This window comes from Pedobacter sp. AC379 (genome assembly GCF_979258145.1).
Genome location: NZ_OZ409839.1, coordinates 4959566 through 5420938, shown reverse-complemented (window position 1 = coordinate 5420938; position 461373 = coordinate 4959566). Strand labels below are relative to the sequence as shown.

The 461373-nt window shown below is 37.7% G+C and carries 372 protein-coding genes, 3 tRNA genes, 3 rRNA genes and 1 pseudogene (2 of these 379 only partly in view); 187 read left to right on the top strand and 192 right to left on the bottom strand.

Annotated features, from left to right (window positions below; genetic code table 11):
- The 4 genes from ACZZZW_RS23305 to ACZZZW_RS23290 all read left to right on the top strand — a co-directional run.
- A protein-coding gene (locus ACZZZW_RS23305) for a carboxypeptidase-like regulatory domain-containing protein (RefSeq protein ID WP_055907575.1) crosses the window boundary here: on the top strand, positions 1–661 show its 3' portion. Its footprint begins 494 nt before the window's first position; only the last 661 of its 1155 coding nucleotides appear in the window; its start codon lies beyond the left edge, outside the window; its stop codon occupies positions 659–661.
- A gap of 166 nt (positions 662–827) precedes the next feature.
- Positions 828–1889 (top strand): tetraacyldisaccharide 4'-kinase, encoded by a 1062-nt coding sequence (gene lpxK / locus ACZZZW_RS23300; protein ID WP_463497067.1) that lies wholly within the window; start codon positions 828–830, stop codon positions 1887–1889.
- The gene (locus ACZZZW_RS23295) at positions 1861–2676 is read left to right on the top strand and encodes a purine-nucleoside phosphorylase (RefSeq protein WP_055907569.1); all 816 of its coding nucleotides are present in this window, start codon (positions 1861–1863) and stop codon (positions 2674–2676) included. Before lpxK ends, ACZZZW_RS23295 begins: the two co-directional genes overlap by 29 nt.
- On the top strand, positions 2663–4684 hold the full coding sequence (locus ACZZZW_RS23290; protein WP_463497064.1) for a putative porin: 2022 nt from the start codon (positions 2663–2665) through the stop codon (positions 4682–4684). The genes ACZZZW_RS23295 and ACZZZW_RS23290 overlap by 14 nt, the downstream gene beginning before the upstream one ends.
- Positions 4685–4903: 219 nt before the next feature.
- Here ACZZZW_RS23290 and ACZZZW_RS23285 read toward each other — a convergent pair whose 3' ends face one another.
- Together ACZZZW_RS23285 and ACZZZW_RS23280 are read right to left on the bottom strand one after the other, a co-directional pair.
- The gene (locus tag ACZZZW_RS23285) at positions 4904–5644 is read right to left on the bottom strand and encodes an outer membrane beta-barrel protein (protein WP_055907563.1); all 741 of its coding nucleotides are present in this window, start codon (positions 5642–5644) and stop codon (positions 4904–4906) included.
- Positions 5645–5926: 282 nt separating this feature from the next.
- Positions 5927–7108 (bottom strand): asparagine synthetase B, encoded by a 1182-nt coding sequence (locus tag ACZZZW_RS23280; RefSeq protein WP_082458716.1) that lies wholly within the window; start codon positions 7106–7108, stop codon positions 5927–5929.
- Positions 7109–7341: 233 nt separating this feature from the next.
- On the opposite strand from ACZZZW_RS23280, the gene ACZZZW_RS23275 reads away from it, so the two are divergent.
- Positions 7342–7803, top strand: a complete 462-nt coding sequence (locus tag ACZZZW_RS23275; protein WP_055907558.1) for a peptidylprolyl isomerase — start codon at positions 7342–7344, stop codon at positions 7801–7803.
- A gap of 151 nt (positions 7804–7954) precedes the next feature.
- Positions 7955–8497 (top strand): DUF5606 family protein, encoded by a 543-nt coding sequence (locus ACZZZW_RS23270; RefSeq protein ID WP_055907555.1) that lies wholly within the window; start codon positions 7955–7957, stop codon positions 8495–8497.
- A 59-nt stretch (positions 8498–8556) separates the two neighbouring features.
- Here ACZZZW_RS23270 and ACZZZW_RS23265 read toward each other — a convergent pair whose 3' ends face one another.
- Positions 8557–8685 carry a hypothetical protein gene (locus tag ACZZZW_RS23265; protein WP_255352031.1) on the bottom strand — a complete coding sequence of 43 codons (129 nt, stop codon included), beginning with the start codon at positions 8683–8685 and terminating at the stop codon, positions 8557–8559.
- Positions 8686–8766: 81 nt separating this feature from the next.
- Entirely contained in the window at positions 8767–9240 is a 474-nt protein-coding gene (gene rlmH / locus ACZZZW_RS23260; RefSeq protein ID WP_055907552.1) for a 23S rRNA (pseudouridine(1915)-N(3))-methyltransferase RlmH, read from the bottom strand.
- A gap of 111 nt (positions 9241–9351) precedes the next feature.
- On the opposite strand from rlmH, the gene ACZZZW_RS23255 reads away from it, so the two are divergent.
- From ACZZZW_RS23255 to ACZZZW_RS23225, 7 genes are all read left to right on the top strand, one after another.
- The gene (locus ACZZZW_RS23255) at positions 9352–11166 is read left to right on the top strand and encodes a MutS-related protein (RefSeq protein ID WP_055907549.1); all 1815 of its coding nucleotides are present in this window, start codon (positions 9352–9354) and stop codon (positions 11164–11166) included.
- A 277-nt stretch (positions 11167–11443) separates the two neighbouring features.
- Positions 11444–14176 (top strand): DUF1553 domain-containing protein, encoded by a 2733-nt coding sequence (locus ACZZZW_RS23250; RefSeq protein WP_463497055.1) that lies wholly within the window; start codon positions 11444–11446, stop codon positions 14174–14176.
- An 11-nt stretch (positions 14177–14187) separates the two neighbouring features.
- A complete protein-coding gene (locus ACZZZW_RS23245) occupies positions 14188–15699 on the top strand; it encodes a DUF1501 domain-containing protein (RefSeq protein ID WP_463497052.1) in 1512 nt (503 codons plus the stop codon).
- A 103-nt stretch (positions 15700–15802) separates the two neighbouring features.
- Positions 15803–16735, top strand: a complete 933-nt coding sequence (locus ACZZZW_RS23240; RefSeq protein ID WP_055907540.1) for a sugar phosphate isomerase/epimerase family protein — start codon at positions 15803–15805, stop codon at positions 16733–16735.
- 6 nt (positions 16736–16741) lie between these two features.
- Positions 16742–18136 (top strand): c-type cytochrome domain-containing protein, encoded by a 1395-nt coding sequence (locus tag ACZZZW_RS23235; RefSeq protein ID WP_055907538.1) that lies wholly within the window; start codon positions 16742–16744, stop codon positions 18134–18136.
- A gap of 801 nt (positions 18137–18937) precedes the next feature.
- A complete protein-coding gene (locus ACZZZW_RS23230) occupies positions 18938–20275 on the top strand; it encodes a GH1 family beta-glucosidase (protein ID WP_055907532.1) in 1338 nt (445 codons plus the stop codon).
- Positions 20276–20490: 215 nt separating this feature from the next.
- The gene (locus ACZZZW_RS23225) at positions 20491–20922 is read left to right on the top strand and encodes a putative signal transducing protein (protein WP_055907528.1); all 432 of its coding nucleotides are present in this window, start codon (positions 20491–20493) and stop codon (positions 20920–20922) included.
- Positions 20923–21831: 909 nt separating this feature from the next.
- Here the strand turns inward: ACZZZW_RS23225 and ACZZZW_RS23220 are convergent.
- The 3 genes from ACZZZW_RS23220 to ACZZZW_RS23210 form a co-directional block, all read right to left on the bottom strand.
- Complete coding sequence (locus ACZZZW_RS23220; RefSeq protein WP_055907525.1) at positions 21832–24111, bottom strand: aconitate hydratase; 2280 nt, start codon at positions 24109–24111, stop codon at positions 21832–21834.
- 191 nt (positions 24112–24302) lie between these two features.
- Positions 24303–27068, bottom strand: coding sequence for a bifunctional aconitate hydratase 2/2-methylisocitrate dehydratase (locus tag ACZZZW_RS23215; protein ID WP_463497045.1), 2766 nt, complete (start codon positions 27066–27068; stop codon positions 24303–24305).
- Positions 27069–27496: 428 nt separating this feature from the next.
- A complete protein-coding gene (locus tag ACZZZW_RS23210) occupies positions 27497–28165 on the bottom strand; it encodes a polysaccharide deacetylase family protein (RefSeq protein WP_055907519.1) in 669 nt (222 codons plus the stop codon).
- A 20-nt stretch (positions 28166–28185) separates the two neighbouring features.
- Here ACZZZW_RS23210 and ACZZZW_RS23205 point away from each other — a divergent pair, with 20 nt between their 5' ends.
- The 4 genes from ACZZZW_RS23205 to ACZZZW_RS23190 all read left to right on the top strand — a co-directional run bounded on the left by ACZZZW_RS23205 (position 28186) and on the right by ACZZZW_RS23190 (position 32747).
- Positions 28186–29679: a TolC family protein gene (locus tag ACZZZW_RS23205; protein WP_235526041.1), complete on the top strand. Its 1494-nt coding sequence runs from the start codon at positions 28186–28188 to the stop codon at positions 29677–29679.
- A gap of 75 nt (positions 29680–29754) precedes the next feature.
- Complete coding sequence (locus ACZZZW_RS23200) at positions 29755–31095, top strand: efflux RND transporter periplasmic adaptor subunit (protein ID WP_082458715.1); 1341 nt, start codon at positions 29755–29757, stop codon at positions 31093–31095.
- A gap of 171 nt (positions 31096–31266) precedes the next feature.
- A complete protein-coding gene (locus ACZZZW_RS23195; protein ID WP_055907512.1) occupies positions 31267–32268 on the top strand; it encodes an NAD(P)H-dependent glycerol-3-phosphate dehydrogenase in 1002 nt (333 codons plus the stop codon).
- A gap of 137 nt (positions 32269–32405) precedes the next feature.
- A complete protein-coding gene (locus ACZZZW_RS23190; RefSeq protein ID WP_055907509.1) occupies positions 32406–32747 on the top strand; it encodes a hypothetical protein in 342 nt (113 codons plus the stop codon).
- Positions 32748–32798: 51 nt separating this feature from the next.
- On the opposite strand, the gene ACZZZW_RS23185 is transcribed toward ACZZZW_RS23190, so the two are convergent.
- The 10 genes and pseudogenes from ACZZZW_RS23185 to ACZZZW_RS23140 form a co-directional block, all read right to left on the bottom strand.
- Positions 32799–33302: a hypothetical protein gene (locus tag ACZZZW_RS23185; protein WP_055907506.1), complete on the bottom strand. Its 504-nt coding sequence runs from the start codon at positions 33300–33302 to the stop codon at positions 32799–32801.
- A gap of 259 nt (positions 33303–33561) precedes the next feature.
- A complete protein-coding gene (gene rimO, locus ACZZZW_RS23180) occupies positions 33562–34893 on the bottom strand; it encodes a 30S ribosomal protein S12 methylthiotransferase RimO (protein ID WP_055907601.1) in 1332 nt (443 codons plus the stop codon).
- 81 nt (positions 34894–34974) lie between these two features.
- Positions 34975–35142: pseudogene (locus ACZZZW_RS23175) on the bottom strand (GxxExxY protein); the annotation flags it as partial.
- 118 nt (positions 35143–35260) lie between these two features.
- Entirely contained in the window at positions 35261–36223 is a 963-nt protein-coding gene (gene ftsY / locus ACZZZW_RS23170) for a signal recognition particle-docking protein FtsY (protein WP_055907503.1), read from the bottom strand.
- Positions 36223–36639 carry a PIN domain-containing protein gene (locus ACZZZW_RS23165; RefSeq protein ID WP_055907499.1) on the bottom strand — a complete coding sequence of 139 codons (417 nt, stop codon included), beginning with the start codon at positions 36637–36639 and terminating at the stop codon, positions 36223–36225. The genes ftsY and ACZZZW_RS23165 overlap by 1 nt, the downstream gene beginning before the upstream one ends.
- Positions 36636–36872 (bottom strand): hypothetical protein, encoded by a 237-nt coding sequence (locus tag ACZZZW_RS23160; protein WP_055907497.1) that lies wholly within the window; start codon positions 36870–36872, stop codon positions 36636–36638. Before ACZZZW_RS23160 ends, ACZZZW_RS23165 begins: the two co-directional genes overlap by 4 nt.
- Before the next feature lie 120 nt (positions 36873–36992).
- On the bottom strand, positions 36993–37148 hold the full coding sequence (locus tag ACZZZW_RS23155; protein WP_010599808.1) for a DUF4295 domain-containing protein: 156 nt from the start codon (positions 37146–37148) through the stop codon (positions 36993–36995).
- Between the two features lie 86 nt (positions 37149–37234).
- Positions 37235–37417 carry a 50S ribosomal protein L33 gene (gene rpmG, locus ACZZZW_RS23150; RefSeq protein ID WP_010599807.1) on the bottom strand — a complete coding sequence of 61 codons (183 nt, stop codon included), beginning with the start codon at positions 37415–37417 and terminating at the stop codon, positions 37235–37237.
- 44 nt (positions 37418–37461) lie between these two features.
- Positions 37462–37695: a 50S ribosomal protein L28 gene (gene rpmB / locus ACZZZW_RS23145; protein ID WP_025145121.1), complete on the bottom strand. Its 234-nt coding sequence runs from the start codon at positions 37693–37695 to the stop codon at positions 37462–37464.
- Between the two features lie 91 nt (positions 37696–37786).
- The gene (locus tag ACZZZW_RS23140) at positions 37787–38278 is read right to left on the bottom strand and encodes a hypothetical protein (protein WP_055907495.1); all 492 of its coding nucleotides are present in this window, start codon (positions 38276–38278) and stop codon (positions 37787–37789) included.
- Positions 38279–38398: 120 nt separating this feature from the next.
- Here ACZZZW_RS23140 and acs point away from each other — a divergent pair, with 120 nt between their 5' ends.
- Positions 38399–40294 (top strand): acetate--CoA ligase, encoded by a 1896-nt coding sequence (gene acs, locus ACZZZW_RS23135; RefSeq protein ID WP_055907492.1) that lies wholly within the window; start codon positions 38399–38401, stop codon positions 40292–40294.
- A gap of 389 nt (positions 40295–40683) precedes the next feature.
- Positions 40684–41811 carry a M57 family metalloprotease gene (locus ACZZZW_RS23130; RefSeq protein WP_463497033.1) on the top strand — a complete coding sequence of 376 codons (1128 nt, stop codon included), beginning with the start codon at positions 40684–40686 and terminating at the stop codon, positions 41809–41811.
- Between the two features lie 92 nt (positions 41812–41903).
- On the opposite strand, the gene ACZZZW_RS23125 is transcribed toward ACZZZW_RS23130, so the two are convergent.
- Positions 41904–43283, bottom strand: coding sequence for a RagB/SusD family nutrient uptake outer membrane protein (locus tag ACZZZW_RS23125; RefSeq protein WP_082458713.1), 1380 nt, complete (start codon positions 43281–43283; stop codon positions 41904–41906).
- A gap of 16 nt (positions 43284–43299) precedes the next feature.
- Positions 43300–46389, bottom strand: a complete 3090-nt coding sequence (locus ACZZZW_RS23120; protein ID WP_055907481.1) for a SusC/RagA family TonB-linked outer membrane protein — start codon at positions 46387–46389, stop codon at positions 43300–43302.
- A 199-nt stretch (positions 46390–46588) separates the two neighbouring features.
- On the opposite strand from ACZZZW_RS23120, the gene ACZZZW_RS23115 reads away from it, so the two are divergent.
- The 3 genes from ACZZZW_RS23115 to ACZZZW_RS23105 all read left to right on the top strand — a co-directional run bounded on the left by ACZZZW_RS23115 (position 46589) and on the right by ACZZZW_RS23105 (position 47886).
- Positions 46589–46774, top strand: a complete 186-nt coding sequence (locus tag ACZZZW_RS23115; RefSeq protein WP_055907479.1) for a CsbD family protein — start codon at positions 46589–46591, stop codon at positions 46772–46774.
- Positions 46775–46837: 63 nt separating this feature from the next.
- Positions 46838–47761 (top strand): glycoside hydrolase family 130 protein, encoded by a 924-nt coding sequence (locus ACZZZW_RS23110; protein WP_463497028.1) that lies wholly within the window; start codon positions 46838–46840, stop codon positions 47759–47761.
- A gap of 41 nt (positions 47762–47802) precedes the next feature.
- Positions 47803–47886 (top strand): hypothetical protein, encoded by an 84-nt coding sequence (locus ACZZZW_RS23105; RefSeq protein ID WP_463497786.1) that lies wholly within the window; start codon positions 47803–47805, stop codon positions 47884–47886.
- A 213-nt stretch (positions 47887–48099) separates the two neighbouring features.
- Here the strand turns inward: ACZZZW_RS23105 and ACZZZW_RS23100 are convergent, their stop codons facing one another.
- Positions 48100–51033, bottom strand: a complete 2934-nt coding sequence (locus ACZZZW_RS23100) for a M16 family metallopeptidase (protein ID WP_463497024.1) — start codon at positions 51031–51033, stop codon at positions 48100–48102.
- Positions 51034–51257: 224 nt separating this feature from the next.
- On the opposite strand from ACZZZW_RS23100, the gene surE reads away from it, so the two are divergent.
- The 16 genes from surE to ACZZZW_RS23020 all read left to right on the top strand — a co-directional run bounded on the left by surE (position 51258) and on the right by ACZZZW_RS23020 (position 75639).
- The gene (gene surE / locus ACZZZW_RS23095; protein ID WP_055907469.1) at positions 51258–52097 is read left to right on the top strand and encodes a 5'/3'-nucleotidase SurE; all 840 of its coding nucleotides are present in this window, start codon (positions 51258–51260) and stop codon (positions 52095–52097) included.
- A gap of 12 nt (positions 52098–52109) precedes the next feature.
- Positions 52110–52382 (top strand): stationary phase survival protein SurE, encoded by a 273-nt coding sequence (locus ACZZZW_RS23090; RefSeq protein WP_463497021.1) that lies wholly within the window; start codon positions 52110–52112, stop codon positions 52380–52382.
- A gap of 157 nt (positions 52383–52539) precedes the next feature.
- Entirely contained in the window at positions 52540–53643 is a 1104-nt protein-coding gene (lpxB, locus tag ACZZZW_RS23085; RefSeq protein ID WP_463497017.1) for a lipid-A-disaccharide synthase, read from the top strand.
- A gap of 190 nt (positions 53644–53833) precedes the next feature.
- Entirely contained in the window at positions 53834–57013 is a 3180-nt protein-coding gene (locus tag ACZZZW_RS23080; protein WP_463497014.1) for a SusC/RagA family TonB-linked outer membrane protein, read from the top strand.
- 10 nt (positions 57014–57023) lie between these two features.
- On the top strand, positions 57024–58694 hold the full coding sequence (locus tag ACZZZW_RS23075) for a RagB/SusD family nutrient uptake outer membrane protein (RefSeq protein ID WP_463497011.1): 1671 nt from the start codon (positions 57024–57026) through the stop codon (positions 58692–58694).
- Between the two features lie 195 nt (positions 58695–58889).
- The gene (locus ACZZZW_RS23070) at positions 58890–59894 is read left to right on the top strand and encodes a LacI family DNA-binding transcriptional regulator (protein ID WP_463497007.1); all 1005 of its coding nucleotides are present in this window, start codon (positions 58890–58892) and stop codon (positions 59892–59894) included.
- A 219-nt stretch (positions 59895–60113) separates the two neighbouring features.
- Complete coding sequence (locus ACZZZW_RS23065; RefSeq protein ID WP_463497005.1) at positions 60114–62558, top strand: glutaminase family protein; 2445 nt, start codon at positions 60114–60116, stop codon at positions 62556–62558.
- Positions 62559–62663: 105 nt separating this feature from the next.
- The gene (locus tag ACZZZW_RS23060) at positions 62664–64931 is read left to right on the top strand and encodes a GH92 family glycosyl hydrolase (RefSeq protein ID WP_463497003.1); all 2268 of its coding nucleotides are present in this window, start codon (positions 62664–62666) and stop codon (positions 64929–64931) included.
- Between the two features lie 67 nt (positions 64932–64998).
- Positions 64999–65874 carry an ROK family protein gene (locus ACZZZW_RS23055; RefSeq protein ID WP_463497001.1) on the top strand — a complete coding sequence of 292 codons (876 nt, stop codon included), beginning with the start codon at positions 64999–65001 and terminating at the stop codon, positions 65872–65874.
- Positions 65875–66133: 259 nt separating this feature from the next.
- Positions 66134–67105, top strand: coding sequence for a basic secretory protein-like protein (locus tag ACZZZW_RS23050; protein ID WP_463496998.1), 972 nt, complete (start codon positions 66134–66136; stop codon positions 67103–67105).
- A gap of 281 nt (positions 67106–67386) precedes the next feature.
- On the top strand, positions 67387–68058 hold the full coding sequence (locus ACZZZW_RS23045) for a basic secretory protein-like protein (protein ID WP_463496994.1): 672 nt from the start codon (positions 67387–67389) through the stop codon (positions 68056–68058).
- A gap of 40 nt (positions 68059–68098) precedes the next feature.
- Entirely contained in the window at positions 68099–70387 is a 2289-nt protein-coding gene (locus ACZZZW_RS23040) for a GH92 family glycosyl hydrolase (RefSeq protein ID WP_463496990.1), read from the top strand.
- A gap of 147 nt (positions 70388–70534) precedes the next feature.
- Entirely contained in the window at positions 70535–71944 is a 1410-nt protein-coding gene (locus ACZZZW_RS23035) for a 3-keto-disaccharide hydrolase (protein WP_463496986.1), read from the top strand.
- 11 nt (positions 71945–71955) lie between these two features.
- Positions 71956–73929: a hypothetical protein gene (locus ACZZZW_RS23030; RefSeq protein WP_463496982.1), complete on the top strand. Its 1974-nt coding sequence runs from the start codon at positions 71956–71958 to the stop codon at positions 73927–73929.
- A gap of 303 nt (positions 73930–74232) precedes the next feature.
- The gene (rpiA, locus tag ACZZZW_RS23025; RefSeq protein WP_463496978.1) at positions 74233–74922 is read left to right on the top strand and encodes a ribose-5-phosphate isomerase RpiA; all 690 of its coding nucleotides are present in this window, start codon (positions 74233–74235) and stop codon (positions 74920–74922) included.
- Between the two features lie 327 nt (positions 74923–75249).
- Entirely contained in the window at positions 75250–75639 is a 390-nt protein-coding gene (locus tag ACZZZW_RS23020) for a LiaF transmembrane domain-containing protein (protein ID WP_463496974.1), read from the top strand.
- Between the two features lie 249 nt (positions 75640–75888).
- Here ACZZZW_RS23020 and ACZZZW_RS23015 read toward each other — a convergent pair whose 3' ends face one another.
- Entirely contained in the window at positions 75889–76839 is a 951-nt protein-coding gene (locus ACZZZW_RS23015; protein WP_463496971.1) for a GlxA family transcriptional regulator, read from the bottom strand.
- Positions 76840–77006: 167 nt separating this feature from the next.
- Here ACZZZW_RS23015 and ACZZZW_RS23010 point away from each other — a divergent pair, with 167 nt between their 5' ends.
- From ACZZZW_RS23010 to ACZZZW_RS22990, 5 genes are all read left to right on the top strand, one after another.
- Positions 77007–77426, top strand: a complete 420-nt coding sequence (locus tag ACZZZW_RS23010) for a VOC family protein (RefSeq protein ID WP_463496967.1) — start codon at positions 77007–77009, stop codon at positions 77424–77426.
- Positions 77423–77800 (top strand): DoxX family protein, encoded by a 378-nt coding sequence (locus ACZZZW_RS23005; RefSeq protein ID WP_463496962.1) that lies wholly within the window; start codon positions 77423–77425, stop codon positions 77798–77800. Before ACZZZW_RS23010 ends, ACZZZW_RS23005 begins: the two co-directional genes overlap by 4 nt.
- A 155-nt stretch (positions 77801–77955) precedes the next feature.
- Positions 77956–79275 (top strand): DUF3887 domain-containing protein, encoded by a 1320-nt coding sequence (locus ACZZZW_RS23000; protein WP_463496957.1) that lies wholly within the window; start codon positions 77956–77958, stop codon positions 79273–79275.
- 155 nt (positions 79276–79430) lie between these two features.
- Positions 79431–79655 (top strand): hypothetical protein, encoded by a 225-nt coding sequence (locus tag ACZZZW_RS22995; RefSeq protein ID WP_463496955.1) that lies wholly within the window; start codon positions 79431–79433, stop codon positions 79653–79655.
- A gap of 30 nt (positions 79656–79685) precedes the next feature.
- On the top strand, positions 79686–80402 hold the full coding sequence (locus ACZZZW_RS22990; RefSeq protein WP_463496952.1) for a YihY/virulence factor BrkB family protein: 717 nt from the start codon (positions 79686–79688) through the stop codon (positions 80400–80402).
- A 2-nt stretch (positions 80403–80404) separates the two neighbouring features.
- Here ACZZZW_RS22990 and ACZZZW_RS22985 read toward each other — a convergent pair whose 3' ends face one another.
- The 5 genes from ACZZZW_RS22985 to ACZZZW_RS22965 all read right to left on the bottom strand — a co-directional run bounded on the left by ACZZZW_RS22985 (position 80405) and on the right by ACZZZW_RS22965 (position 85274).
- Positions 80405–80827 (bottom strand): secondary thiamine-phosphate synthase enzyme YjbQ, encoded by a 423-nt coding sequence (locus tag ACZZZW_RS22985; protein WP_463496948.1) that lies wholly within the window; start codon positions 80825–80827, stop codon positions 80405–80407.
- Between the two features lie 4 nt (positions 80828–80831).
- Entirely contained in the window at positions 80832–81401 is a 570-nt protein-coding gene (locus ACZZZW_RS22980) for a PDDEXK nuclease domain-containing protein (RefSeq protein ID WP_463496945.1), read from the bottom strand.
- Positions 81358–81819 (bottom strand): DUF1016 N-terminal domain-containing protein, encoded by a 462-nt coding sequence (locus ACZZZW_RS22975; RefSeq protein WP_463496942.1) that lies wholly within the window; start codon positions 81817–81819, stop codon positions 81358–81360. The genes ACZZZW_RS22980 and ACZZZW_RS22975 overlap by 44 nt, the downstream gene beginning before the upstream one ends.
- 69 nt (positions 81820–81888) lie before the next feature.
- On the bottom strand, positions 81889–82923 hold the full coding sequence (locus ACZZZW_RS22970; RefSeq protein ID WP_463496939.1) for a DUF2157 domain-containing protein: 1035 nt from the start codon (positions 82921–82923) through the stop codon (positions 81889–81891).
- Positions 82924–83060: 137 nt separating this feature from the next.
- The gene (locus tag ACZZZW_RS22965) at positions 83061–85274 is read right to left on the bottom strand and encodes a cation:proton antiporter domain-containing protein (RefSeq protein WP_463496936.1); all 2214 of its coding nucleotides are present in this window, start codon (positions 85272–85274) and stop codon (positions 83061–83063) included.
- A 622-nt stretch (positions 85275–85896) separates the two neighbouring features.
- Here ACZZZW_RS22965 and ACZZZW_RS22960 point away from each other — a divergent pair.
- Together ACZZZW_RS22960 and ACZZZW_RS22955 are read left to right on the top strand one after the other, a co-directional pair.
- Positions 85897–86148 carry a hypothetical protein gene (locus ACZZZW_RS22960; protein WP_463496933.1) on the top strand — a complete coding sequence of 84 codons (252 nt, stop codon included), beginning with the start codon at positions 85897–85899 and terminating at the stop codon, positions 86146–86148.
- The gene (locus ACZZZW_RS22955) at positions 86130–86531 is read left to right on the top strand and encodes a PIN domain-containing protein (RefSeq protein ID WP_463496930.1); all 402 of its coding nucleotides are present in this window, start codon (positions 86130–86132) and stop codon (positions 86529–86531) included. Before ACZZZW_RS22960 ends, ACZZZW_RS22955 begins: the two co-directional genes overlap by 19 nt.
- Before the next feature lie 4 nt (positions 86532–86535).
- On the opposite strand, the gene ACZZZW_RS22950 is transcribed toward ACZZZW_RS22955, so the two are convergent.
- The 8 genes from ACZZZW_RS22950 to ACZZZW_RS22915 all read right to left on the bottom strand — a co-directional run bounded on the left by ACZZZW_RS22950 (position 86536) and on the right by ACZZZW_RS22915 (position 91901).
- A complete protein-coding gene (locus ACZZZW_RS22950; protein WP_463496926.1) occupies positions 86536–87525 on the bottom strand; it encodes a bifunctional riboflavin kinase/FAD synthetase in 990 nt (329 codons plus the stop codon).
- Positions 87526–87634: 109 nt separating this feature from the next.
- Positions 87635–88495, bottom strand: a complete 861-nt coding sequence (locus tag ACZZZW_RS22945) for a YitT family protein (RefSeq protein ID WP_055907391.1) — start codon at positions 88493–88495, stop codon at positions 87635–87637.
- Positions 88492–89223 carry a tRNA pseudouridine(55) synthase TruB gene (gene truB / locus ACZZZW_RS22940; RefSeq protein ID WP_463496922.1) on the bottom strand — a complete coding sequence of 244 codons (732 nt, stop codon included), beginning with the start codon at positions 89221–89223 and terminating at the stop codon, positions 88492–88494. Before truB ends, ACZZZW_RS22945 begins: the two co-directional genes overlap by 4 nt.
- 132 nt (positions 89224–89355) lie before the next feature.
- Entirely contained in the window at positions 89356–90150 is a 795-nt protein-coding gene (locus ACZZZW_RS22935; RefSeq protein ID WP_463496918.1) for an undecaprenyl-diphosphate phosphatase, read from the bottom strand.
- Positions 90151–90166: 16 nt separating this feature from the next.
- Positions 90167–90553, bottom strand: a complete 387-nt coding sequence (locus tag ACZZZW_RS22930; protein WP_463496915.1) for a type II toxin-antitoxin system VapC family toxin — start codon at positions 90551–90553, stop codon at positions 90167–90169.
- Positions 90553–90756 carry a type II toxin-antitoxin system VapB family antitoxin gene (gene vapB / locus ACZZZW_RS22925; RefSeq protein WP_463496912.1) on the bottom strand — a complete coding sequence of 68 codons (204 nt, stop codon included), beginning with the start codon at positions 90754–90756 and terminating at the stop codon, positions 90553–90555. The genes ACZZZW_RS22930 and vapB overlap by 1 nt, the downstream gene beginning before the upstream one ends.
- 39 nt (positions 90757–90795) lie before the next feature.
- Positions 90796–91023, bottom strand: coding sequence for a DUF3098 domain-containing protein (locus ACZZZW_RS22920; RefSeq protein ID WP_055907377.1), 228 nt, complete (start codon positions 91021–91023; stop codon positions 90796–90798).
- The gene (locus ACZZZW_RS22915) at positions 91023–91901 is read right to left on the bottom strand and encodes a cell division protein FtsX (RefSeq protein ID WP_055907594.1); all 879 of its coding nucleotides are present in this window, start codon (positions 91899–91901) and stop codon (positions 91023–91025) included. Before ACZZZW_RS22915 ends, ACZZZW_RS22920 begins: the two co-directional genes overlap by 1 nt.
- Positions 91902–92100: 199 nt before the next feature.
- On the opposite strand from ACZZZW_RS22915, the gene ACZZZW_RS22910 reads away from it, so the two are divergent.
- Positions 92101–92508: a hypothetical protein gene (locus ACZZZW_RS22910; RefSeq protein ID WP_157255386.1), complete on the top strand. Its 408-nt coding sequence runs from the start codon at positions 92101–92103 to the stop codon at positions 92506–92508.
- Between the two features lie 140 nt (positions 92509–92648).
- Here ACZZZW_RS22910 and ACZZZW_RS22905 read toward each other — a convergent pair whose 3' ends face one another.
- Positions 92649–92948: a type II toxin-antitoxin system RelE/ParE family toxin gene (locus ACZZZW_RS22905; protein WP_463496904.1), complete on the bottom strand. Its 300-nt coding sequence runs from the start codon at positions 92946–92948 to the stop codon at positions 92649–92651.
- A complete protein-coding gene (locus ACZZZW_RS22900) occupies positions 92930–93100 on the bottom strand; it encodes a hypothetical protein (protein WP_157255385.1) in 171 nt (56 codons plus the stop codon). Before ACZZZW_RS22900 ends, ACZZZW_RS22905 begins: the two co-directional genes overlap by 19 nt.
- Positions 93101–93297: 197 nt before the next feature.
- Between ACZZZW_RS22900 and ACZZZW_RS22895 the strand changes: the two genes are divergently transcribed.
- Positions 93298–96273, top strand: a complete 2976-nt coding sequence (locus tag ACZZZW_RS22895; RefSeq protein ID WP_463496899.1) for a leucine--tRNA ligase — start codon at positions 93298–93300, stop codon at positions 96271–96273.
- Between the two features lie 214 nt (positions 96274–96487).
- Here ACZZZW_RS22895 and ACZZZW_RS22890 read toward each other — a convergent pair whose 3' ends face one another.
- On the bottom strand, positions 96488–97789 hold the full coding sequence (locus tag ACZZZW_RS22890) for a DEAD/DEAH box helicase (RefSeq protein ID WP_055907362.1): 1302 nt from the start codon (positions 97787–97789) through the stop codon (positions 96488–96490).
- Between the two features lie 593 nt (positions 97790–98382).
- Between ACZZZW_RS22890 and ACZZZW_RS22885 the strand changes: the two genes are divergently transcribed.
- The 3 genes from ACZZZW_RS22885 (at position 98383) to ltrA (ending at position 105187) form a co-directional block, all read left to right on the top strand.
- On the top strand, positions 98383–101652 hold the full coding sequence (locus ACZZZW_RS22885; RefSeq protein ID WP_463496893.1) for a SusC/RagA family TonB-linked outer membrane protein: 3270 nt from the start codon (positions 98383–98385) through the stop codon (positions 101650–101652).
- Positions 101653–101668: 16 nt separating this feature from the next.
- Positions 101669–103381 carry a RagB/SusD family nutrient uptake outer membrane protein gene (locus tag ACZZZW_RS22880; protein ID WP_463496889.1) on the top strand — a complete coding sequence of 571 codons (1713 nt, stop codon included), beginning with the start codon at positions 101669–101671 and terminating at the stop codon, positions 103379–103381.
- A gap of 546 nt (positions 103382–103927) precedes the next feature.
- Complete coding sequence (gene ltrA / locus ACZZZW_RS22875; protein WP_463496884.1) at positions 103928–105187, top strand: group II intron reverse transcriptase/maturase; 1260 nt, start codon at positions 103928–103930, stop codon at positions 105185–105187.
- 179 nt (positions 105188–105366) lie between these two features.
- Here ltrA and ACZZZW_RS22870 read toward each other — a convergent pair whose 3' ends face one another.
- From ACZZZW_RS22870 to ACZZZW_RS22860, 3 genes are all read right to left on the bottom strand, one after another.
- Positions 105367–105990: a hypothetical protein gene (locus ACZZZW_RS22870; protein ID WP_463496880.1), complete on the bottom strand. Its 624-nt coding sequence runs from the start codon at positions 105988–105990 to the stop codon at positions 105367–105369.
- A gap of 47 nt (positions 105991–106037) precedes the next feature.
- Positions 106038–107372 (bottom strand): MFS transporter, encoded by a 1335-nt coding sequence (locus tag ACZZZW_RS22865; protein ID WP_463496877.1) that lies wholly within the window; start codon positions 107370–107372, stop codon positions 106038–106040.
- A gap of 80 nt (positions 107373–107452) precedes the next feature.
- Complete coding sequence (locus tag ACZZZW_RS22860; protein WP_463496872.1) at positions 107453–108790, bottom strand: APC family permease; 1338 nt, start codon at positions 108788–108790, stop codon at positions 107453–107455.
- A gap of 368 nt (positions 108791–109158) precedes the next feature.
- Here ACZZZW_RS22860 and ACZZZW_RS22855 point away from each other — a divergent pair, with 368 nt between their 5' ends.
- Entirely contained in the window at positions 109159–111030 is a 1872-nt protein-coding gene (locus tag ACZZZW_RS22855; protein WP_463496868.1) for a DNA topoisomerase IV subunit B, read from the top strand.
- A gap of 1413 nt (positions 111031–112443) precedes the next feature.
- On the opposite strand, the gene ACZZZW_RS22850 is transcribed toward ACZZZW_RS22855, so the two are convergent.
- From ACZZZW_RS22850 to ACZZZW_RS22840, 3 genes are read right to left on the bottom strand one after another with little or no spacing between them, the layout of a single operon-like run.
- Positions 112444–113466 (bottom strand): YihY/virulence factor BrkB family protein, encoded by a 1023-nt coding sequence (locus ACZZZW_RS22850; protein WP_055912777.1) that lies wholly within the window; start codon positions 113464–113466, stop codon positions 112444–112446.
- A gap of 7 nt (positions 113467–113473) precedes the next feature.
- Positions 113474–115789: a translocation and assembly module lipoprotein TamL gene (tamL, locus tag ACZZZW_RS22845; RefSeq protein WP_463496863.1), complete on the bottom strand. Its 2316-nt coding sequence runs from the start codon at positions 115787–115789 to the stop codon at positions 113474–113476.
- The gene (locus tag ACZZZW_RS22840; protein WP_463496860.1) at positions 115773–120872 is read right to left on the bottom strand and encodes a translocation/assembly module TamB domain-containing protein; all 5100 of its coding nucleotides are present in this window, start codon (positions 120870–120872) and stop codon (positions 115773–115775) included. The genes tamL and ACZZZW_RS22840 overlap by 17 nt, the downstream gene beginning before the upstream one ends.
- 37 nt (positions 120873–120909) lie before the next feature.
- Here ACZZZW_RS22840 and ACZZZW_RS22835 point away from each other — a divergent pair, with 37 nt between their 5' ends.
- The 5 genes from ACZZZW_RS22835 (at position 120910) to ACZZZW_RS22815 (ending at position 129133) form a co-directional block, all read left to right on the top strand.
- Positions 120910–121398, top strand: coding sequence for a cytidine deaminase (locus tag ACZZZW_RS22835; RefSeq protein ID WP_463496857.1), 489 nt, complete (start codon positions 120910–120912; stop codon positions 121396–121398).
- 209 nt (positions 121399–121607) lie between these two features.
- Positions 121608–123293 (top strand): PNGase F N-terminal domain-containing protein, encoded by a 1686-nt coding sequence (locus tag ACZZZW_RS22830; RefSeq protein WP_463496854.1) that lies wholly within the window; start codon positions 121608–121610, stop codon positions 123291–123293.
- An 848-nt stretch (positions 123294–124141) separates the two neighbouring features.
- On the top strand, positions 124142–127063 hold the full coding sequence (locus ACZZZW_RS22825; RefSeq protein WP_463496852.1) for a DNA gyrase/topoisomerase IV subunit A: 2922 nt from the start codon (positions 124142–124144) through the stop codon (positions 127061–127063).
- Positions 127064–127413: 350 nt separating this feature from the next.
- The gene (gene pnuC, locus ACZZZW_RS22820) at positions 127414–128034 is read left to right on the top strand and encodes a nicotinamide riboside transporter PnuC (protein ID WP_463496848.1); all 621 of its coding nucleotides are present in this window, start codon (positions 127414–127416) and stop codon (positions 128032–128034) included.
- A gap of 10 nt (positions 128035–128044) precedes the next feature.
- Positions 128045–129133 (top strand): acyl-CoA dehydrogenase family protein, encoded by a 1089-nt coding sequence (locus tag ACZZZW_RS22815; protein WP_463496845.1) that lies wholly within the window; start codon positions 128045–128047, stop codon positions 129131–129133.
- On the opposite strand, the gene msrA is transcribed toward ACZZZW_RS22815, so the two are convergent.
- The 8 genes from msrA to ACZZZW_RS22775 form a co-directional block, all read right to left on the bottom strand.
- Positions 129134–129676 carry a peptide-methionine (S)-S-oxide reductase MsrA gene (gene msrA, locus ACZZZW_RS22810; RefSeq protein WP_463496843.1) on the bottom strand — a complete coding sequence of 181 codons (543 nt, stop codon included), beginning with the start codon at positions 129674–129676 and terminating at the stop codon, positions 129134–129136. It abuts the gene before it with no gap.
- 362 nt (positions 129677–130038) lie between these two features.
- The gene (locus ACZZZW_RS22805; protein ID WP_463496840.1) at positions 130039–130725 is read right to left on the bottom strand and encodes a hypothetical protein; all 687 of its coding nucleotides are present in this window, start codon (positions 130723–130725) and stop codon (positions 130039–130041) included.
- Positions 130726–130779: 54 nt separating this feature from the next.
- Entirely contained in the window at positions 130780–131445 is a 666-nt protein-coding gene (locus tag ACZZZW_RS22800) for a hypothetical protein (protein ID WP_463496837.1), read from the bottom strand.
- A gap of 68 nt (positions 131446–131513) precedes the next feature.
- The gene (locus tag ACZZZW_RS22795; protein WP_055912751.1) at positions 131514–132563 is read right to left on the bottom strand and encodes a hypothetical protein; all 1050 of its coding nucleotides are present in this window, start codon (positions 132561–132563) and stop codon (positions 131514–131516) included.
- 97 nt (positions 132564–132660) lie between these two features.
- Positions 132661–133542 (bottom strand): class I SAM-dependent methyltransferase, encoded by an 882-nt coding sequence (locus ACZZZW_RS22790; protein WP_193420498.1) that lies wholly within the window; start codon positions 133540–133542, stop codon positions 132661–132663.
- Positions 133543–133645: 103 nt separating this feature from the next.
- Positions 133646–133876, bottom strand: a complete 231-nt coding sequence (locus tag ACZZZW_RS22785; RefSeq protein WP_463496832.1) for a DUF2281 domain-containing protein — start codon at positions 133874–133876, stop codon at positions 133646–133648.
- A gap of 20 nt (positions 133877–133896) precedes the next feature.
- Positions 133897–134649 (bottom strand): ABC transporter ATP-binding protein, encoded by a 753-nt coding sequence (locus tag ACZZZW_RS22780; RefSeq protein ID WP_025145953.1) that lies wholly within the window; start codon positions 134647–134649, stop codon positions 133897–133899.
- Entirely contained in the window at positions 134649–135383 is a 735-nt protein-coding gene (locus ACZZZW_RS22775; RefSeq protein WP_010602507.1) for an MlaE family ABC transporter permease, read from the bottom strand. The genes ACZZZW_RS22780 and ACZZZW_RS22775 overlap by 1 nt, the downstream gene beginning before the upstream one ends.
- 148 nt (positions 135384–135531) lie before the next feature.
- Between ACZZZW_RS22775 and ACZZZW_RS22770 the strand changes: the two genes are divergently transcribed.
- The 6 genes from ACZZZW_RS22770 (at position 135532) to ACZZZW_RS22745 (ending at position 142793) form a co-directional block, all read left to right on the top strand.
- Positions 135532–136221: an SDR family NAD(P)-dependent oxidoreductase gene (locus ACZZZW_RS22770; protein ID WP_463496827.1), complete on the top strand. Its 690-nt coding sequence runs from the start codon at positions 135532–135534 to the stop codon at positions 136219–136221.
- Between the two features lie 18 nt (positions 136222–136239).
- Entirely contained in the window at positions 136240–136935 is a 696-nt protein-coding gene (locus tag ACZZZW_RS22765; protein ID WP_463496824.1) for a PspC domain-containing protein, read from the top strand.
- A gap of 5 nt (positions 136936–136940) precedes the next feature.
- The gene (locus ACZZZW_RS22760; protein ID WP_463496821.1) at positions 136941–137927 is read left to right on the top strand and encodes a LiaF transmembrane domain-containing protein; all 987 of its coding nucleotides are present in this window, start codon (positions 136941–136943) and stop codon (positions 137925–137927) included.
- Between the two features lie 110 nt (positions 137928–138037).
- Positions 138038–138649 (top strand): RDD family protein, encoded by a 612-nt coding sequence (locus ACZZZW_RS22755; RefSeq protein WP_055912734.1) that lies wholly within the window; start codon positions 138038–138040, stop codon positions 138647–138649.
- A 163-nt stretch (positions 138650–138812) separates the two neighbouring features.
- Positions 138813–140789, top strand: a complete 1977-nt coding sequence (gene ispG / locus ACZZZW_RS22750) for a (E)-4-hydroxy-3-methylbut-2-enyl-diphosphate synthase (RefSeq protein ID WP_463496817.1) — start codon at positions 138813–138815, stop codon at positions 140787–140789.
- Positions 140790–141518: 729 nt separating this feature from the next.
- Complete coding sequence (locus ACZZZW_RS22745; protein WP_463496814.1) at positions 141519–142793, top strand: mechanosensitive ion channel family protein; 1275 nt, start codon at positions 141519–141521, stop codon at positions 142791–142793.
- 110 nt (positions 142794–142903) lie between these two features.
- Here ACZZZW_RS22745 and ACZZZW_RS22740 read toward each other — a convergent pair whose 3' ends face one another.
- The 5 genes from ACZZZW_RS22740 to ACZZZW_RS22720 form a co-directional block, all read right to left on the bottom strand.
- The gene (locus ACZZZW_RS22740; RefSeq protein WP_463496811.1) at positions 142904–143335 is read right to left on the bottom strand and encodes a hypothetical protein; all 432 of its coding nucleotides are present in this window, start codon (positions 143333–143335) and stop codon (positions 142904–142906) included.
- Positions 143336–143361: 26 nt separating this feature from the next.
- Positions 143362–144189 carry an alpha/beta hydrolase family protein gene (locus tag ACZZZW_RS22735; RefSeq protein WP_463496808.1) on the bottom strand — a complete coding sequence of 276 codons (828 nt, stop codon included), beginning with the start codon at positions 144187–144189 and terminating at the stop codon, positions 143362–143364.
- A gap of 239 nt (positions 144190–144428) precedes the next feature.
- Positions 144429–145403: a PorP/SprF family type IX secretion system membrane protein gene (locus ACZZZW_RS22730; RefSeq protein ID WP_463496806.1), complete on the bottom strand. Its 975-nt coding sequence runs from the start codon at positions 145401–145403 to the stop codon at positions 144429–144431.
- A gap of 9 nt (positions 145404–145412) precedes the next feature.
- A complete protein-coding gene (locus ACZZZW_RS22725) occupies positions 145413–146351 on the bottom strand; it encodes a T9SS type B sorting domain-containing protein (protein WP_463496803.1) in 939 nt (312 codons plus the stop codon).
- Positions 146352–146382: 31 nt separating this feature from the next.
- A complete protein-coding gene (locus ACZZZW_RS22720; protein WP_463496799.1) occupies positions 146383–147099 on the bottom strand; it encodes a hypothetical protein in 717 nt (238 codons plus the stop codon).
- 382 nt (positions 147100–147481) lie between these two features.
- On the opposite strand from ACZZZW_RS22720, the gene ACZZZW_RS22715 reads away from it, so the two are divergent.
- Positions 147482–149056: an Ig-like domain-containing protein gene (locus ACZZZW_RS22715; RefSeq protein ID WP_463496794.1), complete on the top strand. Its 1575-nt coding sequence runs from the start codon at positions 147482–147484 to the stop codon at positions 149054–149056.
- Positions 149057–149136: 80 nt separating this feature from the next.
- Here ACZZZW_RS22715 and ACZZZW_RS22710 read toward each other — a convergent pair whose 3' ends face one another.
- On the bottom strand, positions 149137–149520 hold the full coding sequence (locus ACZZZW_RS22710) for a DoxX family protein (protein ID WP_463496792.1): 384 nt from the start codon (positions 149518–149520) through the stop codon (positions 149137–149139).
- A gap of 137 nt (positions 149521–149657) precedes the next feature.
- On the opposite strand from ACZZZW_RS22710, the gene hemA reads away from it, so the two are divergent.
- The 15 genes from hemA (at position 149658) to ACZZZW_RS22635 (ending at position 163935) form a co-directional block, all read left to right on the top strand.
- Positions 149658–150884, top strand: coding sequence for a glutamyl-tRNA reductase (hemA, locus tag ACZZZW_RS22705; protein ID WP_055912708.1), 1227 nt, complete (start codon positions 149658–149660; stop codon positions 150882–150884).
- 403 nt (positions 150885–151287) lie between these two features.
- The gene (gene hemC / locus ACZZZW_RS22700) at positions 151288–152868 is read left to right on the top strand and encodes a hydroxymethylbilane synthase (protein WP_463496787.1); all 1581 of its coding nucleotides are present in this window, start codon (positions 151288–151290) and stop codon (positions 152866–152868) included.
- Positions 152869–153033: 165 nt separating this feature from the next.
- Positions 153034–154002, top strand: a complete 969-nt coding sequence (gene hemB / locus ACZZZW_RS22695) for a porphobilinogen synthase (protein WP_463496784.1) — start codon at positions 153034–153036, stop codon at positions 154000–154002.
- Between the two features lie 96 nt (positions 154003–154098).
- On the top strand, positions 154099–155469 hold the full coding sequence (gene hemL / locus ACZZZW_RS22690) for a glutamate-1-semialdehyde 2,1-aminomutase (protein WP_463496782.1): 1371 nt from the start codon (positions 154099–154101) through the stop codon (positions 155467–155469).
- 142 nt (positions 155470–155611) lie between these two features.
- Positions 155612–156478 carry a sensor histidine kinase gene (locus tag ACZZZW_RS22685; protein ID WP_055912696.1) on the top strand — a complete coding sequence of 289 codons (867 nt, stop codon included), beginning with the start codon at positions 155612–155614 and terminating at the stop codon, positions 156476–156478.
- 8 nt (positions 156479–156486) lie between these two features.
- Positions 156487–157191, top strand: coding sequence for a response regulator transcription factor (locus tag ACZZZW_RS22680; protein ID WP_025146905.1), 705 nt, complete (start codon positions 156487–156489; stop codon positions 157189–157191).
- Entirely contained in the window at positions 157191–157706 is a 516-nt protein-coding gene (locus ACZZZW_RS22675) for a hypothetical protein (protein WP_463496778.1), read from the top strand. Before ACZZZW_RS22680 ends, ACZZZW_RS22675 begins: the two co-directional genes overlap by 1 nt.
- A gap of 193 nt (positions 157707–157899) precedes the next feature.
- On the top strand, positions 157900–158925 hold the full coding sequence (gene hemE / locus ACZZZW_RS22670) for a uroporphyrinogen decarboxylase (RefSeq protein ID WP_463496775.1): 1026 nt from the start codon (positions 157900–157902) through the stop codon (positions 158923–158925).
- Positions 158926–158982: 57 nt separating this feature from the next.
- Positions 158983–159192 carry a hypothetical protein gene (locus tag ACZZZW_RS22665; RefSeq protein ID WP_463496773.1) on the top strand — a complete coding sequence of 70 codons (210 nt, stop codon included), beginning with the start codon at positions 158983–158985 and terminating at the stop codon, positions 159190–159192.
- Positions 159193–159474 (top strand): type II toxin-antitoxin system YafQ family toxin, encoded by a 282-nt coding sequence (locus ACZZZW_RS22660; protein ID WP_463496770.1) that lies wholly within the window; start codon positions 159193–159195, stop codon positions 159472–159474. It abuts the gene before it with no gap.
- Positions 159475–159502: 28 nt separating this feature from the next.
- Positions 159503–160063, top strand: a complete 561-nt coding sequence (locus ACZZZW_RS22655; protein ID WP_463496767.1) for a CopD family protein — start codon at positions 159503–159505, stop codon at positions 160061–160063.
- A 179-nt stretch (positions 160064–160242) separates the two neighbouring features.
- A complete protein-coding gene (locus ACZZZW_RS22650; protein ID WP_463496764.1) occupies positions 160243–161400 on the top strand; it encodes a hypothetical protein in 1158 nt (385 codons plus the stop codon).
- 341 nt (positions 161401–161741) lie between these two features.
- Complete coding sequence (locus tag ACZZZW_RS22645) at positions 161742–162311, top strand: RNA polymerase sigma factor (protein ID WP_025146912.1); 570 nt, start codon at positions 161742–161744, stop codon at positions 162309–162311.
- Positions 162292–163038 carry a hypothetical protein gene (locus ACZZZW_RS22640; RefSeq protein WP_463496761.1) on the top strand — a complete coding sequence of 249 codons (747 nt, stop codon included), beginning with the start codon at positions 162292–162294 and terminating at the stop codon, positions 163036–163038. The genes ACZZZW_RS22645 and ACZZZW_RS22640 overlap by 20 nt, the downstream gene beginning before the upstream one ends.
- Before the next feature lie 111 nt (positions 163039–163149).
- Entirely contained in the window at positions 163150–163935 is a 786-nt protein-coding gene (locus tag ACZZZW_RS22635) for an outer membrane beta-barrel protein (RefSeq protein ID WP_463496759.1), read from the top strand.
- Positions 163936–164012: 77 nt separating this feature from the next.
- Here ACZZZW_RS22635 and ACZZZW_RS22630 read toward each other — a convergent pair whose 3' ends face one another.
- A complete protein-coding gene (locus ACZZZW_RS22630) occupies positions 164013–164162 on the bottom strand; it encodes a DUF6364 family protein (protein ID WP_157255486.1) in 150 nt (49 codons plus the stop codon).
- Between the two features lie 132 nt (positions 164163–164294).
- Here ACZZZW_RS22630 and ACZZZW_RS22625 point away from each other — a divergent pair, with 132 nt between their 5' ends.
- A complete protein-coding gene (locus tag ACZZZW_RS22625) occupies positions 164295–165287 on the top strand; it encodes an ABC transporter ATP-binding protein (RefSeq protein ID WP_463496757.1) in 993 nt (330 codons plus the stop codon).
- 12 nt (positions 165288–165299) lie between these two features.
- Here the strand turns inward: ACZZZW_RS22625 and ACZZZW_RS22620 are convergent, their stop codons facing one another.
- Positions 165300–165713, bottom strand: a complete 414-nt coding sequence (locus ACZZZW_RS22620; protein ID WP_463496755.1) for a hypothetical protein — start codon at positions 165711–165713, stop codon at positions 165300–165302.
- Positions 165714–165848: 135 nt separating this feature from the next.
- On the opposite strand from ACZZZW_RS22620, the gene ACZZZW_RS22615 reads away from it, so the two are divergent.
- Positions 165849–166409 (top strand): DUF4230 domain-containing protein, encoded by a 561-nt coding sequence (locus ACZZZW_RS22615; RefSeq protein ID WP_463496753.1) that lies wholly within the window; start codon positions 165849–165851, stop codon positions 166407–166409.
- A gap of 191 nt (positions 166410–166600) precedes the next feature.
- On the opposite strand, the gene ACZZZW_RS22610 is transcribed toward ACZZZW_RS22615, so the two are convergent.
- From ACZZZW_RS22610 to atpD, 18 genes are all read right to left on the bottom strand, one after another.
- A complete protein-coding gene (locus ACZZZW_RS22610) occupies positions 166601–166951 on the bottom strand; it encodes a cupin domain-containing protein (protein WP_463496751.1) in 351 nt (116 codons plus the stop codon).
- Positions 166952–167099: 148 nt separating this feature from the next.
- Positions 167100–168350, bottom strand: coding sequence for a threonine ammonia-lyase IlvA (ilvA, locus tag ACZZZW_RS22605; RefSeq protein ID WP_463496749.1), 1251 nt, complete (start codon positions 168348–168350; stop codon positions 167100–167102).
- A gap of 240 nt (positions 168351–168590) precedes the next feature.
- Positions 168591–169751 (bottom strand): 2-isopropylmalate synthase, encoded by a 1161-nt coding sequence (locus ACZZZW_RS22600; protein WP_463496747.1) that lies wholly within the window; start codon positions 169749–169751, stop codon positions 168591–168593.
- Positions 169752–169761: 10 nt separating this feature from the next.
- Positions 169762–170853 (bottom strand): 3-isopropylmalate dehydrogenase, encoded by a 1092-nt coding sequence (gene leuB / locus ACZZZW_RS22595; protein WP_055912659.1) that lies wholly within the window; start codon positions 170851–170853, stop codon positions 169762–169764.
- A gap of 108 nt (positions 170854–170961) precedes the next feature.
- Positions 170962–172425, bottom strand: coding sequence for an ATP-binding cassette domain-containing protein (locus ACZZZW_RS22590; protein WP_463496744.1), 1464 nt, complete (start codon positions 172423–172425; stop codon positions 170962–170964).
- A complete protein-coding gene (leuD, locus tag ACZZZW_RS22585; RefSeq protein ID WP_463496742.1) occupies positions 172425–173009 on the bottom strand; it encodes a 3-isopropylmalate dehydratase small subunit in 585 nt (194 codons plus the stop codon). Before leuD ends, ACZZZW_RS22590 begins: the two co-directional genes overlap by 1 nt.
- A gap of 78 nt (positions 173010–173087) precedes the next feature.
- Positions 173088–173432: an antibiotic biosynthesis monooxygenase family protein gene (locus ACZZZW_RS22580; protein WP_463496740.1), complete on the bottom strand. Its 345-nt coding sequence runs from the start codon at positions 173430–173432 to the stop codon at positions 173088–173090.
- Between the two features lie 30 nt (positions 173433–173462).
- A complete protein-coding gene (gene leuC, locus ACZZZW_RS22575) occupies positions 173463–174869 on the bottom strand; it encodes a 3-isopropylmalate dehydratase large subunit (protein ID WP_463496738.1) in 1407 nt (468 codons plus the stop codon).
- 107 nt (positions 174870–174976) lie between these two features.
- Complete coding sequence (gene ilvC / locus ACZZZW_RS22570; RefSeq protein ID WP_055912643.1) at positions 174977–176458, bottom strand: ketol-acid reductoisomerase; 1482 nt, start codon at positions 176456–176458, stop codon at positions 174977–174979.
- 120 nt (positions 176459–176578) lie between these two features.
- Complete coding sequence (locus tag ACZZZW_RS22565; protein WP_463496735.1) at positions 176579–177040, bottom strand: DinB family protein; 462 nt, start codon at positions 177038–177040, stop codon at positions 176579–176581.
- A 131-nt stretch (positions 177041–177171) separates the two neighbouring features.
- Positions 177172–177810 carry an acetolactate synthase small subunit gene (gene ilvN, locus ACZZZW_RS22560; protein WP_055912637.1) on the bottom strand — a complete coding sequence of 213 codons (639 nt, stop codon included), beginning with the start codon at positions 177808–177810 and terminating at the stop codon, positions 177172–177174.
- Between the two features lie 75 nt (positions 177811–177885).
- Positions 177886–179637, bottom strand: a complete 1752-nt coding sequence (gene ilvB / locus ACZZZW_RS22555) for a biosynthetic-type acetolactate synthase large subunit (protein ID WP_463496732.1) — start codon at positions 179635–179637, stop codon at positions 177886–177888.
- Between the two features lie 21 nt (positions 179638–179658).
- Complete coding sequence (locus tag ACZZZW_RS22550) at positions 179659–180249, bottom strand: ORF6N domain-containing protein (RefSeq protein ID WP_463496730.1); 591 nt, start codon at positions 180247–180249, stop codon at positions 179659–179661.
- Positions 180250–180298: 49 nt separating this feature from the next.
- Positions 180299–181981 (bottom strand): dihydroxy-acid dehydratase, encoded by a 1683-nt coding sequence (gene ilvD / locus ACZZZW_RS22545; RefSeq protein WP_463496728.1) that lies wholly within the window; start codon positions 181979–181981, stop codon positions 180299–180301.
- Between the two features lie 240 nt (positions 181982–182221).
- Entirely contained in the window at positions 182222–182800 is a 579-nt protein-coding gene (locus tag ACZZZW_RS22540) for an O-methyltransferase (RefSeq protein WP_463496726.1), read from the bottom strand.
- Between the two features lie 122 nt (positions 182801–182922).
- Complete coding sequence (gene ilvE / locus ACZZZW_RS22535; protein ID WP_055912623.1) at positions 182923–183813, bottom strand: branched-chain-amino-acid transaminase; 891 nt, start codon at positions 183811–183813, stop codon at positions 182923–182925.
- A 755-nt stretch (positions 183814–184568) separates the two neighbouring features.
- Positions 184569–184814, bottom strand: a complete 246-nt coding sequence (gene atpC / locus ACZZZW_RS22530; protein ID WP_055912620.1) for an ATP synthase F1 subunit epsilon — start codon at positions 184812–184814, stop codon at positions 184569–184571.
- 81 nt (positions 184815–184895) lie between these two features.
- Positions 184896–186398 (bottom strand): F0F1 ATP synthase subunit beta, encoded by a 1503-nt coding sequence (gene atpD, locus ACZZZW_RS22525; RefSeq protein WP_025145829.1) that lies wholly within the window; start codon positions 186396–186398, stop codon positions 184896–184898.
- 161 nt (positions 186399–186559) lie between these two features.
- Between atpD and ACZZZW_RS22520 the strand changes: the two genes are divergently transcribed.
- The 8 genes from ACZZZW_RS22520 to ACZZZW_RS22485 all read left to right on the top strand — a co-directional run bounded on the left by ACZZZW_RS22520 (position 186560) and on the right by ACZZZW_RS22485 (position 196897).
- Entirely contained in the window at positions 186560–187468 is a 909-nt protein-coding gene (locus ACZZZW_RS22520; RefSeq protein ID WP_463496723.1) for an SDR family oxidoreductase, read from the top strand.
- 82 nt (positions 187469–187550) lie between these two features.
- The gene (locus tag ACZZZW_RS22515; protein WP_463496721.1) at positions 187551–188015 is read left to right on the top strand and encodes a redoxin domain-containing protein; all 465 of its coding nucleotides are present in this window, start codon (positions 187551–187553) and stop codon (positions 188013–188015) included.
- A gap of 99 nt (positions 188016–188114) precedes the next feature.
- A tRNA-Arg gene (locus tag ACZZZW_RS22510) sits at positions 188115–188188 on the top strand.
- A 403-nt stretch (positions 188189–188591) separates the two neighbouring features.
- A complete protein-coding gene (locus ACZZZW_RS22505) occupies positions 188592–189185 on the top strand; it encodes an RNA polymerase sigma factor (RefSeq protein WP_055912613.1) in 594 nt (197 codons plus the stop codon).
- Between the two features lie 101 nt (positions 189186–189286).
- A complete protein-coding gene (locus ACZZZW_RS22500; RefSeq protein WP_463496719.1) occupies positions 189287–190459 on the top strand; it encodes a FecR family protein in 1173 nt (390 codons plus the stop codon).
- A gap of 134 nt (positions 190460–190593) precedes the next feature.
- Positions 190594–194049: a TonB-dependent receptor gene (locus ACZZZW_RS22495; RefSeq protein ID WP_463496716.1), complete on the top strand. Its 3456-nt coding sequence runs from the start codon at positions 190594–190596 to the stop codon at positions 194047–194049.
- 24 nt (positions 194050–194073) lie between these two features.
- Complete coding sequence (locus ACZZZW_RS22490) at positions 194074–195840, top strand: RagB/SusD family nutrient uptake outer membrane protein (protein ID WP_463496714.1); 1767 nt, start codon at positions 194074–194076, stop codon at positions 195838–195840.
- A gap of 67 nt (positions 195841–195907) precedes the next feature.
- On the top strand, positions 195908–196897 hold the full coding sequence (locus ACZZZW_RS22485) for a metallophosphoesterase family protein (protein ID WP_463496712.1): 990 nt from the start codon (positions 195908–195910) through the stop codon (positions 196895–196897).
- Between the two features lie 202 nt (positions 196898–197099).
- Here the strand turns inward: ACZZZW_RS22485 and ACZZZW_RS22480 are convergent, their stop codons facing one another.
- Positions 197100–197798 carry a phosphonatase-like hydrolase gene (locus ACZZZW_RS22480; protein ID WP_463496710.1) on the bottom strand — a complete coding sequence of 233 codons (699 nt, stop codon included), beginning with the start codon at positions 197796–197798 and terminating at the stop codon, positions 197100–197102.
- Between the two features lie 215 nt (positions 197799–198013).
- Between ACZZZW_RS22480 and ACZZZW_RS22475 the strand changes: the two genes are divergently transcribed.
- From ACZZZW_RS22475 to ACZZZW_RS22465, 3 genes are all read left to right on the top strand, one after another.
- Entirely contained in the window at positions 198014–199096 is a 1083-nt protein-coding gene (locus ACZZZW_RS22475; RefSeq protein ID WP_463496708.1) for a zinc-binding dehydrogenase, read from the top strand.
- Complete coding sequence (locus ACZZZW_RS22470; RefSeq protein ID WP_463496706.1) at positions 199086–200333, top strand: MFS transporter; 1248 nt, start codon at positions 199086–199088, stop codon at positions 200331–200333. Before ACZZZW_RS22475 ends, ACZZZW_RS22470 begins: the two co-directional genes overlap by 11 nt.
- Before the next feature lie 85 nt (positions 200334–200418).
- Entirely contained in the window at positions 200419–200748 is a 330-nt protein-coding gene (locus ACZZZW_RS22465; RefSeq protein WP_055912590.1) for a hypothetical protein, read from the top strand.
- A 4-nt stretch (positions 200749–200752) separates the two neighbouring features.
- Here the strand turns inward: ACZZZW_RS22465 and phnA are convergent, their stop codons facing one another.
- Positions 200753–201994: a phosphonoacetate hydrolase gene (gene phnA / locus ACZZZW_RS22460; protein ID WP_463496703.1), complete on the bottom strand. Its 1242-nt coding sequence runs from the start codon at positions 201992–201994 to the stop codon at positions 200753–200755.
- Between the two features lie 451 nt (positions 201995–202445).
- On the opposite strand from phnA, the gene ACZZZW_RS22455 reads away from it, so the two are divergent.
- Together ACZZZW_RS22455 and obgE are read left to right on the top strand one after the other, a co-directional pair.
- On the top strand, positions 202446–203021 hold the full coding sequence (locus tag ACZZZW_RS22455) for an adenylate kinase (RefSeq protein WP_055912583.1): 576 nt from the start codon (positions 202446–202448) through the stop codon (positions 203019–203021).
- Positions 203022–203191: 170 nt separating this feature from the next.
- Positions 203192–204187 (top strand): GTPase ObgE, encoded by a 996-nt coding sequence (gene obgE, locus ACZZZW_RS22450; RefSeq protein ID WP_055912581.1) that lies wholly within the window; start codon positions 203192–203194, stop codon positions 204185–204187.
- 93 nt (positions 204188–204280) lie between these two features.
- Here obgE and ACZZZW_RS22445 read toward each other — a convergent pair whose 3' ends face one another.
- Positions 204281–205027 carry a YdcF family protein gene (locus ACZZZW_RS22445; RefSeq protein WP_463496700.1) on the bottom strand — a complete coding sequence of 249 codons (747 nt, stop codon included), beginning with the start codon at positions 205025–205027 and terminating at the stop codon, positions 204281–204283.
- A 124-nt stretch (positions 205028–205151) separates the two neighbouring features.
- Complete coding sequence (locus ACZZZW_RS22440) at positions 205152–205517, bottom strand: YtxH domain-containing protein (protein ID WP_055912577.1); 366 nt, start codon at positions 205515–205517, stop codon at positions 205152–205154.
- Between the two features lie 186 nt (positions 205518–205703).
- Here ACZZZW_RS22440 and ACZZZW_RS22435 point away from each other — a divergent pair, with 186 nt between their 5' ends.
- From ACZZZW_RS22435 to ACZZZW_RS22420, 4 genes are all read left to right on the top strand, one after another.
- Complete coding sequence (locus ACZZZW_RS22435; protein ID WP_463496697.1) at positions 205704–206084, top strand: OsmC family protein; 381 nt, start codon at positions 205704–205706, stop codon at positions 206082–206084.
- Between the two features lie 104 nt (positions 206085–206188).
- Positions 206189–207442, top strand: a complete 1254-nt coding sequence (locus ACZZZW_RS22430; RefSeq protein WP_463496694.1) for a DUF2130 domain-containing protein — start codon at positions 206189–206191, stop codon at positions 207440–207442.
- A 688-nt stretch (positions 207443–208130) separates the two neighbouring features.
- A complete protein-coding gene (locus tag ACZZZW_RS22425) occupies positions 208131–210275 on the top strand; it encodes a glycoside hydrolase family 97 protein (protein WP_463496692.1) in 2145 nt (714 codons plus the stop codon).
- Between the two features lie 652 nt (positions 210276–210927).
- Positions 210928–211404 (top strand): acyl-CoA thioesterase, encoded by a 477-nt coding sequence (locus ACZZZW_RS22420; protein WP_055912568.1) that lies wholly within the window; start codon positions 210928–210930, stop codon positions 211402–211404.
- Positions 211405–212366: 962 nt separating this feature from the next.
- Here the strand turns inward: ACZZZW_RS22420 and ACZZZW_RS22415 are convergent.
- Positions 212367–214118, bottom strand: a complete 1752-nt coding sequence (locus ACZZZW_RS22415) for a HAMP domain-containing sensor histidine kinase (RefSeq protein WP_463496689.1) — start codon at positions 214116–214118, stop codon at positions 212367–212369.
- 661 nt (positions 214119–214779) lie between these two features.
- Between ACZZZW_RS22415 and ACZZZW_RS22410 the strand changes: the two genes are divergently transcribed.
- The gene (locus ACZZZW_RS22410) at positions 214780–214935 is read left to right on the top strand and encodes a hypothetical protein (protein ID WP_463496686.1); all 156 of its coding nucleotides are present in this window, start codon (positions 214780–214782) and stop codon (positions 214933–214935) included.
- Positions 214936–215220: 285 nt separating this feature from the next.
- Here the strand turns inward: ACZZZW_RS22410 and ACZZZW_RS22405 are convergent, their stop codons facing one another.
- Positions 215221–215742, bottom strand: coding sequence for an NADPH-dependent FMN reductase (locus tag ACZZZW_RS22405; protein WP_463496684.1), 522 nt, complete (start codon positions 215740–215742; stop codon positions 215221–215223).
- 180 nt (positions 215743–215922) lie between these two features.
- Here ACZZZW_RS22405 and ACZZZW_RS22400 point away from each other — a divergent pair, with 180 nt between their 5' ends.
- From ACZZZW_RS22400 to ACZZZW_RS22355, 10 genes are all read left to right on the top strand, one after another.
- Entirely contained in the window at positions 215923–216726 is an 804-nt protein-coding gene (locus ACZZZW_RS22400) for a ParA family protein (RefSeq protein WP_055912555.1), read from the top strand.
- Between the two features lie 7 nt (positions 216727–216733).
- A complete protein-coding gene (locus ACZZZW_RS22395; protein WP_055912552.1) occupies positions 216734–217642 on the top strand; it encodes a ParB/RepB/Spo0J family partition protein in 909 nt (302 codons plus the stop codon).
- Positions 217642–218358 (top strand): DUF5683 domain-containing protein, encoded by a 717-nt coding sequence (locus ACZZZW_RS22390; RefSeq protein WP_463496680.1) that lies wholly within the window; start codon positions 217642–217644, stop codon positions 218356–218358. Before ACZZZW_RS22395 ends, ACZZZW_RS22390 begins: the two co-directional genes overlap by 1 nt.
- 124 nt (positions 218359–218482) lie before the next feature.
- Positions 218483–219217 (top strand): 4-hydroxy-tetrahydrodipicolinate reductase, encoded by a 735-nt coding sequence (gene dapB, locus ACZZZW_RS22385; RefSeq protein ID WP_463496677.1) that lies wholly within the window; start codon positions 218483–218485, stop codon positions 219215–219217.
- A 172-nt stretch (positions 219218–219389) separates the two neighbouring features.
- Complete coding sequence (gene lepB / locus ACZZZW_RS22380) at positions 219390–220583, top strand: signal peptidase I (RefSeq protein WP_463496675.1); 1194 nt, start codon at positions 219390–219392, stop codon at positions 220581–220583.
- Between the two features lie 147 nt (positions 220584–220730).
- Positions 220731–221945 (top strand): ROK family protein, encoded by a 1215-nt coding sequence (locus ACZZZW_RS22375; RefSeq protein WP_463496673.1) that lies wholly within the window; start codon positions 220731–220733, stop codon positions 221943–221945.
- Between the two features lie 84 nt (positions 221946–222029).
- Complete coding sequence (locus tag ACZZZW_RS22370) at positions 222030–225362, top strand: SusC/RagA family TonB-linked outer membrane protein (protein WP_463496670.1); 3333 nt, start codon at positions 222030–222032, stop codon at positions 225360–225362.
- Positions 225363–225387: 25 nt separating this feature from the next.
- Positions 225388–226983: a SusD/RagB family nutrient-binding outer membrane lipoprotein gene (locus tag ACZZZW_RS22365; protein ID WP_463496668.1), complete on the top strand. Its 1596-nt coding sequence runs from the start codon at positions 225388–225390 to the stop codon at positions 226981–226983.
- A 61-nt stretch (positions 226984–227044) separates the two neighbouring features.
- Positions 227045–228466: an alpha-L-fucosidase gene (locus ACZZZW_RS22360; RefSeq protein ID WP_463496666.1), complete on the top strand. Its 1422-nt coding sequence runs from the start codon at positions 227045–227047 to the stop codon at positions 228464–228466.
- A gap of 3 nt (positions 228467–228469) precedes the next feature.
- Positions 228470–231142, top strand: coding sequence for a glycoside hydrolase family 3 C-terminal domain-containing protein (locus tag ACZZZW_RS22355; protein ID WP_463496664.1), 2673 nt, complete (start codon positions 228470–228472; stop codon positions 231140–231142).
- Positions 231143–232136: 994 nt separating this feature from the next.
- On the opposite strand, the gene ACZZZW_RS22350 is transcribed toward ACZZZW_RS22355, so the two are convergent.
- The 9 genes from ACZZZW_RS22350 to ACZZZW_RS22310 all read right to left on the bottom strand — a co-directional run bounded on the left by ACZZZW_RS22350 (position 232137) and on the right by ACZZZW_RS22310 (position 243439).
- On the bottom strand, positions 232137–233222 hold the full coding sequence (locus ACZZZW_RS22350) for an Ldh family oxidoreductase (RefSeq protein ID WP_463496662.1): 1086 nt from the start codon (positions 233220–233222) through the stop codon (positions 232137–232139).
- Between the two features lie 90 nt (positions 233223–233312).
- Positions 233313–234899: a bacillithiol biosynthesis cysteine-adding enzyme BshC gene (gene bshC, locus ACZZZW_RS22345; RefSeq protein ID WP_463496660.1), complete on the bottom strand. Its 1587-nt coding sequence runs from the start codon at positions 234897–234899 to the stop codon at positions 233313–233315.
- Between the two features lie 69 nt (positions 234900–234968).
- Positions 234969–236810: an alpha-L-fucosidase gene (locus ACZZZW_RS22340; protein ID WP_463496658.1), complete on the bottom strand. Its 1842-nt coding sequence runs from the start codon at positions 236808–236810 to the stop codon at positions 234969–234971.
- Between the two features lie 574 nt (positions 236811–237384).
- Positions 237385–238457 (bottom strand): IS3 family transposase gene (locus tag ACZZZW_RS22335; RefSeq protein WP_463492068.1). Its coding sequence is split into 2 segments (ribosomal slippage): positions 237385–238196 and positions 238196–238457, totalling 1074 coding nucleotides; the frame shifts between segments, so codons are not numbered across the junction.
- 395 nt (positions 238458–238852) lie between these two features.
- On the bottom strand, positions 238853–239008 hold the full coding sequence (locus ACZZZW_RS22330) for a hypothetical protein (RefSeq protein ID WP_157255484.1): 156 nt from the start codon (positions 239006–239008) through the stop codon (positions 238853–238855).
- A 14-nt stretch (positions 239009–239022) separates the two neighbouring features.
- A complete protein-coding gene (locus ACZZZW_RS22325) occupies positions 239023–239556 on the bottom strand; it encodes a hypothetical protein (RefSeq protein ID WP_463496656.1) in 534 nt (177 codons plus the stop codon).
- Positions 239557–239838: 282 nt separating this feature from the next.
- The gene (locus tag ACZZZW_RS22320) at positions 239839–241758 is read right to left on the bottom strand and encodes a DEAD/DEAH box helicase (RefSeq protein ID WP_463496654.1); all 1920 of its coding nucleotides are present in this window, start codon (positions 241756–241758) and stop codon (positions 239839–239841) included.
- Between the two features lie 324 nt (positions 241759–242082).
- Positions 242083–242937 carry a carboxylesterase family protein gene (locus ACZZZW_RS22315; RefSeq protein ID WP_463496652.1) on the bottom strand — a complete coding sequence of 285 codons (855 nt, stop codon included), beginning with the start codon at positions 242935–242937 and terminating at the stop codon, positions 242083–242085.
- A gap of 34 nt (positions 242938–242971) precedes the next feature.
- Entirely contained in the window at positions 242972–243439 is a 468-nt protein-coding gene (locus ACZZZW_RS22310; RefSeq protein ID WP_463496650.1) for a DUF4293 domain-containing protein, read from the bottom strand.
- Between the two features lie 192 nt (positions 243440–243631).
- Here ACZZZW_RS22310 and truA point away from each other — a divergent pair, with 192 nt between their 5' ends.
- The 5 genes from truA (at position 243632) to rlmF (ending at position 249870) form a co-directional block, all read left to right on the top strand.
- A complete protein-coding gene (gene truA, locus ACZZZW_RS22305; RefSeq protein ID WP_463496648.1) occupies positions 243632–244384 on the top strand; it encodes a tRNA pseudouridine(38-40) synthase TruA in 753 nt (250 codons plus the stop codon).
- Positions 244385–244508: 124 nt separating this feature from the next.
- Positions 244509–246278, top strand: a complete 1770-nt coding sequence (locus tag ACZZZW_RS22300) for an ABC transporter ATP-binding protein (protein ID WP_463496646.1) — start codon at positions 244509–244511, stop codon at positions 246276–246278.
- Between the two features lie 57 nt (positions 246279–246335).
- The gene (locus tag ACZZZW_RS22295) at positions 246336–247361 is read left to right on the top strand and encodes an isoaspartyl peptidase/L-asparaginase family protein (RefSeq protein ID WP_055912507.1); all 1026 of its coding nucleotides are present in this window, start codon (positions 246336–246338) and stop codon (positions 247359–247361) included.
- Positions 247362–247418: 57 nt separating this feature from the next.
- A complete protein-coding gene (gene dctA / locus ACZZZW_RS22290) occupies positions 247419–248705 on the top strand; it encodes a C4-dicarboxylate transporter DctA (RefSeq protein WP_463496643.1) in 1287 nt (428 codons plus the stop codon).
- Positions 248706–248853: 148 nt separating this feature from the next.
- Positions 248854–249870: a 23S rRNA (adenine(1618)-N(6))-methyltransferase RlmF gene (rlmF, locus tag ACZZZW_RS22285; protein ID WP_082458854.1), complete on the top strand. Its 1017-nt coding sequence runs from the start codon at positions 248854–248856 to the stop codon at positions 249868–249870.
- A 302-nt stretch (positions 249871–250172) separates the two neighbouring features.
- On the opposite strand, the gene ACZZZW_RS22280 is transcribed toward rlmF, so the two are convergent.
- A complete protein-coding gene (locus ACZZZW_RS22280) occupies positions 250173–250595 on the bottom strand; it encodes a cupin domain-containing protein (protein ID WP_463496640.1) in 423 nt (140 codons plus the stop codon).
- 836 nt (positions 250596–251431) lie between these two features.
- On the opposite strand from ACZZZW_RS22280, the gene sucD reads away from it, so the two are divergent.
- The 11 genes from sucD (at position 251432) to fabG (ending at position 264217) form a co-directional block, all read left to right on the top strand.
- Positions 251432–252304, top strand: coding sequence for a succinate--CoA ligase subunit alpha (sucD, locus tag ACZZZW_RS22275; RefSeq protein ID WP_055912499.1), 873 nt, complete (start codon positions 251432–251434; stop codon positions 252302–252304).
- 332 nt (positions 252305–252636) lie between these two features.
- The gene (locus ACZZZW_RS22270; protein ID WP_463496637.1) at positions 252637–253140 is read left to right on the top strand and encodes a methionine-R-sulfoxide reductase; all 504 of its coding nucleotides are present in this window, start codon (positions 252637–252639) and stop codon (positions 253138–253140) included.
- A 144-nt stretch (positions 253141–253284) separates the two neighbouring features.
- Complete coding sequence (locus ACZZZW_RS22265) at positions 253285–253665, top strand: septal ring lytic transglycosylase RlpA family protein (RefSeq protein ID WP_463496634.1); 381 nt, start codon at positions 253285–253287, stop codon at positions 253663–253665.
- A gap of 454 nt (positions 253666–254119) precedes the next feature.
- Positions 254120–255091 (top strand): ribonucleoside-diphosphate reductase small subunit, encoded by a 972-nt coding sequence (locus tag ACZZZW_RS22260; protein WP_025145778.1) that lies wholly within the window; start codon positions 254120–254122, stop codon positions 255089–255091.
- 146 nt (positions 255092–255237) lie between these two features.
- Positions 255238–257622 carry a ribonucleoside-diphosphate reductase subunit alpha gene (locus ACZZZW_RS22255; RefSeq protein ID WP_463496631.1) on the top strand — a complete coding sequence of 795 codons (2385 nt, stop codon included), beginning with the start codon at positions 255238–255240 and terminating at the stop codon, positions 257620–257622.
- 118 nt (positions 257623–257740) lie between these two features.
- A complete protein-coding gene (locus ACZZZW_RS22250) occupies positions 257741–258214 on the top strand; it encodes a hypothetical protein (protein WP_463496629.1) in 474 nt (157 codons plus the stop codon).
- Positions 258215–258326: 112 nt separating this feature from the next.
- A complete protein-coding gene (locus ACZZZW_RS22245; protein ID WP_082458853.1) occupies positions 258327–258548 on the top strand; it encodes a cysteine-rich CWC family protein in 222 nt (73 codons plus the stop codon).
- A gap of 378 nt (positions 258549–258926) precedes the next feature.
- Positions 258927–260894: an SPFH domain-containing protein gene (locus ACZZZW_RS22240; RefSeq protein WP_055912827.1), complete on the top strand. Its 1968-nt coding sequence runs from the start codon at positions 258927–258929 to the stop codon at positions 260892–260894.
- A gap of 417 nt (positions 260895–261311) precedes the next feature.
- Positions 261312–262187 (top strand): carbon-nitrogen hydrolase, encoded by an 876-nt coding sequence (locus tag ACZZZW_RS22235; RefSeq protein ID WP_055912491.1) that lies wholly within the window; start codon positions 261312–261314, stop codon positions 262185–262187.
- Between the two features lie 95 nt (positions 262188–262282).
- Positions 262283–263359 (top strand): agmatine deiminase family protein, encoded by a 1077-nt coding sequence (locus ACZZZW_RS22230; protein ID WP_463496626.1) that lies wholly within the window; start codon positions 262283–262285, stop codon positions 263357–263359.
- Positions 263360–263473: 114 nt separating this feature from the next.
- Positions 263474–264217: a 3-oxoacyl-[acyl-carrier-protein] reductase gene (fabG, locus tag ACZZZW_RS22225; protein ID WP_055912488.1), complete on the top strand. Its 744-nt coding sequence runs from the start codon at positions 263474–263476 to the stop codon at positions 264215–264217.
- A gap of 94 nt (positions 264218–264311) precedes the next feature.
- Here fabG and ACZZZW_RS22220 read toward each other — a convergent pair whose 3' ends face one another.
- Positions 264312–265046, bottom strand: coding sequence for a L,D-transpeptidase family protein (locus ACZZZW_RS22220; RefSeq protein ID WP_463496623.1), 735 nt, complete (start codon positions 265044–265046; stop codon positions 264312–264314).
- Positions 265047–265302: 256 nt separating this feature from the next.
- Between ACZZZW_RS22220 and ACZZZW_RS22215 the strand changes: the two genes are divergently transcribed.
- Both ACZZZW_RS22215 and ACZZZW_RS22210 read left to right on the top strand, forming a co-directional pair.
- Complete coding sequence (locus ACZZZW_RS22215; protein WP_463496621.1) at positions 265303–267387, top strand: hypothetical protein; 2085 nt, start codon at positions 265303–265305, stop codon at positions 267385–267387.
- 168 nt (positions 267388–267555) lie between these two features.
- A complete protein-coding gene (locus tag ACZZZW_RS22210) occupies positions 267556–268104 on the top strand; it encodes a transposase (RefSeq protein WP_055912481.1) in 549 nt (182 codons plus the stop codon).
- A gap of 340 nt (positions 268105–268444) precedes the next feature.
- Here the strand turns inward: ACZZZW_RS22210 and ACZZZW_RS22205 are convergent, their stop codons facing one another.
- The 4 genes from ACZZZW_RS22205 to ACZZZW_RS22190 all read right to left on the bottom strand — a co-directional run bounded on the left by ACZZZW_RS22205 (position 268445) and on the right by ACZZZW_RS22190 (position 271841).
- Positions 268445–269059: a trimeric intracellular cation channel family protein gene (locus ACZZZW_RS22205; RefSeq protein ID WP_463496618.1), complete on the bottom strand. Its 615-nt coding sequence runs from the start codon at positions 269057–269059 to the stop codon at positions 268445–268447.
- A gap of 112 nt (positions 269060–269171) precedes the next feature.
- Positions 269172–269471, bottom strand: a complete 300-nt coding sequence (locus tag ACZZZW_RS22200) for an FtsB family cell division protein (protein WP_025145767.1) — start codon at positions 269469–269471, stop codon at positions 269172–269174.
- 197 nt (positions 269472–269668) lie between these two features.
- The gene (gene eno, locus ACZZZW_RS22195; RefSeq protein WP_463496615.1) at positions 269669–270964 is read right to left on the bottom strand and encodes a phosphopyruvate hydratase; all 1296 of its coding nucleotides are present in this window, start codon (positions 270962–270964) and stop codon (positions 269669–269671) included.
- Positions 270965–271331: 367 nt separating this feature from the next.
- A complete protein-coding gene (locus ACZZZW_RS22190) occupies positions 271332–271841 on the bottom strand; it encodes a GNAT family N-acetyltransferase (protein ID WP_463496613.1) in 510 nt (169 codons plus the stop codon).
- 74 nt (positions 271842–271915) lie between these two features.
- Here ACZZZW_RS22190 and ACZZZW_RS22185 point away from each other — a divergent pair, with 74 nt between their 5' ends.
- The gene (locus tag ACZZZW_RS22185; RefSeq protein WP_463496611.1) at positions 271916–272548 is read left to right on the top strand and encodes an ABC transporter ATP-binding protein; all 633 of its coding nucleotides are present in this window, start codon (positions 271916–271918) and stop codon (positions 272546–272548) included.
- Complete coding sequence (locus ACZZZW_RS22180) at positions 272548–273675, top strand: hypothetical protein (protein WP_463496608.1); 1128 nt, start codon at positions 272548–272550, stop codon at positions 273673–273675. Before ACZZZW_RS22185 ends, ACZZZW_RS22180 begins: the two co-directional genes overlap by 1 nt.
- A 51-nt stretch (positions 273676–273726) precedes the next feature.
- Here ACZZZW_RS22180 and ACZZZW_RS22175 read toward each other — a convergent pair whose 3' ends face one another.
- The 21 genes from ACZZZW_RS22175 to ACZZZW_RS22075 form a co-directional block, all read right to left on the bottom strand.
- Complete coding sequence (locus ACZZZW_RS22175) at positions 273727–274119, bottom strand: type II toxin-antitoxin system VapC family toxin (protein ID WP_463496606.1); 393 nt, start codon at positions 274117–274119, stop codon at positions 273727–273729.
- A complete protein-coding gene (locus ACZZZW_RS22170) occupies positions 274104–274340 on the bottom strand; it encodes a hypothetical protein (RefSeq protein ID WP_463496604.1) in 237 nt (78 codons plus the stop codon). Before ACZZZW_RS22170 ends, ACZZZW_RS22175 begins: the two co-directional genes overlap by 16 nt.
- 49 nt (positions 274341–274389) lie before the next feature.
- Positions 274390–275796: a D-alanyl-D-alanine carboxypeptidase/D-alanyl-D-alanine endopeptidase gene (gene dacB, locus ACZZZW_RS22165; RefSeq protein ID WP_463496602.1), complete on the bottom strand. Its 1407-nt coding sequence runs from the start codon at positions 275794–275796 to the stop codon at positions 274390–274392.
- 21 nt (positions 275797–275817) lie between these two features.
- Entirely contained in the window at positions 275818–276942 is a 1125-nt protein-coding gene (locus ACZZZW_RS22160) for an ATP-binding protein (protein ID WP_463496600.1), read from the bottom strand.
- 143 nt (positions 276943–277085) lie between these two features.
- The gene (locus ACZZZW_RS22155) at positions 277086–277688 is read right to left on the bottom strand and encodes a CDP-alcohol phosphatidyltransferase family protein (RefSeq protein ID WP_463496598.1); all 603 of its coding nucleotides are present in this window, start codon (positions 277686–277688) and stop codon (positions 277086–277088) included.
- A gap of 66 nt (positions 277689–277754) precedes the next feature.
- Positions 277755–278744, bottom strand: coding sequence for an aspartate-semialdehyde dehydrogenase (locus ACZZZW_RS22150; RefSeq protein WP_055912460.1), 990 nt, complete (start codon positions 278742–278744; stop codon positions 277755–277757).
- A 390-nt stretch (positions 278745–279134) separates the two neighbouring features.
- On the bottom strand, positions 279135–280007 hold the full coding sequence (locus ACZZZW_RS22145; RefSeq protein WP_463496595.1) for a sugar phosphate isomerase/epimerase family protein: 873 nt from the start codon (positions 280005–280007) through the stop codon (positions 279135–279137).
- Positions 280008–280883 (bottom strand): sugar phosphate isomerase/epimerase family protein, encoded by an 876-nt coding sequence (locus tag ACZZZW_RS22140; RefSeq protein WP_055912456.1) that lies wholly within the window; start codon positions 280881–280883, stop codon positions 280008–280010. It lies immediately after the preceding gene.
- A gap of 11 nt (positions 280884–280894) precedes the next feature.
- Entirely contained in the window at positions 280895–281785 is an 891-nt protein-coding gene (locus ACZZZW_RS22135) for a hydroxypyruvate isomerase family protein (protein ID WP_463496592.1), read from the bottom strand.
- 1 nt (position 281786) lies between these two features.
- Positions 281787–283025: a nucleoside permease gene (locus ACZZZW_RS22130; protein ID WP_463496590.1), complete on the bottom strand. Its 1239-nt coding sequence runs from the start codon at positions 283023–283025 to the stop codon at positions 281787–281789.
- 157 nt (positions 283026–283182) lie between these two features.
- Entirely contained in the window at positions 283183–283863 is a 681-nt protein-coding gene (locus ACZZZW_RS22125) for a 3-keto-disaccharide hydrolase (protein ID WP_463496587.1), read from the bottom strand.
- A gap of 104 nt (positions 283864–283967) precedes the next feature.
- Positions 283968–285425 (bottom strand): Gfo/Idh/MocA family protein, encoded by a 1458-nt coding sequence (locus ACZZZW_RS22120; protein WP_055912448.1) that lies wholly within the window; start codon positions 285423–285425, stop codon positions 283968–283970.
- 31 nt (positions 285426–285456) lie between these two features.
- Positions 285457–285840 carry a c-type cytochrome gene (locus ACZZZW_RS22115; protein WP_055912445.1) on the bottom strand — a complete coding sequence of 128 codons (384 nt, stop codon included), beginning with the start codon at positions 285838–285840 and terminating at the stop codon, positions 285457–285459.
- Between the two features lie 108 nt (positions 285841–285948).
- Positions 285949–287001: a sugar phosphate isomerase/epimerase family protein gene (locus ACZZZW_RS22110; protein WP_463496583.1), complete on the bottom strand. Its 1053-nt coding sequence runs from the start codon at positions 286999–287001 to the stop codon at positions 285949–285951.
- Positions 287002–287010: 9 nt separating this feature from the next.
- Positions 287011–288168: a Gfo/Idh/MocA family protein gene (locus ACZZZW_RS22105; RefSeq protein ID WP_055912441.1), complete on the bottom strand. Its 1158-nt coding sequence runs from the start codon at positions 288166–288168 to the stop codon at positions 287011–287013.
- 266 nt (positions 288169–288434) lie between these two features.
- Complete coding sequence (locus ACZZZW_RS22100) at positions 288435–290135, bottom strand: GMC oxidoreductase (RefSeq protein ID WP_200912328.1); 1701 nt, start codon at positions 290133–290135, stop codon at positions 288435–288437.
- Positions 290136–290160: 25 nt separating this feature from the next.
- Positions 290161–290745, bottom strand: a complete 585-nt coding sequence (locus ACZZZW_RS22095) for a gluconate 2-dehydrogenase subunit 3 family protein (RefSeq protein WP_463496579.1) — start codon at positions 290743–290745, stop codon at positions 290161–290163.
- Between the two features lie 279 nt (positions 290746–291024).
- Positions 291025–291930 carry a TIM barrel protein gene (locus tag ACZZZW_RS22090; protein ID WP_463496576.1) on the bottom strand — a complete coding sequence of 302 codons (906 nt, stop codon included), beginning with the start codon at positions 291928–291930 and terminating at the stop codon, positions 291025–291027.
- A 47-nt stretch (positions 291931–291977) separates the two neighbouring features.
- Complete coding sequence (locus ACZZZW_RS22085) at positions 291978–294908, bottom strand: TonB-dependent receptor (protein ID WP_463496573.1); 2931 nt, start codon at positions 294906–294908, stop codon at positions 291978–291980.
- A gap of 193 nt (positions 294909–295101) precedes the next feature.
- Positions 295102–296124 (bottom strand): FecR family protein, encoded by a 1023-nt coding sequence (locus tag ACZZZW_RS22080; protein WP_463496571.1) that lies wholly within the window; start codon positions 296122–296124, stop codon positions 295102–295104.
- Between the two features lie 107 nt (positions 296125–296231).
- Positions 296232–296792: an RNA polymerase sigma factor gene (locus ACZZZW_RS22075; protein WP_463496569.1), complete on the bottom strand. Its 561-nt coding sequence runs from the start codon at positions 296790–296792 to the stop codon at positions 296232–296234.
- A gap of 259 nt (positions 296793–297051) precedes the next feature.
- Here ACZZZW_RS22075 and ACZZZW_RS22070 point away from each other — a divergent pair, with 259 nt between their 5' ends.
- The 3 genes from ACZZZW_RS22070 (at position 297052) to ACZZZW_RS22060 (ending at position 299511) form a co-directional block, all read left to right on the top strand.
- Complete coding sequence (locus tag ACZZZW_RS22070) at positions 297052–297996, top strand: NAD-dependent epimerase/dehydratase family protein (RefSeq protein WP_463496567.1); 945 nt, start codon at positions 297052–297054, stop codon at positions 297994–297996.
- Between the two features lie 73 nt (positions 297997–298069).
- Positions 298070–298798 carry a YebC/PmpR family DNA-binding transcriptional regulator gene (locus ACZZZW_RS22065; protein ID WP_029274031.1) on the top strand — a complete coding sequence of 243 codons (729 nt, stop codon included), beginning with the start codon at positions 298070–298072 and terminating at the stop codon, positions 298796–298798.
- 149 nt (positions 298799–298947) lie between these two features.
- Positions 298948–299511 carry a transposase gene (locus tag ACZZZW_RS22060; RefSeq protein WP_463496564.1) on the top strand — a complete coding sequence of 188 codons (564 nt, stop codon included), beginning with the start codon at positions 298948–298950 and terminating at the stop codon, positions 299509–299511.
- Between the two features lie 46 nt (positions 299512–299557).
- On the opposite strand, the gene ACZZZW_RS22055 is transcribed toward ACZZZW_RS22060, so the two are convergent.
- The 10 genes from ACZZZW_RS22055 to ACZZZW_RS22010 form a co-directional block, all read right to left on the bottom strand.
- A complete protein-coding gene (locus tag ACZZZW_RS22055; RefSeq protein WP_055912422.1) occupies positions 299558–300337 on the bottom strand; it encodes a carboxylesterase family protein in 780 nt (259 codons plus the stop codon).
- Between the two features lie 202 nt (positions 300338–300539).
- The gene (gene bglX / locus ACZZZW_RS22050; RefSeq protein ID WP_463496561.1) at positions 300540–302837 is read right to left on the bottom strand and encodes a beta-glucosidase BglX; all 2298 of its coding nucleotides are present in this window, start codon (positions 302835–302837) and stop codon (positions 300540–300542) included.
- Between the two features lie 147 nt (positions 302838–302984).
- Positions 302985–304730, bottom strand: coding sequence for a discoidin domain-containing protein (locus tag ACZZZW_RS22045; protein WP_463496559.1), 1746 nt, complete (start codon positions 304728–304730; stop codon positions 302985–302987).
- A gap of 15 nt (positions 304731–304745) precedes the next feature.
- A complete protein-coding gene (locus tag ACZZZW_RS22040; protein ID WP_463496557.1) occupies positions 304746–306125 on the bottom strand; it encodes a glucoamylase family protein in 1380 nt (459 codons plus the stop codon).
- A gap of 64 nt (positions 306126–306189) precedes the next feature.
- A complete protein-coding gene (locus ACZZZW_RS22035) occupies positions 306190–307662 on the bottom strand; it encodes a RagB/SusD family nutrient uptake outer membrane protein (protein WP_463496555.1) in 1473 nt (490 codons plus the stop codon).
- Positions 307663–307673: 11 nt separating this feature from the next.
- Positions 307674–310685 carry a SusC/RagA family TonB-linked outer membrane protein gene (locus ACZZZW_RS22030; RefSeq protein WP_463496553.1) on the bottom strand — a complete coding sequence of 1004 codons (3012 nt, stop codon included), beginning with the start codon at positions 310683–310685 and terminating at the stop codon, positions 307674–307676.
- 355 nt (positions 310686–311040) lie between these two features.
- Positions 311041–313920, bottom strand: coding sequence for a triple tyrosine motif-containing protein (locus ACZZZW_RS22025; RefSeq protein WP_463496551.1), 2880 nt, complete (start codon positions 313918–313920; stop codon positions 311041–311043).
- Positions 313921–314112: 192 nt separating this feature from the next.
- On the bottom strand, positions 314113–314463 hold the full coding sequence (locus ACZZZW_RS22020; RefSeq protein WP_463496549.1) for a four helix bundle protein: 351 nt from the start codon (positions 314461–314463) through the stop codon (positions 314113–314115).
- Positions 314464–314607: 144 nt separating this feature from the next.
- The gene (gene trhO / locus ACZZZW_RS22015; RefSeq protein ID WP_463496547.1) at positions 314608–315543 is read right to left on the bottom strand and encodes an oxygen-dependent tRNA uridine(34) hydroxylase TrhO; all 936 of its coding nucleotides are present in this window, start codon (positions 315541–315543) and stop codon (positions 314608–314610) included.
- 192 nt (positions 315544–315735) lie between these two features.
- Positions 315736–318183: a DUF5686 and carboxypeptidase regulatory-like domain-containing protein gene (locus tag ACZZZW_RS22010; protein ID WP_463496545.1), complete on the bottom strand. Its 2448-nt coding sequence runs from the start codon at positions 318181–318183 to the stop codon at positions 315736–315738.
- 246 nt (positions 318184–318429) lie between these two features.
- Between ACZZZW_RS22010 and kbl the strand changes: the two genes are divergently transcribed.
- From kbl to ACZZZW_RS21990, 4 genes are all read left to right on the top strand, one after another.
- The gene (gene kbl, locus ACZZZW_RS22005; protein ID WP_055912404.1) at positions 318430–319617 is read left to right on the top strand and encodes a glycine C-acetyltransferase; all 1188 of its coding nucleotides are present in this window, start codon (positions 318430–318432) and stop codon (positions 319615–319617) included.
- A gap of 149 nt (positions 319618–319766) precedes the next feature.
- Positions 319767–320807, top strand: a complete 1041-nt coding sequence (gene pheS / locus ACZZZW_RS22000; protein ID WP_055912403.1) for a phenylalanine--tRNA ligase subunit alpha — start codon at positions 319767–319769, stop codon at positions 320805–320807.
- A complete protein-coding gene (locus tag ACZZZW_RS21995; RefSeq protein ID WP_463496541.1) occupies positions 320807–321217 on the top strand; it encodes a Rieske (2Fe-2S) protein in 411 nt (136 codons plus the stop codon). Before pheS ends, ACZZZW_RS21995 begins: the two co-directional genes overlap by 1 nt.
- A gap of 1 nt (position 321218) precedes the next feature.
- Positions 321219–321794 (top strand): TetR/AcrR family transcriptional regulator, encoded by a 576-nt coding sequence (locus tag ACZZZW_RS21990; protein ID WP_029274048.1) that lies wholly within the window; start codon positions 321219–321221, stop codon positions 321792–321794.
- A 158-nt stretch (positions 321795–321952) separates the two neighbouring features.
- Here ACZZZW_RS21990 and ACZZZW_RS21985 read toward each other — a convergent pair whose 3' ends face one another.
- The 5 genes from ACZZZW_RS21985 to carA all read right to left on the bottom strand — a co-directional run bounded on the left by ACZZZW_RS21985 (position 321953) and on the right by carA (position 327073).
- The gene (locus ACZZZW_RS21985) at positions 321953–322636 is read right to left on the bottom strand and encodes an XAC2610-related protein (RefSeq protein WP_463496538.1); all 684 of its coding nucleotides are present in this window, start codon (positions 322634–322636) and stop codon (positions 321953–321955) included.
- Between the two features lie 55 nt (positions 322637–322691).
- Positions 322692–323648, bottom strand: coding sequence for a Fic family protein (locus ACZZZW_RS21980; RefSeq protein ID WP_463496536.1), 957 nt, complete (start codon positions 323646–323648; stop codon positions 322692–322694).
- 122 nt (positions 323649–323770) lie between these two features.
- On the bottom strand, positions 323771–324892 hold the full coding sequence (locus ACZZZW_RS21975) for an ABC transporter permease (RefSeq protein ID WP_463496534.1): 1122 nt from the start codon (positions 324890–324892) through the stop codon (positions 323771–323773).
- Between the two features lie 76 nt (positions 324893–324968).
- On the bottom strand, positions 324969–325733 hold the full coding sequence (locus ACZZZW_RS21970; RefSeq protein WP_463496532.1) for an ABC transporter ATP-binding protein: 765 nt from the start codon (positions 325731–325733) through the stop codon (positions 324969–324971).
- A gap of 227 nt (positions 325734–325960) precedes the next feature.
- On the bottom strand, positions 325961–327073 hold the full coding sequence (gene carA, locus ACZZZW_RS21965; RefSeq protein ID WP_463496530.1) for a glutamine-hydrolyzing carbamoyl-phosphate synthase small subunit: 1113 nt from the start codon (positions 327071–327073) through the stop codon (positions 325961–325963).
- Between the two features lie 35 nt (positions 327074–327108).
- Here carA and ACZZZW_RS21960 point away from each other — a divergent pair, with 35 nt between their 5' ends.
- The 4 genes from ACZZZW_RS21960 to ACZZZW_RS21945 all read left to right on the top strand — a co-directional run bounded on the left by ACZZZW_RS21960 (position 327109) and on the right by ACZZZW_RS21945 (position 329544).
- Positions 327109–327303, top strand: coding sequence for a hypothetical protein (locus ACZZZW_RS21960; protein WP_463496529.1), 195 nt, complete (start codon positions 327109–327111; stop codon positions 327301–327303).
- Positions 327304–327394: 91 nt separating this feature from the next.
- Complete coding sequence (panB, locus tag ACZZZW_RS21955) at positions 327395–328210, top strand: 3-methyl-2-oxobutanoate hydroxymethyltransferase (protein ID WP_463496528.1); 816 nt, start codon at positions 327395–327397, stop codon at positions 328208–328210.
- A 103-nt stretch (positions 328211–328313) separates the two neighbouring features.
- The gene (locus tag ACZZZW_RS21950) at positions 328314–329000 is read left to right on the top strand and encodes an RluA family pseudouridine synthase (RefSeq protein WP_108198402.1); all 687 of its coding nucleotides are present in this window, start codon (positions 328314–328316) and stop codon (positions 328998–329000) included.
- A 115-nt stretch (positions 329001–329115) separates the two neighbouring features.
- Positions 329116–329544 carry a hypothetical protein gene (locus ACZZZW_RS21945; RefSeq protein ID WP_463496527.1) on the top strand — a complete coding sequence of 143 codons (429 nt, stop codon included), beginning with the start codon at positions 329116–329118 and terminating at the stop codon, positions 329542–329544.
- Between the two features lie 115 nt (positions 329545–329659).
- Here ACZZZW_RS21945 and ACZZZW_RS21940 read toward each other — a convergent pair whose 3' ends face one another.
- From ACZZZW_RS21940 to ACZZZW_RS21860, 17 genes are all read right to left on the bottom strand, one after another.
- Positions 329660–330133: a hypothetical protein gene (locus ACZZZW_RS21940; RefSeq protein WP_463496526.1), complete on the bottom strand. Its 474-nt coding sequence runs from the start codon at positions 330131–330133 to the stop codon at positions 329660–329662.
- Positions 330134–330251: 118 nt separating this feature from the next.
- Entirely contained in the window at positions 330252–331700 is a 1449-nt protein-coding gene (locus ACZZZW_RS21935; protein WP_463496525.1) for a glycoside hydrolase family 30 protein, read from the bottom strand.
- A 257-nt stretch (positions 331701–331957) separates the two neighbouring features.
- Positions 331958–333373 carry a RagB/SusD family nutrient uptake outer membrane protein gene (locus ACZZZW_RS21930; protein WP_463496524.1) on the bottom strand — a complete coding sequence of 472 codons (1416 nt, stop codon included), beginning with the start codon at positions 333371–333373 and terminating at the stop codon, positions 331958–331960.
- An 11-nt stretch (positions 333374–333384) separates the two neighbouring features.
- Positions 333385–336240 carry a SusC/RagA family TonB-linked outer membrane protein gene (locus ACZZZW_RS21925; protein WP_463496523.1) on the bottom strand — a complete coding sequence of 952 codons (2856 nt, stop codon included), beginning with the start codon at positions 336238–336240 and terminating at the stop codon, positions 333385–333387.
- 345 nt (positions 336241–336585) lie between these two features.
- Complete coding sequence (locus ACZZZW_RS21920) at positions 336586–338490, bottom strand: 7TM diverse intracellular signaling domain-containing protein (protein WP_463496522.1); 1905 nt, start codon at positions 338488–338490, stop codon at positions 336586–336588.
- A 63-nt stretch (positions 338491–338553) separates the two neighbouring features.
- A complete protein-coding gene (locus tag ACZZZW_RS21915; RefSeq protein ID WP_463496521.1) occupies positions 338554–339858 on the bottom strand; it encodes a sensor histidine kinase in 1305 nt (434 codons plus the stop codon).
- A 60-nt stretch (positions 339859–339918) separates the two neighbouring features.
- Positions 339919–340596, bottom strand: a complete 678-nt coding sequence (locus ACZZZW_RS21910) for a response regulator transcription factor (protein ID WP_055912373.1) — start codon at positions 340594–340596, stop codon at positions 339919–339921.
- Between the two features lie 99 nt (positions 340597–340695).
- Positions 340696–341886 (bottom strand): aspartate aminotransferase family protein, encoded by a 1191-nt coding sequence (locus ACZZZW_RS21905; RefSeq protein ID WP_463496520.1) that lies wholly within the window; start codon positions 341884–341886, stop codon positions 340696–340698.
- A 70-nt stretch (positions 341887–341956) separates the two neighbouring features.
- Entirely contained in the window at positions 341957–342397 is a 441-nt protein-coding gene (locus ACZZZW_RS21900; protein WP_463496519.1) for a hypothetical protein, read from the bottom strand.
- A gap of 87 nt (positions 342398–342484) precedes the next feature.
- Positions 342485–343159, bottom strand: coding sequence for a hypothetical protein (locus ACZZZW_RS21895; protein ID WP_463496518.1), 675 nt, complete (start codon positions 343157–343159; stop codon positions 342485–342487).
- Between the two features lie 15 nt (positions 343160–343174).
- Complete coding sequence (locus ACZZZW_RS21890; protein ID WP_055912364.1) at positions 343175–343735, bottom strand: RNA polymerase sigma factor; 561 nt, start codon at positions 343733–343735, stop codon at positions 343175–343177.
- Positions 343736–343826: 91 nt separating this feature from the next.
- Positions 343827–344783, bottom strand: coding sequence for a transketolase family protein (locus ACZZZW_RS21885; protein WP_055912362.1), 957 nt, complete (start codon positions 344781–344783; stop codon positions 343827–343829).
- A gap of 76 nt (positions 344784–344859) precedes the next feature.
- Complete coding sequence (locus ACZZZW_RS21880; protein WP_055912360.1) at positions 344860–345705, bottom strand: transketolase; 846 nt, start codon at positions 345703–345705, stop codon at positions 344860–344862.
- A 57-nt stretch (positions 345706–345762) separates the two neighbouring features.
- Positions 345763–346227, bottom strand: a complete 465-nt coding sequence (gene bcp, locus ACZZZW_RS21875) for a thioredoxin-dependent thiol peroxidase (RefSeq protein WP_055912357.1) — start codon at positions 346225–346227, stop codon at positions 345763–345765.
- 136 nt (positions 346228–346363) lie between these two features.
- Positions 346364–348097: a M23 family metallopeptidase gene (locus ACZZZW_RS21870; RefSeq protein ID WP_463496517.1), complete on the bottom strand. Its 1734-nt coding sequence runs from the start codon at positions 348095–348097 to the stop codon at positions 346364–346366.
- Positions 348098–348100: 3 nt separating this feature from the next.
- Positions 348101–348712 (bottom strand): fumarylacetoacetate hydrolase family protein, encoded by a 612-nt coding sequence (locus ACZZZW_RS21865; RefSeq protein ID WP_055912352.1) that lies wholly within the window; start codon positions 348710–348712, stop codon positions 348101–348103.
- 75 nt (positions 348713–348787) lie between these two features.
- Complete coding sequence (locus ACZZZW_RS21860; RefSeq protein WP_463496516.1) at positions 348788–349318, bottom strand: T9SS type A sorting domain-containing protein; 531 nt, start codon at positions 349316–349318, stop codon at positions 348788–348790.
- A gap of 180 nt (positions 349319–349498) precedes the next feature.
- Here ACZZZW_RS21860 and ACZZZW_RS21855 point away from each other — a divergent pair, with 180 nt between their 5' ends.
- The gene (locus ACZZZW_RS21855; RefSeq protein ID WP_463496515.1) at positions 349499–351478 is read left to right on the top strand and encodes a KUP/HAK/KT family potassium transporter; all 1980 of its coding nucleotides are present in this window, start codon (positions 349499–349501) and stop codon (positions 351476–351478) included.
- A 414-nt stretch (positions 351479–351892) separates the two neighbouring features.
- Here ACZZZW_RS21855 and ACZZZW_RS21850 read toward each other — a convergent pair whose 3' ends face one another.
- The 3 genes from ACZZZW_RS21850 to ACZZZW_RS21840 all read right to left on the bottom strand — a co-directional run bounded on the left by ACZZZW_RS21850 (position 351893) and on the right by ACZZZW_RS21840 (position 355064).
- Positions 351893–352438, bottom strand: coding sequence for a transposase (locus ACZZZW_RS21850; RefSeq protein WP_463496514.1), 546 nt, complete (start codon positions 352436–352438; stop codon positions 351893–351895).
- 105 nt (positions 352439–352543) lie between these two features.
- A complete protein-coding gene (locus ACZZZW_RS21845; protein ID WP_463496513.1) occupies positions 352544–352861 on the bottom strand; it encodes a hypothetical protein in 318 nt (105 codons plus the stop codon).
- A gap of 253 nt (positions 352862–353114) precedes the next feature.
- Positions 353115–355064 carry an amino acid permease gene (locus tag ACZZZW_RS21840; RefSeq protein ID WP_463496512.1) on the bottom strand — a complete coding sequence of 650 codons (1950 nt, stop codon included), beginning with the start codon at positions 355062–355064 and terminating at the stop codon, positions 353115–353117.
- A gap of 290 nt (positions 355065–355354) precedes the next feature.
- Here ACZZZW_RS21840 and ACZZZW_RS21835 point away from each other — a divergent pair, with 290 nt between their 5' ends.
- Positions 355355–356572 carry an MFS transporter gene (locus ACZZZW_RS21835; RefSeq protein ID WP_463496511.1) on the top strand — a complete coding sequence of 406 codons (1218 nt, stop codon included), beginning with the start codon at positions 355355–355357 and terminating at the stop codon, positions 356570–356572.
- 265 nt (positions 356573–356837) lie between these two features.
- Here ACZZZW_RS21835 and ACZZZW_RS21830 read toward each other — a convergent pair whose 3' ends face one another.
- The 3 genes from ACZZZW_RS21830 to yihA form a co-directional block, all read right to left on the bottom strand.
- Entirely contained in the window at positions 356838–358544 is a 1707-nt protein-coding gene (locus ACZZZW_RS21830; protein WP_463496510.1) for a M3 family oligoendopeptidase, read from the bottom strand.
- An 81-nt stretch (positions 358545–358625) separates the two neighbouring features.
- Entirely contained in the window at positions 358626–359483 is an 858-nt protein-coding gene (locus tag ACZZZW_RS21825; RefSeq protein WP_463496509.1) for a UbiA-like polyprenyltransferase, read from the bottom strand.
- Positions 359484–359731: 248 nt separating this feature from the next.
- Entirely contained in the window at positions 359732–360355 is a 624-nt protein-coding gene (gene yihA / locus ACZZZW_RS21820; protein ID WP_307526892.1) for a ribosome biogenesis GTP-binding protein YihA/YsxC, read from the bottom strand.
- 446 nt (positions 360356–360801) lie between these two features.
- Here yihA and ubiE point away from each other — a divergent pair, with 446 nt between their 5' ends.
- The 14 genes from ubiE to ACZZZW_RS21750 all read left to right on the top strand — a co-directional run bounded on the left by ubiE (position 360802) and on the right by ACZZZW_RS21750 (position 375141).
- Positions 360802–361533, top strand: coding sequence for a bifunctional demethylmenaquinone methyltransferase/2-methoxy-6-polyprenyl-1,4-benzoquinol methylase UbiE (gene ubiE, locus ACZZZW_RS21815; RefSeq protein WP_463496508.1), 732 nt, complete (start codon positions 360802–360804; stop codon positions 361531–361533).
- Positions 361530–362327: a type IX secretion/gliding motility protein PorT/SprT gene (gene porT / locus ACZZZW_RS21810; RefSeq protein ID WP_463496507.1), complete on the top strand. Its 798-nt coding sequence runs from the start codon at positions 361530–361532 to the stop codon at positions 362325–362327. Before ubiE ends, porT begins: the two co-directional genes overlap by 4 nt.
- Positions 362328–362417: 90 nt before the next feature.
- Positions 362418–363179 carry an SDR family NAD(P)-dependent oxidoreductase gene (locus tag ACZZZW_RS21805; RefSeq protein WP_463496506.1) on the top strand — a complete coding sequence of 254 codons (762 nt, stop codon included), beginning with the start codon at positions 362418–362420 and terminating at the stop codon, positions 363177–363179.
- Between the two features lie 98 nt (positions 363180–363277).
- Positions 363278–363724, top strand: a complete 447-nt coding sequence (locus ACZZZW_RS21800) for a GatB/YqeY domain-containing protein (protein ID WP_463496505.1) — start codon at positions 363278–363280, stop codon at positions 363722–363724.
- 183 nt (positions 363725–363907) lie between these two features.
- Positions 363908–364672: an alpha/beta fold hydrolase gene (locus ACZZZW_RS21795; protein ID WP_055912324.1), complete on the top strand. Its 765-nt coding sequence runs from the start codon at positions 363908–363910 to the stop codon at positions 364670–364672.
- A complete protein-coding gene (locus tag ACZZZW_RS21790; RefSeq protein WP_463496504.1) occupies positions 364672–365334 on the top strand; it encodes a CBS domain-containing protein in 663 nt (220 codons plus the stop codon). Before ACZZZW_RS21795 ends, ACZZZW_RS21790 begins: the two co-directional genes overlap by 1 nt.
- Before the next feature lie 9 nt (positions 365335–365343).
- Positions 365344–366225 (top strand): NAD kinase, encoded by an 882-nt coding sequence (locus ACZZZW_RS21785; protein ID WP_463496503.1) that lies wholly within the window; start codon positions 365344–365346, stop codon positions 366223–366225.
- A 2-nt stretch (positions 366226–366227) separates the two neighbouring features.
- Positions 366228–367025 (top strand): type IX secretion system protein PorG, encoded by a 798-nt coding sequence (gene porG, locus ACZZZW_RS21780; protein WP_463496502.1) that lies wholly within the window; start codon positions 366228–366230, stop codon positions 367023–367025.
- A gap of 19 nt (positions 367026–367044) precedes the next feature.
- A complete protein-coding gene (locus ACZZZW_RS21775; RefSeq protein WP_463496501.1) occupies positions 367045–367785 on the top strand; it encodes an isoprenyl transferase in 741 nt (246 codons plus the stop codon).
- A gap of 152 nt (positions 367786–367937) precedes the next feature.
- Positions 367938–370481 carry an outer membrane protein assembly factor BamA gene (gene bamA / locus ACZZZW_RS21770; RefSeq protein WP_463496500.1) on the top strand — a complete coding sequence of 848 codons (2544 nt, stop codon included), beginning with the start codon at positions 367938–367940 and terminating at the stop codon, positions 370479–370481.
- 99 nt (positions 370482–370580) lie between these two features.
- Entirely contained in the window at positions 370581–371111 is a 531-nt protein-coding gene (locus tag ACZZZW_RS21765; RefSeq protein ID WP_055912314.1) for an OmpH/Skp family outer membrane protein, read from the top strand.
- Positions 371112–371173: 62 nt separating this feature from the next.
- A complete protein-coding gene (locus ACZZZW_RS21760) occupies positions 371174–371752 on the top strand; it encodes an OmpH/Skp family outer membrane protein (RefSeq protein ID WP_055912311.1) in 579 nt (192 codons plus the stop codon).
- Between the two features lie 223 nt (positions 371753–371975).
- A complete protein-coding gene (murI, locus tag ACZZZW_RS21755) occupies positions 371976–372791 on the top strand; it encodes a glutamate racemase (RefSeq protein WP_463496499.1) in 816 nt (271 codons plus the stop codon).
- 448 nt (positions 372792–373239) lie between these two features.
- Positions 373240–375141, top strand: coding sequence for an amidophosphoribosyltransferase (locus ACZZZW_RS21750; protein WP_463496498.1), 1902 nt, complete (start codon positions 373240–373242; stop codon positions 375139–375141).
- Positions 375142–375528: 387 nt separating this feature from the next.
- Here ACZZZW_RS21750 and ACZZZW_RS21745 read toward each other — a convergent pair whose 3' ends face one another.
- Positions 375529–376155 (bottom strand): LysE family translocator, encoded by a 627-nt coding sequence (locus ACZZZW_RS21745; RefSeq protein ID WP_055912305.1) that lies wholly within the window; start codon positions 376153–376155, stop codon positions 375529–375531.
- Between the two features lie 143 nt (positions 376156–376298).
- Between ACZZZW_RS21745 and ACZZZW_RS21740 the strand changes: the two genes are divergently transcribed.
- From ACZZZW_RS21740 to ACZZZW_RS21720, 5 genes are all read left to right on the top strand, one after another.
- Complete coding sequence (locus tag ACZZZW_RS21740; RefSeq protein WP_055912303.1) at positions 376299–377735, top strand: MFS transporter; 1437 nt, start codon at positions 376299–376301, stop codon at positions 377733–377735.
- Between the two features lie 63 nt (positions 377736–377798).
- A complete protein-coding gene (locus ACZZZW_RS21735; RefSeq protein WP_463496497.1) occupies positions 377799–378257 on the top strand; it encodes a deoxycytidylate deaminase in 459 nt (152 codons plus the stop codon).
- A gap of 218 nt (positions 378258–378475) precedes the next feature.
- Positions 378476–380005, top strand: a complete 1530-nt coding sequence (guaA, locus tag ACZZZW_RS21730; protein WP_055912301.1) for a glutamine-hydrolyzing GMP synthase — start codon at positions 378476–378478, stop codon at positions 380003–380005.
- A gap of 110 nt (positions 380006–380115) precedes the next feature.
- Positions 380116–381327 carry an ABC transporter substrate-binding protein gene (locus ACZZZW_RS21725; protein WP_463496496.1) on the top strand — a complete coding sequence of 404 codons (1212 nt, stop codon included), beginning with the start codon at positions 380116–380118 and terminating at the stop codon, positions 381325–381327.
- A 27-nt stretch (positions 381328–381354) separates the two neighbouring features.
- Entirely contained in the window at positions 381355–382524 is a 1170-nt protein-coding gene (locus ACZZZW_RS21720) for an RsmB/NOP family class I SAM-dependent RNA methyltransferase (RefSeq protein ID WP_463496495.1), read from the top strand.
- 390 nt (positions 382525–382914) lie between these two features.
- Here the strand turns inward: ACZZZW_RS21720 and ACZZZW_RS21715 are convergent, their stop codons facing one another.
- From ACZZZW_RS21715 to ACZZZW_RS21700, 4 genes are all read right to left on the bottom strand, one after another.
- Positions 382915–383481, bottom strand: a complete 567-nt coding sequence (locus ACZZZW_RS21715; RefSeq protein WP_029274105.1) for a MarC family protein — start codon at positions 383479–383481, stop codon at positions 382915–382917.
- Between the two features lie 79 nt (positions 383482–383560).
- Positions 383561–384892, bottom strand: a complete 1332-nt coding sequence (locus ACZZZW_RS21710) for a porin (RefSeq protein ID WP_463496494.1) — start codon at positions 384890–384892, stop codon at positions 383561–383563.
- A 95-nt stretch (positions 384893–384987) separates the two neighbouring features.
- Positions 384988–386463, bottom strand: coding sequence for an amino acid permease (locus ACZZZW_RS21705; RefSeq protein ID WP_463496493.1), 1476 nt, complete (start codon positions 386461–386463; stop codon positions 384988–384990).
- A 115-nt stretch (positions 386464–386578) separates the two neighbouring features.
- The gene (locus ACZZZW_RS21700; RefSeq protein WP_463496492.1) at positions 386579–388825 is read right to left on the bottom strand and encodes a sodium-translocating pyrophosphatase; all 2247 of its coding nucleotides are present in this window, start codon (positions 388823–388825) and stop codon (positions 386579–386581) included.
- A gap of 248 nt (positions 388826–389073) precedes the next feature.
- Here ACZZZW_RS21700 and ACZZZW_RS21695 point away from each other — a divergent pair, with 248 nt between their 5' ends.
- From ACZZZW_RS21695 to ACZZZW_RS21630, 14 genes are all read left to right on the top strand, one after another.
- Positions 389074–390519, top strand: coding sequence for an APC family permease (locus tag ACZZZW_RS21695; RefSeq protein ID WP_463496491.1), 1446 nt, complete (start codon positions 389074–389076; stop codon positions 390517–390519).
- A 985-nt stretch (positions 390520–391504) separates the two neighbouring features.
- A complete protein-coding gene (locus ACZZZW_RS21690; protein WP_463496490.1) occupies positions 391505–392065 on the top strand; it encodes a hypothetical protein in 561 nt (186 codons plus the stop codon).
- A gap of 6 nt (positions 392066–392071) precedes the next feature.
- The gene (locus ACZZZW_RS21685) at positions 392072–392788 is read left to right on the top strand and encodes a hypothetical protein (RefSeq protein ID WP_463496489.1); all 717 of its coding nucleotides are present in this window, start codon (positions 392072–392074) and stop codon (positions 392786–392788) included.
- Between the two features lie 40 nt (positions 392789–392828).
- A complete protein-coding gene (locus tag ACZZZW_RS21680; RefSeq protein WP_463496488.1) occupies positions 392829–394634 on the top strand; it encodes a type VI secretion system Vgr family protein in 1806 nt (601 codons plus the stop codon).
- Between the two features lies 1 nt (position 394635).
- Positions 394636–395583: a hypothetical protein gene (locus ACZZZW_RS21675; RefSeq protein WP_463496487.1), complete on the top strand. Its 948-nt coding sequence runs from the start codon at positions 394636–394638 to the stop codon at positions 395581–395583.
- Positions 395580–396785: a hypothetical protein gene (locus ACZZZW_RS21670; RefSeq protein ID WP_463496486.1), complete on the top strand. Its 1206-nt coding sequence runs from the start codon at positions 395580–395582 to the stop codon at positions 396783–396785. The genes ACZZZW_RS21675 and ACZZZW_RS21670 overlap by 4 nt, the downstream gene beginning before the upstream one ends.
- A gap of 4 nt (positions 396786–396789) precedes the next feature.
- A complete protein-coding gene (locus ACZZZW_RS21665) occupies positions 396790–397419 on the top strand; it encodes a hypothetical protein (protein WP_463496485.1) in 630 nt (209 codons plus the stop codon).
- Complete coding sequence (locus tag ACZZZW_RS21660; RefSeq protein WP_463496484.1) at positions 397416–398042, top strand: hypothetical protein; 627 nt, start codon at positions 397416–397418, stop codon at positions 398040–398042. Before ACZZZW_RS21665 ends, ACZZZW_RS21660 begins: the two co-directional genes overlap by 4 nt.
- Positions 398043–398057: 15 nt before the next feature.
- Positions 398058–398639 (top strand): hypothetical protein, encoded by a 582-nt coding sequence (locus tag ACZZZW_RS21655; RefSeq protein WP_463496483.1) that lies wholly within the window; start codon positions 398058–398060, stop codon positions 398637–398639.
- A gap of 209 nt (positions 398640–398848) precedes the next feature.
- On the top strand, positions 398849–399502 hold the full coding sequence (locus ACZZZW_RS21650) for a hypothetical protein (RefSeq protein ID WP_463496482.1): 654 nt from the start codon (positions 398849–398851) through the stop codon (positions 399500–399502).
- A gap of 128 nt (positions 399503–399630) precedes the next feature.
- Positions 399631–400578, top strand: coding sequence for a tRNA modification radical SAM protein MnmL/YtqA (gene mnmL / locus ACZZZW_RS21645; protein WP_463496481.1), 948 nt, complete (start codon positions 399631–399633; stop codon positions 400576–400578).
- A 345-nt stretch (positions 400579–400923) separates the two neighbouring features.
- Positions 400924–402330 (top strand): ammonium transporter, encoded by a 1407-nt coding sequence (locus ACZZZW_RS21640; protein WP_055912265.1) that lies wholly within the window; start codon positions 400924–400926, stop codon positions 402328–402330.
- Positions 402331–402367: 37 nt separating this feature from the next.
- Entirely contained in the window at positions 402368–403387 is a 1020-nt protein-coding gene (locus ACZZZW_RS21635; protein ID WP_463496480.1) for a porin, read from the top strand.
- A 92-nt stretch (positions 403388–403479) separates the two neighbouring features.
- Entirely contained in the window at positions 403480–404058 is a 579-nt protein-coding gene (locus ACZZZW_RS21630; RefSeq protein ID WP_463496479.1) for a DUF4468 domain-containing protein, read from the top strand.
- 10 nt (positions 404059–404068) lie between these two features.
- Here ACZZZW_RS21630 and ACZZZW_RS21625 read toward each other — a convergent pair whose 3' ends face one another.
- Together ACZZZW_RS21625 and ACZZZW_RS21620 are read right to left on the bottom strand one after the other, a co-directional pair.
- Entirely contained in the window at positions 404069–404536 is a 468-nt protein-coding gene (locus tag ACZZZW_RS21625) for an SRPBCC family protein (protein WP_463496478.1), read from the bottom strand.
- 297 nt (positions 404537–404833) lie between these two features.
- A complete protein-coding gene (locus ACZZZW_RS21620; RefSeq protein ID WP_055912259.1) occupies positions 404834–405307 on the bottom strand; it encodes a ribonuclease H-like YkuK family protein in 474 nt (157 codons plus the stop codon).
- 215 nt (positions 405308–405522) lie between these two features.
- Between ACZZZW_RS21620 and ACZZZW_RS21615 the strand changes: the two genes are divergently transcribed.
- The 5 genes from ACZZZW_RS21615 (at position 405523) to ACZZZW_RS21595 (ending at position 410898) form a co-directional block, all read left to right on the top strand.
- Positions 405523–405741 carry a hypothetical protein gene (locus tag ACZZZW_RS21615; protein ID WP_055912256.1) on the top strand — a complete coding sequence of 73 codons (219 nt, stop codon included), beginning with the start codon at positions 405523–405525 and terminating at the stop codon, positions 405739–405741.
- Between the two features lie 49 nt (positions 405742–405790).
- Positions 405791–407095 (top strand): DEAD/DEAH box helicase, encoded by a 1305-nt coding sequence (locus ACZZZW_RS21610; protein ID WP_463496477.1) that lies wholly within the window; start codon positions 405791–405793, stop codon positions 407093–407095.
- A gap of 107 nt (positions 407096–407202) precedes the next feature.
- A complete protein-coding gene (locus ACZZZW_RS21605) occupies positions 407203–407436 on the top strand; it encodes a DUF1456 family protein (RefSeq protein WP_029274124.1) in 234 nt (77 codons plus the stop codon).
- A complete protein-coding gene (locus ACZZZW_RS21600) occupies positions 407420–410116 on the top strand; it encodes a TonB-dependent receptor (RefSeq protein ID WP_463496475.1) in 2697 nt (898 codons plus the stop codon). Before ACZZZW_RS21605 ends, ACZZZW_RS21600 begins: the two co-directional genes overlap by 17 nt.
- Before the next feature lie 44 nt (positions 410117–410160).
- The gene (locus ACZZZW_RS21595) at positions 410161–410898 is read left to right on the top strand and encodes a GDSL-type esterase/lipase family protein (RefSeq protein WP_463496473.1); all 738 of its coding nucleotides are present in this window, start codon (positions 410161–410163) and stop codon (positions 410896–410898) included.
- A 438-nt stretch (positions 410899–411336) separates the two neighbouring features.
- On the opposite strand, the gene ettA is transcribed toward ACZZZW_RS21595, so the two are convergent.
- On the bottom strand, positions 411337–413016 hold the full coding sequence (gene ettA / locus ACZZZW_RS21590) for an energy-dependent translational throttle protein EttA (protein ID WP_055912243.1): 1680 nt from the start codon (positions 413014–413016) through the stop codon (positions 411337–411339).
- A gap of 122 nt (positions 413017–413138) precedes the next feature.
- The gene (locus ACZZZW_RS21585) at positions 413139–414206 is read right to left on the bottom strand and encodes an SDR family oxidoreductase (RefSeq protein ID WP_463496470.1); all 1068 of its coding nucleotides are present in this window, start codon (positions 414204–414206) and stop codon (positions 413139–413141) included.
- A 149-nt stretch (positions 414207–414355) separates the two neighbouring features.
- Here ACZZZW_RS21585 and ACZZZW_RS21580 point away from each other — a divergent pair, with 149 nt between their 5' ends.
- Positions 414356–414937 (top strand): Crp/Fnr family transcriptional regulator, encoded by a 582-nt coding sequence (locus ACZZZW_RS21580; protein WP_055912239.1) that lies wholly within the window; start codon positions 414356–414358, stop codon positions 414935–414937.
- A 381-nt stretch (positions 414938–415318) separates the two neighbouring features.
- On the opposite strand, the gene ACZZZW_RS21575 is transcribed toward ACZZZW_RS21580, so the two are convergent.
- Together ACZZZW_RS21575 and ACZZZW_RS21570 are read right to left on the bottom strand one after the other, a co-directional pair.
- A complete protein-coding gene (locus ACZZZW_RS21575) occupies positions 415319–416848 on the bottom strand; it encodes a DUF4394 domain-containing protein (RefSeq protein WP_463496467.1) in 1530 nt (509 codons plus the stop codon).
- A gap of 179 nt (positions 416849–417027) precedes the next feature.
- A complete protein-coding gene (locus ACZZZW_RS21570; RefSeq protein WP_463496464.1) occupies positions 417028–417336 on the bottom strand; it encodes a hypothetical protein in 309 nt (102 codons plus the stop codon).
- 755 nt (positions 417337–418091) lie between these two features.
- Between ACZZZW_RS21570 and ACZZZW_RS21565 the strand changes: the two genes are divergently transcribed.
- Complete coding sequence (locus ACZZZW_RS21565) at positions 418092–420644, top strand: ATP-dependent Clp protease ATP-binding subunit (protein WP_055912232.1); 2553 nt, start codon at positions 418092–418094, stop codon at positions 420642–420644.
- 63 nt (positions 420645–420707) lie between these two features.
- Here the strand turns inward: ACZZZW_RS21565 and ACZZZW_RS21560 are convergent, their stop codons facing one another.
- The 13 genes from ACZZZW_RS21560 to ACZZZW_RS21500 form a co-directional block, all read right to left on the bottom strand.
- Positions 420708–421580: a hypothetical protein gene (locus tag ACZZZW_RS21560; protein ID WP_463496461.1), complete on the bottom strand. Its 873-nt coding sequence runs from the start codon at positions 421578–421580 to the stop codon at positions 420708–420710.
- Positions 421581–421896: 316 nt separating this feature from the next.
- Positions 421897–422676, bottom strand: a complete 780-nt coding sequence (locus ACZZZW_RS21555) for an ATP-grasp domain-containing protein (protein WP_463496458.1) — start codon at positions 422674–422676, stop codon at positions 421897–421899.
- A 59-nt stretch (positions 422677–422735) separates the two neighbouring features.
- Complete coding sequence (locus tag ACZZZW_RS21550; RefSeq protein ID WP_463496455.1) at positions 422736–423803, bottom strand: PA0069 family radical SAM protein; 1068 nt, start codon at positions 423801–423803, stop codon at positions 422736–422738.
- Between the two features lie 89 nt (positions 423804–423892).
- Positions 423893–425128: a carboxypeptidase-like regulatory domain-containing protein gene (locus ACZZZW_RS21545; RefSeq protein ID WP_463496452.1), complete on the bottom strand. Its 1236-nt coding sequence runs from the start codon at positions 425126–425128 to the stop codon at positions 423893–423895.
- A gap of 233 nt (positions 425129–425361) precedes the next feature.
- Positions 425362–426612: a carboxypeptidase-like regulatory domain-containing protein gene (locus ACZZZW_RS21540; protein WP_463496449.1), complete on the bottom strand. Its 1251-nt coding sequence runs from the start codon at positions 426610–426612 to the stop codon at positions 425362–425364.
- Between the two features lie 196 nt (positions 426613–426808).
- Entirely contained in the window at positions 426809–428461 is a 1653-nt protein-coding gene (gene recN, locus ACZZZW_RS21535; RefSeq protein WP_463496446.1) for a DNA repair protein RecN, read from the bottom strand.
- Between the two features lie 289 nt (positions 428462–428750).
- Positions 428751–428987: a hypothetical protein gene (locus ACZZZW_RS21530; RefSeq protein ID WP_463496443.1), complete on the bottom strand. Its 237-nt coding sequence runs from the start codon at positions 428985–428987 to the stop codon at positions 428751–428753.
- Positions 428918–430789 carry a M56 family metallopeptidase gene (locus ACZZZW_RS21525; RefSeq protein WP_463496440.1) on the bottom strand — a complete coding sequence of 624 codons (1872 nt, stop codon included), beginning with the start codon at positions 430787–430789 and terminating at the stop codon, positions 428918–428920. The genes ACZZZW_RS21530 and ACZZZW_RS21525 overlap by 70 nt, the downstream gene beginning before the upstream one ends.
- A gap of 93 nt (positions 430790–430882) precedes the next feature.
- The gene (locus ACZZZW_RS21520; protein ID WP_463496437.1) at positions 430883–431254 is read right to left on the bottom strand and encodes a BlaI/MecI/CopY family transcriptional regulator; all 372 of its coding nucleotides are present in this window, start codon (positions 431252–431254) and stop codon (positions 430883–430885) included.
- A gap of 440 nt (positions 431255–431694) precedes the next feature.
- On the bottom strand, positions 431695–432588 hold the full coding sequence (porD, locus tag ACZZZW_RS21515) for a type IX secretion system protein PorD (protein ID WP_463496435.1): 894 nt from the start codon (positions 432586–432588) through the stop codon (positions 431695–431697).
- Complete coding sequence (coaBC, locus tag ACZZZW_RS21510) at positions 432585–433781, bottom strand: bifunctional phosphopantothenoylcysteine decarboxylase/phosphopantothenate--cysteine ligase CoaBC (RefSeq protein ID WP_463496432.1); 1197 nt, start codon at positions 433779–433781, stop codon at positions 432585–432587. The genes porD and coaBC overlap by 4 nt, the downstream gene beginning before the upstream one ends.
- A gap of 72 nt (positions 433782–433853) precedes the next feature.
- Entirely contained in the window at positions 433854–434180 is a 327-nt protein-coding gene (locus ACZZZW_RS21505; RefSeq protein ID WP_025145617.1) for a DNA-directed RNA polymerase subunit omega, read from the bottom strand.
- A 3-nt stretch (positions 434181–434183) separates the two neighbouring features.
- A complete protein-coding gene (locus ACZZZW_RS21500) occupies positions 434184–435131 on the bottom strand; it encodes an outer membrane protein assembly factor BamD (protein WP_055912208.1) in 948 nt (315 codons plus the stop codon).
- 1131 nt (positions 435132–436262) lie between these two features.
- Here ACZZZW_RS21500 and ACZZZW_RS21495 point away from each other — a divergent pair.
- From ACZZZW_RS21495 to ACZZZW_RS21470, 6 genes are all read left to right on the top strand, one after another.
- Positions 436263–437784 (top strand): 16S ribosomal RNA (locus ACZZZW_RS21495).
- A 257-nt stretch (positions 437785–438041) separates the two neighbouring features.
- A tRNA-Ile gene (locus ACZZZW_RS21490) sits at positions 438042–438119 on the top strand.
- 80 nt (positions 438120–438199) lie between these two features.
- A tRNA-Ala gene (locus tag ACZZZW_RS21485) sits at positions 438200–438273 on the top strand.
- Between the two features lie 493 nt (positions 438274–438766).
- A 23S ribosomal RNA gene (locus ACZZZW_RS21480) occupies positions 438767–441641 on the top strand.
- 128 nt (positions 441642–441769) lie between these two features.
- Positions 441770–441881: ribosomal RNA gene (gene rrf / locus ACZZZW_RS21475) — 5S ribosomal RNA — on the top strand.
- The 16S, 23S and 5S rRNA genes sit together here with 2 tRNA genes alongside, the layout of an rRNA operon.
- Positions 441882–442502: 621 nt before the next feature.
- Positions 442503–443483, top strand: a complete 981-nt coding sequence (locus tag ACZZZW_RS21470) for an acyl-ACP desaturase (protein WP_463496429.1) — start codon at positions 442503–442505, stop codon at positions 443481–443483.
- Between the two features lie 124 nt (positions 443484–443607).
- On the opposite strand, the gene ACZZZW_RS21465 is transcribed toward ACZZZW_RS21470, so the two are convergent.
- From ACZZZW_RS21465 to ACZZZW_RS21415, 11 genes are all read right to left on the bottom strand, one after another.
- Complete coding sequence (locus ACZZZW_RS21465; RefSeq protein ID WP_463496427.1) at positions 443608–447003, bottom strand: methylmalonyl-CoA mutase family protein; 3396 nt, start codon at positions 447001–447003, stop codon at positions 443608–443610.
- 450 nt (positions 447004–447453) lie between these two features.
- A complete protein-coding gene (pafA, locus tag ACZZZW_RS21460) occupies positions 447454–449112 on the bottom strand; it encodes an alkaline phosphatase PafA (RefSeq protein ID WP_463496425.1) in 1659 nt (552 codons plus the stop codon).
- A 67-nt stretch (positions 449113–449179) separates the two neighbouring features.
- Entirely contained in the window at positions 449180–450469 is a 1290-nt protein-coding gene (locus ACZZZW_RS21455; RefSeq protein WP_463496422.1) for a bifunctional folylpolyglutamate synthase/dihydrofolate synthase, read from the bottom strand.
- A 313-nt stretch (positions 450470–450782) separates the two neighbouring features.
- The gene (locus ACZZZW_RS21450) at positions 450783–451622 is read right to left on the bottom strand and encodes a hypothetical protein (RefSeq protein WP_055906537.1); all 840 of its coding nucleotides are present in this window, start codon (positions 451620–451622) and stop codon (positions 450783–450785) included.
- Positions 451622–452023, bottom strand: coding sequence for an ExbD/TolR family protein (locus ACZZZW_RS21445; RefSeq protein WP_025144642.1), 402 nt, complete (start codon positions 452021–452023; stop codon positions 451622–451624). Before ACZZZW_RS21445 ends, ACZZZW_RS21450 begins: the two co-directional genes overlap by 1 nt.
- Entirely contained in the window at positions 452023–452727 is a 705-nt protein-coding gene (locus ACZZZW_RS21440) for a MotA/TolQ/ExbB proton channel family protein (protein WP_463496418.1), read from the bottom strand. Before ACZZZW_RS21440 ends, ACZZZW_RS21445 begins: the two co-directional genes overlap by 1 nt.
- Positions 452727–454568, bottom strand: a complete 1842-nt coding sequence (locus ACZZZW_RS21435; RefSeq protein ID WP_463496415.1) for an HU domain-containing protein — start codon at positions 454566–454568, stop codon at positions 452727–452729. The genes ACZZZW_RS21440 and ACZZZW_RS21435 overlap by 1 nt, the downstream gene beginning before the upstream one ends.
- Before the next feature lie 366 nt (positions 454569–454934).
- A complete protein-coding gene (locus ACZZZW_RS21430; protein WP_463496412.1) occupies positions 454935–455900 on the bottom strand; it encodes an endo-beta-N-acetylglucosaminidase H in 966 nt (321 codons plus the stop codon).
- 295 nt (positions 455901–456195) lie between these two features.
- The gene (locus ACZZZW_RS21425; RefSeq protein WP_463496409.1) at positions 456196–457836 is read right to left on the bottom strand and encodes a SusD/RagB family nutrient-binding outer membrane lipoprotein; all 1641 of its coding nucleotides are present in this window, start codon (positions 457834–457836) and stop codon (positions 456196–456198) included.
- Positions 457837–457847: 11 nt separating this feature from the next.
- Positions 457848–460958 (bottom strand): SusC/RagA family TonB-linked outer membrane protein, encoded by a 3111-nt coding sequence (locus tag ACZZZW_RS21420; RefSeq protein WP_463496407.1) that lies wholly within the window; start codon positions 460956–460958, stop codon positions 457848–457850.
- A 145-nt stretch (positions 460959–461103) separates the two neighbouring features.
- Positions 461104–461373, bottom strand: the 3' end of a protein-coding gene (locus ACZZZW_RS21415) for an ROK family protein (RefSeq protein WP_463496404.1). It continues 627 nt past the right edge of the window; only the last 270 of its 897 coding nucleotides appear in the window; its start codon lies off the right edge, out of view; it ends in the stop codon at positions 461104–461106.

The window sequence follows — 461373 nt, the reverse complement described above, 5'->3', positions numbered from 1 at the left end:
ATACAAAAACGATATCAAATTACAGCTTGAAGGAATTAGAAGGCTTAAAGATTTAAGAAAATCTAAAACTGTAAAAATTAATTATGCGGTAGATTTAAGAATGGAGCTCAAATCTTACTTTGTAACTAACCTTAATGATAATATGCTCAGCGAGGATAACGATTATGAAATAGAAGGACAGGTAGATTACGAAGGAACAAAATGTTATAAAATCTATTTTAACAGGGCAAGAAACGTATTGTATAAAAGGAAAAGCGGGTGGATTTACATCACGGTTGATAAACACCTGATTAAAGGGATGGAGAGTAATATTGCCACGATTAACAAAAGTATGATCTGGATCAATAAACAGGATTACACGATTGAAAATGGATTATCGCACCTTAATGCTACCTACTTAAAGTGTAATGTAGTAGCCGGATTATTCTCGGAAGGGGAGCCCTCGGCAGAAATGGAACTGCTTTTTCTTGATGATATAGAACCTGAACAGAAAAACAGTAATAATTTCTCCACCTTTAAACTCAGACAGGATTTTTATCAATACCCAAAAAAGAACAATGCCGAACTTTGGGCATCCCTTTATCAAAAACATAACCTTTCCATTCCAAAGGTGATTGTCGAAACCTATAAATCAGATCAAGATATATTGGAGCAATTTTAAGTGGATTTGGTAAATTGTTTCAATTGCTTAATTGAAGGCAAGGTACACAACTCCCAACTAAAAACTCCCTATTTCCCTCTCCACCAAACCATTTCCTGCGCTTAAGGGTTGCTCTATAGGCTGATGCCTTTCTTTTTTAAATAATCAGTATTTTTGAAACCACGATATGCTACTTAACTATCTACGCCTTTTACTGCTTCCTTTTTCATTAATTTATGGAATGGCCGTTACACTCCGCAAAAAATTATACGATTGGGGCTTAATCAGGTCTGTAAAATTCGATTTACCCGTAATCTGCGTAGGCAATCTGGCTGTAGGCGGATCGGGCAAAACACCAACAACCGAATATCTGGTGAGGTTACTGGCCGATTATAAAATAGCGATATTAAGTAGAGGCTACGGTCGCAAAACAAAAGGATTTATCCTTGCTGATGACAATGCAACTGCCGAAACCATTGGAGATGAACCGTTACAATACCATCAGAAATTTGCAAAGGTAACCGTTGCTGTTTGCGAAGACCGCGTAAATGGAATTAATCAGCTCAAAGAAAACCATGATTTAATTATCCTTGATGATGCCTTTCAGCACCGTGCAGTAAGGGCGGGTTTTAATATTTTGCTTTTCGAATTTAGAAAATTGGGCACTCTGCAGTTCCTCTTGCCAGCAGGTAATTTAAGAGATGTTTTCTCGTCACGTAAAAGAGCCGATGTGCTATTAGTCACTAAATCGCCAGTGCCCTTGTTACATGTAGCGCAACAAGCTTCAATAAACGAACTGCAACCCGATGCAAATCAGCCGGTATTGCACTCCTATTTAAAATATGGCCACCTTGTTCATTTATACAATAAAGAAAGCCGCGTACTCGAATCGATAAAAGATTACGAAATTTTTCTATTAACAGGTATTGCCAATCCAGAACCATTGATCGAAGAACTGGGTAAATATTCCAAAACCATTAAACACGAAGAATTTCCTGATCATTATGCCTTTAAAGAAGCAGATATCAGCAAATTTAAAAGTGCATTTTTGGCCGGAAATAAAAAAGAAAAAATCATCATCACAACAGAAAAGGATAGCAAACGTTTAAGAGCTACCGGATTTGAAGATTTACTGGTAAATTTACCTGTATATTATTTACCCATCGAGGTTGAATTATTTGAAGAAGATAAGATTACCTTTGACGAACTCATTTTAAACTATGTTAAGAGCAATAGAAGAAACCGTTGAATATATAAAACGTAAAACAGAGAACTTTAAGCCCGAAATAGGCATTATTTTAGGAACAGGCTTAGGAGGCCTTGTGAAAGAAATCGAAGTTGAACATCAGTTGATGTATTCTAATATTCCCAACTTTCCTATTTCAACATTAGAATTTCATAGTGGTAAATTAATTTTTGGAACGTTAAACGGTAAAAAAATTATTGCCATGCAGGGGCGTTTGCATTATTATGAGGGTTACAGCATGCAGCAAATTACGTTCCCTGTTCGGGTAATGAAAGGATTGGGCATCGAAAACCTGATTGTTTCTAACGCAGCAGGATCATTAAACCCCGAATTTAGAAAAGGCGATTTAATGATTATTGAAGATCACATCAACCTGCAGCCTGATAACCCTTTGCGCGGTATTATCGAAAGTGACCTTGGTCCACGTTTTCCGGATATGAGCCAACCTTACAAACGCGATATTATTGCAAAGGCTTTAAACATTGCGAAAGAAGTTGATATTAAATGCCATAAAGGTGTATACGTTGCCGTTACGGGGCCGAATTTAGAAACCAAGGCAGAATACAAATACCTGCGCTTAATTGGTGCCGATGCTGTGGGGATGAGTACCGTACCAGAAGTAATTGTGGCCAACCACGCAGGTTTACCAGTTTTTGCCATTTCTGTTTTAACTGATGAAGGTTTTCCTGAAGATTTGCAACCCTTTGATTTAGATGAAATTTTAGCTGCTGCGGCCAAGGCCGAACCAAAAATGACAGAAATTTTAACCCGCTTAATTGCCGAACTTTAAGATGCGTAAAGTTGTTCAGATCTGTTTTTTACTGTTTGTGCTATTGGGCATCAACAAGGCTTTTGCTCAGGATTTAAAAACCAATGTTGGTACAAATAAAGAACTCGATTCGGTTAGGAAAAAATTGGATGGCGGAAAAGATTCAGTTGTTTTTACTGCAAAATACATCCGTTTTACCAAACTATCGCTAAGTAAAGATAGCATTGTACTATTGCCTTTAGATACCACTACTACCAATATCCAGAATTACAGTCCGCTTTTACAACCCATGCACCCCACCATAAGTACTGGTAACATGGGTTTGGCAGCCCGGCCATTATTGTTTGAGCCCAGTAAAAGAATCGGGTTTGATGCAGGTTTCCATTCGTTCGACTATTACGCGTTAACACCAGAAGATATTATTTATTACCAGGCCAGAACCCCTTTTACGAGTTTGTATTTTGTGAGTGGCGGCAAAACAGAGCAGCTTTTTAGGGCAATTCATACACAGAACATCAAGAAAAACTGGAATGTTGGCGTAAATTTTAACCGTGGAGATTCGAAAGGGTTTTATGCAAGGCAACGTGGTGATAATTTAAATGTGGCGGTATTTTCATGGTACCAATCGCCAAGTAAACGTTATAATATGTGGGCATCAGCCATTTTTAATACCATGCGTGGTTATGAAAACGGTTCAGTGGTTGCTCAAAATATTTTTGATCCAGGTTACAACAAGATCAGCAGAGATGCCGAAGCCATCAACTTATCAGATGCGCGCAACATGTACAAAAAGAATACCGTGTTTTTAAAACAAACCTATTATGTAGGGCGGATTGATACTTCTGCCAATGCAAATAATGCTGTTTTGCCAACCAATAAGGTTACTTATACTTTTGAGTACAATAACGAAAGTTACGATTTTTATAAAAATGGTACCGATCCGAACAATGTTTTACCTCCCGGCATAAACAGCACAACTTTCACAAATGATTCTACCCATGTGCAGCACTTTAAGAATGAATTTATATACAGTTTCTTTTTACGTCCAAAAAATTCATCACTCATTAAAAATGAGCTAAAGGTTGATGCCGGCATCCGCCATGATTATTACAAACACGAGTTTTTAGGAATTAAACAAGATGGTAAGTATTATGAGCAAAGCAGATTTGGTTATCAAAATATTACCATTTTAGGTGCCGCAGGATACAGGTTTTCGAATAATATCGATATTAACTTAGATATACAGCAAATTTTGCAGGGTGAAAATGCAGGTGATTATCTGTACGAAGCCAAAAGTAAAATCCTGTTAGGAAAAACCATCGGAAGGATAGAATTAGGTGCCTATGTACAAAACCAAACACCAGCCAGAATTTTCGATTACTACCATGGCAACCATTACCAATGGAGCAATACTGATTTTAATAACACTAAAATCGCCAATCTATCTTTTAATTACATCAATGATAAATATGGTTTTAATGCAGGAGCTAAATATTTCCTAACCAGTAATTACCTGTATTTTGCAGCAGATCACAGCAATGGTACAACAGCCATTCTGCCAAAACAGGAAACAGCTGATATCAGCCTGATCAGGTTTGATGTTTCCAAAAAATGGAAGTTTGGCAGGTTTGTAATGGAAAATTATTTAGCCTATCAAAAAACCGATAAAAATGCAATTTTAAGAACACCCGAATTTTATACCTATAACAGTATTTATTTCGACAATACCTTTTTTAAAGTATTAAAAGCCAATGTAGGTATCGATGTAAGGTACAATACCGAATATGCAAATTATTTGTATTCGCCAGCAACCTCACAGTTTTATATAGATGAAACCAATCCGGTAACTTTTGTTTCTAAGCCGATTGTAGATGTGTTTTTTAAAGCCAATTTAAAACGTGCAAACCTTTTTGTTAAATACGATTTTATCAATCAAGGCCTTTTCCAAAATGGTTATTACACTGTAAACAGGTACCCTATGCAAGATGCCTTATTAAAGTTTGGTGTAAGCTGGAACTTTTACGATTAAAACCAGGCTTGATTTAATAAATTCTTTATCTTTTTTACGGAGAGCGCTTGCATTTGCTATCGCGAAATTATTGCAAAGCTTGTGAAGCATGTATCAAAGCAACCATAGTAGATTGTTCTCGTGTTTATGCCAATGCGGTTCTTATTTGCCTGATTGCATATAAAAAAAAGCCGTGCTGATGATATATCAGCACGGCTTTTAATTTTAAAGGCTTTTATCTTAGAAAGAATAACCAACTGAGAAACCCAATACACGGTTAGTTAATTTATTTGAATTAGCCTGTCTGTCTTTAGGTGTTAAATCTGTTAAACCTAAACCATAGTTTGCACCAACTAAAAATCCTGAGTTTGTACGGTAAGCTAAACCAAAGTTTGCACCAAATTCGGTACTGTTATAGTTTTTATCACTTGCACTACCGAATGATAAGTCTCTATCGTTAGATGTGGTAACAGTAGAACTGTTATTGTTAGCGTTATTTACTGTTGTAGTAACCGTTTCGCCTTTATCTTTACCAGAAATGTTGAAACCTATATAAGGACCAGCACTGATTTGAACGGCACCAGCATCACCTGTAGGGATTCTAAACACAGCGTTAACCGGTACTTCAATAGTCATTAAATTTGTTTTTACGGAACTAGTGGTAGTAATTGTATTGCCCAAAGCCGTATTGGTAAGCACAGATTCAAATTTATTACCTTTGTTTTGTAATGAAACACCCGGTTGGATGAAGAAATTGTTTCCTACACCGAAATCACCAAATGCAGTAACGTTAAAACCAACATTGTTTTTTGCATTGTCGTTAAAATTATTTGCTGCGGCATCATCACCACCAGCGTGGAATTTCGAAAGGTTTACACCAGCTTTAATTCCGAAACGGGAAGTTTCTCCGGTCATTTTTGTTTGTGCAAATGCACCTGTTGCTAATAATAAAACTGAAGCGCTTAATAATAACTTTTTCATAATATTTTTCTTTTAGAAGAATCTTGTTTAAAAAATCAGGTTTATCCTGTTGTTAATTACAAGCCTCAATTCCAAAAGCTGTGCCAAAGTATCAAGTCTGTTACAGTTTAGCGGGTAAGCTATTGATTTACAGCATATTTTTTATCTACATTAGGTATATATACGCTACAAAAATGAAATACCCAACACGCTAACTTTGTGTATACATAATAGGAATGTACCGCATTATACAGGCAGTTTTGATAAGTTTTGTATAATTATGCCAAAGATTGAAGAAGCAGATTAAGTTTTTTGCGGTTTCTTTTTGGCCGCAGGAAAAAGCACATTGTTTAAAATTAAGCGGTAACCTGGCGAATTTGGGTGCAAATTTAAATCAGTTGGAGGGTCGCCAACAGCATGCTGATAATCTTCCGGATCGTGACCACCATAAAAAGTAAACTGTCCTTTACCAATTTCGCCATGTAAATAACGTACTTCAGCAGCTCCTTTATTTTCGCCCAATACCGTAACGCTTGTTTTAACGAGGCTTTTTCTAAAGGCAGTGGTTTGGCCCATAAAACCTTTAATCACTTTATCGTGATCTTGCGTAAGCATGGTAGGAACAAGATCCCACTTGGCCGAGAAATCGAAAAGGGTAAAATAATCATTGCTTTGGTTTAAAGTTCGGGTTTGCGTGGCATCAATGTCCGAAAATTCGTAATTCATAGGGTTGTTATCCAGCTTAAAATTCTGAAATGCCAATGTTTTATTAAAATCCAATTTGGCCTGTGCATTAGGATCTGCTGCATCGCCATCAAACATTTGCGCACAAATATCCACCCCATCTGCGGCCAGCGCAATATCAAAACTATCCGTACCAGAGCACATGGCAAACAGAAAGCCTCCACCAGCACAGTACTCTTTAATGTGTTTGGCTACGGCAAGTTTCATTTCTGAAACTTTTTTATAACCCATGCGCTTGGCAAGGGTTTCCTGATTTTTAACATCTTCCTGATACCAGGTGGCATACCTGAAATTGGCCCAGAATCGACCATATTGCCCGGTAAAATCTTCATGGTGCAGGTGCAGCCAATCATATTTGCTCAGTTTATCCTGAAGAATATCGTCATCATAAATTACCTCATACGGAATTTCTGCATAAGTTAACACCAGCGTAACGGCATCATCCCAGGGGAGTTTACTTTTTGGCGAGTACACTGCAATTTTTGGTGTTTTCTCCAATTTAACCATTTCCATGTTTACCGACGGATCACTGATTTCGTTTAAAAGATTGGTTACCTTTCCATCAGCCAGTACTTCGTAAGAAACCCCGCGGATTTTAAGCTCATCCTCAACCGTTTTATTATACTTAATTAGAAAGCTTCCGCCGCGGTAATTTAGGAGCCAGTCAACTTCCAGCTGTTTACTGATTGTCCAGTATGCAATACCATATGCTTTAAGGTGGTTTTTTTGGTCTTCATCCATATAAATTAACAGTGAAGAAGCCCTTAACCCTAATGAGCAAAGCAGGCAAATAAAGAGTATATAATATTTCTTTGTCAAATCGATAGACTTAAAACACTAAAATACCGCATTTAAACTGGATAGAAAAATTTAATGATGTTATAAGTTATACAATTTTGTTATTTTTGCCCTCTACTAAAAAAATGCGATTGTTTTTTAGTCGGATTAAATTTAAAATTAGTACTGATATTAATATGAGTAAAGCAATAATAAAAACAGAAAAAGGCGAATTAACTGTAGAATTCTACGAAAATGATGCGCCAAAAGCCGTTGCAAACTTTAAAAAATTAGCTAAAGAAGGCTTTTATGATGGGGTAACTTTTCACCGTGTAATTCCTAACTTTATGGTTCAGGGTGGATGCCCTAATTCAAAAGACCCGGCTAAAGCACATTTGGCAGGTACTGGTGGCCCAGGTTACAAAATTGATTGCGAACTTGATGGCGAAAATCAATATCACGATCGTGGTGTATTATCTATGGCACATGCTGGCCGCAACACTGGTGGTTCACAGTTTTTTATCTGCCATAGCAGAACCAATACTGCTCACTTAGACCGTAACCATACTTGTTTTGGTAAAGTTGTGGAGAATGTTGATCTTGTAGATGATATCCGCCAAGGTGATAAAATTTTAAACATCGAAGTTTTAGAAGACTAGAAATAGATACTAGATTTGAGACATTAGATTTGAGACTTGATTCTCTAAATTGGTGCTCCTATCTCATTTAATAATTGAACAAAGAGTTTTAGTTATTTGATCTGAGTGATTTCTCATTTCTTATATCTCAAATCTCATATCTCAAAAAAATATGAATTTAAGAGGAATTGTTGCCGTATCTGGCAGACCGGGTTTGTTTAAACTGGTTGGACAAAATAAAGTGGGTTACATTTTAGAGGGTTTAGATGCTCAGAAAACTAAAATTGTAGCCAATATCACAAATACTAAACTGGCTTCGTTGGAAGATATTACGGTATATGGTGAAGATGAAGAAATTAAACTGGCAGATATTTTCGCCAAAATTTCTGCCAAAGGAGCTACTCCTGATTTAAAAGGCGATTTACGTGCTTATTTCCTTGAAGTAGCACCAGGCCACGATCAGGAGAAAGTTTACGCTTCGGATATGAAGAAAATCATTACCTGGTATAACTTATTAAAAGATTTGCCATTGTTTACGGAAGAAACTCCTGAAACACCAGGTACACCAGCTGAAGTTAAATTATCAGAAGAAAAAGCAGCTTCAGATAAGAAACAAAAAGCTTCAGGAACCAAATCATCAGCAAGTGCTAAAGCAACTACCAAAACTTCGGCGCCAGCTAAAAAAGCAAGCATGACAAGTAAAAAAGGCGTTTAAGCTTTATTTAATTGTTTTACAGAACACCAGGCCATTCGTCTGGTGTTTTTTTGTGGAATTTAATCGAAGAAATAATAAAGCAAGGCTACAATTACCAAAGAAGCAATAATGCTGATCCATAGGTATTTATTGTTGCCGTTTTGATTGCTCTTATATCTGTATTCCCGTTTATATTTATCTAGTAACATCTTTTTTTGTTTAATGATGATTTTCGTTCGCCATTTCCACACCGCTATTTGCTTTTCGGGCCAACCAGGTAATTTTTAGTGTTAAGCGTGGTGGTAAGGTTCTCCCTTTAAAATACTAAAGCCCCGGTAAAGCTGCTCCACAAAAAATAACCTGATCATTTGGTGCGAAAAGGTCATATCAGATAAAGAAATTAAACCATTTGCCCTTTTGTAAATGCTTTCTTCAAAACCGTACGGACCGCCTATAATAAAAATTAAATGCTGAACACTACCGATCATCTGTTTATTTAAATAGTTGGAGAACGCCACTGATGAGTACTTTTTTCCTTTTTCATCCAATAAAATAACAACATCGCCATTATTAATTTGTTTGTGCAACAATTCGGCTTCTTTGGTTTTTTGCTGTGCTTCGCTAAGATTTTTAACGTTTTTTACATCCGGCAAAGCCAAAAAGCTGAAGTTAATGTAATGTTTTAGGCGGTTAATGTATTTATCAATTCCTTCAATCAAATACTTATCTTCTGTTTTGCCAATGGCGATCAGCGTAATCTTCATTTAATATTTCCCTATCTTTAGAATTTTCGAGATTCAAACTTAGATAAAATTGTAACAAATAGTATAATTTATCGATCTGAAACCTCCGAAAGTATATTTATTAATCCAGTCATGTTAAAACAGCAAACAGAAATAATAGCCGGTTACGATCAGAATATTAAGCAGGTAATAGCAGATATTGATCAAACAAAAAAACTGATCGATCAGCTTTCTTTTATCCGTATCGGTTTGTTTGTAGCAGAGATTATACTGTTTATCTTTTTAGTTCAATCTGCAGATGATGAATTACGCACATTAATACAAATTGGCTTACTGGTGCCGGTAATCATTTTTGCATTGGTTGTGCGCAGGCAAAGCATTCTCGATCGTGAAAATGATTATAAAAAGCAGCTTTTGTGGGTGTATGAAAATGAATCAAATATTTTAAACGGAACCGAAAACGGTTACGATGCTGGTAAAAACTTCCAATCAGAACTTCATCCCTATAGTTCTGATCTTGATATTTTCGGAAGCGCATCGCTCTTTGCGCTGGTAAACCGTTGCAGTACCAAAAGTGGAAACGACCTGCTGGCCAAAAGCTTTGCAGAAAAACCGGTAAAAAATAACATCATTCAGCGGCAGGAAGCAGTAAGAGAAATGGTGGCTAAAATAGCCGATACTTTTAGTTTCCGAGCAAACCTGCATGGCTACGATCCTGAAAGGATAGAACTGATTAAAACACAATTGAAGCACCAGCTTGGTGCGCAACTGGAGTTTGTTGGCAGTAAAATTTTAAGGTTGTACGTTAAATTTGTGCCTTATATCATTATTGCCCTTGTTTTGGCTGCGCTATTAGTGAGTAGTGTTTTCTGGAAAATACTGATATTGCTCTGTATCATTCATGCCGGGTGGAATGTTTTATGGGGAGCGAAGATCAATAAAGTTTTTTATAGCTTCGGAGGAAGCTCAAGCCTGCTTAACGGTTATGCCACGGCTATTTTGTGGACAGAAAATCAAGACTGGAAAAGTAGCTATACGCTGAGTTTACTGGATTCGAAAATTCCTGCCAGTAAAGAGATTAAAGCACTATCTAAAATTATCAAGAATTTTGATGCCCGCCTAAATATGATCGTTGGCGGAATTTTGAATGCACTTTTATTATGGGATTTAAGGTGCTGTATCAGCTTGGATATCTGGTACAAATCGTCATCAAAAGAGGTAATTAAAGCGCTTGACCATTTGGGCAATTTTGAAGAAATAATATCACTGGCCACAACGGCTTATAACCAGCCCAACTGGGTTTTTCCTGTGCTTACCGATCAATTTGCATTAAATGGTACTCAAATCGGACATCCGTTAATTGATGAACAATTAAGGGTGAGCAATGATTTTAACCTCGAAGCAAAACCTACTGTTGATATTGTAACCGGATCGAATATGGCAGGGAAAAGTACCTTTTTGCGTACGTTGGGTATTAATATGGTGTTGGCTTATGCAGGTGCACCGGTTTGCGCAAATGCCATGCAGTTATCGGTATTTTCGATTAACACTTACATGCGGATTAAAGATTCGCTGAATGAAAGTACATCTACATTTAAAGCCGAGTTAAACCGCCTTAAAATGATCCTTGATAATGTGGTTAAAGATAAAGATACTTTTGTATTGATCGACGAGATGCTTCGGGGTACCAACAGCAGGGATAAATACCTGGGCTCAAAGGTTTTTGTGCAAAAGTTAATTGCCGAAAAAACACCGGCACTTTTTGCCACACACGATCTGCAATTGGCCGATCTTATTTTAGACCATCCTGAAACGGTGCGTAATTTCCATTTCGATATCCAGATTACAGCCGGCGAAATGAGATTTGATTACCAATTAAAACAAGGCCCTTGCAAAACGTTCAATGCCGCAATCTTGTTAAAAGAAATCGGTTTATCGCTTGATTAGCGTTTCCTGTTGGATAATGGTTTAGTCAGGTGCTGTGCTGTTGAACGAGTTATCGATTTTAAAAAGCTTAAAGTAATATAATCCATCTTTTGGGCAAATTAATGCATTCTTAACTAAATTTTTTTTCTTCATCTTTGGTTTAAGCGAGGGTTAACAAAGGGGCTATTTAGCCAATTAACGCAATTTGTTACTTTGATTATTGTTTAGTATTGTTTAACATTGTGTATAGATGTTAAGTTGCTAAACATTAGTTTAATTTATACTAACCAAAATGTTGTTGAAAAAGAAAATGTTGTTTGCCTCTGGCTTTCTGCTAATTGCGACTGCTTTAATTGCCTTTTCGCTTTTTTCTTCTGAGAAAGAGGTTGATTTTAACACCCAGGTTAAACCTATTTTAAATAAAAAATGCATTTCGTGCCATGGTGGCGTTAAACAGCAAGGTGGTTTTAGCGTGCTGTTTAGAGAAGAAGCACTTGCCAATACCAAAAGTGGTAAGCCGGCAATTATTCCCGGTAATGCAGAAGCCAGCGAATTTATAAAACGCTTAAAATCCAACGATCCCGAAGAAAGGATGCCTTATAAACACCCTGCCTTAAATGGTGAGGAGATTGATGTGTTAAGCAGCTGGATAAACCAGGGCGCAAAATGGGGGCAGCATTGGGCCTACGTAAGTGTTAAACCTACTAATGTGCCTGATGTAGATAATGACTGGGTGCGCAATGACCTGGATAAATTTATTTTTGCAAAACTCAAAGAAAACAAGTTCGAACCTTCCAAAACAGCCGATCGGGCAACTTTATTAAGAAGAGCGAGTTTGGATCTGATTGGTACTTACCCTTCAGAAAAACTGGCGAAATTTTACCTCAATAGCGAAAACGAACCTCAGGCATACAGTATATTGGTAGATAGTTTGCTGGCATCGCCAAAATTTGGCGAGCGTTGGGCTTCTATGTGGCTGGATATTGCCCGGTATGCCGATACAAAAGGTTATGAGAGCGACCCTAACAGAAACATCTGGAGCTACCGCGATTGGGTGATTAAAGCCTTTAACCGGGATATGCCATATGATCAGTTTATCACCGATCAGATTGCTGGCGATTTATTCCCCAATCCAACCGATGCTCAATATATTGCTACCGCTTTTAGCCGGAACACGCCCACCAATGATGAAGGTGGTACAAACAACGAAGAATTTAGAACATCGGCAGTGTTGGATCGCGTTAACGCAACCTGGGAAGGGCTGATGAGTACAACGTTTTCTTGCGTACAGTGCCATAGCCATCCATACGATCCTTTTAAGCATGATGAGTATTATAAATTCATGTCGTATTTTAACAATACAAGGGATGAAGATGTGCAGGCCGAATATCCTTTATTCAGGAATTTTAACGATAGCTTAAAAAACGAGTTAAATACTTTAACAAGCTGGGTTAAAGCTGTTGCAGGTAAAGAAAGAGCAGATCAAATGAGTTTGTTTTTAAAAACAGGTGAGCCTACAATAAATTCAACCACGGCTGATCAATTGGTTAATTCGGTAATTGGCAACAATAACATTGCGTTATATTTTAAAAATAGTTCATCGGCCAGGTTAAAATCAGTAAACCTTCAGGATATAGATCAACTGATTCTGCGTTACAACTGTAACCAGCCAAACGGCACAATGAGTTTGCACCTTGGTTCGGCAAACGGACCGGTTATTAAATCGTGGAAACTTGCTCAAACACAGGGTTATGAAAATGTAGCGATTGATTTTCCTAAACAGAGCGGCTTGAAGGACGTATACTTAAACTATACAAATGCCTCGGTAAAAAATCCTGATCAGTTTATGGTGTATTTCGACTGGTTTTATTTTACAAAGCAATTTCCTGGCAAGGGTAAGCCAGAATACGCAGCCAAAAAGAAAACGTTTACTGATTTAATGAATGCCAAGGTGCCTACTACACCAATAATGGTCGAAAATCCTTTGAGCATGCAACGCAAAAACTATGTGTTTGAGCGTGGTGCGTGGACATCAAAGGGTAAGGAGGTAAAAGTTGGGGTGCCAAATTCTCTTGCTTTTGCTATGCCCAAAAATGCACCTGATAACCGCATGGGCCTTGCAATGTGGCTTACCGATAAAAGAAATCCGCTGGTATCAAGAACAATGGTTAACCGCTTGTGGGAGCAGTTATATGGAGCAGGTTTGGTAGAAACCCTCGAAGATATGGGTACGCAGGGCATGGCACCAACCCACCAGGAGCTGTTGGATTTTATGGCTTACCAGTTTATGCACAAATACAACTGGAGCGTTAAAAAAATGTTGAAAGAGCTGGTGATGATGGCCACTTACAGGCAAGACAGTAAGGTATCGGAAGAATTAAAAGAAAAAGACCTTTTTAACAAGTTTTATGCCCGTGGCTCGCGCATCAGGCTTAGTGCTGAGCAGATAAGAGACCAAAGTTTGGCTGTTTGCGGGGTACTGAGCAACAAAATGTATGGCCCGCCAGTAATGCCCTGGCAGCCCGAAGGAATTTGGTTTTCGCCTTATAGTGGTGCCAAATGGATTACCAGTGGTGGCGAAGAACAGTACCGCAGGGGTATTTATACTTATTGGAAAAGAACGGCCCCATATCCATCAGCTATTGCTTTCGATGGGGCATCGCGGGTAGTTTGCAGTCCGCGGCGAATCCGTACCAACACCCCTTTGCAAGCCCTTGTTACCTTAAATGATAGTGTTTACATCGATCTGGCCAGAAAACTGGCAGCACGTATGGATAAGGTTGGCGGGAACAGCAGCAAATCAAAAATTTCAAAGGGATATGAACTCATTTTATATAAAGTAATCCCTCAAAACCGGTTAAAAATATTTGAGGATTTATATGCCCAAGCTTTTGATGAGTTTAAAAAGAATGCGGCTAACGTATCGGCTTTTATGGGCGATAAACAAAAGAAATACAAGCCAGAGGATGCAGCAATGGTTTTAGTGGCAAATGCAATGCTCAATCTGGACGAAGTGGTTACCAAAAATTAATCTGATTCATTATGACAAGAGACGAGTTAAACGCTCATCGGTTAATTAAAGAAGCACATGAGGCCAATGCGCAACTTCATTCGCGGAGGCATTTTTTAAAGGAAAGTGCAATGGGCCTGGGTGCTTTAGCGATGGGATCTTTATTGGGTGGCTGCGGCAATCTTTTTTCCAGTCCACAAACTAAAATTGCTTACGATCCGGCACATCCTTTATTGCCAAAATCGCCACCCTTGGTTGGTAAGGCCAAAAGTGTAATTTATTTACATATGGCGGGCGCACCGTCTCAATTGGAGCTGTTTGATTTTAAACCCGAACTGATGAAAATGGATGGGCAAGACTGTCCGCCATCACTGCTGGCAGGCAAAAAATTTGCGTTTATCACTGGCGTACCAAAAATGCTGGGTCCACAGGCGGTATTTGCCAAGCATGGTCAGTCTGGTGCTTTGGTAAGCGATAATCTGCCACACTTTTCTACTATGGTAGATGATGTAACTTTTTTAAAAGCGGTAAAAACCGATCAGTTTAACCACGCACCAGCTCAATTATTGGTACATACCGGTTCGCCACGTTTGGGCAGACCAAGTATGGGCAGCTGGGTTACTTATGGTTTAGGATCAGAAAATCAGAATTTACCCGGATATGTAGTGCTTACCAGTGGAGGAAGTTTTCCTGATGCCGGCAAAAGTGTTTGGGGGAGCGGTTTTTTACCTTCAGTATACCAGGGTGTACAATGCCGCAGTGAGGGCGATCCGGTACTTTTTATCAAAGATCCTGATGGGATGAACCGCGATTTAAGAAAAGCATCTATCGAGGCCATCAACAAAGCGAATGAACAACAATATCATGAATATAACGACCCGGAAATTTTATCGCGGATAGCACAGTACGAAATGGCTTACCGCATGCAGATATCGGCCCCGGAAGTGATGAATATTAATGATGAACCCGCCTACATTCATGAAATGTATGGAACACAACCTGGTAAAGCTTGCTTTGCCAACAATGTGTTGCTTGCCCGTAAACTGGTAGAAAAAGGAGTACGGTACATTCAATTGTTCGATTGGGGTTGGGATGCGCATGGCGATAGTTCGAATAACTCGCTCAACATTGGCTTAAAAAATAAATGCAGAAGCATCGACAGGCCGATTACTGCTTTACTGATGGATTTGAAACAACGTGGTTTATTGGAAGAAACTTTGGTGGTTTGGGGTGGTGAATTTGGCCGCACACCTATGATGGAAAATAGAAATGGTATTCAAAACCCATTTAAAGGCAGAGATCACCACACAGAAGCATTTACCATCTGGATGGCAGGCGGAGGTGTTAAAAAAGGCTTTACCCATGGCGAAACCGACGAAATAGGTTACAGTGCCATCAGCGGTAAAGTGGATGCTTTCGATGTTCAGGCCACGATATTAAACCAGTTGGGTTTCGACCACGAACAGTTTACTTACCCTTTTCAGGGCCGGCCGTTCAGGTTAACTGATGTAGCAGGTAAGGTAATAAGGGAGGTTGTGGCGTAGGTTCTAGTCGGAGGATAGAAGTTTTGAGTCCAAAGTTTAGAATAGAAATACCACCATTCAATAATCCAATCATAAATAAAATAACTCATTCAATCATTAATTCATGTCTCAAACCAGGAGAAAATTCTTACAAAATACCGCCCTTGTAACGGTGGCTTCGTATTTGGCACCCCTACAGGATGTTAGTCCACATGCGCTTAGCAGGGTAAAAACTAAAGTAGGGTATGAACTTTTATTTATGCAAACCGATTGGGGTTTTGAAGGTACAAGAGATGAATTTTGTGCAGCCGCAAAAAAGGAGGGGTACGAAGGAATTGAGGTGTGGTGGCCTGGAGAAGATAAAGCAGTGAAAGAACTTTTTGATGCCGTAAAGAAATATAAACTTGAGATAGGATTTTTATGTGCCGGCTCACAGGCAAATATTGCAGATCATCTGGCATCATTTAAAAAAAATATAGATGCCATTTGCGCCAATACCTATCAGAAACCACTTTACATCAATTGCCATTCGGGGAAAGATTTCTTCACATACGAAGAAAATAAACGGATTATCGATTATGTAACAGCCAAAAGAAAATCATCAGGGATACCAATTTATCATGAAACGCACCGGAGCCGGATGATGTTTGCCGCCCCGGTTGCAAAGCATTTTGCCGAAAAAAATCCTGAAATAAGGTTCACCCTCGATATTTCACATTGGTGCAATGTGCACGAAAGCTTACTGGCTGATCAAAAGCAAACCATCGACTTTATTTTGGAAAAAACAGATCATATCCATTCCAGGGTAGGGCATCCCGAAGGTCCGCAGGTAAACGACCCAAGGGCACCTGAATGGGCCAAAGTAGTAGAGGCGCATTTGGCCTGGTGGGACAAGGTTATTGCCAGGAAAAAGAAAAACGGAGAACGGATGACGATCCTAACCGAATTTGGCCCGGCAGATTATATGCCAACTTTACCCTACACCCGCCAGCCTGTTGCCGATCAATGGGCAATAAATGTGTATATGATGAATTTATTAAGAAAAAGATATCAATAAATAAAGATGCTTGAGTTTTTTGGCCGTTTTCATCCTGTTTTTGTTCACCTTCCCATCGGCATTTTATTGTTGGCTTGCATCTGTATTGTACTGTCGCTCAAAGCCAGCTTTGCAAATCTAAAGCCTGCAATTTCCATCATGTTGCTTTTAGGCGCATTAAGTGCCATTGTTTCTTGCATAACCGGGTATCTTTTGGCAAATGGAGGTGATTATGATGTCAATTTGGTTAGCAATCACCAATGGATGGGCATTAGCGTTGCCGCGTTATCGCTTGTTTTTTGGATCATTTACAATAAAATTAAAGCTAAAGGGATATTGGGAGCAGTTGCAGTTATCCTTACTGTACTGATTTCTATAACAGGCCATATGGGTGGATCTTTAACCCATGGATCAGATTATTTAACCGCACCCCTAAAAGAAAGTGGCTTAAAGGGAGCTGCGGCCATTCCTGCAATTCCAAATGTGCAGGAAGCATTTGTTTACCAGAATGCAATTCAGCCCCTCTTTAGAAACCGTTGTTACAGTTGCCACGGCAGCGAAAAGCAAAAAGGAAAACTCCGGTTGGATGAAGAAGTTTATATTTTAAAAGGAGGAGCAAACGGGGCTGCCCTGGTAAAAGGTAAGGCTGAAGAAAGTGAACTGGTTAAGCGAATTCTGTTGCCATTAAATGATGAAGACCATATGGCACCTAAAGAAAAGCCACAGCTTACCGCTAATGAAATTGCTTTATTAAAATGGTGGATAAAGAATGGTGCTGATTTTAAGAAAAAATTTAAAAACCTCCCTCAAACACAAGAAATCAAACCTGTTTTAGCAGTGTTGCAAAATGGTGAAGCAGCAAATGAAGAAATAAAAAATACCGATATCCCGGAGGAAGAAGTTTCGCCTGTTGATGAAAAAGTACTTAAAAAGTTTACTGATGCAGGTGTAACCATAATTCCTGTTTCACAAAATACAAATTACCTTTCGGCAAACTTTATCAATGTAAAATCGATGGGTAAAGAGGTGTTGGATCTTATTAAATCGGCAGATAAACAGCTGCTTTGGCTTAAACTCGAAAATAAGTATGTAACCGATCAAACACTGGCAGCCATTAAAGATTGTAAAAACTTAACCCGGTTAAACCTAAACAATACCCAGGTAACTGATGCTGGTTTGGTAGCCCTAAAAGATTTAGATCAGTTGCAATCATTAAGTTTGGTAGGTACTAAAATTACAGCCAGGGGAATTAATCAGTTAAAAAAACTTCAAAATCTAAAGTACCTCTATATCTATCAAACTGGGATAAATAAAGCAGATCTGGCTGGCATCAAAAAAGTATTGCCAAAGGTAACTGTAGATACCGGAAATTATAAGATTCCTATCCTGGCGCAAGATACCACTGTAGTTAAAGCACCATAGCCAACAATAGCAGATAAGTAGCTTTTAGGTAGCGAGTCGGAGCTTTTAGGTAGTGAGTAGGAGCTTTTAGGTAAAGGGTCGGAGCTTTTAGGTCAAACGATTGGGGTCAGAGGGCAAACGATTGGGGTCAGAGGGCAAACGATTGGGGTCAGAGGGCAAACGATTGGGGTCAAAGGTCAAACGATTAGGATCAAAGGTCAAACGATTAGGGTCAGAGGTCAAACGATTGGGGTCAGAGGGCAAACGATTAGGGTCAGAGGGCAAACGATTGGGGTCAGAGGTCAAACGATTAGGGTCAGAGGGCAAACGATTGGGGTCAGAGGTCAAACGATTAGAGTCGGAGGTCAAACGATTAGGGTCAAAGGTCAAACGATTGAGGTCGGAGGGCAAACGATTGGGGTCAGAGGGCAAACGATTAGGGTCAAAGGTCAAACGATTGGGGTCAGAGGTCAAACGATTGGGGTCAGAGGGCAAACGATTGGGGTCAGAGGGCAAACGATTGGGGGCAGAGGTCAAACGATTAGGGTCAGAGCTCAAACGATTGAGGTCGGAGGTCAAATGATTAGGGTCAGAGGTCAAACGATTAGGGTCAGAGGGCAAATGATTGAGGTTAAAGGTCAAACGATTAGGGTGATGATAGGGTCTGTTCAATAAAATGTGTCAAAAAGAAAATTAATATTAAGGCTAATCACGAATAAAAATATATTTCAGTTTCCTATTTGTAGCCTAAAAGTCTTTTCTGCACTTTATTAATGATTTGTTAATATTAAACTTGCAACTTATGGCAATTAATTTGTAACAATGGTTAATGCAAGCAATTTTGGTCAGGATTTTTTATGGGGTATAGCCACCGCTGCTGCACAGATAGAGGGTACGGCAACTCAATATGGTAAAGGGCCTTCCATATGGGATACCTTTACCGCCAAAAATGGTAAAATAAAAAAGAACCATAAATTAGATCCCGCCTGCGATTTTTATCATCGTTATGCCGAAGATGTTGCCCTGGTTAAACTTTTAGGCTTTAAAGTTTTTAGGTTTTCAATCGCCTGGTCGCGCATTTTGCCCTTAGGTAGGGGAGAAATCAACCAGGAAGGAATCCGTTTTTACCACAACCTTATCGATGAATGTTTAACAAACGGCATTACCCCTTATATTACGCTTTATCATTGGGATTTACCCCAGGCTTTGGAAGATGAGGGTGGCTGGACAAGCTTCAGCATTAATGCGGCTTTTAATGCTTTTGTAAGCATTTGCGCCTTGGAATACGGCGATAAGGTAAAAAACTGGATTGTGCTGAATGAGCCTTTCGGCTATACCTCACTAGGGTATATGCTGGGTGTACATGCCCCTGGCAAAACTGGTTTAAGTAATTTTTTTCCTGCTGTTTTACATACCGCATTGGCACAGGCCGATGGCGGAAAAATATTGCGTGCTGAGGTTAGTAATGCCAATATTGGTACTACTTTCTCCTGCTCGGAGGTGATTCCAAATACGCAAAGCGATAATGATATACTGGCTGCAAAACGTGTAGACTGTTTAATGAACCGCTTATTTGTAGAGCCTACCTTGGGCATGGGTTTTCCTACTGCCGATTGGGATGTATTGGAGAAATTTCAAATTGAATATGGAACATGGCGGCTTCAGGAAAGGATGAAATTTGATTTTGATTTTATCGGACTTCAAAATTATTTTCCATTAACTATAAAATACAATGCTTTTATTCCGGTTATCCAGGCTTGGGAAGTAAAAGCGAAAAGCAGGAAAAAGCCTCATACTGCTATGGGATGGGAAATTAATGCCCAAAGTTTTTATAACATTATCAAACAGTTTTCGGCTTACCCAAATGTTAAAAACATCATCATTACAGAAAACGGAGCTGCTTATCACGATAAATTGACCGATGGAAGAATAGAAGATCCTGAGCGGATTGAATATTTTAAACTTTACCTCAGTGCGCTTTTAAAACTTAAAAATGAAGGGGTTAATGTAACTGGTTATATGGCATGGACATTAATGGACAATTTTGAGTGGGCTGAAGGATTTACAGCCCGGTTCGGGTTAATTTACAACGACTTTAAAACCCAGCAGCGAACCATTAAGGATTCTGGCTATTGGTGGCAGGAATTTTTAAAGCAATAAGTAGATCATCTATGTTCTTCAATCCTATATACTGCTCATCTTAAGTTTTTTATAAATCGGTTTAGGATGATTTAACAAAGCCATATTTAAGAGCGGTGGCTTCGCAGCATCCCCTATTTAATTATGAAAGTTATTATATTAGCTAATCTTATGCGCTAAGCACATTTGTTTCTTATTTTAAATCTGCGAAAGCTTTTTTTATCTAAATTAACATCATGAATGATAGAACTGTTGTTTATAAAACCTTTTATAACCCCATAGAAGGCAACATTGTTAAGGCAAGACTGGAAGATAGTGGTTTTTCATGTTTCCTTGCAGATGAAAATGTTTCTACAATTTATCCTTTATATAACCAGGCAATTGGAGGAATTAAATTAATTGTTTTCGAAGATGATGTAGATCAGATCAATCAGCTTTTGGCTGAAGATAACAGCACCCTTGTTCATGATGGTGAAGAACCACAGCACCAGCAGGAAGAGAAGATTCTTTGCGAGGTTTGCGGATCTGACAATGTTGGTTATGGAATGGCAACAAAAAAGAAATTTAGCTGGTGGGTTATTTTAATCTCATTCTTTGTTGCGGTTTATCCTCCTTTTAAAGGCAATAAATGCTACCATTGCTACAATTGCGGTCATGAGTTTAAATAATTATTATAGAATAACGGAGAGGTGTTATGCTGAGCCTGTAGATGGGCTTTATTAAGAAAGCCCTAAATAAATCGTCATTGCAAGAAGGCTTTTCCAGCCGACGAAGCAATCTTTCCTGTAAATATCGCTTAATACCAAGGTCTGTGTCCCCACAGACCTTTCATACATAACTGCGTCTTAAATAGTCCTCGTTTGTAACGAGGATTTCTGAGGTACGCATTTGCAATGCGAAAATAATTCCTTTATGAGCGATAAAATCGCTTTACTCGTACATCCTCGTTACAAACGAGGACGATGTAGTTTATTAAGATATTCCTAAATAAATCGTCATTGCGAGAAGGCTTTTTCAGCCGACGAAGCAATCTTTCCTGTAAATATCGCCATCATGAAAGATTGCTTCGTCGTTCCTCCTCGCAATGACGATCGTTTTAGTAACACCAAGGTCTGTGTCCCCACAGACTTAAATAGTCCTCGTTTGTAACGAGGATTTCTGAGGTACGCATTTGCAATGCGAAAATAATTCCTTTATGAGCGATAAAATCGCTTTACTCATACATCCTCGTTACAAACGAGGACGATGTAGTGTCTCCACCAAGGTCTGTGTCCCCACAGACCTTTTTACGGAATATTCCTAAATAAATCGTCATTGCGAGAAGGCTTTTTCAGCCGACGAAGCAATCTTTCCTGTAAATATCGTCATCATGAAAGATTGCTTCGTCGTTCCTACTCGCAATGACGATCGTTTTTATTAAACACCAAGGTCTGTGTCCCCACAGACCTTTACATTACCATCATTCTCTTCGCAATCACGGCATTTTTGATATTAAAAAATCCCGTTCTGAATTAACAAAACGGGATTGATATTTTAAACGCTAGAATCCCGACTTCAGTAATCGGACTCCTAACTAATTAAAGTGCTGCTTTAGCTGCGGCTTCTGCGCGGATAATATTTAACGCACCACCAGCTTTAAACCACTCAATTTGTTGTGCATTATAACTGTGGTTAACCGCGAACTGCTCTTCAGTACCATCAGCATGGTGCAATACCAATGTTAAAGGTTTATCTGGAGCAAATTCTGTTAAACCTAAAATATCGATGGTATCATCTTCCAATATTTTATCGTAATCATCTTTATCAGCGAAAGTTAAACCCAGCATACCTTGCTTTTTTAGGTTGGTTTCGTGGATACGGGCAAAAGATTTCACCAATACGGCACGAACACCCAAATGGCGGGGCTCCATAGCGGCGTGTTCACGGGATGAACCTTCACCATAATTTTCATCACCAACTACGATAGAGCCTAAACCAGCTGCCTTATAATCGCGTTGAGTTGCTGGTACAGGACCATACTCTCCGGTTAATTCATTTTTAACGTTATCGGTTTTATCATTAAAGTAGTTAACCGCACCGATAAGCATATTGTTGGAGATATTATCCAAGTGACCACGGAATTTTAACCACGGACCTGCCATAGAAATATGATCCGTTGTACATTTCCCTTTGGCTTTAATTAAAAGTTTCAAGCCTTTTAAGTCTGTACCTTCCCAAGGGGTAAAGGGATCTAATAATTGTAAACGGTGAGAAGTAGGAGAAACCAAAACCTGAACGGTTGATCCATCAGCTGCTGGTGCCTGGAAACCTGCATCATCTACAGCAAATCCTTTAGTCGGCAATTCATCCCCTGTAGGCGGATCTAATTTAACCTGCTCACCTCTATCGTTGGTTAAGGTATCTGTTAACGGATTGAAACCTAAATCACCTGAAATGGCAATTGCAGCAACCATTTCTGGCGAAGCTACAAAAGCGAAAGTATTTGGGTTACCATCGGCACGTTTAGCAAAGTTTCTGTTAAAAGAGTGTACGATTGTATTTTTTTCTGCTTTTTCTGCACCCGTACGGTCCCACATACCAATACATGGTCCGCAGGCGTTGGTAAAAATTGTGGCATCTAAATCTTCGAAAGTTTTTAAGAAACCATCACGGTCTGCGGTATAACGAACCTGCTCAGAACCAGGGTTAATACCGAAAGCTGATTTGGTAACCAATCCTTTTGCAATAGCCTGGTTGGCGATAGAAGCCGCTCTTGATAAATCTTCGTATGATGAATTGGTACAAGAACCGATTAATCCCCATTCTACTTTTAAAGGCCAGCCATTTTTCTCTGCCTCAACTTTCATTTGTGAAACAGGAGTAGCTAAATCCGGTGTAAAAGGACCGTTTAAATAAGGCTCAAGGGTATCAAGGTCAATTTCAATTACCTGGTCGAAATAGCTTTCAGGGTTGGCATAAACTTCTTCATCACCTGTTAAATAGGCCGCAATTTTATTTGCTTCATCAGCAACTTCATTTCTACCTGTGGCACGTAAATAACGTTCCATGCTTTCATCATAACCAAAAGTAGAAGTTGTTGCACCAATTTCGGCACCCATGTTACAGATGGTACCTTTACCAGTACAACTTAAATTAACAGCTCCATCACCAAAATATTCTACAATAGCCCCAGTACCACCTTTTACGGTAAGGATACCGGCAACTTTAAGAATTACATCTTTGGCGGCAGTCCAGCCGTTTAATTTTCCTGTTAACTTAACACCGATTAATTTAGGGAATTTAAGTTCCCAGGGTAAACCAGCCATAACATCGCAGGCATCGGCACCGCCAACACCAATTGCAACCATACCTAAACCACCTGCATTAACCGTGTGAGAGTCGGTTCCGATCATCATACCACCAGGGAAAGCATAATTTTCTAAAACTACCTGGTGAATAATACCGGCACCTGGTTTCCAGAAACCGATACCATATTTATTGGATACGGATGATAAGAAATCAAAAACTTCTGCGCTTTCGGTTTTGGCATGAGGTAAATCTATTGCAGCACCTTCTTTAGCTGTAATTAAGTGATCGCAGTGAACGGTAGATGGAACGGCAACTTGAGGCCTGCCCGCCTGCATAAATTGCAATAAAGCCATTTGTGCAGTTGCATCCTGCATCGCAACGCGATCTGGTGCAAAGTCTACATAGTCAGAACCACGTTTAAATGCCGTTTTAGGATCTCCATCCCAAAGGTGTGCATATAATATTTTTTCAGATAATGTTAAAGGTCTGCCAACTATTTTACGGGCAGCTTCTACACGGCTACCAAAGTTTGCATACACCTTTTTGATCATGTCTATATCAAAAGCCATACTTTATTTTTTATAATTATTGTCAATAATGGGACTACCTAAATTAAACAAATTTTAACAGACTTGTTTTTGTGAATTGTCAAATTATGTTATTTAAAAACATTCTATGCAAATTTTACATAAAACAAAAAGGCCATTCTGTTTACCAGATAGCCTTTTTATTGTTAACAAATAATACGCTTATTTGTTTATTACTGTTTTGTAGAAATAGGGGTAAACTTGGTTAAGTTAATGCCTTCTACTGCTACTTTATATTCTTCAATATTTGGAATACGACCTAATATGGCAGAAAGTACAACCACCGGAGTTGATGCCAGTAAGGATTCGCCTTTTTTGCCATCTTTATCTTCTACCACACGGCCCTGAAATAAACGGGTTGAAGTAGCCATTACCGTATCGCCTTTGGCTGCTTTCTCCTGGTTACCCATGCAGAGGTTACAACCCGGGCGTTCCAGGTACATAATGTTTTCATATTCTGTACGTGCCGAGCTTTTTGGTAAGGCATCGCTAAATTCAAATCCAGAGTATTTTTGTAAATATTCCCAGTCGCCTTCTGCTTTCAGCTCATCAATTATATTATAAGTAGGGGCAGCAACAACCAACGGCGCTTTAAAGGTAACACTACCAGTTAATGTTTCAACGTTTCTCAACATTTGAGAAACAATTTTTAAGTCGTCTTTATGCACCATACAAGAACCTACGAAGCCAAGATCTACTTTTTTATCGCCACCGTAATAAGTTAAATCCCTGATGGTATCGTGCGTATAACGTTTTGAAACATCTGCATTATTCACATCCGGATCAGCAATCATCGGTTCGTTGATGAGGTCAAGATCAATAACTACTTCTGCATAATATTTAGCGTTATTATCCGGCATTAAAGCGGGTTTAATACCAGTTTTAATTTCTTCGATTCTTTTGTTTGCTTTATTGATTAAACCCTGTAAAACCTGGTTATGGTTGTCCATACCTTTGTCTATCATGATTTGAATACGGCTTTTAGCAATTTCTAAAGATTGGATCAGGGTATCATCCTGCGAAATACAGATAGACGCTTTCGCTTTCATCTCTGCAGTCCAATCTGTAAAAGTAAAGGCTTGATCGGCCAATAAAGTACCTATGTGTACTTCAATAATGCGGCCCTGGAATACATTTTCACCATCAAACTGTTGCAACATCTGCAATTGCGTAGCATGAACCACATCACGGAAATCCATGTGTTCTTTCATCTGGCCTTTGAAAGTTACTTTTACCGATTCAGGAATTGGCATAGAAGCCTCGCCTGTTGCCAGTGCCAAAGCTACCGTACCAGAATCGGCACCGAAAGCTACCCCTTTAGACATACGCGTATGCGAATCGCCGCCAATGATAATGGCCCACTCATCAATCGTAATGTCATTTAGTACCTTGTGAATAACATCCGTCATAGAATGGTATTCGCCTTTAGGATCACGGGCAGTAATTACACCAAAATCATTCATAAACTTCATGAGTTTAGGAATGTTTGCCTGTGCTTTTTTATCCCAAACGGATGCAGTATGACAACCTGATTGGTAAGCTCCATCAACAATCGGAGAGATTACCGTAGCCGCCATTGCCTCTAATTCCTGGGCGGTCATTAAACCTGTTGTATCCTGAGAACCTACAATGTTTACTTCAACACGCACATCAGAACCTGCATGTAAAACTTTACCTTGTGTTAAGCCTACTGCATTTCTGTTGAAGATTTTTTCTACAGCAGTTAAACCCTGGCCCTCTATTGAAACTTCTTTAGCAGGGGCAAAAACCAACGGAGCTTCAATGCCTAAAGTTTTGGCCGCAAATGTTTGGATTTTTTTACCAAATACAATTGCGTAAGAACCACCCGCTTTAATAAATTCAACTTTTTGTGGTGTTAGAGCTTTCGAAATATCAATTAATTCCTGTTCGCCGTTGTACAGTTTTTTGGTTCTGGTATTGATGGTAAGTACTGTACCTGTTTCTATTGAGTAAACCTGCTCTAAAATTGGCTCATCGTTTTCGTTACGAATCACATTGCCGTTTTCGTCGGTTTTCTTTACCCAGTTTTTAAGGTCGATACCGATACCGCCAGTTACATCAACCGTTGTTAAAAAAATAGGAGAAATACCATTGGTACCACCAACAATAGGAGCAATGTTTACAAATGGAATATATGGACTTGATTTTTTACCTGTCCACAGGGCCACATTGTTTACGCCCGACATACGAGAAGAACCAACGCCCATTGTGCCTTTTTCGGCTACGAGCATTACGCTTTTATCGGGATGTAGTTCCTGTAAAGCTTTTATTTGTTCCTGAGCTTCAGGTGTGATCATACATTTACCATGTAATTCACGATCAGAACGGGAGTGTGCCTGGTTACCTGGCGATAATAAATCCGTAGAGATATCACCAATACCAGCAATGAAAGTTACTACTTTAATTTCTTCAGCAATTGGAGGTAATTCTGTAAAGAATTCGGCCCTTGCGTAGCTTTCCAGTATTTCTTTGGCAATTTCATTGCCATTGTTGTATGCTTCTTTTAAACGATCGGTATCTGCATCGTACAAATAAACCTGTGTTTTAAGTACGTTCGCTGCTTTATGTGCTTTATCACCATTATCAGCAAGGGCGATATCTAACAATACTTTGATAGAAGGGCCGCCTTTCATGTGCGATAATAATTCGAAAGCGAAATCAGGTGTGATTTCTGGCACGATGGTTCCGCCTAAAATAATTTCTTTTAAAAACTCGGCTTTTACACCAGCTGCCGCAGTGGTACCGGGCAAGGTGTTGTAGATGAAAAAATTAACAGCATCTGCTCTGTTAAAATTATTTACATTTTTGATTTGGGAGATGATTTCACCTAATAATTCGGCTCCATCAATAGGTTTAGGATGAAGACCCTGGGTTTTCCTGTCTTCAATATCCTGGATATAATCGTTATAAATACTCATCTTAGTTATTTTATCCTTATTGATGAGCGCAGGTGCAATAAAAATGCACAAGTGCTTTCCATCGAAAGAATACTGTTATTACATTTTAATTTGTGGTTTCCGAGTGTAAAAACGCAGTTTTTAACGGCCAAAGCAAAAATAACAAAATGCAACCTTTAAATGTAATTTAACCAGTCGATAACGTAATTTGGAATTGATCTAAATTGCAAGGTATACAAGCTAAAAATTGCCTTCTAGGAAGGTATTAACCGAGCCATTGTCAGTTAATAAAAAGAATAATAAAAGCAGCATGATGTGATTGTGTTTAACCGTTCGTTATCGAACAGCTTTGTGCGATTTTGAACAGTTATTTAATGGTCATTAACTTAACGTTTTGATCTTAAGTGGTTTAAACGGCGCCAGAGCCTTGGCATAACATTGGCTTACCGCTAAAGCGATGAAAACTTAAAACCTTTTTCAGTAAAATAAGCCAATACCTTGGGCAGGGTGTAAGATAAACGGTCGAATGCTTTTAAACTGTCGTGAAATACAATTATAGAACCATTTTCGGTATGTTTAATTACGTTTTTATAACACTTTTCGGGCGGTAGATTGGTGTCGAAATCACCGCTGAGCACATCCCACATTACGATGTTGAGCTGGGAGCTGGGCGCTGGGAGTTGGGAGTTGTTTGTCGCTGTAGACTGCGAACGCAAAACTAACGATTCCAAACTTTTGATCTGGCTTTTCTTAATTCTACCGTAAGGTGGGCGGAAGAGGTTCGATTGAGTGAGTTGCTGGCATTTTAATGTGTTTTGGAGATAGGTTTCATCGTCGGTTTTCCAGCCTTTTAAGTGGTTAAAAGTATGGTTGCCGATGGCATGGCCGGCGGTTTTTACACGTTCAAAAACGTCGGGATGTTTTACAATATTATCGCCAATGCAAAAAAATGTAGCTTTAGCATTGAAGGCTTTTAAAGTTTTTAGTACAAAATCTGTAACATTGGGTATAGGTCCATCGTCAAAGGTCAAATAAATAACTTTTTCGGTGCGGGATTTATTCCATAATAGCGATGGATAATACCATTTTAGCAGAAGCGGTGATTTGATCAGGTACATTTTAGCAACAAAGTTACTAAATGCCTGTACAGATTGAAATTATTAAAGTTGTTTATATAGATTTGAAACAAATTATGAAGATGTTTACCAAGAAAAAGTTAATTACCGGTTTTGCTTTTGTTGTAGTCCTCGGTTTTGCCAGTAATGCCAATGCCCAGCAAGTTTTAACCATCCAGCAGGCAGTAGATAATACCCTTAAAAATAATTTACAGATCAAACAGGCAGCTATTAGTGCTGCTTTAACTAATGAAACGCTCAGCCAATCAAAAAATGCGCTTTTGCCAACACTTAATGGTGCGGCAAGCTATAATAAAAACTTTGGCCGTAGCATCGATCCATCAACCAATCAGTTTATATCACAACAATTTTCATCAGCTAATGGTAGCTTAAGTGCAAGTGCCGATCTTTTTCAGGGTTTCCAGAAAATTAATCAGATCAGACAGAATAAACTGTTGCTTGCTGCTGATCAAACCAATGTAGAAAAAATAAAAAACGATCTGATTTTGCAGGTAGTAACCTCATATATGCAGATTTTATACAATAAAGATTTACTCGCCGCCTCACAGCAACAACTAGAAGTTGCCAAACAGACTTTAAAAAGAGAGCAAGCATTATTAGATGCCGGAAACAAAACGCTTGCAGACATTTCTCAGGCAAAATCGCAAGTAGCAACAGCCGAACTGAATACCACAAATGCTCAAAATACATTATCGGTTTCTTATTTAACTTTAAATCAATTGATGGAAATGCAACCAGAGAATAGGTTTGAAGTGCAAGCCCCAGCTATTGCCGAAAATTATTCATTACAGAACAGTTATGATATCAACACTATTTTTGCAAGTGCAGTTACTTCATTCCCTGATATTAAATTGGCGGCTTTAAGAACTGAAGCTGCATTGAGGGGTGTAAGTGTTGCCAAATCATCTTATTATCCACGCCTTTCAATCGGTGGTGGTTTAGGCTCAAATTTCTCTAGTGGAAGAAGTAAAGTGCTTGCAGTTACCCCTAATGGTTTTTCAGAAATAGGAAGAACATTAGGTACAAATGAATCTGTTGTAGCCCCTGATTTTGTAACTATTTTAGGTAAGCAGGCATTTGGTTCTCAGATTGAAGACAACTTTAACCAATATGTTGGATTAAATCTTTCAATTCCAATTTTTAATGGTTTTCTAGCCAGAACAAACGTTAGAAAGGCAAAAATCAACTATCAAAATACCCAGGTACAGGAGCAACTGACCAAAAATAATTTAAGTAAAGTAATTTCGCAAGCTGTTTACGACGTGAAAGCAGCAGAAAGCCGTTATTCTTCTACACAAAATGCTTTTCAGGCCCAAAAAGATGCTTTCTATGTTATTGAGCAACGTTACAATGTTGGTTTAGTAAATTCATTAGATTATAGCACTGCACAAACCAATAGAAATAAAGCTGAAATTGATTTTATTCAAGCCAAATACGACCTTTTATTCAGAGCTAAAGTAATTGATTATTACCTTGGCAAACAGATAACCTTTTAACTAATTTAAAATTGAAGGCTATTTAAAACCTTTAACGATTACAACCTTATACAAACAAAAGAAATACAATAAATTATGAAACTGAAGCATATCATTATCATCATAGTTGCTATCGTAGCCATTCTAACCATTCTAACCCTAACGGGAGTTATTGGTGGTACTAAAACAGAGAAAGTAACTACAGAAAAAGCATCAGATAAAACTGTTGTAGAAACAGTAACTGCAAGTGGTAAAATTCAGCCAGAAACTGAGGTAAAATTAAGTTCTGAAGTATCAGGTGAGGTTGTAGAGTTAAAAGTTAAAGAAGGTGATATTGTTAAAGCCGGACAATTACTTTGTAAGGTGCGCCCGGATGTTTTACAATCGGGTTATGAAAGAACAGTAGCTACATTTAATGCTCAAAAAGCTAGTGTGGCTGCAGCACAACAACAATTGATACAAAACCAGGCTAACTTTGTAAATGCAGAGGCAACCTATAAACGTAATGTAGAACTGTTTAATAAAAAAGTAATTTCTGCATCAGAATTCGATTCGGCTAAAGCGGCATTTTTAACAGCAAAAGCCAATTTGGCAAGTGCAAAAGAAAATGTAACCGGTGCGAGGTTTACCTTAGAGCAAACAGGTGCAAATGTTAAAGAAGCGGGTGCAAATTTAGCTAAAACCACTATATATGCCCCGGTTGATGGCGTGGTATCAAAATTATCGATCGAATTGGGAGACCGTATTTTAGGAACTTCTCAAATGGCAGGTACAGAGATTATGCGGATCTCTAATTTATCATCAATGGAGGTGAATGTAGATGTGAATGAAAATGACATTACCCGTGTTAAAGTTGGCGACAAAGCTTCAATTGAGGTAGATGCTTTCTCTGATAAGAAATTTAGGGGTGTGGTAACTGAAATTGCAAGTTCATCAACCGCGGTAGGTACTACGGTATCAACTTCAGTAGATCAGGTAACCAATTTCTCAGTAAAAATTAGAATTACCGAAGAACTGGCCGGTAAACAACAATCTATTTTCCGCCCGGGTATGTCGGCCACTGTTGATATTGAAAGTGAATCGTTAACAGGTTTGGCTATTCCAATCCAGGCTGTATTTACGGATAACGCAAAATCTGGTGATGCTGGTCAAAATCAAGGTAACCAGGAAAATACTGATAAGCAGAAATCAAAGTTGACTGATAAGAAGGTGAAACAATACATTTATGCTTATGATGCGAAAACCAAAAAAGTGAAAAAGACAGAGGTAACTACAGGGATCCAAAATGACCAATACATTATTGTTAAATCTGGTGTTAAATCTGGTGAAGAAATCGTTACCGGTCCGTATTCTGCGATCCAAAATAAATTAAAAGACGGGATGGTTGTAGAAAAAACAGCTAAAGACCAATTGTTTAGCAAAGACGCTAAGAAGTAGTTTATAAATACCCGCAAGAAATAGTAACTTGCGTTGTTTAAGGTGTATTCCTAAGGTTAGGGTGTAAGGTTTACGGTATGAGGCAAATGGTCTTAAACCCTAAGCCTTACACCTTTTCCTTATACCTTTAAGAAGGCCCTATACCTTTTACTTTAAACCTTTTTTATAATCATGGTACCTAAAATAGCGATGATAGGGGGCGGGAGCTGGGCTACTGCCATTGTAAAAATGCTTGCAGATAATTTAGCTGAAAAGGAAATTTTTTGGTGGATGCGGAATGAAGCAGCCATAGCGCATATTAAAAAATTTAAGCATAACCCTAATTATATTAGTTCTGTTGAGATTAAACTTAGTGAAGATGATCATATTTCATCTGACATCAACGCCGTTATAAAATCTGCCGATTTCGTAATATTGAATGTGCCGGCAGCATTTTTAAAAACAACACTTGCTGGCATCACCCCGGAAGACTTAAAAGGAAAAAAAATAGTTTCTGCCATTAAAGGGATTGTTCCGGAAGATAACCTGATTATCGGTGAATTTATGCACGAAAATTATGGTATCCCATACCATGATATTTTAGTTGTAAGTGGGCCATGCCATGCAGAAGAAGTGGCTTTGGAAAAATTATCGTACTTAACCATTGCCTGTACAGATGTGATACAGGCCGGTACATTTGCTTCTTTATTAAATACACGTTACATTAAAACAAATGTATCAGATGATATTTTTGGGACGGAGTACGCTGCGGTTTTAAAAAACATTTATGCAGTGGCAAGTGGTATTTGCCATGGTATAGGTTATGGAGATAATTTTCAGGCAGTGCTGATCAGTAATGCCATACGTGAGATTAAACGCTTTGTTGATGCCGTACACCCCATTAACCGTGATATTAAAGAATCTGCATACCTTGGCGATTTATTGGTAACTGCCTACTCTCAGTTTAGCCGCAACCGTACTTTTGGCAATATGGTAGGAAAGGGTTATACTGTAAAATCTGCACAGTTGGAAATGAATATGATAGCCGAAGGTTATTATGCAGTAAAATGTATGCACATTAAAAACCAGGCATACCATGTAGAAATGCCAATTTGTAAGGCTGTACATGCAATTCTTTACGAAAACCGTTCGCCACATATCGAGATGAAGCTCCTGGCAGAAAAATTAAATTAATTGATTGTTCGGCAAGCTAGATCTGATTTAAAATATTGAGGCTGTAAATGCTAAATGTTGTTTGTTTCCAATCTATTTGAATTTAAAAACAAATCACCTAACTGTCTGTTATAGCTTTAAATAAAAATATAGCTGTCATGAAAAAGAAATTAGTAATGGGTATGTTAACACTTGCCTTGTTTGGTGGTGTTGCCTTAAATGTGAATGCGCAAGAAAAGAAAACTGAAGTTGGTAAAGCATTAGATCATACTGGTAAAGCAATTGGTAAAGGTGCAAAATCGGTAGGTAATAAAACTGCAGAAGTAGCGGTAAAAGGTAGCTCAAAAGTTGCTGATAAAACCTGGAAAGGTAAAATGGCACCAGATGGAAGTGATGTTTACATCAATGCAAAAAATGAAAAATATTACGTAAACTCAAAAGGTGCTAAAATCTGGTTAAAAGCCAGTCAAATTAAAAACAGGCCTGAGCCTAAAAAATAAAAAAAGTCCCGGTGAATATTCACCGGGACTTTTTTTTACCACATATTGCCACTATATCTTTAACCTGTAAATGCCATCAAAATACGAATTGGTAGCGGGCTGAACTTCTCTGGCTGCTTCTGTTTTATCGATCAATAATTTTTCTACAAGATTATTATTTACCTTCAAATTAAGCTCATATAGTTTGTTATCTCCAAGTTTAAGATAAAAGGTGCTTTCTATACTTTTAGCCAGGTTAGGTATTTCATAAGAGGTAAGCTGATAATAATCTATTTTTTGGTTATTGCCGAAACTAAAAGGTGGGCGGATTTCAAATTGAATCTTTTTAACTGCGTTATTAGCATCTTTCGAAAATAACTGGATCTGGTTTTTATCGAAATAACCGGATGTACTTGGATTAAGTAAATCTACGTCGGCATTATTTTTAATCACTAAGATTAATGGTGCGGTTGAAATAGGCGAACACGCACATAAACCACCGCCACCTACTCCTGCTTTTTTGCAACCTAAATTGGCGATAAAAATCACCATGAGCACAATTAAAATTTTTTTCATCTGATTTGGTTTTTGTTTAATATGGTTATAAAGGATTAGTTATAAGTGCTTTATGTCTGTGTTATATTAAACGGCTAAAAAGTCTGAATCGCTACAGTTGAAATAATAATCATGCAATTGTTGCTGTTGAAACTTTTATCTAAGCATTCTTTCTTTAATAAATTTTGAAATAATTCCGACAGCTATTGGATCAGGGTTACCAATATAACAAAAAAGCCCGGAAATGTAATTTCCAGGCTTCAGTATCTTTGAGTGATTACTAAATAATGGTTCCGTATAAATCGAAATCTTCAGCTCTATCGATCTTTACATTAACAAAACTTCCGTTTGCCGCATAACCTGTTGATGCATCAATTAAAACTTCATTATCAACCTCTGGTGAATCAAATTCGGTTCTTCCGACAAAGAAATCCCCTTCTTTTTTATCCACCAGTACTTTAAAGGTTTTACCTACTTTTTCCTGGTTAATATCAAAAGAAATCCCTTGTTGAATTTCCATAATATCATCTACACGTTGTTGTTTTATTTCATCAGGAACATCATCAACTAAAGTATGTGCATGGGTTTTTTCCTCATGTGAGTAGGTAAAACAACCCAAACGGTCGAATTTGGTTTCGGCAACCCATTCTGCCATTTCTTCAAAATCGTATTGGGTTTCTCCTGGATAACCGCAGATTAAAGTGGTACGCATGGCGATATTTGGTACTTTATCTCTGATCTGGTTTACTAAATCAATGGTTTTTTGCTTGGTTGTACCACGGCGCATTGATTTTAGCATGTTATCGGTAATGTGCTGTAATGGCATGTCTAAATACTTACAGATGTTATCGCGCTCGTTCATTGCATCTAAAATCTCCATCGGAAAACCAGAAGGGTAGGCATATTGCAGGCGGATCCACTCAATGCCTGGTACATCAGATAAGCGGCGCATCAATTCATCAAGCTTGCGCACTCCATACAGGTCTAAACCGTAATAGGTTAGGTCTTGAGCAATTAAAATTAATTCTTTAGTTCCGTTTCTGGCTAATATTTTAGCTTCGTTAACCAATTCTTCCATTGGTTTGCTTAAGTGCTTTCCTCGCATTAATGGGATGGCACAGAAAGAACATGGACGGTTACACCCTTCAGCGATTTTGAAATAAGCAAAATGTGAAGGTGTAGTTAATAAACGCTCACCAATAAGTTCGTGCTTGTAATTTGCGCCAAGCTCATGTAATATGTTTTGTAAATCGTTGGTACCGAAAAAAGCATCAACATTTGTAATTTCTGATTCTAGCTCAGGCTTATAGCGTTCGGATAAACATCCTGTAACGACTACCTTACCAATTTTGCCGGCTTCTTTTAGTTCGCTAAACTGTAGGATGGTATCAATTGATTCTTGTTTGGCATTGTCGATAAAACCACAGGTATTGATCACAACGATATCATCTTTGCCCATCTTATCTGATTCATGTACAACGTTTAAATTGTTGCCACGTAACTGCCCCATCAATACTTCCGAATCGTATATGTTTTTGGAACAACCTAATGTAATTACATTAATTTTAGGCTGTTTAATTGCGCTTTTACTTCTTACTATTTTGGTATTCATATCAATTTTATTTACGCTTTCCTTGCGGCTTGATTCCACAGATTTAGCGATTCCACAGATTATCATGTGGATATATAAGGATTATAAAGCTATCTTTTTGACTTCACAACTTGTATTGCCAAAATTAATCAATAATCCGGTTTTAATTTTACTGGCTTTTAAGTATGATATAAGTTGACTTTGAAATAACTTAGGCTGAAATCCTGTAACAGATTTTAATTCTACGATTACTTTCTGTTCTACTGCAAGGTCGCATCCAAATTTTCAAATCACCTTACTTTCAAACATCAATACAAACTCCTTCTCAATATCAAAACACGAAGTGAGCCTAGTAACTAAATCCTCTGCGGAATCATCTCCCGAAGTGCTATTTAAATAAACTATTCACAAAGTCTTTCTTATCAAAAAGCTGTAAGTCGCCTATTTTTTCACCCACACCAATGTATTTAACCGGGATTTTAAACTGATCTGAAATTCCGATTACCACACCGCCTTTTGCTGTTCCATCTAATTTGGTAATTGCCAGGGCGTTTACATCGGTGGCTTCGGTAAACTGTTTACACTGTTCAAAAGCATTTTGTCCGGTAGAAGCATCTAGTACCAAGAGAATTTCGTGCGGGGCATTGGGTACAACCTTTTGCATTACCTGCTTAATTTTGCCGAGTTCGTTCATCAAACCGATTTTGTTATGTAAACGTCCGGCGGTATCGATAATAACAACATCTTCGCCATTGGCAACGGCAGATTGTAAGGTATCAAAAGCCACAGAAGCAGGATCTGATCCCATGGCCTGTGCAACAACCCTTACGCCAACGCGTTCGCCCCAAAGTTTAATCTGATCAACAGCTGCAGCCCTAAAGGTATCGGCAGCCCCTAAAACTACTTTAAGCCCTGATTCTTTAAGTTTATGTGCCAGTTTTCCAATCGTAGTGGTTTTACCCACACCGTTTACGCCAACTACCATAATAACATATGGTTTGTGGTCGCCATATTCGAACTGGCGGAAATCGTTACTGTTATTTTCAGATAGAAGTAACTGAATTTCGTCGCGAAGAATAAAGTTTAGCTCGGAAGTATTGAGGTATTTATCTTTGGCAACACGTTCTTCGATGCGTTTGATAATTTTTAATGTAGTACTTACGCCCACATCTGAAGTAACCAAAACTTCTTCCAGATTATCGAGCACTTCATCATCAACAGAAGATTTTCCTGCAACAGCTTTGGTAATTTTATTAAAGAAACCGTCTTTAGTTTTCTCTAAACCTTTATCAAGAGCTTCCTGAGCTTCAGGCGCAGTTTCTTTCTTTTTGAAAAAATCAAATAAACCCATTAGTTATTTTTATGTTTTTTTAGGAAATCGGTAGGTGTTTGAGCCGGTATTTTACCGGCAGTGAAGTCTTTTGTGTTTCGTGAGATAATAAAGTCGACGTTGTTTAATTCTGCAGAAGCACTTTGCACTGCATCTTCAAAATCTGAAAAATTAGAATGTAAGGCTAATGTGATGGTATCTCTATTCACATTTAGAGGATCAACTGTTATAATTAAAGACTCAATAAATGAAATAGCATTCGAATGACCAGAATTCTTTTTTACAATATAGTAAATGTCGGTTATTGATGACGCTGTAATACAGCGTTTGATTATGGTACCATCAATTAGTTCAAAAATTTTAGAGGAATCTTGAAAAAAAGGTTCTCTTACTAAAATAATATCAAGGATAATATTGGTATCCAGTAAGAGTGTCATAAATTGTGTTTATCCTTCAGATATTCCCATTTTGCCTGATCAGCATCGACGCCTTTAAGGATGCCAGCATATTTCGAAACAAACTCTTTTCCCGTCATTTTCTTTGTAATAGGTAAGCCTATTACCTCATCCAAAATAATCACTTCAACTTCTTTATTTTTTATATCAAATCTGTCAGGAACAACAATAGTTCCGTTTTCAGAAACTTTTGCTTTAAACTTATACGTTTCCATGGCTATGCTTTTTTCAAAGATAATCAATTATTTCCGAACGTAAATTTCACTAACAAAAAAAGCCCTTCCGGTTAAAACGGAACGGCCTTTAATATCTTTTAATATTAAAAAATATTAACCTTATTTAGATGCGATAGCATCTTTTACGTGGTCGTTGTGTACGATAAGTTCTTTGAATGAATAAGCACCAGTTTTTGGTGATTTTACCATTGTAATTACTTTCGAATATTCTTTACCTGTACCTGTTTTAAGGGTTGCAACTACTTTCTTTGCCATGTTCTTATAAATTTAATGATTGAATGATAGATGGATAGAATGAGAAATGGGTATACCCTTAACTTTCTACCTTTACACCATCAATCTTATTTAATCTCTTTATGTACGGTTACTTTTCTCAACACTGGATTGAATTTTTTCAATTCTAATCTCTCAGTAGTGTTTTTACGGTTTTTGGTAGAAATATATCTAGACATACCTGGCATGCCACTTTCTTTATGTTCAGTACATTCTAAAATAACCTGAACTCTGTTACCTTTTTTTGCCATTTTATTATAAATTGAAAACTGTTAATCTCAACAGTTAATGTTTTTTACAAAAATCCTTTTTTTACGAAACGGTTAATCGCTTCGCTAATGCCCACTTTATTGATGGTTTTAATCGCTGAAGTAGAAACTTTCAACGTAATCCAACGGTTTTCTTCAGGAATATAAAATTTCTGAAGTTGTAGGTTTGGGTAAAATTTGCGTTTGGTTTTAACGTTCGAGTGAGAAACGTTGTTACCTACCATTGCTTTTTTTCCTGTTAAATCACAAACTCTTGACATGACTTGTAAATATAGTTGTTTAATACGTCCGCTTAATTTTTTTAAGAGTGTGCAAATATCTGAATAATAATTGTAAATGACAATAGCGAAGCTAATTATTTTTATAATTTACGTTCACATCCCAGCGGCCTGCATCTTTTATTTCAAATTCAACATAATCTTTTCCCGAATGCATTTTTAATCTTAATGGAAAATTAATGTTTTTAATGGTATACATGTTTTGAGTGGTTGATACTTTATCAACTTTAATCTCATCATAACCGCCATTTAAAACTTCTATTTGATCGAAAACCGGACCAGTTGCATTTCTGGCTTCCTTTGATTCTGACTTTCCCTGCAAACCAATGCCTGTTACATTGTTGTCCTGGGCATTAAGTTTTTTAATTCCAACCGATACATATAGCATATTTCCACTCTTTTTACTTTTTCTGATGGTAACAGAAGCTATTGCCGGTGATTTTGCGATAACTTTATAAGCTTGAGTAGTATCCGCTGAAACAGAACTTTTAAATTCGGTTGCAGCGTATGATTTGATGCTAAATACAATCAGTATCAGTGCGATAAATGAGGTTAAATTCTTCATGCATAAAAATAATTATTTCTTATCAAACGTTTGATATTTATTTTGATACAATTAGACTATTTCTGCTAATTATTATTTCTTTAAATTAGCCGCAACTAATCCAAAATATAAAACAGAGCAATGCAAATTACATCTTTTAAGCAGTACGAAGAAGATTATAAAAAGAGCGTAGAAAATCCAGAACAGTTTTGGGGCGAGGTAGCGCAAAACTTTCAGTGGCGTAAACCTTGGTTTAAGGTTTTATCATGGAACTTTAACGAGCCAAATATTAAATGGTTCGAAGGAGCTAAACTTAACATTACCGAAAATTGTTTAGACCGCCATCTTGCTACCAATGGTGATAAACCTGCAATTATCTGGGAACCGAATAATCCTGAGGAAGAAAGTGTAACCTATACTTATAAAATGCTGCATGAGCGTGTTTGCCGCTTTGCAAACGTGCTTAAACGTAACGGTGCTAAAAAAGGAGATCGCATTTGTATTTATATGCCAATGGTGCCCGAACTGGCCATAGCAGTTTTGGCTTGTGCAAGGATTGGTGCTGTTCATTCTGTTATTTTTGGTGGGTTTTCTGCAAAATCAATTGCCGACCGCATTAACGATTCGCAATGTAAGGTTGTGATTACTGCCGATGGTTCTTACCGTGGTAACAAACAGATTCCTTTAAAAGATGTAATTGATGATGCGTTGATCGGTTGTCCAACAGTAGAGAAATGTATTGTACTCACTCATATCCGTACCCCTGTTTCCATGTTGAAAGGTAGAGATGTGTGGTGGGAAGATGAAGTGAAGCATGTAAACGATACCTGCGAAGCCGAAGAAATGGATGCGGAGGATATGCTCTTCATTCTTTATACATCGGGCTCTACCGGTAAACCCAAAGGGGTGGTGCATACCTGTGGCGGTTATATGGTGTATGCGGGGTATACGTTTTCCAATGTATTTAACTACAAACCTGGTGAAGTTTATTTCTGTACTGCAGATATTGGCTGGATTACCGGACACTCCTACATCGTTTACGGACCGCTTTCACAAGGTGCAACATCTGTACTTTTTGAGGGGATTCCAACCTACCCAACGCCATCACGCTTTTGGGATATTATAGAAAAACACAAAGTAAATACTTTATATACTGCACCTACGGCTATCCGCTCGCTGATGAGTTATGGTGATGAGCCCCTTAATGGCAAAGATTTAAGTTCGATCCGCGTTTTAGGCTCGGTAGGAGAGCCTATCAATGAGGAGGCATGGCATTGGTTTGATGAAAAGATTGGTCATGGTAAAGCGCCTATTGTAGATACCTGGTGGCAAACTGAAACCGGGGGAATTATGATTTCGCCAATTGCTACGGTAACGCCAACCAAACCTAGTTTTGCCACTTTGCCTCTGCCAGGAATTCAACCTATTCTGGTTGATGAAAACGGTAATGAAATTGAAGGAAACGGAGTAATGGGAAATCTTTGCATTAAATTCCCTTGGCCGGGGATGTTGCGTACCACCTATGGCGATCATGAACGTTGCAAGCAAACCTATTTTTCTACTTACGAAAATCTATATTTTACAGGTGATGGCTGCTTGCGTGATGAAGATGGTTATTATAGGATTACTGGTCGTGTAGATGATGTATTAAATGTTTCAGGACATAGAATTGGCACTGCTGAAGTAGAAAATGCGATTAATATGCATGCAGGGGTGGTAGAAAGTGCTGTGGTGGGTTATCCGCATGATGTAAAAGGACAGGGCATTTACGCTTTCGTAATTTACCCTGAAATGCATGGAGAGGCAGAATTGTCTAAAAAAGATATTTTACAAACGGTTACCCGCGTAATTGGAGCCATTGCTAAACCTGATAAGATATTGTTTGTATCTGGTTTACCAAAAACGCGCTCAGGGAAAATTATGCGCAGAATTTTACGGAAAATTGCGGAGGGCGATACCACAAATTTAGGAGATACTTCTACTTTATTGGATCCTGGAGTTGTTGAGGAGATTATTGCAGCAACAAAAACGCTTTAAGCATAAAGTGATTATAAAAAGCAATGCCCCCGGTTTTCGGGGGCATTTTTTGTTAATGAGATATTTTAGTTGGCAGCGGTTTAACATTTTGAAATTTCCATTATTTCACCTCATTTAAATGGCATTACCAATCTGTAAACATTTAATAGTAGCTTGCAATATTTGTTTGGTTTCGTTTGGCTTCATGTAATAGAAAGTAGCACAATGATATCATATTCCAGATTGATTTAAATTTTTATTTTAACTAAATAACTAGTCTAAATCGTTTAATGTATTCTTGTTTTTTGTAAATGATTGATTATTAGTGTTTTTATTTTTATTTCTAGCTGTTTAATAAGTATTTGTAGCCTGTTTAAAAATACTTTTAGCTATTGCTTAAAATAAAATCTATGAAAACGAAAAAAAATTTAACTCTATTCTTTTTGGTAATTCTTCTAGCTGTATCCTGTAAAAAGGGCGACAATAAAGATCAACCTGAACCACCTCAAAACCTAGAGTTGCGCTCTTATATAAAAAGTCTTGGATTTTCTGAATCTTCCATTAAAGATTTAGGTACGGAGTATCAGGTTGAAGGAGATATTTTTTTTCCGAAAGATATGGAAATGCCCTCGGATAGAAGCACAAAGGTGGCCACTTCGCCTGTGTTAAATTCAAAATTAATGGGTACGCCAATAGTTGGGAGCCCAAAAATTGGTCAGACTTATACCGGGCACTTGGTAGATTTGACAAATCGCATAAATGTTAGGCTCTATATACACCCTAATTTGGCCAGCTTGGCCGGTGAAATAGATGCAGCAATTAACTTATGGAATGTTGTAGACAACTCTGGCATTTTTTTTACCATTGTTCCTAACGGCGCATTCGATATTGAAATTAGATCGGAGAGCATTAGTGGTTACGGAAAAGCTTATTTTCCGCTCAGCGGCAGGGCGGGTGCTTTGGTTAGGGTTAATTCTGAAAGTATTGCCAACGCCGGGCTTAATCCAGATCAAAAGAAAACAGTTATTGCTCATGAACTTGGGCACTGTATCGGTTTTAGGCATACAGATTGGGTAGGGATAGAAACTGCTGATGGAGTCGATGATATTGGTACACAAGTAACTGCTATTGATGTTCCAAATGCTGGTGGAACTGATTTTAACTCAATTATAAACAGTGGACCAAATAATACGCTCTCTGGTGTTCTTTCTGATAAAGATAAGCTTGCATTGGTAAATTTATATCCTCTTGGTTCGCCTAAAATTAGAGGAGGAGGTATATTGAGCGCTAATAGAAGTTATACTTTTACTTTATCTTATGTATGGCCATCATCAGTAGTTGATTGGAGTGTAAGCGGTAAACCCTCAAGTATTTCATTTACGCAGGGCCAGGGGACTGGAAGTTTAACAGTAAACGTTAATAATAATGTTGGTGAATACCCGCAAGATTTACAATTGTTAGCTCGGATGACTGATAGTAATGGAAAGTATATTATATTAACTAAGGATTTAATATTACAAGGAAGTAAATATAAATAATGAAATAATCGGTGGTATTCTTTTAAATAGTTTAGTTAATCGATTATAAACAAACAGCCAATCAATTGATTGGCTGTTTGTTTATAATTTAGTTAGTAACCTGGATTTTGAACCAGTTTACTGTTTGCGTCAATTTCACGTTGTGGAATCGGGAAGATCAATCTGGTAGAATTCCATGGTATATTTACAATATTTGTTTGCGTTCTTTTAGCATCATGTAGTGAAAAGCCTTCAAAAGCAAATTCGAGTTTTCTTTCGTTAAGAATATCTGTAAGAGTGGCTGAATTTGTTGTTAAGCCAGCCCTACTTCTAACCGTAGCCAAATCTTGAATCGGTGCAATACCACCAATGGGAGCTGAAGGAGCCAAACGCACATTGCATTCCGCTCTAATCAAATACATTTCCGATAACCTGATTACAGGTACGTTTCCAAATTGGTTACCAAATTTGGAGGTAAATATATCATCATCGTCATAAAAAGCATTAATTCTGTCATCATTCGCAGCATAAGTCTCATCAATCCAATCCTGTGAAATTACAGCGTCTCCACGTCCACCAAATGTAGATGAACCATAGAATTCATTAAAGCCATTAAAACCTGTCAAAGTAGTTACCTGCATGGCAAAAACATCTTCAGTGGTATTATCTCCAGGTTTTGCGGGTCTACCGCTTTCGGGCATTTTAGGAAAAGCGCTTAAGTAAGTATTTGTTAGTTGATAATTTCCAGAGGATATCACGCGGTTTGCTGCCGCTCCAGCCGCACTATAATTACCCATTTGTAAGTAAAGTCTCGCAAGCATAGCAGCAGCTGCTGATTTTGTTGCAAAAAAACCATTAACGGCCGGAAGTTTGGCTTCTGCATCTGTTAAATCGGCAATAGCCTGGTTGTAAACTGCAGCTACAGTAGCCCTGCTTACATAGTTTGCTTCGCTTATTAAATTTGTTGGTGTTAATACAATGGGTATTCCTAAATTGGTGCTGGGAGTGCCATCATTGTAGGCTTTTCCAAATAATCTAACGAGTTCAAAATAAGCTGCACCCCGAATAAATTTTGCTTCGCCTTCCACTCTGCTCTTTTTAGTAGGCTCTACTTTATCAAGAGCAGCAATTACGTTGTTGGCATCATTGATTGAGGCATACCCTGCAGCCCAAACATTATCTACAAACACATTTGTTTTTAGAAGAGATTTGTTTATGGCCTGTGTTAACTCCTCATAAGTTCCGAACCATTCGATAGCATCAGTGTTTGCTAAGAAATCAGTTATCAAAAATGGACGGCCACCAAAAAAATTCCGGCTACCGAGGTCTGAGTATGCACCAGTTAGGGCTCCTTCAACATCCTTGGAGGTGAGTAATGCATTTTTTTGTTCTATGGTATCAACAGGATTTATTTCAAGTGCTTTCTTGCACGATAGTAAAGCCATCAGAAACATGCAAGCAAATATGATGTTGGTTATATATGTCTTTTTCATTTTGATTCTTTTTTAATTATAGGCCAATGTTAATACCAAATGAAATTACTCGTGGTTGTGGTGCTGAGTAAAAATCTACGCCTTGATTGATGTTCGTCGATTGATAATCTGCATTAACCTCAGGGTCCCATCCTTTGTAACCGGTTATGGTGAGCAGGTTTTGCGCCGTAGCATATAACCTCAATTTGCTTAACTTAATTTTCGTTAATACTGTAGCTGGAAAAGTATAACCAAGGGTTAATGTTTTTAAACGGACATAAGAGCCATCAGATAAATACCTTGTTGAATTTCCAATACCATTGCCTGCAAACAAACGCGGCTCTGGCACGGAAGTAATGTCACCAGGTTTATCCCAATAGCTCATTTGATCTGTGGTTTGATTATCATAGCCATTTGAACCATTGGCACTCATGTATTGGCCTCCTGCGTTGAAAATTTTATTGCCCTTAACACCTTGGAAAAATATACCCAGATCAAAATTCTTAAAAGAAAAAGTATTGTTTATACCAAAAGTATATTTAGGATTTGGGTTCCCGGCAAATATCCGCTGTGCTTTATTAATATCAGTTGTTGTTGATCGATCAACATTTCCTGAAGCATCAGTTGTGTTAACATAATATAATGCATCGCCATTAGCCGGATTTACTCCGGCATATTCTGGTATGTAAAATACACCAATAGGTTGCCCTGAAATAGCTGCATTTATTTCATTGCCATTTAAAATCTGCCCTCCTAAATTGGTAATCTTATTGTTGTTAATTGCACCAGTTATTGCCGTTGACCATTTAAATGCGCCAACAAAATTTTCTGTATTTATACCCAATTCAAACCCAGTATTTTTTAATGAACCTAAATTCTGAGTTTTTGTAGAAAAACCCGTTGTTTGCGGAATAGGAACATCCAACAATAAATCGCTGGTATTTTTTTGATAGAAATCGAAAACACCTGTAATTCTATTCTTCAAAATACCAAAATCAAAGCCAATGTCGAGTTGTTTTGTTTTTTCCCATGTTAAATCCGGATTCGCTATTCTAGAAGGTATTTGTCCTGGCAAACCTCCGTAAGCTCCTGATCCACTGAATAAACCTCGTGCAGAATAGTTTCCAATTTCAGCATTACCTGTTAAACCATAACTGGCCCGTAATTTTAATAAACTGATGGTTTCGCTCTCCTTTAAAAAATCTTCTTCCGAAGCAATCCATGCTAACGAGCCTGCAGGGAAATATCCATACCTGTTATTGGAGCCAAAACGTGATGAGCCATCTGCTCTTACACTAAAGCCAACAAGATAACGGTTATTGTATTTGTAATTTGCCCTAAAGAAATAAGATAAAAAGCTAAATGCACCTTCATTACTTGTTGCTATAACTTTTGTTGCAGCAGAACCCAATTTAATATAAGAATCACTCGGGAAATCCTGTCCTTCAATGGTACTGTATTTTGTAGTCGATTTTTGGTAACTTGTTCCTAAAATCAGGTCAAAAGCACTTTTTCCAATTGTATTATTGTAACTGAAAAAATTGTTTGTGTTGCTATTAATTACAAAAGTCGAAATATTTTGCCCGTAACCATTTGTAGTGCCTGTGTTTCTGAAAGTTAAAGCACCGTAATAACTTTCTTCATTTTGATTCAAGTTATCAATAGAGAAATCTGTGCTAAATTTTAAGCCTTTCGCGATATTAATGTTTGCAAAAGCTTTTCCTATTGTTCTATATACCGTTGCTTTATAAAATGCATTATCGACACTAATAAATGGGTTATAATATACTGGATAGTTGGAGGCTGCTCCTGGTAATGTTCCGCTAACCAAGCCTGATCTTGGATCTATAAAAGGGGTAATAGGAGAAAGTGCAACAGATTGCAGTGGACTTGAAAAGGCATTATCATTTGATAACCTATTGTTAATGCTATTAGAAAAATTAAGATTAACACCCATTTCTAAAAAATCAGTTACCTTATTAGTAAGATTTAACCTGCCGCTATAGCGTTTATAACTGTTTCCAATTACAATTCCTTGTTGATCTAATGCCTGTCCGCCGATGTAAAATTTAGTTTTTTCATTTCCGCCTGTTAAATTCAGATCATATTGTTGTGTAACGGGCTTGTCTTGAAAAGAGGCAGCTTCCCAATTAGAGTTTACTTTATAAGTTTGGTAATCATTGTTTCCGGCTGAATATCGGTTTAAACGCGCTTCTACACTTTCACTGTAATCATCTAACGCTTCTTGTAAAGTTGCATATTCTCCATTCAGAAAGTCTTGTTTAGCCTGGCCTTGCCCAGCTCTACGCTCTAACTGAACATATTGTTCTGCATTTAAAAAATCCCTATGGTTAGAAGGGGAGCTAACTCCACCTAGTGCATTGAACTGAATAAGTGTTTTGCCTGCCTTACCTTGTTTAGTTGTGATTAATACTACACCGTTTGAGGCTCTTGCGCCATATATTGCAGATGCAGAGGCATCTTTTAAAACTTCTATAGATTCGATATCATTGGTGTTTAAATCAGCTAAAGCACTGGTTGGTGCAGTTGTACTGGAAAAATCGCCCGAGGTAATAGGAATTCCATCAACAATGTAAAGTGGCTCGCTACCTGCAGTTACCGAGGCCGCCCCCCTTACTCTTACCGTTATTCCTTGCCCTAATTTTCCATTTTGAGCCGCAATCTGTACGCCTGCTGCTTTTCCCTGCAAGGCTTGTTCAAAACTTGTTACAGGTAAGTTTTCCAGGTCTTTCGATTTTACAGAAGCTACCGATCCCGTTACATCCCGTTTATTCTGCGTGCCGTATCCCACAACAACCACATCAGATAAGGTATTGTTTTCTTCCTCTAAACTGGTGTTAATCGTTGCTCCGGTAATCGGCACTTCTTTTGTTTTGTAGCCAATAAAGCTAAAAACGAGTGTTTTAGCATCGTCTGATACTGTTAGTTTAAAGGCTCCGGAGGCATCACTCTGTGTGCCCGCTGCTGGTGAGCCTTTTACAAATACGCTAACTCCTGGAATTGGTCCAGAAGCCGACGTTACTTTCCCCGTGATAACCTTGCCTTGTGCGAAAGCAAGTGAAATTACACAGAGAGACAAAAGCATACTTAAGAGTAGTTTTTTCATCAAAATGGTAGTTAAGTTAGTAATGTTTAATAGTTTGTATAAATGATACTCTTAATATAATCAATAATATGCTCAAAACCTTGAGGAATAGGTTAAAATTTGGCTATGTTAGGCTAATAAGCAATTAAACCAAAACAAAGCATTGAAAACAAATGTTGATTGGTATATAAATTGCATTTTTTTATTAAAAAACACAAGCATGGATAAGTTAGAATTAAAAGGAAAGTGGAATGAAATAAAAGGAAAGGTTAAACAAGCTTATGCTGATTTAACTGATGATGATTTAGCGCATGAAGAGGGCCAAGACGATGAGTTATTGGGGAAACTTCAACAAAAAACCGGAAAGGGAAGAGATGAACTTGTAAAATGGATCAACTCATTATAATATCAATTCTATGGATAAACAGGCGGCCTATACGGTCGCCTGTTTGCTTTAAAACCATTTTTTATGACAGATATTGCCAAAAGATTTGTCGAGAATCCAATCTTGCATCCAAAAGACCTTTTGCCGAGCAGCGCCGGACTAGAAATCGAATGTTTGTTAAATCCTGGTGTTTTTACTTTTGAAGGTAAAATATGGTTGCTGATCCGCGTGGCTGAAAGACCAGCCCAACAGGAAAACGTAATCTCTTTCCCTGTACTTAAAAAAGGGGGAATAGAGATTTTGGCCATAGCAGAAAGCGATCCGGATTTGAATGCAACCGACCCAAGGGTGATTAATTATAAGGGAGCAGATTATTTAACCACACTTTCTCATTTAAGGCTGGTGTGCAGCGATGATGGGATACATTTTTATCAACCGGATGCTTATCCTTTATTACAGGGAGAAGGTGAGGATGAAACCTTTGGTATTGAAGATTGCCGGGTAGCCCAAATTAACGGTACTTATTATTTAACTTTTACGGCTGTTTCTGAACACGGTGTTGGGGTAGGCATGCGTAGCACTAAAGATTGGAAAACCTTTGAGTGCCATGGCATGATTATTCCACCTCATAATAAAGATTGCGCTTTATTTGAAGAACAAATTAATGGCAAATTTTATGCCTTGCACCGGCCAAGTAGTGTTGCTTTAGGCGGTAACTACATTTGGCTGGCCGAATCGCCTGATGGCATTCATTGGGGCAACCATAAATGTATCATTAAAACCCGAGCGGGCTTTTGGGATAGTGCACGCGTTGGTGCGGGTGCTGCACCTATAAAAACAGCAGCAGGTTGGCTTGAAATTTATCATGGTGCAAACGAAAAACATCAGTATTGCCTGGGTGCTTTTTTGCTGGATTTAAACAACCCGGCTAAAGTATTGGCAAGAACAGATCAACCTATAATGGTGCCCACTACTGATTATGAGCTGCATGGTTTTTTGGTGAAGTAGTTTTTACCAATGGCCATTTAGTTAGCGGAGATGAATTAACAATTTATTACGGTGCTGCAGATGAATTTGTATGTGGAGCTAAGTTCTCGATAGCAGAAATTTTGGAGACATTGAAATATGTGTAATTTTTTGCCATAGAATCACTGAATAACACCGAAAATGTTGTTTAGTCTTTTACCACCAAGCCTCGAAAACACAACGGTTTTTCAGCACATGGCAACCAATGACTTACTGAAACTAAATAAAAAAAGCGATTCCCGGAAATGGGAATCGCTTTTAATTATAATATTAAAGCATCAGGTTTCACCTTAACCCTCCGCTTTCTATCCTTAACTTTATTAGTATCCAAAAATCTGTTCTAAGCTTAATTTAGTTACCGGACCAAACTTAGCTAAATCAGCCATGTTGATTTTCTTTTCAGAAGCAACGATACAATACGTGTAAGGTTTGCCAGAAAGATTGGTCTGGTGGAAAGATTTTACGTCATTAAATGTCAATGGTTTAAGGTTGGCATATTCATCAATTCTCGAATCATGGTCGAAACCTAATTTTTTATCTGCCAGGTAGCTATAAATAATTCCATCTTTTGTAATGCGGCTTGTTTCAATACCATTTAATGAATTGGTTTTGGATAAATCGAACGATTTATCTGATTCTGGCAGCGTTGTCAATAATTCATTCATTCCCGCAACTGCTTCATTCATTTTATCAGCCTGTGTACCTACGTAAGCAATAATCGAATTTTCTTTTTCTTTGGTATTTGGAGAAGAATATACTGCAAAAGTAGAGTAGGCAAGTGCTTTAGATTCGCGGATGGTTTGGAAAACTACAGAACCCATGCCACCACCGAAATAATTGTTAAATAAAGCAATTTTAGCAGCGTTAGCAGGATCATATAATCCACCGTTACGTACCCAGCGGATTTCTGCCTGCACCATATCGTAATCAGCAAAGTATACTTTGTTAGAATCGGTTTTGGTGTAAACAAATTTCTTGATTGGCGCTGCATCGGTAAATTCTTTCGCCAATGGATGTGCTTTCACAATATCTGCAGAAAAGGCCGCTAAAGTTTTTGGACCATAATACGTTATGGTATGTTTATAATTGGTAAGGTTATGAAGGATATAAATCAAATCGGCTGATTTCATATTCTTAATTTCATCATTGGTTAATCCATAATTAAATGGATTATCGGCACCAAATTGTGCATAACTCATTAAACCACCCAAAATTGATGATTTGTTTAATTTTGCATTATCTCTCGATTTTAATAAACGGCCTTTTAAATCTTCAAGGGCTTTTTCGTTTGGTTTGCAGTTCGCCAGTACATCTTCAAGTAAAGCAACGGCTTTATCAAAGTTTTCTTGTAACCCGCTGATCGAAACCGTTGTTACATCAGTACCTACGTTAACACTATAGCTACAGGCAATGTTATAAAAAGCTTTACTGATATCTTCAGCCGAATATTTATCGGTGCTTAAAAAAGATAGATATTGAGCAGCATAAGGCAATAACTTGTAGTTGTAAGAACCCATATCAAAACGGTAGCTCATGCGGAAGATTCCATTCTCCGTATTTTGCACTGCAATTACATCAGCAATACCTGCTTTACCAAAATTGAGGTCTTTAGTGTAATCCAAAAATTTAGGCGCAATGGGTTTTACCGGAGCCGCAATAATGTCTTTCGTAAAAGGAGAAACTTCATTAACATTTGTTTTTACAGCGGTAATGGTTGGTTTTTCAACTTTAACAATGCTTTTATCTTCGCCTTTATGTTTTAAGATGGAAACATAATCATTGATGAAAAATTTATTGGCAAAATCTACAATCTCCTTTTTAGTTACTTTAGCCATTGCATCGGTAGAGGCCAGGGTTTTATCCCACTCTGTACCACGGTTCTGGATAAAAGCATTCATAGCAAAATCTGCACGCACATCATTATTGTCAAAACTCTGTAGTTCTGCCAATTTAATGTTTGCCACTGTAGCTTTAATCAAGCTTTCATCAAATTCGCCTTTTTTAAGTAATTCAACCTGTTCTAACAACAGCTTTTGAGCATCTTCCAGGCTTTGTCCTGCTTTTGGTGAACCAGATAAAATGAAGATTCCATAATCTTTCATCGAGTTGTAACCTGCACTTGCCCTTAACATTTTTTGCTGTTTATTGATGTTGATATCCATTAAACCCGCTTTGCCATTGGCTAAAATGCTGCCAATTAAATCTAACAACAAACTCTGGTGTGTATTTTGGGCAAAGCCTCTGTAGGCCACGTATAAGTTCTCAGCACTCGGACCGTAAATATCAACCTTTTTAACCTGAGTTAAAGGTTTTTCGGGTGCAGGGTTATAAAGCGATAGCGGTTTTGATACCATGTAGGCAAAATCTTTATCAATTTTTTTAATCAGATCGTCGTAGTTAATATCACCGCTCATAATCAGCGCCATGTTATTAGGCACATAATATTTGTTGTAATATTTCCTGATTTCGATTAAGGATGGGTTTTTTAAATGCTCAATGGTACCAATTGTTGTTTGTTGTCCGTAATTATGTATTGGAAACAAAGCATAAAGCATTTTTTCATACATTTTACGACTATCGTTATCCATGCCAATGTTTTTCTCTTCATAAACAGCTTCCAGTTCGGTGTGGAAGATGCGGAAAACAGGTGCGCGGAAACGTTCTGCCTGTACAGCTAAAAATTTATCGATGGCATTTGAAGGAAGATCTTCTTCATAAACGGTTTCTTCTACAGAAGTATGTGCGTTTGTGGAGTTACTGCCGATCGATTTCATCATTTTATCGTATTCATTTGCGATAGAATAATTAGAGGCATCACCAGATGTTTTATCAATTTCCTTATAAATTTCTTTACGTTTTGCCGGGTCGGTTGTTTTGTTGTACGTTTCGTAAAGTGCTTCAATTTTATCTAAAAGCGGTTTTTCTTTGGCGTAGTTTAATGTTCCGAATTTATCAGTTCCTTTAAATAAAAGGTGCTCTAAATAATGCGCCAAACCAGTATTTGTACGTGGATCGGTATTGCTACCCGCCCTTACGGCCATTTTGTAGGTAATATTTGGCTCTTTGTTATTTTGCGATAAAATTACGGTTAAACCGTTTTTTAAGGTATAAAAACGTGTTTTAGTCGGGTCGTTGGTTACATACTTGTACGTATAGCCACCAGAAGTTCCTGTTTTCCATTGGTAGGTTGTTTGTGCTTTCGCTAAAGAACCTGAAATTAGAAAACAAGCCAAAGTAAATAGTTTCAATTTCATTGAGTTTGTTTTGGTTTATGATAATGAGTGGGTATCTGGCAGTTAAAGGAAAAATCCAAATACAGCGTTCATTTTTAATAAGTTATTTATTCAAATATATATGCTTTCTGTTATTGAATGAAAATAATTTTGATTTCCAAAACTAAAAATTAAGGAATAAATGATTTTTGCATATAAATCACCGTTTATTGTGCCTTGAAATTATAATCTGTATTTTTACCGCCATGACAAAACAGGGCACAAAACCAAATATTTTAGTTGTAAACGATGATGGAATTACAGCTACAGGTATTAAAAACTTAATGGAAGTAATGCAGGAGCTGGGTAACGTTGTTGTTGTTGCGCCAGATAGTCCACAAAGTGGAATGGGACATGCCATTACAATAGGTAAACCGATCCGTTTTGATAAAGTTGAGCTTTATGAAGGTGTTGAAATGTATAAATGCAGCGGAACACCTGTTGATTGCGTTAAAATTGCAGTGAATAAGATTTTTAAAGGTAAAAAACCTGATTTATGTGTATCAGGAATCAATCATGGCTTAAATAATTCGATCAACGTATTGTATTCAGGAACCATGTCGGCTGCGGTAGAAGGTGCAATTGAAAAAATCCCTTCTATTGGTTTTTCTTTGGATGATTTTGCTGCAGATGCTGATTTTAGCCATACTAAAAAATACATTAAAAACATTTGTGAGCAGGTTTTGGCCAATGGTTTGCCAGAGGGCACCTTATTAAATGTGAATTTCCCGAAAGGAGATCATTTAAAGGGCGTTAAAATTTGCCGCCAGGCTAACGCCAAATGGATGGAAGAATTTGATGAACGGACAGATCCTTACAAACGCCCGTATTACTGGTTAACAGGGGTTTTTGAAAATTTTGACAAAGGTGAAGATACCGATGTTTGGGCTTTAGCGCATCATTACGTCTCTATCGTTCCGGTACAGTTCGATTTAACGGCGCACCATGCCATACAAACCCTTAACAGTTGGGATTTTATCGGTAATAAAGATGATAAAACCTCTGGAAGCAAAGTTTCTGCACCAGATGGAATTAATTTAGGTTAATTTTTGGTTGTGATGATTGATCATTTAAAAAAAATAAACAATTCCGTTTGGGTAGGCTTAGGTGTTGGCTTATTGCTGCCAGCAATACTTTGCACAATTGCCTGGTACATTATTAACCATATTAACTACCTTGCAAAAGCCGATCTGTTGTACATTGGTGGCATTGCTATAAATGCTTACACCATGCAATACTTTTTTAAGTACAATAAAGAAAATATTGGCAGGGGTATATTGGCCGCAACATTTTTATGTGCTTTTGTGTTTTTTGCTTATAAGGTTTTTTAAGAGAATTACAAGAGTGACAATGACTGATCAAGTCGGTTCGTCATTCCCAACTTGCTTGGGAATCCTAATGCTATAAGCTTTAAGATTCCTGCCTAAGCGGCAATGACGATTGTTTATTTCTTACATACAATGACGTTTTTTCTATAAATATTATAACATGAAATACTACCTCGTAGCCGGAGAAGCCTCTGGCGATTTACATGGTGCCAACTTAATGAAAGCCTTAAAAATTGAGGATGGCGAAGCTATATTCAGGTATTTCGGAGGCGATAAAATGCAGGCCGAGGGTGGCGAATTGGTAAAACATTATGCCGATATGGCTTTTATGGGTTTTACAGAAGTGCTGTTAAATTTAAGAACCATATTTAAAAATCTAAAAGCTTGTAAAGAAGATCTTCTAAAATGGAAACCCGATGTGCTGATTCTGATCGATTTTCCGGGTTTTAATTTAAAAATTGCGGAGTTTGCAAAAGTAAATGGTATAAAGGTTTGTTATTATATTTCGCCTAAAGTTTGGGCCTGGAATCAAAAGCGGGTACTGAAAATTAAGAGGGTAGTAGATCACATGTTCTGCATTTTGCCTTTTGAAGTAGATTTCTATAAAAAGTGGGGGATGAAAGTAGATTATGTTGGTAATCCGCTGTTGGATGAAATTGCACAATTTACACCCGATTTAAATTTCCGCGAAAATAATCGGCTTGGCAATGGGGAAATTATTGCTTTATTGCCCGGTAGCCGCAAACAGGAAATAGAACGCCTGCTTCCGGTAATGTTAAGCATTACCGAAAATTACCCTGATTATATTTTTGCCATTGCTGCTGCACCAACTTTTAACGAAAATTATTACCGCCAGTTTACAGGCAATAAGAATGTTCATTTACTCTTTAACAACACTTATAATTTATTGCACCATGCCCATGCTGCAATTGTAGCTTCAGGAACGGCTACACTCGAAACGGCATTGTTTAAAATACCTCAGGTTGTAGTTTATAAAGGAGGTACAATTTCGATAGCAATTGCCAGGATGCTGGTAAAAATTAAGTTCATTTCATTGGTTAACCTCATTGTAAACAAAAAGATTGTAACCGAACTTATTCAGGAAGATTGCAATATTCAAAAAGTAAACGCAGCACTCGGAATTATCTTAAATGGAGCAGGTAGAAATGAGATGTTAAAGCATTACGATGAGCTACTTTTACTCATGGGAAAACCTGGAGCTTCTGCAAAAACAGCTGGATTAATTTCGAAGTATCTCCATTAAGTTAGGCATTCCGCGAACGTAACAATTTAAGGTTTTTTCATTTTTTTTAAAACAAAACACGGTTTAAGGCGTTACTAAATCGTTTTGCGGAAATCCTAAGTCACACTAATTAATTCTTATCGCTCTTATTAATTTGGTAAAAGGTTGGCCGCATTGCGTAACTAATTATAAACTAAACTAGTGAGTGCCAATGAGAAACATTTTACTCAGGATGTCAGGATTCCTATGCCTGTTCCTACTTTCAAGCCCCCAGTTGTTTGCAAAAATTACGAGCGAAAAAAAGAATTTTAACCGCTATTATTTTCAGCAAGACACAACTAAAAAACAAGACACAACCAAAAAAGTTCCTGTTGCAAAGCCTGCCGATACGGTAAAAGCACCTGCGAATCCTTTGGGTGGTGCGCGGCCGGTTACTACCCCTGCACCAGTGCCTGCAGCCACAACGCCTGCAACTACAGCTGCACCCGCAACAGCTGCATCACAAAAAACAATTACCGGTATTGTTGTGGATGAGAAGAAAATCGGTTTACCTGGCGTCGGGATTAAAATCCAGGGCAAAACCGGCGGTGCCGTAACACAAGAAAACGGTAAGTTCAGTATCAATGTAACTTCGCCAACAGATGTGCTGGTATTCAGTTATATCGGCTATCAAAGCAAATCTGTTCCGGCGGGTAATGGGGCTGCACCCTTAACAGTTAGCCTGGCGCCATCAGTAGCACAAAATTTAAGTGATGTTGTGGTTGTTGGTTATGGTACACTGAAAACCAAAGAAGTTACCTCATCAGTTGCACACGTGGATACTGCACAATTTCGACAAAGCGGCGCGCGTAATCCGCTCGATCTGATACAGGGAAAAGTTGCTGGTTTAAACCTTACGCGAACGAGTGGTTCCAATCCAAATTCTGGCGTAAACGTACAGCTTAGGGGTGCGGTAACTGTAACAGGGAGCTCGAGTCCATTATTTGTAATTGATGGTATCCCGGGTGGTAACCCCGATCTGTTGCAACAGGATGATATACTCTCGGTTGATGTACTTAAGGATGGTTCTGGTGCGGCAATTTACGGTACCAGCGCAAATGCTGGTGTAATTCTAATCACTACAAAAAAAGGAAAACCCGGCGCACCACAATTTAATTACTCCACTTATTTCCGTAAAGAATACATTCAGAACAGATTGGATTTTCTATCTGTAGATGAGTTTAGACAAAAAATTAATTCTAATGCTCTGGATGCGCAGGATTATGGAGGAAATGAAGATTTGTATGGCAGTTTGATCAATAAAGATAACTTGTCTCAAAATCATAATCTTTCGTTATCCGGCGGTACAAATAATACAAATTATCGTGCAAGTTTAAATTATCGTGATTTGCAAGGCATTGGTTTAGAAAATGGCAGAAAAGAATATACCGTTAGGTTAAATGTAAACCAGAAAGGTTTTAACGATAAATTAAATATTCAAATGAACCTGGCTTCCAACTTCAACAATGCAAATACATTAGGCGGGAGTGGTTGGGAAGAAGAACTGGTTAAAAATCCAACCAAAAGAATCTATAATCCAAACGGCACTTTTTATTTTGATAACCAAAGTACAAACCAATACGCCAGGTTACAGCAAGAAAGAAGCAAAAGGCAACAGCAAACAAGCTCTGCAGATATTAAAGCAGATATAGATTTGGCAAAAGGATTAAAGGGATCAATTTTCGGATCTGTTCAGCGCGATAGTTATACCGATGGGGCTTGGGCATCTATTTTTTCTGAACGTTCTGTAGAGGATGCTGACTATCCTGGCGGTGGCTACGCAAGTAAGGGAAATTTCTTATCGCAAGCTTTTGCTTTCGAACCTACCTTACAATACAACACCATTATTAAAGAAAAGCATTCCATTTCTGCCGTAGCCGGATACAGTTATCGGTACAATGTAGAAGAAGGACAATCGGCAAGTAACCGTGGTTTCATAAACGATCAGTTTCATGAGGATAACCTGACTACCGGTATTGCCTTAACCGATGGAAGAGCCACAGCAACAAGTTTTAAAAACGACAATACTTTGATTGCTTTTTTTGGAAGGATCAATTATGCTTTCAATAATAAATATTTATTGCAGTTGATTTTAAGACATGAAGGTTCATCCCGTTTTGGTATTAACAACAAGTGGGGAAATTTCCCGGCAGTTTCGGTTGGATGGAACATATCTGACGAGAATTTTATGAAAGACATTAAATGGGTTAATTATTTAAAATTACGTGCGGGTTATGGGGTAACAGGTAATTCCGGTTTCTCAAATAATGCCTCGAGGGTAGTTTTAGGTGGTGGTGGTAGGTACATCTATCCAGATGGAACATACCGCGAAACTTATGGGCCAACAACAAATGTAAACCCTGATCTAAAATGGGAAACCAAAAGGGAATTAAACATTGGTGCAGATTTTACCCTGTTTAACAGTAAGCTTAAAGGTGCCCTGGATGTGTTCGATCGTACAACCAAAGATTTGTTAGATCAGTACACTACGCCACAACCACCTTATGTGTTATCAAATATTTATGCCAATGTTGGTACAATATCATCTAAAGGTATCGAATTGGCTTTAAGCTATGAAGCCATTAAAACAAAGGATTTAACTTTTAGCATGGATTTTACAGGAAGTACCTTAAGCAACAAGCTGGTAAGTTATTCTAACGATATTTTCGATATTAAATATAAAACATTTGGCGGTATTGGTGGCTCAGGCGATTTAGGCGATGCCATTACCACTTACGAAGGTGCTCCACTCGGAGAGTTTTGGGGTAAACGTTTCGCAGGTTTTGATGCACAGGGAAAATGGTTGTTCTACAATAGAAACGGTGTTGCCGTTCGCAATGATCAGATAAACTATTCAAAAGATCCCAACCTTACCGATTTGGTGCGCATTGGTAATGCCATACCTAAATATTATGCCTCATTTACAGCAAATCTAGCGTACAAAAACTGGGATTTCAGAATGTTTGTAAGAGGAAAATTTGATTACCAAATTTTAAATACCACAGCATTATCCTATGGTAATCCATCCATCAAAGGAAGTAATTACTTGCGTTCAGCATTCGATAAGTACAGCCAGATTAATGATACCTACCAGTATTCTGATTATTATTTGGAAAATGGTACAAACCTTAAAATTGATGAGATCACAATCGGTTATAACTTTAAGTTAAAAACAAAGTTGATCCGTAATTTAAGGGTATACGCCACCGGCCAAAACTTAATTACAATTACAGGCTATACCGGAAACGATCCTGATTTCGTGCTCGATTCTGGCTTAGGTCCTGGTGTTGATAACAGAAATGCATACCCAAGTACCAGGTCATTCTTGTTCGGACTAAACCTTGGCTTTTAAACTTAATATCATGAAAAAGAATTTAAAATATATAGTGTTGTTTGTGCTTGTAGGACTAGGTTTCTCCTGTACTAAACTAGATGAAAATGCCTACGATCAGATTCCGGCAGATGTTTTCTATACCAATAAAAATGAAGTTTTATCGGCGGTACTTCGTCCATATACACATGCAAATGCATGGGTTGCCCCGGCCGGACAAAATGGTTGGTGGCGAATGGCCGAGCTTTCTGCAGATCAGTTGGCCTGGCCAACCAAAGGCCCGCATGGTGAAGATGGAGGCCAATGGAAAAGGTTGCATTATCACAGTTGGACAGTTGATGAATCAGGATATAACAATGCATGGAACTTAATGTATTGGGGAATGGGCTTGTGCAATAGCCCGATACAAAATCTCGAAAACAGAAGTATTTCTGAAATGGGCATTACCCAAGCTGAAAAAGACTCCTATATCGCTGAGCTGAAACTCCTTAGGGCATTCCATTATTTAAAGCTGATGGATTTATTTGGCAATATTCCCATAAGCCTTAACGTACCAACAGGAAGTGTACCCACAAGCGAATACCCTGCTACAGCAAGCAGAAAAGAAGTATTTGATTTTATAGAGAAAGAAATCAGGGAAAATATTGAAAAAACACCAAAGCTTTCGCGTTCAATGCTAGGCAGAATGACCCAGGCTGGTGGTTATGCCATGCTGGTAGAGCTTTATCTGAATGCCGAAACCTGGACAGGTACACCGCGTTGGGATGATTGTATTGCTGCCGCTGATAAATTGATTACCAATCAGGCTGGTGGCCAGAACGGTACCATGGCTTTAGATACCAATATTGTAAACCAGTTCAATACCACTAATGATTTATCAAAAGAAGTGATTTTTTCAATCGCATACGATTATAAGCGGGCCAATTTTGAACCGGGTTTTGCAGCAGATTTTTTCCACTTTGCCCAAAAAGACATATATGGCGGTGGTAGAAATGGTAACGACGGTGTGGTATTGATCCCAGGTGTATATACAACTTATGATGATGATGATTTAAGGAAAAAAGAATGGTTGCTTATTGGTCCACAATTTAAATTTGCAAATCCGAAAGCACCAGTAGAAGGAACTGTAGAATATGCAGGTAAACCACTCGTATTTGTTGATAACATCCAAAAAAACTCTAAAAATTCTACTGTTTCAAATATGAGCGAAGGAGAAGAGAATAGTGGTGTACGTTTTAATAAATATAAATTAGGAAATTCGATTCCTGGGTATGTTGTTAAAGGAACAGATACCATCTCTGTTTTGCCTGATCCAAATTACAACAATACCGACTGGAACATTTACCGTTTAACCTGGGTTTATTTTGCTAAGGCAGAAGCCTTAATGCGTAAAAATGGAGGTGTTGCAACTGCCGATGCCGTAACCTTAATTAACGATGTCAAAAAAAGGGCATATACTAAAACAACATGGCCAAGCCATGCATATACAACTGCAACTTTAACTTTAGACGAGCTTTTGGCAGAAAGAGGAAGAGAATTTATTTTTGAAGGCTTTAGAAGAAATGACCTGATTAGGTTTGGGAAATTTACAACAACCAAGTGGTGGGATCACAATCCATCATCAGCCAATAGAAATCTATTCCCAATTCCACAGCGGCAAATAGATTTAAATTCGAAACTTAAACAAAATCCGGGATATTAATTCCGTCCAAAAGGCACTTAAATAGTGCCTTTTGTTGTTTTAAACCAACATAATTAAAATGGACGGCAATTAAAAGCCGTTTCTAAAATGATTAATATAAAAAATGCTAAATTGCATCTTTTATAATGGGCTAAAATTTAAAAACAGTAGTTTTTGTTTAGCTTTTAATTGTTTACTTAAAAGAATTCCAACCAAATGAAATCGCTTTCTATCAAAGATATAGCTGTTAAAGCAAACGTATCCATTACCACAGTGTCTTTTATTATTAACGGTAAAGCAAAGGAGAAATCGATAAGTGAGGCGGTAATTGAAAAAGTAAAAAAAATTATTGAAGAAAGCGGTTATAAGCCAAATCAGATTGCACGGAGTTTACGAACAGGTAACTCGAATATTATCGGACTGATTATTGAAGATATTTCCAATTCATTTTTCTCCCGGATAGCCAGGTTAATAGAAGATAAGGCTTACAAAAAAGGATATAAGATTATTTATTCAAGCACCGAAAATAGTGTAGAAAAAGCGAAAGAATTAATCAATATGTTTAAATCGCGTAAAGTTGATGCATATATTATTTCGCCAATTAAAGGGATAGAAGAAGATATAAAAATGCTTATAGATGATGGTAATCCTGTAATTTTATTCGATAGGAATTTACCAGATGTTAATACCAGTTACGTAGGTGCCGATCATTTTAATGCTTCCCATCAATCGATCCAAAGTTTTATCGATCAGGGCAAAAAGAACATCGCATTGGTTACCACTGATATTAATGTTGAGCAGATTGTAGAACGTTATGAGGGTTACAAAAAAGCACTCGAAGATAACGGGATTAAATATGATGAAAGCCTCGTTTTAAAAATTCACTTTAATCAGGAAGAAAGTGAAACAATTGAACAGATTAAAGTTCTTTTGGAAAATAAAAAGGTTGATGCTGTTCTTTTTGCAACCAATTATTTAGCCATAAGTGGTTTAAAAGTGCTTAAAAAGATCAATAAGAAAATTGGAGATGATTTCGCTGTAATTGCATACGATGATCACGAAGCTTTCGAACTGCATACTCCTGGTATTTCTACCGTTCAGCAGCCGTTAGAAGAAATTGCCGAAAATGTAATCAAGTTGATCCTTAAACAACTGTCATCCAAAACCAAAATCGAAAACCGACAGGTTATCATTCCTGCCAGACTCATCATCAGGGATTAATTGCGTAGTAACTTAAATGTTACGAAAGGCTATTTTAATATGATTTAAATTTCTCTAATATTGAATTAGTAAAACGTTTTACTTTAATGTGGCTTTCGCTTACAAAAATCAGCTAAAGCAGAATTATCTACCTTGTTAAATTCTTCATTTAGAATAAATATCTGGTGAATAAATCAAGTAAAACGATTTATTATTTTACAATGAACCAAATATTTATCTATGAGAAACCTTTCCTTACTATTGCTATGTCTGTTTTTAGGACTTTCAGTTAAAGCACAAGACAAAGCCCCAGCTTATCCATTAATTACACACGATGCCTATTTCAGCATCTGGTCTTTCGGCGATGGATTAAACAAATCGGTAACTAAACATTGGACAGGGAAAGAACAATCTCTATTAGGAGTTATAAAAGTTGACGATCAATTTTATCGCTTTTTGGGTGAGGAAACCAAAAATTACATTTCAATTCTGCCTGCCGCAGATGAATTAAAATACCAGGCCAGTTATACTTTTGATAAACCAGAAAGCGATTGGGAAAGCGTAACATATAATGATGCTGCATGGAAAAAGGGCGAAGCACCATTTGGTGATGACCGTGCCGACAAAACAAAATGGAATACCGACGACCTTTATTTTAGAAGAACTTTTGATGTTGCAAATCCAACCACAGCTAAAAAGTACCTTAAACTTAACCATGATGATAATGTGCAGGTGTATTTAAATGGTAAGCTTATTTACAGAAAAAGTGGATGGGTTTCAGATTACATCTACCTGCCTATTGAAGATGGCATACTACAAAAAGGAAAAAATGTATTGGCCATCCATTGCAAAAATACCGCTGGTGGCAGGCATTTGGATGCCGGAATAGTGGAGGAGGATACAAAAAATGTAACAATTGCATCTGCCACTCAAATCAATGTAAAAATTGAGGCTACCACCACAAAATATACTTTTATAGCAGGTAAGGTAGAATTACAAGTGAGTTTTACCTCGCCATTATTACTTAACGATATTAAATTAACCGCCAGGCCAATCAGTTACATTAATTATGCTGTAAAATCTACTGATGGCAAATTGCATAAAGTTGATGTTTTCTTTAGTGCTTCATCAAATATTGCTGTAAATACCCCAAATCAACCTGTTTCTGCGTGGAAAACTTCAAAAAATAGCCTTTCTATATTAAAAACTGGCACTGTGGAGCAACCTGTACTTAAAAAACGCGGTGATGATGTGCGTATAGATTGGGGTTATTTATATGTAGCCGTTCCAACCAAATTTAACGCCACTCAGTTTATAGCGACAGAAAATGAAAGTTTAAAAAGTTTCATGAGTACTCAATATCCTAGTCAGAATCAGGTTTCCAATTCGAAAAATTTAAATCTATGTAGCGTAATTCCTTTTGGCCAGGTTTCTTCAACAGAGGTAGAAAAATACGTTATGATTGGTTATGACGATTTAAAATCGGTTGAATATTTTGGCGAAAAATTATCTCCGGTTTGGAGAAAATCAGGCAGCCAGCAATTTGAAGATCAATTGGCCGAGGCAAACACGCAATACCCAGTATTAAAAAATAAGTGTGCAGTTTTTGATGCCAAACTTTATAGCGATGCCGAAAAGGCAGGTGGCAAAGCATACGCCGCAATGTGCAAATTGGCTTACAGGCAGGCTATTGCCGCACATAAAATTGTTTATGCGCCTAATGGCGATATTCTCTTTTTATCAAAAGAAAACTTTAGCAACGGATCAATCAATACAGTGGATGTAACCTACCCATCGGCACCGCAATTTTTAGTATATAATCCTGAATTGCTAAAAGGAATGCTGAATGGCATCTTTTATTATTCAGAAAGCGGAAAATGGAAAAAACCTTTTGCTGCACACGATTTAGGTACTTACCCACTGGCAAACGGACAAACCTATGGCGAAGATATGCCTGTTGAAGAAGCTGGTAATATGATTATTTTAACTGCAGCCATTACCAAAGCCGAGGGCAAGGCTAAGTATGCCGAAAAACATTGGGAAGTGCTGTCCGTTTGGGCAAATTATCTTTTAAGAGAAGGTTTCGATCCGGCCAACCAATTGTGTACTGATGATTTTGCAGGTCACCTCGCCCGCAACGCCAACTTATCGGTAAAGGCAATTGTAGCTTTAGGCGGTTATGCGCAAATAGCGCAATTGTTAGGTAAAACCGATATCGCTACAAAATACAGAACAGCTGCTTTACAGATGGCGCAGAACTGGATGAAACTTGCTGATGATGGTGATCACTACGCCTTAACCTTTAATGATAAGAATACCTGGAGCCAGAAGTATAACCTGGTATGGGATAAGTTGTTAAAACTAGATCTTTTTCCGAAAGAGTTATACAAAAAAGAGATTAATTTTTACCTCACCAAGCAAAAAGATTTTGGCTTACCATTAGACAGCCGTAAAACTTACTCCAAATCAGATTGGATTATGTGGACGGCTACCTTAGCAGATAATGAGGCCGACTTTCAAAAATTTATTCAGCCGATTTACCGTTTTGCTACTGAAACAGAAAGCAAGGTTCCTTTAAGCGACTGGCATGAAACCACAAACGGTAAAATGGTAGGTTTCCAGGCACGAAGCGTTGTTGGAGGTTATTTTATTAAAATGCTGGCCGATAAATGGAATATTAAATAAAACATGATTTAGTTTTCGCCTGGATTAGTACACATACAGGCAAAAGCTGATTTTAAAATATGCAGTCTGATTATCACGGGCTGAAAAAACACACACAAACAAACAATGAAACTTAAATTAATTACAACAATTTTATGCTGCGTGGCCGCCCAAGGTTTATCAGCGCAGCAGAAAGATTGGGTTCACTATGTTAACACCCTCCAGGGCACCAATTCCAAGCATGAACTCACACGTGGAAACACCTATCCCACAACTGCATTACCTTTTGGTATGCACACCTGGACTCCACAAACCGGGAGAAATGGCGATGGCTGGAAATATCAGTATTTTAAAGATAAAATCAGGGGATTTCAGCAAGCACACCAATGCAGCTCGTGGACAAGAGATTACGCTGTATTTTCGTTAATGCCAGTGGTTGATGAGCTGATTGTGGATGAAAATCAGCGGGAGGCAAAATTTAGCCATAAAGATGAAATTGCAAAACCAAATTATTATAAAGTAACCTTCGAAAACGAGATCACAACAGAGATATCGCCCTCAGAACGTGGAGCTCACCTCCGTTTCAGCTATCCAAAAGGTAAAAGGAGCTTTTTGGTGTTAGATGGATATACCAGGTTGAGCGGTGTTCAGATTTATCCGAAAGAAAATAAAATAACCGGTTGGGTAAACAATGGCGAAGGCTTTAAAAGGGGCTGGAAAAGTTATTTCATCATCCAGTTCGATCAGCCGATCAAATCTTACGGCACCTGGGAAAACAAACGTAATACAGTAAATAAAGATTCGCTGGTAGCCGAAGGATTAGGAAAAGGTGCATTTGTGCAATTTGAATCGGGCTCAAAAGTTCAGGTGAAAACGGCTTCCTCCTACATTAGTTTAAAACAGGCCGAACTGAATTTAAAACAAGAATTAGGCAACGATAAAACAGTAGAAGATACAAAGGCAAATGCCGCTGCGGTATGGAATAAATCGCTGGGTAAGGTAGAAGTAGAAGGTGGTTCTAAAGCAGATATGGAAACCTTTTATTCGTGCTTTTTCAGGGCGAGTCTGTTTTCCAGAAAATTTTATGAAATTAACGAAGCCGGCAAACCTTATTATTTTAGTCCTTACGATGGTAAATTACACAACGGGTATATGTTTACCGATACCGGTTTCTGGGATACTTTCCGTGCACAGTTCCCATTAAATACTTTGCTACAGCCCGAAATGCATGGTAGATACATGCAAGCTATGCTCGATGCTTATGAACAATGTGGATGGTTGCCTTCGTGGTCTTTCCCTAGCGAAGCTGGAAGTATGATCGGTAACCATGCCATTTCTTTATTGGCTGATGCTTGGGCAAAAGGGATCAGAACCTTCGATCCTAAGAAAGCATTGGATGCTTATTACCATGAAGCAATGAATAAGGGGCCTTGGGGACCAGCAAACGGAAGAGATGGCGTTACAGAATATAACCTGTTGGGCTACGTTCCATATCCGAAATATAGAGAGGCTACCGCAAAAACTTTAGAATATGCCTACGATGATTACTGTGCATATCAATTGGCCAAAATGACCGGTGATAAACATTATATGGAGCTTTTCGAAAAACCGATGTACAATTATAAAAATGTTTATGATGCTTCAACCAAGTTTATGAGGGGCAAAAATGCAGAAGGCAAGTGGACGCCAAATTTCGACCCGACAGAGTGGGGCGGTCCTTTTACCGAAGGCAATGCCTGGCACTGGCAATGGTCGGTTTTTCAGGATACAAAAGGCCTGATTAATTTAATGGGAGGGAACGACCTTTTTACAGCAAAATTGGATTCTGTATTTACCGAACCCAATAAAGTAAATGTAGGTTCGTATGGTGGTATGATCCACGAAATGACTGAAATGGTGATGGCCAATATGGGTCAATATGCCCATGGAAACCAACCCATACAGCACATGGTGTATCTGTATAATTATGCCAACCAACCCTGGAAAGCTCAATTTCATGCCCGTGAGGTGATGCACAAACTTTATGATGCTACCGAAAACGGTTATCCCGGTGATGAAGATCAGGGGCAAACTTCTTCCTGGTATGTTTTAAGTGCTTTGGGTTTTTATAGTGTTACTCCAGGTTCAGGAGAGTATGTTTTAGGAAGTCCGGTATTTAAAAAAACGACCATCAATTTAGAAAATGGTAAAAAATTCGTGATAGAAGCACCCGCAAATGATCAATCTCACGTTTATATAGAAAATGCAACACTGAACGGCAAAAACTTCACAAAAAATTTCATCAACCACAGTGATATTTTAAAAGGTGGCGTGTTAAAATTGGAAATGAATGTTAAACCTTCGTTAAAAAGAGGGTTATTGGAAGAAGATAAGCCATTTTCGCTCAGTAAATAGATATTGAATCGCTACTTTTGGCGAATTAATATAGGATAGTAGAATAAATAACAGAAATATATATAGAATGGAAAAGCCTGTTGCATTAGGTGTAGATATTGGCGGCTCGCACATTACAGCCGCATTGGTGGATTTAGAAACAAGAACTTTGGTGAAGGATTCCATCAAGCGTAGCCCTGTGAACTCGCAGGAGAATAAAGAAGTGATTTTATCAGCATGGTGTGAAATCATCAGCAAGGCTTTTAAAAACGTTAAAAACGGATCGAGAAATGTTGGAATTGCAATGCCTGGGCCATTTAATTATGACGAGGGCATTTCGCTGATTAAAGATCAGGATAAATTTAAGTCACTTTACCAGGTAAATGTTAAAGAAGAATTGGCCAAACGTTTGGCAATTCCTACCGATAACATTCATTTTATAAATGATGCCGCAGGCTTTCTTCAGGGCGAGGTTTTTGCCGGGGCCGCAAAAGGCAATGCCAGTGTATTGGGTTTAACGCTTGGCACAGGCCTGGGATCATCACTTTGTTTAAATTATAAAGCATTTGATGCAGACCTCTGGAATTCTGAATTTTTAGACGGAATTGCAGAAGACTACCTCTCTACACGCTGGTTCGTAAAACGTTTTAAGCAATTGAGCGGAAAAGAAGTTGACGGCGTTAAGGAATTGGTAGAAATTGTAGAAACCGATCATTTTGCAACCATGGTTTTTATGGAGTTTGGCTACAACCTTGCGCAGTTTTTAATCCCGATTATTAAAAAACATAAAATTGATACGGTAATTGTAGGTGGAAATATTGCACAATCATTCAATGCATTCGCTCCCGAATTAATTGCTACCCTTAAGGGAAATTGTATTGATACCGAAATTAAAATTTCAGAACTTAAAGAGCACGCAGCACTTATTGGTGCAGCCAGCTGTTGCGATTTAAGTTTAACATAACCTCATATTACTGCAGGATGCTTATTCTGCAGTAAATTTCTTCCAATACAATACGGCGGTATTATTGCCCGTTTCTCTTCTGTATTACCTTAATTGATGCACATTTCGAGCGTGAGTTACTAAAAAAAATAAAATAAATTTTTCATCTGCAAGAATATGCTTATCATTGCTTAATAAAACGTTTTAGTAATGCTGTTAATCAGGTTTATTTAGGCGTTTTATATTATCATATAGATCCTAAACACACCAATAAACCAAAATGAAAAAGTTTTTAATCATAGCATTACTGTTAGGGCCACTAAGTGTAATTGCTCAGGAAAGAGGTTATCGGTTAACCATCAGCGATGAAAATAATGTTGTTGATGCAAAAACCAAAGTTAAACTGGATACAGCCTTTAATCATATTTACCCAAAATTTGCCATGGCAGATGGCTACAGGACCAAGAGAAAAGCCGAATTAACTTTTGCCAACAGCGAAACGCCTACCATTAAGGCCAAAGCAGGAGAAATTAAGGTAAACAGCGAATGGGTTAAAAACAAATCTCAAAAGAAAATTGAAAAAGAATTGTTTACAGCACTTTCCAAAAACTGGGTTTCTTACAGCAAAGAAAAACATAAAGGCTATACCCTAACTTTTATCAGCAAAGATCCAAATTTAGATCCTGAGGTGAGGAAAAACCTCATTTCTACCTATTTCGAAATTTACCCAACTTTGGTTAAAACCTTTAACGAAAAATCTACTCACGATGTATTATTTGTGGTAGATACTGCCTACAAAGCAGTTGCCGAAGCTAGCGGAAACAGAATTCTTTTTAGTGCGGGTTATATGAAAGCACATCCAACCGATATTGATGTGGTAACACACGAAACCATGCACATTGTACAAGGGTATGGATATAGCGCTGGCCCGGTTTGGTTAACCGAAGGCATTGCCGATTATATACGTTATAAATACGGAGTAGATAATGTAGGCTCTAAGTGGAGCCTGCCAGCTTATAATGAAAAACAAAATTATACGAATAGTTATAGAATTACCGCCCGCTTTTTTGCCTGGTTGGAGCAAAACGTAAAATCCGGATTAGTTGCCACATTAGATCAGCAGTTAAGGGCACATCAGTTTACTGAACAATCGTGGATTACTTTAACCGGAAAAACACTAGATCAGCTTTGGGCCGATTACGGTAAAGAACCCCAAAAAGTAACCTTGACTTATAGCAGTAAGAAATCATAAAAGGAAATTTACAGAAAGTCAAGTTTTATAGGCAAGGTGCCCAGGCAAACTTGACTTCTCTTTGGATACATGCCAAAAAGAGCTTTATCTAGGCAGATTTAGCTTCGCTGAACACTCCGTTGCACCCGCTAGCTTTCGGGTCTGCTCGAAATGACGACCGCTGTATTGTAAAAATAACCACCACTAAAGTAAAATTTTTGAATATTTACTAAAACGTTTTACATATTATATTTATTTTGCAGAACTAAATGCGCTAACCAAAGTAATAATATCCCTAATAAATGAAAAAAATATTTATTCTTACCATTTTCGCAGCCCTTGTTTCTACTTTTTCCATACAGTTAAAAGCACAGGAAATTACCAAAAAAAACGGTTATACGCTTTCTTTCGAGAGTAATTTTGCAGCACTTGATCCTCAACTGAAAAAACGTTTGATCAAAACTTTCTTCGAAGTTTATCCTAAACTGGCTAAAGAATACAATCCATCAACCGTTAAAGAGGTAAAGTTTTTTGTTGATACCGCTTACGATGGTGTTGCCGCAACTGCCGATGGCAAAGTAACCTTCAGTTCGATGTGGATGATAAAGCATCCTGAAGACATTGATGTGGTTACCCACGAAGTGATGCACATTGTACAGGATTACGGAAGGAGTGTTGGCCCGGGTTGGTTAACAGAAGGTATTGCAGATTATGCACGTTACAAATTCGGTGTAGATAATGAAGGTGCCAAATGGTCGCTGCCAGCATTAAAGCCAGATCATTCTTATAAAAACAGCTACCGCATTACCGCTGCATTTTTTGCCTGGATGGAGAAAAATGTAAAGCCAGGTACCATTAAAGCTGTAGATGCCGCATTAAGAGATCATACCTACACCAAAAATATCTGGGAAAAATTAACAGGTAAAGATTTGGATGCACTATGGGCAGATTACGTTAAAAATTCTGAAGTTTAAAAAATAATTCCAAGCATATAAAAAAACACAAACACAACAAATGAAAAAATTACTTATCGCCTTATTGAGTGTTGCGGCATCAACCAGCTTTGCGCAAACAATAGGGAAAATTACAGATCCTGTTGATTGGATAAACCCATTAATGGGAACAGCATCCAAACAGGATTTATCAAACGGGAATACCTATCCGGCAATCGGTTTACCATGGGGAATGAACATGTGGTCGCCACAAACCGGTAAAAACGGAGATGGATGGGCTTATGTTTACGATGCAGATAAAATCAGAGGTTTTAAACAAACCCACCAACCATCACCATGGATGAACGATTACGGTGCTTTCTCTATCATGCCTGTAACGGGTAAGCTTAGGTTTACTGATGATGATCGCGCAAGCTGGTTCAGCCACAAAGCTGAAATTTCTAAACCATATTACTATAGCGTTTATTTAGCAGATGCTGATGTAACCACCGAAATTACCCCTACAGAAAGAGCAGCACAATTTAGGTTTACTTTTCCTAAAACCGATAGTTCTTATGTTGTGGTAGATGCCCAAAACAAGGGTTCGTATATTAAAATCATTCCGGCAGAAAGAAAAATCATTGGTTATACTACTAAATATGCCCGTGGTCCGCTGCCTAAAAACTTCAAAAACTATTTTGTAATCTATTTTAATAAAGATTTTAAACTGGCTAAAACCTGGGATGATAAAAAATTAAATGATAAAGATTTAGAATTGACTGTCGATCATGCAGGTGCAGTAATCGGTTTTGCCACTCAAAAAGGCGAGCAGGTAATTGCAAAAGTTGCCTCTTCGTTTATCAGTTTTGAGCAAGCCGATTTAAACTTGAAAAGAGAGTTGGCCAATGATGGTTTCGATGCTACAAAAGCAAAAGGCCGCGCAACATGGAACAAAACTTTAAGCAAAATCAGTGTAGAAGGTGGTACAATCGATCAAACACGTACTTTCTATTCGGCTATGTACCGCACCCTTTTCTTCCCTAACAAATTATACGAAGTTGATGCACAGAACCAGATTGTACACTGGAGCCCATATAACGGTCAGGTATTACCAGGCTATATGTTCGCCGGTACCGGTTTCTGGGATACTTTTAGGGCTTTATATCCTTTCTTAAACCTGGTTTATCCTTCAATCAACAAAGAAATGCAGCAAGGGTTAATCAACGATTATAAAGAAGGTGGTTGGTTGCCAGAGTGGAGCAGCCCAGGTTATGCCAATATTATGGTGGGTAACAACTCAGCTTCAGTTGTTTCTGATGCCTACATTAAAGGTATGCGTGGTTATGATATCGAAACTTTATGGTCTGCTTTAAAACATGGTGCCAACAACGAAGGCCCTATGGAAGCCGTTGGTCGTGATGGGGTTAAATATTACAACGAACTGGGTTATGTGCCTTTTGATGTTAAAAAGAACGAAAATGCAGCTAAAACCTTAGAATATTCTTATGATGACTTCACCATTTATCAATTGGGAAGAGCTTTAGGCAAACCGGCATCTGAAATTGATATTTACAAGAAAAGAGCCATGAATTATAAAAATCTTTTCGATCCGGCTTCTGGTTTAATGCGTGGTAAAAATCAGGATGGAACTTTCCAAAGTCCGTTCAGTCCATTTAAATGGGGTGGTGCATTTACTGAAGGTAACAGCTGGCACTATACCTGGTCGGTTTTTCAGGATATTGATGGTTTAGCCAAATTAATGGGTGGCCACAGTAAGTTTGTAACTAAACTGGATTCAGTTTTCTCTATGCCTCCGGTATTTGATGAAAGTGCTTATGGTGGCGTAATTCATGAGATCCGTGAAATGCAAATTGCAAACATGGGTCAATACGCTCATGGTAACCAACCGATTCAACACATGATTTACCTTTATAATTATGGCGGTGCACCTTATAAAACACAATATTGGGTGAGAGAAACCATGAACAGGATGTACAAAGCCACTCCTGATGGTTATTGTGGTGACGAAGATAATGGACAAACTTCTGCATGGTATGTATTTTCGGCCATGGGTTTTTACCCGGTAACACCAGCTGTAGATCAATATGTTTTAGGCGCACCTTTATTTAAAAAGGTAACAGTAACTCTAGAAAACGGTAAAACTGTTGTAATAAACGCTGCTGCAAATAGCGATAATAACCGTTATGTACAATCGTTGCAAATGAATGGTAAGCCTTATTCTAAAAACTGGATTAGCCATAGTGGTTTACAAAAAGGTGCCGTGCTCAATTTCAATATGACAGCCACGCCTAACAAAACCAGAGGTTCAAATCCTGCTGATTTCCCTTATTCATTATCAACAGAAAAATAGAAAAAGATTAAGACTGTATCATAAAATAGAACTCTCATAAAGAGTGCATAAGCACTGTGCATGATTAATTTGGATTCAAATTTATGATACAGTCTCATTTTAAAATAACAATTGGTTCTTGATTAAGGCCAAACTAAAACCAAATATATGAACATCAACGTCTCGAAGACGGGTTTTACAGCCATTGTCTGGCTTTGCGGAACCCTGCTGGCATTTGGCCAGCGTATTGATCTCAAAGATCTTTCAGCCTTCAAAAATCCTTCAAATTCATGGTCATTAGCGCAAAATGTTGTTACTGATCTTAATGCCGAAAATGTTTTAAAAACTACCAAAGGTGAAGGTATTCTCGTTAATCAATCTACAGCGAAAAAAGCCGGAGCAGATTTATACACGGTTAATGAGTATGGTGATGTAGCAGTAGAACTTGATTATTTAACTGCAAAAGGAACAAATTCAGGAATTTATCTGCAAGGTAATTATGAAATTCAGATTGATGATGCATGGGGATTAAAAAATGCAACATCATCAAATAACGGTGGCATTTACCAACGTTGGGATGACAGCAAACCAGAAGCAGAAAAGGGATTTGGAGGCATTGCACCACGTCAGAATGCCAGTAAAGCACCAGGTTTATGGCAACACATTAAAATCATTTTCCAGGCACCAAAATTTGATGCTTCCGGAACAAAAACACAGAATGCTAAAATCATCAGTGTAGAATTGAATGGTGTGCTTATTCACGAAAATGTAGAACTCTTCGGCGCAACAAGAGGAGCAGCCGGTGCTGAAAAAGCAAAAGGCCCTTTGCGTTTGCAGGGTGATCACGGTTCGGTAGCGTTCAGAAATATCGAAATTAAAGAACTATCAGAAATTCCTAAAGCAAATCAAAACGGAGGTGCAGATCCAATCTATATCGAGGCGGCAAGCAACAATATGATTAGAAGCTTTGTTGATGTGGCACCACGCGTACGTTCGGTACATGCCATATCGGTAGGTGGACCAGAAAAAACTGCTTATAGCTACGATTTAGATAATGGAACCCTATTGCAAGGTTGGCATGGCGATTTTATAGATGCTACACCAATGTGGGATGGCCGCGGAAACGGAACTTCGCGTGCTTTGGGCAGTGTAACCCGTTTTACCCAAAAACCTATCCTGGCCATTGCAAAATTAACAAACGATCAGGCTAAATGGGTTGCCGATACCGCAGGTACTGGTTTCAAAACCAAAGGTTATGTAATGGATAAACAAGACCGCCCGGAATTTAAGTATATCATTAATGGAACAAATGTTACCGATGCCGTTAAGGTAATGGAAAATGGACAAGGTTTAACAAGAGAAGTTACTGTGGATAAACCATCAAAAGATTTATATTTCCTATTGGCAACTGCTTCAAATATCGAAGAGGTAACAAAAGGTTTATACCTGATTGATGATAAATCTTATTACATCCAATTAGCTGATGGATCTGCAAAGCCGGTAATCAGAGATGTTGATGGTAAAAAAGAGATTATTGTAGCTATTGGAAGCAAGTTAAATTATACCATTTTGTTTTAATTGGAATCACAATGAGAAATACATTTAAAAAATTAGCAATACTGGCATTAAGTTTTAGCTTTACCACAGTTTTTGCACAGGAAACACCGAAAGAAGAAGATTTTTTCAAAATAAATAAAGTACGCGTACCCGAAGGCCCTATTTTAGAAGTTGGTGGCTTAATAACCCTTCCAAATGGCGATTTAGGAATATCTACCCGTAGGGGCGATGTTTACATTGTAGAAAACCCAACCAGTGCAAAGCCCTATTGGCGCAGGTTTGCTTACGGTTTACACGAAATTTTAGGTATAGCCTATAAAAATGGTGCAATCTATGTAGCACAGCGTGGCGAATTAACCAAACTGGTTGATAAAGATCAGGATGGCAAAGCCGATGTGTACGAAACCGTTTATGCATGGCCTTTAAGCGGTCACTACCACGAATATAGTTTTGGCCCCAAATTAATGCCTGACGGTACTTTTATGGTAACCGCAAATGTTGCCTTTGGCGATGAAGAATGGTGGCGCGCCGAAAGTCGTGTGCCAATGCGTGGCTGGGCAATGAATATTACCGAAGATGGAAAAATGAGCCCTTATGCTGCAGGTTTCCGCTCGCCGGCAGGAATTGGGAGTATTGATGGCAAATTTTATTATACCGAAAACCAGGGCGACTGGGTTGGTTCAGGTGGTTTATGGAAAGTAAATAAGGGCGATTTTATGGGTCACCCGGCTAGTTTAAGGTGGACTAACCTTCCAAATTCTCCAGTTAAACTACAGTCAGATTTCTTTTACTCGCAAATAGATGAGCGAAGAATCAAAAACGAAGAAGGAAGATACATCAAACCAGAAAATAGGGTAAACGAGAAATTTAAAACCTTATTCGAAATGAAAAAAGTGTTTCCTGAGCTGCGTTTACCTTCAGTTTGGTTGCCTTATGGTATTTTGGGTATCTCATCTGCCGAACCTGTTAAAATTCCTGAAAATACGTTTGGTCCATTTGCAGGTCAGATTTTAGTTGGCGATCAGGGAATGAGTATCATTTCGAGAATTTTTATGGAAACCGTAAAAGGTGAAGAGCAAGGTGCAGCCTTCCTTTTCCGCAAAGGTTTCCGTTCAGGAGTATTGCGATTGGAATGGGGTACTGACGGATCTTTATTTGTTGGAGAAACCAACCGTGGTTGGGGATCTGCTGGCGACGCAAACGAAGGTTTAGAAAGATTGGTTTACAACAATAAAACACCTTTCGAAATGAAAGCCGTAAGGGCAATGCCTGATGGTTTTGAAGTGGAATTTACCATGCCTGTCGATCGTAAATCGGCTGAAGATTTAGCTTCGTACAATGTTGAAAGTTTCATTTATAAATACCATCCAGTTTATGGTTCACCTCCTGTTAATACAGAGAAATTAAAAATTTCTGGTGTTAAAGTCTCAGCCGATGGCTTAAAAGCCAGAATTATTGTTGCTAATCTCCGTCAATATTATATTCATACCTTAACATTGGATGGAATCAGATCGCAGAATGGTTTTTACTCATTGATTCATCCTGTAGCTTATTACACACTGAACCAGATTCCGGATGGAAATAAACTATCTGCCAGCGAGGTAAGTACTAAAAATTCGGCAACTCCAGCTGCGCCTGCAAAGAAAACCGCTGTGCCTAAAGGAACATTACGTAAAGCCCCGGAAGCAAAAGGACCAGCAGGAACCGAAGCGAAACCTACTACTGCTACTACCACTTCAACAAAGGCACCAACTTATAAAGAGGTAGAAGGTTTGCTCGCTAAAAACACCTGTTTAGCCTGCCACAATCCAACCAAAAGACAGATTGGCCCGCCCTTCGCAGAAATCGCAAAACGCAAATATTCACCTGAAAAAATATTTCAGTTAATTCATAACCCACAACCGCAAAACTGGCCGGGTTACTCAACCGAAATGCCGCCAATGCCGCAGGTAACCAAAGCAGAAGCGTTGAAAATTGCAGGATGGATAAACTCCTTAAATAAATAAGTTAGATTAGTTGTTAAAGAACGGTTGGTAGAAATGCCAGCCGTTTTTTATTTTTATAAGAAAAATGAAGAGCATTATACGGTTAATAAGGCTGTTCTTCAGTCTTCATGCTATCAATTGGTGCATCACCGACCGGATATGAATCAGAACTTAAAAAAGAAATGGGGATTCCACTAGTGCAGAATCCCCATCATCTAAATTAACGCTCTCATATACATAAACGCTATATAATGGATTTATTGCATCAGCTGTAATTTTTTTTTCGTTTTTGGGATATTTACCATTTAAACCTACTTTTACTTTATGGCTACGATAAATCAAACCGAACAGAATGCAGAAAAACTGGCTGCTGCCCTGGCTGCAGTAAAATTTGTTAAAGATGACGATGTTGTAGGGTTGGGTACAGGATCTACCACAACTTTTGCCATTAATGAATTGGGTAAGCGCGTAAAAGATGGGCTAAAAATTACTGCTGCGGCAAGTTCAATCCGGACGGAAGAATTGGCCAGATCTTTGGGCATCCAAATTTTAGATCTCGGAAGTTTAAGCGAAATTGATATCAGTATCGATGGGGCAGATGAATTTACAGAAACCCTCGATCTGATTAAAGGTGGTGGTGGAGCATTATTTAGAGAGAAAATAATCGCATCCTTAAGTAAAAATGCCATTATAATTACCGATGCCTCTAAAAAAGTTAAAAAATTGGGTGCTTTTACTGTTCCGGTTGAGGTTATTCCCCTGGCTTATCAATATGTATCAGACCAAATCAATAAACTTGGCGGCAAAGCAATATTAAGATTGGCAGGGGAGAAGCATTATATTACCGATAACGGAAACCTGATTATCGATGCAGACTTTGGCTTAATTGACGATCCTCAAAAGCTATCATTCGATCTCAATCAGATTAATGGAGTGCTCGCCCATGGCCTTTTCGTAAATATTACCTCAAAGGTGATCATGAGCGAAGGAAAAGATATTATCATTTTTGAATAATAGTTGGTTGAGTTGTCATTCGGTCATTAGTTTGTTCATCACTGGTTCATACCCAACGTTATTGCGAACTGAAGGGTTTAGGTAACGGGCAGTGTGAAGCAATCTTTTAATGGTTTACTTGTCATTAGTTTATCGGTTGTTTAATTAAACGAATAGTCGACTTCGAAGTAATCCAGAATTTCACCGATAAAATTCAATTTTTAAAAACACCCAAATTTTTTTACCGACGGTTTTATTTCACTCACCGATAAAACCTCCCAACTAAGAGAAAAGCCATTCCCCGGCGTTCGTTTCTGTGCTACATTTGATTCATAAAACAAAACGGTCATGGAAAATTTCATCAAAAAAAATCACGCAGATAAACAATTCGGTTTAGGTATTTTAATCATCACAATCGGTTCAGTATTCTTACTAAGAAACTCAGGTATCGATGTTCCACATTGGATTTTAAAATGGCATACCATCATGTTAGGTGTAGGTTTGTGGATAGGTTACCGTAAAAACTTTCAGGGCAGCAGCTGGTTGGCCTTAACAATAATTGGTGGTTTATTTACCCTAAAAGCAATCAGTATTTTCGATTTCGATTTATCACGGATCAGTACAGCTTTAATGCTAATCGGCTTAGGATTATATGTAATTCTTAAACCTAAAAAGGTTCAAAATTTCGATCCTTATTTTGAAAAAAAACCAGTTGACTTTACTGAAAAAGAAAGCTAAAATTCTTAACTCCATCATATATTTTAAAAAAGGGACATTTTTGAACAATGTCCCTTTTTTTTGTGCTCAATAGCAGCAGGCTTAGAGGGCGATGCACTATGCATTTTCCTTTATAAAAAAAGAAACGGGGATTCCACCCTTAGGCAGTATCCCCGTCATCTAAATTAACGCTCTCACATACATAAACGCTGTAAATAGAATATATTGTGTACAGCTAATTTTTTTTTGATTTTTTTTCTGCAGATACAATTATACCTGCAATACCGGTACTGCTTTATGGTATTTGTTGCGGTACTCAATCGGTGTTAAGCCTGTTATTTTTTTAAAAACATCCCTAAACGATTTGGTATCTGTATAACCTACATCGAACATTACTTCTGTTATATTCTTTCTGCTCGATTCAAAGCTCCGTTTTGCAGCTTCAATTTTTACCCTTTGGATATATTCAATTACAGTATTTTTAGTGGCACTTTTAAATCTGCGTTCAAAACTCCTTCTTCCCAAAGCCAGCATATCTGCCAATTGATCTACAGTGATCCGATCCTGATAATTGCCATCAATAAATTCCTGTGCTTTTTTAATTTTTGCATCCTCATGTCCTTTTTGCCCCTGGAACATCATAAAAGCCAGTTGGCTCTCGCGATCGATATCAATAGCGAAATATTTGGCCGCTAAAATGGCCGTGTCCCTGTCTGTATATTTTTCTACAAGGTATAAAAGTAAATTCCAATACGAATTGGCCCCACCGCTGGAGTATAAACCCTGAGCATCAGTAATAATACTACCATCAACAAGCGTTACATCCGGAAACATTTCTCTAAACTGGTTGGCAAATAACCAGTGTGTAGAGCATTTGCGGCCATCTAATAAACCCGTTGCAGCCAGTAAAAAAGCACCCATACAAAGTGAAGCTACTTCTGCACCTTTAGCATGTTGTTTTATAATCCACGGCAACAAATCCTGATTTGCTTCCATGGCATAACCGATATTACCACTAATGGCCGGTACAAAAATTAAATCCGTTTGATCCACCTCGTGCAACAGCTTATCTACATGTACCGAGAAAAGGCTGTTATTTAACCTCACCTCTTTTGTCATCCCAACAAGCTCAACTTTAAACAGTGGCAACTTGCCCGAAGCCTGTAAGAACTCATTAACAGCGGTAAATAAATAGCGTGGATCTGCAATGGCTTCGATCACGGCAGTCTCTGGATTAAGATAGATACATGTTTCATAATCCAAATATAACGAGCCTGTTTGTCGTAAACAACCCCCGCAATTGTCGTTTCTCCATATTCAGCCTGTTAATTTCTGCACGTATGTTTGCATTGGAGCACTAGTGGCTTAGCAACATAAAAATAGATTCAATGACTTGTATAAACTCATATCTTACATTTAATGGCAACTGTAGGGAAGCAATGACTTTTTATCAGCATTGCCTGGGAGGAGAATTAAGTTTCGAAACCATTGGTGAATCGGAGCATGCCGATAAAATGCCCAACCATATGAAAAGAAGCATTATGCATGCTGTTTTAGCAAAAGATGAGCTCGTAATTATGGCTACTGATATGGTTGAAGAACGTGGCTTAATAAGGGGAAATGCTATTGCGATGATGCTCAGTTGCAGCTCAGAAGAAGAAGCCCGGTCTTTTTACCATAAACTTTCAACAGGTGGGCAGCCATCACACCCTCTGGAAGTAACATTTTGGGGCGCATTATTCGGCGATTTAACAGATCGGTTCGGAAACACATGGTTAATTAATTACGATAAAAATAAATACACATGAAAAAGTTAAACACCTGGTATTGGATTGCCACAATTATTTTTGCACTAATGATGATAATGGATGGTGTTGGTGGAATAACGCAGCAGGAAGCCGGGAAAGAAGTGCTTAAACACCTTGGCTACCCTATGTACCTGCTGATCATTGTTGGCATGGCCAAATTGCTTGGCGCAGCTTCTATTCTTCAAAACAAATTTGTAGCCATTAAAGAATGGGCTTATGCAGGTTTTGCCATCAATTTTATCGGGGCTTTTGCATCCAGAGCATTTGTGGGCGATGAAATATCATTGCTGATTCCGCCTATTGTTGCGCTGGTTATTCTGTTTATTCCTTATGTTTTGTGGAAGAAATTAGAACCAAATGTTAAAATAAGTTAAAAAGAAACGGAGGGTTTAGTTAAAGACTTTTGAGAACCAAATATTGTTAACTTTGGGTATTGTAAACAACCAAACACAATGATGTGAAATGTTGAATTTAAGCCGCTATAAAAGGTAAATCGACAATTTTACTGCCAAAAAAAACAAAAACACGGATGAAAAAGAGCCTTTTATTCATAATCGCTTTATTATTTACTACAACAGCATTTTCTCAAAATGTAATCCAGTTATTTAATGGAGCAAACGATTTTTTTAAACTGTTGCAGGAAGAGAAATTTAAAGATGCCCATGCATTTTTTGATGATACCCTAAAAACCAAATTAACAGAAGAAAGCTTAAAGAAACTATGGGGCGACATAGGAAACAAATATGGCAAAGCCGAATCATTAGATGCAATTCAGAGCAAGGCTCAGGGCGAATTTTTTGCGGTAACCGTTGAAGGTAAATTTGCAAAGGGCGATCAGAATTTTATTTTAGGCTTTAATAAAATGCAAAAGATCGTTGGCATCTTTCTGGCACCGCCGAAAAGAACTGCCGTATATTTAAAACCGACTTACGTAGATACCAGTTTGTATAAAGAAAAATCGGTATACATAGGCCCAGCTGGTAAACAATTAGCGGCAATTATTACCACGCCAAAAAATGTTAAGAATTTCCCAATAGTTGTTTTTGTACACGGCTCCGGCCCTGGAGATATGGATGAAACCGTTGGTCCGAATAAACCTTTCAAAGATTTAGCAGGAGGCTTGGCATCAAAAGGAATAGCTTCCGTCCGTTATGTAAAAAGGACCTTAATTTATCCAAACGAGTTTACAAACGCTTATACCGTAAAAGAAGAAGTATTAGACGATGCAACCGCTGCTATTGCCATAGCAAGAACAACAGTTGGTGCAGATCCAAAAAATATATATGTATTTGGCCATAGTTTAGGAGGAATGCTGGCACCTAAAATGGCAACACTTACGCCAGATTTAGCTGGAATTATTTTAGCAGCTGCACCGGCAAGAAAATTAACCGACATTATTATCGATCAGAATAAATACATGTTCGATTTAGCCAACGATACCACCGCGGCAGGTAAAAAACAACTTACGGATGCCTTAACAGAAATCGATAAAAGTAAAATAACGCAATTGGGAACAACAATAAAACCTGATTCGTCTATTTTGGGTTTGCCTGCAAAATACTGGACAGATTTAAATACTTATAACCAGGTTGCAGTGGCAAAAAGCCTGTCGAAACAAAGAATTTATATTTTACAAGGAGGCAATGATTTCCAGGTGAGCAAAACAGATTTCGATTTATGGAATGCAGCTTTAGAGAAAAAGAAAAATGTTCGTTTAAAGTTTTATCCTGATTTGAATCACCTTTTGAGTTCGCAAACAGGAAAAGGCACAATGGCCCAATACCAGGCCGCTGTAAGTGTATCAGAACCTTTGGTTAATGACATTGCCCTATGGATTAAAGGTAAATAACAATATTTTAATATCCTTGATAGGTAAAAGCTTCGACTTATAATCGGAGCTTTTTTTTGCTTTAAAATGCTATTATATTCCGCTATTGCCAATGAATAAAAACAATTCAAAAAATATGCGGTTTAAAATTATAGGATACATTTTAGAAAATAGTTATGGCGGCAAAGAATAAAATCACTTTAAAAGGAATATGGGGCGTTTTAAAAGCGTCTTTTACAGGATTTAATGATCATAAGGTTACTAAACTTAGCGGTTCTTTGGCTTACTATACCGTATTTTCTATGGCACCGCTATTGGTAGTGATTATTTCTTTGTGTGGGATATTTCTAGGTCGTGAGATTGCCGAAGGCCAGGTTTACGCACAGCTTGAAGGTTTTTAAGGCAGAGAATCTGCTGTTTCTTTACAACAGTTGATTAAAAATGCCTACCTGGATGGTAAAAGTACTATCGCTTTAATTATTGGTATAATCACTTTGTTAATCGGCGCAACTACAATTTTTGGTGATGTTCAGGATTCCATTAATACCATTTGGGGCTTAAAACCGAAACCCAAAAGGGGATGGGTAAAGATGCTGCAAAACCGCTTCTTATCATTTTCGGTAATTATTAGCCTGGGCTTTGTTTTGTTGGTTTCATTAGGTGTTACCGCTTTGCTAGATGCCTTTAGCGATCGCCTGCAGGCAAGATTTGCAGAAGTATCTGTAGTTGTATTTTATATTATTAACCAGGTGGTTACGCTTGCTGTTATTTCTTTAATATTTGGGGTAATTTTTAAAGTTTTGCCGGATGCTATTATTAAATGGCGCGATGTATTGGCCGGAGCCGTAGTAACCGCAATTCTATTTATGATCGGTAAATTTGCCATTTCATTATATATTGGGCAAAGTAATGTTGGCGGTACCTATGGTGCAACTGGCTCATTAATTGTAATCCTGCTGTGGACTTATTATTCTTCGATCATTTTATACTTCGGAGCCGAATTTACCAAAGCCTATGCGGTTGCCTTCGGGTCGGAAATTTATCCATCACATTACGCAGTTACCACTAAAGAAATTGAAGTAGAAACCGAGGGTAAATCTATTCAGGATAATCATCCAGAAATTAAAGAAGAAGTTAAAAAGTCTTAAAGTTATTCTCCCCAGGCCGTAACAATCAATCTTCTCTGTCCGCCACGATCGCGGTGTTCGCATAAGTAAATGCCTTGCCAGGTACCGAGTGCTAATCTTCCATTTCTAACCGGAATGGTTACTGAGCTACCCAAAAGTGCTGATTTTAAATGCGCGGGCATATCGTCCGATCCTTCGTAATCGTGTTCATAATTAGGATCGTTTTCCTTAACGGTTTTATTAAAGAACATTTCAAAATCTGTCCGAACCGTAGGATCAGCATTTTCATTGATGGTAAGTGAAGCAGAAGTATGCTGTATAAAAACCTGACAAATGCCAATATTTATCTCATCCAATTGGGGTAAAGCATCTTCAATCTCCTCCGTAATAATGTGGAAACCCCTTCTACGTTCTCTAAGCGATAAGGTTTGTTGGTATATTTTCATTTGATCAATTCTCGATAATTTTAATGAAATCCTTTTCACTAGGTAAAACAGTTAAATACTTACTTGCGAAAATTTGGTCGTTATTTTCTGGAAGCGTGTATCGTACTACTGATTCACTTTTATCTTGACAAAGTATAATACCAATCGTCTTGTTTTCGTCCTCAAGTTTTAATTCTCTATCGAAATAGTTTACATACATCTGCATCTGACCAATATCCTGATGTTTTAATTCTCCAATCTTTAAATCGATCAATACAAAACACTTTAAAATACGGTTATAGAAAACCAAATCTATTTTAAAGTGTCTTTCTTCAAAAGTTATTCTTTTTTGACGGGAGACAAAGGTAAATCCGTTTCCTAGCTCTAATAAAAAATGTTCAAGTTTATCAATTAACTTTTGTTCTAAATCGCTTTCTGAATAAAAGTTTTGTTCTGGCAAGCCGAGAAATTCTAGTATATAAGGATCTTTTATTAAATCTTTTTTTTTTTCAATTACTTGTCCCTTTTGCCCAAGTGATAGTATCTCTTTTTTATTTTTGCTTAATGTTAAACGTGTATATAGTGCCCGAATCATATTGACGCTGTAATTCTCGCAAACTCCAATTATTCTTCAATGCTTCAATTTCATAGAAATTACGCTCATTTAGGTCTTTTATTCTCATTAATTTAAGATAGTGAGACCATGTGAGTTTGAATTGCGCAGACACTGTCTGCGCAATTGAATAAGTTAAATAAAACTGACGCATTTGTTCTAAATTTCTCTTAGAAAAACCTTTACCAAGTTCAACAACTAATCTTTCAGAAAGCTCATTTAAAATTTGTTTGCCATATTCTGCCCTTTCTTTTCCTTGCTGCTCCTCTTCAATAATCATTCTACCAATTTCGAAATATGCGGTAGCCATTGCATTATTAATAGTCTGTGTTACATTCTGCCTCGCTTGATTCAGCAATTCAATAACCTTGGCATATAAATTTTGCCTTTGGATTTGCATATTTTACAATAGAAAATATTAGGTCTATAAATTTGAAAAATGATGTTTTCGAATCAAACAAGTATTGTCTTACCTCAAAAACTCCACATTCCAGATTTTTTCTGCTTTTCTGCCAATTAACCAAAAAGAAGCAGCCAGCACTGAAAAAAATAATGCTTTATGCCAGCTATCCCAAAAATATTCGAAATAACGTGTATAAAGATTGATAAAGAGAAAGGTAATTCCGAATTCACGGGCAATATCATCATGGTATTTTAAACCAAAAAGAGTACTTGCAAGGCAAATGACGGCGGAAATTAAAGCCCAATAAAATAAGCTTAATTGCCTAACCGTATACCATTCTTCTAAACTGGCAAAATTACCAAATACTGATAAGGCCCAAAGTGATACGAACAAATAAACCATACCAGCTATATAGGTTACCTGAAAGAAATGCTGTGTTTTAGGAAAAGCTTTCATTATAAATGATGCAGCAGTTAATGCAGCCCCAAAAACTACAAAACGTAACGGATAATTCATGCCCAGAAAATAATAGTTCCACCGGCTTAAATAACCTGTTTCAGTACCAAACCATGCACCTAATGAGATTAACGCAAAAATCCAGATTAACCGCGAATTGAAGATATATCCTAAAGCACCATATATAAAAACAGATATTAGAATGAGGATAGAAAAATTACCCGAGCCGTTATCTATTGCCTTCCCGAAATAGGCAATGGCATTTGCAGTAAGTAAAATGGCAGAAAACACAATGGCCTCGTTGCTAAATTTTAAATGTGATAATTTCTTTTTCCTCCTGAAGCCAAGAATATAAAGCCATCCTGCCAAGCCACCAGATACGATGGCAATTACAATGTTTGGGGTGTTATAAACTCTTTTTAAGTAGTTTAAAATCGAATTATCAATCAGTAATGATCCGAGAGCGATAAAGCCACAGGCTAAAGCTACCCAAAAGGCATACTGCGCCAGCCGGAGCCAATCGAAATTTTTGGCTTCATAACTTTTACGGAGCTTATTACCGGTTTCATCATTGATGAGGCCATCATTCTGCCACTGCTCAATCATATCATCCAGAAACTCACTTTTTTCTCTGTCAACTTTCATAGGTTAGGTTATACACGAAGATATAAAATTTGATCGTTATTGATGTATGTAGGCATTGGTAGTCAATCTCTCCATATAATTTACCTTAATTAGATTGCTTTGTCTGCTAAAAAACTATGTCATAACGATGAATACCTTTATATAACCTCTTTAATCTTCCTGTTGTTCCCTACAATCCAGATAATATCACCATTGTCGAAAACGAAATCAGATGAAGGATTCAATATCCGATCAGAACCCCGTTCAATCCCTACAATTAAGGCCTGCGCTTTTTCGCGGATCCCTGCATTTCTAATGCTTAACCCATAAACCGGCGATTCGGTATGTACGACCACCTTTTGAAGTGTCATTTCTTTATTTGGAAAATTGTTTTCTTCAGCAATTGCCGGCGCATCTACTTCTAAAAGGGCTTTTACGGCAGCCAATTGATCATCAGCACCAATTAATAACAGTTTATCATTTGGATAAAGCCTTTCATCTCTTCCCGGGGTTGGAATGTTGTTCCTTCCACGTTCTATTAAAGCAATATTAACCCCGTATTTTTCCCTGATCATTAATTCAGTAAGTGTTTTTCCTACCACTTCTGATTCAGGAGAGACAGTAAGCTCAGTTAAGTGGGTATCCCAGGGTAAAATATTCGGTTTCTGATTTTCACGTGCATTTAAGTTCAGCATGAAACGTCTTTCCAGTTTATCGTAAAATGATTGCAGTTTCCGCGAGAAAATTACCATTCCGAGGATAATTAAACCTAGCGCAATTACAGCTGCAACCCAGGTGTCGAAAAATTCATACATCAGAAATCCTACAAAGAAAATCCCTAAGGCCACCCTAAAAAACTCGATTGCAATTAATGGTCCACGCGTATATTTTTTATTTAGCCAAAGGTGAGAATAAGCTGTTCTTTGAATCCTTCTGATGGATAATGCCCACAAAAATGGCGACATTAATATAAACGAAACCACTACACTGATGATAATTGAAGTTAAACTATTTGCAATGTTGCGCACAATAAAAGGTTGCACATACCGGTAAGCTAAAAAGATAATTGCGATGATAATTACAGAATGGATAATGGTATTAAAAATATAGGATCGTAATAAAATCTTCCAATCGCTTAGTGTGGTAATGCCTTCTGTACTGGAGCTATATCTATCAATGCCATCAAGCCATTTTTTGGGTAAAATACGGTTTAAGTACTGGTAAAAAGGTTCAGATAATTTAATTAAATAAGGAGTGGTAAATGTTGTAATTGCAGCTGCGGCTACTGCGATAGGATAAAGGAAATCACTCGTTACTTTAAGGGTTAAACCCAAGGATGCAATGATGAAAGAAAATTCGCCGATTTGCGCCAAACTCATGCCTGATTGGACAGAAGTTTTTAATGGCTGACCGGAAAGCAATGCCCCAAGTATGGTAAAAATGATTTTTCCTAAAATAATGACCAGAGTAGCTACTAAAATTGGAACTGCATATTTAACCAACATGGAAGGATCAATCAACATGCCAACAGAAACAAAAAATACGGCTGCAAATAAATCCTTTACCGATTTTGTTAAATGTTCAATTCTTTCGGCCTGAGTAGTTTCGGCCAAAATAGATCCCATAATAAAAGCCCCAAGTGCCGGAGAAAAACCTACTTTATCAGCAAGCAAAACCATTACCAGGCATAAAGCCAATGATACAACCAGCATTGTTTCATCATTCATTAATTTTTTGGTTGCCTTAAGAAACGATGGAACCAGAAAAATTCCTCCTAAAAACCAAAGTACCAGGAAAAAAGCCAGTTTTAAAATGGAATATAACATTTCTGTACCTGCCGATTGCTGGCTTACAGCCAGCGTGGAAAATAGTACCAATAACAAAATGGCTACAAGATCTTCAACAATTAACACCCCGAAAACCAAGCCAGCAAACTTTTTATGTTTTAAACCAAGTTCTTCGAAAGCTTTAATCGTAATCATGGTTGATGATATCGATAATATTCCTCCCAAAAACAGGCTGTCCATATCTTTCCAGCCCATGGCTTTACCAACCAGGTAACCGGCCAGAATAATAAATAATACTTTTACAATTGCGGTAATGGAGGCAGAGCCGCCTACTTTGACCAGTTTTTTAAAACTGAATTCTAAACCAAGACTGAACAATAGGAAAATAACACCTATTTCGCCCCAAATATTAATGCTTTTTGTATCAGTAACAGACGGAAAAAATTTCAAGTGTGAGCCAACCAATAAGCCGGCAAGTATGTAACCTAAAACAAGGGGTTGCTTAATTCTTTTAAATATGAGTGTGGTAATTCCTGCTGCGGCAAGAATTAATCCTAAATCGGCTATCAAATCGGGTAAATGCATCTATAAAAAATAGGTAATATGGGTTAAATAATTTATTGCCAGGCAATATTTATAACCTGGTTTTTACTGAAAATTCCACGTGATGTGGTTCAAATAAATGAAATTACTTACCAAAAAACATGTTTTGGATAAAGCATTTTAAAATGGCACCAATAATTATGTTTTAACCTTCTAATTACAACTTTAGCAGTGATGGCTTTGTTTTTTAAAAAAAGAAACATCAAAAAAGAAAGAAGTATAAAAGCGGCGAAAGATATTTTTACAATTGAAGCGTTAATGAAATCTTTTTGCAAGCTTTCATAGTCCTGATTAAAATCTGAATTAAGCTTATTGATTTTTTTATCGGTGATGAAACTTATTTTTAAGTTCTTGGCTGGTGCATCATTTCTATTTCCCTGCGTTGCGAATGACGAAAAATTAGTGGAAATAATAAGAAGAAGGATGATGTAAATAAGCCTCATTGCTGCTAATATAACGAAAAAGAGGCTTTTTTGAAAGGGAAATGTGATTAAACAACTTTGATTTATCAATAATGAAGTCTATTTGACATCAATATGCCACACGTTTTTCTAATAAATATTGACTAAATTTGTGTAGATAATGCGTATTAAAATAGAATCTAATGAAAGAAGTAACCATCAAATATAAAAGTAATAAAACACTGGAGGCACTTAAAGAATTAGGTAAATATTTAAATTTCTCTGTTTCTGATCAAAATGTCAAAACTGTTATTGAAAAAGAAATCAGTATTAACGGGATTCCAGTTATAATTGGAGACGATAAAGTGGATATTAGTAGTTTATATGATGTTTTTACAGGAAAGAACCTGGATGCTAAAGAATTGAGAAATAATGCATGGCAAAGGAAAAAATAATTTGTGATACTGATGTATTAATAGATTATTTTGATAAAAATAATAGTCGGAATGCTAACACAACAGAGATATTAGAATCGGTAATAGGACTAGATAATATTATCATCTCATCAGTCACTAAAATGGAATTGTTATATGGTGCCACAAACAAGTTAGACCTCAGTATCATTAACAAAAACCTAAAACGGTTTAGCGTCGTATTAATCAATGAAAGAATTAATCTAACAGCTATAGATTTAATTCAGGATTTTAAGCTAAGTCATGGTCTAGCAATAGCCGATTCATTGATTGCAGCTACCGCAATTGAAACAAAACTAAGACTATTTACTTTCAATTTAAAAGATTTTAAATTTATTGCTGAATTAACTTTATATCCTCTGTAAAAGACTAACTACTAAAATATGCTAGAGTAGCTTCTTTATCTTTTTGTAATTGAACAGTCAGCGCTTCTAACCCCGTAAATTTTACATCGTGACGAAGAAATTTTAAAAAATTCATCTTAATATCCTGGCCATAAATTTCCTGGTTGAAATCGAAAATATTTACCTCAATGTTTCTGGTCATCCCGTTAATGGTTGGGCGCTGCCCGATGTAGGCCATGCCTTTGTAAGTCCGAAGTCCGGTGTCCGTAGTCTGAAGTCTGTTTGTTGATTCTGAACCTTCTTCTTTAAATTCGGCGCTCATCTCTACCGTTACTGCATAAATGCCATCGCCAGGAATCAATTTATAAGTTTCTTCCACAAATATATTGGCAGTAGGGAAACCAATTGTTCTGCCGATTTTATCGCCTTTAATTACTCTTCCGAAAATAGAAAACGGATAACCGAGGTAATCGCTGGCTAAACCCACATCGCCTGCCAAAAGTGCCTGACGGATTTTGGTAGAACTTACTGCAACATCGTGAATATCCTGTTCCATTATTTCTTCAACCGTGAAGCCATAATGCAAACCTGCCGCTTTTAAATCGCTTAAATTACCTGACCGGTCTTTACCAAAACGGTGGTCGTAACCAATTATAATATGTTTGGTACCAATAGTATTGACCAATATATTTTTAATATAATCTTCAGGCAACTGATTGGAAAAATCTCTTGTAAATGGTGTAATAATCAGATGATCCACACCCAAACCTTTTAAAATTTCTGCTTTTTCATTAATGGTATTGATCATTTTTAAATCCTGGTTTTCAGGATCGATAATCATCCGTGGATGCGGAAAAAATGTTAAAATTACACTTTCTCCATGATCAGCCTTTGCCTTTTCTACAAGTTGTTTAATGATTTTTTGATGTCCGAAATGTACACCGTCGAAAGTACCAATGGTTACAATGGCATTGTCTAATTTTTTAAAATCTGAAAGGTTATTATATATCTTCAATGCTAAAATCTATTTATTCATCTGGGTTTTGCATGCGGGTAGGTAGCTGGTTAGCATACAACCCGAACCTTGGCATAGCTTAAGTGCATACCCAAATTTCTGTTGTTTATTAATGTAAAGCATGGCGTTTTACCACCCCGCCTTTTAAATCGGCAATTTGTTGTTGAATCACAAAAGCATCCGAATCAATCTGCCGGATAGCAGTTTGTAATTTGCTCATTTCCAGCTTGGTTACTACGGTGAAAATAATATCGATATCTTTCTTTTCTCCATAACCGCCTTCGCCCTTGTAAATGGTAACACCGCGCCTCATTTCGTTGATGATAAAATTTTTAATGTCTTCCTGATGTTCTGAAATAATCGTTACACCGGTATATTGTTCTATTCCGTTAACGATAAAATCGATGGTGCTCGAAGCTGACAAATACGTTAATATAGCATAAAGTGCAGTTTCGATGTTTAAAAAATATGCTGCGAAGGCAAAAATGATGATATTTAAAATTAGAATGATATTTCCGACAGTTAAAATACTGTTTTTACTGATGTAAAGTGCCAAAACCTCAGTGCCATCAATTACGCAGCCGCCGCGCATGGCTAAACCAATACCACCACCTAAAAACAGGCCTCCAAAAAATGCGATGAGCAATTTATCGTGCGTAATCGGTTGAAATGGCAGTATAATTAGGGCTATAGAGAGTGTAGCGATGGCAATGGCTGTTTTAATTGCAAAACCTTTACCAATTTGCCTGTAGCCCAAAATTACGAACGGAATATTAATAATGGCAATAAGATACGATAAATTCCATCCGGTTAAGGTGCTTAATAGCAGCGATATACCGGTTACACCACCATCAATAAAGTGGCTTGGCATTAAAAAACTTTTTAAACCGAAGCATGCTGAAGTTACACCTGCAATAATTAACAGAATTTCTTTGATAAACCTGGTTTTTCTGTTTTTAATGTGGTTCATGGTTGAGCTTCAGTTTTAACTTCTTCTTTCTTGCTACGAATATAATTAACAAGTTCTAATACCTCAAACGCATCATTAAGCAAAAAGTTTCCGCTTCGGGTACGCGTAAGTTTGGAAAGGTATGCGCCACTGTTTAATTGTTTGCCAAAATCAGACACTAATGAACGGATGTACGTGCCTTTACTGCAAACAATTCTGAAATCAATTTCCGGCAGCTCGATCCGGGTGATCACAAATTCCGGAACACTAACAAAACGTTTACGTAATTCTACCTCTTCACCTAGGCGCGCTTTTACATATAAGCGCTCACCGTTTACTTTAACTGCAGAGTGTGCCGGCGGATATTGTTCAATATCGCCAATAAAAGGTTCGCAAGCTGCATAAATTTCCGCTTCGGTAATGTTGCTGATGTCAAAAGTTTGATCAACCTCAGTTTCCATATCGAATGATGGGGTTGTAGCACCTAAAATCATGGTGCCTGTATATTCTTTTTCTTCAGCTTGAAAAGTGTCTATTTGCTTGGTTAGCTTGCCAGTGCAAATGATTAATAAGCCTGTGGCAAGGGGATCTAAAGTGCCGGCATGGCCAACCTTCAGTTTTAATGGTTTTAAAGAATTACGGATTTTGCCTACCACATCAAATGAAGTCCATTTGTATGGTTTGTTGATTAAAAGCAATTCGCCTTCAGCAAAATTGAAATCTTTAAATTTTGAATTTTCGGTACTCACAAATCTTTTTTGCGCAAAGATACGGATTCGATGTGGTTTGCTTAAGTTTTTTTACCACAGATGTATACAGATAAACACGGATGCTTATTCTCTGTTTCTATCCTTTTTATCGTGGTTGAGTTGTTTCTATATCTATATAATTTGTAAGTTGTGGCCGCTTAATAACAAGATGATAATAATTAAGCCTGCTGCAATTCTGTACCATCCAAATACTTTAAAGCCATTTTTATTCAGGTAACCGATAAAACTTTTAATGGCCAATAGTGCCACAACAAAGGCAACAACGTTACCAATAATTAAGAGGTTGGTTTGATCGTGGGTTATGGTATGTCCTTCTTTGTAAAAATCGTAAAGTTTTTTGGCTGTTGCTGCAAACATGGTAGGTACGGCAAGGAAGAATGAAAACTCTGCAGCTACTTTTCTGCTTAATTTCTGACTCATACCGCCAACAATGGTCGCTCCTGAACGTGATACACCAGGTAACATGGCAATACATTGAAAAAAGCCAATTTTTAATGCAGTTAAATAACTTATATTTTCTTCTTCATTGATGGTTGGCTTATTAAACCATTTATCAACAAACAATAAAATAATGCCACCAACTAAGAGGGAAATACCAACAGCCATTGGACTCTCCAGCAATTCGTCGATTTTTTTGCTTAAAAGTAAACCAAATACTGCTGCTGGGATAAATGCAACCAATAATTTGATATAGAAGTTTATCGATTTAAAAAATCTTTTAAAGTAAAGTACTACCACCGAAAGTATGGCCCCGAGTTGAATTACTATGGTAAAAAGTTTTACAAAAGGTTCTGATGCAATGCCCATAAAAGATGAGGCAATAATCATATGCCCGGTGCTCGATACAGGTAAAAATTCGGTTAATCCTTCAACAATGGCAAGGACAATGGCTTCGAAAGAGTTCATATTGTTTAGTTAATGGTTAATCCCATTGTAATTTTACGTTATAGTTATTTAATTTTTTATCTCTTGAGATTAAAGTTAAATCTTCAGAAATGGCTTGCGAAACAGTTATACGATCAAAAGGATCATTGTTGAAAAACGCCTGTTTTAATAAGCTTTTAAGGTGCGTTTCGTTAATAGCGATCACTTCGATCTGATTTCGTTCAGCAAACCGGAAAAGTTTATCAAAGTCTATTTGTAAATCGAGCTTTCCAATTTGTTTTTTTATCGCGATTTCCCAAAGTGAGGCGATACTCAAGATACAGGATTCGCTAACATTAGATAGTGTTTTTTTGATAGAAGCAAGCAACTGATCATGTCCGGCTACAAACCACAAAAAAGCATGGGTATCTAGTAAATATGCCATTAAATGTAATCAGCAAACATTTCCAGCGGTTCATCAAAATCATCAGATAGTTTAATTTTACCTTTTGCATATCCGAACTCGCGTGATTTTAAGTTTGGCTTATTTTGATGCTTGGTTTTTAAAAATTCTACAAAATCTGCAACTTCCTGCCTAAAGTTTAGGGGAAGTGAATTTATTTCGATTTGCAAATTTGTTGTAGTCATAATAGAAAGTTAAAAAAACACGCTAGTTATTACAAGCAATTATTTTTTTAAAATTGCATAAATACCGAAAGCAAAACCCGCCAGCACCACTACAGGAGCCAATAAAGTTCTTCTAAAATCGTAGATATCGCCAGTTGTACCCATCATCAGGATAAAACCAACAGCCACAATTGCAATGCTGATCAATAATAACTGATAATTTTTTTTGGTAAAAACCAATTCATTTTTAACGTCCTTAACAATCGGACTTGTTTTTTTTTCTGCCATTATCTATAAAGATGATAAGATTTTAAACGTAAATATCTGCTCACTGCAAACCATGTACTAATGCCTGTTATAAAAATACCAACAATTAAAAGGCCTATAAACACAAAGCCAAACTCCTGGTAGTTATTTAAAATAATTATTTCCGGCACTTCTTTACGGGCATAAATTAGCGTAGCCAATAAAATGATGATGGCAATAAACGCAGCAATTAAACCATGTAAAGCAGCATACAGTAAGAAAGGACGTCGGATAAAATTTTTCGTTGCACCAACCAGCTGCATACTTTTAATTAAAAAGCGTTGCGAGTAAATTGCAAGTCTTATGGTGTTGTTAATCAGTGCAATAGAAATTATAAGAAGCAATGCAGCAAAGGCTAAAATAATTAAACCAATGGTATTGATATTTTTATTAACCATATCAATTAAAGAACTTTGGTAAACCACTTCTTTAACAACCGGATTTTTAGAAATACTTGCTTTCAATGCATCAATGCTCTTATTGTTGGCATATTCTGCTTTTAAATACACATCGAAAGTAGAGGTTAGCGGGTTGTAACCTAAAAAGTTAACAAAATCTTCGCCTAAATCCTGGGTTAAATTTCTGGCAGCAAGCTCCTTATTTACATATTGTGTTTGCTTTACCGCAGGGTTCGTATTTAGCTCTTTCTGAAAAGCAAGAACATCGGCTTCTTTTGCACCTTCATCAACAATAATGTTTAAAACAATGTTTTCTTTAACGTAGTTAGACAGGTTTTTGGCATGTACAAGTACCAACCCAAGCAGCCCCAGCATCAATAAAACCAACGCAATACTAATTATAGTAGAGATATAAACGGTTTTGGTTTTTTTAGATGCATCACTTACTTCGAATTCTTCCATGTATTTCATTTTTGTTTCTGCGAAAATATAAATTATACCTGATAAACACCAATTAATGATTGTTAAATGAATATAAACGAATCAGTAAAGCTTTTAGTTTGAGCATTAATTCCTTAATGAAATTCACTTTTTCTAAAATCACGGTACGAAATTTGATAAAACGCCGTTAATTATGGATATCTTAAAACTAAATTTAACTATGAAAAGACAAATTACTATCCTTAGCCTCTTACTATTAGTCGCATCATCAATTATTTCTTGCAAGAAAGATGATACTTCGTTAAAAGCACAAATGTTGGGCCGGTGGACGTTAAATAAGATTGTAACTACAGGTTATACTGATGATAAACTTAATGGAGCGGTTACTTATGGTAAAACCACTGATTACATCGACTTCAAATCAAATAATGATGACCAAGTGGAGATCAGTTTATCAGGAAACAGGACAATTGGTGAATATGTGATCATTTATTCTGATCAGTTTAGCATGAGCATCAATGATGGATTGAATTATTGTAAAATCAATAGTATCAATGCCAATAAATTGGAATTTACTGCCAAAATTGATAAAACAAACGTTACTAAAGTATACTCCTTATCAAGATAAGAACTTAATCCCCCGATTATTTGCTTGCGCCATTGGTTTTTAATATCAATGGCGCATTTTTTTTGTTTGTTCTCTCCGTACTGCCGCAGAAAAACACATTCTGCGCATTCCTTATAAACTGAAAACGGAGCAAAAAGAGATTACCAGTGAATCATTTTTGATGGAATAAATTCACATATTATGATTTCAGTATCTAATTCGATAAAAACAATAGTGTATTTTTTTTTGTAAGATATGCACTTATAGCCCATTAGTGTTCTTTGCGGCTCTCTACAAGTTTTATATCTCTTCCTGTTGTCTCCTAATCTTTCAATAAAATCATAAACGTCATCTGCAAATTTTTCTGCGCTAGCAGGTAAACCTTCAGATTCTAAATACCATGAAACTTCCGCAATACTTTCTGCAACGGTTTGCTTAATTACTATTTTTCTGCTGACCATTTCCTGATTAAATTTTTACTATGGGCTCTTGCCTCATTAATAGAAAATGTTTTTTCAGGATGATGTTTCAAAGCTGCATTTTTTTGCAACTCTTGATAATTTTCTTCAGGAATGAGTACGTATTTCTTATTTTCAATAGTAAGATGTGTCATAACACTCATTTTTTATATACGAAGATAATAAATAATTAATAAATGTTAACCTGATTTTGTTCCATTGTTAAAACACCGTGTTTCAATCCTAACATCTTCTGATTCTGCATTTCTGTCGGCGAAATATTATAATGAATCTCCTTTTTAAAGCCCCTTAATTTCCGTATTTTTGCACCTTTAAAAATTTAAAACTTGCAATGGATTATCAATTCAAAGAAATAGAACAAAAGTGGCAGAAATTCTGGGCAGATCATCAAACATTTAAGGCCGAAAGTAATTCTGATAAACCAAAATATTATGTGTTAGATATGTTCCCATATCCATCAGGAGCAGGTTTACACGTTGGTCACCCACTGGGTTACATTGCATCTGATATTTTTTCTCGATACAAACGCCTTAAGGGCTTTAATGTATTGCACCCAATGGGTTACGATTCATTCGGCTTACCAGCAGAGCAATACGCCATACAAACCGGTCAGCATCCGGCAATTACCACTGAAGCAAACATTGCAACCTACCGCCGCCAGTTAGATCAAATTGGTTTTTCTTTCGATTGGAGCAGGGAAGTGCGCACAAGTGAGCCATCTTATTACAAATGGACGCAGTGGATTTTTATGCAGTTGTTTAACTCTTGGTATAACATTGAAAACGATAGGGCAGAAGATATTACCACATTGATTGAAAAATTTAATGCTTCTGGTACTGCAGATGTTAAGGCCGTTTGTGATGAAGATACCAAAGAATTTCTTCCGAGCGACTGGGCTACCTTTACTGATGAAGAAAAACAGATAGAACTGTTAAAATACCGGTTAACATACCTTCGCGAAAGTACCGTAAACTGGTGCCATGCTTTAGGAACTGTTTTAGCTAATGATGAAGTGAAAGATGGTTTTTCTGAGCGTGGGGGTTTTCCTGTTGAACAAAAGAAAATGATGCAATGGAGCATGCGCATCACTGCATATTCCGACCGTTTATTGCAAGGCTTAGATACGATTGATTGGCCGGAACCGATTAAAGAAATGCAACGCAACTGGATTGGTAAAAGCGTTGGAGCATCGGTAAAGTTTGCTGTCGACAATTCACAGTTTGCAGTTGAAGATACTGAAAATGCTAAACCGAAAACTGAAAAATATATAGAGGTTTTTACAACGAGAGTTGATACGATTTTTGGTGTTTCTTATCTTGTTTTGGCACCAGAGCATGAGTGGGTAGCAGAATTAACCACGCCTGAGCAAAAACAGGAAGTTGCCGACTATATTGCCTTAACTAAAAAGAAATCGGAATTAGACCGTATGGCCGATACCAAAACAGTATCAGGTGCTTTTACAGGTACTTATGTAATTAATCCGGTAAGTGGCGAACGCGTTCAATTGTGGATTGCTGATTATGTTTTGGCTGGATATGGAACAGGTGCTGTAATGGGTGTGCCAAGTGGCGATCAGCGCGACTGGTTATTTGCGAAGCACTTCAATCTGCCAATTATACAGATTTTGGACGGTCAGAAAGATATTGATACACAGGCTGATCCAACAAAAGAAGGGAAATACATCAATTCTGGTTTTATTAACGGATTGGAATATAAAGAAGCTGTTTCCTTTTTAAATAATTGGTTAGAAATAGAAAAAGTAGGTAAAGCAAAGGTGAATTTCCGCCAGCGTGATGCAATTTTTGGTCGTCAGCGTTATTGGGGTGAGCCAATTCCAGTTTATTTTAAAGATGGCTTACCTTATTTGGTAAAAGAAGAAGAGTTACCATTGTTGTTGCCAGAAATTGATAAATACTTACCAACTGAAACCGGGGAGCCACCTTTGGCCAGGGCCGAAAACTGGTTACCTCAAGATGGTGGGCATTACGAATTAAGCACCATGCCAGGCTGGGCAGGAAGCAGCTGGTACTGGTACCGTTATATGGATGCCAATAACAACAATGAGTTTGCCTCAAAAGAAGCTGTTGAATATTGGAAAGATGTTGATTTATACATCGGTGGTTCTGAGCACGCTACAGGCCATTTATTGTACAGCCGTTTCTGGAATAAATTTTTGAAAGATTTAGGTTATACCAAAGAGGAAGAGCCTTTCAAAAAGCTGATTAACCAGGGCATGATCCAGGGAGTGTCTCAAAAAATAAATGTCTTAGGTTCACAAGGCTCAACTAGTGGCTCGAATAATTACCGAATACAAGGATTACAGTATTTTTTTGGCGATAAAACGGAAAGACTGATTATTAGTCAAGATGTAAAAATAAAAGAGATTGATAACGGAAGTCAGATAGCGAGAGAATTTTTCAAAACCTCACTACATAATGTAGACATAAGTTTTGTTGATGAACTTACAAATGTAATGGATATAGAAAAATTCATAAAGTGGCGGCCTGAATATAAAAATGCGATCTTTTGGTGTTCTGGAGGCTGTTGGCAAGGCGGAGTCTTCACTCCATTCGAAAACTCGAATGGTGAAAGAAGATTTTTTACGAAGCCAGAAAATGAAAAAATGTCGAAGTCGAAATTCAATGTTGTTAATCCCGATGAATTGATTGAGCGTTATGGTGCGGATACATTACGGATGTACGAAATGTTTTTGGGGCCTTTGGAGCAGAGCAAACCATGGAATACCAATGGTATTGAAGGTGTATTTAAATTTTTGCGTAAGTTTTGGCGTTTGTTCCACAATGAAGAGTGGGTATTTCAAGTAAACGACAATGAATCTACAAAAGCAGAATTAAAATCTCTTCATAAAATCATTAAAAAAGTACAGGATGATATTGAGCGTTTTTCATTCAATACATCAGTATCAAGCTTTATGATTGCGGTAAATGAACTAACAGATCTGAAATGTAAAAACCGTCAGGTTTTGAAAGATTTGGTGGTAATTCTTTCCCCTTATGCGCCACACATCTGTGAAGAATTATGGGTATTATTGGGTAATGAGGCTGGAACACTGTCATACACTGCATTCCCTACTTTTAAGCCAGAATACCTGGTAGAAGATGAATTTGCTTATCCGGTTTCTATTAATGGTAAAATGAAAATGAACCTGAATTTGAGCTTAACTTTGGCTCAGCTAGAAGTAGAAAGTATTTTATTGGCTGATGAGCAATTCCAGAAGTTTTTGGACGGAAAACCCACCAAAAAGATCATTTTCGTTAAAGGAAAGATTATTAATGTAGTTGTTTAAGGAGTTTAAAGCTTAAAGACTAAAGCGGAAAGCTTTCCTAAACAGTTGATAAAGAGAAAACCCGGTTAAGAGATTAATTCGGGTTTTCTTATTTCTCGTCATTGCTTTCGAATCATTTATGGGGGTGAAAAACAAAACCCGAGCTGTATTACAACTCGGGTTTTTATAAGATGAGCATTAAAACTTTAGTCTTTCTGCTTTGGTCTTTGAGCTTCTATCTTTCACCTCTTTTTCTGTTTCCACCAAATCTTCTATTGTTGCTGGCATTGCGTGGTTTGCCACTCATGTTGCCATCGCCACTTTTTTTAGCACCACCGCCACCTTTTGATTGTGCTTGTGGTTTGCGTTTCACCTGGTTTTTAGCCAACATGCTTTCCCAGCTTAACGGGTAAGGATGATCATCAACAACAGGTAGGGTAATTTTAATCAGTTTCTGAATATCCAATAAGTACTCATTTTCTTCGGCATCGCAGAATGATATTGCAATTCCGTTAGCACCCGCACGTCCGGTACGGCCAATTCTATGTACATAAGATTCAGGGATGTTCGGCAATTCGAAATTGAAAACGTGCGATAACTGATCGATATCTATACCACGCGCAGCAATATCAGTAGCCACCAACACACGGATTTTTCTGTCTTTAAAATCAGTTAATGCCCTTTGTCTGGCGTTTTGAGATTTATTTCCATGAATTGCTGCTGCTTTAATGCCGGCATGGGCTAAATCTTTTACTATCCGGTCTGCACCATGTTTGGTACGGGTAAAAACCAGTGCTGTTTGAATATCTTTATCTTCTAGCAGATGGATGAGTAATTTCTTTTTATCTGGCTTATCAACAAAGTAAACCGATTGTACAATTGTTTCGGCGGTAGAAGAAATAGGGGTAACTTCTACTTTGGTTGGGTTGGATAAGATGGTATTTGCCAACTTCTGAATCTCATCTGGCATTGTTGCCGAGAAAAATAAAGTCTGGCGTTTTGCAGGCAATTTAGCCACAACTCTTTTCACATCGTGAATAAAGCCCATATCTAACATACGGTCAGCTTCATCTAACACAAATAGCTCAATGGTATTTAAATTGATAAAACCCTGGTTCATTAAATCCAGTAAACGGCCTGGTGTAGCCACTAAAATATCAATCCCTTTTTTAAGCGATTCTACTTGTGAGTGTTGATTTACGCCGCCAAATATTACCAGGTGGCGTAAGTTTAAGTTACGGCCGTAAGCTTTAAAGCTTTCTTCAATCTGGATGGCAAGTTCGCGGGTTGGTGTTAAAATTAAAGCTTTTATGTTTTTTGTAGCTTTGGTATTAACGTGTTTTTCGTGCAATAACTGCAACATTGGGATGGCAAAAGCGGCCGTTTTTCCGGTTCCGGTTTGTGCGCAGCCTAATAAATCTTTGCCTTGTAATATTGTTGGGATGGATTGCTCCTGTATTGGTGTAGGTTGTGTATAACCTTCGGTCTCAAGGGCCTTTAAAATTGGCTCAATGAGGTTTAATTCTTTGAATAACATGTATGTTTTTATGTAATATTTATCGAAGAAGCTAGAACGATCATTTATTGAAGGACTAACTTGCGGAGAGAATATGCCATTGAGAACGACAAGCCCTTATTCCTGCTTCGGGGGCAAATATACATAAAATGTTTCAAAATCCGCTTAATGATAAATGTTGCGCTGGATAATTATATAAGATCTTCCTTTATATGCCATGCAAAGCATTAAATATAAATAAGAATCAATTAATCTTTTTGCTAAATTATTTTTTGTAGTATAATTATTAATTATATGTATATTTATTTTAATTGAAGTGTATTTTGTACACTAGCAAATTGTTGACTAAAAAATACCAATATGTAATTAATCAATAAAAACCAAATATCCCTAACTAACCAAAATCCTTATGAGAACAAAACTACCCATTATCAGGAGAAATCTTTCCTTTTTGGATACGCGCCTATTTTTCGGCAATTCAATACCCTTACAACCCAAAATACCCGATCTGTTGTCGTAAAAACCGCGACAATAAACTGATGCTGTTTTAAAGATCAAATCTTTAAGCAGGTCAGCTGTATGAGTAAGCTTATTCACCTAATCACTTATAAACTATGAAACAAAATCTATCTTTTATCAAGAGGAGTTTTCTTCTCTTGTGTTTGGGGATGTTATTTGCCCTTGGCGCAACGGCCCAATCAAAAATTACGGGTAAAATTATTGGCAGTGATGATAAACTACCTGTGATTGGTGCTTCAATTAAAATTAAAAATGCAACCGGAGGCACCACATCAGATGAAAACGGAGCTTTCTCATTAACTGCAAAGCCTACTGATATTTTGGTAATTTCCTTTGTTGGTTATGGCAGCAAAGAAGTTGCTGTTGGTAAACAAACCAATATCACCGTAGTACTACAAGCCGATAATAACAACCTAACAGACGTTATTGTAACGGGTTATTCTTCGCAGCGCAAAAAAGATTTAACCGGTGCAGTTGCGGTGGTAAACATGGATTTGTTAAAAGCTCAGCCCGCGGCAAGTGCAGTAGAAGCCTTACAGGGTAAAGCCACTGGTGTACAAATTATTAATGATGGTGCACCAGGATCTACACCACAGATCAGAATTAGGGGTATTAGTACCATTAATAATAACGAACCACTATATGTTATTGATGGCGTGCCTTTTGAAGGTAAATTATCATGGCTTAACCAAAATGATATCGAAAGCCTTCAGGTATTGAAAGATGCTTCTTCGGCTTCTATTTATGGTTCAAGGGCAAATAATGGTGTTGTTATCATTACCACAAAAAAGGGGGTGGTAGGGGCACCAAGAATTACCCTCGATTCTTATTATGGTACCCAGGTGCCAAGGAAAAACAGTTTTCCGGAGATGATGAACCCTCAACAATATGCCCAGTATATATTTGATGGTTATACCAATGCAGGATTACCTGTTGCCGCAGGAAAAAATTATGGATCAGGTTCTGTACCTGTATTGCCAGATTATTTGGTAGCTGGTTTAAAACTCGGCCAGGATGTTACTGCAGCCGATGCTGATCCTTCTAAATACAATTATAACCGCGATCCTGATCTTTTTTATCAAATTACAAAAGCAAATAAGGCCGGTACCAACTGGTTTGATGAAATTACTGAGGTTGCACCTGTTCAAAATTATCAAATCAGTGCTACAGGAGGTGGTGAAAATGCCACATATACCTTTTCAGGAGGTTATCTTGATCAAAAAGGAACAATTAAAAATACCGGGTTTAAACGGTATAATTTCAGATCGAACACCAATATCTCGGCATTTAATAAGAGGGTTCGTTTTGGCGAAAATGCTCAGTACAGTTATTCTGAGGGTTTTGGTTTAGGTGTAAATCCCAATGTTTCTGGCGATTATCAGGATCAGGGGAGTGCATTGGGCTGGGCATACCGGATTCCTACCATTATTCCTGTTTACGATATTGCAGGTAATTTTGCAGGGAGCCGCGGCAGTCAGTTAGGAAATGCAGAAAATCCTGTTGCTTTTCTTTATCGCGCAAAAGACAATAAGAATAAAAGTAATTTCTTTTTTGGTAACGTTTATGCAGAAGGCGATATCATTCCCGGCTTAGTTTTAAAAACAAATTTTGGTATCCGCTATGAGAACTTTAACGGTTTATCGATGCGTTATCCGAATCTTGAATTTTCTGAAGGTAATAACTCAAATAGCCTCAATGAATACCAGGGATATAACACAGAATGGACCTGGACGAACACTTTAAATTACAGTAAAGTTTTTAATGAAAAACACAGGTTAAATATATTGGTTGGTACGGAGGCCATCCGATCGAGAACAAGGCAACTCAATGCTGGTAGAAATGGGTATTTCATTTTAGGCAGTCAGGATTATTATTACCTCAATACAGGTTCGTCTAACATCAGCAATTCGAGTTATGGATCAATAGGATCACTCTTTTCATTGTTTGCAAAGGCAGATTATTCTTATCACGACCGTTATTTAGCGAGCGTTACCATTCGCCGCGATGGTTCTTCCAACTTCGGGCCTGCAAACAAATACGGTTATTATCCGGCAGCAAGTGCAGCCTGGAGGTTATCTGAAGAAGAATTTATGAAGGATGTTAAATGGATAAGTGATTTAAAATTACGCGTTGGATATGGCCAAACGGGTAACCAGCGGATTCCTCCATACCAGTACATCAACAGGTACCAAAGTTCTATTGTTAACTCGGCTTATGCTGTTGGCGGGGGTAATGGCCTTACCACTGGTGTTTGGCAAAATGCCTATCAAAATGCTGATGTAAAATGGGAATCGTTAAAAGCACTAAATATTGGTCTTGATTTTACATTCTTAGGAGGTGCTGTTGATGGATCATTAGACTGGTACAGCAAAAAAACATCCGATATGCTTTATAATCTGCCTCTACCCTCCAGCGTAGTAGGTTTAGGAAGTTCGCCTTATGTAAACATTGGCGATATGAGCAATAAAGGTGTCGAATTTAATTTAGCCTATCATTATGGAAGAACAGCAGAGCATCCTTTTAAATTTGATATCGGTTTAAACCTTTCTAAAAACGACAATAAAATCGTAAGGTTGGCACCTGGTATTTTTAATCAGATTTATGGTAATTACCGAAGCTTACAAACCAGTGTATTACAAGAGGGAGAAGCTTTCGGATCTTTCTTTGGTTACAGAACTGCCGGAATTTATCAGAGTACTGCAGATATAAAAAATAACCCATCGTATGCGGGTGCAAGGGTTGGTGGTTTGCGCTACCAGGATATTAATGGCGATGGTATAATCGATCCTAAAGACCGTACCATTATCGGTAACCCAAACCCTGATTTTACCTATGGTGTAAACTTAAATGCTTCTTATAAAAACTTCGATATTTCTGCTTTTGTATATGGTGTACAAGGCAATGAGTTATTTGAGGCTACGCGTTATTTTACCGATTTCCCATCGTTTGCAGGTGCAAAAAGTACCAGGCTGTTAAATGCATGGAGCCCATCAAATCCATCGAGCCTTACCCCATCAGCTTATGTAGGTGCATCAGATGTTGAACTGGCTTCTTCTAGTTACTATGTACAGGATGGTAGTTTTTTACGATTAAAGAATTTGCAAATTGGATATTCAATTCCGGTAGCTAAAGCCTTTGGCGAAAAAGCAGGTATCAACAGGTTAAGGGTATACGTTAGTGCAACCAATCTTTTCACCATTACCAAATACACAGGTCTGGATCCAGAGGTAAGTCAAACTAGGGATGCTGCTTCTTCAGTAGGCAGTTCAGGTCCGCCGGCAGATACTTTTTCTGCACTAGGGGTTGATAAAGGGGTGTATCCTTCACCACGTCAGTTTTTAATCGGTATTAATGTTGGATTTTAATTAAAAATATATCAAAATGAAACATATAAAATATATTCTGCTCTCCCTATTAATTTGCAGTACCTTTTCCTGCAAAAAGGAGTTTTTAACGCTTCAGCCACAGGGTGAATTAACGGAAGATCAGCTTACCACACAAGATGGTGTTGAAGGTTTATTGGTAGGGGCTTATGGCTTGCTAAATGGCAACGTAAATGGAACATATGGCAATTATGGCGCAGCACCAAGCCAATGGTTGTTTGGGGAGGTTGCTTCGGATAATGCACATAAAGGAAGTGAAATAGGCGATCAGCCACCAATGAATGCGATAGAACAACATGCACCAACCAGTACCAATGATAATTTATCGAATATTTGGGACAGGTGTTTTGAAGGCATTCAGCGGTGTAACAATACCCTTAAAATTTTAGCCAATTTACAGGCTGGCCAAGGAACTGCAAAATTTAGCGATGCCCGTGCAAAAGAAATCCAGGGCGAAACAAGATTACTTCGGGCACATTACTATTTCTTCTTGGTACGGATATTTAAAGTTGTGCCTTACATTACCGAAACTACAAGTGGTACTTTTGTTGCAAATGATAAAGACATCTATCCAAATATTGTAGATGATCTTCAGTTTGCTGTTGCCAACCTGAGTACAACCAAACCGAAAAACCAGAAAGGCCGTGTAGATAAATATGCTGCCCAGGCATATTTGGGAAAGGTATTTTTATACCAAAAGAAATATACCGAGGCTTATGACCTTTTGAATGCGGTGATATTGGCAAAACCAAGCTTAGTTGATATGCCTTATACCGATAACTTCGACATTACCAAAGAAGATGGCCCTGAAACGATTATGTCTGTTCAGCATTCGGTTGGAACAGATGGTACCGGCGGAGACAATGGAAATGTTGGTGATATGCTTAACTTTCCATATGGTAATGCACCGGTTAACTGTTGTGGCTTTTTCCAACCAACCATTGATTTGGCCAACTCATTTAAGGTAAGTACTACTGGTTTGCCGTTATTGGATGGTAGTTACCGCACTAACCCGTATAAATCTGATTATGGCTTAAGCGTTGCAGACAAAACCAGTTACACTGTTGACCAAAATTTGCCTCTTGATCCACGAATTGAATCGACAATTGGCAGACGTGGGGTGCCATACCGCGATTGGGGTTTAATGCCTGGTGATACCTGGATTCGTGATGCAAGTAACGGTGGCCCTTTCCTTGCCGTTAAAAACACCATTGATGTGGCGCAAATTTCGAGCGGAACAGCCCCTGGTAATACAAACGTAACCGGGTTAAATGTAAATCTGATCAGGTTAGGTGATGTTTATTTAATGGCTGCAGAATGCGCAGTAGAAAAAGGCGATTTGGCAAGGGCTTTAATTTTGGTAAACATTGTGAGGGCGCGTGCAGCTAAAATAACACCTAAAACTATAAATGGTGCGCCAGCTGCCGCGTATAAAGTTAGTGAGTACTTATCATTTCCGAATGATACCTATGCCCGAAATGCAGTGCGTTTTGAACGCCGGTTGGAATTGGCATTGGAAGGCCACCGCTTTTTCGATCTTGTACGCTGGGGCATCGCTAAACAAACGCTTGAGAGTTATTTTTCTTTTGAAGGTGGATACTTTAATTACTTAAAAGGAATCACCATCGAAAGCAGAGATGATTATTTCCCTTTACCACAAGATCAGATTGATAGAAGTAAAGGAGTACTGAAACAAAGTCCGGGTTATTGAGCGACACGAATGATTTGCGCGAGCAAATCAGTGCTGTCTGATTGATGAGGGTAGGCCCCTCGGTATCGGCTTACAGGAGCAGGTACCAAACCGCCTCTGAGCTGCTTGGATTAAGTGTCCTGGTGGTGAGCGTCAGAGGAAAAGGCATCTTAAAGGTGTCAGGTAAGTATAAAGAAGATGAATGCAAATGAACTGCCGAAGAGGCGTCGAAAGGATTAGATGATGTCAAAACTAAAGTACAGTAACACTTTATTATCAGCAGGGAGGACGACCTGTTTACCGTCTCTGTGGCATCCGGCGTATAGGCAGCATGAGCTTTATACAGGCAATCAGATGGAACTTGTGAACCTGTCGGAAGGATGTGAAGGGAAAAGTCCAAGCGGAGGAACCCGTAAGGTCGAAAGTACCGATGCCATCCACGGGGGCAGAGCCACCTGTAGTAGTGATGATAGTCTTGGAAACTTGACTGGAACGAAGGAGTGGCATTATCAGGCGCTGTACATTGATAGAAACTGTTCAAGGTTAATACTACAGGAGGTATAGAGGATGTACAGGCCAAAACCATATTGTATTTCAAGAAAGTCGGTCCAGGAAGCCTACTTGAAGATCAAAGCCAACAAAGGCGCAGCGGGTGTAGACAAGATGAGTATGGAAGCATTTGACATGCAATCCCAAAAGCATCTTTACAAGTTATGGAACCAGATGAGTTCTGGTAGCTATGTACCACCCGCCATCAAGTTGGTAGAGATCCCCAAGAAAGATGGCGGTAAAAGGCCATTGGGTATTCCCACGACAACCGACCGGATTGGACAGGCAGTGGTAGCAGTAAGACTGGGAGAAGTGGTCGACAACTTATTCCACGAAGATTCTTACGGTTATCGCCCAAAGAAATCAGCATTACAGGCAGTTGCCAAGGCACGTGAAAGGTGCTGGGCATACAACTGGTTACTGGATGTCGATATTAAAGGGTTCTTCGACAATATTCCGCATGACTTGCTGATGTTAGCCGTTGAAAAGCACACAGAAGAAGATTGGATGGTTCTTTACATCAAAAGATGGCTGGTAGCATCTTTACAACTGGAAGATGGAACAGTAGTTGCAAGGAGTAAAGGAGTACCTCAAGGCTCTGTTATTGGTCCGGTTCTTTCAAATCTTTATCTGCATTATGCAATGGATGTGTGGCTAAAAGCCAACTATCCGGATCATGCTTTTGAGCGTTATGCAGATGACGCAGTCATTCACTGCAAAACAGAGGAACAGGCCATCCACTTGAAGGAATCATTAGGACAACGGCTAAAGGATTGTGGACTGGAGATGCATGAAGAGAAAACTAAGATTGTCTATTGCAAGGACAGCAACCGCAGGGGAGAAACAGAGAAGGCGGTATCGTTTGACTTTCTTGGTTATACATTCAAGCCCAGACAGGCATTGAACACCAAGAGGCATGTCAGTTTTACCAACTTTCTTCCCGCAGTAAGTATGAAAGCAATGAAAGCAATGAATGAAAAGCTCAACAAGTTGCCGATACTACGAATTGCAGGTATTGAGATAGAATCTGTTGCCAAAGAAATGAATCCGGTATTGCAGGGTTTGATCAACTATTACGGAAAATTCTATAGCACAAAGTTGAAAGGCTTTTTGCGTAGGGTTAACGCGAAGCTGGCCAACTGGGCAATCAGAAAATACAAAGGGTTAAGGGTTAGTTTGACCAGTGCGATGAAATGGATAAGGCGTTTACATAAACGAAAGCCAAACTTATTTGCACATTGGACATTTGGCTCGAAACCTACTATGGAATTACGATAATAAGAGCCGTATGATGGGAGACCATCACGTACGGTTCTGTGAGAATCTCAGGTTGAGATACCTGGGTTTACTTGATAGCGATTTTGGAAATTAATAAAATACATGGGTGGAGTAATGGCCTAACTACTGGCATACCTCCATTCATGTATTTTTATATAATAAATTTGCTGTTTATTAAATTAGTTCAGGCTAAAATCAAAAGTGATTCGGTGGGGTTGCTGCTGTTGCATGGCTTGATTTAGCTTATCCACCATGTGGTTAAATTCTATATTGTTAATCACTTCATTGTTGGCTAACCACACCAGGTTCTGGTAATTTTCTTCGCGGGTACAGCTAAAATTGATCTGCCCATATTTATTCAACAAAAATGTATTTCTTGTTTCTATTAACACATTGATAAAAGTATTTACTGCTGCTTTTGATGGTTTATGCTGAAAAAATTCTATGGCCTCTACATTGCCATGTTTCACGAGGTAAAAATTTCGTTTGTAGGTGAGTAAATACAAAAGCAAAAGTATCAACGATATTCCGAAATAAAAAAGATACACCGAGCTGTCTACACCCTCTCCATCATTTCTTAACAAGTATAACAGTACCGATACTAAGCCCACCAATGCTGATGAAAATAGCAGTCCGTAAATACCCTTATTGTCTTTATAAATTCTTGTGCCCACATTTTCGTATGCCAACAGGTATTCTCCTGAGCGGAGCAGGCTTTTATGTTTTACCTGAAGGCCATTTTCGGTAATTAAAAATGATTTGTACCTCAACCTCAAGTCTTTTTGTACAAGTAATTCGTTCATGTTTCTTAGATTGTGTAGGGGGCTAACTCAAAATGTTTCATGCCAAGCTATTTGTCCTCTTTAAATCTGCTGAAAAACAGTAGCGCAATTAAACAAAGTCCGAAGCCCACAATTCCATTAAGGCGCAAGCCAAAATCGTTGCCCGGGTCTTTACCATAAATGGTGAGCATGGCAAAAATGGCAATGCCAAAAGTTTGCCCCAGTTTTACAAAAAGATATTTCACGGCGAAGAACATGCCCTCGTGGTTTTCACCTGTTTCCAGGGTATCTCTTTGAGCAATATCAGCTAAAATAGCGGTAGGTAAGATGCCCAGTGCTGCTAATGGAAAAGAAGCTGATAAAACGAGTATGTAAATCTGCGTATATGGACCAAATGGTAATTTACCCAAAAAGAAAATGGTTACAAAAATTAGGCATAGCACACCAAAAGCGAGCAATACGAAAGGTTTTTTACCAATTTTAGCAGATCCAAAGTTTACAATAGGGTAAAATAGGAGTGATGCCAATACCATTGCGCCCATAAACTTGCCACCTTCAGATTCTGACAACCCGAGTAAAACCGTGCAGAAAAACAGTAAGCCACTCGAGATGATACTCAGTGCAGTGTAAAAAGCAAAATCGGAAATGAGGTAATATTTAAAATTGCTGTTTTTAAAGGTACTTTTAATTGCAGGCCATAAGGGAACATGGGTAGGTTTTGCCACCGAGAATTCCTTTTCGTTGATGAAAAATATGGGCAATAACATCACCAGGCCAGACAAAATGCAGAGGCCCCAAATTGCAATCTGGATGGCTTCGCTGCGGTTGGCCACATGCAAATTATCTTCAACCAGATCGGCAAAATTATTGGTGCAGGCCGATAAAATAATTCCAATTACAAAACCCACCTGTTGGTAGCTCGAAAGCTTAACTTTTTGCCTTGGTGTATTGGTTACTTCGGCCAACAGTGCATTGTACGGGATAATATAAGTGGTAACTGATACGAAAAACAGGCAGAGTGTAATGGTAAGCCACCAGGCATTGTGCAGGCTTTCTGTTTTTTGTATTGGGTAAAAAACAAGTCCGCAAAAAAGCATTGCAGGAAAAATTGCCCATTTCATAAAAGGCATTCTGCGGCCGTTTTTATTGGTACTGGCATCACTTTTTGAAGCAATAAATGGGTCATAGATGGCGTCAACAAGTCGGCCAGAAGCGGCAATGATAGAAAGAATATTAAACGCACCCAATAAAACGAGCTGCGGCACCAAAGGCGGTAAACCAGCATTGCTGGGCGGTAAGTAAAAATAAGGAAGCATTACGATGATGATATTGGTCATCGTGCTCCAGCCGATCATACCGGCGGCGTAAGCAATTTCCTGTTTTAAAGAGAGTGTTTTGTTCATTAACTTTTTTTAATAGTGTTTTCTAACCCTTGCAGATTAGAAAACCTGCGAGGTTTGAAGGAAATGTGATTAACCCAGAACTATTTCTTACTAAACCATCTGCTTACAAAATAGATTGCAAGAAAGCCAACAAAAATATATAAACCGTTTAGGGCCGCGTCGGGGTCATCGGCATAAATGCTAAAAGCCACGAAAGTGTAGGCTGCAATAAATATAATAGGCAATATAGGATATAAAGGAACAGTATAGATGGTTTTTTTATCAAGATGTGCAGTTCTTTTTCTCAATATAAAAATTGTTGCTGCAGAACTGGCCATACTAATGCTTTCGAGGAATATGGTATAGTTTAAAATCTTATCAAAAGTTTTTGCGTAAAAAATAATAACTACCGCAATTAAGGTAAAAACTGTTAGGCTTATTGTTATTACCTCGGTTTTTTTATTCATCCTGCTGAATATTTTTGGTAGTGCACCTTCTTCACCCATGGCAAACATGGCTCTGGGGTTACTCAGCAGGTTTACATTGATGTAGCCCATTACAGAGAAAAAGATGATAACTGAAAGCGCATTAAAACCTGCGGGACCAAATATTTTTGAAGCCAATATTGCAGCAATACTCTCTGCCGATTTTAATTCTTCGAAGCCGATAACTTTTACATACACATAATTAATGGTGAGGTAAACCATTACAATAATGGTTAAACCGATAATAATGGATCGTGGAATTACTTTCTTGGCTTCTTTTACCTCGCCACCAAAATTAATGGTTTGTGCATAACCGGCGTAAGAGAAAGAAACGGCAATTAAGCATAAACCCAATGCTTTACCATAATCTGCCCAGTTTGGTAATGCGCCGCTTGCGGTTTTAAAAACAGGGGTTACGGTTTGTGCCTGCCCGCCGAAAAATACCGCACAGATTAAGGTTAAAATCATTCCGATTTTAATAATTGTTAACACATTTTGTGTTTTCGAACTTGCTTTTAAGCCAAGTAGATTAATAAAATAAAAGGTTAAAATGGTGGTAATGGCAATAACAACCCGGTAGGTTTCATTCTGTTTATCAATAGGAAGAATAATTTTGCTCAGGTACTCGGCACCAATAATTGAAATGGCTGCAACAGATGCTGCGCTTGATATAATTACAATACAATTAATGGCAAAAGCAATGGAAGGGTGGTAGGCTGATGAAAATATTTTGTAGTATCCGCCGGTTACCGGATAACGCGACCCGATTTCTGCATAGGTTAATGCACCACAAAAAGCAACAAAGCCACCAATAAACCAGGCAAGGTAAAAAAGCTCTGGCACCTGAGCCTTTGCAGCTACGTTTACAGGCGTACGGAAAACTCCCATACCAATAACCAAACTTACCACTATCATGGATAAATCGAAGAGCGAAAGCTGTTTCTTTTGTTGCATTAAATAAGATTTTGAATAATTGGATGAAGATAGGGAAAATTGAATGATTGAAGGCCGAATGATTAAAGGAGCACTCATGGTTTAATGAATTGTAGTTGATGGCCAAACGGCTTATGATATTCGCTACAACTTTAAAGTATGATTATCAGGCATTAGGCCATGAACCATCGACCCTATACTTCTAACTGTTGACATGTGGAAATTTTCTTTTGCGAGCCTCACAGAATAAATCTATTATTGTATGATAATGCTGAAGAGCATAGCTGAAAATATTTTATTTCAGTTTTCAGTATTATTTCTATAAAATCTTCATCGCTTTGCAAAGCAAAAAATGCAGAGTTTTCAAATGGAGTGCAGATAAACATAGTATGGCAGAAGTAGTTTATAACGACGACAGTATTCGTTCATTAGATTGGAAAGAGCACATCAGGCTTCGTCCGGGTATGTACATTGGTAAACTTGGCGATGGTTCTGCTCAGGATGATGGTATTTATGTTTTGCTTAAAGAAATTGTAGATAACTCCATCGATGAATTTGTAATGGGTACCGGCAAAACCATCGAAATTACCCTTTCGGAGCAAAAGGTTAACGTTCGCGATTATGGCAGGGGAATTCCATTGGGTAAGGTAATTGATTGTGTAAGCAAAATTAATACGGGCGGTAAATACGACAGTAACGCTTTCCAGAAATCTGTTGGTTTAAATGGGGTAGGTACAAAAGCAGTTAATGCCCTTTCTACCAGTTTTACCGTACAATCTTACCGTGATGGGAAAACAAAAAAAGTTGAGTTTTCTAAAGGAGAAATTGTAACTGAGCAACCTGTTATCGATACTACACAGCGTAACGGTACTGCAATTACGTTTTATCCCGATGAAACCATTTTTAGAAATTACCACTATATTCCTGATTTTGTAGAGAGCATGGTTTGGAACTATGTATTCTTAAACACAGGTTTAACCGTTAATTTCAATAACCAGAAATATTTTTCAGAAAGAGGTCTTTACGATCTGCTTTCTAAATTTAATAAGCCAGAAGAAATCCGTTATCCGATTATTCATATGATTGGGCCTGATATCGAAATTGCCATGACTCACGGGCAGCAATATGGCGAAGATTATCACTCTTTTGTTAACGGCCAGCACACTACCCAAGGTGGTACGCACCAGGCAGCATTTAGGGCAGCTGTAGTAAAAACCGTTCGGGAGTTTTTTAAAAAAGAATTTGATGCAGCCGATGTACGCTCGTCAATAATTGCAGCAATTTCCGTACGTGTACAGGAGCCTGTTTTCGAATCGCAGACCAAAACAAAACTTGGTTCACAGAATATGGGTCCCGAAGGTCCGTCTGTGGCCACCTTTATAAACGATTTTGTTAAAAAGGAACTTGATGATTACCTGCATAAAAACCCTGATGTTGCCGATGCATTGCTAAAAAGAATTATGCAATCGGAGCGTGAACGTAAGGATATTGCAGGGATTAAAAAGCTAGCAAACGATAGGGCCAAAAAAGCATCGCTTCACAATAAAAAGCTCCGCGATTGTAAAGTGCATTTTAATACCACGCACGAGAAACGTTACGAAACTACGCTGTTTATTACTGAGGGTGATTCGGCATCAGGTTCGATTACAAAATCGCGCGATGTTGATTGTCAGGCCGTATTTAGTTTAAAGGGTAAGCCATTAAACTGTTATGAGCTTACAAAGAAAGTGGTTTACGAAAATGAAGAGTTTAACCTTTTGCAACATGCTTTAAATATTGAAGATGGCTTGGAAGGATTACACTACAACAATATTGTAATTGCCACTGATGCCGATGTGGATGGCATGCACATCCGTTTGCTGATGATGACTTTCTTCCTTCAGTTTTTTCCTGATCTGGTTAAAGCAGGGCATGTTTATATTTTGCAAACACCACTTTTCAGGGTAAGAAATAAAAAGGAAACCATTTATTGTTATAGCGACGAGGAACGTAAAAACGCGATCGAAAAGTTAGGCAATAAGCCAGAGATTACCCGATTTAAAGGTTTGGGTGAAATATCGCCAGATGAATTTGGCTTGTTTATTGGAAAAGATATCAGGTTAGACCCAGTTATTTTAAAAGACCAAACAATTAAAAGCCTGCTTGAATATTACATGGGTAAAAATACACCAGACAGGCAGCAGCACATTATTCGCAATTTACGCATAGAAAAGGACGAAGTGAAAGAGGAGCCAAAAGTGATTGTTGAGGAAGTTGCGTAGGAGCTTGGTGGTGGTGTTTTTAAAGGCTCAACATGCCCAGGATTGCTTTAAGATTCCCGCCTGCGCGGGAATGACGACTTCATATACTACATAGTCCTCGTTTATAACGAGGACTATTTAACCACAGATTTACACAGAGATCAGTTTTTGCCACGGAAACACAGAAAGCACAGAGAATTCATAGATGATCATCTACATCGTCCTCGTTTATAACGAGGATGTACGAGTAAAGCGATTTCATCGCGCTAAAAGGAACTATTTTCGCATTGCAAATGCGTACCTCAAAATCCTCGTTACAAACGAGGACTATATAACTCAAAATGAAATAATTAAGGAAGAATTGCTTTAAGATTCATTAGTCAACTATCTTGCGTCTTGCTGAACTTGTTTCAGCATCTATGAGATATAAGTTCATAGATTTCTCTGCTCCGTTGCACACTACATCGTCCTCGTTTATAACGAGGATGTACGAGTAAAGCGATTTCATCGCGCTAAAAGGAACTATTTTCGCATTACAAATGCGTACCTCAAAAATCCTCGTTACAAACGAGGACTATATAACCCAACATGAAATAATTAAGGAAGAATTGCTTTAAGATTCATTTGTCAACTATCTTGCGTCTTGCTGAACTTGTTTCAGCATCTATGGATATTAGTTCATTAGATTTCTTCGCTCCGTTGTACAGTACATCGTCCTCGTTTATAACGAGGATGTACGAGTAAAGCGATTTCATCGCTCTTAAGGGAACTTTTTTCGTATTGCAAATGCGTACCTCAAAAATCCTCGTTGCAAACGAAGACTATATAACTCAACATGAAATAATTAAGGAAGAATTGCTTTATGATTCATTTGTCAGCAATCTTGCGTCTTGCTGAACTTGTTTCAGCATCTATGAGATATAAGTTCATTAGATTTCTCTGCTCGAAAGGCTCGGTGCCGACCCTCCGAGGGGTGGTTAAGGGTGCAAAAGGCTCGAAACCGGGGCAAAAAGGCTCGGTGCCGACCCTCCGAGGGGTAGTTAAGGGTGCAAAAGGCTCGAAACCGGGGCAAAAAGGCTCGGTGCCGACCCTCCGAGGGGTAGTTAAGGGTGCAAAAGGCTCGAAGCCGATGCAAAAAGGCTCGGTGCCGACCCTCAGAGGGGTGGTTAAGGGTGTAAAAGGCTCGAAACCGATGCAAAAAGGCTCGGTGCAGACCCTCTGAGAGGTGGTTAAGGGTGCAAAAGGCTCGAAACCGATGCAAAAAGGTTCGGTGCCGCCCCTCCGAGGGGTGGTTATGATCTAATCCACTCTAAATGAGGAATCATTTTTGAAGTATATGTTATTTAAAGATCCTGAAACAAATGCTGGATCACAATTGATATTGAATATTTGTCGCGATGGTTCATAATGTTGAACCCATCTCCGTGAACAGAATTATTCTTTATTTACTTCAACAGTATCTTCAGGGTGCTGTGGTGGTAATACATCTACCTTTTTCTCTACAATAGTAATTTTAGTAAAAACAGCATATTTACTTGGAGAAATTCCATTGTCATACTTTTCTGCATAGGCCTGGGTAAATTCAGCTCCGAAGTAAAGTATAATTGAGGTATAATATATCCACAATAAAATTACGATGATGGAACTTGCTGCGCCAAAGGCAGATCCTGGATTACCTTTTTCTATATAAATCCCGATCAGGTATTTACCCAAACTAAAAAGTAAAGCTGTAAACAAGGCCCCAATTATTGCCGATTTCCATCGGATGATCACATCTGGCAATACTTTAAAAATAACAGCAAATACAGCAGTAACGGCAGCAAGCGTTATTACATTGTTTAAAATATAAACCAGAATGGTCATTGTATCGTTTGCAACGGGGATAACTTCATCTATTTTACTCTTCGAAAGCAGGTCGCCTAATTTAGATCCCAAACCCACTACCACAGTGTTAACCACCAGCGAAACAAGTAGTAGAAATCCCATGGAAACAATTAATGAGAACGACAACAACCTGTTAGAAAGCATTTTTATCCAGCCTTTTTTGGGCACAGCCTTTACTTTCCAAATCATGTTGATGCTATCTTGAATCTCAATAAAAATTGCAGTAGAACCAATAATCAATGTGCCTATTCCAATAATTAAACCAATGGTAGATTGCCCCGATTTATTGGCATGTTCTACAAAACCTTGGATTTGTGTAGCTGCATCTTTGCCAACCATTTCGGTGATCTGCCCATAAAACTGGCCCCTTGTTTCCTCATTTCTTTTGTCGCCAAAAAATAGGGTAGCGGCCGATAGCATGATTATAATAAGCGGTGTAAGCGAAAAAATAGTATAATATGCTAATGACGCACTTAGTTTTGTTACCCTATCCTCTACAAAGCCTTTTCCGGCAGCAGTAAAGAGGTGGTAAAGCGCAATAAAGAAACTCTTGATTGTTTGGAATACTTTCATCGAAAAATTAAAACGGATAACCTATCCCAATGTTAAAAATTAAATTCTGTCTGCGCCAGTCTTTGTTTCCAAATGCGATGTCATCAAATACCCATCTCTGCCCTTCAGGAAGGTAAGGTTTACGTACAGGGAACGCAACATCTAAACGTACCACGAAAATTGTAGCATCAACCCGTAAACCTGCTCCTGTACCAACAGCCAACTCATTAAATGTATTCTTTAATTTAAAGCCCGATCCAAGTCTTGCCGTTTCCGGTTTGCCTGGTTCTCCCAAATCCTCTTTCCTTAGCCAGATATTTCCGGCATCTACAAATAATGCCCCATACAATACGCTTACAATTTTGAAACGGAGTTCTGAATTCAGCATTAATTTAATATCGCCACCCTGATCGGCAAAAATGGCATTATCAGGAACTTTGTAAGTACCCGGACCTAATGTACGTGCCGGAAATGCCCTGATATCGTTACTTCCACCTGCAAAAAACTGCCTTACAAATGGTAACGAAGTACTGTTACCGTATGCGTAACCATAACCAAGGTTTAAACGGTTTGCCCAAATCAGGTTGCGGTTAATTTTGTAAAAATCCCTGAAATCGGCCTCTGCTCTTATAAACTGAGTAAGGGGTGTATTGAACAAAGTTTTTTGTCCTAAATCGTTTGTCGGTGTAAATAAGCCCCACACATTACCACCTGTTTCTAAACCACCAAAGAAATAAACATTATTTCTGCGGTTGGTTTCCATTTGGTTGGTGTAAGTAAAGTTATAATTGCTTCCAATTATAAATTGGTTTTCTAAAGTACTCCTTAATAGTGGGTTCACTTCATATAAACTGTCTCTTCTGTTTGAATCAGGAAAGCCTGTAGAAATATAACTGATTGAAATCGGATTAAAGTTATGCTCCTTGTACTGGTTTTCTTTAAAATTATATCCAAATTCTCCTTTTATGGCATGTAAAGTATATTCAGAACCACGGTTTAGCATCTGATAAGAAAGCGAAGCAATGGTTTTAGGGATGAAAGCTGTTGTGCTGTTCGGTTTATAAAAGGGCACAATAAAACGAGGGAAAGTTAATTTTGCTTCCGTTGTAAGCGAAAGCGAATTCCGGCCTAAAGAAGTACCTCTTACCTGTGTTTCAAAACCACCGCTTACACTTACATCCAACTGTTCTGCACCTCTAAATAAGTTTCGGGTAGTTTGCGTCACTTTTACTTCCGAGCCTACAAAGTTATTTGATTTACTGGTACCTGTAACCGAAAAGCTCAATGAGTTTTTCTTTAACGGGGTGAGGTATATGTTCAAATCTAACTGGTTGTTCTTAAAAGTATCGATTGGTAAAAACTCTGCCCGCACATCTCTAAAGGCACCAATGTTTACCATTCTGTTTAACGATTGATTGTGGTCTTTACGGTTATAAGGTTCACCTTTCTGGAAAAACACCAATCGATCGAACAATCTTGGCTTAAAGGTATTCCTATCATCATAAATGCTAAAATCGTGGTACTCCAGTGGTTTTAACTTTCTTAATATGGTATCTCTCCGCAAGCTATAACTCGGGTAAATGTTGATATTCCTGATCGAATAAGGTTTTAAACCAGCATCAGGCGCAATATCTTTTACCTTAACCGTAACGTTTACCAGGTTTTTGCCAATGGTACTGTCTACCTGCAAAATCAGGTAATCAGGACTAAAATAAAAATAGCCTTGTTCTTTTAGGTCATTATCTATTCTAATGCGTTCGTTTTTGTAATTATCAAGGTCGTAATAATCACCTACTTTTAGCAGGGTTTTATTTTTATTCTGATTGATGATTTTGGTTAAAGCCCCGGTATCTGGTGGGAAAGTTATTTTATTAATTTTATATCGGTTTCCGGTTTCTGCAGTATAAACAGCTTTGCCTTTTTTATCTTTCACTACAGTATCGCCAGTAACGATAGCCTGCAGGTAACCCTCACTAATTAGGTAACTTGTTAATACATCGTTGTTATATTTTAGTTTTACCTCACTAACCAATACAGGTGGTTCACCTTGCTTGCGCAACCAGTTTTTAAAGCCTTTTGGTTTTTTCGGTTCGCCTGCAAGGTTGTAAATGCCAAGTTTGTATTTTACACCCAAAATAGATTTATTCGGACGGGGCCTGGTTTTACTTTCAAGGTCCGTTTTTACTTGTTTTTCATCATCAATTTTGCCCGAAGAATCTGGATTGATCTTTACTTCAGCACCTGTATATAGATGTTGCCCTGGTTTTAAAGATTTCGTAGCGCTACATCCCGCCAAAACTAAGCAGGCCAGTGCAAATAAAATTGGTCTAGTTAGTTGTCTCATTTTTAGGTTTTTGTTCAATGTTTCTTCTGTTTCGTTTTTTCTGGAAGATTTCTCTAAATCTATTGTAATCAACAACTAGCGTGAAACCTAATCCGGTTTCGATAATCTGTCCTTGTACTATTACGTCGTTCTGGTTGCGTCTGTAAGCCCTTAATCTATATCTTCCATCGGCTGATAATGCATATTCTACATTAACATTTCCACCAATATCTGTCGATTTTTCTCCCGGAGCCTGTGGTCCTTCCAATGCAAAAGAGCTGCCCACAGTTACGGTTAACCTATCATTTAATAGTTTTTTTGATAAACCAACTTCCAGGTCTGTTTTCTGTTGCAGCGAGCCTGTAGAATAATCTTCGGATGAATTTACCCCAAAGTTTAATTCTACACCCTGAATTAAATCAGATGCCAGGTTGTTTAATTGTTCTGTCAATAATTTACTTACGCTAGATCGAGCCAAGGTAGATACACCTCCGCCGCCACCGGCTAAACTTTCGAAAGGGTTGTTGGCGATAAACCTGTTTAGTGCCAGTAATGCAAAAACCTGTTTGTTGAGTTCACTCTCATCGCGGTTTACGTTAATCAATCTGGTGTAAACCGTTCCGTTTAGTGCCCCGCGTTCATTTTCAGGTAAGTCTAGCTTAAAGGAAATGATTGGTTTTAGCAATTCACCTTTCATCATTAAATAAACCTGGAATGGCAATTTAGTTTTGGCCTGAATATTATCCGGCTCATTGATGAGATCAATAGGGGCAGCGTTTACTTCGTACAATGCAGTTAAATTCACATTTGCCGAAGTAGGTTCACCCGTCCAGATAATGGTACTTCCTTTAACCAATTTAAATGCTTTTTTGCCTAGCGGCCCAACTGATAAGTTATAAGAACCATCTACAATTTCGTAACGGCCTGTTAAACTTATTTTACCGCTCGGATCCATCGTTGCATTAAGATCTGCCTCACCTTTAATATTAAGTGCATCGCCATTTGATGGGTCTACCACTACATTCAGCTCGGCTTCAGGATCGATGGTAATTGCCGCAACAAGGTTAATGCCTTTCATGGCCGATTTATTTATACTGTCTACCTTTAAAGCTTTTTGGCCGTTAAAAGGCGGTGCATCGGCATCAATAAATTGTACAATTCCTTCCTGATCGATGATTGAAGGATCGCTAGATGGCAGCGCAAAGAAAAACTTGGTACCTTTATTTACCTTGATGTTCATGTTTACATCAGGCTGGTTTAAATCTCCACGTACTTTAATGTCGCTCGTTAAAAATACCGTTCCATAAATCATGTCATTATCAGCAGCAGTAGAATTGATTGCCCTGAAATTGTTCATTTTAATATCTAAGCCGAAGCGGTAATTTTTAAAATCGGTGGTGAGCACTTTTCCATTAATGGTTGCTTTTTGATTTAAAGAATCGATTAGTGTGAAGTTATTAAAACTGATCCCTTCATCGGTGAAGGAAATCTTTTCGTTTGGCATCCGGAAAAATGAATTTACATACGCCACGTTAAATCCTGCATTATTAAAAGTTAAATCGCCTAAAACCTTCGGCGCAGTCAAAGCTCCTTTTACAGTTAATGCACCTGTTAAAGTTCCTGTGCCACGTTTTAGCTGACCGGCAGATAAACTCTCGATGTTTTTCATTTCAATTTTATCGATGTTTACCGTAAGGTCTAATGCACTTTGCGGTGCGGTATAGTAAAATCCGTTAACCCTTAATTCATGTACGCCGGTTAGGGCTACATTTACTTCGAATGCATTTTGGGTATTGTTGTTTACCGCTACGCGTAATGTACCCAGCTGATCTTTTTGGTAACGCAGCTGATCGATGGTTAAGTTTGCTTCGAATTTTGGACTTGATGCCAAATCTTTAACGTTTGCAGTTCCGTTTAAGCGACCGCCAACGAGTGTCGTGTCCGTTTCTGCAAATTTCGTCAGGGTTTCCAATTGGAAATCTTTAAAAGCTACAGCCAAAGGTGCATTCGGCTCAGTGGGGTTGCTGTTGATGGAAAGCGACTGGCCGCTGTTGCTGATCTGGAATTGATTTACCAAAATTCCTGAAGCTCCAAACTGTATATAATTATCTTGCGAAACTACCCACTTCTGGTAATCGAGCAATAATTTCTGCGGATCAAGAGAGAATTTAAAGTCTTTATTTATCGATTGGAAAGTACCACCAATTACATATTTGTTTTTAAGCTGCCTATCGCGTAAAAAGATATTCACACCAAGGTTGTTGTTTGCTGCATCACCGCTTACTTCAGTATTAAACAATGCAATTGATGGGCTTTGAAGGCTTTTTACCGTTAAACTGTAATCTAGCTTATTATTATCGTTGTTAATGTTGAGAACAGTTGTGTCAACTTTAAAATCGCCATAAACTACCTGCGGAAAATTACCTTTGATTTTTAAACTATCTTTCTGTGTATCGATTAAACCGTAAAACTGCGATTGTTTAAAAACCGTTAACTCAGGTACAAAACTTTTTAAAAGCTTGGAATCGTAAACCTGTACAAAAAACCGCATACGTTGGTCGGGTACTTTGGTTACTGTTCCAAAAGCATAGTATTTATTAATTTGATTAATAATTGCGCTACCTATTTTGGTTAATTGGTATTTACCATCAATTTTGGCAGATAATATTTCAGATTTAAGGGTTAATTCATTTTCTGTTGCAGTAGATTTTGCACGGATGGAAATCGTATCTACATTAATTTTTTGCTTGTCTTTAACCAGTTGAAGGCTGGTAACATCTACCGAACCGTTTAAATAATCGGCATCGGCTGTGGCAAGGTCTACCTTAACAATACCTGCAGCACTTAACACGGTTGGGCTAAAGTTTAGTGCCTGAAGATCGACTTGTTTTAAGTTGAGATTGGCTTTTACAGATGGATATTTGCCTGCCATATTTACTTTGGCATCTAAATTAAAGTTGGCATTGCTATCGGGCATGCTGCTTTTAATGCTAATATTCTGGTTACTGTAATTACCGGCGAGTAATAAATTGCGGTAAGTATATTTGTTGTAATAGGCACTTAAAACCCTCGCATTAAATTTGGCATTAATCTTTTTAGGATCGAGCCCGGTACCTGCAACATTTGCCTTAACAGTTACGCGGCCCAGTTTAGGTTGCATTTTAAGCAATCTGCCAACGTTAAAGTTGTTTAAGCTCACATCTGCCTTGTAGCTTTCCTTTCCTTTTGGCCCATTCATGCCCGCAACAACAACTGCACTACCCATATCGGTGGCAATATTTAAGTTGGTGTTAAAATCGGTCATAGAGCCTTTAAAGTTACCTTTGGCATCAATTACATTCGGTAATTCGATAGATGGTGGTAAAGATTTTTTAGGCACAGCAACGAGGATATCGCCTTTGGTAACATGCAGTTTTTTGATGTTTAAATCCAAGAAAGTTTTCTTAACATCTGGTAATCCTTTCGCTTTTCCGCTGATGTCGATCTGGGTATTTTTTAATCCGCTTACCTGCAGTTTAGGGATATTCAGGTTGTTGAGGTAACCGTTTACTTCTGCATTTACTCTTATTTTTTCGTTTCGGTAATTGGCTGGTACGGCATTACTGAAAAAACCAGCATCTTTTAAACCGATGGAAGTATTTTTAAGGGCAATATTTAATTTTACACGTTCAGGATGTTTTGTTAAATCTTCCATGGAGGTGAAATTTAACTCGGTTGCATTCTCAATGGAGGTATTTGGTGTTTTAAGGATAAAATTGCTCAGTTTAATCTGTTTATCATTATATACAGCATCACCACGAAGTTCATCGAGTATAAAACCGCTTTTCTCTTTTAACGATCCGTTTTTAACATTTACTTTTATACCTGCCGCGCTATAATTTACATCACTTGCCCCTAAGTTAAGCTGGTTAATTTTAAGGTGGTTAAAATCCATGCCTTTGGGTGCGGGTTTGGCCCCGAGATTATCAAATTGTACGTTGTTATCGGCAAGGCTAATGTTTTTAATGATCAATCCCAAAGGAGATTTTTCGGGCACTACAGTATCTTTAACTTTCTTTAAATTGTTGCTCGGTGCGGGCTTAAAGGCAAAAAGGATGTTCGATTTGTTTAAATGGGCATCATCAACAGAGTATTTGCTGTTGGTTAAATCTACTTTAAGGTTGGCCAGGCCTAAATCATTTACATCTGCAATGGCTTTGGTGGTCGATATTTGGTCTTCGTAATTAACCTTTACATTGCTGAAAATGAAGTTTTGTACTTCAATTAATGGCAGTTTACCTTGTTCTTTCTCACTGCTATCTACACTGTTTGTAATGTGCTGCACCAATTGGGTAAGTGGCTTTTGTTGTAAATAGCGCAATGAAGTGTTAACCAAGCTTAATTCTTTGATTACATAATGTTGATTGGCGAGATCAAAATCCTTTATTTTGGTTTTAAAAGCACCTAAATATAATTTCACATCATTACCGGCAACATCGTCACGGTAGTTAATACCAATATCTTCGAATGATACTTTATCTACAGAGAATTTTAAGGTAGAAGTGGTATCTTTTTTTACTTTTTCTTCGGGCTTTTTCTGATCGCTTGCGAATGCATCAACAAGGAATGAAAAATTAAATGTTGTATCGGGATTGATGCGTTTTACATTGGCACGTACATTTTTTAGTTCAATGTTATTAATCTCAACAGTGTTTTTTAAAAGCTTGAATAAGCTGATGTCTACCGCTAATTTTTCTGCATATAATAAGGTATCACCCTTGCGGTCTTCGATGTAAAATTTGTTCAGCACCACATCTTTTGGCAATGCAATTTTAATGCTTTCTAAACTAACTTCTGTCTTGGTTTTAGTTTTAAGGTAGTTTATGGCCTTACCTTTAACAAAATTTTGAACTGCAGGGATATTTAAAGATAATGCTATTCCAACAACCAGGATGATGATGGAAGCAATTACCCACAATAAAATTTTGAGACTTTTACGTACGTATTTATTCAAAGCTATGCGTGTTTGGTGATCGACAAATGCCAAAAGCATGCCATTAAAATTAAATTTAAGGCAGGTTTTATTAAATAATACAAAAAATAACTTAAATTGTTCGCCCGCCATAAAAATTTAACACTAGCGGTTTGATAATTTGTTAAAAATGAATGTAATAAACCTAAATATATCTTTTGAGCAATACGAAAGTATTAATGAATTAACATTGGCAGATAGATTACTTTGCGAAAATGCAGAGCGTGCTTTGGCCACTTCTTATTCACCTTATTCCAAATTCAGGGTGGGTACGGCAATTCGCCTGGCCTCGGGTGAAACCATATTGGGGAGTAACCAGGAAAACCTGGCTTACCCATCAGGGCTTTGTGCCGAAAGGGTAGCACTTTTTAGTATCGGTTCCACACATCCGGATGCGGTAATAGAAAGTATGGCGATTACCGCGCAAACGGATAATTTTGAGATTTTGAAACCAGTAACATCTTGTGGAGGCTGCTTACAGGTAATGGCCGAGTTCGAACGCAAACAAAATAGGGAGATTGAGGTGATTTTTTATTGCTTAAATGGTGAGGTGCTTAAAGTGCCAAGCGTAAAGAGCTTGTTGCCTTTTTCTTTTGTAGAGGATCGTTTAGAACGCTAAGTGGGAGTTACCTCTAATCAGGTCGACATTACGAGATGGCTGTTTAGCCGACGAAGCAATCTTAATGTAGTAGCTAAAAGCCATCATTTTAAGATTGTTTTGTCGATTGTGTTTGCAATAACGATTTTCCTATCAGAACGTATTTCCGTCTTCCAATTCCTTACCTCATACCTCCGACTTTTATACTTATATTTGGTTTTTTTAACCACATGAAGCATTTCTACATCCTTATACTTTCTGTTCTGATTTCTTTTGGCGCAAACGCCCAGGCGGTACTTAAAAGTGGCTCTACCTATAAAATAACTTATTTCCGATCATCAGATGGGAAACCGAAAGAAGACCGGAATGCCACTGTGGTATTGGCTTCGGCAACGCAGAATTTAATCAGTAATGTTGCTATACTCGATAATAAGCCAAAATATCCCTATGAGCAAAGTATTGTAACCAAACCAGCAGGCATTTTATTTCAGCTGGCAGATTTGAGCATAAAAAACCAGATTGCCACTGCAGATACGCTTGCCATCAGTAAGCAAACTTTTGAATTGAGCAACGAAACCAAAGTGATTTTAGGTTATACCTGTAAAAAGGCTACAACGGTTGTAAATTCCAACCGGATTGATTTGTGGTACACCAGCGATGCAGGCATTAAAGCTGCGCCAACCAGTTTAGGCCAAAACCTGGGTTTGGTTTTAGAGCAGGTACGTAATGGCAACAGCTTTATTACGGCTACTAAAATTGAAGAGGTTAAAAAGTTTAAAGTGATTGATATACAGAAAATCAGTGCAAATTTGACTGATGGATTAAGCTATAAAGATTTACTCTGGAAGAGCAGGTTTACCACTTTAAACGTTTTCAATAATGAGCAGATCAACTTTATTGAAAAACCGCAATCTACCGATTCTATTTTTCGCTTTGCCGGAGGAACTGTAATTGCCAGAAAGGTTAAATTCCCTGAACTGAAAAACAATCCGAATGTTTTTGTCGATTTAACTGAACAATCAAATGGTGATGCTTATGATCGAACGGGCTCGGTTTTTATTATTCCTACAGATAAACAGATCAGTTTGATGGATGCCCTTAAAAATTCTGTTAAAAACCTGCCAATTTATGATAATGGTAACGGAAAGCAATACCAGGGCGTAGTTGCCACCGCAAATTACAATCCGGTTATTGAATTAATGCGCTTTTTTACTCCTTTTGGAGTTGGTAAATACAATAATTTAAAACTGAAAAACAAAACCTGGGCTGAAAAAGTTTATTACAGACAGGATGTATCAGAATTGTTTCCCCTAGTAAATGGTAAAGAGGTTTGGATAGCGGTTTTTATTGGTAATTATGATAAAGGCGGACATAAAGTTTCGTTAAATATTACATTACATAATGGCGGGAGAGAGAAAGAAGTTAAAGAGGTGATTTTGCCTCTGTTTAACTCAACCAATATAATGGAAATGGCAGGACAAGAATATGCCACAATGTTTAGCAGTGAAAAAGGTTTGGAAGTAGCTTTCACATTAGCCAAAGATTTAAAAGATGCCAGGCTGCGTTACATTACAACCGGCCATGGTGGCTGGGGCAATGGTGATGAGTTTGTGCCACGCAAAAATACCATCTGGTTGGATGAAAAGGAGGCTTTTGCTTTTACCCCATGGCGACAGGATTGCGGTTCGTACCGATTGTTTAACCCGGCTTCCGGAAATTTTGAAACAGGTTTATCATCGTCTGATTTAAGTCGTTCTAATTGGTGCCCGGGCACAGTTACCAATCCAAATTGGATTAGTTTGGGAGATTTAAAGGCTGGTAAGCATACTGTAAAAATAACAATCCCTATGGGCAAGCCCGAAGGTGGTAGTTCGAGTGCATGGAATGTTTCTGGCGTTTTATTGGGGGTAGAGTAATGACAATTTACCCATTAGAAACAAGCTTAGTTAAAATCAACATCTCCGCATTGGAAAAACCTTCGCATTTGCCATCAAGATAAATTCATTATCCTTGCCCTGCTCGCGCTCTTTTCAAACAAGTGCATAAATAGGGTTATGATTGTATGGTTTAAAACAATAAATCATTCAACGCTCATTAAAAAAACGAGTGCTAGCTCAAACTAACAACCCTTATACTAAAAATTTACAACCTTTAGGCCGGTGCTGATTTTATGTGCCTAACAGCCCTAAATAGCAGCACAACACTACCTTCCTAAACCGGATTGCAGAGGAGATCCTTTTTTGCTGCCCGGGCCGGGTTGGAGAGCAAAAAAGATCGCATCGTAAAGCCGGAACAAACTTTAACAAAGCCATTTAACCCTGATTTACCAATCTTTAAAAACAATCATCGATCTTACAATATATATAGTTTGCAAATGTGTGGAGCCCTTTTAAATTGTTGGTGCTCTAAGATTCTGCATCATCCTGAGGGATAATTTATTGTATAAAAATCAATATGAGTGACATGATTTTAAGGATTTGAATCCTATGGTTATCGTCATTGCGAGAAGGCTTTTTCAGCCGACGAAGCAATCTTTATGGCAAGGCTCACTAGCATGAAAGATTGCTTCGTATCTCACAACAATGACGAACGCTTTACTGAAGCCTGTAAATGGTAGAATAATGACAGATGATCAAAAAAATCCATTTTATTTTCCCTTAATCATTCCTGTAAAACCAATTTTCCACTTTGGAATGTGAATAACCTCTCTTTATTCTATGCAATCATTTTTATTATATTTACGGCTGCCAATTTCTGTAAATAAATGAGTGAAGAATTAGATCAAAACGTAAACGAAGAGCACAAACATACCATAACCCCAATCAACGGTTTATACGAAAACTGGTTTCTCGATTATGCGTCTTATGTAATTCTCGATAGGGCTGTACCGCACATAAATGATGGTTTAAAGCCCGTTCAACGTCGTATTATGCACTCGTTAAAGGAGATGGATGATGGGCGTTTTAATAAAGCAGCCAACGTAATTGGTAATACCATGAAATATCACCCTCATGGTGATGCATCAATTGGTGATGCGATGGTGCAAATTGGTCAGAAAGATTTACTGATTGATATGCAGGGAAACTGGGGCGATCCGGTTACAGGCGATAGCGCGGCGGCACCCCGTTACATTGAGGCCCGTTTATCAAAATTTGCTAATGATGTGGTTTTCAATCCGGATACTACAGAATGGCAATTAAGTTACGACGGACGTAACAATGAGCCCATCACTTTGCCGGTAAAATTTCCGCTGTTATTGGCTCAGGGTGCAGAAGGTATTGCCGTAGGTTTGGCAACTAAGGTAATGCCGCACAATTTTATCGAACTTTTAGATGCCTCAATTGAAGCATTAAAAGATGTGCGCCCAAACATTCTTCCAGATTTTTTTACTGGCGGGATGGCCGATTTCTCGAATTATAATGAAGGTCAGCGTGGAGGTAAAATCCGCGTAAGGGCCAAAATAACTGAAAAAGACAAAAAAACTTTGGTAATTACCGAAGTTCCGTTCAGCACCACAACGGGTTCAGTGATAGATAGTATTTTATCGGCCAATGATAAAGGCAAAATCAAGATTAAGAAAATTGAGGATAATACCGCTGCCAATGTAGAAATTGTGGTGCACCTGGCTCCCGGCATATCGCCCGATGTAACCATTGATGCACTTTACGCTTTTACGGCCTGCGAAGTATCCATTTCGCCAAATACCTGTATCATTCAGGGTGATAAACCACTCTTTTTGAGTGTAAATGATATCCTGATTGAAAATACAAAGCATACAAAACACCTGCTAAAAAGGGAACTGGAAATCCGCCTGCACGAATTGCAGGAAAAGATTTTCTTTAGTTCTTTGCTTAAAATATTTATTCAGGAAGGGATGTATAAAAATCCTGAATATGAAAACTCAAGCAATTTCGACACTGTTGTTGAGGTTTTACACATTTTATTTGATCCGTTTAAACCATCACTCTATCGCGAAATTTTACCTGAGGATTTTAAAAAGCTGATTGATAAGCCAATGAGTAGCATCACCCGTTTTGATGTGAAAAAGGCTGATGAGCAGATGAAAAATCTTGAAGATGAAATCAAGGTTGTTAAAAACCACTTAAAACACCTCACCGATTACGCCATTGCCTGGTACCAGAAATTGAAAGATAAATATGGGAAAGGAAGGGAGCGTAAAACTGAAATCCGCCTGTTTGATCGGGTAGAGGCGTCTAAAGTGGCACTTGCGAATGTTAAATTGTACATGAACCGTGAGGATGGTTTTATCGGATCGGGTTTACGTAAGGATGAATTTGTTGCAGATTGCTCGGATATTGATGAGGTGATTGTTTTTCGCGAGGATGGTAAATGCATCATTACGAAGGTAGCCGATAAAACCTTTGTAGGAAAGGGCATTATACACGCACAGGTATTTAAAAAGAATGATGAGCGGACCATTTACAACATGATCTACAAAGATGGTGCTAGTGGTACTGCTTATATAAAAAGATTTGCTGTAGTTGGGGTAACGCGCGATAAGGAATACGATTTAACGAAAGGATCGAAAGGTTCGAAGGTGTTGTATTTTACTGCCAACCCTAACGGTGAGGCTGAAATTGTTAACGTGGCCCTGAAACCGCATTCCAAATTGCGTAAACTTCAGTTTGATCAGGATTTTGCCGAAGTGGCAATTAAAGGTCGTGGCTCGCAAGGGAATATTATTTCGAAATATCCGGTTAAAAAGATTATTCTGAAAAGTAAAGGTGTTTCTACCTTATCGGGACTTAAAATCTGGTATGATGATTTGTTAAAACGCCTCAATGTAGATGGCCGTGGAAAATACCTTGGCGAATTTGACGGCGATGACCGCATTTTGCAGGTACATAAGGATGGTTTTTACGAGTTAAGCTCATTCGAGTTAAGTAACCACTTTGATGATGGATTGATCTTGATCCAGAAATTTGATCCTGAGCGGATTTTTGCCGCGGTTCATTTTGATGGAAAGGCTCAGAACTATTTCATTAAGCGTTTTACATTCGAATTGCAGGCTAACAGCAGGAAAACAATTTTTATTAGTGAGGAGCAGAAGTCGAAATTATTGTACCTCACTTCAAATCCGGGTGCGAAAATTATTGTTGATGTTTTAAAAGGCAAAACCCAAATTCCGGAAACATTGGATTTATTATTGTCTGAATTGATTGATGTAAAAGGATTAAAGGCCAATGGCAACCGTTTATCTCCACATGATGTACAGAAGGTGATATTGGAAGAACCTGAATTAGCAGTGGAAGAGATTGAGGAAACAACTGCAGAAACAGATGCGGAAGATGGATCTGTTGATGAAGGAAATGTAGCTGAAGAAGAAAATTCTGTTGATTTTAAAGAGGAAACAGCTGAAAATGAAACGCTTGAAAAGCCATTGGCAGAAAAGCCAAAACCGAAATTTGAGCGGACGGAAGAGCCTGAAGAAGTGCCTGTAGTTAAACAAGAAAAACCAGAGGTAAAAGAAAAGCCTGCTGTAGTTGAAAAACCTGTTAAAAAGGAAGAAACGAAGGCTGAAAATAAACCTGAGAAAGAAAATAAACCGGTTAAAAGTGGAGATAAGCCAGAAACAGAAGAAAAACCTGCTAAAAAGATAGGTTTTGAGATCACCAACCCGGATGATATCGAAATTGATGACAAAGGACAGTTGGGATTATTCTAAATAAATTTGAGCGTTGTTAACTTTAATGTCCTGGTGGCAGTAAAGTTGACAACTCTTCACATTTCAATCAAAACATTTCATTTTTAAAACTATATTTGCCTTGCTCAAAGGGGTGCTTTTTGATGCTGCAATTTCTGTTGCCATCAATTTGCTGAGATTATACCCATTTAGAGGTTTAAGCCAAACGGTTTAAGGTATAGTATTTAACCTTACACCTCAAACCTTATCCCTTCTAATGAACCTGATGCGGGTAATGCCGACGTAGGAAGAGGTTAAAAAGATACCGTACTGTTTCGCCCCGAAAACAGGCTTCAATTTATTTTTACCTGCCTTGTGGCAAAATATTGTAAATGAATTTTCAAGATTGGTTTAAGCTTTTTCAAGAGCAGATTTTACACACTTCTATAATAGAATGGTTGGCTGTTGGTTTTGGGGTTTCTGAAGTTTTATTAGCAAAGAAAAACAGCATTTGGCTATATCCAACTGGGATAATTTCTGTCCTATTGTGGATGTATTTACTGTTGGACGTTAAGTTATACGCAGAAGTGCTTTTGAATATATATTACCTCACGATGAGCATTTACGGCTGGATCATCTGGAAGAAAAGAAAGCTGGATGGAGAAAACCAGGTTTCATGGTCGAGCAATAAAGAATTAACCATTGCTGTTTTAATCTCAGTTATTGGGTTTGGGGTACTCTACCTCATCTTAAGGCATTATACCGATTCGGATGTGCCGCTATTCGATGCCTTTGTTTCATCAACAGCCTGGGCAGGCATGTGGCTTTTGGCCAAACGCAAAATTGAAAACTGGATTTTTCTTAATATCTCTAACATCGTAGCAATTCCACTGCTTTTCCATAAAAAATTGCCTTTAATGGCTTGTTTAACTACCTTTTTATTTGTTGTTGCCATTTTTGGGTATTTAGATTGGAGAAAGATCATCAATAAAAGCAGATTAAAACCGGCTTAATTAAGTTATCATGCAAGAAACATTAACTAATACCTGGCAGGAAAAAGTGAAAGCATATGCTGCTCTTTCAGAAGAAATGGGAAAACTTCACCCCGAAATTCTGGAGCTGGCTTACCAGGAAAACTGGTTTAAACTTTTTGTTCCGGAGGTTTATGGTGGACCAAATAAAAAGCTTCCTGAAATTTTGAGGTTGGAGGAAGAACTTGCCGAAGCTGATGGTAGTTTAGGCTGGACAGTTACACTTTGTGCAGGAGCCGCCTGGTTTGCAGGTTTTTTAAATCCTGAACTCGCTGCGGAAATACTAGCCGATCGAGAAGTTTGCTTTGCCGGGAGCGGGGCTGTTGGTGGTGTAGCAATTAAAACTAAAACGGGCTATCTTTTAAACGGCAGGTGGAATTACGCCAGTGGTGCTTTACATGCTACTGTGTTTACAGCCAACTGTACACTTAAAAATGAACACGGCGATGACCTTTTGGATGAAATGGGAGTACCTGAAATTAAATCTTTTATCCTAAAAAAAGAGGAGGTAAATATTTTAGCCGGATGGTCTTACTTCGGTTTAATTGCCACTGGAAGCCATGCTTTCGAAGTAAAGGATTTACATGTACCCATAAACAGGACTTTTAAGATTAACCAAGACATTGAAATAGCAGATTCGGGTTTTGATTATCCCTTCTTACAACTTGCAGAAACCACGCTAACCGTAAATACCCTGGGGATGACGAACCATTTTATTAAACTGGTAGAAACCGCTTTTACTTTACGTACAGGATTGAAAAGATATACCGATCAACAGGTTTTGTTCTTTAATGATGAGTTAAATCGTTGCAAGGAAGAGATTCAAGATCTTAGAGCAAGGTTTTACAGTGCATTTGATCAATCGTGGAGCGCCCTGGTGAATGATGGTAATATTGCAGAAGGTAAACTGACAGAAGTTAGTGCTGCGAGCCGCAAATTGGCTCATGCCTGTTGGAAAGTTGCTGCCATATTATTTCCGTACTGTGGTTTGGAGGCCGCAAAAAAAGATTCAGAGATAAATCGCGTTTGGCGTGATATACATACGGCAAGTCAGCATGCCTTACTTACTTTCGAAAGTTAATTATTCGAGAAGCTCAGGCTTAATCTTATCTTTAAAATCTTTAACAAACTTATTTAGTTTTGGCTGTATTACGAATGCACAATAGGGCTTGCCTTGGTTTTCGCTGAAATAATTTTGATGATAATCTTCAGCCTCATAAAATTCTGCAATAGGTAAAATCTCAGTAATTATTGGTTTGTCGAATACTTTTTCGCTATTTAGCTCGGCAATTATTGTTTCAGCCTGTTTTTTTTGATTTTCATTTTCATAAAAAATTACCGAACGGTATTGCGTACCGATATCATTGCCCTGCCTGTTTAAGGTTGTTGGGTTATGTGTTTTAAAGAATATGAGTAAAAGCTCGCTAAAAGATATAATACTTTCATCAAATATAATCTGTATAACTTCTGCATGCCCGGTATTGCCATTACAAATTTCCATATAGGTAGGGTGTTTCAATTCGCCACCCATGTAACCTGATGTAACCTGGCTCACTCCGTTTAACGTCTGAAATACGGCTTCGGTGCACCAAAAGCAGCCTCCCCCAAATGTTGCTGTTTCCATATACTACTTATCTAAAATCTATTCCAGTTTTAATTTAATTATCAAAAAAAGACATTTTTTTGATATTCAAGGTATCATCAGTAACCGATTATTCTTATAAGTTTTAAAGCTATGGTTCCCTAAAGATGAATATAGTATTTATAGGTGATCTCGCAAACTATTAACTTTCGTTAACGATAAATTAGAGGACAAATGAATGAGGCTTTATCTTGATTTTAGATTTATCATCATGAGCTTGCCGAAGAACTTATTTATATCTATTCTGGTATTTCGACAAGCTCAAAATGATATAATTAATAAACTTCCTCGTATTGCTATGAAGTAATTATTTACAATCCGGGCTGATTGTAATATTCAATAAATTAAAGTGTTTTAGCCTTTATTTTTTTTAGCTCCGATTCCAATTGTGTGGTCTGGGTTTTTTCGCTCTTAGCTTTTTCTATTGCAATTTCTTGCGTTTTAATAGCCTCTTCATTATAACCCATGCGGTAAAGAATGTGCGCTAAAGTATCGTAATATCCAGCAATTGGTTTTAGTTCTATTGATCTTCTACTCCAAATCATTGCTTTGCTCAGGTAATTAAGATTTTTAGTACCTGTTTCATAAAATTTCCAGGCAGCATTGTTTAATTCATTTGCATATGAATTTGATGAACTATTGAAAGAAAAAACAGATTGGGTATAAATAACTTTTCCTGGAAGTTTTTTTAAACTATCCATCTTTTCCTTAGAAACGGGATTATTAGGGGTAGGGAAGTGCGTTTTTGTAAAAGCTTCGCGCTCTTTTATTTCAATTTTTTTAATACTGTCAGCACTGATATTCATATAGAAGCTGTCGTAAAAATAACTGGCTGTCTTTAAATAACTGGTAGTATCTTTAACTGTGCTGTAATACCATAAAATCTGGTTGTTGTACGCTTTTTCTCCACCTCTGTAATCTCTGGTCCAGGTATTTCTGGCAAAATTGGCTCCCGCGTAGGCTTTAGCAACATTTTTATTCTTTGCAGCTTCTGCCATCGTATTGGAAATGATCGCATTATTAATTGCCACCCTTTTTTGAACAGGTTCCGTTTTATAAATGCTATCTACAATTTTACGGTTGGTTTAAGCTAGTTTATATGCATTTCCATCGCTGTAAGGGCCAGCTTCCAGGATATACAATACATTTTTATAGTTGTTGAAATCACCAATCTTCAAATTATTTGCATACTGTTCAATAAGTTCAGCATTATTCGTTATCCCGACTTTCTTTCTTGCATCAATAAGCTTTACTAGCGAAACGTTATTGTTTTTATCAGCATTAAATGCTGTTTCCAAGTTAGAAATAGACTCGCTTTTGAATGCCATCAATGCTCTATCGATTAGTGTGGTATATTTTTGCTTATCTGGAGAATTGCCAAAATCTTTAAAAAATACTTCTTTGTTAGCGCGTAGAAAAACATATGCAGGAAACGATCTTATGTTCGATTTTCCAAGTATTGATCTGATGGTGGTATCAGTCATTTTAGTTTTATAAACAACAAAGTTTTCATTTATGCTGTTGATAACTTCCTGATCTTCCAAGCCTGATTTAAAATTAACTTTTACATTGGGTGGTAAATTGGTTGGTTTCGGTATTCCAATAACATCCACAATTAATAACACAGGTTTTTTTGCTGTTGATGATTGTTCTAAAGCTGATTTAAACGATTTTGAAGTTTTTAACTCCTGGGCTATGCCAGATGTATAAATTAAAAATAGTGCGCAGGTAAGCGTAATAAGATTTTTCATGTTGAGAGCTGATTGTTTTATTTAAATAAAAACGCCTATGATTTTAATCACAGGCGTTAAGTACTATTTTATTGATATTGAATGTATATCGGTTTTGGAGTAAGCTTTAACAGCTCCTCTGGAGTCATTAAGCGTTTAGGATCTTTCTTTAAATCATTTTTATAAAATAATTTAAATCCTGTAAACTGTACAGGTTCTCCTTGTATAAAGTGGCGGTAAGTACCTTTTTTTAATTCAGGTTCGCCCCATCCATCCATGTGTACCACAACCTGCACTTCTGGACGAAGTTTAATACTTGCCGAATTGGTTACCATTTTCTTAGTAAAGCGGTGTAAAACAAATACTTTTGGAGGCAAATTGTATTTTTTTACAATGTCAGCCAAATAGCCAGTTACATAGTTTACATCAGCAGCATCGTAAGTTCCGATTTTTTTTCCTGGCAACGTTCCATCTTTCATCGAAAATTCAGGGTCGATACCCAAATGAACGTAAGGTAGCTCGAGGTATTTTTCAATATGAGGCAATTCAGCTTTGATGGTGCTTAATGCTACCTGAAGATCTAAAAATACAATGGTATTTGGTTGCATTTTAGCAATTTTCAATACAGAATCAATCTGTTTGTTACCCATTCTATTGATGTATTTTCCATCTTTACCAGGTGTTCCGCTTGCTACAGCAGCAATATAATGCAAACCAGGCTGCACCGGGGTAGTTGGATCTGCTTTTTCCCAATGTTTTACTTCAGCATTTAAGCGCTGCCACATTTCTTTTGGTGCATATTCGCCCAACGCACCCATTTTTTTAGAGTGTAAATTTCCATAATAAACAACAATGCGTTTAAAAGGCAAAATGGCTCCTGTTAAAGGATATGGTTGTTTTTTTACAGGCCACCTTCCAGTGGTATCGCCATTCGCTAGCTTTTTTACCAATGAATCGTAAAGTTTAGGGTCAACAGGTTTCATTACATTCGCTGTTGAATCGGTTTTCTTTTTAGTCGAATCAGTAGAGAAGATTTTACCAATGCCGTTGCTGCCCTTGCCGTCTGAATTACAGTTGGCAAACAAGCTGATTGCGGCAAATCCCAGGATAATTGTGCCTGCTAATTGAGGGAATTTCATAGATATATTATAGAATTAAAATTTAGAACAGTTTTCCGATTCTGCTTTGATGAAAGTAGGTTGGAAATCTGGTAGTTTAAAATAAAGTAATCAACATTTACACATTGCAGAATTTGCCAAAAACGCCCAATGGCAATTTAATGCCTGATGTGGCCTGTAAAAAAAGCTCTCCGGTTTCAAGATTTTTGACCGAAGGAAAAGATGTACGGATTAAATTTTCTACAATTACAGATGAGAAACCAAGGGAATAGGTATTAAGAATCAGAAAATGTTCTTTTTCATCTAATAATTGTACAACATCCTGCATCATTTCCTGAATATGATCTTCAAGTTTCCATTTCTCCCCATTTGGGCCATGGCCATATGCTGGTGGATCGAGGATGATTCCATTGTATTTTTTACCTCTTTTTAGCTCTTTTTTTACAAACTTTAATGCGTCTTCAACCATCCAGCGGGTATCTTTCAGCCCCGAAAGTTCCTGGTTTTCATTTGCCCAGGTAACCACTTGTTTAATCGAATCAACGTGTGTTGTTTCTGCACCCGCTGCATTTGCAATTAATGAAGCTGCACCAGTATATGCAAAAAGATTTAAAACTTTAGGCTGAGGAGTTTTAAATTTTTTGATTGATGAAGATATAAAATCCCAGTTTACAGCCTGCTCAGGAAATACGCCAACATGTTTAAAAGAAGTTAAACCCAGGCGGAGTTTTATCGCCACCTCATCATTTTTATATTCTACATGCCAACGATCAGGGATAGATTGGTTTTTCTTTACCCATTCGCCTGAAGTTGCCGAACGGCCTCTGAAAGTAATGTTAGCTGTTTTTTTCCAATCCTGTTCCGAATATGTTTTTTTCCATACGGCCTGCGGTTCCGGACGGATAAGGGTTACATTTCCAAAACGTTCTAATTTTTCAAAATCCCCGCAATCAATCAGTTCATAATCTTTCCAATGGGTGGGGGCAAGTAATTGTATCATGTATTATTTGTGTAGGACGTCATTGCGAGTAGTGAAGAAATCTTGATGCACTAGTATATACAGAAGGAGATTGCTTCGTGCCTCGCAATGACGATTTTATTTATTAGCAAGTTACCGGATCGTTAAAATCATCAGAAATATAAAGAATTGTGCCTTTTGCAGCGCCATATAAGCTTTTTGGTTCTTCAACAATATTCGTTTTTTCGCTTGCCGATTTAGGAAAGCTCTTCGAATGTTTAGCTTTTAAAAAATCAACAAAATCTTCTACTTCGTTTACCATACTTTCTGGTAAGGTTTCCAATTTATAAATGATATTTTTAGTGGCCGTAGTCATATACAAATATAAAAATTTTCTTAAAACTTATCTTTTGCAGCTTTCATAAAGCGACTGGCAAATACGAAATCGTTTAATTCTTTAATATCGGTATGTGCGATTTCCTTATTGCTGCCCTCCCAGAATTTTTTTCCTTCATGCAAAAACAAAATATAATCGCCAATACCCATAACCGAGTTCATATCGTGGGTAACTACAATGGTTGTGGTTTTGTATTCTTCCGTAATTTCCTGGATCAGTTCATCAATAACGATCGAAGTTTTTGGATCTAAGCCCGAGTTCGGCTCATCACAGAATAAGTATTTTGGATTCATCGAAATGGCACGTGCAATACCCACACGTTTTTTCATTCCTCCTGATAATTCTGCAGGAAACAACTTGTTTTTACCTGCAAGGTTAACGCGCTCCAAACAAAAATCAACCCTTTCGAGCTTTTCTTTTCTGCTTTGATCGGTGAACATATTTAAAGGAAACATGATGTTTTCTTCAACAGTCATACTGTCGAACAAGGCCGAACCCTGAAAAAGCATACCGATTTCTTTCCGTACTTCAATCCTTTGTTCGTAGGTCATCGGTGTAAAATCCCTGCCATCGTATAACACCGAACCCGAATCTGGCTGATGTAAACCCACCATACATTTTAACAGGGTAGTTTTTCCTGATCCGGAACCACCGATAATTAAATTGGTTACGCCTTCTTCAAACTTACCAGAAATTCCTTTTAATACGTCGTTGCCGGAGAATGATTTATATATATCTTTAATTTCGATCATTACAATAAAAGTTGAGTAACTAAATAATCGCAAACAAGAATAGAGATACAGCTAATTACAACTGCTCTGGTACTGGCTTGCGATACCTCTAAAGCACCACCACGAACATAAAAACCTTCGTAAGCAGGTACTGATGTAATAATAAAACCAAATACAAATGCCTTAACAAGGGCAACAGTGATGGTGTAAGGATTAAAATCAGTTGTAATACCCTGAATGTATTCTGCAGGAGTAACCGCACCCGAAATTGAACCACCAATATACCCACCAGAAATACTTAAAAACATAGATATGATTACCAACATAGGTACCATGGTTATGCCAGAAATAATTTTAGGAAGAATTAAGTAGCCCGGTGCATTAATGCCCATAATTTCTAAGGCATCAATTTGCTCGGTAACACGCATCGAACCAATTTCTGATGAAATGGCAGAGCCGATTTTTCCAGCCAGTACAATTGCACTAATGGTTGGACTTAACTCTAAAATGCTCGAATCCCTGTTAACAGAACCGATAATTGTTTTTGGAATAAAATCACTTACCAGCTGGAAAGCAATTTGTAAAGTCATTACTGCACCAATAAAAGTAGAGATAATGGCAATTAAGCCTAAAGAGCCCACGCCAACATAATCCATTTGCTTGGCGATTTCTTTCAGGTATATTTTCAGTTTTTCCGGCTTTCTGAATACAGACTTGAGTAGCAGGATGTATCTGCCGAAATTGGTAAAATTCATTCCGTATGTATTTGCTTAATTTAAATGATCATTCTTATACTACTACAAAGAAACGATAAAAAAGTTGACGCTCTTCGCTAATTACAAAAATATTCGTGGTTTTGAATATAAATATGGTTTTTTGTCAACAAAAATTAAACCACAAAAGATGAAAGCTGTAATAACTGGTGCAACTAAAGGAATTGGCAGGGCAATCGCAATTAAATTGGCGCAAAATGGATATCATTTAATATTAGTTGCAAGAGGTAAAAGTGATCTTAAGATACTTGAAGAAGAATTAACACCTTATGGGAATGCCATTTTTACCCATGCGGCAGATTTTACAGTTAAAGATGATGTGTACGCTTTTTTAAATGCCGATGGAATAGATTTTGATGATGTAACCGTTCTGGTAAACAATGTGGGGATTTTTTTACCCGGTAGCCTGCTTGATGAAGATGATGCCACATTTGAAAAACAGCAACATTTAAATACGAATGCCAGCTATTATACCAGCAAATTTTTCGGAAAAAAAATGCGCTCAGCAAGGCGTGGCCATATATTTAACATCTGTTCGGTAGCGAGTAAGGCACCAGTAAAAAATGGTGGCAGTTATAGTGTAACAAAAGCAGCGATGTTAAGTCTTAATCATGTATTGCGGCAAGAGTTAGCCCCTCATAACGTTAAAGTAACTGCGTTTTTGCCAGGTTCTACAAAAACTTCTTCCTGGGAAGGAACAACCATCCCCGACGAAAAATTTGTACAGCCTGAGGATATTGCAGAAACATTATTCACCATTTTAAACTTAAGTAAAGGTGTAAACGTAGATGAGGTTTTGATTACCCCGCTCGATTTTTAACACAAAATGAACAACGTTATGGAAAAGAAGCTTTTTAGAAACGAACACGATAAGATGATTGCCGGTGTAGCTTCAGGACTTGCAGATTATATGCAGGTAGAGGTTACCATAATTAGATTATTGTTTGCATTATCGGCTATATTTATGGCAGGAGGTGGCTTAATTGCCTATATTATTATGTGGATTATTGTTCCGGTGAATAACGATCCAGCAGCAAGATTCTCAAAATTTAATGATTACTTCGGTAATAAAACACCAAATACACCGCCATTTGGAAATGCAGATTCATTTGCCGGTCCAACCAACCAGGGAAATGCCAATTGGACACAGCCTGTTGATGGAAGCACGAAAACACCTTTTGAAACACAGGCCGATTTTGGTAAACTCAATAAATCGAACGATACCGGCCGTACAATCGGTGGATTATTGCTCCTGGTTATTGGATGCTTTTTCCTGATGCGCGAAATGGATTTTATACCGGAATGGTTTAGTATCCGCAATTTATTCAGGTACATGTGGCCACTGATATTCATTGCTTTAGGCGTTAGTATCATCGCTAAATCAAAAAGAAAAAATGATTGGGCAGCTTTTCAAAGTCAGCAAGAAGCAGAACAGCAAAAAACAGCCGATTTTTCTGGTGTTGTTCCAGAAAATGAGCCTTCAACCCCGGTTAATAAAGACGACAATTCAACATCCCCTAACCCTCAAGTATAAATAAAATGAAATTAGATAGATTAATATGGGGTATTATCCTGCTTTTTATTGGCGGTGTACTTCTACTCGAAAATTTTGGCGTAATCGATTTTTATTGGCGCAACGTATGGAGCTTTTGGCCAGTGTTTTTAATTATCGCAGGTTTGAATATATTGTTTAATAAAAACAACTCACAAACAGGAAGCATGATTTCCATTGGTGTTTTGGTTGTGGCATTGGCTTTTCTTTTTTACAAAGGGCAGCAGGTACCAGAAAACGGAAATTGGTGGGGACGGCATTTTAAAAAGGACATTGATGTGAACATCGATCACAATGATGATGATAACGATAATGACAACGACGATGACCAGGATACAACAACCTTTCATTCAAGTTTATCAGAGGCGTTTGTAGCCGCTGATAATGCCAAAAAAACAATATTGAACATTTCGGGAGGGGGTATTTCTTTTAACCTTGATGGTGAAACTTCACAATTGATCAGTGCTGACGTAAAGAAAAAACATGGTAATTTTTCACTAAAAAAAGTACTTACTGATAGCGCAACAGTGCTTACTTTCCAAATGAATGATAAAAAGAACAAATGGAATTTTGGCGATAGTGGAAATGACGTGGATTTTAAGTTGAACAAAGAAGCGAATTGGGATATTTTAATGAAACTAGGGGCAGGCGAAGCAAATTTCGATTTTGCCGGTTACAAAGTACGAACCTTCCGTTTTGATGGTGGTGCAGCGGCTTTGGATATTAAATTTGGCGATTTATCACCCATAACCGATGTAATCGTAAAATCTGGCGTAGCCGATGTAAAAATTAAAGTACCTACCAATTCGGGTTGTAGAATTAAAACTAAAACAGGTTTATCGGCAAAAGATTTCGACGGATTTGAGAAATTGAGCGATGGGGTTTACGAGACTTCTAATTATAAAACTTCCGCTAAAAAAATCTTTATTAATTTAGATGGTGGATTGAGTAACTTTGAAGTAAGCAGATACTAGATAGTTGAAGGTTTGAGGGTGGAAGGCTTAAGGCTTAGACTTCGCGAACTGAAGTCTTAACAGCGCTTTAATCCTGCAATCCTAAATCCAAACAATCCCGATCCTATCTAATGAATGCTGATCAATACACCGTAGTAATTAATGGTAAGCCACAAGGGCCGTATAGTTTAAACGAACTGAAAGATTTAAACATTACTGCGAATACTTTTATACGCAAACCCGGAATGGACGATTATAAAGAAGCTCATGCAATTTCCGAATTGCGTGAGCTTTTGGGTTTTAGCTATCAAAAAACTGCTCCTCAATATTTTGCTGCTTTCGATCAACGTTTGCTGGCTACGGTAATTGATCATTTTATCATTTTTGGGTTTTATACCGTCATTATTTTAACGAGTTTTCTCTTTATAGAAGGTAAAGATCAGCGGATAATGGCTTTTCTAATTCCATTTCCATCAATATTTATCATTAAACTGATTTATGGGAGCATTGCTGAAGCGACCAAAAATCAGGCAACTATTGGTAAAAAACTACTCAGTATCAAAGTAACAGATTTAGAAGGCAGCCGGGTTTCTTTTGGCATTTCTTTAATTAGGAACTTTTCTAAGATTTTATCTGTAATTCCTGTTTTCTTCGGTTATCTGTATAGCTTTTTAAACAAGAAAAATCAGTGTTGGCACGATATTGCAGCCAATACGTTGGTGATAAAAGACAGGTTGATTTAATTAGAAAAACGGAGCCTATTGCATCATTATAATTAATTTGGCTGTACGCTATATTTCAGTTCAAAAATAGGAGGGTGTTGCTACCTTGAACTGATATACCAACCGATTTAATTACAACATTCCAACATTAAAACATTCCAACAATCCTTATCTTTGCAAACAGATGGAAAATATATTGGCAAAACATGATCTGGCTGGCGGATATTGCAACAGTTTAACAACTTATTCAAGGTATTTAACCCGCGAGGTAAATATTGGCGATATTGCATTGGGAGGGCATAACCCAATCCGGATTCAATCAATGACTACCACCGATACAATGGATACTTTAGGTACGGTTGAGCAAACCATCCGTATGGTAGAATCGGGTTGCGAATATGTGCGTATTACTGCCCCTAGCATCAAGGAAGCTGAAAATCTGGCCAATATTAAAAAAGAACTCCGTTTCCGTGGCTATAATGTGCCATTAATTGCCGATATCCATTTTACCCCTAATGCAGCCGAAATGGCCGCCCGAATTGTAGAAAAAGTAAGGGTTAACCCGGGTAACTATGCAGATAAAAAGAAATTCGAAAATATAGAATACACCCAGGATGCTTACAATGCAGAGCTGGCCAGGATTTATAAAAAATTTATTCCTTTAGTTAAAATCTGTAAGGAGTATGGTACGGCCATGCGTATCGGTACCAATCATGGTTCACTGTCCGACAGGATTATGAGTCATTATGGCGATACCCCACGGGGCATGGTCGAATCTGCAATGGAATTTATCCGCATGTGCGAAGATCAGAATTACTATAACCTGGTAATTTCAATGAAAGCCAGTAATACCCAGGTAATGGTGCAGGCTTACCGTTTGCTGGTAGATACTATGGCAAAAGAGGGGATGAACTACCCGCTGCATTTAGGTGTTACCGAAGCTGGTGATGGCGAAGATGGTCGGATTAAATCAGCCGTTGGTATCGGTACTTTATTAGAAGATGGCTTAGGCGATACCATCCGCGTTTCGTTAACAGAAGATCCTGAATTTGAAGCTCCAGTTGCAAAAGCCCTGGCAGACCGCTACTCTAAAAGGAGTTCGGAGCATGGAGTTCAGAGTTTTGAGTCGCCTGCAAATGCGCCAACTCCCAACTCACAACGCCCAACTTATTCTCCTTACGAGTACAATCGCCGCATAACTACACCTGTACAACACATCGGCGGACTTCACCATCCGGTAGTGATGATCGATGTTTCTAAAGAGAATTTAAAAGATCCTTACTTTTTAAGTGCTGTTGGTTATAATTACAGCGCAGGATTAGATAAATACAATTTAGCCGATCAGGCTTGCGATTTGGCTTATTTGGGCGATAATTTGCCTTCGTTCTCTTTTCCTGGTAATTTGAAGCAGGTTTACAATTACCAAACCTGGCTAAAGCTCCAAGATAAGAACAACTGTCATCCGTTATTCTCTTTAGAAGAATTTAACACTGCTAATGATAAAGATCAATTTTTAAACTTTGTTGAAGTTGACGCGGCACAATTAACCGGATTAGAAATTAACCAGTTTAGTAACGTTGTTCTCATCCTAAAAACTTCTGCTGTTCACGGAATGGCCGAACAGAGGGCATTCTTTGTTGCTTTACAACAGCAAGATATCAAAGTGCCGATAATTATAAAAAGAACTTACCAGAATGCTGATGCAGATCATTTAATGCTATATGCCGCCACCGATATTGGTGCTTTATTTACCGATGGTTTTGGAGATGGGGTATGGATTGATGCAGAAGGACAAAACCTATCCTTAATCAACGCTACCAGTTTTGGTATTTTGCAGGCTACACGTACACGCATCAGTAAAACAGAATATATTTCATGCCCCAGCTGTGGTAGAACCCTTTTCGATTTGCAAGAAACCACACAACTGATCCGCTCACGTACCGACCATTTAAAAGGCATTAAAATCGGCATAATGGGTTGTATCGTAAACGGGCCAGGCGAAATGGCCGATGCTGATTATGGCTATGTTGGCACAGGGCCTGATAAAATTACTTTATACCGTGGTAAAGAAGTAGTAAAGAAAAATGTAACCACAGCTTATGCCCTTGATGAATTGATTGATATTATCAAAGATGATGGCAATTGGGTAGAAAAGGTTTAAATTGGAACGATACTGTTTTTCTAAATCATTTTACTTTTATCATTATCCCTGGTCTGTGTCTTCACAGACCAGCATAAATTATAAGTTAGTAAATTCATTTCTTTATTGTCTGTGAGAAAATAGACCGCGAAGTTCATAATCATTTTACTTATATCATCATGCCCTGGTCTGTGTCCTCACGGACTAGTATAAAGTATAACTTTGTGAAATTATTTATGTTCTGTCTGTGAGGACACAGACCGAGGAGTTATCATGATGGTTTGTGTTTCTCAAACTATTTTGCTTTTTATTCCTTGGTCTGTGTCTTCACAGACTAGTATAAAGCATAAATTTGGGAAATTATTTCATGTTCTGTCTGTGAGGACACAGACTGAGGAGTTAGACCGAGGGATTATCATGGTTTGTGTTTCACAAACTATTTTGCTTTTTATTCCCTGGTCTGTGTCTTCACAGACTAGTATAAAGCATAAATTTGTGAATTATTTCTTATTCGGTTTATGAGGACACAGACCGAGGAATTAACATGGTTTGTGTCTCACAATTTATTTAGATTTTTATTCCCTGGTCTGTGTCCTCACAGACTAGTATAAAGCATAAATTTGTGAAATTATTTCTTATTCGATCTATTAGGACACAGACCGAGGGATTATCATGGTTTGTGTTTCACAAACTATTTTGCTTTATCTGGCACCATTTAATTTTTTCATCAATAAATCATAAATTGCTTTAATGAATATCCCGGAGTTTCAAACCCTATTTAACGAACTTAAAAACTGGCTGGCAGGCAAAGGCTTTACTGGTAGCGAACTCATTTATTCTTACTTTTTTATCGGACTAGTTGGTGTTGTTTTATTTTTATACATTACCATATTTCTTACCAGGCAGGTTTTTATTGGAGTAGTAAAAAGTGCCAAAACAAAGTCGGATTGGCAAAAAGCACTCTTCGAATTCCGTGTTTTTAGGGCGTTTGCCTTAATATTTGGTGCTTATATTATTTACAATGTAGTTCCTTATTTGTTTATCGATTTTAAAATCTGGCTTTTTTACGCCTTGATTTTTGCTAAGATCTACATGGTTTTAGCTGTGATGTTTGCTATTAATGCATTTCTAAATGCTTTGGTTTCCATCATGGAATCTTCAAAGAAATATGCCGATAAACCCATAAGAAGTTACAAACAGGTAGCCAAAATTGTATTTTATATTGTTGGTTTTGTACTTATTCTATCAATCATACTTGGCGAATCTCCATTGTATGTTTTCGGTGGTTTTGGTGCAGTAACTGCTGTTTTTATTTTGATTTTCAGAGATCCTATTTTGGGTTTTGTGGCTTCGGTACAGATGAGTGCCATTGACCTGGTTCGGGTTAGCGATTGGATTACCGTAGAAAAATATGGTGCCGATGGCGAAGTAACCGAAATCAATTTAACCACCATTAAAGTGCGAAATTGGGATAAAACAGTAACCATTGTGCCAAGTTATGCTATTGTGAGTGAATCGTTTAAAAACTGGCGGGCGATGGAAGAAAGTGAAGGACGTAGGATTAAACGGCACATTAATATTAAAATTTCGAGCATTAAATTCTGCGATGATGAATTGATCGGAAGGTTGCAGCGTATTGATTTTTTGAAAGATTACCTTAAAGAAACCCAGGCTTTTATTGAACGATTTAATGCCGAGAACACAGTAGATCCGAATAACCTGGTGAACGGCCGCCATATGACAAATATTGGAACTTTTAGGGTATATGCAGAGAAATACCTCGAAAGCAATCCAAATATTAATAAAGATTTAACTTTTATGGTACGCCAGCTGCAGGCAACAGAAAATGGATTACCTATTGAAATTTATGTTTTCTCTAAAGAAAAAGGACTAAAGAAATTCGAAGAAGTAGCTGCGGATATTTTTGACCATTTGTTGGCTGCGGTGCCGTACTTTGATCTCGAAATTTTCCAAAGCCCAAGTGGCAGCGATATGCGTAATTTTGTAAGGAGAGGAGATGATTAATATTAATAATTAGAACTCCCATAAATAATTTGCACCGAAGTAATTTCTTAGGAAAACCAAAGAAATGATAATCAAAAAGACTAAAATTCCTTGAAGGGTAACGTTTTGTGCTAGTTTTTATTAAAATAGAGAATTATCGCTAGCAAAACACCTAATGTACTGGTAACTAATCCAAAAAAATCATCCTTAAAAAGACGTGTTTTACAGACAATAATTAAATCCGATTTCCTTAAACCATAATAAAGGATAATGCCGGTTATTTTTGACCTACAGATTAGCAGGGAATCTTTCTCGTTTATTTCATTGAAAAGTTGAGGTGGGATCCTGTATTTTTCATGAAGGGTTTGAACACTAAAAATGCGTTGCCTTCCGTTTTTGGAGCGATATCCCTCAAAATCAACAATAAATTCATTATTTGATTTTACAGGCGAAAAATTAATGTCAAGAAAAATGATAAAACAGAAAAATAATGTTAATCCAATTAAGATCTTCTTAAATAGAGCTTGATTGAAGCCTGAGAAGTTTATATTATCTTGAGCCATAGTTTATAATGACTCAAGATATTAATTTATTCTTCATTTAAAAAAGTCAAAACCTTTTCACAAACTTTAAATAAAAGCGGCGGCAAAGTTTCGCTGGTGTAAGGTTGTGCTGCTCCGTAAACATGATTGGCACCTTCAATTTTAACCAATCTGCTAGCTGTATTTACTTCTGCTAAAGTTTGTGCAGTCTCAAAAGGCACATTAACATCATCATCACCATGTACAATTAACCATGGTATGTTTATGCGTTTGGCCGCATCTAAAATATTTAATGCAGCTGCGTTTTCTTCCAAATCTTCTAATAAAGTTACGTTTAAAGGCATTTGCTCTTTGGTACGAGCATTAGTAACGAATATTTTGCCGTTCTTTTTCCATTCTGCCTCCTGCTCTTTTTTCCAAAGGCTGTTAAAATCGGCTATGGCACTCCAGGTAATCAGTTTGTTAATTCTTAAATCGTTTGCAGCTTCAATAATGGATAAACCGCCACCACGGCTATGTCCAATCAGGTTTACCTTAATATCCTTACCATAAGCTTTTTCAATAAAATCCAATACCGCATTTAAGTCAAAAAGTTCTTTTGAAACCGTGTTGCTGGCAAAGGCATCCATATCGGTTACATCTTTTGGCTCGTCAACAGGAACACCGCTATGCGATAAATTAAACTTAATGTAACGATAACCATTATTGGCGAAATGCCGGGCAACTAAATTATGAGCACCCCAATCTTTAAAGCCCTTGAAGCCGTGTACAAAAAGAATAATTGGTGTATTAGGGTTTTTCTCATCAAAAGTGATATCGCCGATAATTAATTTTCCGTCAGAGCCGCTAAGACTAAAATTGCTTTGTGTAATCATAATTTAAAGGTGTTGGTACAAAAATATAAACCTACGAAATCTAATTTTGTTGTATGTTTTTTAAAGGACGCGTCATTTCGGCTGATGCGTAATCATGAATGTATGGCTAGGAAATCGATTACCATTATGCGGTAATCAAATGATTGCCAGTTTGGCTTAAAATAGAGGTAAGTAATCCCAAAATTCTTCCTCAAGGTTAATATTTATTATGTTTAATAACCAAAAGGCCGCCTTGTGATTTAAAAATAACATTTAGGCCTGCGGCTTTTTTTTGTGGTAAAATAATAGCCTAGTGAAATCTCGTGCGATCCATAATCATACTTCTGTAAACCGTTCAAACTAAAGTCATAACCATATCCGATCCGGAGATTATTGTTGGTAAAGTATTCGGCAATCACACCCGCTGCCGCAAGTTTGGATAAATTGTTCTGGAGATTATTTTTAGGATACAGTTTCACCGTACTGCGGTAAACGCCACCTATCCAAAAACGTTGTTTAAAAAGTATAAATGCGTTTAAATCCAAAGATGTAGGGCCGCTAATTTCGTCTTTTATCAAAAAGGCAGGTTTAATTATAAAGTCATCATTCATTTTTATAGCCATGCCGCCTGTAAGATAGAAATGCTTTTGCGGTTGAATGTTGAGCACCTGATAATTGGAATATAGCTTCAGGTTCCCTACGGATAAACCGGTTATGGAAAATCCCACAAAATATTTTTCATTAGAATAGAAAACACCCGTCCTTATTTCAGGTATTACCTGGCTAACTGTACCTGATGGAATAATAACGTCGCCCCCATCTCTTGGATCAAGCAGGTTGCCCTCTAGCCCTAGCTGTCTAATTCCCAAACCGATACCAAATGCCAGTACATTTGTTTCTGTTCTATCAAGCTTGATGCGGTAAGCAAAATTTCCTATAGCACCAAGGGAACTTTGCGCTCCGATTTTATCTTTAGCAATTAAAAGCCCTAGCCCTACGCTTTCATCTTTTACGGCTTCGTCAGCAGAAACTGATATGGTTTGTGGGGCACCACGTACTCCTACCCATTGCGCTCTGGCATAGGCCTGAAGATATAACTCTTCTTTATAACCTGTATAAGCTGGATTTATGAAAGTGCCATTAAAAACATATTGTCCAAATTGAGCGTCTTGCTGCCCCCGGGCAATAAGCTGTGTAAATAAGGCCACCAGAAAAAATACTGCATGTTTCACCATTCTTTTTATCTATCTTAGGATAGTAATATATCCGTTCTGCTCAATCCATGAACCCTTAACATTCCTGACCCTAAGCAGGTAGAAATATGTTCCATCGGCCAGTTTGCTCCCGTTCCAGTCGTTTTTATAATTAGTGGCCTGATATACTGTGCTTTGCCATCTGTTTATAATGGTGAGCTGGTTCTCATCAAATGAATCTAGGTTATCGATAATCAGGAAGTCGTTTTTACCATCTCCATTGGGGGTAATCACATTAGGCACCCTGATTGCTGATATGTTTTTGTTGTCGGTAGAAGTATTATTGCTCAAATCCGGATCAGTTTCCATAGCGGTAACATTTGCCGTATTGCTTACTTTACCCGCTTGTTTGGCCATAACTTTTACAATCAGCTCTGAGAAATATCCATTCTGTAGCTGGGGGATCGTCCAGTTTATCGTCCTGTTTTCAACATCATAGTTAGCATTTCCATCAGTTGGAGTGTCAAAGCTCTCAAAAATCAAATTATCCGGTAGTTTGTCAACCACCTTGATCTGGTTGGCAGTGGCTGCACCGTTGTTGCGTACATTTATGTTGTAATTAAAAAGCTGGTTACTTAGCACTTCTCTAATTTCCGATCGTTTTGTAATGGCTACATCAGCAAGTATTGGCTGTGCTATAATTATCTCAATCTCAACAGATTCATCAGAGGGACAGTCACCACTGTTCAACGCCACTACCTTATAAATTCCGGGCACATTAACTGATAAACTGGATGTATTTATTCCCGGTAGCACATTACCATCCCTGTACCATACAAAGGAGCTAGCCTCAGCACTGTTTGCCTGAAGCGCAGCTGTTCCGCCATTTTTTAGGACGAATTTTTTTCTTTTTACCGCTGTCTGGCCATGACCTTGCACAACCAAAACCAGAAACATTGCAAAAAAGAAAAAGACGAACTTGCGCTCCATGAGGTATTATGCTGAATTATGCTGCTGACGTTTAAAGCGTTTCTTGGGCTGCACCCGTTACTGTTACAGTTGGCGTAATTGGTTTAGCATTAACTATTACTTCTTTAATAGCAGACTCAGCTTTACAATAATATGCATCAGTACCGGCAGTGGTAACCTTATAGGCCGTCCTCAACCTTAACTTATAGGTTCCGGCAATGGTTGGGGTGTAATTAATGCCCGTTGCATCAGTAATCTTACTTTCTGTACCACCGGTATTTACTGTGTACCATTGATAGGCAAATGTTTGGTAGGTATCCTGAGTGGTAACATTACCTTTCTGTTCTTCAGCTGTATTAGCGATACAAAAATTCTTGGGTGTAAAATCTACACTTAGCGATTTAAACACATAAACCGGAATTTCCTGGTATGGAGTTTCACAGAGCGTAGCATCCGCAGGTGTACCTTTTAAATAGTAATACCCGGTTGCTGCGTTTTCAACAGTATTTGGTGCAGTGATTGTTACTGATGTTCCGGTAGTTGCAGGATCATTAACTGCCAGATCGACCTTGGTAGCACTGTAATAAATTTTATGAGTATACCCAACCGGTATTGTTGCAGATGCGGCGTCGGCATAACTAAAACTTCCTCCCGCACATACCAGGGTTACGCCAGATGTTGTAGGTGTAACCTGTGCATGTAATACCAATTGTGTACAAGTCATTAAGACTGCTAACGATAAAATAAATCTAGTAAAAAAAATTTTCATAAAAATGCTGTTATAGGGTTTAATGATTAGATAATTTACTTATTAAATAGGTGTATATTTAAGACCATAAATATATATTATTTATTTTATGTTTTTGTAATAATAAAACAACAGGATTACGAAAAAATAATTTATTTTTATGCTCTTGTTAAAATTGGTCAAATACATTTATGGGTACTAATAAATCAATATCTATCTGTTTTACGCACTGCTGGATATTTTTTAGCTATGGATGCGACATAATTTTTTTACTTTTCGAAAAAAGATATGACTTGCAAAAATAGATATTTTAAAAATTAATTATTCGTCTTAAATGTAGTTTCGGATATACAAATTTTGTAGTTTTAAATTTATAATAAATAATAATTAATAAAGCCATTAAATGACTAAAAAGTACATACTTATATTTATCTTATCCATATGTATAAATATGGTTCGGGCACAAAGCACATTGGATACTGATGGAGACGGCATTGCCAACAATATAGACCAGGATGATGATAACGATGGGATTTTAGACGCAATTGAAAATACATGTTCACTTCCTCCGTTCAGTACTTCTATTAATCCCCAACTGTTTTGGGATTTAAATTCAACACCTTTTCCAGGGTCACTGGAAAAGAATTTGTTTGCTCCAGATGTAATTACCTCAAGTAGTAGTGTTTCGTTTGGGGGAGGATTTGCATCTTCCACAAACGGCTATCTTTGGACATTTAATAATGCCACTGCAACAACCTCGGCACAAGCAATAAGCAATAATCAGTACATACAGGTTACTATTCCTATGGCCAGTACCGCAAATAGGGTTTATGAGTTAAAAGATTGGATAACTTATTATGCACTGAACCAGCTTCAGAATGTAAAGATTGTAATATCCACCAGTCCGGCATTTACCACTAACACGGTTTTGTATGATGGTACTGTACCTACATTTTCAGCTGGTGAAGGCTTTTATAAAACATCCCTGACTAAGAATTTCAGGCTGTTATATGGCAGTACCTATTATGTGAGAGTTTATCTGTACGGCAACAAAAGTGCGTTTAATTTCGATAGTTTTAGCTTTAATGGAGTTTGTTATACAGATACTGACGGTGATGGAATTCCAGATCTGGAAGATACAGATAGTGATAACGATGGTTGTTCTGATGCCAATGAATATTATAATGACAAAACCAAAAGCGGGAGTGATAATAGATATGGTGATGCAAGTTCGAGAACTGTTGACGCAAATGGGAAGGTTATTGGTGCCGCATACACATCAACTAAATACAATAATGTGATAACGAGGGGAGGCATGGTGGCAATAAATGCTCAGCCAGTAAAACAAATTGTAAATGTTGGTGATAATATCAGTTATACCGTTGGTGCCATCACATCCGCAGGGAATTTAAGTTACCAATGGCAAGTTTTAGCCACAGCAACAGGTAGTATATGGACCGATATTACAAATGCGGGAGGATACAATGGTGCCTCCACAGCTACCCTTTCCATTACAAACGCAACAAAAGCCATGAATATTTATCAGTATCGCGTTAAGATAATTAATGACAATAATGTTTGCCAGGAGGCAGTTTCAGATGCTGCTTTGCTTGATGTTAAACCTCAGGCTATCAATGATAACGTATGCTATACCCCGCACATTAACCAAACCGTTCCTGTTTTGAGCAATGATAATGTTGGTGATACGCCAAATCCTACAACTGTAGTGATCAAAGACCCTGTTACATCAATATTCTCTAATGCAATTACCGTAACAGGCCAGGGCAGCTGGGAAGTGAACAATACAACAGGCAATATTACCTTTAAGCCTCAGGCAGGTTATAACGGCAACCCTTCAATAATTTATAAAATGAAGGATAACGAGGGCAACACTTCTAACGAAGCTACCGTTACCCTAACAGGTACCACTGCGCCTGCTGTTATTGTGCAGGGCAGTCCACATTCAGCTGTATTTTGAAATTTACTTAAACCATTTTTATATAAACCATCAAAACTTCATTGCACTCCGCTCCAAATGATGCATTTTTTATAAGATAATCAAATTGTTTTTTTATAATAATACCATGCCCAACCCACAAACAATAACTGAACTGGCAATCTTAACCATGCAATAAACGGTGTTACCAAGATTTTGCCCAACTTAAACGGAGCCAGCTGGATCATGTAGATATGAGCAGGTAAAAAAGCGATCAGCATCAATATAATCAGCAACGCGGCAAGCTTTCGGGTTCCGGAAAAAAGCAATAATACACCTAAAATGATTTCTAATATTCCAGAAAAGTAAATTAAAAAGCCAGGTACAGGCAACCATTTTGGCATAATTACGTAATATACTGCAGTGGATAAAAAGTGATTACATCCTGCCATAACGTAGAAAGCAGCATATATCAAGAGTAGAAACTTATAAATTGGTTTTTTCATCTAATCAATATTATATTTGATGATAATGCGGCTCTATTTAAAACCGTTCTAAATTGATGTAAATTACAGGTTAATGACAGTCACATGCCTTCACCCTGTTACTTTTGTATCCCGATAATAGTTAATAACGGAATCACTTGGAATATTTAAAAGTAATAGCTTTTACGCATCACCACATCGACCTGAAATCTTTAGGGAAATTAGTTATTTGTGACCAGAGTTTAGATAGCAGATTGAAGAATGTTCAAGCAGAACTTCCCGTTAGCGAAATTTTCTATATTGGAACCTGTAACCGTGTTGAATTTGTTTTTCTTACCAAAGAGAAAACCGACAAGGAATTTGTAACCAGGTTTCTTACCGTTTTAGATATGGGCCTGCCTCCCGAATTTATGGAGCGCTTTCTTGATAACGTTTCTGTTTACGAAAACGAAGAGGCCTTTAATCATTTGCTCCGCACATCCTGCTCATTGGAGAGTTTGGTAGTTGGCGAGAAAGAAATTTTAGCACAAATTCGTAAAGCTTACGAAAATTGCCGCGATGCAGGTTTTACTGGTGATTACATGCGCATGATCATGGATCGTGTGGTTAAAACGGCTAAAGAAGTTTATACGCATACCAATATTTCAAAAAACCCTGTTTCTGTTGTTTCATTGGCATACCGTAAACTAAAAGAACTGAATATGTGTGGCAACTCACGTATTTTGATCATTGGTGCCGGTGAAACCAACCAGAATATTGCAAAATACCTTAACAAGCATAAATACTCGAATTTTTCCATTTTCAACCGTACACTCTCAAAAGCAGAAACCCTGGCCGAAGAGTTGAACGGAAAAGCTTATCCTTTAGAAGCACTTGAAGATTTTAACGAAGGATTTGATGTAATCATTACCTGTACAGGTTCTACCGAAGCAATTATCGACGAAGAATTGTATGCCAAGTTATTAAAAGGCGAAACAGGCAAAAAGGTTATTGTTGATTTGGCCATTCCTAATGATGTTACACCAGCTGTAATTCACAATAATCCTGTGCATTACATTGAGGTAGAATCGCTTAAGGAAGTGGCACGCAAAAATATTCAGGAACGTTACAACGAACTGGTACATGCAGAAGAGATTATCAGCAATAATATTGCTGAGTTTTTTTATGTATTGAAACAACGCCGTATCGAACTTGCAATGCAGGATGTACCCCGTAAAATTAAAGAAATCAAAAATACAGCCTTAAATGGTGTATTTGCAGATGAAATTAGCCAAATGGACGATGCATCGCGCGAGGTTTTAGAACGTGTAATGAACTACATGGAGAAAAAATGCATCAGCGTTCCGATGATTATGGCTAAAGAAATTCTGGTTAATCAACCTTAATCAGCTTAAACGCAAAAAGCGTTAAGGCTTTTGCAAAGGGTACCAAGGCTGGTGTTTTACACTTTTTTTCCACTTTTTCTAACATTCTTCATTTGTGTCATCCCGAATGAAATGAAGGATCTTTCATTTTTAGAGAAATCCCTAAAATAATTTTCTTGTCGTTATGCTGAACTAGTTTCAACCTCACCTATTGACAATACCCATAGGATATTCATTTCCTTAAAATCGTGTCACTCATAATTATTTTTGTACAATAAATTACTCCTCATAATCACAAGTCACTTATGTAATGTCACAGAAATCCCTTAAATTATCCCTTCTGTAACCTCACTGTCTCATTTTTAAACAATTCATGGTATAAATCACTAATTAAATTAAATTTGCAACTCATTTAACCTTTATAGTGAAGAAATTAACCATCGGAACACGCGGTAGCGACCTGGCTTTATGGCAAGCAAATCATATAAAAGATGAATTGGCAGCCATTGGAATTGAAGCAGAAATAAAAATCATTAAAACACAGGGTGATAAAATCCTGAATTTAAGATTGGATAAACTGGAAGGCAAAGGCTTTTTTACCAAAGAACTGGAAGAAGAGCTTTTGGGCGGAACAATTGATTTGGCAGTACATTGCCTTAAAGATCTGCCAACTACTCATCCAGATGGATTGATTATTGCCGCATTGCCTCCACGCGAAGAAGCAAGTGAATACCTGCTGATTTTAAAAGATTGTGTGGATGTATCGCAAAAGCTTTCCTTAAAAAAAGGTGCCATGGTTGGTACTTCATCCAATCGCCGTAAAGCACAGTTGCTTGGCTTGCGTCCTGATCTTGAAATTGAAGATCTGCGTGGAAATGTACCTACACGCATTCAAAAACTTCGTGATGAAGATTACGATGCCATTTTGATTGCTAAAGCAGGTGTGAAGCGTTTAAATCTTGATGTAAGCGATTTACATGTAGAAGAACTTGAAACTACAGAGTTTATTCCGGCACCTGCACAGGGCGCTTTAGCAATTCAGATCAGGGAAAATGATACCGAACTTTTTGAAGCACTTCAAAAACTGCACGATCCTGAAACAGCAGAAACAGTAACCGTAGAGCGGAAGGTTTTAAATCTTTTTGAAGGAGGTTGCCACATGCCTTTAGGTTGTTATTGCAAAAAGGAAAATGGAAAGTTCGAAATCTGGACATCAAAAGCCGAAACTGCAGATCACTTTCCTGAACGTTTATTTTTACGCGCAGAAAGTACCGAAGGTTTGGCCGAAACAATTGTAGCCAAGTTTAATGTAGAAAGAAAAAAACCTGCAAAGGTTTTTATCTCACGCGAAATTGGCGAACACAGTTATTTCCGCAGAGCCTTAGAAAATAATAATATTGAAATAGAAGGACGTTCATTAATTCGTACTTTTCCAATAGTAACTGTTTTAGATCAATTCATTTTACGACAGGTAGATTGGGTTTTCTTCAGCAGTCGCAACAGCGTTGAATATTTTTTCAATTTAAAACCTGTATTGCCTAAAAAAACAAAATTTGGTGTAGTTGGAAGAGGATCGGAAGATGCTTTGCGCAAATTTGGTCATTTTGCTGATTTTGTTGGTGAAAGTGGCGATATTACTGAAGTTGCTGAAGATTTTGCACAATTGGTTAGCGGGCAGCAAGTATTGTTTCCAAGAGCGCAGGATTCTTTACAATCGATTCAAAAGTCGCTCCCAGCTGATGCTAAAATAATCGATTTGCCAATTTACGAAACGGTTATAGAAGAAGATATTGATCAGAGTTATGCCGATGTGCTGATTTTTACCAGTCCTTCAAATGTTGATGCCTACTTTGTGGATAATTTATTAGAACCAGGCCAACAAGTAATTGCTATCGGTAACTCTACCGGCAAAAAATTCGATGAAATGGGAGTGAAATACGCATTGCCATATTCACCTGACGAAATTGGATTGGCTGAAGCTGTTTTTGGGATAGAGATAAAGTAAGTTAAGGTAGAAGGTTTAGGGGAAAAAGCAGGAAGCATAATGCTATATATTAAATCCAAAAAATCTGTGTAATCAGTCAATCTGTGCAATCACCCTAAAAAAAATAAAAAAGATAAACAGGCCTCGACACTCGAATTTAAGGCCTTGATGCTAAATAAATAAAATATGTTAAATCGTCCACGTAGATTAAGGAAAAACCCATTGGTGAGGGAGATGGTAGCCGAAACCCGGTTATCGAAGGATATGTTTGTGTACCCTTATTTTATAGTGCCGGGCAGCAATGTTAGCCATGCCATTGATGCCATGCCGGGTGTAAACCATTACTCGGTTAATACCCTGGTAAAAGATGTTGAGGCTGGAATGAACAAGGGGCTTAACAAAATTATGCTTTTTGGTGTTGGTGATGAGAAATCAGAAGATGCAAAATCTGCTTATCACGACCATTCTTTGGTTCCAACCGCAGTTCGCGAACTTAAAAAGCAGTTTGGCGAAGATTTATACATCATTACCGACGTTTGTGTTTGTTCGTATACTACCCATGGTCATTGCGGAATTTTAGAAAATGATTATGTTCAAAATGATAAAACCGTTGAGGTAATTGCAAAAATGGCTTTAACACATGCCGAAGCTGGCGCTGATATGTTTGCACCATCAGATATGATGGATGGGAGGATTGAAGCCATGCGGAACCTTTTAGATGAAAATGGTTTTGTAAACGCAGCCATTATGAGTCATGCCACAAAGTTTGCTTCAGCCTATTACGGGCCTTTTAGAGAGGCTGCAGATTGTGCACCGAGTAAAGGTGATAGAAAAGCCTATCAGATGGATTTTCGAAACCCTTTGGAAGCTTTACGTGAGGCCCAGCTTGATGAGCAGGAAGGTGCTGATGTGCTAATGGTGAAACCTGGCTTGGCTTATTTAGATATTATCCAGCGGTTAAAACAAGATACCAATTTGCCAATTGCAGTATACAACGTATCAGGCGAATATTCAATGGTTAAAGCTGCCGCAGAACGCGGATGGATTGATGAACAAAAAGTTGTGATGGAAACCATGCACGCCTTTGCCCGTGCAGGTGCAAGCATTATTACTACTTACCATATTAAAGATATTTTAAATAATAACTGGATTTAGATAAGCTGAAAGCTTAGAGCAAAAAGACTAAAGCCATTTTATAGCGCTTTACTTTTCGCTTTAAGCTTTAGTCTTTCAGCTTTTAGCTCAAAAAAAATGTTAGATTCATTAAAAAAAATGTTTTCAGGCAACGAAGCCGATATTCCAGTAAATACAGGAAGTAAGCCTGATATTTCGAGGGTTAAATCTGCGGAGTTGTACGAAAAATCAAAAACGTATTTCCCAGGTGGTGTAAATTCTCCGGTAAGGGCTTTCAAATCTGTTTATGGTACACCGCTTTTTATCGAAAAAGGGGATGGCTGTTACATTTGGGATGCAGATGGCAATCAGTTTATTGATTTCTGTGGAAGCTGGGGCCCATTAATTTTAGGTCACAATAACCCTAAAATCCGCGAAAAAGTGACGGAGGTAATGCAGAACGGAATGAGTTTTGGTGCGCCAACAGCTTTAGAAAATGAATTGGCAGAACTGATTATTAAAAACAACCGTTTTGTAGAGAAAATCCGTTTCACCAGTTCAGGTACCGAAGCGGTAATGTCGGCAATACGTTTAGCAAGAGGTTTTACCAGTCGCGATAAAATTTTAAAATTCGAAGGTTGTTACCATGGCCATAGCGATTCGCTTTTGGTTAAAGCGGGTTCTGGCTTGGTTACTTTTGGCGAAACATCTTCAGCAGGTGTACCAAAATCTTTCGCTGAAGAAACCATTGTAATTCCTTTAAATGATAAAACTGCTATAGAGCAGGCTTTTGCTCAGTTTAAAGATCAAATTGCTGCTGTAATTATTGAGGGTATCCCGGCAAATAACGGTTTAATCATTCAGGATGAAGATTACATTCATTTTTTGCGTAAAATCTGTACCGAGAATGGTTCACTTTTAATTTTTGATGAAGTAATTACCGGATTCAGGGTAGGTTTTGAAGGTGCTGCTGCACATTATGGCGTTACTCCTGATATTGTAACTTACGGAAAAATTATTGGAGGTGGCTTGCCTGTTGGTATGTATGGGGCACGTGCAGAAATTATGGCGCATATTTCTCCAGATGGCGGTGTTTACCAGGCAGGAACTTTATCTGGTAATCCGGTGGCCATGGCAGCAGGTATTGCAACGTTAACAGAGTTAAATAAATCAAGCTTTTATAAAGATTTAAATACCAAAGCGCAAGAATTTGTGGCCAGTATTCAGCGTTTTGCAACTGCGCGTAACTATAAATTCAAAGTATTTACAATCGGATCTATTTTCTGGTTTGCCTTTACCGATAAAGATAAAATTCAGTCAGCTGATGATATTGATGCAGGAAGTATGGAGAAATTCAAAATTATGCACCGCGAATTATTAAATAGAGGAATTTATTTAGGCCCATCAGGATATGAAGTTGGTTTTGTATCTTCAGCACACACAAAAATTGAACTGGAGAAAGCGAAACGTGCTATTTTTGAAGCATTAGACTTGGTATTTAAGAAGTAAGGCTTTATTTTAAGATCGTTATCGCGAAATCGAAGTAATCCTACTACAATCGCTAGGCTTTAAACCCTATAGCATTTAGATTGCTTCGTCGTTACTTTTTGCAATACGGACAAAAAACATCTGTGTAATCAACCCGAAAGAAATGAAGAAATCTATAATAATATTTTACGCATTACTGTTGTATGCACTGATTCAGCTCATTTCGTGGGGTACTTTGGTAGTGCGCTTGCAGCCCAGCCGCATGACGATGATTATGGGGGAGGGATCTGTATTTCTATTTTTGCTCTGTATTGGTGGATATTTCCTTCACCAGTCGTTAAAAAGGGAAGATAAGCTTAGAGAGCAGCAACAAAACTTCTTAATGTCGATTACACATGAATTAAAATCTCCTTTAGCGGCTATAAAACTTTCTATTCAAACTATTGTTAAAAGAGATTTAGATAAAGCCCGTCAGGTTTCATTACTCAATAATTCGTTAAAAGATATTGAACGACTGGATGATTTGGTAGAAAATATGCTATTGGCAACAAAAATTGAGAACCGGTCTTATACGTTTCCAAAAGAAGAATTTAACTTTTCTGAATTGGTTTCAAAAATTACAGATCGCCTTCAGGTACATTCTTGTGGCAATGAGCAATTGATTAGTACGCATATTCAGCCAAATTTGCAGATAATGGGTGACAGATTTGCCTTATCGTCAGTTGTTACCAATTTAATCGAAAATGCAGTAAAGTATTCTAGTCCATGTGATGAGATAAATGTGCATTTAAACAATATAGATGGTCATATTCATTTAAGTGTAATTGATAAAGGACCGGGTATTTCAGATGCGGAAAAAATGTTGATATTTGATAAGTTTTACCGCGTTGGTAACGAGAATGTCAGAAAAGCGAAAGGAACAGGTTTAGGCTTGTTTATTGTGAAAGAGGTTTTACAATACCATGATGCAGATATTACAGTAAAAGACAATTTGCCTCAAGGAAGTATTTTTGAAGTAACATTTAGTTAATCTCAATTATGTCACAAAAATTAAGAATTCTATTGGTAGAAGACGAGGATCACTTGTTAGATGCTATCAAATTAAACCTCGAACTTGAGGGTTATAAAGTTCACGCCGTTAAGGATGGCAAAACCGCTCTTAAAATTTTTAAAGAAGAACGCTTTAATCTAATTATTTTAGATGTAATGTTGCCTGAAATGGATGGTTTCCAGGTTTGCGAAACAATCCGTTTAGAGAATGCAGAAGTTCCAATTATGTTTTTAACAGCTAAAAACACTTCCGAAGACCGTGTTTTAGGTTTGAAAAAAGGAGCTGATGATTATTTAGTTAAACCTTTCAACTTAGAAGAATTAATTCTCCGTGTTGGTATTTTAGTTAAACGCAGTTTAAAATCTGATGATTTAAAAGAATTGAATTCTTATAAAATCGGTGATAAAACAATTTATTTTAACTCTTTCGAATTAAAACATGATGATGGTACCATTACGCCATTAACCAAAAAGGAAACGATGTTATTAAAACTGTTGATCGAGCGTAAAAACGATGCAGTATCAAGAGAGCAGATTTTAGAAACTGTTTGGAATTACGATGTTTATCCATCAACCAGAACAATTGATAATTTTATCTTAACGTTCCGCAAGTATTTCGAACCAGATCAAAAAAATCCGGTTTATTTCCATTCCATCCGTGGCGTAGGTTATAAATTCACTGATAGTCATTAATGTACAATAATAAGGGCAGATATGCTTTAATGGCAGTTTTTGTGCTTGCTGCATTGGTTTGTATTTTTTATAACCAATATCAGCTGGCCGCTGTTTCTGGGCTGTTATTTGCCTTTGTTGTTTGGAGCCATTTTAAACATGGTTCAGTTTTAATGGCATCAAAGCACTTTAAAAACAACGAATTTAGTAAAACCAAAGCATTGCTGGCCGAGGTTGCAAAGCCTGAGCGTTTGGCCAAAAGCCGAAGGGGTTATTACGAATTTATGCAGGGCAACATGGCATTGAAAGAGGAAGATTACGATAAGGCTGAATATCACTTTCAGTTAGCCAGTCGTTTTCCTGTAGGTGGCAAGAATGAAAAATCTTATGTATTAATCCATCTGGCTAATCTCGCGTTGCGGAAGAAAGATAGAGAGCGGGCAGAGGCTTACACCAAATTGGCCAAAGAACTTGCAGAAACGCAACGCTCAAAAGATATTATCGTTAAAATTGAAAAAGAAATAAGCAAAATATAATATTAATAGTGTCATTTTGACTAACGAAGCACCAGTTTAGGAATAAAAAGGTACTTCGTTTTTTTTTATTTATACCTTTGCGCAATTAAAATTTTTATCCATAAGTTATCCTCAATTCATTTTGGGATCTATTTGTAAATAGAGATACTGAAATAAATTCAGCATGACGATAAGTGGAATATTACTACAGAATATGAAGAATAACTTATTTTTAGACGCTGCATTTTCAAAACAAACCGAACGTCCACCTGTGTGGATGATGCGTCAGGCAGGTCGTTTTATGCCACAATATTGGGAGATTAAAAACAAGTACTCTTTTTTAGAGATGTGCAAAACTCCTGAAATTGCTGCAGATGTGACCATGTTACCTGTTGATTTGTTGGATATTGATGCAGCGATTTTATTCTGTGATATTTTGGTAACCGGAGAGGCCATGGGTGGCGATTTGAGTTTTACTCAAGGTGTTGGTCCTAGGTTTGCTAACCCTGTACGTAATGCCCAGGATATCGAAAACCTAAATGTAGATTGTTTGGATGAGTTGCAGTACGTTGCTGATGCGATTAAAGTAATTCAACAGCGTTTGGATAGCAGAATTCCTTTAATCGGTTTCGCAGGAGCACCATTTACGGTAATGAGTTATTTAATTGAAGGTGGTTCTTCAAAAGATTTTAAATTAACCAAGCTTTTTATACACAACCAGCCAGAATTGGCACATAAACTTTTAGCTAAAATTGCAAAAGTAACTGCAGATTACCTAAATCTTCAGATTGCGGCGGGGGTTAATGCTGTTCAGATTTTCGATAGCTGGGCACTTGCCTTATCGTGGAACGATTATCAGGAGTTTTCTCACCGTTATATCCAGGAAATCATTGCGAACTTAAATAGAAAAGATATTCCGGTAATTTCTTTCTGTAAAGGAAGCTCTGTTTTTGCACCAATTATGGCAGAGGCCAAGCCAGATGTAATTTCAGTAGATTGGAATGCTGATTTATTAAATATCAAAAATGCTTTGCCTGCGGGTATTGCTGTTCAGGGAAATTTAGATCCACATATTTTATATGCAGATAAAGCAGTAATTAAAGCACAGATCCATAAATTATTCGAACGCATGCGCGGTACCGAAGGCTTTATTTTCAATTTAGGTCATGGCATTATGCCAGATATCCCTTTCGATAATGTAAAGTATGCCATTGAAGTGGTAAAGGAGTTTAGGTATTAAACTTATTGTTGCGACAGGAGAATTTGAACCCTCAATTAAAATTAATTATATTTGAGTATGGAAACATTAATTATTGATATTCCTGAAAACAAAAGTTCATTAGTAAAAAGCTTATTGAAAGAACTTGGCGTAATCATTCATAAAAAAAGTACCAAAGAAGTAAGTATTCCAAATAAAGTTACCCGCAAAACAATTGAAGATGCGCATAACGGAATTGGAATTGGAGAACCTATAAAAGATATTAAATCATATATCGATTCATTATAGATGTTCGTTCTAAAGCCAACTAACCAATTTGATAAAGATGTTAAGCTAATGAAGAAACGTTCTGTGAAGAACATAAATCTCATTAAGGATTTTTTATTCCAATTGGAAATTGATGGTGCCAATGGAATTGATAAAAAACATCGTCCACACAAATTGGTTGGAAACTTTAAGGACAATTGGGAAGCACATATTAAACCCGATTTATTGATCATATGGTTTGAGATAACCGAAGAAAAAGAAATAATTCTATTAAGAGTTGGTACGCATTCTGATTTATTTTAAATCATAACTTTATTACTTCAAACATTTAATGATCGAAACCTTATTGCCATATTACCAATACTTCAAAGCAGTACATATCGTATTCGTGATTAGCTGGATGGCAGGACTGTTTTATATCCTAAGTCTTTTTATTTACCATACCGAAGCAAAGGATAAAGCCGAACCTGAAAAGAGTATTCTTCAAAAACAATTTGTTAAAATGGAAGCCACCTTATGGAAAATTATTGCTACCCCTGCAATGATTATTTCTGTTTTGGCGGGAGCTGCTATGCTAACTTTAAACCAAGGTTTGCTCCAGGCCGACTGGATGTGGGTTAAGCTCGGTTTTGTTATCGGATTGCTCATCTATCATTTCATTTGTCAAAACATCGTTAAACAGCTTAAAAACGACCAATATAAACTAACTAGCTTTCAATTAAGATTATGGCGCGAATTGGCTACAATATTTATGATTGCGATTGTATTTGTTGTAATTCTTAAAAGTGCAATTAATTGGATTTATGGTCTAATCGGAATAATGGGCGTTGCAATGGCCATTATGATTGCAGTTAAACTGTATAAAAACTACCGTAAAAAGCGTGGCGAATAATTTTTAGCCATAGTATATAACCAACAATATTATTTCTAATTGAGCGTATTAAAAACTTTGTGTTTTTTGTGCCTTGGTGGTTAACCCGACTAACTTTGTTTCCTTTGCGTAAACTTCGCGTGCTTTGCGGTTAAATAAACCAAAAACTATTCTAAATTTGGGCGATAAAATCCAAGCACATGTTTACAAGCCCAGGTCTGAAAAGGACCTCACTATTAATAACTTTTCTCCTCAGTTCTTATTTTGCTTCAGCTCAGTTTAATCAATCGGCTTTCGAAAACAGAATCCGTCCGGATAGCAGTTTAACCAATGAGGTTCATTTCAATTTTTACAATTTAAATTATGTCCGTAATTACGAGTATACCAATGATTTTCATGATGGTTATACATTGTACGGAACGCAGTTGCAGCCTCAAATCGTTTATTATGCACATCCAAATCTGGCGATTACCGCAGGTGCTTTTATAAGAAAGGATTTTGGAAGAAACGGAATTTCTGATGCGAAACCATTATTCAGTGTTAAATACCATAAAAGAAACCTTACTTTAATTTTCGGAAGTTTAGAAGGTAACATTCAGCACAAATATATTGAGCCTTTATACGATTTTGAAAGGACGATAACTACACCGATTGAATACGGTACACAATTATTGGTAGAGCGTAAAAAGTTTACTTTGGATGCCTGGATTGCCTGGCAAAAAATGATTTATAAAGGTGATCCTGCTAAAGAAGAAATTATTGGTGGTTTATCTACCGAAAGTACCATTGCGGAAGGGAATGGATGGAAATTCAGTTTACCAGCACAGTTTTTAGCATTCCACCAGGGTGGGCAAATTGATGTGCTGAAAGAAATTCCGATTACCACCATGTTTAATGGTGCAACTGGTTTAAAGCTGCATAAAGCAATTAATACCAATATTAAACAGGTATATACCGATAACTATATTGCGGTGTATAAAGATTTTTCACCAGATAAAAGAAGAGCTTACCAAGGTGGCTTTGGTTTATGGTTAAATGCAGGTGTAGAAAGTAAATGGGGAAGTTTGGTAGCTTCATACTGGAAAGGAAATAACTTCATTTCAATTAAAGGTATGCCGCTTTACGAATCTGTTTCTGATAACCTATATAGCCCGGGCTTAAAGCAAAGTGCCAGAAACATTGTTTCCTTGCGTTATGCTTACCAAAAAGAGCTGATTCCACATTTATACCTTGATGTTCGTTTCGAGCCGCATATAGATTTAGACCATACCGATAAACAGCTTCAGTTTAACCATTCATTCTTTTTAACTTATAAACAAGATTTCAAATTGTTTAAAGTGAAGAAAAATGAGCAGTAAGAGGTATAAGTCTTAGGGTGATTAAACCCATACCCGATTTCAAACCTCGCAGGTTTTCAAAACCTGCGAGGTTTTTTATTTTTAAACTGTTCCATGGTTTTTAAACCCGATAGCAGCGATTCCGATTCTTCATCGGAAGTAGTGAATAGCGGGACTGCTGCTCCCGATGAAATACTGCATGTTCATTTTCAAATAAAATTTATATCTTTCTTGAAATTTATTTTAACTATATCTTATTGATTATCAGAAGGTATAGTAGCGATTTTAACTTTATTTAACTTTTTTTCTCTCCTCATGCAACCATTGTTTGTAATCTGCCATCTTCTATATACAAACACACAATGAAATTGACGCGAAGCTATACGATAAACGATTTGATGGAAGGCTGCAAAGCTGGCGACCGGAAGATGCAGGAGCTGCTTTACAAGCAAACTGCATCAAAAATGTTGGCCGTATGCATGCGCTACGCAAAAGATAGAATGGAGGCAGAAGATGTGCTGCAAATGGGGTACATTAAAATTTTTCAGAAAATTAAGGAGTATAGAGGGGATGGTTCTTTTGAAGGCTGGATTAGAAGGGTTATGGTAAATACTGCAATTGAAAGTTACCGTAAAAATTTACGCAGCTTAAATGTGGTAGAAATAGATGAAGCTTACGAACAGCCATCAACCGGATTTGATTTTGGCACTTTAGGGATGCAGGATTTAATGAAGGTAATACAAAAACTGGCAGATGGTTACCGCATGGTTTTTAACATGTATGTGATAGAAGGTTATTCGCACAAAGAAATTGGAGAAACGCTTGGGATCTCAGAAGGCGCGAGTAAATCGCAGTTATCAAGAGCAAGAGCAATATTAAAAGAAGAAATTATAAAAATGGAGGGATTTGGTTATGCAACCTATACGGGATAAGGATTTTGATCAGTTATTTAAAGATGCTTTTGCTGATGCTGAAGTAGCACCTTCTAGAGATTTATGGAGCAATATTGAAAGCGAAATAACACCTAAGAAAAAAAGAATCGTGCCAATTTACTGGCTATCAGCAGCAGCCGTGTTATTGATCGCTACCATTGGTATTTTAGTTTATCAGCAACATAATAGCACGATTGAAAGCAAACAACTGGCCAATAACTCCATTGAAAAAACAAAGCCAGAAACGCAGTTGCCAGTTGTTATAGATACAGCAACTAAAGTTATAGAAAATATTGCACCAGTTTTACCAGTTGAACGTAAAGCGATAAGTGCTGTTGCCAAAACAAAGGTAAAACAAAGGGTTAAGCCAGTTGTGGAGCAAAAAAACATTGTTACGGCTCCTGAAATGCAAAAGCAAGAAACAAACATAGCTAAAGTAGATGAGCCTAAAAAAGACATCAAAACAAAAATTGAAGAGGCGATTTTACAGCCTAAACAAGAAGTTGTAACCGCGGCTATTGCAATACCTGTTAAAACAGATGAAGCCATTAACGATAATGAACAGAGTATCAAAAATATCCGTAATGTTGGCGACGTAGTGAATCTGATCGTTAATAAAATGGATAAAAGAAAAGATAAGTTAATTCAGTTCCGTACTGATGATGACGACTCTTCTTTATCATCAATCAATATCGGTCCGTTTAAAATAGGAAAACGCAAGAAGTAACCAGTTTTCAATTATCTGTTCACAGTTGCTAGTATCATAACCTTAAATATTACATTAACTTTCTAACATTCAATAATTTACTCACTCAATAATTCAATAAAACACACATATATGAAACGTCTAATATTTACAACACTTTTGGTAAGCGGGCTTGCCGGTGTTATGGCTCCAGGTGCTTTTGCACAACAAGATAGTACCAAAAAGAAAATGGATTATAGCGAAGGTCATGGTATTATGATTAAAACAAAATCAGCCGATTCAGCTAAAAAAGGCCGCTTTGTAGGTGGAATTACTTTTACCAGGGTAGATTGGGGATTCTCAAGACTAATAGACAATGGAAGCTTTAATTTATCTCCGAATAATGACTTTTTAGATTACAAAGGTGGAAAAACAAGTACTTTCTCTTTCGATATTTTACAGTTTGGCTACCGTTTTAATTCTAACTTTAAAGTTTATGTAGCCGGTGGTTTCGATTGGACCTTAATCCGTTTAAGAAAAGACATTACCATTGCTAAAAATTCTAATGAGTTTGTTTATACTGATCAATCTCCAATACATTTTTCTAAAAACCGCTTTTCAAGCAGCTATGTGCACATTCCGTTAAACTTTGAATTCCGTACCAGCGAAAACAAAAACGGTAAAAGATTTTACCTAGTGTTAGGTCCGGAAGTTAGCTTTTTGTTAAACGGAAAAATTAAACAGATTAGTGAAGAACGCGGCAAAGAAAAACAATATGATAGTTACCATTTTCAATCGGTTCGTTACGGTGGTACAGTAAGATTTGGCTATGGTGGTATAGGATTATTTACCAAATATTACTTTAACGATATGTTTACAACTTCGCAACAAGCTGGCTTAAAAAATATGAGCTTCGGGGTTACCTTTGGATTAAATTAAACCCTAAATCCCCTAAAGGGGACTTAATGCACAAATAAAACAGATCCTGTTTCGGTTAGGCGAGACAGGATTTTTTGTTATATTGTTTCAGTAGGATTATTCTCATCGATCAAAGACTTAAAGCAATTCTCCATAAATTCATCTAAACTTATTCCTCGCTCTTCCGCATAAATTTTAGCCTGCTCTATAACAGCATCATCAAGAATTAGTGTGATTTTAGCCTTCATGTCTTTGTATTTATTTGATTTAAAGATAAATACCGTTTTTGGGAATCTCTAAATAAAATATTAACAATTATACAAGTTGTAACCTTATACCCTTTGCCTCAAAACCCTCTACCTTTTTCTTATCTTTACCACGTGAGCAATACCATAATCAGCGTTAAAAATTTAACAAAGCAATATCAGGCAGAGCAAGCCGGGGGGATAAAAAATGTAAGTTTTGAAATTAAGAAGGGCGATGTTGTAGCCATTATTGGGGAGAGTGGCAGCGGTAAATCTACCTTACTTAAATCTATTTATGGGCTGTTAAAAACCGATTCAGGTGAAATATTTTTCGAAGAGCAAAGGGTTAAAGGACCTGATGAACAATTGATTCCTGGTCATAAACAGATGAAAATGGTTACGCAGGATTTTTCTCTGAATATTTATGCGAAAGTTTACGATAACATTGCCTCACAGCTCTCCAATACCGACCTAAAAACCAAAGCCGAAAAAACGCTTCAAATTATGGAGCACCTTCGGATTTTACCGCTGCAAAGTAAAAAAATCATTGAGTTAAGTGGAGGAGAGCAACAGCGTGTGGCCATAGCAAAGGCTATGGTTGCCGATACGCAGGTTTTACTATTAGACGAACCTTTTAGTCAGGTTGATGCTTTGCTTAAAAACCAACTTAGGGCTGATATTAAGCGTGTTGCTGCGGAAACTGGCGTAACTGTTATTCTTGTCTCTCACGACCCTGCTGATGGTTTATTTCTTGCCGACCAATTACTGATTTTGCGAAACGGTGAACTTTTGCAAACTGGTAATCCTATAGATATTTATCAAAATCCAAAACACATTTACACTGCTCAGATTTTAGGTAATGCAGTTGTTTTGTCTCGTGGGGATGCAGAGAAAATAGGCTTAAAAACTTTTGCAGGAAATGTGGTTTTTTATCCGGAATGGGCAGAAATCAGCAATAATTGGAGCAGCAGACGTTTTGAAGTAAAAGATGTATACTATAAGGGTTTTTATGATGAGTTGCTGTTGGAACGAAATGGTGTGAATATCCGCGCATTACAACTAAATAGGGGAGAACATAAAAAAAACGACCACGTTCAGTTGAACATCAGTCGTTTTTTAGAGTTTTAAAGATTTTTAAATTTAATTTCCTGCGTAATCTGATGGAATTATTACAACCTTAACTAAAGTGTTATAGTTAGGTGGTACCGTTGCAGTTAAATTATTGGTGTCTTGGACATCAAACCTTAAACCTCCATTAGAAACTTTATAGCTAAAAGCATTGTAATTGAATGTATAAGGTAACTGAATATCACCATTTGGATCACTAGGGTGCTCAAAATAGACCAAAACACCCTCATCATCTAACGTTACTCCATCAATTGCGGCTAACGCTTTACTTACAGAATAACTCCCATTGGCGTTTCGTATCCATTCATTAGAGTTAATCGTAAAATTATACGTTTTAGCTCTTAATTCTTGATAAACAGTTTCTTTTTTGCAAGAAGCCAGACCTAGTGTGGCAATGCAAAGCATTAGGATGGTAAATTTTTTCATGTTGATTTTGTTTATTTGTGTGTGTGACTTAGCTATTACAAATCTGCTGCCAAAAAAATAAAACTTAAGATTTATGGATTAATTATTGTGCAACAGATTAAATACACAAATGTTATTATCCAATATTCTTAAAATATGAAGCTCTTTTTCCGACTTTTACCCTGGTTGATTTTAGTAGTTGCAGGTTACTTATTTTTATCAAAAAAGTTCAGCATTAATACTAGTGTAGAAAGCAAACATCAGCTTCTGGTTGAGAAAATTGAGGCAATTGGTAAATTGGAGTTGGTGAGATATCAGATTAGTGACGTTTTAGAACATAAAAATAAAACAGATTTTTTACCCGAAGCAAGTGTTTTATTGATAGTTAAAGCCGAGGCTGTAGGTTGTATAGACCTTACCAAAATTACCCGTGAAGATATTGATATCGATGCGGACACCGCTGTAGTAAATTTACCACAGCCCGAAATTTGTTACGTAAAAATCGACCACAAAAATTCGCGTGTTTATGATACCAAGATGGCCTTTTTCCGCGAAGCTGGTTTGGTAGATGAAGCGTATAAAGCTGCAGAAAGGCAGGTGACCGCAGAAGTTAAAAAATCGAGTATTTTAACGCAAACCAAAACTAATGCAACAACGGTGCTTAAACCAATTATTGAAGGATTGGGCTATAAAAATGTGAGGTTTACTTTTGAATAGGGTTTAAGGTGTAAGGTTGAGGGTGTAAGGTTCCTAGCGATTTGCACACGTAATGTCGTCATCTCGACCGGAACGCAGTGGAGCGGAGAGATCTACCTCGAGATAGATGTAGCTTCGCTGAGCACTCCGTGGTTCTCGACTTCTTTGCATCCGATAGCTCTCGGGTCCGCTCGAAATGACGATCATCGGTCTTACTTCAAAAAATCTTCCCGATGCGGATTAAAAATATCGATCAACAATCCATTTTCCAAGCAAACCACACCATGGAAAACATTGGAAGGGGCAAAGAAAACGTCTCCTTCATTTAAAATCTTCTTATCATCGCCCATTGTTACCTCGAAACTCCCTTTTGCAACATAACTCATTTGTAAATGAGGATGATTGTGAATCGAGCCAATGGCATCTTTTTCAAATGCCACTTTAACAAGCATCAAATTTTCATCGTAAGCCATAATTTTGCGTTTAACGCCAGCACCTAAATCTTCCCAATCAATATCGCTGTCAGCAATTAATGTTTTGTTGCTTAAATCTTTGAAATTCATTTTTTATAATATATTACAAGAGCTGTCATCTTTCCCGCGCAGTTGGGAATCTTAAAGCTATTGCATTAGGATTCCCAATTAAGTTAGGAATGACGAACCTCCTTCAGGTATTTTGCGAAAACTTTGCGTTCTTCGCGGTTAAATAATGTTAAACCAAATATTCAAACAAAGTTTGGTCTTGATTCAACTCAATAATCTCGAATTTAAAATCTTTCATGCGTTGCAATAAACTCGCATAATCATTTTTGTTCGAAAGTTCGATGCCAACCAATGCAGGGCCGTTTTCTTTATTTGTTTTTTTAATAAATTCGAAGCGGGTAATATCATCCTGTGGACCTAAAACCTCATTTACAAACAGTTTTAAAGCTCCTGGTCTTTGCGGGAAACGGACAATAAAATAGTGTTTCAAGCCTTCGAAAAGTAAAGATTTCTCTTTAATCTCCTGCATGCGTTCTATATCGTTATTTCCTCCGCTAACGATACAAACTACTGTTTTACCTGCAATCTGGTCTCTCAGTTGATCTAATGCAGCTACAGAGAGTGCTCCGGCAGGTTCTACAACAATTGCATCTTCATTATATAATTTTAATATTGTGGTACAGATTTTTCCTTCTGGAATTAAATGCATCTGATCCAGCAGTTCCTTGCAATATTCATAAGTAATGTGGCCAATTCGCTTTACTGCAGCACCATCCACAAAACGATCAATCTCTTCTAAAGTAAAAGGCCCGCCGTGTTCCATTGCTGTTACCATTGAGGGCGCTCCAAGTGGCTCAACACCAACCAATTTTACATCGGGCTTAACGGTTTTCATGTAAGCACTCACTCCAGAAGCTAATCCACCACCACCAACAGGCATCACTACCATATCCAGATCTGGCAAGTCTTCGTAAATTTCTATACCTACGGTTGCTTGTCCTTCAATTACTTTTTCATCATCAAATGGTGGGATAAAAGTTGCCGATTTTTCTGCGCTGTATGCCAGGGCTTCTTTCAAACAATCATCAAAAGTATCACCCACCAAAATTACTTCCACACTGTCGCCACCAAACATATAAGTTTGTTTAACCTTTTGTTTAGGCGTAATTTCGGGCATAAATATTACACCCTTAATACCCAGTTTTTTGCACGAATAGGCTACACCTTGTGCATGGTTACCTGCACTTGCACAAACTACGCCGTTAATTAATGCATCTTGAGGCAAGGAGCTGATTTTGTTGTAAGCACCACGCAATTTATATGATCGTACAATTTGCAAATCTTCCCTTTTAAGATAAATGTTTGCATTGTAATGTGCAGAAAGCCCGGCATTAAACTCTAATGGTGTACGTTTAACTACGCCCTTTAACCGTTGAGCGGCAGACTGAAAATCTAATGTATTCGGTGTTGTAGTATTCATTGTTTTAGTATCGGGTAGAGTTAGTTCAGTGTGGTAAGTATTGATGAGCAGCACTGATATTCTCTTTTATTTTTTGTAAAGCAGGGTTTGGTATTCCATCGGTTGCAGCTGTTCTGCTTTACATTTTATTCAGCTGCGCTTAATGCCCATTTCATCCGATAGCTATCGGATCAGGTTTAGAGAACTTAAGTCAATGCGTTAAATTTAACGCTAACCTCTTACCACTAAACCCTAAAAGGGTTACGCCAAATGTAAAGCAACCAATTGGTTTAAATCATAATCGTTAATGCCTTGTTTGCCATCGGCTAAAACCAAAAACTGTTTGTAAACAATATCTAAATGATCTTTTTCCAATTTATGGCCTAAACGGTCTAAATGGTGTTTCAGTGCATGGCGACCGCTTCTTGCTGTTAATACAATTGTTGCATCGGGGAAACCAACATCTTCAGGTTTAATGATTTCGTAGTTTTCACGATTTTTTAAGAAACCATCCTGGTGGATACCGGAACTATGAGAAAATGCGTTTCCACCAACAATTGCTTTATTTGGTTGTACTGGCATATTCATTTGGTTACGTACCATATGGCTCATTTCGTAAAAACGGGTAGCATCAATTTGAGTGGTTAACCCCAAAATCTTATGCGTTTTTAAAATCATGACGACTTCTTCCATAGATGTATTGCCTGCGCGCTCTCCAATGCCGTTAATGGTACATTCTACCTGGCGGGCACCATTTTGTAAGCCAGCAATTGAGTTTGCTGTAGCCAAGCCTAAATCGTTGTGGCAATGCACCGAGATTATAGCTTTATCGATATTTTTTACGTTTTCTTTTAAGTAAAGAATTTTAGAGCCATACTGATCAGGCAAGCAATAACCGTTGGTATCTGGAATATTTACCACAGTTGCACCGGCAGCAATTACGGCTTCGACCATTTTAGCTAAAAATTCAATATCTGCACGGCCTGCATCTTCTGCATAAAACTCAACGTCTTCTACAAATTTTTTCGAATACCTTACGGCTTCAACAGCACGTTCTAAAATTTCTTCGCGGGTACTGTTAAATTTATGTTTGATATGGAAATCAGAAGAACCGATTCCGGTGTGGATCCGTGGTCTTTTTGCATAGCGTAAGGCATCTGCAGCAACATCGATATCATTTTTATTTGCACGGGTTAATGCGCAGATAATCGGGTTGGTTACCGCTTTTGACAGTTCGATAACGCTATTAAAATCTCCGGGACTAGATACCGGGAAACCTGCTTCAATCACATCAACACCTAAAAGCTCAAGTGATTTAGCGATTTCTACTTTTTGGTTTGTATCTAACTGGCAGCCTGGAACCTGCTCGCCGTCACGCAATGTCGTGTCGAAAATATAAACTTTGTTCGGGTCGTGAATCATAATCTTAAGTTTAGGATGTGATTAATTTTTGGGATAAGAATTTAAGTACCAATTTGCCCATTTCGGCTGTGCCTAAAACTTTAAATCGGTTTGTGTTTTGGTCGGCAATATCGTGTGTTCTAAAGCCATCTTTCAAAACCTGATCGATGGTATCAACCAGTAATTTGGCTTCTTCTTTTAGGCCGAAACCAATTTCTAACATTAATGCTGCCGATAGGATAGAAGCCAATGGATTGGCTAAATCTTTGCCTGCAATATCGTGTGCGGAACCGTGAATGGGTTCGAAAAAACCTGTGCTTTCGCCTACAGATGCCGAGGCCAGCATACCCATCGATCCTGCAATTTGTGAAGCCTCATCTGTTAAAATATCTCCAAATAAATTGGCAGTTAAAACCACGTCGAATTTTTTAGGATTTTTAATCAATTGCATGGCTGCATTATCAATAAACATGTGTTCAGTTTCTACATCAGGGTATTGTTTTGCAATTTCCTGAACGGTTTCGCGCCATAAGCGCGAACTTTCCAAAACATTTGCTTTATCTACTGAACATAATCTTTTGTTACGTTGCTGGGCCGCCTGGTAAGCTTTATGCGCAATGCGTTCTACTTCATAGCGGTGATAAATCATTAGATCTGAAGCAGTATTGCGATCTTCTGAGCGTGTTTTTTCGCCGAAATATACATCTCCGGTTAATTCGCGGAAGAATAAAATATCGGTGCCTCTTAAAATTTCTGGTTTTATGCTTGATGCCTGAAGAAGTTCATCAAATAGTAATATCGGGCGGAGATTGGCAAATAAACCAAGTTCTTTACGGATTTTTAATAAACCTTGTTCCGGTCTAACTTTTAAACTTGGGTCATTATCGTATTTGGCATGGCCAATTGCACCAAAAAGGATTGCATCACTTTGTCTTGCTTTTTCCAAAGTTTCATCAGGTAAAGGCTCGCCTGTAACTTCAATAGCCGCATGGCCCATTAAAGCTTCTTCGAACGTAAATTCATGTCCGAAAATTTCGCCAATTTTTTCTAATGCTGCTTTTCCCCAAGTGGTAACTTCGGGTCCGATACCATCTCCAGGTATTACTAAAATGTTCTTCTTCATTGTTTACTCCTCTTTTGCTTTGCAATTGCTTATTGGTTGCCACGGAAGCATATAAATCACAGAAAATTTTGTTTCCGTGTTCACCGTGTTTCCGTGGCTAAGCTTGCATCAGCTTAATATTTCTGTGTTTAAACTTTCGACGACTTTTACTTCGCCTTTTTCTAACAATATTCTTTTTTCAATGCAGGTTGGCAGCTGCGATTCAAAGTGGCCAACATAAATTAAGGTCATTCCATTGCTGCACAATTCATCAACCAACTGGTTAAAATGTTGTGTTTGCTGTTGGTCTAAACCCTGGCAAGGTTCATCCAGAATTAATAGTTCCGGATTTTTTATAATCGTCCGCGCTAAAAGTACCAATCGCTGTTTGCCGAGAGGAAGTGCGGTTAATAATTCATTTTTGTTTTCGGTAAGGCCAAAATATGCTGCCAGTTCATCAACCTGGCTGCTTTTGGTATATGGCAACTGCTGAAACAAACCTACGGTATCATAAAAACCTGAGGCAATACTTTGCCATACAGTTGCAGAGGCATCAAAATACCAGTGAAACTCTGGCGAAATTAAGCCAATATGTTGTTTAATATCCCAAATGCTTTCACCGCTTCCTCTTCTGTTGCCAAATAAATAAAGTTCGTTGGCATAAGATTGTGGATGATCGCCATTTACTAAACTCAACAAAGTGGATTTTCCTGAACCGTTATGGCCTTGTAAAAGCCATTTTTCTCCTGCCTTAACTTCCCAGTTGATATTTTTTAGTACCTGTTTCTCGCCATAGCTGATGTTTACATTAACCATTTTTACAATATTTTGGGAGCTGTAAACAGGCGATTCTTTTAAGAATTGTGGAATCTCTCTTAAATGGATTTCATAAGCTAAACTTTCTAAAGCATCTACTTTAACTAATTTCCCATCTCTTATTTCGGCTAAAGATGTTATACAGTTTGGTAATTCAATATCGTTGCAAATTAAAATCAATTGAACACCTTCTTCTGCAATATGATCTAGTAAAATGTTCAGATTTTTGCGCGAAGCTGCATCTAAACCGGTATAAGGCTGATCGATGATCAACAATTGCGGTTTTAACCATAAGGCTTTAACGAGTTGCAGTTTTTTATGCTCTCCGCTTGATAATTCGATCAATTGCGAACTGGCAAATGTTGCAAAGCCTAAGGCTTCTAAAATTGGTTCAACCTGATCGAAGTGTAAGCCTTTTTCTTTACCATAACCAACCAATTCTGCATGAACGGTTAATGTTTCTTTAGCCTGCTGACTGGTATAACGTTGTTGGTAATAAAAATTGGCAACTCCTTCGAGGTTTTTAAACTGATACCAGCTATCTACATAAAGCACTTCTTTTGGAAGCTTACTCAAAGCATCAAAATCAATCTCAATACTTCCCTGTGCTGATATTAAACCTGCAATTGCTTTGGCTAATGAAGTTTTTCCTGTTCCGCTTTTACCGCCAATTACATAGTTTTCGGTAATATTCATTTCCCAATACAAATCCTTTAGCACCACCTTGTTGTGGTAACTTAAATTTAAATGCTGTATGTGAACGAATGGCTTAAACATTATCTTGCTTGTTCGAATTCTTTAATTAATTGTTTTTGATTTAAGATGAAATCGATATCATCATAACCGTTAATCAAGCATGATTTTTTGTAAGGATTGATCTCGAATGATTCAGTAGCGCTGGTTTCGATAATGGTAACGGTTTGGTTTTCTAAATCAACTTCTAATGCTGATTTTGGATTTTGATCAACCGCCTGGAAAATCTGCGATAAGAATTCTTCGCTCACTTGAATGGGCAATAAACCATTATTTAAGGCATTACCCTTAAAAATATCTGCAAAAAAGCTGCTGATTACGGCATCAAAACCAGCATCTTGAATAGCCCATGCGGCATGCTCACGGCTACTGCCACAACCAAAGTTTTTTCCTGCCACTAAAACCTGACCGCTATAGGTTGGGTTGTTCATCACGAAATCAGCTTTGGGCTGGTTATCGTTTTCATAACGCCAATCGCGGAACAAGTTTTCTCCGAAGCCTTCGCGGGTGGTTGCTTTTAGAAACCTTGCAGGGATGATCTGATCGGTATCGATGTTCTCTATATTTAATGGCACTACTGCCGATGTTAACTTTGTGAATTTTTTCATTATTAATGATGATTACACAGATTAAATGATTTCACCAATTAAGGTGATTTTCATTGATTTAATATTTACTATAAACCTTTAGCCTTCTACCCTGGTAAAGTGTTCAACTGTTGGGAAAGGATCATAAAAGTGGTGCAATAACTTTTTCCATTCCTGGTATTCTGTTGATCCTCTGAAACCTTCGGTATGTGCCTCCAGTGTTTCCCAGTTTACCAACAGGATATATTTGTTTTCTACCTCTACACATTTCTGAAGCTGATGCGAAATGTAACCTTCCATCGAGGAAATGATTTTTTGTGCTTCGCTAAAAGCTATTTCAAAATCAGCCGATAAACCGGCTTTTACATTTAATATGGCAACTTCTAGAACCCCCAACCCCCTTAAAGGGGCTTTTGATTGAGTGCTGGTAGTATTATTATTCATCTTGTTAAGTCCCTCTAGGGGATTTAGGGGTTAAGCTTTCTCCAAAAATTCCCTTACGTCGGTTATTCTTCCCGTTACGGCTGCTGCTGCTGCTGTTAGTGGACTGGCCAATAGCGTACGTGCATTTTGCCCTTGTCTGCCTTCAAAGTTTCTGTTCGAAGTTGATACACAATATTTACCAGCCGGGATTTTGTCTTCGTTCATGCCCAAGCAAGCACTACAGCCTGGTTCGCGTAATTGAAAACCAGCAGCTTCGAAAATTTTGTCCAAACCTTCGTTTTTAGCTTGTTGTTCTACTTGTTTCGAACCTGGAACAATCCAAACGGTAACATTATCTGCTTTGCGTTTATCTTTAACAAAATCAGCAACTTCGCGTAAATCTTCAATTCGTGAGTTGGTGCAACTTCCAATAAAAACATAATCAACAGGTTTCCCTATTAATGAAGAATCATCGTCAAAACCCATGTAATCCAAAGCTTTCTGGTACGAGAGTTTTTCTTTTTCCGGTTGTGCGCCAGTGGCCGGAATATGTTCCTGAATGCCCATTCCCATGCCAGGGTTTGTACCATAAGTAATCATTGGTGCAATATCTGCGGCATCGAATGTTAAAACGCTGTCGAACTTAGCGTCAGCATCGCTATATAATGTTTTCCAATAAGCCAATGCCTTATCCCACTCTTCGCCTGCGGGAGCAAATTCTCTTCCTTTAATGTAATCGAAAGTGGTTTGATCTGGTGCAATTAATCCACCACGTGCACCCATTTCGATACTCATGTTACAAATCGTCATCCGGGCTTCCATACTTAAAGCTTCAATTGCCGAACCTGCATATTCGATAAAATAACCTGTACCACCAGCGGCAGAAATTTTTGCGATAATGTATAATATAATGTCTTTCGCACCAACGCCTGTTCCAAGTTCGCCATTAACTTCAATTTTCATGGTTTTAGGTTTAGACTGCAACAAACATTGTGTTGCGAAAACCTGCTCAACCTGAGAAGTACCGATACCAAATGCAATGGCACCAAAAGCACCATGAGTTGAGGTGTGGCTATCGCCGCAAACCATTGTTTTACCCGGTAATGTAATGCCCAATTCAGGGCCGATAACATGTACAATGCCTTGAAATGGATGCCCTAAACCATATAATTCTATTCCGAATTCTGCACAGTTTTTGGTAAGCATATCTACCTGATAACGCGAAAGCTCTTCTTTAATGGGCAGCAATTGATTTAACGTAGGCACGTTATGATCAGCAGTGGCTACAGTTTGCTTTGGTCTGAAAACAGGTAAACCTCTTTTGCGCAAGCCATCAAATGCCTGTGGAGAGGTTACCTCGTGTATTAAGTGTGTATCAATGTATAAAATATCAGGAAATCCTTCTTCACTTTTTACAACGTGAGCATCCCAAATTTTTTCTACTAATGTTTTTGACATTTTACCCCCTAGCCCCCTAAAGGGGGAATTTAAGTTTGTAATTATTTATTTTTATAAGACCTGTCCAAAGTCCCCTCTCTTTTAGGAGAGGGGATTTAGGGGTGAGGTTATGCTGTTTTAATCGCTTTCATTGCCGTCATTGCTTTACGCAGGGTTGCGCCAATTTGCTCTACTTCGTGAGAACGGATAGCCTCGTTGATGTCGATTAATTTTCTGTTATCAACAGCTCCATCTTTGCCTTCATTAAAGTTTTTACCTACTAAATCGGTATCTACTTTTTTCATAAAATCGCCTAAAAGTGGTTTACAAGCCTGATCGAACAGGTAACAACCATATTCAGCAGTATCAGAAATTACGCGGTTCATTTCGAACAGTTTTTTACGTGCAATGGTGTTTGCGATAAGTGGTGTTTCGTGTAACGATTCGTAATAAGCAGATTCTGGTTTAATACCTGCCTGTACCATTGTTTCGAAGGCCAATTCAACACCGGCGCGTACAAAAGCAACCATTAATGTATAGTTATCAAAATATTCCTGCTCACCGATTTTAACATCGCCAGCCGGCGTTTTTTCGAATGCAGTTTCGCCTGTTTCAGCTCTCCATTTTAATAAATTTGTATCTCCATTTGCCCAATCTTCCATCATGGTGCGACTAAATTCGCCACTCATAATATCATCCTGGTGTTTTTGGAACAATGGACGCATGATGTCTTTCAATTCTTCTGAAATTTCGAAAGCTTTGATTTTAGCAACATTGCTCAATCTATCCATCATGGCTGTAATACCACCTTGTTTTAAGGCTTCGGTAATCACTTCAACACCATATTGAACCAATTTAGAAGCGTAACCTGCATCAATTCCTTTTTCTACCATTTTATCGAAAGATAGGATTGATCCTGTTTGCAATAAACCACAAAGGATAGTTTGCTCACCCATTAAATCTGATTTTACCTCAGCTACGAATGATGATTTTAATACACCAGCTCTATGGCCACCTGTACCTGCGCAATATGCTTTTGCTTGTGCCAATCCTTTACCTTGTGGGTCGTTTTCAGGGTGAACTGCAATTAATGTCGGAACACCAAAACCACGTACATATTCTGCTCTAACCTCGCTACCAGGGCATTTAGGCGCAACCATGATAACGGTTAAATCTTTGCGGATCTGCATGCCTTCTTCCACAATATTAAAACCGTGAGAATATAATAAAGTGGCACCTTCTTTCATTAAAGGCATAATGGCATTTACTACAGCAGTATGTTGTTTATCTGGCGTTAGGTTAATCACCACATCTGCATTCGGAATTAATTCTTCGTAAGTACCAACTGTGAAATTGTTTTCAGTTGCATTTTTCCACGAATCGCGTTTGCCTTCTATTGCTTCCTTACGTAAAGTGTAGCTTACATCTAAACCACTATCTCTTAAATTTAAACCTTGGTTTAAGCCTTGAGCGCCACAACCTACAATTACCAGTTTCTTGCCTTTTAATGCGCTAACGCCATCTAAAAATTCCGAGCTGTCCATGAAGTCGCAAACACCTAATTGGTTTAATTTTTCTCTAAGAGGTAGTGTGTTAAAATAATTTGCCATTTTTTTATTGGTTAATTTCTATTTAATTATCGGGTTATATATTCTTTTTTCTTCGGTTTGATTTCAAGGATGCCGTGATTACACTGATTTTTTTATTATCAGTTTCACATCTTTCATCACTTATAGTATTTTTTTTAATGCCCATGCATAGCCCTGATGTACATTATCGTGGCCAACAGTGGTAATCAGAACTTCTTCTATGCTATTCAATTGTACACCATAGGTTGCTGTTGTAAAAGGAGTAATGCTGCTGAATTTTCCTGCTGCATAATCTGCTTTTATTTTTTCAATGCTTGATAAGGCTATGCCTTTCAATTCTGCTACTTCTTCTTCGGTTACGGTATAAGTTGGCTTGGTATCTTTTTTATAATACTCGTTGAATCTTACGGAAGCTGCATCTTCCAATATACCTGTACGCACGTAACAAAGGGTTTGAGTACTTACAACAATGTGCCCGAAATTCCAGATGATGTTATTATTGAAGCCATCCGGAATTTTATTCAGTTCTTCATTGGTTAAGCCATCAATCAATTGAATAAAGGCCTTGCGTGAGTTTATTATAAAATCAAATACTTCGTTCATTCTCTTTTAATTTTTGTCGTTGCCTGGTTTATTAAGGATAAGTTATCTATCTATTTGATTTAATCTTGAAGATTTACATTCAAAAAGATTCATTTTGTCGTTTCTTCAGGCAATAACAGTCTGTTTTCGCCTTACATGGTGAAAATTTTGCCGCCTTTTTCTAAAAACTCATTTTCTACTAATTCTTCACCAGGTTCGAAGGCTTCAAATTCTTTTAATTTTTCGTGGAAACCTGCGCTATCTTTAATAATGGCTACCCTTGCAGATCTTACAAATTCAATTAATTCATAAGGTTCTAAAGCTTTTACCAAAGCATCAGTTTCTTCACGGTGGCCGGTTACTGCAAAAACAGTATAATCTTTACGGATCACTACCGCACTGGCACCATATTGCCTTAATAAACGCTCAACAGTTACTTTTTCAGCAATTTCATCTGTAGAAACCTTATAGAGGGCCAGTTCCTGCCATATAATTTCTTCGTTCGTGTTGAAATAAACTTTCAATACTTCAATCTGTTTTTCTATCTGACGGGCCAGCTTTCTTACTACTTCGTAACCTTCATGGATGACGATGTTGAAACGGTGTATCCCTTCAATTTCTGATGCGGAACTGTTCAAACTTTCGATATTGATTTTTCTTTTAGAGAAAATAATCGCAATCCTGTTTAATAAACCAATGCGGTTTTCGGCATATACCGTAATGGTGTATTCCTGCTTTCCGTCGATATCGGTTTGATCTATTGTGTGTTTTAATGTATCTTCAGTACTCATGTCCAAAATTTTTACCACCAAGGCACAAAGGCCACGAAGGTTTTGTTTATGCTATTTTCGCTTTAATCTTTCAGCTTACTTCAACCTGATTTCGCTTACACTCATCCCTTGCGGAACCATTGGAAAAACATTATTTTCTCTTCCAACCATTACTTCTAATAAATAAGAACCTTCATGGTTAATCATCGTTTCTAATGCTTGTCTTAAGTTTGCACGTTCATCAACTTTGTTTGCTTCGATATAATATGATTTAGCCAAAGCCACAAAATCAGGACTGGTGATATTTACGAAGGAATAGCGTTTATCATGGAATAACTGTTGCCATTGACGCACCATACCCAAAAAGCGGTTGTTCAAGATCAGAATTTTCACTGCTGCGCCAAACTGCATAATGGTACCCAATTCCTGAGGAGTCATTTGGAAACCACCATCACCGATAATGGCTATAACAGTTTTATCAGGTGCGCCGTATTTGGCTCCAATTGCGGCCGGTAAACCAAAGCCCATTGTGCCTAAACCTCCAGATGTAATGTTGCTGCGGGTATTGTTAAATTTAGCGTAACGGCACGCTACCATTTGGTGCTGACCTACATCGGTAACGATTATGGCATCACCACCACAAATTTCGTTAATGTTGCGCAAAACTTCGCCCATGGTCATTTCATCACCCGAAGGGTAAAGTTCTGGCGTAATTACCTGATCTATTTCCTGTTGATTATAATCTCTGAACTTGGCTAACCAATCTTCGTGTTTATTTTCGTTAACCAGGTTGGTTAGTAGGGGTAAAGTTTCTTTACAGTCGCCCCAAACGCCCACTTCTGCTTTAACATTCTTGTCAATTTCGGCAGGATCGATATCTAAATGGATTACTTTGGCTTGCTTGGCATATTTATCCAATCGACCAGTTACACGGTCATCAAAACGCATACCGATGGCAATTATAACATCACATTCATTGGTTAATACATTTGGTCCGTAATTTCCATGCATCCCCAACATTCCTACATTGAGTGGGTGTGCAGTTGGAATGGCACCTTCGCCCATGATTGTCCATGCGGCAGGAATACCAGCTTTTTCAATAAATGCTTTAAATTCTTCTTCGGCTTTACCTAAAACCACACCTTGACCAAATAAAACGAATGGTTTTTTGGCTGAGTTGATTAATTCGGCTGCTTGCTCAATATATTCAATCCTAACTTTAGGTTTAGGACGATAACTGCGAATGTGGTTACACTTTACATATTCAGGAAATTCTTCTAACTGTAATTGTGCATTTTTAGTAATATCGATTAATACCGGGCCTGGTCTGCCACTTTTAGCGATGTAAAAGGCTTTTGCCAATACTTCCTGAATTTCTTTGGCATCAGTAACCTGGTAATTCCATTTGGTAACCGGAGTGGTTATATTTATCACATCGGTTTCCTGAAATGCATCAGTACCCAATAAATGAGCAAAAACCTGTCCGGTGATGCAAACCAATGGTGTACTGTCTATCTGAGCATCGGCCAAACCAGTAACCAGGTTTGTTGCGCCTGGTCCGCTGGTTGCGAAAACAACACCAACTTCGCCACTTGCTCTTGCAAAACCCTGAGCCGCGTGGATACCTCCTTGCTCATGGCGAACCAATATGTGTTCTAATTTATCGGCATAATCATAAAGAGCATCATAAATTGGCATGATTGCTCCACCCGGATAACCAAAAATGGTGGTAACACCTTCTTCAATTAATCCATTCAACAAAACCTGCGACCCTGTTCCTTTAAATAAGGTTTTTGAGGTTTCTGCTTTCGCCTCGCTTTGTTGTATTGTATCTTGTGCAGTTTCCATAGTTATGTTTTTGCGGTTCTATTATTTTTTAATTTTAAACCCAATTCTTTCTCTGTCGTTCCACTTCAATTGAGCGATTTTTTCGTCTATTAAGTTTTCCATTGCATCGTAAAGTTCGTTAAGCTGAACATCATGTTCGCCAATGCGCTCTTTAATTTCTGTTAGCTGTTCGTTAAGGTTGTTTTGCTTTAGCAAAATTTTCCGAACATCAACAAAGGCTCTCATAATGGCAATGTTCATGTTAATTGCCTTGTCACTCTTCAAAACGCCACTCAACATGGCAACACCTTGCTCTGTAAAGGCATAAGGCAATTTTCGAGTACCTCCCCAACTTGAAGTCACAATTTGTGACTTCAAGTTGGGGCTACCTGTTATCACAATTTGTGATAATGTACCCTGATTACTTGCATCAATCTGAAGTTTTATCTCTTCAAACTCAGCAGAAGTTAACTGAAACATAAAATCTTCTGGAAAACGCTTTAAGTTACGTTTCACCGCCTGATTCAGTACCTTCGTTTCAACTTCATAAAGCGATGCCAGATCAAAATCAAGTATTACTCTTTCTCCCCGGATGTCATAAATCCTATTCTGAATACTTTTAATTATTTGCATAACCTTTTCTTTTAGTAATCAATTAATCCAGGGATGATTTTTTTGATTTTTAGTCTTCGTCAGTTACGCAACCACTAGCTGCATCTGAAACTGTTTTAGCATATTTATATAAAACACCTTTTGTTACTTTTAATGGAGGCTGCACATAATTTCTTCTACGTTCAGCAATTACTTCATCACTTACTTCTAGGTGGATAATATTATTTACTGCGTCGATCAAGATTCTATCTTCATCTTCTACCAAGCCAATAAGGCCTCCTTTGTAAGATTCGGGAGTAATATGACCAACTACGAAACCGTGTGTACCACCAGAGAAACGGCCATCAGTAATTAAAGCTACAGATTTGCCTAAACCAGCACCAATAATTGCTGAGGTTGGTTTTAACATCTCTGGCATACCTGGTGCGCCAACAGGGCCTGAGTTTTTAATTACAATCACATCTCCGGGTTGAACGCGTCCGCTTGAAATTCCTGCAATTAAATCATGCTCACCATCGAATACCCGTGCAGGGCCTTCAAATTTTTCACCTTCTTTTCCGCTGATTTTTGCAACAGAGCCTTTTTCAGCAAGGTTTCCATAAAGAATCTGTAAATGCCCTGTTGCTTTAATTGGTTCACTTAATTTCTGAATAATTTTTTGGTCGTAATCCATAACCGATTTTACATCAGCTAAATTTTCGGCCATGGTTTTTCCGGTAACAGTTAAGCAATCACCATGTAATAAACCTTCATTTAATAAATATTTCAATACCGCCGGGATACCTCCATATTGATGCAAATCCTGCATTAAAAATTTTCCACTTGGTTTAAAATCAGCTAAAACCGGTGTTTCATCACTCATGCGTTGGAAATCATCCTGAGTAACCTCTACACCAATGGCCTTACCGATAGCGATAAAGTGTAATACCGCGTTTGTACTGCCACCTAAAATAATAATTGATCGGATTGCATTTTCAAATGCTTTCCTGGTCATGATATCAGATGGTTTGATATCTTTTTCCAATAAAACCCTAATGTATTGACCTGCATCCAAACATTCCTGTTTTTTTTCTTCGCTTACTGCAGGGTTAGAGGAAGAATAGGGCAAACTCATACCTAAGGCCTCGATGGCTGCTGCCATAGTGTTTGCAGTATACATGCCACCGCAGGCACCAGCACCAGGGCAGGTATGTTTTATAATGCCTTGAAAATCTTCTTCAGAAAGATTGCCACATATTTTTTGTCCTAAAGCTTCGAAGGCAGAAACGATGTTCAATTCTTCACCTTTGTAATGGCCTGGGGCAATTGTACCACCATAAACCATAATCGAAGGGCGATCTAAGCGTGCCATGGCCATAATGGCTCCGGGCATATTTTTATCGCATCCTGGTATTGCGATAACACCATCATAATATTGGCCTCCGCAAATGGTTTCAATGCTATCCGCAATTACATCACGGCTTACCAATGAGTAACGCATACCATCAGTACCGTTGCTCATGCCATCACTTACGCCAATGGTATTAAAAACCAAGCCCACTAAATCATTGTTCCAGACCCCTTTTTTGACATCTTTTGCAAGATCATTCAGGTGCATATTGCAGGTGTTACCATCGTAACCCATACTCGCAATACCGACCTGCGCTTTAGCCATATCAGCATCAGTTAATCCGATTCCGTAAAGCATAGCTTGTGCTGCCGGTTGTGTAGGGTCTTGTGTAAATGTTTTACTGTACTTGTTTAATTCGCTCATTGTTTAAAATGTATATTCTGGTTCTGTTAGTTGTTAATTTGAGGCAAAAAAAAACCGCCTCGTTTCGGAGGCGGTTTCGGTATGTATATTTTTTATATTATACGCAACGGTTTCCACCTCTTTTTTGAGAAATGACAATAATTAAGTTGCTAATAATGTTTGTGTTTATATTCATGTTTTCGATGAATCACAAACATACTAACTATTTAAAAGATGCAAAGAACTATTTTAAGTATTTCTCTATTTTTTTACTCCGATTACAATCCCGGTTGCCCAAACCTGCTTTGTTAAAAGCAAATCATCTCTGGATTCTAAATCTTTAATCAACTTAACTGCTTTTTCCTGATGCCCTTCAGGCCAGTTTTGTTGAGGTAGCATATCATCAATAATATAAAATCCGCCGGTGTTCAGCATGGATAAAGCTTCATCTAAAAGCAGGTATTTACCATGCCAGGTATCGGCAAAAATGTAATCGAATTTTTTGTCTTTATTATTTTCAATCCATTCGGCACCGTCCGTATCCACCAAGGTTAAGCGTGTGTCATCACCTAAAAAGGTTTCAGCGATGGCTAAAAATTTTGCGTCGTTATCGATTGAAGTAAGTGTACTTTGCCGATCCAAACCATCCAATATCCATGATGTGGATAAACCTGTTCCGGTTCCAAGTTCTAAAAATTTGCCTGATGGTTTAGTGGCAGCAAGTGTTCTGAGCAAAGCGCATGTCAACACATCAGAAGCCATACCAAATCCTGATGCTTTTGTTGCATCACTGATTTGCTGGTAAGCTTTTGGATAATGTTGATTGATCTCTTCAGTCATTTGCTTTTTAGATGCTTTTTATTATTTAAGTTTATTTTTGGTTGATGGTTTTTTAGTCGATGGCTCATAGCTTAATATGCCATCAACTATGAACTATTTAACCATCAGCCAGTAGCTTCTCGCTATATAATCACTTCGTAATTTACTTTTTCCAATACCAGGTTTTTATAAGCGCGTTGTATGGTATAACCGATAGATTCTCTCCATAATGGGCGATAAACAATGTCATCAATCGAGGCAATGCCTGCAATTTCAGTAGCGGTACCACATAAGAAAGCACTATCTGCATTTTTAAGATCTTCTACCGTTAATTTTTTCTCAATACATTCAATATCAAGCACGGTACAAAGTTCTTTTACGGTTGCACGTGTAATGCCAGGTAAAATATTTCCTGCTGACGGGGTATAAAGTTTTCCATCTTTTTCGAGAAAAATATTTGCTCCCGATGCTTCGGCAACAAAACCATGCATATCTAAAAGGAGTGCTTCATCGTAACCTTTAATGTTGGCAGCAGTGGTAGCGAGGATTGAATTAACATAATTTCCACTCAACTTTGCTTCCATTGGAGTTGATTTTGGATTTGGCCTTTCGTAATCAGAAACTGTTAACTTCAATAATTTATTGCCAGAGTAAGCATCCCATTCCCAGGCACAAATCATGATCGAAACTCCACTAGGCCCGTTTAATTTCATATTTGGGTGGCAAAATACCAGCGGACGGATGTAAGCATCTTTTAACTTGTTTAATTGAAGCAATTTATAGGTTGCAGCAATTAATTCCTGTTTATTCCATGGAAAAGGAATGTTTGCCAGCTGGCACGAACGCTCTAATCGGTCGAAATGTGCTGCAGCTTTGAAAATCCGGTTGCCATTATGTGTTTTATAGGCTCTAATACCCTCAAAAGCAGCATAGCCGTAATGTAGCGACTGCCCGTAAAGATCTGTACTGCTATTTACAGCCTTTTCGAAAGCACCATCAAGGTAAATAATCGTATTAGAATTGTAGTATTTCATCTGTTATCTTATTATTTTGTCATCAGTCAGATGGATCTTACCATGATTAAATAAGCCTTGCAATTGTGCTTTTTGGTTTAATAATCGTGGCCGGTTCATAATACTGTGTTTTGTTATTTAAAAAAAGCGTCCCGTTTGTATCGGGACGCTTTAAGTATATTAGTTTTTTAAAATCTATTTATAAGCTGCCCGTTTTCATTTCTGCTAAAATATTTAGGAGTAGCAGGTTAAGTAAAATGACAGGTAACAACACTACATTACCCGCTGCTTTAGCAGTAGTATAACTAGAAACTATGTTGTTTTGAATGATCATTATTACCTTATTGTTTACAAAAACCAATTTAGTTTTTGGTTCATTAATATGCAAGAGAAATCAGAAAAAAGTGAAATCAATACATAATTCTTTGTAATTAGGTATTATCAGAATATTATTCTTATTTGGAGTCCGAATAGTTATTTAATGCCGATAGCCTTATACCAAATATCAAAACGGTATACGGTATGTTTATTATGCTTGCATTATAAATTTTCTATTTTTCTGCTTAAATCCCTGTATAGTGCGCTAAAAGTTGAAAATTTTGGCTGTATGTGAAATTGAAATCCGGATGAAAATTTAAGTATATATCAACAATTTTAGTTGATTATGTTTTTGCTTTAATTCTGGTTTCCAAATAAGGCATTTGGTTAGCCTATATAAAAAAAGCCTCCCGGATTTTTTAAATCGGGAGGCTTTTTAAATGAGTTAATTATTTTGCTTAAGCAATACCTTCAGCTAATACCACAATTTTGTTGTGGATAGCTTCAACCACACCGCCTTTAATAAAAAAGCGTTGCTCGTCAGCTTTGTTTGCTTTTATAATAACTTCTCCATCTTCTAAAGTAGAGATGATAGGGGCGTGGTCTTTTAAAATCTGGAAAGAACCTAAAGTACCAGGAACCGTAACTGCTGTTACTTCACCTTCGAAAACTTTTTTATCTGGAGTTAATATTTCTAAATTCATTTTGAATAGATTTGAGATTTGAGATACAAGATTTGAGACCAAGTCTCTCTCATATCTCATATCTAGTGTCTCACGTCTTTCTTAGTTTGCTTCTGCTAATAATTTTTTACCTTTTTCGATTGCATCTTCAATGCTACCAACTAAGTTAAATGCAGCTTCAGGGTACTCATCAACTTCACCATCCATGATCATGTTAAATCCTTTGATGGTATCTTTAATGTCAACCAATACACCTTTTAAGCCTGTAAATTGCTCAGCTACGTGGAAAGGTTGAGATAAGAAACGTTGAACACGACGTGCTCTTGATACTACCAACTTATCTTCTTCAGATAATTCGTCCATACCTAAGATCGCGATGATATCCTGTAATTCTTTATAACGTTGTAAAGTTTCTTTAACACGTTGTGCAGTATTATAATGCTCATCACCCAAAACAGCCGGAGAAAGGATACGTGAAGTAGAATCCAATGGATCTACCGCAGGATAGATACCTAGCTCAGCAATTTTACGTGAAAGTACTGTAGTAGCATCTAAGTGGGCAAAAGTTGTTGCCGGAGCCGGGTCAGTTAAATCATCCGCAGGTACATATACCGCTTGTACTGATGTAATTGATCCACGTTTTGTTGATGTGATACGCTCTTGCATTAAACCCATTTCAGTTGCCAATGTTGGTTGGTAACCTACTGCTGAAGGCATACGACCTAATAAAGCCGATACTTCAGAACCTGCCTGGGTAAAACGGAAGATATTATCAACGAAGAAAAGGATGTCTTTTCCAGCGCCTTCTCCATCACCATCACGGAAATATTCTGCAACTGTTAATCCTGATAAAGCCACACGAGCACGTGCACCAGGAGGCTCGTTCATTTGTCCGAAAACCAAGGTTGCTTTTGATTCTTTTAATTTTTCAGTATCAACAGCTTTCAAATCCCATCCACCTTTTTCCATTGAGTGTAAGAATTCGTCGCCATAGTTGATTACACCTGATTCGATAAACTCACGAAGTAAATCGTTACCCTCACGAGTACGCTCACCAACACCTGCGAATACTGATAAACCAGCATAAGCTTTAGCGATGTTGTTTACCAACTCCATAATTAATACTGTTTTACCCACACCAGCACCACCGAACAAACCAATTTTACCACCTTTAGCGTAAGGCTCTAATAAATCGATTACTTTAATACCTGTAAAAAGTACTTCAGTTTCAGTAGATAAATCTTCGAACTTAGGAGGAGTGGCATGGATCGGACGACCATCAGTTTTATCAACTGCATTGATACCATCAATCGCTTCACCAACTACATTAAATAAACGACCTTTAATCTGGTCGCCAACTGGCATTTTAATTGCAGCGCCAGTATCAACTACTTTCATACCACGAACTAAACCGTCAGTAGAGTCCATCGAAATTGCACGTACACGGTCTTCACCTAAGTGCTGTTGAACTTCTAAAACAATTTTTTGTCCATTTTCTTTCGTTATTTCTAACGCATCAAAAATTTTAGGTAGATGGGCATCATCAGCAAAGCTAACGTCAACCACTGGGCCGATAATTTGTGCTATTTTTCCTAAGTTAGGCATATCTGTTGTGAGTAAATTTATTACAGTCAATGAATTAAAGCTGTTTAAAGGGGCTCCAATTCGGTTGGCAAAGTTAAGTTATTCTAACTGAATTTTAAATATATATTATAAATTTTTTCAACATGGTTTTTATCGATAATTTAGAGGCTGAAATAAGCAATATGAAAACCATTTTAACAACAGGGAGCAATGGCCTTTTGGGGCAGAAAATAACCGAAAAAGTATTGGCCGAAGGTAGGTTGAAATTGGTGGCCACATCCAAAGGTGATAATCGATATCCTGTAAAAGATGGCTATGAATATGCAGAAATGGATATTTTGAAGAGCGATGAGGTGAGGAAAGTTATTGAGAAATATCAGCCTGATGCGATTATCCATACTGCGGCGATGACCAACGTTGACACCTGCGAAGCCAACAAAGAATTATGTAACCAGCTTAATGTAGATGCTGTTCAGACTTTATTGTCGATTTGTGAAGAAAAAAATATTCAGCTGATCCATCTAAGTACCGATTTTGTTTTTGATGGTGCCGACGGGCCTTACAGGGAAGAAGATGCCGTTAATCCGGTAAGTTATTATGGCGAATCGAAAGTGCTGGCGGAAGAGCTGCTTAAAAATTCAAAGGCCAGCTGGGCCATATTGAGAACAATCTTAGTTTACGGAATTACGAATGATATGAGCCGGAGCAATATTGTATTATGGGCTAAAGGTGCTTTAGAAAAATTATCTCCTGTAAATGTGGTAAACGATCAATGGCGCATGCCTACTTTGGCCGAAGATTTGGCCCAGGCCTGTTTGCTGGCTGTCGAGAAAAATGCACAGGGTATTTATCATGTATCGGGTAAAGATTACATCAGTATTGCAGGTTTAGTGCGGAAAGTTGCCGATTATTGGGCGCTCGATCAATCTTTAATTAATGAAATAAGCTCGGTAAGTTTAAACCAAACGGCTAAACGCCCGGTTAAAACAGGTTTTGTGTTGGATAAAACGATAAAAGAACTGGGTTATAATCCTCATAGTTTTGAAGAGGGCCTCGCGATTTTAGATCGACAGATGAAAAAAGATTATTAATTCATTGGTTTGGCTACATGCATTAACGACAATTGAATTATTTGAACCAATTAATAAATTTAAACAATTAAACAAATTACCCATGGCATTACAAATTGGCGATACAGCCCCTGATTTTAAATTATACAGTTCTGATTTAGCAGAGATATCACTTTCTGCATTTAAAGGCAAAAAAGTAATCATACATTTTTTTCCTATGGCTTTTACTGGTACATGTACCGAACAATTGTGCACCATGCGTGATAATTTCAGTTATTATGAAGGAATAAATGCACAGGTAATTGGTATTTCTGTTGATTCGCCATTCTCTTTGGGTAAATTTAAAGAGGTACAAAGTTATCAGTTCCCATTATTGTCTGATTTTAATAAAGAAGTTTCTAAAGCTTACGGTGCTTTTTATGATGAATTTGTGTTCGGATTGAAAGGTGTTTCAAAAAGAGCGGCTTTTGTGATTGATGAAGAAGGAAAAATTAGTTATGCTGAAGTTTTAGAAGATGCGCATAATTTGCCTGATTTTAAAGCGATTAATGATGTATTAGGTGAATAAAGCATAAACTGTAAAAGGTTTTTTTGATATTTTTTTAAAATTTAATTGGAAATTAAAATATCAAATTATACCTTTGCAGTCCGTTAACGATACGGAAACGCATTTGTAGCTCAATTGGATAGAGCATCTCACTACGGATGAGAAGGTTTGGGGTTCGAATCCCTACAAGTGCACTGAAAGGGAAGATTGAAAAATCTTCCCTTTTTTTTTATGTTGTATTTTTTAAACGCCTATTTGTGAGGTGTTTAATGGATTTTCATTCGTTACTTAGCTATTTGATAGCGGTTATTTCTACAGTAGGGTTTAGAGTACAAATCCATATGCCTGCTTTCCAATATATTAATTGATTAAATCCAGATCTTGTTGAATGTTACAATGGCCTTTCCATTACATATTGCTGTAATTCACCTTAGCATTTTGTGTTATTCTATTTGAAAGAAAAGGTTTACGGCTAATTAATAACTAAAATTTAACAAAGAATTATTTTGTTTTTAATAAACAAAGTTTAGTTTTGCTAAACAATAAACAAATAGCTATTATTCCGGTCATTTTCAAATCGATAGATTTTAATCCCTAATGAAAAATCACGATAAACTTTCTGATAATGATTTGATTGTCCAGCTACGGATGGGCTGTAAAAATGCATTTGCTGAAATTTATGATCGATATTGGGAAATACTATTAAATGCCGCTTATCAACGTCTGCATTCGAGAGAAGATGCAGAAGAAGTGGTACAAGAATTATTTGTGAATCTTTATTTTCGCCGTTGCGAAATTGATCCAAAATCTACCTTAGAAGCTTATCTTAAAACAGCTCTCAAATTTAAAGTAATTGATGCTTACCGTGTGCAGCAATTGCATTATAGGCACATTGATGGTATAATTGCCGAAACGAATTTATTGTCAACTGCACCCGCTAACCAATTGGAAATTAAAGAGTTTAAGCAAATTGTCCTTACAGCCTGTAAAAAATTACCCGAAAAATGCCGTGAAGTATTTATCATGTTCCGCTTCGAAGAATTATCACATCGGGAAATTGCCGATCGCGAGGCTATTTCGGTCAGTACGGTAAAAAAACACCTCCATAAAGCCATGCTTTTTCTTAGGGAAGAATTTAAGGGCAGCAAGACTTTCTTAACGATTGCCTGCCTGATTTTCTTTTCTAAATAATCTTTTTAAATTATTCTCCTGTTATTCAGTTTCTTATAATTTTTTATTGATTTATTTCAATTTAGGATAGAACCTTTTCCTCTTTGCTTCGAATACACTATATGAGCAAGAATGAAAATGCTTTCAATAAACATTTACTTGATTTAATGGCCAAGTTTAATAACGGACAGGCCACAGCAGCCGACATTCAAGAAATTGAGCTATGGTACGAAAATCAGACTTCGAATGCTGGATATACTGATGGTTTCATGATGGACGAACTCCAGGAAACCAAACAGAAAATATTGCTTCGCATTGAAGAAAGTATACAGAAAGAAACTGTGCCTGTTGGAAAACTTTATCCATCCAAAAAATTCAAAACATTTGCTCTTGCAGCGGCTTTGGTGCTGGCCTTTGGGACCACGTTATATTTTAGTTTAAACGAAATAAAAGCAGAAAAAAAAGAGTTGGTTAAACTTAATGATGTAGCTCCTGGAGTGGATAAGGCAATTTTGATACTTGCCAATGGCAAAAAAATCAGTTTAGAAAGTTTAAATAACGGCGAAATTGCAAATCAGAATGGTATTAAAATTTCTAAAACTGCAAATGGGCAGTTGATTTATGAAACGATTGCAAATACAGAAAATAAAGCTTTTAAACCTGAATTTAATACCATCGAAGTTCCTCTAGGCGGGCAGTGGCAGGTGATACTTCCAGATCAGTCTAAAGTATGGTTAAATGCACAATCGCGCATTACTTATCCGTTGCATTTTGCGGGTGGTGAACGAAATGTAGAAATAGGCGGTGAAGCTTATTTTGAAGTCGCACACAATGCTAAAATGCCATTTAAAGTACATTGTGGTAAGCAAATCGTAGAAGTACTGGGTACGCATTTCAATATTATGGCTTACACAGATCAAAATCTGATTAAAACAACACTTTTGCAAGGCTCAGTAAAAGTTTCGGAAGGGAAAAATACTAAACTTTTAACTCCTGGTGAACAGGCAGAAACAGGTTCAGGAGAAATTAAAATAACGGCCAATGTGGATGTTGAAGATGTTGTGGCATGGAAAAACGGCTATTTTAAATTTGATGAGAACCTCGAATCCATAATGACAAAGGTAGCCAGGTGGTACGATGTTGAAGTAGTTTACCAGTGCAAACCAGATCCTAATATTGTTTACGCGGGCAAAGTATCGCGTTCTAAAAATATATCTTCCTTACTGAAAATCATAGCGTTTGATGGTGATGTACACTTTAAAATCGAAGGAAGGAGGATTATCGTGACCAAATAACTACAACGGGCAAGGTAAACCAAAAATGGCCAAAGGTGTTCGAGCACCTTCGGCCGGATGTTGAGTTTACCCATTCCGAGCAATCGGAATAAAAATTTAACGAAGAATTAAACCAAAACCCAACATTCAAATTTATGATTTTAAACTTACATAATCGGTATGGAGATAGTTACCATGCCTTTTACAAATTTCTGCTGGTGATGAAAATTACTACACTGTTTCTGATGATAACCATAATGCAGGTAAGTGCGAGCACTTTCGCGCAAAAGATAACACTCAACAAGGTTAATGCTCCTTTATCGCTAATTATTGAAGAGATCAGGAACCAGAGTAACTATGATTTTTTTTACAATAAAAAAGCACTGAAACTGGCCAAATCGGTTACCATAAACGTAAAAGACGCTTCACTTGAAGAAGTATTGGAAATTTGCTTAAAGGATCAATCTCTAGAATATCAAATATCTGATAAAACTGTATTGATTAAAGGGAAAGAACTTAGTATTTATAATATTTTTCAAACAAAGGAGAAAATATTAGGGAAAGTGGTTGATGAAAAAGGGCTGCCAATCCCAGGTGCTACTGTAAAGGTAAAAGGAACCAATAGGATTACTAGTGCAGATGGATCGGGTAGTTTTTCGATAGATGCAATTGAAGGCGATGTGCTAATTGTTACTTTCATAGGTTCTGTAACCCAGGAGGTAAGGGTAACAAAAACAAATATGACAATCGTTTTAAAGGAGAGTAGTAAGATGCTTGATGAAATGGTGGTAGTAGGATATGGGGCCAAAAAGAAGGTTAATTTAACCGGATCCATTGATCAGGTAACGGCTAAGGATTTGGACGATAGGCCTGCTACGCGTTTAAGTCAGGTTTTGCAAGGACAGATGCCCGGTCTAAATATTACAACAACCACTGCAGGTGGAGCGCCAAATGCCACTCAGAATATTAACGTAAGGGGCTTTACAGGGCTTGGCGTAACTGGTGGACCACTTGTGGTAATTGATGGGGTGCAGGGTGGAGATATTAACTCAATTAACCCGAGTGATATCGAAAGTGTTACAATTTTAAAAGACGCCGCTTCTGCAGCTATTTATGGATCAAGTGCACCATACGGCGTATTATTAATTACAACTAAGAAAGGAAAGCAAGGACCACCTTCTATCTCTTATAATAACAATTTGGCTTTTGCCACGCCAATCAACTTGCCTAAAATGATGAATTCTTTAGATTTTGCTGATATCTATAACGAAGCCTATGCAAATGCTGGTCGTGGGGTGGCATTTAATGATGAGGTTTTAAAAAGAATGAGAGATTACCAGGCGGGCATCATCACTACTGAGACTGTGCCTAGTAAAACCACAACCGATTGGTGGGGTAGTTGGTTTGAAGCAAATGGTAACCACGATTGGTTTAAAGAATATTTTAAAGATGTTTCGAGTGCACAACAACATAATCTATCGGTTACAGGCGGTGGTAATTCATCTGATTATTACATAGGTTTGGGATACAATGAGAAAAATGGGATGTATAAGTTTGGCGATGATAACTATAAACGTTACAACATCAGGGCAAACTTTAATAACGAAATAAATAACTGGTTGGGTTTTAGTTTGAGAACAGCTTTAGCCAGATCAAATTATGATACTCCAAATACTGTTTCGGCACGTACGGGTGGTAATTACATGCATCAAATTGCCCGCAAATTTCCAAACCTCGCATTATTTAATCCTACTGGCGAATACAACGAGGCTAATGATATTCTGTTACATGAAGAGGGTGGCCGAAATATCGACCAGCGTAATGATGTGGTAACTACCGGTGAGATTAGGATATCTCCTGTAAAAGGTTTAAAAATAACAGCAAACTACACTTTTGATGGTATTTTTTCCAATCAATCGGCCCATTTAAAAACCTTGTATACAACACTTCCGAGTAATAACCTGGGTACGATTAGTGGAACTACGCCAAACGCTTACTCCTTAACAAATACACGTACAATACATCATGTGGTTAATGCATTTGCCAATTATGAAAAGAATTTGGGAGATCATAATATTGCATTAACAGCTGGTTATGTTAAAGAGTTAACCAATTATAATACTACCAGCGGATCCAATACCAATCTGTATTCTGATAACATTCCATCATTGAACTTAACTTATGGTGCCAATGCTTCTGCAAGTGATGCGGCAAGGCAGTTAGCCGTTGAAGGCGTTTTTGGAAGGTTTAGTTATGCTTACAAAGATAAATACATGCTTGAAGTTAATGGCCGTTACGATGGTACCTCAAGGTTTTTAGAAGGTGTAAGGTGGAAATTTTATCCAGGTATTTCAGCAGGTTGGAATATTGATAAAGAAAATTTCTGGAAACCCATTTCAAAAGTGGTAAACACATTTAAATTGAGACTGAATTATGGTAGTCAGGCCGATCAGCAGTTTTTGGATGTTAATACGCCAAACTGGTATCCCTTTTATCCAAGTTTGGGCACTACCCGACCTACCTCTACGTCTTGGTTTTTTGGAACGGCAAGAGAAGCTTCTGTTTCTGCACCGCCATTGGTTAATAACGATCTTACCTGGGTTACCACTACAACCTATGGTGCAGGCTTCGATGCCTCATTTTTGCGCAACAGATTAAGCACTACATTTGAATGGTATAAACGTGAGGCAAAGGATTTTGCCGGTCCAAGCGCGCCGCTGCCGACAGTACTTGGTGCTGCAGTTCCGCCTGCAAATAATACGGCTATCGAAACCAAAGGGTTTGAAATTTCTGTTAAGTGGGCTGATAAAATTGGCGATTTCTCTTATGGCATAAAAGCTACTTTGGCCGATTATAAAGGTAAAGTAACCGAATACCCTAATCCAAACAGGTTGATCAGTGATTGGTATACCGGAGAGGTGATGGGCAATATTTATGGTTATACATCAAATGGCCTGTACACTTCAGACAATGTTGGTACTGCTATTCCTACTCCTGCATTTTGGAATGGAAGATGGCAGGTTGGTGATGTTAAATATGAGGATTTAGATGGAGATGGCAAAATTACAATCGGACCAAATACTGCTGATAATATGGGCGATAGAAGTGTTATTGGTAATTCTACACCCAGATATCAATATGGTGCAACCATTGATCTGGGTTGGAAATCATTCGACTTTAGTTTGTTCTTACAAGGTATAGCAAAGCGTGATGTATTTATCGGTTCCAATTATTTTTGGGGGATCCAGAGCAGTGAATATCAGAGTTCACCTTTTACTGTACATGCAGATAGATGGTCGCAAACCAACCAAGCCGGTTATTTTCCTAGATATTATATGAGCGACGAGGTAAATAAAAATTACCAAACCTCTACAAGATACCTGCAAAATGCCGCTTACATGCGTATTAAAAATGTTCAGTTAGGTTATACTTTGCCAGCTAATATCGCTTCAAAAGTATTTTTAAAAAGAGCCAGGTTGTATGTAAGTGTAGAAAACCTGGCAACCTTTACCGATTTAATCAAAACAATGGATCCTGAACTTTCGCTCAGCGATGCGAAGATTTATCCATTGCAACGTACTTATTCGTTCGGTTTAAATCTTACACTTTAATTTTTACGGGTAAATCATAATAATATGAGATTGTTAAAAAATATAAATTTACTATTGGCATTGTGTGCAGTACTAATAGTATCAGCATGTAAAAAAGATTTTTTAGATAAGGCACCACTAACCAATATCAGTGATGCTGAATACTGGAAAACTACAAACGACTTACAATTATACTGTAATAATTTTTATGCTGTTTTTCCTTCCTACACAGGTTTTGGTCCGATAGGTAATTTTACAGATGATGCAGATCAGGGTAGTGACAATATGATTGCCGAACAGGTAAATACTACCATTAATGGTAACCGTACGGTACCTGCTTCTGGTGGTGGCTGGGATTGGGCGCAATTAAAAAACATCAATTATTTCATGGCAAATTACCAAAAAGTAAATGCATCGTTTGATTTGGTAAAACCTTATGTAGGCGAAGCATTATTTTTTAGGGCTCAGTTTTATTTTGATAAATTGAGAACCTTTGGTGCAGTGCCATGGATAAATAAACCTATCTTATCACTAGATGATCCAACATTGTTTAACGCTAGGTTAGCGCGTAATATCGTTGTCGATTCCATTATTAATGATTTAGATAAGGCTATAATTTATCTGCCTACTAAAACCTCAGCAAAAACTTCGCGGATAAATAAGGAAGTAGCCATGCTTTTTTTATCCAGGATAGCTCTGTACGAAGGAACTTGGGAAAAATACCACTCGGGCACTGCCTTTGGTGCTGTAGGTTCGGATGGATCAAAATATCTGCAAAAAGCTGCTGATGTTGCTGCTGCGTTAGTTAACTCAAATGTATATAGTTTAGATAATACAGTGGTGAGCCCGACAAATTATTGGAATCTTTTTAACCAAACTGATTATGCCGGAAGTAGAGAGGTAATGCTGTGGCGCCGTTATGAGGTTGGTGTAATTTCACACAATTGGCATAGGTATAGCAATGGTGGAGCAGGCCGTGGTATTACAAAGAATTTGGTAGATGATTACCTTTGTATAGATGGTTTGCCTAAATCTCAAAGTTCTTTATATCAAGGAGATAATACACTGGTTAATGTAACAAAAAACAGAGACCCACGTTTGCAGCAAACCATTTATGTAAATGATGGCCAGCATTTCATTTCCACTAATCTTCCAAACGGCCAGGCTAATGTAGTTTTTGTTGCACCTGCATTATTGGGTGGTGGTACGCAATCAAATACTACTGGCTACCAGTTGTATAAAGGCCATAATGCAAATTATGCACAGCAGGTTGTGGCCGAGGTAGGTACTACCGGCTTAATTTTATTCAGGTATGCCGAGGCCTTATTAATTTTAGCCGAAGCAAAAGCTGAGCTGGGTACGCTTACGCAAGCTGACGTAGATTTAACCATTAACAAATTGAGGGCAAGGGCAGGGATGCCCAAGTTGATAATTGCTTCAATTGTGACAGATCCAAACTGGATTTTTCCAATGTTAAATTCAACCATTAATGAAGTAAGACGAGAACGAAGAGTTGAGTTAGCTTGTGAAGGATTTAGAAGGGATGACATTTACAGATGGGCTGCCGCTGACGAATTATTGGTCGGCTGGAAACCGAAAGGCGCAAAAAAAGCACAGTTTGCGGGAGCTATTGATGCACCCACTTTAGCAAAGTATCCTGAAGATGCCAATGGATATATCGAATGGTTCAAAAATAATACAGCGTTAACATCCGGTTATCGATTTAATACCAGTAGAGATTATCTAGCTCCTTTGCCAACCAATCAATTAACCATAAATCCTGCTCTGAAACCACAGAATCCAGGCTGGTAATAAACTATTAAAAAACCGATAGTTTCAAAAGGCTATCGGTTTTCTGTTATACCTCAACTTGTTAGCAATGAAAAACTTAAACAGAAGAGAATTTATCAGCGGGATGTTTGCCACAGGGATTGTTCTGCAAATTCCTGATACTGCTCTTGCCATGTTTTCGCCGAAAGCAAAACCGATTAAAGTTGGTGTAATTACCGATTTACATCAGGATGTAATCCATAACGGCAGCGAACGGTTAAATGCTTTTTTAACCCACTGTAAAAATATTAATCCCGATCTGATTCTTCAAATGGGGGATTTTGCCTATCCAAACGAAAAAAATAAGGAACTGATAGATCGCTTTAATGGTGCCCACACTGAGGCATTGCATGTAATTGGCAATCACGATACAGATTCAGGCCATACCAAAGCACAGTGCATCAGCTATTACAAAATGCCAGCCAGGTATTATACAAAAGAAATTAATGGGGTATGTTTTATTGTGCTGGACGGGAATGATAAAGGATCGCCAAAACATAAGGGAGGATACCCATCATATATAAATGATGAGCAAAAAAAATGGTTGCAACAACAATTAAAAGAGATCAATAAACCCATTATTATTGTAAGCCACCAACCGCTTGCAGGTGCTTTAGCGGTAGATAATGCCGAAGAAATACAGGAAATACTCAGTTCGGCTGCTGATAAAATTCTATTGGCTATAAATGGTCATACCCATATCGATTGCCAGTTGTTGATTAAAAATGTCAATTATCTTCACATTAATTCAGCCTCTTACTTTTGGGTGGGCAGCAAATACAAACACAATAGCTATTCTGAAGAAATTCATCAAAGCCATCAATGGATAGCCAGCACCTGCCCTTACCAGGATTCGCTTTTTACTACCTTAACAATTGATCCCTCATCGGCAAGCATTATTATCGAAGGCAGAAAAAGCAAATGGGTTGGCCCATCTCCAAAAGAACTGAATTTTAAGGATGAAACGGGGTTGCTTGTCGGCAAAGAGATTGTACCAGTTATACGCAAAAGAAAAATTATTGGTGTAGGAAAAAAATAAGTTTGATACAATTGAAATTCATTTTTATGGTAGTTGCCAATGCATTATGCTGATGGTAGCTACCTTAATTATATAAGAAGCTTCCAGAAAATAGGTAAATCGACATAATTTACGCTAAAAACATAATTAAAAGCAAAAAAAAATGCTGGCGTGTTTCCACGCCAACATTTTGATGTTAATCATTGGGTATTTAATTGAGCGCTTATGCGTTTGCCGGTGCTGCGGTTATAATGCTTAGAACTTCTTTTAGCTCGTTAATCACAGCATCTGGATTTGCTTCTTCCAATTGTTCTTGTGTATGTGCACCTGTGGTAATGCCAATACTTAATCCGCAGCCAGCATTTTGGCCTTCTTCTATATCAATATTCGAATCGCCAACTTTAACCACAAGTTTTCCATCATTTATTCCATGTTGTTTCATGGCCAATAAAATCATATCCGGTTCAGGTCTGTTTTGGCTAACATCTGAGGCTGTAATCAAGGTATCAAAATCAACGCCTGCTTTCCAGCCGATTTTATCCAGAATAGCTGTTGCAGTAGATCGGTCGTAACCTGTATTCAGCACTGAAATAATTTCTTTTTCACGAAGTTTTTTAAAAAGTTCAATCGCACCCGGTTGTCCTGAAATATCTTCCTTTTCGTAAGCGAGTTTTAATTTTCCGATAAACTCATCATAAATGTCTCCTACAACACTTTCTTCAAAATTACCTTCGTAAGTTCTTAATACAGACCTAATGGCTTCTCTTTTTTCTTTTCCGGCGGCTACAGCGAGTACCTGATCGAGACTGTAATTAAAACCAGCCGCGTTTATAGCATTCATTAAAGTTTTGTATACCAGGTTATTTTCGTTTATTGTTGTGCCAGCCATATCAAATACGACCATTTTAATTTCAGTATGCATTGTGCTTTTTATCTTTAAGGTAAATTAATTTTTTAAACTCAGTGGCCAAATATAATACCTGAAAAGTTACTAAACAAATGTTTAGTAATTGTTAACATTTACATTAACATTTGTTTACTTTTGCTAAACATTAAAAACGTTTATTTGCCAATTCTTGGCAATACACACAAAAATGTGAGGCCACGATAACCAAATTGATCAATAGATAAATAAATATGAAAAATGCAACTCTCATTGCCTTCAATGGATCAGGAAACCACCTTGAAGAAATGAAAACGGCTATTCCTGAATTGAAACCTGGTGAAATTCTTGTCGAGAATCTTTACACAACAATATGTGGGAGTGATCTGCATACTTTCTGTGGATTACGAACCGAAGCCGTGCCCACGGTACTGGGCCACGAAATTGTTGGCGAAATTGTAGGTTTTCATTCTGAGCATGCCCAAATAGATTATTTAGGAAATCAGCTCAAAATCGGTGACCGGGTTACCTGGAGCATATTTGCTTCCAATGCCGATTCGGACAGGGCGAGGGCAGGCATGCCACAAAAATCAGATGGGCTTTTTAAATATGGCCATGCTACCATAACAGAAACTGATGCCCTTCACGGCGGACTTTCTACTCACTGTGTATTAAAAAATGGTACCACGGTACTTAAAATCAGTAAAGAAATTCCGTTAAAGGTGGCAGCTACCATTAATTGTGCAGTTGCTACGGTTGCCGGTGCGGTACGATTATCAGGAAGTTTAAAAGGAAAAAAAGTGTTAATCTCCGGAGTGGGTTTACTAGGTCTAGTAGCTGCGGCAATGTGCAGTGCTGATGGGGCAGAAGAGGTACACGTTGCCGATGTAAATGCAGAACGCCTACAGCTGGCGCAATCATTTGGGGCTGGCAATCAATACTTATTAAACGAAAATCCTCAGCTTCCCAATAATATTGATGTGGTTTTCGATATGAGTGGCTCGCCAGACGCAATGGAAACCGGACTTTCTACACTTACAGTTGGTGGTACAGCAGTTTGGATCGGAGCTGTATTTAAAGCCCGTGAAGTAAAGGTAAATGCCGAACAAATTGTTCGCAACCTGATCACCATCAAAGGGTTGCACAATTATAACCATGAAGATTTTACAGCGGCAGTTAAATTTATTGAAAATAATTATTCAAAATTTCCTTTCGAAGCATTGGTTTCAGCGGAGTTTTTGCTCGCTGAGGCCGAAGCTGCATTTAATTATGCAGTTGCGAATAAACCTATACGTGTTGGGATAAATATTGCTAAAAAAGGCGGTAATGAACAGTAGCTCAAATACTTTAAAGTGGCGAATGCTCCTGGTAACCATGTTGTGTTACCTCTTCTTTTATACCGGAAGGCACAATTTCGGCTGGGCAATAAAAGGTATGGTTGCAGAATTGCATATTCCTTACAGCACCATTGGCTGGATTAGCTTTTGTATGTTAATCGGTTATGCAATAGGCCAGTTTATCAATGGAAACCTTGCCGATAAATTAAGCCCGAAACTGATGATCGCAACAGGTGCCTATTTATCAATTCTGACAAATATTGCCATCAGTTTTTCCAACACGGCTACCTTAATTATGATCCTTTGGGGGCTAAATGGTTTCTTTCAATCTATGGCTTGGGCACCGGGTGCAAAACTGATTAATAACTGGTGGGATGAACACGAACGTGGTAAAGCTTTTGGTTTTTATACCATGGCGGCTGGATTATCTTCGGCTGTTACTTACCTGATTTCTATCGTGTTATTACAGCAGGGAATAGAATGGCGGATGTTGTTCCGTTTGCCTGTTTTACTTTTATTGATTACGGCTACCATACTTTTAATTGTAGCGAAAGATAAACCGGATGAGAATGAAAACACAGGAAATGCACAAGTTGATGCTCAGGAAACAGCTTGGTTGGATCGATATAAGGAAGCTTTTAAAAATAAAAAGTTTCTCCTCACTTCTTTGTCTTTTGGTTTCGAAAGTATGGCCCGTTATGGCCTTATATTTTGGGTTCCTGTACATTTTCTGGGTAAAAACTGGAAAGAAAATCCAGGCAATATCTGGGTTACTTTTCTGCTGCCGGTTGGGATGGCCATCGGTGCACTTTGTTTTGGCGTTTTATCCGATACCATGTTTAAAGGAAACCGATTAAAGGCCATCATTGTGGGCATGTCGGTAAGTGCCGTACTATCACTCCTCATTTTTATTGTGCCAACACAACAAATTGCATTAAGTGGTTTGCTAATGTTGCTTACAGGTTTCTTTGTGTATGGTCCGCAGGCTTGCTATTGGCCATTAAGTCCGGATATGTTGGGCAGTAAGTTAACTGGTACAGGAGTGGGAATTATGAATATGTGTGGTTATCTTTTTGCGGCCATTGGCGAACCATTTTTAGGTTACGTGATTGATATTACCGGCGATAGCAACAATATTTTTATTGTTACCGCAATTGCCTGTGTATTATCAGCTTCGATAGCATTCTTTGTTTCCAGAATGGGAGAAAAGACAAAAGTAGAGCAAGTTTTGGCCTAATAAAGGCGATTACACAGGTTAAAATAAAAACCGGCCGCAAATTTTGGCTGTCGGTATGGTTCAAAGCGTTTTTTTTAAATAGAATATGAGTGTAAAAGGGATTAACAGGGCAACGGTAACAAACATGATCGGATTGCTTGAGCAATTGGAAGAGCTGGAAGGCATGGTTGGTAATGACCCTGAGGGTTGCGACCAAATCAGGAATCTTAAAGCAGATTTAATTACTACCTATCAGAAGTACGAATGTATGGTAAGGGAAATCAGTGAGCAGGTTGGTGTTTATCAGGATCTCTACGGAAAAATCAGGTTTAGATTTGTACCGGAAAAATTGAAATTACTCAGGCGAACTATTCCGCAGGATAGCTATGAATTTGTGTTATTAAAAGCTAGTATTCAAAAAAGCCATATGATTTAAGTGTTTAATGCGTGCCATTAACTGTAAAATCAAAAATATCAAAATTGCGTGGATCACCCTGTGCTTTTAACTTATAAATAGCATTTAAGGGTTCTGAAATTATCATGGGTACCATTTCTTCATATCGGCCACCATGCGAACGTAAGGTGCCATTTAATGCCTTTAAATCATGATGAGCGGCTGTTTTTCCGATAACAACATCACGGGCAGACAGTACAAATAGATCTCCGGTGCGATCGGCCGGTTGTTCCAGTATGCGGCAACCTGTTTCCTTATCATATACTTCAGTAATGCCAATTTGCTGCCCCAGCCAGTTTTTTACCGCTTCAATTTTAGCGGCATCATCCACATAAACCAACACATAAGAACCTAAGGCTCCATGATGTTTAACATAAGGATCAGTAATGGGGCAGATTACCCTAAATCCACTTCCAAATTTCTCATTAAGCATGGTTTCGATAAACAAAACATTTGGTGTTCCATCAGTTTTTACTTTTGCATTCATGCCATGATCGGCCGTTGCACCAATAACCGCTCCTAATTGCAGCATTTTACCCAGTTCAACATCCTGTGCTTCGTAAAAAGCAAGCGATTCTTCCGTATCAGGTGCATAAGTATGTTGCATGTAATCAGTAAGCGATAAATATAAAAAATCAGCCATGCCTTTTTCCAACAAGGCTACACCTGCTCTTAATACAAATAAACTCGCCTCTGCACTATAAATAACGGGAGCTTTTTGCCCAATGAGTTCTTCTACATGCTCAATACCATGGGTTTGCAAATTTGCTTGTGCAGCCTTTTCAGCCGAAAAAGCAATGCCATTTAACTGATGTGAAAGGATATCACGTAGTTTTTCTTTTGCCGTAACAACTGCTACTTTTCTGCCCGCGTGCGCTGCTGCTGCCAATAATGTTTCGGCCCTCAGGTAATTGGAAGCATTCATCATTACCTCCTCATCTTTTTCTGCATCGTAAAAAAAGTTGCCACAAATACCATGTACTGCCGGACTAACCCCTGTTACGATAGACGAATTATTTACATTGGTAAAAGAAGGCAATGCACCGCGTACCATGCCTCTGTATCCCTGCAATATCATTTTTTTTAGGTTTGGCATCCGGTCCTGAACCAGTGTAGTATCAAGGTATTCGTCGGCCGAGCCATCCATGCAGATAACTACAATCGGTTTTGAGGGCGGTAAATAGTTTATATTATTTGCTGAAAAGGATTTGGTAGAAATAGCATTCATTGTTTGGCTGCAAGGTTGTTTTGCGAACTGTGAATTTAATGCTTTATCGTGTAAAACCCATTATAAATATAGTTTAATTAATAAACGCAGTGTGAGTTAATGAGCTTAGAAAATCCTGAACTATTTCAGCTATTCGTTTGCTAAAAGGTTTAATCAAATTTGATTAAATGCGATCGGCATTATTTGGCCAAATGCCCCTGTTATTGGAAGATATGCTGTGAAATATAAATATAGCATAAGATTCTTTGTAGATTAAGATAAATGTCATTAAAATAGCTCTTTTTTAAATAAATTCTTAATTTTAAATGGCTTCTAAATTAATAATTATATATTTGCAGCCTTGAAAGTAAACAATTTAACTAATCTTTTAGATCCAGTAATTTGTATTTACTTTTGATAGAGCCATAGGAATAAGGCTTTTTTAATTTTAAAGACAACCTAAACAACTTGAATGCTTAATTTAGTTCTCTTTGGCCCTCCAGGGGCGGGTAAAGGCACCCAATCTGAAAAACTGATTGCAAAATATCAGCTGGTACACGTTTCAACAGGCGATCTTTTTAGAGCACACGTTAAAGGAGAAACCGAATTAGGAAAAAAAGTTAGTCAATTATTAGCTGATGGAGAATTGGTTCCTGATGCCATTACAATTGCTATGCTTGAAGAAGAGGTAGATAAAAATCCGGATGCCAAAGGATTTGTGTTTGATGGATTTCCACGTACCGTTCCACAAGCAGCAGAGCTTGATTTATTTTTAGAGCGTAAAGGCAGCAAAATTGCTGGTGTAATTGCTTTGGATGTTGATCAGGATGAGTTGACAAAACGTATTGCTGAGCGCCATAAAACCAGTGGCAGACCAGATGATGACGCTGAAAAACTAAAAAAGCGGATTTCAGAATACTTTGATAAAACCATCCACGTTTTGCCTTATTATGAGGAGCAAGGAAAATTGAATAAAGTAAACGGTATTGGCGAAATTGATACGGTATATAACGATCTTTGTGCTGTAATTGATCAGTACAAGGTATAAATATCAATTTATATTATAAAACAACAGGATTATAGAAAGGGATTTAATCAATCCTGATTCAATATTTCAAAAAACATACAAAGAGTTATAATGTTAAAACGTTATAACTCTTTAATTTTAAAGGAGCTTGTATTAACAATGTTCCATGATTAACATTTCAATATTTAAATATGTCACAGGGTTCGAATTTCGTAGATTATGTAAAAATTTGTTGCCGTTCTGGTAAAGGCGGTGCAGGTTCGGCACATTTACATCGTGATATTTTAACATCAATGGGCGGTCCTGATGGTGGTGATGGCGGTCGTGGTGGCCACATTATTGTTAAAGGAAGTATCCACATCTGGACATTGTTGCACCTTAAATACCGCAAGCACATTATTGCAGAAGATGGTGGTGCAGGTGGCAGTTCTCATAAATTTGGTAAGCAGGGTACAGATGAAATTCTTGAAGTACCGCTAGGTACCATTGCTAAAGATGCAGAAACCGGCGAAGTACTTTTTGAAATTACCAAAGATGGCGAAACCAAAATTTTAACAGCTGGTGGCCGTGGTGGTTTAGGTAACGCACACTTTAAAAATTCAGTTCAACAAACTCCACGTTTCGCACAACCAGGAGAACAGGGAAAAGAAGTTTGGAACATTTTAGAATTAAAAGTACTGGCTGATGTTGGCTTGGTTGGTTTTCCCAATGCAGGTAAATCTACTTTGCTTTCTGTAGTTTCTGCAGCCAAGCCCGAAATTGCCGATTATCCCTTTACTACAATTGTACCAAACCTGGGTATTGTAAGTTACCGTGGTGGCAAATCTTTTGTAATGGCCGATATTCCGGGCATTATCGAGGGGGCATCAAAAGGTAAAGGATTGGGTTATCGTTTCTTGCGTCATATCGAACGTAACTCTGTGCTTTTATTTATGGTTCCGGCCGATACAAGCAGAAGCATTAAAGAAGAATATGAAATTTTAAAAAGCGAGCTCGAATCTTACAATCCGGAGTTAATGCAAAAACCACATGTTTTAGCGATTACGAAATCAGATATGCTTGATGATGAATTAATGGAAGAAATGAAACAGGACCTGCCAAAAATTCCATCTATTTTTATCTCATCAGTGGCAGAAAAGAATATTCTTGAATTGAAAGATATGCTTTGGAAAGCGATTGAAAGCTAGTTCTTGGTTAATTATTTAAACTTTTTAATTGCTTAACTGTTGCTTTGAGCAATTAAAAAGTTAACCGAATTCATCAATCAAGCCATCATTCATCTAGGCTCTGAAGCGGTCTACAGCCAGTCCGATCCATTCTTTAAATAGCAGTTCCCACATGCCTAGTGTACCGGCGTTTGGTATAATGCAATCAGCCCATGCAAATTCAGCTTCTCCCAAAAAATTGGTAGGGTAGTATTCAATTTTATTTTTGGTCTGTTTGTCGAAAATCAGTTTCGCCCTTGGTATGTGCCAGGCACTCGTAATTACCAAAATCTTTGCCTGTGGGTTATTGTTGTTAATGAGCGCTGTACTGTATTTTGCGTTTTCAACCGTGTTTCTGCTTTGGTTTTCTACAAGTATTGCCGCATCCGGAATGCCAATCAGTTTCAGGTATTTAATGGCTAAATCAGCCTCTTTAACTTCATTATTCATCAGGTTTGCACTTCCGCTGCTTAAAAGAATCTGTTTAATTTGCCCCTTTTTATAAAGCGCAATCGCCTGGAATAAACGGTCGCTTGCTGAGCCAAAAGAAATTTCATTATTCCGTTTATTTAAGCCAGAAAAGCCACCAAGTACAATACCTACATCATATTTCTGTACTTTTGGGTAGCCCGCTTCATATGCATTCATCACTACGCCCCCAACAAAGGCATTTGAAAAAAAAGCAGCCAGCACCAATCCGAAAATTAAATACTGTTTCCGTTTTTTAGGATTCTTTGCTGCGGTTGCGCAAATTAAGAGTACAAAAACCCATACTATTGGTTTAATCAAAAACAGTAAAATCTTCGAGAGGATAAAAATCATATATGGACATTATCCTGTAAAACTAAGAAATTGTTTAAGAGCTAGTGATGCCAATGCAGCGAAAATTCGCCATTTCGAATGCAATGCAAACGAAACGACGAATTTCTATTATAAACTTTAATTTTTATCCTTGTCCTTCTTGCACCTGACCATTTTCATGTGCGTTTTCCAGAATTTCTTTCACATCCGATTTGCGTTTCTTGGCAACCGTATGTTTAAAGTGGGGCACTTCATGTTCAACAATATCTTCTTCGATGGCTTCAACACCAAAAACTTTCTCTTTCAAAAGATTGTACTTGTCTTGAAAACCATACCTTAGGTTTTTGGCACCACCTGCAATTTTTCCGCGTGTACCTGCACCACTATCAGGGGCAAATAAAACACTGATTACCGCACCCGCAGCTAAACCAGCCACAAGGGCAAGCGCTATTTTTGCACTGTTATCCGATTCGTGCTTTAAATATTTTCCGATTAACTTTCTGTATTTCATAACGTAGCATTTTTAAAAGCAACAAATGCTGGCTTATAATGTTTTGAGGTTTTTTGATTTGGAAAAGAAATGCAATTGGTTTTAAAGAAAGAAGAACTGCTTTACCCATCATTTTTAAAAAAAGACCGGAGTTTTACTTAAGTTTAAAGTTAATGCACAATATTTGAAATTCTAAAATGAATAATAATGGTAAAAGCAACAATAAATAAAGAACATTATGCCTGTTCGGTAAGCAATGGTTCGAACGATATTATCGTAGATGAGCCCTTCGAACTCGGTGGAACACACAAGGGTTTTGCTCCCAAAGGATTGTTAATGGCCTCTTTAGCATCGTGTGTAGCCATTACCTTAAGAATGTATGCCGATAGAAAAGAGTGGCCGATTGATAAAATAGAAGTAGAGGTAAATATCGATACCGAAAATGGTGAAACAGTATTTTTCGAAGAAATTACCTGTACAGGTGTACTCACTGAGGAGCAAAAAATCAGGTTGGAAGATATCGCTTCCAAATGCCCGGTAAGTAAAATCCTGGCGGCCGGGCATGAAATCAGGTCGAAAGTACTTTAAAGGTAAAGGTGTAAAACTCGTTTTTACATTGATAAAAAGCTTTAATATCTTTGCCAATAAAAATGCCTCGGTGTACTTTGCACCCGTGGTTAAAACAATAATCAATGCCTACCGAAATAAAATGCCCCAACTGTGCACATGTTTTTCCGATGGAAGAAGCCATGGCCGAAGATTATAAAAAAGAGTTACGAGAAAAAGCGGCTGCTTATGCAAGGCAGAAAGATGAAGAATATCAACGTAAACTGCAGATTTTCGAATCAGAAAAACAACAACAGGTAAAAGCATTTGATGCTAAACTTGCAGAAGAAAAGGCCAAGCTTAAAAGTAACCTGGAAGAAAACCTGCGCAAAAGTATTTCTGCAGATTTCGAAACCAAGCTGCAAATGCTCGAGGGCAATGCAAAAGATAATGCCGAAAAATTAAGGCTTGCACGCGAAAAAGAACTGGAGTTTTTACGTCGCGAGGAAAGCCTTAAAGTTAAAGAAGAAGAAATGGAGCTTGCCTTTCAGCGTAAAATGCAAGAGCAGCGTAACGAGCTGGTAGAGCAGATCCGTAAGCAGGAAGCAGAAAAAAACAGCATTAAAGATACCGAACATCAGTTGCGTTTAAAGGAGCTGGAGAAACAGCTCGATGACCAGAAAAAACTGGCAGAAGAAATGAAACGGAAAGCCGAGCAGGGAAGCATGCAATTGCAGGGCGAAGTGCAGGAGCTTATTTTAGAAGAATTGCTCCGTACCAATTATCCTTTCGATTTAATAGAAGAAGTTGGTAAAGGGGTTAGGGGAGCAGATTGCGTGCAGGTGGTGCGCAACCAGTTTGGACAGGAATGCGGCAAAATTATTTATGAAAGCAAACGTACCAAAGATTTTGGCGGCGACTGGATCGAGAAACTGAAGAAAGACATGCGCAGCATGGGTATTGATGTGGCCGTAATTGTAAGTCAGTGTTACCCTAAAGGTATGGATTGTTTCGGGCAGCGCGATGGCGTTTGGATCTGTTCTTTCGAAGAAGTAAATGCCGTGGCCTATGTTTTACGTGAAGGGATTTTGCGACTGGCTGGTGCAGTGAAATCGCAGGAAAACCGTGGTGAAAAAATGCATATGTTATACGATTATCTGATGGGAGCCGAATTTTCGGAGCAATGGAAAGCAATTAGGGAGGGTTTTATGAGCATGAAACTTTCCATCCAGCGCGAGCGTGATGCCATGGAACGGTTATGGAAAGCGCGGGAAAAACAGTTGGAGAAAGTGCTGTTAAATGCAACGCATATCCGTGGTTCGATAGAAGGTATTGCCGGGAGTGATAGTGTGCAACTGAGTTTGACCGATGATGATGACGATACTTTGCTTTTAGAATAAGAGGTAAAACCGTAATTCTGTTTCGCTTTTAAATCAAACCTTCATTATGGCTTAAATATATTGAATCATCATCCGGGCTTAATTTTCTATCGGATTGTTTTCTGGATAAATAATATTGTTCGTCGTTTTGTCTATATGGTTATAACTGATCATCGTCCGGGGCTAGTTTTTATAGCAGATCGTCATCCTGAACTTGTTTCAGGAACTATTGATAAAAAACATTAGAACTGTCAATTGCCAGCTGAAAACTGCCAGCTGAAAACTGTCAACCGAAAACTGTCAACTGAAAAATGTCAACTGAAAACTGATCTGGGCGTTACCCAATCCCTTGAAAAACGGGAAAGGGTCAGGCTTTTCAGGGCTGCGCTGCGCTTCGGTACCGATGAAAAATCGGTACTGAACCCTTACAATCCTTAACGCGGATGAAATTGATGAGAAGAATACTTAAGTTAATTTGATAGATACTAGGTTGAGCTAAATGAGATGAAATTATAACAGAATAGTCTGCGGGAAGATTTGGAATGGATCTATTAAAATGATTAAATCCCTTTTGAGATACGGTTTGAGTGTTTCGAGATTTGAATTACCATTCATTCGGTGCTGTTCGATAACATTATCAGGAAGAATTAATAACTTTAAATAATTTTCAGGTTGAATAAAACCTGAATTGAATAACAATAAATATAAAATGAATAAAAATTCTAACCAATCTTTTAACCGCTCAGGGATTCTTACTATCCTCTGCACCTTACTTTTTTTTGGGAATAGTTTCGGGAACGTTCCCGAAAAAGATTTTAAGTCGCCGGATGGCAATTTGATAGCTCACTTTGCATTGGCAGAAGGAGGGGTACCTACCTATAGTTTAAAGTATAAAGGCAAAGACGTTATTAAAACCAGTAAACTCGGTCTGGAGCTTAAGGATGGCAAATCTCTAATGAACGGTTTTACCATTACCGATACCAAAACAAGCACCTTTAACGAAACCTGGAAACCGGTTTGGGGTGAGGTAAAAGAAATTGTAAACCATTACAACGAGCTGGCCGTAACGCTAACACAAAAAGAAAGCAACCGTTATATTATTGTGCGTTTGCGGTTATTTAATGATGGTTTAGGCTTTAGGTATGAATTTCCTGAGCAGAAAAACCTCGATTATTTTATAATCAAAGAAGAAAAAACCCAGTTTGCCCTGGCTGGCGATCATAAAGCATTTTGGCTTCCGGGCGATTACGATACGCAGGAATATAGTACGGTAACTTCAAATCTTTCAGAAGTTCGTGCTAAAATGAAAGCCGCTGTAACGCCAAATGCATCGCAAACCACTTTTTCACCAACAGGTTTACAAACACCTTTAATGATGAAGAGTAAAGATGGTTTATACATCAATATCCATGAGGCTGCTTTGATCAATTATTCTTTAATGTCGCTAAATCTGGATGACAAGAACATGGTTTTAGAATCGTGGTTAACACCTGATGCTATTGGTGATAAAGGATATATGCAGGCACCATGTTTATCGCCTTGGCGCACCATTATAGTAAGCGATAAAGCTGCTGATATTTTAACTTCAAAACTCACTTATAACCTTAACGAGCCAACTAAATTTAAAGATGTATCATGGATAAAACCAACAAAATATGTTGGTGTTTGGTGGGAAATGATTACAGGTAAAAGTACCTGGGCTTATAATGATTTAACCAGTGTACAGTTAGGTGTAACCGATTATTCGAAAACCAAACCCAACGGAAAACATGCTGCAAATACCGCACACGTAAAAGAATATATAGATTTTGCCGCCAAAAATGGTTTAGATGCCGTTTTGGTTGAAGGCTGGAACGAAGGCTGGGAAGATTGGTTTGGTAAAACAAAAGATTATGTATTTGATTTTGTAACGCCATATCCTGATTTTGATGTAAAAGAGCTACACCGTTATGCAGCCAGTAAGGGCATTAAAATGATTATGCACCACGAAACCTCATCGTCGGTACGTAATTATGAACGCCATTTAGATACTGCTTATAAGTTTATGAAAGCCAATGGTTATGATGCCGTAAAAAGTGGTTATGTTGGCAATATGATCCCCAGAGGAGAGCACCATTATGGCCAGTGGTTAAATAACCATTACCTGTACGCTATTCAGAAAGCGGCCGAATATAAAATTATGGTAAATGCACACGAGGCGGTTAGGCCAACAGGTTTGGCGCGTACTTATCCAAATCTGATCGGAAACGAATCAGCAAGGGGTACAGAGTATGAAGCTTTTGGCGGTAACAATGCCGATCATACCACTATTTTACCCTTTACCCGTTTAATTGGTGGACCGATGGATTATACCCCGGGTATTTTCGAAACCAAAGTAAGTGCTTACAATCCCGAAAACACCTCATTTGTACACAGTACGCTCGCCCGTCAGCTCGCCCTTTACGTAACCATGTACAGTCCGCTGCAAATGGCTGCCGATTTACCCGAAACCTACAACAAGTACATGGATGCTTTCCAGTTTATTAAAGATGTTGCTGTAGATTGGGACGATACCAAAGTTTTGGAAGCCGAACCAGGTGATTATATTACTTTCGCACGTAAAGCAAAAGGCAAAAACAATTGGTTTGTAGGTCGTACCAATGATGAAGAGGCACGTACCTCTAAAATTGATTTCAGCTTTTTAGATCCCGGTAAAAAATATACCGCAACCATTTATGCTGATGCAAAAGATGCAAATTATCAAACCAATCCTAAGGCCTATACCATTCGTAAAATGGAAGTAACCAATAAAACAAAGTTCACGCAATACTGTGCTCCAGGCGGAGGATATGCAATTAGCATCATGGCGAAATAATTTTGTGGTTTCAGATGTTACCAACCGACGCTGTATTAACGTATTGTTTTTTTACCACGGATGGACACAGATAAACACAGATCAAATATTATCTGTGCTTATCCTGTTTATCTGTGGGTTAAAGTGTTCTGTGGAGTCAATTGGCAACAATTGACGCTGTATTTAACGTATTATTTTGTTTTACCACGGATGGACAAAAATAAACATAGATTATAACTCACTATCTGTGTTTATCCTGTTTATGTGTGGTTAAAGTGTTCTGTGGTGTCAGTTGGTAACAATTGACGCTGTATTAACGTATTGTTTTTTTTACCATGGATGGACACAGATAAACACAGATCAAATATTATCTGTGTTCATCCTGTTTATCTGTGGTTAAAGTGTTCTGTAGTGTCAGTTAGTAACAATTAACGCTATTTTGCTATTAGTCGGATGTTAACATCTGGACGCACAGGAAATGCGATTGTTCATTCCGTCATACTGAACTTGTTTCAGTATCTATCATGCAAATTAGAGCCTAAAATGAACTCATGTCACGACCAAAAGGTAAAACATAGTGTTCTATCAAATGGTATCATCCAACCGCACGTTTCTTTCATTATACCTTATTTTATAATATCTTAGCAAAACCATTAAATCAAGCACTATTACAATGCCCAGAACCAAAAACCACATCGAACTTCAATTTTTAAGCGAACCGTCAGACGTTAACTATGGCGGCAAGGTACATGGAGGAATGATGATGAAATGGATAGATCAGGCAGCTTTTGCCTGTGCTTTACAGTGGAGTCAAACGTATTGTGTAACTGTTTATGTAGGAGGAATCCGCTTTTTTCATCCCGTTCATATCGGCCATTTGGTTAAAATGGAAGCTCGCATCATTTATACCGGTAAAACCAGTATGCACATTGCTGTTGATGCTTTTTCTAAACCTGTAGGACAAACAGATTTTGTGAAAAACACCCATTGTATTATTGTGTTTGTGGCCGTAGATGATGATGGACAGCCAAAACCGATCCCGGCTTTTAAACCCAAAACTGAAAAGGAAATTGCCATGCATGGCTATGCCATTAAGCTAATGGAATTACGAAAAAGCATTGATAAAGAAATGGAACCGTACATTGTATAAGTATTTGGCAGCATAGCCACTACGGTTTTAACCACAAAGAAAACAGAGGAAAATGCACGGAGTGCACTGAGTTAATTGTTTAGGAATTTCTCTTCTCTATTACCTCTGTGAAAAACTCTGTGCCCTCTGTGGTAAATCATCGACTCCAGCCCATTCTCTTTGGGTTTATTAGAAAAATATGCTTTACATGTGTTTGGTAGCATAGCCGCTACGGTTTTAACCACAAAGAGAACAGAGGAAAATGCACGGAGCACACCGAGTTAATTGTTTAGCAATTTTTCTTCTCCATTACCTCTGTGAAAATCTCTGTGCCCTCTGTGGTAAACCATCACCTCCGGCCCATTCTCTTTGGGTTTGTTGGAAAAATATGCTTTACATGTGTTTGTCAGGATATCCGCTACGGTTTTAACCACGAAGAAAACAGAGAAAATGCACGGAGCACACCGAGTTAATTGTTTAGTCTTCTCCATTACCTCTGTGAAAAACTCTATGCCCTCTGTGGTAAATCATCACCTCCGGCCCATTCTCTTTGGGTTTGTTGGAAAATAAACATTAAGTATATGAAGCAGCATAGCCGCTACGGTTTTAACCACGAAGAAAACAGAGGAAAATGCACGGAGTGCACCGAGTTAATTGTTTAGCAATTATTCTTCTCTATTACCTCTGTGAAAAACTCTATTCCCTCTGTGGTAAATCATCACCTCCGGCCCATTCTCTTAGGGTTTGTTGGAAAATAAACATTAAGTATATGAAGCAGCATAGCCGCTACGGTTTTAACCACGAAGAAAACAGAGGAAAATGCACCGAGTGCACCGAGTTAATTGTTTAGCAATTTTTCTTCTCCATTACCTCTGTGAAAATCTCTGTGCCCTCTGTGGTAAATCATCACCTCCGGCCAATTCTCTCGCCATTTCTTGGCGAAAATAAACTTTGCGTCCTTAGCGGTAAAAAAAACGAGCAATCTATTCCACAACCGGTAAGCTAAAACAAAACTTACTGCCTTCACCAATTGCACTTACCACCCATATTTTACCTTGTTCTGCTTCAATAAAATCTTTCGAAATAGCTAGGCCTAATCCCGAGCCCGATTTATTTTGTCCATCGGTAGGTACCTGGAAATACCTGTCGAACAATCTTTTCTGGTATTTTTCATCAATCCCTTTACCAAAATCGCGAACCGAAAACTCTATAAATTTATCCTTCTGGAAAACATCAATCATCACCTTCGATTTTTCTGAACTGTAACGCAATGCATTGGATAAAAAGTTAACCAATACCCATGCAGTTTTCTGTATATCCGCATTTACGCTAGGTAAATACTGGTCGCAGTTGAGCACCAGTTCAATTGTTTTTTGTTCAGCCTGAAATTTAACGGCATCAACAGCGTAACGAACAATTTCTTCAGGTTTGGTAATGGCAAAAGTGAGTTTCAAGTTGCCGGTTTCTACTTGTGAGAGATCCAACAATTCACTGGTAATTTTTAAAAGCCTGTCGCTATCTTCCTTAATATGGTTTAGCAATTCATGTTGTTCTTCGTTCATGTTACCTACACGAGTATCGTTAAGTAACTTTAAACTCATTTTGATAGATGATAATGGAGTTTTCAATTCATGCGAAACAGTCGCAATAAAATTAGTTTTGGCTTCATCAAGCTCTTTAAATTGTGTAATATTTTTTAGGGTATAAACACTTCCGGCAGATTTTGAGGAGGCAAACAAAGTTTTTTCCTCCTGCTCTTCGTAATTCGGAATAATAATTTCCCGGTTTTCCAACAGAAAATAAGATTCTTTATCGTCGGCATATATTTTTAAGGTATTATCTGCCATTTCTGGTTTAATAATGCGTTTAAGCAACTCGTTTTTTTGCATCAGTTCTGCCACATTCTGTCCAACAACTTTGTCCTCATCAAGGCTCATCAGCTTTGCGGCCAGGTGGTTTAAAAACAGCACTTCACCTTTTTCATTCAAACCGATAATGGCATCCTGCATTTGTGCAATAATGGCCTCTATACGTGATTTTTCAGATTTGATTTTCGATAAATTGCTGTTTTCCCATTCGTTAAGTTTCACTACCATGCCATTAAAAGAATCGGCCAGTTCGGTAAACTCATCATCATTTTCGAAATGCAGGCGTTGTTTGTAATTTTTGCGACTGATCTGTTTAATGGCCGCACTAAATTCGGCAAGAGGGTTGGCCACAAAGCCAGGGAAATTAACGATGAAGGTAAATAAAATGATAAAACTCAGAGTTGCCGCAATCATGATATACAGATTTGCCCTGGAGGAAGCCTGATTAGCGAGTTCATTTTTATCGTAAATGGCTTTCATATTTACCTTTTCGATATTTTGAAGTGCAAACCGTAAATCTCTGATGCTGTTTTCTTTTATGGTGATGGTTGTTTTAGAAATTAGGGTTTTAAAAGCGGTTTCCAGTTTGTGAAAAGCTACTTTTTCACCAGGCTCGGTAATGTTTTTACCTTCGTTTTCTAAATTTTCGGCAAATGTGCTTTCCTGTTTCTGGCTTAGCGGAAAATTATTCTGGTCGATTACATTGCGCATGGCAGCAACATATTTGAGCGATTTGTAGTTATCTTTTAGAATCACTTTCGATTTATCAGACAGCTCATTTAGATAAAAGAGCGCAATTAACCCGAAGGATAATACGATTATAAAGAGAAACCCGAATCCGAGGCGGAGCTTGGTTTTTATTTTCATCTGTTTTTATTTTTATGGTGGTGAGCTATTACTTATTATTTTTGTAAATCATTGATGGTTTCATTACGTTTTGGTTTTACCGCAAAGGGCGGTGAGATTTTCGCTAGGTAACGCAAATCAACTGCTCTTTTTTTGGTAAAAATAGGTTATAATTAAATCTGTTTCTTTACTAACTACATTATATAACAAAGGTTACATACTTAGCAGTTGTTTAGCCTGTTTACAATAGCTATGCCAGTGGATTGGCGTATTGTTTAAGTATTTGTTTTTTAAGTTTTTATGATTTTTTGGTGATTGTTTTGAGCTAAAAACCTTTTCATTTTGGAAGGGTTTTTATCAAAATGAAAAATAGTTTTTAGAGGTTTAGGGTTGGTGATTTTTGTTCTTAACGTAATGGAAAGCATGCCAACGAGAAACAAGTGCTAATATTTTTGGAAAGCAGGTGCAGTAACATTTTAAGTTTGGGCAGTTCCCGCTGTCCGCTTTACTACGTGCCGCTTCCATCGGGTTTAGGTAGCGCAGCCTGTAATTCTATTTAAGGTTGTATGGTGCTGCAAATAAATCAAGGCACTGTTTTTTGTTCCTAAACCTGATTATAATGGAAAGCCCGTAAACGAGGTACGAGTGCGGACTTATAATGAAAAGCAGGACTAACGCTCCTATGAAATACAGATTTCGCTTTCCAAAAGAGAAGATGATGCTAATTGTTTTGGAAAGCAGGTGCAGTAACATTTTAGGTTTGGGCAGTTCCCGCTGTCCGCTTTACTACGTGCCGCTTCCATCGGGTTTAGGTGGCGCAGCGTGTAATCCTGTTTGAGGTTGTATGGTGCTGAAAATAAATCAAGGCACTGTTTTTTGTTCCTAAACCTGATTATCATGGAAAGCCCGTAAACGAGGTACGAGTGCGGACTTGTAATGAAAAGCAGGACTAACGTTCCTATGGAATACAGATTTTGCTTTCCAAAAGAAGATGATACTTATATTTTTTGGAAGGTGATAAACGCCAATTTTGCAATTCGCTTATCAAGGAATAGTATCGCTGAGTTGACTCTATAATCTATTGCGGGTTATAAAATTGTTTCTTAAAAAGACGAGTGTTTTATTAAAACTTGATAAACTTCTCTATTTGTTCGTTGGTAAACTTAACTGTATCAGGCTGATTGAGATTACCTTCACCATCCAGTTCGGCTTTAATATTGGGAATATGCAAACGAAGGGGCAAAATATTAAGATGAATATAATGGCAAACACCTGTAAAATGATCTACACCACGAATATTGCCATATTTACCGGAAGAAATGCCAACTAATGCCGCCTTTTTATCATAAAAACTATCAGGAAAATTACAGGCATCGATTAGCACTTTTAACACACCCGGGTAGCTGCCATTATATTCGGGCATAATAAAAATAAACTTATCCGTTTTATTGATCATGTTCTGGATTTCCTGAAAAGCATCCGATCTTTTGCCGTACATATCAGTATTTAATACATCAGCAGGCAGATGCTCTAAACTGAACAAATGAGCAGGATTGCCTTTTTCTTTTAGTTGGCTTTGGTAATATTTAGCAACTTTTAGCGTATTGCTATTGGGTCTGTTTGTGGCGGCTATAATCGTGATCATGGATAATTGTTAATAAGATGTGTAAAACCCAAATGCGCTTCTTGCTAAAATTGCCATATAGTTTGTATCTTAGCTGATTGTGAAAAAGGCCGTAAACAAGGCAAAAATAGAACTTTTTGCCAATTAAAACGCATAAATATCACAGCCCAAATAAACGTTAAGTAAATTTCGGATACATAGATGAGCAAAATTATTGCATTAGCAAATCAAAAAGGTGGTGTTGGTAAAACAACTTCATCAATAAACCTGGCTGCGAGTTTGGCCGTACTAGAATATAAAACTTTACTGGTTGATGCTGATCCTCAGGCAAATTCGACTTCAGGTATCGGTTTCGATCCCCGGAATATTAAAGATAGTATTTACGAGTGCATCATTAATGATATAGATCCTTTACAGGCCATTCAAAAAACGGATACACCGAATTTAGATTTACTGCCTGCACATATAGACCTTGTTGGTGCAGAAATTGAGATGATTAACCTCAATAACCGTGAATATAAAATGAAAGCGGTTTTAGAGAAAATCAAAGACCAGTACGATTTTATCATCATTGATTGTTCTCCATCCTTAGGTTTAATTACTATCAATGCTTTAACAGCAGCCGATTCGGTTATTATTCCTGTTCAGTGTGAGTATTTTGCATTAGAGGGATTGGGTAAGCTTTTAAACACCATCAAAATTGTTCAGAACCGTTTAAATCCTGATCTGGAAATTGAGGGTATTTTATTAACTATGTACGATGTTCGTTTACGTTTATCCAACCAGGTAGTAGAAGAGGTGAGAACCCATTTCCACGAACTCGTTTTCGATACTATAATACAGCGTAACACACGTTTAAGTGAGGCACCAAGCTATGGCGTTTCGGTAATTATGCACGATGCAAATTGTAAAGGAGCCATAAATTACCTTAACCTTGCCCGCGAAATTGTGAAGAAAAACGGCCTGTTAAAGGAAGAAGAAAACATTGGAACAGCAACTTTATAAATTATAGATGACATCTTTTCAGCGAAAAACAGGTTTAGGAAGGGGTTTAAGTGCGCTTTTAGATGATAGCGAATCTTCTCATCCGCCAAAGCAGCAGGTAAATGCTGTAAGCGAAACCGAGCAGATTGGCAATATCAGTCACGTAAGTTTAACTGAAGTTGAAACCAACCCATACCAGCCACGAACCGAATTTGATCAGGTAGCTTTAAACGAACTTGCCGATTCGATAAAAGTACAAGGCCTGATTCAGCCGATTACGGTTAGAAAAACAGGCGCAAATAAATACCAGTTAATTTCGGGCGAACGCAGGTTCAGGGCTTCAAAGTTGGCTGGTTTAACACAAATTCCAGCATATATCCGCAGTGCCAACGACCAGCAGATGTTGGAAATGGCATTGATTGAAAATATTCAGCGCGAAAATTTAAATGCCATCGAGGTGGCATTGAGTTTCCAGAGAATGATTGATGAGGTGGGTCTAAAGCAAGAGCAACTGGGCGAACGCGTAGGTAAAAACCGTACGACGGTTACCAATTACCTGCGTTTGCTAAAACTTCCACCAGCAATACAAGCCTCAATCCGCGACCAGAAAATTAGTATGGGCCATGCAAGGGCTTTAATTAATGTAGATGGAGTGGATAAACAATTGTTCATCCACCAGGAGATTTTAGAAAAAGGCCTTTCGGTACGTAAAGTTGAAGAAATTGTGCGCAATTTGCAGCATTTACCTTTGCCAGCCAGTGAGAAACCTAAAGTAAAAGGTGTATCCTTTCAATATCAAAAACTACAAGATGATCTGGCTTCTAAATTTGCAACCCGTGTAAAGTTAAAAATCAGTCAGAATGGTAAAGGGGCAATTGAGATTCCTTTTATGAGTGATGATGATTTAAACAGGATTTTAGAATTATTAGACTGGTAATGCAAAAGACTAAGCTTTTAATACTGGTTTCCCTATTTACATTTTTTCTTGTAAACTTCGCCTCGGCGCAGGTTAAGGATACGGTGTTAAAATCTGTTGAACCCACTAAAAAAATTAAACTATCCAAATCAATAGATACTGCGGCTAAAAAACCGATGACCAGGAAAGATTCGATGAAGACCAAATACGTAAACCCTGGTAAGGTTGCAGGTAGGAAAGCCGTTTTCAGATCGATGCTGATTCCGGGTTGGGGGCAATTGTATAATATACAGTTGCTTAATGATGGTTATGGTACAAGAGCAGGCAAAAGCCAGGTATTGCAAAAGCTGTATACAGGTGGTAAAATTGTAGCCATTTATGGTGGCGCAACTGTGCTCACCTTATCCTACCTTGATAGCAGAAAAAAATATAGCCGGTTTTTGGCCGAGGCACAATATCGGGAGCAAAATCCCGGAAAGAAACTGGATTTAACTCAGCATACAAATCAGGGGATATTGGATGGAAAAAGCCTTTATAAACGAAATTCTCAGATCGTGCTTTTTTCTTATGGGTTACTTTATGCTGCCAATATTGTTGATGCTTATGTGGCTGCACGACTGCACTTTTTCAATATTGATAACAACCTTTCTTTTAAGGTTACACCCTCAATGATCAATTCAAGCACTATGTATGGCTTTAATGCCACACCTGCATTAAAATTATCGTTAACCTTTTAGAAAATGAAACGATAAATGATTTCTCCATTTTCAATATGAAATCTTGATCGTTTTATTACCTTTAAACCACTAAAGCTGTTTTAACGACAATTAAATTAACAAAAACGGAAATAAATATATAAAAATGAAAATTGCGCTTTTAGGTTATGGCAAAATGGGGCAGATTATCGAAAGATTTGCACTTGAACGCGGTCACGAAATCGTTTTAAAAATATCAATCGATAATCAGGAAGATTTAACCAGGCAGAATTTAAAATCAGCAGATGTGGCGATTGATTTCAGTACTCCTGATTCGGTTTTGAAAAACATTGATGCCTGTTTTGATGCCAACGTTCCGGTAGTTGTAGGCACAACCGGTTGGTATGGCAAGCTGCAAGAGGTTAAAGATGATTGCAGCAACAGTAACAATACTTTGCTTTATGGGTCTAACTTTAGTATTGGCGTAAATTTATTTTTTAAGCTTAACCAAACTTTGGCCAAATTGATGAATAATTATCCGGCTTACGAGGTGCAGGTAGAAGAAATTCACCATACCCAAAAATTAGATGCACCAAGCGGTACAGCCATCACGCTGGCCGAGGGCATTGTTGATAATTTGGAGCGCAAGCAGGAATGGTTAAATGAAGTGGTAGGTACTGATGTGGAATTGTTTCCTAAAGTAGATCAATTGCTTATAGAATCGCATAGAATAGAAAATATTCCAGGTACACATACCGTAATTTACAGTAGTGAAGTAGATGAAATCGAAATTAAACATACCGCACACAACAGAGCTGGTTTTGCGTTAGGTGCAGTTGTTGCGGCAGAATGGGTGAAAGATAAAAAGGGATTTTACAATATTACTGATATTTTTGAGTAGAAAAACAGTTTTCGGTTAACGGTTGGCCAATTTCAGTTGATCAGTTAATGCAGTTAACCGATTGACGAGCCAAAAATAAATCTGTGATATCACGCAATTTGTGAAATCACACCCAAAGAAATACAGATAACAGGTAAACGATCGAGTTGATCGCCAACCAAAAATAAGATATATGAATTACAAATTCTGGCAGAAAAAAAATGATGCCCCAAGGAAGAAAAAAACGAAAACCCGCGAATGGGTAGATGCTATTGTTTTCGCAGTAGTAGCAGCAACAATCATTCGTGTATTTTTTATCGAAGCTTATACCATTCCTTCTGGATCAATGGAAAGATCTTTACTTATCGGAGATTTTCTTTTTGTAAGTAAGGTAAATTATGGTGCACGTATTCCGATGACGCCTGTAGCTTTTCCTTTTGCTCACCATACTATGCCATTAACAACATCAACTAAAGCATATTGGGATGGCGTACAGTGGAAATATCACCGTTTACCCGGTTTATCCAAAATTAAAAGAAACGATGTAGTTGTTTTTAACTTTCCGGAGGGGGATACCGTTGCTGTAGAAAATCAGGCAGCAAGTTATTACGAGCTAGTTAGGGGCATGGGCCGCGAACAGGTAAGAAGTACTTATACCATTACAGACAGGCCGGTTGATAAGCGTGAAAATTTTATTAAGCGTTGTATTGGCATCCCTGGCGATGTAATTTCCATGAGCAATGGTATTGCGAATGTAAATGGTAAAAACGAGCCTTTAAAAAACACAGGTATGATGCCTTATCGCATCGAATTTAAAACCATGGATTTTAATTATGCTGCGCTTGACGAATTTAACCTGAACCTTGGTGGTACGCCAGCAGTAGCTGCCAATACGTATGTGGTAGATGCTTCGCCGGAAATTGCCGATAAACTGAAAACTTTTGATTTTGTAAAATCGGTAACGCTAAGTCCTGATGCACCCGGTGCTGTTCAGGGAGGCGTTTTTCCTAATGATCCTAACCGTGTATGGAACAGGGATAACTTTGGTCCGGTTAAGATTCCTTCAAAAGGGTGGACGGTTAAAATTGATAGCAATACCATGCCGCTTTATTACAGGGCAATTAGAACTTACGAAGGAAACAAAGTAGAACAAAAAGCGGGTGTTTGGTACATTAATGACAAGGTTGCCACTACTTATACTTTTAAAATGGACTACTACTGGATGATGGGTGATAACCGCCATAACTCTGCCGACTCACGCTATTGGGGTTTTGTACCAGAAGATCATATTGTAGGTAAAGCCTTATTTGTTTGGATGAGTTGGGACAGTACAGCGTCGTTTTTACATAAAATACGATGGAGTAGATTATTTATGGGTATCCATTAATAAAATATAATTCTTTTAAAAGGGCGGATAATCGAAGATTATTCGCCCTTTTTGTTTTATGCCGATTCATAATTAACTTAAAAAAAAAATTAAAAAGTATAACTATGTTTTAAAAATATTTATTAAGTTTGAATATAATCAAATAAAATGTCTGTAATTGTGAAGAAAAACCAGCGTCTGAAGGCTGGTATCATTAAGCATTTATATTATAAGAAGTCGCTTTCACTTACAGATTTAAGTAAGTTGACACAGAAAAGTTTACCCTTGGTTACAGCTGTTGTTAATGGCTTAATAGCCGAAGGTTATGTTTTAGAAGAGGGTTATGCACCATCAACCGGTGGTAGAAGAGCAGCTATGTTCTTTATCAATCCAAAGCTGACCAAATATGTAGTTGCGATTGCAATGGATCAGCTTACCACAAGGCTAACCATTTACGATCTTTCCAGGAAGATGATTATACCAATTCAATCATTAGAATTCAATCTATCATCCGAGAATAACAACATCAATGATCTTGTCAATTTTATAAATACCAGTATCAATCAATCTGGAATTGATAGAGTTAATATTTTAGGTGTTGGCATTGGTATGCCTGGTTTTGTTAATGCAGAAGAAGGCATTAATCACTCATTCTTAAAGGTTGAAGAAGGTACTACATTGCAGGCATGCCTTGCTTTAAATATCGGTCTACCCGTTTATATTGATAATGACTCGAGTTTAATTGCCCTTGCTGAATTAAATTTTGGTGAAGCTGTTGATCTTAAAGATGTTATGGTTGTTAATATCGGGTGGGGTACAGGTTTAGGGATGATAATTGATGGTAAGCTTTACAGGGGAAGTAGTGGAAGTGCAGGTGAGTTTAGCCACATTCCACTTTCTGATAGTGATAATTTATGTTCATGTGGCAGACGTGGGTGTTTGGAAGTAGATACTTCTCTACTGGTAATGGCAAAAAAAGCAGAACAGGAAATTAAAAATGGTGCAGAATCAAGCATGAATAAATTGTTTGAAGATAAAAGCAAGCACCCCGCCGATCATTTCTTAACAGCTGTAAGACAGCAAGATCCGGTTGCTATATCTATTTTAGTTAAAGCCATTTTTCAATTGGGTAAAGGTATTGCAACTCTTATCCATCTTTTAAATCCACAGTGTATTGTTTTGAGCGGAAGAGGTGCTAAAGCAGGTAAAATGCTATTGCCTCCGATACAACAAGCTATACACGAATTTTGCATTCCCCGCATTGCCGAACAAACTGAAATCAGGCTTTCTACACTAACAGACGAAGCCGAATTATTGGCTGCTGCAAGCTTAGCAGTTGAACATAGCCATTTCGAAGAAATGGTAACTAATCCACTCATTTAAATCATTATTATGGAGAAATAAAAACATTTACTAACTCGATCAAATCAAACAAATTTCAACTAATTTTTAAACTAATCAATAATCATGGAAAAAATGTACTTAAGGTGTTTAAGTATACTATTGTTATCACTTATAACGATAAATGCTTTTGCGCAAAAAACAATTACCGGAACGGTAAGAGATGCATCGGGAACAATTCCCGGGGTAAGTGTTTCTGTTAAGGGAACAACTAAAGCTACCCAAACCGATGGTGCCGGAAAATTTTCTATAGCAGTTAACCCGAATGAAGTACTTGTATTTTCGGCAATTGGATATGCCAGGCAGGAAGTTTCTGTAGGGGCAGAATCTACACTAAACATAACATTAAAACAGGATGCAAAAGCATTAAGCGATGTGGTTGTAACAGCATTTGGTATTCAACGCCAAAAAAAGGCACTAGGGTATTCTACAGCAACTGTTTCTGCAAAAGAGTTAACAGAAGCTGGTAATACCAACTTTGCTTCGGCTTTATATGGAAAAGCTTCAGGCGTGCAGGTAACTACAGCACCAGGTGGTGCAAGTAGTGCAGTTAATGTTCAAATCCGTGGTATTAATTCCATTAACTATAACCAACAGCCACTTTACGTTGTAGATGGTGTTGTAATTCGTAGTGAAGGCCAATATGGTGCTAGCGGAAGAAATAATGGAGGTTTTTATGATGACCAACGTATTAGGGGAAATGGTATTTTAGATATTAATCCAGAAGATATTGAAAGTCTTTCTGTTTTAAAAGGGGCCAGCGCATCAGCACTTTATGGCTCTGACGCTGGATCTGGAGTAATTATCATTACCACTAAAAAAGGGGTTAAAGGTAAAGGACCAACAGTTGATGTAAACTATTTTGGAACAGTTGAGCAGCCGGCGTTTCTTCCTAACTATCAAAATGTTTATGGGCAGGGATACGATAGGGCAACTAACTTATCTGTTGGAGCTACCGAAGAAGGATGGATTGCAGATTCTAAATCACCTTCAGGCTTCCGCCCAAACTTTAGGGCATACGCCAATTTCGGTCCTAAAATGGATGGACAACAGGTGCGCTGGTGGGATGGTTCTATCCGTTCTTTTTCTCCACAGCCTGATAACTACAAAAATATTTTCAGAAATGGTTTAAGCTCATCTGCTAATATTGCATTGTCAAATCAAACAGATAATTATAGCTACCGCATATCTTACACACGTCTTGATTATGATGGCATACAGCGCGAATCAGGTCTTAAAAAGAATTCATTCACTTTAAACAGTTCGTTAAAATTAAGTAAAAGCTTAAGTGTGGATGTTGTTGCCAATTATGTAAATTCAATAACACACAATAGGGCATACCAAACCAATAGGCTTGCACAATCATTTGATGGATTTTTTGGACGGAATGAGGATATCGATTTAGTGCGCGAAAAATATCAAACCTCACAAGGTTATGCCTGGGTTCCTTTTAATCAAACTGCCAGAAATCCTGCTGAAGCGTTTGTTTTTAACGTTCGTCCTAATCTTTACGACTATTTTTGGTCTACCCTAAAAAATACCAGCGATGAAACCGAAAACAGGTTATACAGCAGTGCTACTTTAAACTGGGATATTTTTAGCAAATTAAAGTTTAGAGGACGTGTTGGTAATGATTATACCGGCCGTAATACTGAAGATAAAAATTACAGCCAATTTCCAGTAGCCTTTAACCCAGAAACCTCAAGCACTGGAGCATATTCAACCGGGAATGGTACTTATAGTACAATATATACCGATGCACTTTTAACTTACAGCGATAATATCACCAAAGATTTATCTTTTTCTGCAAGTGCTGGCTTTACATCCAGAAGAGAAAACTATAAAGATCAATCTTCAGGAACACAATTTGGTTTGGTTTCTGAAAACTGGTTTTCGCTAAATAACTCCTATGGTATTCTTCAAACTTCTGCAAGTAGAAGATCCCTTTTAAAATACGGATCTTTTGGTATCTTAAATTTATCATATAAAGACTATCTTTTTGTAGAGGGTACCATTCGCCAAGAATCTTCATCAACACTGCCACCGTTAAATAATACATATTACTATCCATCTGTTAACGGAAGTTTTGTTTTTACAGATGCATTTAAAGGTGCCTTGCCAGAGTTTTTGAGTTATGGTAAATTTCGTGCTTCATACGGTGTAGTTGCTAATGCTGCGCTTCCATACGAATCTAATGTATCTTACGGACAAAACTCCTTACAAACCAACAATGGTTCTGTTCCGCAACTGGTTTTGCCAGGTGGCTACGGTAACGAAAGCTTGCAACCTGAAAAAAAGTATGAGCAAGAGTATGGATTGGAAACCCGTTTTTTAAATGGCAGGTTTGGTATCGATCTAAGTTACTACAGCAATCGCATTAGAAATCAAATTCTGCGCCTTCAAATCGCGTCAAGTAATGGTAGCGGAAGCCAGATTGTTAACGTAGGAGAGATAGGTAGTAAAGGTTGGGAACTTTCATTAAATGCAAAACCTATAGTTTCAACAGATTTTAACTGGCAAACCAGTTTAAATTTTTCTCAAAATAGAACAAAAGTATATGCTCTGGCTCCTGGCATACCTGAGCTTATCTTTTTTAATGGTGAAGATAATGCAATCCGGATTACAGCAAAGCCTGGTGATGATTTAGGAAACATTTATGTTTACCCTACTAAAACCAATGCAGGAGGCCAGAAAGTTGTAAGCGATGATGGTTTTTATGTTATCGATAAATCGCAGTATGTAAAAGCAGGAAATGTTACTCCAAGTATAACAGGAGGCTTATCTAACACTTTAAACTATAAAAATTTCTCACTTAGCTTTTTGGTTGATTACCGTTTTGGTAGTGATGTAGTTTCTACGCCTTTAAAATATGCTACTGGAACTGGAGTTTACGAAAATACCCTTCAATATCGTGATACTGAGCATGGTGGTTTAAGTTATTATGTAAACAGTGCAGGTGCTAATGTATTGTTGCCAAATGCAAACAGCGCAGCACCAGGTGGCCAAAAAGTATATCACGATGGTTTAATCCTTCCGGGTGTTAAAGCTAATGGCCAACCGAATGATATCATATTGGATGCAGCAAGCTATTATTTCAACTCATTTGCCGCAGGTAGTTCTGATGCACTTAATCAGGAAGGTGCAGTTTATAAAAATAATTTTATTAAGCTAAGAGAATTAACGCTTGGTTATAGATTGCCTAACAACCTCATTAAAAAAATAGGAATGTCCAATATGAGAATTTCAATGATAGGCAGAAACCTTTTATACTTCCATAGAACTTTAAAGAATCTGGATCCAGAAACTTTAATTGGAGACAAATGGTATAGTCAAGGTGTAGATAATGGTTCATTGCCAGCCACAAGAAGTTTTGGATTTTCATTAAATGCTAGTTTCTAGGCTGTAACCCATAAAAATAATTACAATGAAAAAGATATTTATAAATATAAGTTTGATACTTTCTCTAGTGCTGTTATTTTCATCATGTAAAAAACAGTTAACTGATTTGTATTACAATCCAGAGCGCTCAACAACAACCAACTTGTCTGGTTTTTTTACAGCCATGCTAAATAGCGACCGTGTTAGACCGGCTTACTGGAACCAGCGTACTTTTCTGGCACCGCATCCTGCAGTGTATTCCCAAGCTGCATCTTTTGCTAATGGCAGCGAAGCATACCGTCAAATTGACGGGTATATTGGTAACTATTGGTCAGATTTTTACTATCCGGCCGGTAATGGTAGCGGTCCGTTGGGCGTATACAGAGCTATGGAAGTAACTTATGCAACCTTACCTGCAGCTGAACAGGCTAACCAGGAAGTTTATATGCAGGCAGCCAAAATTTTTCTTTATGATCAAGCTTCAAAAATGGTCGATTTATTTGGCGATATTCCTTTTTCAGAAGCGGGAAGTCTGGAAGCTACCAATGCGATTAAGGATCCTAAATTTGATGATGCAAAAGCATTATATACAACTTTAATTAAAGGGCTTGATGATGCTGCTACATATTTTGCCAATGCAAAACTTTCGGCTACCGTGGCACCTGCGTTTAATAAGGCTGATATTTTATTAACTGGTAATCTTGATAAATGGAGGAGGTATGCTAATTCAATACGCCTTCGCTTATTAATGCGCACATCATTTGTAGATGAAGCAACCGCAAGAACAACCGTATTAAATATGTTGAGTAACAGTACAAATTTCCCGTTGGTAGATGGTAATAATGTAGGAAGTTATACTCCGGCAACAACTGATATATTATTGCAGCCATTAACTACAAATACCAATAGTTTAAGAAGTGCAATTACCGAAATCAACACTTACTTTGCTCCTGATTATGCATTAAATAAATTAATGCTTCCAGCCAACGATCCTAGAATTCCGTTGGTTTATGATAAATTTGGCCAGACGGTTAATAACGTTTTTGTTCCAAATAAAAACTTTAGGGCAATGCCTGTGACATACACATCTAACCAACAGGATACAGCTTTTACCAAATATTCGATATTAGATTCTGCAACTTTCATAAATAACATAAAGGTGCCGGGGATATTGATTACAGCTTCTGAGGTTAACTTTTTGAAAGCCGAAGCTTTTGAGCGTTGGGGAACTACAGCGAATGCGCAAACCGCCTACAATGCTGCTTTAGCACAATCGGTTTCCTTTTATTATTACTTACACTCCATAGGAGGTGGAAAATCAAGTGCTCCACTTGCTACCGATGTAAATACATTTGTAAATGCCAGTGCATCAGCATATACCGGTACATCTGAGGAAAAGCTAGCCAAAATCTGGAATCAAAAATGGCTAAATTTCGGTTTCTTGCAATCTGATCAAGCTTGGTCTGAATACAGAAGAACGAAATATCCTAAATTGACGGTTGTTCCGCAAACATTAGTTGGTTTTGAACTCCCTCCAAATCGGTTAACTTACCCAAGTGTTGAATCGGCTAATAATTCAAATTATAATTCAGTTAGATCAAAAGATACACGGACCAATAAAGTTTTTTGGGACGTAAAATAATTCAAACTCTACTAAAAATGCCTTGTAAATTTTTTTACAGGGCATTTTAATTATTTGATACATGAAAACAAGAATCGTTTTATTAGCAATTATCTTTTCTGCGAAAATTTTGCACGCCCAGCAGAACGATATCATGCCACAATCGGAGATTTACGAATGGCCTAAAGATGACGCCGTTAAAAAGAAACTCGATACCTGGCAGGATAAAAAATTCGGAATGATTATTCACTGGGGACTTTATGCTGTTCCTGGCATAATAGAATCATGGTCCATTTGCTCAGAAGACTGGATAGAAAGAGACAGCACCATTAAATACGAAGACTATAAAAAGTGGTACTGGGGTATAAGTGAAAAATTTAATCCAACAAAGTTTAACCCCGAACAATGGGCAAAAGCAGGTAAAGATGCAGGCATGAAGTATTTGGTGTTTACAACCAAACACCACGATGGCTTTGCCATGTTTGATACCAAACAATCTGATTTCAGCATTGCTAAAGGTCCTTTTTCAACCAATGCAAAAAAAGATGTTGCCAAATATGTATTTGATGCTTTCCGCAAGGAAAATTTCATGATTGGGGCCTATTTTTCTAAACCCGACTGGCATTCGCAATATTATTGGTGGGGTAAATACGCTACTGCTGATAGGAATAACAATTACGATATCAGAAAGCATCCATGGCGATGGAATATGTTCAAAACCTACACACAGAACCAGATTGGAGAGCTGATGAACAACTATGGTAGTATCGATATTTTGTGGTTAGATGGCGGCTGGGTTCGTCCACGGGCCAGCGTAAACAAAGAGGTGCTTTCCTGGGGTGCTCCAATTCCGGAATGGAGTCAGGATATTGATATGCCTAAAATTGCAACTGATGCAAGGAAATCACAACCTGGCTTAATTGTAGTAGATAGAACAGTGCACGGGCAGTTCGAAAATTACCAAACGCCTGAACAGAAAATTCCGGAACAGCAACTGGATTATCCATGGGAAAGTTGTATGACTTTAGGCGGAGCCTGGGGTTTTGTACCCAACGATCAGTATAAGTCGGCAACCGAAGTGGTTCATAAGCTGGTAGAAATTGTAGCCAAAGGCGGAAGTTTGCTTTTAGGTGTAGGCCCGAAAGCTGATGGCACTTTACCAGACGATGTAATTAAAAAATTGGAAGATATTGGCAAGTGGACCAGTAAAAACGGTGCTGCGATTTATGGAACAAGGATTACCAAAAATTACCATGATGGGCAAAACTGGTTTACCCAAAGTAAAGATGGCAAAACCATTTACGGCATCGCTTTGATGGGAAACACTCCGCTTAAAGAAATTTCATGGAAAGGTAGTATTCCAAAGAAAGGAACATTGATAACCATCATTGGCAACAATCAAAAAGTAAAATGGAAATTGACAGATGGTAAAGTACATTTTGAGCTTCCTAAAATGGAGGAAAAAATAGCCTTAACCTTTGCTTTTACGCCCGAAAACAATTAAGTGATGCTTAAACCAAAAAAAATCTTCTGTTTATTGCCCGTACTTTTTGTATGCAGTAATCTTTTTGCTCAGGTTAAAAAAGGGCAACAATCAGCCTATAAAAATCCAAAATTAAGTATCGATTTGAGGGTGAAAGATCTCATTTCGAGAATGACTCCAGAAGAGAAATTTTGGCAATTATTTATGATTCCGGGGGATGTAATTGAAGCAAATAAAAATCAATTTAAATACGGGATTTTTGGTTTACAAGTAAGTGCTGCAGCCCAAGGCGGTGGTACTGCCCAGCAGATGTTAACTTACAATACGGCAGAAGATGGACTTTCACTCGCAAAAAAGATCAATAAAATTCAAAAATATTTTGTTGAAGAAACCCGTTTGGGCATCCCGATTATTCCATTTGATGAAGCTTTGCATGGTTTGGTAAGGCAAGGAGCTACAGCTTTTCCCCAATCGATTGGTTTAGCAGCAAGTTTTGATACCGCTTTAGTGGCCAAAATCGGTACAGCAATTGCCAGTGAGGCACGGGCACGCGGTTTAAGAGATCTTTTGGCTCCCGTAATTAATATGGCTACAGATGTAAGATGGGGCAGGGTAGAAGAAACGTATGGAGAAGACCCTTACCTAACCACTGTGATGGGGCACGCCTTTATGAATGCCATAGAAAAACAAAACATCATCGTTACCCCAAAACATTTTATCGCAAATGTGGGTGATGGCGGTAGAGACAGTTATCCAATAGAAATGGATAAACATTTTTTAGAAGAAATCCACTTTCCTGCGTTTAAAGATGGAGTTAAAAATGTAGGGATCCGCTCATTGATGACTTCCTATAACAGCGTTTTTGGAACGCCGGCAACCTCAAATAAATGGCTGCTGACTACTAAATTAAAAAACGAATGGGGATTTAAAGGTTTTGTCATTTCTGATGCAGGTGCAGTTGGTGGTGCCAATGTATTGCATTTTACCACTAAAGATTATAAAGATGCAACGGCACAATCGATTAACGCTGGCCTTGACGTAATTTTTCAGGTAGATTATAACCATTATAAACTCTTCTTGCCAGCATTTTTAGATGGCAGCATTCCAAAATCCAGAATAGATGATGCTTTAGCCAGAGTGCTTCGGGCAAAATTTGAGCTTGGGCTGTTTGAGCATCCTTATGTAGATGAAAGTATTGCCGAAAAAATGTTAACCGACCAAAGTAACCGGAATTTAGCAAAAGAAGCCGCAATAAAGTCGTTTGTGCTATTAAAAAATGAGAATAATACACTTCCTTTAAAAAGTACAAAACACATTTTGCTTTTAGGTGAAGATGCAATTGAGGCCAGATTGGGGGGCTACAGCGGCACAGGGAACAATAAGGTAAATATTTTAACAGGTTTAAAAAACGCAATATCCAATAACGTTGAGATTACTTATTTAAAAGGCAGCACTAGAGAAACTCAGCTTTATACGCCAATAGATAGCCAGTATTTATCCTCCAATAAAAAAGCAGGATTAACCGGAAAATACTATAAAGGACTTAACTTTTCTGGTAAGCCGGTAAAAGAAATAATTGATCAGGCTGTTAATTTCAGCTGGACAATTTACCCGCCAGAAGAGCAGCTTCAATTGGATGATTATTCGGTAAGGTGGGAAGGCAAAATTGTAGTGCCTCAAAATGCCGACGTTAATATCGGATTGGAAGGAAACGATGGTTACCGATTATACCTGGATGATCGATTACTTATCAATAATTGGGACAAAAAATCTGTCAATACCAAAACAGTCCCATTCTATTTGGAGAAAAATAAAGAATATAAGATTAAGGTCGAATTTTTTGAGTCAAAAGGCAATGGTAAAATCAAACTCATTTGGGATTATAACCTTAAGAAATCAAATGAAATAACTGATGCAGTTGCCGCTGCCAAAAATAATGATGTAATTGTTTTTGTTGCAGGCATAAAAGAAGGAGAATTTTTAGATCGGGCAATGTTAAACCTGCCCGGAAATCAAGAATTGTTACTAGAAGAGCTTTCAAAAACCGGAAAGCCCATTGTTGTGGTATTAACCGGTGGAAGTGCAATTAATATGCAGCCCTGGTTAAATAAAGTTAATGCAGTTTTAAATGTTTGGTACCCTGGTGAAGCTGGTGGAGATGCCATTGCCGATGTTTTGCTTGGAAAAGTTAACCCTTCTGGTAAACTTCCAATTACTTACCCTATCGATGAATCTCAACTTCCGCTAGTTTACAACCACAAACCTACCGGAAGAGGCGATGATTATAACAATTTAAGTGGCGAACCACTTTTTCCTTTCGGCTACGGATTGAGTTATACCAATTTTTCGTACACCGATTTAAAATTCAGCCGCAAAAGCATTGCTAAAAATGAAACCGCTACGGTAAGCTTCGAACTTAAAAATACAGGTAATTATGATGGTGAGGAAGTTGTGCAGTTATACATGCGGCCATTGTTAAGCAAATTGGCGCAACCTGTTCTTGCTTTAAGGGCTTTTAAGCGTGTAACTTTAAAGGCAGGAGAAACAAAAAATGTTTCCTTTAAAGTGGATAAAAATGTGCTTCAAACTTTGGATATTAATAACGTATGGGGAGTAGCACCTGGAGATTACCGGATTATGATCGGTTCATCAAGCAAGGCCCTTTATTTAAAAGATAATGTAACCGTTAAGCCTTAAAATCACCCCTATAGTTGCGTATAAAAGCATATCGTTAATAGTTGCCGGCCTATTGGAATCGGTCATTGCTGTAAGGCTTTTTCAGCCGACGAAGCAATCTTTCCTGTAGATATCGCCAGCATGAAAGATTGCTTCGTCGTTCCTCCTCGCAATTACGATCGTTTTAATAACACCAAGGTCTGTGTCCCCACAGACCTTTCCTATCTTAAATTGTCTTCGATTGTAACGAGGATTTTTGAGGTAAGCATTTGCAATGCGAAAATAATTCCTTTAAGAGCGATAAAATCGCATTACTCGTACATCCTTGTTACAAGCGAAGACGATGTAGTTTATTAAGATAGTCCTAAATAAATCGTCATTGCGAGAAGGCTTTTTCAGCCGACGAAGCAATCTTTCCTGTAGATATCGCCCGCATGAAAGATTGCTTCGTCGTTCCTCCCCGTAATGACGATCGTTTTAATAACACCAAGGTCTGTGTCCCCACAGACCTTTCCTATCTTAAATAGTCTTAGTTTGTAACGAGGATTTTTAAGTTACGCATTTGCAATGCGAAAATAATTCCTTTAAGAGCGATAAAATCGCATTACTCGTACCTCCTCGTTACAAACGAGGACGATGTAGTTTATTAAGATTATCCTAAATAAATCGTCATTGGGAGAAGGCTTTTTCAGCCGACGAAGCAATCTTTCCTGTAGTAGATATTGCCAGCATGAAAGATTGCTTCGTCGCTTCTCCTAGTAATGACGATCGTTTTAATAACATCAAGGTCTGTGTCCCCACAGACCTTTCCTATCTTAAATAGTCTTAGTTTGTAATGAGGATTTTTAAGTTACGCATTTGCAATGCGAAAATAATTCCTTTAAGAGCGATAGAATCGCATTACTCGTACATCCTCGTTACAAACAAGGACGATGTAGTTTATCAAGATAGTCCTAAATAAATCGTCATTGCTATGGTTAAAGAAATCGACTATGGTCTATCAACCATCAAACCATTAACTAAGACCAGCTATCTCTAACTTTACAGCCAGTTCATTCAAATCCTTCACCACAACATCAATGATCGGAATACCACTGATTTTTCTTTCCTGCTCAAATTCATGTTCAGGTTCGCCAGGGATGATTACCTTTTTATCAGGATCTATCGTTTTTGCGCTTTTAAAGCGTTCTATCCAATTATCCAGGTGATCTTTAAAATCTGCAGCCGGTCTGAAGCCATCCACACGCATAGCACCTAAAAAGTGGCCCAATCCTTCGCCAACCGGATTTGCTGATGGTTCTAAAAAAGCTACAAAAGGAGGCACCCAAGGGCCGTAATTTGCACCTGATAATACCGCTGATAAAATATCAACTGTAGCACTTAAACCATAACCTTTATGGCTGCCATGATCTTTATCGCTGCCCAGAGGTAAAAGTGAGCCGCCATTTTTCAATTCGTTTGGATCGGTCGAGTTTTCACCGGATTTATCCTGAACCCAGCCATCAGGGATACTTTTGTTCGCACGCTGGGCAATTTCCAACTTACCATTTGCTGCGGCGGCCGTAGCCATATCTACAATTACTGGTGGATATTTTCCTGCCGGGAAAGCATAACACATGGGGTTTGTTCCAAGCAAACGCTCATTTGCATAGGTAGGAGCAACCAAAGGACTGGCATTCGTCATACTGATACCGATCATATCTTTTTCTACCGCCATTAAAGCATGGTAACCTGCAATACCGAAATGATTAGAATTTTTAACAGATACCCATCCACTGCCATATTTTTCTGCTTTTTCAATAGCAACTTTCATTGCAAAAGGAGCTACAACCAATCCTAATCCGGCATCGCCATCTACAGTTGCAGTGGTAGGCGTTTCATGCACAATTTTTATATCAGGCGTGGCATTGATTCTTTTCTTTTCCCAAAGACGAACGTAGCCACTTAAACGCGCAACACCATGCGAATCGATTCCCCGTAAATCTGAACGGATCAATACATCGGTTGCTAAATCGGCATGCTCATCAGAACAGCCCATTTTTTTAAAAACACTATAAGTAAATGCTCTGAGGGTGGTTTCGGTAAAAGTGATGAAGGTCATAGTATACTATTTGTCGTCACCCTGAATTTATTTCAGGGTCTTTCTTGATAGATGCTGAAACAAGTTTAGCATGACGAATCTAAAAATAAATTATGGCAATAAAACAGTAAAATCGCCGCCAAGCGGTTCAAAATTTTCTATGCAGGATGAAAGGAAATCTTCTCCATAATTCACATACATCGGTGCAATATTCAAAATTCTTTCCTGGAGCGTTCCGTTTGGAAAAAGTCTCTTCTTTACATGTTCAATCTGCAATAATGCAGTTTCGTGTTTTCGTTTTTCAGCACGGAAAAGTTTCTTTTCCAGGTTGGCCAGTAAATGATTTGTTCTTTGCTTAGCTGTATCGGTAGAAACAGAAAGCGTTTTATCTATTTTATAAGCATTAAGCTTAATTTGATCGAAAATGCTATTGATTGCTCTCGTTTCATCAGCCAAACTTAATAATGCCGTGGTATTTCGCTTAACCCATATGTTTTTTAATTCTTCAACAGGCAAGAAAATGTCCTCAAGCGAAAAACCTAAATGGTACAAGTTCTGAGCACTGCGTTTGTCGATTAATATAGCAGAATTGCGCAGTAATAAAACCGGAAAATCAACTTTATAAAAATCAAAATTTGCCTTTAACTGCATCCAGTAAGCTACTTCTGCTCCGCCACCTATATAAGCGATATTTGGTAAAATTACTTCCTGGTACATTGGCCGCATCACTACATTCGGACTAAAACGTTCTGGATGTGATTCGATTTCGGCTTTTAGTGTTTCTTCAGTAAAACTGATATCAGTATGGTTTACAACATATTTTCCTTTTTCAAAGATTATACGTTCCCGAAGATTATCAATCAGGTAAAAAAAGTTAATGTCACGTCCGTTTACCTGTGTTTTATAACCTAAATCCTCCAGGTTTTTCGAGCTGTTTTCAATATTTTTTGCACTATTATGCTGAATAATATCTTCGGTAATGATGTTAGCAAATTGCTTTTTTAACTGTGCATCATCTGCATTTACAATCACTAAACCATATTTTTCAAATAAATTATTCACCAAGAAACGGGTGGCATCGGCTAAATTGTCGTGTTGCAGATAGGCCTGTTCTACCAATTTGGCAATCCGTTTTCCATTTTTAGAAATTCCAAGGTATCCCTTATATGCGGTTACTGCTGCGGCTACAGTTTTAGTGCTCAGCCTTCCGGTTGCGCCATTGGTAGTTTGTATCCAGCTGATGTTTTTTTCATCCACGCTTACGTGGTTAATTTCATCAAAATCATGATCCTCAGTCGCCATCCAATATACAGGTACAAAGTTCTTATCTGGCTGAGCCATTTTTAACTCAATGGCTAAGTTAATGGTAGTTACAATTTTATAAATAAAATAAAGCGGGCCGGTAAAAAGGTTCAACTGGTGACCGGTGGTTACCGTAAAGGTATTCGCCGAGCCTAAAAGTTCTATGTTTTTGGTAACCGATTTATTAGGCTGCAGGTGCTGATATTGATTTTGAAGAACTTTGACTAATGTTTCTCTATTTCCTAAGAAATTTCTGTTTTCAATTGCATTTGCCAAACCCTCCATATCTGGGCGGTAACTGTAAAAAGCTTTAAGTTGCTCCTCGTTATTAATATAATCCAAAACCAGTTTTGAAAATGATCCGGTTTCCTGATATGAGATATATTTTGCCTGCATGATTTGCGAAAGTAATGCAATTTAAGGATAATCGTAAAGTTGCGCTACTATTTTACAATTGTTAAATAATTAGAGATTGCTTTCAATCGTGCCAACTTTTTCACGGTACAAATCAATCGGGCTATCTAAAAGCACTGCAATTACGGTCAATTCGGGATCTAGTTTATCTTTAGGCACCGGAATGTAAACAATACCTGGTATTTTACTCCAATACAGTTTATTATAAATTTCGTGCGGCAACATAGTACCTTCTCCTACAATTCTGATCCTGCTGATGTTGTTTTTTAAACCTTTAATTGCGATTGGCCCGGTTGGTGTGCCTTCTATAAATAAATAAAGGGTTTGCTTATCTGCAGAAAGTGCTGTGTTGCCCTGATAATGTCCGGCAGGTATTCCTCCGGTTGTTTTATATAGTGCTTCAGCATTTTTAATTACCCAGTTGTTAACCGTTTCGTCAAGAGGTTTAATATTTGCATTAAAATTCATCCCATCTGCTGCTAAATTGGAGTCGTTAAAAATATTGATACCCTTATTTAAGGTTGTCGCTAATTTTTTCAATTTGTAAGAAGCATCATTTAGTTTAGTGTTCTTAGTGAAGAAATCTTTAAACAAAATGCTTTCGCTTTCATTTTCAATAAGATTGATAGGTTCATCAAAACTCACTTTTACAACTGTTACATCCTGATCAAAATCAGCTGAGGGAATATTAAAAATATAATTTGATGGATTGATGTTGGAAAATTTTACCAGGCCACCACCAACTAACTGCATACTTTTTACTTTTGATTTTATACCTGTTAACAAAATCCCATCATCTGTTTTATAGTCGAGGTAAAGGAAAAGCGTTTTTTTGTCTTTTGATAGCGCTGTTTTGCCATTAAAATGTTTTGGAGCGATACCACTTTGCGTTCCGTAAATGGCTTCACCATGTTTTTTGGTCCAGCGGCCCAAATCTTTTAAAATCTTAACCTGTTCAGGCGCAATGGTTCCATCTGCTTTTGGGCCAATATCAAGCAATAAATTACCGCCCATTCCAATACAATCAACCAGTGTACGGATAATCATATTTGATGATTTATAATGATTGTCGTATGGTTGATATCCCCATGAATCGTTCATGGTATAACAGAGTTCCCACTCTGGTGAATTTGGTTTCACTACAGGCACGCCTTGCTCAGGCGTATCGTAATCGCCATGTCCGTTAAGGCGCGAGTTAACGATAATATCTTTATTTGCATTACGTAAATTTTCTAATATATTTTTGGCCTGCCACTCATCTCCACTATGCTCCCAATCGCCATCAAACCATAAAAGATCTGGATTGTATTTTGTAGAAAGTTCATTAAGCTGCTCCTGAAAATAATTTTGAAATTTTTTAAACCGGGTCGGATCTTGTTTATAATCGTAACGTTTTCTATCGCGGGTAAAGCCATCATAATCCGGATAGCTCCAATCGGGTAATGAGAAATATAATCCCGTTTTAAGCTCCGATTTTTTAAGTTCAGATACAAATGGAGTGATTAAATCTTTTTTGGCAGCACTATTTTTTAATGTGGTAGTGGCTAAAGGAGCTTTACTATCCCAAAGGGCCACACCATCATGGTGTTTTGTGGTTATTACTGCATATTTTGCACCACTTTCTTTAATCAGGTTTACCCATTCATTAGGGTTATATTTTGCAGCGGTAAAACCATCAAGTTGTTTCATGTAGGCATCGTGGTTGATATAGTTGTTGAAAAACGACCACGATTCGGAAATTCCATTCACTGAATAAATGCCCCAATGGATAAAAATACCCAATTTTGCGTCAGCAAACCACTGCATTTTTTGATCAGAAACCTTTTGTTGGGCAGAAAGACTGCTCGTTATGAATAATAAAAATGAAATGATCAAAAACTTTAAATAACGCATATTGTGTTTAGTGTAGCTAAACGTTAAATATAATGTTTTAGGAAGATTTAGTTAGCAAAAGATGCGTTTTTATATTAGTTGCTCTCTGTGTCAGATGGTAATATCTGACAGCACGGGAATAGCGTCTGATTTCCATAGAACGATCGTCATCTCGACTGCAGCGGCGTAGTCCCGAACTTTCAGAAGAGAGATCTGTTATAGATTTAGCTTCGCTGAGCACTTACGTGGTTCTCGACTGCGTGGCACTTCGCTCGAAATATTTTGCCTGCATGATGCGCGAAAGTAATGCAATTTAAGGATAATCGTAAAGTTGCGCTACTATTTTACAATTGTTAAATAATTAATAGTCACTTTCTTTGGTTTTAATTTTAGGACAAAATTAGATGTCGAAGTTTGGCTTTAGTATTAATATTGTTAAAGGTATAGGTTCCCAATTGGGAATTAAATATTGTCCAAAAAATTGTAACTGACTTAGTAAAGTATCTGTGAAAATTACAGGTAATGAAGAACGGTTTTATGCCTGTTGGTGTAGGCTCCCCTGTTTTTCAGACCATTCAAAAGTATAATTTTGTCCTCAAATTTCCTGTAATAAATCTACAGGAGATTTGAAGTTCAATGCTTGATGTGGTCGATGGTAATTGTAATCCATCATCCATTCCTCTACTTTCTCCCTTACATCATCCAGGGAGTGAAATATGTATGCATTTAGCAATTCTCTTCTGATGCTTCCATTCAATCTTTCAATATACGCGTTCTGTGTTGGCTCTCCTGGCTGAATAAAAACTAGTTCAACATTGTTTTCCTTTGCCCATTCATCCAACTTATGCGAGATGAACTCCGGCCCATTATCCATTCTTATTTTTTTTGGAAGTGCCCTATATTGTTTCAACTCATCCAACGCTCTGATAACCCGCAAGGACGGCAGTGAATAATCTATCTCCATAGCTAGCATCTCTCTGTTGTAATCATCAGCGATGTTCAACAACCTAAATTTCCTTCCATTCCAAAGCGCATCGCTCATAAAATCCATGGACCATACCTCATTTATAGTTTCTGGTACAGACAAAGGCTTTTTGACTCTTTCTGGCAGCCTCTTTTTTGCCCTGCGGCGGATATTAAGCCTCATTGATGTATAAATCCTATAAATCTTTTTATGGTTCCATTTAAGCCCTTTTCGACGCAATCGGTAGTAACACTGCCAGAAGCCTATGGAGACGTGCTTTTCAACAAGAAGTGAAAGCGCATCAACTACTTCACTATCATCCCGTCGTTTATGTTGATAATAATGTTTGCTGCGGTTCAATCCAACGCATTTACAGGCCTGACGATGGCTTATCCTTTTTACCATTTCATCCACTAAATCCCTTTTTTCGTCAGGCGTTAAAGCTTTTTTTCTACAGCCTCCTTGAAAACTTCATGCACGAGGCTAAGATTAGCATACATTTTCTTTAAACGTGCATTTTCTTCCTCCAATGCCTTAAGTTTTGACAACTCTTTTACTTCCATTCCGCCATATCTCTGGCGCCATTTGTAAAAGGCTGCTGTACTTATTCCTAACTCTCTGCAGAGATCGTGCACATTCTTGCCATTCTCATGTTCCTTGATTGCCTTTACAATCTGGGATTCCGTAAACTTGATTCTTTTCATATTGCCAATTAAAATTAATAGTTTTTCTAATAGCCTCGCTGCGCTCGGTCTAGAATTATACTTTTAACTGGTCTGAATTTGGGGAAGTGCACATTGGGATTAGAATCGCATCAGTTGAAATTTCGTACAAAAAGCAAAATAGCTTATATATCCTCAATTTATTTCTTTAAGGTATCGGCAATTTGCACAAAACAGATATTGGATTTTCGCTTTTCTTTTGGTGAAATTAAAGAGAAAAGTCTATTTGCTTTCCATAGTAATATTGTTCTGAAGTTCATCATTTGAAATTTCAAAGGCAAAAAAGTCTGTCGCGTTAATTGTATTGTGGCACCCTGAAATAAATCTTTATGCATTTAGGCAAGTCATAAAAGATTTTTTGCCAGCCCTCCCTCATATTAGCGGTTCGTGCTGTTACCCATATAAGGCTTAGAACTTTTCCTTAGATTAGTTGTTACAGATTTTTTTTTACGTGCTTTTAGAAAATCGCTAAATTCTTTTTCTTCTTTTTCTGTCAAAGTTTTGTTTACGAACACAAAGTCTTTGTTGTCCATTTTTTTGAAATTTATCATAACTTAAAATCTTTAAAATATCTAGTAGCCAAAATAAATGCTTCTTTAGTATCAATAAACATTCTGTTCCCACCATAAATCTTGGCACCCAACGTCTCTTGGTAATGGGAAACAAGTTGGGTTTTGGCCACAAAAGAAACAACTCCGTCATAATTTAGTTCAAATGCAGTTTTACAGCAAAAGGCAATTAGATTTCCAGCAACCCCTTTATAAAGTTTGTTCTTTCCTTTGTTGAACTTTGCAATCTCAATTATGTTCATAAAAATGTGGTCGCCTTTGTCGGTAAAACTTATGAATCCCTGGATTATAGCTAAATTGTTAACCGTTGTCAATTTAAAAACTTGCTTAGTATCATCCTTTAACTCATTCTGCCAGTCAAATACCCACTCGCTCTTCTTAAGAATCTTGGTATCGGATGCCGTCAATTTTATAATTGATGTGTCAAACACTTCGCCTGAAATTGCGTTTTCAATAGAATTTGTAAGCTTGTCAATTACAAAATCAAATTCGTTAGTCTGCTGCTGTTTCAATACACTAATTTACGAAAAATTAAGGTTCTAATCAAATGCTAATGTCTTTGCTAAAAGCATATACGCGTTGTTGGGTGTATCCGATACATGACTGCCAATGGTTGTCGCTTGGCTGTAGTCGGGAATAAAATTCTTTAACCTTTATAAAAAATAAAAGTTAAAATTTTTTAAGTAAAATTATTTTGCGTCTGGTTTAAAATAACAATTCTATCCTTAAGCATGCTAACAAAAAAAAGCCGTTCTGAATAATCAGAACGGCTGTAATATATTTGGTTTAGTGATTTACCATTTTTTTCTGCGTTCGCCGCTTCCACCTTCACGGCTTCCACCTTCTCTGCGAGGGCCTCCGGTGTTACCACCTTTGTCGTCACGACTGCGTCCAGAGAAATCTCTGAAACCACCACCGCCGCTTCCGCCTTCACGTCTACCGCTACCACCGCCAGAACTTCTTCTGTCGCCGCCGCCACGATAACCGCCGCCGCCACCTCCGCTTCTGCGTTCACCGCCGAAACCACCGCCACCGCTACGTCTTTCGCCGCCACCGCGTCTTTCTCCAGCACCTTCACCACGACCACCGTCTCCGCTTTTCTCGATACGTACCTGACGACCGTTAAACTCAACAGATTTAAAGCCTTCAAAAACTTTGTCAGCTACATCGTCTTCCACTTCAAAGAAAGAGAAAACACCTTTTAAATCGATTTTACCAACGCTTTTGCCACCAATTTTACCGTTGTTACAGATAAATGATAACATATCGCCACGGGTAAACTCATCTACAGAACCCAAGTTGATGAACAAACGAGTGTAACCTTCGCTACCACGTCCACGTCCGGCACCTCTTTCGCCCCTGTCTGCACCGCGGTCGTCGCCAACTGCTGCATTTAAATCAGGTGCTTTAGAATAATAATCCAAGAAACGGTTAAATTCTAACGAAGCAAAACGTTTAATTACATCTTCTTTAGATAAGTCAGCAAATTCATCCATAATACGTGGAATGTACTGATCAATCTGTTCGTTATTTACTTCTACATTGTGTACTTTATGTACCAAAGAGAACAATTGTTTTTCGCAAACGTCAAATCCTGTAGGAAGCTCAGCTTTTGTAAATTGTTTACCAATAATGCGCTCCAACTGGCGGATTTTACCTAATTCTTTAGAGTTGATGATACAGATAGAGATACCGGTTTTACCAGCACGGCCAGTACGGCCAGAACGGTGGGTATAACTTTCAATTTCATCAGGTAATGAGTAATTGATTACGTGAGTTACGTTGTTTACATCGATACCGCGTGCAGCAACATCAGTGGCAATTAATAACTGCATGTTACGCTCACGGAAACGTTGCATTACTTTATCACGTTGTTGCTGCGATAAATCGCCGTGTAAAGCATCAGCATTGTAACCATCTTTAATTAAATGCTCGGCAACATCTTGTGTATCCAATTTGGTTTTACAAAATACTACGGCAAAAATTTCAGGGTTAAAATCTACAATACGTTTTAAGGCAGCGTATTTATCACGTGCACGAACAATGTAGTATTCGTGTTCGATGTTTACGTTACCAGTATTTTTTGTGCCCATGGTTAATTCTACAGGGTTATCCATATAGTTTTTAGCTATACGGCGAACTTCTGCTGGCATTGTAGCCGAGAATAACCAGGTTTTTTTGTCATCAGGAGTAGTTGATAAAATGTCGTTGATATCGTCTTGGAAACCCATGTTCAACATCTCGTCAGCTTCATCAAGCACAACATATTTAACGTTAGTGAAATCAATGGCTTTACGGCCGATGATATCCAACATACGGCCGGGCGTGGCCACTACAATTTGTACGCCTTGGCGTATTTCGCGTAGTTGTTGCATAATGTTCGCGCCACCGTAAACGGCAACAACGTGGGCATTAGCAACGTTTTTAGAAAAGTTTTTAAGGTCGTTAGCGATTTGCAAGCATAACTCACGGGTAGGGCATAAAATCAATGCCTGTGGTTTGTTAACTTTAAAATCGATTAGTTCTAACAGCGGCAAACCAAATGCGGCTGTTTTTCCTGTTCCTGTTTGGGCCAAACCAACAAAATCATTAGTGCCTTCTAACAGTACAGGAATACTTTGCTCCTGAATAGGTGTTGGAGTTTCAAATCCAAGATCCTTTACGGCATTAACGACGTCATCACTTATCCCCAATAATTGAAATGGGTTTGTCATTCGTCTTTTTATTTTTAATTGAGCCGCAAAGGTAAGGTTAATTTTTCGTATTTTACAGATAATCAAGTAAATAGTTTTTTAAGCTAAATATTTGAAAATAAGGATGTAACAGGGAATCAACAATGGATGTTTGAAAAGGCGGGATGGAGGAGGTTTAAACTAGACCGTAATTGCGATAGAAACAATTGCTTTTTGTTTTGGAAAGCAGTTGTAGTAGGGTTTCGGTTCCAGCAGTCCCGTTTTCCGTTTCAATCTTTTTCAAACCTTAAAGGTTATCAAAAGTATTTTCACTGCAACCGGGTTTAGGTGGCTAGGGCAAAGCAGCTATTTATGTTTGTTTTTAAAAAGCCACTTGGGCAGTGCATCTGTTAATATTGCAGGAGCAAAAATATCGTTGTGAGCCAGATTATCGAATTCCCAGAACCTGATTTTGTTGTAAGGGCTTAATTCTTTAAAAAATTGCTCATCACTATCAAAAGGGTTTTCGGTGTCTTTATTCCCATGGATTAACCAGATTGGCATATTTGTTAATTCTTTCACCTTATTAAATTGAGGTATGCCCGAAATACTGATCCCTGCGGCAAATACCTCTGGTTTTAACGCTAAAGCATTAATCACCGAAGAAGCACCCATAGAAAAACCGATGAGGTAAATCCTTTTCTCATCAATATTTAAAGTGTTTTTTAAGCTATCGATCAGTTGTAAAGCCGTTGTTAAACAAGGTTGCGGTATCGAAGTCAATACATTTCTGCTACTGTCTAAAACATAATTAGACGAGCGTAAAGGAAATTGTGGTGCTAAAATGAAAGCAGGATATTTCGTCTGTATTTCCTCAGCTGCAAACAGTTTTGCCAAAATACCCAACTGACTTGTATTATCGTTTCCAACCGCATTTGATCCATGAAATACAATTACCAGTGGGAGTTTTTTTGATGTACTTTTCGGTTTTAATAAGCGGTATACAATAGGCGTATCACCAATGCCTTTAAATTCCCCTTTCGTAAAAACATCAGTATTTAAATCTTTAATTTCTGCTATTCTCTGTTTGATGTAAAGCGAATCGGTATTGTTATCGATTTTGGTTTTGCCGAAAGTATTGATGCGTTTGCTACACGATAAGATTCCGCAAAGCAAAATCACAGCACAGGTATAGTAAAAGGCTTGACTTTTAACACGCATAGAGAGTGGTAATTTTTTGGTTAAAATTAAAAGATTAGCGCAACCTTTCAGCCGAACGGATCAACCTTTCATCTTTATTGATGCCGAAAATGCCCAATACTATAAATAAAATAGCTAAGGCAGGTAAATACGCGCCAGCTCCAAAACTTGCACCTTCAATACCACCAGGGAGTTTTTTTGCGTAAACACTGCACCAAAAAGCAAAACCGATAATTAATATGATCGAAACAATGGCAAAGCGTTTTTGAAAGCTGCGTTTTCTGAAATTAAAAATATTAACAAAACAGATAATCGCAATGGCAATATTGGTAATCAGTAAGGGTAAAAACGATAATATTTTAAAGGGAGAACCTGCTTTTCCTTCAATAACCTGAAATAAACCGCTTGAATATACTGCAGACTCTGAGCCGGCAATTTCTTTACTTGCAATAGGTAAAAACAACATTAAAATTAGCGTTAAAGCCGCTAAAAAAAACCAAATCGATTGTATTCTTTGTATCATGAATGTAAATATATTGTTGAGCAAATTTAATTGTTTTTAGCTAAGAATAAAGTATAAAAAGCGGAGGGCATAGAGCAAAGAGCGTTTAGCCGTATAATTTATTCGCATAAGGTTAATTCTTGCCTTTAAACTTAAACTAAGCAGCACCATACCCTTTGCCCTTTGCGAGCTAAACTGTACTTTTGCATCGCTTTGAGTAAAAAAAGGTATTTCATACAAATCGCATACGATGGCAGCTTATACCACGGCTGGCAAACCCAACCCAATGCAGTTACCGTTCAGGAATTGTTGGATAAGGCGATGTCTGTTTTTTTTCGGCAACCAATAGAAACCCTGGGTTGTGGGAGAACAGATGCGGGTGTGCATGCCACAGATTTTTATGCGCATTTTGATGTGGAAGGTATAGAAGAGGTTAAAGTATTAAATGCCATAACCGGTATTAACGCCATGTTGCCATATCAAATTGCTGCAAAACGCATTATACCTGTGCATAACGATGCCCATGCACGTTTTGATGCCACAGCTCGTGCCTATAAATATTATATCCACTTCGAAAAAGATCCATTTAAACTCAACCGTTCCTGGTTGGTTAAAGATCAATTGGATGTTGAAGCAATGAACGAGGCGGCGGCACTTTTATTAAATTATACCGATTTTTCTTGTTTCAGTAAATCGAATACCCAAACATTTACCAACAATTGTAAAATCACAACGGCAGTTTTCGAAAAGCAGGAAAATGGATTGGTTTTTACCATTCAGGCCGATCGTTTTTTAAGAAATATGGTTAGGGCCATTATGGGTACTTTAGTAGAAATTGGTAAAAAAGAAATAAATTTAACAGATTTTAAAGCAATAATAGAAAGTAAAAACCGCAGTAAAGCCGGGCAATCGGTACCTGCCTGTGGCTTGTATTTAGTAAAAATAGAATACCCTTATATAAGGTAGAAGGTTAAAGGCGTAAGCTAAAAGGTTTAGCCACCGCTTTACAAGATGAACCTAATACTTTTTTGAAATTTGTGTGAGCTATGTAGGACCTTAAACCCTAAACCTTACACCCTAAACCCTAAGCATGGCAGTTACAGGCGACGTATACAACACCGGATTACTGAAACGTATTTTTCAATACGTAAAGCCTTATCGTGCCGTTTTTGTATGGTCGGTTATTTTAACGATTTTACTGGCAGCAATTTCTCCTGTTCGTCCGTTTTTAATAAAATATACCTTAGATCATTACATTTTAACTGGCAATTATTCAGGACTTGTAAACATGACCATGCTGATGGTTTTTATGTTGATTTTACAAACTTTAATCCAATATAACCATACGCTTTTAACAAATACACTTGGTCAGTCAGTTATCCGCGACCTCCGGATCAATGTTTTTAATCACATTACCAAACTCCGTCTCAAATTTTTCGATAAAACGCCTATAGGTCAGTTAATTACCCGAACGGTTTCCGATTTAGAAACCATTGCAGATATTTTTTCGGAAGGTTTAATCTCCATGATCGGTGATAGTTTGCAGGTGGTGGTGATTGTATGTGTAATGTTGTATACCGATTGGCAACTGAGCCTGGTAGTTTTGTTACCCATTCCGCTGTTAATTATTGCAACCAGGAAATTTCAGAAAGCAATTAAGGTGGCCTTTCAGGAAATCAGGAATGAAGTTTCAAACCTGAATACCTTTTTGCAGGAACACATTACCGGAGTTTCCATTGTGCAGTATTTTGCCAGGGAGAAGCAGGAGTATAGGAAATTTTATGCCATCAACAAGCGTTATCGCGATGCCAATATCCGTTCCAATTGGTACTATTCTATCTTTTTCCCTGTAGTGGAGTTAATCTCAGCCATGTCATTAGGTTTGTTGGTTTGGTACGGCGCAAAAAGTATTCTTTCCAAACCTTTGGATGTAACACCAGGAACCATCACCCAATTTATTATGTACCTGGGTATGGTGTTTACGCCGATCCGCCAATTGGCTGATAAATTTAATACCTTACAAATGGGTATGGTTGGTGCTGAGCGTGTTTTTAAAGTTTTGGATACTGATGAAACTACGCCAAATGAAGGAACTCAAAAGCCTGCCAGCTTAAAAGGAAATATCCTTTTTGAAAAAGTTTGGTTTGCTTACAATGACGAAAATTATGTGCTTAAAAACCTCAGTTTTGAGGTAAAAGCTGGTGAAACCGTTGCTTTGGTTGGTGCAACAGGAGCAGGTAAATCATCTACAATTAATATCCTGAACAGATTTTATGAAGTAAAAAGAGGAAATATTACCGTAGATGGTATCCGCATTGAAGATTTTGAGCTCGATTACCTCAGAAGTCACATTGCAACGGTACTTCAGGATGTTTTTCTGTTTTCGGATACCATTTTAAACAACATTACGCTAAATAATCCCGAAATTAAAATAGAAGAAGTTGTAAATGCTGCCAAAAAAGTTGGTGCGCATGATTTTATCGAAAGATTGCCCGGTGGATATCAATATAATGTGATGGAAAGAGGGGCTACACTTTCTGCTGGTCAGGCGCAGTTAATTTCCTTTATCCGTGCGCTGGTACACAATCCTGCTATTTTGGTTTTAGATGAGGCTACCTCTTCAGTTGATACTGAAACCGAATTATTGATCCAGAAAGCCATTGATAACCTGATGGAAGGCAGAACTTCTATTGTAATTGCCCACCGCTTATCAACCATTCAAAAAGCCGACCAGATTATCGTGCTTGATAAGGGCGAGATTAAAGAAAAAGGCACTCATCAACAATTGCTGAAGCTGAATGGCTATTATAAAAAACTTTACGATCTGCAATTCTCATCCAAAGGGATAGCTAAAGTTTAAGCCTGTTTATTCTCAAGGATTTTCTTAATTTAACAGCTTCTTAAACTTTAAAGGAAGATGAAACGGTTAAAATTAATTGCCTTATTCTTGTTTTCGGCCTTAACGCTCCAGGTTTCTGCACAACAGAAAAAATATGCAATGGTTATTCATGGCGGGGCAGGTACTATCCTCAAAAAAAATATGAGTCCCGAAATGGAAGCTGCCTATATTGCTGTTTTAACACAGGCATTACAAGCTGGCTATGCTCAAATTAAAGCTGGTAAAACCAGTATGGATGCCGTAGAAGCCACTATACATGTAATGGAAAACGATCCTCATTTTAATGCAGGTAAAGGTGCTGTGTTTACCCATGATGGGAAAAACGAGCTTGATGCAGCAATTATGGATGGAAAAACATTAATGGCAGGATCGGTTGCCGGAGTTACCACCATTAAAAATCCTATTTCTGCAGCAAGGGCAGTGATGGAAAAATCGGAACATGTAATGATGGTTGGCGCAGGGGCTGAACAATTTGCTAAAGAAGTTGGGCTGGAAATTGTAGATCCGAAATATTTCTGGACAAAAGAACGCTGGAATGGTTTACAAAAGGCTATTAAAGAAGATTCTACAAAAGCAGTATTAGATCATGGAAGCAAAAAATCGGAATTACTCGGAAGTAAAAACCACGATTATAAATTTGGTACAGTAGGTTGTGTAGCACTTGATAAAGCAGGCAACCTGGCTGCAGGAACATCAACCGGAGGTATGACGAATAAAAAATACGGTCGTGTTGGCGATGCCCCAATTATCGGTGCTGGTACTTATTGCAATAACGAAACCGCTGGTATTTCCTGTACCGGTTGGGGCGAGTTTTACATTCGCAATGTAGTGGCCAAAACCATTTCCGATTTAATGGAATATAAAAGTTTATCAGTAGCCGAAGCTTCGAAAATAGTATTGGATAAGGTAGGTAAAATGGGTGGCGACGGTGGTTTAATTGCGCTGGATAAAAACGGTAATGTGGCCATGCCATTTAACACCGAGGGCATGTACCGTGGAACAATAACCACAGATGGAAAAATTGAAGTCAGTATTTATAAATAGATTTATTTTAAGCTTACTGTTCGCTCAATAAAAAGCCAAAACACCTAAAAGATAAAGATGACATTTATTGCATTTGTAAAAAAAGTATTTTCCAATTTAACCTTTCAGGTTATTCTGGCCATTATAATAGGGATTAATGTCGGGATTTTTTTCCCGGGTTTTGCGCCTACAGCTAAATTAATCAGTGAGGGTTTTATTAACCTGATTAGCATGTTAATTGCACCCATTATATTCTTTACCATTGTTTTAGGAATCGCACACATGGGCGATATGAAAAAAGTAGGTAGGGTAGGTGGCAAAGCATTGTTGTATTTCGAAATTGTAAGCACAGTAGCGATTGCAATCGGTTTATTGGTAGCCAATGTTTTAAAGCCAGGTGTCGGAATGATCACTAAGGCTGGCGATGCTACAAAAATTGTAGGTTATGCCGAGAAGGCTAAAGACATGAACTGGGCAGAATTTTTTCTGCACATTATACCGCATAATGTGATTGCTGCTTTTGCTGAGGGAAATATTTTGCAGATTTTGCTTTTCGCTATTCTTTTTGGCTACGGGCTTAATAAATTAGGCGGAGAGGGCACAAGCGTTTTAAATGCCTTCGATAAAATATCGAAAGTGCTTTTTAAAATCATGAAAGTAATTATGCGTTTAGCACCGATTGGTGCTTTCGGCGGCATGGCTTTCAGTATAGGTACACATGGCTTAGAAAGTTTAGTGGGCATGGCGAAACTAATGGGCTCAGTGTATTTAACCTGTATCCTGTTTATTTTTATCGTGTTAAATGGCATTTGCAGGTACTATAAATTCAGTTTATGGCAATACCTGAAATATATCCGTCAGGAAATTTTAATTGTGCTGGGTACCTCTTCTTCCGAATCGGCCCTGCCAAGTATGATGCAAAAAATGGAAGCTATTGGTTGTGATAAGTCGGTTGTTGGCCTGGTTATTCCAACAGGTTATTCTTTTAATCTTGATGGAACTGCAATTTACCTGGCCATGGCGGTAATTTTTCTTTGCCAGGTATTTCATGTCGATTTATCTTTAGGACAACAGATTACAGTTTTAGGCGTGCTCATGGTTACCTCAAAAGGAGCAGCAGGCGTAACCGGAAGCGGGTTTATAGTGCTCGTATCTACTTTAACGGCACTCAAAATTATGCCTATCGAACACATTTCGATTTTAATAGGCGTAGATCGTTTTATGAGTGAAGCAAGAGCCATTACAAACGTTATCGGAAACGGTATAGCTACCATCGTAATCGCCAAAAGCGAAAACCAATTTGATGAAGAAAAGTATTTAAAAGCCATACGGCCAGTGATGATTGAAAAAGGAGAGGAGGTGTAGTTTGCAGTTCTCAGTTTGGAGTTTTCAGTTTAACGAGTATAATTTAAAGTGTCCAGCAACTCCGAACTAAAAACTCCGAACTCCAAACTAATTAAGTATCTTTGCAGCAGAAACATGCACACAGCTTGTTTAATTAATCCATAGCACATTGGCTCAAGAAGAACAAAATAACCGCAAAGAAAAAAGCGAGTTACACCCACGCAACAAACACCGTTCGCGCTACAATTTCAAACAACTTATTGCAACTTCAAAAGAATTAAAACGCTTCGTTTTTAAAAATGAGCATAATGATGATTCTATCGATTTTGCAGATCAAAATGCCGTTAAAGCACTTAACAGGGCATTATTAAAGTATTTTTATAACATTTCTCAGTGGGATATTCCTGCAGATTTTCTTTGTCCGCCAATTCCGGGCCGGGCAGATTATATTCATTATGTTGCCGATCTTTTAGGTTCAAGCAATAAAGGTAAAAATCCAAAAGGAGCCAACATTAATGTATTGGATATCGGTGTTGGGGCAAATTGTATTTACCCTATTATTGGTCACCAGGAATATGGCTGGAATTTCGTTGGTTCAGAAATCGATCCACTTTCGGTTGATTCGGCCAAACGCATTATCGAAGCCAATAAACCGTTACAGGGTGCAGTAGAAATCCGTCAGCAATCGTCAAAAATGGGTATTTTTAGAGGCATTGTGGGCGGTAAAGAGCGTTTTGATGCCGTAGTTTGTAATCCACCTTTCCATGCATCGTTAAAAGAGGCTGAACAAGGTACACGTCAGAAATGGCGCAACCTGGGCGGAAACGAAAAAGAGGTAAAACACGTACTAAACTTTGGTGGAAACAAGGCTGAGCTTTGGTGCCCCGGTGGCGAACGTGCTTTTGTAGAACAGATGATTATTCAGAGCGAGCAAATTAAAAATCAGGTTTTATGGTTTACTTCATTGGTATCAAAAAGTGCCAATTTAAAAAGTATCTACAGTGCATTGGTTAAAGCTAATGCTTTTGAAGTAACTACGGTTCAAATGAGCCAGGGACAAAAAATAAGTCGTTTCGTGGCCTGGACTTTCCATGATGAAGCTGCACAGGCTGAGTGGGCAAAGGGCTGGAAAACGGAACCTAAACCAAAAGTAGATAATGCTAAAGCTGAAGTAAAAAGTTTATAGTTTAATAGCAAATAAAGCAAAGCCAGATTAGCGATTAAGTTAATCTGGCTTTTTGTGTTTTTATGGTAATTTGTAAAGTGTGTATTTAATTTTTCCACGCAATGTTATAAATTTCCGCTGATTTTTTGAGATCATATAACTTTCGATGCATTATGTGAGGTTTTTAAACTCGATTCAACAGCTAAGGATTGGCAATTTTTAACTGCAGTACATACTTTTGCACTTCGAGTAAGAATTCAGAACCGGCAACTATAAACTGAAAATGTTAGCTAAACTTCGCCTAATCCTACTTATGTTCGTGCTTATTTCTTCTCGTAAACAATCATAATCGTTAAGTCGTTACCCACATTTGGTGCAATGCCATGTGAGCTGCCCGGCCGGGTTAAAATGGCATCGCCAGGTTTAACGGCAAAGGTTTTTCCATTCATTTGCATGGTGCCGTTTCCACTGATCACATAATATATTTCGTCTTCTTTTTGTAAATGATAACCGATTGATGACCCAGACTTTAAAATTCTTTTTTTGAATACCGTTTTTAAATTCTTCGCATCACCAAAAAAGTTAAAGCCAATGGTTTTTCCACCACCATTATGTGTTCCTGGCTCTTCTTTAGCTATTTCAGCATCATTTTGAAGAATGTATTTACTGGTATCATTACTCTGCCCGCTTGCATTCAGGGAAATAAAAATTGAAACAAATACAGTTACAATAAGGATTAATTTCATGGTTATTCAGATTTAGCATCATTATTAAGCTTGGTATTGCGGCTTGAAAAGTAAATTTAAGCGTTTTGCATGGATCTTGCCAAAAGCATCCAAACTTTGTTACTAAACCCGATCGCAGTGGTTCTGATTCTTCATCAGAAAAAACGGAAAGCGGGACTGAAGCCCTCCAAAAGAACATGACTGTTCATTTCCTGAAAAATCACTGATATTTTTGATTTGAAAACGAAAAATTGTAATTATTGCCCTTTGAAGCCCTGCCATTCACTCTATCCCCATGAAACCTGTGAAACAAGCAAGCACACAATAAAAGACAAAACAGGCAGTGCTTAAATCGTGATACCCGTTGCTTTAAGGTTTATTACCGAAAGGCCTGCTCCTTACATCTTGCCAAAAGCATCCAAACTATGTACCTAAACCCGATCGCAGTGGTTCTGATTCTTCATCAGAAAAAACGGAGAGCGGGGCAGAAGCCCTCCAAAAGAACCAGACTGTTCATTTCCTAAAAAATCACTGATATTTTTGATTTGAAAACGAAAAATTGTAATTCTTGGCCTTTTGAAGCCCTTCCATTCACTTTATCCCGATGAAACCTGTGAAACAAGCAAGCACACCATAAAAGACAAAACAGGCAGTACTTAAACCGTGACGCCCGCTGCTGACAAGTTTATTACCGAAAAGCCTGCTCCTTACACGATACCAAAAACATGAATAATTTTATCTAAAGCTCCCACAATGCATTTCCTTACATTTTCCTGAAAAAACGGACTAAATAATATGGTTTTAGATTTGAATTCCATTACAATAATATTAGCTTTGCACAAAAAAAATATTGATACATGAGCGTTTTAGTAAATAAAGATTCTAAGGTTATCGTTCAGGGTTTTACCGGAAACGAAGGAACTTACCACGCTGAGCAAATGCTGGCCTATGGTACAAACGTAGTTGGTGGTGTGACGCCTGGCAAAGGTGGGCAATTGCATTTAGAAAAGCCTGTTTTTAATACTGTTAAAGATGCCGTTGATAAAACGGGTGCAAATGTATCTATCATTTTTGTGCCACCAGCTTTTGCTGCTGATGCAATTATGGAAGCTGCCGAAGGTGGTATTAAAGTTATTGTTTGTATTACTGAAGGTATCCCTACAAAGGATATGATTCAGGTTAAAGAATATATTACTGACCGTGATGTTACGCTTATCGGCCCTAACTGTCCTGGTGTAATTACTGCTGATGAAGCTAAAATTGGTATTATGCCAGGCTTTATCTTCAAAAAAGGTCATGTAGGTGTGGTTTCTAAATCAGGAACTTTAACTTACGAAGCTGTGGATCAGGTTGTTAAAGCTGGTTTAGGTATTACAACTGCAATTGGTATCGGTGGAGACCCAATTATCGGAACGCCAACTGTAGAAGCTGTTAAATTATTAATGAACGATCCTGAAACTCACGGTATCATCATGATTGGTGAAATTGGTGGTGGAATGGAAGCTGAAGCAGCGCGTTGGATTAAAGAAAACGGTACTAAGCCTGTTGTTGGGTTTATCGCTGGTCAAACTGCGCCTCCGGGACGTAGAATGGGCCACGCTGGTGCTATTGTTGGCGGTGCTGATGATACTGCAGCGGCTAAAATGAAAATCATGCGTGAGTGTGGTATCCGTGTAGTAGAAAGTCCTGCTGAAATCGGTGCTGCAATGGCAGAAGAATTGGCTAAATAAGATTTAAAGATTTCTATATAAAAAAGCGTTTCGATTAGTTTCGAGACGCTTTTTTTTGTTTTATTTGAATCTGATTACAGTTTTACCACAGAGGGCACTAAGAAAACGCACAGAGCACACCGAATTATTTAATTTACTAATTTCGATCTTGCAGAGCGAAAGAATCTTATATCAGTTTTAAAAATGGACAATATATAATTTTATCTCTGTTTTCTCTGTGTACTCTGTGGTAGATTTCTAATTAGTTATTCTCATTTATCATCCCTTTGTAAACACTGCCTCATTCTCTCAAACCAGCAAACCAAAACAAAATCTATAGCGTATATTGAGGTATGAAAACGATGTTAAATAAACTATTTTTGCTTTCTGCTGTTGTTTTAATAACAGGACTTTCTGCTTGTGCCCAAAAGCAAAATAAGGAAGCTGCAAAACAACCGAAGGAAACAGAACAAATCATACCAAAGAAGAAAATGAACTGGAATCCATTAACACCCGAAGAAGAAAAAGTAATAGTAAATAAAGGTACAGAATATCCTGGTACAGGAAAATACGAACATACAACCGATAAAGGAACTTATACCTGTAAACGTTGTAATGCAGCATTATATCGTTCAGAAACCAAGTTTGATGCACATTGCGGATGGCCTGCTTTTGATGATGAAATTAAAGGAGCTGTAAAACGTATTCCTGATCCAGATGGATCACGTACAGAAATAGTTTGTGCCAACTGTGGTGCGCATCTTGGTCACGTATTTGTAGGCGAAGGATTTACCAACAAAGACACTCGTCATTGTGTAAATTCGATCTCAATGAATTTCGTGCCAGATAAAAAATAAGGTGGATGTAGTAGGGTTAGGTAGAGGCGTATAGCGACAAGCTGTACGCCTTTTTTAATGCACAAAATCGGGCTGTTTTTCCACAAATTATTGATTATAAACTAAATGCTTATATTTGCAGGCTCGATAAATAAAATTTAGCCTATGAAGTATCTTCTGTTATTAAGTTTTTGTTTCCTGTTTTTACAAAGCAAAGCACACGATTCTGACCCATCAAATGAACCAGATAGTATCAATAAAACAGTTCTCGCCACTTATTACCACAGAAAATTCGAAGGCCGCCGAACCACCAGCGGCGCCAAATACAGGTCGAAAAAATTAACGGCCGCCCACCGCACACTGCCATTCGGCACACTCATTACAGTAACCAACCCCGATAACGGAAAATCAGTTGTAGTAAAGGTAAATGATCGCGGTCCTTTCTCTAAAAGATTGGCCATAGATCTGTCAGAACGTGCTGCAAAACAGATCGGTATCTACCGCAAGGGTATAGCCAAAGTGAGCCTGAGCTATGCCGTTGAGTAATACTCTTTTCCGCTCTATTTAGTGCTTATTATACCCCTCAAATTTAAGTTATTAACACTCATTTTTGTTTGCTAAACCCTTGAAAAGAAACGATTAGCTTTTTTTTCGCTTGAAAATGATATTTGCCTGATCGTTTTTCCCCAGCATTATAGCCGGGTGTTAACAACTTTGGTTCACAAAAAAGGCCTGCCGTATCTATATTTGTTATAACAAAGTTCTTTAACTTCTTGCGTTTGAAAACAAATATAAAAGCTTAGTTTTTAGTAATTTATACGTATATCATCCTGATTGCTTTATTAAATTTTCCTAACTAAAAATTCAGTTGTTTGTCAGGCAATAGGGTTAGCACTTTCACAACAGCGTTTTGATAAAAGACATTACAATCATCATATAAAATTGATGGATGCGTGCCTTTGTCGGCTCTGTTAAAAATTAGAATTAAAAACATCAGTGTATGGAACAGGAATTATTACTACAAGAAAACAAAGACAGATTTGTGCTTTTGCCGATTAAGTATCCGGCAATTTGGGAAATGTATAAAAAGACCGAAGCTAGTTTTTGGACAGCAGAAGAGATTGATCTTTCTGACGACCAGAAACACTGGGACAATTTAAATGATGGCGAAAGGCATTTTATTTCTCACATCCTTGCTTTCTTTTCTGCTAGTGATGGTATAGTGAACGAAAACCTTGCGGTAAACTTCATGAGCGAAGTGCAGTTGCCTGAGGCACGTTGTTTTTATGGTTTCCAGATTATGATGGAAAACATTCATGCCGAAACCTACGCCCTGTTAATTGACACTTATATTAAAGATCCGGAAGAGAAAGACCGTTTATTCCATGCTATAGATACCGTACCTGCGGTAAAAAGAAAAGCAGAATGGGCTTTACGCTGGATCGAAAACGGAACTTTTGCCGAACGTTTAGTGGCATTTGCTGCGGTTGAAGGTATTTTCTTCAGCGGAAGTTTCTGCTCTATTTTCTGGTTAAAGAAACGTGGTTTAATGCCAGGGTTAACTTTCAGTAATGAGTTGATCTCAAGAGACGAGGGATCGCATTGCGAGTTTGCCTGTTTATTGTACAGCATGCTAAGCAATAAATTAAGTGAAGAAGCAGTGCATGGCATTATCAGTGATGCAGTAGAAATTGAAAAAGAATTTATTACAGATGCATTGCCAGTTGCTTTAATTGGTATGAATGCAAAATTAATGAGTCAGTACATCGAATTCGTAGCCGACAGATGGTTACAGGAACTTGGTTACAAAAAAATCTACAATGCAACCAATCCTTTCGATTTTATGGAAATGATTTCATTGCAGGGTAAAACCAATTTCTTCGAGAAACGTGTAGGCGATTATCAAAAAAGTGGTGTATTAACCTCTGCGGATAACAACAAACAAGCGTTTTCTTTAGACGAAGACTTCTAGGGTAGAGGATTAAAAGGTAGAAGGCCGAAGGTTATTGTAGCCTCGATACCTGATACCAATTAAATAAATAACAAAAATATAAAGTGATGATTAAGTCTTGATACTTGATGCTCGCTACTAAATATTAACTAAAAATCTCATAAAATATGTTCGTACTAAAAAGAGATGGCCGCAAAGAGGCGGTGCAATTTGACAAAATCACAGCCCGTATCCAAAAGTTGTGCTATAGTTTAAATTCAGATCTGGTAGATCCAATCGATGTAGCCAAAAAGGTAATCGAAGGTTTATACGATGGCGTAACCACGTCAGAACTGGATAACCTTGCTGCAGAAACTGCTGCATCGTTAACTACTAAGCACCCTGATTATGCTTTGCTGGCATCGCGTATAGCGGTTTCGAACTTGCATAAAAATACCACAAAATCATTCTCGGGTACGATGAAAATGTTGTACGAATATTTCGACCCGAAAGCGCAGAAAGCTGCACCGCTTATCGCTGATGATGTTTATGAGATCATAGAAAAAAACAAGGATATTTTAGATAGTTCTATCATTTACGACCGCGATTTCGGCTTTGATTATTTCGGTTTCAAAACGTTGGAAAAATCTTACCTATTAAAAGTTAATGGTCAGATTGTAGAACGCCCGCAACATTTGTTTATGCGCGTTTCTGTTGGTATACACAAAGCAGATATCGAAAGCGCAATCAAAACCTATAACTTAATGAGCGAGCGTTGGTTTACACATGCTACACCAACTTTATTTAACGCAGCCACGCCAAAACCTCAAATGTCTTCATGTTTCTTGTTAACCATGCAGGATGACAGTATTGAAGGTATTTACGATACGTTGAAGCAAACCGCTAAAATTTCGCAAAGTGCTGGTGGTATTGGTTTAAGCATTCACAACATCCGTGCAACAGGATCGTATATTGGCGGTACCAATGGTACAAGTAATGGTATCATCCCAATGTTACGCGTATTTAACGATACTGCCCGTTATGTAGATCAGGGTGGAGGTAAACGTAAAGGTGCTTTCGCAATTTATTTAGAGCCTTGGCATGCTGATGTTTTTGAATTTCTTGATCTTCGTAAAAACCACGGTAAAGAAGAAATGCGTGCGCGTGATTTATTCTACGCCTTATGGATTAACGATTTATTTATGCAACGCGTTAAAGATAATGGCGATTGGACATTATTTTGCCCGCACGAAGCACCAGGTTTAGCAGATTGTTTTGGTGCTGAGTTCGAAGCCCTGTATACTAAATACGAAGCTGAAAAACGTGGACGCAAAACCGTTAAAGCGCAAGAACTTTGGTTTGCCATCCTAGATTCGCAGATTGAAACCGGTACACCTTATATGTTGTTTAAAGATGCCGCGAACAGCAAATCTAACCAACAGAACTTAGGTACCATTAAGAGTTCTAACTTGTGTACCGAAATTATCGAGTATACCTCTAAAGATGAAGTTGCCGTTTGTAACTTAGCTTCATTGGCATTGCCTCGTTTCGTAATCAATGGTGCTTTTGATCACCAAAAATTATACGATGTAACTTATCAGGCTACTTTAAACCTGAACAAAATCATCGATCATAACTATTACCCGGTACAAGAGGCAGAAAACTCCAATATGCGCCACCGCCCGGTTGGTTTAGGTGTACAAGGTTTGGCTGATGCCTTTATTTTATTGCGTTTACCTTTCGAAAGTGATGAAGCTAAACGTTTGAACAAAGATATTTTCGAAACGATATATTTCGCTTCTATGACGGCTTCGCATGATTTAGCAGTTAAAAACGGCCCATATCAAACATTTAAAGGTTCTCCGTTATCACAAGGTAAATTCCAGTTCGATTTATGGAATGTAACACCAGATAGTGGCCGTTGGGACTGGAATGCGTTGCGCAAAAAAGTAGTTAAAGATGGTGTGTACAACTCATTATTGGTTGCACCTATGCCAACTGCATCTACCTCACAAATTTTAGGTAACAATGAATGTTTCGAGCCATATACTTCAAACATTTACACCCGTCGGGTATTAAGTGGAGAGTTTGTAGTGGTAAACAAACATTTATTGAAAGATTTAGTAGCATTGGGCTTATGGAACAATGATATGAAAAATCAGATTATATTGGCTAATGGTTCAATTCAGGCTATCGATACCATTCCTGATTACATTAAAGAGTTATACAAAACTGTTTGGGAGATCAAAATGCGTAATATCATCGATATGGCTGCAGATCGTGGAGCCTACATCTGTCAATCGCAATCGTTAAACTTGTTTGTAAATGCACCAAATACATCAAAATTAACTTCAATGCACTTTTACGCATGGGAGAAAGGTTTAAAAACCGGTATGTACTACCTGCGTACACAAGCAGCTTCTCAAGCGGTTAAATTTACAGTAGAAAACCAAGGTGGTAAAGCTATTGAGGCAGTTATCCCTGCTGAAATGACACAAGATCAGGTTGCAGAAGAAATCGTTGACGGACCAGTTTGTTCGATGGAAGAAGGCTGTATCAGCTGTTCTGGATAAGGTAGAGGGTAAAAAGGCGGAAGGTTTAAGGCCTGCTTGCCGATTAAATATTCAAAAATTAAATAAGGTTTTGGGCAAATGCTCAAAACCTTTTTTTACGGTATAATGCACATTGTTAATGGCTGTAATTTTTAGCCAAAATTTTTCTATTATTATCCATATGAATAAGAAACGATTTGTAACATTGATTTTGATTTCTGTCATTCTGCTTTTCTCGAATTGTAAAAAACATGAAACAGAAGAGAAGGGCCCTTTAGATTATCTCACTAAGCGAACTTGGAAAAGGGCTACAGTAGATAAAAACCCTGGTTCGAATCCACTACTTAACATATATTTCTTACCTATAGATTGTGAAAAGGATGATGTTTACTCTTTTAATGCTGATGGTGTAATAAAAATTGATAATGGTAATGAAAAGTGCGATGCTGCTGAAAGTAAAATAGAAACAAGCTCTTATAGTATCGCTAAAGGAGAAATTACGATTAAAGGAGTGACGTATATCCTTACAGAAGTTTCGCCACAACAAATAAAATATATTAAGGTAGTTTCTTCTCAGACTGGCTATTATTATGCTGTAATGTTATTGCAGTAGAGATTCCAAGTTTTAAGCAATGTTAGTGTAAGGTTTTGGGCAAACGCTCAAAACCTTATTTTTTGTTTATATTTTTGTAATGCAATAGGTTTTACTTTAAACCTTATAACTTATGCCTTCAACCTTGAAACATAGCAAACATGAAATCATTCCTTGCGAGCGATGTAATACGGCTATTGAGTGCAAGGCAAATTCTTATACCAAATGCCAATGCAGTGTAGTGCAGCTCAGCATTAACGAAGTACAGTACATCTCCGAACTATATGATGGCTGCCTTTGCGCCAAATGCCTGTTTGAATTGCAGCAAGAGTATCGTGTAGAAATAGGCATTTAATCTTTGCGTTTTCGTGCCTTGTGGCTAACCAATCAATAAAGGTGTATCCCAATCTGGTCAATCATGTAGGTCTAAAAAAGGACATATTTTCTTGCATTAATTGTAGTTTTTACAATTAAAATTTCTGCAACTATTTCAGTAAACCTAAATGGTTAGTTTTTAGCGTTTATAAGCATTCAGTCAGGCTATTCTATAAAAAATCATCTGCAGATGACATTTCGCTCTAAATCGATCCTGAGTCATCTTTTAGGCCTTAAAATCAATAAAAAATAGTTTTAAAATAAGTGTTAAAAATGGTAACAAAGCACGCTGTTTGATATCTATATCGTGCTTGATAAATGGTTTATCAGGTTAAAAAAAAAGAAAAAATATAACATTATGGAAGCGCTCATTTCTAATTATTGGTGGGTTTTAGTGGCACTGTTGTGCATCATTTTATACAAATATATTTTACGTTTCTTATTCGGGATGGTCATTGTACCCGAAGATAGAATCGGGTTGATTACCAAAAAATTCGTGCTCTTCGGTTCCGATCGCGAACTGCCTGATGGCCGAATTATCGCAGTTAAAGGCGAAGCAGGTTTCCAGGGAAAAACGTTAGCACCGGGAATGTATTTTGGAATGTGGTTTTGGCAGTACAGCGTAACCATGGAACAGTTTACCATTATTCCGGAAGGTAAAATTGGGCTGATTATGGCCAAAGATGGTTCCGAAATCCCAACGGGTAATATTCTTGGCCAAAGGGTAGAATCCGATAATTTTCAGGATGCTGTTAAGTTTCTGGATAACGGCGGTCAGCGAGGCCGGCAAACCTCCTATATTACCTCAGGTTCTTACCGTATCAATACAATGTTGTTTCAGGTTTCGGTTACCGATATGATCCGGATTCAGGAGAGCATGGTGGGTATTGTAACCACTTTAGATGGCTTACCTATTGAGGCCAACCAGATTGCCGGTAAATTGGTTGATGGGCACAATAATTTTCAGGATTTTGATGCCTTTATCAAGCAAGGAGGTAACCGTGGTTTACAGCCCCAGGTAATTTTAGCGGGTTCTTATAACCTTAATCCATGGGCCATTCAACTGGAAGAAATCCCGATGACAGAAATTGCGATAGGTTACGTAGGTGTGGTGATCTCGTTTATTGGTACCGAAGGAAATGATTTAACCGGTGCTGATTTTAAACATGGTAATATTGTGGGCAAAGGTTCTAAAGGAGTTTGGTTGGAGCCTCTTGGCCCAGGTAAATACCCGATTAATAAGTATATTATGAAGGTAGAGCTGGTGCCAACCACCAACCTGGTGCTTAACTGGGCATCGGCAAGGAGTGAAGCACACAATTTGGATAAAAACCTTTCAACCATTACTGTGCGTTCTAAAGATGGTTTCCCGTTCAATTTAGATGTGGCGCAAATTATTCATGTACCTACAACTGAAGCTCCAAAAGTAATTGCCCGTTTCGGTAACATGGTGAATCTGGTTTCGCAGGTTTTAGAGCCTACAATCGGTAACTATTTCCGTAACTCGGCACAGGGAAGTGATGTGATTGCATTTTTAAGTACCCGTAAAGAGCGTCAGGAATCTGCTAAAGAGCATATCCGGAAAGTGTTGGATGAGTATAATGTAAATGCGGTTGATACATTGATTGGTGATATTGTGCCACCAGAATCGTTAATGAAAACCTTAACCGACCGTAAAATTGCAGAAGAGCAAAAGGTTACTTACGAAACCCAAAAACAGGCACAGGAAACCCGCCAGGGGATGGAAAAAGAAACTGCAATTGCCGATATGCAGAAAGATATTGTGAAAGCACAACAAAGTGTTGAAATTGCCGAACGTACTGCCAGTGCAACTGTGAAAAAATCGGAAGGTGATGCGGCTGGGGTGAAATTAGCCGTTGGTGCAGAGGCCGAGGCTACAAAAATGAGGGCTCATGCCGAAGCCGAGGCCACTAAAGCAAGGGCACAAGCCGATTCGGAAGCGATAAAATTAAGGGCATCTGCAGAGGCTGAACAGATTTCGTTAACCGGTAGTGCCGAAGCAGGTAAAATATTAGCCGTTGGTAAATCAACTGCCGAAGCGTACGAACTTGCCGTGAAAGCACTGGGTGGTGAAAACTTCACCCGTTATAAAATCACCGAAGAATTATCAAAAGGCAATGTGAAATTAATTCCTGACGTACTTATTGGTGGTAGTGGAGGCAACCATGGTGGTTCGGCAATGGATGGCCTTTTGGGCTTGAAATTAATGGAACTGATGGACCCGGCACAACGCAAAGAAGTGGTAGCAGTAGCAGAAATTGTAGAAACAAAAGCAAAACCTAAAAAGGATAATATAAACCCTTAGTTTGGTTTTAATCAGATTGAAAGCCTCGATGAAAATCGGGGCTTTTTCATTATTAGCTAATGACTTGTGACGTTAGGTGGGTAAACGCAAATAGCAGTAGAAACCAAGCCATTTAAACGGGATAGGAATGGCAGCCTCCGATTTAATCACTTATCTTTGTTGCTTTATTGCATGCCTGCTTGTTTCACAGGTTTCATCGGAGCTATAATGGATAGCCCGACTGACAAACGTTTGAAATGCAGTGTTTGCATTTCCTAAAACAGAAAACAATTACATTATTATGCCGTTCTAGTTTTAAACAAAATAGTAACTTTGCAGCCTAATTTTGAATGAACGAAAATTTGAATGGTGAGTATGCAAATCGCAAATGAAACATTCAATTATTCGCTAATTTGTTAATTGAATCATTTTGAGAACATGAAGAAAGTAAAAGTTGGCTTGGTGCAGATGAGCTGTACCAAAGATAAGCAGGAAAATTTAGATAAAGCGATTGCAAAGGTAAGGGAAGCGGCTGCAAAAGGTGCGCAGATTGTGTGTTTGCAAGAACTTTTTACCTCGCTGTATTTCTGCGATGTTGAAGATTATGATAATTTCGACTTGGCAGAGGCAATTCCTGGCCCATCTACAGATGCTTTGCAGGTTGTTGCTAAAGAATTAGGCGTGGTAATTATTGCATCTTTGTTTGAAAAACGTGCTGAAGGCTTGTACCATAATACTACAGCAGTTTTAGACGCTGATGGTTCATATTTAGGTAAATACCGCAAAATGCATATTCCTGATGATCCTGCTTTTTACGAGAAATTCTATTTCACACCTGGTGATTTAGGCTATAAAGTTTTCGAAACCAAGTTTGCTAAAATCGGTATTTTAATCTGTTGGGATCAATGGTATCCTGAAGCCTCACGTATTACAGCTTTAATGGGTGCCGATATTATGTTCTATCCAACGGCTATCGGCTGGGCTACCGATCAGGATGAAGAAACCAATCAAGATCAATATAATGCATGGCAAACCATCCAGCGTTCGCATGCCGTTGCAAATGGTGTTCCGGTAGTGAGTGTAAATCGTGTAGGTTTTGAGCAGGATGGTGCCATGAAATTTTGGGGTGGAAGTTTCGCCACAAACGGACAAGGGAAAATACTTTATTTAGGCTCGCATGATCAGGAAGAAACTGAAGTTGTAGAACTGGATTTATCGGAGTCTGATTTTTTCCGTAAGCACTGGCCTTTCTTGAGAGATAGAAGAATTGATTCTTACCAACCGATTACGAAACGATATATTGATGGGGACTAAGCTGAAAGGTTAAAGCCCCAAGCTTAAAGCGAAAACCCACAAATAAAAATTCATGGTTCGTGTTATCACGGACCATTCATTTATAAATTAAATAGATGTCAAACTTCCCACCGAAAAAAGATTTAAATATTAATCAATTCGATTATTCTCCAAAAAAACAAGGGTATACTTTTCCAGCCGAGTGGGTTAAACATGAAGCAACCTGGTTAAGCTGGCCGCATAAAGAAGCTTCCTGGCCAGATAAAATCGAAACCATTTACGAACCTTACTGCCAATTTATTAAAGCTATTGCAGAGGGTGAGCAGGTACGCATCAATGTTAAAGATGAAGAAATGAAAGCGTTTGCAGTTTCTGAATTAACCAAAGTTGGTGCCGATTTAAGCCAGATTGAATTTTATTTTAATGAAACCAACGATGCCTGGTGCCGCGATCACGGTCCTGCATTTTTGCTGAAAGGTAATGAAAAAGCGGTGGTAGATTGGGGTTATAATGCCTGGGGTGGAAAATATCCGCCTTTTGATTTAGATGATGTAATTCCAACTAAGATTGCAAAACATTTTAATCTACCATTGTTTGCACCTGATATTGTTATGGAAGGTGGTTCGGTAGAATTTAATGGTGCTGGCACAGTTTTAACCACCACAGCTTGTTTGCTGAATGAAAACCGTAATCCACATTTAACAAAGGAGCAGATTGAGCAGTATTTATTGGAATATTATGGTCAGGATCAGGTATTATGGTTAGGAGATGGGATAGTTGGCGATGATACCGACGGTCATATTGATGATATTACGCGTTTTGTAAACGAGGATACGGTTTTAACTGTTGTAGAAAGCAATCCTTTGGATGAAAACTATCATTTGTTGCAAGAGAACCTTGAAGCATTAAAAGCAATGAAATTAAAAGATGGAAGGGCATTAAATATTGTTGAGCTTCCAATGCCTTCGCCAGTAATTTATGAGGATACCCGTTTACCTGCATCTTATGCTAATTTTTACATTGCTAATGCTGCGGTAATTGTGCCTATTTTTGATGATGTGAACGACCGGAAAGCTTTAGATATTATCCAGGGCTGTTTTCCTGATCGAAAAGTGATTGGTATCAATTCAGTAGATATTATCTGGGGATTGGGAAGCTTTCATTGTTTGAGCCAGCAGGAACCCACCCCCTAACCCCCTGAAGGGGGAACACCTATTGTGTTAAACAATTCACAATTAATATTAACTTTACCAAAATTAAATTTTTTATACATTATATAAAAGTCCCTTTTAGGGGATTTAAGGGTTATGAAATTATTAGAAGGAAAAACGGCATTAATTACAGGCGCATCGAAAGGGATCGGCCGTAAAATAGCTGAAAAATTTGCCGAACAGGGCGCTAATGTAGCTTTTACCTATTTATCATCAGTAGAAAAAGGTGAAGCTTTAGAGCAGGAATTACAAAGCTTTGGTACCAAAGTTAAAGGTTATCGTTCTGATGCTTCTAAATTTGCTGAGGCAGAGCAATTGATTAATGATATCGTAGCTGAATTTGGTACCATTGATATTGTTGTAAATAACGCTGGTATTACCAAAGATGGTTTATTGATGCGTATGAGTGAAGAAAACTGGGATGATGTAATTAATATTAACCTTAAATCTATCTTTAACGTTACTAAAGCAGCTTCTAAAATAATGATGAAAGCCCGTAAAGGTGTTTTTATCAATATGGGTTCTGTTGTTGGTACAACTGGTAATGCCGGCCAAGCAAATTATGCTGCTTCAAAAGCAGGAATTATCGGTTTTACAAAATCGGTAGCTAAAGAGCTTGGTTCGAGAAACATCCGTGCTAACGTTGTTGCACCAGGCTTTATCCGTACTGAGATGACCGAAGTTTTAGATCCAAAAGTGGTTGAAGGCTGGGAAAAAGATATTCCATTAAAACGTGCCGGCGAAACTGAAGATATTGCAAATGTTTGCGTTTTCCTGGCCTCAGATATGAGTGCTTACGTAACCGGACAAACTTTATCTGTTTGCGGCGGGATGCTGTAGGGAGGTGGAAGACATTAGGTTTAAGGTGGAGGGGTTCTTTCCAAAGCCATAAAAATATTAAAGAAGTCAAGTTTATAAAACTTGACTTCTTTTGTTACTTCACAATATATTTTCCTTTTAACTCACTTACATTTGCTTGGTTTTTATTTTTCTCAAAAGCTAAATAACCTGGCTGCAGCGATTTCCAAAAACTGGCCTGGGTAGGAAATTGAGCAACATATTTTTTCATATTTCCATCGGTCATTTTGAAAGGGTAGATGTTGACTGGAATATTCTCCTGACCGGCATTTCTGGCTTCAACGCCTAAAACATAAACCTCTTTAATTTTTTCGTCGGTTAGTGGGATACAGCCAACGGTTACGCAATTGCCATGAATGTAAATGTCGCTTCCAGGTTTTCTATCCTTTCCGGTTCGCGCATAATCTACGGTATTTGGGTAGTTTACCCCCAGCGATAAGTGAAAATTACTCATCGGATTAAAAACATTAATGTAATAAAAACCTTCCGGCGTTTGTCCGTCACCTTCAATTACTTTTGGGCCAATGGTGCCAGAATGTGCACAGAAATCGTAAGTTTTAAACAACGAATAGGTTTTAGCCGAATTATTCTTTAACCATACTTCAAGTTTGCCTTCTGTTTTATAGGCATTGATTACCATTGAAAATTGATCGCCATAACCACCAGCCTGAAGAAATTTCCTCAAGGTTTCCCATTTTTCACTGTACGCTTTTTCTACTCTTTCGAATTTAATTTGTGTGGCTTTAAAATTATTTTGAGCATTCACCATAAGGCTTAGAGACAGTAGAAACGATAAACAGATTAATTTCATAAAGATTGATTTGGTTTAAAAATAGGGATTTAACCACAGAGCGCATAGCGTTCTCTTTTTTCACCACAAAGATCACCAAGAAAAGGCACGAAGTACACAGAGTTGGGCGCTTAAAAACAGTTTAGGTAATCCGTGTTCCTTAGTGTAAAACTCAGTGAACTCTGTAATTAAATGAAGTTGTATTTTAGCCCTCGCATAAATTCTTTACAGACAATAATCTTGAAAATTTCCCCAAAATTACCATCTTTATAAAAGTATGAACAGTTTTTTTTCGGGTACTTCTATTTTGTTTTTTCTGGGTTGCTTGGCCTTAGGCGTATTGTACGCATGGCTGCTTTATCGTAACAACAAAAATTTAGATAAAAAACTTCAGTATGCCCTTACGGCGTTGCGTATTATCGTTGTAACAACTGTTGCTTGGTTAATATTTGCACCGCTCATCAAAACATTAAATTACACCTTAGATAAACCAGTAATCATTATCGGACAAGATAATTCCTTGTCTGTTGGTCAGGTTAAAGCTGCCGGTTTTGATCAAAAATTATATGAACAAAAGCTTAAAGCCTTACAAGATAAACTTTTGGATAAGTATGAGGTAAAAACACTTCACTTTGGGGATCACGTTGCAAAAGGTTTCGATTTTAAAAATCAGGGTAAATTAACAGATGCTTCTGCGTTTTTTCAGAAAGTGAGGGATGAATATACCAACAGAAATGTTGGGGCCATTATTTTAGCCACTGATGGTATTTTTAATCACGGTGGAAATCCGCTGTATAGCGTAAATCAGATTAATGCCCCGGTTTATACCATTGCCTTGGGCGATAGCATCCCCAAGCGTGATATATTAATTTCGAACGTAAATTACAATAACATTGTGTACCTGGATGATGATTTTACAGTAGAAGTGCAGGTGCAGGCTTTTCAGAGTGATGGCGAAAACACCGCTTTAACGGTAAACCAAAATGGTGTTAAAGTTGAGCAGCAAAATATGGCTGTTAGTGGAAGTTCTTTTGTTAAAACCATTCCGATTAAAATTCATGCGGGTAAAATCGGTGTTCAAAAATATACAGTTCAGCTGGGAGCCTTAAAAAATGAAATCACAACCCGCAATAATGTTCAGACCTTTTATGTAGAGGTGATTGATGGCCGACAAAAAGTATTGTTGGCTGCAGTTGCACCGCACCCTGATTTAGGCGTTTTAAAGGAGGCTATTTCACTAAATAAACACTACGAAGCTAAACTAGCCCTTGCTGATGATTTAAGTACAACAGATCCATCGAAATTCGATTTAATTGTATTGTACCAACTACCGGATGCGCAAAATATATCAGCTACTTTTTTAAAGAAATTAGCAGGTTTAAAGAAACCGATTTGGTATATTTTAGGCGCACAAAGCAATATAAATGCTTTTAATCAGGTACAAAACCAGGTAAACCTAAGTGCAGCAAACGGATCCATCCAGGAAGTTTATGCCGATTTTGCAAGTGGTTTTACAAGTTTTAATCTTACCGAAGATGATAAGAAGCAGTTTTCAGCTTTTGATCCGCTATTAAGTCCGTTTGGAAGGTTAACAGTTAATACCGGTGCAATACCTGTTTTTAACCAGCGTATCGGTAAAGTAAGCACCCAACAGCCATTATTGTTCTTCGCCAATGAAAATAGCTTAAAGGCAGGCTATTTAATGGGAGAGGGGCTTTGGCGATGGAAACTTTCTGAGGCTGAAAATGAAAGCAATCAGTCAGTTTTAAATGATCTGATTTCGAAAACGGTTCAATATCTTTCCGTTAAAGATGATAAGCGCAGGTTTAAAGTGTTTACTTCAAAATCGGCTTACGATGAAAATGAAAGCATTCAGTTTAACGGCACGCTTTATAACGACAGTTATCAGCCTGTAAACGAATCAGAAGTTAATCTTCAGGTTAAAAATGAAGCGGGCAAAGTGTTTAACTATATTTTTTCTAAAACTGAAAATGGTTATCAGCTAGATGCGGGAACTATGCCTGCTGGGAATTATTCTTATCTCACTAATGCTGAGCTGGGTGGAAAGAAATTTACAGCCACCGGTAGCTTCTATATAAATGCGTTGATTGCAGAATTTCAACAGACAACAGCTAACCACCAGCTTTTAAATACAATTGCTAAACAAAGTAACGGTAAATTTTTTATGCCGGTAGATCTACTCAAAATAGCCGAAGAGATTACTAAAAACGAAAATATTAAAACCATCAGTTACGAAGATCGAAAATACGATGAGTTGATCAGCATGAAATGGCTTTTTGGCTTAATTATGATTTTGCTTGGAACAGAGTGGTTTTTGAGAAAAAGGAACGGGGAACTTTAAGTTCTTAGGTTTGATGTGCAGTCAGATGTTACCATCTGACTGTGAGAAAAATTTAAGATTTACTGTGAGAAAAATTTAAGATTTATTGTAAGAATGATGATCCGTTATTTAAGTAACTTTTTAAGTGTCAGATAATAACATCTGACACCACGAAAAAAATCTATTGTTATGGGATTAAGAAACAGGAATTTATTTCTGGAGAAGAAATGTTTTTTCGTGACTACCAGTTGCTTCAAACATTTAAAACTTCTTGAAAGCAGTCCGTGTAAATTAATAATTGCGAATAGTTTAAATTTCATCGCTGTTAAATACAAGATTTCAATTCTTGGATATGTTATTATGCCTAATCACTTTCATGTTTTATTCTATTTTAACGATGAAAATAAATTGTCGGATAGCATGCGCGATTTAAAGAAGTTTTGTGCCTTTGAAGTACGTAAGTATCTTGAGTCTAACCAAAGTTTATTGCTGAATTTGATAAGGATTGATAATGATAAACAGGTTTTTAAAATTTGGGACGATAGATTTGATGATGTTTGGATTGGAAGTAAAGAGCTTCTAGAAATTAAACTGGAGTATATTCATCAAAACCCATTACAATCTCATTGGAATTTGAGTGAATATCCTGAGGAGTACCGTTTTAGTAGTGCTGCATTTTATTTAGGAAATCCAGAAAATATTGTTGACTTAACTGATTATAGAGATGTTTTTGAATGATCGACTTAGTTTGAGTGATGCGCAGTCAGATGTTACCATCTGACTGTGAAGGGCATCTTTTAATTGGCATTACAATAATGGCAATTGTAATTTTGAAGAATTTTGAGTGTCAGATGGTAACATCTGACACCACGGAGAGTTTAATCTTGATTTTACTCGGTACAGAGTGGTTTTTAAGGAAAAGGAACGGGGAACTTTAAGTTTTTAAGTTTAACGTGCAGTCAGATGTTACCATCTGACTGTGAGAAAAATTTAAGATTCATTGTAAGAATGATGATCCGTTATTTAAGTAACTTTTTAATTGTCAGATGGTAACATCTGACACCACGAAAAAACTAACTTAATGCCATTCATCTCGGTAAACAAACTTAGGCATGTGCCATTCAAAGCGGATAGAAAGTAGCCTTAATGTTAATCCGGTTATAGCAGCTATAATGGTGGCCAGCATTTCGCTTCCGTGAAAATGCTCTATACCGATATATACAGCACCGGTAACTATTGCAGCACTGGCGTAAATCTCTTTTCTAAAAAGAAATGGAACTTCATTACAAAGCACATCACGAAGTACCCCACCAGCACAGCCAGTAATCATACCACTAAAAAGTACAATTAAATAAGGTAAATGAATTTCTTGTGCAACCTGGCAGCCAATTATGGTAAAAACCACCAAACCTAAAGCATCCAGGTAGAGAAAAAGCTTTTTGAGTTTAGTCATTATGGAGGCGATAAAAGCGGCAAGCAAAGCTGCTACAGCAGTTATTACCAAATACTCAGGGTGCTCTACCCAGCTCATAGGATAATGCCCGAATAATACATTTCTTACCGTTCCGCCACCTAAGGCCGTAACCCAGGCAATAATACAAACGCCAACCCAATCCATATCACGTCTGCCGGCAGATAGTGCAGCAGTCATTGCTTCAGCTGTTATGGCAATAATATAGAGGATGTGGAGCATTCTACTGGTTAACTGTTTGAATAGGTTAATCGGTTAACTGAAAGAGAAATTGTTTTATGGTTTATTTTTAACTCAAACTGTAAAATTTTAACTGAACACTGCAAAGTGAAAATTAATCTTTCTTCTCTTCCTGAATAATTACAAAAACATCTTCATTGTCTTTTTTCATGAAGTATTTTTCGCGGGCAAATTTTTCAGCCGTATTGAGGTTGGTATTCAGTTCGTTTAAATCTTTTTTAACCTGAGCGGTTTCTTTCTCAAAATATTCTTTTTCTTCCTGTAACTTATTGGCCTGACTGCGGTATTCGTATTGCGACATCATATCGTTTTTGTCAAAAAACAGCATCCACATCGCAAAAGCGACAGTAGCAAGGAAATATTTATTGCGGAAAAGATCTATTAAACGTTTCATATATGATATGAGATTTTAGATGTGAGATTTGAGAAGATCAAATCCAACAAACAAATATAGTATTAAAATAAAAACATCCGAAGATTTAAAATCTCCGGATGTTTCGCAAATAAGTTTTTCAACTTGTTAACACCTCTCTGCCTTTGGCATCTCTCCTAAAGGAGAGAACAAGAAGTCCCCTTCAGGGGATTTAAGGGTTATTTCTTAGCGTATTTGAATTTCGAACCGATAAAACGAGCGTTTTCACCCAATTCTTCTTCAATACGTAATAATTGATTGTATTTTGCAATCCTGTCTGAACGTGATGCAGAACCCGTTTTAATCTGTCCACAGTTTAATGCTACAGCTAAATCTGCGATGGTAACATCTTCAGTTTCTCCAGAACGGTGACTCATTACCGAAGTATAACCACTGTTTTGTGCTAAAGTAACCGCATTAATGGTTTCAGTTAAAGAACCGATCTGGTTCACTTTTACCAAGATTGAGTTTGCCGTATCTTCATCAATACCACGTTGTAAACGCGTTACGTTAGTAACAAATAAATCATCACCAACCAACTGAACGTGGTCGCCAATTTTATCTGTTAAGCTTTTCCAGCCAGTCCAGTCGTTTTCATCCATACCATCTTCGATTGAGATAATTGGATATTTTGCAGAAAGATCAGCTAAATATTGAGCTTGTTCTTCGCTAGAACGGATAACGCCAGTAGCACCTTCGAATTTTGTGTAATCGTATTTGCCATCTTTGTAAAATTCAGATGAAGCACAATCTAAAGCCAAGCAAATTTGCGAACCTGGTTTGTAACCAGCAGTTTCGATTGCTTTTAATACTGTTTCAATTGCATCTTCAGTACCATCAAAAGTTGGTGCAAAACCACCTTCATCACCTACAGCGGTAGATAAACCTCTATCGTGAAGGATTTTTTTCAGGCTATGGAAAACTTCAGTTCCCCAACGTAAAGCTTCAGAGAATGAAGGAGCGCCAACTGGCATAATCATAAATTCCTGGAAAGCAATCGGCGCATCAGAGTGAGAACCACCGTTGATAATGTTCATCATCGGAATTGGTAAAGTGTTTGCGTTAACACCACCAATGTAACGGTATAATGGTTGGCCAATTTCATCAGCAGCAGCTTTAGCAACCGCTAAAGAAACACCTAAAATTGCATTAGCTCCTAGGTTACCTTTATTTTCGGTACCATCTAGGTCGATCATTAATTTATCGATTGCATTTTGTTCAAAAACATCAATACCTCTTAATGCATCAGCAATTTTAGTATTTACATTTTCTACAGCTTTTAAAACACCTTTACCTAAATATGTAGATTTATCACCATCACGTAATTCAACAGCCTCATATTGTCCAGTAGATGCACCGCTTGGTACAGCTGCACGGCCAAAAGCGCCTGCCTCTGTTACTACTTCTACTTCTACTGTTGGATTGCCTCTCGAATCGAGAATTTGTCTGGCATGGACATTAACGATTATGCTCATTTTTATTTGATTTTTATTGATTTTTTAACCTGCTTAGTGTATAAAGTACAATTACTAAGCGCAACATCAAAGTTAGTATATTTTTTAAATAAATAAAGAGATTAAAGGCTTAATGTTACGATAGTTGTTTAAGCTTAATTGGCTGTTAATTTTAAGTTAATATGGTGTTTATTAATAGTTATATTCATTTATTCGCTTATCAAAGCAGTTAATTTGCCTGACTACATTATTTTTTATGGAAAGCAGTTTGAGTGGCTTTTTTGAAGCTGCAGTCCCGCTTTTTGTTACAACAAAAGCTGAAAAAGCTTTTGGTTTCCACGGCAATCGGGTTTAAACCATAAAGTGCTGGTAATTCTTGGGTAAGTGATTAACCCAGCTGATTTTTTCTGAATCCAAAAATTAACTCATCAAAATATTCGCCATTTTTAAAAATAGTCCCCTTTAATTCTGCCTCCAAAATAAAACCTGCTTTTTTTAAAACCCGCTGTGAGGCCAGGTTGGTATGCGCAGTGCGTGCAAAAATCCTTTCCACATCAAATGTTTCGAAACCATATTTAAGCATCTCTTTTACAGCTTGAGGAACAATGCCCTTGCCCCAAAAGTCTTCAGCAATCCAATAGCCCATTTCTGCACTTTTACTATAAATATCAGCCAATTGGTGCACACCTATCGATCCAATTACTTCATTATTTACCACAATAGCCTTAATTTGAAGGGGATGATGACTTAAAGCCAGTTGAATAAATGCCTCTCCATCTTTTTTTTGATATGGAAAAGGAAATTTATCAGTCAAATATTTTGAAATGTTAAAATTGTTGGCATGTTTAACCAAATTTTCAAGATCGTTATGTTCGTATGGGCGTAAAATTAATTGCATGGTGTAGTCGGTTATCAAGATGAATGTGATTTGTAACTTTTTATTAAAACCAAAGTCAGAATTAAAATGATTTTATGCTGCACATCAGTCAATTTGAAAAATCCTATTTCGGTCATCTAGTTTTAAAGATAGATAATATTAAAATCCCTGGTGGTATTTTCTGGATAAAAGGAAGCAATGGTTCAGGCAAAAGTACACTGTTGAAATCAATTGCAGGGATTTTGGCCTTTAAAGGAGATATTGCCATTCACAATGTTTATTTAAAAAATCATGGCGTTCCATACCGAAAACTTGTAAATTTTGCGGAAGCTGAACCAATTTTTCCAGAATTTTTAACAGGCACAGAAATGATTGGCCTTTTTGCGAAAGCGAAAGGTGCAACAGTAGGCCAGGAAAATGAATTGATTGCTGATATGGGTATGAAGGCATATATTCAGAATCCTCTGGGATCATATTCTAGTGGAATGCTTAAGAAACTGTCATTGGTTTTGGCTTTTTTAGGACAACCAAAACTCATTTTATTGGATGAACCATTGAATACGATAGATGTAGAATCGTTAAATGTATTGTACCATTGGATTGAAGAAAAACATCAAAAGGAGAAAGTCAGTTTTTTACTTTCTTCCCATCAGCCCCTTGATGAAACGAAATTATCTGGTATTAAAAAAATTGATATCAAGGAACAGAGATTAACACTGAATTTTTAATGTTTACTACATCGAATACTGCTTTAAAGAAAATATTTGTAGATGGATTTTACAGAATTCATGCAGGTATGCTGGTGTTTATATTTGTGATTTTAATCAGTTATTGTTTATTTATCAATACCCTTGGCACAGTTAGGCCTGAGCAAATAGATTTCTGGCAATTTTTCTTTACCATCAGTATTGTAAGCAATCCGCTCATTTTAACTTTTTATCTGGTAGGAAGCACACTTTATGCATATAAAAGCCTTAAATATGTTTTAGATCAAATGGCTTTGCCACAGCAAGAATTCTTATTTTACAGTTTTACTGCATCAGCAAGAAAAAGCCAGTTTAAATGCTGGGTTATGGTGTATAGCTATATATTTTTACCTGTTTTAAGTTATACGTTATATGCCTTAACAATCGGACTTGTATTTGGATTTTATATCATTTCAATTGGCATTTTGCTTTTTCAGTTGCTGCTGATTGCTGGCAGTGCATACATCTGTTTAAAAGAAAATAACCGTTTGGTTGAGGTTAATAAGTCCAGTTGGTTAATCAGGATTACCCGAAAATGGAACAAGCCTGTTTTCTTGTTGTATAGTTTTCAGGTTTTGAACCGGTCAAAATTGGCGTATGTGCTTACCAAATTACTTTCATGGGTACTGATTTCGGGCATATTATTGGTTTTTGCTGATCTTAAAGATGATTCAAGATTATTGATGCTTGTCACCTCATGTATCGTTGTTGCACATGTTGTACTCATTTACGAGGAAAAGGTTTTCAATGACAGATATTTATCTTTTTTGCCCAATTTTCCTTTTAGTAAAGCCAAGGTATTTTTTAGCTTTTGCTTAAATTATCTCATTTTATTATTGCCCGAGCTATGTTGGATTTTTACCCGTTTTGGCTTTATAACTTCATTCTTGTTAGCTGCATTTGCTTTTTCTGCAATTCTCTTATTCAGAAGTTTGCTTTTGCTAAATGGGATTCGGGTTAAAGGATTTTTAATAGGCGTATTTTGCCTGTTTTTACTTTTTTATGTGTTTATTATGTATGGAGCAGGCTTGGTGATTATTCCAATGAATTTTATTCTTGCCTGGATGGTGTTTAGTAGAAACTTTTTGGATACTAAGATTTTTTATTGATGACCTCATTTGCTTATTATACTGCTCAGAATATAATATTAGATGTTCAGTCTAAATAGCGACTAATTCTAAGTCATTAATTCTTTCGAAGTGTTTTTTGTTGAGTGTGGCGATTTTCATTTTTCTGGATAGCGCAGTTGCTGCTATAAAAATATCCGGTATTTCAATTAAATTGCTTGTTCGCTTAAGTTGTTTTGTAATTTCAATAGCAAAGTCATTGGCACTTTTATCAAAAGGAATTACGGTCACGCGGTCGAAAAAATCCTTCCAAAATCCAACTTCATCGATTTTGGCGCCAATCATAATTTCGTATTCTGTAATAATCGATACAGCAAAAAGATTATAAATTGTGGTCAGCTTGTAAAAAGCACTTTTTTCCTTGAGTTGTTTTCGATAAAAATCAATTAAAATAGAAGTATCTAGACAGATTATTTCGTTCTCCATGAGTTGAAGTTTTTTCTGTCGGTCTGATGCTGCTTATATTGTTCATCACTCATTTTAGGAGCTGCAAGTAAAAAATTCTGAAAATCGGATAGATCTTTCGATGCTTTTTCCTCAATAAATTCATCATTTAAAACTGATTTTAACTGCTTTATTTTTGCAGCAGGAAGCTTTTTAATTGCTGCTAACAATTGTTCATAGCCTATGTCGATTGTTATTTGCATATATCAAAAATACACAATTTAAAAAATCAAAGCAAGTTTCTATTAAGTATTACTTCAATTCATCCAACACTTTAAATAGTTTTTTATTAATTCCACTTCCACTATAATTATTTATGTTGATTACCACAATGTATTTATTACCTGCCACATCGGTGTGGTAGCCCGCAAATGCTGAAACATCGTTTATTGTTCCGCTTTTGATTTTCATGCCATTATATTCAGGCAAGGCTTTATAATAATCAGAAAACCAATTTTCTTTTTGAATCTGAAAAAGTATCCCTGCCATTGCTGATGTTGTTATCCTATCTCCAGGAGAAAGTCCGCTGCCATCGATAATGTTCAGTGCTGTTTTGTCAATTCCTTTATCTGCCCAGAAATTAATTTCCGTTTCTGCACCTTTACTGGTTGTGCCTGCTTTACCTGATTTTATGGCAATGGTTTTCAGAAGTGATTCGCCATACAGGTTGATGCTTTTCTTTAAAAACCAATAAGTGATTTCGCTTAAACTTGGAGAACTTATGGTATTTATTTTTTGTGTAACCGAAGGAATTATCTGGTTGTTTAAAGTCATTAAACGGGCAGTTGTAGCTTGTTGAGAAACAGAAATCCCCAATCTCTTGAGCGTATCCTGCAAACGGTAGGCACAATCAAATGCAGGGTCGGGGAGGGCGACTGAAATGCCAGATTTGGCAATGCCAATTCCCCAGCTTCCTCTGATATAAGCGGTATTACTGTAAGGTGGCAAGAAAGCATAAGCACGATCACCTGAGCCTGGGCTGCCGGTTTTTAATTCATTTACAAGTTGGAGATAAGGTGTAGCCGGAACTGTTTTTATCACTTTAACAGCATCTGCTGTGCTACTTCCAGGCTTTAAATGAATATCGAATTGGTTTTCTCTCCAAGCCAATCCAGATGTTCCGGCACCGTAATAATTTCCTATATCTTGCCAAACCCAGCCTTCAGGTGTGGTTTGTGTACCAAAAATTCGGTCATCACCAATTATTGTACCTTCAATTTTTTTAATCCCTGTCGATTTTATTGCAGCAACCCATTGTGTTAAAACAGCATTTTCTTTATTTTGATAACGCCATGAGCCCAAGGTTGGGTCACCGCTCCCGATAATGATTAAATTTCCTTTTAAAGTTCCATCTGTGGTAATTGTTCCGGTATAGGCCAATGTAGTTTGAAACTGAAAATCTTTACCCAAAATACTGAAAGCAGTAGCTGCCGTAATTGTTTTAAGTGTTGATGCGGTTGCTAAACCAATCTGTTCATTTTTAGCAAATAATGTTTTGCCTGTATTGGCATCCAAAACACAAAGTGATGCAATGGCATGTTTTGCTTGTTCATCATTTAATAAACTATTGAAAGCTTTTTCAAGATTTTGAATCCTGTTTTGAGCAAGCGTAGCCGTTACTGAGAAAACGAACAAGAATATTAATTTGAAGAATTTCATTTTTTTATGATCAAAGATGAGTTATAACAAAAATTGGGTATAATTTGATTTGTTTATCACATATGTTTCATTGGTGGTGTATGCATCCAGAAAAGTGGATGGAAATCTTACTTTTTTGTTTTCATTCCATTTAATCTCTATTGCATTTATTTTTCCATCAACTTCTTCAATTAAATCAATTTCCTGTTGCTGAAAACTACGCCAAAAATAATATTTGGCATGTTTTCTTTTATTGTTACTGGCTTTTATATACTCAGAAACAATATAATTTTCAAAAAGCTGACCAGCATCCTGCCGTAATCCGAGTGTATTAAAATTTTCAATCACAGCATTGCGGATCCCGGTATCGTAAAAATATATTTTTTTGCTTTTTTTTATTTCGTTCCGAAGATTGCTACTGTAAGCACCTAACCTAAATACTACGAAGCATTGCTCCAATAAATCTATATAACGCTCAACTGTTAATTTATCTGCTTCAATCATTTGCCCTAGCTCGGTATATGATACTTCATTGCCAATCTGTAGTGCCAAAGCCTGTACTAACTTTTCGAGTTGTAAAGGTTTTCGGATACCGGTAAGTGATAAAATATCTTTAAACAAATAACTGTTGGCTAAATTTAACAAGAGTTCTTTTTCTTCTCCCGGATAGTTTATAGCATCAGGGTAAGTACCATAAATTAACCTCTTTTCTAAAGCTTGCTCTTCAATAAGTACATTCGTATCATCTACAAGTTCTGCAACTGAAAATGGAAAGAGGTGGTATTCGAATTTTCTTCCGGTTAATGATTCTTTTATACCAGCAGCTAAATCAAGTGATGAAGAACCTGTAACTAAAAGCTGTACATTGGTAAAGTTATCTACGATCAATTTTAGTGTTAGGCCGATATTTGTAACGCGTTGTGCTTCGTCGATGAAAATAAATTTATTTGAGCCGATAATTGATTTAAGTCGCTCAACACTGATGTCTGTCAATATCGTTCGGACATTTGCTTCATCGCAATTCAGAAAAACGAAGGATAGGCCTGTTTTATTTACCAATTGCTTTAGCATAGTGGTTTTACCCACCTGCCTTGCACCGGTAACAATAATCGCTTTTTGCTTAAAAAACTTCGACTCAATATGGGTTTGCAAACTTCTAATGATCATCTCATGTTGTCATCTTCAGTAACAAATGTACAAAACTTTTAACCTAATCTCGTTTTTATATATAATTTAGTGATTATAATCTCCTTTTTATATATAATTTAGTGATTACAATCTCTTTTTTATATTCTTTTTTGTGTTTTACATTAGCCATTAAACAATTTATTGCGTTTAATTTCTTTCCCTTGGCTCAGTTTTATGGCGTGATAGATTGAGGGTACATCGTTTGCCCATTTTTTTAGGGTGATAACAATGGCAAGTATTTCTATTCTTGTTGCTAAACCAAGCCAGAAACAAATTTCGAAAAGCACAACAGACTCACAATGTATCATAATTTCTATCAGTGTGGCAAATATTGTTAATGTCCAGATTTTAGCTCCGATAGAATGTGTAGCAATTTCCTTTTTAAATTTTATATAACTCAGTACATAAGTAGAAGCCTCAAAAGCACCGAGTACAATCAATTTAATCAGGTTTGTTTTAAAAAAATCCGGGCATTGGATATAGGTAGCAACAGCCACCGAAATAAAAAACACCTGATCGATGCCTGAATCCAATCGCCTTAACTTTTCTGAAGATATATTTAGCTTGCGGGCAATTATCCCATCAAAAATATCTGTTAATAAACCGATGGATAATAAGGTGATGGCTAAGATGGAATAGTGATTAACATGGAAAACACTTAAAAGAATTATTCCAAAACCGATCAGTAACCTGGAATAAATTAAGGCAATAGGGAGATGTTTCATGGTGGAGAGCGTGCATAAAAAAAGTCCCCAGATGTACTATCAGGGGACTTTTTTTGAATTATTGATTTAAACCAATTCTTTTTGAACCAGGTATTCGGCAATCTGAACTGCGTTGGTTGCTGCTCCTTTACGCAAGTTATCAGCAACAATCCAAAGGTTTAATGCTTTAGGGGCCGATTCATCTCTACGGATACGGCCTACAAAAACTTCATCTTTTTCATGTGCATCTTTCGGCATTGGGTATTTTAAGTTGGCAACATCATCAACAACTATGATACCTGGCGATTTTTCTAAAATACTACGTACTTCAGCTAAATCGAAATCATTTTCAAACTCGATGTTAACTGATTCGGAGTGGCCGCCCATTACCGGGATACGAACAGTAGTAGCGGTAACTCTGATGTTATCGTCGCTCATGATTTTGTTCGTTTCCTTAACCATTTTCATTTCTTCTTTAGTGTATCCATTATCCATGAAAACATCGATATGAGGAAGAACATTTAAGTCGATTTCGTAAGGGTAAGCCTTAGGACCATCAATGCCTTTACGCTCATTCATTAACTGCTCTACCGCTTTAACACCTGTACCGGTAACCGATTGGTAAGTAGAAACAATTACACGTTTAATTTTGTATTTATCGTGCAAAGGCTTTAAAACCACCACCATTTGTATAGTAGAACAGTTTGGGTTGGCAATAATTTTATTATCAATAGAAAGTTCGTGTGCATTTACTTCCGGTACAATTAATTTAATTGCAGGGTCCATTCTCCATGCAGAAGAATTATCAATTACCGTTGTTCCGGCTTCTTTAAAACGTGGAGCATGCTCCAATGAAGTATTTCCACCTGCAGAAAAAAGAGCGATATCTGGTTTCATGCTGATCGCAGTATCCATGCTAACGATTGGGAACTTCTTACCCTTAAAAGTAATTTCCTTACCAACGCTCTTTTCTGATGCTACGGGAATTAACTCTGTTAAAGGGAAATTTCTTTCCTCCAATACTTTTAACATTACAGTGCCTACCAATCCGGTGGCACCTACTACTGCTACTTTCATTTTAAATTTTAATTATATTTTATTAAACATTTGATATAAGTCCAAATATGCTAAAAATTAAGCTTATATCCCCATTGTTACCAATTAAATTTGCTTTTTATATTTCAAATCTTAGTTTTTCGATAGAAAATAAGGTGTAAGAATTAAGCATTAATTCGATTTAGCTGGAATTAAAATGTATTAATCAGAAAGTGAATGTTAAGCTAGCGTTTTAGAAACGCTGCAGCTGGTAAGGCATGCCTGAATTTATTTCAGGATCTGTACCGCAAGAAAGTTGATGATCATTTGGTAGCGACGAGGGAGTTGAAATACTTTTCTACCAGGAAAATAATCAGCATTACGTTTTGAATGTGAACCCCGCAGATTTAGAACCTGCGAGGTATATTCAATTTAAATTAAGTTGGCTTTGATATAATCGCAGCTCGTTTTAATTGAACCGATTGGATTTGGCTGATAATTGGTTTCGTGTTCTACAAAGAAATGTTGCATACCCGAAAGTTTTGCCTGGGCAAAAATGGCTTTAAAATCGATAGAACCTTTACCTACTTCTGTATTCCATTCTGGTTTCGTTTTGTCCATATCTTTAACATGCCACATTGGGAAACGGCCAGGATATTTTTTAAATAATGCCAGCGGATCGTTACCTGAACGGACAGCCCAGTATAAATCTAATTCAAAATTTACCAGATTTTTGTCTGTTTCGGTTAAATACACATCATAACCAGTTGTATCCCCTAATTTTTTAAATTCGAAATCGTGGTTGTGATAGGCAAATTTTAAACCACTTGCTTTTGCAATTTCTGCAACTTTATTAAAGTCGCTTGCGGTTTTCTTAAAACCGTCTGCACCCTTGCTTGTATCAACAGATGCACCAGCGATGGTAAAATATTTACCGCCAATTGCTGCTGAAGATTCTATATCAGCTTTCAGCCTGTCTGTTTTACCTGTTTTTACAAAATCATCCATGTGGTAATGGCCACTTGGTGCTTTTAAGCCGTTTGCATCTAATAAAGCCTTAAATTCTTTTGGCGTTAAGCCCCAGAATTTACCGTTTGAAAAACCATAGGTTTCTACTTCTTTATACCCGGCCTGCGCTACTTTTTCGATCACACCTTTTACATCTTTTGGCAATTCATCACGTAGGCTATACAATTGCAGGCCAACGTTTTTAGTCGCTTTATCAAAAGCAAATGATGGGATTAGCAATGCGGCACCCGCAGCTAAACCTGCCTGTTTTAAGAATGTTCTTCTTGAATTCATCATTTAAATAATTTCTTTTTTAATGTATGCGCAGCTTGCTGCAACAGATTCCATTGGATTTGGCTTATAATTGGTTTCGTGCTCTACAAAGAAATGTTTCATGCCCGAAAGTTTGGCTTCTGCAAAAATTGGTTTGAAATTGATTGATCCTGTTCCCACTTCAGCATTTAAGGCAGGGTTTGTTTTATCCATATCTTTAACGTGCCACATGGTAAAACGACCTGGATTTTCTTTAAATAATTTTATCGGATCGTTTCCAGATCTCACTACCCAATATAAATCAAGTTCAAAATCAACAAGATTTTTATCCGTTTCTTTTAGCAAAATCTCATATCCAGTTGTATCTCCCTGTTTTTCAAATTCGAAATTGTGGTTGTGGTAAGCCAATCTGATACCTGCTCCTTTTGCCAGTTTACCCGCTGCGTTAATTTTTACAGCAAGTTTTTTATAGTCGTCGGCAGTTTTTCTAATGCTTTCATCTAACCAGGGTATGGTAACATATTCACTTCCCAATACCTTTGCAGCGGCAATAGCAGCTTTTAATTCTTCGGTATTGCCATCGGTTAAATAGCTGCCTAAACCATAATGGCCGCTTGGTGCTTTTAATCCGTTTTCATCAAGCAGTTTTTTAAACTCAGCAGGGGTTAGGCCCCAAAATTGATCTTTAATCGAAAAACCATAGGTTTCAACTTCTGCAAAGCCTGCTTTTGCTACTTTGGCAATTGTTCCTTTAACATCTTTTGGCAACTCTTCTCTTAAAGAATATAATTGCAAACCAACTGATTTTTTATCGGCAGCCAGGCAAGCAAATGATGGCACCAATAGTGCTGCAGCGGCAGCCATACTACTGTTTAGTAGAAAACTTCTTCTTGATAACATAGGTATATATTTTAGATGTCGCAGATTGCAACTGCCTTTTTTAACGAAGCAATTTTATCCGCATTTTTAGGTATAAATTCTTGTGCAACGAAACCTTTAAAGCCGGTTTCGGCAATGGCTTTCATTATTGCAGGATAATATAATTCCTGCGTATCATCAATCTCGTTTCTTCCAGGAACACCTGCGGTATGGTAATGAGCAATGTATTGATGGTAATCTCTGATGTTTCTGATTACATCTCCTTCATCAATTTGCATATGATAGATATCATACAACAATTTAAAATTTTCTGATCCTAAACGTTTGCAAAGTTCAGCCCCCCATGAGGTTCTGTCGCATTGGTAATCTTTATGGTTAACTTTACTGTTTAAAAGCTCCATTACCAGCACTACATTGTGCTTTTCTGCCAGTGGCATTAATTGTTTTAAGCCTTTAACGCAGTTGTTCCAGCCTGTTTCATCATCTTTACCACGGCGGCTTCCGCTAAAGCATATCAGGTTTTTGTATCCTGCTGCTGCAACAAGCGGAATCATTGCGGTATAATTTTGGATTAACTTATCATGAAATTTTTCGTCGTTAAAACCATCAGTTAAATTAATTTCGGCACCATTGCACATGGTAGATTCCAAACCATGTTTTTTTAACGTAGGCCAATCTTTCGGACCAACGAGATCAATACCTTTAATACCGATTTTTTTGGCTTCAACACAAAGTGCTTCTACATCAAAACTGCTAAAGCACCAACGGCAAACCGCATGGTTAATCGTTCCTTTTAGCCTTAACGGCTGATCTGATTCTGGTTTATCCATTGCTAATGCTGAAAGACCTGAAGAAACACCAATTGCAGCGGTTCCTGCAATGATGTTTTTGAGTGCGTTTCTTCTATTTACGTTCGAGGCCATTTTAAACTGCTTTAGGTGCTATTTCTGACTTGGTTTTATCGTTAAATAGTAACGCAAACAACAAGAATACTGCGGCTGCAATTCCTGCCGGAATAATCCAAACCATTTTCCAGTCGGTTACCTCGCCAGTTTTGTACATATCTGTAATTAATCCCGCCACTTTAAAGCCGATAAGCATACCCACACCATAAGTTGCAAGGGTAATGATTCCTTGTGCTGCACTTTTAATTTTTTCTCCTGCTTTTGAGTTGGTATAAATCTGACCGGAAACAAAGAAGAAATCGTAACAAACACCATGAAGCGCAATACCGATAATTAACATGAAACTAAGGTTACCGGCATTACCATAAGCAAATAGTACATAACGTACAGCCCATGCCAACATACCAACTATAATGGTTTTTTTAAAGCCGTATTTAGAAAAGAATACTGGTATGGCAAGTAAAAACAATGCTTCTGAAACCTGGCCTATGGCCATTTTGCCTGTAGGATTGGAAACCTTGATATCTGCCAAGAAAAGGCCAGCATTTTGATAATAAAAGGCTAAAGGGATGCAAATTAAGATGGATGAGATGAAGAAAACAGCAAAGTTTTTATCTTTTAATAGTTTTAAGGCATCTAAGCCTAAAATGTCTCTTAATTTTATTTTTTCGTCTTTAGCAACTTTTGGAGGGGTTGCAGGTAAGGTAAAGCTAAATAAGCTCAATGCCAGGGAAGCAATTCCGGCCATTAGGAAAGTACTTTTTAACATTCCTGCCTGAATTCCTTCAGGTGAATCCCAGTGGAATGCAAAACTGATTAACAAACCAGCAATGATCCAACCAATGGTACCAAATACCCTGATGTTTGCAAATTCTTTTTCAGCATCTTTCATTTGGTTAAAAGAAACTGAATTCACTAAAGCAAGGGTTGGCATAAACAAAATCATGTACCCTAATACGTATGGATAAAAAACACTTACATCTGGTGCATTATACATCTGATACATTAAAATAGCACCAATAATGTGTAATACTCCTAAAATTCTTTCGGCGTTAAAATACCTGTCGGCAATTAAGCCGATTATAAAAGGGGCAATAATTGCACCCCATGATTGGGTTGAAAATACGGAGCCAATTTCTGAATTGGTTGCTTTTAGGTTGTTGCTCAAAAAAGCGCCTAAAGTTACAAACCATGCGCCCCAGATAAAAAATTCCAGAAACATCATGGCAGAGAGTTTAAAGCGAGTAGTGCTATTCATTTGGTTTATATAAGGTTATATTATGGTATTAGGTTAATGGTTTATGCTGTAAGGTTTAATACGAAAGCGGGTAAGCTTTATGCTTTCCCGCTTTCTAATTCCAATTTATGGTTAAGCGAAGGAAAAGAAACCTTCAGCTTTACGCCTTAAACCTTGATTAAAGTTCTTTTATTGAGATGTTTTTGTACCAAACTTCATCTCCGTGATCTTGTAAAGCAATTTTACCGGTTTTAAAAGTGCCCCAACTTTCCCATGTTGCAAATTTGCTTCCTGCTACAATTTTTTTCCAGTTATCATCCCAAAGCGTAGTTTTTACAACTTCAACTCCGTTTAAAATTAAAGTTAATTTGCCTTTTTTGCTAATAATTTCTGCTTTATTCCATTCACCAACTGGTTTAACAGGTTCTGAAGTGCTTTTTACCAGGTCGTATAAATCGCCTGCACGGTGTTTGGTTATTTTTCCATCCGGGTGACCATCGTTATCAATAACCTGCATTTCTAAGCCTGTAGAGTAAGTTGCGCCATATTTAGGTTCTTCGTGAACATAAAAAATCAATCCACTATTTGCTTTTGGTGCTACTTTCCAATCATATTTTAAATGGAAATCTCCGTATTCTTTATTGGTCACTAAATCGCCACCGCCATCGGCGCCTTTTTTAGCTAAATCCAGGTGTAAAGCACCATTCTGTACTTGCCAACCGCTACCAACGGTAGTTTTGTTATAAGTATGCCAACCGGTTGTTGTTTTACCGTCGAACAATGGTTTAAAGCCTTTTTGCGCTTTTGATATTTGTGTTACTGCAAGTAAGATACAAGCAGAAAGAAAGATTTTTTTCATTTTTTTAAGTTTAAACCTCGCAGATTTAATTCGGGGTTTTTATTGTTTTCAAAGGCCTCATTGAGGACTTTGTCGTTTAAAAACCTGCGAGATTTGTGGATTTATTAAAGTGTTAAATTGTTCCAGCCTTTGCGGTACTCGCGTTTTACAAACTGGTTGGCTTCTTCGAAATTGGTTACTTTCATATTGTCATTATCCCAAAGCATTTTGGTATACCTGCCTGGGTAAGTAACTTTATCACCTACAGTTTTTTGGATATCAAAGCTTCTGATTGCAAGATTGGCCATTAATAAAGCTTCTGTAAGCGGACCAGCAATTTCGAAAGGCGAACTTACTTCTTGTTTACCATAACCGGCAATTGCTGCTTCTACCCATTGTTTGTAGTGTCCGTTTGCACCATCAGGTACACGTGCATACTTTTGTGCAACTTTAATGTCTTTATTTCTGCTTAAAGGCAATAATTTTGGATTTGCACTATAAGTTTCCGACATCATTTTGCCTTTTGTACCAACAAATAGGGTACCGTTGCCACCATCACCAAAAGTTTCGTTTGCTTCTAGTTCTTCAGGGCGTTCTGGCTGGATACCACCATCCATCCAATGTAAAGTTACATCACCTTTGGTTTTATTTGTTTTAGGAAACTTTAAGGTAACATGACTTGATGGAGGGCAACTTTCAGGGAAATAACCGCGTTTAAATTCATCTACATAAACAGAACCAACACTTGCTTCAACTTCTTTGGCGTATTTTAAATTCAATACACTAAATGGAGCTTCAATCAGGTGACAGCCCATATCTCCAAGGGCACCCGTTCCGTAATCCCACCAGCCACGCCAGTTAAATGGAACTAATTTATCAACGAAATCTTTTTCAGGAGCTGTGCCTAACCATAAATTCCAATCTAATTCTTTCGGAATTTCAGCCTTTTTGTTTGGCCATGGAATACCCTGAGGCCAAACCGGGCGGTTTGTCCACGCATATACCGTATGTACATCGCCAATTAAACCTGCTTCATACCATTCTTTCATTTGGCGCGGACCATCATTTGATGCGCCCTGATTACCCATTTGAGTAACTACCTTATATTTTTTTGCAGCAGCGGTTAAAATACGTGCTTCATAAATATCATGCGTTAAAGGCTTTTGAACGTAAACGTGTTTGCCCAACTGCATAGCCGCCAAAGCTTGAATGGCATGGTTATGATCTGGAGTGGAAACAGAAACAGCATCGAAATTTTTATGTTCTTTATCTAACATTTCGCGCCAATCTTTATAGTATTTTGCTTTAGGGAAAGCTTTAACACTATTGGCTGCGCGGCGGTCGTCAACATCACATAAAAAAGCAATATCTGCCTTTCCGCTTTTGCTGAACATGCTGAGGTCGCTTTCGCCTTTTCCGCCAACGCCGATTCCGGCAACTAATAAACGGTCGCTAGGTGCTAAATAACCCGGCCCGCCCAAAACGTGGCGTGGTACGATCATAAATGCTGCGGCAGCAATTGCCGAAGTTTTAATAAAATCACGGCGGTTACTCGTGTTTTTATTTTCTTGCTCTGTTTTCATACTAGTAAATCGATTTGCTAATTTGGTTAAATTATTTTTTTAGGGATAAAATGTACTTCACCATTAATTTTGCATCGTCTTTTTTAAGGCTGGCATGGGCTGTCATTGGTAAATTACCCCAAACGCCGGTACCACCTTTAATAATTTTATCGGCTAACATATTGATGTTTTTCTCGGTAGCCGGATATTTTTTTGCGATTTCTACATAAGCAGGACCGATAATTTTATTGGTTTTATTGTGGCAACCTAAACAATCGTTTTTATTGATCAATTTTTCGCCTGGATTTGACTGAAAAGCAGCATGATTTGTCATTGTTGCTGTTGCAACCACAGTTTTCTCTTTCGATAAGTCCGCTTTTGAAAAAGACGCCATAAAAATGACTACAGCGCCTAGAACTAAAAATGTTTTTTTCATATGTGTGTATTGTTTTAATAAGATTCAAGCTTGCATAAGCGGTTTTTTGTTTTATTTGTTAATGCTTATGCAGGTTTTCATCCTGGGTGTGTTTTGTGTTTTTTAACCTTATAATCCTAATATTTTTTTATTGAAAGCACTATCACTTCCCGATGCAGCAAAATCATCAAATGCTTTATCGGTTACGTTAATGATATTCTTTTTAATAAATTCTGCACCTTCACGGGCACCATCTTCCTGGTTTTTAATACAGCATTCCCATTCCATTACTGCCCAACCTTTAAAGTCATATTGGGCCAATTTACTAAAAATGGTTTTAAAATCAACCTGGCCATCGCCTGGCGAACGGTAACGTCCGGCTCGGTTTGCCCAGCTTTGGTATCCACCAAAAGTGCCTTGTTTGCCTGTAGGATTAAATTCTGCGTCTTTTACGTGGAATGCTTTTATGCGTTCGTGGTAGAAGTCGATGTATTGAATGTAATCCAATTGTTGCAACACAAAGTGAGATGGATCATACAATAAGCATGCCCGAGGATGATTATTTACCGCAGCAAGGAACATTTCGTAAGTTTCGCCATCAAATAAATCTTCTCCCGGGTGTATTTCATAGCAAACATCAACGCCGCATTGGTCAAATTCGTTTAAAATTGGAGTCCAGCGTTTTGCCAGTTCTGCAAAACCCTCTTCAACCAATCCTGCAGGGCGTTGTGGCCATGGATGGAAATATTGCCATAACAATGAACCACTAAAAGTAGCATGCGCGTTTAAGCCTAAGTTTTGAGAAGCTTTTGCTGCATATTTCATTTGTTGTACTGCCCATTCTGTTCTTGCTTTTGGGTTTTTGTGTACTTCTTTTGGTGCAAAGGCATCAAAAAGATCGTCGTAGGCCGGGTGTACTGCAACCAATTGCCCTTGTAAGTGGGTAGATAATTCGGTAATTTCTAAACCGTAGGATGCAATTTTGCCTTTGAGTTCATCTGCATAAGTTTTACTCTCAGCTGCTTTTTGGAGATCGATAAATCTTGTGTCCAGGGTAGGCATCTGAATGCCTTTAAAACCTAATCCGGCGGCCCACTGGCAAATGTTATCTAAAGAATTAAACGGAGCTTCGTCGCTTATAAATTGAGCTAAAAATACTGCTGGTCCTTTTATAGTTGTCATGGTGGATTGTTATAATTTATAATCTAACCATTTCTGATCTGACTGGCTTGAGGCTACTACATTTTCGATAAAAGCCATACCTCTTATACCATCGTCACAGCTTGGGAAATCTAACATTTCTGCCGTTGGCTGTTCATTGTTTAGTTTCGCATTTACGGTTAGGGCAAAGTTTTTATAAATATTCGCGAATGCCTCTAAATAACCTTCAGGGTGCCCACCTGGGGTGCGGGTATTGTGCTGAGCAAAGCTGCCCATGTAACCATTTCCTGTTCTGTAAATCTGGGCTGGTGCATTTAACCATTTTACAATTAAGGTATTTGGTTCCATTTGGTGCCATTCCATGCCACCTTTTTCGCCATAAACTTTAATTTTTAGTGCATTTTCTTCGCCTGCAGCAATTTGCGAAGCAATTAGTACACCGTTTGATCCGTTATCGAATTTTAACAGTACGTTACCATCATCATCAATTGCTCTGCCTGGCACAACAATACTTAAATCGGCACAAATTTTTGCAATTTTTAAGCCAGATATGTATTCGGCCAAATGTGCGGCATGGGTACCAATATCGCCCATACTACCACTTTTACCGGTTTTTGACGGATCGGTGCGCCATGCGGCCTGTGCATTTCCTTCGCGTTCTGAAAGTGTGCTTAACCACCCTTGAGGATATTCTACAATAATTTTTCTGATTGCGCCCAGAGCACCCTCGCTTACCATTTGTTTGGCCTGTTTAACCATTGGGTAGCCCGAATAGGTGTGGGTTAAGCATAATGTTAAACCAGTTTCTTCTACTTTAGCTTTTAGCTGTTTTGCTTCTTCTAAGGTTAAGGTCATTGGTTTTTCAATTACCACATTAAAACCTTTATCCAAAGCCATCATAGCAGGGGCAAAGTGGGCAAAATTTGGGGTAACAATAGTTACAAAATCAATTCTTTCATCTGCTGGCAATTCACTTTCTTTGGTCAGCATTTCTTCGTAATTGGTATAAATCCTGTTGTCTGGTAGAAAAAGTATTTTTCCAGATTCATATCCAATTTCAGGATTTACACTTAAAGCTCCGGCAGTTAATTCGATCAGGCCATCCATATTGGCAGCCAAACGGTGTACGGCACCGATAAAAGCGTCTTTTCCACCGCCTATCATGCCCATTCTTAATTTTCTTTTCATGTTTATAAAGGTGAGGGGTTTGAGGTTTAAGGCGAAGGATATTTCCCCACTTCCTTAAAAACCTGTGCCTTTAACCTGTCTAGATGTTTATTCTTATATAAATACTTATGAGATAAGGCTTAATGCTCAGGCTAATGTTTCTATACCATAAGACCTTATGTCACTTACCTCTTCCAGAGGTTTTTTATGTCGTCTATTTTAAGCTAAAGGCTTAGGGTGTAAGGAGTTTAAACCCCTACACCTTAAGCCTTTTACCTGAAACCTTTCTATATGTTCTTTTTCTTTAATTCTTTTACTGCATAATCACAAGCGCGTGCAGTTAAAGCCATAAATGTTAATGATGGATTTTGGCAGGCGATTGATGGCATACATGATCCGTCGGTTACGAAAACATTATTTACCTCATGCATCTGGTTAAATTTGTTCAATACCGAAGTTTTTGGATCGTTACCCATTCTGGCTGTACCTTGTTCATGGATGGCCATGCCCGGATAACAGCCGTTATCGAATGTTTTGATGTTTTTCATGCCTGCTTTTTCTAACATTTCAGCTGCATCGTTCATCATATCCAAACGCATTTTTTTCTCGTTCTCTTTGTATTCGCAATCAATTGCCAATACCGGCTGTCCCCATTTATCTTTTTTGGTTTTATCAATGTAAACCCTGTTTTCGTAGTAAGGTAACATTTCTCCAAAACCACCCAATCCCATTGTCCATTTACCTGGCGTGGTCATTTTTTGTTTCAGATCTGCACCGAATGAAAGCTCTGCAACATCACTTTGCCAGTTGCTTCTGCTTGCTCCGCCCTGGTAACCAAATCCACGTAAGTAATCACGCTTATCGTTGCCAATGTTTTGATACCTAGGTACATATATTCCGTTTGCACGGCGGCCGTAAGTGTATTTATCATCAAAGCCTTCTGCTTCTCCATTTGCTCCGCAACGGAAATGGTGATCCATCAGGTTATGACCTAACTGACCGCTTCCATTACCCAAACCATTTGGATGAGCTTCAGAAGTGGAGTTTAACAACACGAAAGTAGAACCCAGTGTAGAACCGTTTACGAAGACAATTTTGGCATAAAACTCCATCGTTTTGTTGGTTTCTGCATCAATTACCATTACACCTTTTGCTTTTTTGGTGTCTTTATCGTAAATGATATGATTTACGATAGAGTATGGCCTAACAGTTAACCTTTTTGTTGCCATAGCAGCCGGAAGGGTAGAAGATTGGGTACTGAAATAAGCCCCAAACGGACAACCGCGGCTACATAGGTTCCTATACTGGCAATTGCCACGGCCTTTGTGGGGTACAGTTAGGTTGGCAACACGGCCAATCATAATTATGCGTTCTTTTTTATAATGTTCTTCTACGCGGGCTTTTACCGATTTTTCTACAATATTTAAATCCATTGGGGGTAAAAACTCCCCATCCGGGCAAGTAGGCCAGTTTTCTTTTGAACCACTGATGCCCGCAAACCGTTCTGCATAATCGTACCAAGGGGAAAGTTCGGCATAGCGAATTGGCCAATCATTTCCATGACCGTCTTTTTTATTGTCTTCAAAGTTATGATCGCTAAAGCGGTAACTCTGGCGGCCCCACATTAATGATTTTCCACCTACATGGAAACCGCGGTACCAATCGAAGCGTTTATCTTCGGTATATGGGCATTCTAAATCATTTACCCACCATTTTTCATTTGCTTCCTGGTACGGATAATCTCTTTTTTGTACCGGGTGGGTACGTTTTTGCTCTTCGGTTAGTTTGCCTGCATGTTTAAAATCCCATGGATTTTTCATTGCTGTTTCATAACCGGTAATGTGTTCGATGTTCATTCCTCTTTCGAGCATTAACACGCGCAATCCTTTTTCGGTAAGTTCTTTTGCAGCCCAGCCGCCACTAATCCCCGATCCTATAACAATAGCATCGTAAGTATTTTCTTCTTTTAAATTTGTATTTAAATTCATGATGTTTTGTAGTTGTGGTTAGAAATTAGGTTGCCCAAGATTTTTGACCTGGTTTTAATGGTGCATTGCCATCATATCGGCCCGGAATAAGCACATATTCGCGTGCTTTGGTACAACCAATTTCTGAAGAATAATAACCGAGCAGGGTTAAATCCCTTGCGGTTATGAAAAAGTAAGCCAAATCTTTATTTTCTTCTGATCTGCTTTCTTTTTGTGCAAGCGCAATGGCTCTTAAATCGATCATTAATTTTTTGCGGTCGGCTGGTGTTAAAGTGACATAACTTTTTCCAAAATCTTTCATTGATTTAGCCTGAAGATCTTTAAGTCCCTTTGCAAATGAGGTTTGCATTTCAGCGGGATAACAATCTTTCATCATCATAGGAATAAATTTCCCTAAGCCAGCGGCCTTGGCTCCGGCAGATGATTTGGTAGTTGGAACAATAATATCAGCGAATTCAGCAAAAATTTTTTCGTCTTCTAATGAATATAGAACGAAGTTTTTTTCATTTTCGGGGAGCGTAAAACTTTCAAACAAAACGCCCATTGTACTTGCCGAGATTGCTCCTCCCAGCAAAAATGCAACGTTTTTGAGTGCTTCTCTTCTGTGCATCGTTTTTATGATTTTATATATTGGTTACTTATGTGTTGAATTAGTAATATTAGAAAAAATATAATAGAAAGAGTAATTTTTTGTGGTTAAATTATCAGTCTGCAATGTGATTGTTACCGGATAGAATAATTCTAAACAACTGTTGTTTTCTTGCTCTGTACCCATTTAGAGGCATGTTTTACAATAAATTTACTTGGTGTAAAAAGTACATTTAGTACAGGCAAGTTTATTATTTACTAATAAATTTAAAATTGGCATTATTTTATGCGCAAAATCTGCTTAAAGCAGATTTTTTTTGATGTAATTATAGCTTTCTGAAATACTTTCGTAAGGTTCTTTTTTTATGATATCCTGTTCGGTAAAAATGTAATCTACACCGGCAAGTTTTGATGCTGCGAAAATGCGCTTAAAGTCGATTCTGCCAGCTCCAACTTCAACAAAAACAGCCTTATCTGTTTTATCCATATCCTTAACATGGAACATTTTATAGCGGCCTGGATTTTTCCTGAACATTTCTACCGGATCTAACCCGGCATTTACTGCCCAGAAAATATCCAATTCAAAACCCACTCTTTTGGGATCGGTTTCTGAGAGCAGAATCTGGTAACCGGTAACACCTGCCCCCTGATCTTTAAATTCGAAGTTATGGTTATGATAGGCTAATTTTAGACCTGATTTTTCACAAAGCAAAGCTGCTTCATTAAATTTCGATGCCATGCGTTTATAGTCATCCAAAGTGCCATTGGCCCTAATATCAGTTGGTAATGCGGGTATTACGAAATATTTCTGGCCAACTGTTGCTGCCGTTTCGATGTGTGATTTCAATACTTTATCATCGCCGGTTGATAAAAATTCGGTTACGTTATAATGTCCGCTTGGCGAGCTGAGGTTATTTGCTTTTAACAAGGTATTAAAATCTTTTGCTGGCAAGCCCCAAAATCCTTTCACTTCGTATTTGCCAGGGTAGCCATAGTAGGTTTCTACCTGGTTATAACCTATTTTGGCTACTTGTTCTATTGTGGCTTTAACATCTGCGGTAAGCTGTTCGCGGAGGGTAAACAACCCTATACCGATTTTAGAAACCTTTGCAGGTGCTGCCATGGCGTTTGTAATTGCTGCCGGACTTAAAAAAGCTGCTGCGCCTGCAACACTTAGCTTTTGTAAAAATGATCTTCTTGTTGTCATGATATTTTTAAATTAAAAAACCGGAGCGTAAACTCCGGTTTTGTTTGTTAGAATGAATAAGCCAATGATCCCCAGAAAGTACGTTGAAGTAATGTTCTGCCAATCATTAATGTGCCAGGGGTTACGGCCGAGAAATCTCTGAACTGATCTCCACGAACGTCTCCTTCTGTCAACACTTTTGCATTTAACAAGTTGTCTGCCCAAAATCTTATTGAAACTTTTTTAGTAAAATTATATCCTGCTCCAGCTTTCATTACTACATATGCAGGTAATTTGTAACTATCGCTAGGCGAAGTAAAACGGCTGCCAACATAGTTTGCCGCTATATATAAGTTAAAGTTTTTGTAATCGTAATTGGCACCAAGCTCAGTATTTAAAACCGGAACACGTTCTGTCCTTTTTCCGGTAAAACTATAGGTGCGATCACCAAATTCGGCCAATACGGCTGCATTTCCTTTAGTTGAGGCTTCGTAATCGGTATATTTAGAATCCTGTAAGGTTCCTGTTAAACGCAGGCTAAGTGGTTTGGCAATTTTGTAAGAAACTTCGTACTCTGCACTAAATGTACGGGTTGATCCAAAAGCAACCAAAGCCTGTGTACCTGCTGCCGTTGTTGGTACATTAATGGTGAGTGATACATTTTTAATAGCAGAATAACTTCCTGAAGCAAAAATAGCCAGGTTGTTTTTGGCATATTTAAAACCTACCTCCCCTAAATAAACAGGGCGTTTTTTAATATTTGCAGGATTAAATGCTGCCGCATTATAATCGCCCACGTTGGGTGCGTTGTATGCTTTTGTGGCCCTTGCAAAAATACTCGAAGTGGAATTGATTTTGTAATTGGCGCCAACAGATGCTGCCCAATTTGTTAAGGTTTCGTTGTATGGGGTGTAACCTAAAATTGTTGCGGTAGCTGCTGCAGTGGTATTTATGGTCCCATTTGAATTTAGTACATAGTAAGGTCTGTCGCCTTTTACATTTTGATTGTCAATTCTCGCACCGATATCTAAACGCCATTTTTCCGAAATTTTAATCTCATCAGAAGCATAAGCAGATAAAGTTCTGGTATCTCCAATAAAAGTATTTTTTGTCTGAATCGTTCTTTCTCCGGCTGTAGGCGATTGCAATAAAATGCTTGGATGTTCTTTAAATTCAGAGAATGAGCGGAACGCATAGCGCAAATCGTCCCGGTTATATTGATGGATACCTGCACCAATGCCCAAACTGTGGTTTTTGATGGTTTTTTTCAAGTCTAAATAATCCACTATCTGTACATCACTGTTAATCTGTCCGTTTGCTGAAGAAGTAATTACATAATCGCCAGTAACAAATGGAGCAACAGCACCTCCGGGATAATAATAAGGTGTTGCGGCAGTTCTTGCTGCAATTCCGGCGGGAACTGTATATGTAGAATTGGTATGGGTATTTTGGTAACGGAAGTTGTTTACAATCTGCCAACCGCTATCAGTTAAATAATTAAACTGAAAACCTGCTGAACCTAATTTGGTATGGATTCCATCAGTTAAGCTGAAATCATGGTTTCCTGTTGTTGGATCGTTATAACTCCATTCGGTTTGCAATGGCACGATAGATTGCGAAGCCATATCGTAATCGCGGTAAGTGGTTGGTTTCCCGGTACCATCGTATGGATAGTAACTGGTTAGCAAGAACTGAACTTTATCATTTAAATATTTGCCATATACCCTGATAAAGCCTTTATGGTTTTTGAAATTAAAAGTCATGTTACCTTTTATTTGGCCGCCTTGGTTGGCCGGGTTAAAGCCCTGATCTACCACGCCATTGTCAGTACGGTAAAAACCTCCGATGTTGTATTTGATGTTTTCGTTTATTTTTCCGCCAGTATTTCCATCAAAACGGTATAAACCCTGCGAAAAGCCCGTAGTGAATTTAAACTGACCATACTGTTTATCGGCACCAACGTAACTGATGTTGTTTACTACGGCACCTGGTGTATTGGCCTGGATAATGGAAGCATTGCCACCTCGCACCGCTTCAATATTCTGAATGGTTAAATCTGTTTTATAGTATTGATCTACAGAAGGATTGGTGTTGAAACCTGTTGGTAAAAGTGGCAAACCATCTTCCTGGATACCCAGAAAAATATATCCGCCTTGTTGCGGAAAGCCCCTTACCCACACATTTCCCGGTCCATCGCCTCCTGTACTTTCTACTGTTAAGCCTGGTATTGCTTTTAATAAATCGGTACTGTTTAAGGGTGCCCTGTTGGTAATGTCTTTATTGCTTACTGAAGTTAAAGCTACACTACTTTCTAATTTTTTCTTTGGATTACCACCGGTTACCATTACGCTTTCCAACTGGAGGTTATCTTCTGACAGGCTAATGGTTAAATTTTCGTCGGCATTGCCGGGCGATAGGTTTACTTCTTTAGAAATGAAACCCACGTACCTTACTATTAGCACGCGACTATCTACAGTAAGGCCTTTTAAGGCAAATGCACCATTTTCGTCGGTGGTGGTTCCGATTGATTTCCCTTTAACAGTAACTGATACTCCCGGGATGGCATTTCCTTTGCTATCGGTTACTTTTCCGGTTACAATGCCTTCAAAAGCTTTTAATAATTCGAGATTGTTATTGGCGGGAATAGAATAGAGCAGAATCTGGTCTTTAACTATCCTATATCCCACGTCATAACGTTTTAGCGAATTCTCAAGAAAGTATTTAAGCTTTTGGTTTACCACATTAATGGAAACTTTGCGGTCGGAATTTATTAATTGTGGACTGTAAACAAATTTTACATTGGTTAAGTGTTCGGTTTTTTCTATAATGGTTTTAATATCTGTTTGATCAGCCTTGATCGAGATTGGTTTATTCAGAAAATCTTGGGCGTCGACATTTTTGGCAAATGCGCCGCAGGTAAAAATTATTATTGCAAGTACTTGGTAAATCGAAACTCTCATTGCATATATCGCCAGCGAAATAAGTTGATTTTTTTTCATAAATTTGGTTATTGTTCATTAAATGATTGGATTTATTGGACATAGGAATACCATGAATACAATTCTTTGTATTTAACTCGCCGGCAATGCCCCACATTGTCGGCTTTGTTTTTTAGAAAAATATTATGGAAAATGGTGCACTGGTTACGGGCTGTTGGTGTTGTGGTTCTGCTTCATTGTTTTTTATATTTGGTTAGTTTTTATTGGAAACCACAATACTGGTTCCCTGGATGTAATATTTGCTGGATATGGTTCCACAAATTAGGTCGAGCTGCTCATAAAGCCCTTTTTTGCTTAAATCTCCGGTAAAAGTATATGTTGCAATCTGCTCGTTATCAGATCTTATTTCTATTCCGTAGGCTTCTGATAAGGTTTTGAAAATTTCCTTAATACTTTCTTCTTTAAAGTTATAGCTTAAACTTGTTGGTACATTATAGGCTTCGGCCAGCGGAATAGGCTTACTTACCAGTGTTTTATTTAACTGATGGTTTGAAAAAATACCTTTTTGGTTCGGTGTAAGCAGAATTGGCTTAGCCAGTTTTTCTTTGGCGAAAGAGAACATTGAACTTTTCTCATTTTCCCGCACCTGAACTTTTCCTGTTCTAACGGCTACTTGTGCTGGTAGTTGATCAGTAGATGATTTTACCCAAAAGCTGGTACCCAATACACGCACAACCAGTTTTTGATTGTATACATAAAATGGTTTTTTTGGATTTTTGCTTACCGAAAAAAAGGCTGTACCTTTTAAATACACTGTTCTTTTATCGGCAGCAAAAACCTTTGGATAAATAATATTTGCCTGCGGTTTAAGTGTTACTGTACTTGCATCGCTAAGCGTTATAATGATGGGACGATCAGTATCGTTGGTTTTACTTACTAAAGCTAAATTGCCGTTTTCATCAATAAAAGATTGTTCAGCATGGTTATACCGCATTAAATATAAGCCAGCTATAAAAAAGGCAATCATAATAGATGCTGCGATGGCAAACTTTGGCCAAAGCGTTTTAACCTTTACTATTGGTGCAGGTTTGCGTTCAATATTGTTGATGTTAAGCCAAACATTCATTTGCATTTCTTCAAGTGCTGTAGAAGAAAGATCGTTAAAGTTTTTATGATTCAAATTATGATACCATTTATCTACCCAGTGCTTTTCGGCTTCTGTACAGTTTCCACTTTCATAACGGCTGAGTAAATCGTAAAATGATTTCTGGTTCATAAGAAAGAATATTTGGCTTTATACAATACAAGTAACACTGTGGAGGGGAACCCCTAAAGCTAATCGACAAAAAAAGAGAAAATTAAATGTAATTAACTGATAATCAGTTATAAAAAGATATAAAAGTTTTTGATATATTCTTTTATCCGCTTAATTGAGCGGGTAATGTGGTATTCGACCGCTTTTTCGGAAATCTTTAAACCGTTAGAAATATCTTTAGTGGATTGATGTTGGTAGCGGCTAAGTCTGAACACCTCCTGTGTTTTCTCTGGCAACGAATTAATGCCTTTTTCGATGATGGAGGATAAATCGTGCAGATCTACAAGGCTCGCCGTATCCTGGTGGTTTTCTGAGTAAGTTAGGGTTTGGTACTCCATGTATTTATTTTCCATTACCATACTTCTGATGTGGTTGATCACACTTAATTTTAAAGCACCAAATAAATAAGCCTGCAAGTTGTTGATATGTGCTTCCTGCCGTTTTTCCCAAAGGGAAATGAAAATATTTTGCACCAGCTCTTCTGCGATTACCCTGTCGCCTGTTTTTTTGTAAGCCGCCAATAATAATTCTTTACTGTAGGTAAAATATATTTTTTCATAAGCCTGCTTGTCGCCCTTTTTAAGGCTGCTCAGTAAATCAGAAGATTTTTCAGGCTCAAAGGGAGTCATTGGTTATTTGGTTATGCAGGTACGTGTAGTAAATGTATAAAATAATGTCGAAATGTTTAAAGGCGGTTTGCAGTTACTCAATTCAGTTGATCGTTAGCAATTCTCAATTAATCATTTTAAAACAATTAACCTGTACCATTTTCAGTTTGCAATCCACAGGCATCAATTTATCCAGTTAACCTGTTCTTCACATACTAAGTATAAATATTTTAGCGCGTTTTATCTCATTTTTTTACCTTTGCTCAATCTCATAAAAAATATGCAAGAAAAAATTGTTGTTTTAGGCTCTAACGGGCAAATTGGTACCGAATTGGTAACGATGTTACGCAAAATATATGGAGATGACCATGTAGTTGCATGCGATATACGCAGGCCGGATTACGACATTAAAAATTCTGCTCCGTTCGAATTTGTGAACGTACTTGATAAAGAAATGATCAAGGGTATTTTTCACAAATACAAACCTACTCAGGTATATCTTTTAGCCGCATTATTATCGGCTACAGGAGAGCAAAACCCAAAACTTGCCTGGGATTTAAACATGAATGGTTTGCTGAACGTTTTGGATCTGGCATTAGAATATAAAACAGCAAAAGTATATTGGCCAAGTTCTATTGCTGTATTTGGACCGAATTCGCCAAAAGATAATACCTCACAATATTGCATTATGGACCCGAATACAGTTTACGGAATCAGTAAATTGGCAGGGGAGCGTTGGTGCGAATATTATAATCAAAAATATGGATTGGATGTGCGCAGTATCCGTTATCCGGGGTTAATTAGCTGGAAAGCCGCACCAGGAGGTGGAACTACAGATTATGCAATCCACATTTTCCACGATGCATTGAAAAAAGGCAGTTACCAGAGTTTTTTAAACGCAGAAACAGAATTGCCAATGATGTATATGGACGATGCCATTCGCGGAACCATCGAACTGATGGATGCACCTGCAGACCAGATTTCGGTTAGGAGCAGTTATAATTTTGGAGGAGTGAGTTTTACCCCTGAAGTTTTGGCCGCAGAAATCAGAAAACATATTCCGGATTTTACATTAACTTACGGCACTAATGATCCACGGCAGCAAATTGCAAACAGCTGGCCACGTTCTATAGATGATAGTTATGCAGTAAAAGATTGGGGTTGGAAACCAGAGTTTGATTTATCGAAACTGACAGCTGACATGTTAAATAATTTAAAAAAATAATATAAAGGTAGAGGGTTTTAAGGTTGAAGGCGTAAGGTCTCATATCTCATACCTCATATCTCAATACTACAAAATGGGAAGAGCATTCGAATTTAGAAAAGAGAGAAAATTTAAGCGTTGGGCCAAAATGGCGGTTCAGTTTACGCGTATTGGTAAAGATATTGTAATGGCAGTTAAGGAATCGGGGCCTCACCCTGAAACCAACTCGCGTTTACGTACAGCTATGCAAAATGCGAAGGCTGTAAATATGCCAAAAGATAGGGTAGAGGCTGCTATTAAGCGTGCTTCTGATAAATCGATGGCCAATTATGAAGAAATTGTTTACGAAGGTTATGCCCCTCATGGCGTTGCAGTTTTAATTGAAACAGCTACTGATAATACCAACCGTACCGTAGCAAACGTGCGTAGTTATTTTAACAAAACTGACGGAAGTTTAGGTAAAACCGGATCATTAGACTTTGTTTTTAACCGGAAATCCGTTTTTCGTTTTGTACCGGCAGAAGGTTTGGATCTTGAAGAATTGGAATTCGAATTAATCGACGCTGGTTTGGAAGAACTATATGTTGAAGCTGATGAAGAAGGAAACGATATTGCAGTTGCGCAAGGTGCTTTCGAAAACTTTGGTTCTTTGCAAAAAGCATTAGAAGAAAAAGGCATTGAGTTAAAAAGTTCAAAATTAGAGCGGATCGCCTTATCTCATCACGAGGTTACCGAAGAGCAGGCAGCTGATGTATTGAAATTGATCGATAAATTAGAGGAAGATGATGATGTGCAGGCGGTATATCATAATATGGCTGAGTAACAACATCTGATATTTATTAAACAAAGTCCCGTTTGTATATAACGGGACTTTTTTATTTTCTTGGCAGTTAGACCTCGCAGGTTTTTAAAACCTGCGAGGTCTGAGTATATAGATATTTGATTTTTCTGAGAATTTATTTAAGTTTAGGAATGATTAAGACAATTCCTTTAGAATGTGAAACTTACTATCATGTATATAACAGAGGGAATAATCGTGAAATCATATTTCGGGAGGAATCAAATTACCTTTACTTTCTGAAATTATTAAAGAAGTATATTTTACCTGTAGCAGATGTTTTTGCCTTCTGTTTATTAAATAATCATTTTCATCTTTTAATTAGGATAAAACAAGAACATAAAATTACTGTGAGCATTGAAAAGAGTTTTTCTAATTTATTCAATGCTTATGCCAAAGCCTTTAATAAACGATTTGATCGTACTGGGAAACTTTTTGAAGAAAGGTTTAAAAGGAAGAAAATTGAGGACGAATCTTATATCACCGAACTGATCTATTATATTCACTCTAATCCTCAAAAACATAAATTATTAGAGGATTTTAGAGTCTATCCGTATTCATCATACAATATTATTTTGTCAGATAAGTTTACTGCCTTAAAAAGAAATGATGTTGTTGATTGGTTTGGAGGATTATCTTTTTTTAAAGAATATCACGAAAGGAAACATCAACAATTAATCGATGAACTTGAGGATTAAAGCTATTTTAGACCTCGCAGATTTTTAAAACCTGCGAGGTTGCTTCCTATTTCTTATGCGAAAATAACCAACTTAACAATTCAGGTTCGGCAAACGTACTATCCCAACTGTTGTGGTTAGCAGTAGGGTAAAGCGTAAATTTCACTTCATCTCCCACTGTTTTTAAACGTTCAGCAATGGCAATTGAGAATGCCGGGTCTACAATATCATCTTTTGCACCATGGAAGATCCAAAGTGGTATTTTTTGGTATTTTTTAATGTTATTGGTGTTGTCGCCACCACAAATGGCAATAGCTGCGGCAAACTTACGGCGTTCTCTTCTTAAAAGTTCGTAAGTGCCCATACCGCCCATTGATAGGCCTCCCACATAAACCTGCTCTTTATTTACATAAGGCTTTTTAAGGAAATCTTTAACCATTCCTTGCAGCGCATGCATAATTTTGGTTGGTTTTCCACCTTCAACAAAACTTATTTTCCTTTTGCCACTGGCATCTTTATCGAAATTGGCATTTGCCCAAAAATCGTTTGATGGGCACTGAGGAAAAACTACAATGGCAGGAAAGTTCTTGCGTACATCACTTTTTAGGAACAATTTACCACCATGCACCAGCTGACTGTCATTATCATTACCTCGCTCTCCGCTTCCATGTAAAAAGAAAATAATCGGATATTTTTGATCGGGATTAAAATTTTCGGGAAACAGAACTCTGTAATAAATCGAATCCTTTCCTTTTATGAAACTTCCCCTGTCGTATTTTTTTAAGTCTTGAGCGTTTAAAAAAAGTACTGAAAAAAGAATGCAGATGGTAAAAAATATCTTTTTCATCCGTTTAGTTATTAATGCGTTGCTAATTATTTTTAATGGGATAATGGGTTGCAAGTCGGGCTTGATTTTAATGGTAATGACTTCATCATAACTTGTTATTCCATTGTATATTTTGTAAAACTATGATGGTTTCATTCAACAAAAATAAAAAACCCTGGCTACTTTACAATAGCACAGGGTTAATAAACAAACCTAATTATTTTTATTTCAGGCTGAAAGATGCTTCTTTTACATCTTTTGAATTGGTGCCTATAAATACTTTAAAATCACCGGGTTCTGCTGCGAATTTTAATGCAGAATTGTAAAATTTAAGGTCATTTTCTGATATGTTAAAAGTGATCTTTTTGCTTTCTCCAGCTTTTAAACTCACCTTTTGGAATCCTTTCAACTCTTTAACCGGACGGGTAATACTGCCCACTAAATCCTGAATGTATAGCTGAACCACCTCTTTACCATCATATTTACCTGTATTGCTTAAGGTAACCGATGCAGTGATTGATTTTCCTTTGCTTAAGCTGTTCGAACTTAGCGTAATGTTGCTGTAGCCAAATGTGGTATAGCTTAAACCAAAACCGAAAGGATATAAAGGGTCGTTGCTTACATCTAAATAGTTGGAACGGAACTTTTCGAACCATTTACCTTCTGCCAATGGCCTACCGGTGTTTTTATGTGCATAATATAACGGTACCTGACCTACATTTTGAGGAAAAGTTGCACTTAATTTTCCCGATGGATTAACATCACCAAAAAGTACATCTGCTATGGCACTTCCAGCTTCGCTACCCGGAAACCAAACATTCAATATTGCTGGAATATTTTCTTGTTCCCAGTTTAAGGCCAGCGGGCGACCTGTAAATAGCACCAAAACAATTGGTTTACCTGTTTTTGCCAACGCTTTTAAAAGGTTTTTTTGTGTTTCAGGAATCTGAATATCAGTTACGCTGCTGCTTTCGCCGGTAAATTCAGAACCTTCACCAATTGTGGCCACAATAACATCTGATTTTTTGGCAACCTCTAAAGCTTCTTTAATCATTTCGGCCTCAGTGCGGGGATCGCGTTTGTAAGTAGGGTTGTGGATGTTTACATAACGGTGCTCCATTGTAGAATCTGCAAGGAAATTTGCACCACGAGCTGTTAAAATTTTCGCATCGTTACCTAAGGCATTTTTTAAACCCTGAAGCACAGTTACCGATTTATCAAAAAGTGCTGCCACACTCCAGGTACCATACATATTGGCTGTGTTATCTGCTAATGGACCGATTAAACCAATTGTACCTGATTTTTTTAAAGGAAGTAAATTGTTGTTGTTTTTAAGCAATACAAAACTTTCTGAAGCAACTTCACGCGCAATCTGACGGTTAGCCGGACTAAAAACCTCTTTTTCTGCTCTTTCAGGGTTACAGAATTTATAAGGATCGGTAAACAAACCCAATTTATATTTGGCCTGAAGCACCAATCTGCAAGCCCTGTCTATCTGGGCAAGAGCAACTTTTTTCTCATCCAGCGATTTCTTTAAAGTTCCCAAAAACCCTTCGCCTACCATATCCATATCAACACCAGCATTTAAGGCCAGGGCAGAAACAGTTTGTAAATCGCCCATTCCGTGCGCAATCATTTCAGGTATACCGGTATAATCGGTTACCACAAAGCCTTTAAAACCCCATTGGTTACGTAGAACATCGGTCATTAACCATTTACTCCCTGTTGCCGGAATACCATCAACCTCATTAAAAGATGCCATTATACTGGCCGCTCCTGCATCAACCGCAGCTTTGTAAGGAGGGAAATATTCGTTGTACATGCGTACTTTACTCATGTCGGTGGTATTGTAATCTCTACCAGCTTCGGCAGCACCGTAAAGTGCATAATGCTTTACGCAGGCTAAAATTTCATTATTTGCCTGAAGTTTTCCTTGATAACCTTTTACCATGGCTGCGGCAATTTGTGACCCAAGGTAAGGATCTTCTCCACTTCCTTCTGAAATGCGGCCCCATCGTGGATCTCTGGAAATATCAACCATCGGAGAAAATGTCCAGTTGATGCCACTTGCACTAGCTTCAATGGCGGCAACCCTGGCTGATTTTTGAACTACACTCATGTCCCATACGCAGCTCATTCCCAAAGGAATAGGGAAAACAGTGTTGTAGCCATGGATAACATCCATTCCAAAAAGTAATGGAATTTTCATGCGACTATTTTCAACTGCAATCTTTTGAACAGCTTTAATCTTATCTACACCTTTGATATTAAATAAACCACCAACTTGGCCGGCCTTAATTTTTTTAGAAATGTCGCTGCTGTTGGCTTGTCCGGTAGTGATATCACCAGAACTTGGTAAGTTCAACTGACCGATTTTTTCATCAACAGTCATTTTCGCCATCAGGTTGCTGATGAAAGTATTCATCTTTGCATCTTCTGCCGAAACAGGTTTTTTGCTTTGTGCCGATCCGTTCAGCACAAGCAGGGTTAAAAAAACAACCAGGATATTCGCTCTCTTCATTATATGTGTGTTTTACTCTTTATTAATCAAATTTTACTGATCGTTTAAAACGATTGGTTATTTCCAAACCGTTCAAAACGATTGTGGGTGATTTCTTATTAATTTGCTGGTATGTGTTTCCAGCTTTGCCTAAATAAAAATGTTTATTTAATCAACCTTCTTCACTTCAGTTTTTGCCGATACACCATTCTCATTTATGGCCTCAATAGAAAAATAATAAGGTTTTTGACTGTCCATTGCTTTAAACCAGTATTCGTTAAAATCATGTATCATGATACAATTGTAAAGCTTATCGGGTGCTGTGCCATAGTAAAGGTTGTATGCAAAGGCATTATCTACAGGTTCCCATTTAATGTAGGCACTGCGTTTATCTTTTTCTGTGCGGAGTACAATCAGATTTTTCACTTTAGTTGGTTTTTCTCCGTTTCCGTTACCAAAAATGCGTAAACCGCTAATGGCAAATTTTCCTGTAGGCATATGGATGTTAACCATTTTGATAAACCTCGTTTTTACAGAGTTTGGGAGCTCGATGTAATCATGTGGTACATCGGTTTTATTTTGGCTTTTATCTACCAGGGTGGTCCATTTTTTACCATCAGTGGAGGATAGGATTTTATATTGGTGAAAAATCCCGGTCTGTTTACCAAGAAATTCTGCATCCTGATCGGCATAATTGATCTGGATGGCATTAACTGTTGCCAGGCTACCCAAATCAGTCTGAATCCATTCGCCATTGTTTGCTGTTTTAGCGCTCCAATACGTTTTAATGTTTTCATCAACGGCGTTATTGGCATTAAAACTTCCTAATGTTGAAGAAACGGTTACTGGCTTTTTATAGTTGATGAGCATCCAGCCTGGGCCTGCCGGGTCACCTTCTTTTCTTTCGGCAGGTAAATAAAGTGGGTAATCGCCAAATGCGGTGTTGGTCCACATTACATCATCTTTATCAAAACCAGTCGGCCAAATGCCAATTCTGCGTTCCCAGGTGTTTTTTACACAGATGATACTGGTAGAAATGTGCCAATAATTTTTGCTATTGTCTTGAAATGTGGCGCCATGACCAGCACCTCTTGAAAAACCACCTCCTTTATAGCTCAAGGGATCGGATTGTGGAGTAGATGGATTGTCGTAAAACAAGGGTTTGTTGCCCACTACCACTCCGTCAGAATATCCACTAAATTCCGTTCCCGGTGCACCATATTGAAAGTAATATTTGCCATTATGTTTAGTCATCCAGGCACCTTCTGCAAAAGGATCAAGGAAGGTATTGTCCATATATTCTCCAAAACGTTGCCAGCCATACCGCCAGCTCTCCAGTAAATACATTGGTGTACGGGTACCCTTTGGCTGGAAAGTTTTGCGGTCTAATTCTACCCCGTACATAGGATAATTGTTGCTGCTTCCGTTGTACATATAAAATTTGCCATCATCATCGGTAAAGAATGATGGATCCCAACCTCCAATTTCTAAAGAATCTACCAAAGGGAACCATTTATTGCCTTTAGGATCTGTACTTCCCCATAAGGTGAAGTTTTTGGTATACGTGCTGCCAAAAACAACCATGGTATCGCCAACAATGCCTACACCAGGTGCGCATAGTTCATCTTTGGTTTTATTCCATGGGCGAAGGAATTTTCTTTCGTGAAATTTCCAGTTCAGCATATCGGCACTGTGCCAGTAACCCCATTGGTTGGTACTAAAAAGATAAAAATCCCCTTTATAATTTACAATTACAGGATCGGCAGTTGCGCGATGTTTTCCCCACTCGGTGAAAGATTCGAAAGGTGTATAACCGTAATCGATATTAATCGGGTTACAATAGGTTTTCTGTTTTTGAGCAAGTACCGCTAAAAATGAAGTGAAAAAGAAAATTGTAAGTATAGTTTTTCTCATTTTATGGGCTTTAAATTATTTTATTTCCGGGCTTTCAAAGCCGAGTTTGGTTAAGCCATTTTTTACATCGGTATTTTTCATAAATAACTTCCAAAGCAGCCCTGATCTGTAATTTTCGATCATCACTACCATTGGTCCCTGATCTATGCCTAAATATCTTTTTGGGTACCAGTTGTCGGTTTCAGAAAAGGCATCATAAAAGCCATATTTACCCCAAACTTTATCGCCAAGGTCTTCATAAAGGTGTCTGATTACCTTCATCGATTCTTTAGGAGTATAAGGTATAGATGAAATTGCAGCAGTTGGAGAAATAACGCCCAAATCTTCCTGAAGGCTATGGGCTGCATAACCTTTTACTGAATAGCTAGCGGTTAAACCCCAGTTATTTTCACCATAACCTTTAAATTTCTTCGGATTGGCCACACAGTAATCGTGGATAGCCAATGTTTGATTTACATTATTTTGCCAATAATCAGCATAACGATCTTTTAAACCTTTCGGGTTTAAGCCTAAATATGAGTAATGTGCCCAAAATAACGGACCCACAGAATTTTTTGCACCTTGATAATCTAATGGAATATGATGCCCATACAGATCGAAATTTGCTTTAATTGCGCCACTCCTTGCCCAACCTTCGTGGTACACTTCGGCAGGAACGCCATGGGTAGGGGATGAGGCTGCCATAACATACATAATTAAACATTCATTATAGCCTTTTACGGGAAAGTTCATTTCCCAGTTGTATTCTGGCGACCAATGCCAGTACAATACATTTTGCCCGTTGCGGAACCAATTAAAATCGATGCCTTTCCAAAGCTCATCTGCTTTTTTTGCCAGGGCTTTTTCAGGTTCGGTTCCATTTTTATAATATTCGTTGATGCAGATTAAAGCCTGCGCCACAAATGAAGTTTCAACTAAGTCGCCTCCATTGTCTTTTTGTCCGAATGGACGTACTTTTCCAGTCTCTCCATTTATCCAGTGAGACCAGGCTCCATGAAAACGATCTGCTTTGGATAGGAAATCCAATATTTTGTTTAATCTTTCCAAACCCTCCTGTTTGGTTACGTAGTTTCTGTCAATACCACTTAAAATAGCCATCAACCCAAAACCTGTTGACCCTGTAGCAACTGTGTTTTTATCATTTTCAGGATAAACATTATCTACGTGAAAACGCTCCCTGCCAGCACCTGATGTTGGCTCAGCTCCATCCCAAAAGTATTGGAAGGTTTGTTTCTGAACGAGATCCAATAACTCAACATCTGACAGGTTTTTCTTGATGGTGAGATCAGGGTTATATTTGCTGTTTTTATGCTTTGAACAAGCACTTACAAGTAAAAAAGAGCCGAATGTGGCTGCAAATATTAAAGTGATTTTTTTTAGGTATGTTTTTGACATGGTACGGAACAAAGGAAATAAAGGCTGTCGGTTTTAGCCGACAACCTTTATTTAGATTCAAGTTTTAATAGCCAGGATTTTGTTTTAATAATCCACCGCTTAAGTCAATTTCATTCTGAGGAATTGGCCAAACTTCATTTTTATTTGCTTTCCATCCTTTAGGACCAAAAACTGTTGCTGCTCTTCCCTGACGTATGACATCAAAGTAACGGTCGTTTTCCATTGCAAGTTCAACCTGTCTTTCTTTCCAGATCGCTTGACGCAATGCATCCTTATCTGTGGTGGTAACATTTGGAAGAATATTATTATTTCCACCTCTTGCACGTGCACGTACCCTGTTTAGTGAGGTTAATGCTTGCGAAGGATTGCCCAATTCATTGGCAGCTTCTGCGTTCATTAAAAGAACATCGGCAAATCTCAATACCCTGAAATTCTGTTGCGCACCTTCGTTAAAGCCAGATACCCGTGTTGCAAATGGAACATACGATTTTTGATTGTATCTTTCGTTAGGTACAGTAGTAGGGACTAAATCGCCTTGAGGGGTAGTTTCTCCTTTAAATAAAATAGTTGCATCTCTACGTGGATCTCCTGGTTCAAAAGCATTTGCTAGTGCCTCAGATGGTGTATTGAAACCCCATCCCATAACACCGGCTACACCCTGAACCTGGCTATATTGCGAATTTGAAGCATCTGCATTACTCTGTAATAATTCTGCCTGAACTTCAAATAAAGACTCAATATTATTTTCATTTTGTGTTCTGAAACCTTTCTCAAAATCTGGAAACAGATCATATCCTAAGCCCATTACCTGGTTGGTAAGTGCAAGTACATCTGCCCATTTGTTTTGATACATGGCAACTTTAGCTTTCATGCCAAGTGCTGCGCCTTTTGTAGCTCTCCCTAAATCTGCAGAACCGTATGATTGTGGTAATACAGCAGCTGCTTCTGTCAGGTCTTTTTCAATTTGAGCATATACCGCAGCTTTCTCAGCTTGTGGAATATTAAATTCGGTATTTTCTTTAGGCACTGTTAGTCTTAAAGGAACTCTTCCATAAGCTCTTACAAGTCTAAAGTAAGAATATGCCCTAATAAATTTTGCTTCAGCTAAATATCTGGCTTTAAGTGCGGCATCCATATTGATATTTGGAACATTATCCAATACCTGGTTGCAAAGATTAATGTTTTGATACTGACCTGTCCAGAAATCCTGTAAGGTGCCATGTGTAGCGGTAACCGTAAACTGATCATACAGATTGAAAAAGGTTGCATCTGTAGGTGTACTACCTTTATCGGCTTCGTCAGATCCGGTACTTTCTATAGCAATTGCATTAAAGGCTACATTGTTCCAGCTGCGTAAATTAGCATAAATTGCATTTACACCTTTTAAGGCATCATCCTGGTTTTGCCAAAACGTAGCAGAAGGCTGTTGACCTTGAGGGGGAACATTTAAAAATTCCTTTTTACATGATGCTGTAAAGAGCATTGCGCCAAGCGCGGCTGCAATTACGCATGATTGTATATTTATATTTTTTTTCATTTTGATGTCGATTAGAAAGTTACGTTAACGCCGAAATTATACGTTGCGAATAATGGATAAACGTTAGTATCTATGCCTGCATTTGTAGGTGCTCCACCAACTTCAGGGCTAAAGCCTTTGTATCCGAAGATGTTAAGTGCATTTTGGGCATTTGCAAATACTCTTAAGCGCTGCATTTTCATTTTACTGCTTATGGCGCTTGGTAATGTATAACCAAGTTGGATATTTCTTAACCGGATATAGTCACCTTTTTCTACATAGAAAGAATTTGGTGCATTATTTAATCCACCAGCTAAATCAGCAGATGAGTATGTATTAGATGTTCCAGCACCCGTCCAACGGTTGTTGATAAAATCTTTAGTGAAATTCTCATTACCGAAACGGTTACCCAAATTCGCGTTATATACACTTACATCAGCAACGCCTTGAATATCTAATGTTAAATCAAAATTTTTATAGGCAAAATTAGTGTTTACACCATAGGTAAATTTAGGATTTGGATTTCCAAGTACTACCCTGTCTCTTAAATCAATCACGCCATCGCCATTAGTATCAGCGTATTTAAAATCGCCTCTTTTAAAACCTGGCCAAGCTGCGGCTTCAGCATCTGTTTGGAAAACTCCTTCAACCTGATAACCATAAAACTCACCAATCGGACGATTATTTACTGTTCTGGTTGATAAGTATCCGCTGGTTAATCCTGCGCCTCCTCTGTAAATTGGATTCGCTCCAGATGTTACGTTGATCACTTTATTTTCATTCATGCCAACATTTCCACTGATGGAATAAGTAAACCCGCCGTCTGTTTTATCAGCCCAAGTTGCAGAAAATTCAAAGCCTCGGTTTTGGATATCTGCCTGATTTGCAATAAGAGTTGGGGTTTCAGCACCTGTATTTCCTAATATTGGAATATCAAATATTGATTGCTCAGTTTTTCTGTTATAATAATCTGTTTCGATAGTTAATCTGTTATTCAGAAAACCCATTTCTAAGCCAATATCAGTACCTGCACTTCTTTCCCAATATAATGTTGGTGGAACAAATGAATCAATACTGGCACCGGTATAAGGAATGCCATTAAAAAAGGCAATATATCCAGGACTCTGATCTACTCTTAATACTGTAGGGTTAATTGGGACACCAGCATTTCCTACTTTACCCCAGCTTCCTCTAAGTTTTAAATTGCTGAATATTTTTTGATCTTTCATGAATTCCTCATTACTGATCACCCATCCTGCACCAATAGAAGGGAAATTCCCCCATAAGTTATTCGTGCCATAAAACTGTGAAGCACCATCTCTTCTTATAGAGGCATTTAATAAATACCTGTTTTTATAAGAATAATTAACTCTTCCAAAATATGAAGCAAAGGTTGATAATTCACCTAAATCTGTAACGTTTCTGGTAGACGCGTCACCAAGTGCTAAATACAAATCTCCTTCTGATGAATAAGGAACGTTTAATGCATCTGCATTGATCGTATACATTTTATTACGCTGGGCAGTTTGTCCTACCAACACTGTTAAACTGTGGTCGTTCCACTTTTTATCGTAAGTTAAGGTGTTTTCTATAATCCAGTTTCTGTTTTCAACACGATCAATATCCAATTTACTATTGGTATTTTGTTGGGTATTGCTTGCTTTATACACCGGAATATAACCTCGAACTTCGTCCTGACTAAAATCACCACCAAAGCTTGTTTTAAATGTGAAGTCTTTCAAGAACTTCAACTCTGCAAATATATTTCCGGTAACCTTGTATTTTGTGGTTTGCTGATTAAAGAAATCCAATGTAGCTTGAGGATTCATGTTACTGCCATTACCCAAGTTAAACGCATTAGGATCGCCATAAGTTCCATCAGCATTAAATACCGGAACAACAGGAGATGCTGCATATAAGGCCCTGAATATAGATGATGGTGCATCTTTAGACTTGCTTGAAGCTGCTGTTACATTATATCCAATTTTTAATGGTTTGAAAATTTGGAAGTCATTTGATAATCGGGCTGTATACCTTTTATAATTGTTGTTTTTAACAATTCCATCCTGATCCAAATAACCTAAAGATAGGTTATAAGTAGATTTTTCACTTCCACCACTAACAGAAAGCTGGTGATTGGTAATCAAAGCATCTCTTAAAACTACATCATACCAGTTGGTTCCTTCTCCAAGGTTGGTATTTGAAAATAATGGAGCAACAGCAGGGGTTTGAAGTGCGTAAGCCTCATTTACTGCAGTAGCATATTCTGAAGCATTTGCCATTTCAACCTTGTTAGTCACCTTCTGGAAACCCACGGTACCATTGTAATTGATTACTGCATCACCTTTTTTACCTTTATTTGTTGTTACCAGAACTACACCATTGGCAGCCCTGATACCATAAATAGATTGCGCAGAAGCATCTTTTAAAATACTAATATTGGCAATGTCAGAAGGATTTAAAAAGTTAATATCATCATACCATACACCATCTACTACATATAATGGTACTGTTTTACCATAAATGGTACCGGTACCTCTGATGGTGATGGTTGGTGAACCTCCTGGCGTACCAGTATTGGTAATGGAAACACCTGCTACTTTACCCTGTAATGCACCAACAGGATTTGTTGAAATCTGTTTTGAAATATCTTCTCCCTTTACTGAAGCTACAGATCCTGTAACATCAATTTTTCTTTGCGTACCATAACCCACAACCACAACCTGCTCTAATTGTTGTGTTGATGATGCTAGGGATACATTAAGGGTAGTTTGATTATTTACAGCCTGCTCAAGTGCTGTATAGCCTACAAAGTTAAATACTAATGTGGCATTAGCCGGCACGCTAATGGAGTAGCCGCCGTTTACATCTGTTTGCGTGCCAGTTTGTGTGCCCTTCACTAAAATAGTTACGCCAGGTAAAGGTGTTTTATCACCCCCATCAATTACCTTACCTTTTATGGTAATGTTTTGCGCAAATGCTACGTTAATTGTTAGCAAACAAAATGCAGCGAGAACAGAAATTCTTGTAAAGATTCTTTTCATGCTTTATTATAAATTTAGTTTAATTGTTAGTTAAATGTGAGGTTGTTTTTGGTGATGTGCAAGTGTTTCTACCTCTACATTAATACATCATGAAATCCAATTTGGTTTAGTTAACGATTAAACCAAATGCCATTTTAGGTCAAAAACACAGTTTTATTGGATTTTAACATAATATTAACATATCATTAAGTGTACAAATAACACTAAGTAATTTGTGGGGCGTAGAAATCCGGTATGAGAGGTAATGATGTAGTGCTGTTTTGAAGTTTAATAGCAAATAATCCGCAAAAAGCGTTTTTCGCACAAATTTTTCCGTGCTACTCTGATTAAGTTTTTGCTTTTAAAATGAGGTAAATTAAAGCTCCATTAAAAATTCAGTTAGGTTTTTATCATGTGGCACTTCGAGCTTTTTACGCAGACGGTAGCGGCGTATTTCTACACCTCTTAAACTGATATTAAGTAGTGACGACATTTCTTTGCTACTCATATTCATCCTTAAGTAGGCGCAAAGTTTTAAATCGTTCGGAACAAGATCTGGGTGCTGTGCTTTTAATTTTTTAAAGAAACTTTCATGTGCTTCATTAAAGCTGTTTTCGAATAAATGCCAATCGCGTTCATCATTCATTCCATCGTTAATAACCTTCTGAATTTTTCGGGTTTGATCATCCGAAAGCTTTTTGCCATTTTCGTCTTTAAGTTTGGTTATTTCATCACTCAGTTTCTGTAGCAACTCATTTTTGTACACTAAAGTCATGGCAGAGTTGGCCAATTCTCTATTTTTGGAAGCCAGTTCGGCCTGTAATTTCTCTGTTTGTAACTTAATGATCTGCTTTTCATTAATTTCAGCTTCCTTTCTTAATTTCTCTTCTTGCTCAGCTTGTAAACGGTCACTTATTTTTTTACTATCCCTATTGAGTTTTCGCTCGTAAAGTTTTTTGCCTAAAATCAACACGATTACAAATAATATAGTGTAGCACAATATTGCCCAGTTATTAAGATACCAGGGGCGCAAAATGGTAAAAGAATAGGTCGTTTCCTGGCTTACTGTATTGTCATCTATTTTGGCCCTTACTTTAAAAACATAATTTCCTGCACTTAAATTGGTAAAATCTTTCTGTGTGGCGTAACTCCAGTCAGACCATGATTTTGAATAACCTTCTAAATAAAATTGGTATTTAACCTTAGCCTGGCGGTAATATGGCAATGCATAAGAAATTCTGATGTTATTTCTACTGTTTTGAATCTCCGTTGTTTCCTCATTATTTCCTGATTCGCTTATGAGTGAAAACTTATCGGTAATGTCTTCAACACGGCGGATCAGCACAGCCGGAAGCTTCTGCTTCTGCATATTCAGCTGGGCAGTTGGATTATAAATCACAAAACCATCATCAACACTGATCAGGTAAATAGAATCGCTAATTCGGCTGATGTTTTCATAATATTGTACCATCCGGCCATCTAAAATGCTAAACTGGTTCGAATCTATTTCTACCTTTCCAGGCTCGCTAAAATTAACGAGTGCTGTTTTTCCATGGTTAATAAACCAATATTTTTTACCACCAGCATTAATAATTTTATTGGAAGATTGAAAAGAGCCTAGTTCCTTATTTAACGCCTCATATTTGGTAAATTTATTGCTCAGTTCATCGTAGGTATAAAAACCTGCATCAGAAGAAAAAACAATCTTATTTTCTAAATTGAAAATGTTGATGTTATAATTCCCCGGCAAACCATTCTTCTCATCGAAATATTTAGTACTCGTTACACTGGTATAATTTGCACTTAAAGTTAGTTTAAATAAACCTTTGTACGCATGTGCAACCCAAATATCTCCTTTATTATCTTGTTCAACATACCTGGATGGGGCATCAAATCCTGTAACATTCGTCACAAATTTTAAACCCGATGCCGGAGATTCTGTAAAAAGCGAAAGCCCGGTGTAAGTACCCTGAACCAGGTAATTTGGATTTGTATTGAGTTTTTTAATCGTCCAACCGCCAGCAGATCTTGAAAGCCAGTCGATTTTATCCCCGTTTACTTTAAATGTACCACTATTATGCCCGCAAATGAGTTCATTGTCGATAATGGTGAGTTCCCATACCTGGCCCTGCGAATTGGGAATTAACCGGAAATTAAAAGGTAAAAGATTATCCGGCGACCAATCACTGTAAAATAAACCCTGGTTAGTACCCAGATAAATTTTATTGTTGAAAATAATACTGGAATACACGGTACCGAACTGACCGGTTTTATCAAAATAGAAATATAAAGGCGAATTAAGTTCAATCCTGTCGATCCCGTTATCCAATCCCGTCCAAAGATTCTGTTCATTATCTGCGTATAAACTTAAAACAGTGTTGTTTTGTAAACCGCTCGATTTATTAATGCGTTGTACAACCCTTCCATTTTCGTCAATAATGATCAATCCGTTCAGAATGGTGCCGTAAGCAAAGTATTTACCCAGCAAGCTAACACCATTGTTGAGTTGATAAGTTTTAAGGTAACTGTTGGCAGGAGTGTTCAATGGTGTAAAATCTTTCCCGTCATAAGTAAAAAGCCCATTTTTACTGGTGCCGATTATCAATCCATTGGTTTTATAAGGAAGGATAGACAGAATCCCTTCTTTGCCAAGTTTTTCACTATTTGGGATATGAATCAGTTTATTCCCAACAAGTTCGAACAGCCCTTTTTCAAGTACCTCTATAAGGTATCGGTTATTTATTTTATGCAGAAAGAGAAATGAAGATGGCGATTTTACCACCTCGATTTTGTTATTTTTATAGATGAAAATTTTAGAAAAGGATTGAAAGATCACCCGATCCTGATCTACATAAATTTTCCATACCTCATCATTTATCTTTATGCCTTTAGGTAATAAACTGATAAGCGAGTTATAACTTAATTTATTGTTTTTAATGGCCCAGTACCCAAATTCGCCAAAGCTACCTGTGTAAATACGCCCCTTATTATCAGTAGCTACCGATCTTACAATCTGCCTGTTGGGCATCTGGTATTTTTGCCAATAGCGGCCATCAAAAGTTAAAAGTCCTTCAGCGTTACCAAAGTACATTACGCCATTTTTATCTTTTGTGATGCTCCAGTTTTGGTTTCCTGATGAATAAACCGATTTGGGATAATTTTCTATATAGGGTACGCCAATGCTTTTAATCTCTGAGGCATAGCAGTTAATCGTAAAACAGGATAAAAGTATTAGGAACCGGAAATAGTTTAGCATAAAATGGCAATTGGGTAAACCCATTATTACACAAAGTAAATGAAAAATTGTTTAATAAGGTTATTGGCAAAGGTTAATAGCCAATGGTTGATGGTTCATTGCTATACGATCATGGCCGACGGCACTGATTGATGCCTTAATTAATGGGAATAATTCTTTCAACAAGGTATAATTAAAATATTTATTTCAATATTAAAGTGAACTCTTCAATTTTGAAATCATCTTACAAAGTTGTTCATATTCAGAATATAGCCTTTTGAATTCTAATTCTGTTATGTAATTTCTGGAAGAGGCCATGTATAAACAGCTCACTACTTCTAATCCTGATCGAACAGAATAAGTTAAAAATCTCGAAAATTCAGCTTTTGACTGGCCCATGCAGCCCTCGGCAATATTAAGATTTACGGAATCAGCAGCTTTTTTAATCTGATTGGCTAAACTAAAAAGTTCAATCCGAGGAAAGGCTTTAGCAATAATATCTATTTCATTACTAAGTTTTAGTGAAATTTGCCAAACCTTTAATTCTTCAAATTTGAAAGCCATAATTCTTAATTTGAAATAAATATAATCATCTATTCCATCTTATTGCTTTAGCCTAGTTTTTAATTAGTTATCACGATTAATTTTCAAGCCACAACTATCAACTATGGACCATCAAACCAACACAAGCGTCTTGCTGAATTATCTTTAGGCCTTAACCGCTACCGGCTGAGGAACCTTCACATAATAGCCAGTACCATCATATGGGCGTTTACGAGGATTTGTAGTGCACGCTGTTGAGCAGCAACCCTGAAGTTCATCTCCGCATTCATCACATTGAGTAATGTGCTCATTACATTCCGGATTGGCACAATTAATCATTTTTGGGGTAGTTTTACCGCAATTATAGCAAACCGAAACTATGGTTGGATTTACTTCATTTACATCAACAGCAATACGGTTATCAAAAACATAACATTTACCTTCAAAATCTTTTCCACCCGCTTCTTTACCGTATTTAATAATCCCGCCATGCAATTGGTAAACATCATTAAAACCATGATGTAATAGTAATGCAGAAGCTTTTTCACACTTAATGCCACCAGTGCAATAAGTCAGTATTTTCTTGTCTTTATATTGTGCAAGCTGATTAATCTGCTCCGGAAAATCTCTGAAATTCTCGATATCTAGTGTTACTGCGTTTTTGAATTTCCCGAGGTTATGTTCATAATTAGAGCGTACATCAAGGATAATAACATCCTCGTCATCTTTCATTTTCATGAAATCAACCGGTTCTAAATGTTTTCCTGTTTTTTCATTAGGATTGATAATCGAAGTATCCCTTAAACCCGAATGCACAATTTCAGATTTATAACGGCAGTGCATTTTAAGGAAAGAAGGCTCTTCAACATCGTCTATTTTGAATTCGGTTTTAGCGAAACGCTCATCCGCATGTACCGCTTTCATGTAAGCTTCGCAAGCTTCAGCCGTTCCCGAAACGGTTCCGTTCAAACCTTCATCAGCAACGATAATGCGGCCAACTAAATCCAGAGATTTACAAAATTTAAGGTGATCGGCAGCAAATTGTTCTGCCTCTGCTATGTAACTATAGCAATAGTAAAGTAGTGTTTGATATTTTTTCATAACGCTGTTGATACCGTTGCAAACGGCGTTTAAAGCGGGGCAAAGATAGTAAAAAAGGATGAAGGTAGAAAGGCTGAAGGCAGAAAGGTTGAAGGCATTTATGCCCTAAACTCTTCATCAACAAACTTATAATCGATTTGAAAATTAAGGTGTATTTGCCTTAAAACTTCCTGTCCTCTACCTTCAACCTCATTAAAAGCCGTAAGAAATTCTAAATCCTTGCGTTAATTTGGTGCCGCCATCATAAGCAAAACCATAACTTGCCCTTAAAACCAAGCGTTGAATACCAAAATAAAACTCTTTATAATTCCTTTTTTCAGGAGAGGAAAGATAACCCCCACCAATAAATTCTTCCAGTTTAGCTTTACGCAACAATGGAATTTTGTTCATGAAAAAACCTGCAAAATTATGCTCCAAATGTGCTTCAAAATATTGCTGGTTGGTACTGAACTGGTAAAAATCCAAATATTGGAACTTTCTTAAGTTAGGAGGGAAAATTGTAGAAATATTACCCGCAAAGTGTTTGAAATCAGGGTAATACATTTTATCGTTATTTAAGAACTTGCCCACACCTGCCAGAAAAGATGTATAACCCCATAATCCCAATCCGATTCTGTCTTGAGAAACTTCCAGCTTAACAAAATCATAGTCAATATCGCTATTTAAAACACCATGAAATCCCTTTTTATACAATACCGTAATTTTAGGAAAACGCGATTCTGTATAAAATTTACCGTCAGGGCGTGTAATGTATTTTTGCCCCATGGTATAAGTTAAACTTGCGGTTGCACTAAGTGAATTATAAGTTGGGAAAAGTGGTGTCTCAACAGTAGGACTAAAAGGATTGTTCGAAGTAAACTCCCTGTCTTTTGCATCTATAAACTTAAATGTGGTGCTATTACTTAAATTCTTGTTATGGCTATAATCAACACTTACACTTGCTTGTAAACCTGTAGCCAATTCGCGGGTGGTGTTGATGTTGATGAAATTCTTTTCGTAAAATTTAGAGAAGTTTTTCTCATAAAACAAGGAGTTGATAGAATTACCCAGAGCCGTCATAGAACCCAGGTTGTTTAAGTCGAAAATTCCGTTTCCGAAAGATGCACCTACACTGGCTCTTTTAAGCGGGTTGTAATAATAACTTCCTGTTAAACTTCCTGTAAGTTTTTGATTTGCAAAACCATACCTCAATTCTGGTCGTATGGAGTAAGATCTTCTATTGGCAAATTCTTTACGGTAAGTAACGCCATATTTAACGGCAAATCCTTCTACAGTATTGTAAAATATTGCCCTAAGCACAGGGTCGAACGACCAATATTCTTTATCATAACGATCGTTAATGCTATATCCCCTGAGCAACAGTTTGCCAATTCCGAATTTGTTGTTGTCTTTTTCTAATGAATCAAGATACTTTTTTGATTCTTTAAGTTTGGCAATGCTATCCTTTTTAACATAATTAAGCTTTTCATCACCCGTTAACGGAATCGGCCGGTTATTGGCCCAGTAAGCAGAATCTTTCTTATTTACCATTTCGGTAATTTTCAAAATTTCGCCACTGAAATAGTTTTTAGGGAATTTTGGATCAATGTTGTAATTGTTATATATGCCAACGTAATAGCCAGCAATTTTAAAGCCCAGTACATTACCGGCAAATTGAAAGTTAATGGCCGTTGGCATATAAAGATCTTTAACCTTGGTAAACTGTTGACTGATGTTTAAAGTGTCAATAAAGTTGATGCCGGCGTTTTTGGTAAGGTAAACATCGGTGTTGTATATTCTCCAGCTTTCATCTATAATGTAAATAATCCCTCTAAAAACAGGATCATTTTCACGGCGTGGAATTACCTCAATTTTATGAATAAGCTCCCCATTTTCTTTGCTTTCGCCAAGCAGCTTATATTTATAATAAAATAGTGCATTATCTGCAATCGGAGAAATAAATCCCCTTGCACTCAATTTATTTTCGAGTAGGTAATTGTCGTAAAAATTAATAATCAGATCCGATGCTTTGTTAAAGCTAAAAGCATTATTCCTTCCAGCAACCTTTGATGAAATCATTTCTTCATGTACATCATTTGGTCTTCTGAAATTAAATTTACTCTGTGATTCTGAAAGATAAATAATACCTTTTCTATTGGTGTCGAGTTCTAACAACTTTTGAATATCCTGACCGAAGAATTTTTTTGGAGCACCCTTTAAGCGTTGCACACCTTTAATATAAACATCGCAACTAAAGGCTTTAACTTCTTCTAAATGTGTTTTTCTTTGTTTAATTGCCTTACGGATAATGGCATAAGCAGGATCCTCGGCATTTGCCCTGATATTTACATTTTCTAAAGTATAACTTTCGGATGTAACCGTTACATTAAGGGTTAAATCATCCTTAAGGTTAATAATGTGATCCTGCTGTTTGTAGCCTACTGCCCTGAAACTTAAGGTATATTCTCCGCTTTTTAGCTTCATGGAATATTTTCCATCAACATTTGCAGAAGTTCCGGTAGTGGTGTTTTTTAGATAAACAGAAGCAAAAGGAACAGGCTGACCGCTGCTATCTTTTACTGTTCCTGTAATGGTAAATTGTTGAGCTAAAACAAAATTGGTGAGGCCACAAAAAAATAGGAGCGCGCAAATTTTTATCATAAGTTAGATTAGTAAGCTATAAATATCGAATAACTTTTAAGACTATACATATAGGGGTGTGTTAAAGTTTGTTAAGATCGAAAAAAAATAATTTGCATAAACCGATTTACTTACCGACTTAAAATTTTCACAGATTATACAATCGATCAAACGTTTGTGTGTAAAATATAGGGATAAAATTGCGTTTTTAGGTCGGAGAAGACTTTTTTTTATAACTTTGGGCGTAAAATCAACCATAAAAAGGCCATGTACAAAACATTACAACCTGTTCTTCAAAAAGAACTTGAAGAAATCGAAAACGCTGGATTATTTAAACGCGAACGTATAATTATTACCCCTCAGGGTGCCGATATTAAAGTAAGTGGCGGTGCTGAAGTAGTTAACTTTTGTGCAAATAATTATTTAGGGCTTTCTTCTCATCCAAAAGTGATAGAAGCAGCTAAAAAAGCAATCGACGATCATGGTTATGGAATGTCTTCAGTGCGTTTTATCTGTGGTACACAAGATGTGCATAAAGAACTGGAAGCAAAGATTTCTAAATTTTTAGGTACAGAAGATACCATTTTATATGCAGCTGCATTTGATGCAAACGGTGGTGTTTTTGAGCCATTGTTTAATGCAGAAGATGCCATTATTTCTGACGAATTAAACCATGCATCGATCATTGATGGTGTAAGGTTATGTAAAGCACAGCGTTTCCGTTATAAAAATGCCGATATGGAAGATCTGGAAAAACAATTAATTGCTGCCAAAGATTGCAGACACAGGATTATTGTTACCGATGGAGCTTTTTCGATGGACGGATCTGTAGCCCCATTGGATAAAATTGCTGATTTGGCTGATAAATATGAAGCTTTGATCATGATTGATGAATCGCATTGCACTGGCTTTATCGGTAAAAATGGTCGCGGAACGCACGAACATTTTAACGTGATTGATCGCATCGATATCATTACAGGTACATTGGGTAAAGCTTTAGGTGGTGCATCAGGAGGTTTTACCTCTGGAAAAAAGGAAATCATCGATATGTTGCGTCAGCGCTCACGGCCTTATTTATTTTCCAATACACTGGCTCCGGCAATTGCAGGCGCATCTATCGCAGTATTGGATATGTTGAGCGAAACCACTTCTTTAAGAGATAAATTGGAAAACAATACCAAATATTTCCGTGAGAAAATGACGGCAGCCGGTTTTGATATTAAACCTGGTTTTCACCCGATTGTTCCTGTAATGTTGTATGATGCTAAAATTGCGCAACAATTTGCAGCAAAAATGCTGGAAGAGGGTATTTATGTAATTGGCTTCTTTTATCCGGTTGTACCGCAAGGCAAAGCAAGGATCCGTGTGCAGTTATCTGCCGCACATGAACAACACCATTTGGATAAAGCGATTGCCGCTTTTACCAAAGTTGGTAAAGAATTAGGTGTGATTTAAAACTTATAGATCTAACGTAAACAACAAAAGCCGCTTTATGTGGCTTTTGTTGTTTACGGGTTCATTTTCTTTTATAAGGATATTGTAAACAGATTATTTGAACCCGGCAACTTTAAAAATATTAGATAATTTGCCGTATATTTGAAGCCATGTTACAGGACAAAATAACACTATATACCGATAAAATTAATGCTTTCGTAACCGAAAAAGCAGATGAGTTAGAGCAATTCCGCATTAAATACTTAGGAAGCAAAGGCATTATCAAAGAGATTTTCGACGAATTTAAATCTGTTTCTGTTGAAGAAAAAAGATCATTAGGAAAGGTTTTAAATGAGTTTAAACAACTTGCCGAATCTAAATATTTAACATTAAAGGAATCTACAGAAAGTACTGAAACCAATACAGAAAGCGCTCAACTGGATTTAACTTTACCAGGTGAAGGTTTCGAAATTGGTTCGCGCCATCCATTGGCCCTTGTGCGCAGAGAGATTGTAGAAATTTTTGCCAAATTGGGTTTTACGGTAGCAGAAGGTCCTGAAATTGAAGATGATTGGCATAATTTCTCGGCTTTAAACTTTCCTGAAGAACATCCGGCAAGAGATATGCAGGATACTTTCTTTATTAAAAAAGGTGGCGAAAAAGGCGATATCGCTTTGCGTACACATACTTCTTCCGTACAGGTACGTATGATGGAGCAGGGCCAACCGCCATTTAGAGCAATTATGCCTGGTCGCGTTTACCGTAACGAAGCCATTTCGGCACGTGCACACTGTTTTTTTCATCAGGTAGAAGGTTTGTATGTTGATGAAAATGTTTCATTCGCAGATTTAAAGCAAACCTTGTTTTATTTTGTTCAGGAGTTATATGGAGAAGGAACCAAAGTGCGTTTCCGTCCATCATATTTTCCTTTTACAGAACCATCTGCAGAGATGGATATTTCTTGTACCATTTGTAAAGGGGCCGGTTGCCAGTTTTGTAAATATAGCGGCTGGGTAGAGATCTTGGGCTGCGGTATGGTAGATCCTAATGTATTGGAAAACTGCGGCATCGATTCTAAAAAATACAGTGGTTTTGCATTTGGAATGGGAATAGAGCGTATTACCAACCTAAAATATGAAATTAAAGATTTGCGTTTATTTTCAGAAAATGATTCACGTTTCCTGAAGCAATTTAAATCGGCTTTAATTTAATGATGAAGCATTTATACAGCATATTGTTTGTGCTTGTTTTTGCCACAGCTTGTGGTAAAGATGAAGGTTACATTCCGGATGTGCCTGTAAACTATAATGTTACCTTAACAGAATTCAGTATAAAAGCTGTAAATAATGTATTGGTGGTTTCTAATTATGGTGTTGGTGGCTTGTTAATTGTTAAAACGCCATTGGGTACTTACGTAGCCTTTGATCGTTGCAGTACTGTAAATCCAGAGAAAATTTGTAAGGTAGCTCCGGATGAGAGTGGCGTAACGGCTACTGATCCATGTTCGGGTGCTAAATTTTCACTGCTTGATGGCAGTCCGCAGAAAGCACCAGCCGAAAGAAGCTTAAAAGCATACAATATTTCGTTGCAGGGCAACACACTATTACACGTAAGCAATTAAAATGGAAGCTGAAAAAATAAAAGAAACAGTAAAAAAAGCTGCCAAAGAACTATTCAGAAAGTATGGTTATCATAAAACCAGCGTAAACGAAATTGCTAAAAAAGCGCGTATAGCAAAAGCAACCATTTACAAATATTTCGAAAGTAAAGAGCAGGTTCTGGATAGCATCCTTATGGATTATCTTGATCAGAACCTTCACGAAATTCTGCATAATAAATTAAGCTATGCTTCAGAAGAGGAGCATTTAAAGGCCTTAGTGATGAAAACCAGCCGTTTATCGTTTACAGCCTGTAATGAGTTTATCGGTTGGGATTTTGTACGCGAAAATGCCAATTCACAAGAGTTTTTAAAACATCTTTCTGATCAGTTGGAGGCCTTATTATTGGCCGCTTACCTTCAGTTGGATAACTTTAAGAATAATCCTGCAAGGAGAGAAGGGTTAGCCTTTTTGCTAAAAGCGAGTAAAAGCATTGTATTTTCGTTCGCATTTACTTCGGTGAGTGACTCGGATGTGCGCAAAAACTTTGTAAGCTTTCAAAAAGAGATTTTGCCATTTTTGGTGAAGGCTGCACTTTAAACTATTTAGCTATATAAGGTGATCGTTATGCTGAATTTATTTCAGCATTTTTTTTTCGATATAGACCCTGAAATATATTCAGAGTGAGCACTTTAGGTAATACATCTTTAGAGAGTTCTCTCTAAGGCGAGCTTTAATTTGAAACGAGGTTAATAGATTTACTGATTATAATAATCTTTCATTTTAAACTTTTGCACAGTTCTTTTCATTTTGCCATCAACCAGTTTTTGCGTAATTACGGTAACAATATCGGCAATACTTGAGTCTTCAATTACCGATGAATCTTCGTAAAGCAAGCTTTTAGCATCATATTTATAATTAATGGTTTTGTCAAAGCAGCATCCATCTTTTTGGTGTGTGGCAATCTGTTTGGCTTTTTTATCTACATCAAACATGCCCAGGTTTTCGCTTGCAAGTTTGGTGAGTTCGCTATTCAAAACAAACTTGTTGTCTTTTGAGGATAAATAAACATTATACGAGGGACTGGAATAAGCACCATTGTTTCCATTTCTAATGGCAATATCTTCAAATCCATCAAAGTTAAAATCGCCAAAAATAAGTGGAGTTTGGTATTTACCAAGTTCAAGCCAACCAAGTTTCGCGTTCTGTGTTTCAGTTAAGCCAAAATCAAGATCTTCTGAATGGAAAGTATCAATTTCCCTGTCTGATATTTTATCATAAATGATAACAGTTGCTTTTCCGCTGCAAGCGTTACCTTCGCATTTATCTACGAAAATTTTTGCCTTATACTGATTGGAACTGTTGTTAGCTAAAAACTTAAATTGGGCTTTCGAGGTACTGGCAATCAATAAAATACTGCAAAAAATGATTAAATTTTTCATTAAATATTTTTTGGTAAAATTACATCAATATCACAGGGTAAAAAGTTAAAAAAGGTTAACGTTTTCTTTTACGCGTTTTGATATAACTTTGCACTGCCGACTTGGTTGTAAGCCAATCTTTCCCTTCCTTATAGGCATCTATTTTACCTTGCCTGGCCAATAAACTCACGTATTCTTGCCCATATGGAACATCAGGCTCTGAAACAATATGTGATATCGGCTCATAATCTCCATAAGTGTTTCCAGGCAAAGCATTGATGTAAATGTTAAGTGAACGTTCTAAAGCTTGTAACATCAATAAGCTAAGTTTATAATAATTGCCTTTATTTGCCTGGTTAAGTGCTTCGTAGTATTTTTTTCTGTCGTTTTTAAGGATAATTGCAGGAGGGAAGCCATTTCTCATAAGCAATAGATTCATGGCTAACCTTACCGTACGGCCATTCCCATCGAAAAAAGGATGGATCCAAACAAGTTTATGGTGAAAAATAGTAGACAATAGTACATCGCTTAAGCCTAAAGTGTTATGGTTTATAAAATCGATCAATTGATCCAATAAATCAGAAACCTTATTTGCATTTGGCGGAGTAAAATTTGCCCCAACAATACGAACCCCACCATTTCTTAAGCGGCCGGCAAAATCATCTTCGATGCTTCTCAATACTAAGCCATGCAGCGATAAAATATCAATACTTCTAAGCGTGTAGTTTTTATTGATTAGGGTATAAAGGTAATCTATCGCTTTTTCGTGATTATAGGCTTCAAAATGCTCCCTTAACGATTTTCCTTTAACAGTCATTCCTTCCTGTAAAACCATTTGGGTTTCTTTTAAGCTCAAAGTATTGCCTTCTATACTGTTCGAGTTATACGTCCACTCTAAGGTAAGGTCTTGTTTAATGCGGTGTAGAGCGCTATTTGGCAATGGCCTAGAGGTTTCTAACCGGGCCTTTTTTTCGTAAAGCCTGTCTATCTGCGGTTGCAGCTCTTCTAAATCCCTTAAATCAAATTCCCACATATTCAAATGTATTAAATATCGGTAGGATATAAAAATAAACTTATCCGATATTAACAACTTCTTAAAATGTAGCTAGAACGCAATCTTAGCTTTCGTTGATAATTGCTTTAAATAAAGTTAAGCTATTCCCATTTAAATACCTTTATTGCTACAGCGTAGATTCCGATGCCCCAAAGCAATAAAATCATAATCTGGAATTTCACATCCCACAAACCCGATCCTTCGAAAGCTACCTTACGCATGGCATCGTTTAAATAGGTAAGTGGTAGGGCTCTGCTAATAGGCTGTAACCAGCTTGGAAAAGCCTCGATGGAAAAGAAAGTACCTGATAACAAGAATTGAGGTAAGGTAACAATGTTCGAAATAGGAGGTACCATACTTTCGCTTTTGGCTATGCCAGAAATGATAAAACCAAAACCCATAAATACAATAATACCAAGCGTGGCCAGTATAAGCATATTAATGACTGTTATGGCACCATTTACGAGTGTAAAGCCAAAAAAGAAATGACCAATCAGGATAATAAACAATGCGCCCAGCAAAGCAAAGCCGATACGGGCAATACCCTCGCCAATTACAATACTCGAACGTTTTACCGGAGTGGCAAAAAAGCGTTTAATTACCAGGGTTTGGCGCAAGCTTAAAAATACAAATGCTGTTCCGAAAACACCGGTGCTTAATAGAGAAAAACCCAATTGCCCTGGAAGGATAAAATCAATAGTTTTATATTCGCGGCCTGTAATGGTGCTTTCTTTTATCTCTGCAACTGTTGGTTTTAAGGTTTTATCATAGAAAACATTGTTCAAAACCGATTTTAAAATTCCGCCCTTATCTCTTGATGCTGAAGTGTAAACCACATTTACCGAATAAGCTGCAGAATTTACTTTTCTATGCACATCAATCATGGCATCAACATTACCTTTTTCGAGTAACTTATCAAAATCCGCTTTCGTTTTATCCTTGATGAGCCTAATCATACCCGTTTTCGCTAACATCCCCATCACAGGGTTGTTGATGTCAGATCCTGGCGTAACACCCACATCGATATGGGTGCCGCCACCGCCTAAAAACCCAAATACAAGGATAAATATTAAAGGAAAAGCAAGCGTAAATACCACTGCCGAAGGGCTCCGCATAATGGATCTGAAACTTGCTTTGGCAAGGGCAAGTGTTGCTTTGGTATTGCTATATTGCCCAACCGCTGTTGCGGAGTTTGAATCTCTTTCTTGTATATCTTTTTGCATGTTGGTTCTGCTGGTATTTTTTAAAAAATGTTTTAAGCACTGGATTTCGGGTTACCGATTAAGAACTTACAATGAATTATTCTCTCCATTCCTGTCCGGTAAGGTTAATGAAAACGTCTTCCAGATTGGCTTTTTTAACTTCTTTTTTACGTTCGAAACCACTGCTTACCAGTTTATCAATTAAATTATCAGGGGTATCAAGAGCGATAATCTGTCCGCGTTCTACAAAAGCCACACGATCGCATAATTGCTCGGCCTCATCCATGTAATGGGTGGTAATTACAACTGTTGTGCCTGCATTTCGTATTTCGATAATCAAATCCCAAAGGTTTCTTCTCGCTTGTGGATCTAAGCCTGTTGTAGGTTCATCAAGAAAGATGATTTTAGGTTGGTTGATTAGTGTGGTGGCGATAGAGAAACGCTGCTTCTGGCCTCCTGAAAGTGCCTTATATTTCGCTTTTGCCTTATCCTGAAGGTTTACTTTCTCCAGCATTTCCATCGCTTTGATATTAGCGCCATATAAACCGGCAAAAAGTTCGATCAGTTCAATCAGGTTTAAATTTGGGTAATAGCCCGCTGCCTGTAACTGTACTCCAATAATTTGCTTAATGCTGTGTGGTTGTTTATCCACCGAAAAACCGTCAACAATAATTTCGCCTGAGGTTTTCTCCCGTAAGGTTTCGATAATTTCGAGCGTGGTGGTTTTGCCAGCACCATTTGGTCCGAGTAAACCAAAAATTTCATGTTCGTATACCTCAAAACTAAGGCCTTGAACAGCCACAAAATCATCATACTTTTTTACCAGATCTGTAACACTGATAATGGCTTTTTTTGTTTCCATATTGCGAATGTAAGGAGCTTTACATGAATTGAAAATGAATTATGAAAGAATAAATGAAAATGTCGGTAAAATGATGTTTTAAGCAGGCGAAAAATGGTAAAAAAACAAATCTGCGGACCAGCAGCCTTAATTTGCCGCAAATCCGCAGATTATATTATTGATTTTTGTTAAATGTTAAAATGCTTTGATTTAAGCTTTAGCTTCAAATCTCTGTATTTTATCTCAATCTACCAGTTTAATTCACCTTTCATTACTTCAACAAAATCATCGAATAGGTAACGAGAATCATGTGGGCCTGGAGAAGATTCAGGGTGATATTGAACAGAAAATGCTTTTTTACCTTTAACACGGATACCTTCGATAGATTTATCGTTTAAGTTAACGTGTGTAATTTCTACTTTATCTGAGTTTCTAACTTCATCCGGAATTACACCAAAGCCATGGTTTTGTGAAGTAACCTCGCAGTGGTTTTTGATGATGTTTTTAACAGGGTGGTTTAATCCACGGTGGCCGTTAAACATTTTCATTGTACCAATATCATTGGCTTCGGCCAGTAACTGGTGACCTAAGCAAATTCCGAACAAAGGTTTATCTACAGCTAAAATATCTTTTATAGTTTCTACTGCATAAGGCATTACCGATGGATCGCCGGGGCCGTTGGAAATAAAATAACCATCTGGATTAAATTTTTCCATTTCGGTAAAAGTAGTTTTTGCAGGGAAAACCTGCACATAAATATCACGGTTTTCGAAACTGCGTAAAATGTTCTTCTTAATGCCCAAATCTAAAGCTGCAACTTTTAAGCTGGCTTCAGGGTTACCATAAAAATAAGGTTCTGTTGTACTTACTTTAGAAGAAAGTTCAAGCCCATCCATTGAAGGCACCTCAGAAAGTTTTTGTTTCAATTCGTCAAGATCAGTAATTTCTGAAGAGATAATTGCGTTCATGGCACCTTTATCTCTAATGTGGCGAACCAATGCACGTGTATCAATGTCGGATATGGCTACAAGGTTATCATTCTGGAAATAATCCTGAATAGATTCTGTTGCCTCTTTACGGCTATAAGTGATGTTGTAATTTTTACAAACTAAACCAGCAATTTTAATCGAACCCGATTCGATTTCATCTTTATGGATTCCGTAGTTACCAATATGCGCATTGGTGGTAACCATGATCTGTCCGAAATAACTTGGATCAGTAAAAATTTCCTGGTAACCTGTCATCCCGGTATTAAAACAAATTTCGCCAGTAGTAGTGCCAATTTTTCCGGCCGCTTTGCCGTAAAAAACCGTGCCATCGGCCAGTAATAAAATCGCAGGTAACTTGGTGTAGTTAGTCATAGTGATTACAATATGGATTTTGATTTAAAAAAGAGTTGAAAAAAGAATGGCTTCCGGCATTAAAGCCGTTTTTGCTGGATGCAAAAAAAGATGAATATATCCCTTCCATTTCGGGGTACAAAGATAGGCGTTTAGATTGGAAATGTAAAGAGAAAAGTGAAATAAGGTTGAGCAAAAAAGCTCAGATACCAATGCTGAAAGCGATGAAACCAAATTTGCATAAAAAATGATTTTAGTTTGAGATTGCTTTGGTGTTTTACCTTTGGTGTTTCGGCTTAATTAAAGAAAAAACAATACTTTTGGCAACACAAAACAAATCCCATGTCGGTACATAAAGAAATCAAACGCATCACCACACACATTTTACAAGAAATGAAACAACGTGGTGAAAAAATATCTATGTTAACAGCTTACGATTATTCGATGGCTACTATTTTAGATGATGCAGGATTGGACGTTTTATTGGTTGGCGATTCTGCTTCTAACGTAATGGCTGGTCATGAAACTACCTTGCCAATTACGCTGGATCAAATGATTTACCATGCTGCATCTGTAATTAGAGCCGTTAAGCGTGCTTTTGTTGTGGTAGATCTTCCTTTCGGATCATACCAGGGGAACTCTAAAGAAGCATTAAATTCAGCTATCAGAATCATGAAAGAATCTGGAGCTCATGGTGTGAAACTGGAAGGTGGCGAAGAAATAATCGAATCTGTTCAGCGGATTATTACTGCCGGGATTCCTGTAATGGGCCACCTGGGTTTAACTCCGCAATCCATTTATAAATTCGGAACGTATACCGTTCGTGCAAAAGAAGAAGAAGAAGCGAACAAATTGAAAACTGATGTGCTGGCTTTACAGGCTGCAGGTTGCTTTGCCATTGTTTTAGAGAAAATTCCGGCTGCTTTAGGTAAAGAAGTTACAGAAAGCCTGCATATCCCAACCATTGGTATTGGTGCAGGCCAGGCCTGTGATGGACAGGTTTTGGTAGTTAACGACATGATCGGTTTAACTAAAGGATTTAAACCACGCTTTTTACGTCAGTATATTAATTTATACGACGATATTTTGGGTGCTGCCCAAGCATATATCCGTGATGTAAAAGGAAACGATTTCCCGAACGAAAAAGAACAATATTAACCCCAAACCCCTAAAGGGGCTTTATTACATGAGGTTAATATTTGAAAAAATAAATCAATATATAATTAAAATTTAAGTTCCCCTTTAGGGGCGGAGGGGTTAAATGCCAATTACCGATAACGACATTCTCTTTGAAGATAATCATTTAATCGCCATTAATAAACGGGCTGGTGATATTGTACAGGTGGATGAAACCGGCGATGAGCCTTTGGATGAGCAGGTAAAAAAATACATCGCTAAAAAATACAATAAACCAAATGGTGCTTTTTTAGGCGTTGTACACCGTTTAGATCGCCCTGTAAGCGGTGTGATTTTGTTTGCCAAAACCAGTAAGGCGTTGGAACGGATGAATGCGGTTTTTAAAAACAGGGAGGTAAAGAAAACCTATTGGGCAGTAGTGAAGAATAAACCAGAGAAAGAATCTGCAACTTTAATTCATTGGCTGGTTAAAAACCCTCAAAAAAATGTAGTTTCTTACTACAATACAGAGGTAACTGGTAGTCAGCGTGCCGAGCTTTCTTATAAAGTAAAGGCCAAAGTTGGTGATTATTACCTTTTAGAGGTTGATCCGCTAACGGGGCGTTCGCATCAAATCAGGGTGCAGCTATCATCAATGGGTTGCCCCATAATGGGCGATAATAAATACGGTTACCCTCGCGGAAGCCGAAAAGGTAGTATTTGTTTACATGCACGCCGTTTACAGTTTATACATCCTGTTAAAAAAGAACCTGTAAATATTTTTGCCAAATTACCAGTGGATGGTTTTTGGGAGCGTTTTGAAGACTTATAAAGCGTTAAACATATTAACAAAGAGAACATCCGGTTACAATATTTTTTATTTGACCGGATTTTTTTATGATTTGGCATCATATTTCGTCTATCCCAGACTAAAAACCAAATTAATCATGAAAAACACAATTTTATCTATTGCTGCCGCAGGTTTATTGGCATCGGCATTGGTTTCGTGCGAAAGCACCAAAAAAACTGAAACGACTAAAGATTCAAGCGAAATTTCTGCTAATGGAGACACCATTATAAAAACTACCACGAAAACAACTGAAATAATTAAAACCGGTATACCAACTTTTTCAAGCGAAGAGGTAAATAAAGGGCTCGCAGATTATGTAAAACTTAAGGATGAGTACGTTGCAGCTGTAAAAAGTAAAAATGCTACCGAGATTAAAGCAATTAATGATAAATATACCGCCTGGGCGAATAAAGCTACGGGTTGGGCCAGCAAGTTAAAGCCGGATGAAATACAGAAATATTCTGATTATGTGCTAAAACTAACTGAAGATTGGAGCGCTGCAGCAAAGGATGCTGTGAGTAAATAAAAGCTAAGAAAAGTCGTCATTTTGAATGAAGCAGCGAAACGGAGAAATCTTTTAACTATTTGAAAGATTTCTCCACTGCCGTCGAAGTGACGATTTATGGATTGAAGACGATGTATTATTTACAATCTATTTTGTCAAAAACCATCGAGCCATCAAATTTTAGCTTACTCAAATCCTTGTATTTGGTTTCTCCATTAACCTCATGTATATCGCCATAACCTTCTTTTAACTGATCGCCCTGCATCAAAAAAACAACCTCTCTAACTGATTTCTGGCCTTCAGATTGAAAAGTATAACTCGCAATAATGGTGTCGCCTTTCACTAAGCCGGTAATGGTGCCTGCATTTTTATCTTTTTCGTATAGGTTGTAACCTAAATCACCTGTTACCTTATTGGCTTCTGTTTTAAGCGTGAGCGTAGCTGTATCACGGTCTTTAATATACTTATAGCATTGAACAGCATCTGGCCTTGCTGTGCTGTTGGTTATAATTGTAGAATCTATTTTGGCTTGTGTTTTTTTTGCTGTACCGCCTTGGCACGAAGCCATAAATAATGCGGCAACTCCTAATAGTGGAAAGATGTTTTTCATGTGGATTGGTTTTCTTAATGGATTTGATTTTAATGTGTACTGCAAAGTACCTGCCAAAATTGTTATAAAATAGAAAGCCCCGCAATGCAGGGCTGACTAAACAATTAAACTATAAATTTTACCAAACATAAGTACCAACAGCACCTTTATCTAAACTGCTGGTTACTGTTTTTCCATTGTATTTGATATTAAAAGCTGTTTCTGCATTGTTGTTGTTACAAACAATAAGTATATTTTTGCCTTCAGGTGTTTTAAAAGCAACATTCTGTAGGTTACTGGTAATGTTTGAGGCAATTCTTACCGAACCAGGCTTAACAAATTTAGAAGCATGGGCAATTACATAATAAGCCACATTTCTGCTTACTGCGGGCGAAATTGTAATTGCACCTAAACAGCTTGTACAACCACCTTTATCGGTATGTGGATTGTAATTCTGATCGGCAGCTAAATTCCATTCCAAAACATTACGGCTCCAGTTACGTGTTGCACCAACAATGAGGGTAGATACATGCCATTTTAAATCTTCAGCAAAATTGCCTGGCCCACCAACCCATTGTTCAGTAAAATAAACATTGCGATCGGGATGTGCATCATGCACCTGGCTAAGCGCAGTAATAGGACCTGCATAAAGGTGGAATGCGGAGCCATCAACATATTTTTTAGCCTCTGTATCATTCAAAATTGTGATTGGATATTCGGGTTTATCCGCGTTGTGATCATAAACAATAATTTTTGTTTTGATACCATTGCTTTGAAATATTGGTCCCAAAGCAGTTTTAATGAATGCTGCCTGATCTAAAGCAGTCATGTACATACTTGGGTTGTTTCCAGGATGAAGTGGCTCATTTTGAGGAGTTATTGCGTCTATTACAATGCCTTCTGCTTTCATGGCCTGAATGTACTTCACAAGGTATTTCGCATAAGTTTGGTAGTATTCTGGTTTTAAACTGCCACCGATAAAACTTTTGTTTGTTTTCATCCAGGTTGGGGCTGTCCAGGGTGAACCTAAAAATTTTATTGAAGGGTTTATGGCTACAATCTTTTTTAATACCGGAATTAAATCTGCCTGTTCTTTAGCGATAGAGAATTTTGTTAAAGTCTCATCCGTTTCTCCATCTGCCAGGTCGTTATAAGTAAAGGGCACAGCACTTAAATCTGAAGCACCGATGCTGATCCGAAGGTAACTTACAGCAATGGCATCATTTGTGGCTGCAAAAAGTTCTTTTAACAGTTTATCCTGTGCTGCGGCTGATAAAGCATTAATTAGGCTTGCGCTTCCGCCAGTTAAGGTATAGCCAAAGCCATCAATACTTTGAAAAGTTGTTGCAGGATCAACTTCGATTGTTGGATAATTATTAGTTGCTGCTGAAAAGTTTAATGAAACATTTTGTTGTTTTAACAGTTGCGACTGATCACCTTTGGTTAGCCAAAATGCAACGTCGGTTTTAACGGGCAGGGTAGATGGTGGGTTTTCTGAAGTACCACTGCCTGCCTCCGGGCTTTTACTGCATGCACAAGCAACAATTAAGATGCTCAGCGCAGTGCCAAGGTTATAAAAAGGTTTCATAATTATGGTTTTGGTTAGTGTTTTCAAGGTATTTCGCATTGTAAAAAAGGGTAGTTAAAAGAAGCAAAATCGTTTATGTAAAATCATCATTATCAATTTTCCAATTCATTAAATAATGTGGGATAAATGCTTTGATGATTTTTCTATAAATAGGATGGCAATTGTATACAATAAAGGATTGCCAATTCGCCACTTCTGTTATTTTTAAAAAATGATTTTATAACAAAGGCGACCGTAGCCGCCTCTGTTTTAATAAATTAACGTACGTTAGGGTTTTTGTCTAACTCATCTTGAGGTATTGGGAAGTATAATTTTGAAGCAGATATGTTGTAATTCAGGTTTGTACCTGCACCATCAACTTGTGCGTTCATTACCGGAATTACCCTGTTTGTTCTCAATAAATCAAACCAACGGTGACCTTCAAAGGCCAATTCTAGCCGGCGTTCGTTTTCGATAGCTAAGCGCATCGATGCCTGATCAGTAGCTGTTGTTGCTCCTAAATTAACACGACTTCGAACCTGGTTAACCAAAGTCGCTGCAGAAGACCATCCTGATGCACTTAATTCATTCAATGCTTCTGCTTTTAAAAGAATGATATCGGCCAATCTTAAAATATAGTTGTCAGATTTATCGTCTGCTCGGTATTTATTGATGTAAGGATAACTGGTTTTTGACCAATATGAATCACTCCATCCTTCAGATACTACATTGTTAAATTTAATGCTAGAGGCTTTACGCACAGCATCACCAGCATCATCGAATGCTTTTGATAAGCTGTTGGTAGGAGTGTTAAATCTTTTCCATCCTGTACCAACTAATACGCTTGGCATCCAATTTCCATGCAAACCACCATAGCCATCATATTGCATTTCCCAAATGGCTTCAGTATTGTTTTTGTGGTTAGAATCCCATAAGAAATCGTAGTTTGATACCAGACTATATCCTCCGTTTATTACTGCATCGCAATAGGTGCTAACCTTGGTCCAATCTGGAGTAGGTTTGCTTGCATATACTTTAGCCAGTAGAGCATTAGCCACGCCTTTTGTCATAATACCTTTGTTTGGAGCAGTAGCAGGGGCATTTGTTGCGCCATACTCTAAATCGCTGATAATTTGTGCGTAAATTGCATCTACACTGGCTTTCGCAGGATAAAATTCGGCATCGGTTGTAGGTACTTTAACAACTAATGGAACCGAACCCCAGGTTCTTACCAGGTTAAAATACATGTAGGCTCTTAAAATACTGGCCTCGGCAAGAATTTGTTTTCTTCTGTCGCCCACATCAAGTTTGGCATCTACAATATTTGGAACGTTGGTTAAAATCAGGTTACAGTTTTTAATATCACTGTATAATGCATTCCAATCCCTTGTTACGTTTCCATTGGTAGAAATTACGGTGAATAAATCTAACTGAATGTTTGCAGGATTGTCTCCTCCAGCATAAGCATTGTCTGATCTTACGTCACCATTGGTCATGTAATCCCAAATGTGGTAATCGTTGTACATACCATCGTAAGCACCTTGAATTAATTTTTCTGCAGCAGCTGCATCAGCAAAAGCTACATCAGGACCAACCTGCGTAATTGGATTTTGATCTAAGAAATCTTTTTTGCAGCTGCTTAATGCCAAGGTAAGGGTACCTGCTGCGATTAATGAATATATTTTAAGTCTCATTTTTGTCTGAATTAAAAGCCTACGTTAACACCAAATAAGAAAGTTCTCGATTGCGGGTAAGTACCGTAATCGATACCCATTGATGGACCGTTTGCAGAGTTTTGGTTAACCTCAGGGTCGAAACCTGAATAATTGGTAAAGGTTAACAGGTTATAAGCACTGGCATAAATCATAAATTTGCTCATTTTAAGTTTGCCTAATGCCATGCTGCCAAAATTGTACGATAATGTGGTTGTTTTTAAGCGCAGATAAGAACCATTCTCTACAAAACGGCTGGATGTTAAGGTATTGCTACTGTTGTCTTTTATCGCTTTAGGTACATCTGTAATCTGTCCTGGAGTAGTCCATCTGTTTAGTACAACTGCCGACTGGTTTTTCGAATCGTTCATTCCTTCCAGTTCCATTCTTGAAGCATTAAACATTTGGTTACCCTGCACACCCTGGAACAAGAAATTTAAACCAAAGTTGCCATACGTAAAAGTGTTGTTTACACCATAGGTGAATTTCGGTTGTGCAGAGCCGATAAATGTTCTGTCGGATGCATCAATTGTTCCATCACCGTTTAAATCCTGGTAAACAATATTTCCGGTTTGAGGGTTAACGCCATTTGACACATAACCATAGAAACTGCCCAGCGGACGGCCCGGAACCACTCTAATAGCTGCATCACGCTCATAAATATCACCAAAATTAATTGAACCTACTTTGTCGCCTAAACTGGTTACTTTATTGCGGTTTAAAGTAAAGTTGATATCGGTAGTCCATGTAAATTTATCTTTAACAAAGTTTTTAGTGGTTAAAACAAACTCCAAACCTTTGTTTTCCATATCACCAACGTTAGATGCGATACTTCCAAAACCTATTGAATTTGGTAGTGGCTGGTTAATCAAAAGGTCTTTTGTTTTTTTCAAATAAGCATCAGCAGTAAAAACCACGCGACTGTTGAACATTGATAAATCTAAACCGATATTGGTTTGTGTGGTTTCTTCCCATTTTAATCCTGGGTTTGGCAATTGAGAAAATACGTAAGAACCTTGAGTAGTTGGTGTGTAAAGCTCCAGGTATGAATAATCTCCAATTCCTTCATCATTACCTACTTTACCCCAGCTTGCCCTTAATTTTAAATCGTTGATTGATTTTACATCTTTTAGGAAATTTTCACCAGAAATTCTCCATCCAACTGATGCCGAAGGAAAATAACCATATTTATTTTCAGGACCGAAACGTGATGAACCATCTGCCCTGAAATTTGTGCTGAATAAATATTTGCTGTCGTAAGCATAAGTTAAGCGGGCTAAATATGAACGTTTAGACCATTGAGAAGCTGTAGGAAGCTGTGCTGGAATTGACGTTCCGCGATCTAATAATTCGCCATTAGGGCCGATAAAATTCTGCTCGTTATAATTTAACTTATAATATTTAGATTCTTGCAAAGTCATACCACCTGTAGCGGTAAATGCATTTTTACCCCAGTTTTTGGTGTAGTTTAAAATGTTTTCATTTAGCCAAACATGGTCGGTACTAAAGTTAGAGTTGATAATCCCTTTTTGCGTTCTGCCATAATCTGTAGAATATGGATCTAAGAAATAAGCATAACGGTTATCGTTATTGTTTGTGCTAATGCTCGATTTGAATGAAAAGTTTTGGGTAAATTTTACTTCAGCAGCAAATGCACCCAAGAAACGAAAATTTCTATTGTTATTTTTTGCTGCCATCGCATTGGCAACCGGGTTTTCTGATCCACCTTTGTAAGGGTTAAAGGCATAAGTTCCGTTTGCAGCATAAATACCAATGGTTGGTGGCGTAGTTAATGCCGATAAAATTGTTCCACCTCTTGCAACGTTGGCATTATCACTAACATCTACTGAGTTACTTTGTGTAATTGCAGCATTTCCTGTTAGCTTTAACCATTTGGTTATGTTTTGCTGCCCATTAAAGTGGATGGTATATTTATCCAGTTTAGCTGGTGATACCACGCCTTTATCTTGTTGATAACCAGTTGATAATGAGTATTGACCGCCTTTAACTCCGCCTGAAATTGAAGCCTGGTAGCTGTTTTGAGTACCTGTACCGAAAGTTAAATCTTGCCAATCGGTATTCTGATTACCTAAGCCTTGTGTATCATAACCAAGTTCTTTCATCAGGGCGATGTATTGATCTTTATTTAATACATCCTGTTTTTGCCAAAGGTTAGAAAAACCAGTAAAAGCGTTAAATGTTGCCCGGATTTTATCAGACGAACCTTTTTTGGTTGTAATCAGAATTACACCATTTGCACCGCTCGATCCATAAATGGCTGCCGCAGAAGCATCTTTTAAAATGGTTAAGCTTTCTATATCCGTCGGATTTAAAAAACTTGCATCGCGTGAAGTAACACCATCAATTACATAAAGAGGGCTATTTGATGCATTAATTGAAGTATTACCACGAATGGTAATTGCAACACCTGCCCCTGGTTTTCCTGATTGTGAACTGATCTGCACACCAGCGGCTTTACCTTGAATGGCTTGTAGTGGATTGGTTACCGGCTGATTTTCGATATCTTTTGATGATAATGAAACTACAGCGGTGGTTAAATCTTTCTTGGTTGTAGTACCATATCCAATTACCACCACCTCATTTAATTGTTGGTTATCATCAGATAATGTTACGTTTACTGTTGTACGGTTATTAACTGCCTCTTCAATTGTTTTATAACCAATAAAGGTAAATTCTAATGTCGCATTTTGAGGTGCGCTAATGCTGTATGCACCATTGTCTGTTGTGGAAGCACCCTGGTTAGTTCCTTTCACTTTTACAGATACTCCAGGTAATGGTAAACCTTGTTTGTCTTTTACCAGACCTTTTACAGTTATATTCTGTGCCATACTCAGAGAGATACCGCATAGTATACACACTATAAGCAATGTAAACTTTTGTCTCATAATTTTTGCTCTTGTTAATATTATGCCGTAAAGTTAACACTCATTTAATGTTAAATACAAGTGTTTTGGTTGCTAATTTTTATGTAACTATCTGATATTTAGGTTTTTGTGTTGATTTCGATACGCTTTAATACCATAGCACAAATGGCTATTTTAAGCCTGATAATCAGCGCATAAGTAGCTAAGATGAGGCAAGGTACGGATAGAAAATGATACGCTTAAATACCTAAGAAATTTCTTTAATTAAAGCTTAAAACAAACAAATTTGTGACTGATAAATCCCCGGTTTTATTCAATTACGAGCTGACTCCAGCCGTTTTTAGCTGTTTTTTTCAAAGTTTTCTTGCGGTCATCCATTACTTTTTTAATCCGCGATCCGAATGTCCAGCAAGTACTTTGCCTGATGGAGAGAAGCTCTGACAATTTATGAGAAGATATTTTGCCTTTAGAAGAGTAAATCAGAAAAATCATGTAAAATGCCTTGTTAATCGGTATCCTGGTGTTATGGAAAATGGTATAAGTGGTTACCGATTCTTCATACCCGCATTTACTGCAGCGGCGGCTATATAAAATGTGTCCGTTAAAATAATGATCGTTGCTGCACTTCCGGCAATGGTAACCATTGCTCCATTTAAGTTCTGCTAAAAACTCGTAACAGGTTTCTTTGTCGGGGTAAATTTTACTAAACTCTTCAAAATCTACTTCTGTAGACATTACGCGGTCTCTGGTAACCTTTTCTACACTTGTTTGCAGCTCTTCATTGTCATGCTCCAACAACACATTCATTCTCGAAATTTCTTCTGCCTGCTGCTGTAGCAAAGCATTTGCTTCTTCCAAAGCCTGATTTTTGCTTTCGATGATGAGCGATTTATGGTAAACCTCGCGTGTACGTTCTTCAACTTTACTTTCGAGTTCCTGGTTAATACTATCTTTAAGTTTGGCATTTTCAGCCATTTGCCTGATGATTTTCTGCTGTGCTTTATCCTTTTTTACTTTGAGAATCCGTACTTTATCACCAATTGCAAACGATAAAAAGATCATTTCGAGTACAAAGCAGAAGCTCAAACTGTAATAACTAACTGCCCCGAAATTAAGCCAGCCTATGCCAAGCATGATCAAAAACTTTAGGGTAAAGCCAGCAAAAAGGAAGCTATAGCCCAAAACAAAGAAGCGGGCAGGTTGATAGCCTTTTTTATAGATATAAATGCCGGTAAAAAAAGCAACCGAGAGTGGCACAGCCTCAATAAACTTATAGCTGAACAGTGTTTGATCGAAAATATAGCAGTACAGAAAAAACACAATCCTGCAAACAATAATCGTAATAATAAATTGGTTGAGTTTAGGTGCTTTTGCTTTAACATATAAAAGCTCGCGAGTAAAAAGCAGTGCAAAAATACTCGTGGCGCATAGTGCGAAAGCATAGGCAACCTGATTCCATGCAGGGTTATTGGGCCACAAATACTGATAGGCAATGCCATCGGTACTCATTTCGAAAAAACCTACACTGAGGTTGTAGAGCACATAATAGAGGTATTGCTTTTGCCTGATGGCAATAAACATAATAAGGTTGTAAAAACTGAAAACCAGAATCATTCCGTAAAAAATGCCGAAATAAAAATATTCATCAAGGGCATAAGAAATAAACCATTCGGTGGTTCTGAGCACAATAATTACATCGGCTATTTGTGAGGAACTGATTTTGAAATAATAGGTTTGCGTTCCATTTCCATCATTTTGCAACGGTATTTCGAAGTTTTTGTGGTGAATCAGCCTTTTGTCGAAATGGTTTGCATCGCCAAGGTTTTCAACCTTGTATTTTTTATTATCCTGAGGAATGTACGCAGTAATATGATCGATAGTCTGATCAAAAAACTCCAGTAAAAACGGTTTATCTGCCTGATTGTTCTGTTTAATCTTTATCCTGAACCAGTATGTTTTATTGAGCTGTTTGGTTTGCGGGGTACTGCTCAGGCTCGCTTTAAATTTCTGATCGAATGCGCTGCTTTTAATCTCTTCGAAATTGTATTGATTTCTGGCATCCTCTAAAACTTCAATTTCTTTAAAGGTGAATATGTGCTGTGCCACAGAATCCTGCATTTCTACCACTTTCTGTGCCTTTAAGCCCGAAACAGAAAACAGTAAAATTAGCGCAGTAAAAAGTGTGAAACGCTTTAAATAAGTTAGTGCCAGCATTAATTACAAAGGTACAAATTTGTCTTCACGTGATACCGATCGGCTTATCAGCGAAATTTCATTTTAAAAATATAATGAAATACTTGTTCCTTTCTGTTCTTCAGATTGAATATCGATTTCGATTCTGTGAAACCTGGCAATGCTTTGAACAATTGCTAAACCTAAGCCAAAACCATTTTCGTCCGTATTTCCTCGTTTAAAGCGGTCAAAGGCATCTTCAACAAGGGCCTTACTCATTCCCGAACCCGTATCACTAATGGTTAATACGTACTTTTCCAGTTCGGTTTTATCAGTTATTGCAATTGTACCGCCATCAACATTGTATTTAATTGCATTGTTAATGATGTTGATTAAAAGCGTGTGAATCAGTGCTTTATTGCCTTTAAAATGGAAATCTTTACTCAGGTTGGTGCTATAAATGATGTTTTTATCTGCAATACGGTCTTCCAAATCTTCGTAAATGTCTTCAATTTCCTGTTTCAGGCTAATTTCTTCGGTTTTTAAATACTGATTATTTTCCACTTTCGAAATCAGTAACAAGCTGTTAATGATCACCTTTAAGCGGTTTAATGTTTTTAACGAAGCATAAATTTTATTTTCGTGCTCTACCGGAATATTTGGTGTATTGAGCATATTCTCAAATCTTGTACTTAAGATTGAGATTGGGGTAAGCAACTCATGCGAAACGTTGGCAATAAACTGTTTTTCTAGTGCAAAAAGTGTATTTATTTTTCGCATTAACGAGTTGATGCTGTTATCAAGAATTTTAAAATCTTCGGTGCTTGTGGGTATATTCTGGTAATTGTAGTGCGAAGGATCGTCAACAAGGTTGATTTTTTTATCGATAATCAGGTAAAATGGCTTGAGCAGGAAATTCGAAAAGGCAAAATCGGTAACAAGCGTAATCAGCAAGGCGGCCACAAGCACAATGAGCATGTAAAAACGGATCGAATTTTTAATCGACTGCAGGGTGGTCATTGTTTCCCCAATTTCGAGGTTATACCAGTTGGTATGGTAGGAAAATTTATAGTTAAGTATGCGGTAAACTTCAATATCGCCTTCAATTTCCCGCTTTTCGGTAAACACTTTAGCTGTAGAATCTGGTAAATTGTCGGGTATATCGGTTAAAACGATAAATTCTTCTTTTAAAATGTTATAATCGGTAAAAGATTGTTCTTTATTTAAAAGGCTGTCAATTTCATCATCATTTAAGTTCTCAATAATTTTATTCTTTTTTTTGATTAAACGGTTATCGAGTTGATTGTAGGCAAGTTTATCCAGCGAAAATAAAATAATCGCTCCTAAAACCAGGATGATGGCAATTTTGGTTACCGCATTATATAATGATAACTTAACCTGTAATTTCATTTTGGTTCATTAGTTCGTTAGCCATTAGTTATTTCCTTTAGCTGACAATTGCCCAACGGGCTAGCAATTAATTCTGTAACCAATACTTCTAACCGTTTCAAACCAATCAGTAGGACTAACCGCAGCTAGTTTTTTGCGTAGATTTTTTACATGCACATCTACAAAATTCGAATCAGAGTTTACTTCTAAAATATCGCCCCAAACATGTTCTGTAAGACTCATCCGAGATACCACACGATTTTTATTCAGTACCAGGTAGTTAAAAATTTCGAATTCTTTTTTGGTCAGGTTTAATCTTTCTTCTGCAAAAGAAACCGTTCTATTTTGTATGTTAAGTAAAAAATTATGAATGTTGATTTCATTTTTTTCCAGCTTGTGTTTTCTGCGGGTAATGGCATGCATTCTTGCTAAAAGTTCATTTAACGAGAAGGGTTTAGGTAAATAATCATCCGCACCTTCATCCAGTCCCTTAATCCGATCGTCTACAGCACTACGGGCGGTCAAAATTATTACAGCATCATCGCGATCTTTAGTGGCTTTCAATTGCTTCAAAATATCAAATCCATCACCATCAGGTAAGCCTAAATCCAATAAAATGAAATCGTAGTTGTTTACAAATATTTTTTCCTCCGCAGAAGATTTTTTCCATGCATGCTCTACAATAAATCCTTCTTTGCTTAAGAATTCGTCCATTTCCAGCGCAAGGCTTTTTTCATCTTCAACTATAAGTACGTTCATTCAGTTACAGTTTTCGGTTTGCAATTTTCGGTTTATGGCTTTTACAATTGATGTTTTTCTTAGCAGATTAGCTGCTTTTTTACACTTTGCTTGATGCCATTACCCTGCAACTAAGTTAATATTTTTTAAGATGATCGCACATGCTTCTTCAATTTCTTCTTTGGTAATAATTAACGGGGGCGCGATACGCATGGAGTTGCTGCAATGTAAAAACCAATCTGACAATACACCATCGAGGATACAGGCATCGATAATTTTTTTGTTGATCTCAAAATTTTCAAATTCAACAGCGAGCATCAACCCTTTTCCCCTTATTTCTTTTATTGCATGGTGTTGGAGCAACTTTTTAAATACTTGTCCTTTTTCTTCAACTTCATCCACAATATGATTGTCGACCAAGGTGCGTAAAGTGGCCAAGCCTGCTGCACAACAAACCGGATGACCGCCAAATGTTGTCATGTGGCCTAAAATAGGTGTATGCGATAATACCGACATGATTTCCAGCGAACTGATAAATGCACCGATTGGCATACCGCCACCAATTCCTTTTGCCAAAAGTAAAACATCGGGTACTATATTGTAATGTTCGAAAGCAAACATTTTACCACTTCTGCCAAAACCTGACTGTATTTCGTCGAAGATTAATAAGGTACCGGTTTCAGTACATTTTGTACGCAAGGCTTGCATATAAATTAAATCAGCCACCCTGATTCCGGCTTCGCCCTGAATGGGTTCGATAAATACAGCGGCAACTTCTGTGGTGATTTTATCAAGATCAGAAATATTGTTGTGCTCAATAAAGCTTACATGAGGCAAAAAAGGCCCATAACCAGACGAATAGAAATCGCTTTCCATTAAACTTTCTGCACCTTGTGTGCTGCCATGGTAAGCATTTTTGCAAGCAATAAAACCTTTGCGGCCGGTATAGCGTTTGGCCAGTTTCATTGCACCTTCTACAGCTTCTGTACCCGAGTTTAAAAAATAGGTACAACTTAAACTTTCTGGTAAAATATCGGCAAGTGCTTTAGCAAAATTTACCTGAGGCGTTTGTACATATTCGCCATAAACCATTAGGTGCATATAGGTTTCTGCCTGCTCCTGGATTGCCTTAACCACAGCCGGATGGCAATGGCCTACATTGCTAACACCGATACCGGCAATTAGATCCAAATGTTTTTTATCGGCAGAATCGTATATATAAACACCTTTAGCCCTTACAAATTCGAGCATAAGGGGTTCAGGAGAGGTTTGTGCATTGTGTTGTAAAAACAACTGACGTTGGGTAAGCATGGTACAAAAGTACGGAAATGATAGAGTGCTTTAAAACAAAAAAGACCTACATTACTGTAAGTCTTTTTCTTTATTGCCTTTGTCCGCCTTTAAATCTATTGAGCAACTCCCGTTTAAAACCTTCCTGGGCCCTGTAAAACTTGCCTACAACTTTAATCGGTAGAGAAGATTTGAGTTTGTTGTAATATTTTTTATCCAGATTAAGGTCTTTTTGTTTAAAATCGAATTCGCTCGTAATTAAACTTTGTACTTGTGCATCGGTTAAATTATCAATCTCTGTGGTTTTGCGGAAAGAAATCATTTTCTGCATGCGCTCTTTACGCAATGCGCTTTGTTCTTCTTGCATATCGTTATAAATTGGCCAGAAAATTTTAGCCTCTTCCGGTGATAAATCCAGTTTTTGAGTAAAAAAAGCTATTTTAAGTGATTCTATTTCTTCTCCTTTTGGCTTTTGTGCTAAAAGGGTGGTAGGCAATAAAAACATTAAAGCAACAAAAAGTAAATTCTTCATTTTCATCTGTTTATTCTTGTTTTCAAATTTGATGAAGCTATCATGATTTCGATATGGTTTTTGTTATTGTTAATCATGATGGTTTCATTAATTATTTAATTCCTGAGAAAGATCGTTTGACGAGAAATTGCTCAGGATGTAGTTTTCCATTTCTGTATCTGACGCAGAAGTAGTTTTTAGATTGGATGTTGTTGTATTTTCTGCCTCCAAGTGATCGATGATTGTGCTTTCATCAATATCATATAACAGTTGTTCGTTTACTGCTTCGGCAGATTGCGTTTGCATAACGGTTGCAGTGTTACTATTTTGGTAGAAATAAATGCCAAATGATGCCATTAACAAAAAGCACGCTGCACTTGCGTATTTAACTAGGCTGCGTCTCCATAGAGGGATAACTTTAGCTTCTTTTTTAGGCTCTGCTACCGCAATTCTGTTTGAAATCCTACTTTGTAAAGTATCGAAATAATTTTCTGGCACCGTAAATGCATTTTCTGCTTTCGGCAATGCTTCAAGGGCAATCCTTGTTTGTATCCGTTCCGTTAAATCTTCGAAATAATTCTGCGGAACTTCAAAATTATTGTTGCTGGTTTTCTGTTTTAACTGATCAAAATAAACAGCAGAAGAAATGGCCTCCTCACAATTTTCGAAATATCCATCAGGAACGGAGAATGGATTACGTTTCCCCATTGCCGCAAGGGTAGGAGCTTCATTTATCCAATCGTTATTTTCTATATTTTCGTTCATCACAGATATATGATTCAATTAAAGTGAAAAGGTTTAATAGTCTATTTCATCATTTGTAATAAAAGCTTCAATTTTTTTTGCAGCAATATGAAATGACGCTTTTAATGCACCTACAGATGTACCGAGTACTTCAGAAATCTCTTCATATTTCATATCATCAAAATACTTCATGTTAAAAATTATGCGTTGTTTTTCGGGTAAGGTAAGAATTGCTTTTTGTAGTTTAATTTCGAGTTTATCTCCGTTAAAATAAGATGAAGCAACCAGGTTATCGGCAAGCGCACCAGAAACCTCATCTAAAGGCGTGTTATTGCGCTGCTTTTGTTTATTTAGAAAAGTAATGGATTCATTGGTAGCGATGCGGTAAATCCAGGTATAGAGCTGAGAATCACTTCTAAATTTTTCCAGGTTTTTCCAAACTTTAACAAATACCTCCTGCAAAAGGTCGTCGCAATCATCGTGGTTTAAAACCAATCTGCGGATGTGCCAGTATATTTTTTGCTGATATTTTTTTAGCAACAGGTTAAAGGCTTCATTTCGCGTGCGCTCTACGGCAAACAGTGCAAGAATTTCTGAATCTTCAACTTGTTTCATTTATGATTATTATAAAACCACAAAGACACTAAGTACACAAAGTTTTGGTTATCCTTGGTGTTCTTGGTGCCTTTCTGGTTAAATTTAAATTTTATTTTTTTCTGCCAATTACTTTTTGGGCGGCTTCAACAATGTTAATAGCATCTAAGCCATATTTAGACATTAACTGATCTGGTGTTCCGCTTTCGCCAAAAGTATCATTTGTAGCTACAAATTCTTGTGGGGTTGGCAATTCAGTAGTTAACAAACGTGCTACACTTTCACCTAAACCACCAAATTTATTATGCTCTTCGCAGGTAACCACGCAACCTGTTTTTTTAACAGATGTTAAGATTGCTTCATCATCCAAAGGTTTAATGGTATGGATATTGATAATTTCTGCATCAATGCCCAATTCAGCTAATTTCTCACCAGCTTCAATTGCTTTCCAAACCATGTGGCCGGTAGCAATTATAGTTACATCTGTTCCTTCGTTTACCATCCATGCTTTACCGATTTCGAATTTTTGATCAGGATCTGTAAATACAGGAATTACCGGACGGCCGAAACGTAAATAAACTGGTCCTTCGTATTCTGCAATGGCTAAAGTTGCTGCTTTGGTTTGGTTATAATCACAAGGATTGATCACTACCATGCCTGGCAACATTTTCATTAAACCGATATCTTCCAAAATCTGGTGGGTAGCACCATCCTCGCCAAGGGTTAAACCCGCGTGAGATGCGCAAATTTTAACATTTTTGTTAGAATAAGCTACCGATTGGCGGATCTGATCGTAAACACGACCAGTTGAGAAATTGGCAAATGTACCTGTAAAAGGGATTTTGCCACCAATTGTCATACCCGCTGCAATACCGATCATGTTTGCTTCTGCAATACCAACCTGTGTAAAACGCTCAGGAAAATCTTTAATAAATGCATCCATTTTAAGCGATCCAACTAAATCGGCACATAAGGCAACTACATTTTCGTTTTTCTTACCAGCTTCATGTAAGCCAGCACCAAAACCCGAACGTGTATCTTTTTTTTCTGTATATGTATATTTTTTCATACCCCAAACCCCTAAAGGGGCTTTATTTGTAGTTAAAATTAAAAGTTATTTACTCCCCCTTCAGGGGGTAAGGGGGTTAATAATCCCCTAAAGTTTCTGGTAATTGTGCCAAAGCCAAAGCCAATTGCTCATCATTTGGTGCTGTACCATGCCACTTATGCGAACCCATCATATAATCTACACCAGCACCCATTTGTGTGCTCATTAAATTTAAAATCGGTTTGCCTTTTCCTGTCAATGTTTTGGCATAATGTAAGCCTTCAACGATCGATTGCATATCATTACCATCAGTATTGATTACATGCCATCCGAAAGCTTCAAATTTTGCCTGTAAACTATCCAGCGAAAGTACTTTTTTAGTTGGCCCGTCAATTTGCTGGCCGTTGTAATCCACACTGCAGATTAAGCGGTCTAACTCGTGGAAAGGAGCAAACATTGCCGCTTCCCAGTTCTGGCCTTCTTGTAATTCGCCATCACCGTGTAAAGTAAACACGTACGAATTATCTTTATTTAATCTTTTAGTTAAGGCGGCACCAATGGCTACAGACATTCCTTGCCCTAATGAGCCAGATGCTACGCGGATACCTGGTAAATGCTCATGAGTGGTTGGGTGGCCTTGTAACCTCGAATCCAGCTTACGGAAGGTTGCCAATTCACTTTTATCGAAATAACCTGCATGTGCAAGTGTACTGTACCAAACTGGAGAAATGTGACCGTTGGATAGGAAGAATAAATCTTCGCCAATCCCGTCCATAGTGAAATCCTTATTGTGGTTTAAGACTTCAAAATATAGCGCAGTAAAAAAATCGGCGCAACCCAATGAACCACCTGGGTGGCCAGATTGGCATCCGTGAACCATTCTTACGATATCTCGTCTGATTTGAGACGCAATATCTTCTAGCTCTTTAATTGTATGTTTCATTAAAATAAGAGGTTGTTGTTACATAGCAAAGGTAATATTTTACCCGCTATATCATAATTAGTTATTAATTAAATCGAGTACTTGCTGCGTTGAGTTTTTAGTGTCAACCTTTTTGATAATATGAGCAATTTTGCCCTCACCATCAATGATAAATGTGGTACGTACGGTACCCATGTATTTTTTGCCATACATGTTTTTCTCCGCCCAAACACCATAGTCATTTACAATTTTCTGATCGGTATCAGCAAGTAAAGTAAATGGTAAGTTATGTTTGGTTACAAATTTATGGTGCGATTTTTCATCATCAACACTTACACCTAAAACCACAATACCTTGCGCCTGTAAGCCCTGATAATTATCTCTAAAATCGCAGGCTTCTGCTGTGCAGCCCGGGGTATCATCTTTAGGGTAAAAATAAAGAACAACAGTTTTGCCTTTATAATCGTTTAAAGATACTTCGATGCCATTCTGATCTTTTGATGTAATTGCAGGTGCCTGATCACCTTCTTTTAACTCTGCCATATATATAATGATTGAATTTTGAATGCTTTAATTATTGAATGCCTTGTGCCACGTGCAATTTAAACAGTTAACTTTTAAATGTGTTTATCATTGTTTAAAATATGACACTTTGAAGTATTTTAATTGTTTTAACATATTATCTGGAAAACTCCACTGTATATTTCCGCGAATTTTCTTTCATATCCACCACAACTAAATCAAGCGTATGTTTGCCAGATGCTGTTCTTTCATCGAAACTGTGCCAAAGGGTTGCTGTTTTGGTATCAAATTCCATTAAAACCCATTTGCCATCAATGTAACCATTAAAACTTTTGATGCCAGACAAGTTATCACTTATTTTGAAAAATATTTTCGATAAACCAGCCATGCTTTTACCCTGGGCAATGTTTACCGGCACAATTCGAGGTGCAACGGTATCGGTAGCAATATAAAAGCTCCCAAAGTTTTTAGGAGTTGCCTTAACATAGCCGTTTTCGAAAAAACCACCTTGTGACGATCCATTCAAATTTACGATCAGTGCTTTGCTTTTCAGGTATTCGGGAAGATTATCTGCCTTGATGGAAATTTCAAAACCGATATGCAGTGGAGTATAACGATTATGAATCTGATGCACAGCCGACCAGGCATTTCCTGCAGGTTTAGGCAGCTTTTTATAGGTGAAATTTAAATCGCTATATAATGTTCCGAGCGGAAAAACCACCTTAATATCATCAGTATTAAATTCGTTTACTTTATTATAAGGGTAAATTATTCCAGGAGGAATAACCGGATTTACAATAGGTGCTGAGCCAGCATTAACAGTAAATGGCAATACCGATGAATTTCCCTTTGAATCGGTAATAATATAACGCACTTGATGTGAAGCTCCATCATTAAAATTGATTCTGCCGCTATTTACCAAACCACTATAAATTTTTAATGGATTACCAGGCTCTACAAAACTTTTTTGGATACTCCTTTTGGTATTTAAATAAGTTGGGTAATCAATGTGTGAGTTAATGGCCTTACTATCTTCAAAAGCAAAACGCTCTAAAGCCGAAGTATAAACTTTTTTACCATCAACCTCTAATTGAATAGAATATACTCCATTTGTGCCCGATAAGCCATTATGCCGATCAGTTACTACAATACCAAAGCCAACCTCACCGGTTAAACTGATGGGCGCGGTGGTTTTGTAACTGCCGTTTGCGCCGGTAATACCTATAGCCTGTTTTGGAGTAGATTCATTAAAAGTTTTGCCATTTAGGCGATAAACATATAAACCATGGATCACAGGCGGAATGTTATCAGGAATGATGATTCCGAAAAACTGCGGATTTATAGTTTCTTCTGTTTTGGTATCGCGGATTTCGAAATGTAAATGCGGACCGCCCGAACTCCCACGATTACCAGACCAGGCAATAATTTCGCCTTTATGTACAGGGATTAAAGTAGCATCGGGAAATTCATCAATCTCGAATGATTTTTTTTCGTATTCAAGGTTTTTAACAATCGTGGCAATTTTAGGGGCAAATCGCTGTAGGTGACCATAAACGGTAGTAAAACCATTGGGATGATTAATGTATAGGGCCTGTCCGAATCCACTGTTCTGCACCCTTAACCTCGAAATGTATCCATCGGCTACAGCATAAACAGGATAACCTTCGCGCTGGTTGGTTCTAAAATCAATACCGGAATGAAAATGGTTACCCCGTATTTCACCGAACGAGCCTGCAAGGGCAGGAGGGGTAATATCAAGCGGTTGCCTGAAATCGGTAATGGGATATTTATTCGTACTGAAAATTTGTTGTGCCTGAACACCAATTGAGACAAATAAAAGGCAAATTGAAACGGATAATTTTAACTTGTAGTGGATCGGGTTTTTAATCATTCGTTACTTTACATCAAAATTTAAAAGTTGCTTTCCTTCCAACCAGGCTTCTAATTTGTCGCCTCGGTTTGTTTTGCCTACTCCCTGGGGTGTTCCGGTGAAAATTAAATCGCCTTTTTTTAAGGTGATGTATTGGGAAACAAAGCTGATTATCTTCTCGAACGAGAATAGTAAATCTTTAGTATGCCCAATCTGGCGGCTTTCCCCATTAATTTTCAGCTCGAAATTTAAATTGTAAAGATCTTCGAAATCGGTTTTAGGAAGAAAAATACTGATTGGCGCAGAGTTATCAAATGCTTTGGCAAGTTCCCAGGGCAAACCTTTTTCTTTGTGTTTTGCCTGAATATCGCGTGCGGTAAAATCGATACCTAAACCCACTTCATCATAATAATTGGCGGCAAATTTTTCGGCAATGTGTTTTCCTTCCTTACAGATTTTTAAAACCACTTCGAGTTCGTAATGAACATCATCAGAAAAATCGGGTAAATAAAAAGGTTTATTGTCTTTTAAAACTGCTGTATCAGGTTTCAGGAAAATTACCGGTGTGGTTGGAACTGGATTGTTAAGTTCTTTTGCATGTTCGGCATAATTTCTGCCAATGGCGATGATCTTCATTATTATGTATATGAAATATGATTAAATAAGCGGTTTTTAAATCCGCATCAATCAAAAATAGAAAAGAAAACGGGCTTATAAAACTGAGATGCGTTTTACCTGGCTTTCTGACCCTGCGATAACCCTTAAAAAGTAAATACCAGGGTTTATTCTGTTCGGAATGACGAAACTTTTGGTTTGTTCGCCAGCATTTAAGCGTTCATTTGCCAGGGTAGCTACTTCATTTCCCAATAAATCGATAATTTTTATTGTGGTTTGTGTACCATCTTTACCAATTGATAAGATAATATTTAACTGATCTTCTACCGGGTTTGGATATATTTTTACGATGGTAAGCAATTTATCTTTCGCTGCAACCGTTGTATTTTTTGGAGTTGTGGAGTAGGTGTTAAACATTCCTGAACCACCGATAGACATATAAAGTGGTTTGTAAGGGGTGATGTTTGCCTTAATTTCGGGAATTTTATTAACTTTTTTGGTTCTGTTTTTTAAGCTAATGTGAATACTATCAGCTTGTTGCGCCCAAGAATTTATTCCGCATAACAGCACAATGCACAATGTACAGGCTAGTTTTGTGAGGAACGTTATCTTAGCGTAGAGTTTCATCAAATTGGTATAGCAAATGTATTAATTTAAAACAAAGAAATTAAACATTTTGTTTAAAAGCCATAATTTAACACAATTTAACAATAATATTTAATTTTCATAGTGTTAAAAATACACAATAATTTGGTTGTTAAATTGTTATAGTTAGTTTACTTTTGCCGCACTAAAATAATCAACGAAGTGTCAAATCATAAAAATGTCAACGCGTTAACCGCCGGCGGTGTACTAATTAGTTTAGGTATTGTGTTCGGTGACATTGGTACATCACCTCTATACACACTCAATGCAATTTTTACAAGCATATTAGGCGTAAAAGAAGGTCTGGTAGGAAATCCGGGATCGATAACTACTGATGTTGTTCTTGGCGTACTTTCCTGCATCATCTGGACGCTTACCCTGCAAACTACCATTAAATACGTAATTATTACCTTAAGGGCCGATAACAAAGGAGAGGGGGGAATATTCTCTTTATTTTCTTTGGTAAGAAAAAAGGCTAAATGGCTAATTGTACCAGCGGTTGTTGGTGGCTGTGCGCTGCTTGCTGATGGCGTAATTACCCCAAGTATTACCGTTACATCGGCAATAGAGGGCTTAACTAATAAGTTTGATATACCTGTTGTTCCTGTAGTAATCGCAATTTTAACCGTTCTTTTCATTATTCAGCAGTTTGGAACAAACCTGGTTGGGAAGCTTTTTGGTCCGGTTATGTTTGTTTGGTTTACTGTTTTGGGTATAGCCGGACTCTTATTCATTGTTAAGGATTTTAGCATCTTAAAAGCACTTAATCCATACTATGCCGTACACTTACTGGCTACCAATAGTAAGGCATTTATTATTTTGGGAGGTGTTTTTCTCTGTACAACAGGAGCTGAGGCACTCTATTCGGATTTAGGACACTGCGGCCGTAACAATATCAGAATCAGCTGGATTTTTGTGAAATTAACCCTGATTTTAAATTATTTAGGGCAAGGTGTATGGATTTTGCAGAATGAAAGTACTTTCATTCCGAGTTCAAAAATGAATCCTTTCTTTCAGATCATTTCAAGTCATTTCCAGGTTCCAATGGTAATTCTGGCAACTATGGCTGCGGTTATTGCAAGTCAGGCTTTAATTAGCGGTTCGTTTACCTTAATCTCAGAGGCCGTTCGCTTAAACCTTTGGCCGAAGATTAAAATTGTTTATCCTTCAGTACAGAAAGGTCAATTGTATGTGCCATCTATCAACTGGATGCTTTGGTTAGGCTGCTGTAGCATCGTTTTTTTCTGGAAAGAATCCTCCAAAATGGACGCCGCCTATGGTCTTTCGATTACCATAGCAATGTTGATGACCACAATTTTAGTTAGTGTTTATTTAAGAAGCAGGCGTTTCCCTAAATACCTTATCGCTATTTTCATCTCGGTTTATGTAATTATTGAAGGTACTTTTCTTTTCAGTAACCTGCACAAGTTTTTTGATGGAGGCTGGCTAACTGTACTGATTGGTTCGGCACTTTTTACGGTAATGTGGAGCTGGTTTGTGGCCCGTAAGATTAAAAACAGGTTTGTAAAATATGTTGAGATTGAAGATTACTACGAAATTTTAAGTGAACTCAGTAATGATGAATCAGTGCCAAAGTATTCATCTCAACTTGTTTATTTAACAAGTGCTAATTTTAAAACTGAAATTGAATCGAAAATTATTTATTCCATTATTCAAAAGGAGCCAAAACGTGCCGATGTATACTGGTTGGTACACGTTGATGTAATGGATGAGCCTTATACATTAGATTATAAAGTTGAATTCCTGATTCCAGGCAAACTGATACGAATTGATTTTAGGTTAGGATTTAGGGTAGAGCAGCGCGTAAATTTATTATACCGTAAGGTGGTTGAAGAACTGGTAAAAAATAGTGAAATAGACATTACAAGTCAGTACACTTCATTAAATAAACATAAGATTGCAGGGGATTTCAGGTTTGTACTCTTAGAAAAACATTTATCTAAATTCACTAAGTTGAGTTTTTATGAGCGTCAGATTATGGATTATTACTTTATCCTTAAGAAATTAAGCTTGTCTGAAGAGCGGAGTTTCGGATTGGATAGCAGTTATGTGGATGTTGAAAAAGTTCCATTGATTTTTGTTACACCTGATGATATCGAATTGCATAGATTGCCGGTTTAACAAATGAGAACGGCGATTTTAATATTGGGAATCTGCTTATTTATAGCGGGTCCTGTTGCAAAAATATACCACCTCAATCATGGCAATAGTTATATGATTGCCTCTGGTTTAGGGCTAATAGTGATAACTGCCATGGCTTTTATAAAGAAAAAATAAAATTGAATCCTCTTTCTGCTAAAGAAAGGGGATTTTGTTTTATAAATGGAATTTATCTTCGCTCCATTTGCTGGGATTCTCCTATCGGTTGGTGTCTCACCAACCGAAATATTTAATCTCTGAAATCAGTAAAAATGCTGAATTCATCAATTCCTATTTCATAAAAATCAGCAATACTCCATCTATAATCTTCTGATTGTAAACAAAAAATTTACTTACTTTTTATCCTATCGGTTGGTGTCTCACCAACCGAAATATTTAATCTCTGAAATCAGTGAGAATGCCGAATTCATCAATTCCTGTTTCATAAAAACCAGCACTACTCCATCTATAATCTTCCGGTTGTACACATAAACTCCACTTTTCTATTATTGGATTATCATGTATATAATCTAATTTTTGTAACAGTATGCTTTCCTTGCTTACTGGAATGGCTAACGGATCTCTCTTCCAGAATTGAAAAACTCTATCGTTCTTTTGTGAACGGTACTGGTTTATAGTTTTCGGATTATTTTTTAATAAATACTTTCTGAACTCATGGGCTGTGAATTTCGTAAAGCTTGCCGCTGGTGCTTCTTTACCATTTAATTTCAGCATGCACCAGATTAAATGAATGTGGTTAGGCATAATAACATAACCGTATAATTCGATGAGTTTTTGATCGACTAAAAACTTTAGTGAATTTATGATGATCAATTTTAAGTTATCATCATCTAGTAAATGAGCGAAATCATAGATGGTATCTGTGTAGAAATATGGATAATTGTAATCCATTTGTCCCTGTCTTTTATGGAAGATATGCATTGTTTAGTATTTAGGGCTACAGGGATAGCTTTATGCAAAATATAAAAAAAATGATAATGTGTACAATGAAATTTGTTTCGGTCGGTGAGACACCGACCGATAGAACTAATACCCTCTTATCCTTAAGTATTTACTCATGGTGTTCGTATAGAAATCATCAAAACTAACAGATGATATTTCCTTATATTTAATCTTCGTGGGTTCATTATCCAAGTAACCTGCAGGATCGAAGTTCAGAATTTTAAAACTTCTACTTTTCACTTTAACCAGCTCTCCGATTTTAAAGAAGAAGCGATCACTGTTTTCGTTTTCTACGGCACATTTTAAGTTCGTGTTTTTTATAGAATTGAAAATGCTTTCCCAACTTTCCAAATCTATTTGATAAGGTATTTCAATCAACCTTTTCTGTCCTTCCTGTTCCATAATGAAATCGAAATGTTTATCATAGTCGTTGTGTCTGATTTTCGTAATAGAAGAAATTGGAAATATAGTAAATCCGTTAAATAGAAAATCATCGTTCTCTTTAAGGAAAACAAAATCATAAGAGTGATCTAGAATATATCCATGAGAAAGTATATAAGATTTGTTGCCAACGTCTCTTTTAATTTTGACATAGTTTTTCTCTATCTGATGTTTCTCTATTTTCTCAAAAATTGTCATATCAATTATTAATATCCTAAACCTCCGGATTTGCTAATTTACTATGCCTGTAGCCATAAGCAAAATAAACAACCAAGCCAACAACCAGCCAGATGCCGAAGCCAATCCAGTTTGAAATACCAAGTTCGCACATCATATACAAGCAGCTGATCAACCCTAAAACAGGAATTAATGATAAGTTTTTAGTAATACAGTAATAGGTAATCACTACGCAAATGATTAAGAAAATCCACATGGGTATCTTGTGTTTAAATAAACCCCAGCCACTTTCGTATTTCTTCTCAACAGGTATTTTGGATGCTGAAATAAATTGCTCGTAACGATCGGCAGGTAGTGCACTTAAATACGATTCTGCATCAACTTTATCTGCCAGGATAATTTGCGGAGCTGCATTTTTTACAATTTCTTCTTTAACAATTTTAAGCTCATCGCCACTCAGAGAAGTTACAAAACTTACTGTTTGGATTGTTTTAGGAGAATTAAAAAAGAATGCTTTTGTCTCCTTTCCATATTTCGCAAAGGCAAAAATAATTGTAGCAATTAAGGCAATCGGGATAATAAATTTACTGTTTACATAAGGGATTTTAAATTTTCCTCTTTGTACATCAGGACTGTTCTGTAACACCAAAACACCGGCACAAACCAATACGAAAGCGAAAAGTGTTCCTATCGAACAAAGATCAGTAACAATAGTAAGGTTCATAAACAATGATGGAACGGCTACAACGAAACCAACTACAATGGTTGCAAAAGAAGGTGTTTTATACTTTGGATGGATTTTTGAAAACGATTTCGGTAATAATCCATCTCTGCTCATGCTCATCCATATACGGGGTTGTCCCATCTGAAAGACCAAAAGTACACTGGCCATGGCAAAAACTGCACTTACAGCGATAATACCACTCATTAGTTTCAAATTAATCTGATCGAAAACAAATGCAAGCGGATCGCCTACAGCTAGTGTATCAGATTTAACAATGCCGGTTAAAACTAACGCAATAGCAACATAAAGTATGGTACACACAATAATTGCCCACATCATTCCGCGTGGTAAATCGCGCTGTGGATTTTTACATTCTTCGGCTGTAGTAGAAATGGCATCAAACCCGATATAAGCAAAGAACACGGCTGAAACACCTTTTAAAACACCTGCAACACCGTTCGGAGCAAATGGATTCCAGTTTTTTGTATCCACATAAAAAATACCAACAGCTAAGACCAACAGAATTACGGCAAGCTTAACAACAACCATGGCATTGCTGGCATTGCGACTTTCTTTCATACCGCGATAAATTAACCAGGTAATCAAAATGATAATGCCCAAAGCAGGAATATCTGCAACAAGGTGGAAACTTCCTATTGTTGGTGCCGTAAGCCATGCATTATTGGCCAATGCTGTAGCTGAATCTAAATCAGCAAGGTTTTTGCCAGCTGCCAACAATGCTTCTGCATGTTTATGTCCGTTATAGGCACTTAAGTAATCCATTGTCATCCAATCGGGTACATGGATTCCATCTATGCCGAGGGGAGGTATTTTTATGGTCGAAAGTAATCCGGTAAAATAATCAGACCAGGATATGGCTACTGTGATGTTACCGATGGAATATTCCATAATAAGCGACCACCCAATTATCCAGGCCACTAATTCGCCAAAAGCTACGTAAGAATAGGTGTAAGCACTGCCCGAAACCGGAACCATAGAGGCAAACTCTGCGTAAGCAAAAGCTGCAAAACTACATGCAACTGCTGTAAAAATAAATAAAAAGATTACCGCCGGACCGCCATCTGCACTTGCCTTTCCAATCGTACTAAAAATTCCTGCTCCAATAATTGCTGCAATTCCAAATGCTGTTAAATCGCGAACACCGAGTGTTTTATGTAGTGTATTTTCATGGTCGCCATAGCCTTTTGCCGCATCTTGTAATATCTTGGAAATAGATTTCTTTCTGAATAGCTTTTCGAACATTTTTTGCTTGATTGTTTCCTCAAACTTATAAAAAGTTTGGTTAAAAACGTTTAAAGCGGGATATAATTTTCATTACAGTCCATTTAAGGTAGATAAATTCATCGTAAAAAGTCAAATTTATTGGATTTAAGTAAAAATTTGTAATTATTTGGCTTGAATAATCCTTTGTTTGATTTGCATACTTTTCGGATAGATGTAAGTGGTAATTTTGCTGCCAATAATCAATCAAAGGAATAAAGTAATTAAGTTCTTGTTTGATTGGAATATTTATAAACCATTACCATCATCCAATGAATGCTAATACAACTCAAGTGAAATATATAAAAGAAGGTAACCAGCGCTTAGCCACTATTTTAGCTTTTGCACTAATTCCACTTTCAGGTTTTGCAACCGATATCTACATTCCATCTCTACCTACAATGGCAGGTGAGATGCAGGTAAGCAGCGTACAGGTGCAACTTACCTTAAGCATATTTTTAATCAGTTACGGTGTTTCACAACTTTTTATCGGCAGCGTACTCGATAGCTTTGGCAGATATAAGATTTGTTTATATGCACTGCTGATTTTCGCTGCGGCCTGTATTATTATTGCCACCACACATAATATTTACCTGATTTATGTAATGCGTGTTATCCACGGACTTACGGTGGGTGCAATTGTAGTGGCAAAAAGAGCATATTTTGTTGATCTTTATGAAGGCGACCAGTTGAAACACTACCTCAGTATGTTTTCTATCATCTGGTCTACCGGACCAATTGTTGCCCCGTTTATTGGAGGTTACCTTCAAACAGCATTTGGCTGGGAATCTAACTTTTATTTTCTGGCTGGTTTTGCATTGGTGTTTGCTTTGCTCGAACTATTGTTCAGTGGCGAAACATTAAAACAATTTACCGATTTTCAATTGAAAAAAATTACTCGAATCTATCTTGAAATGATCAAAACTACAAGTTTTACCTTGGGCATTGTGATGTTAGGTTTAGCTTATTGTATGGTCATGGTGTATAACATGACGGGTCCTTTTATCATAGAGCACCATTTTAATTTTTCTCCTGTTATTGCAGGTTACAGTTCATTGTTTTTGGGCTTCGCGTGGATGGTTGGTGGTTTTATTGGTAAAGCAACCATTAATAAGCCTTTTTTTAGAAGATTGATGATCAATTCGCTTTTCCAGGTGGCTTTTGTAGTCCTGATGATATTGAGTTTAAATTTTGTATCTAATTTGTGGTCGTTAATTTTCTTTGCTTTTCTTATCCATGTTGGGGCTGGCTTTACCTTTAACAATTACTTCACTTTCTGTTTAAGTAAATTCCCTAAAAATGCAGGAATTGCCGGTGGCTTAACCGGTGGCATTACCTATGTAATTGTTTCTTTCCTGAGTTATGGTATTGTAAACCTTATTCCGGCTAAAGATGAACGTAACCTCAGCTACAGTTATCTTATTATGATCCTGATTTCAGTTTTAGTGATGTTTGTGATTTTAAAACTCAGGAAAAAGGAAGAAGTATAGTTATTATTTAATTCGGCCTTGTAGCTGTTGTATTTGATATACTTAAATTAAGCCACGTAATAATAATGGCCACGGAAACTACAGAATTATTTAAACGAATTCTTCAGGGTTTGTTACGCTGAGCGACTTCGAAGCATATTTACAACTACCGTGTATTCTGTGTTTCAGTGGCAAAACAAACAACAAAAAAAGCCGTGGCAATTTTGCCACGACTTTCATTTATTAAACTTTAAGCAGAAAAGCCTTTCAGCCCACAACCTTCTAATTAACCTAACTTTTCCAGTTCAGTTTTCACAAAATCTGCGAGTTCTTTCACATATTCTGCACTGAAATCAAATTTGATACCTGCGGTTTCATATATTTCATTCATCGGTTTGGTATAACCCAAAGAAAGTGCAGCAAGATATTGTTCTAAAGCCTTTTCGGGATTTTCTTTATAGTTTTTCCAAACAGCTATGGCTCCTAACTGTGCAATTGCATATTCTATATAATAAAAAGGAACTTCGAATAGATGCAATTGTTTTTGCCATCCGTTTCCAAATTGTTGTTCCAAATCTGTCCAATCGGCAAAGCCTGCACCAAAACGGTTAAAAATCTGTTTAAAAGTTTCTTCGCGGTCAGCAGCGGTATGGTTCGGATTGGTATAAATCCAGTGTTGAAACTGGTCGATAACTGCTACCCATGGCAATGTTTTTAAAACATCAGCCAGTTGCTCTTTCTTAGCGCGGTTTAAATCTTCCTCATTATCGAAATACACATTCCAGTTATCCATGGAGATCAGCTCCATACTCATCGAAGCCAATTCGGCAACTTCAGACGGGCAATGTTTAAAATCGTTTAATTCTAAATTTGCAGTTAAAAATGTATGTACCGCATGACCGCCTTCATGAACCATTGTGGTTAAATCGCGCAATGAATTTGCCGAGTTCATAAATATAAAAGGTGCTCCAGTTTCTGCTAAAGGATAATTATATCCTCCAGGTGCCTTACCTTTTCTGCTTTCCACATCAAAAAGGTTATTGGCTTTCATTGTCGCTAGTTTTTCGCCTAATTTTTCATCAATGGCGTTAAAACAGGCAATACTTTTATCAATCAGCTCTTCACCGTTGTTAAAAGGTTTCAAAGCAGGTTTGCCGCTTATGCTTACTTCTAAATCCCAAGGTTTTAATACTTCGAGTCCTAAGGCTTCGCGGCGTTTTTCTGCTTGTTCTTTTAAAATGGGTACAATCTCTTTTTCAATGGCATTGGCAAAATCATAACAATCCTGTGGCGTATAATCAAAGCGGCCCAAAGCCTGAAACATATAATCGCGGTAGTTCTCAAAACCAGCATTTAAAGCTACCTGGGTGCGCAGTTTAATAAGTTCATCAAACAGAATATTTAAATCATCTTTATCTATCAAACGACGTTGTTGAATGGTTTTCCAAGCATTTTCGCGTACTTCGCGGTTTAAATCTTTGATGAAAATAGAAGCTTGCTCCAGGGTATATTCCTGTCCGTTTAGCTCAACACTCATTGCGCCGGTAGTGCTTTGGTATTTTTGTTGTTTTACCTGTAATTCGGTAAACAGTTCGATATTTTCATCACGGTAAAGTTCCAATGCTTTTTTAATGGCACGGCTGTATACGAAATATTTCTCCTTATCAAGATCATCCATAAATGGACTTTCAACAAACTTTTTATTTAGTTCGTTAGCCAAGGGAGAAATTTTTGGTTCGATTTCAGTAGCAAAATATTGGAAATTTTTTACCAATTCTTCATTTGCCGTGTCGCAGCTCATTTTAATATACCTCCAGGCAAAATCTTCTTCTAAAGCCGCCTCAAGTTCCGAACGGTCTTTTAACCATTGTTCCAATTCAGCTGTGCTGTTAATTTCGCGATTTTGTAATTCGGTAAAAAGTGGTTCCAGATTTTCCCAGCTAATGTTGAGTTCCTGTGGGATATATGTTCTCGGTTTTTTAGTTATTATCATTAGTTTAATTATTGAATTATAGACTTACAGAATGGTTTTTATTTAAATCCCCTCAGTCAAAATTTAATTATTCACTTATTTTTACTTGTGTCTTAAATACGCATCAATTAAAAAGCATACTGCAAATACCACCGATGCATAGCCATTTAAGGTTTGAAAAGCCCTGTTTACTTTGCTGATGTCATTTGGTTTTACCAGTAAATGCTGATAAACCAACATCGAACAGAAAAACACAATACCTATATAATACACCCAGCTAAATGAAGTGAAAAACACGGGTAAAATTACGCAGGTTGCCGATAATATATGCAGCAGTACGGAAACATTTAAAGCATTTTTAATGCCAAGTGACGATGGTATGGAGTGTAATTTTTCTTCACGATCGAATTCTTCGTCTTGTAGTGCATAAATAATATCAAATCCACTCACCCAAAACAATACCGTTAAAGAATACAGTACAGGAACGAGCGCAAAATGCCCGGTTACGGCAATGTAAGCACCAATAGGAGCAAGAGATAAGCCTAAACCCAACACCAAATGGCAAAGTGCGGTAAATCGTTTGGTATAACTATAAAACAGAACTACAAATAAAGCAACGGGCGATAGGTAAAAGCACAATGGATTAATAAAGTAAGTAGTAATGGCAAAAAGTACACAATTGGCGATTACAAAAATCAAAGCTTCATTTGCCGAAACTTTACCCGCAGGAATATCGCGCATTTTGGTGCGCGGGTTTTTAGCGTCGATATTTCTATCAAGGTAACGGTTAAAGGCCATGGCCGAATTCCGCGCAAAAACCATACAAAGTAAAACCAAAATCAGTTTATACCATGAAAATGGATTTTCTGTAGTGGTAACACCCAAAAAGAAACCAATCATAGCGAATGGTAATGCAAAAACCGAGTGGGCGAATAATACGAGTGAAAAGTATTTTTTCATTTATTGGAAATAGGTTAACTGTATAAATCGGTTAACTGGTTAATTGTTTACTTGGGTTGATGGCTAATAATTAAATGGTTAATAGGTAAGATGCGTTAAATAAATTATGATATCAGTATCACTAAAAATCTTAGATTAAATTTAATTTGCATCATTCTATCGACAACTAAACCATCAACTATAATCTATCCAACTATTAACTATATGCTACTATACTATGGTCTATAAACCATTAACCATTAAACTATCTAAAACTTCTTATAATCTGTTGGTACAACAAAATCTTTGTTTACTTCATAGATGAAATCTAAAACCTCATCTTTTCCTGTTCCTTTTTCTGCCGACGAAATAAACGTAGCAGGAATCTCTTCAAAAAACTCACCTAGTTTTTTCTTAAACGCAGCTACATTTTTCTGTGTGGTCGTCATGCCTTGTTTATCAGCTTTGGTAAAAATCAGCGAAAAAGGAATCTGTTTTTCCCCTAACCAGTAGCAAAATTCAATGTCAATTCCCTGAGGTTCTAAACGGCTGTCTATCAAAACAAAAACACATTGCAGGCTCTCTCTTTTGGTAATGTAGGCGCGGATAAATTTCTCCCATTTTTCTCTGCTTGTTTTCGAAACTTTCGCATAACCATAACCTGGTAAATCGACAATGTACCATTTCTCATTAATCAGGAAATGATTTATCAACTGGGTTTTACCGGGCCGCTGAGAGGTTTTGGCCAATCCATGTTGATTAACCAACATATTGATTAATGAAGATTTACCCACATTAGAGCGGCCGATAAATGCATATTCGGGCATTGTTGGTACCGGCAGGGCCGAAATTTGGGTGTTGCTGCAAACAAATGTTGCCGTTTTGATAATCATAGTGCAAAGGTAACAATTAGTTTTGAGTTGAGGGTTTGGAGTGTGGAGTAGAAAAGCTACCGTCGTCAGCAATTCGTAAAGTTTAAGGCAATCGCTAAACTGCAACTTCAAAAATTAGTTTTGAGTTGAGGGTTTGGAGTGCGGGGTAGAAAAGCTACCGTCGTCAGCAATTCGTAAAGTTTAAGGCAATCGCTAAACTCCAACACCAAACATTAGTTTTGAGTTGGGGGTTTGGAGTGCAGGGTAGAAAAGCTACCGTCGTCAGCAATTCGTAAAGTTTAATGGAATAGCTAAACTCCAATAGCAAAAATTAGTTTTGAGTTGAGGGTTGGAGTGTGGAGTAGAAAGCTACCGTCGTCAGCAATTCGTAAAGTTTAAGGCAAACGCTAAACTGAAAACGCTAAACTCCCAACTGCAAACTCTTTTCTATATCTTTGCCATATATCATGAATCAGAATATCACTCCATACCAGGTAAACGATGCAACTAAAAAAGAGCAGGTTGCAACCATGTTTAATAATATTTCAGGCACTTACGATTTTTTAAATCATTTCCTGTCTTTAGGCATTGATGTATTGTGGCGTAAGAAAGCAATTAAAGAATTGGTTTCCATCCATCCAAGAACTTTGCTTGATGTAGCAACAGGAACTGGTGATTTCGCTTTCGAGGCAATTAAAAAGCTTCATCCCGAAAAAGTAATTGGTGTAGATATTTCTGAAGGCATGTTGGATGTTGCAAAAAAGAAAATCAACGAACGCAGCTTAAACGAAGTTTTTAACGTTCAGTTGGGCGATTCAGAAGGTTTGCACTTTGAGGATAACACTTTTGATGCAATTACCTGTGCTTATGGTGTGCGTAATTTCGAAAACCTCGAACAAGGGTTAACAGATATGTACAGGGTGTTAAAACCCAATGGCAAAATGGTGGTATTGGAGTTTTCAAAACCCAAAGTATTTCCGGTTAAACAGCTGTACAGCTTTTATTTTAAACAGGTAACACCTTTTTTTGGGAAACTTTTTTCTAAAGATCATAGGGCCTATTCATATTTGCCAGAATCAGTTGCTGCTTTTCCCGACGGGGAAGATTTTACCAATCTGATGGAAAAAGTTGGCTTTAAAAGTACCAAACAACGAATTTTAACGTTTGGAATAAGTTCGATATACATAGGAACCAAATGATCAGAAAATTAAGCCTCATTCTTTCTCTTTTCGCTATTTCTACAACTGCCTTTGCACAAAACTGGGGTGGTGGAATTGACGATGAAGACTGGAGTTTTGGTTTTAATTTTCAATACATATCCGCCGAATATAAAATATTAAAAAATGCCAATTGGAGATCATCTTTTTATGAGGTGCCAAACTCGCTTGGTGTTTCTTACGATCCAAATTCGGGTGTTCCGGTTACCTCAAAACTAAATTCTATTTCGAGTACGCCATCACAGGGTTTCGGTTTGGGCTTTGTAATGAACAGGATGATTTCTGATAATTTTGATATCCGGGCAACCCCGTCCCTAATTTTTAGCGATAGAACTGTTACTTACGAATATGAACCAATGGCCCCGATTAATGTGGGTAACGGGCAAACGAAAAACTTTCAAACAGTGGTGGAGCGAAAAGTACAGGCCACCATGTTCGAATTTCCTTTGGGTTTGAAGGTTAAATCAGACCGCTTTAAAAATCTTCGCGTGTATTGGTTGGGTGGTGCAAAATATTCGATAGATATTGCCTCCAAAAAGAAAACCTTCGATGAGGGAGAAACAGCAGTGAACAAGCTGCTAAAAAACCAAAGAAACTACCTCTCTTATGAAACTGGCGTTGGTTTCGATATTTATTTCGAGTATTTCAAAATGTCTCCAGAGATTAAATTGTCTTATTCAAATAACGATTTGCTTCAACACGATAATACAGCTTATGCCAATCCGATAGATAAGTTGAAATTACGTCAATTAACATTCAGTTTGATTTTTCAATAGTCAAGCATTCCAAAAAAACTTACCTTTGTTGGCGTAGGGAAATCGCAAAGATGATAGCTTAGGGATTACCGAGACTTAAAATTCATAAACATGTCTAAAATCGCGTTAATTACAGGTGCAACTTCTGGTATTGGTGAAGCTTGCGCACATACATTTGCTCAACAAGGATACAATTTAGTTTTATTGGCACGTAGAACAGACCGTTTGGCTAAAATTGCACATCATTTAGAAGATAAATATGCCATTTCCATTAAACAGGTTGTTGTGGATGTACGCGATAAAGAAAACCTTTCGGCAGTTTTGGAAGTTTTACCAATAGAATGGAAAAAGATTGATGTGCTGGTAAACAATGCAGGTTTAAGTCAGGGATTAGATCCGATAGATAAAGGAGACACCAATGATTGGGATACCATGATTGATACAAACGTAAAGGGTTTGCTTTATGTAAGCAAAATTGTTTCCAACTGGATGATTCCAAACCAATCGGGCCATATTGTTAACATCGGATCTATTGCCGGCAAAGAAGTTTATCCAAATGGAAACGTATATTGTGCAAGTAAACATGCTGTTGATGCTTTAACCAAGGGCATGCGTATCGATCTGCTTGCCCATGGTATAAAAGTTACGGCGATTAATCCAGGAATGGTAGAAACCGAATTTTCGGTAGTCCGCTTTAAAGGTGACGAAGCGCGCGCTAAAAAGGTTTATGAAAACTTCAAACCCTTAATAGCAGATGATATTGCAGATGCCATCTGGTATGTGGTAAGCAGACCAAAACATGTAAACATTAGTGATATGCTGATTATGCCAACAGCACAGGCCACAGCAACGATAATAAATAAAACCCCCTAGCCCCTGAAGGGGGAACATAAGATTGGGAGGGAAATAACAAAATAATTTTTATTTTAAACTAATGAAAGGAAAGCCCCTTTAGGGGTTTGGGGTTAAAAATGATATCAAATACAATAGATCAGGAAATAAAAAAGGCCATGTTGGCCAAAAACAGTGCACAGTTACGAGGTTTAAGGGCCATTAAGGCAGCCTTACTTTTGGCTAAAACCGAAAAAGGTTCTACTGAAGAAATTACAGAAGAAACTGAGCTTAAAATACTTCAGAAATTAATTAAACAACGTCGCGAATCTGCTGATATTTACAAACAACAAAACCGCGAAGATTTGTACCAGGTAGAGGAAGAAGAAATTGAAGTAATCAACCAGTTTTTACCTAAGCAATTGGATAGGGCAGAGGTTGCTGCAATTATTGAGGCCATAATCAAACAATCCGGTGCCACATCGGTTAAAGATATGGGTAAGGTAATGGGCATGGCGAACAAAGAACTTGCTGGTAAAGCTGATGGAAAACTAATTGCCGAAATTGTTAAAGAAAAACTGGCCTAAGCAAGGTAAAAGGTAGTAGCGCAGAAAGGTTAGCGGCAATTTATCGCCATTAACATAGTGCTCTGCGCAATGCAAATAGTGTTTTTATACCGTTTTCAGTTTTATTTCAGAAAAATGGCTTAGAAATGCATAAATTTAATTTTACTCTACTAACTTAGTAGCACAATACCATCTAGAATATATATGACTTACCCGATAATAGAAGAAGACGGATTTAAATACATCGAAGCTGGAACAGGCGAGACACTGGTATTGCTGCATGGCCTAATGGGCGAACTAAGCAATTGGGAACTGGTTATTGAGCAGTTTAAAGATCGCTACCGTGTAATCATCCCTATTTTACCCATTTACGATCTTCCTATTTTAACATTGGGGGTAAAGGCACTTTCAAGATACCTTCACCGCTTTTTAAAATTTAAAAATTTAAATCAGGTTGTGCTTGTTGGTAACTCACTTGGTGGGCATGTTGGGCTTGTATTTACGGTTGCACACCAGGAGTTTGTTAAGGCTTTAGTGTTAACCGGTAGCTCTGGTTTATATGAAAATGCGTTTGGCGGTTCTTTTCCTAGGAGAGAGAGTTACGATTATATAAAAGAAAAAGTTGAATTTACTTTTTACGATCCTGCAACAGCTACAAAAGAGCTGGTTGATGATGTATTTAAAACCGTTAACGACAGATCGAGGGTAATCAGGATTTTAACCATGGCCAAATCGGCAATACGCCACAACATGGGAAAAGAATTATCCAAAATTACTATCCCTGTTTCGCTTATCTGGGGGAAAAATGATAAAGTTACTCCGCCAGAAGTGGCAGAAGAATTTCACCAGTTATTGCCTAATTCTGAATTAAACTGGGTAGATAAATGCGGACATGCACCTATGATGGAACATCCCGCAGTATTTAACGCGTATTTAGAGAAATTTTTAGATAGAATATTGTTAAAATAATGTTTGCTGCAGAAATCATATCAGATGCAATTCCATCATTAAGAACCGATGACACGGTGCAAAAGGCTTTAGATCGCATGAACGATTTTAAAGTTAAACATTTGCCTGTTGTTAACGAAGTTACTTTGCTGGGTTTAGTTTCTGAAGATGATCTGTTAAACATTGCCAATCACGATACCCTTTTAAACGATGCTGCGGTAAGTACATTAAATGTATTTGTGCTGAATAATGCACATACGTACGATGTAATCAGATTATTGAGCCAGCTTAAATTAACTACTGTACCCGTATTGGATCAGCAGAAAAACTACCTCGGCTTAATTTCCATCAACAACATGGTAAATGCCGTTGCAGAACAATACGCTGTTAACGAGCCTGGTGGAATTATTGTACTGGAAATTAGCAACCGCGATAACTCTCTGGCACATATTGCGCAGATTGTAGAAGCCGATAATGCACAGGTACTTTCTTCTTACGTGAACGCTTTCGAAGATTCTACACGTTTAGAAGTTACATTAAAAGTAAATAAAACCGAAATTACTTCATTGGTAGCTTCTTTTGAAAGATATGATTATCTGGTAAAAGAAGTATACAATAACACACAGATTGATGATGGGTCGCAGGAGCGTTACGATTCTTTCATGAACTATTTAAATGTATAAACCTACTTTATGAGGATTGCAATTTACGGGAGAGATTTTAATGATACGGTTTTACCATATGTTCAAGAGGTATTTAATCATCTGGCCGAGCACAATATTCAGCCTGTTTTATATTCAAAATTTAAAACTTCGCTTCATGGCAAGATAAAACTGCCCGCCAATACCATTATTTTTCATAACCATGCCGAATTAAAAGAGCGTGCCGATGTATTATTGAGTTTAGGTGGCGATGGAACTTTGTTGGATACCCTATCCTTAATCCGCAATTCGGGCATACCTGTAATCGGAATTAATTTTGGCCGCCTGGGCTTTTTAGCCAGCATCAATAAAAATGAGATCGGATCAGCTTTGCATGCCTTAATTAATGAGGAATATACCTTAGATAGTCGTTCATTGCTCATTTTAGAATCTGATAACGGCCTGTTTGGCGAAGAAAACTTCGCGCTCAATGATATCACCATCCACCGCCGTGATAATTCGGCGATGATGATTATCCATGCCTCGATGAATGGTGAGTTTATTAACTCCTATTGGGCTGATGGATTAATTATTGCTACACCAACAGGTTCTACCGCTTACTCATTAAGCTGCGGTGGTCCTATTATTTATCCCGATTCTGAAAATTTTGTAATCACACCAATTGCCCCACATAACCTAAGTGTTAGGCCAGTGGTGGTATCCGACGGTAATAAACTTTCTTTTGAAGTGGAGGCAAGGGAATCAAAATTTCTGGTTTCATGCGATAGCCGTACAGTAACCGTAGAGCGATCGGTAAAAATCAGTATAAAAAAAGCAGATTTTTGTGTTAATCTTATCCGCCTTAACAATGAAACTTATTTAAACACGTTAAGGAATAAATTATTATGGGGCATTGATACCCGTAACTACTAAGTATGACGCCAAACAAACTCCTCTTAATTGTACTATTCTTCATTTTTGGCAAACAGATTTCGTTTGCCCAGGAGGGTACTTGGGAACTTGGTTTGATGGGTGGAGTTGCAGGTTACATGGGCGATTTAAACCAGAATAACCCTTTGCAGATTAGTGGTCTTTCAGGAGGAGCTTATGTAAAGCGGAACTTTAATCAGTATTTGGGTGTTCGTTTAAATTATACTTACGGCCAGGTTAAGGCTGATGATTCTTATTCCAGCAACGAGCAGTTCCGGGAAAGAAATTTACGTTTTAAAACAATGCTGAACGAATTTAGCGGCTTGATTGATTTTAATTTTTTTAATTTCAGGATTGGCGGCGGAACCCGACAGTTTACCCCATATTTATTTACAGGTGCTGGCCTGGTTATTTTTAAGCCCACAGTAAAAATCGACGGCGAAAGGTACAGGTTAGACCAACTGGCAACCGAAGGTCAGGAAAATGGTTACCCAAATGCTGTTTTAACCATTCCATATGGTTTAGGGCTAAGGTATAATTACAAAGATACCTGGAGTGTGTTTACCGAAATTGGTTATAGAACACCACTTACCGATTATATTGATGATGTAAGCGGTCGGTATCCGGTTAACCCTGCATTTGTAGGAAATGGCCAAAATCAGGTTAATTTATCAGATCCTTCACGCTATCAAATCGGTGAGCCGGGAACACAAAGAGGCGATTTTCGAAAAAGGGACACTTATCTATTTGTTAGTGTTGGCATATCTTTTACCTTTGTATCCTCAAAATGCTATTCCTTTTAAGCTGATTTTGACATAATTAATGGGATTTAAAGAACAAATAGACTATAGCCGCCTGCCAAAGCACATTGCCGTTATCATGGATGGCAACGGAAGATGGGCAAAAGGCCAGGGTAAAGTGAGGGTTTTCGGCCATGAACAAGGTGTACTTTCGGTAAAAGACATTGTAGAGGGTTGCGTAGAAGTGGGTATTGAATACTTAACATTGTACGCATTTTCAACCGAAAACTGGAATCGGCCAAAAGAAGAAGTAGATGCATTGATGCAAATTCTTATTTCTACCATCAATAAAGAAACGGAAACACTTAACAAAAATAATATAAAGCTTAATGCGATTGGCAATATTGCATCCTTACCTCAAGAGTGTATCGATGATTTAAAGGAAGCCATGGCAAAAACGGCCCACAATGAAAAATGTACTTTAACTCTTGCGTTGAGTTATAGCGCAAAGTGGGAAATTTTAGAGGCTGCAAAAAAAATTGCCTCGGCTGTTAAAGATAATACCATATCGTTGGATGACATTGATGAAGACCTGTTTTCATCAAAATTAACAACAGTAAATATTCCAGATCCGGAACTGATGATCAGAACAAGTGGAGAGCACCGAATCAGCAATTACCTGCTTTGGCAAATGGCTTATACGGAGTTTTATTTTACTGATGTTTTGTGGCCGGATTTCAGACGGGAAGATCTTTTCGAGGCTATTGTAGACTATCAAAAACGCGAACGCCGTTTTGGTAAAATTAGCGAACAATTAAACTAATTTTTCTTTTAACACTTTTTAACAAGCGTTTAAACTAACTTAGCACCACTTTTATACGATAAATGAAACCATAATAAGGGAAACAGAATAAAGAAAATTTTGCTTTATAAAACATTGTTACCTTCGTGGCCATTACTGAACAAATTATTTTAATGAAAAGAATATTTCAAGTTTTAATTCTACTAGTTTTAGCCGCTCCGGCCCTCGCTCAAATACGTCCACAAGGTCAGGCACCGGCAACCCCTTCTTTAAAGGTTGGTGGCTTAGATCTCGATTATTTTAGTCCAAAAGAATATATCATTGGTGGTACAACAGTAACAGGAACCCAATATTTAGATAAAGAAGTATTAATTACACTATCTAAATTAACCAAAGGCGACAAAATTGTACTTCCTGGTGAGGCAACTTCTGATGCAATTAAAACGCTTTGGGCACAGGGATTGTTTGATGATGTTAAACTTAATATCGAAAAGTTTGTTGGGGATTCAGTTTATTTTGAAATTGAAGTAGCAGAACGTCCGCGTTTAAGTTCTATCGATTTAAAAGGTATCCGTAAATCTGAAAAAACAGCCATTCAGGAGAAATTGAATGATAAAACAGGTAAAATCGTAAATGATAACTTATACAATACCACTTCGGCCATTGTAAAAAAATATTTGTTGGATAAAGGTTTCTTCTTCACGCAGATCGATTATAAAACACGTAAAGATCCAAATGCGGAAAACAGTGTGGTTTTAGAAGCCAATATCAATAAAGGTCATCGTGTTAAAGTTCAGCACATTGATTTTACCGGCAACAAAGATTTTAAATCAGCAAAACTCAGAAAATACTTAAAAAGCCCTAAACAGTTTGCATGGTGGCGTTTTTGGGGTTCAGGAAAATTCGCAAAAGAAAAATACGAAGAAAACAAAGTAAAAATGATTGCCAAAATGCACGAGAAAGGCTATCGTGATGCGGAGTTATTAAAAGATACCATCTACCAGTACAATAAGAAAAAAGTTAATATTAGAATGGACCTTTACGAAGGCAAGAAATATTATTTCGGTAATATTACCTGGGCCGGTAATGCGATCTACCCTGACAGTATTTTGAAAAAAGTATTGACCATTGAAAAAGGTGATGTTTTTAGTGAAGAAAAATTAAACAAGAAGTTAAATGGCGGTGGCGAAAACGGTGGCGACATTAACAGTATGTATACCGATAACGGATACTTAACTTTTAACATCGATCCGGTGCAAACCAAAATTTACGGCGATACAGTTGATGTGGAATTACGGATGTACGAAGGACCTCAGTATACCAATAACCGAATTACCTTAAAAGGAAATACCATCACAAATGATAAAGTTGTATTGCGTGAGATCCGTACTAAACCTGGACAAAAATTTAACAAAAGTGATTTAATCCGTACTATCCGTGAAATTGGTCAGTTAGGTAACTTTGATGAATCTAAAACAGTGCCAACTCCTCGCCCTAATCCGGCAGATGGTACAGTGGATATTGAATATGCAGTAGAAGAAAAACCTTCAGATCAGATTGAGCTATCAGGTGGTTTCGGTGGTGGCCGTATCATTGGTACATTAGGCTTAACCTTCAACAACTTTTCACTACGTAACCTGTTCAACTTAAAAGCTTATAAACCACTACCAAAAGGAGATGGACAAAAATTAAGCTTACGTGGACAAACGAATGGTAAATACTACCAATCATATAGTTTCTCTTTTTCACAACCTTGGTTTGGCGGCGAGAAACCAGTAAGTTTAGGTGTGAGTGCATTTACCTCATTACAATCTAATGGTTTAAGCAATGGAGATGCTGCTTTTCAGAAAATCCGTTTAAATGGGGTAACGGTTAGTTTAGGCAGAAGATTGAACTGGCCGGACAATTATTTTCAGTTAAGCCATGCATTTAGTGTGCAACAATATATATTAAATAATTATACAGGGTATTTATTCAAAACAGGTACATCATATAATATCAGCCTATCGCAAGAAATCAGTCGCGACTCAAGGGATTCGCCAATTTTTCCTAAATCAGGATCATTTTTACGTTTTACCATTCAGGCAACACCTCCATTTTCATTGTTAAACAAAACAAACTATGCTACGGCATCTGATAAAGAAAAATACCGTTTTACAGAGTATCATAAATGGAAATTCGATTCGCAATGGTATCAGCGCGTAGCTGGAAATCTTGTAATTAAGGCACAGGCACAGTTTGGTTTCTTAGGACAATATAATAAAGCAGTGGGTCAATCAGCATTTGAGCGTTTTAAACTGGGTGGTGATGGTATGCAGGGATTCGATTTCTTACAAGGTTCGGAGTTAATTGCAATGCGTGGTTATGCTAATAATACGGTTATTCCAAATGGTTCTGATCCAAATGTTGCACAGCAATCTGGTAGTCCGATTTATACAAAATACGTATTAGAGGCACGTTATCCGGTAATTGCTAGTCAGCAAGCTACGGCATTTGTTTTAGCATTTGCAGAGGCAGGTAATACCTGGAATAGATTTGGTGATTTTAATCCTTTCAATGTGAGGAGATCAGTTGGTGTAGGTGCACGTATCTTTTTACCAATATTTGGTTTATTAGGTATTGATTATGGACATGCATTTGATAGAATTCCTGGAATAGCTGATGGTGGTAAACAAAACTTCACCTTTAGTATCGCACAACAATTAGGTGGATTTTAATTGTTAAAGAACAAAAATTTAATTAATTATGCAATAAATCATCGCAAGATGAGTTTAAAGAAAGCTTAGGTTATTAAAGTATCATTAACACACACACAAATGAAAAAGTATCTTTTTATCGCATTTCTACTTTGCACTTCTTTCGGTGCCTTTGCACAGAAGTTTGCTTATGTAGACACGGAGTATATTTTGAAACATTTGCCAGAATATAAGTCGGCATTGAGTCAGTTGGATGTTGCCTCAAAACAATGGCAGCAGCAGGTTGATCAGAATTTTTCTGAAATCGACAGGATGTACAAGGCTTATCAGGCAGATCAGGTTTTACTAACAGATGATATGCGCAAACGCCGTGAAAATGAAATTATTGAAAAGGAAAAACAAGCTAAAGAATTTCAGCGTTCGAAATTCGGTCCTGATGGCGATCTTTTCCAAAGCAGAACAAAATTAATAAAACCTATTCAGGATAAAGTAGCTGAGGCAATTAAACAAATTGCAAAATCTAAGTACTTAGATTTTATTTTCGATAAGAGCAGCGAAGCCACCATGATGATTTATGCAAGCAGCAGTTACGATGTTAGTAATGATGTAATTGTAAAATTAGGTTACAAGCCAGGGACTGTAAATAATTAGTATATTCGCCCCTGATTTTTAGAAAAAACAATTAGAAAAAAATAAAAAAGTAAAATAGAACGATGAGAAAGTTAATTAACGTATTCTTTGTAGCAGCAGGTTTATTGTTTACAGCGAATATGGCAAGTGCACAACAAAAATTGGGTCACATTAATTCTGAAGAGGTATTCGCAAATTTACCAGAGGCTAAAGCAGCTCAAACAACTTTAGAGACCTTAGGTAAACAAAAACAAGCTGATATTGATGCAATGATCAAAGAATATCAGGGAAAATTGGCAGCAGCTCAAACCAAAGAAAAAACTTTGAGCGAAGCTAACAAAGAATCAGTAGGAAAAGAATTGCAAGTTGCTGGTCAAGAATTACAGGATTTAGAAAAACGTATCACTGATGCCCGTACTAAAGCTTCACAAGATATAGGTACTAAACAAGGCGAATTGTTTCAACCAATCCAGGCTAAAGTTGCAACTGCAATTTCAGCTGTAGCTAAAGAAAAAGGATTAGCTTACGTTTTCGATATCGCAAACGGACAAGGTGGTAACAATTTAGTTTTCTGGGATGGTGGTGATGATATTACTGCTTCAGTAAAAACTAAATTAGGCATTACTGCAACTGCTGCAAAACCAGCTGCTCCTAAAAAGTAGTTTGAGTTCGGAGTCGCAAGTCTCCTTAACAGTACAAGATATAAAGCGGAATTAAGTTTAACTTAGTTCCGCTTTTTTTGTTTTTAGGATTTTCGTCATGCTGAATTTATTTCAGCATCTTTAATGCCTGGCTTTACTGTTAGTAAGATCCTGAAACAAGTTCAGGAAGACGAACATTTTAACGATTCTACTTTTCAATATTTATCAATAACTTCCCAACACAATGCGCACATCCCCAATAGGTATTTTCGATTCAGGTTACGGTGGGTTAACCGTATTCCGTTCTATAGCAGATAAACTGCCCGATTATAATTATATCTACCTGGGCGATAATGCGCGTTCGCCTTATGGTGATCATTCTTTTGATACCATTTATAAATATACTTTAGAATGTGTTGAATGGCTTTTTGCGAAAGGTTGTCATTTAGTTATCCTTGCTTGTAACACCGCTTCTGCCAAGGCCCTACGCACGATACAGCAAAAAGATCTTCCGGCAAAATATCCTGATAGGAGAGTATTAGGTGTGATTAGGCCCACTGCCGAAGTTATAAACGGATATACCAGTACCAAACAAGTTGGTGTAATGGGAACAAGAGGAACGGTGAATTCTCAATCCTATCTTTTAGAAATTAATAAGTTTTTTCCAGAAATTGAGGTATATCAGCAAAGCTGCCCGATGTGGGTGCCTTTGATTGAAAATAACGAACATTTACAGCCGGGATCAGACTTCTTTATTAATGAATATTGCAGTCAGTTACTTAGTCAATCTGAAGATATCGATTGTGTATTATTGGCCTGTACACATTATCCTTTGTTAATGCCAAAACTGAAAAAAGTATTTCCCGATCATATCAACGTTTTAACACAAGGTGAAATTGTAGCTAAGAGTTTGGTCGATTATTTGGAAAGACATCCTGAAATCGAACAAAAACTAGCTAAACAAGGAGAAAGACAATTTTATACCAGTGGTGATCCTGCTGCTTTTGATGAACACGCTTCAATATTTTTTGGAGAAGCACTAAAATCGGGTAAGATGTAGTACCGTTAATCGGTTAATTCCCTATATGCATACTGCTGAATTTGTTTAAGTATCTATTTTGCTTATTTCTATCGACTAACTGTTCTTCTGATCTGCATCCATCTAAACTTTTATCTGTATCTATTTTGTTAAATGTCCCTGCTAAATGCTATCCTAAGTACGTCCTGCTGAACTTGTTTCAGCATCTATTTTGCTCGTTAAATTACTAATTCAAATCCTGTTTAACTGGCTATTAAGTCAATATGCTTTAACATTAGTGTCAATTTTACACTAACTATGCGCTTTATTTATTAATATTATAATAATGATGCGCGATATTAAGTTACAAACGCAACTTAGCCTACATTTAAGGGCATCTGTCAGTTTAAACTCATCATCTTAAAAGAAAGCATTTTTGTTTAGGTTGTAATGGTTTAAAAGGATAACTTTGCGGCTTCAAACCCACACAATGAGTGATCAGATAAAACACGAATGCGGAATCGCTTTTATTCGCCTGTTAAAACCACTTTCTTACTACCAGCAAAAGTACGGTACAGCACTTTACGGCCTTAATAAATTATACCTTTTAATGGAGAAACAGCATAACCGGGGCCAGGATGGCGCAGGTATTGCCACCATTAAACTGGATATGAAACCGGGCAGTAGGTACATTAGCCGATACCGGAGCATGGCATCTAATGCGGTAGCTGATATCTTCGAATATGTGCAGAACAAATTTGTCGATATCCAAGAAAATACCCCTGAATTAATGCAGGATACAGAATGGCTCAAAAACAACGTAAGCTTTATAGGCGAGGTGTTAATGGGCCATTTGCGTTATGGTACACATGGTAAAAACAGCATCGAAAATTGCCATCCTTTTTTAAGGCAGAACAACTGGATGACGCGTAACCTGGTTATTGCAGGTAACTTCAACATGACGAATGTTGATGAATTATTGGAGCAATTGTACGAGCTAGGTCAACACCCGAAAGAAAAAGCAGATACTGTAACCGTATTGGAAAAAATCGGTCACTTTTTAGATGATGAAAATCAGGAGCTTTTCGATCAGTATAAAAAAGAAGGGCATGATAATGTTGCGATCACACATAAAATATCCGATAATTTAGATATTGCTAACATTCTTCGCCGCTCAGCCAAAACATGGGATGGAGGTTATTCGATCTGTGGTATGGTGGGTAATGGCGATTCGTTTATCATGCGCGATCCGGCAGGTATCCGTCCGGCATATTATTATTATGATGATGAGATTGTTGTAGCGGCTTCAGAAAGGCCAGCATTACAAACTGCATTTAATATTCAATTCAAAGATGTTAAGGAAATCGATCCAGGGCATGCTTTAATTATTAAGAAAAATGGAGAGGTGAGCATGGAGCAGTTCCGGGAGCCTACCGAAAGATTATCTTGTTCGTTTGAGCGCATCTATTTCTCTAAAGGAAGTGATGTTGAAATTTACCGCGAACGTAAACAGCTGGGCCGTTTGTTGAGTGACAAAATTCTTCAGGCTGTTAATTACGATTTAAAAAATACGGTATTCTCATTTATTCCAAATACGGCAGAAGTTGCCTTTTTCGGAATGGTTGATGGTGTACAACGTTATGTGCGCAATCAGCAAAAAGAAACGTTATTACATAGAAAAGAACAATTAACTGATGAGCAGTTAGACGATTTATTGTCGCTTGCACCACGGGTTGAAAAGCTTGCAGTTAAAGATGTTAAACTGAGAACGTTTATTACCCAGGATGCTGACCGTAGTGAAATGGTGGCCCACGTTTATGATACTACTTATGGCATCATCAACAACCATCAGGATACTTTAGTAGCTTTAGATGATTCTATTGTTCGTGGTACTACGCTTAAGCAAAGTATCATTAAAATTGTAGACCGTTTACACCCTAAAAAGATTATTATTGTTTCTTCGGCACCTCAAATTCGTTACCCTGATTGTTATGGTATTGATATGAGTAGAATGGGCCAATTTGTGGCTTTCGATGCAGCTATTCAGTTGCTTACCGAACGCGGGATGTGGCAGGTTATCGAAGATGTTTACACCAAATGTAAAGCTTCGTTACTTTTACCCAAAGAAGAAATTGTAAACCACGTTAAAGAAATTTACAAACCTTTTACACCTGAAGAAATTTCAGCAAAAATTGCACAAATTATTACGCCTAAAGGTACCGTAGCAGAAGTTGAGGTAATTTACCAGAGCCTGGAAAATTTACATGAGGCTTGTCCGAAAAACAAAGGAGACTGGTATTTCTCAGGAAATTATCCTACTCCAGGTGGTAATAAAGTAGTAAACAAAGCTTTCGTTAACTGGAAAGAAGGAAATAACCAAAGAGCTTACTAAGGTATTCCCTAAAAAGCACTTAGATAACAAAATAGCTCATATTTATATGGGCTATTTTTTTTTGTTTTTTACCACTGAGAACATCGAGTTTGCACAGAGAAAAGAAGAGTTTCGAGCCCCTGTTTAGCGCTGGGCACGAAGACACAAATTGTAGCTTCCTATGCAGAGAAGAGTCCTTAGACTCCGCTCAAAGTGACCATCAAAAAAGGTAACAATCTTTTCCTACCTAAACCTGACATTAGCGGAAAGCCCGGAGGTAAATTCTTCATTTGCCGAGGACTTGTAGCATTGGCAGGACTAACGATAATTGTGGTACTGCACTTGCTTTTCTAAAAATATTAGACCACCTAAATCTTATAGGCAGATCCAAGCTGAGAACGCAATATATTATGCGTAAAACTTTAAATAAGTTTTAATAATTAACCAGAAGGCAAAGAAGATAATAACCACACCGGCAATTTTGTTCAATTTTTTTAATGCGTCTTCTTTGATTTTATAACGGAGTTTACTAGAGTAGAAACTCTTTGCGCCATCAATACTAAGTTGTGTGGCCATGGCAATAAAAAAGCATACCAATTTCTCGTTAAGCATGTTATTCAGCTTAACTGAGATAATTCCACTTACAATTATCCAAAACATTAAGGTAGAAGGAGTAAGGATGCACATCAGAAATCCTTTAATCACATACCCGCGTTTGCTTACCTTTTGCAGGGTAGAGCTGTCGTAATTAACGGTAATTTTAGAAACGAGGTAATAAATGCCTACTGCTAACAAAAAAAGGCCCCCAATGGTGCCCACATATTTATCAAATTCGGCTTGATAATCCAGAAACTGGCTTCCAAAAAGCACAAGTGCGATGAGGATTATATCACTGATAATCACGCCAACGGCTAAAGAAAATCCAGCTTTGAAGCCTCTCTCTATGCTGGTTTTGATCATTGCAAAAAATACCGGCCCTGTTAAAAACGACGAAATAATCCCTGCTCCTATTCCTAGTAATATGGCTTCAAACATGCATTGTATTGTTTATAATATGCGAATATGCAATTTTATACCTAAACATATAACATTTATTTTTGTTGCACGGGTTGCATAAAATTTACTGGTTTTCATTTTTTTTTATTTATGTTTAGAGCCACTAAAACTAGATTTAAAAAATGAGTTCAGAACAAACACAAACCAAATGGGGGCAATTTATTCCTTTGGTCACGGTATTCTTTTTCTGGGGCTTTGTGGCCGCCAGTAACGATATTTTAATACCGGTATTTAAAAAAGCTTTTGATTTATCCCAAGCAGAAAGCCAATTGGTATCGTTGGCATTTTATATTGCCTATACCGTGGGTGCTTTAATTTACAACGGTATTTCTGTACTTATCGGACAGGATATTGTAAATAAACTTGGCTATAAAAATTCGCTTGCGCTTGGCTTGGTTATTTCTGCACTTGGAACATTATTGTTTTATCCGGCAGCAAATCTGCATTCGTTTCCTTTAATGCTTTCGGGCTTGTTTATTGTGGCGCTGGGTTTCTCCTTACAACAAACGGTGGCCAATCCATTGGCAATTGCATTAGGGCCTATTACTACGGGTTCTCAACGTTTAACTTTGGCTGGCGGTATTAATAATTTTGGTACTACTATCGGGCCGCTTATTGTAAGTTTTGCCATTTTCGGTTCTGCTGCCAATGCTACAACCAATATAAGTATTGAAAGTGTTAAAATTCCTTACCTTATTTTAGGGGTTGCGTTTATTGCAGTTGCTATTTTCTTAAAAATGTCGTCGTTACCTGATAAACCTGCATTGGTAGAAGCGTCAGTTGATGATACTAAATCGATTAAGGGGTCAGCGTTGAAATATCCACAGTTGGTTTTAGGTATGATTGCCATCTTCGTTTACGTTGGTGTTGAAGTTTCTACTGCCAGTAACTTACCTGCTTACATGGAGAAAGATTTAGGCTTTGCGATTAAAGATATTGCTCCATATATCTCTTTATATTGGGCAAGCATGATGATTGGCCGTTGGACCGGTGCTGTTGAAGCCTTTACCGATAACATCAGTACGCAAAAAGTGTTGCGTTTTATTGCACCATACCTGGCTTTTGGTATTTTCTTAGCGGTTAACGCCATTGCAAAACATGATCTTGCACCATTTTATGTGTACGGTTTAATTATTTTAGTGTTAATTGGTGCCGATATGGCCAGTAAAGGCAATCCGGCGAGAATGTTATTAATTTTCTCTGCTATAGGGATTACTGCTTTATTAATCGGGATGTTTACCACTGGGATGACAAGTGTTTACGCAATTACCAGTGTAGGTTTGTTTTGCAGCACCTTATGGCCTTGTATTTTTACTTTAGCCGTAAGCGGATTGGGCAAACATACCAGTCAGGGCAGTAGTTTTCTAATTATGATGATTATGGGCGGTGGTATTATCAGTTGGGCACAGGGTGCTGTATCTGAATTTACAGGTATCCAATACAGTTATGTTGTGGGTATAATTTGTTTCTCTTACCTGGCTTTTTATGCCTGGAAAGTAAGTGGTATTTTAAGATCACAGGGAATATCTTTCGATAAGAAACTTTCTGGCGGACATTAATTTATAATAAACTAATTTTGCAGCCACAGCGATTCAATTGCTGTGGCTTTTTTGATTTTATACATGACAGATAAACCAAGCTTCGATACCATCTTTATGAACCTAGCCACCGATTTGGCTGCCCGCTCACATTGTGTGCGTGCACATGTAGGTGCCGTTTTAACGAAAGATACCCGCATTATTTCCATCGGCTATAATGGGCCGCCAGCAGGTACGCATAACTGCGATGAGGAATGGCCAGAGCATGGCTGCGCCAGAGACAGTAAAGGAAGTTGTTCCTTAGCCTTACACGCTGAGGAAAATGCTATCCTTTATGCCTCAAAAAATGGATCGAAGATAGAAGGTTGTACTTTATACACCACTTTGTCGCCTTGTATTGCCTGTGCACGGTTAATTTTGTCTTCCGGAATTAAACTCGTGTACTATTCGAAATCGTACGCAGCTTACAAAAGTTTGCCAAGTGATGAAGGTGTGGATTTTTTAAGGAAATTTGGGGTTGAAGTCGTTTTGATGAAATCGTAGAGGTTTCGTTGTTTCATTTACTATTGGTATTTGGTTAATCGGTTTAACTGCTTAAATTGATTAACTGGAGCTAAACGCCAATTGTTCAATTCAAACTGTAGTTGATTTATTTTTTACGTTTAATTACCGCCAGGCTCCATGCGCTAATCTCTTAGCTTTTCCTCTAAAAATCTCAAATCTCCCCTCTCAAATCTCGTATCTAATTGCTACCTTTGCGGATGCAAGAAAAAATCATTATCGTCGATTTTGGTTCGCAATTTACACAACTCATCGCTCGTAGGGTTCGCGAACTAAATATTTACTGTGAAATATATCCATATAACAATCTTCCTGAAATTACGCCTGATGTAAAAGGGGTTATATTTTCGGGTAGTCCTTATTCTGTTCGCCAGGAAGATGCTCCTCAAATCGAATTAGCTAAGTACCACTTAAAATATCCATTATTGGCTGTTTGTTATGGTGCACAATACATTGCCCAACATTCAGGTGGCGATGTACAGGCCTCTTCAACCCGCGAATATGGCCGTGCAAATTTGAATTTCGTAAACCAGGAGAATAAATTATTTAAAGGTATCAATATCGATTCGCAGGTATGGATGAGTCATGGCGATACCATTACCGATATCCCTGAGAATTTTGAGCTGATTGCCAGTACAGATAGCGTTAAAGTAGCAGCTTACCATATTAAAGATTCTGATACTTATGCCATCCAGTTTCACCCTGAAGTAACACACAGTACAGATGGAAAAATCCTTTTGGAAAACTTTTTGGTAGATATCTGTGGATGTAGCCAGGATTGGACTTCTGCTGCTTTTGTTGAAACTACAATTGCTGATATTAAAGCTACAGTAGGTAACGACAAAGTTGTTTTAGCGCTTTCAGGCGGTGTAGACAGTAGTGTTGCAGCGGTACTTTTGCATAAAGCCATCGGCACAAACCTTCACTGTATATTTGTAGATAATGGTTTATTGCGTAAAAACGAATACGAAAGTGTTTTAGAACAGTACAAAGATTTTGGTTTAAACATTAAGGGTGTTGATGCGAAGGATAAATTCTTAAGTCAGTTGGCTGGCGTAGAAGATCCTGAAACAAAACGTAAAATTATCGGCCGGGTATTTATTGAGGTTTTCGATGAAGAATCTCATCTGATTCAAGATGTAAAGTGGTTGGCGCAAGGTACAATCTATCCTGATATTATCGAATCTGTTTCGGTTAAAGGTCCGTCGGCTACCATTAAATCACACCATAATGTAGGTGGTTTGCCAGATTTTATGAAACTTAAGGTTGTAGAGCCGCTTAAAACTTTATTTAAAGATGAAGTAAGAAGAGTAGGTACCACTCTAGGTTTAGAATCATTTATTTTAGGCCGTCACCCGTTTCCTGGTCCCGGTTTAGGCATCCGCATTATTGGAGAGGTAACGCCCGAAAAAGTGGCTATTCTACAAGATGCCGATAAAATTTATATCGATAACTTAAAAGAAGCAGGTCTCTACGATCAGGTATGGCAGGCCGGTGCAATCTTTTTACCGGTACGATCAGTAGGCGTAATGGGCGATGAACGTACTTACGAAAATGTAATTGCTTTAAGAGCAGTAGAATCACTTGATGGTATGACTGCTGATTGGTGCCATTTGCCTTATCCGGTATTGGCTAAAATCTCTAATGAAATCATTAATAAAGTGAAAGGAATTAATAGAGTAGTGTACGATATCAGCTCTAAACCACCTGCAACAATCGAGTGGGAATAATTTAATGGTGAGTTTTCAGTTTGGAATTTCAGTCTAAACTGCATAAAATAAATGTAATGCTAGCAAGGTGGAATAAACTTTGCTAGCATATTTTGTTAAAAATGATAGGTATGAATTTTAAAAAGGTTTATTGGTTGCCAATTTTGTTTACTGTAATTTTAAGTGCTTGTTCACCTAAGATTAGGACTCCCAAACCAGAAACTAAAAAACCTGAAGAAAAAGAAAGGCCTGCCGATAAAAAGCCGATCAAAAAGTTTTCGCAGGCAAGTGTTTCCTTACTTGTTCCTTTTAAGCTCGATGAACTGAATTTAAAAACCGCTACAAAAGCTGATATTGAGAAATATGCAATGCCTATCGATTTTTATCAGGGCTTTAAATTAGGGCTTGATTCTGCAGCTGCCCAGGGCTTAAATTTTAAGTTGAATGTTTTCGATACCCAGGATGATAACGCTCATATTTCTACACTGTACAAAAACGAAAGGTTTAAAGAGAGCAATATCATTATCGGCCCCGTTTTTCCTGAGGGTTTAAAATTTATTTCTACCTACTCAAAAGAAAATAATGCACTTATCGTATCGCCTTTAGCCGCTACTGAACCTACTGAATTTAATAATCCCAACCTGGTTTCAATTGTAAATAATATTGGTTTGCATGGCAAGAAAGTAGCCTCTTACATTGCTAAAAGTTTTAATCCAGCCAATACTATAGTGGTGATAATTAACCCTAAAAAATCAGAAGATGAACAGTTTGCAGCCCCGGTAAGAAATTATTTTAAAAACAGTACAAAGTTTGTGGTGCAGGAATATGCCTCAGCTTATACCTTTGAAACGAAAATGATTAAAGGCAAGCAATATGTAGTTGTGGTTACATCATCCGACCGCGCTTTTGTGCTGCCCACTATCGAAAAACTTTATAAATTAAAAAATCTGCCAACAGGAGGATATAATATCAATTTATTTGGACATCCAAATTGGGTGAAACTGAATTATCCTACTGATAAATTGCAAAATTTAAATACCATTATAAGTTCATCTTACAAAATAGATTATAAAAGCAGTGCCGTAGTTACTTTTATCAAAAAATATCGGTATAAATATGGTTTCGAACCTGGTGAATATGCTTTTAAAGGTTTCGATATCGGCTATTATTTTGCTAAGCTTTTGGTGAACCATGGAGAAGTATATAAAGACTATATCGTAAAAGATAAATATAAAGGACTACATAATAATTTTTCATTTATTCATGATGAAAAATTAGGTTATATTAACACAAGTTTAATATTACTGAAGTTTAAAAACTTCGCGCTAAACCCAGTTGAATAATCTACATTTCTTCCATTTAATTATTGCATGAGAGCAGACCATCAGTTAAGAGCCTTTGAACAGATTTTAAATAATTACGATGGCAGTTTTCCCTTGCATCGCTTTTTGCCTGCTTATTTTAAACAGCATAAACAGATGGGTTCATCAGATAGGAGATGGGCAACCCGTCATATTTATAGTTTTTTCAGGCTTGGGAAGGCTTTATCAACCCTTCCGCAGGAAGTGCGGCTAAGTATTGCCGATTTCTTATGTCATGATACCCTTAGCCTGATTGTTGAGAAGAATCTGCTTCAGTTAAAAGAACATATTACATTACCTCTTGGGCAGAAATTAACCCTGATTAAAAGCAAATATCCAGATTTTGAGCTGGAACAGGTTTATCCTTTCTCTACAGCACTTTCGGGAGATGTTGACAAAGAAGCATTTTTTACCTCCTTTTTTAAACAACCTGATCTTTTTATCAGGGTGGCAGCTGTAGATGCTGCAGAGGTTATTACTAAGCTGGAAAATGAGAATATTACTGTTAAAGCGATTTCCGAAACTGCCCTGGCTTTACCCAATGGAACTAAATTAGAAACTGTTTTAAAAGAGGGGAGTTACCAGGTTCAGGATTTATCTTCACAACATACCGGCGAATATTTTAAACCAAATAAATGGGATAAATGGTGGGATTGCTGCGCAGCATCAGGCGGTAAAACCTTACTTCTCCATAGTTTTGAACCAGTAATTGAGCTTTTGGTTTCTGATTTGCGTGAAAGTGTACTTTTGAACCTCGATGAGCGTTTTCGCCTTGCGGGAATTAAAAAATACCATAAAAAAGAATTGGATCTTTTACAAAATAACGATCAGGTGTTGCACCATTATCAGTTTGACGGGATCATTTTAGATGCCCCTTGCACCGGCTCAGGTACCTGGGGTAGAACGCCAGAAATGCTCAGTTTCTTCGAAGAACGTAAAATCAATCAGTTTGCTGCCATTCAGAAAGGTATTGTACAAAACATTGTGAAATACTTAAAACCGGGCAAGCCTTTAATTTATATTACCTGTTCTGCCTTCGAGGCCGAAAACGAAGCAGTTGTACAGCATATGATCGATACCTTGCCTTTAGAATTGGAAGAAATGGAATTGATTAAAGGCTATGAAAAAAATGCTGATACAATGTTTGTAGCCAGGTTAATTAAGAAAAGCCAGGATTAATCACTCGGTTCGTCACCCCAAATTTATTTCAGGGTCTTACAATATAGATGCTGAAATAAATTCAGCATGACGATCGTTTTAGAGCCGCTAAGTATGTTCAAACCAGGATTTGAAATTCTTTTTGAAGTATTTCACTGCTTCTATTAAAAGGGCAATGGCTCCAATAATTAAGGTATATTCTTCAAAGCTGTTCATAATATAAGCTTTATTGTTAGATCAATATACGGAATTATTGTTACAGATTGATTGAGGGATTGTCATTTTAAACGTTATTTCCCTCGATCGTAATGCTAAATTTCAGCATCTTTTCTGCAAGATAGACCCCGAAATAAATTTACTGCGTAGCTTTCCGCTGCGTTACAGCTCAGGATGACGAATCTTTGAATAATCCTAAAGCCCTGTATTATTTCTAAACAACTTAATCGCGATAGCCAATAAAATTACGCCAAAGGCTTTACGTAGAATATTTAATCCAGATTTGCCGAAAAGCTTTTCCAGCCTGTTGGTATTTTTCAATACAAAATATACAAACAACATATTAAGAATTATACCCACCAATATATTCTGCGTATGGTATTCTGTTTTTAGCGAAAGTAGCGTGGTCATTGTACCAGCTCCTGCAATTAGTGGAAAAGCCAATGGAACAATAGACACCGTTTCTGGAGCCTCTTCCTTGAAAATGGTAAGACCCAAAACCATTTCCATGGCAATAAAAAAGATCACGAACGAACCTGCAATGGCGAAAGATTCTACATCTAATCCAATTACCTTTAATAAAGATTCGCCAACAAATAAGAAGAGGATCATTAAGCCTGTAGCCACAAGTGATGCTTTTTCTGATTCGATATGACCTGCTTTTCTGCGCAATTCGATTACCACAGGAATGGCTCCTAAAATATCTATAATAGCAAAAAGTACCATCGTAGTAGATAGGATCTGGCTTAAGTTGAACGTCATAAAATCGAATTTCATAGCGGAGCAATTTTAAGCAAAGGTAGCGGAATTTGTTTCAATTCCTCAATTGTGTAAGTATTTATTAGAAATAGAACTGTGTTCTTAAAGTGAGCACATTGTCTTTTCTATCAGCGGTATAGCCTTCTATTTTGGTCGATTCGTTTTTAATGATATCGTAATATAGAACAGCTTTAAAATGTGGATTAAAATGATGCAGAAAGCCAAAACCAAAAGTATCAAAACGCACATCAGCAGGAGATAGGCCGCGATCGCTTGAAATATCGAGTCCTTTTACTTTCGAATTCGGATCGTACCAATCGTATTTTAAAATAATTTGATTATCGGTACTGTTAAGGGTTTGCACAAAAGTAAGGTAAGCACCATTAAAGGTTCTGGTATAGTACGGCAAAGCAATCGATTTATTGTCCACAGGATAAGAGCCAGGTGTAGTTGATGTTGTTGAAGTACCCGTTTGTAATCCAGATACCACCTCTGCTCTTAATTCCGATTTCCAGCTTTTGGTTTTAGTGGCCAATTGGATGTCGGCACCATAATATCTTCGTGGGGCAACTTTATTAACGGTATTAACCGACGAATCTTTCACCATTCTCCATTGATCGTTTATTTGGTTAATTTTATAACTTACAGGCAAGCGGTGGTTTAATCCACCTTGTAGGGTACTTATACCACCAGCTACGGTAAAAGTGTTAAATGCATAGGTTTTATGGCTTAACCTAAAGATAAAATCTTTGCTGTTATCAAATTCTCCTGTACCTGCGAGGCCCTGCCCATTGTAAATACCGAAATCAAATACGAAATTTTTAAGCCTGGCATCCTTCCAACGGGGATTTAAACTAAACGTTACACCAAGATCACGTTCAGTTTTCATTAAAATCTGCGACATCCGGCCACGTTCTGGTGCTTCCCTAACGGAAGATGACAGCTGAAGCTCGTTACCAAAAGGACGACCGGAAAGGCCTAAAGTTACCGCTAAAATTTTCCATTCATTCTCATAATAACGTCCCCAAAAATCCCGAATGGCAACCCCTTGTTCAGTTCCATCAAACTGGAGTACAAAATAAGTAGAAGGACTGCCATCATCAGTTAACATCATATAATCAGCCCTGAGGCGGCCCCTTCTCAGTCTAAATCGGTTATTGGTAAACTCTCCAAAATTTCCACCCTGATATTCTGCCTGCGTACCGTTTGATTGAGCAACCTGAAATTGCGGTTGTAAATATCCGCTGAAAGATAATGAGCCGTATTTTTTTGATATAATGAGCAAATGGTTAACTGTTGTAGAATCCATTACATCGTTAATTGTTCTTTGGCCGTAACTTATTGACGAAAACAGCGGCAGGAATGCAACGATCAGAAAATATACCTTTTTATATCTGGCAAAATGGCGGTTCATGTTATCGATTTTTTGCAAAGGTAGTTTTATTAACAATTATTTAACATAAAAAAAGCCCCGACTTTCATCGGGGCTTATAATTTTTTAGAAAATTTTTATTTTACGTCTCTCAAATGAGAATTTTTTCTGCTGTATCCAAAATAAATAATGAAACCTAAAGCTAACCAGCCAAATAACCTTAACCAGTTGGTCCAACCTAAGCCAAGTATCATTAAACCGCAGGCAGCAACACCAAGAATTGGAATTATAGGTACCCAAGGAGTTCTAAACTGACGTGGAAGATCCGGATCTGTTTTTCTTAAGATGATTACCGCAACACAAACCAGCATAAAGGCAAATAAAGTACCAATACTGGTCATATCACCAACAACATCACCAGGAATAAATGCGGCAAATAAACCCACAATTACCAAAATAACAAGGTTGGCTTTAAAAGGTGTTTTAAATTTAGGGTGAAGATCGCTAAACATTTTAGGTAATAAACCATCTTTACTCATCGAATAAAATACGCGGCTTTGGCCTAATAACATCACCAGGATTACAGAAGAGAAACCTGCTAAAATAGCTACAGTTACCAATTTAGATAACCAGCTATAACCAGTCATATATTCACTTATTGCAGCAACAACTGAAGCTTCGCCACCTTTTGTTCTGAAAAATTCTACCGGAGCAATACCTGTTAAAACGTGTGCAAATAAGATATATAATACTGTACAAACTGCTAATGAACCTAAAATACCAATTGGCATAGCTGTTTTAGGGTTTTTAGTTTCCTGAGCTGCGGTACTTACGGCGTCGAAACCAATGAAGGCGAAAAATACTGTTCCGGCTGCACCAATAACTCCCCAGAAACCACCAAAACTATGGCTGATACCTGCGTGATCTACATAAGTTGTAGCCTCTGGAATGTATGGATGGTGGTTGGCTTCGTGAATAAAGCCCCAACCTAAAACAATAATTAAAATTACGATACCTACTTTAGTGATTACGATAATACCGTTTACAAAAGCAGATTCTGAAGTTCCTTTAATTAAAAGTAAACTTAGCAAGCCTACAATAAATAAAGCCGGAAGATTTAGAATACCGTTAACGGTACCATCAGGATGCGACTGAAAAGGGGAGTGACACCATTCGTAGGGTATGGGAGACATATGCAATACCTCTACCAAAAGTTTATTTAAATATTCACTCCATGCAATACCTACTGTTGCTGCTCCAACTGCATACTCCAATACTAAATCCCAACCAATTACCCATGCCATCAACTCGCCCATTGTAGCATAAGTATAAGTATATGCACTACCTGAAATTGGAATTGAAGATGATAATTCAGCATAGCATAATCCAGCTAAGGCACAGCCTATTGCCGCTATTATGAATCCGATTGTAACCGAAGGACCTGCATTTTGGGCGGCTGCAGCTGCAGTACGCACAAATAGACCAGCACCAATGATTGCGCCAACACCCAGAGCTACTAATGCTCCTGCACTAAGTGTACGCTTTAAGCCTTTGCCTGAATCACCTGCTTCTTCAAGCAATAGATGCATTGGCTTTTTAGTAAATAAACCCATATTATAGTTTTTGTTTAGATTAATTCAGCTCCAAACGTAATTAAAAATTACGGAAAAGTAAAAGGGATTTTGGTTAAAAATCCCTTTTACTATTATTATATCTATGATTTTACAACTAACGGCTTAAAGTATCGGTTGTATTTAATAAAGTGTCGGTTTTTAGGTTGCCCAAAGCATCGGTTTTTTGTTCAATCCGGATTTCTTTGCGAACTTCTTGTTTATGATCGCTTGCAATTGCCTTAACTGCGATGTATGGAGCAATAACTAGTGAAACGATAGACATTAATTTGATCAAAATGTTCATTGAAGGCCCCGAAGTATCTTTAAAAGGGTCGCCAACTGTATCTCCGGTTACAGAAGCCTTGTGTGGCTCTGATTTTTTATAGTGCATTTCTCCATTAATCATTACACCTTGCTCGAAAGATTTTTTAGCGTTGTCCCATGCACCGCCTGCATTGCTTTGGAAGATACCCATCAACACGCCTGTAACAGTTACACCTGCCAATAAACCGCCTAAAACTTCAGGGCCAAAAGTAAAACCGATAATAATAGGGGTGATTAAAGCAATTGCACCTGGCATCATCATTTCGCGGATAGATGCTTTGGTTGATATGGCCACACACTTTTCATACTCAGGTTTCGCTTTATACTCCATAATGCCTGGAATTTCCCTAAACTGGCGGCGAACTTCCTGAACCATATCCATGGCAGCTTTTCCAACAGCCTGGATACAAAGGGCAGAAAAAATGAAAGGAATCATCCCTCCAACAAATAAACCAGCCAAAACAGGTGCTTTATAGATATCTATTGCGGTAATACCGGCAATGCCCACAAAGGCGGCAAATAAGGCCAGTGAAGTTAATGCAGCAGATGCGATGGCAAATCCTTTTCCGGTAGCAGCTGTTGTATTGCCCACAGCATCTAAATTATCGGTACGTTCGCGAACTTCTGGCGGTAACTGACTCATTTCGGCAATACCACCTGCATTATCCGCAATGGGTCCGAAAGCATCAATGGCCAATTGCATGGCTGTTGTGGCCATCATTCCTGCTGCGGCGATGGCAACTCCATATAAACCGGCAAAATGGTATGATAACATGATACCGCCTGCCAAAACCAGAATTGGGATAACTGTCGATTTCATTCCAACAGCCAAACCTGCAATAATATTTGTAGCATGCCCTGTTGAAGATTGTTGGATAATGGAATTTACAGGCCCTTTGCCCATTGCAGTAAAATATTCGGTAACAATGCTCATAATCGTACCCACTACTAAACCAACAATAATGGCATAAAATACATTTATGCTCGAAAACTCATATCCGCGGAGATTAAGTGTTTCTGGCAACATCCATTTTACAATAAAAAAGGAAGCTATTGCAGTAATCAGGATTGATGACCAGTTGCCTAAATTTAAAGCTGTTTGTACATTCGATTTTTCATCTTTAATGGTTACAAACCAGGTTCCGATAATCGAAAATAAAATGCCCAATCCACAAATTACCATTGGCAATAAGATGGGCGACATGCCGCCAAATTTATCTGTTACAGTAATTTCTTGCCCTAAAACCATTGTGGCTAAAATTGTGGCTACATACGAACCGAATAAATCGGCACCCATACCAGCAACATCACCAACATTATCGCCTACGTTATCGGCAATTGTTGCAGGGTTACGTACATCATCTTCAGGAATTCCGGCTTCAACTTTGCCCACTAAATCGGCACCAACATCGGCAGCCTTAGTATATATACCACCACCAACACGCGCAAATAAGGCTATTGATTCGGCTCCTAAAGAGAAACCTGTTAACACTTCAATAGCGGTTCTCATTTCTACACTATTGGCACTGGTAACATGAAATAGCTGTAAAAAAACGATAAATAATCCACCTAAGCCTAAAACAGCAAGGCCGGCAACGCCTAGGCCCATTACCGTACCGCCGGTAAAAGAAACTTTTAATGCCTGTTTTAAACTGGTTCTGGCCGCTTGTGTGGTTCTTACATTGGCTTTTGTGGCAGATTTCATTCCGATATAACCTGCGGTTGCAGAAAATACTGCTCCAATAATAAAAGATATGGAAATTATCCAGCTCGAATGCATCGGTACACCTTTAATTTCGGTAATTGTTCCGGAATAAGCCAATAATGCTGCTGTAAAAACGGCAAAAATGCTCAATACCCTCCATTCGGCTTTTAAAAAGGCCATTGCACCATCAGCAATATAGCCGGCAAGCTCCTGCATGTTTTTATCGCCGGCATCTTGCTTATTTACCCAGGCACTTTTAACCATCATAACTATAATTCCAACAAGGCCCAGTGCCGGAATACAGTAAATTAAATTGTTTTGTAAAAAATCCATAGTTAATAATTGATTTATATTTGGTTAGTTGATTGTTGTTTATTTAGTGAACTGTTTAAATAAGGCAATTGTTTCACCCTTCATAATCACTTCGCTTTAAGCTATGCACTTATATCTAGCAAGTTAATAAAATATTTTTCTTGTGATAAAATTTTCACCACACAAGTGAATAAAAATTTGCTGGCATAAAAATGCCTTACAATTTCGTTTTTTTAAATAAATTAGCCACAAACTAAACTTAAACTAAAATGGAAATTCAAAAAGAAGATGAACCTTCTAAAAGAAAATTAAGTCTTTTCGATGCCACAATGCTGGTAATGGGCTCAATGATCGGAAGTGGGATCTTTATTGTTAGTGCCGATATCATGCGGAACCTAGGCTCTGGTTACTGGTTGATTGTGGTTTGGATTATCACGGGGGTAATGACAGTTGCAGCTGCGATTTCTTATGGAGAACTTTCTTCTATGTTTCCTAAAGCTGGCGGACAATACACTTACCTGAAAGAAATTTTCGGTAAAATGATGGGATTTCTTTATGGTTGGGGTCTCTTTACCGTAATTCAAACTGGTACCATAGCTGCAGTTGCCGTTGCATTTGGCAAATTTACAGCCTATCTGATTCCTGCTTTAAATGATGCAGCTCCCATTTTTCAAAGTGGTGGATATAAAATTACCTGGATACAGATTGTAGCCATAGGGGTAATTCTGCTTTTAACTTATATCAATACTAAAGGTGTGGAAAGTGGGAAGTGGTTGCAAAATATTTTTACAGGATCGAAAATTATCGCTTTAATAGGTTTAATAATTTTAGGCTTTCTCTTAGTGAAAAACAGTTTTTGGGCAGATAATATGAAATTTGGTTGGAGCGCATTCAGTAACCTCAAAACAGATCCAAGTGGTAATTTTTTGAAATCTGGTTGGGAATCTATTTCCGGAATGACAATAATGGGTGGAATTGCTGCTGCTATGGTAGGATCTGTATTCTCTAGCGTTGCCTGGGAGAATGTAACATTTGTTTCCGGAGAAATAGAAAACCCAAGAAAAAACGTAGTACGCTCAATGGTTTTAGGTACTTCGGCGGTAATGATTCTTTATTTATTGGTGAATTTTATTTATCTGAACACTTTAAACAGAGATAGTATCGCTTTTGCACTTAACGACCGTGTTGCTGTTGCAGCTTCTGAACAAATTTTTGGTAACGGAATTGGAACGATTGTAATTGCCTTATTGGTGATGATTTCTACTTTCGGTTGCGTAAACGGAATTGTGTTGGCTGGTGCAAGGGTTTTTCAAACCATGGCAAAAGATGGGATGTTTTTTAAAGCAGCACTTAAAAATAACAAAAATGGCGTGCCTGAAAAATCACTTTGGATGCAGGGAATCTGGGCATCGGCATTATGCTTAAGCGGTCAGTACGGCAATCTTTTAGATATGATCTCTTTCGTAATTGTACTCTTTTATATGATAACCGTTTTTGGCGTAATTTATTTAAGGATAAAACAACCTGATTTAGAACGGCCATATAAAACCTGGTTATACCCGGTTACACCAATTATTTATTTGTTAATCGGTGCAGCTTTTTGTGTATTGCTTTTAATTTATAAGCAACAATATACATGGCCTGGGCTTTTGATTGTATTACTTGGCGTTCCGGTTTACTTTTTTATAAATAAGAAAGAGCAGCAAATAGATTAACCTAATTAACTTTATATTTTTTATATCAACCTCGCAGGTTTCAAAACCTTGTGGGGTTTTTTGTTTTTTAGGAGTATAAGGTTTGGTGTGAATCAACTATCTCCAGTCTCATTTTTTAGGTTTTGAAAATCAGGGTTCGGTTTCAATTGGTTGCGGTAGTCCCGTTTCCGCTTTACGCTCCTGATAGAAAAAATCAGAAGTGTGCCCGCTGCTACCGGGTTTAGGTTAGTCGGTTTTGTGCGGCAAACGCTCAATCTAAACCCGACATTGCGGATACCGGCCTGTGCTTAATGCTTGAAGGCATATGAGCAAATGGCGGGACTAACCTTGCCAAGCACCACAGCCTTTGCTTTTCTAAAGAAGAGAATGGATTAAATTTCCTATAAGCCTAAAAAACTTTTTTAAGCCCAGGGTATATAAATTGAAATTGTACCAAATGGTGCAGGCTTATTTCAATTAAACGGCTTCAACGTTTAATTAAATATCACATTATTGTATAATATTTTACTTTTTAGTATGACATAAATGTAAACTTTAATCCTCAATATTTTGAACTTTTCCACATGTTGATAAAGTTTAATCTTAGTTGTATTGTTCCTTAGCGCATCATTTAAACTGATTTTCGCCCAATTACTGATTTTAACAATCCACAATTAAATATATTTTATTTTGTTGGCCTGATATTTGGTTTGTGATAATTGTAGTTGTTAACTACATCGCAACAATTAGATTTAAATTATGGCTCTCACAACTGAACACAATTCTCCTGACAAAGATTTCATTTTAATTTATTATGTCAACGTTTTTTACTGTGATGTAAATAATTTTGAAGTTCCTTTTTTAGAATGCGCGGTACAAACATTATAAGAAAAGCGAAAACTTTGATTATTACTAATGCTTAATAGAAGTGTTGGATTAAATAATCTTCCTGCTTAACATCAATCGCTATTCTCCCTGCAATTTTTAAACCTCTAACATGTAAATCATGCCGTTATATTCCCGTTTTAATATATTTTTTGTTTTAATATATGCATTATCTGCCTGTTTTGTAGGTTGTAATGGTGATCATAAACAGCATAAAACAAATGATAATCATATAGCAGGAAAAATAAATGTCACTGATCTATTTCTTTCCTATACTGATTCAGTGGCAAAGATTCCTTTAAGCAGATTTAACGAATCCAGTATCATATCATTAAACAAATCGTTCGCAAATAAATTACCACTCAGTATTTATAAGGGTGAACAGAATAAAAATGCTCAAAATATCATCGTTCAATCATATCAAAATAACAATGCAAGCCATATAGGTGCTGGAGTTATCTTGTTGCTGCCAAAATTTATTAGCGATTCATTACGTATAGGTGATTTTACACGTCATTTTGGGAACATTAAAAAAGAAAAACCTACAATCGGCGTAACTGAACAGCCGATTCCCGTTGAGATAAATCTAAATGCCTATACATCGATAAAGTTAACCTTTAACAACAGCGAAAAGCTTGAGCTTGCCCAGGTTACCATGGTTGAGGTTTTAAAATATAGATAAACAACAATGAATACGCTCGTAAAAATTAAAGAATATGATGCACATGGCGGCCCTTCTAATGTTAAAATGGGAGACGATGGTCATTCACAAACCTCTACAACCGCTGGCAGGTTTGTCATCAAAAGCATAGAAAAACATGTTAGTTATGGTCGTTATGCCATGTGGTCAGGCATATCCTGGGGAACCGAAATCAAGATAAGTGGAAACATCGTAATGATGAAATATATGGGTATCTGGAAAAAGTTAACTGATGTAAATGCACAATGGGGAAAATATAGAAATGATCAGCGTGGAGTTACAAATGCAGTGCTCAAATACCAGCGCGATCTTTATCCCAATTCTCCCATCCCAACCAAATGGTTGTTTAATGATTTTGGACATGTTTCCATAAAGTATTTCAAGGATATGAACAACGATCGGAAAATGAACGGAAAAGAATATGTTATGGGTGATTTTATCCATACCACCCCGCCTGATGAAGCTGCAACTTCTTCAGGAAGAATCTTCCAGGTGGCAGAATCACACGGATGTATCCATGTACGGCCCAACGATATCGATGCCATGATCGGTAATGGTTATCTAAAAAAAGAAAACACTATAGAAGTACATCCTTACAATAAAAAAACCATAGAGGCTTCACCTAAAAGAAATGCAGCAGGAAAGCAATTTGAAGTGCACTTCTATCCTGGTCTTTATAAAATTGCGATATATAAAAAAATGTAGCCAATTACGCTACCATTACAGTATATGAATACACTACACTATGGAAAACAAACTTATCGTAGAAATCAGTATAGAAGATACAGCAATAGCTCATTTTACTTCTTTTAATCTTTTACAATCTTTCAATCAGCACCATTATTTTGAGCTTCATTTTAACCACGATCAATTGGGTGCCCCAGGTTTGATCAGCTTGGATGACAGCCGCAATTTCGTGGGCAAAACCCTAACTGCATCTTTTGGGCACTCTCCAGAAAACCTGCAATATTTTACCGGCCTGGTTACCAAGGTAGAGCTTTCGCAGAGCCATGGCTATCATGGTGTTTTAATTATAAGTGGCTATAGCCCTACTATATTAATCGACCGCGGACCGGATCTGGGTTCTTACCTCGATAAAGACCTGGATACTATTGTAAAACTCGCTACCAAAGATACACCTGTTAACGACCTGGCCATTGTAACCAACGCTTCCAGAAAAGCGGCTATTGATTACCTTATACAATACCGGGAGAGTGATTTTGCATTCTTAAACCGCCTTTCAGGTGAATACCATGAGTGGTTTTATTATGATGGCAGGCAGCTTAATTTTGGCAAGCCTGACGATCAGAAAGAAATAGCGCTCTTTTATGGTCGCGATGTGCATAACCTGCAATATGCCATGGAAGTTTCGCCGATAAAATATAAGCGTTTTGCCTATAATCCTAAGCAGGATGAAATGCTGCAGAGCGAAAGTAGTGGTAAAGCTGACGGAAATCCAGATCTGGCGCATGCCATTAAGGCCTCTAATTCGATGTACAGCAAAACCTTTAATCAACCTTCGTTAATTCGGGTTGATAATGGCAATGATATCAAAAGACATGTAGAAAATGAGGAAAAAGCACATATTAGCGAACTATTAAAGATAAATGCAGGTGGCGATAATGCATTACTCAGTATAGGAAGCATTGCCGAAATAACCATGAGTATCAGGAAAGAGCTGGCTTTTGCAACAGAGAGCCTAGGGAAGTTTTTGATTACCTCCATCAATCACCAAATAGATGGAACAGGCAAATACAGCAACACTTTCGAAGGCTTAGTAGCTACAACTGAGCGTTTGATGGTTAAAAATTATGAGAAACCACATTCGGATATGCAGCTGGCAGATGTGGTTGATAACGATGATCCGCAAGGGCAGGGCCGGATTAAAGTGAAATTTAAATGGGAATGTCAAACCAACGACCCTACTGAATGGTTAAGGGTTGTTAGCCCTAATGCAGGTAGTGGCGATACCGGAAAAAACAGGGGTTTCCATGTCATTCCTGAAAAAGGCGACCAAGTGGTAATTGCATTTGAAGAAGGTAATGTAGCCAGGCCTGTAGTAATGGGCAGTGTTTACCATGGAAAGAGTGGAGATAGTAAAGGATTTAAAAATAGTAACATTAAGGGCATGACTTCAAGAAAGGGAAGCGCTTTAAGTTTTGATGATCTAAACCATGCACTGAACCTGGGTACAAATGCGGCAAACTTTGTGAAGATTGAAAACGGGCCAGGATTGATTACAGCAGAATCTGCTGAGACCATAGTAATTAAGACGGGTTTAAGTAGTATTACGATGAAAAAGGATGGAACGATTGATATTGTTGGTAAGGTGATCAATATTCAGGGTACGCAGGTGATTAACGCAAATGCAGGTGAGAAGCCAGGCGATGCTGTTAACATTGGTAAAAATGCCACCACTGCAGTAACTATTGATACGAAAAATATAGATTCGAAAGCGAGCAATGGCATTGTGATTGATTCTAAAACAACCATTTCGCAAACATCAACTGGGGTTCAAACAATAACAGGTAGTCAAGTAGATATTAATTAATATGAGCAGATTTAAATTTTTTGATGACGAAGATAATAATGAACAGATTAAGGTATCGCAGCCAGACAATATTGATGGAACTGAAGAAAGAACTAATGTGTCGTTATCAAAACAATACCGTTACCGTGTTGAACAAACACTCATTATGAAAATGAACGGTATAATTGTAAGTCATGGCGTGACCAAACAGGAATACCTGATTCAAAAGAATTTTGTAGGAGAAAAACTAAAATCATTAGGTTTTCAATTGGTCGAGAATGTTTTGCAGTTTAATCCGAAGCAGCTTGAGTCAGCAATTGAGTTGATATGCGAATTGGATAAAATCAAGTCGTTGGTTGATATTGTGCCAAATGAAGAAACAGGCAAGATGACTGCTATTGCTGATAAAACAAAAGCATTAGAGGCTTGGCAGGAATACAAAAAGGTGATAGCTGAAAAATTTAATTTTTTACAGAGTAAAGAAGAAAAAGAAAGTATAAATTCATTTGCTGAACTAATGGGAAATCAACTTAATGATGATACATTATTGTTAAGTGATTATGAATCAAGAATTTTTTATGATGTGATTTTCGATAAATACCTTTTAGGAAAGGAAAATTTTATTCCATCAGAAAAAAATTATTTATCTAACCTCTTCCCGCATAACCTGATTTTGTTAAACCTGGCTCCATTTATAAAGCAAAAAACCGCAAGTACAATTAGTGTTAAACAAGTGGGCGTTTTAGATAAGAAGAGTGTAGATTTAGAAGGGATTACTAAATTTTATAAAGATAATTATAAGCCACAGGTTGGTTATAGTTTTTCTGAATATAATTATGGCATCATCAGTAATTATATATACGATACAGATGAAAATATTATTTTAGAGGCAGATCTAACGATAACCGAAGAAGTTAAAAACAATGTTGAAATTATTTTAGATTATCGCTTAAAAAGAATTGAGCTATGAGCAAATCATACATACCCAGAACCACGCTAACTGTTTGTACCAATATGATGGTTCCCAGTCCGCAAAAGCTTGCCCATGCACACGGTAGTACAGTAATGCATAAAAGTGCAAATAATCAATTGTTAAATATCGACGATAGGAAGTTAATGGACGCCTTTAAATGTAAAAATCCAATGAAATTCTGGCAGGGTTTAGGCACTATGCTGGTTGGCATTGGCATAGGGATCCTCATAGGTGCAGCAATAGTGGCTTCTGGTGGTACGGCATTACTGATAGTGGCAGCCGTTATAGTAGCTACCGGAACAACCTGTATAGTGGCAGGAGACATGGTTTCTCACGATTGCGATGCCACCAAACAAGGAAGCTGGCAGCTGTTTCATAAAACAGTATATATAGATAAAAAAAATGCATTGTTGCAAACCTCTATATTGAGCTGCAGCCAAGGCGGTATGGTGTCAATCGTTCCCGATCCGGTAACTGCACTTAAAATTGCAAGTATATACGCAAAAAATAATACGGAAGAGGTATTTACACATAACAAGAGTCAGTTATTTCAGGGAATAATAACTGGAGTTACTACATTGGGTAGCATGCCTGCAGCAATATTATCAACAGTATTAGGAGGTGGCTTCTATATAAAAGGAGAAAATGAATCGCAGGAAACCCAGCAAAAGGTATTGGCTAGTGCGATTGTTGATCCCGATGCTTCCTTACCCGAACGTACACTTGCAAGTGATGCCGAAGGAGCATTGAAGCAGGAGGCCGTTAATCAACCTGTGGGTATTGTAACCGGCACAACCGAGGAAATGCTTGAACTAAGAAAAGCCCAGAATAGTGCTGAAGCATTGAGCCAGCAGAGGCAGGCTGCCCATTTTGAAAGGCAGGCCGCTCAACAGGAAGCCCGTGCAGCTCGTTTGGCGCAAAACGGAGCAACAGAGCAGGCAGAGATTGTTGCCCGCAGGGCAGCTAACTCCCGTTTAGCAGGAAACATTGCCACAAGGTCTCAACCCAAATTTAAATGGGCTAAGTGGGGGGTAGGTATAGGCGTGGGTATAGCCGGGGCATTTGTTAATTTTTTTATTGAACGTGCCGCAAATAAAGAGGAGGATAAACTCTTTGATGGGGTTTTGGTAGCATTTAAGAAATCTCAAGAACAAAATAAATCAAAACAGCAAGGTGTTAATATAGTTTCAATCAATTAAAGATATGAGATGGTTACAAAATATGGGTGGGGCTTTAGGCTATATTATTGGTGCTATGATAGTCTTACCTTTAATAATCTTTATTTATAACAAATATTTTATCAAAGAAAACGATAATGTAGAGCCATTTATAAAGCCTTATATGGAAAATGTTATAGAGTTGAAGTTTAAAATGCCTAACACTAGTGAGATGCCGTTTGATAAAAACCCTTTTATAAGCGAACAAATTGAAACTAAGTTGGTTAGAAAAAACATGACAGGAAGCAACAGTAAGTTATCCTATTATCGTTACCAAGATATTTATTCGCCACTCTACAAAAAGCACATTAGGATTGGAATGGTAGATTTGACCACGCTTTTTTGGAATGACATCGGTGATTCTACCGTTATGCTTAAAGTAAACAAAGAAGACTTTAACAATCCAAAATACGGTACCAAAGAAAAACCATTGATGTGCTTTAGCTTAAGAGGGGCAAATGGGCCGATCCTCATTCCGGGAAGGGGGGCTAAGAATGAAGGTAAGATGATTAATAAGGATACCTCGCCAGAACAATTCGATTATAACGTGTACATGTACCTTACTTATGTAATGCCGAAAGAGGAATTTGAGGAGCGCTTTGAGAAAGTTAAATGAGATGGTTAAAGAATATAGGTGGAGCTTTGGGCTATATTATTGGTGCTATGATAGTCTTACCATTAATAATCTTTGTTTATAACAAATATTTTGTCGAAGAAAATAATAATGTAGAGCCATTTATAAAGCCTTATATGCAAAATCAAATAGAATTGCGTTTGAAAATGCCAAAAAATGAAATAACTTTTGGTACAAAGCCATATAAAAAAGAACAAATTGAAACCGAGCTGGTCAAAAAAAATATGACAGGAAGCAATAGTAAGCTATCCTATTATTATTATTATCAGGATATTTATTCTTCACCAAACAAAAAATATATAAGAATAGGCATGTTTGATTTAAGCAATTTGTTCTGGTTTCATATTGGAGATTCTATTGTAATGCTTAAAGTAAACAAAGATGATTTTAATAATCCAGACTATGGCACAAAAGAAAAGCCGTTGATGTGTTTTAGTTTAAGAGGTGCAAATAGTCCTCTTACAACAGTTGGCTATGGTGTTAAAGATAGTGGTAAAGTTTATAACATAGATACTGCTCCCGAACAATTTGATTATAATGTATATATGTACCTTACTTATGTAATGCCAAGAAAAGAATTTAAGGAGAGGTTTGAAAAGAAATGATATTTTCAATTTACAATGAATAAGCAAATCTCACAAGCAATTGGTTGGGCTATAGGCGTACTGGTTATATTTCCTTTAATAATTTATGGTGTTAACTATTTTTTTAAATATAAGTTGAATAATAGTAGTAAGGCTACGTCAAAATATATACAAAACTGTTCCGAGTACAGGCTATTTATCCCTAAATCTTTAAATCTAAAAACAACAAGCTATACCTCTTCACTTCTGGCTCCAAAAGAATCTATCTACAATTTGACCTTTAAGGAATCATCTATGAATAAATTTCTTGTGATAAAATTTTTTAACTTCCCAATGGACAAAAGACTTGCTTTTCGTTCTGTGATGAAAGAAAAAATTGTATTGTTAACTATAAATAAAGATGATTTAGATGATCCTAAATATGGTACCCCCGACAATCCAATACCTGTTTTTAGAGTAAGAGAAGATCTACCAGATTCGATAAGTAGAAATCGAGGTCCAGAGGACGGATGGAATGTTGATATTACAGAAAATCAATTTAAATACAATGTTGAACAGTACTTAAAGTACATCATGCCTAAAGAAGAATTTAAGGAACGTTTTGAGAAAGGTAAATGAGGTGGTTAAAGAATATGGGTGGGGTTATATTATGAAGTACCCGATAAAAGGAATAGCTTTTACAGCCCAATTGATGACGAGGGTAAATCTAAGTATAGCAACGAAGCTGAATTCTAAGTTTATATGACTAATTACAATATAAGGAATTACTTATCTTAAGTAAAAAGCAAAGCAGATTTCGAAAAGATGTTCGGCAAGCAGCCTGATAAATGAAAAACATTTTAAAATATAGTGCTATAGTAGCATTAGGTATAGGTTTATTTTTCGGGAAATATTTAGGAAGGTGGATTGTTAACATTATAGATAATCCCGATACAAGAGTAAATAACGGAAAACCCTATGTGCAAAAATATTTAGATAATTGTGATACGCTGCACCTGGTAATGAAGAACTTTAAAACAACAAAAACTCATTTTGAAGTACAGGGAAATTTCGACTTATCTAAAGATGACAATACCGCATATGTTGAAAAACGTATATCAGTTTTCTTCGCCGATCAATTAGGTAAATATTGTTGTATTTATTACTTTTTTTCCAGAAATTCAATTTCCAGTCAAATGTATGGTCAATTCATCAATGACGTTGATCAAAATGGGGCTAGCATAATAGCAACAGTGAATAAAAATGAACTTTCTGATGCTACCTATGGTACTAAGCAGAAACCAATACCTATTATCTATTATGAAGTTCCGGATAAAATGAATAGCTTTTATAGTTTGGTTGATGACATTGGCAATCCTGCTTATAAAACAGAGACAGAATTTAAGAATTATACAAATGATTATAATACTAGAAATTATCTATCCTACATAAAAAGCAAAGCAGATTTCGAAAAGATGTTTGGTAAGCAGCCTGATAAATGAAAAACATAATTCAAAATTAATTGAACTAATCGTTACCAGCCGCAAATTGTACGCCCAATCTCAAATCTTACATCTTATCTCTCAAATCTAACCCTGCGTATCGAACAAAAACCGTATTTTTGCAAATAATGGGAACACTAGTAGATTCAGGGATAAAGGGTTATAAAAATTACGGAACGCATTTACGCGAGAAGTATAAAGGGCAACGTGTATTTAAGGTTATTGTAGATGGCGGCTTTACCTGTCCTAACCGTGATGGAAGCAAGGGTTATGGTGGATGTACATATTGTAATGTAGATTCTTTTACACCTGAGCCTTCCCGTAAAAATCCTAATATCAAAGATCAGCTTGCCGAAGGCATGTTAAGGGCTAAAACTTCATATCGAGCTGATAAGTATATCGTTTATTTTCAGCCAAATACCAATACCTATGCGCCTGTGCATTATTTAAAAATGATGTACGATGAAGCATTATCTATTAATACCGAAGATATTGTCGGTTTTGCAGTAGGTACACGTCCGGATTGTATCGATGCAGAAAAAGTAGCTTTATTAGAAAGCTATACTGATCGTTTTGATGTCGATTTAGAAATGGGCATGGAATCTATCTATGATGAAACCCTCGATCAGATAAACAGAGGCTGCAGTCATGGCGAATTTATTGCAGCTGTAGAACTATTGAAAGATAGTAAACTCGATTTGTGTGTGCATACCATTTTTGGCTTCCCCTGGGAAACAAGAGAGCAGATGCGGGGCTATATTCATGAGATCAACCGTTTTCCTCAAATTAAGTTTGTTAAATTTCATCATCTTCATGTGGTAGAAGGATCTATCATGGGTGCTAAGTACAAAAAAGAACCCTTTAAACTGTTTTCTCTTGAAGAATATACAGATTTACTTTGTGAGTTGATTCCGCTTCTACGGCCTGATATTGTAATTCAGCGACTTTTCGGTATTTCTGACTGGGATTTATTAATTGCACCCAATTGGGGACTTAATAAATCAGCAATTCAGACCTATATGGATAAAGAAATCGAAAAAAGGGGTGTAATTCAAGGTTCTGCATATTTTTCTTAAAAAATTAAATTTTATAATAATTATTTTAAAAACTCATGAAATTTCATGGGTTTTTTCTTTTTGTAATCATTTTCAGGGTAATTTTTTATAAATTTTAGGTAAAATCATATAAAACATGGTTAATATGTGATTTTGTTTTTATTAAAAAGTTGCATTGAAATCTGTCTAAATTTTTATTATTTTTATTTTTGGAGGTCTTTTTTGCTTTGTTTTATAAAAATCATCTGTTTTTATTAGAATATTTCAATTTTATGGTGTAAAAATTACATTATGTCGTATTTTTAGAAAAATAAATAACCAAAAAATCGATTATTTAAACACTACTAACAAATTAAGCTAAAAACTATGAGTAAATTCTCCTTTAAACAGTTTGCGCCCTTTGCGATATTAATGATCGTCGCAATTTTCGCTCTATTTATTCCACTTCTTCCAAATTTCGACGAAGGCAAGTATAGTGGGCCAGATATCGCATTCATATTAATCGCTTCTGCGCTTGTATTTTTAATGACACCAGGCCTTGCATTTTTCTATGGTGGTATGGTTCACCGTAAAAATGTATTGTCTACCATGATTAAAAGTGTTGTAGCGGCTGGAGTAATTACGGTTTTATGGACAGTTGTTGGTTTTAGTTTAGCTTTTGGTGATACCATTGGCGGTTTTATCGGAAATCCATCAACATTTTTGTTCTTTAAAGGTGTAAACTCAGGAGCACCACATTTACAAGGTGGAGCAGATTTAACTATTCCGCTTTCTTTATTTGCTGTGTTTCAATTAATGTTTGCCATTATTACACCTGGTTTAGTGGTTGGTGCCGTTGCAGAACGTATCCGTTTTACCTCGTATATCTTATTTATTGTTTTATTCGCAATCTTCGTTTATTCGCCATTGGCCCACTGGACATGGCATCCACAAGGTTTCTTGTTTAAAATGGGTGTTTTAGACTTTGCAGGAGGTACAGTAGTTCACATTTCTGCAGGTATGGCTGCTTTAGCTGGTGCATTGGTTTTGAAACGCAGAAAATCTCACTTGGAGCATAAAGAAGTTCCGCCAGCAAATATTCCATATGTATTAATAGGTACTGGTTTACTATGGTTCGGTTGGTTCGGTTTTAATGCAGGTTCGGCATTAAGTGCAGGTAGTTTAGCTGTTTCAGCATTTTTAACTACAAACACTGCTGCAGGTGCTGCCGGTTTATCATGGATGTTTTTCGATGTAGCAAGAGGTAAAAAACCTTCAGTTTTAGGTTTCTGTATCGGTGCGGTAGTTGGTTTAGTGGCCATTACCCCTGGTGCTGGTTTTGTAAGTATTTCATCAAGTATATTCATTGGTGCCATTGCTGCGGTAATCTCAAACCTTGTGGTTTCTTGGAAACAAAAAACAAGTTTGGATGATACTTTGGATGTTTTCCCTTGCCATGGTGTTGGAGGTATTGTTGGTATGTTGTTAACTGGTGTTTTTGCAACCAAAACAGTGAATGCTGCTGGTGCTGATGGCTTGTTTTACGGTAACCCAACTTTCTTTATCACTCAGTTAAAAGGTGCTGTAATCGTAATCTTGTTCAGTTTTGTGGTATCATTCGTGATTTTCAAATTGGTTAACCTTATCAATCCGATCAGGGTTTCTGAAGAAGAAGAAGAATTAGGACTTGATGCTTCTCAACATGATGAGAAATACTCTCAAGGTACATTGTTGGTTGAAGAAAAAGCCATCTATGTAGAAAGAAACAGTCCATTAACAGAATCAATTTCTTAAGGATTATATAATATCTAAACTCAAATCAAGCTCAAACATGAAGAAACTTTTAACCGCTATTTTCGCAATGGCCAGCGCTAGCTGTGCCATGGCACAAGAAACCACCACATCGCCACTTGAGATTTCAGGGTCGGTTGATACCTATTTTAAGTATGATTTCGCGAAGAACCCAAAAAACATTACCACATCATTTGCGTCAGACCATAATTCGGTTTCACTGGGAATGATAGATATTGCGCTTAAGAAAAAAACAGGTAAAGCCTCATTTGTTGGAGAGCTCTCTTTCGGGCCAAGAGGTCAAACTCAATCCATTCTGGATGCCGCTGCAGGAGGCTCATCATTTCACATACAAAATTTATATGTGAATTATGATTTTACTGATCAGTTTTCAATGACTGCCGGATATATGGGAACGTTTATTGGTTACGAAGTGATTTCTCCGGTTGGAAATTTTAACTATTCTACATCATATCTGTTTACAAATGGTCCATTCCAAAATGCTGGTATTAAGGCTACTTATAAATTCTCTGATAAAGTAAGTTTAATGGCTGGGGTATTTAACGATTGGAATGTTTACAGCGCAAGCCGTGGTGTATCTGCTGTAGGTGGCCAGTTAATGGTAGCTCCGGTTGAAGGCTGGACAGCTTATCTTAACGTGTTATCTGGTGCGGGTGCAGGTGGTTATGGTACTATCGAAGATTTAACAACTTCTTACCAAATTACAGAAAAATTTAAGTTGGGATTAAATGCCGCAAACTATGATATTGACAATGATGGTGGCGGTTACGCAGGTGCTGCACTTTATCCTCAATATGCGGTTGCAGATGGTGTAATTTTAGGTTTAAGAGGCGAATATTTTAAGTATAAAGATGCAGGTCCGGTTCAGGGAGTAAAATATACTGCTGTAACTTTTACCGCCAACATTAAATCAGGTGGTTTAACTTTTATTCCAGAAGTGAGATTAGATCATAGTGGAGATAAACCCTTTTATAACAAAAGTGGCGCTGCTGCACCAAATGCTGGTCAGTTCTCATTAGCAGCTGTTTATGCTTTTTAAGGAAATATATTTGTAATATTAAGCCGTCCTGTGGTAAAACCCGGACGGCTTTTTAATATCTTTAAACGCTGTTTGCCCATTAATCCATTCTGATGAAATACATTATTCTTATTTTTTTTATTGCATTTTCAATTGATCTTTCTGCCCAGCAAAAACAATTTATAAAAGATGATAACGGTAAGTTTATTTACTATAAAGTTGTCGATTCGCAATTGCTGAGTAAAGATACCCTTGTTCAAAGGGCTAAATCTTTTATTAACCTCGCCAATAAAAGAACGATGGTTCAGCAAAGCATCACTGATTCTTCGGTGTTGGCTAAAGGAACTATAATTGTTGATAAGACCGTGTTGGTGGTGGGCCATCCGAGTGGAGAAGTGAGCTATAATTTTGTGTTTGAAGCCCGTAATGGAAAATATAGATTTTGGTTAACCGATTTGTTTTTTATTCCATACCAGCGCGACCGTTATGGAAATTTTGTTGCCTCAACAAAAATAGGCACACCTTTAGAGCGCACGCCAGGTAAACTTAGTGCAGGCGCATGGAAAGATATTGTAAATAGTGCCTACAACAAAATAGAGAAATTTGGTGATGATTTTAAAAAATATTTAGCTGCTAAAAGGGTAGAAAAAGCCAGCAAAAAAACTGAAACCATTTCTACCAAAAAATGGTAATTTATAAAAGCTAAAACTTGCCAAATAACTCTTCAACTTTCTGATAACGGAATTTAAAAATTTCGTTTATTTTATTTTCAACAATTATTGCATTCGCAACTAAACCAATGGGTCCCCAACCTACACTATAGTGTAAAGTATCGTGCATCAATACGCCACCATCTACTTTTTCGAAACGGTGCTGGTGATGCCAAAATGCAAAAGGGCCAAAACGCTGTTCATCTATAAAGTATTCTTTATCTTTAACATGCGTAATTTCGGTTACCCAATTTAATTTAATCCCGAATAATGGTGAAACCTTATAGGTGATAATCAGGCCAGGGTACATTTTAGTGTTGCGCATGTTTGGCGTGGTAACATCAAATGTCATATCCTTGGGTGTAATTTCTGCCAGGTTCATTGGCGAGGAAAAAAAATCCCAGGCAGCATCCAAATCAATTGGAAGTTTTTGGGTAAATTCTAGTCTGTACGTTTTCAAGTCCTTATTTTGAGAATACAACAGCAAAGATGCTATTTTGTTGTATTTAACCGCAAAGAATGCAAAGAAAAAGCGCAAAGATCACGGAGTTGGGTACAAAGACATCATTCATCCCTATCGGAATGCAATGAAGGTCTATAAGCCACAGGAATCTATCAATAACCTGCTTACAGATTCTTGTCGATATTTGACATGAGGGCCTTTGGCTCCTGACCTCTAACCCCAAACTTATTGCCTAAAATGATCATCTTTGACAAATTTCTAGCATTCTGACAGAGAATTTTTCAAAGCATTTCGCTAATGTACCATTTTATCAGCGCACGTAGAGCTGGCAAAAGCTTCTGGTTTAGCTTTAAAAATGAATCCCATACTTAAAATATAACCCATGGCATCGTTAAGTGCTTTGTTAGATTTAAATGATGGATTGGTGTTGATGTCTGCATGGACTTCTAAAGCCACATCATAAATATCGAGCAAATCGCAGATAGAATAGGCAGTTTCAATAGATTTTTGCACTTCCATTAACATTCTTTCTTTAATACTTACCTGTTGAGTGCTCTTTTCCTGATGGATGTACATAAAGCCACCATGATGTTCTCTTAACAATACAATTACAGTTGCAAAATCGGTTACAGTGCCTTTTACTTGCGAATCTGTACCGATGCAAACTTTAAGCTTATATCCATTTTCACTTTCTCTGATAATAGCATTTTCTACTTCTTCGAGGATTGAAGATTGAATAATTTCACCACTAAATTTTTTCCACGTCATACAGTTGTGTTTTTTGAGGTTAACGAATGGTAATCAGGTTTTTATAAAAATAGGTGCTATGAATTAAATATATGTTAAGTGTAGGTTGTTTATTTGCTAACAAAAAGTTAGTTATCAACAAGTTAGTTAAAATAGTTAGAATGCTATTATAATTTAATGAAACAAATCATAATTCGGCCCGTTAATATTTGTACATTCATTAAAAATTCTAAGTTATGAGAGCAGAATTAATTCAAGAACTTCAATTATTGCAAAATAGCAGGGCCAATAAATTTGCTGATGAACTGGCTGACAGTATTTTATCTTCAGTTGATGCTATTAATGAAAAAGTACAATCTTCAATGTCTAAACGTGGTAGCATGTTAATGCTTTTGGATAAAAGATTAAATTTTTCTACTCTTCGTAAACTCAGAAACAGATTTTTCAAACCATAATTTTTAGTCTCTTTTTGCCCTAAATGTAAATGATTACCTTTATGGCGGAATGATAGAAAATGCCTTAAAAAAACTAAATATTTCTGCACTTAATGAGATGCAGGAATCTTCTTTAAAAGCAGCTAAAACTGGTAAAGATGTAATATTGATTGCGCCCACCGGTTCAGGAAAAACATTAGCCTTTTTATTGCCCTTACTTTCCAACCTAAAAATGGGTGTTAAAGGTGTTCAGGCTTTGGTTTTAGTTCCTTCAAGGGAACTGGCGCTTCAAATTGAGCAGGTTTTTAAACAAATGGGTACTTCATTTAAAGTAAACTGCTGTTATGGTGGCCATGCTGTAAGAATAGAAAAAAATAATCTTGCACATCCTCCTGCCGTACTTATAGGAACGCCCGGAAGGATAGCTTACCATCTGGAACATCAGAATTTTGATGAATCATTTATCGAAACCTTGGTTTTGGATGAATTCGATAAATCGCTCGAGTTTGGCTTTGAGAAAGATATGTCATATATCATTGGTTCCTTGCACTCGTTAACACAGCGCATGCTAACTTCAGCAACCAAAATGGAAGAAATTCCTCCATTTGTTAAACTAAATGCTGCGGTTGAAGTCGATTTTTCAAAAAATATAGAAGCTAAACCCGATTTAAAGCTTAAAAAAATTACTGCGCCTGCAGCCGATAAACTGGATTATCTTTTTAGGTTGTTAAGTAAAATTGGTGATAAAAATACGTTGGTTTTCTGCAACCATAGGGAAACTGTAGACCGCATCAGTGATTTACTTTTCGATAATGGTTTAGGGCACGATGTATTTCATGGTGGCATGGAGCAAATCGACCGTGAAAAAGCTTTACTAAAATTTAGAAATGGCAGCCATAGGATTTTAATTACAACAGACCTCGCCGCTCGCGGTTTAGATATACCTGAAGTAGAACATATTGTGCATTACCAGTTACCTTATACAGAGGATGCGTACATTCACCGCAATGGTAGAACGGCACGTATGCATGCAAAAGGAACAGCATACGCCATTTTAACCACCGAAGAAAACTATAAATATTTACCTGATGATATTGAAGAAGAAATTTTATCAGATAAATATAAGTTGCCCGAAGCGAGTGACTGGGTAACTTTATATCTGGCCCACGGTAAGAAAGATAAAATTAACAAAATTGATATTGTTGGTTTATTTTTACAAAAAGGTAGTTTGGTAAAAGAGGATTTAGGCCTTATCGAGGTTAAAGATATCACCAGTTATGTGGCTGTTAAAAGGAATAAAGTCGAAAAATTGCTGAAAACATTAAGCGGAGAAAAAATTAAAGGGAAAAAACTTAAATTAGAAGTTGCGAGTTAGTTTGGTTCATTAATCATTGGTTTATTGGGTCTTTTACACCTTTTACAACCTTAACATTAGCGCAATCAGTCACTCAATCCTTCAACAATTCAATCATTTAAAAAAGCATGAGCAACAACGATATATTAAAAAAATTAAGAGTAGCATTATCACTAAAAACAGAAGATATCATTACCATTTGCGATTTGGTTGGTTTTAAAGTAACCAAGGCAGAATTGGGAGATATTTTTAGAAATGAAGATCATGAAAATTTTAAACCTTGCGGCGATCAGATTTTGCGTAATTTTTTAAACGGTTTAGTAATTTATAAAAGAGGTCCGAGGGATGAGAAAAAGCAATAATATATGCTTTTTAATATTTTTTATACTGATCACGCTCTCTTTTAACGCTCTCGCTCAGTCTCAGTTTAAAATTAGTGGCAATGTAATCGATTCTTTAAAAAAGCCCATTGAGGGTGTTAGTATCCGGTTAATTAACGATAAAGATACCCTGCGGTCTAATTCTGACTCCAGGGGTAATTTTACATTCCCAAAAGTTGGCCACAACAAATTCTACCTTAGTATTACTGCGCTGGGTTATAAGCCCTTTGCTTCTGTTTATGAAATTGAATCTTCAAAAAAAAGCATGGTTTTAGAACCCATTATACTTAAAATGGAAACCATCCGGTTGGAAGATGTAGAAGTTAAAGTAAAGGTAGATCCCATTAAAATCAAAAAAGATACCATTGAATACAATGCTGGTGCCTACACGGTTAGGGAAAACGATAAAGTAGAAGATCTTTTAAAACAGCTTCAGGGCATTGAGGTAGATGATAAAGGTGCGGTTACTGCCATGGGAAAAAAAATGACCAAGCTGCGGGTTAATGGCGAAGATTTTTTTACAAGCAATGTTGAAGATTACATCAGGCAATTGCCGGCAGAGATTATTGCTAAACTCCAGGTGATAGATGATTATGGCGACGAAGCCAATTTTACGGGAATTAAAACGGGTACACCACAAAAAATGCTAAATCTAGTAACCAAACCTGGAATGGATAAAGGCGTGTTTGGAGGGGTAAACGTAAGTTCGGCAACAAATAATGCCCATAATTTAGGCGGCAACGGAAGCATCTGGAAAAAAACCAAACAGATAGGTTTTGGTGGGCGTTATGGAATTACCAATAACGAATTTGCCAAATTAAACAATGGTGGCCTTAACGGCAATATCAGGGATAAAATCTCGAAAGAATTTAGTCTCAACGGAGGTTATAATTTCAGCAGCGGCATAAATAAATCCATACAAAGTAATTATCTGGAAACATTTAACCCACAAGGAACCATTTACGATTTGCGGGAGAGTGCCAACAGCTCAAACTCTTTAAATAATAATATTAACCTTGGTTTAAATGGGGCTACCAAAAAGAATTATTTCAATGTATCACTTGCCGGGGCTTTGGCAAATACCAGAAATGATGCGCTTACTACATCAAATAAAACAGGTTTTATAAAACAAGATCTCATTTCCAACACAGGTTCAAAAAATAGCAATCCAAATGTTAACGGAAGTATCAATTGGTCGCGCCGATTGGCTAACAATAAGCAATCTTTATCTTTAGGTTTTAATTTTGGTACCAGCGGCGGCAGTTCTAACAGCACCATCAACGATATTATCCGCTATTATAATGAAACCACCAATATTTTGGTTAAAGATTCGCTTTTAAACCGCTTGGTAGATAATAACACTTCAAACGCTAATTTTGGTGGTAACATTCAGTTTTCCAATTCATTAAAAAAAGCAAGCGATAGTACAGGATATAGTTTTATTAATATGTCATATCGTTTTTCAGTCAGCAGAAGTCAGAATTTGCAAACTACTACGGTAACCAATCCCTTTGGAAATAAATTTGTAGTCGATTCGCTTGGGCAGGATTACGTATCGAACTTTATTAACCAGAATTTTAGTATAGGTTACAATACCAATGCAAAGCGGATCAGTTATAATTTGGGACTTAATTTTTCGCCAAGTATCATTATTGGTAAATATCAGAATACCGGACAGGAGCTAAAAAATTATCAGCTAAATTTTTCTCCATCTGCCAATTTAAGTTATCAGATTAAAGAAAACGGAAATTTGAGTTTTGGTTATAATGGTTACACCAGTTCGCCCGATTTTAATAAGCTTCAACCCATCAGGAACAATAATGATGTGCAAAATCTTATTATTGGCAACCCGGATTTAAAAGCCACCTCGAGCCATACTGCCGATTTGAGCTATAACAGGTTTAGCCTGAAATCAGGATTGAGTATTATGGCAGGTTTATCTGGTAATTTTGCCTTTAATAGTGTAGTGAGCAATACCATTTTTCTGCGGGATACCCTAAATAGCCTGAAACAGCAAACTACATACGAAAACGTGAATGGCATTTACAATGTGGGTGGTAACTATTCATTTAATAAAAGGATGTTGGATAATAAACTTTCTTTATCCTTAAACGGGGATATTGCTTACAGCCGCAATGTTTTTTATACGGATAATGTGTTAAACCGCAGTAGTGGAATTAATATTTCAAACGGTTTCAGGTTTAACTTAAATCAGAAGAAATATGTTTTTAACAGCAGTATTTCTTATAGTTTTAGCTCTAATACCTATTCTGTAATGAACCAGAACATTAAAAATGTACAAGTTTTGGCCTTAAGTGGGGGAGGTAGCTGGATTCCAGGCAAACGTTTCAGAATTAATGCATCGGCCTCTAAGAGTTTGAATTTTGGTTATAGTTTATATGCCGGAAACCCTTTACTGGTGAACATGGGATTAAACACCTCCTTTTTGAAAGGAAATAAGCTCGTTTTCTCAATACAGGCGAATGATTTATTTAACCAGGGTTCACTTTTTAGTACCAGTATCAGCAATAATTCCATTTCCGAAAATAGAACACGTTTTATCAGTCGTTTTGTACAGGCTACATTGAGCTATAATTTGAGCCAGTTCGGTAATAAAAAAGGCCGTTCGGATGTAAATTTAAATGGAAATGAGATTTTTTAAACCAGAAATAATTAGTTTAGCATTTCTGTACAATTCCATATCCCATGAAAAGAAAAATCATACTCTTTCTTTTATTAACCGCTACAACTAAATTATTTGCCCAGGATGCCAAAACAGATTCGCTAAATAATAAGCAGAAAAAAGAAAATTTTGCCGATGATTGGGCAGCTTTAACCAAATATCAAAAAGAGAATGAACTTTTGCCTGCCCCCTCAAGAAAGGAAAAAAGAGTTGTTTTTTTAGGAAGCTCAATTTTCGAATTCTGGAAGCAAAAGGACCCTGAATATTTCGAGAATAAGCCTTATTTGGATAGGGGAATAAGTGGGCAGATTTCACCACAGCTATTGATCCGTTTCCGGCAGGATGTGATTAGCCTAAAACCTAAAGTGGTAATTATTTTAGCAGGTAGTAATGATATTGCAGGCAACACGGGGCATGTTACCATTGATAAAATTATGGATAATGTAAAGTCGATGGCAGAACTAGCAAGGTTACATCATATTAAAGTTGTGCTCTGTAAATATTTGCCAGTTTACGAGTATCCTTGGAATAAAAGTATTAAGGCAGCAGATCTTATTGTGGATTTAAACGAAAGAATTGTAGCCTATGCCAAAGAGAAAAATTATACGGTTTTGGATTATTGGACACCCTTGGTTGATGAACGAAAAGGACAACGTGCTGAGTTAACCGTTGATGGTGTTCACCCCAACCTTGCCGGTTATAAAATCATGGAAGGTGTAACGGAGCTTGCGATTAAAAAAGCTTTAAAGAACAGACACTAGGTTATAAACTAAGATGTTTTGATTATAAACTAAGATGTTTTGATGTTGATATGAAAAAAAAATGTAACAATTCATTTACCGATGGCTCTAAAAAGATATCCATAAAAGGTGAATAAAGCAGAAATTACAACAAATAAAAAAATGGAAATGATCACCCTTGGTTTAGGGTTTTTATTCCTTTTATTGGTTTTAATTAATCAATCAACCAGATTTGAAACACAGCTTTTTTCGGCTAATTATGTTCCAGTCTTACTCAGCTTAAGTATGGTTTGCATGTTGCTTAGTTTTTATTTTGGGATTAAACCAAAACTTAAAACCAAACACTTTTTTGTTTACGTTAATTATCGCCAATTATTAAGATTGGTAGGCTTTGCAGCTTTAGTTGTTTACGCCTGGGGCAATAACTAAAAAAGTCCCGGTTTTCGCCGGGACTTTGCTTTAATCTAATTTTTTATATCTGATCCGTTTTGGAGCAACATCGCCCAAACGTTTTTTGCGGTTTTCTTCATAATCTGAATAGTTACCTTCAAAGAAATAAACTTCAGAGTTGCCTTCAAAAGCCAGGATGTGGGTACAGATCCGATCCAGGAACCACCTGTCGTGACTGATCACCACAGCACAACCACCAAAGTTTTCTAAAGCTTCTTCCAATGCACGTAAAGTATTTACGTCAATATCGTTGGTTGGCTCATCCAGCAGCAATACGTTTGCTCCCTTTTTAAGTGTAATGGCAAGGTGCACCCTGTTGCGCTCACCACCAGATAGTATTCCTACCTTTTTTTGCTGATCGCCACCGTTAAAGTTAAATTTTGATACATATGCCCGCCCGTTAACAGCTTTAGTACCCAATTGAATATTATCCAAACCATCGGTAATGTTTTCGTAAACGGTTTTATCAGCATCCAAATCATTGTGCATCTGATCTACATAACCCAATTCTACAGTTTCACCAACACGGAAAGTACCAGCATCTGCTTCTTCCTGTCCGGTAATTAAACGGAATAAAGTAGTTTTACCAGCACCGTTGGGGCCAATAATGCCCACAATACCTGCGGGAGGAAGTGAGAAATTTAAGTTATCGAACAATACCTTATCACCATAAGTTTTGGTAACATTAGTAGCTTCGATCACTACATTACCCAAACGCGGCCCGGCAGGGATAAAAAGCTCCAATTTGTCTTCTCTTTCTCTGCCATCTTCTGAAGCTAATTTATCATAGTTGGCTAAACGGGCTTTAGATTTTGCATGACGTGCTTTAGGGGCCATACGTACCCATTCTAGCTCACGCTCCAACGTTTTTTGGCGTTTGCTCTCTGTCTTTTCTTCCTGAGATAAACGTTTCGCTTTCTGATCTAACCAGCTGCTGTAATTTCCTTTCCATGGAATACCTTCGCCACGGTCTAATTCTAAAATCCATCCGGCTACATTATCTAAGAAATACCTATCGTGGGTTACTGCAATAACGGTTCCTTCGTAATTTTGTAAAAATTGCTCTAACCAATCAATACTTTCAGCATCCAAGTGGTTGGTAGGCTCATCCAAAAGTAATACATCAGGGTGTTGAAGCAACAAACGGCACATGGCCACCCGACGGCGTTCACCACCTGATAATACACCGATTTTGGTTTCAGGATCCGGACAACGCAAAGCATCCATTGCCCTCTCCAATTTCGAATCGATTTCCCAGGCACCTAAAGCATCAATTTTATCCTGAAGCTCACCTTGTCTGGCCATCAATTTATCCATGGCATCAGGATCAGAATAGTTTTCTTCTAAGCCAAAAGCTTCGTTTACTTCTTCATATTCTTTTAAAATAGCAGTTACTTCTGCCACACCTTCTTCAACCACTTCGCGCACTGTTTTCTCAGGATCTAAAATCGGCTCTTGTGCTAAATAACCCACCGAGTAACCTGGAGAGAAAACAACCTCACCTTGATAGGATTTATCTAATCCTGCAATGATTTTTAAAAGAGATGATTTACCCGAGCCGTTTAGACCGATAACACCAATTTTTGCACCGTAAAAGAAAGAAAGGTAAATATTTTTTAAAACCTGTTTTTGTGGAGGGTAAATTTTATTTACCCCGGCCATTGAAAAGATTATTTTCTCGTCTGACATATTATAGAATTATCGTGCAAAGATAGGGGTAAAAAATGGAAGAGGTAAAATGTTATCACAAATAAAGAAGCGCCTGCAATCATACACAATTGCAGGCGCTCCTTAATTTATTAATGGTTGTTTTAAGGAATTAATTTCGAAGCACGTAATTTTTCGAATAATTGAAAAAAGGATTCCTCGGTATCTTGAAATATGGTAAAACCAAGTTTTCTGCTTTTAGCCATATCAGTCATTACTTCAATTGGCCTGCCCAAATCAAGGTCTGTATGCCAGGCCGACGCCAGTCGGTTTAAATTATCTTCTTTCAGATTATACTTTTTGGCAATCTGTTGCCAGGTAGCTGCATCATTAGCCAATTCTTGTTCAAGAGGCTGAATGTTGCCCTCAAATCCTGAAGATTTTACATTAAAATAAGCTGCTATCTGTTTCCATAATCTGCTCCAACGGAATACATCTCCATTAACAACATTAAAAGCTTCATTTCTGGCTGCATCGGTTGTTGATGCCCAAATTAAATGCTCTGCCAGTACTTTCGCATCAGTTACATCCGAAAGTCCGTTCCATTGTGCTGCGGAACCTGGCCATTTAAAAATACGACCGGTTTCCTTACATATTGATGCATATACTGCTAAAGTAGTTCCAAGATTCATGGCATTGCCTACAGCTTTACCAATAACCGTATGTGGCCGGTGGATACTCCAGGTAAAACCATCACGTTCTGCTGCTGCATATACTTCATCTTCCTGTGCATAATAAAAGTTTTCCATTTCCAGCCTTGGATGTTCCTCTCTTAATGGCGTTTCGGGTAAAAATCCTTCTTTGGCATAGGCTTCAAACGGACCTAAGTAATGTTTTAACCCGGTAACCAATGCCACATGTTCAACTGATTTTTTTTCGGATAATACATCCAGCAGGTTGCGTATCATCAAACTGTTAACCCGTATGTTTTCTGCTTCGGTATCATTACGCATCCAGGTGGTAATATAAATATGGGTCGGCCTTATCTCAGATAAGGATGATTTAAGGCTGTTAATGTCTAAAAGATCTGCTGCAACCGGCTTTGGGTTTTCAATTTCCAGATTAGGTGTTCTGGCCAGGCCATAAGTTTCCCAGCCTTTTGCAATCAGGCTTTCGGCTAAATTACTTCCTGCTATGCCACTTGCGCCAACTACTAATGCTATTTTATTCATGGTATTTTAATTTTACACAAAATTAAGGCACTTATAATTAACATAACTTGACCTGGATCAAATAATAGGCTTGATTCAGATCAATGAAGTTGCTCCGCTTTCTTCCACCTGAAAATTTATCTTTGTGTGCAGTTAAAATAAATTCCAACATGATTGATGTACTTTTTAGCCATATCCAGGAAAAAGTTTCGCTTACTGACCATGATCGGGAAGTGATACAAACCTTTTTTGAAGCTAAAAGATTGAGGAAACGACAGTATTTGTTGCAGGCAGGAAATATTTGCAAGCACCTGGCATTTGTAGCGAAGGGCTTGTTACGTACTTATAATGTAGATGAAAAGGGCGATGAGCATATGAGTATTTTCGGATGGGAAGGATGGTGGCTGTCTGATTTTAACAGTTTCTTAACTGGCGAACCAGCATTGTTTAACATTGATGCAATAGAAGAATCGGAACTGCTTTTGATTTCGAGAAATGATTATGATGCTTTAACGGTGGCTGCACCAATTATGGATCGTTATTTCCGAATACTTTACCAAAATAGCCTGGTTACTAAAGAACGTAGATTAATGAGTTCCATTACTCACAGTGCTGAAGAAAAATACGTCTTACTTATGGCCTCAAATCCAGAAATTATTAAACGGATACCACAAAACCTGATCGCTTCTTATCTAGGAATCGCTCCAGAAACGCTTAGTCGCATCAAAAAAAATCTGGCTTCAAAAAAATGAGGTCGATCAATGCAGCACCCTGAATTTAATGTTCAATAAGGCAATTTAGTGCTAAATATGGCTGAAGCTGATAAAATAAGATCGGTTCCGGGCAAAATAAGCATCAACGAGGGTGAAATGGCATCAATTAGCATATAGTCAACTATGATAATTAGATCCTTCGATAATTATTTTATTTTTATAGGAGATGATAGTATTTTAATTCCGTTTTAATGTAATTATCAAACTTTTTTCAAAAAAGGAACTATCCTATACAGCGGAAAGCAAATTTTATACTTTTAAAGTGCGGATTAATTCTTAGTAGATACCGTAAACATTAGTTAATGTAAAAAGCCTTTCAGGATTGAAAGGCTTTTACAATTTTTAACAGATTATGTTGTTTTATAAACCCAATCCCAGTGTAAAACCGCGTACGGCTGTAGCAATGGTAGCACCAGCTGTTGCAGCACCTGTAGTTAGGTTTACGGTATAAAGTTTTTGCACACCGCCAACAGTAAATATACCGTAAGCATTGCCGCTTGTACCACCAATATCAAAGCCACTGTTTGCTTCAATATTTACACCAAGTGGACCAACATCAACAAGTGCTCCGCTATTAGGTGGATCTTGTTTGTATAAGCGATCTGTTGTAGCATCAATATCAAACAATGCTGTAGATGAAGCACCCGCAAAGTTATTGGTATAGGCAGCACCAGAAATGGCTGCGGTACTTAATGTAATAGGTGTATCAACAATTAAAGTAGCATCAGTTGGTACAATTCTAAAATTTTGGCCATTGTTACCTACAATCCTTATGCGGTCGGCCATTGGGTTAAAATCGAATCCAATTTGTGTAGCTGTTAATAAAGTAGCCAACGGCCCTGTTCCAACCATGGCTGCCGCACCCGAAGATGCATTAATAGTGTAAATTCTACTTGTACTTCCTACGGCATAAAGCTGTCCGTTAACCGGGCGCATATCGATGCCTAAAATACTTTCACCTGTTTGTATGCCAGTTATTGCTTTTACCACAAGTGTTGGTGTTGCAGCGTTTGGATTAAATATAAGCAGTTCGTTATTGGTTGATACTGCATAGGCAACAGGCTCTGTAGGTATAGCAAGGGCGGTAATTTGTTGGTCTACATTACTGATTTTTGAAGCTTTGCCCGAAGTAAGGTCGATCAGGTATAAACCCGATTTACCACTTACATTTAAAGCCGCAAGTGCTGCAGTTCCATCAGGATTAATGTCAAAGCCGCCAATATCTTCAGCATCCAAACCAAGGCTGCCTACTTCAACAAGTTTCCCATCATTTGGTGGATCTTGTTTATGAAGTTTATCATTCGCAATGTCGATATCAAATAGAACTGTTGAGCTTGCGCCAGCCTTATTTTGAGTATAAGCAACTGATGATACTTTGGCATTTGTAACACCGTTTACCACACCATCGGTTGCAGCCACCGTGCCAGTTTCAGGGTTTAAACGTAAATTCTGGCCAGATGAAGTAACCAAACGGATTCTATCTACAGTAGGATTAAAATCGAAACCTACTGAAGTTCCGCTTATTGCAGGTGTGAAAGGAGCCGTAGCAACAGATCTTGCAACGCCTGTTTTCTGATCGATTACATAAATGCGGCTACTACTGCCTACACCATATAACTGACCTGTTGCAGGGCGAAAATCAATTCCTAAAATGGTTTCACCACTCTGTAAACCGGATATTGTGACTGAAGCAGTTGTTGAATTCGGATTTTTGGCATTGATCAACAACAGTTTGCCATCGGCAGTGAGGGCGTAAAAGTTAACATCAGGGCCAGGTGTGAGTACCTCTTGCTGAGGATCGTTATTGCGGTCTTTTTTACAGGCCGAAAATAAAATAGGGGTCATAATAGCCAACAATGCTACTAAGATTAAATGTTTGATTTTAATCATGGTTTTAATGTTTAATTAAGAAAAGTATTAGTAAAGGGATATGTTAACGCAATGCGATTAACCTTTTCGAGATAAAAAGGCTCGTTATTCATTCGGAAGAGCAACTCTACCGACGATTTTAATTTTCAGGCTTGTTGTTCGCTATTAACAGGAACTCATTGGTGAAATTAAGCTTTTAGCTATTTTGGAGGATATTCCAATGTTTGGAGGTAACACTTAACAAGGTTGTAATTGCCAGAAAACAATCTTCTTTTTGAAGAAAAAATACTCAGAAATTCAATTTTTGTAAAATCGGTTTTCATCAGATCTTCTAATTTGACTTTATCTTCCAACTGATCATCATTTTGATCCGTATCCGATTTATCAGCATTTACTTTCGAAATTTCCACCGAAACTTTATGGATGGGCATGGCACTAATCGCAATCCGACCCGCAAATGCGAAGAAGAGTAGGGTTGCAATTAAAACTTTTTTGTAAAGTGGCGCCATTCCGGTATTTGAGATTGTGCATATATACGGAGGTTAGCATCAACGGGTTTTTGATAATGAGATAATAAAAAAGATTTATGCTCTTATTTAACGCAAATTGGTTTAACTGAAAGATTATTTGATTTAAAATTTAGCTTTATTTAATATATACGGCATTTAATAATACCTAAAGCAATATTCCATTTAAGTAAACTCATTCTTGTAAAATGCCAGCCTTTTATTTCTTTGATTACTTAAAGAGGAAAACAATGCCAAAAGCTTACAGATTGTCTTCGGAAACCTTCGCTGTTTCAAAACAAAAGCAACCTTTGCACAGTTAATTCCGTATAGATTTTATCGTATCGAATGCTGCAAAGGGAAAGGGTAGAGATAATTGTCTGGAGAATTTGTTAAATGATGTCACGTTCTTTTTGTTTTTCTGTCAAAACTTGTAAATTGCTTTAGTAAAAAGCAACAAATTGTCAGTTACTCAAATCGAAAAAATCCTTACAATAAACCGACAAAATGATAACTTATAAGGTAAGCGATTTAAAAAGCACCTTTTAAAACCTGTAAAACAGTTATTACGTAGATAGATATAGCGGAATTTATCTTTATCGAAACGATATTCTTACCGTAATTTTTAGGTTGGTGGATATGTATACTGCCTTTTATCCACCCGTATGGCGCAATTGTTGATAAAATAAACGAAATGGTACAGTCGCTTTTTATAATTTATTTTATAGTTTAGGGACGTAGCTGTTAAGAAAGGTATTATGGAAGCAAAATTTTCACCACAGGTTAAAGATGTAATCTCTTTTAGTAGGGAGGAAGCGCTCCGATTAGGGCATGATTACATTGGAACCGAGCATTTATTATTAGGCCTCATCCGCGAAGGCGATGGTATGGCTATAAAAATTTTACGATCGTTAGGAGTTGATACCGGTAAATTGCGCCGCTCAATTGAAGATGCCGTTCGCGGTACTTCGAGTGTTACAGTAAACTTAGGCAATATTCCATTAACTAAACAGGCAGAAAAAGTTTTAAAGATTACTTACTTAGAAGCTAAAATATTTAAAAGCGATTTAATTGGCACCGAACATTTATTGTTATCGGTTTTAAGAGATGATGATAACATTGCCTCTCAAATCTTATTACAATATGGTGTTACTTACGATGTTTTTAAACAGGAGGTTGAAGTGAATAAAAATGGATTCAGAGATGATATCTCAAACAGTGCTTCTACAGGAGGCGACGATGATTATCGCGAAGAAGAAAGCTTTAGTACACCTAAAAAGGTTTCGGATATAAAATCTAAAACACCGGTTTTAGATAACTTTGGTCGTGATTTAACAAAGGCTGCAGAAGAAGGTCGTTTAGACCCGATTGTTGGCCGCGAGAAAGAAATTGAGCGTGTATCACAGATTTTATCCCGCAGAAAAAAGAACAATCCGATTTTAATCGGTGAGCCAGGTGTTGGTAAATCTGCAATTGCTGAAGGTTTGGCCTTACGCATTGTACAACGTAAAGTTTCGCGTGTGCTTTTTGGCAAACGTGTAGTTACTTTAGATTTGGCATCGTTAGTGGCCGGTACAAAATACCGTGGCCAATTCGAAGAACGTATGAAAGCCGTGATGAACGAGCTTGAAAAATCGACAGATGTAATCTTGTTTATTGATGAGATTCACACTATTGTTGGTGCTGGTGGTGCATCGGGCTCTTTAGATGCATCAAATATGTTCAAACCTGCTTTGGCAAGGGGCGAAATTCAATGTATTGGTGCCACAACTTTAGATGAATACCGTCAATATATTGAAAAGGATGGTGCTTTAGACCGTCGTTTCCAAAAAGTGATGGTAGAGCCTGCTACACCAGATGAAACTGTAGAAATTTTAACCCGTATTAAAGATAAGTATGAAGAGCACCACGGTGTAACTTATACCGACGAGGCAATTTTAGCTTGTGTTACTTTAACATCACGTTATATTTCAGACCGTTTCTTACCAGATAAAGCTATTGATGCTTTAGATGAAGCCGGATCTCGTGTACACTTAACCAATATTCATGTTCCCCAGAATATTATTGATATCGAAGCGAAAATCGAAGATATTAAGTTAGAGAAAAACAAAGTGGTACGCAGTCAGAAATATGAAGAAGCTGCAAAACTTCGCGATACAGAGAAAAATTTAATTGAAGAATTAGATAAAGCCAAAGCTGAGTGGGAAGCTGAAACCAAAACTAAACGTTACGAAGTATCAGAAGATAATGTAGCCGAGGTGGTTTCGATGATGACTGGTATTCCGGTACAACGTGTTGGCCAAACAGACAGTGCAAAACTGTTGAATATGTACGATAAAGTGGCGGAGAAAATTATCGGTCAGGATGATGCGATCAAGAAATTGACTAAAGCTATTCAACGTACAAGAGCAGGATTGAAAGATCCTAAAAAACCAATCGGATCATTCATTTTCTTAGGCCCAACAGGTGTAGGTAAAACAGAATTGGCAAAAGAATTGGCCCGCTTCATGTTCGATAGTGATGATTCATTGATCCAGATCGACATGAGTGAATACATGGAGAAATTTGCAGTTTCACGTTTAGTAGGAGCGCCTCCGGGATATGTAGGCTATGAAGAAGGTGGACAGTTAACTGAAAAAGTTAGAAGAAAACCTTATGCCGTAATCTTATTGGATGAGATTGAAAAAGCGCACCCTGATGTATTTAATATCTTATTGCAGGTTTTGGATGAAGGCCAGTTGACTGATAGTTTAGGACGTAAAGTTGATTTTAGAAATACAATCATCATTATGACATCAAACATTGGTGCCCGTCAGCTAAAAGATTTCGGACAAGGTGTCGGTTTCTCTACAGCAGCAAAAACAAATCAAGCAGATTCTCACAGTCGTGGTGTAATTGAAAGTGCATTAAAACGTGCTTTTGCACCTGAGTTCTTAAACCGTGTTGATGATGTAGTTGTATTTAATAGTTTAGGTAAAGATGAAATCTTTAGAATTATTGATATTGAATTAAAAGCATTATTCGGCCGTGTTCATACCTTGGGTTATGAAATTGCCTTAACTGATAACGCTAAAGATTATATCGCTGATAAAGGTTTTGATAGTAATTTTGGTGCCCGCCCTTTAAAAAGAGCGATCCAGAAATATTTAGAAGATCCAATTGCTGAAGAAATCCTTAAAGGTGATTTAACCGAAGGAGATGTTTTAGAAATTGATTACGATAAAGCTACCGAACTGATTTCTATCAACCATAAAAAAGGTGAGAAGAAAAAAGAAGAACCGAAGCAAGAAGAAGATTCTTCTAGTAAATAAATAAGAAACTCCCGATGAAAATCGGGAGTTTTTTTTTGAAGAGATTAATTTGTGAAAATATGTTTAGTCTTTTATTGCATAAAACTTTTTTACTGCTTCGTAATCAGTGAGCTTCAAGCCTTCATCTTTTGCCAGTGCCACCGCGGTTCCACCGGGAATAATTACATACCTGTATTGTAAAGCTGTAGATAGTGGAATGCTGTTGCTGTTATCAGCAGTAAACCTTGTGATAATAAAATGCCCTAGTCTGGGAAAATAGCTGATGGTATTTAATTTTCCTCCGGCATACGATGAATAAGGTAAAGCATAAACACCACCTCCAAAGTTAAAATATACCTGTACCAAACCGCCATTAATTACCGCTGTGGTTAATGCTGGTGCCAGCAAATCTGCAGCCTTCAGAGCTGTGTTATCTGAAGTTGTATCCCTAAAATTCTTGGCAACATTCCATCCTGAATAAATAACATTTGCAGTTCCTTTTAAAGATAATGCCGTGCCCCAACCAGTGGCTACTTTAGGTCCGTATAAGTTATAACTGGTTTTATCTAAAAAATAATCTCCTACTGTACCAGTTACCGCATCCGGAATTCCGGTTCCACTTATAATCTGACTGCCAGGTGCACCGGTGTTTCCTACCGCACCTGTATTACCAGTTGCTCCGGTTTGGCCTTTTAACAAAAATGCAACTCCCCATCCATCAGCCTTTTTTGGTCCATAAAAATTACTTGTTGCTAAATCCAGGTAAAAATCGCCAATAACTCCGGTAGCCGCTGCAGGTACACCATTTCCGCTTAAAACTGTGCTTCCGGCCGGCCCGGCTATTCCTTTTTCGCCTTGTGGTCCTTGTGTTGCGATTTCTTTTTTGCAGGCAACTCCCAGACTTACAAAAATTAATATCAGAATTAAAGTTTGTTTAGTTTTTGTTCTTGTTTTCATAATTTTATTTCTAATGATTTGTAAATCAGCTTGATTTATTTAGAATAAAATTATGAATTGAAGGTGTTGTAATTTGGCTAAATGGGTGAGCAAGTATTTAAAATGAGTGGATTACCTGTTTTAATGAGTTAAAGCATATATTCCAATTTAAATTTCCGGTTGTATTGCATTGTGCTAAAAATAAGAAGCTTATAATTACTAAATAACTGTGTTTCTAATCCTTTTTATATGAGGTCTTGAAGTGCCTTATAATACCTTTCATAATTTTCGGGTTCTGTATTCATAAACAGGAAAGGCTCTATTAACTCAAGTTCCATTAATAAAATTTTCCATTAACGATAGTGCCATCTACTCTTGCATAAAGGCAGTTTTTTGCAAATGAGGTAACATATTGTTGTGCTTTGGCAATTAATTCAGCATTTGGCTTTTGTGGATGAACAGATCCGCCATGTGCGGGCTGTACCCTGAAATCGCCAGCTTTAGCCTGTTTTATCAATGAATGGCTATATACGCCGTTAAAGAAAATGAAAGACCATTCTCCATTCTCTAATATTTCTGGTAAAAAAGGCTGTACAATAAAATCTTCTTCCTGCAGAAGCTGGTTTAGCTGCACATTTATTTCTTCCACATTTTCGGTGGTTACTTTAAATGTATTTTTTGCTCCACCACTTATACAGGGTTTTACAATCAGCTTGTTGGTGTCGAACTGTGCAAAGGAATGGCTGAGATCAATATTCTCCTTTCGTTGTATAAAGTAACTCGGCGTAATTTTAAGCCCTGCGGCTTCGATCTCTTTCAGGTATTTTTTATCCGAATTCCATCTTACCACTTCAATGGGATTGAGCAGCTTTATGTTTTTTGTCTCCAAAAGAGTTAACCAGTTATAGAAATCATCAATCAGATCAAAATAATCCCATGGTGATTTTAAAATCGCAAGCGAATAATTCTCCCAATTTATGTTTTGATCGTTCCAGATTACTTTCTCAATCTTTAAACCCTTTGCTGTTAAAAAATCCAAAAGCTTATCGTCTTCGCTTTCTACAGTTGTGGTATCGTAAGCACCTTTATCCAGGTAGGTTACTAATGCTATATTCATGGCAATAAAACTAGGTTTTAAAAAGTTTTAATACAAACCGGCAATCCACTTTGCTAATTTTAAAACAGACTCACCTGGTTGCTAGGGATTTTAAATAAGGTATGATCAAGAATTATATCTTTTGCATTTAACCCATTTAAACGGCAATGCAGCCTGAAATTATCCCTGATCATTTGTGAAATATTTCCATCTCCGCGCATTCTGTCGCCAAACCTGCTGTCATTCACATTTCCACCATGGCAACTTTGTATCATATGCCAAACCTTATCAAAGCGATCTGGAAAATTTTTTCGCAGCCAATCTTCAAATATCTGTCCGATAGCTCCATTTAAACGTACAACAGTATAGCCTGCTTTAATGGCTCCTGCATTGGCTACTGCTTTTAAAATTTTTGGTATTTCATGGTCGCTTAATCCTGGTACAAGCGGTGCAACCATTACGCCCATGGGGATACCGGCTTTGCTTAATTCTTCTACAACCCTTAAGCGTTGTTTTGCAGTTGTGGTTCTTGGTTCCATTACCTGACGGAGATCTTCGTTTAGGCTATTGATGGATACATACACCATGCAGAGGTTTAATTTGGCCATTTCTTGTAAAATATCCTGATCGCGAAGGATTAAAGAATTTTTGGTAATCATGCCGATAGGCTGTTTGTAAGCCAGTGCTATTTCCAGTAATTGCCGGGTAAGTTTAAATTTCCTTTCGGCAGGTTGGTAGCAGTCGGTATTACCTGATAGTGAAATGGTAGATGCATCCCATCCCTTTTTTTCTAAAAACTTTTTAAATAATTCGGGGGCATCCTTTTTAACAATTATTTTTCTTTCAAACTCTATTCCTGCGCTGTATCCCCAATATTGGTGAGAATTACGGGCGTAACAATAGGTGCAGCCATGCTCACATCCCTGATATGGATTTAAGGAATAGGCCATGCCTACATCTGGGCTATCTACTTTATTTACAATTGTTTTGGAGTTTTCAAAAATAAAGGCTGTTTTGCGGTCGCTTTCCTCCCAGTCATCTATCCCTTCCTGGTGTTCTTTCACATAAACATCTTTTAAAAATTTATTGTGTGGATTAACCTGGGCACCCCTGCCTTTAAAATACTGTTTTTCTTCTTCACCGATCATGAATTAAAATTACTAATATATTTAGTAATTTTAAAGCTCACAATAGCCTACTTTTCAACATTTATGTTCAGGGTTTTTATTCGGGTAAGTTATTTCTTAGGGAGTGGCACATAATCCATCGGCACCATATCGGCTACTTTTTCGTAAGCCCAAAATCCTTCATATAAAAGCGAACGTGAATCGTAAATGCCTCCGTTCTCGTAAAAACGGACACCTTCTCCGGTTAAATTGGCTACAGAAATTTCATTTTCAGGCACATCCAATGGTCTGAAAATCCAGAAACCTGTATTGGAGTAGGCAAGCGATTCTTTTTCTTTGGTATATTGGATCAACAGTGCATCGGTGTAGCTCAGGTACTTTAAATTCTGGTTAAAATAATGCACCAAAGTATCGGTAAGTACTTCTGCCCTTGAAAACCTATCAATTGTTTTCGGCATTTCTTTTTGCTTCATCCAGAAATTAAACAAGGCTGTATCTATTTTCCCTTTGTTTTGTCTGATACCTGTTTTTTCTGGTACCGCTTTTATCTTTTCTAAATTGTTATTGATAATGTATTCCGGATAGCGGTTAGGGTTAGGCACTTTAATCATTTTATTGATGATAAAGCCTTCTTCCTGTGTTTTATTGGCATAAAGTGAGCGGAAAAAATGTTGCGATGAGCCATAATAAGCAACTTCTCTTGCTGCGATGTATTTTTTCTTTTTGGCCGCAGAAGCTTTTAATTCTTCGAAAAACGGATGACCGGAATAGTAAATAATATGTGTGCGCGAATTATATTCGAAATGATCGAGCATATATTTAAGGCGGTAACCTAATGCTTTGTTTTCAACCACTAAAAATTCTGTTGTAGAAACGGTAAGTGTACTTTTAGTAATATCAAAATCAACATTTAAAACCTGCGGATTTAATATTTTGCATTGTAAGGCATTGGGGGTTTTGCCTATAAAAAACTCTTTAAACTGATTGATGTATTTCTGGCGGTTAGGATCGGCCCGGATAACAACTTCTTCTAATTGCGCCACATTTTCTTTCAAAACCAATTCTACCTGAACAGATTTATCAGAAATGATTACGCTTTTGGAATAGGGAAGGTAACCAACCAGTTGAACTAGGATATCATAACTGCCGGGTTTAAGGTTAGGTAATTTAAACCTCCCATCATTATCGGCCACTGTAGCAATTTTATAACCGCTCAAATAAATACTTGCGCCGGGCAATTCATCTTTCTGATCTCTAACCAGACCACTGATTGTAAAGGTGTTTTGAGCAATGGCATTAGTACCCAAAATGATCAGCATGAGGGCTACTAAAAAGCTTTTAATCATGGAGACGAATGTAACCAAAAGGCTTAAGATTTATTAAAAACGAAAAAGATTTTTAACAATTTTAACATTTGGGAGTAATCATTAATAATAGTAGATATGTTACCTATCAGAGAAGGTTAATTGGGCTATTCCGCTTTATTATTCGTGATGAAACAACTATAACATTTTCTTTTTTTAGTATGATTGCGATTAACATATCAACAAACCGAAATTGGTACATAGCCATTTAGTGGTTATTTCAATTTGGTTTCTACATTAAGCGGAGGAAGATAATCCATGGGGACACTATCGGCAACTTTTTCCCAGGCCCAGTAACCTTCATTGATCATTGACCGTGCATTATTGATGCCTCCATTTTTATAAAAGAAAACTGATCCTCCACGCAAGTTAATTAAGGAGATTTGTGCCCTACCTAGGTCTGAAGGCCTATTTATAGACATTCGGACCCTGCTTAAATAACTGCTGCTTTCCTTTTCTTTTGTGTAAATTACATATAATACATTGGTGAAATTTATTCTTCTAATGTCGTCGTTATACCAATGTACCAGTGTATCTGTCGAAATTTCTCTTCTGTTCAGCATTGCGACGTTATGGCCCAGGCTAAGTTTTTCCAGTTTACCTTTTGCAACTGTTTTTTTTGGTTGGTTAAAGGTGGTAGCACCCGGTAGCGTTAATGTTCTGGCTGTGAAACCGCTTTCCTGAGATTGTGCAATGCTATCTGCCAGAGATTCCTGGGCTTCGTTTCTGATCAGTTTATTGATGATAAAACCCTCTTCTTTGGTGCGGTTGTTAAAGAGCGCACTAAAGAAATGTTGGGAAGAGCCGTTGTAAGCTTCTATTCTTTTTTTCTCCCATTTTTCTTTTTTGGCTGCATTTCCAGGCAAATCTTCATAATGCGGAAAGCCTTCATAAAAAACGATTCCAGCGCGATAATCATATTGAAATTCTTTTACTAAAAATTTAATTTTATAACCTAATGCCTGGTTTTCGATGATCAAAAAATCATCTGTTGTGGCATTCAAAATCCGTTTTTCACTATCATAATCAAACCTGATCAATTCTGAATTTAGGATTTTACACCTGTCGGCATTATCGGTCAAACCTATAAAGTATGCTTTAAAAGTATTAAGATAAGCCATGCGGTTGGGATCGGGTTTAATGGTTACTTCTGCGAGCTGCGTGCTACTTTCTGTAAGTAAAATATCTGCACGAACATCTTTATCCTCAATACTTATGGCTTTGTCAGTAGATTTAAAACCGATTAGCTGCACTAAAATAGTGTAATTACCAGGCTTAAGTTTTAGTACATATTTTCCCTGGTTATCTGTAGCAGTAGCCAATTTATAATCGCTTACGTATATGGCCACGCCGGGTAAAGGTTCTCCCTGTTTATCTTTAACCACACCAGAAAGTGTATAACTTTGCTGCGCGAAGCAAAAATTACCAATGATTATTATCGAGAAGATAAGCGCAATCGTTTTCATCGCTTAAATATAAACTAATTGGATAGTTATTTAAAAATAACATTTCATTTATTGATACGATTCCAGTCTTTTTAAATAGATCATGCTGCCAGACGCTAACATTTGCTAGCACGTTAATAAACAATCTCTGAAATGGTTTTTGCCCCGTTCGCTTTATCTTTTTCTACTTTATAACACATTTAAGTGTTTTGGTACACTATGCAAGCAATTCCTTGGCATTTTCGATTGCGGAAGCTCCAGGGTTTTTGCCGCTTAACATTTCGGCAATTACACCAATCCGCTCTTCTTGTTTAAGTTTGCGGATTCCTGTGGTGGTTTTTCCACCGTCTTCATGTTTATGCACAAAATAGTGAGATGTTCCTTTGGCTGCAATCTGAGGTAAATGTGTAATTGAAATTACTTGCATATTCTCGCCTAAATCAGAAATGACTTCTCCAACCTTTAGTGCTGTTTCACCAGAAATTCCGGTATCAATCTCATCGAAAATAATCGTAGGAAGTGAAGTATGTTTCGCTAAAAGGGCTTTTATGGCCAACATTAACCTGGATAATTCACCACCTGAAGCTACTTTATTTACCGGGGCCGGAGCCTGACCTGCATTTGCCGTAAAAAGTAAGTTAATTTCATCCAAACCATCTTTATTTAAGTCGGTTAAAGGCTTTTGCTCCAATACCAGTTTAGCATTCAGCATCCCAACTTGTTTAAGGGTAATGCCAGTTTGATCTTCTACTACTTTAATGGCCTTTTTTCGGTTAACACTTAACTGATTGGCCTGTTTTTGTAATGCTATTTTAAGCAGATCAATTTCCTGCTGTAATTTTTCAATGTGCTCATCAGAAGATAAAAGTTTGGTTAAATTATCTTCAAGTTGTTTTTGAAGCGCAATTAACTCTGCATTATTGGCCAGCCTGTGTTTTTGTTGAAGTGTATAAAATAAATCGAGCCTTTGGTTTACAATTTCCAGTCGATCGGCACTGTGTACGGTATTACCTTCTATGGTAGAAACCTCATCGGTAATGTCTTTTATCTCAATAATAGACGAGCGCAAACGTTCATATAGTACGTTAATTTCGGGATCAAATTTTTCTATACTCTGCAATTGTAATGAAGCTTCTTTTAAAATTTGTAGGGCAGAAGGTTCACTTTCATTAATTAAGCCAGATGCAGTAAGTAATGCTCTCTTAATGGTTTCTGCATGGGTTAGTCGCGCTAATTCTTGTTCAAGCTTTTCCTGTTCACCATCCTGTAATTTTGCCTGCTCAAGTTCGTTAAAAAGAAATTGTTCATAATCTTGCTTGTTTCTAGCTTCATCAGCTTCGGCAACTAGTTTTTTTAAAAGGCTTGTATCGTGCTTCAGTTTTTTAAATCCGCTGCGGTAATCAAGCAACAGGGATTGATGATTGGCCAGAGAATCTACAATTAACAATTGAAAATCGGCATCATTTATTTCTTGTGTAGCATGTTGTGAATGGATATCGATCAGCTTTTCGCCCACTTGCTTTAAAATAGATAAATTAACAGGCGTATCGTTAATAAACGACCTGGTTTTACCGTCTATTGATATTTCTCTCCGTAAAAGACTTTCTTTCGAAAAATCCAGGTCATTTTCTTCAAAAAAATCTTTTAAGTTTTCATCAGCAAGGGTAAAGCTGCCCTCAATAACGCATTTTTTATCCTGATTAAAAAAATATTTGCTCTCTGCCCGCTGACCTAAAATTAGCGATAATGCACCAAGTATGATTGATTTACCTGCGCCGGTTTCACCAGTTATAATATTTAAGCCTTTATCAAATTCGATATCAAGACTATCAATTAATGCGTAATTACGTATAGAAAGTTTTTGTAGCATGCTTAGCAAAAATATTAAAATTTATTCAACAGGACAGTACAAAACAAAAACAGCGAAGAATAAACTTTGTGTTAAAGAAGCTATTTTTATATCAGCTTAATTTAAAAAATCAAGAACGGTTTGGTTAAAAAGAGTGGGATTTTCACTTGGAACCATATGTGTCTCTTTTTTGAAAATGATTAATTGAGACTGAGGAATATTATTTGCAATCAATTTGGTGTAAACAAAAACAGCGAAGAATAATCTCCGCTGCTAATGATGTGTTTGGTTTAATATGTATTTTTTTGTTTTATCTAATTGCAGATTGGATGGCAATGGCGATATCATTCGTTTGTACAAAACTTTTTAAGGCCAATTGATCGGCAACTTTAAAATCCTCTTTTTTGTAGGTTACCATTGCATTTTCAATCTTCAAAACTTTTGCAGGGTTTGAAAAATCTTTGTTGTTGTAATTAATTACCGCAGGACTGATTTGTGAGCGTTTATTACCGCCTTCAACTTTTTCCTTTTTTTCTTTTTTCTCCATTTTCTTTTCAGCTCTTTCACTTCACTGTCGAATTTTTCTTTCAGTTTTTTATATTCTTCAGTCTGTCTTACTTTGCTGTTCGCATTATTGTTTTCGTTAAGAAATAATACTGTTCCATCTGGACCGGTAAGGGCATTTTTGTTGCCTTTAAATATAGAATCAACATTCAGTTTTGTTAATCCTGACAAACGAATCATATCTCCTGATTTCAATGCCTGTATCCTGATGTTATCAATTTGTGCCCTAAATTCTGGTGTATTCACTTTGGCCGCCATCTCTTCACCCATTTTTTTCCATTTAGCCTGTGCCTCCGGTGTATTGTACTGTTTAGCAATATCATCACCAAATTTTTTCCACTTTGCCTGTTCTTCTGGTGAGTTCATTTTCTTGCCCATTTCTTCTCCCATTTTTTTCCATTTGGCCTGTGCTTCAGGTGAGCTGTATTGTTTGGCAATGTCTTCGCCGAACTTTTTCCATTTGGCTTGAGCTTCAGGGGAATCGAATTCTTTAAATATTTTTCCTTTTAAAAGTGAATCGCTGAATTTAATCTTAAATGAACTGTCAGCCTGAATGTGGTAGATACTTTTACCAGCAAAAAGCTCGTCTCTGTAGAAATCTTTCCTTAGGCTGTCTGGCATTTCTTTAACGGAATTGTACTCTTTTTTATTTCCATTTGCATCAATGGTAACAATTTTAATCTTGCGTTTTTTTGTTGTATCCGTACAAATCACATTGTTTATTAATCCGTTTGATAGCTGTACAGTTAAAATTTCTTGTTTGTGCTGTTTTTTGGTTTGTTTCTTCTTTTCTGTAGGATTGATCCAGGCAATAGAAAACAGGCACGCTACACCCAGTGTTAGGGCTGCCATTTGTTGTTTGGCGTTTAAATAATTTGTTTTCATGTTGGTTATTCTTTTAATGCGTTGATATAAATTTTGTGTTTTACCTGTTGCTGCCAATGCATAAGCCGGACTGTTTTTATCTTTCAATAACTCAAGTTTAAGTAGGGCATGAGCATAGTTTAATGGTTTTCCGGTCACCTTTAATACCAGATCGTCGCAGGCATGTTCGCGTTCAATGTGTATAAACCTGCCGGCCATCCAAACAAATGGATTGTAGAACAATAAAGTTTCTATTGCAGTTTTAATCAGGTTCAATAGAAAATCGTTTCTTCTAATGTGCGATAGCTCGTGGATTAAAATAGCCTCAACCTGATCGTTATCCAATTGGTTTACCAATGCAAGGGGAAACAATACCACAGGTTTTAAATAGCCGATAACCAAAGGCACGTTAACAATAGAAGAAAGGTTAAACTGGATGCTTTTTTTAATTTTAAGGTGCGCGGTTACCTGTTCGAAAATTGTTTTCCAACCATCAGGAATAGCACTTAAACTTTCTTTTTTTAGTTTAGAAAGCTGATTGTAACCTTTCAAAATCACAAACAACTGTAGCAATATACCGATGAGGTAAAATGCCACCACGATAGGGAAGTATTGTTCGGCTTTACTGCTAAAACTTGGTGGCAGGTTGTTAAAATATTGATAAGCCTGTATATTTTGTGGGTTGATTGCAGCTGCCTGATTATTTATGGTTAATGTTAACTGATGAATAAAATTATAGCCAAAACCGAAAAACATTAAAATTATGGCACCAAAAGCGAGGTTGTGCTTATGTTTTGCGGCCATTTTCGGGATGCTTAGCATCACAATAAATAGTATGCCATAAATAACAGCACTTTGCCAAAGGGAGTTTAAAATGCTCCAGCCAAATGCCTTGATGAATTGTTGTAATAAAGTTTCCATAACGGTGGTTTTAATTTTTTTACCGGGATACCCCGAAGTGTTATTGCATAATTAGGGAGCTATACCCTACACTTTCCAACCTTCAACTATGCCTTATTTCAGGCTGTCTAAATATTTCTTAATTTCATCAATCTCATCCGCACTTGCACTGTGATTACCCAGGGCTTGCATTACCAATCTCGCCGCCGAGCCATTAAATACATTGTCGATCATTTTTGTTACCAATTGCTTTTCGGTTTTATCCTGACTTACCAATGCTTTATAGATGTGTGTTTTTTGATTGGTATCTCTTTCTACCATTCCTTTTTCATGCAAAATCTGCATTAATTTTAAGGTAGTGGTATAACCAGAATCTTTTTTATTCAACGCCTCATGAACCTCTCTTACCGTTGCATTCCCCTTTTGCCAAAGCACCTGGAGGATTTCCATTTCACCTTCTGTTGGTTTGATGTTTTGATTATTCATATGTTACAAGTTGTACGAATTATTTCGTATTCAAATGTACGAAGATATTCGTAAGATCAAAATATTTTAACAAAATTTTAACTTTATTACTTAATTCTTGAAATTGGTCAGCTGGTCAACTGTGTATAAGACGCTCAAGAATGAAGAATGTTGCATATACAGCATGGTTATGAAACCCCCAATGAAAACTGACTTTGTTATTTAAACCTGATTGATGTGGATACCGGCCTGTGTTTAAGGCCTGCAGGCGTATGAACAAAAAGCAGGACTTGCTATAATTGAAATGCTGATACTGCTTTTCTAAAAATTGAATAAGCTATAACGGGTTAATGGTTAAGCTGGTTCACCGGTTAATTGAGGACATGCTCTTTAAACTGGTAGATTGATTGGTATGTTGTAAAATTAACAGATTTGAACAAATAACCAGTTAACCAAAGAAACTAATTTTTCTTTAGTCCCTCGTATTTGCCAATATTTGCCGGATCAATTTCTGCCAACATGTTGTAGGCTTTCATACGTTCCTGTCCGTTAAGTTTAGAAAGAACATTGGTTACTTCTTCAGCCTTGGATGCGAAATAAACATTAGGGAAAATTGAACCAAGTTTTTGTTTATCCATTTGTTGCAACGCGGGCAGTGCAGCAACAATTTGTGTTAAGCCTTTATCATTATCGGTAAGCTGATCCAGGCCGCTAAAATGATAACTGTAAATGAAATTACGGAGTTCTGCAAAAATAGGGTTTAAAACATTTTCGTTAAACCAAAAACGGTTGCGTAATCCATCTGCTGCTTTCCAGCCGGTATTGCCCGAAGCTTGCGCCAGATTAATGATATTCTGTGCTTTTTTATAATAGAGCGTACCACCCATTTTGCTAAAACTATCCTTATCCATACCGATAATGGTATATGCATAATAGGAGAGAAGTGCACTGATATTGGAAATATAATTCTGATCAGAAAAATCGATTGTGGAACCATCGTTAAAACTAAAATCGAAATTTTTATCGCTCATGTTTAATAAAGTGCTGTTGTAGGAACTGTTAAAAACCGGGCGACTGCTCTGAATCTGCGCTTCGGCGGTATAACCAGATCCACCATCCCAGGAGTTAATGGTAATGATAAAACTGCAATCGATGCGTTCGTGAGGCTTGTAACTTTCGTTACTAAATTTATTATTGTTCAAAAAATCGCGGATTGTTTTTTGCAAAGCCTCTACGGTGGGTTTGCTAATGTTCGAAACCTGGGGAGCAAGCAAAGTTACCCTTGCATTTAACTCCTGCGCCTGTAGCTTACCAAAACCAATCAATAGCAATATCCAAACAATCCTTTTTATCATTTTGTAATTTTTAAAATGGCAGCACATATATCTTTAGCCACATCTGCTTTTGATTTCGTTTCAAATACAGTCCGTTCTAAAGCCTTGTTAAAAATAGTAATTTTATTGGTATCCGATTTAAAACCTGCACCCTTATCATTTAAAGAATTTAAAACAACCAAATCTAAATTTTTCTTCTCCAATTTACCTTTGGCATAGTTCTCCTCATCATTGGTTTCTAAGGCAAAACCAACTAAAATCTGATTTGCTTTTTTTGTCGCACCCAAAGAAGCTAGGATGTCAGTAGTTTTTTCTAATTCCAGAAAGAGGTCACTATCCTGTTTTTTGATTTTTTGTGTAGCAACTAATTTCGGGCGGTAATCTGCCACAGCCGCACACATTACTGTTATGTCAGTTTCTGAAAATATAGATGAACAGGCATCAAACATATCCTTTGCGCTTATTACATCAATTCTTTTTAAAGTTTGGTCAGCCTTTTGTGCCGTTGGTCCGGCAATTAAAGTAACCTCAGCACCAAGTTTTACCAATTCGTCTGCAATTGCAAAACCCATTTTACCAGAAGAATGATTCCCTATAAATCGAACCGGATCAATCGCTTCATAGGTAGGGCCGGCAGTTACCATCACTTTTTTGCCAAAGAATGGCATCGATTTTTGTATGGCATTGTTCAGAAAAGAAACAATTTCTTCAGGCTCTGCCATTCGGCCTTCGCCCCAAAGTCCGCTGGCAAGTTCCCCATTGGCAGGTGCTATAACCGTATTTCCAAAACTAATAATCTTTTTAATGTTTGCCTGGGTAGTTTCATGTTTCCACATATCCAGATCCATTGCCGGAGCTACATAAACAGGGCATTTTGCAGAAAGATAAACAGCAGTTAATAAATTATCGCAAATTCCTGTTGCAAGTTTAGCCAGTGTATTGGCACTTATCGGAGCAATGACAATCAGATCGGCCCAAAGCCCGAGTTCAACATGATTGCTCCATACCCCAGTTCCTTCTTCGAAATATTGGGTGTAAACAGGGTTTTTAGAAAGCGTAGCAAGGGTTAGTGGTGTTATGAAATTAGCACCATCAGGGGTAAGGATAACCTTTACGTTTGCACCAGCTTTAACAAGCAATCGAACTAAAAAAGCCGATTTATATGCTGCAATGCTACCGCAAACGCCAAGGATTATATTTTTATGTTTCAGCATAGCGTGTTGGGCATGAGGCATAGAGCATTGATATGCTTATAAAACTGCGCCATGCTCTTTGCCCTCTGCTAATTACTTTTGTTCTTTAGCAGGATTTCTGTGATAAATTTTTTCATTCAAAAATTCATCAATAGCAACCAAAACAGGCTTAGGCATACGCTCGTAGTGCTTGCTGATTTCAATTTGCTCACGGTTTTCGAAAATTTCTTCTAAATTATCGTTGCTCGATGCAAATTCTGCCAATTTACCGTGTAACTCCTCTTTAACGTTATTCGAAATCTGATTTGCTCTCTTAGCAATTACAACTAAAGATTCGTATAAGTTATCTGTAGTTTTATCTAAATCGTGTACGTTTCTGGTTACTGTAGTATTTGGTACAGCAGGTTTGTTAGTATTCATGTATTAATCGTTTTTAATATTCGTGTTATCAGCATTGGTTGGTTTTGTAGAAATGGTATCTTTTAATTTACCCGTTCTGATCAACATTTGCTTGTATTTTTCTTGGTCAGCTGCATATAATGCAAGTTCTTGTTTTGTAGCGGCAATTCCTAACTCAACATCTTCTTTAAGTACCTTTGCATCTTTGGTATACTTACTGTCAGGATGGTTCTCAGTAAACTCAGTATATAAAGCAAGGGCTTCATTATAACGGTCTTCCTGGCGGATTACATAACTGTTTTTAGCATATAAATACTGAGCCTTAATCATTAAAAAGTCCATTTCCTCAGCATATTTAATATCTGGGAAATCTCTTTGTGCATTTTTTAAAGCAATAACCGCTGCCCTGTAATTATCTACGTTACTTGGACCAGTAGTTAAATACATTTTAGCATTTTCAAAAGCTTTATCCTCTAATTTACCCCTTAAAGTGGCAATATATTTACCTGCAGCAGCAGCGCGATCGCTGGTAGGATATAAGTTAATGAATAATTGTAATGCATCAATAGCCTTATAGGTGTTTTCCTGATCTAAAGAGAAACTTGGCGATTCTAAATAGAAACAATAAGCTCCCATATACCTCGCCTCTTCAGCATTTTTACTTGCAGGGTAAGTATCCGCGAAACTTTTAAATTGGTACCTGGCCGTTGTATAATCACTTAACCTATATAAGGTATAAGCATAATAATAATTTAAATCCTCAGCTTCAGCACGGCCACGGTATTTTTGAGAAAGATCTTCAAAAAGCACCAATGCTTTACTGTAATCGCGTTTATTATACAAACGCAGCGCCTCCTGGTATTTTTTTGCAACGTCGTTACTCGCTCTCAATTTCTCGAAACGACTTTTACAACCCGCAATACCCAAAGCGGCAACAAAAACTAAAATAATTAAGTGTTTAACTTTAAACATTCTGCAAAGATAATTAATAATACGATAACATCAATAAAAACAATTGGCCGCTAAGCTATGCAAAGCAATTCAGTACAATATAACAGTTAACAATTTTTAACATATATAATATAGGCTATTATTTAAGCCTTTATGCTTTTCTATATACTATATATGTACGCAATAACTTTCGAAGCATTTATGGGCTAAGCGCAAAGCAAAATTCGAAACGCTGGGTTTGGTCCGTTATCATTATACTATATGGAATAGTGTGTTTGTTTTATTAGCAAAGCAGGGTGGGTGCTGCTATATAAGTTTCTTCCCGCTTTTCATTGCAAGTCCTCGCTGCGCTGCGGGCTTTTCATTTTAATCGGGTTTATTTTGCAGGGTCTTCCCGGGGTTTTAAAAGGCTGGGTGCATGAAAACCCTGGAAGCCTGAAGAGACTAGGCAGATACAAACAGCCCTTAATTAAAAAAGTTTTGCCCTGCGGCATATTTTTTCCTGTTGAAAACCATACACTTACATTAAACTGTGCGTTTATAGTGATATTTTCTTTGCGGATAAGCTGAAATTCCCTACTTTTGCATCCCGCTTCGGAGGAAGGGTTTTGAATGAAAGGATGGCAGATGGTGATGATAGGGCAGGATTTATTTTAAAATAAATGTTGCAGGTGAGGAAAAGATTGCTACCTTTGCAGCCCGCTCCGGAAGGACGGAAAGCTGAGTAAAATCAGCCTATTGAAATAAGGGGCAAGGAAAAATGAGAATCAAAAAAATAAAATTTATTTTATTTGGAAGTTTGAAAAAGATCCTTACCTTTGCACTCCCAACCGAAAGGAAGGGCAAAAAGCTGAGCAGCGGATGTTGCGGAAAGCAAACAGAAAAAAGATTGAAACGGATGAAACACGGGGAAGACGAACAAGACTTTTCCAAACTGAAACCGAAGATATATAAAATGGCCGGCCGTGAGGTTACCAGGTCAACAAGTTCTTAAAAGAGATGTCAATGTAGCGTAGCGAGGTAATGGAGTACCGATCAAAGTACATGATTACGTAGCTTTATTTTAAAGGTGGTGTCTAACAGACAACATAACAAAAAAGAAGACTATTTTTAACAATAGTTAAAACTGGTCAGCATCTTACAACACATTTTACAATGGAGAGTTTGATCCTGGCTCAGGATGAACGCTAGCGGCAGGCCTAATACATGCAAGTCGAACGAGATTATCCAGCTTGCTGGATTTGAAAGTGGCGCACGGGTGCGTAACGCGTATGCAACCTACCTTAATCTGGGGGATAGCCCGGAGAAATCCGGATTAATACCGCATAAAATCACAGGATGGCATTATCCAATGATCAAACATTTATGGGATTGAGATGGGCATGCGTGTCATTAGCTAGTTGGCGGGGTAACGGCCCACCAAGGCGACGATGACTAGGGGATCTGAGAGGATGGCCCCCCACACTGGTACTGAGACACGGACCAGACTCCTACGGGAGGCAGCAGTAAGGAATATTGGTCAATGGAGGCAACTCTGAACCAGCCATGCCGCGTGCAGGAAGACTGCCCTATGGGTTGTAAACTGCTTTTATCCGGGAATAAACCTTTCTACGTGTAGGAAGCTGAATGTACCGGAAGAATAAGGATCGGCTAACTCCGTGCCAGCAGCCGCGGTAATACGGAGGATCCAAGCGTTATCCGGATTTATTGGGTTTAAAGGGTGCGTAGGCGGCCTGTTAAGTCAGGGGTGAAAGACGGTAGCTCAACTATCGCAGTGCCCTTGATACTGATGGGCTTGAATGGACTAGAGGTAGGCGGAATGAGACAAGTAGCGGTGAAATGCATAGATATGTCTCAGAACACCGATTGCGAAGGCAGCTTACTATGGTCTTATTGACGCTGAGGCACGAAAGCGTGGGGATCAAACAGGATTAGATACCCTGGTAGTCCACGCCCTAAACGATGAACACTCGCTGTTGGCGGTACACAGTCAGCGGCTAAGCGAAAGCGTTAAGTGTTCCACCTGGGGAGTACGCTCGCAAGAGTGAAACTCAAAGGAATTGACGGGGGCCCGCACAAGCGGAGGAGCATGTGGTTTAATTCGATGATACGCGAGGAACCTTACCCGGGCTTGAAAGTTAGTGAATCATTTAGAGATAAATGAGTGAGCAATCACACGAAACTAGGTGCTGCATGGCTGTCGTCAGCTCGTGCCGTGAGGTGTTGGGTTAAGTCCCGCAACGAGCGCAACCCCTATGTTTAGTTGCCAGCACGTTAAGGTGGGGACTCTAAACAGACTGCCTGTGCAAACAGAGAGGAAGGAGGGGACGACGTCAAGTCATCATGGCCCTTACGTCCGGGGCTACACACGTGCTACAATGGACGGTACAGAGGGCAGCTAGCCGGCAACGGTATGCGAATCTCACAAAGCCGTTCACAGTTCGGATTGGGGTCTGCAACTCGACCCCATGAAGTTGGATTCGCTAGTAATCGCGTATCAGCAATGACGCGGTGAATACGTTCCCGGGCCTTGTACACACCGCCCGTCAAGCCATGGAAGTTGGGGGTACCTAAAGTATGTAACCGCAAGGAGCGTCCTAGGGTAAAACCGATAACTGGGGCTAAGTCGTAACAAGGTAGCCGTACCGGAAGGTGCGGCTGGAATACCTCCTTTCTGGAGTAGCACCGCCTACTCGCCACGCAACATGATATTTCTAATTAAGGTAAAAGGTAAAAGACCAAAGCTGAAAGGCGAAGGGCACAGATACCGGATACTTTAAAAAACACAAGAGAAAAAAGAAACACCCAGAAGAAAACGGTGGGCTGCTATAAAGGCAAGCGCAACGGAGACATGAAGGGTAAGCCAAAAAGGGAAGCAGTAGCGGTAAGATACTATATACTGCAACTGTTAAGCCTACCTTAAAATCAAGAAGTCCCGTAGCTCAGCCTGGTTAGAGCACTACACTGATAATGTAGGGGTCTCCAGTTCAAATCTGGACGGGACTACCATTGAAGTTTACAATTGGCGGTTTGCAGTTGACAGTTGTCATAACTGAAAACTGAGAACTGAAAACTGATAACTGCACTCTGGGGGATTAGCTCAGCTGGCTAGAGCGCCTGCCTTGCACGCAGGAGGTCAACGGTTCGACTCCGTTATTCTCCACAATAAGAGTTTCAGCGGATGGCGCTGGAGCGTCCCGATAGCTATCGGGAAGGTCAACGGTTCGACTCCGTTATTCTCCACATTTGAGCATAAAGCTTAAAGACCAAAGCTGAAAGCTTTCAAAAAACACAGAATACATACCTTATTACCGGGATAGGTAATATACATTGACATAAAGATTAAGAAAAGAAGAAACGCCATGGGGCACATACGATCAAAGGTATGGAACGGTTCGAGACCGCAGTTTTTTACTAACGGAGCTGAAACGGAGCTTAGGTTGGGGACAATGAAACCCTCCGCCTTTATACCTTCGGCCTTCAGCCTCAGTAAAGTTCTTTGACATATTGGAAGAAGTTAAAAAAGAAGAGCAAACAACAATAGGCGACTGTTGTGTTTGTGCTCGCTTAAAGGGATCGCAAGAAACCGATAAGTATGAGACATCATGACAAGAGCAAAAAAAGCATACCATATGGCGCAAAAGGCATATGAGTAGAAGAAAGTAATAAAGAGTACACGGGGGATGCCTTGGCTCTCAGAGGCGATGAAGGACGTGATAAGCTGCGATAAGCTTCGGGTATTTGCAAATAGGAACTGATCCGAAGATTTCCGAATGGGGCAACCCGGCTAGTTGAAGACTAGTCACATATAATGAGCAAACCTGCCGAACTGAAACATCTAAGTAAGCAGAGGAAGAGAAAATAACAATGATTTCCTAAGTAGTGGCGAGCGAAAGGGAAAGAGCCCAAACCTACTTTGTTACGGCAAAGTGGGGGTTGTAGGACTACGATGTGGCATTGGTAAACAGAAGTGGAACGGGATGGGAAGCCCGGCGAGACAAGGTGATAGCCCTGTACACGTATAGAATACCAGTCTAGTAGTATCCTGAGTACCGCGAGGTCGGAGACGCCTTGTGGGAATCTGCCGGCACCATCCGGTAAGGCTAAATACTCCTGAGAGACCGATAGTGAACCAGTACCGTGAGGGAAAGGTGAAAAGAACCCCGAACAGGGGAGTGAAATAGAACCTGAAACCGTGTACTTACAAGCGGTCGGAGCATCCAAGTGGTGTGACGGCGTGCCTTTTGCATAATGAGCCTACGAGTTACTCCTCTCTGGCAAGGTTAAGTGCTTCAGGCACGGATCCGAAGCGAAAGCGAGTCTGAACAGGGCGTATAGTCAGAGGGGGTAGACGCGAAACCTTGTGATCTACCCATGGACAGGTTGAAGGTGCGGTAACACGTACTGGAGGACCGAACCGATAAACGTTGAAAAGTTTCCGGATGATCTGTGGGTAGGGGTGAAAGGCTAATCAAACTGGGAAATAGCTCGTACTCCCCGAAATGTTTTTAGGAACAGCGTGGATATTAAGTTTCATAGAGGTAGAGCTACTGATTGGGTGCGGGGGAGTCAAATCCTACCAAATCCAGACAAACTCCGAATGCTATGAAATATGATCTGCAGTGAGGCGCGGGGTGCTAAGGTCACGCGCCGAGAGGGAAAGAACCCAGACCATCAGCTAAGGTCCCCAAGTGACAGTTAAGTTGAACTAACGAGGTCCGATTGCACAGACAGCTAGGATGTTGGCTTGGAAGCAGCCATTCATTTAAAGAGTGCGTAACAGCTCACTAGTCGAGCGATCGGGCATGGATAATAAACGGGCATTAAACTGTTCACCGAAGCTATGGGATTGAAATATATCGGTAGGGGAGCATTCTATATGCAGCGAAGGTATCTGGTAATGGGTGCTGGAGCGTATAGAAAAGCAAATGTAGGCATAAGTAACGATAAGGCGGGAGAGAAACCCGCCCACCGAAAGGATAAGGTTTCCTGATCAACGCTAATCGGATCAGGGTCAGTCGGGACCTAAGGAGAACCCGAAGGGGAAATTCGATGGACAACTGGTTAATATTCCAGTACTTTTTATAACTGCGATGTGGGGACGGAGTAGTGACACTGCCGCGATCTGACGGAATAGATCGTTAAAGACAGTAGGTATTAGAACGGTAGGCAAATCCGCCGATCTAGCTGAAAGTCGATAGTACCGCGAGCCTTCGGGTAAGCGGATAGCGCAGGTAATCAGACTTCCAAGAAAAACCGCTAAGCTTCAGGTTATAAAAACCCGTACCGCAAACCGACACAGGTATCCGGGAAGAGGATTCTAAGGTGCTCGAGTGAATCATGGCTAAGGAACTCGGCAAAATGGCCCTGTAACTTCGGGAGAAGGGGCGCTTGCAGCAATGTAAGCCGCAGTGAAAAGGCCCAGGCGACTGTTTAACAAAAACACATGGCTTTGCAAAATCGAAAGATGAGGTATAAGGCCTGACACCTGCCCGGTGCTGGAAGGTTAAGAGGGGATGTCATCGTAAGAGAAGCATTGAATCGAAGCCCCAGTAAACGGCGGCCGTAACTATAACGGTCCTAAGGTAGCGAAATTCCTTGTCGGGTAAGTTCCGACCTGCACGAATGGTGTAACGATCTGGGCGCTGTCTCAGCCATGAGCTCGGTGAAATTGTGGTCCCGGTGAAGACGCCGGGTACCCGCAACGGGACGGAAAGACCCCATGCACCTTCACTACAATTTAACATTGACATTGGATACAGGATGTGTAGGATAGGTGGGAGGCTTTGAAGCGGCGTCGCTAGGCGTCGTGGAGCCAACGTTGAAATACCACCCTTTCTGTATTCGGTGTCTAATCCCGCCAAGCGGGAGACATTGTTTGATGGGTAGTTTGACTGGGGTGGTCGCCTCCAAAAAGGTAACGGAGGCTTTCAAAGGTAAGCTCAGTACGCTTGGTAACCGTACGCGGAGTGCAATAGCATAAGCTTGCTTGACTGTGAGACAGACAAGTCGATCAGGGTCGAAAGACGGATATAGTGATCCGGTGGTTCTGCATGGAAGGGCCATCGCTCAAAGGATAAAAGGTACGCTGGGGATAACAGGCTGATCTCCCCCAAGAGCTCATATCGACGGGGAGGTTTGGCACCTCGATGTCGGCTCGTCACATCCTGGGGCTGGAGAAGGTCCCAAGGGTTCGGCTGTTCGCCGATTAAAGTGGCACGCGAGCTGGGTTCAGAACGTCGCGAGACAGTTCGGTCCCTATCTGTTGTGGGCGTAGGAATTTTGAGTGGGGCTGACCTTAGTACGAGAGGACCGGGTTGGACCAGCCTCTAGTGAATCTGTTGTTCCGCCAGGGGCATTGCAGAGTAGCTACGCTGGGAATAGATAAGCGCTGAAAGCATCTAAGTGCGAAACTAGCCACGAGATGAGAATTCCATATAGGACCGTAGAAGACTACTACGTTGATAGGCTACAGATGTAAAGCTGGTGACAGCACAGTCGAGTAGTACTAATCATCCGAAGCTTTCAAAGCAAACAGACTGTTGTTTGTTCTTCATAATAACTTCTTTCAATACTGTTTAAGGTTTAAGGCGAAAGGCTTAAGGTTCAGGGTTTCCCCCCGACCTTTACACCCTCCACCTTCTACCTCAATAAAATATTTAGGTGCCTATATCGGTGGTGTCCACCTCTTCCCATTCCGAACAGAGAAGTTAAGCCCACCAGAGCCGATGGTACTGCGGTAACACGTGGGAGAGTAGGTCGGTGCCAAATCTTAAAAGAAACCCTTCAGCAGAAATGCTAAAGGGTTTTCTTCGTTTAAGGCAATCCTATCAGCATTTCCGATTTCCTTCCCAACATTAAGAAGCACTATGTTAACTTGGAACCGCTTTCTTCATTACCATAATTTCTTAATGGTAAAGAGGGTGTTTCCTACAGATTATGCAGATCTTCGCAGATTTTTTTTCAACCATTAAGAAGTTAAGTAAGATTAAGGCATTATATCGTAACGAATTCTTCTTAATGACCTTAATAAAGGTTTTTAGATGATTATATATAGTATTATAGGTTTCACTTTTATTTTTCATTAAGAAGTTAGGTATAGTATTAAAACGTATCTCAAAAGGTACATTTGTAATGAAGGTGGATTTTCATTAGTTAGTATGAATGGTTAGAAGAAATCAATTTTCCTGCTACTTACACGAACTGCAATCTGAAAATATAATTATGTAGATTATGCTTTGTGCCTCAGATGATCTTTGCGTTAAAGATTTTCAATGAATATTAATGATTTAGGTCACATTTAAAACTACTTTCATGCTAAATATATTAATATCACAAGGTTTGCCGTAATATTTGGTTATCTTTGTTGTTAACAATATATAAACAAAAGTAATGAGTTTTTTTGCAGATAAAAGAAGGGAAGTAATGGTGCATATTGAAAAGTATATGCTGGAGATGATGGATACCTATCTTAAACCAATTGATACTAACTGGCAACCGTCTGATTTTCTTCCCGATTCTACTAGTGATACATTTTATCACGATATCAGAATATTAAGGGATAATGCAAAGGACCTTTCTTATGACCTTGTGGCTGTATTGATCGGTGATACTATTACTGAAGAAGCTTTACCTACTTACGAATCGTGGTTAGCAATGGTTCAAGGTCCAAGTATGAAAGAAGATGGTGGATGGATGAAATGGAACCGTCATTGGACTGCAGAAGAGAACCGTCATGGTGATTTGTTGAATAAATATTTGTATTTATCTGGTCGGGTAGATATGCGCCAAATGGAAATTTCTACTCAATACCTTATTGCTGATGGTTTCGATATTGGAACTGGTCATGATCCATACCGTAACTTTATTTACACTTCTTTTCAGGAGATGGCAACAAACATTTCGCACAGAAGGGTAGCCTCTTTAGCTAAAAAAGATGGAGATACTTTATTGTCTAGAATGTGTGGTGTGATTGCTTCTGATGAAGCGAGACACGCAAAAGCCTATAAAGATTTTATGAACCGAATTTTTGAGGTTGATCCTAATGAAGCAATGTTAGCTTTTGAAGATATGATGCGCCAGAAAATTGTGATGCCAGCACATTTCTTACGTGAGGTAGGCTTAAAAATTGGTCAAACATTTGGTCACTTCACCGATGCTGCACAACGTTTAGGCGTTTATACTGCAATTGATTATGTTGAAATTATGCAACAGTTAATTGTTGACTGGAAAATTGAGGGGATGCGCGATTTAAATGAAGCTGGTGAAAAAGCCCGTGATTACATCATGGCTTTACCTTCTCGTTTATTACGTGTGGCAGAAAGAATGAAAACGCCAACTATTGATTATAAATTTAGCTGGATTGCTGGTTAACAGTAATCATTAAGACATAAAAGCCTCCCGATATTACATCGAGAGGCTTTTTATTTTTGTTGTAATTTTTGATGAGTTAATTTTGATTCACGACTTGATAAAGCATTGTGATTAAAAATCATCGTTACATGTTTCTTCTGTATTGCCCACCCACTTCGTAAAGTGCTTTACTGATTTGGCCCAATGAACAGATTTTACAGATTTCCATCAATTGTTCGAAGATATTATCGCCTGCTATAGCCGACTTTTGAAGTTGTTTTAAGAGATCTGTAGAACGGTCGGCATTACGATCCTGAAACTTTTGCAATGCCAAAATCTGGTATTGTTTTTCATCCTCAGTAGCGCGGATTACTTCGCCAGGAACAATAGTAGGCGATCCATTTTTATTTAAAAAGGTATTTACCCCTACAATCGGATATTCACCGGTATGTTTCAGCGTTTCATAATACAAACTTTCTTCCTGAATTTTTCCACGTTGATACATCGTTTCCATTGCTCCTAAAACGCCCCCACGATCATTAATGCGTTTAAATTCGGCAAGAACAGCATCTTCAACTAAATCAGTTAATTCTTCGATGATAAAAGCACCCTGTAGAGGATTTTCATTATTTGCCAATCCTAATTCTCTGTTAATGATCAATTGGATGGCCATCGCTCTCCTTACCGATTCTTCGGTAGGTGTGGTAATGGCTTCATCATAAGCATTGGTATGCAGCGAATTGCAGTTGTCATAAATGGCGTAAAGTGCCTGTAAAGTCGTACGGATATCATTAAAATCAATTTCCTGGGCATGTAAAGAACGACCAGAAGTTTGGATATGGTATTTTAGTTTCTGTGAACGGTCATTACCCTTATATTTGTTTTTGATGGCCTTAGCCCAAATTCTTCTTGCTACGCGCCCAATAACTGCATATTCAGGGTCGATTCCATTAGAAAAGAAAAAGGATAAGTTAGGAGCAAAATCGTCGATATGCATGCCTCTGCTTAAGTAATATTCTACAAAAGTGAAACCGTTACTTAGCGTAAAAGCAAGTTGAGAAATGGGATTTGCCCCAGCTTCGGCGATGTGATAGCCCGAAATAGAGACTGAATAAAAATTTCTTACTTTCTCATCTATAAAATATTTCTGAATATCGCCCATCATGCGTAAGGCAAATTCAGTTGAAAATATACAGGTATTTTGTGCCTGATCTTCCTTTAAAATATCAGCCTGAACGGTTCCTCTAACCGAACTGATTGCTTTGGCTCTAATCTGGGCATAAACATCCGCTGGCAAAACCTGATCTCCTGTAACGCCTAAAAGCATTAATCCTAAGCCATTGTTTCCCTCAGGAAGTGCACCATTGTAGGTGGGTTTTTCAATGTTTTTCGTTTTATAGATCGCATCGATTTTTGCCTTAATTTCTTCAGTTAAACCGTTTTCAATAATGTATTTTTCACATTGCTGATCAATTGCCGCATTCATGAAAAAACCCAATAACATCGGTGCCGGTCCATTAATAGTCATGGATACAGAAGTTGATGGTGCACAAAGATCAAACCCTGAATAGAGTTTTTTGGCATCATCCAAAGTTGCAATGCTTACGCCTGAATTACCGATTTTCCCATAAATGTCGGGCCGGATGTGCGGATCTTCTCCATATAGGGTAACCGAATCAAAGGCGGTAGATAAGCGGTGTGCCGGCTGACCCAAAGAAACATAATGAAAACGTTTATTGGTTCTTTCGGGGCCACCTTCTCCTGCAAACATTCTTGTTGGATCTTCACCTTCTCTTTTTAACGGAAATACACCTGCTGCATAAGGGAATTCGCCTGGAAGGTTCTCAGTTAAAAGCCACCTTAAAATATCGCCCCAATCTTCATATCTCGGCAAAGAGACTTTAGGAATGTTCAGCTTTGAAAGTGATTCGTAAAATAAGGGTTGTTTGATCTCTTTATCACGAACTTTATAAATGAAAAATTCTTCTTTATAAGCCCTTTTGGTATCTGGCCACTGGCGCAATAAGCGTCTGCATTCGCCATCCAACTGCTCCTCGAAGAAATTGTAAGTTGTACTTAAACTTTTCGACAGCTCATCCTGCTGAAAACCATCTGGTAGAGGGGATTTGTTATCGCCTATTAGATTGATTACTCCTTTTAGTTGGTACATTTTACGGGCAATTGTGGCTTGTTTATCAACCCATTCATTGTACAGCTGACTAGATTCAGCAATCTCTGCCAAGTAACGGATGCGATCGGGTGGGATGATATAGATTTTTTCAGACTGATCGGAAGTGAGTTCCATTTTGGCCTTAAAATCAGTTCCTGTTTTTAGTTTAATCTGCTCCATTAAGGCAACAAACAAATTATTCATCCCCGGATCATTAAATTGCGAGGCCATGGTGCCATAAACGGGTATTTCATTGTCTTTAGCGTCGAAAATGTTATGGTTACGCTTGTATTGCTTACGCACGTCCCGCAAAGCATCCAAAGCACCTCTTTTATCAAATTTATTAATGGCTACCAGATCGGCAAAATCAAGCATATCGATTTTTTCCAATTGGGTAGCAGCACCAAATTCTGGCGTCATCACATAGAGTGAAACATCACAATGTTCAGTAATTTCGGTATCTGATTGTCCAATACCCGAGGTTTCTACAATAATTAGATCGTAGCCGGCAGCTTTACAGATATCAATACTTTCTTGCACATTTTTAGAGAGCGCAAGGTTGGCCTGCCTGGTGGCTAACGAACGCATGTAAACCCTTGGATTATTAATGGCATTCATCCTAATCCTGTCGCCCAATAAAGCGCCACCTGTTTTTCTTTTTGAAGGATCAACGGAGATGATGGCTAGCGTTTTATCTTTCACTTCTACGAGGAAACGACGTACGAGTTCATCTACCAAAGATGATTTTCCTGCTCCACCGGTTCCTGTAATGCCTAAAATAGGGGCAGTATTATTTTTTGAAAGTTTTTTTAATTCATCAACAAACTTTTGAGCGCCTTCGGGATCATTTTCTGCAACGGTAATGGCTCCTGCAATGGCTTTCACATCTTTTGTTGGAATGGTTTCGAGTTCGTTGGTGATATTTGCTTTGGTAACGAAATCGGTCTGGATCAGCATGTCGTTAATCATTCCCTGTAAACCCATTTTCCTGCCGTCATCAGGAGAGTAGATTTTTGAGATTCCATAGGCTTGTAATTCTTCAATTTCTGAAGGTAAAATTACCCCGCCACCACCTGCAAATATTTTAATATGGCTTGATCCTCTTTCTTGCAAAAGATCGTACATGTATTTAAAATATTCGATATGTCCGCCCTGATAAGAAGTCATTGCTATGCCCTGAACATCTTCCTGAATGGCACAATTTACTACTTCATCTACAGATCTGTTGTGGCCAAGATGGATCACTTCGGCACCTGAAGATTGTAGAATACGGCGCATGATATTTATGGTTGCATCGTGACCATCGAAAAGGGAGGCAGCGGTTACGAAACGAATTTTATTTTTAGGCTTATAGATTTCTACTTGTTGCATACTATGGGATTTTTAAAATCGGGATGCGCTATTGATCGATCCTTGTTTCCAAAAATATTTGGTAAGCAAATGTACTAAATTAAGCAGTTTAAAGCGCGAATACCCTATACCGTTATGGCTTTTGGTTCAGTTATAAATCCAGCCCAATTACAGTAAACAGCCGTTATTATCGTAAATGGCAAACTTCCCTCATGTTGTAGTAAAATCTCGATTGGATAACAGTTACATGATTTATACATAAAAATCATTGGGATAGGAGAGGAACTTAAGGGGAATGGATCTCCTTCAGGTTGCCGTTGTTGTTGGCACGAAGCAATCTTTATGCGCTCGCTAGTAGCGATAGTTGTAGGATTATTCGTCTGTTCCTCCTCGCAATCACAATACTTTTAAGGACCTATCACTGTTGGGTTAAAACAAAAAAAACTATGCTGGTGGGCATAGTTTTTAGAATTATTTATTTGTTATCTCTGTAATTGGCTCCCCTACGGTTCCGTTTGGTGTTTGAATGTGGAGCAGAGCAGCCAGGGTAGGTGCAATGTCTGTCATGTAGTGCATTTTGTTTGTTGCACCAGCTTTAATTCCCCATCCCATAAAAACCAATGGAATGTGTGAATCGTATGGATTCCAGTTTCCGTGAGTTGTTCCTGTACTGCCGCCGTTAAACCAGTTTGGCTGTAATACGTAATAGATATCGCCGCTTCTACGGGCATTATATCCATTGGTGATCATTTTTTTCTGAATTTCCTGCAAGGTAGACTGTGATATTTTGGCAATATCAACTGCATTTTGAAAACCATCTAATCTTTTTAAGAATTCTACAGAAGCTGATTTGATTACATCGAAGCTAACATCGCCTTTATCGGTTTTTTCGTGATCAAAAATAATTTGATTGTTCTGAGATTTCAAAACGACGTTGTTTACCTTAAATTTATCATTCAGGTATGTATTTAGCTTAGTTGCAACATCCCTGTCGCTCACCACACCCGAAGGTAATTTGTTCTCTTGCATAAATCCGGGTACATGTGCTGCACCATGATCGGCAGTTAAAAATACAGTATAGTTTCCTTTACCAACTTTTTTATCCAGGTAGTTGAAAAACTCTTCAAAATCTTTGTCTAAACGCAAATACGTATCTTCAGCTTCTATGGAATTCGGACCATAAGCATGACCTACATAATCGGTTGATGAGCAACTTACTGCCAAGAAATCGGTAATGTTGTCTTGACCTAAATCTTCAGAAAGGATGGCCAGTTTAGCTAAATCCAAAGTGATGGTATTGCCATACGGCGTGCTTCTGATGGCATCATAGTTTTTATCAATATTTTGGGTAAGCTGATGTGGAAAAGTGCTCATTTTACCTTCGTAGGCTTTCTCATCGGCTGTACTGTTTACGTAGGTGTTAATTGGATAAAGTGTTTCCCAGTTTTTTGCATAAAACTTATTCGCTAATTTTAGCTTGTTGTAATCTGCAATCCAGGTTGGTACTTCTTTCATGTAATAAGTGCTTGTAATCCAGTTTCCGGTGCTGCCCTGATACCAGTATGCCGCATTTGCTGCATGCCCTGCAGGAAGAATTGAGCCTCTATCTTTTAATGAAATGCCTATTACCTTTCCTCTAAAATTTGTGGCTAACCTCAATTCATCGGTAATTGTTGTTGTTAACATATTTTTAGGAGACATATTACCTTCTGATGAAGGCGTACTGCCCACGGTTGATACTGAAGAATCTTCCGTACAGTATACGTTCTTTTTGGTTTCCGGATCGTACCAATCGTTACCAATAATGCCATGTACCGCAGGCACTGAACCGGTGTAAATACAGGTATGGCCGCAGGCGGTGTAGGTTGGAGTATAAGGAATAAATGTATTTTCTACAGAAAAACCTTCATTAATTAATCTTTTAAAACCTCCGTTGGTATATCGGTTATAATAACGGTAAAGGTAATCCCAACGCATTTGATCAACCACCAGGCCAACCACTAATTTTGGGCGTGAAACTTCTGCAGGAAATGCCTTAGGCTGTGCTGAAATGGTTTTTTTAGTTTGGGCTGAGGTGAAAGCGATTGAAAAAATAGAAATGGAAAAGATTAGACAAGATATTTTCTTCATTGTGTTTTTGTTAAACGGCTAAAGTAATAAATTTAGGTAAAGCTACTTTGAAGTTTATGTAAAGATTTTATATCGCTTCGGCCACTACAAATGTGCTTCCGCCAATAAAAACCAGGTCATTAACTCCGGCAGATTGAATCGCAGTTTCTTTTGCTTTGGCTACTGATGGATAACTGCTTCCTTCCAGATTAAATGAATTTGCCTGTTTTTTTAGTTCATTAGCTGCCAAACCCCTTTGTAAATCTGGTTTGCAAAAATAATAAGTGGCATGTTTAGGCATCAGCGATAAAACTTTGGAAATGTCTTTATCGTTTACCATCCCGAAAACAATGTGCAGGTTTTGATAAGGCGTTTGATTGATATTTTTGATTACTTCTGTAATGCCTGCTTCATTATGTCCGGTATCGCAAATAACCAATGGATTTTTACCTAAAGTTTGCCAGCGGCCTTGCAGACCGGTTTGTTTTTTAACCTGACTCATTCCCTTATATATAGCTTCCTGATCGGTTTTAATATCAGTTTCATTATTAAGCACTGCGAGGGTTTCTAAAACGGTTAAAATGTTTTTATGCTGGTAAACGCCGGTAAGATCACTTTGCAGGTTTTTGTATTTGATATTATTTCCCTGATAAATGGATAAGATTAATTTATTGTGCTTTATTTTGAAATCTTTTGCACTTAATATCGAGTCGGCAAAAACGATTGGTGCACTCAATTCTTTTGCTTTGGTAATGAATACCGGAGCGGATTCTTCCTGTGTTTCGCCAATAACAACCGGAATATTTTTTTTGATAATTCCTGCTTTTTCGCCTGCAATTTCGCTGAGTGTATTGCCAAGCATATTCATATGATCGAGGCTGATGTTGGTAATAACCGAAATTTCGGGCATGATGATATTGGTAGAATCCAACCTTCCGCCTAAACCCACTTCAATTACGGCCACATCTACCTCGTGTTTTGCAAAATGATCGAATGCCATGGCAACAGTTACTTCGAAGAATGAAGGTTCGGTTTTCTCGATTAGTTTTTGTTGTACTTTAACAAATGAAACGACTTCTGTTTTGCTGATCATTTTTCCGTTGATGCGGATGCGCTCACGGAAATCTTTTAAATGCGGAGAAGTGTATAGTCCGGTTTTATAGCCTTGCGATTGTAGTACTGAAGCCAACATGTGGGAGGTTGATCCCTTTCCATTTGTACCAGCCACATGGATGCTTTTAAATTTATGCTGAGGGTTATCCAAAGCTTCGCAAAGAATAATGGTATTGGTTAAATCTTTTTTGAATGCAGATGCGCCAACGCGGGTAAACATTGGAAGTTTACTGTATAAAAAGTCAAGCGTTTGTTGGTAGTTCATAATAGGTGTCAAATATAAGTTGACTGAAGTTATTATGGAACGAATTGGGAAGATTTTGTTAATATATAATAATGGTCTGTGAGGATACAGACCATGGATGTATTTGCAAGCTATCGTCTTGCTGAATTTATTTCAGCATCTTTAGGAATAAAATAATGGTCAGTGGGGATACAGACCATGGATGTATTTTGCAAGCTATCGTGTTGCTGAATTTATTTCAGCATTTTTCGCAATAAAAATAATGGTCTGTGGGGACACAGACCATGGATGTGTTTGCAAGCTATCGTGTTGCTGAATTTATTTCAGCATTTTTTTACCTCACCTTGAAGTTAAACATTACAATTCCGGTTTGCACATCGGGTGCCGATTCTAATTTATTTAAACTAGCTCCCAATACCGCCTGTTCGCATTTCCGCCATAGGGCTAAATCAGATAGGGTAGTGCCTTTTGCACCTGCACGGGCCTGAACCACTTTACCATTTTTATCTACACGGATTTGAACGGCAATTTTTCCTGCACTTTGTCCATCATCCTGTATCCTGGGGATATCAATAAATTTTCTACTGGCCAACGAAAGCTGAACATTTCCATTTCCGGAGCCACCTTCGCCATAATTAGATGCTAATGGATCGCCATCTTTATCGCCCTGGTTACCTGGCGTTTTTCCGGTTCCATCACCCTGGCCCTGGCCTGTGTTCTTTTTACCCTTGTACAGAGCGTTTTGGTTAATTACCGGTTTGGCAGGTTTATCTTCGGTTACCGGTGTTGGTGCCGCCTTAGTTGGTTGTTTTGTAGGCTTGGTATTTACGGCTATCGCATCTTCGGTATTTTGTGTTTGCACTTCTTTATCGCTACTTTCGGTAGAGGTGGTTGGTGTAACTTTTTCTTCGGGCGTTACTTTTTCAGGTGGTTTCCCATTCGCATTCGGATCTGCTGATGGCTCTTCAATACTGGTGTAATCATCGCCCATACCTTCTGCTGAAGTTCCATAATTTACAACCATTCCGCCCATACCCACTTCTTCAGGTGGCTGGAAAGAACCAATCACGATAAAAAAGCTGATCAACAATAAAAAGCCCATAATTCCGCTTGCTATTGCAATGGCTTTTGGGTAATTATTTTCCTCGTTAGGTATTTGTGCTTTGTAGTTCATTATTTTTTAGGCTCAACGGCTACAACAAGTTTCAACTTTAATTTATTGGCAATATCGTTTACCACAAATCCATCCTGATAAGTCACATTGCGCGATACATATAAAAGGATCGTCATATCTGGTGCCAGTTTTTGGTACGATGCCAATGTAGGCTCTAATTCTTCAATACTTACAGGTTTCTTTTCAACGAAATATTTAAGGTTTTCGTCTATGGTAACCGTTACTGCTTTTTTGGCGGTAGATTGTTGTCCGCTTGAAGATTGTGGCAACAATAGTTTAACTACTGTAGGATTTACCACAGCTGAGGCCAATAAGAAAAACAGCATCAGGAAGAACATAATATCGTTCAACGCTGAAGTATGTACTTCTACCGATCCTTTTGTTCTTTTGCGTAAATTCATTATTTGCCTGGTTCTTCTAGTAAATCAATAAAATCAATTGCATCGGTTTCCATTTTAAGAATGATTTTTTCGACCATTATGTTTAAAATGTGGTACAATACGTATGCGATGATACCGATAATCAATCCGGTTGCCGAGGTAATCATTTTGGTATATAAACCGCCTGAGATGGTACCGATTTCGATAGCACCTTTTATTGATACCTGGTGGAAAATGGTAATTACCCCCACAATTGTTCCTACGAAACCAAGCATTGGCGCAATACCCGCAACAATACCCAATATGCTAATGTTTTTTTCCAATTTAGAAACTTCCAATTTACCCACATTTTCAATTGCACCTTCAATATCTTTAATCGGGCGGCCAATGCGTTTTAAACCTTTTTGCAACATGCGCGAAAGGGGTGAATTGTTGTTTCTTAAAAGTGACATTGCACCATCTAAATTTCCCGATTGGATATAGGATCTGATCTGTCCCATTAGGTTTGATTCGTCTTTAGTTGCTTTTTTGATGGTTAAATAACGTTCAACAAAGATGATTAGGGCTAAAAAAGCCAGAAAAGCCAGTGGAATCATTACCCAACCGCCTTTAAAAAGCAGATCGATAAAATGTAGTTCTTGCTGTGGTTGTGTTACTGCTTGGTTAACCGCATTTGCTGTGTCTTGTAATGCTTGTGTGGTGTCCTGAATTAATAAAGTTATCATTATGGTTGTGTGTTGTTAGATTCTTGTTGTACGAAATACCCTTTTCCCTTTAATTTTTTCTGTAAAATTTCCTTTTGTTCTTTCGCTTCTTTTTCTGTTTTGTAACTGGCAATACTTACTTTTTTTAAACGGCCCGGTACTTTTGCAATTTCGGCTTTTAAACCGATTTTTTCCATTTGTTTAATAAACACAAGTGCTTTTTTCTCCGATTGGAAGGAGGCAGCAATAACGTAGAACGTAGAAGGACCTGGGTTTGGTACAATTTTATTTTCTTTTGGTTTTTCAACAGGTAGAGCCGTTACTGGTTTTTCAACTGTTTTAAGGTTAGCCTTTTTTACGGTATCTGCTTTTTGCTGAACCTGATTGGCCTTTAAAATACTGTCGGTTTTAGCTATCGAATCTTGCTTTGCCTTTAAAGTATCTACAGCAACTTTTGGCGAATCTACAACAGTTTGTGCCGGTTTTGCAGGCTCAGCAATTTGACTGGAGAATAATTCGGGTTTAACCAGATAAGTTATCGCTGCTATAACTGCCAATGCTAAAATTGCAATGGTGATCATTAACCAGGTAGACATGCCTTGCCTCGTATCACCTCCATGTTCAATCGGATCATGGCCAAAACGGTTGGGGTGTTCGGCATGTTGTTCTTTAATAAAGGCAGGTGCTTCAATTACAGGTTCTTCTGCATTGGTTTCTTCATCTAAATTGATGTACGTTTTAGGCTCCTCTGTTTCTGAGCGAAGTGAGAAACGGCTTGGCGTATCTTTTGGTGCAAGAATTGTTTCTATTACTTCAGGATATTCATCATGCTGTGCATTGTCTGATTCAGGTGTTTCAATTATATGATGCGTTGCTGCAATATTTTCTACCTCAGATTCTGGTGTATGCCCAAAACGGTTCGGGTGTTCTTCATGCTGAATTATAATGGATTCTGGTACTTCTACTTCTTCAGTATGATGGGTTGCTTCGACTGTATTTTCAATCTCAGTTACTTCATTTTCAGCATTTGTAGGATCAATATTTTCTACCTCCGATTCTGGAGTATGACCAAAACGGTTTGGATGTTCCTCATGCTGATTTACAATCGACTCCGGAACCTCAACTTCATCAGTTTGATCTGTATTGTTTTGATCATCAGTAGTTTCAGTCGCAAGGTGTTCTGCGGCAATATTTTCTGATTCCGATTCTGGCCTATGACCAAAACGGTTGGGGTGTTCTTCGTGTTGTTCTTTTATAAATTCTGGTGCCTCAACAACCTCTTCCGTATGTTTTAAGGTGTTTTTAAGGTCATCTTTTACTTCATCAAGTTCGATATTCTCGATAACAGGAGGTTGATAAGATTTATTTCCAAAAGGTGAAGGGGCAACGGGTGCTTCGGCAATTTCGTCGTAAACTTCTTCATCTTTTTTAGGTAAACTGGTAGTTACTTCATCAGTAGCGGTTTCTGCCAATGATGGTAGTCCATAAAATTCAGAACCATAGTTCATGTTTTTTACCGGTTCGAAACCTATTCCCTGTTCGGTAAAAAATAATCGTCCGGTATTTTCAAGTTCGGCTTCGTGGTTTAATTCCAGTTTCTGATTTACTTCCTCAACAAACTGTTCGATATAGTATTTGGCACTATCGGTTGAGATATTTCTTTTTGCAGAGATGAAATCAGCTAAGGCTGCTTCTTCAATTAAATCCGTAGCAAACTGCAGGGTATATCCAGGAGGTAAAAACGTTTGTTTTTCCTTATCGTATCTTCCTGGGTATTTCTTCTTATAGAAGGTGCCCAAGCCGGTAATACCAACTTCTTTGCGTTGCTGCAAGAGTTCTAACAGGTATGATAAGATATCCATTCGGGTAAAATTAAGCGTTTTAAAATTAAAAAATATATTCTACCTTCAAATAGTGTCTATTGATGTTGTTACGCACCATATTCCAAAAAGGGGACAAAAACGGTTACAGTTTTATTGTTATAATCATGAAATTTCATAGTTTTTATAACCTCTTAGCTGTATCCGTGCAAAGATAACGGTTACAAAGATAGAAATGGTATGCTAGTAAGCAAATGGCTAAATCGATATAATGCCGAATGGCATGGTACGCAATAAGATGGGGGAATAAAAAAGTAGGACAGCTTATGCCGCCCTACTGCTTGTATTTATAGCGATTACTGATTTATTAAATTATATCTCTTACCTATAAGTATAAGTATTTACCTGTTAAGGTGTGTATGTAGTGGTTTTGCCACTATATAAATTGCTTGATATGCTTGATAAATAAGTATGCACATCGCTGTTGGGTAAATTATAATAAAGGTAAATTCCATAACCATTATTTACGGTTTGGGTGGCTAAAGATGCTGCTGTAGATGAACTGGTAGCCTGAATATCTATTGCTGCCGGGCCAAGATTTGCTTTTGCCAATCCGGGTACATTTGGAACAGAATAACTTCCGTAAATGGCATTCCAGCTATAGTTTACTTTAGATCCTACGGTAACCCCGTTATATGATAATCTTGAAGCTGCCGGGCCATAGAAGTAAAATGAAATGATTTTATTCGGCAGTAGTGATCTTAATGCTGTTACCAGGTATACAAATGAACTGGAGTTTGGCTGGCCTGTACCGTTGTTGCCATATTCTGCGTATTCATCATCAAAATCAATACCATCAAGGCCATAAGTATTAACTGCATTTGCCAATTGTTGGGCAAAGGCCTGCGCCGAGGCTTGTGATGTGAAATTACAAAAACCTGCACCCTGGTGGTTACCCAAAATGGAAAGCAACACTTTTATGCCTTTGTCTTGTAAAGGTTTAATGTAGGTTGTTTTATTGTTCAAAACATTGGAAACATTCGTGTTAAAAAACAATTCAGCTTTTTGAGTTGAGGTGTTGTAATTGATGTTGGCAGCAAAAATAATTGCAATATCGAACAACTGTTGCCCGGTAGAAAGTTTGTATTTTCCTACGTTTCGGATATCGGCATTGTTTACTTCTACATAACATACACCTTTTGGGCCGGTTACACCGATTGCCGATGGCGATGCGGTTGATTCTTTTTTAGCCGGACCAGTTAAGGTTTCATCTTGGGTAATGTCTTTTTTCTTACAGCCGCTGATAGAAACGGTTAAAAAGAATGCAACGGCTAGTGCAGCATTTTTGCATGTTAACAATTTGGTAGTTGTCATAATTTTTGTTTTAAATTGGTTAGAAATTGATTGTAATCGCTACAAACAGGTTTTTATGAAGGAGAGATATTTTTTTTTACTGATATTCATCCCATAACATAGGTTTTTGAAGGATGGATTTGCTTTTTCAGCGCAATTAAATAACTGTAAATGTGTAAGTAAGGGGGAATTGAGTTTACAGCAGTACGCCGAAAACAGTAAGTTTTCTCATAGGTTTAAAAATTTTGGTTAGAAATTGGTTTGATATAAAAAAGGTAGGATAACTTTCGTCATCCTACCTGGTATTGTTTGTGTGCTAAAAATTGCCTTTGTTTACATCCCACCATAATCTGGTGCCACCGTTATCAGGGCCACCAAGCAAAGTAACGGCTTTACGTACCTCATCTTTATTTCCATTTCCAAATTCTGCCGTTGGGTATGGCAACCTGCGAATCTGTAATTGGGTATTAATTGTACCGCCGCTGTTGTTGTTGGCTACTGTAAACAGTTTTGGATAGCCAGTTCTGCGGAAATCAGCCCAAGCCTCAGCTCCGTCAGGAAAAATAGCCAACCATTTTTGTGTAATAATGCGTTCTAATTTTACTTCATTAGATGCAGTTCCATCCCATTTAACAGTAATGGTACTTGCTGCAGCCGCATTGTTGGCCGGGTTTTTTGGATCTACATAATCAGTTGGTTTACCTGTGGCATTGTTTAGGTAGTTGTCGATGTTGGCAGTCCATTGTTGCATTGATGTAGTAATACCGGTTTCATAATTGGTCTGTGCATCTCCGGCACCTGCCCAGCCGCGTAAAGCAGCCTCAGCTTTTAAAAACCAAACTTCGGCAGCCGTCATTAATATTTGCGGTGCTTTTTGTCCGATAGGTGCTTTTGAGTTATCTGGAGTAGAAGAATTCAAACTTGAATAGGTTTTATAACCAGCTTTACCTAAACCATTAAAAGAGGTATTGGCTCCGGATCTGATTCCTATATATTGTCCTGAAAACAAAGGATCGGTAGCTGGTGTACAATATATTGATAAACGCGGATCTTTGTAGCCAACCATATACGATTGTAATGCTGCACCCATTGCGTTATCTCCATCGTAATTTACAGTTACATTCCAAAGGTCGTTGTTTCTATTACCCGATTGGGCAACTGCGGCATTATCACCTGGTACGGTCATTAATCCACCTGTTGCAGCCATAGCTTTTTCTGCCTGCAACTTTGCTGTAACCGGATCAACTTTAACAATGCGCATGGCCAAACGTAACCTTAACGAATTGGCCAATTTAAGCCATTTGGCAACATCGCCACCATAAACCAGATCGCCAGTGTCGTAATATGCTTTTTTACCCGGATTGGCTGTGATAAAAGCTTGAAGGTTATTTGCCGCAGTATCAATCTGTTTAAAAAATTCGGTATAAACCGTTTTCTGGTCATCGTATGGTTGAGAAATTAACGATTTACCTGCTTGTGTATACGGAATTGGGCCAAATTTATCAGTTACCCTATCCATTGCAATTACCTGCACCAAAAGAGATATTCCCCATGATTCAGGCGAGGTTGTTTTCAACGGAGATATGGCAATTTTAGAAATTGGCGCCATTACATTGGTGTATTGGTCGTTAAAACCCGTTTCATTCCATCCGTTATTAAGCGAATAGTTCATGTTGTTAATACCTCCACCAAATGGTGTTGGAGGCATCATATAACCACTAAACACATCAGAACTTAAATTCTGTGCAATTTGATAGTTGGAAAATATATTTTGCTGGATGGGGCCGATTGCCGATCGCAATAATGCTAAACTCTGCTCGGTTGTTGGTAAATTATCGTTGGTGTTAAAACTTTCGAAATTTTTCTTACAGCCCTGGTTTAAACCTGCTACGGCTAAAAGTAAAACTAAAGACAAGCCTTTAATTTTATGTTGTGATAAATGATATATCGATTTCATGTTTGTTGTAATTAAAATAAAACATTAAGGTTAAAACCAAAACTTCTGGTAACCGGTTGGTTAAAAACATCTATTCCTGATAAACCATTACCGGTAGACATGGTTACCTCTGGATCGTATGGAGCTTTTTTGTAGAAGTAAAACAGGTTTCTACCAATTAGCGAAAGACGCATGCTTTTAAATGTTCCTTTCAAAGGTAAGTTGTAACCTATTGAAGCTTCGCGCAAACGAACCACGGTAGCACTGTAAACATATTCTCCGGTTACACCGTTTCTATCCCCTAAGAAAGAATAATAGCTTTGTGGATTAATGGTAGCCGAAACTGCTTTTCCGCTGGCATCTACACCATCAATTTTAACACCACCTTGCGCGCGCGCATCGCCTGATGCTTTTGAAGCACCAGCCTGATCCATCAATGCTTCGGTTAGCGAAAGTACTTTACCGCCAAATTTACCATCTACCAGAAAACTTAAGCTGAAATCCTTATAATTAAAACTGTTGTTCCAACCCAACTGAAATTTAGGGTTTGCATTTGCAATCAGACTATAATCATTGCTTTTAACCGGAAAGTAAGGACTTGCAGTTGTTCCATCGCCACTTAATAGGATACGGCCATTTGCATCTCTTTGTAAAGTATAGCCATAAATGTCGCCATAAGATCCACCCGCTGCAATGCGAGAGATATACGCATTGTTGCCACCACCTGTTAAATCAATCGAATTTAGACCTTGTGAAGCAGCAACATCAATAATTTTGTTTCTGTTTAGTGATCCGTTTATAGCGGTATTCCAGTTCAGGCCATCTCCTTTTAATACATCTGCTCCTAAAGTAAACTGTATACCCTGATTTTGAACATCGCCTGCATTTAAATAGCCCGTAGCTACCAGGCCAGAAGGTGCTGGTTTAACCGGTATATATTGATTTTTAGTGTTTGTTTTATAATAGGTAAAGCTAAAGTTTAAGCGGTTGGCCAGAAAACGCATGTCAGTACCAATCTCAAATGATTTTGTTCTTTCTGGTTTTAACTCAGCAAATGCCCTGTTGGTGTTAATGTTAAGTGCACCGCCATTACCCAAAGTATTTTGAATAAAGGTTAAATAAGGTGGCACGGTATTACCCACTTCGGCATAAGTACCCCTAATTTTGGCATAGGTAATAGCTTCTGGCAGTTTAACCATTTGTGATACAATAAATGATAAGCCTACCGATGGATAGAAATAAGAACTATTTGGTGTATAGGCAAGGTTTGATGACCAGTCGTTTCTACCTGTTAAAGTTAAAAAAGCCCAATCTTTGTACGATAAGTTGGCATTTGCAAATACAGCTTGCAACTGGCTGTGGAAAGCATCATTTGCTTTAGTGGTATTTAATACATCTGAAGTGTAAGTACCTGCATTTGCTACAATAGTATTATTTGGTGTAAATAAATCAACAGCAGATAAATCGCCTGCTAAAGATAATCCATTTGTTTTCTGATCGTTGATGCTACCACCAATTAATCCGTTAATTTTGAAGTCTGATCCTTTTAATGGTACAGTAACATTTAATATCGCGTCGGCATATTTTTGAACATAAGTTTGCGTGTTCTGCGATAAGTATCCTTTACCGTTTGAGTTAAAGTTTCCGTTGATACCAGAATAACGTCTGTTCTCGAAATCATCAGTAGTACGGTCTATATTTCCCCTTACCTGAAGGTTTAACCATGGTGTAAACTCATATTTCACATTTCCACTTAATAAGAAGCGGTTTCTGATGGCTGTATTTGGGTTTAAATTGGTTAAAAACCATGGGTTCTGACTTAAATCTGTCGAACCACCTAACCAGTTCTGGCGTGCTGTACCCACATTGCCGGCAAGCAGATAATTATCTTTGTAAGGTGTAATGTCGACACCTCTAGGGAAAAGATACAATCCAACCAATGGGTTGTTGTACAAACCAATTGATGGGCTATTGTTGATGCGTTGATTAATATAACTCACATTTCCATCAACAGTTAATTTATTGTTTAGAAACTTGGCAGTTTCTCGCAGGTTAATATTATGCCTGTTTAACTTGTTGCCTTCTTGTATGCCGCTTGCATAGGTATTGGCATAAGAAAAGTAAGTTTGTGCGATTTCAGACCCGCCAGAAAAATTGATTGAATTGGTTGCATTTGTTCCGGTTTGGAAAAACTGATCAAGGTTATCAGTTGCATTGCTGATTGCACCTCCCCAACTGTCGCGTGTTTTATCAGATGCAGGGCCATAACTGTTTTGGAATTCGGGTTTGTACGCAATTTTATCAAAAGTTAAACTCGATGAAAAACCAATCTGTGTTTTACCTGCTTTACCTTGCTTAGTGGTAATTAAAATTACACCATTTTGTGCTTGGCTACCATAAAGGGCCGCAGCCGATGCACCTTCAAGCACGGTTAAGCTTTCAATATCATCAGGATTTAGGTTCGATATACCATCACCACCATCCTGGCCACCACCAAAAACACTGTTCTGTTGTGCATTGGCATTACCGTTATTGCTGATGGGTACCCCATCAATTACATATAAAGGCTGGTTATTACCGCTTACTGAACGGCTTCCCCTTAAAATTACTTTAGCCGAACCACCAACACCTGAAGAACTCGGACTAATCGTCATCCCGGCAACTTTACCATTTAACGAATTTACCAGGTTGGGGCTTTTCACTTTATTCAGTTCTTCTCCAGATACCTGTTGAGTGGTATAAGTTAAAGATTTCTCTGATCTTTTAATCCCTAATGCTGTAACCACAACGGTTTCAAGATTTTTAGAATCCGGGGTTAAAGATACATCAAGAGTGCTTTGCGTGCCAACGGTAACTTCTTTGCTCTGGTAACCGATAAATGAAAACACTAACACATCGCCTGTTTTAGCTGCAATGCTATATTGGCCTGAAGTATTGGTTTGTGTTCCACCTTGTGCGCCTTTAACGGTAATGGTTGCACCCGGTACCGGATTTCCGGCTTCATCTTTTACTGTTCCTTTAATTACATCCTGATAAACGGAATGATAAGAAACTGCACGTTTAAAATGATCTGCTGGTGTAGCTGCATACAGACCTGCCGATGCATAAAGCAACAAGCATGTGAGCTGTAAAGATTTTTTCATATTCATTATGAATAAATTTGAATAAGTATTTGGTTAATTGTTTGCCGCCCTCCGAATTTCCATTCTTAGGGTTTTATAGTGAAGAGCATTTTGTTTGCACAAATTGCCTACAAGGAAATTGAATTATTTTAAAATATTTTTTTTGTTATGGTTTTTCAACTGTTTCTTTAGCCTGGGCGGCCCAACAACCTGCCGCGCCAAGCAGCGCTGCATCTTCATTCAGTTTAGAAATATGGATTGGAACATTTATTCCCTGCGATAGTAGATATTTAAGTGCATGGCGTATAAAACGATCGGAAGCATTGGTAATGTTGCCACCTATAACTATTGCTTTTGCGGCATTTTTCTGTTGAAAATCTTTAAGGAAAAGACCCAGGTTATGGCCAAATTCATTAAATATTTTCCTGATGGTTTG

Excerpts from the sequence above, each read along its gene's own strand:
- pafA (WP_463496425.1), bottom strand. The coding sequence starts at position 449,112 with ATGAAGAAAATATCTTGTCTAATCTTTTCCATTTCTATTTTTTCAATC.
- ACZZZW_RS23100 (WP_463497024.1), bottom strand. The coding sequence starts at position 51,033 with ATGAAATTGAAACTATTTACTTTGGCTTGTTTTCTAATTTCAGGTTCT.
- msrA (WP_463496843.1), bottom strand. The coding sequence starts at position 129,676 with ATGGAAACAGCAACATTTGGGGGAGGCTGCTTTTGGTGCACCGAAGCC.
- ACZZZW_RS22505 (WP_055912613.1), top strand. The coding sequence starts at position 188,592 with ATGAAAAATCACGATAAACTTTCTGATAATGATTTGATTGTCCAGCTA.
- ACZZZW_RS22065 (WP_029274031.1), top strand. The coding sequence starts at position 298,070 with ATGGGAAGAGCATTCGAATTTAGAAAAGAGAGAAAATTTAAGCGTTGG.
- ACZZZW_RS22210 (WP_055912481.1), top strand. The coding sequence starts at position 267,556 with ATGGGATTAAGAAACAGGAATTTATTTCTGGAGAAGAAATGTTTTTTC.
- ACZZZW_RS21520 (WP_463496437.1), bottom strand. The coding sequence starts at position 431,254 with ATGAATAATCAAAACATCAAACCAACAGAAGGTGAAATGGAAATCCTC.
- ACZZZW_RS22645 (WP_025146912.1), top strand. The coding sequence starts at position 161,742 with ATGAAATTGACGCGAAGCTATACGATAAACGATTTGATGGAAGGCTGC.
- ACZZZW_RS22995 (WP_463496955.1), top strand. The coding sequence starts at position 79,431 with ATGGCGGCAAAGAATAAAATCACTTTAAAAGGAATATGGGGCGTTTTA.
- lepB (WP_463496675.1), top strand. The coding sequence starts at position 219,390 with ATGAATTACAAATTCTGGCAGAAAAAAAATGATGCCCCAAGGAAGAAA.
- ACZZZW_RS22660 (WP_463496770.1), top strand. The coding sequence starts at position 159,193 with ATGTTCGTTCTAAAGCCAACTAACCAATTTGATAAAGATGTTAAGCTA.
- ACZZZW_RS21595 (WP_463496473.1), top strand. The coding sequence starts at position 410,161 with ATGAAAAGAAAAATCATACTCTTTCTTTTATTAACCGCTACAACTAAA.
- ACZZZW_RS21745 (WP_055912305.1), bottom strand. The coding sequence starts at position 376,155 with ATGTTTGAAGCCATATTACTAGGAATAGGAGCAGGGATTATTTCGTCG.
- ACZZZW_RS21525 (WP_463496440.1), bottom strand. The coding sequence starts at position 430,789 with ATGGAAACTTTATTACAACAATTCATCAAGGCATTTGGCTGGAGCATT.
- ACZZZW_RS22850 (WP_055912777.1), bottom strand. The coding sequence starts at position 113,466 with ATGAAAGTATTCCAAACAATCAAGAGTTTCTTTATTGCGCTTTACCAC.
- ACZZZW_RS21570 (WP_463496464.1), bottom strand. The coding sequence starts at position 417,336 with ATGGCGCCACTTTACAAAAAAGTTTTAATTGCAACCCTACTCTTCTTC.
- ACZZZW_RS22425 (WP_463496692.1), top strand. The coding sequence starts at position 208,131 with ATGAATAAAAATTCTAACCAATCTTTTAACCGCTCAGGGATTCTTACT.
- ACZZZW_RS23075 (WP_463497011.1), top strand. The coding sequence starts at position 57,024 with ATGAAAAAGAATTTAAAATATATAGTGTTGTTTGTGCTTGTAGGACTA.
- ACZZZW_RS21640 (WP_055912265.1), top strand. The coding sequence starts at position 400,924 with ATGAGTAAATTCTCCTTTAAACAGTTTGCGCCCTTTGCGATATTAATG.
- ACZZZW_RS22280 (WP_463496640.1), bottom strand. The coding sequence starts at position 250,595 with ATGAAATTAATCCTTATTGTAACTGTATTTGTTTCAATTTTTATTTCC.
- ACZZZW_RS22610 (WP_463496751.1), bottom strand. The coding sequence starts at position 166,951 with ATGAATTTCAAAGATTTAAGCAACAAAACATTAATTGCTGACAGCGAT.
- ACZZZW_RS23205 (WP_235526041.1), top strand. The coding sequence starts at position 28,186 with ATGCCTGTACAGATTGAAATTATTAAAGTTGTTTATATAGATTTGAAA.
- ACZZZW_RS21580 (WP_055912239.1), top strand. The coding sequence starts at position 414,356 with ATGATTGATGTACTTTTTAGCCATATCCAGGAAAAAGTTTCGCTTACT.
- ACZZZW_RS23285 (WP_055907563.1), bottom strand. The coding sequence starts at position 5,644 with ATGAAAAAGTTATTATTAAGCGCTTCAGTTTTATTATTAGCAACAGGT.
- ACZZZW_RS21945 (WP_463496527.1), top strand. The coding sequence starts at position 329,116 with ATGAAAAACACAATTTTATCTATTGCTGCCGCAGGTTTATTGGCATCG.
- ACZZZW_RS21750 (WP_463496498.1), top strand. The coding sequence starts at position 373,240 with ATGAGTGATCAGATAAAACACGAATGCGGAATCGCTTTTATTCGCCTG.
- ACZZZW_RS21760 (WP_055912311.1), top strand. The coding sequence starts at position 371,174 with ATGAGAAAGTTAATTAACGTATTCTTTGTAGCAGCAGGTTTATTGTTT.
- ACZZZW_RS22785 (WP_463496832.1), bottom strand. The coding sequence starts at position 133,876 with ATGACTACGGCCACTAAAAATATCATTTATAAATTGGAAACCTTACCA.
- rimO (WP_055907601.1), bottom strand. The coding sequence starts at position 34,893 with ATGAATACCAAAATAGTAAGAAGTAAAAGCGCAATTAAACAGCCTAAA.
- ltrA (WP_463496884.1), top strand. The coding sequence starts at position 103,928 with ATGTACAGGCCAAAACCATATTGTATTTCAAGAAAGTCGGTCCAGGAA.
- ACZZZW_RS23240 (WP_055907540.1), top strand. The coding sequence starts at position 15,803 with ATGTCTCAAACCAGGAGAAAATTCTTACAAAATACCGCCCTTGTAACG.
- ACZZZW_RS22060 (WP_463496564.1), top strand. The coding sequence starts at position 298,948 with ATGATTAAGACAATTCCTTTAGAATGTGAAACTTACTATCATGTATAT.
- ACZZZW_RS22220 (WP_463496623.1), bottom strand. The coding sequence starts at position 265,046 with ATGAAATTAATCTGTTTATCGTTTCTACTGTCTCTAAGCCTTATGGTG.
- ACZZZW_RS22265 (WP_463496634.1), top strand. The coding sequence starts at position 253,285 with ATGAAGTATCTTCTGTTATTAAGTTTTTGTTTCCTGTTTTTACAAAGC.
- ACZZZW_RS22740 (WP_463496811.1), bottom strand. The coding sequence starts at position 143,335 with ATGGCTCAAGATAATATAAACTTCTCAGGCTTCAATCAAGCTCTATTT.
- ACZZZW_RS21555 (WP_463496458.1), bottom strand. The coding sequence starts at position 422,676 with ATGAATATAGCATTAGTAACCTACCTGGATAAAGGTGCTTACGATACC.
- ACZZZW_RS22730 (WP_463496806.1), bottom strand. The coding sequence starts at position 145,403 with ATGGTGAAACATGCAGTATTTTTTCTGGTGGCCTTATTTACACAGCTT.
- ACZZZW_RS21430 (WP_463496412.1), bottom strand. The coding sequence starts at position 455,900 with ATGACAACTACCAAATTGTTAACATGCAAAAATGCTGCACTAGCCGTT.
- ACZZZW_RS22710 (WP_463496792.1), bottom strand. The coding sequence starts at position 149,520 with ATGAAAAAACCAATTTATAAGTTTCTACTCTTGATATATGCTGCTTTC.
- ACZZZW_RS22435 (WP_463496697.1), top strand. The coding sequence starts at position 205,704 with ATGGTAAAAGCAACAATAAATAAAGAACATTATGCCTGTTCGGTAAGC.
- pheS (WP_055912403.1), top strand. The coding sequence starts at position 319,767 with ATGTTACAGGACAAAATAACACTATATACCGATAAAATTAATGCTTTC.
- ACZZZW_RS21445 (WP_025144642.1), bottom strand. The coding sequence starts at position 452,023 with ATGAATTTACGCAAAAGAACAAAAGGATCGGTAGAAGTACATACTTCA.
- ACZZZW_RS21915 (WP_463496521.1), bottom strand. The coding sequence starts at position 339,858 with ATGAAATTACAGGTTAAGTTATCATTATATAATGCGGTAACCAAAATT.
- tamL (WP_463496863.1), bottom strand. The coding sequence starts at position 115,789 with ATGAGACAACTAACTAGACCAATTTTATTTGCACTGGCCTGCTTAGTT.
- ACZZZW_RS22145 (WP_463496595.1), bottom strand. The coding sequence starts at position 280,007 with ATGATGAATTCAAGAAGAACATTCTTAAAACAGGCAGGTTTAGCTGCG.
- ACZZZW_RS22110 (WP_463496583.1), bottom strand. The coding sequence starts at position 287,001 with ATGACAACTATAAAAGGACCAGCAGTATTTTTAGCTCAATTTATAAGC.
- ilvA (WP_463496749.1), bottom strand. The coding sequence starts at position 168,350 with ATGAATACTACAACACCGAATACATTAGATTTTCAGTCTGCCGCTCAA.
- ACZZZW_RS22465 (WP_055912590.1), top strand. The coding sequence starts at position 200,419 with ATGAGTGTAAAAGGGATTAACAGGGCAACGGTAACAAACATGATCGGA.
- ACZZZW_RS22205 (WP_463496618.1), bottom strand. The coding sequence starts at position 269,059 with ATGCTCCACATCCTCTATATTATTGCCATAACAGCTGAAGCAATGACT.
- ACZZZW_RS22680 (WP_025146905.1), top strand. The coding sequence starts at position 156,487 with ATGTCACAAAAATTAAGAATTCTATTGGTAGAAGACGAGGATCACTTG.
- ACZZZW_RS21685 (WP_463496489.1), top strand. The coding sequence starts at position 392,072 with ATGAATACGCTCGTAAAAATTAAAGAATATGATGCACATGGCGGCCCT.
- ACZZZW_RS22230 (WP_463496626.1), top strand. The coding sequence starts at position 262,283 with ATGTCAAACTTCCCACCGAAAAAAGATTTAAATATTAATCAATTCGAT.
- ACZZZW_RS21795 (WP_055912324.1), top strand. The coding sequence starts at position 363,908 with ATGACTTACCCGATAATAGAAGAAGACGGATTTAAATACATCGAAGCT.
- ACZZZW_RS22650 (WP_463496764.1), top strand. The coding sequence starts at position 160,243 with ATGTTTACAAGCCCAGGTCTGAAAAGGACCTCACTATTAATAACTTTT.
- ACZZZW_RS22370 (WP_463496670.1), top strand. The coding sequence starts at position 222,030 with ATGGAAAAAATGTACTTAAGGTGTTTAAGTATACTATTGTTATCACTT.
- ACZZZW_RS22155 (WP_463496598.1), bottom strand. The coding sequence starts at position 277,688 with ATGAAACATCTCCCTATTGCCTTAATTTATTCCAGGTTACTGATCGGT.
- ACZZZW_RS22830 (WP_463496854.1), top strand. The coding sequence starts at position 121,608 with ATGAAGCATTTCTACATCCTTATACTTTCTGTTCTGATTTCTTTTGGC.
- hemB (WP_463496784.1), top strand. The coding sequence starts at position 153,034 with ATGTTAAATCGTCCACGTAGATTAAGGAAAAACCCATTGGTGAGGGAG.
- ACZZZW_RS21530 (WP_463496443.1), bottom strand. The coding sequence starts at position 428,987 with ATGGAGAAAAAAGAAAAAAAGGAAAAAGTTGAAGGCGGTAATAAACGC.
- ACZZZW_RS23265 (WP_255352031.1), bottom strand. The coding sequence starts at position 8,685 with ATGTTACTAGATAAATATAAACGGGAATACAGATATAAGAGCAATCAA.
- ACZZZW_RS22360 (WP_463496666.1), top strand. The coding sequence starts at position 227,045 with ATGAAAACAAGAATCGTTTTATTAGCAATTATCTTTTCTGCGAAAATT.
- ACZZZW_RS22200 (WP_025145767.1), bottom strand. The coding sequence starts at position 269,471 with ATGAAACGTTTAATAGATCTTTTCCGCAATAAATATTTCCTTGCTACT.
- ACZZZW_RS22840 (WP_463496860.1), bottom strand. The coding sequence starts at position 120,872 with ATGGCGGGCGAACAATTTAAGTTATTTTTTGTATTATTTAATAAAACC.
- ubiE (WP_463496508.1), top strand. The coding sequence starts at position 360,802 with ATGAATCAGAATATCACTCCATACCAGGTAAACGATGCAACTAAAAAA.
- ACZZZW_RS21695 (WP_463496491.1), top strand. The coding sequence starts at position 389,074 with ATGGAAATTCAAAAAGAAGATGAACCTTCTAAAAGAAAATTAAGTCTT.
- ACZZZW_RS22480 (WP_463496710.1), bottom strand. The coding sequence starts at position 197,798 with ATGCATACTGAAATTAAAATGGTCGTATTTGATATGGCTGGCACAACA.
- ACZZZW_RS22815 (WP_463496845.1), top strand. The coding sequence starts at position 128,045 with ATGCAAGAAACATTAACTAATACCTGGCAGGAAAAAGTGAAAGCATAT.
- ACZZZW_RS22310 (WP_463496650.1), bottom strand. The coding sequence starts at position 243,439 with ATGATACAAAGAATACAATCGATTTGGTTTTTTTTAGCGGCTTTAACG.
- ACZZZW_RS22085 (WP_463496573.1), bottom strand. The coding sequence starts at position 294,908 with ATGAAAAAAAATCAACTTATTTCGCTGGCGATATATGCAATGAGAGTT.
- ACZZZW_RS22415 (WP_463496689.1), bottom strand. The coding sequence starts at position 214,118 with ATGAAAATAAAAACCAAGCTCCGCCTCGGATTCGGGTTTCTCTTTATA.
- ACZZZW_RS23190 (WP_055907509.1), top strand. The coding sequence starts at position 32,406 with ATGAAAAAGAAATTAGTAATGGGTATGTTAACACTTGCCTTGTTTGGT.
- ACZZZW_RS21835 (WP_463496511.1), top strand. The coding sequence starts at position 355,355 with ATGAATGCTAATACAACTCAAGTGAAATATATAAAAGAAGGTAACCAG.
- ACZZZW_RS22945 (WP_055907391.1), bottom strand. The coding sequence starts at position 88,495 with ATGAACCACATTAAAAACAGAAAAACCAGGTTTATCAAAGAAATTCTG.
- ACZZZW_RS23280 (WP_082458716.1), bottom strand. The coding sequence starts at position 7,108 with ATGGATGAAGACCAAAAAAACCACCTTAAAGCATATGGTATTGCATAC.
- rpiA (WP_463496978.1), top strand. The coding sequence starts at position 74,233 with ATGGCTACGATAAATCAAACCGAACAGAATGCAGAAAAACTGGCTGCT.
- ACZZZW_RS21980 (WP_463496536.1), bottom strand. The coding sequence starts at position 323,648 with ATGTGGGAATTTGATTTAAGGGATTTAGAAGAGCTGCAACCGCAGATA.
- ACZZZW_RS21940 (WP_463496526.1), bottom strand. The coding sequence starts at position 330,133 with ATGAAAAACATCTTTCCACTATTAGGAGTTGCCGCATTATTTATGGCT.
- ACZZZW_RS22500 (WP_463496719.1), top strand. The coding sequence starts at position 189,287 with ATGAGCAAGAATGAAAATGCTTTCAATAAACATTTACTTGATTTAATG.
- ACZZZW_RS21455 (WP_463496422.1), bottom strand. The coding sequence starts at position 450,469 with ATGAACTACCAACAAACGCTTGACTTTTTATACAGTAAACTTCCAATG.
- ACZZZW_RS23020 (WP_463496974.1), top strand. The coding sequence starts at position 75,250 with ATGGAAAATTTCATCAAAAAAAATCACGCAGATAAACAATTCGGTTTA.
- ACZZZW_RS21880 (WP_055912360.1), bottom strand. The coding sequence starts at position 345,705 with ATGAAACATACAATTAAAGAGCTAGAAGATATTGCGTCTCAAATCAGA.
- ACZZZW_RS23230 (WP_055907532.1), top strand. The coding sequence starts at position 18,938 with ATGGTTAATGCAAGCAATTTTGGTCAGGATTTTTTATGGGGTATAGCC.
- ACZZZW_RS22565 (WP_463496735.1), bottom strand. The coding sequence starts at position 177,040 with ATGAACGAAGTATTTGATTTTATAATAAACTCACGCAAGGCCTTTATT.
- ACZZZW_RS23140 (WP_055907495.1), bottom strand. The coding sequence starts at position 38,278 with ATGAAGAATTTAACCTCATTTATCGCACTGATACTGATTGTATTTAGC.
- ACZZZW_RS22580 (WP_463496740.1), bottom strand. The coding sequence starts at position 173,432 with ATGAATAATAATACTACCAGCACTCAATCAAAAGCCCCTTTAAGGGGG.
- ACZZZW_RS22855 (WP_463496868.1), top strand. The coding sequence starts at position 109,159 with ATGGCAGAAGTAGTTTATAACGACGACAGTATTCGTTCATTAGATTGG.
- ACZZZW_RS23030 (WP_463496982.1), top strand. The coding sequence starts at position 71,956 with ATGAGAAATACATTTAAAAAATTAGCAATACTGGCATTAAGTTTTAGC.
- ACZZZW_RS22630 (WP_157255486.1), bottom strand. The coding sequence starts at position 164,162 with ATGAAGGCTAAAATCACACTAATTCTTGATGATGCTGTTATAGAGCAG.
- dacB (WP_463496602.1), bottom strand. The coding sequence starts at position 275,796 with ATGAAATTCTTCAAATTAATATTCTTGTTCGTTTTCTCAGTAACGGCT.
- vapB (WP_463496912.1), bottom strand. The coding sequence starts at position 90,756 with ATGACTACAACAAATTTGCAAATCGAAATAAATTCACTTCCCCTAAAC.
- ACZZZW_RS22140 (WP_055912456.1), bottom strand. The coding sequence starts at position 280,883 with ATGTTATCAAGAAGAAGTTTTCTACTAAACAGTAGTATGGCTGCCGCT.
- ACZZZW_RS22365 (WP_463496668.1), top strand. The coding sequence starts at position 225,388 with ATGAAAAAGATATTTATAAATATAAGTTTGATACTTTCTCTAGTGCTG.
- ACZZZW_RS21710 (WP_463496494.1), bottom strand. The coding sequence starts at position 384,892 with ATGAACCGCCATTTTGCCAGATATAAAAAGGTATATTTTCTGATCGTT.
- ACZZZW_RS22455 (WP_055912583.1), top strand. The coding sequence starts at position 202,446 with ATGCTTAATTTAGTTCTCTTTGGCCCTCCAGGGGCGGGTAAAGGCACC.
- ACZZZW_RS22350 (WP_463496662.1), bottom strand. The coding sequence starts at position 233,222 with ATGACCTTCATCACTTTTACCGAAACCACCCTCAGAGCATTTACTTAT.
- ACZZZW_RS23255 (WP_055907549.1), top strand. The coding sequence starts at position 9,352 with ATGTTAAAACAGCAAACAGAAATAATAGCCGGTTACGATCAGAATATT.
- ACZZZW_RS21705 (WP_463496493.1), bottom strand. The coding sequence starts at position 386,463 with ATGGGTTTATTTACTAAAAAGCCAATGCATCTATTGCTTGAAGAAGCA.
- ACZZZW_RS22340 (WP_463496658.1), bottom strand. The coding sequence starts at position 236,810 with ATGCGTTATTTAAAGTTTTTGATCATTTCATTTTTATTATTCATAACG.
- ilvD (WP_463496728.1), bottom strand. The coding sequence starts at position 181,981 with ATGAGCGAATTAAACAAGTACAGTAAAACATTTACACAAGACCCTACA.
- ACZZZW_RS21920 (WP_463496522.1), bottom strand. The coding sequence starts at position 338,490 with ATGCTGGCACTAACTTATTTAAAGCGTTTCACACTTTTTACTGCGCTA.
- ACZZZW_RS22775 (WP_010602507.1), bottom strand. The coding sequence starts at position 135,383 with ATGAATTTTACCAATTTCGGCAGATACATCCTGCTACTCAAGTCTGTA.
- ACZZZW_RS21970 (WP_463496532.1), bottom strand. The coding sequence starts at position 325,733 with ATGGAAACAAAAAAAGCCATTATCAGTGTTACAGATCTGGTAAAAAAG.
- leuD (WP_463496742.1), bottom strand. The coding sequence starts at position 173,009 with ATGAAAAAATTCACAAAGTTAACATCGGCAGTAGTGCCATTAAATATA.
- ACZZZW_RS21425 (WP_463496409.1), bottom strand. The coding sequence starts at position 457,836 with ATGAAATCGATATATCATTTATCACAACATAAAATTAAAGGCTTGTCT.
- ACZZZW_RS22130 (WP_463496590.1), bottom strand. The coding sequence starts at position 283,025 with ATGAATAGCACTACTCGCTTTAAACTCTCTGCCATGATGTTTCTGGAA.
- ACZZZW_RS22620 (WP_463496755.1), bottom strand. The coding sequence starts at position 165,713 with ATGAAAAAATTTACCATCCTAATGCTTTGCATTGCCACACTAGGTCTG.
- ACZZZW_RS22725 (WP_463496803.1), bottom strand. The coding sequence starts at position 146,351 with ATGGAGCGCAAGTTCGTCTTTTTCTTTTTTGCAATGTTTCTGGTTTTG.
- ACZZZW_RS21830 (WP_463496510.1), bottom strand. The coding sequence starts at position 358,544 with ATGATAATAACTAAAAAACCGAGAACATATATCCCACAGGAACTCAAC.
- ACZZZW_RS21890 (WP_055912364.1), bottom strand. The coding sequence starts at position 343,735 with ATGAAACAAGTTGAAGATTCAGAAATTCTTGCACTGTTTGCCGTAGAG.
- panB (WP_463496528.1), top strand. The coding sequence starts at position 327,395 with ATGTCGGTACATAAAGAAATCAAACGCATCACCACACACATTTTACAA.
- ACZZZW_RS21715 (WP_029274105.1), bottom strand. The coding sequence starts at position 383,481 with ATGACGTTCAACTTAAGCCAGATCCTATCTACTACGATGGTACTTTTT.
- ACZZZW_RS22075 (WP_463496569.1), bottom strand. The coding sequence starts at position 296,792 with ATGACTCCCTTTGAGCCTGAAAAATCTTCTGATTTACTGAGCAGCCTT.
- ACZZZW_RS23195 (WP_055907512.1), top strand. The coding sequence starts at position 31,267 with ATGGTACCTAAAATAGCGATGATAGGGGGCGGGAGCTGGGCTACTGCC.
- ACZZZW_RS22090 (WP_463496576.1), bottom strand. The coding sequence starts at position 291,930 with ATGACAACAAGAAGATCATTTTTACAAAAGCTAAGTGTTGCAGGCGCA.
- ACZZZW_RS21765 (WP_055912314.1), top strand. The coding sequence starts at position 370,581 with ATGAAAAAGTATCTTTTTATCGCATTTCTACTTTGCACTTCTTTCGGT.
- ACZZZW_RS22135 (WP_463496592.1), bottom strand. The coding sequence starts at position 281,785 with ATGGCCTCGAACGTAAATAGAAGAAACGCACTCAAAAACATCATTGCA.
- ACZZZW_RS22720 (WP_463496799.1), bottom strand. The coding sequence starts at position 147,099 with ATGAAAATTTTTTTTACTAGATTTATTTTATCGTTAGCAGTCTTAATG.
- ACZZZW_RS22495 (WP_463496716.1), top strand. The coding sequence starts at position 190,594 with ATGATTTTAAACTTACATAATCGGTATGGAGATAGTTACCATGCCTTT.
- ACZZZW_RS22185 (WP_463496611.1), top strand. The coding sequence starts at position 271,916 with ATGCTGCACATCAGTCAATTTGAAAAATCCTATTTCGGTCATCTAGTT.
- ACZZZW_RS22655 (WP_463496767.1), top strand. The coding sequence starts at position 159,503 with ATGATCGAAACCTTATTGCCATATTACCAATACTTCAAAGCAGTACAT.
- ACZZZW_RS22980 (WP_463496945.1), bottom strand. The coding sequence starts at position 81,401 with ATGATTCGGGCACTATATACACGTTTAACATTAAGCAAAAATAAAAAA.
- ACZZZW_RS22735 (WP_463496808.1), bottom strand. The coding sequence starts at position 144,189 with ATGATTACACAAAGCAATTTTAGTCTTAGCGGCTCTGACGGAAAATTA.
- ACZZZW_RS22315 (WP_463496652.1), bottom strand. The coding sequence starts at position 242,937 with ATGCGTGTTAAAAGTCAAGCCTTTTACTATACCTGTGCTGTGATTTTG.
- leuB (WP_055912659.1), bottom strand. The coding sequence starts at position 170,853 with ATGAAGAAGAACATTTTAGTAATACCTGGAGATGGTATCGGACCCGAA.
- ACZZZW_RS21450 (WP_055906537.1), bottom strand. The coding sequence starts at position 451,622 with ATGAACTACAAAGCACAAATACCTAACGAGGAAAATAATTACCCAAAA.
- ACZZZW_RS23130 (WP_463497033.1), top strand. The coding sequence starts at position 40,684 with ATGAAAACGAAAAAAAATTTAACTCTATTCTTTTTGGTAATTCTTCTA.
- yihA (WP_307526892.1), bottom strand. The coding sequence starts at position 360,355 with ATGATTATCAAAACGGCAACATTTGTTTGCAGCAACACCCAAATTTCG.
- ACZZZW_RS21545 (WP_463496452.1), bottom strand. The coding sequence starts at position 425,128 with ATGATTAAAAGCTTTTTAGTAGCCCTCATGCTGATCATTTTGGGTACT.
- ACZZZW_RS22515 (WP_463496721.1), top strand. The coding sequence starts at position 187,551 with ATGGCATTACAAATTGGCGATACAGCCCCTGATTTTAAATTATACAGT.
- ACZZZW_RS22485 (WP_463496712.1), top strand. The coding sequence starts at position 195,908 with ATGAAAAACTTAAACAGAAGAGAATTTATCAGCGGGATGTTTGCCACA.
- ACZZZW_RS21600 (WP_463496475.1), top strand. The coding sequence starts at position 407,420 with ATGAGAAAAAGCAATAATATATGCTTTTTAATATTTTTTATACTGATC.
- ACZZZW_RS23000 (WP_463496957.1), top strand. The coding sequence starts at position 77,956 with ATGAAAAAGAGCCTTTTATTCATAATCGCTTTATTATTTACTACAACA.
- ACZZZW_RS23295 (WP_055907569.1), top strand. The coding sequence starts at position 1,861 with ATGTTAAGAGCAATAGAAGAAACCGTTGAATATATAAAACGTAAAACA.
- ACZZZW_RS21785 (WP_463496503.1), top strand. The coding sequence starts at position 365,344 with ATGAGGATTGCAATTTACGGGAGAGATTTTAATGATACGGTTTTACCA.
- ACZZZW_RS23120 (WP_055907481.1), bottom strand. The coding sequence starts at position 46,389 with ATGAAAAAACTACTCTTAAGTATGCTTTTGTCTCTCTGTGTAATTTCA.
- ACZZZW_RS23035 (WP_463496986.1), top strand. The coding sequence starts at position 70,535 with ATGAACATCAACGTCTCGAAGACGGGTTTTACAGCCATTGTCTGGCTT.
- ACZZZW_RS22115 (WP_055912445.1), bottom strand. The coding sequence starts at position 285,840 with ATGAAAAAAACATTTTTAGTTCTAGGCGCTGTAGTCATTTTTATGGCG.
- ACZZZW_RS21925 (WP_463496523.1), bottom strand. The coding sequence starts at position 336,240 with ATGGCACAGAATATAACTGTAAAAGGTCTGGTAAAAGACAAACAAGGT.
- ACZZZW_RS22105 (WP_055912441.1), bottom strand. The coding sequence starts at position 288,168 with ATGAAAAGAAAATTAAGAATGGGCATGATAGGCGGTGGAAAAGACGCT.
- ACZZZW_RS22190 (WP_463496613.1), bottom strand. The coding sequence starts at position 271,841 with ATGCAATTAATTTTACGCCCATACGAACATAACGATCTTGAAAATTTG.
- ACZZZW_RS22125 (WP_463496587.1), bottom strand. The coding sequence starts at position 283,863 with ATGAAAAAAATCTTTCTTTCTGCTTGTATCTTACTTGCAGTAACACAA.
- rlmH (WP_055907552.1), bottom strand. The coding sequence starts at position 9,240 with ATGAAGATTACGCTGATCGCCATTGGCAAAACAGAAGATAAGTATTTG.
- ACZZZW_RS22270 (WP_463496637.1), top strand. The coding sequence starts at position 252,637 with ATGAAAACGATGTTAAATAAACTATTTTTGCTTTCTGCTGTTGTTTTA.
- bcp (WP_055912357.1), bottom strand. The coding sequence starts at position 346,227 with ATGGCAGAGTTAAAAGAAGGTGATCAGGCACCTGCAATTACATCAAAA.
- ACZZZW_RS21735 (WP_463496497.1), top strand. The coding sequence starts at position 377,799 with ATGACAGATAAACCAAGCTTCGATACCATCTTTATGAACCTAGCCACC.
- ACZZZW_RS22635 (WP_463496759.1), top strand. The coding sequence starts at position 163,150 with ATGAAACGTCTAATATTTACAACACTTTTGGTAAGCGGGCTTGCCGGT.
- ACZZZW_RS22770 (WP_463496827.1), top strand. The coding sequence starts at position 135,532 with ATGAAAGCTGTAATAACTGGTGCAACTAAAGGAATTGGCAGGGCAATC.
- ACZZZW_RS22835 (WP_463496857.1), top strand. The coding sequence starts at position 120,910 with ATGAATGTAATAAACCTAAATATATCTTTTGAGCAATACGAAAGTATT.
- ACZZZW_RS21655 (WP_463496483.1), top strand. The coding sequence starts at position 398,058 with ATGAATAAGCAAATCTCACAAGCAATTGGTTGGGCTATAGGCGTACTG.
- ACZZZW_RS22665 (WP_463496773.1), top strand. The coding sequence starts at position 158,983 with ATGGAAACATTAATTATTGATATTCCTGAAAACAAAAGTTCATTAGTA.
- ACZZZW_RS22030 (WP_463496553.1), bottom strand. The coding sequence starts at position 310,685 with ATGAAAAGAATCTTTACAAGAATTTCTGTTCTCGCTGCATTTTGTTTG.
- ACZZZW_RS21720 (WP_463496495.1), top strand. The coding sequence starts at position 381,355 with ATGAGAGCAGACCATCAGTTAAGAGCCTTTGAACAGATTTTAAATAAT.
- ACZZZW_RS22800 (WP_463496837.1), bottom strand. The coding sequence starts at position 131,445 with ATGAAAAATCTTATTACGCTTACCTGCGCACTATTTTTAATTTATACA.
- ACZZZW_RS23050 (WP_463496998.1), top strand. The coding sequence starts at position 66,134 with ATGAAAAAGTTTTTAATCATAGCATTACTGTTAGGGCCACTAAGTGTA.
- ACZZZW_RS21575 (WP_463496467.1), bottom strand. The coding sequence starts at position 416,848 with ATGATTAAAATCAAACATTTAATCTTAGTAGCATTGTTGGCTATTATG.
- ACZZZW_RS22150 (WP_055912460.1), bottom strand. The coding sequence starts at position 278,744 with ATGAAAGTAGCAGTAGTAGGTGCCACCGGATTGGTAGGCACTGTAATG.
- ACZZZW_RS22715 (WP_463496794.1), top strand. The coding sequence starts at position 147,482 with ATGACTAAAAAGTACATACTTATATTTATCTTATCCATATGTATAAAT.
- ACZZZW_RS22550 (WP_463496730.1), bottom strand. The coding sequence starts at position 180,249 with ATGCAAATAATTAAAAGTATTCAGAATAGGATTTATGACATCCGGGGA.
- ACZZZW_RS22970 (WP_463496939.1), bottom strand. The coding sequence starts at position 82,923 with ATGAAAGTTGACAGAGAAAAAAGTGAGTTTCTGGATGATATGATTGAG.
- ACZZZW_RS21930 (WP_463496524.1), bottom strand. The coding sequence starts at position 333,373 with ATGAGACTTAAAATATATTCATTAATCGCAGCAGGTACCCTTACCTTG.
- porG (WP_463496502.1), top strand. The coding sequence starts at position 366,228 with ATGACGCCAAACAAACTCCTCTTAATTGTACTATTCTTCATTTTTGGC.
- ACZZZW_RS23125 (WP_082458713.1), bottom strand. The coding sequence starts at position 43,283 with ATGAAAAAGACATATATAACCAACATCATATTTGCTTGCATGTTTCTG.
- ACZZZW_RS22175 (WP_463496606.1), bottom strand. The coding sequence starts at position 274,119 with ATGGAGAACGAAATAATCTGTCTAGATACTTCTATTTTAATTGATTTT.
- ACZZZW_RS22095 (WP_463496579.1), bottom strand. The coding sequence starts at position 290,745 with ATGCACAGAAGAGAAGCACTCAAAAACGTTGCATTTTTGCTGGGAGGA.
- ACZZZW_RS21620 (WP_055912259.1), bottom strand. The coding sequence starts at position 405,307 with ATGACGTGGAAAAAATTTAGTGGTGAAATTATTCAATCTTCAATCCTC.
- ACZZZW_RS22010 (WP_463496545.1), bottom strand. The coding sequence starts at position 318,183 with ATGATAAAAATTTGCGCGCTCCTATTTTTTTGTGGCCTCACCAATTTT.
- eno (WP_463496615.1), bottom strand. The coding sequence starts at position 270,964 with ATGAGCATAATCGTTAATGTCCATGCCAGACAAATTCTCGATTCGAGA.
- ACZZZW_RS22825 (WP_463496852.1), top strand. The coding sequence starts at position 124,142 with ATGAGTGAAGAATTAGATCAAAACGTAAACGAAGAGCACAAACATACC.
- ACZZZW_RS22900 (WP_157255385.1), bottom strand. The coding sequence starts at position 93,100 with ATGACACATCTTACTATTGAAAATAAGAAATACGTACTCATTCCTGAA.
- ACZZZW_RS23070 (WP_463497007.1), top strand. The coding sequence starts at position 58,890 with ATGAAATCGCTTTCTATCAAAGATATAGCTGTTAAAGCAAACGTATCC.
- ACZZZW_RS22245 (WP_082458853.1), top strand. The coding sequence starts at position 258,327 with ATGCCTTCAACCTTGAAACATAGCAAACATGAAATCATTCCTTGCGAG.
- ftsY (WP_055907503.1), bottom strand. The coding sequence starts at position 36,223 with ATGGGTTTATTTGATTTTTTCAAAAAGAAAGAAACTGCGCCTGAAGCT.
- ACZZZW_RS21660 (WP_463496484.1), top strand. The coding sequence starts at position 397,416 with ATGAGATGGTTAAAGAATATAGGTGGAGCTTTGGGCTATATTATTGGT.
- ACZZZW_RS22430 (WP_463496694.1), top strand. The coding sequence starts at position 206,189 with ATGCCTACCGAAATAAAATGCCCCAACTGTGCACATGTTTTTCCGATG.
- ACZZZW_RS21615 (WP_055912256.1), top strand. The coding sequence starts at position 405,523 with ATGAGAGCAGAATTAATTCAAGAACTTCAATTATTGCAAAATAGCAGG.
- ACZZZW_RS22375 (WP_463496673.1), top strand. The coding sequence starts at position 220,731 with ATGTCTGTAATTGTGAAGAAAAACCAGCGTCTGAAGGCTGGTATCATT.
- ACZZZW_RS22045 (WP_463496559.1), bottom strand. The coding sequence starts at position 304,730 with ATGAGAAAAACTATACTTACAATTTTCTTTTTCACTTCATTTTTAGCG.
- ACZZZW_RS21630 (WP_463496479.1), top strand. The coding sequence starts at position 403,480 with ATGAAATACATTATTCTTATTTTTTTTATTGCATTTTCAATTGATCTT.
- ACZZZW_RS22790 (WP_193420498.1), bottom strand. The coding sequence starts at position 133,542 with ATGATACAATTACTTGCCCCCACCCATTGGAAAGATTATGAACTGATT.
- ACZZZW_RS21585 (WP_463496470.1), bottom strand. The coding sequence starts at position 414,206 with ATGAATAAAATAGCATTAGTAGTTGGCGCAAGTGGCATAGCAGGAAGT.
- lpxK (WP_463497067.1), top strand. The coding sequence starts at position 828 with ATGCTACTTAACTATCTACGCCTTTTACTGCTTCCTTTTTCATTAATT.
- ACZZZW_RS22215 (WP_463496621.1), top strand. The coding sequence starts at position 265,303 with ATGAACAGTTTTTTTTCGGGTACTTCTATTTTGTTTTTTCTGGGTTGC.
- ACZZZW_RS23270 (WP_055907555.1), top strand. The coding sequence starts at position 7,955 with ATGAATTTAAGAGGAATTGTTGCCGTATCTGGCAGACCGGGTTTGTTT.
- ACZZZW_RS23115 (WP_055907479.1), top strand. The coding sequence starts at position 46,589 with ATGGATAAGTTAGAATTAAAAGGAAAGTGGAATGAAATAAAAGGAAAG.
- ACZZZW_RS21775 (WP_463496501.1), top strand. The coding sequence starts at position 367,045 with ATGGGATTTAAAGAACAAATAGACTATAGCCGCCTGCCAAAGCACATT.
- ACZZZW_RS22870 (WP_463496880.1), bottom strand. The coding sequence starts at position 105,990 with ATGAACGAATTACTTGTACAAAAAGACTTGAGGTTGAGGTACAAATCA.
- ACZZZW_RS21860 (WP_463496516.1), bottom strand. The coding sequence starts at position 349,318 with ATGAAACTCTACGCTAAGATAACGTTCCTCACAAAACTAGCCTGTACA.
- ACZZZW_RS21435 (WP_463496415.1), bottom strand. The coding sequence starts at position 454,568 with ATGGATATCTTATCATACCTGTTAGAACTCTTGCAGCAACGCAAAGAA.
- ACZZZW_RS22765 (WP_463496824.1), top strand. The coding sequence starts at position 136,240 with ATGGAAAAGAAGCTTTTTAGAAACGAACACGATAAGATGATTGCCGGT.
- dctA (WP_463496643.1), top strand. The coding sequence starts at position 247,419 with ATGACATTTATTGCATTTGTAAAAAAAGTATTTTCCAATTTAACCTTT.
- ilvE (WP_055912623.1), bottom strand. The coding sequence starts at position 183,813 with ATGAAATACTACAATTCTAATACGATTATTTACCTTGATGGTGCTTTC.
- ACZZZW_RS23110 (WP_463497028.1), top strand. The coding sequence starts at position 46,838 with ATGACAGATATTGCCAAAAGATTTGTCGAGAATCCAATCTTGCATCCA.
- ACZZZW_RS21670 (WP_463496486.1), top strand. The coding sequence starts at position 395,580 with ATGAGCAAATCATACATACCCAGAACCACGCTAACTGTTTGTACCAAT.
- ACZZZW_RS22405 (WP_463496684.1), bottom strand. The coding sequence starts at position 215,742 with ATGATCACGATTATAGCCGCCACAAACAGACCCAATAGCAATACGCTA.
- ACZZZW_RS22120 (WP_055912448.1), bottom strand. The coding sequence starts at position 285,425 with ATGAAAACAGAGCAAGAAAATAAAAACACGAGTAACCGCCGTGATTTT.
- guaA (WP_055912301.1), top strand. The coding sequence starts at position 378,476 with ATGCAAGAAAAAATCATTATCGTCGATTTTGGTTCGCAATTTACACAA.
- ilvC (WP_055912643.1), bottom strand. The coding sequence starts at position 176,458 with ATGGCAAATTATTTTAACACACTACCTCTTAGAGAAAAATTAAACCAA.
- ACZZZW_RS23185 (WP_055907506.1), bottom strand. The coding sequence starts at position 33,302 with ATGAAAAAAATTTTAATTGTGCTCATGGTGATTTTTATCGCCAATTTA.
- ACZZZW_RS21850 (WP_463496514.1), bottom strand. The coding sequence starts at position 352,438 with ATGCATATCTTCCATAAAAGACAGGGACAAATGGATTACAATTATCCA.
- ACZZZW_RS21665 (WP_463496485.1), top strand. The coding sequence starts at position 396,790 with ATGAGATGGTTACAAAATATGGGTGGGGCTTTAGGCTATATTATTGGT.
- ACZZZW_RS23065 (WP_463497005.1), top strand. The coding sequence starts at position 60,114 with ATGAGAAACCTTTCCTTACTATTGCTATGTCTGTTTTTAGGACTTTCA.
- ACZZZW_RS21900 (WP_463496519.1), bottom strand. The coding sequence starts at position 342,397 with ATGAAGAATTTACTTTTTGTTGCTTTAATGTTTTTATTGCCTACCACC.
- ACZZZW_RS21680 (WP_463496488.1), top strand. The coding sequence starts at position 392,829 with ATGGAAAACAAACTTATCGTAGAAATCAGTATAGAAGATACAGCAATA.
- ACZZZW_RS22040 (WP_463496557.1), bottom strand. The coding sequence starts at position 306,125 with ATGTCAAAAACATACCTAAAAAAAATCACTTTAATATTTGCAGCCACA.
- carA (WP_463496530.1), bottom strand. The coding sequence starts at position 327,073 with ATGACTAACTACACCAAGTTACCTGCGATTTTATTACTGGCCGATGGC.
- ACZZZW_RS21870 (WP_463496517.1), bottom strand. The coding sequence starts at position 348,097 with ATGATTAAAAACCCGATCCACTACAAGTTAAAATTATCCGTTTCAATT.
- ACZZZW_RS23165 (WP_055907499.1), bottom strand. The coding sequence starts at position 36,639 with ATGACACTCTTACTGGATACCAATATTATCCTTGATATTATTTTAGTA.
- ACZZZW_RS22640 (WP_463496761.1), top strand. The coding sequence starts at position 162,292 with ATGCAACCTATACGGGATAAGGATTTTGATCAGTTATTTAAAGATGCT.
- sucD (WP_055912499.1), top strand. The coding sequence starts at position 251,432 with ATGAGCGTTTTAGTAAATAAAGATTCTAAGGTTATCGTTCAGGGTTTT.
- ACZZZW_RS22865 (WP_463496877.1), bottom strand. The coding sequence starts at position 107,372 with ATGAACAAAACACTCTCTTTAAAACAGGAAATTGCTTACGCCGCCGGT.
- ACZZZW_RS22240 (WP_055912827.1), top strand. The coding sequence starts at position 258,927 with ATGGAAGCGCTCATTTCTAATTATTGGTGGGTTTTAGTGGCACTGTTG.
- ACZZZW_RS21990 (WP_029274048.1), top strand. The coding sequence starts at position 321,219 with ATGGAAGCTGAAAAAATAAAAGAAACAGTAAAAAAAGCTGCCAAAGAA.
- ACZZZW_RS22975 (WP_463496942.1), bottom strand. The coding sequence starts at position 81,819 with ATGCAAATCCAAAGGCAAAATTTATATGCCAAGGTTATTGAATTGCTG.
- ACZZZW_RS21935 (WP_463496525.1), bottom strand. The coding sequence starts at position 331,700 with ATGAAACCTTTTTATAACCTTGGCACTGCGCTGAGCATCTTAATTGTT.
- ACZZZW_RS22910 (WP_157255386.1), top strand. The coding sequence starts at position 92,101 with ATGAAAAGACAAATTACTATCCTTAGCCTCTTACTATTAGTCGCATCA.
- ACZZZW_RS21885 (WP_055912362.1), bottom strand. The coding sequence starts at position 344,783 with ATGAAAAAATATACATATACAGAAAAAAAAGATACACGTTCGGGTTTT.
- ACZZZW_RS22890 (WP_055907362.1), bottom strand. The coding sequence starts at position 97,789 with ATGTTATTCAAAGAATTAAACCTCATTGAGCCAATTTTAAAGGCCCTT.
- ACZZZW_RS22960 (WP_463496933.1), top strand. The coding sequence starts at position 85,897 with ATGAAAGAAGTAACCATCAAATATAAAAGTAATAAAACACTGGAGGCA.
- ACZZZW_RS21905 (WP_463496520.1), bottom strand. The coding sequence starts at position 341,886 with ATGCTTACCCAACGTCAGTTGTTTTTACAACACAATGCACAAACCTCT.
- ACZZZW_RS23055 (WP_463497001.1), top strand. The coding sequence starts at position 64,999 with ATGGAAAAGCCTGTTGCATTAGGTGTAGATATTGGCGGCTCGCACATT.
- ACZZZW_RS22885 (WP_463496893.1), top strand. The coding sequence starts at position 98,383 with ATGAAACAAAATCTATCTTTTATCAAGAGGAGTTTTCTTCTCTTGTGT.
- ACZZZW_RS21840 (WP_463496512.1), bottom strand. The coding sequence starts at position 355,064 with ATGTTCGAAAAGCTATTCAGAAAGAAATCTATTTCCAAGATATTACAA.
- ACZZZW_RS22935 (WP_463496918.1), bottom strand. The coding sequence starts at position 90,150 with ATGAACTCTTTCGAAGCCATTGTCCTTGCCATTGTTGAAGGATTAACC.
- ACZZZW_RS22355 (WP_463496664.1), top strand. The coding sequence starts at position 228,470 with ATGCTTAAACCAAAAAAAATCTTCTGTTTATTGCCCGTACTTTTTGTA.
- coaBC (WP_463496432.1), bottom strand. The coding sequence starts at position 433,781 with ATGCTGAAACATAAAAATATAATCCTTGGCGTTTGCGGTAGCATTGCA.
- ACZZZW_RS22590 (WP_463496744.1), bottom strand. The coding sequence starts at position 172,425 with ATGTTTAAGCCATTCGTTCACATACAGCATTTAAATTTAAGTTACCAC.
- ACZZZW_RS22780 (WP_025145953.1), bottom strand. The coding sequence starts at position 134,649 with ATGATCGAAATTAAAGATATATATAAATCATTCTCCGGCAACGACGTA.
- ACZZZW_RS21725 (WP_463496496.1), top strand. The coding sequence starts at position 380,116 with ATGAATTTTAAAAAGGTTTATTGGTTGCCAATTTTGTTTACTGTAATT.
- ACZZZW_RS21805 (WP_463496506.1), top strand. The coding sequence starts at position 362,418 with ATGTCTAAAATCGCGTTAATTACAGGTGCAACTTCTGGTATTGGTGAA.
- ilvN (WP_055912637.1), bottom strand. The coding sequence starts at position 177,810 with ATGAGTACTGAAGATACATTAAAACACACAATAGATCAAACCGATATC.
- ACZZZW_RS22400 (WP_055912555.1), top strand. The coding sequence starts at position 215,923 with ATGAGCAAAATTATTGCATTAGCAAATCAAAAAGGTGGTGTTGGTAAA.
- ACZZZW_RS22440 (WP_055912577.1), bottom strand. The coding sequence starts at position 205,517 with ATGAAATACAGAAAGTTAATCGGAAAATATTTAAAGCACGAATCGGAT.
- ACZZZW_RS22895 (WP_463496899.1), top strand. The coding sequence starts at position 93,298 with ATGGATTATCAATTCAAAGAAATAGAACAAAAGTGGCAGAAATTCTGG.
- ACZZZW_RS23090 (WP_463497021.1), top strand. The coding sequence starts at position 52,110 with ATGATTGATCATTTAAAAAAAATAAACAATTCCGTTTGGGTAGGCTTA.
- ACZZZW_RS22920 (WP_055907377.1), bottom strand. The coding sequence starts at position 91,023 with ATGGCAGAAAAAAAAACAAGTCCGATTGTTAAGGACGTTAAAAATGAA.
- ACZZZW_RS22745 (WP_463496814.1), top strand. The coding sequence starts at position 141,519 with ATGAATATCCCGGAGTTTCAAACCCTATTTAACGAACTTAAAAACTGG.
- leuC (WP_463496738.1), bottom strand. The coding sequence starts at position 174,869 with ATGTCAAAAACATTAGTAGAAAAAATTTGGGATGCTCACGTTGTAAAA.
- ACZZZW_RS22055 (WP_055912422.1), bottom strand. The coding sequence starts at position 300,337 with ATGAAAAAGATATTTTTTACCATCTGCATTCTTTTTTCAGTACTTTTT.
- ACZZZW_RS21470 (WP_463496429.1), top strand. The coding sequence starts at position 442,503 with ATGAGTTTTTTTGCAGATAAAAGAAGGGAAGTAATGGTGCATATTGAA.
- ACZZZW_RS22420 (WP_055912568.1), top strand. The coding sequence starts at position 210,928 with ATGCCCAGAACCAAAAACCACATCGAACTTCAATTTTTAAGCGAACCG.
- ACZZZW_RS22685 (WP_055912696.1), top strand. The coding sequence starts at position 155,612 with ATGAAGAAATCTATAATAATATTTTACGCATTACTGTTGTATGCACTG.
- ACZZZW_RS21540 (WP_463496449.1), bottom strand. The coding sequence starts at position 426,612 with ATGAAAACGATTGCGCTTATCTTCTCGATAATAATCATTGGTAATTTT.
- ACZZZW_RS22965 (WP_463496936.1), bottom strand. The coding sequence starts at position 85,274 with ATGCATTTACCCGATTTGATAGCCGATTTAGGATTAATTCTTGCCGCA.
- ACZZZW_RS23220 (WP_055907525.1), bottom strand. The coding sequence starts at position 24,111 with ATGGCTTTTGATATAGACATGATCAAAAAGGTGTATGCAAACTTTGGT.
- ACZZZW_RS23080 (WP_463497014.1), top strand. The coding sequence starts at position 53,834 with ATGAGAAACATTTTACTCAGGATGTCAGGATTCCTATGCCTGTTCCTA.
- ACZZZW_RS22025 (WP_463496551.1), bottom strand. The coding sequence starts at position 313,920 with ATGCTAAACTATTTCCGGTTCCTAATACTTTTATCCTGTTTTACGATT.
- ACZZZW_RS22880 (WP_463496889.1), top strand. The coding sequence starts at position 101,669 with ATGAAACATATAAAATATATTCTGCTCTCCCTATTAATTTGCAGTACC.
- ACZZZW_RS23060 (WP_463497003.1), top strand. The coding sequence starts at position 62,664 with ATGAAACTTAAATTAATTACAACAATTTTATGCTGCGTGGCCGCCCAA.
- ACZZZW_RS21845 (WP_463496513.1), bottom strand. The coding sequence starts at position 352,861 with ATGGAACAGGAAGGACAGAAAAGGTTGATTGAAATACCTTATCAAATA.
- mnmL (WP_463496481.1), top strand. The coding sequence starts at position 399,631 with ATGGGAACACTAGTAGATTCAGGGATAAAGGGTTATAAAAATTACGGA.
- ACZZZW_RS23245 (WP_463497052.1), top strand. The coding sequence starts at position 14,188 with ATGACAAGAGACGAGTTAAACGCTCATCGGTTAATTAAAGAAGCACAT.
- ACZZZW_RS21560 (WP_463496461.1), bottom strand. The coding sequence starts at position 421,580 with ATGAAAACAAGAACAAAAACTAAACAAACTTTAATTCTGATATTAATT.
- ACZZZW_RS23005 (WP_463496962.1), top strand. The coding sequence starts at position 77,423 with ATGAAAAAGTTAAACACCTGGTATTGGATTGCCACAATTATTTTTGCA.
- ACZZZW_RS22540 (WP_463496726.1), bottom strand. The coding sequence starts at position 182,800 with ATGACTGAAGAGATCAATCAACATTATCCAAAAGCTTACCAGCAAATC.
- kbl (WP_055912404.1), top strand. The coding sequence starts at position 318,430 with ATGTACAAAACATTACAACCTGTTCTTCAAAAAGAACTTGAAGAAATC.
- ACZZZW_RS22235 (WP_055912491.1), top strand. The coding sequence starts at position 261,312 with ATGAAGAAAGTAAAAGTTGGCTTGGTGCAGATGAGCTGTACCAAAGAT.
- ACZZZW_RS22675 (WP_463496778.1), top strand. The coding sequence starts at position 157,191 with ATGTACAATAATAAGGGCAGATATGCTTTAATGGCAGTTTTTGTGCTT.
- acs (WP_055907492.1), top strand. The coding sequence starts at position 38,399 with ATGCAAATTACATCTTTTAAGCAGTACGAAGAAGATTATAAAAAGAGC.
- ACZZZW_RS22520 (WP_463496723.1), top strand. The coding sequence starts at position 186,560 with ATGAAAACCATTTTAACAACAGGGAGCAATGGCCTTTTGGGGCAGAAA.
- ACZZZW_RS22390 (WP_463496680.1), top strand. The coding sequence starts at position 217,642 with ATGCAAAAGACTAAGCTTTTAATACTGGTTTCCCTATTTACATTTTTT.
- ACZZZW_RS22330 (WP_157255484.1), bottom strand. The coding sequence starts at position 239,008 with ATGGACAACAAAGACTTTGTGTTCGTAAACAAAACTTTGACAGAAAAA.
- ACZZZW_RS21650 (WP_463496482.1), top strand. The coding sequence starts at position 398,849 with ATGAAAAACATTTTAAAATATAGTGCTATAGTAGCATTAGGTATAGGT.
- porT (WP_463496507.1), top strand. The coding sequence starts at position 361,530 with ATGATCAGAAAATTAAGCCTCATTCTTTCTCTTTTCGCTATTTCTACA.
- ACZZZW_RS23040 (WP_463496990.1), top strand. The coding sequence starts at position 68,099 with ATGAAAAAATTACTTATCGCCTTATTGAGTGTTGCGGCATCAACCAGC.
- ACZZZW_RS21505 (WP_025145617.1), bottom strand. The coding sequence starts at position 434,180 with ATGAATACTAACAAACCTGCTGTACCAAATACTACAGTAACCAGAAAC.
- ACZZZW_RS22860 (WP_463496872.1), bottom strand. The coding sequence starts at position 108,790 with ATGCAACAAAAGAAACAGCTTTCGCTCTTCGATTTATCCATGATAGTG.
- ACZZZW_RS21790 (WP_463496504.1), top strand. The coding sequence starts at position 364,672 with ATGTTTGCTGCAGAAATCATATCAGATGCAATTCCATCATTAAGAACC.
- ACZZZW_RS23155 (WP_010599808.1), bottom strand. The coding sequence starts at position 37,148 with ATGGCAAAGAAAGTAGTTGCAACCCTTAAAACAGGTACAGGTAAAGAA.
- ACZZZW_RS22160 (WP_463496600.1), bottom strand. The coding sequence starts at position 276,942 with ATGATCATTAGAAGTTTGCAAACCCATATTGAGTCGAAGTTTTTTAAG.
- ACZZZW_RS22100 (WP_200912328.1), bottom strand. The coding sequence starts at position 290,135 with ATGAATTTAAATACAAATTTAAAAGAAGAAAATACTTACGATGCTATT.
- ACZZZW_RS22260 (WP_025145778.1), top strand. The coding sequence starts at position 254,120 with ATGGAACAGGAATTATTACTACAAGAAAACAAAGACAGATTTGTGCTT.
- surE (WP_055907469.1), top strand. The coding sequence starts at position 51,258 with ATGACAAAACAGGGCACAAAACCAAATATTTTAGTTGTAAACGATGAT.
- ACZZZW_RS21825 (WP_463496509.1), bottom strand. The coding sequence starts at position 359,483 with ATGAAAAAATACTTTTCACTCGTATTATTCGCCCACTCGGTTTTTGCA.
- ACZZZW_RS21465 (WP_463496427.1), bottom strand. The coding sequence starts at position 447,003 with ATGCAACAAGTAGAAATCTATAAGCCTAAAAATAAAATTCGTTTCGTA.
- ACZZZW_RS22445 (WP_463496700.1), bottom strand. The coding sequence starts at position 205,027 with ATGATTTTTATCCTCTCGAAGATTTTACTGTTTTTGATTAAACCAATA.
- phnA (WP_463496703.1), bottom strand. The coding sequence starts at position 201,994 with ATGAATGCTATTTCTACCAAATCCTTTTCAGCAAATAATATAAACTAT.
- ACZZZW_RS22295 (WP_055912507.1), top strand. The coding sequence starts at position 246,336 with ATGAAACGGTTAAAATTAATTGCCTTATTCTTGTTTTCGGCCTTAACG.
- ACZZZW_RS23160 (WP_055907497.1), bottom strand. The coding sequence starts at position 36,872 with ATGGAAACGTATAAGTTTAAAGCAAAAGTTTCTGAAAACGGAACTATT.
- ispG (WP_463496817.1), top strand. The coding sequence starts at position 138,813 with ATGGAAAATATATTGGCAAAACATGATCTGGCTGGCGGATATTGCAAC.
- ACZZZW_RS21565 (WP_055912232.1), top strand. The coding sequence starts at position 418,092 with ATGGAAGCAAAATTTTCACCACAGGTTAAAGATGTAATCTCTTTTAGT.
- porD (WP_463496435.1), bottom strand. The coding sequence starts at position 432,588 with ATGATAAAAAGGATTGTTTGGATATTGCTATTGATTGGTTTTGGTAAG.
- ACZZZW_RS22760 (WP_463496821.1), top strand. The coding sequence starts at position 136,941 with ATGAAATTAGATAGATTAATATGGGGTATTATCCTGCTTTTTATTGGC.
- ACZZZW_RS21700 (WP_463496492.1), bottom strand. The coding sequence starts at position 388,825 with ATGGATTTTTTACAAAACAATTTAATTTACTGTATTCCGGCACTGGGC.
- ACZZZW_RS21500 (WP_055912208.1), bottom strand. The coding sequence starts at position 435,131 with ATGTTTAAAGTTAAACACTTAATTATTTTAGTTTTTGTTGCCGCTTTG.
- ACZZZW_RS22300 (WP_463496646.1), top strand. The coding sequence starts at position 244,509 with ATGGCAGTTACAGGCGACGTATACAACACCGGATTACTGAAACGTATT.
- hemL (WP_463496782.1), top strand. The coding sequence starts at position 154,099 with ATGTTAGATTCATTAAAAAAAATGTTTTCAGGCAACGAAGCCGATATT.
- ACZZZW_RS22470 (WP_463496706.1), top strand. The coding sequence starts at position 199,086 with ATGAACAGTAGCTCAAATACTTTAAAGTGGCGAATGCTCCTGGTAACC.
- ACZZZW_RS22035 (WP_463496555.1), bottom strand. The coding sequence starts at position 307,662 with ATGAAAAAAAATATAAATATACAATCATGCGTAATTGCAGCCGCGCTT.
- ACZZZW_RS22985 (WP_463496948.1), bottom strand. The coding sequence starts at position 80,827 with ATGAAAATATACCAACAAACCTTATCGCTTAGAGAACGTAGAAGGGGT.
- ACZZZW_RS21800 (WP_463496505.1), top strand. The coding sequence starts at position 363,278 with ATGATATCAAATACAATAGATCAGGAAATAAAAAAGGCCATGTTGGCC.
- ACZZZW_RS22395 (WP_055912552.1), top strand. The coding sequence starts at position 216,734 with ATGACATCTTTTCAGCGAAAAACAGGTTTAGGAAGGGGTTTAAGTGCG.
- ACZZZW_RS22070 (WP_463496567.1), top strand. The coding sequence starts at position 297,052 with ATGCAAGAAAAAATTGTTGTTTTAGGCTCTAACGGGCAAATTGGTACC.
- ACZZZW_RS23215 (WP_463497045.1), bottom strand. The coding sequence starts at position 27,068 with ATGAGTATTTATAACGATTATATCCAGGATATTGAAGACAGGAAAACC.
- ACZZZW_RS22755 (WP_055912734.1), top strand. The coding sequence starts at position 138,038 with ATGAATGCTGATCAATACACCGTAGTAATTAATGGTAAGCCACAAGGG.
- ACZZZW_RS21740 (WP_055912303.1), top strand. The coding sequence starts at position 376,299 with ATGAGTTCAGAACAAACACAAACCAAATGGGGGCAATTTATTCCTTTG.
- murI (WP_463496499.1), top strand. The coding sequence starts at position 371,976 with ATGCGCACATCCCCAATAGGTATTTTCGATTCAGGTTACGGTGGGTTA.
- ACZZZW_RS22795 (WP_055912751.1), bottom strand. The coding sequence starts at position 132,563 with ATGAAATTCCCTCAATTAGCAGGCACAATTATCCTGGGATTTGCCGCA.
- ACZZZW_RS21975 (WP_463496534.1), bottom strand. The coding sequence starts at position 324,892 with ATGCAAAAAGATATACAAGAAAGAGATTCAAACTCCGCAACAGCGGTT.
- atpC (WP_055912620.1), bottom strand. The coding sequence starts at position 184,814 with ATGAATTTAGAAATATTAACTCCAGATAAAAAAGTTTTCGAAGGTGAA.
- pnuC (WP_463496848.1), top strand. The coding sequence starts at position 127,414 with ATGAATTTTCAAGATTGGTTTAAGCTTTTTCAAGAGCAGATTTTACAC.
- recN (WP_463496446.1), bottom strand. The coding sequence starts at position 428,461 with ATGCTACAAAAACTTTCTATACGTAATTACGCATTAATTGATAGTCTT.
- ACZZZW_RS21610 (WP_463496477.1), top strand. The coding sequence starts at position 405,791 with ATGATAGAAAATGCCTTAAAAAAACTAAATATTTCTGCACTTAATGAG.
- ACZZZW_RS21635 (WP_463496480.1), top strand. The coding sequence starts at position 402,368 with ATGAAGAAACTTTTAACCGCTATTTTCGCAATGGCCAGCGCTAGCTGT.
- ACZZZW_RS23210 (WP_055907519.1), bottom strand. The coding sequence starts at position 28,165 with ATGTACCTGATCAAATCACCGCTTCTGCTAAAATGGTATTATCCATCG.
- fabG (WP_055912488.1), top strand. The coding sequence starts at position 263,474 with ATGAAATTATTAGAAGGAAAAACGGCATTAATTACAGGCGCATCGAAA.
- ACZZZW_RS22250 (WP_463496629.1), top strand. The coding sequence starts at position 257,741 with ATGGCTGTAATTTTTAGCCAAAATTTTTCTATTATTATCCATATGAAT.
- ACZZZW_RS22955 (WP_463496930.1), top strand. The coding sequence starts at position 86,130 with ATGGCAAAGGAAAAAATAATTTGTGATACTGATGTATTAATAGATTAT.
- ACZZZW_RS22020 (WP_463496549.1), bottom strand. The coding sequence starts at position 314,463 with ATGGCTTTCAAATTTGAAGAATTAAAGGTTTGGCAAATTTCACTAAAA.
- obgE (WP_055912581.1), top strand. The coding sequence starts at position 203,192 with ATGTCACAGGGTTCGAATTTCGTAGATTATGTAAAAATTTGTTGCCGT.
- ACZZZW_RS22255 (WP_463496631.1), top strand. The coding sequence starts at position 255,238 with ATGTTCGTACTAAAAAGAGATGGCCGCAAAGAGGCGGTGCAATTTGAC.
- ACZZZW_RS21420 (WP_463496407.1), bottom strand. The coding sequence starts at position 460,958 with ATGAAAAAATCTTTACAGCTCACATGCTTGTTGCTTTATGCATCGGCA.
- rpmB (WP_025145121.1), bottom strand. The coding sequence starts at position 37,695 with ATGTCAAGAGTTTGTGATTTAACAGGAAAAAAAGCAATGGTAGGTAAC.
- ettA (WP_055912243.1), bottom strand. The coding sequence starts at position 413,016 with ATGTCAGACGAGAAAATAATCTTTTCAATGGCCGGGGTAAATAAAATT.
- ACZZZW_RS22930 (WP_463496915.1), bottom strand. The coding sequence starts at position 90,553 with ATGGCATATTTACTAGATACCCATGCTTTTTTGTGGTTTGTAGCCGGA.
- lpxB (WP_463497017.1), top strand. The coding sequence starts at position 52,540 with ATGAAATACTACCTCGTAGCCGGAGAAGCCTCTGGCGATTTACATGGT.
- ACZZZW_RS23275 (WP_055907558.1), top strand. The coding sequence starts at position 7,342 with ATGAGTAAAGCAATAATAAAAACAGAAAAAGGCGAATTAACTGTAGAA.
- ACZZZW_RS21865 (WP_055912352.1), bottom strand. The coding sequence starts at position 348,712 with ATGAAGATCATCGCCATTGGCAGAAATTATGCCGAACATGCAAAAGAA.
- ACZZZW_RS21910 (WP_055912373.1), bottom strand. The coding sequence starts at position 340,596 with ATGAACGTACTTATAGTTGAAGATGAAAAAAGCCTTGCGCTGGAAATG.
- ACZZZW_RS23235 (WP_055907538.1), top strand. The coding sequence starts at position 16,742 with ATGCTTGAGTTTTTTGGCCGTTTTCATCCTGTTTTTGTTCACCTTCCC.
- ACZZZW_RS22410 (WP_463496686.1), top strand. The coding sequence starts at position 214,780 with ATGAAATACAGATTTCGCTTTCCAAAAGAGAAGATGATGCTAATTGTT.
- ACZZZW_RS22615 (WP_463496753.1), top strand. The coding sequence starts at position 165,849 with ATGAAGCTCTTTTTCCGACTTTTACCCTGGTTGATTTTAGTAGTTGCA.
- ACZZZW_RS22600 (WP_463496747.1), bottom strand. The coding sequence starts at position 169,751 with ATGATTCACGACCCGAACAAAGTTTATATTTTCGACACGACATTGCGT.
- bshC (WP_463496660.1), bottom strand. The coding sequence starts at position 234,899 with ATGCAGGCAAAATATATCTCATATCAGGAAACCGGATCATTTTCAAAA.
- ACZZZW_RS23225 (WP_055907528.1), top strand. The coding sequence starts at position 20,491 with ATGAATGATAGAACTGTTGTTTATAAAACCTTTTATAACCCCATAGAA.
- ACZZZW_RS22180 (WP_463496608.1), top strand. The coding sequence starts at position 272,548 with ATGTTTACTACATCGAATACTGCTTTAAAGAAAATATTTGTAGATGGA.
- hemE (WP_463496775.1), top strand. The coding sequence starts at position 157,900 with ATGAAGAATAACTTATTTTTAGACGCTGCATTTTCAAAACAAACCGAA.
- ACZZZW_RS21690 (WP_463496490.1), top strand. The coding sequence starts at position 391,505 with ATGCCGTTATATTCCCGTTTTAATATATTTTTTGTTTTAATATATGCA.
- ACZZZW_RS21440 (WP_463496418.1), bottom strand. The coding sequence starts at position 452,727 with ATGATAACTTTATTAATTCAGGACACCACACAAGCATTACAAGACACA.
- ACZZZW_RS21605 (WP_029274124.1), top strand. The coding sequence starts at position 407,203 with ATGAGCAACAACGATATATTAAAAAAATTAAGAGTAGCATTATCACTA.
- rpmG (WP_010599807.1), bottom strand. The coding sequence starts at position 37,417 with ATGGCAAAAAAAGGTAACAGAGTTCAGGTTATTTTAGAATGTACTGAA.
- ACZZZW_RS21985 (WP_463496538.1), bottom strand. The coding sequence starts at position 322,636 with ATGAAAAATTTAATCATTTTTTGCAGTATTTTATTGATTGCCAGTACC.
- atpD (WP_025145829.1), bottom strand. The coding sequence starts at position 186,398 with ATGCCTAACTTAGGAAAAATAGCACAAATTATCGGCCCAGTGGTTGAC.
- ACZZZW_RS23045 (WP_463496994.1), top strand. The coding sequence starts at position 67,387 with ATGAAAAAAATATTTATTCTTACCATTTTCGCAGCCCTTGTTTCTACT.
- ACZZZW_RS22490 (WP_463496714.1), top strand. The coding sequence starts at position 194,074 with ATGAGATTGTTAAAAAATATAAATTTACTATTGGCATTGTGTGCAGTA.
- dapB (WP_463496677.1), top strand. The coding sequence starts at position 218,483 with ATGAAAATTGCGCTTTTAGGTTATGGCAAAATGGGGCAGATTATCGAA.
- trhO (WP_463496547.1), bottom strand. The coding sequence starts at position 315,543 with ATGAAAAAATATCAAACACTACTTTACTATTGCTATAGTTACATAGCA.
- ACZZZW_RS22320 (WP_463496654.1), bottom strand. The coding sequence starts at position 241,758 with ATGACAAACCCATTTCAATTATTGGGGATAAGTGATGACGTCGTTAAT.
- ACZZZW_RS22915 (WP_055907594.1), bottom strand. The coding sequence starts at position 91,901 with ATGGAAGAATTCGAAGTAAGTGATGCATCTAAAAAAACCAAAACCGTT.
- ACZZZW_RS23200 (WP_082458715.1), top strand. The coding sequence starts at position 29,755 with ATGAAACTGAAGCATATCATTATCATCATAGTTGCTATCGTAGCCATT.
- ACZZZW_RS22475 (WP_463496708.1), top strand. The coding sequence starts at position 198,014 with ATGAAAAATGCAACTCTCATTGCCTTCAATGGATCAGGAAACCACCTT.
- ACZZZW_RS23010 (WP_463496967.1), top strand. The coding sequence starts at position 77,007 with ATGACTTGTATAAACTCATATCTTACATTTAATGGCAACTGTAGGGAA.
- ACZZZW_RS22080 (WP_463496571.1), bottom strand. The coding sequence starts at position 296,124 with ATGAACCAGAAATCATTTTACGATTTACTCAGCCGTTATGAAAGTGGA.
- ACZZZW_RS21675 (WP_463496487.1), top strand. The coding sequence starts at position 394,636 with ATGAGCAGATTTAAATTTTTTGATGACGAAGATAATAATGAACAGATT.
- ACZZZW_RS22905 (WP_463496904.1), bottom strand. The coding sequence starts at position 92,948 with ATGGTCAGCAGAAAAATAGTAATTAAGCAAACCGTTGCAGAAAGTATT.
- ilvB (WP_463496732.1), bottom strand. The coding sequence starts at position 179,637 with ATGGAAACTGCACAAGATACAATACAACAAAGCGAGGCGAAAGCAGAA.
- ACZZZW_RS21950 (WP_108198402.1), top strand. The coding sequence starts at position 328,314 with ATGCCAATTACCGATAACGACATTCTCTTTGAAGATAATCATTTAATC.
- ACZZZW_RS21550 (WP_463496455.1), bottom strand. The coding sequence starts at position 423,803 with ATGATCGGTGAAGAAGAAAAACAGTATTTTAAAGGCAGGGGTGCCCAG.
- ACZZZW_RS21995 (WP_463496541.1), top strand. The coding sequence starts at position 320,807 with ATGATGAAGCATTTATACAGCATATTGTTTGTGCTTGTTTTTGCCACA.
- bamA (WP_463496500.1), top strand. The coding sequence starts at position 367,938 with ATGAAAAGAATATTTCAAGTTTTAATTCTACTAGTTTTAGCCGCTCCG.
- ACZZZW_RS22170 (WP_463496604.1), bottom strand. The coding sequence starts at position 274,340 with ATGCAAATAACAATCGACATAGGCTATGAACAATTGTTAGCAGCAATT.
- bglX (WP_463496561.1), bottom strand. The coding sequence starts at position 302,837 with ATGAAGAGAGCGAATATCCTGGTTGTTTTTTTAACCCTGCTTGTGCTG.